The organism is Frigoribacterium sp. AC512 (assembly GCF_979258295.1).
In genome coordinates this window covers 1024409-1485781 of sequence record NZ_OZ409850.1, presented here as the reverse complement: position 1 = coordinate 1485781, position 461373 = coordinate 1024409, and the positions used below count along the sequence as shown (strand labels likewise).

405 protein-coding genes, 9 tRNA genes, 1 other RNA gene, 4 pseudogenes and 1 riboswitch (2 of these 420 only partly in view) are annotated in these 461373 nt (G+C 71.0%); of the genes and pseudogenes, 130 read left to right on the top strand and 289 right to left on the bottom strand.

The genetic code is table 11. The annotated features are described in order from the left end of the window. From uvrC to polA, 15 genes are all read right to left on the bottom strand, one after another. Window positions 1-569, bottom strand: partial view of an excinuclease ABC subunit UvrC gene (gene uvrC, locus ACZZ97_RS06730; RefSeq protein ID WP_463472656.1) — the start only. Its footprint begins 1384 nt before the window's first position; only the first 569 of its 1953 coding nucleotides appear in the window; its start codon is at window positions 567-569; its stop codon lies off the left edge, out of view. Next, window positions 566-3535 carry an excinuclease ABC subunit UvrA gene (gene uvrA / locus ACZZ97_RS06725; RefSeq protein WP_463472655.1) on the bottom strand — a complete coding sequence of 990 codons (2970 nt, stop codon included), beginning with the start codon at window positions 3533-3535 and terminating at the stop codon, window positions 566-568. Before uvrA ends, uvrC begins: the two co-directional genes overlap by 4 nt. Window positions 3536-3613: 78 nt before the next feature. Further along, on the bottom strand, window positions 3614-4516 hold the full coding sequence (locus ACZZ97_RS06720; RefSeq protein WP_314100820.1) for an SDR family NAD(P)-dependent oxidoreductase: 903 nt from the start codon (window positions 4514-4516) through the stop codon (window positions 3614-3616). Further along, on the bottom strand, window positions 4506-6572 hold the full coding sequence (gene uvrB, locus ACZZ97_RS06715; RefSeq protein WP_123545834.1) for an excinuclease ABC subunit UvrB: 2067 nt from the start codon (window positions 6570-6572) through the stop codon (window positions 4506-4508). Before uvrB ends, ACZZ97_RS06720 begins: the two co-directional genes overlap by 11 nt. Before the next feature lie 10 nt (window positions 6573-6582). Then, on the bottom strand, window positions 6583-7233 hold the full coding sequence (gene coaE / locus ACZZ97_RS06710; protein ID WP_314100819.1) for a dephospho-CoA kinase: 651 nt from the start codon (window positions 7231-7233) through the stop codon (window positions 6583-6585). Between the two features lie 110 nt (window positions 7234-7343). Continuing rightward, window positions 7344-8789: a 30S ribosomal protein S1 gene (gene rpsA, locus ACZZ97_RS06705; RefSeq protein ID WP_123545838.1), complete on the bottom strand. Its 1446-nt coding sequence runs from the start codon at window positions 8787-8789 to the stop codon at window positions 7344-7346. Between the two features lie 147 nt (window positions 8790-8936). After that, window positions 8937-10625: a DUF885 domain-containing protein gene (locus tag ACZZ97_RS06700; protein ID WP_463472654.1), complete on the bottom strand. Its 1689-nt coding sequence runs from the start codon at window positions 10623-10625 to the stop codon at window positions 8937-8939. Between the two features lie 77 nt (window positions 10626-10702). Further along, on the bottom strand, window positions 10703-10972 hold the full coding sequence (locus ACZZ97_RS06695; RefSeq protein ID WP_146900808.1) for an HPr family phosphocarrier protein: 270 nt from the start codon (window positions 10970-10972) through the stop codon (window positions 10703-10705). 57 nt (window positions 10973-11029) lie between these two features. Beyond that, window positions 11030-12115 (bottom strand): zinc-dependent dehydrogenase, encoded by a 1086-nt coding sequence (locus ACZZ97_RS06690; protein ID WP_463472653.1) that lies wholly within the window; start codon window positions 12113-12115, stop codon window positions 11030-11032. Between the two features lie 19 nt (window positions 12116-12134). Beyond that, window positions 12135-12599: a PTS sugar transporter subunit IIA gene (locus ACZZ97_RS06685; RefSeq protein ID WP_463472652.1), complete on the bottom strand. Its 465-nt coding sequence runs from the start codon at window positions 12597-12599 to the stop codon at window positions 12135-12137. Between the two features lie 2 nt (window positions 12600-12601). Continuing rightward, window positions 12602-12910, bottom strand: coding sequence for a PTS lactose transporter subunit IIB (locus ACZZ97_RS06680; RefSeq protein ID WP_146900799.1), 309 nt, complete (start codon window positions 12908-12910; stop codon window positions 12602-12604). A gap of 58 nt (window positions 12911-12968) precedes the next feature. Next, window positions 12969-14135, bottom strand: coding sequence for a PTS mannitol transporter subunit IICB (locus ACZZ97_RS06675; RefSeq protein ID WP_314100813.1), 1167 nt, complete (start codon window positions 14133-14135; stop codon window positions 12969-12971). A gap of 22 nt (window positions 14136-14157) precedes the next feature. Beyond that, on the bottom strand, window positions 14158-15168 hold the full coding sequence (locus tag ACZZ97_RS06670) for a 1-phosphofructokinase family hexose kinase (protein WP_463472651.1): 1011 nt from the start codon (window positions 15166-15168) through the stop codon (window positions 14158-14160). 8 nt (window positions 15169-15176) lie between these two features. After that, a complete protein-coding gene (locus ACZZ97_RS06665) occupies window positions 15177-15938 on the bottom strand; it encodes a DeoR/GlpR family DNA-binding transcription regulator (protein WP_123545849.1) in 762 nt (253 codons plus the stop codon). Between the two features lie 261 nt (window positions 15939-16199). Continuing rightward, window positions 16200-18872: a DNA polymerase I gene (gene polA, locus ACZZ97_RS06660; RefSeq protein WP_463472650.1), complete on the bottom strand. Its 2673-nt coding sequence runs from the start codon at window positions 18870-18872 to the stop codon at window positions 16200-16202. A gap of 44 nt (window positions 18873-18916) precedes the next feature. Between polA and ACZZ97_RS06655 the strand changes: the two genes are divergently transcribed. Continuing rightward, a complete protein-coding gene (locus ACZZ97_RS06655) occupies window positions 18917-19393 on the top strand; it encodes a PaaI family thioesterase (RefSeq protein WP_399539893.1) in 477 nt (158 codons plus the stop codon). 100 nt (window positions 19394-19493) lie between these two features. On the opposite strand, the gene ACZZ97_RS06650 is transcribed toward ACZZ97_RS06655, so the two are convergent. Beyond that, complete coding sequence (locus ACZZ97_RS06650) at window positions 19494-20099, bottom strand: ANTAR domain-containing response regulator (protein ID WP_146900783.1); 606 nt, start codon at window positions 20097-20099, stop codon at window positions 19494-19496. A 39-nt stretch (window positions 20100-20138) separates the two neighbouring features. Between ACZZ97_RS06650 and ACZZ97_RS06645 the strand changes: the two genes are divergently transcribed. Next, window positions 20139-20221 (top strand) — tRNA-Leu (locus ACZZ97_RS06645). A 298-nt stretch (window positions 20222-20519) separates the two neighbouring features. After that, complete coding sequence (locus ACZZ97_RS06640) at window positions 20520-20723, top strand: cold-shock protein (RefSeq protein WP_055797427.1); 204 nt, start codon at window positions 20520-20522, stop codon at window positions 20721-20723. Window positions 20724-21177: 454 nt separating this feature from the next. Here the strand turns inward: ACZZ97_RS06640 and ACZZ97_RS06635 are convergent, their stop codons facing one another. From ACZZ97_RS06635 to ACZZ97_RS06445, 39 genes are all read right to left on the bottom strand, one after another. Beyond that, complete coding sequence (locus ACZZ97_RS06635) at window positions 21178-21795, bottom strand: hypothetical protein (RefSeq protein ID WP_463472649.1); 618 nt, start codon at window positions 21793-21795, stop codon at window positions 21178-21180. A gap of 170 nt (window positions 21796-21965) precedes the next feature. After that, window positions 21966-23414: a pyruvate kinase gene (pyk, locus tag ACZZ97_RS06630; protein WP_314100803.1), complete on the bottom strand. Its 1449-nt coding sequence runs from the start codon at window positions 23412-23414 to the stop codon at window positions 21966-21968. A 75-nt stretch (window positions 23415-23489) separates the two neighbouring features. Then, complete coding sequence (locus tag ACZZ97_RS06625) at window positions 23490-24947, bottom strand: glutamate synthase subunit beta (protein WP_314100801.1); 1458 nt, start codon at window positions 24945-24947, stop codon at window positions 23490-23492. Continuing rightward, a complete protein-coding gene (gltB, locus tag ACZZ97_RS06620) occupies window positions 24940-29520 on the bottom strand; it encodes a glutamate synthase large subunit (protein WP_463473771.1) in 4581 nt (1526 codons plus the stop codon). The genes ACZZ97_RS06625 and gltB overlap by 8 nt, the downstream gene beginning before the upstream one ends. A gap of 238 nt (window positions 29521-29758) precedes the next feature. Next, window positions 29759-30757, bottom strand: coding sequence for a prolipoprotein diacylglyceryl transferase (gene lgt, locus ACZZ97_RS06615; protein ID WP_314100799.1), 999 nt, complete (start codon window positions 30755-30757; stop codon window positions 29759-29761). Window positions 30758-30844: 87 nt separating this feature from the next. Beyond that, a complete protein-coding gene (gene trpA, locus ACZZ97_RS06610) occupies window positions 30845-31663 on the bottom strand; it encodes a tryptophan synthase subunit alpha (RefSeq protein WP_463472648.1) in 819 nt (272 codons plus the stop codon). Next, window positions 31660-32868: a tryptophan synthase subunit beta gene (trpB, locus tag ACZZ97_RS06605; RefSeq protein WP_133737528.1), complete on the bottom strand. Its 1209-nt coding sequence runs from the start codon at window positions 32866-32868 to the stop codon at window positions 31660-31662. The genes trpA and trpB overlap by 4 nt, the downstream gene beginning before the upstream one ends. Before the next feature lie 2 nt (window positions 32869-32870). After that, window positions 32871-33644 carry an indole-3-glycerol phosphate synthase TrpC gene (gene trpC, locus ACZZ97_RS06600; protein WP_463472647.1) on the bottom strand — a complete coding sequence of 258 codons (774 nt, stop codon included), beginning with the start codon at window positions 33642-33644 and terminating at the stop codon, window positions 32871-32873. Then, a complete protein-coding gene (locus tag ACZZ97_RS06595; protein ID WP_123547220.1) occupies window positions 33645-33893 on the bottom strand; it encodes a DUF6704 family protein in 249 nt (82 codons plus the stop codon). It lies immediately after the preceding gene. A 46-nt stretch (window positions 33894-33939) separates the two neighbouring features. After that, complete coding sequence (locus tag ACZZ97_RS06590) at window positions 33940-34596, bottom strand: Trp biosynthesis-associated membrane protein (protein ID WP_463472646.1); 657 nt, start codon at window positions 34594-34596, stop codon at window positions 33940-33942. Then, on the bottom strand, window positions 34596-36122 hold the full coding sequence (locus tag ACZZ97_RS06585) for an anthranilate synthase component I (protein WP_463473770.1): 1527 nt from the start codon (window positions 36120-36122) through the stop codon (window positions 34596-34598). Before ACZZ97_RS06585 ends, ACZZ97_RS06590 begins: the two co-directional genes overlap by 1 nt. Further along, a complete protein-coding gene (gene hisI, locus ACZZ97_RS06580; protein WP_463472645.1) occupies window positions 36112-36558 on the bottom strand; it encodes a phosphoribosyl-AMP cyclohydrolase in 447 nt (148 codons plus the stop codon). Before hisI ends, ACZZ97_RS06585 begins: the two co-directional genes overlap by 11 nt. 14 nt (window positions 36559-36572) lie before the next feature. Further along, window positions 36573-37349 (bottom strand): imidazole glycerol phosphate synthase subunit HisF, encoded by a 777-nt coding sequence (gene hisF, locus ACZZ97_RS06575; RefSeq protein WP_146900754.1) that lies wholly within the window; start codon window positions 37347-37349, stop codon window positions 36573-36575. A 2-nt stretch (window positions 37350-37351) separates the two neighbouring features. Beyond that, the gene (hisG, locus tag ACZZ97_RS06570) at window positions 37352-38191 is read right to left on the bottom strand and encodes an ATP phosphoribosyltransferase (protein WP_146900751.1); all 840 of its coding nucleotides are present in this window, start codon (window positions 38189-38191) and stop codon (window positions 37352-37354) included. A 67-nt stretch (window positions 38192-38258) separates the two neighbouring features. After that, window positions 38259-38522 (bottom strand): phosphoribosyl-ATP diphosphatase, encoded by a 264-nt coding sequence (locus ACZZ97_RS06565; protein ID WP_123354635.1) that lies wholly within the window; start codon window positions 38520-38522, stop codon window positions 38259-38261. Beyond that, entirely contained in the window at window positions 38519-39184 is a 666-nt protein-coding gene (gene rpe / locus ACZZ97_RS06560) for a ribulose-phosphate 3-epimerase (RefSeq protein WP_463472644.1), read from the bottom strand. Before rpe ends, ACZZ97_RS06565 begins: the two co-directional genes overlap by 4 nt. An 83-nt stretch (window positions 39185-39267) precedes the next feature. After that, the gene (locus ACZZ97_RS06555; RefSeq protein ID WP_463472643.1) at window positions 39268-40629 is read right to left on the bottom strand and encodes an RsmB/NOP family class I SAM-dependent RNA methyltransferase; all 1362 of its coding nucleotides are present in this window, start codon (window positions 40627-40629) and stop codon (window positions 39268-39270) included. After that, on the bottom strand, window positions 40626-41648 hold the full coding sequence (locus tag ACZZ97_RS06550) for a methionyl-tRNA formyltransferase (RefSeq protein ID WP_463472642.1): 1023 nt from the start codon (window positions 41646-41648) through the stop codon (window positions 40626-40628). Before ACZZ97_RS06550 ends, ACZZ97_RS06555 begins: the two co-directional genes overlap by 4 nt. A gap of 14 nt (window positions 41649-41662) precedes the next feature. Next, window positions 41663-43678, bottom strand: a complete 2016-nt coding sequence (locus ACZZ97_RS06545) for a primosomal protein N' family DNA-binding protein (protein ID WP_463472641.1) — start codon at window positions 43676-43678, stop codon at window positions 41663-41665. Between the two features lie 10 nt (window positions 43679-43688). Then, on the bottom strand, window positions 43689-44909 hold the full coding sequence (gene metK, locus ACZZ97_RS06540) for a methionine adenosyltransferase (RefSeq protein ID WP_463473769.1): 1221 nt from the start codon (window positions 44907-44909) through the stop codon (window positions 43689-43691). A 210-nt stretch (window positions 44910-45119) separates the two neighbouring features. Next, window positions 45120-45386: a DNA-directed RNA polymerase subunit omega gene (gene rpoZ, locus ACZZ97_RS06535; RefSeq protein WP_123545886.1), complete on the bottom strand. Its 267-nt coding sequence runs from the start codon at window positions 45384-45386 to the stop codon at window positions 45120-45122. A gap of 60 nt (window positions 45387-45446) precedes the next feature. After that, a complete protein-coding gene (gene gmk / locus ACZZ97_RS06530) occupies window positions 45447-46352 on the bottom strand; it encodes a guanylate kinase (protein ID WP_123545888.1) in 906 nt (301 codons plus the stop codon). Next, on the bottom strand, window positions 46349-47233 hold the full coding sequence (gene pyrF, locus ACZZ97_RS06525; RefSeq protein WP_463472640.1) for an orotidine-5'-phosphate decarboxylase: 885 nt from the start codon (window positions 47231-47233) through the stop codon (window positions 46349-46351). Before pyrF ends, gmk begins: the two co-directional genes overlap by 4 nt. Continuing rightward, entirely contained in the window at window positions 47230-50505 is a 3276-nt protein-coding gene (carB, locus tag ACZZ97_RS06520) for a carbamoyl-phosphate synthase large subunit (RefSeq protein ID WP_463472639.1), read from the bottom strand. The genes pyrF and carB overlap by 4 nt, the downstream gene beginning before the upstream one ends. Next, on the bottom strand, window positions 50505-51689 hold the full coding sequence (gene carA / locus ACZZ97_RS06515; protein WP_463472638.1) for a glutamine-hydrolyzing carbamoyl-phosphate synthase small subunit: 1185 nt from the start codon (window positions 51687-51689) through the stop codon (window positions 50505-50507). The genes carB and carA overlap by 1 nt, the downstream gene beginning before the upstream one ends. Continuing rightward, entirely contained in the window at window positions 51682-52206 is a 525-nt protein-coding gene (locus ACZZ97_RS06510; protein WP_314100906.1) for a PH-like domain-containing protein, read from the bottom strand. The genes carA and ACZZ97_RS06510 overlap by 8 nt, the downstream gene beginning before the upstream one ends. After that, window positions 52203-53573: a dihydroorotase gene (locus ACZZ97_RS06505; RefSeq protein WP_463472637.1), complete on the bottom strand. Its 1371-nt coding sequence runs from the start codon at window positions 53571-53573 to the stop codon at window positions 52203-52205. The genes ACZZ97_RS06510 and ACZZ97_RS06505 overlap by 4 nt, the downstream gene beginning before the upstream one ends. Further along, window positions 53570-54526, bottom strand: a complete 957-nt coding sequence (locus tag ACZZ97_RS06500; RefSeq protein WP_314100902.1) for an aspartate carbamoyltransferase catalytic subunit — start codon at window positions 54524-54526, stop codon at window positions 53570-53572. The genes ACZZ97_RS06505 and ACZZ97_RS06500 overlap by 4 nt, the downstream gene beginning before the upstream one ends. Continuing rightward, entirely contained in the window at window positions 54523-55065 is a 543-nt protein-coding gene (pyrR, locus tag ACZZ97_RS06495) for a bifunctional pyr operon transcriptional regulator/uracil phosphoribosyltransferase PyrR (RefSeq protein WP_314100899.1), read from the bottom strand. Before pyrR ends, ACZZ97_RS06500 begins: the two co-directional genes overlap by 4 nt. Window positions 55066-55170: 105 nt before the next feature. Next, window positions 55171-55581, bottom strand: a complete 411-nt coding sequence (nusB, locus tag ACZZ97_RS06490; RefSeq protein ID WP_146900715.1) for a transcription antitermination factor NusB — start codon at window positions 55579-55581, stop codon at window positions 55171-55173. Between the two features lie 18 nt (window positions 55582-55599). Further along, the gene (gene efp / locus ACZZ97_RS06485) at window positions 55600-56163 is read right to left on the bottom strand and encodes an elongation factor P (RefSeq protein ID WP_123545904.1); all 564 of its coding nucleotides are present in this window, start codon (window positions 56161-56163) and stop codon (window positions 55600-55602) included. A 79-nt stretch (window positions 56164-56242) separates the two neighbouring features. Next, entirely contained in the window at window positions 56243-57334 is a 1092-nt protein-coding gene (gene aroB / locus ACZZ97_RS06480; protein WP_314100896.1) for a 3-dehydroquinate synthase, read from the bottom strand. Continuing rightward, on the bottom strand, window positions 57331-57936 hold the full coding sequence (locus ACZZ97_RS06475) for a shikimate kinase (RefSeq protein WP_314100894.1): 606 nt from the start codon (window positions 57934-57936) through the stop codon (window positions 57331-57333). The genes aroB and ACZZ97_RS06475 overlap by 4 nt, the downstream gene beginning before the upstream one ends. Further along, on the bottom strand, window positions 57933-58916 hold the full coding sequence (gene mltG, locus ACZZ97_RS06470; RefSeq protein ID WP_463472636.1) for an endolytic transglycosylase MltG: 984 nt from the start codon (window positions 58914-58916) through the stop codon (window positions 57933-57935). The genes ACZZ97_RS06475 and mltG overlap by 4 nt, the downstream gene beginning before the upstream one ends. A gap of 266 nt (window positions 58917-59182) precedes the next feature. Then, window positions 59183-59692 carry a Holliday junction resolvase RuvX gene (gene ruvX / locus ACZZ97_RS06465; protein WP_463472635.1) on the bottom strand — a complete coding sequence of 170 codons (510 nt, stop codon included), beginning with the start codon at window positions 59690-59692 and terminating at the stop codon, window positions 59183-59185. Between the two features lie 7 nt (window positions 59693-59699). Further along, window positions 59700-62372: an alanine--tRNA ligase gene (alaS, locus tag ACZZ97_RS06460; protein ID WP_314100891.1), complete on the bottom strand. Its 2673-nt coding sequence runs from the start codon at window positions 62370-62372 to the stop codon at window positions 59700-59702. 67 nt (window positions 62373-62439) lie between these two features. Then, window positions 62440-62676, bottom strand: coding sequence for a hypothetical protein (locus ACZZ97_RS06455; RefSeq protein ID WP_463472634.1), 237 nt, complete (start codon window positions 62674-62676; stop codon window positions 62440-62442). A 166-nt stretch (window positions 62677-62842) separates the two neighbouring features. Beyond that, entirely contained in the window at window positions 62843-63472 is a 630-nt protein-coding gene (rpsD, locus tag ACZZ97_RS06450; protein ID WP_146900693.1) for a 30S ribosomal protein S4, read from the bottom strand. A 255-nt stretch (window positions 63473-63727) separates the two neighbouring features. Continuing rightward, the gene (locus ACZZ97_RS06445; protein WP_123545918.1) at window positions 63728-65137 is read right to left on the bottom strand and encodes a replication-associated recombination protein A; all 1410 of its coding nucleotides are present in this window, start codon (window positions 65135-65137) and stop codon (window positions 63728-63730) included. Between the two features lie 83 nt (window positions 65138-65220). Between ACZZ97_RS06445 and ACZZ97_RS06440 the strand changes: the two genes are divergently transcribed. The 3 genes from ACZZ97_RS06440 (at window position 65221) to ACZZ97_RS06430 (ending at window position 67977) form a co-directional block, all read left to right on the top strand. Beyond that, complete coding sequence (locus ACZZ97_RS06440; protein ID WP_314100889.1) at window positions 65221-66006, top strand: peptidylprolyl isomerase; 786 nt, start codon at window positions 65221-65223, stop codon at window positions 66004-66006. Window positions 66007-66090: 84 nt separating this feature from the next. Beyond that, complete coding sequence (locus tag ACZZ97_RS06435; protein WP_463472633.1) at window positions 66091-67329, top strand: DUF349 domain-containing protein; 1239 nt, start codon at window positions 66091-66093, stop codon at window positions 67327-67329. Window positions 67330-67422: 93 nt separating this feature from the next. After that, window positions 67423-67977: a type IV toxin-antitoxin system AbiEi family antitoxin gene (locus ACZZ97_RS06430; protein WP_463472632.1), complete on the top strand. Its 555-nt coding sequence runs from the start codon at window positions 67423-67425 to the stop codon at window positions 67975-67977. 67 nt (window positions 67978-68044) lie between these two features. Here ACZZ97_RS06430 and ACZZ97_RS06425 read toward each other — a convergent pair whose 3' ends face one another. The 17 genes from ACZZ97_RS06425 to ACZZ97_RS06345 all read right to left on the bottom strand — a co-directional run bounded on the left by ACZZ97_RS06425 (window position 68045) and on the right by ACZZ97_RS06345 (window position 86060). Then, window positions 68045-70327 (bottom strand): RelA/SpoT family protein, encoded by a 2283-nt coding sequence (locus ACZZ97_RS06425; protein WP_463472631.1) that lies wholly within the window; start codon window positions 70325-70327, stop codon window positions 68045-68047. Window positions 70328-70423: 96 nt separating this feature from the next. Beyond that, window positions 70424-70789 carry a rhodanese-like domain-containing protein gene (locus ACZZ97_RS06420; protein WP_314100885.1) on the bottom strand — a complete coding sequence of 122 codons (366 nt, stop codon included), beginning with the start codon at window positions 70787-70789 and terminating at the stop codon, window positions 70424-70426. Further along, window positions 70786-71799, bottom strand: coding sequence for a protein translocase subunit SecF (secF, locus tag ACZZ97_RS06415; protein ID WP_314100884.1), 1014 nt, complete (start codon window positions 71797-71799; stop codon window positions 70786-70788). The genes ACZZ97_RS06420 and secF overlap by 4 nt, the downstream gene beginning before the upstream one ends. After that, entirely contained in the window at window positions 71799-73559 is a 1761-nt protein-coding gene (gene secD, locus ACZZ97_RS06410) for a protein translocase subunit SecD (protein ID WP_314100883.1), read from the bottom strand. Before secD ends, secF begins: the two co-directional genes overlap by 1 nt. Window positions 73560-73652: 93 nt before the next feature. After that, on the bottom strand, window positions 73653-74087 hold the full coding sequence (locus tag ACZZ97_RS06405) for a preprotein translocase subunit YajC (protein ID WP_463472630.1): 435 nt from the start codon (window positions 74085-74087) through the stop codon (window positions 73653-73655). A gap of 82 nt (window positions 74088-74169) precedes the next feature. Continuing rightward, on the bottom strand, window positions 74170-75195 hold the full coding sequence (gene ruvB, locus ACZZ97_RS06400) for a Holliday junction branch migration DNA helicase RuvB (protein WP_463472629.1): 1026 nt from the start codon (window positions 75193-75195) through the stop codon (window positions 74170-74172). Further along, a complete protein-coding gene (gene ruvA / locus ACZZ97_RS06395; RefSeq protein ID WP_314100880.1) occupies window positions 75192-75806 on the bottom strand; it encodes a Holliday junction branch migration protein RuvA in 615 nt (204 codons plus the stop codon). Before ruvA ends, ruvB begins: the two co-directional genes overlap by 4 nt. Next, window positions 75803-76378, bottom strand: coding sequence for a crossover junction endodeoxyribonuclease RuvC (gene ruvC / locus ACZZ97_RS06390; RefSeq protein ID WP_463472628.1), 576 nt, complete (start codon window positions 76376-76378; stop codon window positions 75803-75805). Before ruvC ends, ruvA begins: the two co-directional genes overlap by 4 nt. 9 nt (window positions 76379-76387) lie before the next feature. Next, window positions 76388-77152: a YebC/PmpR family DNA-binding transcriptional regulator gene (locus tag ACZZ97_RS06385; protein ID WP_123545939.1), complete on the bottom strand. Its 765-nt coding sequence runs from the start codon at window positions 77150-77152 to the stop codon at window positions 76388-76390. A 108-nt stretch (window positions 77153-77260) separates the two neighbouring features. Continuing rightward, window positions 77261-77899 (bottom strand): pyridoxal 5'-phosphate synthase glutaminase subunit PdxT, encoded by a 639-nt coding sequence (gene pdxT, locus ACZZ97_RS06380; protein WP_314100878.1) that lies wholly within the window; start codon window positions 77897-77899, stop codon window positions 77261-77263. Further along, complete coding sequence (gene pdxS, locus ACZZ97_RS06375; RefSeq protein ID WP_463472627.1) at window positions 77889-78809, bottom strand: pyridoxal 5'-phosphate synthase lyase subunit PdxS; 921 nt, start codon at window positions 78807-78809, stop codon at window positions 77889-77891. The genes pdxT and pdxS overlap by 11 nt, the downstream gene beginning before the upstream one ends. Before the next feature lie 54 nt (window positions 78810-78863). Continuing rightward, window positions 78864-79472 carry an HIT family protein gene (locus ACZZ97_RS06370; protein ID WP_463472626.1) on the bottom strand — a complete coding sequence of 203 codons (609 nt, stop codon included), beginning with the start codon at window positions 79470-79472 and terminating at the stop codon, window positions 78864-78866. A gap of 2 nt (window positions 79473-79474) precedes the next feature. Then, window positions 79475-81385, bottom strand: a complete 1911-nt coding sequence (gene thrS / locus ACZZ97_RS06365) for a threonine--tRNA ligase (protein WP_463473768.1) — start codon at window positions 81383-81385, stop codon at window positions 79475-79477. 179 nt (window positions 81386-81564) lie between these two features. After that, on the bottom strand, window positions 81565-83139 hold the full coding sequence (locus ACZZ97_RS06360) for a phenylacetate--CoA ligase family protein (RefSeq protein WP_463472625.1): 1575 nt from the start codon (window positions 83137-83139) through the stop codon (window positions 81565-81567). Further along, the gene (locus ACZZ97_RS06355; RefSeq protein WP_463472624.1) at window positions 83136-84188 is read right to left on the bottom strand and encodes a hypothetical protein; all 1053 of its coding nucleotides are present in this window, start codon (window positions 84186-84188) and stop codon (window positions 83136-83138) included. The genes ACZZ97_RS06360 and ACZZ97_RS06355 overlap by 4 nt, the downstream gene beginning before the upstream one ends. A gap of 85 nt (window positions 84189-84273) precedes the next feature. Continuing rightward, window positions 84274-84723 carry a Fe-S cluster assembly sulfur transfer protein SufU gene (gene sufU / locus ACZZ97_RS06350; RefSeq protein ID WP_463472623.1) on the bottom strand — a complete coding sequence of 150 codons (450 nt, stop codon included), beginning with the start codon at window positions 84721-84723 and terminating at the stop codon, window positions 84274-84276. Then, window positions 84720-86060: a SufS family cysteine desulfurase gene (locus ACZZ97_RS06345; RefSeq protein ID WP_463472622.1), complete on the bottom strand. Its 1341-nt coding sequence runs from the start codon at window positions 86058-86060 to the stop codon at window positions 84720-84722. The genes sufU and ACZZ97_RS06345 overlap by 4 nt, the downstream gene beginning before the upstream one ends. A 173-nt stretch (window positions 86061-86233) precedes the next feature. Here ACZZ97_RS06345 and ACZZ97_RS06340 point away from each other — a divergent pair, with 173 nt between their 5' ends. Next, complete coding sequence (locus ACZZ97_RS06340) at window positions 86234-87460, top strand: cobalamin-independent methionine synthase II family protein (RefSeq protein ID WP_314100871.1); 1227 nt, start codon at window positions 86234-86236, stop codon at window positions 87458-87460. A 7-nt stretch (window positions 87461-87467) separates the two neighbouring features. Here the strand turns inward: ACZZ97_RS06340 and ACZZ97_RS06335 are convergent, their stop codons facing one another. The 4 genes from ACZZ97_RS06335 to ACZZ97_RS06320 form a co-directional block, all read right to left on the bottom strand. Next, window positions 87468-88292, bottom strand: a complete 825-nt coding sequence (locus ACZZ97_RS06335; protein WP_314100870.1) for an amino acid ABC transporter ATP-binding protein — start codon at window positions 88290-88292, stop codon at window positions 87468-87470. Then, window positions 88279-88944: an amino acid ABC transporter permease gene (locus ACZZ97_RS06330; RefSeq protein WP_233568945.1), complete on the bottom strand. Its 666-nt coding sequence runs from the start codon at window positions 88942-88944 to the stop codon at window positions 88279-88281. The genes ACZZ97_RS06335 and ACZZ97_RS06330 overlap by 14 nt, the downstream gene beginning before the upstream one ends. A gap of 1 nt (window position 88945) precedes the next feature. Then, window positions 88946-89812 carry a transporter substrate-binding domain-containing protein gene (locus ACZZ97_RS06325; RefSeq protein WP_463472621.1) on the bottom strand — a complete coding sequence of 289 codons (867 nt, stop codon included), beginning with the start codon at window positions 89810-89812 and terminating at the stop codon, window positions 88946-88948. Between the two features lie 120 nt (window positions 89813-89932). After that, the gene (locus tag ACZZ97_RS06320) at window positions 89933-90679 is read right to left on the bottom strand and encodes an NRDE family protein (protein WP_463472620.1); all 747 of its coding nucleotides are present in this window, start codon (window positions 90677-90679) and stop codon (window positions 89933-89935) included. A 178-nt stretch (window positions 90680-90857) separates the two neighbouring features. On the opposite strand from ACZZ97_RS06320, the gene coaBC reads away from it, so the two are divergent. Then, entirely contained in the window at window positions 90858-92126 is a 1269-nt protein-coding gene (coaBC, locus tag ACZZ97_RS06315; protein WP_463473767.1) for a bifunctional phosphopantothenoylcysteine decarboxylase/phosphopantothenate--cysteine ligase CoaBC, read from the top strand. On the opposite strand, the gene ACZZ97_RS06310 is transcribed toward coaBC, so the two are convergent. After that, the gene (locus ACZZ97_RS06310) at window positions 92086-92892 is read right to left on the bottom strand and encodes a DUF817 domain-containing protein (protein ID WP_314102456.1); all 807 of its coding nucleotides are present in this window, start codon (window positions 92890-92892) and stop codon (window positions 92086-92088) included. The two genes, coaBC and ACZZ97_RS06310, sit on opposite strands and share 41 nt — an antisense overlap. Before the next feature lie 195 nt (window positions 92893-93087). Between ACZZ97_RS06310 and ACZZ97_RS06305 the strand changes: the two genes are divergently transcribed. Beyond that, window positions 93088-93360, top strand: a complete 273-nt coding sequence (locus ACZZ97_RS06305) for a hypothetical protein (protein WP_314102454.1) — start codon at window positions 93088-93090, stop codon at window positions 93358-93360. 66 nt (window positions 93361-93426) lie between these two features. Here the strand turns inward: ACZZ97_RS06305 and ACZZ97_RS06300 are convergent, their stop codons facing one another. From ACZZ97_RS06300 to ACZZ97_RS06270, 7 genes are all read right to left on the bottom strand, one after another. Next, entirely contained in the window at window positions 93427-94509 is a 1083-nt protein-coding gene (locus ACZZ97_RS06300; RefSeq protein ID WP_463472619.1) for an ABC transporter ATP-binding protein, read from the bottom strand. Continuing rightward, window positions 94506-95369, bottom strand: coding sequence for an ABC transporter permease (locus ACZZ97_RS06295; RefSeq protein ID WP_463472618.1), 864 nt, complete (start codon window positions 95367-95369; stop codon window positions 94506-94508). The genes ACZZ97_RS06300 and ACZZ97_RS06295 overlap by 4 nt, the downstream gene beginning before the upstream one ends. Then, window positions 95366-96274 (bottom strand): ABC transporter permease, encoded by a 909-nt coding sequence (locus ACZZ97_RS06290; RefSeq protein ID WP_463473766.1) that lies wholly within the window; start codon window positions 96272-96274, stop codon window positions 95366-95368. Before ACZZ97_RS06290 ends, ACZZ97_RS06295 begins: the two co-directional genes overlap by 4 nt. An 11-nt stretch (window positions 96275-96285) precedes the next feature. Next, window positions 96286-97419, bottom strand: a complete 1134-nt coding sequence (locus tag ACZZ97_RS06285; protein ID WP_463472617.1) for an ABC transporter substrate-binding protein — start codon at window positions 97417-97419, stop codon at window positions 96286-96288. A gap of 210 nt (window positions 97420-97629) precedes the next feature. After that, window positions 97630-99018: a glycosyltransferase family 2 protein gene (locus ACZZ97_RS06280; protein WP_463472616.1), complete on the bottom strand. Its 1389-nt coding sequence runs from the start codon at window positions 99016-99018 to the stop codon at window positions 97630-97632. Further along, window positions 99015-100064, bottom strand: coding sequence for a glycosyltransferase family protein (locus tag ACZZ97_RS06275; RefSeq protein ID WP_463472615.1), 1050 nt, complete (start codon window positions 100062-100064; stop codon window positions 99015-99017). Before ACZZ97_RS06275 ends, ACZZ97_RS06280 begins: the two co-directional genes overlap by 4 nt. 35 nt (window positions 100065-100099) lie before the next feature. Further along, window positions 100100-101032 (bottom strand): WcbI family polysaccharide biosynthesis putative acetyltransferase, encoded by a 933-nt coding sequence (locus ACZZ97_RS06270; protein WP_314102443.1) that lies wholly within the window; start codon window positions 101030-101032, stop codon window positions 100100-100102. A 253-nt stretch (window positions 101033-101285) separates the two neighbouring features. Here ACZZ97_RS06270 and ACZZ97_RS06265 point away from each other — a divergent pair, with 253 nt between their 5' ends. Genes ACZZ97_RS06265 through ACZZ97_RS06250 form a run of 4 tightly spaced genes read left to right on the top strand, consistent with a single transcriptional unit; the run spans window position 101286 to window position 105608 of the window. Further along, entirely contained in the window at window positions 101286-102488 is a 1203-nt protein-coding gene (locus ACZZ97_RS06265; RefSeq protein WP_463472614.1) for a hypothetical protein, read from the top strand. Next, a complete protein-coding gene (locus ACZZ97_RS06260) occupies window positions 102485-103702 on the top strand; it encodes a glycosyltransferase (protein ID WP_463472613.1) in 1218 nt (405 codons plus the stop codon). The genes ACZZ97_RS06265 and ACZZ97_RS06260 overlap by 4 nt, the downstream gene beginning before the upstream one ends. Then, window positions 103699-104763, top strand: a complete 1065-nt coding sequence (locus ACZZ97_RS06255) for a glycosyltransferase (protein WP_463472612.1) — start codon at window positions 103699-103701, stop codon at window positions 104761-104763. Before ACZZ97_RS06260 ends, ACZZ97_RS06255 begins: the two co-directional genes overlap by 4 nt. Next, entirely contained in the window at window positions 104760-105608 is an 849-nt protein-coding gene (locus ACZZ97_RS06250) for a glycosyltransferase family 2 protein (protein ID WP_463472611.1), read from the top strand. Before ACZZ97_RS06255 ends, ACZZ97_RS06250 begins: the two co-directional genes overlap by 4 nt. Window positions 105609-105657: 49 nt before the next feature. On the opposite strand, the gene ACZZ97_RS06245 is transcribed toward ACZZ97_RS06250, so the two are convergent. The 3 genes from ACZZ97_RS06245 to ACZZ97_RS06235 all read right to left on the bottom strand — a co-directional run bounded on the left by ACZZ97_RS06245 (window position 105658) and on the right by ACZZ97_RS06235 (window position 108446). Then, window positions 105658-106005, bottom strand: coding sequence for a hypothetical protein (locus ACZZ97_RS06245; RefSeq protein ID WP_148050027.1), 348 nt, complete (start codon window positions 106003-106005; stop codon window positions 105658-105660). A gap of 135 nt (window positions 106006-106140) precedes the next feature. After that, window positions 106141-106980 (bottom strand): alcohol dehydrogenase catalytic domain-containing protein, encoded by an 840-nt coding sequence (locus ACZZ97_RS06240; RefSeq protein ID WP_463472610.1) that lies wholly within the window; start codon window positions 106978-106980, stop codon window positions 106141-106143. 470 nt (window positions 106981-107450) lie between these two features. Then, a complete protein-coding gene (locus ACZZ97_RS06235) occupies window positions 107451-108446 on the bottom strand; it encodes a LacI family DNA-binding transcriptional regulator (RefSeq protein ID WP_463472609.1) in 996 nt (331 codons plus the stop codon). On the opposite strand from ACZZ97_RS06235, the gene ACZZ97_RS06230 reads away from it, so the two are divergent. Both ACZZ97_RS06230 and ACZZ97_RS06225 read left to right on the top strand, forming a co-directional pair. Beyond that, entirely contained in the window at window positions 108433-109470 is a 1038-nt protein-coding gene (locus tag ACZZ97_RS06230) for a rhamnulokinase (protein ID WP_463472608.1), read from the top strand. The two genes, ACZZ97_RS06235 and ACZZ97_RS06230, sit on opposite strands and share 14 nt — an antisense overlap. A 40-nt stretch (window positions 109471-109510) precedes the next feature. Next, on the top strand, window positions 109511-110749 hold the full coding sequence (locus ACZZ97_RS06225; RefSeq protein ID WP_463472607.1) for an alpha-hydroxy acid oxidase: 1239 nt from the start codon (window positions 109511-109513) through the stop codon (window positions 110747-110749). A gap of 96 nt (window positions 110750-110845) precedes the next feature. Here the strand turns inward: ACZZ97_RS06225 and ACZZ97_RS06220 are convergent, their stop codons facing one another. Beyond that, window positions 110846-112507, bottom strand: coding sequence for a CocE/NonD family hydrolase (locus tag ACZZ97_RS06220; protein ID WP_463472606.1), 1662 nt, complete (start codon window positions 112505-112507; stop codon window positions 110846-110848). Window positions 112508-112813: 306 nt separating this feature from the next. Continuing rightward, window positions 112814-113716 carry a ketopantoate reductase family protein gene (locus tag ACZZ97_RS06215; RefSeq protein WP_463472605.1) on the bottom strand — a complete coding sequence of 301 codons (903 nt, stop codon included), beginning with the start codon at window positions 113714-113716 and terminating at the stop codon, window positions 112814-112816. Window positions 113717-114012: 296 nt separating this feature from the next. Between ACZZ97_RS06215 and ACZZ97_RS06210 the strand changes: the two genes are divergently transcribed. Both ACZZ97_RS06210 and ACZZ97_RS06205 read left to right on the top strand, forming a co-directional pair. Further along, window positions 114013-115641 carry a DUF5597 domain-containing protein gene (locus ACZZ97_RS06210; protein ID WP_463472604.1) on the top strand — a complete coding sequence of 543 codons (1629 nt, stop codon included), beginning with the start codon at window positions 114013-114015 and terminating at the stop codon, window positions 115639-115641. A gap of 169 nt (window positions 115642-115810) precedes the next feature. After that, on the top strand, window positions 115811-116581 hold the full coding sequence (locus ACZZ97_RS06205) for an IclR family transcriptional regulator (RefSeq protein WP_463472603.1): 771 nt from the start codon (window positions 115811-115813) through the stop codon (window positions 116579-116581). Window positions 116582-116593: 12 nt separating this feature from the next. Here ACZZ97_RS06205 and ACZZ97_RS06200 read toward each other — a convergent pair whose 3' ends face one another. The 4 genes from ACZZ97_RS06200 to ACZZ97_RS06185 form a co-directional block, all read right to left on the bottom strand. After that, window positions 116594-117268: an SDR family NAD(P)-dependent oxidoreductase gene (locus ACZZ97_RS06200; protein ID WP_463472602.1), complete on the bottom strand. Its 675-nt coding sequence runs from the start codon at window positions 117266-117268 to the stop codon at window positions 116594-116596. Between the two features lie 179 nt (window positions 117269-117447). Next, complete coding sequence (locus ACZZ97_RS06195) at window positions 117448-118254, bottom strand: zinc-dependent alcohol dehydrogenase (RefSeq protein WP_463472601.1); 807 nt, start codon at window positions 118252-118254, stop codon at window positions 117448-117450. A 47-nt stretch (window positions 118255-118301) separates the two neighbouring features. Beyond that, a complete protein-coding gene (locus tag ACZZ97_RS06190) occupies window positions 118302-119162 on the bottom strand; it encodes a fumarylacetoacetate hydrolase family protein (protein WP_463472600.1) in 861 nt (286 codons plus the stop codon). Window positions 119163-119172: 10 nt separating this feature from the next. Continuing rightward, window positions 119173-120090: an SMP-30/gluconolactonase/LRE family protein gene (locus tag ACZZ97_RS06185; RefSeq protein ID WP_463472599.1), complete on the bottom strand. Its 918-nt coding sequence runs from the start codon at window positions 120088-120090 to the stop codon at window positions 119173-119175. A gap of 138 nt (window positions 120091-120228) precedes the next feature. On the opposite strand from ACZZ97_RS06185, the gene ACZZ97_RS06180 reads away from it, so the two are divergent. Together ACZZ97_RS06180 and ACZZ97_RS06175 are read left to right on the top strand one after the other, a co-directional pair. After that, window positions 120229-121947, top strand: a complete 1719-nt coding sequence (locus ACZZ97_RS06180; RefSeq protein ID WP_463472598.1) for an IlvD/Edd family dehydratase — start codon at window positions 120229-120231, stop codon at window positions 121945-121947. Beyond that, window positions 121934-124756 carry an FAD-binding and (Fe-S)-binding domain-containing protein gene (locus ACZZ97_RS06175; protein ID WP_463472597.1) on the top strand — a complete coding sequence of 941 codons (2823 nt, stop codon included), beginning with the start codon at window positions 121934-121936 and terminating at the stop codon, window positions 124754-124756. The genes ACZZ97_RS06180 and ACZZ97_RS06175 overlap by 14 nt, the downstream gene beginning before the upstream one ends. 708 nt (window positions 124757-125464) lie before the next feature. Here ACZZ97_RS06175 and ACZZ97_RS06170 read toward each other — a convergent pair. The 4 genes from ACZZ97_RS06170 to ACZZ97_RS06155 all read right to left on the bottom strand — a co-directional run bounded on the left by ACZZ97_RS06170 (window position 125465) and on the right by ACZZ97_RS06155 (window position 133101). After that, entirely contained in the window at window positions 125465-127951 is a 2487-nt protein-coding gene (locus ACZZ97_RS06170) for a glycoside hydrolase family 2 TIM barrel-domain containing protein (RefSeq protein ID WP_463472596.1), read from the bottom strand. A gap of 178 nt (window positions 127952-128129) precedes the next feature. Then, window positions 128130-129410, bottom strand: a complete 1281-nt coding sequence (locus ACZZ97_RS06165) for an MFS transporter (RefSeq protein ID WP_463472595.1) — start codon at window positions 129408-129410, stop codon at window positions 128130-128132. A gap of 97 nt (window positions 129411-129507) precedes the next feature. Further along, a complete protein-coding gene (locus ACZZ97_RS06160; RefSeq protein WP_463472594.1) occupies window positions 129508-132030 on the bottom strand; it encodes a family 78 glycoside hydrolase catalytic domain in 2523 nt (840 codons plus the stop codon). 264 nt (window positions 132031-132294) lie between these two features. Beyond that, window positions 132295-133101 (bottom strand): GDSL-type esterase/lipase family protein, encoded by an 807-nt coding sequence (locus ACZZ97_RS06155; protein WP_463472593.1) that lies wholly within the window; start codon window positions 133099-133101, stop codon window positions 132295-132297. A 74-nt stretch (window positions 133102-133175) separates the two neighbouring features. On the opposite strand from ACZZ97_RS06155, the gene ACZZ97_RS06150 reads away from it, so the two are divergent. Further along, window positions 133176-134714 carry a sialate O-acetylesterase gene (locus tag ACZZ97_RS06150; protein ID WP_463472592.1) on the top strand — a complete coding sequence of 513 codons (1539 nt, stop codon included), beginning with the start codon at window positions 133176-133178 and terminating at the stop codon, window positions 134712-134714. A gap of 283 nt (window positions 134715-134997) precedes the next feature. On the opposite strand, the gene ACZZ97_RS06145 is transcribed toward ACZZ97_RS06150, so the two are convergent. Then, window positions 134998-135819: an SDR family NAD(P)-dependent oxidoreductase gene (locus ACZZ97_RS06145; protein ID WP_463472591.1), complete on the bottom strand. Its 822-nt coding sequence runs from the start codon at window positions 135817-135819 to the stop codon at window positions 134998-135000. Next, window positions 135816-138227 (bottom strand): alpha/beta fold hydrolase, encoded by a 2412-nt coding sequence (locus ACZZ97_RS06140; protein WP_463472590.1) that lies wholly within the window; start codon window positions 138225-138227, stop codon window positions 135816-135818. Before ACZZ97_RS06140 ends, ACZZ97_RS06145 begins: the two co-directional genes overlap by 4 nt. A gap of 39 nt (window positions 138228-138266) precedes the next feature. Between ACZZ97_RS06140 and ACZZ97_RS06135 the strand changes: the two genes are divergently transcribed. Continuing rightward, window positions 138267-138935 carry a TetR/AcrR family transcriptional regulator gene (locus ACZZ97_RS06135; RefSeq protein ID WP_463472589.1) on the top strand — a complete coding sequence of 223 codons (669 nt, stop codon included), beginning with the start codon at window positions 138267-138269 and terminating at the stop codon, window positions 138933-138935. Between the two features lie 367 nt (window positions 138936-139302). On the opposite strand, the gene ACZZ97_RS06130 is transcribed toward ACZZ97_RS06135, so the two are convergent. After that, entirely contained in the window at window positions 139303-141981 is a 2679-nt protein-coding gene (locus ACZZ97_RS06130; RefSeq protein ID WP_463472588.1) for a family 78 glycoside hydrolase catalytic domain, read from the bottom strand. Window positions 141982-142041: 60 nt separating this feature from the next. Between ACZZ97_RS06130 and ACZZ97_RS06125 the strand changes: the two genes are divergently transcribed. Continuing rightward, window positions 142042-142629, top strand: coding sequence for a TetR/AcrR family transcriptional regulator (locus ACZZ97_RS06125; RefSeq protein WP_463472587.1), 588 nt, complete (start codon window positions 142042-142044; stop codon window positions 142627-142629). Between the two features lie 230 nt (window positions 142630-142859). Here ACZZ97_RS06125 and ACZZ97_RS06120 read toward each other — a convergent pair whose 3' ends face one another. Next, complete coding sequence (locus ACZZ97_RS06120; protein WP_463472586.1) at window positions 142860-143516, bottom strand: TetR/AcrR family transcriptional regulator; 657 nt, start codon at window positions 143514-143516, stop codon at window positions 142860-142862. A gap of 89 nt (window positions 143517-143605) precedes the next feature. Between ACZZ97_RS06120 and ACZZ97_RS06115 the strand changes: the two genes are divergently transcribed. Together ACZZ97_RS06115 and ACZZ97_RS06110 are read left to right on the top strand one after the other, a co-directional pair. Next, entirely contained in the window at window positions 143606-144865 is a 1260-nt protein-coding gene (locus ACZZ97_RS06115; protein WP_463472585.1) for an alpha/beta hydrolase fold domain-containing protein, read from the top strand. Between the two features lie 90 nt (window positions 144866-144955). Further along, window positions 144956-146209, top strand: a complete 1254-nt coding sequence (locus tag ACZZ97_RS06110; RefSeq protein WP_463472584.1) for an alpha/beta hydrolase — start codon at window positions 144956-144958, stop codon at window positions 146207-146209. A gap of 60 nt (window positions 146210-146269) precedes the next feature. Here the strand turns inward: ACZZ97_RS06110 and ACZZ97_RS06105 are convergent, their stop codons facing one another. The 3 genes from ACZZ97_RS06105 to ACZZ97_RS06095 form a co-directional block, all read right to left on the bottom strand. Then, entirely contained in the window at window positions 146270-146548 is a 279-nt protein-coding gene (locus tag ACZZ97_RS06105; protein ID WP_463472583.1) for a hypothetical protein, read from the bottom strand. 249 nt (window positions 146549-146797) lie between these two features. Beyond that, a complete protein-coding gene (locus ACZZ97_RS06100) occupies window positions 146798-148030 on the bottom strand; it encodes an alpha/beta hydrolase (protein ID WP_463472582.1) in 1233 nt (410 codons plus the stop codon). Between the two features lie 309 nt (window positions 148031-148339). After that, window positions 148340-148837 (bottom strand): MarR family winged helix-turn-helix transcriptional regulator, encoded by a 498-nt coding sequence (locus tag ACZZ97_RS06095; RefSeq protein WP_463472581.1) that lies wholly within the window; start codon window positions 148835-148837, stop codon window positions 148340-148342. A gap of 86 nt (window positions 148838-148923) precedes the next feature. Between ACZZ97_RS06095 and ACZZ97_RS06090 the strand changes: the two genes are divergently transcribed. From ACZZ97_RS06090 to ACZZ97_RS06080, 3 genes are all read left to right on the top strand, one after another. Further along, on the top strand, window positions 148924-149982 hold the full coding sequence (locus tag ACZZ97_RS06090; RefSeq protein ID WP_463472580.1) for an LLM class flavin-dependent oxidoreductase: 1059 nt from the start codon (window positions 148924-148926) through the stop codon (window positions 149980-149982). After that, window positions 149979-150656 carry an NADPH-dependent F420 reductase gene (locus ACZZ97_RS06085; RefSeq protein WP_463472579.1) on the top strand — a complete coding sequence of 226 codons (678 nt, stop codon included), beginning with the start codon at window positions 149979-149981 and terminating at the stop codon, window positions 150654-150656. The genes ACZZ97_RS06090 and ACZZ97_RS06085 overlap by 4 nt, the downstream gene beginning before the upstream one ends. Before the next feature lie 600 nt (window positions 150657-151256). Then, the gene (locus ACZZ97_RS06080; RefSeq protein ID WP_463472578.1) at window positions 151257-152438 is read left to right on the top strand and encodes a tyrosine-type recombinase/integrase; all 1182 of its coding nucleotides are present in this window, start codon (window positions 151257-151259) and stop codon (window positions 152436-152438) included. A gap of 195 nt (window positions 152439-152633) precedes the next feature. Here the strand turns inward: ACZZ97_RS06080 and ACZZ97_RS06075 are convergent, their stop codons facing one another. Together ACZZ97_RS06075 and ACZZ97_RS06070 are read right to left on the bottom strand one after the other, a co-directional pair. After that, entirely contained in the window at window positions 152634-153086 is a 453-nt protein-coding gene (locus ACZZ97_RS06075) for an HIRAN domain-containing protein (protein WP_463472577.1), read from the bottom strand. Between the two features lie 478 nt (window positions 153087-153564). Next, window positions 153565-153637 (bottom strand) — tRNA-Val (locus ACZZ97_RS06070). 202 nt (window positions 153638-153839) lie between these two features. Between ACZZ97_RS06070 and ACZZ97_RS06065 the strand changes: the two genes are divergently transcribed. The 3 genes from ACZZ97_RS06065 to ACZZ97_RS06055 all read left to right on the top strand — a co-directional run bounded on the left by ACZZ97_RS06065 (window position 153840) and on the right by ACZZ97_RS06055 (window position 154181). Next, window positions 153840-153911, top strand: a tRNA-Gly gene (locus ACZZ97_RS06065). 62 nt (window positions 153912-153973) lie between these two features. Further along, window positions 153974-154047: transfer RNA gene (locus ACZZ97_RS06060), tRNA-Cys, on the top strand. A gap of 62 nt (window positions 154048-154109) precedes the next feature. Then, window positions 154110-154181, top strand: a tRNA-Val gene (locus ACZZ97_RS06055). 280 nt (window positions 154182-154461) lie between these two features. Here the strand turns inward: ACZZ97_RS06055 and ACZZ97_RS06050 are convergent. Further along, window positions 154462-155742, bottom strand: a complete 1281-nt coding sequence (locus ACZZ97_RS06050; RefSeq protein WP_314101403.1) for an ammonium transporter — start codon at window positions 155740-155742, stop codon at window positions 154462-154464. 236 nt (window positions 155743-155978) lie between these two features. Then, window positions 155979-156995: a cell division protein ZapE gene (gene zapE / locus ACZZ97_RS06045; RefSeq protein ID WP_192169096.1), complete on the bottom strand. Its 1017-nt coding sequence runs from the start codon at window positions 156993-156995 to the stop codon at window positions 155979-155981. Between the two features lie 188 nt (window positions 156996-157183). On the opposite strand from zapE, the gene ACZZ97_RS06040 reads away from it, so the two are divergent. The 3 genes from ACZZ97_RS06040 to ACZZ97_RS06030 are packed head-to-tail and all read left to right on the top strand — an operon-like array spanning window position 157184 to window position 159332. After that, window positions 157184-158083: a sulfurtransferase gene (locus ACZZ97_RS06040; protein WP_123545987.1), complete on the top strand. Its 900-nt coding sequence runs from the start codon at window positions 157184-157186 to the stop codon at window positions 158081-158083. 5 nt (window positions 158084-158088) lie between these two features. Next, window positions 158089-158538 carry a SufE family protein gene (locus ACZZ97_RS06035; protein ID WP_123545989.1) on the top strand — a complete coding sequence of 150 codons (450 nt, stop codon included), beginning with the start codon at window positions 158089-158091 and terminating at the stop codon, window positions 158536-158538. Continuing rightward, window positions 158535-159332 (top strand): dihydrofolate reductase family protein, encoded by a 798-nt coding sequence (locus tag ACZZ97_RS06030; protein WP_463472576.1) that lies wholly within the window; start codon window positions 158535-158537, stop codon window positions 159330-159332. Before ACZZ97_RS06035 ends, ACZZ97_RS06030 begins: the two co-directional genes overlap by 4 nt. Here the strand turns inward: ACZZ97_RS06030 and ACZZ97_RS06025 are convergent. Then, a complete protein-coding gene (locus tag ACZZ97_RS06025) occupies window positions 159253-160494 on the bottom strand; it encodes an alpha/beta hydrolase family protein (protein ID WP_463472575.1) in 1242 nt (413 codons plus the stop codon). The genes ACZZ97_RS06030 and ACZZ97_RS06025 overlap by 80 nt on opposite strands. 103 nt (window positions 160495-160597) lie before the next feature. Here ACZZ97_RS06025 and ACZZ97_RS06020 point away from each other — a divergent pair, with 103 nt between their 5' ends. From ACZZ97_RS06020 to ACZZ97_RS06005, 4 genes are all read left to right on the top strand, one after another. Beyond that, on the top strand, window positions 160598-161191 hold the full coding sequence (locus tag ACZZ97_RS06020; protein WP_123545995.1) for a DUF3000 domain-containing protein: 594 nt from the start codon (window positions 160598-160600) through the stop codon (window positions 161189-161191). 20 nt (window positions 161192-161211) lie between these two features. Then, a complete protein-coding gene (locus ACZZ97_RS06015; protein WP_463472574.1) occupies window positions 161212-162525 on the top strand; it encodes an HRDC domain-containing protein in 1314 nt (437 codons plus the stop codon). 72 nt (window positions 162526-162597) lie between these two features. Next, entirely contained in the window at window positions 162598-163803 is a 1206-nt protein-coding gene (locus ACZZ97_RS06010; RefSeq protein ID WP_463472573.1) for a thiolase family protein, read from the top strand. Then, the gene (locus tag ACZZ97_RS06005) at window positions 163800-165944 is read left to right on the top strand and encodes a 3-hydroxyacyl-CoA dehydrogenase NAD-binding domain-containing protein (RefSeq protein WP_463472572.1); all 2145 of its coding nucleotides are present in this window, start codon (window positions 163800-163802) and stop codon (window positions 165942-165944) included. The genes ACZZ97_RS06010 and ACZZ97_RS06005 overlap by 4 nt, the downstream gene beginning before the upstream one ends. Window positions 165945-166057: 113 nt before the next feature. On the opposite strand, the gene dxs is transcribed toward ACZZ97_RS06005, so the two are convergent. The 5 genes from dxs to dut form a co-directional block, all read right to left on the bottom strand. After that, window positions 166058-167998, bottom strand: coding sequence for a 1-deoxy-D-xylulose-5-phosphate synthase (dxs, locus tag ACZZ97_RS06000; protein WP_463472571.1), 1941 nt, complete (start codon window positions 167996-167998; stop codon window positions 166058-166060). A gap of 118 nt (window positions 167999-168116) precedes the next feature. Then, a complete protein-coding gene (gene acnA, locus ACZZ97_RS05995) occupies window positions 168117-170927 on the bottom strand; it encodes an aconitate hydratase AcnA (protein ID WP_463472570.1) in 2811 nt (936 codons plus the stop codon). 150 nt (window positions 170928-171077) lie between these two features. Beyond that, window positions 171078-171866 carry a DUF3159 domain-containing protein gene (locus ACZZ97_RS05990; protein ID WP_463472569.1) on the bottom strand — a complete coding sequence of 263 codons (789 nt, stop codon included), beginning with the start codon at window positions 171864-171866 and terminating at the stop codon, window positions 171078-171080. Between the two features lie 5 nt (window positions 171867-171871). Continuing rightward, entirely contained in the window at window positions 171872-172585 is a 714-nt protein-coding gene (locus tag ACZZ97_RS05985) for a DUF3710 domain-containing protein (RefSeq protein ID WP_463472568.1), read from the bottom strand. After that, entirely contained in the window at window positions 172582-173070 is a 489-nt protein-coding gene (gene dut, locus ACZZ97_RS05980) for a dUTP diphosphatase (protein ID WP_463472567.1), read from the bottom strand. The genes ACZZ97_RS05985 and dut overlap by 4 nt, the downstream gene beginning before the upstream one ends. Window positions 173071-173108: 38 nt before the next feature. On the opposite strand from dut, the gene ACZZ97_RS05975 reads away from it, so the two are divergent. Further along, window positions 173109-173564, top strand: coding sequence for a DUF3093 domain-containing protein (locus ACZZ97_RS05975; protein ID WP_314101371.1), 456 nt, complete (start codon window positions 173109-173111; stop codon window positions 173562-173564). Here ACZZ97_RS05975 and ACZZ97_RS05970 read toward each other — a convergent pair. Continuing rightward, complete coding sequence (locus tag ACZZ97_RS05970) at window positions 173539-173832, bottom strand: DUF4193 domain-containing protein (protein WP_123547235.1); 294 nt, start codon at window positions 173830-173832, stop codon at window positions 173539-173541. The two genes, ACZZ97_RS05975 and ACZZ97_RS05970, sit on opposite strands and share 26 nt — an antisense overlap. A 212-nt stretch (window positions 173833-174044) precedes the next feature. Between ACZZ97_RS05970 and sepH the strand changes: the two genes are divergently transcribed. Further along, the gene (gene sepH, locus ACZZ97_RS05965; protein WP_463472566.1) at window positions 174045-175226 is read left to right on the top strand and encodes a septation protein SepH; all 1182 of its coding nucleotides are present in this window, start codon (window positions 174045-174047) and stop codon (window positions 175224-175226) included. A gap of 28 nt (window positions 175227-175254) precedes the next feature. Here the strand turns inward: sepH and ACZZ97_RS05960 are convergent, their stop codons facing one another. After that, window positions 175255-176391, bottom strand: coding sequence for an alkaline phosphatase family protein (locus tag ACZZ97_RS05960; protein ID WP_463472565.1), 1137 nt, complete (start codon window positions 176389-176391; stop codon window positions 175255-175257). 117 nt (window positions 176392-176508) lie between these two features. Between ACZZ97_RS05960 and ACZZ97_RS05955 the strand changes: the two genes are divergently transcribed. Continuing rightward, on the top strand, window positions 176509-179019 hold the full coding sequence (locus ACZZ97_RS05955) for a DNA gyrase/topoisomerase IV subunit A (RefSeq protein WP_314101363.1): 2511 nt from the start codon (window positions 176509-176511) through the stop codon (window positions 179017-179019). 107 nt (window positions 179020-179126) lie between these two features. Here ACZZ97_RS05955 and ACZZ97_RS05950 read toward each other — a convergent pair whose 3' ends face one another. Further along, on the bottom strand, window positions 179127-181223 hold the full coding sequence (locus ACZZ97_RS05950; protein WP_192042319.1) for a DNA gyrase/topoisomerase IV subunit B: 2097 nt from the start codon (window positions 181221-181223) through the stop codon (window positions 179127-179129). A 218-nt stretch (window positions 181224-181441) separates the two neighbouring features. On the opposite strand from ACZZ97_RS05950, the gene ACZZ97_RS05945 reads away from it, so the two are divergent. Continuing rightward, on the top strand, window positions 181442-181669 hold the full coding sequence (locus ACZZ97_RS05945) for a DUF7455 domain-containing protein (protein WP_123546019.1): 228 nt from the start codon (window positions 181442-181444) through the stop codon (window positions 181667-181669). A gap of 109 nt (window positions 181670-181778) precedes the next feature. On the opposite strand, the gene ACZZ97_RS05940 is transcribed toward ACZZ97_RS05945, so the two are convergent. The 5 genes from ACZZ97_RS05940 to ACZZ97_RS05920 form a co-directional block, all read right to left on the bottom strand. Then, window positions 181779-182534: a type 1 glutamine amidotransferase gene (locus tag ACZZ97_RS05940; protein WP_463472564.1), complete on the bottom strand. Its 756-nt coding sequence runs from the start codon at window positions 182532-182534 to the stop codon at window positions 181779-181781. Next, window positions 182531-183790, bottom strand: coding sequence for a MurT ligase domain-containing protein (locus ACZZ97_RS05935; RefSeq protein ID WP_463472563.1), 1260 nt, complete (start codon window positions 183788-183790; stop codon window positions 182531-182533). Before ACZZ97_RS05935 ends, ACZZ97_RS05940 begins: the two co-directional genes overlap by 4 nt. A gap of 4 nt (window positions 183791-183794) precedes the next feature. Next, window positions 183795-185078, bottom strand: a complete 1284-nt coding sequence (locus ACZZ97_RS05930) for an RNA polymerase sigma factor (RefSeq protein ID WP_463472562.1) — start codon at window positions 185076-185078, stop codon at window positions 183795-183797. A 175-nt stretch (window positions 185079-185253) separates the two neighbouring features. Then, a complete protein-coding gene (locus ACZZ97_RS05925; protein WP_463472561.1) occupies window positions 185254-186594 on the bottom strand; it encodes an MFS transporter in 1341 nt (446 codons plus the stop codon). Between the two features lie 71 nt (window positions 186595-186665). After that, window positions 186666-187580 (bottom strand): proteasome assembly chaperone family protein, encoded by a 915-nt coding sequence (locus ACZZ97_RS05920; RefSeq protein ID WP_314102431.1) that lies wholly within the window; start codon window positions 187578-187580, stop codon window positions 186666-186668. 86 nt (window positions 187581-187666) lie between these two features. Here ACZZ97_RS05920 and ACZZ97_RS05915 point away from each other — a divergent pair, with 86 nt between their 5' ends. The 3 genes from ACZZ97_RS05915 to sucB all read left to right on the top strand — a co-directional run bounded on the left by ACZZ97_RS05915 (window position 187667) and on the right by sucB (window position 192300). After that, the gene (locus ACZZ97_RS05915) at window positions 187667-189142 is read left to right on the top strand and encodes a leucyl aminopeptidase (protein WP_463472560.1); all 1476 of its coding nucleotides are present in this window, start codon (window positions 187667-187669) and stop codon (window positions 189140-189142) included. Between the two features lie 153 nt (window positions 189143-189295). Next, on the top strand, window positions 189296-190669 hold the full coding sequence (gene lpdA / locus ACZZ97_RS05910; RefSeq protein WP_314102425.1) for a dihydrolipoyl dehydrogenase: 1374 nt from the start codon (window positions 189296-189298) through the stop codon (window positions 190667-190669). Between the two features lie 86 nt (window positions 190670-190755). Then, on the top strand, window positions 190756-192300 hold the full coding sequence (gene sucB / locus ACZZ97_RS05905; RefSeq protein ID WP_463472559.1) for a 2-oxoglutarate dehydrogenase, E2 component, dihydrolipoamide succinyltransferase: 1545 nt from the start codon (window positions 190756-190758) through the stop codon (window positions 192298-192300). Window positions 192301-192323: 23 nt separating this feature from the next. Here sucB and ACZZ97_RS05900 read toward each other — a convergent pair whose 3' ends face one another. Next, window positions 192324-193655, bottom strand: a complete 1332-nt coding sequence (locus ACZZ97_RS05900) for a serine/threonine-protein kinase (RefSeq protein ID WP_463472558.1) — start codon at window positions 193653-193655, stop codon at window positions 192324-192326. A gap of 123 nt (window positions 193656-193778) precedes the next feature. Here ACZZ97_RS05900 and ACZZ97_RS05895 point away from each other — a divergent pair, with 123 nt between their 5' ends. After that, window positions 193779-194501: a DUF4191 family protein gene (locus ACZZ97_RS05895; RefSeq protein ID WP_314101737.1), complete on the top strand. Its 723-nt coding sequence runs from the start codon at window positions 193779-193781 to the stop codon at window positions 194499-194501. Between the two features lie 89 nt (window positions 194502-194590). Here ACZZ97_RS05895 and ACZZ97_RS05890 read toward each other — a convergent pair whose 3' ends face one another. After that, a complete protein-coding gene (locus tag ACZZ97_RS05890; RefSeq protein WP_194612238.1) occupies window positions 194591-195031 on the bottom strand; it encodes an RDD family protein in 441 nt (146 codons plus the stop codon). Window positions 195032-195169: 138 nt separating this feature from the next. Between ACZZ97_RS05890 and glnA the strand changes: the two are divergent. Beyond that, window positions 195170-196593: pseudogene (glnA, locus tag ACZZ97_RS05885) on the top strand (type I glutamate--ammonia ligase). Between the two features lie 116 nt (window positions 196594-196709). On the opposite strand, the gene ACZZ97_RS05880 reads toward glnA, so the two are convergent. The 8 genes from ACZZ97_RS05880 to ACZZ97_RS05845 form a co-directional block, all read right to left on the bottom strand. Then, on the bottom strand, window positions 196710-198155 hold the full coding sequence (locus ACZZ97_RS05880) for a UDP-glucose dehydrogenase family protein (protein ID WP_314101738.1): 1446 nt from the start codon (window positions 198153-198155) through the stop codon (window positions 196710-196712). A gap of 85 nt (window positions 198156-198240) precedes the next feature. Further along, the gene (locus ACZZ97_RS05875) at window positions 198241-199773 is read right to left on the bottom strand and encodes a glycosyl hydrolase (RefSeq protein WP_314101739.1); all 1533 of its coding nucleotides are present in this window, start codon (window positions 199771-199773) and stop codon (window positions 198241-198243) included. Next, on the bottom strand, window positions 199766-201418 hold the full coding sequence (locus tag ACZZ97_RS05870; RefSeq protein ID WP_463472557.1) for a glycosyltransferase family 2 protein: 1653 nt from the start codon (window positions 201416-201418) through the stop codon (window positions 199766-199768). The genes ACZZ97_RS05875 and ACZZ97_RS05870 overlap by 8 nt, the downstream gene beginning before the upstream one ends. A gap of 533 nt (window positions 201419-201951) precedes the next feature. Further along, window positions 201952-204897: a bifunctional [glutamine synthetase] adenylyltransferase/[glutamine synthetase]-adenylyl-L-tyrosine phosphorylase gene (locus tag ACZZ97_RS05865; RefSeq protein ID WP_463472556.1), complete on the bottom strand. Its 2946-nt coding sequence runs from the start codon at window positions 204895-204897 to the stop codon at window positions 201952-201954. A gap of 15 nt (window positions 204898-204912) precedes the next feature. Next, window positions 204913-206250, bottom strand: a complete 1338-nt coding sequence (locus tag ACZZ97_RS05860; RefSeq protein ID WP_123546050.1) for a glutamine synthetase family protein — start codon at window positions 206248-206250, stop codon at window positions 204913-204915. A gap of 73 nt (window positions 206251-206323) precedes the next feature. Then, the gene (locus ACZZ97_RS05855; protein WP_314101746.1) at window positions 206324-206497 is read right to left on the bottom strand and encodes an SPOR domain-containing protein; all 174 of its coding nucleotides are present in this window, start codon (window positions 206495-206497) and stop codon (window positions 206324-206326) included. A 32-nt stretch (window positions 206498-206529) separates the two neighbouring features. Further along, complete coding sequence (locus tag ACZZ97_RS05850; protein WP_463472555.1) at window positions 206530-207387, bottom strand: hypothetical protein; 858 nt, start codon at window positions 207385-207387, stop codon at window positions 206530-206532. Between the two features lie 91 nt (window positions 207388-207478). Further along, window positions 207479-208963 carry a peptidoglycan DD-metalloendopeptidase family protein gene (locus ACZZ97_RS05845; protein WP_463472554.1) on the bottom strand — a complete coding sequence of 495 codons (1485 nt, stop codon included), beginning with the start codon at window positions 208961-208963 and terminating at the stop codon, window positions 207479-207481. A gap of 128 nt (window positions 208964-209091) precedes the next feature. Between ACZZ97_RS05845 and map the strand changes: the two genes are divergently transcribed. Together map and ppgK are read left to right on the top strand one after the other, a co-directional pair. Further along, window positions 209092-209955, top strand: coding sequence for a type I methionyl aminopeptidase (gene map, locus ACZZ97_RS05840; protein ID WP_463472553.1), 864 nt, complete (start codon window positions 209092-209094; stop codon window positions 209953-209955). A 28-nt stretch (window positions 209956-209983) separates the two neighbouring features. Next, entirely contained in the window at window positions 209984-210745 is a 762-nt protein-coding gene (ppgK, locus tag ACZZ97_RS05835; protein ID WP_314101754.1) for a polyphosphate--glucose phosphotransferase, read from the top strand. A 111-nt stretch (window positions 210746-210856) separates the two neighbouring features. Here the strand turns inward: ppgK and rnpB are convergent. The 5 genes and pseudogenes from rnpB to ACZZ97_RS05810 form a co-directional block, all read right to left on the bottom strand. Beyond that, window positions 210857-211240, bottom strand: an RNA gene (gene rnpB / locus ACZZ97_RS05830) — RNase P RNA component class A. A 50-nt stretch (window positions 211241-211290) separates the two neighbouring features. Then, window positions 211291-212031: a zinc ribbon domain-containing protein gene (locus tag ACZZ97_RS05825; protein WP_314101756.1), complete on the bottom strand. Its 741-nt coding sequence runs from the start codon at window positions 212029-212031 to the stop codon at window positions 211291-211293. Window positions 212032-212126: 95 nt separating this feature from the next. Next, the gene (locus ACZZ97_RS05820; protein WP_463472552.1) at window positions 212127-212942 is read right to left on the bottom strand and encodes a Nif3-like dinuclear metal center hexameric protein; all 816 of its coding nucleotides are present in this window, start codon (window positions 212940-212942) and stop codon (window positions 212127-212129) included. 1545 nt (window positions 212943-214487) lie between these two features. Then, window positions 214488-216161, bottom strand: a pseudogene (locus ACZZ97_RS05815) (MDR family MFS transporter); the annotation flags it as partial. A 7-nt stretch (window positions 216162-216168) separates the two neighbouring features. Then, complete coding sequence (locus ACZZ97_RS05810) at window positions 216169-216828, bottom strand: TetR/AcrR family transcriptional regulator (RefSeq protein WP_463472551.1); 660 nt, start codon at window positions 216826-216828, stop codon at window positions 216169-216171. A gap of 159 nt (window positions 216829-216987) precedes the next feature. Between ACZZ97_RS05810 and cls the strand changes: the two genes are divergently transcribed. After that, window positions 216988-218460: a cardiolipin synthase gene (gene cls / locus ACZZ97_RS05805; protein ID WP_463472550.1), complete on the top strand. Its 1473-nt coding sequence runs from the start codon at window positions 216988-216990 to the stop codon at window positions 218458-218460. A gap of 21 nt (window positions 218461-218481) precedes the next feature. Here cls and ACZZ97_RS05800 read toward each other — a convergent pair whose 3' ends face one another. The 3 genes from ACZZ97_RS05800 to ACZZ97_RS05790 all read right to left on the bottom strand — a co-directional run bounded on the left by ACZZ97_RS05800 (window position 218482) and on the right by ACZZ97_RS05790 (window position 221863). Continuing rightward, on the bottom strand, window positions 218482-220170 hold the full coding sequence (locus ACZZ97_RS05800; RefSeq protein WP_463472549.1) for an alpha-amylase family protein: 1689 nt from the start codon (window positions 220168-220170) through the stop codon (window positions 218482-218484). Further along, entirely contained in the window at window positions 220082-221119 is a 1038-nt protein-coding gene (locus tag ACZZ97_RS05795) for a nuclease-related domain-containing protein (protein WP_463472548.1), read from the bottom strand. Before ACZZ97_RS05795 ends, ACZZ97_RS05800 begins: the two co-directional genes overlap by 89 nt. A 75-nt stretch (window positions 221120-221194) precedes the next feature. Next, a complete protein-coding gene (locus ACZZ97_RS05790; RefSeq protein WP_463472547.1) occupies window positions 221195-221863 on the bottom strand; it encodes a response regulator transcription factor in 669 nt (222 codons plus the stop codon). Between the two features lie 119 nt (window positions 221864-221982). Between ACZZ97_RS05790 and ACZZ97_RS05785 the strand changes: the two genes are divergently transcribed. Further along, window positions 221983-222264, top strand: a complete 282-nt coding sequence (locus ACZZ97_RS05785; protein WP_314101639.1) for a GlsB/YeaQ/YmgE family stress response membrane protein — start codon at window positions 221983-221985, stop codon at window positions 222262-222264. 89 nt (window positions 222265-222353) lie between these two features. Here ACZZ97_RS05785 and ACZZ97_RS05780 read toward each other — a convergent pair whose 3' ends face one another. Further along, window positions 222354-222854 carry a hypothetical protein gene (locus tag ACZZ97_RS05780; RefSeq protein WP_463472546.1) on the bottom strand — a complete coding sequence of 167 codons (501 nt, stop codon included), beginning with the start codon at window positions 222852-222854 and terminating at the stop codon, window positions 222354-222356. Between the two features lie 89 nt (window positions 222855-222943). After that, window positions 222944-223378: a LamG-like jellyroll fold domain-containing protein gene (locus ACZZ97_RS05775; RefSeq protein ID WP_463472545.1), complete on the bottom strand. Its 435-nt coding sequence runs from the start codon at window positions 223376-223378 to the stop codon at window positions 222944-222946. Between the two features lie 129 nt (window positions 223379-223507). Here ACZZ97_RS05775 and ACZZ97_RS05770 point away from each other — a divergent pair, with 129 nt between their 5' ends. Further along, a complete protein-coding gene (locus tag ACZZ97_RS05770) occupies window positions 223508-223789 on the top strand; it encodes a hypothetical protein (protein WP_463472544.1) in 282 nt (93 codons plus the stop codon). A gap of 601 nt (window positions 223790-224390) precedes the next feature. Here the strand turns inward: ACZZ97_RS05770 and ACZZ97_RS05765 are convergent. From ACZZ97_RS05765 to ACZZ97_RS05755, 3 genes are all read right to left on the bottom strand, one after another. Then, on the bottom strand, window positions 224391-224996 hold the full coding sequence (locus tag ACZZ97_RS05765) for a hypothetical protein (protein ID WP_463472543.1): 606 nt from the start codon (window positions 224994-224996) through the stop codon (window positions 224391-224393). Window positions 224997-225355: 359 nt separating this feature from the next. After that, a tRNA-Val gene (locus ACZZ97_RS05760) sits at window positions 225356-225431 on the bottom strand. An 88-nt stretch (window positions 225432-225519) separates the two neighbouring features. Further along, complete coding sequence (locus ACZZ97_RS05755) at window positions 225520-225993, bottom strand: peroxiredoxin (RefSeq protein ID WP_314101632.1); 474 nt, start codon at window positions 225991-225993, stop codon at window positions 225520-225522. Window positions 225994-226238: 245 nt separating this feature from the next. On the opposite strand from ACZZ97_RS05755, the gene aceE reads away from it, so the two are divergent. The 6 genes from aceE (at window position 226239) to ACZZ97_RS05725 (ending at window position 233916) form a co-directional block, all read left to right on the top strand. After that, entirely contained in the window at window positions 226239-228983 is a 2745-nt protein-coding gene (gene aceE / locus ACZZ97_RS05750) for a pyruvate dehydrogenase (acetyl-transferring), homodimeric type (protein ID WP_314101631.1), read from the top strand. Window positions 228984-229020: 37 nt separating this feature from the next. After that, complete coding sequence (locus ACZZ97_RS05745; protein ID WP_314101652.1) at window positions 229021-230220, top strand: PucR family transcriptional regulator; 1200 nt, start codon at window positions 229021-229023, stop codon at window positions 230218-230220. A 97-nt stretch (window positions 230221-230317) separates the two neighbouring features. Continuing rightward, a complete protein-coding gene (locus ACZZ97_RS05740) occupies window positions 230318-231238 on the top strand; it encodes an ACP S-malonyltransferase (protein ID WP_463472542.1) in 921 nt (306 codons plus the stop codon). Continuing rightward, entirely contained in the window at window positions 231235-232245 is a 1011-nt protein-coding gene (locus tag ACZZ97_RS05735) for a beta-ketoacyl-ACP synthase III (RefSeq protein ID WP_314101628.1), read from the top strand. Before ACZZ97_RS05740 ends, ACZZ97_RS05735 begins: the two co-directional genes overlap by 4 nt. Before the next feature lie 80 nt (window positions 232246-232325). Next, window positions 232326-232574 carry an acyl carrier protein gene (locus ACZZ97_RS05730; RefSeq protein ID WP_056054313.1) on the top strand — a complete coding sequence of 83 codons (249 nt, stop codon included), beginning with the start codon at window positions 232326-232328 and terminating at the stop codon, window positions 232572-232574. 103 nt (window positions 232575-232677) lie between these two features. Further along, complete coding sequence (locus tag ACZZ97_RS05725) at window positions 232678-233916, top strand: beta-ketoacyl-[acyl-carrier-protein] synthase family protein (RefSeq protein WP_463472541.1); 1239 nt, start codon at window positions 232678-232680, stop codon at window positions 233914-233916. A gap of 93 nt (window positions 233917-234009) precedes the next feature. Here ACZZ97_RS05725 and ACZZ97_RS05720 read toward each other — a convergent pair whose 3' ends face one another. From ACZZ97_RS05720 to ACZZ97_RS05680, 9 genes are all read right to left on the bottom strand, one after another. Further along, entirely contained in the window at window positions 234010-234546 is a 537-nt protein-coding gene (locus tag ACZZ97_RS05720) for a DUF3145 domain-containing protein (RefSeq protein WP_123546092.1), read from the bottom strand. A 205-nt stretch (window positions 234547-234751) separates the two neighbouring features. After that, window positions 234752-236410 (bottom strand): bifunctional 3'-5' exonuclease/DNA polymerase, encoded by a 1659-nt coding sequence (locus ACZZ97_RS05715; RefSeq protein ID WP_463472540.1) that lies wholly within the window; start codon window positions 236408-236410, stop codon window positions 234752-234754. An 81-nt stretch (window positions 236411-236491) separates the two neighbouring features. Further along, window positions 236492-237322: a DUF1684 domain-containing protein gene (locus tag ACZZ97_RS05710; RefSeq protein ID WP_463472539.1), complete on the bottom strand. Its 831-nt coding sequence runs from the start codon at window positions 237320-237322 to the stop codon at window positions 236492-236494. 117 nt (window positions 237323-237439) lie between these two features. After that, window positions 237440-238072 (bottom strand): FMN reductase, encoded by a 633-nt coding sequence (locus ACZZ97_RS05705; protein WP_314101619.1) that lies wholly within the window; start codon window positions 238070-238072, stop codon window positions 237440-237442. A 10-nt stretch (window positions 238073-238082) separates the two neighbouring features. Continuing rightward, window positions 238083-239222 (bottom strand): LLM class flavin-dependent oxidoreductase, encoded by a 1140-nt coding sequence (locus ACZZ97_RS05700; protein WP_463472538.1) that lies wholly within the window; start codon window positions 239220-239222, stop codon window positions 238083-238085. Window positions 239223-239881: 659 nt separating this feature from the next. Continuing rightward, window positions 239882-240211 (bottom strand): hypothetical protein, encoded by a 330-nt coding sequence (locus ACZZ97_RS05695; RefSeq protein WP_463472537.1) that lies wholly within the window; start codon window positions 240209-240211, stop codon window positions 239882-239884. Between the two features lie 79 nt (window positions 240212-240290). Beyond that, a tRNA-Ile gene (locus tag ACZZ97_RS05690) sits at window positions 240291-240364 on the bottom strand. A gap of 34 nt (window positions 240365-240398) precedes the next feature. Beyond that, entirely contained in the window at window positions 240399-241640 is a 1242-nt protein-coding gene (locus ACZZ97_RS05685) for a glycosyltransferase (protein ID WP_463472536.1), read from the bottom strand. 105 nt (window positions 241641-241745) lie between these two features. Next, window positions 241746-242666: a DMT family transporter gene (locus ACZZ97_RS05680; protein ID WP_123546104.1), complete on the bottom strand. Its 921-nt coding sequence runs from the start codon at window positions 242664-242666 to the stop codon at window positions 241746-241748. A gap of 40 nt (window positions 242667-242706) precedes the next feature. Here ACZZ97_RS05680 and def point away from each other — a divergent pair, with 40 nt between their 5' ends. Then, window positions 242707-243273 (top strand): peptide deformylase, encoded by a 567-nt coding sequence (gene def, locus ACZZ97_RS05675; RefSeq protein WP_463472535.1) that lies wholly within the window; start codon window positions 242707-242709, stop codon window positions 243271-243273. A gap of 86 nt (window positions 243274-243359) precedes the next feature. Here the strand turns inward: def and ACZZ97_RS05670 are convergent. From ACZZ97_RS05670 to dusB, 10 genes are all read right to left on the bottom strand, one after another. Then, window positions 243360-243432, bottom strand: a tRNA-Asn gene (locus ACZZ97_RS05670). Between the two features lie 143 nt (window positions 243433-243575). Next, on the bottom strand, window positions 243576-244580 hold the full coding sequence (locus tag ACZZ97_RS05665; protein ID WP_463472534.1) for an NAD(P)-dependent oxidoreductase: 1005 nt from the start codon (window positions 244578-244580) through the stop codon (window positions 243576-243578). Continuing rightward, complete coding sequence (locus ACZZ97_RS05660) at window positions 244577-245470, bottom strand: ATP-binding cassette domain-containing protein (protein ID WP_314102023.1); 894 nt, start codon at window positions 245468-245470, stop codon at window positions 244577-244579. The genes ACZZ97_RS05665 and ACZZ97_RS05660 overlap by 4 nt, the downstream gene beginning before the upstream one ends. A gap of 5 nt (window positions 245471-245475) precedes the next feature. Continuing rightward, the gene (locus ACZZ97_RS05655; protein WP_463472533.1) at window positions 245476-247224 is read right to left on the bottom strand and encodes a dipeptide ABC transporter ATP-binding protein; all 1749 of its coding nucleotides are present in this window, start codon (window positions 247222-247224) and stop codon (window positions 245476-245478) included. Next, window positions 247221-248261, bottom strand: coding sequence for an ABC transporter permease (locus ACZZ97_RS05650; RefSeq protein ID WP_314102026.1), 1041 nt, complete (start codon window positions 248259-248261; stop codon window positions 247221-247223). Before ACZZ97_RS05650 ends, ACZZ97_RS05655 begins: the two co-directional genes overlap by 4 nt. Before the next feature lie 2 nt (window positions 248262-248263). Further along, window positions 248264-249343 carry an ABC transporter permease gene (locus tag ACZZ97_RS05645; protein WP_369878212.1) on the bottom strand — a complete coding sequence of 360 codons (1080 nt, stop codon included), beginning with the start codon at window positions 249341-249343 and terminating at the stop codon, window positions 248264-248266. A 127-nt stretch (window positions 249344-249470) separates the two neighbouring features. Next, a complete protein-coding gene (locus ACZZ97_RS05640; protein ID WP_314102028.1) occupies window positions 249471-251096 on the bottom strand; it encodes an ABC transporter substrate-binding protein in 1626 nt (541 codons plus the stop codon). Window positions 251097-251348: 252 nt separating this feature from the next. Continuing rightward, window positions 251349-253259: a DNA primase gene (gene dnaG / locus ACZZ97_RS05635; RefSeq protein ID WP_463472532.1), complete on the bottom strand. Its 1911-nt coding sequence runs from the start codon at window positions 253257-253259 to the stop codon at window positions 251349-251351. Between the two features lie 55 nt (window positions 253260-253314). Then, window positions 253315-254586: a deoxyguanosinetriphosphate triphosphohydrolase gene (locus ACZZ97_RS05630; protein ID WP_314102030.1), complete on the bottom strand. Its 1272-nt coding sequence runs from the start codon at window positions 254584-254586 to the stop codon at window positions 253315-253317. Window positions 254587-254702: 116 nt separating this feature from the next. Further along, the gene (gene dusB / locus ACZZ97_RS05625) at window positions 254703-255824 is read right to left on the bottom strand and encodes a tRNA dihydrouridine synthase DusB (protein WP_463473765.1); all 1122 of its coding nucleotides are present in this window, start codon (window positions 255822-255824) and stop codon (window positions 254703-254705) included. Between the two features lie 50 nt (window positions 255825-255874). On the opposite strand from dusB, the gene ACZZ97_RS05620 reads away from it, so the two are divergent. Then, window positions 255875-256408: an aminoacyl-tRNA deacylase gene (locus ACZZ97_RS05620; RefSeq protein WP_463472531.1), complete on the top strand. Its 534-nt coding sequence runs from the start codon at window positions 255875-255877 to the stop codon at window positions 256406-256408. Here ACZZ97_RS05620 and ACZZ97_RS05615 read toward each other — a convergent pair. From ACZZ97_RS05615 to ACZZ97_RS05595, 5 genes are all read right to left on the bottom strand, one after another. Then, window positions 256398-256565: a hypothetical protein gene (locus tag ACZZ97_RS05615; RefSeq protein WP_463472530.1), complete on the bottom strand. Its 168-nt coding sequence runs from the start codon at window positions 256563-256565 to the stop codon at window positions 256398-256400. The genes ACZZ97_RS05620 and ACZZ97_RS05615 overlap by 11 nt on opposite strands. Further along, window positions 256562-257299, bottom strand: coding sequence for a DsbA family oxidoreductase (locus ACZZ97_RS05610; protein ID WP_463472529.1), 738 nt, complete (start codon window positions 257297-257299; stop codon window positions 256562-256564). The genes ACZZ97_RS05615 and ACZZ97_RS05610 overlap by 4 nt, the downstream gene beginning before the upstream one ends. Then, window positions 257296-258261 (bottom strand): hypothetical protein, encoded by a 966-nt coding sequence (locus ACZZ97_RS05605; protein WP_463472528.1) that lies wholly within the window; start codon window positions 258259-258261, stop codon window positions 257296-257298. The genes ACZZ97_RS05610 and ACZZ97_RS05605 overlap by 4 nt, the downstream gene beginning before the upstream one ends. A gap of 576 nt (window positions 258262-258837) precedes the next feature. Next, window positions 258838-260223: a glycine--tRNA ligase gene (locus ACZZ97_RS05600; RefSeq protein WP_192041819.1), complete on the bottom strand. Its 1386-nt coding sequence runs from the start codon at window positions 260221-260223 to the stop codon at window positions 258838-258840. A 163-nt stretch (window positions 260224-260386) separates the two neighbouring features. Next, complete coding sequence (locus tag ACZZ97_RS05595; protein ID WP_314101424.1) at window positions 260387-261451, bottom strand: aminotransferase class V-fold PLP-dependent enzyme; 1065 nt, start codon at window positions 261449-261451, stop codon at window positions 260387-260389. An 81-nt stretch (window positions 261452-261532) separates the two neighbouring features. Between ACZZ97_RS05595 and ACZZ97_RS05590 the strand changes: the two genes are divergently transcribed. Both ACZZ97_RS05590 and ACZZ97_RS05585 read left to right on the top strand, forming a co-directional pair. Next, on the top strand, window positions 261533-262495 hold the full coding sequence (locus ACZZ97_RS05590) for a LysR family transcriptional regulator (protein ID WP_463472527.1): 963 nt from the start codon (window positions 261533-261535) through the stop codon (window positions 262493-262495). A 32-nt stretch (window positions 262496-262527) separates the two neighbouring features. Beyond that, on the top strand, window positions 262528-263205 hold the full coding sequence (locus tag ACZZ97_RS05585) for a hypothetical protein (protein ID WP_314101430.1): 678 nt from the start codon (window positions 262528-262530) through the stop codon (window positions 263203-263205). On the opposite strand, the gene ACZZ97_RS05580 is transcribed toward ACZZ97_RS05585, so the two are convergent. Further along, a complete protein-coding gene (locus ACZZ97_RS05580; protein ID WP_314101432.1) occupies window positions 263202-264047 on the bottom strand; it encodes an isoprenyl transferase in 846 nt (281 codons plus the stop codon). The two genes, ACZZ97_RS05585 and ACZZ97_RS05580, sit on opposite strands and share 4 nt — an antisense overlap. Then, window positions 264044-264811, bottom strand: a complete 768-nt coding sequence (gene recO, locus ACZZ97_RS05575; RefSeq protein WP_192041824.1) for a DNA repair protein RecO — start codon at window positions 264809-264811, stop codon at window positions 264044-264046. The genes ACZZ97_RS05580 and recO overlap by 4 nt, the downstream gene beginning before the upstream one ends. 34 nt (window positions 264812-264845) lie before the next feature. On the opposite strand from recO, the gene ACZZ97_RS05570 reads away from it, so the two are divergent. Then, window positions 264846-265508 carry a trimeric intracellular cation channel family protein gene (locus ACZZ97_RS05570; RefSeq protein ID WP_314101434.1) on the top strand — a complete coding sequence of 221 codons (663 nt, stop codon included), beginning with the start codon at window positions 264846-264848 and terminating at the stop codon, window positions 265506-265508. Window positions 265509-265935: 427 nt separating this feature from the next. On the opposite strand, the pseudogene leuA reads toward ACZZ97_RS05570, so the two are convergent. The 11 genes and pseudogenes from leuA to hrcA form a co-directional block, all read right to left on the bottom strand. Next, a pseudogene (leuA, locus tag ACZZ97_RS05565) lies at window positions 265936-267695 on the bottom strand (2-isopropylmalate synthase). A 189-nt stretch (window positions 267696-267884) separates the two neighbouring features. After that, window positions 267885-268556: a response regulator gene (locus ACZZ97_RS05560; protein WP_123546146.1), complete on the bottom strand. Its 672-nt coding sequence runs from the start codon at window positions 268554-268556 to the stop codon at window positions 267885-267887. Continuing rightward, window positions 268553-269824, bottom strand: coding sequence for a sensor histidine kinase (locus tag ACZZ97_RS05555; RefSeq protein WP_133737617.1), 1272 nt, complete (start codon window positions 269822-269824; stop codon window positions 268553-268555). The genes ACZZ97_RS05560 and ACZZ97_RS05555 overlap by 4 nt, the downstream gene beginning before the upstream one ends. A gap of 106 nt (window positions 269825-269930) precedes the next feature. Next, entirely contained in the window at window positions 269931-270869 is a 939-nt protein-coding gene (gene era / locus ACZZ97_RS05550) for a GTPase Era (RefSeq protein ID WP_314101442.1), read from the bottom strand. Continuing rightward, entirely contained in the window at window positions 270866-272182 is a 1317-nt protein-coding gene (locus ACZZ97_RS05545) for a hemolysin family protein (RefSeq protein ID WP_463473764.1), read from the bottom strand. Before ACZZ97_RS05545 ends, era begins: the two co-directional genes overlap by 4 nt. 7 nt (window positions 272183-272189) lie before the next feature. Then, on the bottom strand, window positions 272190-272651 hold the full coding sequence (gene ybeY / locus ACZZ97_RS05540; RefSeq protein ID WP_314101445.1) for an rRNA maturation RNase YbeY: 462 nt from the start codon (window positions 272649-272651) through the stop codon (window positions 272190-272192). Beyond that, the gene (locus ACZZ97_RS05535; protein ID WP_463472526.1) at window positions 272648-273778 is read right to left on the bottom strand and encodes a PhoH family protein; all 1131 of its coding nucleotides are present in this window, start codon (window positions 273776-273778) and stop codon (window positions 272648-272650) included. The genes ybeY and ACZZ97_RS05535 overlap by 4 nt, the downstream gene beginning before the upstream one ends. Further along, the gene (locus ACZZ97_RS05530) at window positions 273768-274172 is read right to left on the bottom strand and encodes an HIT domain-containing protein (RefSeq protein ID WP_314101448.1); all 405 of its coding nucleotides are present in this window, start codon (window positions 274170-274172) and stop codon (window positions 273768-273770) included. The genes ACZZ97_RS05535 and ACZZ97_RS05530 overlap by 11 nt, the downstream gene beginning before the upstream one ends. Window positions 274173-274269: 97 nt before the next feature. Next, window positions 274270-275019, bottom strand: coding sequence for a 16S rRNA (uracil(1498)-N(3))-methyltransferase (locus tag ACZZ97_RS05525; protein WP_463472525.1), 750 nt, complete (start codon window positions 275017-275019; stop codon window positions 274270-274272). 2 nt (window positions 275020-275021) lie between these two features. After that, window positions 275022-276137 carry a molecular chaperone DnaJ gene (gene dnaJ / locus ACZZ97_RS05520; protein WP_192041832.1) on the bottom strand — a complete coding sequence of 372 codons (1116 nt, stop codon included), beginning with the start codon at window positions 276135-276137 and terminating at the stop codon, window positions 275022-275024. Window positions 276138-276231: 94 nt separating this feature from the next. Beyond that, a complete protein-coding gene (gene hrcA, locus ACZZ97_RS05515; protein ID WP_194612314.1) occupies window positions 276232-277254 on the bottom strand; it encodes a heat-inducible transcriptional repressor HrcA in 1023 nt (340 codons plus the stop codon). A gap of 254 nt (window positions 277255-277508) precedes the next feature. Here hrcA and ACZZ97_RS05510 point away from each other — a divergent pair, with 254 nt between their 5' ends. Then, a complete protein-coding gene (locus tag ACZZ97_RS05510) occupies window positions 277509-277988 on the top strand; it encodes a DUF4870 domain-containing protein (RefSeq protein ID WP_314101454.1) in 480 nt (159 codons plus the stop codon). A 96-nt stretch (window positions 277989-278084) separates the two neighbouring features. Here the strand turns inward: ACZZ97_RS05510 and hemW are convergent, their stop codons facing one another. From hemW to ACZZ97_RS05485, 5 genes are all read right to left on the bottom strand, one after another. Continuing rightward, the gene (gene hemW, locus ACZZ97_RS05505; RefSeq protein WP_463472524.1) at window positions 278085-279311 is read right to left on the bottom strand and encodes a radical SAM family heme chaperone HemW; all 1227 of its coding nucleotides are present in this window, start codon (window positions 279309-279311) and stop codon (window positions 278085-278087) included. Window positions 279312-279313: 2 nt separating this feature from the next. Continuing rightward, window positions 279314-280066, bottom strand: a complete 753-nt coding sequence (locus ACZZ97_RS05500; RefSeq protein WP_463472523.1) for a DUF1990 family protein — start codon at window positions 280064-280066, stop codon at window positions 279314-279316. 3 nt (window positions 280067-280069) lie between these two features. Next, window positions 280070-281923 carry a translation elongation factor 4 gene (lepA, locus tag ACZZ97_RS05495; RefSeq protein ID WP_314101461.1) on the bottom strand — a complete coding sequence of 618 codons (1854 nt, stop codon included), beginning with the start codon at window positions 281921-281923 and terminating at the stop codon, window positions 280070-280072. 194 nt (window positions 281924-282117) lie between these two features. Then, the gene (locus ACZZ97_RS05490; protein ID WP_314101463.1) at window positions 282118-282462 is read right to left on the bottom strand and encodes a DUF4190 domain-containing protein; all 345 of its coding nucleotides are present in this window, start codon (window positions 282460-282462) and stop codon (window positions 282118-282120) included. Between the two features lie 72 nt (window positions 282463-282534). Next, a complete protein-coding gene (locus tag ACZZ97_RS05485) occupies window positions 282535-283680 on the bottom strand; it encodes a pyridoxal phosphate-dependent aminotransferase (RefSeq protein ID WP_463472522.1) in 1146 nt (381 codons plus the stop codon). Between the two features lie 309 nt (window positions 283681-283989). Here ACZZ97_RS05485 and rpsT point away from each other — a divergent pair, with 309 nt between their 5' ends. Beyond that, the gene (gene rpsT, locus ACZZ97_RS05480; RefSeq protein WP_123546174.1) at window positions 283990-284250 is read left to right on the top strand and encodes a 30S ribosomal protein S20; all 261 of its coding nucleotides are present in this window, start codon (window positions 283990-283992) and stop codon (window positions 284248-284250) included. A 114-nt stretch (window positions 284251-284364) separates the two neighbouring features. Here rpsT and holA read toward each other — a convergent pair whose 3' ends face one another. Both holA and ACZZ97_RS05470 read right to left on the bottom strand, forming a co-directional pair. Further along, window positions 284365-285399 carry a DNA polymerase III subunit delta gene (holA, locus tag ACZZ97_RS05475; RefSeq protein WP_314101473.1) on the bottom strand — a complete coding sequence of 345 codons (1035 nt, stop codon included), beginning with the start codon at window positions 285397-285399 and terminating at the stop codon, window positions 284365-284367. A gap of 690 nt (window positions 285400-286089) precedes the next feature. Further along, window positions 286090-287142: pseudogene (locus ACZZ97_RS05470) on the bottom strand (ComEC/Rec2 family competence protein); the annotation flags it as partial. Here ACZZ97_RS05470 and ACZZ97_RS05465 point away from each other — a divergent pair. The 4 genes from ACZZ97_RS05465 (at window position 287133) to ACZZ97_RS05450 (ending at window position 292597) form a co-directional block, all read left to right on the top strand. Next, window positions 287133-288665, top strand: coding sequence for a recombinase family protein (locus tag ACZZ97_RS05465; protein ID WP_463472521.1), 1533 nt, complete (start codon window positions 287133-287135; stop codon window positions 288663-288665). The pseudogene ACZZ97_RS05470 and the gene ACZZ97_RS05465 overlap by 10 nt on opposite strands. Before the next feature lie 742 nt (window positions 288666-289407). After that, window positions 289408-289743 carry a helix-turn-helix domain-containing protein gene (locus ACZZ97_RS05460; protein WP_463472520.1) on the top strand — a complete coding sequence of 112 codons (336 nt, stop codon included), beginning with the start codon at window positions 289408-289410 and terminating at the stop codon, window positions 289741-289743. A 3-nt stretch (window positions 289744-289746) separates the two neighbouring features. After that, window positions 289747-291546 carry a DNA primase family protein gene (locus ACZZ97_RS05455; RefSeq protein ID WP_463472519.1) on the top strand — a complete coding sequence of 600 codons (1800 nt, stop codon included), beginning with the start codon at window positions 289747-289749 and terminating at the stop codon, window positions 291544-291546. Between the two features lie 364 nt (window positions 291547-291910). Next, window positions 291911-292597 (top strand): hypothetical protein, encoded by a 687-nt coding sequence (locus ACZZ97_RS05450; protein WP_463472518.1) that lies wholly within the window; start codon window positions 291911-291913, stop codon window positions 292595-292597. Between the two features lie 224 nt (window positions 292598-292821). On the opposite strand, the gene ACZZ97_RS05445 is transcribed toward ACZZ97_RS05450, so the two are convergent. Further along, complete coding sequence (locus tag ACZZ97_RS05445; RefSeq protein ID WP_463472517.1) at window positions 292822-293949, bottom strand: MBL fold metallo-hydrolase; 1128 nt, start codon at window positions 293947-293949, stop codon at window positions 292822-292824. 317 nt (window positions 293950-294266) lie between these two features. On the opposite strand from ACZZ97_RS05445, the gene ACZZ97_RS05440 reads away from it, so the two are divergent. Continuing rightward, a complete protein-coding gene (locus ACZZ97_RS05440) occupies window positions 294267-295736 on the top strand; it encodes a competence protein CoiA family protein (RefSeq protein WP_463472516.1) in 1470 nt (489 codons plus the stop codon). A 478-nt stretch (window positions 295737-296214) separates the two neighbouring features. Here the strand turns inward: ACZZ97_RS05440 and ACZZ97_RS05435 are convergent, their stop codons facing one another. Continuing rightward, window positions 296215-296907, bottom strand: a complete 693-nt coding sequence (locus tag ACZZ97_RS05435; RefSeq protein WP_463472515.1) for a nuclease-related domain-containing protein — start codon at window positions 296905-296907, stop codon at window positions 296215-296217. A 25-nt stretch (window positions 296908-296932) separates the two neighbouring features. Further along, on the bottom strand, window positions 296933-297271 hold the full coding sequence (locus ACZZ97_RS05430) for a hypothetical protein (protein ID WP_463472514.1): 339 nt from the start codon (window positions 297269-297271) through the stop codon (window positions 296933-296935). A gap of 239 nt (window positions 297272-297510) precedes the next feature. Here ACZZ97_RS05430 and ACZZ97_RS05425 point away from each other — a divergent pair, with 239 nt between their 5' ends. Further along, the gene (locus ACZZ97_RS05425) at window positions 297511-298026 is read left to right on the top strand and encodes a DUF6998 domain-containing protein (RefSeq protein ID WP_463472513.1); all 516 of its coding nucleotides are present in this window, start codon (window positions 297511-297513) and stop codon (window positions 298024-298026) included. Window positions 298027-298036: 10 nt separating this feature from the next. On the opposite strand, the gene ACZZ97_RS05420 is transcribed toward ACZZ97_RS05425, so the two are convergent. Beyond that, on the bottom strand, window positions 298037-298603 hold the full coding sequence (locus tag ACZZ97_RS05420; protein ID WP_463472512.1) for a hypothetical protein: 567 nt from the start codon (window positions 298601-298603) through the stop codon (window positions 298037-298039). A 48-nt stretch (window positions 298604-298651) separates the two neighbouring features. On the opposite strand from ACZZ97_RS05420, the gene ACZZ97_RS05415 reads away from it, so the two are divergent. Together ACZZ97_RS05415 and ACZZ97_RS05410 are read left to right on the top strand one after the other, a co-directional pair. Then, window positions 298652-298966 (top strand): hypothetical protein, encoded by a 315-nt coding sequence (locus tag ACZZ97_RS05415; protein WP_463472511.1) that lies wholly within the window; start codon window positions 298652-298654, stop codon window positions 298964-298966. A gap of 91 nt (window positions 298967-299057) precedes the next feature. Beyond that, entirely contained in the window at window positions 299058-299363 is a 306-nt protein-coding gene (locus ACZZ97_RS05410; RefSeq protein WP_463472510.1) for a hypothetical protein, read from the top strand. Between the two features lie 15 nt (window positions 299364-299378). Here ACZZ97_RS05410 and ACZZ97_RS05405 read toward each other — a convergent pair whose 3' ends face one another. From ACZZ97_RS05405 to ACZZ97_RS05395, 3 genes are all read right to left on the bottom strand, one after another. After that, window positions 299379-299834, bottom strand: a complete 456-nt coding sequence (locus tag ACZZ97_RS05405; RefSeq protein WP_463472509.1) for a hypothetical protein — start codon at window positions 299832-299834, stop codon at window positions 299379-299381. 41 nt (window positions 299835-299875) lie between these two features. After that, entirely contained in the window at window positions 299876-300088 is a 213-nt protein-coding gene (locus tag ACZZ97_RS05400) for a hypothetical protein (protein ID WP_463472508.1), read from the bottom strand. A gap of 153 nt (window positions 300089-300241) precedes the next feature. After that, the gene (locus tag ACZZ97_RS05395) at window positions 300242-300448 is read right to left on the bottom strand and encodes a hypothetical protein (protein WP_463472507.1); all 207 of its coding nucleotides are present in this window, start codon (window positions 300446-300448) and stop codon (window positions 300242-300244) included. Window positions 300449-300535: 87 nt separating this feature from the next. On the opposite strand from ACZZ97_RS05395, the gene ACZZ97_RS05390 reads away from it, so the two are divergent. Further along, window positions 300536-301024: a hypothetical protein gene (locus tag ACZZ97_RS05390; RefSeq protein WP_463472506.1), complete on the top strand. Its 489-nt coding sequence runs from the start codon at window positions 300536-300538 to the stop codon at window positions 301022-301024. 127 nt (window positions 301025-301151) lie between these two features. On the opposite strand, the gene ACZZ97_RS05385 is transcribed toward ACZZ97_RS05390, so the two are convergent. The 4 genes from ACZZ97_RS05385 to ACZZ97_RS05370 form a co-directional block, all read right to left on the bottom strand. Continuing rightward, a complete protein-coding gene (locus ACZZ97_RS05385; RefSeq protein ID WP_463472505.1) occupies window positions 301152-301640 on the bottom strand; it encodes a PIN domain-containing protein in 489 nt (162 codons plus the stop codon). Continuing rightward, window positions 301637-301843 (bottom strand): type II toxin-antitoxin system VapB family antitoxin, encoded by a 207-nt coding sequence (locus tag ACZZ97_RS05380; protein ID WP_463472504.1) that lies wholly within the window; start codon window positions 301841-301843, stop codon window positions 301637-301639. Before ACZZ97_RS05380 ends, ACZZ97_RS05385 begins: the two co-directional genes overlap by 4 nt. 101 nt (window positions 301844-301944) lie before the next feature. Further along, the gene (locus ACZZ97_RS05375) at window positions 301945-302088 is read right to left on the bottom strand and encodes a hypothetical protein (RefSeq protein ID WP_463472503.1); all 144 of its coding nucleotides are present in this window, start codon (window positions 302086-302088) and stop codon (window positions 301945-301947) included. A gap of 101 nt (window positions 302089-302189) precedes the next feature. Further along, window positions 302190-302501 carry a hypothetical protein gene (locus ACZZ97_RS05370; RefSeq protein ID WP_463472502.1) on the bottom strand — a complete coding sequence of 104 codons (312 nt, stop codon included), beginning with the start codon at window positions 302499-302501 and terminating at the stop codon, window positions 302190-302192. Window positions 302502-302755: 254 nt separating this feature from the next. On the opposite strand from ACZZ97_RS05370, the gene ACZZ97_RS05365 reads away from it, so the two are divergent. From ACZZ97_RS05365 to ACZZ97_RS05305, 13 genes are all read left to right on the top strand, one after another. Beyond that, window positions 302756-303007, top strand: coding sequence for a hypothetical protein (locus ACZZ97_RS05365; protein ID WP_463472501.1), 252 nt, complete (start codon window positions 302756-302758; stop codon window positions 303005-303007). Between the two features lie 84 nt (window positions 303008-303091). After that, entirely contained in the window at window positions 303092-303385 is a 294-nt protein-coding gene (locus ACZZ97_RS05360) for a hypothetical protein (RefSeq protein WP_463472500.1), read from the top strand. Next, the gene (locus ACZZ97_RS05355; protein WP_463472499.1) at window positions 303378-303653 is read left to right on the top strand and encodes a hypothetical protein; all 276 of its coding nucleotides are present in this window, start codon (window positions 303378-303380) and stop codon (window positions 303651-303653) included. Before ACZZ97_RS05360 ends, ACZZ97_RS05355 begins: the two co-directional genes overlap by 8 nt. Then, window positions 303646-304128: a hypothetical protein gene (locus tag ACZZ97_RS05350; RefSeq protein ID WP_463472498.1), complete on the top strand. Its 483-nt coding sequence runs from the start codon at window positions 303646-303648 to the stop codon at window positions 304126-304128. The genes ACZZ97_RS05355 and ACZZ97_RS05350 overlap by 8 nt, the downstream gene beginning before the upstream one ends. A 136-nt stretch (window positions 304129-304264) precedes the next feature. Beyond that, the gene (locus ACZZ97_RS05345) at window positions 304265-304666 is read left to right on the top strand and encodes a hypothetical protein (protein ID WP_463472497.1); all 402 of its coding nucleotides are present in this window, start codon (window positions 304265-304267) and stop codon (window positions 304664-304666) included. Between the two features lie 2563 nt (window positions 304667-307229). Beyond that, complete coding sequence (locus ACZZ97_RS05340; protein ID WP_463472496.1) at window positions 307230-307526, top strand: hypothetical protein; 297 nt, start codon at window positions 307230-307232, stop codon at window positions 307524-307526. 496 nt (window positions 307527-308022) lie between these two features. Further along, window positions 308023-309045, top strand: a complete 1023-nt coding sequence (locus ACZZ97_RS05335) for a hypothetical protein (protein WP_463472495.1) — start codon at window positions 308023-308025, stop codon at window positions 309043-309045. Between the two features lie 190 nt (window positions 309046-309235). Beyond that, on the top strand, window positions 309236-310384 hold the full coding sequence (locus ACZZ97_RS05330; protein WP_463472494.1) for a TRAFAC clade GTPase domain-containing protein: 1149 nt from the start codon (window positions 309236-309238) through the stop codon (window positions 310382-310384). Then, window positions 310381-310749 (top strand): hypothetical protein, encoded by a 369-nt coding sequence (locus ACZZ97_RS05325; protein ID WP_463472493.1) that lies wholly within the window; start codon window positions 310381-310383, stop codon window positions 310747-310749. Before ACZZ97_RS05330 ends, ACZZ97_RS05325 begins: the two co-directional genes overlap by 4 nt. Before the next feature lie 105 nt (window positions 310750-310854). Then, a complete protein-coding gene (locus ACZZ97_RS05320) occupies window positions 310855-311547 on the top strand; it encodes a TY-Chap2 family putative peptide chaperone (protein ID WP_463472492.1) in 693 nt (230 codons plus the stop codon). 241 nt (window positions 311548-311788) lie between these two features. Beyond that, complete coding sequence (locus tag ACZZ97_RS05315) at window positions 311789-314500, top strand: DNA methyltransferase (protein WP_463472491.1); 2712 nt, start codon at window positions 311789-311791, stop codon at window positions 314498-314500. 1 nt (window position 314501) lies between these two features. Beyond that, entirely contained in the window at window positions 314502-316484 is a 1983-nt protein-coding gene (locus tag ACZZ97_RS05310; protein ID WP_463472490.1) for a DEAD/DEAH box helicase, read from the top strand. Beyond that, window positions 316481-317665 (top strand): GIY-YIG nuclease family protein, encoded by a 1185-nt coding sequence (locus ACZZ97_RS05305; protein WP_463472489.1) that lies wholly within the window; start codon window positions 316481-316483, stop codon window positions 317663-317665. Before ACZZ97_RS05310 ends, ACZZ97_RS05305 begins: the two co-directional genes overlap by 4 nt. Window positions 317666-317914: 249 nt before the next feature. Here the strand turns inward: ACZZ97_RS05305 and ACZZ97_RS05300 are convergent, their stop codons facing one another. The 5 genes from ACZZ97_RS05300 to ACZZ97_RS05280 form a co-directional block, all read right to left on the bottom strand. Beyond that, on the bottom strand, window positions 317915-318331 hold the full coding sequence (locus ACZZ97_RS05300) for a hypothetical protein (RefSeq protein ID WP_463472488.1): 417 nt from the start codon (window positions 318329-318331) through the stop codon (window positions 317915-317917). Between the two features lie 546 nt (window positions 318332-318877). Beyond that, window positions 318878-319939 carry a hypothetical protein gene (locus ACZZ97_RS05295; protein ID WP_463472487.1) on the bottom strand — a complete coding sequence of 354 codons (1062 nt, stop codon included), beginning with the start codon at window positions 319937-319939 and terminating at the stop codon, window positions 318878-318880. Beyond that, window positions 319936-320652 carry a ComEA family DNA-binding protein gene (locus ACZZ97_RS05290; protein WP_463472486.1) on the bottom strand — a complete coding sequence of 239 codons (717 nt, stop codon included), beginning with the start codon at window positions 320650-320652 and terminating at the stop codon, window positions 319936-319938. The genes ACZZ97_RS05295 and ACZZ97_RS05290 overlap by 4 nt, the downstream gene beginning before the upstream one ends. A gap of 97 nt (window positions 320653-320749) precedes the next feature. Further along, the gene (gene leuS, locus ACZZ97_RS05285; protein WP_399540484.1) at window positions 320750-323380 is read right to left on the bottom strand and encodes a leucine--tRNA ligase; all 2631 of its coding nucleotides are present in this window, start codon (window positions 323378-323380) and stop codon (window positions 320750-320752) included. 104 nt (window positions 323381-323484) lie between these two features. Further along, entirely contained in the window at window positions 323485-324909 is a 1425-nt protein-coding gene (locus tag ACZZ97_RS05280; RefSeq protein ID WP_463472485.1) for an anthranilate synthase component I family protein, read from the bottom strand. A gap of 11 nt (window positions 324910-324920) precedes the next feature. Here ACZZ97_RS05280 and ACZZ97_RS05275 point away from each other — a divergent pair, with 11 nt between their 5' ends. Continuing rightward, window positions 324921-325745 (top strand): aminotransferase class IV, encoded by an 825-nt coding sequence (locus ACZZ97_RS05275; RefSeq protein WP_463472484.1) that lies wholly within the window; start codon window positions 324921-324923, stop codon window positions 325743-325745. Window positions 325746-325820: 75 nt separating this feature from the next. Beyond that, on the top strand, window positions 325821-326477 hold the full coding sequence (locus ACZZ97_RS05270) for a DedA family protein (RefSeq protein WP_463472483.1): 657 nt from the start codon (window positions 325821-325823) through the stop codon (window positions 326475-326477). A gap of 51 nt (window positions 326478-326528) precedes the next feature. Here ACZZ97_RS05270 and ACZZ97_RS05265 read toward each other — a convergent pair whose 3' ends face one another. The 5 genes from ACZZ97_RS05265 to ACZZ97_RS05245 form a co-directional block, all read right to left on the bottom strand. Further along, window positions 326529-327461 (bottom strand): ABC transporter substrate-binding protein, encoded by a 933-nt coding sequence (locus tag ACZZ97_RS05265; RefSeq protein WP_463472482.1) that lies wholly within the window; start codon window positions 327459-327461, stop codon window positions 326529-326531. Continuing rightward, complete coding sequence (locus ACZZ97_RS05260; RefSeq protein WP_463472481.1) at window positions 327458-328201, bottom strand: ABC transporter permease; 744 nt, start codon at window positions 328199-328201, stop codon at window positions 327458-327460. The genes ACZZ97_RS05265 and ACZZ97_RS05260 overlap by 4 nt, the downstream gene beginning before the upstream one ends. Continuing rightward, window positions 328198-328926, bottom strand: a complete 729-nt coding sequence (locus ACZZ97_RS05255) for an ABC transporter permease (protein ID WP_463472480.1) — start codon at window positions 328924-328926, stop codon at window positions 328198-328200. The genes ACZZ97_RS05260 and ACZZ97_RS05255 overlap by 4 nt, the downstream gene beginning before the upstream one ends. Beyond that, complete coding sequence (locus ACZZ97_RS05250) at window positions 328923-329828, bottom strand: ABC transporter ATP-binding protein (protein WP_314102208.1); 906 nt, start codon at window positions 329826-329828, stop codon at window positions 328923-328925. Before ACZZ97_RS05250 ends, ACZZ97_RS05255 begins: the two co-directional genes overlap by 4 nt. A 131-nt stretch (window positions 329829-329959) precedes the next feature. Next, the gene (locus ACZZ97_RS05245; protein WP_314102207.1) at window positions 329960-330607 is read right to left on the bottom strand and encodes a TetR/AcrR family transcriptional regulator; all 648 of its coding nucleotides are present in this window, start codon (window positions 330605-330607) and stop codon (window positions 329960-329962) included. A 150-nt stretch (window positions 330608-330757) separates the two neighbouring features. On the opposite strand from ACZZ97_RS05245, the gene ACZZ97_RS05240 reads away from it, so the two are divergent. From ACZZ97_RS05240 to ACZZ97_RS05210, 7 genes are all read left to right on the top strand, one after another. Continuing rightward, a complete protein-coding gene (locus tag ACZZ97_RS05240; protein WP_463472479.1) occupies window positions 330758-331480 on the top strand; it encodes an SOS response-associated peptidase in 723 nt (240 codons plus the stop codon). Between the two features lie 44 nt (window positions 331481-331524). Beyond that, window positions 331525-332577, top strand: a complete 1053-nt coding sequence (locus ACZZ97_RS05235; protein WP_314102205.1) for an App1 family protein — start codon at window positions 331525-331527, stop codon at window positions 332575-332577. Between the two features lie 96 nt (window positions 332578-332673). After that, window positions 332674-333021 (top strand): helix-turn-helix domain-containing protein, encoded by a 348-nt coding sequence (locus tag ACZZ97_RS05230; protein ID WP_463472478.1) that lies wholly within the window; start codon window positions 332674-332676, stop codon window positions 333019-333021. After that, window positions 333018-334298, top strand: coding sequence for a type II toxin-antitoxin system HipA family toxin (locus ACZZ97_RS05225; RefSeq protein WP_314102203.1), 1281 nt, complete (start codon window positions 333018-333020; stop codon window positions 334296-334298). The genes ACZZ97_RS05230 and ACZZ97_RS05225 overlap by 4 nt, the downstream gene beginning before the upstream one ends. Window positions 334299-334371: 73 nt before the next feature. Next, window positions 334372-334698 carry a DUF6504 family protein gene (locus ACZZ97_RS05220; protein ID WP_314102202.1) on the top strand — a complete coding sequence of 109 codons (327 nt, stop codon included), beginning with the start codon at window positions 334372-334374 and terminating at the stop codon, window positions 334696-334698. Between the two features lie 55 nt (window positions 334699-334753). Next, window positions 334754-334892: riboswitch (FMN riboswitch) on the top strand. Between the two features lie 70 nt (window positions 334893-334962). Next, a complete protein-coding gene (pnuC, locus tag ACZZ97_RS05215) occupies window positions 334963-335649 on the top strand; it encodes a nicotinamide riboside transporter PnuC (RefSeq protein WP_192041851.1) in 687 nt (228 codons plus the stop codon). Window positions 335650-335747: 98 nt separating this feature from the next. After that, window positions 335748-337559, top strand: coding sequence for a glycoside hydrolase family 15 protein (locus tag ACZZ97_RS05210; RefSeq protein ID WP_463472477.1), 1812 nt, complete (start codon window positions 335748-335750; stop codon window positions 337557-337559). A 67-nt stretch (window positions 337560-337626) separates the two neighbouring features. Here ACZZ97_RS05210 and ACZZ97_RS05205 read toward each other — a convergent pair whose 3' ends face one another. Both ACZZ97_RS05205 and ACZZ97_RS05200 read right to left on the bottom strand, forming a co-directional pair. Continuing rightward, entirely contained in the window at window positions 337627-338991 is a 1365-nt protein-coding gene (locus ACZZ97_RS05205; protein ID WP_314102199.1) for a glucose-6-phosphate dehydrogenase, read from the bottom strand. A 180-nt stretch (window positions 338992-339171) separates the two neighbouring features. Continuing rightward, window positions 339172-340533 (bottom strand): aromatic acid exporter family protein, encoded by a 1362-nt coding sequence (locus ACZZ97_RS05200; RefSeq protein WP_463472476.1) that lies wholly within the window; start codon window positions 340531-340533, stop codon window positions 339172-339174. A gap of 134 nt (window positions 340534-340667) precedes the next feature. On the opposite strand from ACZZ97_RS05200, the gene ACZZ97_RS05195 reads away from it, so the two are divergent. The 6 genes from ACZZ97_RS05195 (at window position 340668) to ACZZ97_RS05170 (ending at window position 349664) form a co-directional block, all read left to right on the top strand. Beyond that, window positions 340668-344198: a DNA polymerase III subunit alpha gene (locus tag ACZZ97_RS05195; protein ID WP_463472475.1), complete on the top strand. Its 3531-nt coding sequence runs from the start codon at window positions 340668-340670 to the stop codon at window positions 344196-344198. 45 nt (window positions 344199-344243) lie between these two features. Beyond that, window positions 344244-345266 (top strand): glutathione S-transferase family protein, encoded by a 1023-nt coding sequence (locus tag ACZZ97_RS05190; RefSeq protein WP_314104276.1) that lies wholly within the window; start codon window positions 344244-344246, stop codon window positions 345264-345266. Then, complete coding sequence (locus ACZZ97_RS05185; protein WP_463472474.1) at window positions 345263-345598, top strand: TraR/DksA family transcriptional regulator; 336 nt, start codon at window positions 345263-345265, stop codon at window positions 345596-345598. The genes ACZZ97_RS05190 and ACZZ97_RS05185 overlap by 4 nt, the downstream gene beginning before the upstream one ends. A gap of 647 nt (window positions 345599-346245) precedes the next feature. Beyond that, window positions 346246-347616, top strand: coding sequence for a GAF domain-containing protein (locus tag ACZZ97_RS05180; protein ID WP_463472473.1), 1371 nt, complete (start codon window positions 346246-346248; stop codon window positions 347614-347616). Window positions 347617-347670: 54 nt separating this feature from the next. Then, window positions 347671-349212, top strand: a complete 1542-nt coding sequence (gene exaC / locus ACZZ97_RS05175; protein WP_463472472.1) for an acetaldehyde dehydrogenase ExaC — start codon at window positions 347671-347673, stop codon at window positions 349210-349212. Further along, window positions 349212-349664, top strand: coding sequence for a DUF779 domain-containing protein (locus ACZZ97_RS05170; RefSeq protein WP_463472471.1), 453 nt, complete (start codon window positions 349212-349214; stop codon window positions 349662-349664). The genes exaC and ACZZ97_RS05170 overlap by 1 nt, the downstream gene beginning before the upstream one ends. Window positions 349665-349683: 19 nt before the next feature. Here the strand turns inward: ACZZ97_RS05170 and ACZZ97_RS05165 are convergent, their stop codons facing one another. Further along, complete coding sequence (locus ACZZ97_RS05165) at window positions 349684-350358, bottom strand: hypothetical protein (RefSeq protein ID WP_463472470.1); 675 nt, start codon at window positions 350356-350358, stop codon at window positions 349684-349686. An 88-nt stretch (window positions 350359-350446) separates the two neighbouring features. Between ACZZ97_RS05165 and rplU the strand changes: the two genes are divergently transcribed. The 4 genes from rplU to ACZZ97_RS05145 all read left to right on the top strand — a co-directional run bounded on the left by rplU (window position 350447) and on the right by ACZZ97_RS05145 (window position 353559). Further along, window positions 350447-350758 carry a 50S ribosomal protein L21 gene (gene rplU, locus ACZZ97_RS05160; protein WP_123546218.1) on the top strand — a complete coding sequence of 104 codons (312 nt, stop codon included), beginning with the start codon at window positions 350447-350449 and terminating at the stop codon, window positions 350756-350758. A 38-nt stretch (window positions 350759-350796) separates the two neighbouring features. Beyond that, window positions 350797-351066 carry a 50S ribosomal protein L27 gene (gene rpmA / locus ACZZ97_RS05155; protein WP_123546220.1) on the top strand — a complete coding sequence of 90 codons (270 nt, stop codon included), beginning with the start codon at window positions 350797-350799 and terminating at the stop codon, window positions 351064-351066. A 134-nt stretch (window positions 351067-351200) separates the two neighbouring features. Continuing rightward, on the top strand, window positions 351201-352376 hold the full coding sequence (locus ACZZ97_RS05150) for an alcohol dehydrogenase catalytic domain-containing protein (RefSeq protein ID WP_314104287.1): 1176 nt from the start codon (window positions 351201-351203) through the stop codon (window positions 352374-352376). 217 nt (window positions 352377-352593) lie between these two features. Then, window positions 352594-353559: a phosphodiesterase gene (locus tag ACZZ97_RS05145; protein WP_463472469.1), complete on the top strand. Its 966-nt coding sequence runs from the start codon at window positions 352594-352596 to the stop codon at window positions 353557-353559. Window positions 353560-353649: 90 nt separating this feature from the next. Here ACZZ97_RS05145 and ACZZ97_RS05140 read toward each other — a convergent pair whose 3' ends face one another. Beyond that, the gene (locus ACZZ97_RS05140) at window positions 353650-356799 is read right to left on the bottom strand and encodes a GH92 family glycosyl hydrolase (protein ID WP_463472468.1); all 3150 of its coding nucleotides are present in this window, start codon (window positions 356797-356799) and stop codon (window positions 353650-353652) included. 238 nt (window positions 356800-357037) lie between these two features. Continuing rightward, window positions 357038-357844 carry an oxygenase MpaB family protein gene (locus ACZZ97_RS05135; RefSeq protein WP_463472467.1) on the bottom strand — a complete coding sequence of 269 codons (807 nt, stop codon included), beginning with the start codon at window positions 357842-357844 and terminating at the stop codon, window positions 357038-357040. 59 nt (window positions 357845-357903) lie between these two features. Between ACZZ97_RS05135 and ACZZ97_RS05130 the strand changes: the two genes are divergently transcribed. Further along, window positions 357904-358443, top strand: coding sequence for an NUDIX hydrolase (locus tag ACZZ97_RS05130; protein WP_463472466.1), 540 nt, complete (start codon window positions 357904-357906; stop codon window positions 358441-358443). On the opposite strand, the gene ACZZ97_RS05125 is transcribed toward ACZZ97_RS05130, so the two are convergent. The 10 genes from ACZZ97_RS05125 to ACZZ97_RS05080 all read right to left on the bottom strand — a co-directional run bounded on the left by ACZZ97_RS05125 (window position 358440) and on the right by ACZZ97_RS05080 (window position 366927). Beyond that, window positions 358440-360071, bottom strand: coding sequence for a stealth conserved region 3 domain-containing protein (locus tag ACZZ97_RS05125; RefSeq protein WP_463472465.1), 1632 nt, complete (start codon window positions 360069-360071; stop codon window positions 358440-358442). The two genes, ACZZ97_RS05130 and ACZZ97_RS05125, sit on opposite strands and share 4 nt — an antisense overlap. A gap of 161 nt (window positions 360072-360232) precedes the next feature. Next, a complete protein-coding gene (locus ACZZ97_RS05120) occupies window positions 360233-360613 on the bottom strand; it encodes a DUF6804 family protein (protein ID WP_463472464.1) in 381 nt (126 codons plus the stop codon). A gap of 136 nt (window positions 360614-360749) precedes the next feature. Then, on the bottom strand, window positions 360750-361334 hold the full coding sequence (locus tag ACZZ97_RS05115) for a GDSL-type esterase/lipase family protein (protein ID WP_463472463.1): 585 nt from the start codon (window positions 361332-361334) through the stop codon (window positions 360750-360752). 409 nt (window positions 361335-361743) lie between these two features. Continuing rightward, complete coding sequence (locus ACZZ97_RS05110) at window positions 361744-361944, bottom strand: hypothetical protein (RefSeq protein ID WP_463472462.1); 201 nt, start codon at window positions 361942-361944, stop codon at window positions 361744-361746. After that, window positions 361941-363602: an SDR family oxidoreductase gene (locus ACZZ97_RS05105; protein WP_463472461.1), complete on the bottom strand. Its 1662-nt coding sequence runs from the start codon at window positions 363600-363602 to the stop codon at window positions 361941-361943. Before ACZZ97_RS05105 ends, ACZZ97_RS05110 begins: the two co-directional genes overlap by 4 nt. Before the next feature lie 24 nt (window positions 363603-363626). Beyond that, a complete protein-coding gene (locus ACZZ97_RS05100) occupies window positions 363627-364562 on the bottom strand; it encodes a bifunctional riboflavin kinase/FAD synthetase (protein WP_463472460.1) in 936 nt (311 codons plus the stop codon). 5 nt (window positions 364563-364567) lie between these two features. Then, window positions 364568-365005 carry a hypothetical protein gene (locus ACZZ97_RS05095; protein ID WP_123546244.1) on the bottom strand — a complete coding sequence of 146 codons (438 nt, stop codon included), beginning with the start codon at window positions 365003-365005 and terminating at the stop codon, window positions 364568-364570. 58 nt (window positions 365006-365063) lie between these two features. Further along, window positions 365064-365432 (bottom strand): hypothetical protein, encoded by a 369-nt coding sequence (locus tag ACZZ97_RS05090; RefSeq protein ID WP_133737651.1) that lies wholly within the window; start codon window positions 365430-365432, stop codon window positions 365064-365066. After that, window positions 365429-366328, bottom strand: a complete 900-nt coding sequence (gene truB, locus ACZZ97_RS05085; protein ID WP_463472459.1) for a tRNA pseudouridine(55) synthase TruB — start codon at window positions 366326-366328, stop codon at window positions 365429-365431. The genes ACZZ97_RS05090 and truB overlap by 4 nt, the downstream gene beginning before the upstream one ends. Window positions 366329-366363: 35 nt before the next feature. Continuing rightward, window positions 366364-366927 (bottom strand): nucleoside/nucleotide kinase family protein, encoded by a 564-nt coding sequence (locus ACZZ97_RS05080; RefSeq protein WP_314102256.1) that lies wholly within the window; start codon window positions 366925-366927, stop codon window positions 366364-366366. A 56-nt stretch (window positions 366928-366983) separates the two neighbouring features. Between ACZZ97_RS05080 and ACZZ97_RS05075 the strand changes: the two genes are divergently transcribed. Next, the gene (locus ACZZ97_RS05075; RefSeq protein WP_463472458.1) at window positions 366984-367853 is read left to right on the top strand and encodes an HhH-GPD family protein; all 870 of its coding nucleotides are present in this window, start codon (window positions 366984-366986) and stop codon (window positions 367851-367853) included. A gap of 21 nt (window positions 367854-367874) precedes the next feature. Here ACZZ97_RS05075 and rbfA read toward each other — a convergent pair whose 3' ends face one another. The 20 genes from rbfA to ACZZ97_RS04975 form a co-directional block, all read right to left on the bottom strand. Beyond that, a complete protein-coding gene (rbfA, locus tag ACZZ97_RS05070; protein WP_463472457.1) occupies window positions 367875-368432 on the bottom strand; it encodes a 30S ribosome-binding factor RbfA in 558 nt (185 codons plus the stop codon). Window positions 368433-368528: 96 nt separating this feature from the next. Further along, window positions 368529-371336 carry a translation initiation factor IF-2 gene (infB, locus tag ACZZ97_RS05065; protein ID WP_463472456.1) on the bottom strand — a complete coding sequence of 936 codons (2808 nt, stop codon included), beginning with the start codon at window positions 371334-371336 and terminating at the stop codon, window positions 368529-368531. 95 nt (window positions 371337-371431) lie between these two features. Continuing rightward, window positions 371432-371737 carry a YlxR family protein gene (locus tag ACZZ97_RS05060; RefSeq protein WP_123546256.1) on the bottom strand — a complete coding sequence of 102 codons (306 nt, stop codon included), beginning with the start codon at window positions 371735-371737 and terminating at the stop codon, window positions 371432-371434. Between the two features lie 80 nt (window positions 371738-371817). Then, window positions 371818-372807 (bottom strand): transcription termination factor NusA, encoded by a 990-nt coding sequence (nusA, locus tag ACZZ97_RS05055; protein WP_314102173.1) that lies wholly within the window; start codon window positions 372805-372807, stop codon window positions 371818-371820. Between the two features lie 152 nt (window positions 372808-372959). After that, window positions 372960-374717 (bottom strand): proline--tRNA ligase, encoded by a 1758-nt coding sequence (locus ACZZ97_RS05050; RefSeq protein WP_463472455.1) that lies wholly within the window; start codon window positions 374715-374717, stop codon window positions 372960-372962. A 52-nt stretch (window positions 374718-374769) separates the two neighbouring features. After that, window positions 374770-375594 (bottom strand): hypothetical protein, encoded by an 825-nt coding sequence (locus ACZZ97_RS05045; RefSeq protein ID WP_463472454.1) that lies wholly within the window; start codon window positions 375592-375594, stop codon window positions 374770-374772. Further along, the gene (locus tag ACZZ97_RS05040) at window positions 375591-376655 is read right to left on the bottom strand and encodes a VWA domain-containing protein (RefSeq protein WP_463472453.1); all 1065 of its coding nucleotides are present in this window, start codon (window positions 376653-376655) and stop codon (window positions 375591-375593) included. Before ACZZ97_RS05040 ends, ACZZ97_RS05045 begins: the two co-directional genes overlap by 4 nt. Beyond that, window positions 376652-377653, bottom strand: coding sequence for a VWA domain-containing protein (locus ACZZ97_RS05035; RefSeq protein WP_463472452.1), 1002 nt, complete (start codon window positions 377651-377653; stop codon window positions 376652-376654). The genes ACZZ97_RS05040 and ACZZ97_RS05035 overlap by 4 nt, the downstream gene beginning before the upstream one ends. Continuing rightward, complete coding sequence (locus ACZZ97_RS05030; protein ID WP_192169170.1) at window positions 377644-378123, bottom strand: hypothetical protein; 480 nt, start codon at window positions 378121-378123, stop codon at window positions 377644-377646. The genes ACZZ97_RS05035 and ACZZ97_RS05030 overlap by 10 nt, the downstream gene beginning before the upstream one ends. Then, window positions 378116-378997, bottom strand: coding sequence for a DUF58 domain-containing protein (locus ACZZ97_RS05025; protein ID WP_463472451.1), 882 nt, complete (start codon window positions 378995-378997; stop codon window positions 378116-378118). Before ACZZ97_RS05025 ends, ACZZ97_RS05030 begins: the two co-directional genes overlap by 8 nt. 5 nt (window positions 378998-379002) lie before the next feature. Then, a complete protein-coding gene (locus tag ACZZ97_RS05020) occupies window positions 379003-380037 on the bottom strand; it encodes an AAA family ATPase (RefSeq protein ID WP_463472450.1) in 1035 nt (344 codons plus the stop codon). A 29-nt stretch (window positions 380038-380066) separates the two neighbouring features. Next, the gene (locus tag ACZZ97_RS05015) at window positions 380067-380726 is read right to left on the bottom strand and encodes a methionine ABC transporter permease (protein WP_314102166.1); all 660 of its coding nucleotides are present in this window, start codon (window positions 380724-380726) and stop codon (window positions 380067-380069) included. Window positions 380727-380728: 2 nt separating this feature from the next. Beyond that, window positions 380729-381808: a methionine ABC transporter ATP-binding protein gene (locus tag ACZZ97_RS05010; RefSeq protein WP_314102165.1), complete on the bottom strand. Its 1080-nt coding sequence runs from the start codon at window positions 381806-381808 to the stop codon at window positions 380729-380731. Between the two features lie 81 nt (window positions 381809-381889). Next, window positions 381890-382807, bottom strand: coding sequence for a MetQ/NlpA family ABC transporter substrate-binding protein (locus ACZZ97_RS05005; RefSeq protein ID WP_314102164.1), 918 nt, complete (start codon window positions 382805-382807; stop codon window positions 381890-381892). 306 nt (window positions 382808-383113) lie between these two features. Beyond that, the gene (gene ispG, locus ACZZ97_RS05000) at window positions 383114-384262 is read right to left on the bottom strand and encodes a flavodoxin-dependent (E)-4-hydroxy-3-methylbut-2-enyl-diphosphate synthase (RefSeq protein WP_194612364.1); all 1149 of its coding nucleotides are present in this window, start codon (window positions 384260-384262) and stop codon (window positions 383114-383116) included. A 101-nt stretch (window positions 384263-384363) separates the two neighbouring features. Next, window positions 384364-385695: a M50 family metallopeptidase gene (locus ACZZ97_RS04995; RefSeq protein ID WP_463472449.1), complete on the bottom strand. Its 1332-nt coding sequence runs from the start codon at window positions 385693-385695 to the stop codon at window positions 384364-384366. A gap of 139 nt (window positions 385696-385834) precedes the next feature. Continuing rightward, window positions 385835-386914, bottom strand: a complete 1080-nt coding sequence (locus tag ACZZ97_RS04990; protein ID WP_314103575.1) for a 1-deoxy-D-xylulose-5-phosphate reductoisomerase — start codon at window positions 386912-386914, stop codon at window positions 385835-385837. A gap of 44 nt (window positions 386915-386958) precedes the next feature. Next, window positions 386959-387945, bottom strand: a complete 987-nt coding sequence (locus ACZZ97_RS04985) for an FKBP-type peptidyl-prolyl cis-trans isomerase (RefSeq protein WP_314103576.1) — start codon at window positions 387943-387945, stop codon at window positions 386959-386961. 2 nt (window positions 387946-387947) lie between these two features. After that, window positions 387948-388511 (bottom strand): FKBP-type peptidyl-prolyl cis-trans isomerase, encoded by a 564-nt coding sequence (locus ACZZ97_RS04980; protein ID WP_463472448.1) that lies wholly within the window; start codon window positions 388509-388511, stop codon window positions 387948-387950. A 140-nt stretch (window positions 388512-388651) separates the two neighbouring features. After that, window positions 388652-389131: an OsmC family protein gene (locus tag ACZZ97_RS04975; RefSeq protein ID WP_194612369.1), complete on the bottom strand. Its 480-nt coding sequence runs from the start codon at window positions 389129-389131 to the stop codon at window positions 388652-388654. A gap of 38 nt (window positions 389132-389169) precedes the next feature. Between ACZZ97_RS04975 and ACZZ97_RS04970 the strand changes: the two genes are divergently transcribed. After that, on the top strand, window positions 389170-390198 hold the full coding sequence (locus tag ACZZ97_RS04970) for an asparaginase (protein WP_463472447.1): 1029 nt from the start codon (window positions 389170-389172) through the stop codon (window positions 390196-390198). Here ACZZ97_RS04970 and ACZZ97_RS04965 read toward each other — a convergent pair. The 9 genes from ACZZ97_RS04965 to ACZZ97_RS04925 all read right to left on the bottom strand — a co-directional run bounded on the left by ACZZ97_RS04965 (window position 390179) and on the right by ACZZ97_RS04925 (window position 406870). Further along, window positions 390179-391096: a hypothetical protein gene (locus ACZZ97_RS04965; RefSeq protein ID WP_463472446.1), complete on the bottom strand. Its 918-nt coding sequence runs from the start codon at window positions 391094-391096 to the stop codon at window positions 390179-390181. The genes ACZZ97_RS04970 and ACZZ97_RS04965 overlap by 20 nt on opposite strands. A gap of 103 nt (window positions 391097-391199) precedes the next feature. Next, window positions 391200-393239 carry a zinc-ribbon domain-containing protein gene (locus ACZZ97_RS04960; protein ID WP_463472445.1) on the bottom strand — a complete coding sequence of 680 codons (2040 nt, stop codon included), beginning with the start codon at window positions 393237-393239 and terminating at the stop codon, window positions 391200-391202. Window positions 393240-393247: 8 nt separating this feature from the next. Then, window positions 393248-395611 (bottom strand): transglutaminase domain-containing protein, encoded by a 2364-nt coding sequence (locus ACZZ97_RS04955; RefSeq protein ID WP_463472444.1) that lies wholly within the window; start codon window positions 395609-395611, stop codon window positions 393248-393250. After that, a complete protein-coding gene (locus ACZZ97_RS04950; RefSeq protein ID WP_463472443.1) occupies window positions 395608-397059 on the bottom strand; it encodes a DUF58 domain-containing protein in 1452 nt (483 codons plus the stop codon). The genes ACZZ97_RS04955 and ACZZ97_RS04950 overlap by 4 nt, the downstream gene beginning before the upstream one ends. Continuing rightward, window positions 397056-398027 carry an AAA family ATPase gene (locus ACZZ97_RS04945; RefSeq protein WP_463472442.1) on the bottom strand — a complete coding sequence of 324 codons (972 nt, stop codon included), beginning with the start codon at window positions 398025-398027 and terminating at the stop codon, window positions 397056-397058. Before ACZZ97_RS04945 ends, ACZZ97_RS04950 begins: the two co-directional genes overlap by 4 nt. A 49-nt stretch (window positions 398028-398076) precedes the next feature. Continuing rightward, complete coding sequence (locus tag ACZZ97_RS04940) at window positions 398077-403851, bottom strand: Ig-like domain-containing protein (protein WP_463472441.1); 5775 nt, start codon at window positions 403849-403851, stop codon at window positions 398077-398079. A 38-nt stretch (window positions 403852-403889) separates the two neighbouring features. Next, window positions 403890-405320 carry a serine/threonine-protein kinase gene (locus tag ACZZ97_RS04935; protein WP_314101293.1) on the bottom strand — a complete coding sequence of 477 codons (1431 nt, stop codon included), beginning with the start codon at window positions 405318-405320 and terminating at the stop codon, window positions 403890-403892. Window positions 405321-405503: 183 nt separating this feature from the next. Beyond that, on the bottom strand, window positions 405504-406298 hold the full coding sequence (locus tag ACZZ97_RS04930; protein ID WP_314101290.1) for a PP2C family protein-serine/threonine phosphatase: 795 nt from the start codon (window positions 406296-406298) through the stop codon (window positions 405504-405506). Next, the gene (locus ACZZ97_RS04925; RefSeq protein WP_463472440.1) at window positions 406295-406870 is read right to left on the bottom strand and encodes an FHA domain-containing protein; all 576 of its coding nucleotides are present in this window, start codon (window positions 406868-406870) and stop codon (window positions 406295-406297) included. The genes ACZZ97_RS04930 and ACZZ97_RS04925 overlap by 4 nt, the downstream gene beginning before the upstream one ends. 190 nt (window positions 406871-407060) lie before the next feature. Here ACZZ97_RS04925 and ACZZ97_RS04920 point away from each other — a divergent pair, with 190 nt between their 5' ends. Next, window positions 407061-407621 (top strand): methylated-DNA--[protein]-cysteine S-methyltransferase, encoded by a 561-nt coding sequence (locus tag ACZZ97_RS04920; protein ID WP_463472439.1) that lies wholly within the window; start codon window positions 407061-407063, stop codon window positions 407619-407621. Here ACZZ97_RS04920 and ACZZ97_RS04915 read toward each other — a convergent pair. From ACZZ97_RS04915 to ACZZ97_RS04805, 23 genes are all read right to left on the bottom strand, one after another. Further along, complete coding sequence (locus tag ACZZ97_RS04915; RefSeq protein ID WP_463472438.1) at window positions 407591-408391, bottom strand: YaaA family protein; 801 nt, start codon at window positions 408389-408391, stop codon at window positions 407591-407593. The two genes, ACZZ97_RS04920 and ACZZ97_RS04915, sit on opposite strands and share 31 nt — an antisense overlap. 29 nt (window positions 408392-408420) lie before the next feature. Continuing rightward, window positions 408421-408681, bottom strand: a complete 261-nt coding sequence (locus ACZZ97_RS04910) for a F0F1 ATP synthase subunit epsilon (RefSeq protein ID WP_123546308.1) — start codon at window positions 408679-408681, stop codon at window positions 408421-408423. A gap of 2 nt (window positions 408682-408683) precedes the next feature. After that, entirely contained in the window at window positions 408684-410144 is a 1461-nt protein-coding gene (gene atpD, locus ACZZ97_RS04905; RefSeq protein WP_192041898.1) for a F0F1 ATP synthase subunit beta, read from the bottom strand. A gap of 39 nt (window positions 410145-410183) precedes the next feature. Then, entirely contained in the window at window positions 410184-411083 is a 900-nt protein-coding gene (locus ACZZ97_RS04900) for a F0F1 ATP synthase subunit gamma (RefSeq protein WP_314101281.1), read from the bottom strand. A 44-nt stretch (window positions 411084-411127) separates the two neighbouring features. Continuing rightward, entirely contained in the window at window positions 411128-412765 is a 1638-nt protein-coding gene (atpA, locus tag ACZZ97_RS04895; protein ID WP_314101280.1) for a F0F1 ATP synthase subunit alpha, read from the bottom strand. A 58-nt stretch (window positions 412766-412823) separates the two neighbouring features. After that, window positions 412824-413618, bottom strand: a complete 795-nt coding sequence (locus ACZZ97_RS04890) for a F0F1 ATP synthase subunit delta (RefSeq protein WP_314101278.1) — start codon at window positions 413616-413618, stop codon at window positions 412824-412826. A 2-nt stretch (window positions 413619-413620) separates the two neighbouring features. Beyond that, complete coding sequence (locus tag ACZZ97_RS04885; protein WP_314101276.1) at window positions 413621-414181, bottom strand: F0F1 ATP synthase subunit B; 561 nt, start codon at window positions 414179-414181, stop codon at window positions 413621-413623. Between the two features lie 20 nt (window positions 414182-414201). Next, window positions 414202-414435: an ATP synthase F0 subunit C gene (gene atpE / locus ACZZ97_RS04880; RefSeq protein WP_043594505.1), complete on the bottom strand. Its 234-nt coding sequence runs from the start codon at window positions 414433-414435 to the stop codon at window positions 414202-414204. Window positions 414436-414506: 71 nt separating this feature from the next. Continuing rightward, window positions 414507-415313, bottom strand: a complete 807-nt coding sequence (gene atpB, locus ACZZ97_RS04875) for a F0F1 ATP synthase subunit A (protein WP_463472437.1) — start codon at window positions 415311-415313, stop codon at window positions 414507-414509. A 240-nt stretch (window positions 415314-415553) separates the two neighbouring features. After that, entirely contained in the window at window positions 415554-415979 is a 426-nt protein-coding gene (locus tag ACZZ97_RS04870; protein ID WP_123546321.1) for a hypothetical protein, read from the bottom strand. Continuing rightward, window positions 415976-417256, bottom strand: a complete 1281-nt coding sequence (locus ACZZ97_RS04865; protein ID WP_399539994.1) for an MraY family glycosyltransferase — start codon at window positions 417254-417256, stop codon at window positions 415976-415978. Before ACZZ97_RS04865 ends, ACZZ97_RS04870 begins: the two co-directional genes overlap by 4 nt. Next, window positions 417253-417930 (bottom strand): L-threonylcarbamoyladenylate synthase, encoded by a 678-nt coding sequence (locus ACZZ97_RS04860; RefSeq protein WP_192041902.1) that lies wholly within the window; start codon window positions 417928-417930, stop codon window positions 417253-417255. Before ACZZ97_RS04860 ends, ACZZ97_RS04865 begins: the two co-directional genes overlap by 4 nt. A 38-nt stretch (window positions 417931-417968) precedes the next feature. Further along, complete coding sequence (gene prmC, locus ACZZ97_RS04855; protein ID WP_463472436.1) at window positions 417969-418856, bottom strand: peptide chain release factor N(5)-glutamine methyltransferase; 888 nt, start codon at window positions 418854-418856, stop codon at window positions 417969-417971. Next, on the bottom strand, window positions 418853-419935 hold the full coding sequence (gene prfA, locus ACZZ97_RS04850; RefSeq protein ID WP_463472435.1) for a peptide chain release factor 1: 1083 nt from the start codon (window positions 419933-419935) through the stop codon (window positions 418853-418855). Before prfA ends, prmC begins: the two co-directional genes overlap by 4 nt. Beyond that, on the bottom strand, window positions 419935-422199 hold the full coding sequence (gene rho / locus ACZZ97_RS04845; protein WP_463472434.1) for a transcription termination factor Rho: 2265 nt from the start codon (window positions 422197-422199) through the stop codon (window positions 419935-419937). The genes prfA and rho overlap by 1 nt, the downstream gene beginning before the upstream one ends. Window positions 422200-422459: 260 nt before the next feature. Then, entirely contained in the window at window positions 422460-423413 is a 954-nt protein-coding gene (thrB, locus tag ACZZ97_RS04840; RefSeq protein WP_314102275.1) for a homoserine kinase, read from the bottom strand. Between the two features lie 13 nt (window positions 423414-423426). Next, window positions 423427-424509 carry a threonine synthase gene (gene thrC / locus ACZZ97_RS04835; protein ID WP_123546331.1) on the bottom strand — a complete coding sequence of 361 codons (1083 nt, stop codon included), beginning with the start codon at window positions 424507-424509 and terminating at the stop codon, window positions 423427-423429. Further along, on the bottom strand, window positions 424509-425843 hold the full coding sequence (locus ACZZ97_RS04830; RefSeq protein ID WP_314102274.1) for a homoserine dehydrogenase: 1335 nt from the start codon (window positions 425841-425843) through the stop codon (window positions 424509-424511). The genes thrC and ACZZ97_RS04830 overlap by 1 nt, the downstream gene beginning before the upstream one ends. A gap of 83 nt (window positions 425844-425926) precedes the next feature. Then, window positions 425927-427330 (bottom strand): diaminopimelate decarboxylase, encoded by a 1404-nt coding sequence (gene lysA, locus ACZZ97_RS04825; protein ID WP_463472433.1) that lies wholly within the window; start codon window positions 427328-427330, stop codon window positions 425927-425929. A 96-nt stretch (window positions 427331-427426) separates the two neighbouring features. Beyond that, window positions 427427-428194, bottom strand: a complete 768-nt coding sequence (locus tag ACZZ97_RS04820) for an LmeA family phospholipid-binding protein (RefSeq protein ID WP_463472432.1) — start codon at window positions 428192-428194, stop codon at window positions 427427-427429. Window positions 428195-428201: 7 nt separating this feature from the next. After that, window positions 428202-429866 (bottom strand): arginine--tRNA ligase, encoded by a 1665-nt coding sequence (gene argS / locus ACZZ97_RS04815; protein ID WP_314102271.1) that lies wholly within the window; start codon window positions 429864-429866, stop codon window positions 428202-428204. Window positions 429867-429962: 96 nt separating this feature from the next. Next, complete coding sequence (locus tag ACZZ97_RS04810) at window positions 429963-430586, bottom strand: gamma-glutamyl-gamma-aminobutyrate hydrolase family protein (protein WP_463473763.1); 624 nt, start codon at window positions 430584-430586, stop codon at window positions 429963-429965. A gap of 212 nt (window positions 430587-430798) precedes the next feature. Next, window positions 430799-431488, bottom strand: coding sequence for a pyridoxine/pyridoxamine 5'-phosphate oxidase (locus ACZZ97_RS04805; protein WP_463472431.1), 690 nt, complete (start codon window positions 431486-431488; stop codon window positions 430799-430801). 75 nt (window positions 431489-431563) lie between these two features. On the opposite strand from ACZZ97_RS04805, the gene ACZZ97_RS04800 reads away from it, so the two are divergent. Continuing rightward, window positions 431564-431638, top strand: a tRNA-Arg gene (locus ACZZ97_RS04800). Window positions 431639-431750: 112 nt separating this feature from the next. Here ACZZ97_RS04800 and ACZZ97_RS04795 read toward each other — a convergent pair. Then, window positions 431751-431966 (bottom strand): hypothetical protein, encoded by a 216-nt coding sequence (locus tag ACZZ97_RS04795; RefSeq protein WP_192041912.1) that lies wholly within the window; start codon window positions 431964-431966, stop codon window positions 431751-431753. A 172-nt stretch (window positions 431967-432138) separates the two neighbouring features. Further along, entirely contained in the window at window positions 432139-433032 is an 894-nt protein-coding gene (locus ACZZ97_RS04790) for an EamA family transporter (RefSeq protein WP_463472430.1), read from the bottom strand. Window positions 433033-433115: 83 nt separating this feature from the next. On the opposite strand from ACZZ97_RS04790, the gene ACZZ97_RS04785 reads away from it, so the two are divergent. The 6 genes from ACZZ97_RS04785 (at window position 433116) to ACZZ97_RS04760 (ending at window position 439312) form a co-directional block, all read left to right on the top strand. Next, on the top strand, window positions 433116-433523 hold the full coding sequence (locus ACZZ97_RS04785; protein ID WP_314102267.1) for a hypothetical protein: 408 nt from the start codon (window positions 433116-433118) through the stop codon (window positions 433521-433523). A gap of 125 nt (window positions 433524-433648) precedes the next feature. Next, entirely contained in the window at window positions 433649-435700 is a 2052-nt protein-coding gene (locus tag ACZZ97_RS04780; protein WP_463472429.1) for a TPM domain-containing protein, read from the top strand. 124 nt (window positions 435701-435824) lie between these two features. Continuing rightward, the gene (locus ACZZ97_RS04775) at window positions 435825-436547 is read left to right on the top strand and encodes a PspA/IM30 family protein (RefSeq protein WP_192041916.1); all 723 of its coding nucleotides are present in this window, start codon (window positions 435825-435827) and stop codon (window positions 436545-436547) included. Continuing rightward, window positions 436544-437620 (top strand): DUF418 domain-containing protein, encoded by a 1077-nt coding sequence (locus tag ACZZ97_RS04770; RefSeq protein WP_463472428.1) that lies wholly within the window; start codon window positions 436544-436546, stop codon window positions 437618-437620. The genes ACZZ97_RS04775 and ACZZ97_RS04770 overlap by 4 nt, the downstream gene beginning before the upstream one ends. A gap of 46 nt (window positions 437621-437666) precedes the next feature. Then, window positions 437667-438494 carry an arginase family protein gene (locus ACZZ97_RS04765; protein WP_314100969.1) on the top strand — a complete coding sequence of 276 codons (828 nt, stop codon included), beginning with the start codon at window positions 437667-437669 and terminating at the stop codon, window positions 438492-438494. Continuing rightward, window positions 438491-439312, top strand: coding sequence for a crotonase/enoyl-CoA hydratase family protein (locus ACZZ97_RS04760; RefSeq protein WP_463472427.1), 822 nt, complete (start codon window positions 438491-438493; stop codon window positions 439310-439312). Before ACZZ97_RS04765 ends, ACZZ97_RS04760 begins: the two co-directional genes overlap by 4 nt. A gap of 122 nt (window positions 439313-439434) precedes the next feature. Here the strand turns inward: ACZZ97_RS04760 and ACZZ97_RS04755 are convergent, their stop codons facing one another. Continuing rightward, complete coding sequence (locus tag ACZZ97_RS04755) at window positions 439435-439605, bottom strand: CsbD family protein (protein ID WP_123546355.1); 171 nt, start codon at window positions 439603-439605, stop codon at window positions 439435-439437. Between the two features lie 172 nt (window positions 439606-439777). Here ACZZ97_RS04755 and ACZZ97_RS04750 point away from each other — a divergent pair, with 172 nt between their 5' ends. The 3 genes from ACZZ97_RS04750 to ACZZ97_RS04740 are packed head-to-tail and all read left to right on the top strand — an operon-like array spanning window position 439778 to window position 442349. Further along, complete coding sequence (locus tag ACZZ97_RS04750) at window positions 439778-441178, top strand: dihydrolipoyl dehydrogenase family protein (protein WP_463472426.1); 1401 nt, start codon at window positions 439778-439780, stop codon at window positions 441176-441178. Beyond that, complete coding sequence (locus ACZZ97_RS04745) at window positions 441175-441531, top strand: Fe-S oxidoreductase (RefSeq protein WP_463472425.1); 357 nt, start codon at window positions 441175-441177, stop codon at window positions 441529-441531. The genes ACZZ97_RS04750 and ACZZ97_RS04745 overlap by 4 nt, the downstream gene beginning before the upstream one ends. Further along, entirely contained in the window at window positions 441528-442349 is an 822-nt protein-coding gene (locus tag ACZZ97_RS04740; protein WP_463472424.1) for an SDR family NAD(P)-dependent oxidoreductase, read from the top strand. Before ACZZ97_RS04745 ends, ACZZ97_RS04740 begins: the two co-directional genes overlap by 4 nt. A 51-nt stretch (window positions 442350-442400) precedes the next feature. Here ACZZ97_RS04740 and ACZZ97_RS04735 read toward each other — a convergent pair whose 3' ends face one another. Together ACZZ97_RS04735 and ACZZ97_RS04730 are read right to left on the bottom strand one after the other, a co-directional pair. Beyond that, window positions 442401-443378, bottom strand: a complete 978-nt coding sequence (locus tag ACZZ97_RS04735; protein WP_463472423.1) for a siderophore-interacting protein — start codon at window positions 443376-443378, stop codon at window positions 442401-442403. A gap of 92 nt (window positions 443379-443470) precedes the next feature. Next, on the bottom strand, window positions 443471-443920 hold the full coding sequence (locus ACZZ97_RS04730) for an SIP domain-containing protein (RefSeq protein ID WP_314100960.1): 450 nt from the start codon (window positions 443918-443920) through the stop codon (window positions 443471-443473). A gap of 319 nt (window positions 443921-444239) precedes the next feature. Here ACZZ97_RS04730 and ACZZ97_RS04725 point away from each other — a divergent pair, with 319 nt between their 5' ends. The 5 genes from ACZZ97_RS04725 (at window position 444240) to ACZZ97_RS04705 (ending at window position 449263) form a co-directional block, all read left to right on the top strand. After that, window positions 444240-445760, top strand: a complete 1521-nt coding sequence (locus ACZZ97_RS04725; RefSeq protein ID WP_463472422.1) for an ABC transporter substrate-binding protein — start codon at window positions 444240-444242, stop codon at window positions 445758-445760. Next, on the top strand, window positions 445757-446710 hold the full coding sequence (locus ACZZ97_RS04720) for an ABC transporter permease (RefSeq protein ID WP_463472421.1): 954 nt from the start codon (window positions 445757-445759) through the stop codon (window positions 446708-446710). The genes ACZZ97_RS04725 and ACZZ97_RS04720 overlap by 4 nt, the downstream gene beginning before the upstream one ends. Then, window positions 446707-447648, top strand: a complete 942-nt coding sequence (locus ACZZ97_RS04715) for an ABC transporter permease (protein ID WP_463472420.1) — start codon at window positions 446707-446709, stop codon at window positions 447646-447648. The genes ACZZ97_RS04720 and ACZZ97_RS04715 overlap by 4 nt, the downstream gene beginning before the upstream one ends. Further along, complete coding sequence (locus tag ACZZ97_RS04710) at window positions 447645-448418, top strand: ABC transporter ATP-binding protein (protein ID WP_463472419.1); 774 nt, start codon at window positions 447645-447647, stop codon at window positions 448416-448418. Before ACZZ97_RS04715 ends, ACZZ97_RS04710 begins: the two co-directional genes overlap by 4 nt. A gap of 101 nt (window positions 448419-448519) precedes the next feature. Next, window positions 448520-449263 (top strand): ABC transporter ATP-binding protein, encoded by a 744-nt coding sequence (locus ACZZ97_RS04705; RefSeq protein WP_463473762.1) that lies wholly within the window; start codon window positions 448520-448522, stop codon window positions 449261-449263. A 9-nt stretch (window positions 449264-449272) separates the two neighbouring features. Here ACZZ97_RS04705 and ACZZ97_RS04700 read toward each other — a convergent pair whose 3' ends face one another. From ACZZ97_RS04700 to ACZZ97_RS04680, 5 genes are all read right to left on the bottom strand, one after another. Beyond that, window positions 449273-450745 carry an amidase gene (locus ACZZ97_RS04700; RefSeq protein WP_314100952.1) on the bottom strand — a complete coding sequence of 491 codons (1473 nt, stop codon included), beginning with the start codon at window positions 450743-450745 and terminating at the stop codon, window positions 449273-449275. 32 nt (window positions 450746-450777) lie between these two features. Beyond that, complete coding sequence (locus tag ACZZ97_RS04695) at window positions 450778-451389, bottom strand: GNAT family N-acetyltransferase (RefSeq protein ID WP_463472418.1); 612 nt, start codon at window positions 451387-451389, stop codon at window positions 450778-450780. Window positions 451390-451524: 135 nt separating this feature from the next. Next, a complete protein-coding gene (locus ACZZ97_RS04690; RefSeq protein ID WP_463472417.1) occupies window positions 451525-452211 on the bottom strand; it encodes a uracil-DNA glycosylase in 687 nt (228 codons plus the stop codon). Then, window positions 452208-452951 carry a Type 1 glutamine amidotransferase-like domain-containing protein gene (locus ACZZ97_RS04685; RefSeq protein WP_463472416.1) on the bottom strand — a complete coding sequence of 248 codons (744 nt, stop codon included), beginning with the start codon at window positions 452949-452951 and terminating at the stop codon, window positions 452208-452210. Before ACZZ97_RS04685 ends, ACZZ97_RS04690 begins: the two co-directional genes overlap by 4 nt. After that, window positions 452948-453505, bottom strand: a complete 558-nt coding sequence (locus ACZZ97_RS04680; protein ID WP_463473761.1) for a phosphoribosyltransferase — start codon at window positions 453503-453505, stop codon at window positions 452948-452950. Before ACZZ97_RS04680 ends, ACZZ97_RS04685 begins: the two co-directional genes overlap by 4 nt. A gap of 214 nt (window positions 453506-453719) precedes the next feature. Here ACZZ97_RS04680 and ACZZ97_RS04675 point away from each other — a divergent pair, with 214 nt between their 5' ends. Then, window positions 453720-454019 (top strand): hypothetical protein, encoded by a 300-nt coding sequence (locus ACZZ97_RS04675; RefSeq protein ID WP_314100945.1) that lies wholly within the window; start codon window positions 453720-453722, stop codon window positions 454017-454019. Between the two features lie 69 nt (window positions 454020-454088). Here ACZZ97_RS04675 and ACZZ97_RS04670 read toward each other — a convergent pair whose 3' ends face one another. Continuing rightward, the gene (locus ACZZ97_RS04670; RefSeq protein ID WP_463472415.1) at window positions 454089-454853 is read right to left on the bottom strand and encodes a YqjF family protein; all 765 of its coding nucleotides are present in this window, start codon (window positions 454851-454853) and stop codon (window positions 454089-454091) included. Window positions 454854-454970: 117 nt separating this feature from the next. Between ACZZ97_RS04670 and ACZZ97_RS04665 the strand changes: the two genes are divergently transcribed. After that, the gene (locus ACZZ97_RS04665) at window positions 454971-455615 is read left to right on the top strand and encodes a hypothetical protein (RefSeq protein WP_463472414.1); all 645 of its coding nucleotides are present in this window, start codon (window positions 454971-454973) and stop codon (window positions 455613-455615) included. Here ACZZ97_RS04665 and ACZZ97_RS04660 read toward each other — a convergent pair. Continuing rightward, entirely contained in the window at window positions 455602-456378 is a 777-nt protein-coding gene (locus ACZZ97_RS04660; RefSeq protein ID WP_463472413.1) for an SDR family oxidoreductase, read from the bottom strand. The genes ACZZ97_RS04665 and ACZZ97_RS04660 overlap by 14 nt on opposite strands. A 191-nt stretch (window positions 456379-456569) precedes the next feature. Between ACZZ97_RS04660 and ACZZ97_RS04655 the strand changes: the two genes are divergently transcribed. The 4 genes from ACZZ97_RS04655 to ACZZ97_RS04640 all read left to right on the top strand — a co-directional run. After that, window positions 456570-457901 (top strand): bifunctional o-acetylhomoserine/o-acetylserine sulfhydrylase, encoded by a 1332-nt coding sequence (locus tag ACZZ97_RS04655; protein WP_463472412.1) that lies wholly within the window; start codon window positions 456570-456572, stop codon window positions 457899-457901. 72 nt (window positions 457902-457973) lie between these two features. Next, window positions 457974-459182 carry a homoserine O-acetyltransferase MetX gene (gene metX / locus ACZZ97_RS04650; protein ID WP_314100936.1) on the top strand — a complete coding sequence of 403 codons (1209 nt, stop codon included), beginning with the start codon at window positions 457974-457976 and terminating at the stop codon, window positions 459180-459182. Window positions 459183-459396: 214 nt separating this feature from the next. Next, window positions 459397-460554 (top strand): sensor histidine kinase, encoded by a 1158-nt coding sequence (locus ACZZ97_RS04645; RefSeq protein ID WP_123546382.1) that lies wholly within the window; start codon window positions 459397-459399, stop codon window positions 460552-460554. Then, window positions 460551-461373 carry the 5' portion of a hypothetical protein gene (locus ACZZ97_RS04640; RefSeq protein WP_463472411.1) on the top strand. 437 nt of this gene lie beyond the right edge of the window, so 823 of the gene's 1260 nt are visible here — the first part of the coding sequence; it begins with the start codon at window positions 460551-460553; the stop codon falls past the right edge of the window. The genes ACZZ97_RS04645 and ACZZ97_RS04640 overlap by 4 nt, the downstream gene beginning before the upstream one ends.

The following is a 461373-nucleotide window of genomic DNA, read 5'->3' as shown; positions in this document are numbered from 1 at the left end:
TCGATCGACACCTTGTGCGAGCAGGGCCCGCCGCAGCGACCGATCTGGCCCGGGAAGCACGGCTTGCCGGTCTCCATCGCCTTCTTGTAGCTGCTGTCGGAGCAGGTGCGGATCGGGAAGACCTTGATCATCTGGTCGATCGTGTCGTGCACGGCCCAGATCTTCGGGTACGGCCCGAAGTACTTCGCGCCCTTGATGCGCGGGTTGCGCGTGACCATGACCCGGGGAGCCTCGTCGCCGAGGGTGACCGCCATGAACGGGTACGTCTTGTCGTCGCGGAACTTGACGTTGAAGGGCGGGTCGAACTCCTTGATCCACGTGTACTCGAGCTGGAGAGCCTCGATGTCGCTGCCGACGACCGTCCACTCCACGCTGCGCGCCGTGAGGACCATGCGTCGGGTGCGCTCGTGCAGGGTCGGCAGCGGGGCGAAGTAGTTGCTCAGTCGGGCACGCAGGTTCTTCGCCTTGCCGACGTAGAGGACGCGGCCGCGCTCGTCGCGCCAGCGGTAGACCCCGGGGTCGGTCGGGATCTCACGCGCCGGCGGCCGCCAGGAGACCGTGTTGCTCATCGAGCCTCGACAGGCTCCCGACGTCGGCTGCCCGTCGTCGTCGCGACCTTCTTCTTCTTGGCCGCGGCCGGGCCGGGCGCAGCGTGACCCGATTCGAGGATCTCGGCGAGGAAGACGCCGGTGTGGCTCTCCGGCACGGTGGCGAGGTGCTCGGGAGTTCCCGTGGCGAGGACCGTGCCTCCCCCGGCGCCGCCCTCGGGGCCCATGTCGATCAGCCAGTCGGCCGACTTGATCACGTCGAGGTTGTGCTCGATGGTGATGACGGTGTTGCCCTTGTCGACGAGGCCGTCGAGCACGAGCAGCAGCTTGCGGACGTCCTCGAAGTGCAGGCCCGTCGTGGGCTCGTCGAGCACGTAGATGCTGCGCCCGTTCGAGCGCTTCTGCAGCTCGGTCGCCAGCTTGACGCGCTGCGCCTCTCCGCCGCTCAAGGTGGTCGCGCTCTGGCCGAGGCGCACGTAGCCGAGGCCGACGTCCACCAGCGTCTTCATGAAGCGCGAGATCGCCGAGATGGGCTCGAAGAAGTCGGCCGCCTCGCTGATCGGCATGTCGAGCACCTCGGAGATGTTCTTGCCCTTGTACTGGACCGCCAGGGTGTCGCGGTTGTACCGCGCGCCCCCGCAGACCTCGCACGCGACGTAGACGTCGGGCAGGAAGTTCATCTCGATCTTGATCGTGCCGTCGCCCGCGCAGTTCTCGCAGCGACCGCCCTTGACGTTGAAGCTGAACCGCCCCGGCAGGTAGCCACGGGCCTTCGCGTCGACGGTCTCGGCGAACAGGTTGCGGATCCGGTCGAAGACGCCGGTGTACGTCGCGGGGTTCGAGCGAGGCGTCCGACCGATCGGCGCCTGGTCGACGTGCACGACCTTGTCGAGGTGCTCGAGACCGGTGACGCGCAGGTGCCGGCCGGGGATCTGGCGAGCACCGTTCAACTTGTTGGCCATCACCTTGTAGAGGATGTCGTTGACGAGGGACGACTTGCCCGAGCCGCTGACTCCGGTCACCGCGACGAAGACGCCGAGCGGGAAGTCGACGGTGACGTCGCGCAGGTTGTTCGCCTTCGCGCCCACGACGGAGACCACACGGTCGCGGTCGACCGGGCGACGCGTGGTCGGCGTGGCGATCGAGCGGCGACCGGCGAGGTAGTCGCCGGTGTAGGACTCGGTGTTGGTCAGCAGGTCTTCGTAGCTGCCCGAGTGGACCACCTTGCCGCCGTTGACGCCGGCGCCCGGTCCGATGTCGACCACCCAGTCGGCGGTCTTGATCGTGTCCTCGTCGTGCTCGACGACGATGAGCGTGTTGCCGAGGTCGCGGAGCTTGACGAGGGTGTCGATCAGACGTCGGTTGTCGCGCTGGTGCAGACCGATGCTCGGCTCGTCGAGCACGTACAGCACGCCCGTCAGGCCCGAGCCGATCTGGGTCGCCAGCCGGATCCGCTGTGCCTCGCCTCCGGAGAGCGAGCCCGCGGCGCGGCTGAGGGACAGGTAGGTGAGCCCCACCTCGAGCAGGAACTCGAGGCGGACGCGGATCTCGCGGAGCACCTGCGCGGCGATCCGCGCCTCACGGGTCGTCAGCGTGAGCCCGTTCATGAACGCGAACGCGTCGGTGAGGCTGAGCTCGGCGACGTCGGCGATGCTCTGCTCGGCCACCGTGACCGCGAGCACCTCGGGCTTCAACCGCTTGCCGCCACAGACGGAGCACGGGATCTCGCGGAGGTACTCGGAATAGCGCTGGCGCTGCGTGTCGGTCTCGGCCTCGGCGTACTTGCGCTCGATGTAGGGCATCACGCCCTCGAACCCGGTCGAGTACTTCATCTCACGGCCGAAGCGGTTCTTCCACTTCACCGTCACCTCGAAGTCGTTGCCCTGCAGGACGGCCTGCTGGATGCGGGCCGGCAGCTCGCTCCACGGGGTCTTGAGACTGAAGTCGAGATCAGCCGCGAGCCCCTCGAGCAGCTTCTGGAAGTAGTTGTAGAGGCCCTTGCCCGAGTTCGTCCAGGGCAGGATGACGCCCTCAGCCAGGCTCAGGTCGGGGTCGCCGAGCACGAGGTCGGTGTCGACCGACATGCGCGTCCCGAGGCCGGAGCACTCGGGGCAGGCGCCGAACGGGGCGTTGAACGAGAAGGTACGGGGCTCGACCTCCGTGAGCTGCACCGGGTGGCCGTTCGGGCACGAGAGCTTCTCGGAGAAGGTGCGGTACTTGCCGGCGGCACCGGCGTCCGTGTCGACGAAGTCGACCGTGACCAAGCCGTCGGTGAGGCGCAGGGCGGTCTCGAGCGAGTCGGTCAGGCGCGTGAGGCCCTCGTCGGAGGCGACGAGACGGTCGACGACGACCGAGATGTCGTGCTTGACCTGCTTCTTCAGCTTCGGAGGCGAGCTGAGCTGGACCTGCTCGCCGTCGACGATCGCACGGGAGTAGCCGCTCGACGCGAGCTCGGCGAAGAGGTCGACGAACTCGCCCTTCTTCTGGGACACGACGGGGCTGAGCACCTGGAAGCGCGTCCCGGTCTCGAGCGTCATCAGCTGGTCGGCGATCTGCTGCACGGTCTGGCGGCTGATCACCTCGCCGCACACGGCGCAGTGCGCGATCCCGATGCGGGCCCAGAGCAGGCGCATGTAGTCGTAGATCTCGGTGATCGTGCCGACCGTCGAGCGCGGGTTGCGGTTCGTCGACTTCTGGTCGATCGAGACGGCCGGGCTGAGGCCCTCGATGAAGTCGACGTCGGGTCGGTCGACCTGCCCGAGGAACTGCCGCGCATAGGCGGAGAGCGACTCGACGTAGCGGCGTTGGCCCTCGGCGAAGATCGTGTCGAACGCGAGGGACGACTTGCCCGATCCGGAGAGGCCGGTGAAGACGACCATCGAGTCGCGCGGGATCTCGAGGTCGACGTTGTCGAGGTTGTGGACTCGGGCACCCCGCACGCTGAGCACGGAGGAACCTTCTACGGGTGAGATTGACACTCTTACCATTCTACGGAAGCCCCTGACATCGAGGTCGGCCGACAGGAACATCGGCCGGCTGACGGCACCAGGAGGAGCGTCCGCGCGCTAGAGGACGGGGTCTGTGTGGGTGAGCTCGGCAGAGACGGCCCAGAGCCGTTCCGCGGAGGCGCGGTCGCGCGCGTGCTTCTTCGTCGGGACGACGGCAGGCGGGCCGGTCAGCTGGAACCACCCGGAGGGGCCCCAGTATTCCCCGCCCTGCACCCCGGGGTCGACGGTCGCGTGGACGAGCGGCTCGGCCCCTGCCTCCTTGCCCTGCGAGAACGCGTGCATGGCCGAGGTCACGACGGCGGGCGGCCGACGAGGCTCGACGACGGGCGGCCGCGGGTCGCTCAGCGACTCGAACGAGAGGCCCGGGTGGGCGATCACGCTCGACACCGACGAACCGGCGGCCCGGAGGCGCCGGTCGAGCTCGAGGCCGAACGTCATGACCGCGAGCTTCGACCGTGCGTAGGCGACCGCGCCCGAGTAGCTCGAGACCATCATGGGGTCGTCGAGGTCGAGGCGGACGAAGCGGTGGCTGATGCTGCCGAGGTGGACGACGCGACCTCGAGGAGACTCGGAGAGCGCCGGCAGCAGGTGCGAGACGAGCGCGAAGTGCCCGAGGTGGTTCGTGCCGAACTGCAGCTCGAACCCGTCGGCTGTCGTCTGACGCCGGCGCGAGCCGACGACCCCCGCGTTCGCGAGCAGGGCGTCCACTCCCCCGGCAGCCGTGAGCGCGTCCGCGCCGGACCGAACCGAGGACAGGTCGGCGAGGTCGAGGTCGACGGTGGACACGTCGGCGCCGGGGACGCGGTCGCGCACGGCGTCGGCAGCACGGACGGCCCGCTCGGGGCTCCGGGCCGCCAGCACGACCTGGTGGCCGAGAGCGGCGAGGCGCTCGGCCGCGAAGTAGCCCAGCCCCGCGGTGGCCCCGGTCACGACGACGCGGAGGCGGTGATCAGCGGGCATGGCCGGCCGCCTCCATCTGGCGCAGGTCTCGCTTGAGGTCGGCGACCTCGTCGCGGAGGCGCCCGGCGAGCTCGAACTTCAGCTCGGCGGCGGCCTGGAGCATCTGGTCGTTGAGGTCGGCGATGATCGACTCGAGTCCGTTGGCGGCGTTCGCCGCCTTGCCCTCTCGGCGCAGGTTGGGGGTCGGGGCGCGCTTGCCGCCCTGGCGGCCGGCCAGCAGCTCGGCCGTGTCCGCGCCCTCGCGAGCCAGGACCTCGGTGATGTCGGCGATCTTCTTGCGGAGCGGTTGCGGGTCGATGCCGCGCTCGAGGTTGTAGGCGACCTGCTTCTCGCGCCGGCGGTCCGTCTCTTCGAGCGCGTTGCGCATCGAGTCGGTCATGACGTCGGCGTACATGTGCACCTCGCCGGAGACGTTGCGCGCCGCGCGTCCGATGGTCTGGATGAGCGACGTCGACGACCGCAGGAACCCCTCCTTGTCGGCGTCGAGGATGGCGACCAGCGACACCTCGGGCAGGTCGAGGCCCTCGCGGAGGAGGTTGATGCCGACGAGGACGTCGTAGACGCCCTGACGCAGCTCGGTCAGCAGCTCGACCCGTCGCAGCGTGTCGACGTCGGAGTGCAGGTACCGGACCCGGACGCCGGCCTCGGTGAGGAAGTCGGTCAGCTCTTCGGCCATCTTCTTCGTCAGCGTCGTGACGAGCACACGCTCGTCCTTCTCGACGCGGACCCGGATCTCGTCGAGCAGGTCGTCGATCTGGCCCTCGGACGGCTTGACGACGATCTGCGGGTCGACGAGGCCCGTCGGGCGGATGATCTGCTCGACCACGCTGTCGGTGATGCCGAGCTCGTACTTGCCCGGGGTCGCCGACAGATAGACCTTCTGCCCCACCCTGCCGAGGAACTCCTCGAACTTGAGCGGGCGGTTGTCGAGGGCACTCGGCAGCCGGAAGCCGTGGTCGACGAGCGTGCGCTTCCGGGAGGCGTCGCCCTCGTACATCGCCCCGATCTGCGGGACCGTCACGTGGGACTCGTCGATGACGACGAGGAAGTCGTCGGCGAAGTAGTCGAGGAGGCAGTGCGGGGCCTCGCCCGGACCACGGCCGTCGATGTGAGCCGAGTAGTTCTCGATGCCGTTGCAGAAGCCGATCTGCTCCATCATCTCGAGGTCGAAGGTCGTGCGCATGCGGAGGCGCTGCGACTCGAGCAGCTTGCCCTGCTTGTCGAGCTCGTCGAGGCGGGTGGCGAGCTCTTCTTTGATCGTGCCGATGGCACGGTGCATGACGTCGGTGCCCGCGACGTAGTGGGAGCCGGGGAAGACCGACACCGCGTCCATGGTGCGGACCACGTCGCCCGTGAGGGGGTGCAGCGCATAGAGCGCCTCGATCTCGTCGCCGAACATCTCGATTCGGATGGCGAGCTCTTCGTACATCGGGATGATCTCGATGGTGTCGCCGCGCACCCGGAAGTTGCCGCGGGAGAAGTCGATGTCGTTGCGCTGGTACTGCATCGAGACGAAGCGCCGGATCAGCGTCTCGCGGTCGATCTTCATGCCGACCTGCAGGGCGATCATCGCCTGCATGTAACCCTCGGGCGTGCCGAGGCCGTAGATGCAGGACACCGTCGAGACGACGATGACGTCGCGACGGCTGAGCAACGAGTTGGTCGTCGAGTGCCGCAGTCGCTCGACCTCGGCGTTGATCGAGCTGTCCTTCTCGATGAAGGTGTCGGTCTGTGGGACGTACGCCTCGGGCTGGTAGTAGTCGTAGTAAGACACGAAGTACTCGACGGCGTTGTGCGGGAACATCTCGCGGAACTCGTTGGCCAGCTGCGCCGCGAGGGTCTTGTTGTGGGCCAGGACGAGGGTCGGGCGCTGGACCTGCTCGACGAGCCACGCAGTCGTCGCGGACTTCCCGGTGCCGGTCGCACCGAGGAGCACGACGTCGGTCTCGCCCGCGTTGATGCGCCCCGCGAGCTCGGCGATGGCGGCCGGCTGGTCGCCGCTCGGCTCGTACTCGCTGACTACTTCGAAGGGGCGGACACTGCGGGTCGGTTCCATGCCTCCGAGTCTAGGAGCGACCACTGACACTCGGCCCCGAGGGGCCCGCCGCCTTCGCCGCTGACAGCGAACGCAGCACCTCCGCGACCTCGTCCGCCCTCGCTAGGGTCGCCTCCAGCGAGATCGAGGAGTCGACCACGAGGTCGGCGACGGCGAGGCGCGCCTCGTCGTCGGCCTGGGCGTCGACGCGGCGGACCGCCTCCTCAGGGGTCATCCCCCGGAGCTCGACCAGGCGCGCGAGCCGGACCTCGCGGGGGGCGTGGACGACCACGACGACGTCGAACTCGGCTGCCCCGCGCGTCTCGACCAGGAGGGGGACGTCGTACACGACCACCCTCGCGGGGTCGTCGGCCACCGCCTCCTCCATGCGCCGGCGGGAGAGCTCGCGGACAGCCGGGTGGGTGATCGCCTCGAGGTCGCGTCGGGCCGCCGGGTCGGAGAAGACCAGGGCGCCGAGGGCTGGTCTGTCGAGCTCGCCCGAGGGCGTGAGCACGTCGTCGCCGAAGCGCCGCCTGATCGCTTCGAGACCGGGCGTGCCCGGCGCCACCACCTCTCGGGCGAGCTGGTCGGCGTCGACGTGAGCCGCGCCCCGCTCGGCGAGACGGCGGGACACGACGCTCTTGCCGGCGGCGATGCCCCCGGTCAGGCCACAGACGAACATGCCTCGAGGCTACCTGCGACCGGGCGGCCCCGGAACGCCGAACGGCGGCCCCCTCGAGGAGGGGACCGCCGTTCGACGTGGTCAGTGCCGAGGCGCCGTCCGAGGTGTGACTAGTTGCTGCTGGACAGCTTCTCGCGCAGTGCGGCGAGCGACTCGTCGTCGGCGAGGGTGCCGGCACCGGCGGTCTCGCTCGAGAAGGTCGAGCCCGAGGGAGCCTCGAAGGAGGCCTCTTCGGTGAGCGACGCAGCGACCTGCTTCTTGTGCGCCTCCCAGCGAGCCTGGGCGGCAGCGTAGTCCTGCTCCCACTTCTCGCGCTGCGAGTCGAAGCCCTCGCGCCACTCGTTCGTCTCCGGGTCGAAGCCCTCGGGGTACTTGTAGTTGCCCTGGTCGTCGTACTCGGTGAGCATGCCGTAGAGCGCCGGGTCGAACTCGGTGCCCTCGGGGTCCACGCCCTCGTTGGCCTGCTTGAGGCTCAGCGAGATGCGGCGACGGTCGAGGTCGATGTCGATGACCTTGACGAACACCTCGTCGCCGACGGCGACGACCTGCTCGGCCAGCTCGACGTGCTTCGCCGACAGCTCGGAGATGTGCACGAGGCCCTCGATGCCGTCCGCGACGCGGACGAACGCGCCGAAGGGGACGAGCTTCGTGACCTTGCCCGGCGCGACCTGTCCGATCGCGTGGGTGCGGGCGAAGACCTGCCACGGGTCCTCCTGCGTCGCCTTGAGCGAGAGCGACACGCGCTCACGGTCGAGGTCGACCTCGAGGATCTCGACGGTGACTTCCTGACCGACCTCGACGACCTCGCTGGCGTGCTCGATGTGCTTCCAGCTGAGCTCGGAGACGTGCACGAGGCCGTCCACGCCGCCGAGGTCGACGAACGCGCCGAAGTTGACGATCGAGGAGACGATGCCCTTGCGGACCTGGCCCTTGTGGAGGTTGTTGAGGAACGTGGTGCGGCTCTCGGACTGCGTCTGCTCGAGGAGCGCACGGCGCGACAGGACCACGTTGTTGCGGTTCTTGTCGAGCTCGAGGATCTTCGCCTCGATCTCCTGGCCCAGGTAGGGCGTGAGGTCGCGGACGCGGCGCAGCTCGATGAGCGACGCGGGCAGGAAGCCACGGAGGCCGATGTCGACGATGAGGCCGCCCTTGACGACCTCGATGACCGTTCCGGTGACGACGCCGTCGGCGTCCTTGATCTTCTCCACGTCGCCCCAGGCACGCTCGTACTGAGCGCGCTTCTTGGACAGGATCAGACGGCCTTCCTTGTCCTCCTTCTGGAGGACGAGGGCCTCGACGGTGTCGCCGACCTCGACGACCTCGGTGGGGTCGACGTCGTGCTTGATCGACAGCTCGCGCGAGGGGATGACGCCCTCGGTCTTGTAGCCGACGTCGAGGAGGACCTCGTCGCGGTCGATCTTGACGACGGTGCCCTCGATGAGGTCGCCGTCGTTGAAGAACTTCAGGGTCTTCTCGACCGCGGCCAGGAAGTCATCAGCGGATCCGATGTCGTTGATGGCGACCTGCTTGGGTGCCTTGGTCGTTACGGTTGTCATGTAGTTAGTGCTCCAGTGAAAGCATGTATCGGGCCGTGGTCGTCCAGAGGGCTGGGCCTTCTCGGGGGTGTCGACCGCGGCGTGCGGACAGATCGGCGCAGATAGCGCTGGTACATACTACCTGCGCGTCGCCCCGACGGGCAACGATCAGGAGAGCACTGCGCGCCGCAGCGTGTCGAGCCCGACGCCGCCGAGCTGCAGTGCCTCGCGGTGGAACGCGCGGAGGTCGAAGTCGTCTCCCTCGCGCCGAGCCCGCTGGGCCCGCAGGTCCTCCCAGATGCGCTGTCCGACCTTGTACGAGGGGGCCTGGCCCGGCCAGCCGAGGTAGCGGTCGACCTCGAAGCGGACGAACTCGTCGTCCATGTTGACGTTGGCGCGCATGAACGTCAGGGCGGTCTCGTGGCTCCACGGCTCGGTCGAGCCGGGGAACGTCTTGCCGAGGTGCACGCCGATGTCCAGCACCACCCTGGCGGCGCGCATCCGCTGCCCGTCGAGCATGCCGAGGCGGTCGCCCGGGTCGGAGAGCCAGCCGAGCTCGTCCATCAGCCTCTCCGCGTAGAGGGCCCAGCCCTCGGCGTGCCCCGACGTGCCCGCGAGCTGGCGGCGCCAGGTGTTCAGCAGGGCGCTGTTGTAGACCGCCTGGCCGAGCTGGAGGTGGTGCCCCGGCACGCCCTCGTGGAACACGGTCGTCGTCTCGCGCCAGGTGCCGAAGCGGGTGACGCCCTCGGGCACCGACCACCACATGCGTCCCGGTCGGGAGAAGTCGTCGCTGGGGCTCGTGTAGTAGATGCCGCCGTCCTTCGTGGGCGCGATGCGGCACTCGAGGCGACGGACCGGCTCCGGCACGTCGAAGTGCGTGCCGGAGAGCTCGGCCACGGCGCGGTCGCTGAGCTGCTGCATCCACTGCTGCAGCGCCTCCGTGCCCTCGAGCTGTCGCGCGGGGTCGGCGTCGAGGGCGGCGATCGCCCGCGCCACGTCCGCGCCCGGTTCGATCTCGCGCGCCACCGCCTCCTGCTCGCTCGTCATGCGGGCGAGCTCGTCGAGGCCCCACTCGTACGTCTCGTCGAGGTCGACGGTTGCCCCGAGGAACCGCCTCGAGTGCAGGGCGTAGGCGTCGCGGCCGACGCCGTCCTGGACGGCGGCCGCGGGCAACAGCTCGTCGAGCAGGAACCGCCGGGCTTCGAGATAGCCCTCCCCCGCCGAGGAGGCGCCCCTCGCGAGATCGGAGGCGAGCGCCGACGAGGGGGCGGTGCCGTCGGCCAGTCGGGCGGACGCGGCGAGCTCAGCGAAGAAGCCGTCCGGGGAGCCGATCCGGGCGCACTGCTCGGCCACCGCCTCCACCTGGCGCCGCGCCGGGACCACGCCCTCGGCGATGCCCTGACGGAACGTCTCGACCAGCTGTTCGAGTGCCTGGTCGACGCGGCTGAGTCGCGACGCCACGTCGGCCCAGTCGCCTTCCGTCTCGGTGGGCATCAGGTCGTAGACCTCGCGGATCGCCTGGATCGGCGAGGCGATGACGTTGAGGTCGCGCAGCTGCAGACGCTGCTCGGCGTACTCGAGGTCGAGGCGGAGCTCGGCCCCGAGGTCGTCCTGGGTGACGCGGTCGACGTCGTCGACGGGCTCCACGGCGTCGAGCTCGGCGAGCACGCGGCGGACCGCCTCGACGTGGCGCTCGTGGCCCGCCGGCGAGTAGTCGCCGTACTCGCCCGTGCGCCCCTCGCGCCCGATCCACGTCGCGGTGGTGGGGTCGAGGTCGACGAGCTGGTCGACCCAGCGCTCGGCGATGCCGTCGATCGGCGTCTGCGGGCGGACGGGAGGCGTCGTGGGCTCGGTCATGGTCCGAGGCTACCCACACGACGACGGGGCGTCGCTTCGACCTCGGCCGACGCGACGCCCCGTGGGACGGACGGGTGCTACTCGGCGTCGAGGTCCGTCTCGAGCAGCGTGGCCAGCTCGTCGAGGGCCGCGTCGGCGTTGTCGCCGTCGGTGGCGAGGACGACCTCGTCGCCGTGGCCGATGCCCAGCGAGAGGACGCCGAGGATGCTGGCGGCGTTGACGGTCTTGCCGGCGGGCGAGGTCAGCGTGACCTTGGCGCCGCTCTTGCCGGCGGCCTGGCTGAAGAGCGAGGCGGGGCGGGCGTGCAGGCCGACGCTCGAGGCGATGGTGACGGTGCGTTCTGGCATTTCTTCTCCTTGGTCGAGACCGGTCTGGTCGGGGTGCGGGCCGGGGCCCGGGACATGTCAGTCGTGGGTGGTCGGTCGATCGTCGCGGTGGGGCTCGATCGTGACCTTGATGGCCTCGCCGCTGGCGATGGCCTCGAGGGCGTCGTGCAGGCGGTCGAGGGGGAAACGGTGGGTGATCAGGTCGCCCACCACGACCTCGCCCGAGGCGATGAGCCGTAGCGCCTCGCGGTTGTGCGCCGGGCTCGACCCGTTCACGCCCACGATCGTCAGCTCACGGTAGTGCACGAGGTTCGAGTCGATGCTGATCTGCGAGTCGTCCCGGGCGAGGCCGCCGAAGAGGCTGAGGCGGCCGCCGGGCGCGAGGAGTGCGAGAGCCTGTTCCTGGGCCGGCCGTGACGCGGCGGCAGTGATGACGACGTCGACCCCCAGACCGCCGGAGGCGGCGCGGACCTGGTCGAGGACGACCTGGCGTCCGTCTGCTCCCGCCTCCACCGCGAGGGCGAGGTCCGGGCGGACGAGGGCGGCAGCCCGCGCGAGGCGGTCCGGGTTCGCGTCCACCAGGATCACCTGTCGCGCTCCCCTGGCGCGGGCGAGGCGCACGTGCATGCAGCCGATCGGACCCGAGCCGATGACGAGGACGCTGTCTCCCTCGCCGACCCGCGCGAGCTCCTGGCCGTTGAGGACACACGCGAGGGGCTCGACGAGCGACGCCTCCTCGGACGAGACGTGGTCGGGGACGCGGTTGACTCCGCCGACGGCGAGGACGGCCGCGGGGACGACCATGAACTCGGCGAACCCGCCGGCGTACTGGTAGCCGATGCTCGTCTGGCGGGGGCAGACGCTGGGCCGGCCGGCCCGGCAGACGTCGCAGGTGCCGCACGGCACGGCCGCGATGACCTGGACGCGGTCGCCGACGGACCAGCCGTCGACGTCGTCGCCGACCTCGACGACCGTGCCGGCGACCTCGTGGCCCATCACCTGCGGGCCGGTCATGTGGGGGTGTCCCGACCGGAGGATCTTGAGGTCGGTCCCGCAGGCGGAGCAGTTGTCGACGCGGAGGAGGAGCTCACCGCGAGAGGCCCCGGGCGTCGCCACGTCATCGAGACGCACGTCGCCCGGGGCCCACCACTTCGCTGCTCTCACGAGGAGACCGAGGCGCCCGTCACTCGTCGTCGTCGGTCGACGCGAGCAGCTCGTAGACCTCCGACGTCGTCGTGGCCCCGCGCAGCGCGGCGGCGGAGTCGGGGTCCATCAGGATGCTGGCGAGCTGGCTCAGGATGGCGATGTGGCCGTTGCCCGCCGCGGCGATGCCGACGGCGACCGAGACCTCGTTGCCGTCCCAGTCGACCGGGGTCGGGAAGCGGAGCACGACGAGCGCGTCCTTCTTCACCGAGCCCTTGCCGGCGAGAGTGCCGTGCGGGATCGCGACGCCCTCGCCGACGTAGGTCGACACGGAGTTCTCGCGCTCGAACATGGCGTCGACGTAGGTCTCGTCGATCGCCCCGGCCTCGATGAGCGCCTGGCCCGCGGCGCGGATGGCCTCGTCGCGGCTCGCGGCCTTCTCGTCGAGCCGGATAGACGACTCCGCGAGGAGCGACGTCAGCTCGGGTGCCTGCTGGTCGGCCATCGTCAGACCTCGACCGTCGTGCCGTCCTGGATGGCCTTGACCACCTTGGCGACCGAGGGGTCGCCCATGAACAGCTGGAACGGGACGACGGGGATGTTCGGCACGACGCCGCGCGCCCGCTCGGCGAGGTTGTTCTGCGTCACGACGACGTCGGCGTCGGCCGGGATGTCGGCGACGGGCGAGTGCTCGACGGTCACGCCGCTCTTCTTGAGCTGCTTCTTGAGGGTCGAGGCCAGCATGACGCTGCTGCCCATGCCCGCGTCGCACGCGACGATGAGCTTCTTGATGGAGGAACCGTCGAGGGTTGCCATGTCAGTCTCCTTGTTTCTCAGGGTGGGGGGCCGGCCGGAGCCGACCCCCCCGAGTCAATCAGTTGGACGCTGAGGGCGCGGCCGTGCCCTTGCTGGTCGCCTTGTTGGCGGCCGTGGCGGCCTGGGCGTCGGCGAGTGCCTGCGCCTGGGCGGCGTCGTCCTCGGCGGCGGCCTCGCGCTTCTCCTTGCGGCCGAAGCCCATGAGGAACGAGCAGACCACGAACGAGACGGCGGCGGACAACAGGATGCCCACCAGGATGACCGGGAAGTCGCCGGGGGCGGCGACGAGGGCGTAGGCGATGATGCTGCCGGGCGAGGGGCTGGCGACCAGGCCGACCCCCGTCAACAGGAAGAAGCCGACGCCGGTCGCGCCGCCGAGCACGGCGCCGATCAGCAGGATCGGCTTCATCAGCACGTACGGGAAGTAGATCTCGTGGATGCCGCCGAAGAACTGGACGATGATCGCGGCGGGAGCCGACGGACGGATGGCACGAGGTCCGAAGAAGAGGAACGCGAGCAGGATGCCGAGGCCCGGGCCGGGGTTCGACTCGAGCATGAACAGGATGGACTTGCCGGACTCGGCAGCCTGGTCGATGCCGAGGGGCGTGAGCACGCCCTGGTTGATGGCGTTGTTGAGGAACAGGATCTTCGCCGGCTCGATCAGCAGGGACGCCAGAGGCAGCAGGCCGCGCTCGACGAGGAAGTCGACCCCGTTGCCGAGGATCGTGGTCAGGCCCGAGGTGAGCGGTGCGATGCCGAAGTAGGCGCCGATCGCCATGGCCCCGCCGAAGATGCCGAGCGAGAAGTTGTTGACGAGCATCTCGAAGCCGGACTTGATGCGGCCGTCGAGCGCACGGTCGAACTGCTTGAGCAGCAGAGCGGCCAGCGGGCCGACGATCATCGCGCCGAGGAACTGCGGCTTGTCGGTCGCCACGATGACGCCCATCACGGCGATCGAGGCGATGACGGCGCCGCGCTGGCCGTGGACCATGCGGCCACCGGTGTAGGCGATCAGGATCGGGAGCAGGTACAGGATGATCGGGTCGACGAGCGACGCGACGGTCTCGTTGGGCGTCCAGCCCGTGGGGATGAAGAGGGCCGTGATGAGGCCCCAGGCGATGAACGCGCCGATGTTCGGCATGACCATGCCGGCCAGGAAGCCGCCGAAGCGCTGGACGCGCGCGCGGACTCCCGTTCCGGTGACCGTGGGGGTGAATTCGGACATGAGGGGCGGTACTCCTTCGTACTCAGTGGTGAGTCTCGGTGAGGGTGGTGGGCAAGGACGTGGTGCGTCGGGTGGGGATCGAGGAGGCGGCGGCCGCGTCCCCGACGAGCGGGCTCGTCAGGTCGGGCTGCGCCAGGAGCGACGCCTCGGAGGCGTCGAGGTCGGAGGGCGCCGGGACCGTGGTGCCGGGCAGCCTCGTGGCGGCGGCACCCCAGGTCAGGGCGGCGAGGAGGGCGTCGCGGGGGGCGCCTCCTGCGGTCTCGCTCGCGAGGTAGCCCGCGAGGAAGCTGTCGCCCGCGCCGACGGTGCTGCGCGGGACGGCGACGTGGGACGTGCCGACGACGACGCCGTCGGGGCCGACGAGGACGGCGCCCTCTGCCCCGAGGCTGACGAGCACGGTGCCGACGCCGGAGACGCGGACGGCCTCGGCGGCCGCCACGACGTCGCCCAGCGTGTCGAGCGAGCGGCCCGCCAACTCGGCGAGTTCCGCGAGGTTCGGCTTCAGCAGGTCGGGCCGGGCCTCGACCGCCGCGGACAGGGCGTCGCCGCTCGTGTCGACGGCGAGCTTGGCGCCGGTCCGGCGCACGTCGTCGACGAAGCGGGCGAACGTCGCCGTGCTGATCTCGGGCGGCAGGCTGCCGGACACGACGATCCAGGTGGCGTCCTCCGCCGTCGCCCGGACGACGGCCGTGATCGCGGTCAGGTCGTCGTGGCTCAGCGCGAGACCGGGCTCGTTCAGCTTGGTCACCGTGCCGCCGGGCTCGGCGACCGTCAGGTTCGACCGGGTGCGGCCCGAGACGGGCACGTACCGCGCGCTCACGCCGGCCGCGTCGAGCAGGGCGCTCAGCTCGGCGCCCTCGCGTCCGCCGACCGGGAGCACGGCCACACTGCGGACCCCGTGGGCGGTCAGGGCGCGGGCGACGTTGACGCCCTTGCCCGCCGGCTCGAGGAGCGGCGCGCCGGTGCGGACGACGTCGCCGCGGTCCAGGCGGCTGACCTCGACGGTGCGGTCGAGGCTCGGGTTGAGGGTCACGGTGACGATCACACGATCACCACCCGGGGCCCGGAGCGCTCGACGTCGTCGGCGAGGTCGGCGTCGACGCCCGTGTCGGTGATGACCGTGTCGACCTCGGAGAGCGGGGCCACACGGGCGAAGTCCTCGCGGCCGAACTTCGAGTGGTCGGTGAGGATGACGGTGCGCCGAGACGCCGCCATCAGGGCCTTCTTGACCCGCGCCTCGGCGAGGTCGGGCGTGGTGAGGCCCCGCTCGGCCGAGAGCCCGTTCGTGCCCATGAACGCGACGTCGGCGAAGACCTCGGCGATCTGCGTACGGGTCCACTCCCCCACGGCGGCCAGGGTGCGACCGCGGACGACCCCGCCGAGGAGGTGGAGGGTCACGTTGGGCCGGGCGACGAGCACGTTCGCGACGGGCAGCGAATGCGTCACGACGGTGAGCTCGCGGTCCGTCGGCAGCAGCTCGGCGAACCGGACGGTCGTCGTGCCGGCGTCGACGATGATCGACCCGCCGTCGGGCAGCTCGTCGAGGGCTGCCCGGGCGATCCGCTCCTTCTCGCCGGCGGCCGAGCCCTCGCGGTCGGCGACGTGCGGCTCGATGCCGAGGCGCTCGACGGCGATGGCCCCGCCGTGCACGCGCCGCAGGACCCCGCGCCGCTCGAGCGCCGTCAGGTCGCGGCGCACCGTCTCCGGCGTCACGGACAGCTCACGGGCCAGACCGGCCACCTCGACGCGGCCACGCGTGCGCGCCGAGTCCAGGATCTGCTGGTGGCGCTCGGGAGCGTACATGCGCGGAGACTCCGTCGTCAGTCGTGCGGCTCGCGGGGCGGTGAGGCCGAGCGGGGAGAGCGGGGGTGGACAGCTGGGGCAGGCAGAGCAGGAACAGATGTTGTTCCGGGTTTATATAAGTCCGTTCGCGTCCCTTGGTCAAGTCAGACGCGCGTGTCGCCCCCGCTTGTGCCCGTTTCGGGGGACGAGAGCGACATCACGACCCCCGACGTCGTCGACGTGACGTCGCGGTGCCGGCCCTGGTGCGCCGAAGACCTGCCGCTAGTGAGCCGCAGCGTCCCAGCTGTTGCCGAGGCCCACGCTGACGTCGAGCGGCACGCGGAGCTCGGCGGCCCCGCTCATGCGGCGGCTGACGATGTCGCGGACGTCGTCGACCTCGCCCGGCGCGACCTCGACGATCATCTCGTCGTGGACCTGCAGCAGCACGCGGCTGGCCATCTCGCGCTCGTCGAGCTCGCTGCGGACGCCGAGCATGGCCCGCTTCATGATGTCGGCGGCCGAGCCCTGGATGGGCGCGTTGAGCGCAGCGCGCTCGGCGTTCTCGCGCAGGACCCGGTTGGGCGACTTGAGGTCGGCGAAGGGGCGCCGGCGACCGAAGATCGTCTCGGTGTAGCCGTCTTCACGCGCCTTCTCGACGACGTTGCGCAGGTACTCCCTCACCGCGCCGAAGCGCTCGAAGTAGTCGGTCATCAGCTGCTTCGCCTCGGAGCTCTCGATCCGCAGCTGCTTCGACAGGCCGAACGCGCTGAGGCCGTAGGCGAGGCCGTACGACATCGCCTTGACCTTGGTGCGCATGGCCGGGCTGACGTCCTCCGGCTCGACCCCGAAGATGCGGGCGCCGACGAAGCGGTGCAGGTCTTCTCCCGCGTTGAACGCCTCGATCAGGCCGGCGTCGCCGGACAGGTGGGCCATGATGCGCATCTCGATCTGCGAGTAGTCGGCCGTGAGGAGCGTCTCGTACTCGGGGCCGTGCACGAAGGCCGCCCTGATCTCGCGGCCGACCGCGGCTTTGACCGGGATGTTCTGGAGGTTCGGGTCGACGGACGAGATGCGGCCGGTGGTGGTGCCGGTCTGGTCGTACGTCGTGTGGATGCGGCCGTCGTCGGCGATCGACTTGTCGAGCGTGTCGATGATCTGCCGCAGCTTGGTCGCGTCGCGGTGCTGCAGCAAGAGACCGAGGAACGGGTGCGGGTGCTTCTCCTGCAGGTCGGCGAGGGACGCGGCGTCGGTCGAGTAGCCGGTCTTGGTCGCCCTGGTCTTGGGCATCTCGAGCTGCTCGAAGAGGACCTCCTGCAGCTGCTTCGGCGAGCCGAGGTTGACCTCGCGGCCGATCTCGGCGAACGCGTCCGTCGCGAGACCCGCCGCCGTCTCGCCGAGGCGCGTGGAGAGCTCGGCCAGCACCGGGTGGTCGGCCGCGACGCCCGTGAGCTCCATGTCGCCGAGCACGGGGACGAGGGGCAGCTCGAGGTCGGTGAGGACCGCACGAGAGCCCTCGTCGAGGGACTCGTGGAACGACTCGGCGAGCCGCAGCGTGTACCAGGCCTCCGTCGCGACGCTCACCTGCTCGTCGGCCGGGACGAGCTGGTTCGGGTCGGCGACGGGGAGGGTCTCGCCGAGCTGCTCGTAGACGAGGTCGGTCAGGGCGAAGGAGGTGCGGCCCGGCCTGAGCAGCCACGCCGCGACCCGCGTGTCGCCGGCGATGCCGGTGAGCGCGAGACCGGCCTTGGACAAGGCCTTGTACGCCCGCTTGGCGTCGTGCAGGACCTTGGGCGAGTCGGCGTCGAGCCAGGCCTCGAGGGCCACGTAGTCGCCGCGGCCCGTGGCCCACGGCACGTAGGCCGATTCGTCGTGCGACGAGATGCCCAGGCCCACGACGCCTTCGGCGCCGTACTCGACGCTGAGCCCGACCGGCGACGCCGGGTCGGATGCGTGCTTCTTCAACCAGAACGCCAGTTCCTCGTCGATCAGGGTCCGGACGACGGGCAGGCCCGCCGGGGCCGCGACGACGGCCCCCTCTCCCGAGGCGTCGGGCGCGGCGCCGCTCGCGTCGGCGAGGGTGAGCACGCGGTCGAGGAGCGTGCGGAACTGGAGCTTGTCGAAGAGCTCGCGCACGGCGTCGGAGTCGACGGGGCGGCGCTCGAGGTCGCCGGGCGCCACGGGCAGCTCGACGTCGGTCACGAGGCGGTTGAGGCGCCGGTTGCGGATCGCGCGCTCTTTCTGCTCGCGCAGGTTGCCGCCCACGACGCCCTTGATGTCGTCGGCGTGGGCGATGACCTCGTCGAGGCTGCCGAACTGGGTGATCCACTTGACCGCGGTCTTCTCGCCGACCTTGTCGATGCCGATCAGGTTGTCGCTGGTCTCGCCGACGAGAGCCGCGATCTCGGGGTACTGGTGCGGTTCGATGCCGTACCGCTCGAACACCTTGTCGCGGTCGTAGCGGGTGAGCTCGCTCACCCCACGGGCCGAGGGGTAGAGCAGCGTCACGTCGTCGTTGACCATCTGGATGGCGTCGCGGTCACCGGAGACGACGAGGACGCGGTAGCCGTCGTCGCGACCCCGGACGGCGAGGGTCGCGAGGATGTCGTCGGCCTCGAAGTCCTCTTTCGTGATGGTGGTGATGCCCATGGCGTGGAGGGCCTCCTGCAGGAGCGGGATCTGCCCCACGAACTCGACGGGCGTCTCCGAGCGCGTGCCCTTGTACTCGGGGTACTCACGCGTGCGGAACGAGAACCGGGAGATGTCGAAGGCGACCGCGAGATGGGTCGGCTTCTCGTTCTTGAGGAGGCTGAGCAGCATCGAGATGAACCCGTGGATCGCGTTGGTGTGCTGCCCCTCCCGGTTCACGAAACTGTCGACGGGCAGGGCGTAGAACGCCCGGAACGCCAGGGAATGGCCGTCGATGACCAGGAGGGTAGGCTTCGTTTCGTCCGACACCCCGTCAGCCTAGCGGGCGCCCCCGACAGCGGATCCGGAGCACCATGACCGACGCGACCACCTCCTCCTCGTCCAACGACGCCGAGCGGACCGTGCGTCCCGACGCCGCGCTCAGCGACGACGCGGTCGAGCTCTTCCGGCGCCGCGGCGTCGGCGCCCTCGCCGAGAGGATGGGCATCGAGATCCTCGAGATGAGCGCGGAGCGCGCCGTCGGCCGGATGCCCGTCGAGGGCAACACCCAGCCGGTCGGCATCCTGCACGGCGGGGCGCACGTCGTCCTGGCCGAGACCCTCGGCTCCGTGGCGGCGAACGTCCACGCCGGGGCAGGTCGCCTCGCGATGGGGATCGAGCTGAACGCCAGCCACAGCCGGTCGGCCACGACCGGCTGGGTGACGGGCACCTGCACTGCGGTCCACCTCGGCCGCACCCTCGCGACGCACCAGGTCGTCATGACGGACGACGACGGACGCCTGTTGTCGACGGTGCGCATCACGAACTACTTGACGGACGCCCGCGGCTGACTCCCTCGACCGGCGCCTCCCGGCAGGTTCCCGGGACGTGGCCGCACGACGAGAGGCCCGCCCCACCAGGGGGACGGGCCTCTCGTCGCGAACGGGCTCGCTACTTCTTGACGCTCAGCTGCTCGATGATCGCCTGGGCGACGTCGTGCATCGTGAGGCGGCGATCCATGGACGCCTTCTGGATCCAGCGGAACGCCTCCGGCTCGGTGAGGCCCATCTTCTCGTTGAGCAGGCCCTTGGCCCGGTCGACGAGCTTGCGGGTCTCGAAGCGCTCGACCAGGTCGGCGACCTCGGCCTCGAGGGTGATGATCTGCGTGTAGCGCGAGAGGGCGATCTCGATCGCAGGCAGGAGGTCGTTGGGCGTGAAGGGCTTCACGACGTAGGCCAGGGCGCCGGCCTCGCTGGCCCGCTCGACGAGCTCTTTCTGGCTGAACGCCGTCAGGAGCACGACGGGGGCGATGTGGTTCTTGCTCAGCGTCTCTGCCGCGGAGATGCCGTCGAGCTTCGGCATCTTGACGTCCATGATGACGAGGTCGGGTCGCAGCTCGGTCGCGAGGGCGACGGCGGTCTCGCCGTCTCCGGCCTCGCCCACCACCTCGAATCCGTTGTCGCGGAGGATCTCGACGATGTCGAGGCGGATGAGGGACTCATCCTCTGCGACGACGACGCGACGGGGTGCTGCTGGTGTTGCTTCCTGGTCACTCACGAAGCAGAGCCTACGGTATTCTCGCCTCGGTCGTCGTGAGCCGGATTGGCGGAATGGCAGACGCGGGGCACTCAAAATGCTCTGTCCGAGAGGGCGTGTGGGTTCGAGTCCCACATCCGGCACGGTCGACGACTCCCCCACCTGACCCGCGCCGCGCGCGCTGAGCGAGCGTCCGTCCACAGGTCGCGGGATCGAGACGATCTCGACTTCCTGCGTCGAAACGGTTGACCCGGGCCGCTCGTGCACTACGCTGGTGGGACTGGTTGTTGTGTTACGCATTTGTATCTCGCGACGTGCCAGGTCGAGATTCCTCGGAATCCCGGCCAGGGGGCGTCGTTCTCAGAGGGAGCGGACAAAAAGGCACCGCGACGAGCGATCTCGAAATCGAGATCGACAACTCTGATTGAAGGAACAAGAAAAATGGCAACAGGTACCGTTAAGTGGTTCAACTCCGAAAAGGGCTTCGGCTTCATCACCCCCGACGACGGATCCACTGACGTCTTCGCGCACTTCTCCGCGATCGCCGGCGACGGCTACCGCAACCTGGAGGAGAACCAGAAGGTCGAGTTCGACACGGCTCAGGGCAACAAGGGCCTCCAGGCCGAGAACATCCGCGTCATCTGACTCGGCGGCGTCCTCGAGACGCCGATGGTGACGATCTGATCGTCTCCGAAATCGAAGCCCCGATCTGCTCCGGCAGATCGGGGCTTCTTCGTGCCCGCGGCCCCTCGTGACGGAGCTGCGACGTCCGGACCAGCGCCGGACTCGGTCCGGACGCTACGGAGCTCGTGGCGGTGACTCCTGCCGACTGTGCTGTCCCTGTTGCGCGTCGGAGCCTCCGGCACGCGCCCCCGCGCACGAGTCAGGAGTTGCCGACGCCGGGTCGGTGAAGCTGAGCCCCGGCGGCGGGCCCGGGCGCGGAGGGTCGTCCGGAGGGCCGAGTGAGCCAGGTCGTCAACTCCTGACGGGTGCAGCGGCGCGGTCGCGCACGGGGGCCGCAGGCGGACGCCCCCGCGCACGCATCCGGAGTTGTCGACGCCGGAAGGGTGTCGCCGTGGACGCGGCGGCGACGCCACGGTCAGAGCGGCAGGGGCAAGGGCAGCCCCAGAAGGCGCGCGACCGGCTCCCAGTCCGCCGCGGCTTCTCGGTACTCCGCCTCTGCCTCGGCTCCCCCGTCGTCCGCGTCGGCGTCGGCCCTGGAGGTTCGGTCCTCCGCGGCCGCCCGGGCCAGGCGCCAACGCTCTGCGCGCAGGGACCACAGCGCGAGCTCGTCACCGTCGGCGTCGTCCGGAGCCGCGTTCGCGACGTCCCACGGCACGCGGACTGCCGGCAGGTCACGCTCCGACTCGTCCCTCGGTGCGCGGCCCGTGGCAGGTTCGCTGAAGTCAGCGAAGAGCCGCTTGGTGCCCACGGCGAGCACGGCGCCGACGGCGGCACCCGAGAGGACGAACGCCGCGAGGTCGCCGAGACCCTGAACGTGCCAGACGGCACCGGCCACGGTCCCCATGAAGAAGCCTCCGGTCACTCCCCCGGTCACCGTCCAGGCGTCCGTGAGGGCGGACCGGGCTCCGTCGGCTGGCACGGTGCCTGCGCGGCTGCGCCGAGTCGTGGCGACGTCGTGACCCGTGCCGCTCGGCACGACCCACAGGGAGCCTCCGACGACGAAGCAACGAGGGTGCGAGGGGCCGACGGACATGCCGGGAGGCTACGCCCGCAGTCTGAGGGCGGGCGGCGCATCCCGCTGCGCGCGCGAGGGCGTGCGCGGGCCCTGCGGGTCTCGGCAGGAACGGGTCCCAGAACGACGACGGCCGGGCCACCTCCGCGGAGGCGACCCGGCCGTGCCGGTGTCGTGCTGCTGTCGCGCTGTCAGCTCGTGCTGGCGTAGGCCGGTGCGGCCTCGCCGTGCGCGTCGCCCACGCGGTGCACGCGGAGGTCGTTCGTCGACCCCGCGATGCCGGGAGGAGAGCCGGCGATGACGATGACCTTCTCGCCCGAGAGGGCGAGCGCGTTGCCCAGCAGGATGTCGTCGACCTGCTCGAACATGGCGTCCGTGTGGGTCACGTTCTCGACGAGGAACGACTGGACGCCCCAGCTGAGCGCCATGCGGCGACGCGTCGCCTCGTTGGGCGTGAAGGCCAGGATCGGGATCGAGTGGCGGAGGCGCGACATGCGACGCACGGAGTCGCCCGACTCCGTGAAGACGCAGAGGTAGCGCGCCTGGACGAACTCGGCGACGTCGGCCGCCGCGAGGGTGATGGCGCCGCCCTGGGTGCGGGGCTTCGTGCCGAGCGGCGGGATGCGCTCGAGGCCGTGTTCTTCGGTGGAGGCGACGATGCGGGCCATGGTCTGCACCGTGACGACGGGGTACTCGCCCACGCTCGTCTCGCCGCTGAGCATGACCGCGTCGGCACCGTCGAGGACGGCGTTCGCCACGTCGCTGGTCTCGGCGCGCGTCGGGATCGGGCTGGAGATCATCGACTCGAGCATCTGCGTCGCGACGATGACCGGCTTGGCCATGCGGCGGGACAGCTCGACAGCGTGCTTCTGCACGATGGGGACGGCCTCGAGGGGCAGCTCGACGCCGAGGTCGCCACGGGCCACCATGATGCCGTCGAACGCGTCGATGATGGCCTCGAGGTTGTCGACGGCCTGCGGCTTCTCGATCTTGGCGATGACGGGCAGACGACGCCCCTCCTCGGCCATGATCTCGTGCACGCGGGTGACGTCGTCGGCGTCGCGGACGAACGAGAGCGCGATGAAGTCGGCGCCGAGGGCCAGGCCCCAACGGAGGTCCGCCTCGTCTTTCTCGGACAGGGCGGGGACGCTGACGGCGACGCCGGGCAGGTTGATGCCCTTGTTGTTCGAGACCGTGCCCGCCACGACGACCTCGGTCGTCACGGTCGTGCCGTCGGTCTCGAGCACGCGCAGCTTGACGCGGCCGTCGTCGATCAGCAGCGGGTCGCCCACGGCGACGTCGCCGGGCAGGCCCTTGAAGGTCGTGCCGCAGATCTCCTTCGTACCGAGGATGTCGTCGGTCGTGATCTTGAAGACGTCGCCGACCGCGAGGTCGTGCGGACCGTCGGAGAACTTGCCGAGGCGGATCTTCGGGCCCTGCAGGTCGACGAGCACGGCGACGGGACGCTCGGCGTCCGCCGCGGCCTGGCGCACGTTGGCGTAGACGGACTCGTGCACGTCGTAGCTGCCGTGGCTGAGGTTCATCCTGGCCACGTCGACGCCGGCGTCGATGATGGCCCGGATGTCGTCATAGCTCGACGTCGCCGGCCCGAGGGTGGCGACGATCTTTGCGCGTCTCATGTGTTCCTTACTGTAGGTAGGGGGGTGGGACGGCTGAGGACCCGTCCCACCACCTTATTCCCGACTCGAGTCGGGTCAGACCGAAATGGCGCGATCCGTGGGCTTCACCGGGAACGGCAGGATCGTCTCGCCCTCGAGCCACGCGTCCACGGCCGAGGCCGCCGCGCGGCCCTCGGCGATGGCCCAGACGATGAGGGACTGGCCGCGCCCCGCGTCGCCCGTGACGAACACGCCGGGCTCGGAGGTCTGGTAGTCGCCCCCGCGGTCGAGGTTGCCCCGGGAGTCGAACGGCACGCGCAGCTGCTGCTCGATCGCGTCGCGCTCCGGCCCCGTGAAGCCGAGGGCGAGGAGGACGAGGTCCGCGGGGATCTCGCGCTCGGTGCCCGCCTTCGGCACCCGACGGCCGTCGAGGTACTCCGTCTCTGCCACACGGACGGCGCGGACCTCGCCGACCTCGTTGCGGAGGAACTCGACGGTGGAGGCGAGGTACATCCGCTCGCCGCCCTCCTCGTGCGCGCTGGCGACCTCGAACAGGGTCGGGAAGGTGGGCCAGGGCTGGGACTCGGTCCGCTCCTCCGGGGGCTGCTGGCCGATCGCGAGGTTCGTCACGGACAGGGCGCCCTGACGGTGCGCCGTGCCGATGCAGTCGGCTCCCGTGTCGCCGCCGCCGAGGACGACGACGTGCTTGCCCTCGGCCGTGATCTGGTCGTCGACCCGGTCGCCGGCGCCGGTGCGGTTCTGCTGCACCAGGTACTCCATGGCGAAGTGGACCCCCGAGAGGTCGCGGCCCGGGATGTCGAGGTCGCGCGGAACGGTGGAGCCCGTGGCCACCACGACGGCGTCGTAGCGTGCCCGGAGGTCGTCCCAGGCGATGTCGCGGCCGATCTCGACTCCGGCGCGGAAGCGCGTGCCCTCGGCCCGCATCTGGGCGAGCCGCTGCTCGATCTGCTTCTTCTCCATCTTGAAGTCCGGGATGCCGTAGCGGAGGAGGCCGCCGATGCGGTCGTCGCGCTCGTAGACGGCGACGGTGTGGCCCGCGCGCGTCAGCTGCTGCGCGGCCGCGAGGCCGGCCGGGCCGGACCCGACGACGGCCACGGTCTTGCCCGTGAGGCGCTCCGGGGGGTGCGGCGTGACCCAGCCCTGCTGGAACGCCTGGTCGATGATGCTGACCTCGACCTGCTTGATGGTCACCGGCGGCTGGTTGATGCCCAGCACGCAGGAGGCCTCGCAGGGCGCGGGGCACAGGCGGCCCGTGAACTCGGGGAAGTTGTTGGTCGCGTGCAGCCGCTCGCTGGCCTGGCGGCCCTCGCCGCGCCACATGAGGTCGTTCCACTCGGGGATGAGGTTGCCGAGCGGGCAGCCCTGGTGGCAGAAGGGCACGCCGCAGTCCATGCAGCGGCCCGCCTGTCGGCGCAGCTCGCCGCTCTCCTGCTGCTCGTACACCTCCTTGTAGTCCATCAGTCGCACGGACACGGGACGACGCTTCGGGAGCTCGCGCTTCTGGGTCTTGAGGAACCCCTTCGGATCAGCCACCGGTCACCTCCAGGATTCGCTTCCAGGCTTCGTCGCCATCGGGGTCGAGACCCTCGTCGACGGCCGTCTGCCGGGTGGCGAGGACGGCGGCGTAGTCACGCGGCAGGACCTTGACGAACTCGGACGCCGAGGCGTCGACGTCGGCGAGCAGGCGCTCGGCGACGGGCGAGCCCGTCTCGGCGAGGTGCCGCGACAGGAGGTCGGAGAGGATCTCGACGTCAGCGCTGCCGAGCGGGTGCAGCTCGAGCTCGCCCGACGCGAGGGACTCGGCGTTGACCCGCTCGCTGCGGAGCCGGTGCACGTAGGCCGTGCCGCCGGACATGCCCGCGCCCAGGTTGCGGCCCGTGTCGCCGAGGATGACGGCGAGCCCGCCGGTCATGTACTCGAGCGCGTGGTCGCCCACGCCCTCGACGACGGCGCTGGCACCCGAGTTGCGGACCAGGAACCGCTCGCCCACGATGCCGCGGATGAACAGGCTTCCCTGGGTCGCGCCGTAGCCGATCACGTTGCCGGCGATGACGTTCTCCTCGGCCACGAAGGTGCTCTCGCGCGACGGGCGCACGACGACGATGCCGCCGGAGAGGCCCTTGCCGACGTAGTCGTTGCTGTCGCCCTCGAGCCGCAGGGTGATGCCGGCCGGCAGGAAGGCGCCGAGCGACTGGCCGGCGGAGCCGGTCAGCGTGACGTCGATGCTGCCCTCGGGGAGGCCGTGCTCGCCGTGGCGGACGGTCACCTCGTGGCCGAGCATCGTGCCGACGGCGCGCTCGGTGTTGCGGATGGGCAGCGAGATCGCCACCTTGCCGCCGTTCTCGAGCGCGTCGGCGCTGCGGGCGATCAGCTCGACGTCGAAGTGCGACTCGAGGTCGTGGTCCTGCTGCCGACGGTTGCGGCGAGGCTCGTCCTCGTCGAACTGCGGTCCGACCAGCACGGGCGACAGGTCGAGACCGGACGCCTTCCAGTGGTCGAGCGCACGGTCGACGTCGAGCGCGTCCGTGCGGCCGACGGCCTCGTCGAGGCTGCGGAAGCCGAGGGAGGCGAGGATCTCGCGCACCTCCTGCGCCAGGAACTCGAAGAAGTTGACGACGAACTCGGGCTTGCCCGAGAACCGCGCCCGGAGCTCGGGGTTCTGCGTCGCGACACCCACGGGGCAGGTGTCGAGGTGGCAGACGCGCATCATGATGCAGCCCTCGACGATCAGCGGGGCCGTCGCGAAGCCGAACTCCTCGCCGCCGAGCAGCGCGGCGATCACGACGTCGCGGCCCGTCTTCATCTGGCCGTCGACCTGCACGACGACACGGTCGCGCATGCCGTTGAGCATCAGCGTCTGCTGGGTCTCGGCGAGGCCGATCTCCCACGGGGTGCCGGCGTGCTTGAGCGAGTTCAGGGGGCTGGCGCCCGTGCCGCCGTCGTGGCCCGAGACGAGGACCACGTCGGCGAGGGCCTTCGTCACGCCCGCGGCGACCGCGCCGATGCCCGACTGGCTCACGAGCTTGACGTGCACCCGGGCCGTCGGGTTGGCGCGCTTGACGTCGAAGATGAGCTGCTTCAGATCTTCGATCGAGTAGATGTCGTGGTGCGGCGGCGGGCTGATCAGCCCGACGCCCGGCGTCGCGTGCCGGGTGCGTGCCACCCACGGGTAGACCTTCGTCGGGGGCAGCTGCCCGCCCTCGCCGGGCTTGGCGCCCTGGGCCATCTTGAGCTGGATGTCGGTGGCGTGGGTGAGGTACATGCTCGTGACGCCGAAGCGCCCCGACGCGACCTGCTTGACGGCGCTGCGGCGCTCGGGGTCCAGCAGCCGGTCGACGTCCTCGCCGCCCTCGCCCGTGTTGGACTTGCCGCCCAGGCGGTTCATGGCGATCGCGAGGGTCTCGTGCGCCTCCTTCGAGATGGAGCCGTAGCTCATCGCGCCGGTCGAGAACCGCTTGACGATCGACTCGATCGGCTCGACCTCGTCGAGCGGCACCGGCTGACGCAGGCCCTCTCGGAAGGAGAAGAGCCCGCGGAGGGTCATCAGGTCCTCCGACTGGTCGTCGACGAGCTTCGTGTACTCGCGGAAGATGTCGTACCGGCGCGTGCGCGTGGCGTGCTGCAGGCGGAAGACGGTGTCGGGGTTGAACAGGTGCCGCGGGCCCTCGCGGCGCCACTGGTACTCGCCCCCGGTCGCGAGGCGCTCGTGCGCGACGACGGACCCGTCGGTCGGGTACGCGCTGGTGTGGCGCTGCTTGTTCTCGGCCGCGACGACGTCGATGCCCACCCCGCCGAGCACGCTCGACGTGCCGGTGAAGTAGGTGTCGACGAACTCCTGGCTGAGGCCGACGGCCTCGAAGGCCTGGGCGGCGGCGTAGCTCGACACGGTCGAGATGCCCATCTTGGACATGATCTTGAGCACGCCCTTGCCGAGCGCCTTGATCAGGTTGTGGACGGCGTCCTCCGGCGAGATTCCGGTGATCATTCCCGACCGGACGAGGTTCTCGCAGGTCTCCATGGCGAGGTACGGGTTGATCGCGGACGCGCCGTAGCCGATCAGGGTGGCGACGTGGTGCACCTCGCGGACGTCGCCGGCCTCGACGATCAGGCCGACCGACATCCGCTTCTCGGTGCGGATCAGGTGGTGGTGGACCGCGGCGAGCATGAGGAGGGACGGGACGGGCGCGAAGTCCTGGTTCGAGTCGCGGTCGGAGAGCACGATGAACTCGGCCCCGGCCTCGATGGCGTCGTCGACCTCGTTGCACATGGCCGCGATGCGCTTCTCGAGCGCGCGCGGCCCCTTGTCGGCCCGGTACAGGCCGCGGATCGTCGAGGTGACGCGCGACCCGGGGCTGGGGTCGATGTGCTGGATCTTCGCGAGCTCGTCGTTGTCGATCACGGGGAAGTCGAGCACGACCTGACGCGCGTGCTCCGGGGTGGCCGAGAGCAGGTTGCGCTCCGGGCCGAGACCGAGCGAGAGCGACGTGACGACCTGCTCGCGGATCGAGTCGAGCGGCGGGTTGGTCACCTGCGCGAACTGCTGCGTGAAGTAGTCGAAGAGGAGGCGCGGACGCTCGGACAGCACCGCGATCGGCGTGTCGCTGCCCATGGCGCCGAGGGGCTCCGCCCCGGTCTTCGCCATCGGCGTGAGGAGGATGCGCACTTCTTCTTCCGTGTAGCCGAAAGTGCGCTGGCGACGGATGACGGAGGCCGGCGTGTGCACGATGTGCTCGCGCTCGGGGAGCTCGGAGAGCCGGATGCGGCCCTCGGCCAGCCACTCGCCGAAGGGCTCGGAGGTCGCGAGGTCCCGCTTGATCTCGTCGTCCTCGATCAGGCGGCCGGCCTCGGTGTCGACGAGGAACATCTTGCCCGGGCGCAGTCGGCCCTTGCGGACGATCTTGGCGGGGTCGATGTCGGGCAGCACGCCGATCTCGCTGGCGAGGACGACGAGGCCGTCGTCCGTGACCAGGTAGCGGCCGGGGCGCAGGCCGTTGCGGTCGAGGGTGGCGCCCACGAGGCTGCCGTCGGTGAAGGTGATGGCCGCGGGGCCGTCCCACGCCTCCATGATCATCGAGTGGTACTCGTAGAAGTCGCGCAGGGTCGGGTCGATGTCGACCTGGTTCTCCCACGCCTCGGGGACCATCATCATGATGGCGTGCGGCAGCGAGCGACCGGTGAGGCTCAGCAGCTCGACCACCTCGTCGAACGACGCGGAGTCGCTGGCGCCGGGGCTGACCACCGGGAGCAGCGGCTTGAGGTCGCCGAGGAGCTCGGACTCGAGCTGTGACTGACGCGCCCGCATCCAGTTGCGGTTGCCCCGGACCGTGTTGATCTCGCCGTTGTGCGCGATCATGCGGAACGGCTGCGCGAGCGGCCAGGACGGGAACGTGTTCGTGGAGTACCGGGAGTGCACGACGGCCAGCTTCGAGGCGAAGCGCTCGTCGCTGAGGTCGGGGTAGAAGGGCTCGAGCTGCAGCGTCGTGACCATGCCCTTGTAGACCATGGTGCGGCTGCCGAGCGAGGTGAAGTACGCACCGAGCTTCGACTCGGAGCGCTTGCGCAGACGGTAGGCCTGGCGGTCGAGCGCTACGCCCGAGAGCAGCTCGCCGTCGGCTCCGTGACGACGGCTGCGGACGAAGAGCTGCTCGAAGGCCGGCATCGCGCCGCGGGCGAGGGACCCGAGCTCGTCGGGGCGCACGGGCACCTCGCGCCAGCCGAGCACGTCGAGCTGCTCGAGGTTCGCGATCCGCTCGACGCCGGTCTTCAGCTCGGCGCGCTCCTGCTCGTCGGTGGGCAGGAAGGCGATGCCGACCGCGTACTGCCCCGCCTCGGGCAGCTCGAAGTCGACGACGGCGCGGAGGAACGCGTCGGGGACCTGGCAGAGGATGCCGGCCCCGTCGCCCGTGCCCGCGTCGGAGCCGATGGCACCGCGGTGCTCGAGGTTGCGGAGGGCGCCGAGCGCGGCGTCGACGATGTCGTGGCCCGGGGTCCCGCGGAGGGTGGCGACCATGGCCAGGCCGCAGGCGTCCTTCTCGTTGCGCGGGTCGTACAGGCCCGCAGCAGCGGGAACGGTGCTGAACTGCTGGTGAACTGGCGTGAGCGCCATGTGATCCGTCCTCACGGGGAGATCCGATGGGGGTCGGGACGTCGTCGGCCCGTCGTCGAGACGACGCCGCGGAGGCGGTCGTCGTCGGCAGGTGCTGTCCGGGCGGTGGTGGCGGGCCCGGGTGCGGCGCAGCGTGACTTCCCGTGGCTGCTTGTGGCAGTCGTGAGGCGGTGCTCGTCGCGGAGGGTGCCCCTGAGGGAGCAGGTCGTGTCGTCGGTGCTGACGGTGCCTGTCGGGCTCAGGAGCGTGGCGTGGTCTCGGTGTTGTCGTCCGATGATGCCACGGTGACCAACTCGGGTTCGTCGTCCTCCGTGTACGTGTCGCGCGAGTCTACCTCAGCGGCACGGTCGGACGGCGCGCGGCCCGGCACGTAGGGGCCGGGCAGCAGCCCGGTGTGGCGACGGTTCGCGATGACCCAGATGGCCACGCCGAGGACGATGGCGGCGAAGGAAGCCCAGACGTTGGTGCGGATGCCGAAGAACAGGAGGCTCGGGTCGGTGCGGATGGACTCGAAGACCGAGCGGCCGATCCCGTACCAGACCAGGTAGAACGCCAGGGCGCGGCCCCACTGCATCGGCGTCCTGCGCTCGATCAGCAGGAGGACGGCGACGCCCGCCAGCATCCAGATGATCTCGTACAGGAAGGTGGGGTGGAACAGCGTGCCCTCGGGCAGGCCGACCGGGTAGGCGGGGTTGGTCGACTCGATCTCGAGGCCCCAGGGCAGGTCGGTCGGCAGGCCGAACAGCTCGTGGTTGAACCAGTTGCCGAGACGGCCGAAGGCCTGGGCGACGAGCAGCCCGGGCGCGAGCGCGTCGGCGAACACGGAGAAGCGCAGGCCGGAGGCGCGGCAGCCGAGCCAGACGCCGAGGGCACCGAAGAGCAGGGCACCGTAGATGGCGAGCCCGCCCTCCCAGACGGCGAAGGCCCGCCACCACTCCTGCCCGGCGAAGTAGTCGGCGGGGTGGGTGACGACGTGGAAGAACCGGCCTCCGATGATCCCCAGCGGGACGGCGAAGATCGCGACGTCGATGACGACCCAGCGCTCGGCACCACGATCGATGAGGCGCTTGTTCGTGAGGAGGACCGCGGCGACGATCCCCACGAGGATGCAGATCGCGTAGGCGTGGATGCGGAGGGACCCGGGCAGCGCGGCGCCGAACGTCGAGTTGATCCAGTTCGTCAGGTCGAAGTACTGCCAGTCGACGGACGGGCTCGGGATGCTCAGGGGAACGAACACGTTCGGGGCGCCTTTCAGGGGGGACTACGGGACGCCGGCGGGCCGACGAGGAACGACTCTAGCGTGGGCCGTCGTCAGCGTCGGACGTCAGGGACGGACGGCGGTGCCGCTCGACAGGTCGGCCGCGACCTCGGCGAGGCGGGACAGCCCGCCGTCGGCGAGAGCCCGGACGAACGCGGAGCCGACGATGGCCCCGTCGGCGTACTCCAGCACCTCGCGGACCTGCTGCGCGGTCGAGATGCCGAGGCCGACGCAGGCGTGCTCGACGCCCGCGGCCCGCAGCCGGTCGACGAGCGTGTGCGCTGCGGCGTCGACGTCGGTCCGTGCGCCGGTGATGCCCATCGTCGAGACCGTGTAGACGAAGCCGCGGCTGCGCTCGACGGACTGACGGAGGCGGTCGTCGCTCGAGGAGGGCGCCGCGAGGAAGACGCGGTCCAGACCGGTGGCCTCGGAGGCGTCGAGCCAGTCGGCGGCCTCGTCGGGGATGAGGTCGGGCGTGATGAGCCCTGCTCCCCCGGCCGCGGCCAGGTCGTCGGCGAAGCGCCGGACGCCGTACTGCTCGACCGGGTTCCAGTAGGTCATGACGACGACCGGGGCGGCGGTGCGCGACGTGATCTCGCGGACGGCGGTGAAGACGTCGCGGACCCGGAAGCCCTCGGCGAGGGCGCGCTGGGTCGCGGCCTGGATGACCGGCCCGTCCATCACGGGATCCGAGTAGGGCAGGCCCAGCTCGATGACGTCGACGCCGTTCTCGGCCAGGGTGACCGCGGCGTCGATGCTCGTCGCGAGGTCGGGGAAGCCGACAGGCAGGTAGCCGATCAGGGCGCCGGTGCCCGCGTCGCGGCGGGCACGGATGGCCGTCGCGACCTTGCTGCCGGTCTTCGGGGCGGAGGTGGTGTCGGTCACAGCTGCTGCGCCTCCTCGTCGAGGACCCCGAAGTAACGACTCGCGGTCGCCACGTCCTTGTCGCCGCGGCCGCTCATCGACACGAGGATCGTCCAGTCAGGGTGGCGCTGACCGAGCTTGATGGTCCCGGCCAGGGCGTGCGCCGTCTCGATCGCGGGCAGGATGCCCTCCGTCTGCGTGAGCAGCTTGAAGGCGGCCATGGCCTCGGCGTCGGTGACGGGCTCGTAGTGAGCGCGACCGCTCTCGGCGAGCCAGGCGTGCTCGGGGCCGACGCTCGGGTAGTCGAGGCCGGCCGAGATGGAGTGGCTCTCGAGCGTCTGGCCGTCCTCATCTTGCATGAGGTAAGACTTCGTGCCCTGGAGGTTGCCGATGCGGCCCAGCGTGATCGACGCCGCGTGGCGACCCGTCTCGACGCCGTCGCCGCCCGCCTCGTAGCCCCAGAGCTCGACCGAGGGGTCGTCGAGGAACGCGTGGAATATGCCCATCGCGTTCGAGCCGCCGCCCACGCAGGCCGTGACGGCATCCGGCAGCCGACCCGTGAGGGCGAGCACCTGCTCGCGCGCCTCCTCGCCGATGATCTTGTGGAAGTCGCGCACCATGGCGGGGAACGGGTGCGGGCCAGCGACCGTGCCGAGCACGTAGTGGGTCGTGTCGACGCTCGCCACCCAGTCGCGCATGGCGTCGTTGATCGCGTCCTTCAGGGTGCGCGAGCCGGTCGTGACCGAGACGACCTCGGCCCCGAGCAGGCGCATGCGGGCGACGTTGAGCGCCTGGCGCTCGGTGTCGACCTGGCCCATGTAGACGACGCAGGACATGCCGAAGAGGGCGGCGGCGGTCGCGGTGGCGACGCCGTGCTGACCCGCGCCGGTCTCGGCGATCAGTCGGGTCTTGCCGAGCTTGCGGGCGAGGAGCGCCTGGCCGAGCACGTTGTTGATCTTGTGCGAGCCGGTGTGGTTCAGGTCTTCGCGCTTGAGCAGGATGCGCGCGCCGCCGGCGTGCTCGGCGAAGCGCGGCACCTCGGTCACGATCGACGGGCGGCCCGTGTAGGTCGCGTGCAGGGCGGCCAACTCGGCCTGGAACTCGGGGTCGACGGCGGCCGCCTTGTAGGCGGCGTCGAGCTCGTCCAGCGCCGCGACCAGCGACTCGGGGACGAAGCGCCCGCCGAAGGAGCCGAAGTACGGCCCGGTCTCGTCTCGAAGTGCCACGGTCAGACCTCCAGGAAGCGGGTGAGCGCGTCGACGGGGTCGCCGTGCGTGACGAGGGCCTCGCCCACGAGCACGACGTCGGCGCCGGCGCGACGGTAGTGCGCCACGTCGGCGGGCGACATGACGGCGGACTCGGCGACACGGGTGACGCCGGCGGGGATCGAGTCGGCCAGGCGGCCGAACAGGTCGGGGTCGAGCTCGAACGTCGAGAGGTCGCGGGCGTTCACGCCGAGCACCTCGGCACCGGCGTCGAGGCCGCGGGCGACCTCGTCGGCCGAGTGCGTCTCGACGAGCGCCGTCATGCCGAGCTCGCGCACGAGGTCGTGCAGCTCGACCAGGCGGGCCTGCTCGAGACCGGCGACGATGAGCAGCACCAGGTCGGCACCCGCGGCGCGGGCCTCGAGGACCTGGTACGGGTCGGCGATGAAGTCCTTGCGGAGCACGGGCACGTCGACGGCGGCGCGCACGGCCTCGAGATCGGCGAGGCTGCCCTTGAACTTGCGCCCCTCGGTGAGGACGCTGATGGCGCTCGCTCCCCCGGTCGCGTACGACAGCGCCAAGGAGGCGGGATCAGGGATGGCGTGCAGGTCGCCTCGCGAGGGGCTCGCGCGCTTGACCTCGGCGATGATCTTGACTCCGGCCGCAGGAGCGAGTGCTGCCCGGGCGTCGAGCGCCGGGGCGCGGTCGAGCGCGGCCGCCTCGACGGCGGCGAAGGGCAGGGACTCGCGGCGGGCGTCGGCATCGGCCAGCGCGCCCGCGTACAGGTCGTCGAGCACCTAGTTGTGCGCCTTCGGCACGTAGCGGTGGCCGCCGACGCCGTAGCCAGCGCGCTTGAGCACGAGGCCCACGACGAGGCCGACGAGCAGGAGCGCCGCGGAGGCCCAGACGACCCAGACGACGGCGAAGAAGAAGGCGACCGTGCCGATCGAGAAGGCGACCAGCATGATCACGACGGCCGTCCAGGCCGCCGGGGAGTTGCCGTGGCCGAGGTCGTCGGCGGTCTCGGTCTCGGCGGCTTTCGTCATCTGCTGGCTCACGGTGCTCCTCGGATCAGTGCGGTACGGGGTGAGTCTACCGGCTGGGTCGGTCGCCGGCGCCCGGACGGGGCCCGGCGTCGTCGACCGGCGCGGCGGGCTCGTCGGGATCGGTGGGGTCGTCGCCGACCGAGAGGCTGTCCCACGTCGCGCTCGGGTCGCTCGACGGGTCGGCAGGCACGAGCCGGGTGGCGGTGTACTTGCGCCCGGCCTTCGGCCACGCCCCCGAGGTGACGACGATCGCCACGCCGAGCAGCGCGGCGAGCACGCCGACGACGAGCGCGAGCCAGGGCCACGGGGTGGCCGACGTCGACGAGACGAGCGCGCGCAGGCTCTCCTGGCCGTCGACCCCGGTCGCGTCGGTGACGACGCTGCCGGAGGCGCGGACCGGGTCGGCGAGGGCGGTGCCCGCCGTCACGGCGATGCTGGCGCCGAGCGCGACCTGCAGCAGGCCGAGGACGACGCGGAAGACACGCCCCGCGATCGTGAGGGCGCCCACGAGGGCCAGGGCGGCCAGGGAGAGGGCGGAGACGGGCGATCCGGCGACGTCGCCGGCCGCGGTCAGGTCGAGCTGCCCGCCCTGCGGGGACGCGACCACGACGCGGAACCAGGGCTGCGTCCAGGTGAGGAGGCCAACACCGGCGAGGAGGACCCCGACGAGGATCGTGACGAGCTTGAGCCGCCGCGGCCCCATCAGCGGAGCCTCGTCATGGCGTTGGCCACGGCGACGGCGCGGAGGGGGGCCGCGGCCTTGTTGCGCGCCTCCTGCGCCTCGGCGTCGGGGTCGCTGTCGGCGACCAGGCCCGCACCGGCCTGGACCCTGGCGACGCCGCCCTGCAGGAGGACCGTGCGGATCGCGATCGCGACGTCGGCGGAGCCGGCGAAGTCGAAGTAGCCGACGACTCCCCCGTACACGCCGCGCTGAGCCGGCTCGAGCTCGTCGATGATCTCGAGGGCCCGCGGCTTCGGCGCGCCCGAGAGCGTGCCCGCGGGGAACGTCGCGCGGAACGCGTCGATGGCGTTCCGCCCGGGGGCGAGGTCGCCCTCGACGCTCGAGACGAGGTGCATGATGTGGCTGAAGCGCTCGACCTGCATGAACTCGGTCACCTCGACGGTGCCGGGCGTGCAGACCTTGAGCAGGTCGTTGCGCGCCAGGTCGACGAGCATGAGGTGCTCGGCCCGCTCCTTCTCGTCGCCGAGCAGCCGCTCGGCGTGCACGCCGTCCTCCTCGGGCGTCGCGCCCCGGGGGGCCGACCCGGCGATGGGGTGGGTGAAGGCGCGCCGTCCGTCGACCTTGACCAGCGCCTCCGGAGACGAGCCGACGATCTGGTACGGCTCGCCCGTCGCGTCCTCGAGGCTGACCAGGTACATGTACGGGCTCGGGTTCAAGGTCCGCAGCACCCGGTAGACGTCGAGGGCGTCGGCGGTCAGCTCGTGGTCGAAGCGCTGCGAGACGACGACCTGGAACACGTCGCCGTCGACGATGAACTGCTTCGAGCGCTCGATCGCCTCGGCGTAGTCAGTCCGCGGCGTGCGGTCGACGGGCGACGGCTGGACGCCCAGGTCGACGTCGGAGAGGAAGGCGTCGCTCGGCGCCGCCAGGCCCGACTGCAGCCCGTCGAGATGCGCCTGGGCGTCGGCCCAGAGCGAGTCGGCGTCGTCGGCACCGTCGTTGAGCACCGTCGCGATCAGCATGACGGCTCCGGTGCGGTGGTCGAGCGCGACGAGCTCGGAGACGAAGCTGAGCGCCTGCGACGGGACGGTGAAGTCGGCGGGAGGCACGTCGGGGAGGTGCTCCAGCTCGCGGACCGCCTCCCAGCCGACGAAGCCGACCAGGCCGCCCGTGAGCGGCGGGAGGTCGGGGATGCGCGGTGTCGCCCAGCGCTCGTGCAGGGCGGAGAGGACCTCGAGCGGACGACCGGTCGCACCCCCGAGGGCCCGCTCGGCGTCGAGCCCGTGCGCGAGCCACCGCACCTCGCCCTCGTGCGTCGTGAGGACGCCGAAGGACGAGACGCCGACGAACGACCAGCGCGACCAGATGCCGCCCTGTCCGGCCGACTCGAGGAGGAAGGTGCCCGGACGGCCGGCGGCGAGCTTGCGGTAGATGCCCACCGGCGTCTCGCCGTCGGCGAAGAGGTCACGGACCACCGGGATCACCCGATGGCCGTCGAGCAGGGCGTCGAAGGCCGCACGCGTGGTCGACGAGCGGTCAGCCACGATCGGCGTCCCCCGCGCCGTCGGACCGAGCGCGGTCGGTGCCCGCGTCCGTCGAGGAGGCGGTGGCCGGCCTGAGCGGGTCGACGTCGAAGCACGAGTGGGCGCCCGTGTGGCAGGCGGCCCCGATCTGCTCGACGGTCACGAGCAGCGCGTCGTCGTCGCAGTCGAGCGCAGCGGCCCGGACGAACTGGGCGTGGCCGGAGGTGTCGCCCTTGCGCCAGTACTCCTGCCTCGAGCGTGACCAGAAGGTCACCCGGCCCTCGGTCAGGGTGCGACGCAGCGCCTCCTCGTCCATCCAGCCCATCATCAGCACGTCGCGCGAGACGGCGTCCTGGATGATCGCGGGCAGCAGCCCGCTCGCGTCGAAGCGGGCGCGCGCCACGACCGGCTCGACGGTGTCACGGGTCAGGGGCTGCTCGGGCGCTGTCTGGTCGGTCATGGGGACTCCCGGTGTCATCGGACGACGGCGCCGGAGGCCGCCAGCTCGCGCTTCACGTCTCCGACCGTCAGCTCGCGGTTGTGGAACACGGAGGCGGCGAGGACGGCGTCGGCGCCGGCGGCCACGGCGGGCGCGAAGTGCTCGAGGGCGCCGGCCCCGCCGGAGGCGATGACCGGGACGCGGCTGTTCGACCGCATCAGCGCCACGAGCTCGAGGTCGAACCCCTGCTTCGTGCCGTCGGCGTCGATGCTGTTGACGAGCAGCTCGCCCGCGCCGCGCTCGATGGCCTCGCGTGCCCAGGCCACGGCGTCGATGTCCGTCTCGGTGCGGCCGCCGTGGGTCGTCACGACGAAGCCGGAGGGCATCCGGGCCGATCGCTTGACGTCGAGGGAGAGCACGACGCACTGGGCGCCGAAGCGGTCGGCGATCTCACCGACGAGCGCGGGGCGGGCGATCGCCGCGCTGTTGACGCCGATCTTGTCCGCGCCCGCCGCCTGGAGTCGCGCGACGTCGTCGGTCGAGCGGACTCCCCCGCCGACGGTCAGCGGGATGAAGACCTGCTCGGCGGTCGCCCGCACGACGTCGTAGGTGGTCGCGCGGTCGTCGACCGTCGCGGTGACGTCGAGGAACGTGATCTCGTCGGCGCCCTGCTCGTAGTAGGTGCGGGCGAGCTCGACGGGGTCGCCCGCGTCGCGCAGGTCGAGGAAGTTGACGCCCTTGACGACGCGCCCGGCGGCGACGTCGAGGCAGGGGACGACACGGACCGCGAGTGACGGGTCGGCGGCCGTCACGGTCAGAGCCTCGCGGCGTGGATCGGGCTCACGAGGATGGCCCGGGCGCCCAGGTCGTACAGGGCGTCCATCACCTGGTTGGTGTCGCCGCGCGGCACCATCACGCGGACGGCGGCCCAGTCGGCGTCGTGCAGGGGCGCCACGGTCGGCGACTCCATGCCCGGCGTGACGGCGGTCGCCGCGTCGAGGGCCGACACCGGCACGTCGTAGTCCATCATCACGTAGCGTCGCGCGACGAGGACTCCCTGGAGGCGGCGGTGCAGCACGTCGATGCCCGCGGCCTGCGCGTCGGAGGCGATCAGCACGGCGGTCGACTGCAGGATGACCGGCCCGAAGACCTCGAGCCCGGCGGCGCGGAGGGTCGTGCCCGTCTCGACGACGTCGGCGATCGCGTCGGCCACGCCGAGCTTGACAGCGCTCTCGACCGCCCCGTCGAGGCCCACGAGCTGGGCCGTGACTCCGGCGTCGCGGAGGAACGCGCCGACCAGGCCGACGTAGCTCGTCGCGACCCGGAGGCCCTCGAGGTCGGCCAGCTCGCGGAAGCGACCGGCCGGGCCGGCGAAGCGGAAGGTGGAGGAGGCGAAGTCGAGGGGCGCGATCTCGCCGGCGGTCGACCCGGAGTCGAGCAGCAGGTCGCGGCCGGTGATGCCGACGTCGAGCGCGCCCTGGCCGACGTAGGTCGCGATGTCGCGGGGCCGGAGGTAGAAGAACTCGACGCCGTTGCGCTCGTCGGCCTGGTAGAGCGACTTCGGGTCGCGGCGACCCTGGTAGCCCGCCTCGTGGAGCATCTGGCTGGCGGTCTCGCTGAGGGAGCCCTTGTTGGGCACTGCTACGCGGAGCATGGTGGGGAGCTGTCCGTTCTGGGGCCGCCGGTCGGCGGCGTCACGTCGTGAGGTGGTGGGGACGGGCTCAGAGATGTCGCCACACGTCGTCGGGGGTCAGGCCCTTGGCGATCATGAGCACCTGCACGTGGTAGATCAGCTGCGAGATCTCCTCTGCCGTGGCGACGTCGCCCTCGTACTCGGCGGCCATCCACACCTCGGCCGCCTCCTCGACGATCTTCTTGCCGATCTGGTGGACCCCGGCGTCGAGCTCGGCGACGGTGCCGCTGCCCTCGGGACGGTCACGGGCCTTGTCGCTGAGCTCGGAGAACAGCTGGTCGAAGGACTTCACGACGACAAGGCTACCGTCGCCGCGGCCGCCCTCAGCGCGGCGATGCGCTCGGCAGGCTCGCCGCCGTAGACGGCCGAGCCCGCGACGACCGTGTCGGCACCGTTCTCGACGGCCGTCACGATCGTGTCGAGCCCGATGCCGCCGTCGACCTCGAGCCAGACGTCCAGGCCGGAGGCGCGCACCGCCTCGCGCGCGCGAGCCAGCTTCGGCATCGTCTCGGGCATGAACGACTGGCCGCCGAAGCCGGGCTCGACCGTCATCACCAGGATCATGTCCCACTGGTCGAGGGTCTGCAGGTAGGGCTCGAGGTCGGTGCCGGGCTTGACCGCGATCGACGCACGCGCCCCGGTGCTGCGGATCGCCCGCGCGGTCGCCACCGGGTCGGCCGCGGCCTCGGCCGAGAACGTCACGGAGAAGGCGCCTAGCTCGGCGTAGCGCGGGGCCCAGCGGTCGGCGTCCTCGACCATGAGGTGCACGTCGAGCGGCACCGGGCTGACCTGCTGGAGACGCTCGACCACCGGCAGGCCGAGGGTGAGGTTCGGCACGAAGTGCCCGTCCATCACGTCGACGTGGACGAGGTCGGCGTCGGAGATGCGGGCGAGGTCGCGCTCGAGGTTGGCGAAGTCGGCCGAGAGGATGCTGGGGCTGATGCGGACGGACACCGGACGATCGTACCGGCGATGCGCCTCCTCGGCCTCAGGGCCTCGCCTGCGTCAGTGCTTTCCTGCGTCAGACCAGTTCTGCGTCAGGCCTTCTTCTGCACGAGGGCGACGAACATGGCGTCCGTGCCCTGGCGGTGGGGCCACAGCTGGACGTAGGGCCCGGAGGCGAGGTCGACCTCGCCCACGGCGACCCGCGCGACGGCCTCGGGGCCGTCGAGCAGCTCGACGTCGTCGCGGCGACGCAGCCCGGACTCGACGATCGCCCGGGTCTCGGCGAGGTGCGGCGAGCACGTGACGTAGGCGAGCAGGCCGCCCGGCGCGAGCGCGTCGAGGGCGCTGGCGAGGAGGTCGGCCTGGAGGCGGGTGAGCTCGCCCACGTCGCCGGGCTGCTTGCGCCAGCGCGCCTCGGGACGACGGCGGAGGGCGCCGAGGCCGGTGCACGGCGCGTCGAGCAGGATGCGCTGGTAGCCGCCAGGCTCGTCGACGCCGAAGCGGACGGCGTCGCCCTCGCGGACGTCGACGTCCCCGGGGACGGCCGCGAGGGCCTGGCGGACGAGCCCGACGCGGGCCGGGACGAGCTCGTTGGCGACGAGGTGCGCACCGACCCTGGCCGCCTCGGCGGCGAGCAGGGCCGCCTTGCCGCCGGGACCCGCGCACATGTCGAGCCACCGCTCGCCGGGGGCGGCGTCGTGGTGGCGGCTCAGCAGCAGTGCGGCGAGCTGCGAGCCCTCGTCCTGGACGCGGGCTCGGCCCGAGCGGACCACGGGCTGCTGGGCAGGGTCTCCCCCGGCGCTGACCCGCGCCAGCGGCGAGAGCAGCGCGTCGTCGCCGCCGAGCTCGGACGGCTCTGCCAGCCCGGGCAGGGCGACGAGGCTGACCCGCGGGGGCACGTTGTCGGCGGCCAGCAGGTCGACGAGCTCGTCCTGGCGGCCCTCCGCGGCGAGCGAGCGGCGCAGGGCACGGATGACCCACACCGGGTGCGACCACTCGGCGGCGAGCCGGTCGTCGTCGCTCGTCGCGGCGGCGAGCACGTGCTCGCGCCACTCGTCGGGTGTGGAGCGACCGACCGTCCGGAGGACGCCGTTGACGAAGCCGGTGCCGGCGCGGCTGCCGACCTGGCGCGCGAGCTCGACCGACTCGTCGACCGCGGCGTGCGCGGCCACCCGCGTCGAGAGCAGCTGGTGGACCCCGAGCCGGAGCACGTCGAGCAGGGCCGGGTCGATCGCGTCGGCCGGGCGCCGGGCGGCGAGAGCGACGACGCGGTCGTAGTAGCCCGACATGCGGAGCGTGCCGTAGGTGAGCTCGGTCGCGAGGGCGGCGTCCTGAGCGTCGAGGCCGGCGCGGGCGATGCGGGCGGGCAGGAGCAGGTTGGCGTAGGCGTCGTCGTCGGCGACGGCGCGGAGCACGTCGAGGGCGACCTGGCGGGCGGGCTGGACGCGGCTCACGCGGGGGCCTCCTCGTCGGTCGTGGTGCTCATGGTCGTCGTGTCGCCGCCCGTCGTCGCGGCCGGCTGCGTCAGCAGCACGTCGTCGACAGACGGCAGCCCGCGGCTCCAGTCGGCCCCGACCATCGGCTTCTTGCCGGGCGGCTGGACGCGGACCAGCTCGAGCGGTGCCGTGCCCGTGCCGACGAGGAGGCGGCGGCCCCGGAGCGACATCCGCCCCGGCGCTAGCGACCCGCCGCCCGTGGCCGCGCCGTCCGAGTCGTCTGCGCCCGCGACCACGGCACGGAGCTCGAGCACCTTGAGCCGGGCGTCGCCGAACGGCAGGTGGGCGCCGGGCTCGGGCGTGGTGCCCCGCCAGCGGTCGACCACCTGGGTCGCCGGGAGCGTGAGGTCGAGCGCGCCGTCGCCCAGGACGAGCTTGGGCGCGAGGGTCACCTCGCCGACCTGGGCGACCGCCTCGGCCGTGCCCGAGGCGAGCCGGTCGACGACGTCGCCGAGGAGGTCCGCACCGGTGGCCGCGAGCTCGTCGAGCAGGTCGCCGGCGGTCTCCGTGCCGTCGAGGGCACGTTCGAGGGTGCCCAGCAGGTCGCCGGCGTCGAGCTCGGGCACGAGCTGGAACACCACGGCGCCCGTGCGCTCGTCACCGGCCATGAGCGACCGCTGCACCGGGGCCGCCCCGCGCCAGCGAGGCAGCAGGGAGAAGTGCAGGTTGACCCAGCCGAGCCGGGGCGCGGACAGGACCGGCTCCTTGAGGAGGGCGCCGAAGGCGACCACGACCCCGAGGTCGGCGTCGAGGGCGGCGATCCACTCGGCGACCTCGTCGGTGATGCGCCGGGTCTTGACGACCGGAAGCCCGAGGCGCTCGGCTTCGAGGGCGACCGGGGTCGCGGTGAGGACACGGCGACGGCCCTGGGGCGTGTCGTCGCGGGTGACGACGGCGACCACCTCGTGCTCGCTCGCGGCGAGGGCGGTGAGGGACGGGACGGCGGCCGACGGGCTGCCGGCGAAGACGAGGCGCAAGGGGTTCCTGGAGGTCAGTCGGTGAACGGCTCGACGTCGTCGAACCGCACCCTGAGTGTAGGCAGCCCCCGGCCACGACGGGAGCCGATCGCCTTGCGGCGCTCCGTCGCGGCGCGGATGACCTGGGACCGCAGCACCTGCGCGACGTCGTGCCCGCTGGCGTAGTCGAAGCGCACGATCGCGCGGACGCCGGCGTCGGGCACGTCGACCGGGCCCAGCGTCTCCTTCCGGACGCCCTCGGGCAGCTCGTCGAGGGCACGGGCGACGGTCTCGACGCCGCCCGTCACGGTCGCGACGCGGACGGCCGGCGGGAACCGCAGCTCACGCCGGTCGGCCAGCTCGCCGGACGCGTAGCGAGCCAGCTCCCAGGTCGCGAGGGAGGAGGCGATCGCCCCGCCGACGCCGACCAGCACGATCGGCGCGCGCCGCGCCGCGAGGGCCGCCGCGTTCGCCCACCAACGGAGGCAGTCCTCGGCCACCCGCAGGCTCTCCCTCGCGAGCATCCGCTCGCCGTCGAGCAGCAGGACGGCACGGTAGCCACCGGGCGGGATCGGCTCGGCGCCCCGCGTCGCGACGACGATCGCGGGCTCGGAGTCGACGTGCGTCACCTGGCGGGAGCCGTCGGACACGATCACGCGCACCCCCGGGAAGGCCTTGCCGAGCTCGTCGGCCGTGCGGGACGCCCCCGTGCCGACCGACTTCATCTGCGTGCCCTCGCAGGTCGAGCAGCGCCAGCCCACGGCGAGGGCGCCGCACCACGAGCAGGCCGGCTGGGCGCCCTGCGCCCGCTGGACGAGCGGCCCGCCGCAGCGCGTGCACCGTGCCGTGTCGCCGCACTCCGTGCAGGCCAGGCGCGGAGAGTAACCGGGGTGGGCCACCTGGACCAGCACCGGACCGTCCTCGACCGCGGCCCGCGCCGCCGTCCAGGCCGTCGAGGGGATCCGTGCCTGGGCGGCGAAGCCGTCCTGGGCCGCCTGCTGGGACGTGGGCACGACGTGGGGCTGGTAGCGGGGGTCGGGACGGACCTCGGCGAGGAAGCCGATCTCGACGAGTCGCTGCACGTCGGTGCTCCGCGCGTGGCCGAGGAACACGAGCGCGGTCTGCTGCTGGGACTGCCGCACCAGCGCGGTGTCCCGCGCGTGCACGTACGGGCTCAACGGCTCGCCCATCAGGGGGTCGCCGTCGTCGAAGACGACGATCAGGCCGAGACGCGCCGACGGCGCGAGGAGCACGGACCGGTTGCCGACGAGGACGAGCGGCTGACCGCCCCTGGCCCGCAGCACCGACCGGTAGCGGTCGGCGTTCGACTGCTTCGAGTCGAGCCGGACCACGCTCTCGGTGGGCAGCAGGGCCGCCAGGGCGCGCAGGACCTGGTCCTCGTCACGGTGGTCGGGCACCGCGACGATCGCGTTCTCGCCCGCGGCCAGGGCCACCGTCGCCAGCTGGGCGACCGTGACGGCCCACCGGCCGACCCAGGAGCCGTCGGGCAACTCGTCGAGCAGGGGGACGGCGTCGACGGCGGCCCGGCCGCGGGCGGCGACGATGCCCGCCAGCTGGCCGGACCCGTAGCCCGTCACCTCAGTGGCGACGACGACGGGGTGCGCGACCGTCTCGCCCGACTCGGCGGCGGCCGTCGCGGCCGCGAGCACCTGCTTCTCGACCCTCGCCTGGCGGGGCGGCACGGCCAGGCGCAGCACGTCGCTCGCGGAGCCGCCCGCTCGGTCGGCCACTGTCCTGGCCAGCGCGTACACCTCGGGTGCGAGGACGGAGGCGGTCGAGACGATCGCCTCGACCTCGCTCAGCTCGCCCCCGTGCGCCGACGACTCGACGACCTCGACCACGAACCCGTCCGCGATGCGCCCGGCCGACCGGAGCGGGACTTTGACCCGGATGCCGGGCACGACGTCATCGCGCAGGTGCGCCGGGACGGCGTAGTCGAAGAGCCGGTCGAGCTGCGGCAGCGGCGACTCGACCAGCACCCGCGCCACGGCGCGCGGCGACGGCCGCTCGCTCGCGACGGGCACGCTCACGGCAGCTGGGTCAGAGACCGGCGGCGGCCCGGAGCGCATCGACGCGGTCGAGGGCCTCCCAGGTGAACTCGGGCAGCTCGCGGCCGAAGTGGCCGTAGGTCGACGTCGCCGCGTAGATCGGCCGCAGCAGGTCGAGGTCACGGATGATGGCCGCGGGGCGCAGGTCGAAGACCTGTCGGACGGCGTCGATGATGACCTCGTCGGCCACGTGGCCGGTGCCGAAGGTCTCGACGTAGAGCCCGACGGGAGCCGCCCGGCCGATGGCGTAGGCGACCTGCAGCTCGATGCGGTCGGCCAGGCCTGCCGCGACGGCGTTCTTGGCGACCCAGCGCATGGCGTAGGCGGCCGAGCGGTCGACCTTCGACGGGTCCTTGCCCGAGAACGCGCCGCCCCCGTGGCGGCTCGCGCCGCCGTAGGTGTCCACGATGATCTTGCGGCCGGTGAGGCCGGCGTCGCCCTGCGGGCCGCCGATCTCGAAGCGCCCCGTGGGGTTGATGATGAAGCGCGTACCCGTCGAGTCGAGCCCTGCCTCGTCGAGCACCGGTCGCACGACGTGGGCGATCACGTCGGCCTCGAGCTGCTCGGTCGAGACGCTCGGCGAGTGCTGGGTGGAGACGACGACCGTGTCGACCGTGCGCGGGACCACGCCGTCGTAGCCGACGGTGACCTGGGTCTTGCCGTCGGGCCGGAGGTAGTCGAGCTCGCCGCTCTTGCGGACGTGCGCCAGCCGCTCCGCCAGCCGGTGGGCCAGCCACACCGGCAGGGGCATGTACTGCGGCGTCTCGTTGGTGGCGTACCCGAACATGATGCCCTGGTCGCCGGCGCCCTGGCGGTCGAGGGCGTCGTCCGAGGTGCCGCCCCGCGCCTCCAGCGCCGTGTCGACGCCCTGGGCGATGTCGGGCGACTGGGCGCCGATGGACACCTCGACGCCGCAGGTGCGGCCGTCGAAGCTGACGGCCGACGAGTCGTAGCCGATGCCGACGATGAGGTCGCGGACGATCGTCGGGATGTCGACGTAGCCCTTGGTCGTGACCTCGCCCGCGACGTGGACGAGCCCGGTCGTCACCATCGTCTCGACGGCGACCCGGCTCTGCGGGTCGACCGCGAGCAGCGCGTCGAGGATGCCGTCGGAGATCTGGTCGCAGATCTTGTCGGGGTGGCCCTCGGTGACCGACTCCGAGGTGAAGAGCCGGAGGCTCGTCGGCGCGGTCGCGGTGCTGTCGGGTGTCACGTCGGAAGAGGTCACAGGGGCTCCGGGGTCGGGGTCGGGGTCGAGATCGGGGGGTGAGGGCGTCGGGCGTCGTCGGACGCGGCGAGGCCCCGCGGGACGGTCTCCCCGGGGGCCTCGTTCGATGCTACGGCCGGCCGCCGACAGTGACGTCGGACGACGAGTACGTCGGATGACGCTGACGTCAGACGACCACGGGCGGCCGTGCGGCGACTACTCCGCGGCGGCGGGCAGGGGCTTCGCCTCGAGCTTGTCCTCGTTGATCTCGTGCATCGCGACGGAGAGGGGCTTGTCGTCGATGGTGCTGTCGACGAGCGGACCGACGTTGTCGAAGAGGCTGCCCTCGTGCAGGTCGGCGTAGTAGTCGTTGATCTGACGTGCGCGCTTGGACGCGAAGATGACGAGCGCGTACTTCGACTCGACCTTCGAGAGCAGCTCGTCGATGGGCGGATCGATGATGCCCTTGTTCTTGTCGGCCATGGTCACTCCTCGTTGTGGGGTTCTGTCAGGCACCGGCAGGTGCAGAGATCGGGGCGCGAGTCACGCCCGCGGGCGTGCGTCCTCGGGCGCAGTCATCAATTCTACGACCTCGCGGGCTGCTTCGGGCACGTCGTGGTTCACGACCTTCACGTCGAACTCGTCCTGGGCGGCCAGCTCGACCTTCGCGGTCTCGAGCCGACGCTGCTGCTCGGCCGCGTCCTCCGTGCCCCGGCCGATCAGCCGGCGGACCAGCTCGTCCCAGGTGGGCGGCAGGAGGAAGACGAGGACGGCCTCGGGCATCGCCGTGCGGACGAGTCGCGCACCTTGGAGATCGATCTCGAGCAGGACGCTCCGCCCGGCCTGCAGCGCGGCGTCGATCGGGGGCCTCGGCGTGCCGTAGCGGTACGAGTTGTGCACGGTGGCCCACTCGAGCAGCTCGCGCTCGCGGATCATCCGGTCGAACTCGGCGTCGTCGACGAAGTAGTAGTGCACGCCGTCGACCTCGCCGGGACGCGGGGCCCTGGTGGTCGCCGAGATGGAGAGGTGCACGTCGGGGTAGTTCTCGCGGATGTGGGTCGAGACGGTGCCCTTGCCGACGGCCGTGGGGCCGGCGAGGACGACGAGTCGCGACCGCACGCGTCCCCGGGCCTCACGGACGGCGAGCCAGTCGCCGAGGATGCGACGCTGCCGGACCCCGAGGCCGCCGACGCGCTTCGACTCGGCGATGCCGAGGTCGGTCATGATGCGGGCGACCCGGGTGGGCCCGATGCCGGGGATGCTCGTGAGGAGCTCGCGGACGCGCAGCGTCGCCTCGGGGGCCGTCGGCTCGCCGGCCCAGGCGGCCTCGGCGACGTCGAGCGCGGTGCGCCGCCGTTCGGCGACGGACGCCTTGACGGCTGCGCGGGCACGACGTGCAGCGACCGCAGCACGGGCGGCGGCAGCACGGTCGACCGGCGGCGGGGTCATGCGAGGCACGAGCGCACCTCCTCCGCGGCGTCGCGGACGGCCGCGGCCATGCCGTCGGGGCCGGCGGCGAGGACGCCCCGGGAGGTCGAGACGAGGACGGTGCGCGCCGCCGCGCCGTAGAGGGCCGCCAGGTCGGAGACGCGAGCCCCCTGGTGGCCGAAGCCGGGCGCGAGGACGGGGACGCCGGTCAGCGCCGCCGTGTCGATGCCGTACGACGCGAGGTCGACGGTCGCCCCGAGCACGAGGCCCACGGAGCCGAGTCGGGTCTCCCCCGCTGCCTGGTCGTCGTCTCGCACCTGGTCGACGATACCTGCCGCCAGGGTCCGTGACGTGCCGTCGGGGCCGGCGACGCTCGCGGTCTGCCCGGCCCGCGCCTCCGGGTTGGAGGTCGCGGCGAGGACGAAGACGCCCGCGCCGACCTGACGGGCCCGGTCGATCGTGCTGCGGAGCGAGTCGAAGCCGAGGTACGGGGACACCGTGAGGGCGTCGACCCGGAGGGGCGAGTCGGGGGCGAACCAGGCCTCGGCGTAGCCGTCCATCGTGCTGCCGACGTCGCCGCGCTTGGCGTCGCCGATCACGATCAGCCCGGCGTGCCTGGCGGCCGCGAGGACGTCCTCGAGCGCGGCGAAGCCGGCCGAGCCCCAGCGCTCGAAGAAGGCCACCTGGGGCTTCACCACCCCGGCCGACCCGGCGGTCGCCTCGACCGCGCGCAGGCCGAGCTCGCGCGCGCCGGCCGCGCTGGTCGGCAGCCCCCACTCGTCGAGGAGCCACGCGTGCGGGTCGATGCCGACGCAGAGGCCCCCGGTCGTCTCGAGGACGTCGGCGAGGCGGGCGCCGAAGGAGGCGGCCGGGACGGCAGCGGCGACGGAGGCGCCCGTCACCGCCGTGCCGCCCGCGCCAGACCGTAGTCCTGCAGGCTCGTGACCTCGAACGGAGTGTGGATGGCCTCGATCGAGGCCACCGCCGCGCCGAGCTGCGCGATCGTGGTGAAGAGGGCCTTGTCGGCCGCGACGGTGGCGGCGCGGATCTCGTAGCCGTCCGCGCGGGCGCTCGAGCCGCTCGGCGTGTTGATCACGATGTCGACCTCGTCGCGGTTGATCAGGTCGACGACGCTCTCGCCGCCGGCGCTGTACTTGCCGACGATCTCGGCCGCGATCCCGTTGCGGATGAGCACGGTCGCCGTGCCCTCGGTCGCGAGCACGCGGAAGCCGAGCTGCTGGAGGCGCAGGACGGGCAGCACGATGGCGCGCTTGTCACGGTCGGCGACGCTGACGAAGACGGTGCCCGTCGTGGGCAGCCCGCCGTACGCCGCCGTCTGGCTCTTCGCGAAGGCGCGGGGGAAGTCCCGGTCGATGCCCATGACCTCGCCGGTGGAGCGCATCTCGGGGCTGAGGACGCTGTCGACGACCTGGCCCTCCTTCGTGCGGAACCGCTTGAAGGGGAGCACCGCCTCCTTGACGGAGATCGGGGAGTCGAGCGGCACGTCCGAGCCGTCCTGGGAGGGCAGCAGCCCGCTCTCGACGAGCTCGCGGATGCCCTGGCCGACCATGACGAGCGACGCCGCCTTGGCGAGCGGGATGCCGAGCGCCTTCGAGACGAACGGCACCGTGCGGCTCGCCCGGGGGTTCGCCTCGATCACGTAGAGGACGCCGGCCGCGATCGCGAACTGCACGTTGAGCAGGCCGCGGACGCCGATGCCCTCCGCGATGGCGAGCGTGGCCTCGCGGACGCGGTCGATCTCGCCCTTGCCGAGGGTCACCGGAGGCAGGGTGCAGCTCGAGTCGCCCGAGTGGATGCCCGCCTCCTCGATGTGCTCCATGACGCCGCCGACGTAGAGCTCGGTGCCGTCGTAGAGGGCGTCGACGTCGATCTCCACCGCGTCGTCCAGGAACCGGTCGACGAGCAGGGGCGCGTCCGGTCCGATGATCGCCTGGTCGCTCACGCGGACGAAGTAGTCGGCGAGGGAGGGGCTGTCGTAGACGATCTCCATGCCGCGGCCGCCGAGCACGTACGAGGGGCGGACGAGCACGGGGTAGCCGATCTCCTCGGCGACGGCGACGGCGGTCTCGTAGTCGGTCGCGGTGCCGTTGCGCGGGGCCAGCAGGCCGGCCTCGTCGAGGATCGCGGAGAACAGCCCTCTCTCCTCGGCGGAGTCGATGGCGTCGGGCGAGGTGCCGAGGATCGGGACGCCGGCCGCCTCGAGGCCCTTGGCGAGGCCGAGGGCGGTCTGGCCGCCGAGCTGCACGACGACGCCGACGAGCTCGCCGCTGACGGACTCGGCGTGCACGACCTCGAGGACGTCCTCGAGGGTGAGCGGCTCGAAGTAGAGCCGGTCGCTCGTGTCGTAGTCGGTCGAGACCGTCTCGGGGTTGCAGTTGACCATGATCGTCTCGTAGCCCGCGTCGCTCAGGGCGAAGCTGGCGTGCACGCACGAGTAGTCGAACTCGACGCCCTGGCCGATGCGGTTCGGGCCCGAGCCGAGGATGACCACCTTGCGGCGGTCGCTCGGGGCGACCTCCGTCTCGAGGTCGTAGCTCGAGTAGTGGTACGGGGTCAGCGCGGGGAACTCCCCCGCGCAGGTGTCGACCGTCTTGAACACGGGTCGCACGCCGAGCGACCAGCGCAGCTCGCGCACCTCCTGCTCGCCGAGCCCGCGCAGCTGGCCGATCTGGACGTCGCTGAAGCCGTGGTCCTTGGCGTGCGCGAACAGCTCGGCATCGAGCTTGGCCGCGGCGGCGATCTCGTCGGCGACCTCGTTGATGAGGACGACCTGGTCGATGAACCAGGGGTCGATGGCGGTCGAGTCGAAGACCTGCTCGGCCGTGGCGCCGGCACGGAGGGCCTGCTGGACGGTGACGATGCGGCCGTCGGTGGGCGTGTGCGCCAGCGCGAGCAGCGCCTCCCGGTCGCCGGGCTCGCCCTCCCAGTGGAAGCTCGACCCGCGCTTCTCGAGCGAGCGCAGCGACTTCTGCAGCGCCTGGGCGAAGTTGCGGCCGATGGCCATCGCCTCGCCGACGCTCTTCATCGTCGTGCTGAGGGTCGTGTCGGCCGCGGGGAACTTCTCGAAGGCGAACCGGGGCACCTTGACGACGACGTAGTCGAGGGTGGGCTCGAAGGAGGCGGGCGTCACCTTCGTGATGTCGTTCGGGATCTCGTCCAGGCGGTACCCGAGGGCCAGCTTCGCGGCGATCTTGGCGATCGGGAAGCCCGTCGCCTTCGACGCCAGCGCGCTGGAGCGCGAGACGCGCGGGTTCATCTCGATGACGATGACACGGCCGTCGGCAGGGTCGATGGCGAACTGGATGTTGCAGCCTCCGGTGTCGACGCCCACGCGGCGGATGATGTCGATCGAGATGTCGCGGAGGTTCTGGTACTCGCGGTCGGTGAGCGTGAGCGCGGGGGCCACCGTGATCGAGTCGCCCGTGTGCACGCCGACCGGGTCGACGTTCTCGATCGAGCAGACGACGACCGTGTTGTCGGCCGTGTCGCGCATCATCTCGAGCTCGTACTCCTTCCAGCCCAGGATGCTCTCCTCGAGCAGGACCTCGGTGGTGGGGCTCTGGTGGAGGCCGTCGGTGACCATGCGGACGAGCTCGTCGCGCGTGTACGCGAAGCCCGAGCCGAGGCCGCCCATCGTGAACGACGGACGGATGACGAGCGGGTAGCCGAGGTCCTCGGCGAAGTCGACCGCCTCCTCGACGGTGTGCGCGATGTACGACTTCGCGACGTCGGCGCCCGACTCGAGCACCAGCTCCTTGAAGAGCTGGCGATCTTCGCCCTTCTGGATCGCCTCGACCTTGGCGCCGATCAGCTCGACGCCGTGCTTGGCGAGGATGCCCTCCTCGTCGAGCGCGATGGCGGCGTTGAGCGCCGTCTGGCCGCCGAGGGTCGGCAGGATCGCGTCGGGTCGCTCCTTGACGATGATCGCCTCGAGGACCTCGGACGTGATGGGCTCGACGTAGGTGGCGTCGGCGAAGTCGGGGTCGGTCATGATCGTGGCCGGGTTCGGGTTCACGAGGATGACGCGCACCCCCTCCTCGCGGAGGACGCGGCACGCCTGGGTGCCCGAGTAGTCGAACTCGGCCGCCTGGCCGATGACGATCGGCCCGGAGCCGATGACGAGGACCGAGTTGATGTCTGCGCGCTTGGGCATCAGTTGCTTCTTTCGAGGTCGGAGCCGAAGTCGACGGGCTGGCCGGACTTGCGGGCCACGACCGCCTCGCGGAAGCGGTCGAAGAGGTGGTTGCTGTCGTGGGGCCCGGCCGCCGCCTCGGGGTGGTACTGCACCGAGAAGGCCGGGATGTCGAGGGCGCGGAGGCCCTCGACGACGTTGTCGTTGAGGCTGAAGTGGCTGACCTCGACGCGGCCGAAGCCGGCGGGCGAGTCGAGCACGCCCTCGACGGGGGCGTCGACCGCGAAGCCGTGGTTCTGGCTCGTGATCTCGACCTTGCCGGTCGTCTTGTCGAGCACCGGCTGGTTGATGCCGCGGTGCCCGAAGGGCAGCTTGTACGTGTCGAAGCCGAGGGCCCGGCCGAACAGCTGGTTGCCGAAGCAGATGCCGAAGTAGGGCAGGCCGTCGCGGAGGGCGCCGCGCAGCAGCTCGACCTGGGCGTCGCTGGCCGCGGGGTCGCCGGGGCCGTTCGAGAAGAAGAGCGCGTCGGGCGCGAGGGCGCGGAGCTGCTCCGGCGTCGTGTCCTGCGGGAGGACGTGCACGCGGAAGCCGCGCTGGGCGAGGTAGCGCAGCGTCGACGTCTTGACTCCCAGGTCGAGCACCGCGACGGAGCCGACGAGCTCGCCCTCGGCCTCGAGCACGTAGGGCTCGACGGTCGAGACCTGGCTCGAGAGGCTGAGGCCGCGCATGTCGGCCGAGCCGCGCACGAGGGCGAGCTGCTCGTCGTCGCCGAGCTCGGCGTCGGGTCCGCTGAAGACGCCGCCGCGCATCGAGCCGACGTCGCGGAGGCGGCGGGTCAGCGCGCGGGTGTCGATGCCGCGGATGCCCACGACGCCGTCGGCGACGAGCTGGTCGTCGAGGCTGCCCTGGGCACGGTGGTTCGAGACGACGCGGCTGGCGTCGCGGACGACGAAGCCCGAGACCCAGATGCGACGTGACTCGGGGTCTTCGTCGTTCACGCCCGTGTTGCCGATGTGCGGGGCCGTCATGACGACGATCTGCCCCGCGTAGGACGGGTCGGTGAGGGTCTCCTGGTAGCCGGTCATGCCGGTGGCGAAGACGGTCTCCCCGAGCGTCCGCCCGACGGCGCCGTAGGCGCGGCCGGCGTAGCGGGTCCCGTCTTCGAGCACCAGGACGGCCCGGGTGGTGGTGGACGCGTCAGTCAATGGTCTGCTCTCCTGTGGTGGTGCCGGCCGTGGGGGCCGAGGTCGTGATGGTGCGGACGGCGTCGACGAGCGGGCGGGGGTCGTCCGTGACGCGCAGGTAGGTGTCGACGTCGGTGTCGCCGAGGCTCCAGGCGACGAGCACGAGCCCGTCGGTCTCGACCACGCGGTCGATGGTCCAGGTCGCGCGGCCGACGTCGCGGATCGAGGAGGCGCGGACCAGCTTCGCGGGCTCGCCCGCGATCTCGAGGCGCACGCCCTCCCGGTGCACCGAGATGACGGCCCTGCCCCGGAAGCCGAGCCCGCCGACCACGATCCGGTCGAGCGGGTCGCCCGCCCGGGTCGTCGCGACGTAGAACCCGTCGTGCTCGACGAGCGCCGGCGACAGCGCGTCGGGTGCCGTCTCGGGCAGGGCGATGTCCGCCTGTCGTCGACCTCGGGCGCGCCAGGAGCGGACCATGAGGAGGACGACGAACACGAGCAGGACGAGGATGCCCGCGCCGATCACCCAGCGGTTCACGGGGCACCCGCGGGCTCGGGGGCGGCCAGCACGGCCGCCGCGGCCACCCGTGCGGCGCGGTCGGCGATCTCGCGCTCGTCGACGACGACGCCGTCACGGACGGTGGCGTAGCCCTGGTGCAGCGTCGCGACGACCTGCCCGGGCAGCGTGTGCCCGAGGAAGGGCGAGTTGCGGCTGCGGCCCGCCAGGTGCTCGGTGCCGAAGGTCCTGCTCACCCCTCGATCGTAGAGGGTGAGCTCGGCGGGCTCCCCGACGGCCAGCGGTCGTCCGTGCCCCTCCACCTGCCCGATGCGCGCCGGTTCGACCGACAGCACGCGGGCCACGTCCGCCCAGCCGATCAGGCCCGTCTCGACCATCGTCCGGTGCACGACGGAGAGGGCGCTCTCGAGGCCGACCATGCCGTTCGCGGCGGCGTCCCACTCGCAGTGCTTCGCCTCCGAGGTGTGCGGGGCGTGGTCGGTGGCGACGATGTCGATCGTGCCGTCGGCGAGGGCCGCCCGCAGCGCCTCCACGTCCTCCGCCCGGCGGAGCGGCGGGTTGACCTTGTAGCGCGAGTCGTAGCTCGAGACCAGGTCCTCGGTGAGGAGGAGGTGGTGCGGAGTGACCTCGGCGGTCACGTCGATGCCCCGCGCCTTGGCCCAGCGCACGACCTCGACGCTGCCCGCGGTCGAGACGTGGCAGACGTGCAGGCGGGCGCCGACGTGGTCGGCGAGCAGGACGTCGCGGGCGATGATCGACTCCTCGGCGACGGCGGGCCAGCCGCCGAGGCCGAGCTCGGCCGACAGGGCGCCCTCGTTCATCTGGGCCCCCTCGGTGAGGCGAGGTTCTTGCGCGTGCTGGGCGACGACTCCCCCGAAGCCCTTGACGTACTCGAGCGCGCGGCGCATCAGCAGGGGGTCGGAGACGCAGTGGCCGTCGTCGGAGAAGACGCGGACGGCCGCGCGGGACCGGGCCATGGCGCCGATCTCGGAGAGCCGGCGGCCCTCGAGGCCCTGGGTGACGGCTCCGATCGGCCGGACCGTGACGTAGCCCGCTCGCTCGCCGAGGGCCTGCACCTGCTCGACGACGCCCGCGGTGTCGGCGACCGGCGACGAGTTGGCCATGGCGTTGACGGCGGTGAACCCGCCGGCGGCGGCCGCGCGGGACCCGGTGAGGACCGTCTCGGCCCCCTCGCCGCCCGGCTCGCGGAGGTGCGTGTGCAGGTCGACGAGGCCGGGCAGCGCGAGCAGGCCGTCGGCGTCGATCACCTCGGCCCCCGGGGCGCTGAGGCCTGAGCCGAGCTCGACGACGACCCCGTCGCGCACGAGGACGTCGGTGCGGGTGCCGTCGACGGTCTCGACGGCGCGGAGCAGGTGGGTGGTGGTCACAGGGAGTCCTCCCGGTCGCCGGCGAGTGTGAGGTAGAGCACGGCCATCCGCACGGCCACGCCGTTGCCGACCTGCTCGCGCACGGTCGAGCGGGGCGAGTCGGCGGCGTCGTCGCCGATCTCGAGGCCGCGGTTCATCGGGCCCGGGTGCATGACGAGCGCCGCGGGCGGCAGGGACCGGAAGCGTGCCGCCCCGAGGCCCCAGGAACGGGCGTACTCGCGGGCGTTGGGGAAGAACGCCTCGGCCATGCGCTCCTGCTGGATGCGCAGCATCATGACGACGTCGGGCTGCACCCGGGCGATCGCCTCGTCGAGGTCGTAGTGCACGTCGACGCCCAGGCGGCTGACGTCGACCGGCAGGAGCGTGGGAGGCGCCACCACCGTCACGTGGGCCCCGAGGGTCCGCAGCAGCCACGCGTTGGACCGCGCGACCCGCGAGTGCAGGATGTCGCCGACGATCAGCACCTCGAGGCCGTCGAGGTCGCGGCCGCGGCTCGCGTCGCCGTGCACCCGACGACGCATCGTGAAGGCGTCGAGCAGGGCCTGCGTCGGGTGCTCGTGCGTGCCGTCGCCCGCGTTGACGATCCCGGCGTCGACCCAGCCGCTGTCCGCGAGGACACGGGGAGCCCCGGACGCCGGGTGCCGGATGACGATGCCGTCGGCGCCCATCGCGGCCAGCGTCTGGGCGGTGTCCTTGAGGGACTCGCCCTTCGAGACGCTCGATCCCTTGGCGGCGAAGTTGATGACGTCGGCGCTGAGGCGCTTGGCCGCCGCCTCGAACGAGATGCGGGTGCGGGTGCTGTCCTCGTAGAAGAGGTTCACCACGGTCGTGCCGCGCAGGGTCGGCAGCTTCTTGACCTGACGGGTCGAGACGTCGGCCATGTCCTCCGCGACGTCGAGGATGCGCACGGCGTCGTCGCGACCGAGGTCGGCGGTGCTGAGGAGGTGCTTCACGCGTCGGCACCGCCCTCGATGGCGACGAGCTCGTCGTCGTCGACGCCGTGCAGCCGCACGAAGATGCGCTCGGCCGCCGACGTGGGCAGGTTCTTGCCGACGAAGTCGGCGCGGATCGGCAGCTCGCGGTGGCCCCGGTCGACGAGCACGGCGAGGCGGACGGCCCGGGGGCGTCCCAGCGCGCTGAGGGCGTCGAGGGCGGCACGGATGGTCCGGCCGGAGTAGAGCACGTCGTCGACGAGCACCACGGTCGCGCCGTCGATGCCGCCGTCGGGCAGGCGCGTGGGCTGGCTGGCCCGCGTCGGGTTGCGGCGCAGGTCGTCGCGGTACATGGTCACGTCGACGGAGCCGGTCGGGACCGCGACGCCGGAGATCGACGAGAGCTGGGCGCCGATGCGCTCGGCGAGGACGACGCCTCGCGTGGGGATGCCCAGCACGACGAGGCCGTCCGGACCCCGGTTCGACTCCAGGACCTCGTGGGAGATGCGCGTCAGGGCGCGCGTGATGTCAGCCTGACTCAGCACGGTGCGTGTGCTCAATCGGACCTCCTTCCCCGCCTCTCGGGACGGAACTTAAAGGACGTCGGTGGTGGTGGTGCCGGCTCGGCCGCCCCCCGTGGAGGGTGCCCGTCGCCGGCACCGAGCCTAGCCGCTCGTGGCGATGCGCCCGAGCAACCCGTTCACGAAGGGAGCCGAGTCGTCCGTGCTGAGCGACTGGGCCAGCTCGACCGCCTCGCTGATCGCCACGTGGTCGGGGACCTCGTCGTTGTGCAGCAGCTCGAAGACGCCGATCCGGAGGATGCCCCGGTCGAGCGTCGGCATGCGGGCCATCGTCCAGCCCTGGGCGTACGTCTCGATCAGCTCGTCGATCTCGCCCTGGTGGTCGATGACGCCCTGGACGAGGTCGCGGGCGTAGCCCCAGCTGGAGTTCCGCTCTGGCTCCTGACGGGCCCGTGCCGTCTCGGCGGCCAGGGCGTCGGTCATGCTGATCTGGCGGATGTCGGCGACGTACAGGACGTCGAGGGCGCGCTTGCGCGCCTTGGTGCGTGCGCTCACTGTGCGGGTGGCCGCCGACTACTCGTTGACGCGGCCGAGGTAGCCGCCGTCGCGCGTGTCGACCTTGACCTTGGTGCCGGTCTCGAGGAACAGCGGGACCTGGATCTCGTAGCCGGTCTCGACGGTGGCCGCCTTCGTGCCGCCGGTGGAGCGGTCGCCCTGCAGGCCGGGCTCGGTGTAGGTGACCTCGAGGACGACGGAGGCGGGGAGCTCGATGTAGAGCGGGTTGCCGTCGTGCAGCGCCATCTGGACGTTCTGGTTCTCGAGCATGAAGTTCTTCGCGTCGCCGACGATGGTGGCGGGCACGTTGATCTGGTCGTAGTCCGTGGTGTCCATGAACACGTACCCGTCGGCCTCGGCGTAGAGGTACGTGTACTCGCGGCGGTCGACGTTGGCGAACTCGATCTTGGTGCCGGCGTTGAAGGTCTTGTCGACGACCTTGCCCGAGCGCACGTTCTTCATCTTGGTGCGGACGAAGGCGCCGCCCTTGCCCGGCTTCACGTGCTGGAACTCGATCACGTTCCAGAGCTGGCCGTCCAGGTCGAGGACGGCGCCGTTCTTGATGTCGTTGGTGGTCGCCATGCGTGCGAGGTCCGATCGGAGTGAGGTGGGTGGGGCCGGATCTGGCCGGGTTCGAGTGTAGCGGACGGGCCGCGAGCCCTCAGGAGCCGATCTCCTGGTACGCCGCGAAGAGCAGGCTCGAGTCGGGGCCGGTGACGACCGTCGGCTTGCCGATGTCGTCGAGCACGATGAACCGGAGCATGCCGGCTCGGGCCTTCTTGTCGCGCTGCATCGTGGCGAGGAGCGTGTTCCAGCGGCCGAGGGGGTAGCTCGTCGGCAGGGTCAGCGACTCGAGGATGCGCCGGTGGCGGTCGACGGCGTCGTCGGACAGACGCCCGGTCAGCCGGCCGAGCTCGGCGGCGAAGACCATCCCGACCGACACCGCGGCCCCGTGCCGCCACTGGTAGCGCTCGGCGTGCTCGACGGCGTGGCCGAGCGTGTGCCCGTAGTTGAGGATCTCCCGGAGGCCCTGCTCGGTGAAGTCCTGGCCGACGACCCGTGCCTTGAGGGCGATCGACAGCTCGACGACCCGTCGGAACTCGGGGGTCGTCGGGTCGACGGCACGGTCGACGTCGGCCTCGACGATGTCGAGGATCTCGGGCTCGGCGATGAAGCCGGCCTTCACGACCTCGGCGAAGCCCGCGAGGATCTCGTTGCGGCTCAGCGTGTCGAGCATGTCGAGGTCGGCCACCACGGCCGTCGGGGCCCAGAAGGCGCCCACGAGGTTCTTGCCCTCGGCGGTGTTGATGCCGGTCTTGCCGCCGACGCTCGCGTCGACCATGCCGAGCACGGTCGTCGGCACCTGGACGAGCTGTACGCCTCGGAGCCAGGTCGCGGCGACGAAGCCGGCGAGATCGGTCACGGCTCCCCCGCCGAGGCCGATCACCGCGTCGGTCCGGGTGAAGTCGGCCTGGCCCAGCACCTGCCAACAGAACGCCGCCACCTCGACGCGCTTGGCGTCCTCCGAGTCGGGGACCTCGGCGATGAGGGCCTCGAGGCCGGCCTCGACCAGCGCGTCGCGCAGCTCGTTCGCCTTGCGCCCGAGCGTCGGCGCGTGCACGATCAGGACCTTCTTCGTCTGCGGTCCGAGCAGGGCGGGGATGCGCGAGCGGACCCCGTGGCCGACGAGGACGTCGTAGGGGGCCTCGCCCTCGACGCGGATGGTGGTGACGTCGGTCGTCTCGTCGGTCATGCGTCGTCTTCCTGTCGGTGGTGCGGGAGGTCGGGTGAGCCGGCAGCGGCAGCGGCAGCGGCAGCGGCGGCGGCGAGCCAGGCGACCACGTCGTCGACGACGTGGGAGACGGGGCGTCTCGACGTGTCGACGACCACGTCGGCCAGGCTGCGGTAGACCGGCTCGCGCTCGAGCGCGATGGCCCGCCAGGCGTCCATCCCGCCCTCGGCGAGCAAGGGACGGCTCGAGCCCGCGAGCCGATCCGCCACCGCCTCGGGCGTCACCGTGAGGAGGACCACGGAGGCGCTCCGGAGGCGCTCCCGGGTGAGCGGGTCGAGCACCGCGCCTCCTCCGAGCGAGACCACGCCGGTCGAGGCGAGCGCCTCGGCGACGACATCGCGCTCCAGCTCGCGGAAGCGCGGCTCGCCGTCACGGGAGAAGATGTCGGCCACGGGGCCGTGCCGTTGCACGAGCAGGCGATCGGTGTCGAGGAACCCCACGCCGAGGCGCCGGGAGAGCTTCTTGCCGATGCTGGACTTGCCCGCGCCCATCGGGCCGATCATCGCCACGGGGCGGTCGAGCGGTGCCGCGCCCGCGGCGTTCGTGTCGGTCGAGGGGGTCACTGGTACTCGGGGTGCTCCCGCATCCACGCCTGCCACACCTTCACGGCGGCCTCGTGCTCGGCCAGCGTCGTCGAGAACGTCGTCTCGCCCGTGTCGAGGTTCGTCGTCACGAAGTACAGCCACGTGCCGTCCGCCGGCGCGATGGCCGCGTTGATCGCGAGGTCTCCCGGGTTGGAGATGGGCCCGACCGGCAGGCCGAGGTGCTGGTACGTGTTGTACGGGTTCGACTCGTCACCGCGCTCCTCGTCGGTCGTCGTGACCCGGTGGGTGTTGCCGGTGCCGTAGGCGACGGTCGCGTCGGACTGCAGGAGCATGCCGTCGTCGAGGCGGTTCTGGAAGACGCGCGCGACCTTCGGGTAGTCGTCCGCGAGACCGGCCTCGCGCTGGATCAGCGAGGCGAAGACGATGACGTGCTGCTGGTCGGCCGGTGCGACGCCGGCGTCGACCAGTCGCTGCTTCATCGTGTCGACGAGGAGCTGCAGGTAGCCGTGCGCGTCGAGCCCGGGATCGAGCTCGTACGTCGCGGGGAACAACCAGCCCTCGAGGGAGGTGGCCTCGGCAGGGAGGCCGAAGGAGGCCACGTCGGCCGCCGCGGCCTGGACGTCGGCCTCGGGGATCTCGGTCGCCGACGAGATGAGGCTGTAGACGTCGGCGACGGCGGTGCCCTCGGGGATCACGAGCTTGTCGGTAACCCGGTTCGCGCTGTCCTGCAGGGCGCTGACCGCCGACGTCGCGCTCATCTCCTGCTGGAGCGTGTACGTGCCGGGCTGGAAGGTGAGGGTGGTGTCGGCGACGAGCATCGCGTAGACCGACTCGAAGCTGGCAGTGACGCCGCTGTCGAAGAGGTTCGTGGCGATGTCCGAGCCGTTCTCGCCGCTCGTGATCGCGAACGAGACCTCGGTCCCGTTGCCGGCGCCCGGGTAGTCCTCGGGCGCGTCGTTCCCCCGAGCTTCGCGACGAGGGGCGCGACCGCGCCCCACGCGGCGACGACGCCGGCGGTGCCGCCTCCCACGACGACGAGGGCGATGACGAGGAGGACGATGCCGCCCTTGCGGCTGCGACGGGGACGGTGGCCGCCGTCGTCGCGGGCGGCACGGCGCTCAGCTCGACGAGGGGCCTTCTCCTGCTCGCGCGTCGCCTTGCGGGTGCTCGGTGCTGCGGCGGGAGGTCGACCGGCGTCGTCCTTCGCCTCGGTGGGGGGCTGGGAGGAGAAGATGTCGTCCCAGTTCGGATCGTCGGCCACGCGTCATCGTCTTTCGTCGGTGTCGGGTCGGTCTCCGGCGCCGTCGTCGACGACCGGGGCGCTCACGAGATGGCCGGGCGGGAGACCGCTCGACCGCTCGAGCTCGAGCGCGTGCTGGACGATGATAACAGCGGCGACTTGATCGATGACGGATCGTTGTCTCTTGCCCTTGCGCCCTGAAGCGCGAAGTGCAGTCTGCGCACTCACCGTCGACAGCCGCTCGTCCACCAGCCGCACGGGAACAGGACACCGGGCCGCGATGGCCGCCGCGAAGTCGCGGGCGTCGCCGGTGGACGCCGTGTCGCCGCCCGACAGCGACAGCGGGAGGCCGACCACCACCTCCAGGGCGTCGAGCTCCGACACGTGGCCGAGGATGGCGTCGACGTCAGCCGACCCCGACGCCGCCCGCGGCACCGTCTCGACGGGCGTCGCGATCATGCCCGACGGATCGGTGCGGGCGACGCCGATGCGGGCCTTCCCCACGTCGACGCCTAGGCGCACTCCCGTCCTCACGCGGCGCTCAGGACCGCAGCGCGGCGACGATGCCCGTGAGCGCCGTCGTGATCGCGGTGACGTCGGATCCGCCGCCCTGCGCCAGGTCGTCCTTCCCGCCGCCGCCTCCGCCGAGGATCCCCGCCGCCGTGCGGGCGAGCTGACCCGCCTTGACGCCGGCCGAGCGGGCGGGGGCCGTCGTGGCGACGATGACGGCGGGCTTGCCGGCGACGTCGGCCGCCAGCGCGACCACCGAGGCGGAGTCGCTGCCGAGGCGCTCGCGCACCGACAGGACGAGCGACCGCAGCTCGTCGGTCGTCTTGACCGTGCCCACCGACTCGGCGACGACGGTGAGGGACCCGACGGCAGCTGCCTGCTCGACGAGCGCGGGGACGCGCAGCGACAGCTGCGCCGATTCGAACTCCGCGATCTTCTTCTCGGCCGCGCGCAGGCTGGACACCAGGTCGCCGATGCGCTCCGGGAGCTGCTCGCGCGGCGTCCGGAGCGAGGACGTCAGCTGCGAGACGATGGCCCGCTCCGCGGCGAAGTCGCGGAACGCGTCGAGGCCGACGAGCGACTCCACCCGACGGTTCGTGGAGCCGACGGAGGTCTCGCTGACGAGGTTGATGAGGCCGATCTGGGCGCTCGTGGCGACGTGGGTACCTGCGCACAGCTCCCGCGACCACGGGCCGCCGATGTCGACCATCCGGACCGTCTCGCCGTACTTCTCGCCGAAGAGCGCCATCGCGCCCATCGACCGGGCCTCGTCGAGGGGCAGCACGCGGGTGGTGACGGCGAGGTCCTCGCGCACGGCCGCGTTCGCGACCTCCTCGACCTCGCTGCGGGTGGCCGGGCTGAGCGCCTGGCTCCAGTTGAAGTCGAGGCGGAGGTAGCCGGCCTTGTTGTACGAACCGGCCTGGTGCGCCTCCGGTCCGAGCACCTCCCTGAGCGCGGCGTGCACGAGGTGCGTCGCCGAGTGGGCCTGCGTGGCGCCGCGGCGGTAGGCAGGGTCGACGACGCTGGTGGCGGCGTCGCCGACGCCGACCTCTCCCGAGCGCACCTGGACACGGTGGCTGACCAGGCCCTTGACCGGCTTCTGGACGTCGAGGACCTCGAGGTCGAAGCCCGTGCCGACGATGCTGCCGGCGTCGGCGTCCTGGCCGCCCGACTCGGCGTACAGCGACGTCTCGGCGAGGATCACCTCGGCGATGTCGCCCGCGACGGCGCGGTCGACGCTGGCGCCGTCGACGATGAGGCCGAGCACGCGCGTCTCGGTGTCGAGCACGTCGTACCCGGTGAACACGGTCTCGCCCTGCGCACGGAAGGCGCTGTAGACGCTCAGGTCGGCGAGGGCCACCTTGCGCGACTTGGCGTCGGCCTTGGCGCGGGCGCGCTGCTCGCTCATGAGCCGGTCGAACGCCTCACGGTCGACCGTGAGGCCGCTCTCCTCGGCGATCTCGAGGGTGAGGTCGATCGGGAACCCGAAGGTGTCGTGCAGCAGGAAGGCCGTGTCGCCGGCCAGGCGGGGCTGGGTGCCTGCCCCTGCCGCGTCCTTGGTGTCCTCGACGGCGATGTCGAGGATGCTCGTGCCGGCGGCCAGGGTGCGGAGGAACGTCTCCTCCTCGGCGAAGGCGAGGCCCGAGATCCTGTCCCAGTCGCGCTCGACCTCGGGGTAGGCCGACTTCATCGCGTCGCGGGACGCTGCGAACAGGACCGGGAAGGTGGTGCCCTCGACGCCCAGGAGGCGCATCGATCGGACCGAGCGCCGCAGCAGGCGGCGCAGGATGTAGCCGCGGCCCTCGTTGGACGGCCGGACGCCGTCGCTCATGAGCATCAGGGCGCTGCGGACGTGGTCGGCGATGACGCGCATCCGCACGTCGTCGTCGTGGACGGCGCCGTAGCGGCGCCCGGACAGCTCGGAGGCGGCGTCGAGCACGGGACGGACCTGGTCGATCTCGTACATGTTGTCGACGCCCTGCTTGAGGAACGCGACACGTTCCAGGCCCATGCCGGTGTCGATGTTCTTGTTCGGCAGCTCGCGGACGATGTCGAAATCGACCTTCGACCGGACGTTCTCGATCTGGTACTGCATGAACACCAGGTTCCAGATCTCGACGTAGCGGTCGTCGTCCGTGGCGGGGCCTCCGTCGGCGCCGTAGGCCGGGCCGCGATCGAAGAAGATCTCGGAGCACGGGCCCGCGGGGCCGGGCTGGCCGGTGTGCCAGTAGTTGGTGTCCTTGCCGAGGCGCTGGATGCGCTCGTCGGGGAGGCCCGCCACCTTCTTCCAGAGGGCGATCGCCTCGTCGTCCTCCTCGTAGACGGTGACCCAGAGGTCGTCGGGCGAGAACGCGAGGCCGCCGTCGGCCTCGCTCGAGGTCAGCAGCTCCCAGGCGTAGCCGATGGCCTCCTCCTTGAAGTAGTCGCCGAACGAGAAGTTGCCGTTCATCTGGAAGAACGTGCCGTGCCGGGGGGTCTTGCCGACCTCCTCGATGTCGTTGGTGCGGATGCACTTCTGCACGCTCGTCGCGCGCGCGTACGGGGTCGGCACGAGACCGGTCAGGTACGGGATGAACGGCACCATGCCGGCCACGGTGAAGAGCAGCGACGGGTCGTCGCTGACCAGCGAGGCGGACGGGACGACGGTGTGCCCGCGCTCCCCGAAGTAGTCGAGCCAACGGCGGCGGATCTCGGCGGTCTGCATGGTTCTCCTGAGGGAGGGGGTCGGTCGGTGGGGCTGCTGACGAGGAGGCGGCGGGCGCCTCGCGCGGTCAGCTCGCGTTGATGGTGCCGGCCGGCCCTGCCGTGGGCTCGACGTCGTCGCTCGGGTCCGCGGCACGGAGCTCGGCGTCGCGGGAGCGGTACCCGTCGACCACCGCGGCGCGGAAGTGGTCGAGTCCGCCGTCGAGCTCGCCGAAGAACCGGCGGCCACGCGGGGTCGAGTTGAGGAGGTGCGCACCGACGAGGCCGAGCGCGACTCCGACGGACAGCAGGACCAGGTTCTTCACGGGTGCTCCTCACGACGTGTCCCGTGACGAGCACACGGGACGACACGTCAGCCTACTTCGTCGTCGTCGTCCGCCGGGAACGGCGGAGGGAGGAGCTCAGTCGGGAACGACCGAGGGAGCGCCCCACGTGACGTGGAGCGCTCCCTCAGAAGCGGTGCGGGTGGTACTAGCGGGCTGCGTAGTACTCGACGACCAGCTGGACCTCGCAGGTCACGGGGACCTCGGCACGCTTCGGACGACGCACGAGGCGAGCCTGCAGCTTGTCGATCTCGACCTCGAGGTAGCCCGGGGTCTTGGGCAGCAGGTCGACGTGGCCGCCGGCCGCGGCGACCTGGAAGGGCTCGGTCGTCTCGCTCTTGGCCTTGACGTGGATCATCTGGCCGGGCTTGACGCGGAACGAGGGGCGGTCGACGAGCTTGCCGTCGACGAGGATGTGACGGTGCACGACCATCTGGCGAGCCTGCGCCGTGGTGCGGGCGAAGCCGGCACGCAGGACGAGGGCGTCGAGACGCGTCTCGAGCAGCTCGACCAGGTTCTCACCGGTCAGGCCTGAGGCCTTGCGCGCCTCGTTGAAGACGATCTTGAGCTGGGCCTCGCGGATGCCGTACTGGGCACGCAGGCGCTGCTTCTCGCGGAGACGGACGGCGTAGTCGCTGTCGGTCTTGCGCTTGGTGCGGCCGTGCTCGCCGGGAGCGTAGGGACGCTTCTCGAGGTAGCGGGCGGCCTTCGGGGTGAGGGCGATGCCGAGAGCACGCGAGAGACGCGTCTTGCTCCGGGTGCGGGACTTGGTGGACATGCGTGTTCCTATCGAGATCTTGTCGGTGGTGATGTTCCGCCAGCCAGGCGCGTGAGCGCCGACGGGCCTAACAAGAGGGATGATCGCCGCGGTGGAGACCGGCTACAGGTCGGACCACCTTGGTCGGGTCGTCATCAGCAGCCGCGCGTCGACGCCCGAGTGCAGGCAACCCCCCGAGCATACAGGAGCACGGTCTGGCGGGCGACCCCGACCTGGGCGCGTGTCGCCGACCAGCTGACGGCCTCTCGTCCGGCATCAGCCGCCGCGGGTGATCCGACGCAGCTTCTCGAGCCGGGCGGCGACGTCGCGCTCGTTGCCGTTGGCCGTCGGGTCGTAGTACGTGCGACCGACGAGCTCGTCAGGCAGGTACTGCTGCTCGACGACCCCGAACTCGGAGTCGTGCGAGTACTTGTAGCCCTTGCCGTGGCCGAGGCGCTTCGCACCCGGGTAGTGCGCGTCGCGGAGGTGCTTGGGCACCGGGCCGGCCGCACCGGCACGGACGTCGGCGATCGCGGCGTCGAGGGCGCTGTAGGAACGGTTCGACTTCGGTGCGGTCGCCAGGTAGACGACGGCCTCGGCCATCGGGATGCGCCCCTCCGGCATGCCGATCATCTGCACGGCGGTGGCCGCCGAGACGGCGACCGTGAGGGCGTTCGGGTCGGCCATGCCGATGTCCTCGCCGGCGGACACGATGATGCGACGGCAGATGAAGCGAGGATCCTCGCCGGCCTCGATCATCCGGGCGAGGTAGTGCAGCGCGGCGTCGACGTCGGAGCCGCGGACCGACTTGATGAAGGCGCTGATGACGTCGTAGTGCTCGTCGCCGTTGCGGTCGTAGCGGAGCAGCGCCCGGTCGACCGACTGGGCCACCGTCTCGGCCGTGATCACCGGCCGGTCGTCGGCGTCGTCCGGGTCGTCGTACTCGGCGTCGGGGTCGTAGTCGGCGTCGGCGTCGGCGGACGGGTCGTCAGGACGGGCTCCGCGCGCCTCCTCGGCGGTCGCGGCGGCGGAGTGGGCCGAGGCCTCGAGGGCGGTCAGCGCCCGACGGGCGTCTCCGGACGCGAGGCGGACGATCGTCGCCAGCGCCTCGTCGTCCAGCACGACCCTGTCGGCCAGGCCGCGGGGGTCGACGACCGCCCGCCGGACGAGGTCTCCGAGGTCGTCGTCGCTCAGCTGCTCGAGCGTGAGCAACAGCGACCGGGAGAGCAGCGGCGTGATGACGGAGAACGACGGGTTCTCGGTCGTCGCCGCGATGAGGATCACCCAGCCGTTCTCGACTCCCGGCAGCAGCGCGTCCTGCTGCGCCTTCGTGAAGCGGTGGATCTCGTCGAGGAACAGGACGGTCGTCGTGCCGTAGAGGTCGCGGTTCGTCAGCGCCTTCTCCATCACCTGCCGGACGTCCTTCACACCGGCCGTCACCGCCGAGAGCTCGATGAACTGCCGCCCCGACGTGTGGGCGATCGCCTGCGCGAGCGTGGTCTTGCCGGTGCCGGGCGGGCCCCAGAGGATGACGGAGACGGCGCCCTGCTCGCCGGTGGTGTCGCTCGCCAGGGTGACGAGCGGGGAGCCGGGCCGGAGGAGGTGTCGCTGACCGGCGACCTCGTCGAGGCTGGTGGGGCGCATGCGGACCGCGAGGGGGGTCGAGCTCTGCGGGAGCGGGCTCATGAGGACCAATGGTAGACCGGGCCTCCGACACCGACCGGCGGCTCGGATACAGTCGTCCGGGACATCACCGGCATGGAGGACACGTGGCACCGAGCAGGAACCAGGACCGTGAGGCACGCGACCGGCTGAGGGCGTACACGGCCCGCCAGCGGGTGCACGAGACGCAGGTGCGCCGTCGTCGCCGGGACAACCTCCTCGCCGCCGTCGGCGTCGTGGTCGTGGTCGGCCTCGCGGTCGTCACCCAGGTGGTGTGGAACACGGACGGCAGCGCCGACGAGGCCACCGCCTCCGCCAGCCCCTCCCCCTCGGAGTCGGCGTCGGCGACCGGGGACGTCCCCAGCGCCGACATCGCCGAGGGACGCACCTGGACGGGGCAGCTCGACCTCAACGACGACGTCCAGCTCGGCGTCGAGCTCGACGGGGCCACGGCGCCCCAGGCCGCCTCGGTGATCATCGACCTCGCGCAGCAGGGCTTCTACACCGACACGACCTGCCACCGGATGAGCGACGCCGAGACGGCGAAGTTCATCCAGTGCGGCTCGGCGAACGGCGACGGCACGGGCGACGCGGGCTTCACCTTCGGGCCCCTCGAGAACGTGCCGGCCGACGGCCTCTACCCGACCGGCACCATCGCGATGGCGAGGGGCGCCGAGCCGGACTCGCAGTCGACCCAGTTCTTCGTCACCTACGGGGACACCTACCTCGACGCGTCGACGGGCGGCTACACCGTCGTCGGCCGGGTCACGAGCGGCCTCGACCAGCTCACGGCGAACATCACGGACGCGGGCCTGACCCCGTCCACCGCCGAGGTCCCGAACGACGGCGCCCCGGTCGTGCCGACCACGATCACGTCCCTGACGCTGGAGTAGGCGGGCGTCCCTGCTCGTGCAATAGGCTGGGCACCCATCGCCGGGGCCCGTCCTGGGCTCCGCGACGAGCACCTCCAGCAAGGGATGACAGTGGCTACTGACGATCAGGCACCCTGGGGCCGCGTCGACGACGACGGAACCGTCTACGTGCGCGAGGGCGACGGCGAGCGGGCTGTGGGGCAGTACCCCGACGCCACGCCCGCCGAGGCCCTCGCCTACTACGAGCGCAAGTACACCGAGCTGAACGGGCAGGTCACCCTGCTCGAGCAGCGGGTCAAGCGGGGCGCCTCGGCGTCGGACGTGACCAAGACGGTCGCGCACCTGAAGCAGCTGCTCGTCGAGCCGAGCGCCGTCGGTGACCTCGCCGCGCTCCGCACCCGCGTCGACGCCCTCGACAGCACGGTGGGCGAGCTGACCGAGAAGCAGAGCGCCGAGGCGCAGGAGGCGCTGGTCGAGGCCGTCGCCTACCGATCCTCCCTGGTCGCGGAGGCCGAGGCCCTCGCCGCGCAGGACCCCGCGCGCGTGCAGTGGAAGCAGGTCACCGCCTCCGTCGACGACATCTTCGCCCGCTGGCAGAAGCACCAGACCGAAGGCCCCCGGATCCCCAAGGGCGAGGGCAACGACCTCTGGAAGCGGTTCCGTACGGCTCGCTCGACCATCGACCAGCACCGCAAGGCGTTCTACGCCGACCTCGACGCCACGCACCGCGAGGCGCGCCAGCGCAAGCAGGCGCTCGTCGAGTCCGCCGACGCCCTCGCGAGCAAGGGCGCCGACGGCATCCCCGAGTACCGGCGTCTGCTCGACGACTGGAAGCGCGCCGGTCGTGCGGGCAAGAAGTACGACGACGCGCTCTGGGCCCGCTTCAAGCGCGCCGGCGACGTGCTCTACGCCGCCAAGGGCGAGATCGTCGCGCAGGACGACGCCGAGTACGCGGACAACCTCACGGCCAAGCTCGCCCTGCTCGACGACGCCGAGAAGATCCTCACGAACGACGACCGCGTGTCGGCACGAGAGGCGCTCACCACGATCCAGCTCCGCTGGGACGAGATCGGCCGTGTGCCGCGCGACCAGGTCCGACCCGTCGAGGACAGGCTGCGCAAGGTCGAGTCGCACGTCCGTCAGCTCGACGAGACGCACTGGGAGAAGAACAACCCCGAGCGCAAGGCCCGGTCCGAAGGGCTCGCGAGCCAGCTGCAGGACGCGATCACCAAGCTCGAGGACGAGCTCGCCGAGGCCGAGGCCGGCGGCGACGCCCGCAAGGTGAAAGAGGCGCGCGAGGCCCTCGACGCTCGTCGCGTCTGGCTGGACGCCCTCGGGTCCTGACCCACGCCTCCCCCGGGTCCTGACCGCCCGCCGTTCTCCACAGGAGGCGGCGGGCGGTTCGTCGTCCTGGGCCTCGGCGGCCATGCTGGGGCGGTGTCTCCCGCCCTGCCCAGACTCCTGACCGCTCGTGACCTTCCCGAGGTCGAGCTGCAGGCCGCGGCGCTCGACGGCGAGGTCTGCCGGGTGGCCGACAGCTGGGCGTCGATCGCCGATCCCGACGACGCGTGGCGGCGGGCGGAGGCCCTGGCCGACCGCCTCGGCACGGTGGTCGTGGCGGCACGGGGCACGGCCGCCTGGATCTGGGGAGCACGGGCCGGGGCTCCCCGCAGGCTGGAGGCGGTGGTGCCGTCGTGGGCACGTCACCACGACGACAGGCCCGACGTCGCGGTGGGCGAGGTCCTCATCGACGCCGACGAGATCTCGCAGGTCGGGCGCGTCCGGGTGACGACCCCGACCCGCACCGTCCTCGACCTGCTCCGGGCCGACGACTGGTCGGTCGAGGCGGAGCGCCTCGCGCGCACCCTGCTCGTCGAGCACCGCGTCGATCCGCGTCGGGTCACCGGCCTCGTGCGACGACACGGCCGCCTGCCGGGCCGACGGCGGGCGGCGGACCGACTGCGGACGCTCGTGGACCCCCTAGTGGTCTGATCCCCGTGGTGCGGCATCCGCGCTCCTCGCGGGCCCGCCGTGCGGGGCCCGTGCCGGACGCCCCGGCTCAGCCGGCGCTGACCCGGTAGACGTCGTAGACGGCGTCGATCCGACGCACGGCGTTGAGCACACGGTCGAGGTGCGTCGTGTCGCCCATCTCGAAGACGAAGCGGCTGATCGCCAGGCGCTCGTCCGAGGTGGACACGTTGGCCGAGAGGATGTTCACGTGGTGCTCGGACAGCACTCGCGTGACGTCGGACAGCAGGCCCGCGCGGTCGAGGGCCTCGATCTGGATCTGGACCAGGAAGACGCTCTTCGACGACGGGGCCCACTCGACCTCGATCATCCGCTCGGGCTCCTGCATGAGGCCCTGCACGTTGTGGCAGGTGGCCTGGTGCACGCTGACGCCCTGCCCACGCGTCACGAACCCGACGACCTGGTCGCCGGGGACGGGCGTGCAGCACTTCGCGAGCTTCACGAGGATGTCGGGCGCGCCGCGGACGAGGACGCCCGAGTCGCTGTTGCGGAGGGGACGGGACACGCCCTTGCTCGGGAACTCGTACTCCCCCTCGACCTCGGTCTGCTGCTGGACGGAGGCGAGCACCTTCTCGATGACCGACTGGGTCGACAGGTGGCCCTCGCCGACGGCGGCGTAGAGGCTCGAGACGTCGTCGTAGCGGAGCTGGGACGCCACCTCGGAGATGCTGTCCTGGTTCATCAGCTTCTGCAGCGGCAGGTTCTGCTTGCGCATCGCACGGGCGATCGCGTCCTTGCCCTGCTCGATCGCCTCGTCGCGGCGCTCCTTCGTGAACCACTGCCGGATCTTGTTCCGGGCACGCGGGCTCTTGACGAAGCCGAGCCAGTCCTGGCTGGGACCGGAGTCGGGGTTCTTCGAGGTGAAGACCTCGACGACGTCGCCGCTGTTGAGCACGCTCTCGAGCGGGATGAGACGGCCGTTGACCTTGGCACCCATCGTGCGGTGCCCGACCTCGGTGTGCACGGCGTAGGCGAAGTCGACGGGCGTCGCTCCCGAGGGGAGGCCGATGACCTTGCCCTGGGGCGTGAAGACGTAGACCTCCTTCGCGCCGATCTCGAAGCGGAGGCTGTCGAGGAACTCCCCTGGGTCGGCGGTCTCGGCCTGCCAGTCGGAGATGTGCGCCAGCCACGCCATGTCGGTCTCGGTACGGGCGCCGGTGGCCGTGTCGTCACGACCGCCGTTCATCCTCTGCTTGTACTTCCAGTGGGCTGCGACGCCGAACTCGGCCCGCTGGTGCATCTCGTGCGTGCGGATCTGGATCTCGACCGGTCGCCCCTTGGGGCCGATGACCGTCGTGTGGAGCGACTGGTACAGGTTGAACTTGGGCGTCGCGATGTAGTCCTTGAAGCGACCGGGGATCGGGTTCCAGCGGGCGTGGATCGAGCCGAGCACGGCGTAGCAGTCGCGCAGCGACGTGACGAGCACGCGGATGCCGACGAGGTCGTAGATCTCGTCGAACTCGCGACCCCGCACGATCATCTTCTGGTAGATCGAGTAGTACTGCTTCGGCCGACCGACCACCTCGCCGCGGATCTTCGTCGACTTGAGATCGGACTTGACCGCGTTGATGACGTTCTGGACGAACTGCTCGCGCTGCGGCGTGCGCTGCTTGACGAGGTTGTCGATCTCGACGTAGAGCTTCGGGTGGAGGACGGCGAAGCTCAGGTCCTCCAGCTCCCACTTGATGGCCTGGATGCCCAGCCGGTGAGCGAGGGGGGCGTAGATCTCGAGCGTCTCGGTCGCCTTGCGCGTCGCCGACGACGACTCGACGAAGCCCCACGTGCGGGCGTTGTGCAGCCGGTCGGCGAGCTTGATCACGAGCACCCTGATGTCCTTCGACATCGCGACGACCATCTTGCGCACGGTCTCGGCCTGGGCGCTGTCGCCGTACTTCAGCTTGTCGAGCTTCGTCACCCCGTCGACGAGCATGGCGATCTCGTCGCCGAAGTCGCGCTGCAGCATGTCGAGCGTGTAGTCGGTGTCCTCCACGGTGTCGTGGAGCAGCGCAGCGGCGATCGTCTTCGAGCCGATGCCGAGGTCGGCGAGGATCTGCGCGACGGCAACCGGGTGCGTGATGTAGGGCTCGCCGCTCTTGCGGAGCTGGCCACGGTGCGCCTTCTCGGCGACCGTGTAGGCACGCTCGATGACGACGAGGTCGGCCTTCGGATGGTGCATCCGGACCGTCTTGACGAGGCGGTCGACGGCGCCGGCGGGCTGGCTGCGGGAGAAGAGCCTCGGCAGCAGGGTGCGGAGCGACGCCGTGCCGCCCTGCTCGGGACCGGGGGGTGTCTCCCTCGTGGTGATCTCGGTCACGACCGCGCCTCCTCGTCGTCGCTCGCGCACGGTGACGCGCCTCCGGGAACGGGCATCGGGTCGTGCACGAGTCGGGACAACGCTACTCGCTCCCGGTCAGTCGACCGTCGGGCGAGCGTCGCCGTCGCTGACGACGTCGCCGTCCGCGTCGCGCCAGGCGAGCATGCCGCCCTCCACGTTCACGGCCCGCAGGCCGGCGCGACGGAGCGCGGCGGTGGCCCGCATCGAGCGCATGCCCGAGTGGCAGACGACGAGCACGTCCCGGTCCGTGGGGACCTCGTCCACCCGCTCGCCCAGCTCGGAGAGCGGCAGGAGCACGGCCCGCGACGCGTGGCCCTCGTCCCACTCCGACTGCTCGCGCACGTCGAGGAGGTAGGCGCCGCCGCCCACGAGGGCCACCGCCTCCTGCGCGGTCACCTCAGGCATCGAGGAGGCGGGACCTCCGCCCAGGGGCGCGCTCACGACGCGATCACCGAGGCCGCCGCGGCGTCGGCGTCACGCGCACGATCGGCGCGCTTGCGGTCGTCGCGCTTCTTGATGTCGGACTCGCCGATCCGGAGCGTCGCGTAGAGCGGCGACGCGATGAAGATCGTCGAGTAGGTGCCCACCAGGATGCCGATGAAGAGGGCGAGCGAGATGTCTCGGAGCGTGCCGGCGCCGAGGACGAACGCACCGATGAAGAGGATCGCGGCGACGGGGAGCAGGGCGACGACCGACGTGTTGATCGACCGGACCAGCGTCTGGTTGATCGCGAGGTTGATCGACTGGCCGAAGGTGCGCCGGGAGCCCTCGCCGTCCTCCGCGGTGTTCTCGCGGATCTTGTCGAAGACCACGACGGTGTCGTAGAGGGAGTAGCCGAGGATGGTGAGGAAGCCGATGACCGCGGCGGGCGTGACCTCGAAGCCGACGATGCCGTAGATGCCGGCGGTGAGCACGAGGTCGTGCAGCAGCGCCGTCATGGCGGCGAGCGACATCTTCCAGGTGCGGAAGTAGAGCGTCATGCCGATGGCCGCGAGGATGAGGAAGATCACGAGGCCCTTGATGGCCTGGCCCGTGATGTCGGCACCCCAGGAGGCGCCGATGAACGAGGAGGTGACCCGCTCAGCGGGAACGTCGTAGGCCGTCGCGAGGGCGTCGGCCACGTCGTTCGTCTGCGTCGCCTCGAGCTGCGACGTCTGCACGCGGATGGTGTCGCTGCCGACCTGGGTGACCCGGGGGTTCGAGCCCGGGGCGACGTCCTCGACCGTCTGCGTCGCGACGTCCTGGTCGAGCTCGGCGGGCTGGGCCACCTGGAACTCGGAGCCGCCGGTGAACTCGATGCCGAAGTGGTAGCCGCCCCGGAGGAACGGCACCGTCGCGCAGATCACGATGACGACCGCGGCGATGATGTACCACGTGCGCCGGCGGCCCACGATGTCGTAGGAACGAGCCCCTGTGTAGAGGTCGTTGCCGAACTTGGAGAAGCTGGCCATCAGCTGTCCTTCCCTTCACCGCGGGCAGAGTCGTCGACTCGGGTGCTCGTGCTCTCTGCCGCCTTGCGTTCGGCGATGGTCTGGCGCTTGGCCGCCTCTCGGCCGCCCGCGCCCTTGCGGGCCCCCGTGGGGACGGGGGTGCGGAACTGGGCCCGACCGCGGTACACGGCGCCGAGGGCCTTCGGGTTCAGCCCGCTGAACGCGTGGCCCTCGCCGAAGAACCGCGTGCGAGCGATCAGCTGCAGCATCGGGTGCGTGAAGAGGGCGACGACGATCAGGTCGATCACCGTCGTGATCCCGAGCGTGAGGGCGAAGCCCTTGACGTTGCCCACCGCGAGGATGAACAAGGTGATGGCGGCGAGGAAGTTCACGGTGTCGGAGGCGACGATCGTGCGGATCGCGCGCTTCCAGCCGGACTCGACGGCGCTCTCGAGGATGCGCCCGTCACGCAGCTCGTCGCGGATGCGCTCGAAGTAGACGATGAACGAGTCAGCCGTGATGCCGATCGCCACGATCAACCCCGTCACGCCGGCGAGGGAGAGCCGGTAGCCCTCTCGCCAGGACAGGATCGCGATGACGAGGTACGTGAGCAGCGCGGCGATCATCAACGACAGGACGGTGACGAAGGCGAGCGCACGGTACTGGATCAGGGAGTAGATCACGACGAGGATCAGGCCGATGAGGCCGGCGATCAGGCCGCTCACCAGCTGGGTCTGGCCGAGGGTCGCGGTGATGTTCTCGTTGCTCTGCACGGAGAAGCTGATCGGCAGGGCGCCGAACTTGAGCTGGTCGGCCAGGGTCTTCGAGGTGTCCTGCGTGAACGAGCCCGTGATCTGGGCCTTGCCGTCGGTGATGGCGGCGTTCGCGGACGGGGCCGTGATCACCTGGTTGTCGAGCGTCACCGCGAACTGGTTCTGCGGGGCCTGGAGGGCCACCAGCCGTGACGTGACGTCGCTGAACCGGTCGGTGCCCTGACGGTCGAACTCGAGGTTGACGGCCCACGTGTTCGTCGAGTTGCCCTGCGAGTCGGTGGCGAGGCCGTTGGTGGCGTCGCTGATGTCGCTGCCCTGCACCTCGACCGGGCCGAGGATGAACTTGGCGGTGCCGTCGGTCGAGCAGGTGACGAGCGGCTCGTCGTCGCGAGCGGTCGACAGGTCGTTGTCGGCGGCGCACTGGTAGTTCGTGTACTCGTCGGCGAGCTGCTCCGTGATCCAGTTCAGGTCGGAGGCGTTCGTCGGCGAGGCCGTCGGGGTCGAGTTGAGATCGGGGTTCGGCGTGTAGGGCGTCGCCGAGGGGCTCGCCGTGGCGTCGGCGTCGCCGCCCACCGCGGCGTTGCTCACGGCCTCGGTGTAGAGCACGGGCCGGAAGGTCAGCTTGGCCGAGGCCTCGATGCGCTCGAGCGTCTCGTTGTCGGGCCGACCGGGGATCGACACGACGATGTTCTGCGCGCCCTGGCGGGTGATCTCCGACTCGGAGACGCCGGCGCTGTCGATGCGCTGGCGGATGATCGTCACGGCCTGGTCGAGCTGCTGGCTGGACACGGACTGGCCGTCGTCGAGCTGCGCGGCGAGGGTGATCTGCGTGCCGCCCTGCAGGTCGAGCGCCAGCTCGGGGACCCAGCTCGCGCCGTCCCACCAGCCGTCACGACCCGAGTCGTTGAGGGCGGTGGCGGTGCCGTTCAGCGCGGCGAGGCCGGCGATGATGACGAGCAACCACGTCAGGGAACGAATTGCCTTCTTGACCGGCGTCGAACGTGCCACGGAGGTTCTGCTTTCTCATGGGAGCGCGCGCCCCGAGGGGCGCGCGCCGTCGTCTGGGCCGGGGCTCACGAGTGGGCCCCGGCTGTCGGCGGGTCAGGCCTTGTTCGGCTTGTCCGTGTCGGTGGTGGAGTCGAGGCGCGTCTCGTCGACCCGCTCGCCGTAGGCGGGCGACGTGCGGTCGGCGGTCGTGGCGTCGTCGACGATCAGGTCGTCGGCCGGGCGGGCGTCGAGCTCGTCGGAGTCGGTGACCACGGCGTCGTCGGCGACGACGGGCTCGACGACGCGGCCCAGGGTCTGGCGGTGCACGCGCAGGACGGTGCCGGGCGAGACCTCGACCTCGGCGATGTTGGCCTCGTCGTCGATCGACACGAGCGTGCCGTAGACGCCGAAGCTCAGCATCACCTCGACGCCGGGGACCATCTTCGACTGCAGCGTCGCCTGCTGCGCGTCGCGCTTGCGCTTGTTGCGGAACATGAAGAAGACGAGGACCACCAGGAGGAGGACCATGATGATTGTTGTGGCGTCCATGAGGAACTGCCTTTCGAAGCTCGTGGGGATGGGCGGCGCGGGCGGTGGTGAGGGTGCCTCGCGCCGACAGGCCTAGCGGCGATCATAGTTCATCGCCGAACAGCGCCCCTGACGGGCGCTGGAGCCCGAAGTGCCGCCAGGCCTCCGGCGTCGCCACACGGCCCCGGGGGGTGCGGATCAGCAGGCCGATGCGGACGAGGAACGGCTCGACGACGGACTCGATCGTGTCCGCCTCTTCTCCGACCGACACGGCGAGCGTGCCGAGCCCGACGGGGCCGCCGCCGAATCTCGTGAGCACGGTCGACAGGACCTCGCGGTCGAGCCGGTCGAGGCCGAGGTCGTCGACGTCGTAGAGCGCCAGGGCGTCCCGCACCGTCGCCAGGTCGGCGTCCCGTCCGTGGACCAGCGAGTAGTCGCGGACGCGACGGAGCAAGCGGTTCGCGATGCGCGGCGTGCCGCGGCACCGACCGGCGATCTCGGCCAGGGCGTCGCCGTCGACGGGGATGCCGAGCAGGGAGGCGGCGCGGCGGAGCACCTCGGTGAGCTCGTCGGCGTCGTAGAACTCGAGGTTGGCCGTGAAGCCGAACCGGTCGCGGAGGGGGTTCGGCAGCATGCCGCTCCGCGTGGTGGCGCCGACGAGCGTGAAGGGCGACAGCTCGAGCGGGATGCTCGTCGCGCCGGCGCCCTTGCCGACCATGATGTCGATCCGGTAGTCCTCCATGGCGAGGTACAGCATCTCTTCCGCGGAGCGCGCCATGCGGTGGATCTCGTCGATGAAGAGCACCTCGCCGGGGACGAGGGCCGACAGCACGGCGGCGAGGTCGCCCGCGTGTTGGATGGCCGGTCCGGACGACATCCGGAGCGGCCGCCCGCTCTCGTGCGCCACGATCATCGCGAGGGTGGTCTTGCCGAGCCCGGGAGGACCCGCCATGAGGATGTGGTCGGGGGTCCGCCCCTGCATCGACGCCGCCTTGAGCAGCAGCTCGAGCTGTCCGCGCACCTTCTTCTGGCCGACGAACTCGTCGAGCGAGGTGGGGCGGAGCGCTCCCTCGAAGGCGAGCTCCGCCTCGGACTCGACGACGGGTCGGGTGAGGTCGGCGTCGGTCACGCGCGTGCGCCCAGTGACTTCTGAGGGCCGAGGTGGCCGAGGGCGGCGCGCAGCAGCGACGGCACGGAGACGGCGACGTCGGGCCCGCGGTCGGCGACCACCGAGTCGACGGCGGCCTGCGCCTCCTTCTCGGACCAGCCCAGCCCGACGAGGGCCGTGAGGACGTCGGCCGAGGTCGAGGAGGCGGCGGTCACGGTGGGCGCGACAGCCCGGACGTCGAGCTTGCCCGCCAACGAGAGGACGATCAGCTTCGCGGTCTTGGGCCCGATGCCGGACACGCGTCGGAAAGGCGCGTCGTCGTCGTCGGCGACCGCGTGCGCGACCTGCGACGGGCTGAGCGTGGCGAGCACGCCCTGTGCCGATTTCGGGCCGACGCCGGTGACGCTCCGCAGCAGATCGAACACCTCGAGTTCTTCGAGCTCGGCGAAGCCGAAGAGCGAGAGGTCGTCTTCTCGTACGATCAGCGTCGTGAACAGCTGGAGCGTCGTGCCGACCGCCGCCGTGAGGGCGAGCTGGGGCGTCACTCCGACCCGGAGGCCCACTCCCCCGACCTCGACGACGACGCTGGTTCCGGAGGCGGACAGCACGGTGCCGCGGACGCTCGAGATCATCTGCCCAGCCTAGGAGTCCGGGCCGACTTCTCCGCCTCGCGCCACGCCTTCTGCGCGGTCGTGAGACCGCCGCCGGCCGGTGCCGAGGGGAGGCCGCCGCGACGCCACGCGTGGCAGATCGCCAGCGCGAGGGCGTCGGCGGCGTCGGCCGGCTTCGGCGCTTCGGCGAGGCCGAGCAGGCGGGCGACCATGGCACCGACCTGGGCCTTGTCCGCCGAGCCGTAGCCGGTCACGGCCGCCTTGACCTCGGACGGGGTGTGCATGGCCACGGGGACGGAGCGCTCGGCGGCGGCGCGCAGCGCCAGTCCGCTCACCTGGGCGGTGCCCATCACGGTGGACAGGTTGTTCTGCGCGAAGACGCGCTCGATGGCCATCGCGTCGGGACGGTGCTCGTCGACCAGCTGCTCGATGCCGCGCCCGATCGTGAGGAGGCGCTGCTCGAGCGGCATGTCGGCCGGCGACCGGATCACGGTCACCGCCACGAGGGTGGCCCGGCGGGTCGCGTCGACCTCGACGACCCCGACCCCGCAGCGGGTCAGGCCGGGGTCGATGCCGAGCACCCGCAGGGTCACCTCGGCGGCTCAGTCGTCGTCGTCGTCGAGCGCGGCCTGCACGTCGGCGGGGACGTCGTAGTTGGCGTAGACGTTCTGCACGTCGTCGTCGTCGTCGAGCGCGTCGACGAGGCGGAACACCTTGCGGGCGGTCTCGAGGTCGACCTCGATCTTGAGGCCGGGGACGAACTCGACGTCGGCGGAGTCGTAGTCGATGCCCGCCTCCTGGAGCGCCGTGCGCGCGGGCACCAGGTCGGACGGCTCGGTCACGATCTCGAAGCCCTCGCCACGGTCGGTGACCTCTTCGGCGCCGGCGTCGAGCACGGCCGCCAGCACGTCGTCCTCGCTGAGCTCGCCGGTCTTCATGACGGCGATGACGCCCTTGCGGCTGAAGTTGTAGGCGACGCTGCCCGGGTCGGCCATGGTGCCCCCGTTGCGCGACATGACCGTGCGGACGTTCGCCGCCGCGCGGTTCTTGTTGTCGGTGAGGCACTCGATCAGCAGGGCGACGCCGTTGGGGCCGTAGCCCTCGTAGACGATGGTCTGGTAGTCGACGGACTCGCCGCTGAGGCCCGCGCCGCGCTTGACGGCACGGTCGATGTTGTCGTTGGGGACCGAGGTCTTCTTGGCCTTCTGGACGGCGTCGACGAGCGTCGGGTTGCCGGACATGTCGGCCCCGCCCTGCTTGGCCGCGACCTCGATGTTCTTGATGAGCTTGGCGAACGACTTGGCGCGACGGCTGTCGATGACGGCCTTCTTGTGCTTGGTCGTGGCCCACTTGGAATGCCCGGACACGGTGCTCCTCACTTCCGGTTGACGATCCGGACCATCCTACCGGCAGGCCCGCCGCCGGGGCGGCAGCGACGGGTCAGGACGGGGCAGGGCGCAGGACGAGCAGGCGCGTCAGCGCGAGGACCAGGCGCGCGCCTTGTCGAGGAACCGCGCGTGGAAGCGGAGCTCACCGGTCACCTCGGGGTGGAAGGACGTGCCGAGCAGGTTGCCCTGCTCGACGGCGACGACGCGGCCGTCGTCGAGCACGCCGATCGCGGTGGCGAGCGGGCCGACCTCGGCGACCACGGGCGCCCGGATGAAGACGGCGTGCACGGGCGGGACGCCGACGACGGGGACGAGGAGATCGGTCTCGAAGGACTCGTTCTGGCCGCCGAAGGCGTTGCGGCGCACGGCGACGTCGAGCCCGCCGATCGTGCGCTGCCCCGTCAGGTGCTGGCTGGCCGGCCCGTCGACGACGCGGTCGGCCAGCATGATCAGCCCGGCACAGGTGCCGTAGACAGGCAGGCCTGCGTCGACGGCCGCGCGCAGCGGCTCGGCCATGCCGAAGGTGCGGCTGAGCTTGTCCATCACCGTGGACTCGCCGCCGGGGATCACGAGACCCGACACCGCCGCGAGCTCGTCGGGCCTGCGCACCGGGACGGCGACCGCTCCGAGGGCGGTCAGGACCGCGAGGTGCTCACGGAAGTCGCCCTGGAGGGCGAGGACCCCGACCCGCGGGGCCGCCGCCTCCTCGTGTCGGCTACCAGCCACGCTCGGCGAGGCGGTGCGGCGCGGGCAGGTCGGGCACGTTGATGCCGACCATGGCCTCGCCGAGGCCGCGCGACGCGTCGGCGACGACCTGCGGGTCGTCGAAGAACGTCGTGGCCTTGACGATCGCGGCGGCCCGCTCGGCGGGGTTGCCCGACTTGAAGATGCCGGAGCCCACGAAGACGCCGTCGGCGCCCAGCTGCATCATCAGCGCCGCGTCGGCGGGCGTCGCGACGCCGCCGGCGGTGAAGAGGACGACGGGCAGCTTGCCGGTCTCCGCGATCTCCTTGACGAGCTCGTACGGCGCCTGCAGTTCTTTCGCGGCCACGTACAGCTCGTCCGTCTTGAGCCCCTGCAGCTGCGCGATCTCCTTCGAGATGGTGCGGATGTGCTTGGTCGCCTCGGACACGTCGCCGGTGCCGGCCTCGCCCTTGGAGCGGATCATCGCGGCACCCTCGGTGATGCGACGGAGCGCCTCGCCGAGGTTCGTCGCACCGCAGACGAAGGGGACCGTGAAGTTCCACTTGTCGATGTGGTTGACGTAGTCGGCGGGGCTGAGCACCTCGGACTCGTCGATGTAGTCGACGCCGAGCGTCTGGAGGATCTGTGCCTCGACGAAGTGGCCGATGCGCGCCTTCGCCATGACGGGGATGGAGACGGCCGCGATGATCTCGTCGATCATGTCGGGGTCGCTCATGCGGGCGACGCCGCCCTGCGATCGGATGTCGGCGGGCACGCGCTCGAGGGCCATGACCGCGACGGCGCCCGCCTCTTCGGCGATCTTCGCCTGCTCGACGTTGACGACGTCCATGATGACGCCGCCCTTGAGCATCTCGGCGAGACCGCGCTTGACGCGGTCCGATCCGGTGGTGCTGCCGGCGGACGGGACGGAGGTGGGGGTGCTGTCGCTCATGATGCCCTCAGTTTAGGCGCTGCCCGGGGGTGTGCGTCGCCGATGTGCCGCTCGTCACCGAGTGGCCTGGTCTCCCCCGGCGGGCCAGGCGGCCGCCAGCGCATCGCGGACGTCGCCGAGCAGCTGCGTGACGGCCTTGGTCTGGGCGATGATCGGGAAGAAGTTCGAGTCGCCGCCGTAGCGCGGCACCACGTGCTGGTGCAGGTGCTCGGCGATGCCGGCGCCGCCGACCGACCCCTGGTTCATGCCCATGTTGAAGCCCTGGGCGTGCGACACCTCGCGGACGACGCGCATGGCGGTCTGGGTCAGGGCACCGATCTCGGCGACCTCGTCGGGCGTGGCCAGGTCGTAGGTCGAGATGTGCCGGTAGGGGCAGACCAGCAGGTGGCCGGGGTTGTACGGGTACAGGTTCAGCAGCACGAAGGCGTGCTGTCCCCGGGCGACGATCAGCGCTTCCTCGTCGCTGCGCGAGGGCGCGGCGCAGAACGGGCACGCGTCGTCGTGGGCGCCCTGGCCGCGGCTGACGTACACGGCACGGTGCGGCGTCCAGAGGCGCTGGAACGCGTCGGGCGCCGACGCGAAGTCGTCGGCCGACTCGGCGCGCGCCGGCCCGTCGCCGTCCGGGTCGACGTCGGCCGGCAGCTCGTCGGCGCCCGCCCCCACGGTCAGACCTGGGCCTTCGTCTCGATCGCCTCGAGGATCTTGGCCACGGCGTCGGCGACGGGCACGCCGTTCTCCTGGGAGCCGTCGCGGTAGCGGAAGCTCACGGCGCCGGCCGCGCGGTCCTCCTCGCCCGCGATGAGCTGGAAGGGCACCTTGGACTTCGTGTGCGTGCGGATCTTCTTGGGGAACCGGTCGTCGCCGTGGTCGACCTGGGCGCGGACGCCCTTCTCGCGCAGCTGGCGCACCACGTCGTCGAGGTAGTCGCCGTACTCGTCGGCCACGGGGATCGCCACGACCTGGACCGGGGACAGCCACACGGGGAACGCCCCGGCGTAGTGCTCGGTGAGGACGCCGAAGAAGCGCTCGATGGTGCCGAACAGCGCACGGTGGATCATGACCGGACGCTGTCGCGTGCCGTCCGCGGCCGCGTACTCGAGCTCGAAGCGCTCGGGCAGGTTGAAGTCGAGCTGGACGGTCGACATCTGCCAGGTGCGGCCGATGGCGTCGCGGGCCTGCACCGAGATCTTGGGGCCGTAGAACGCGGCTCCGCCCGGGTCGGGGACGAGCTCGAGGCCGGACTCCTCGGCGACCTCGCGGAGGGTCTGCGTCGCGGTGTCCCAGATGTCGTCGTCGCCGACGTACTTCACCGGGTCCTTCGTCGAGAGCTCGAGGTAGAAGTCGGTCAGGCCGTAGTCACGGAGCAGGGACAGGACGAAGTTCAGGGTGCCGGTCAGCTCCTCCTTCATCTTCTCGCGCGTGGTGAAGATGTGCGCGTCGTCCTGGGTCATGCCCCGCACGCGGGTGAGGCCGTGGATGACGCCCGACTTCTCGTTGCGGTAGACGGTGCCGAACTCGAAGAGGCGCATCGGCAGGTCGCGGTACGACCGCGGCTGCGAGCGGTACGCGAGGATGTGCATGGGGCAGTTCATCGGCTTGAGGTAGTAGTCGGCGCCCTGGCGGGTGACCTCGCCCTCGTCGTTCCTGGCCTCGTCGAGCTTCATGGCCGGGAACATGCCGTCCTTGTACCAGCCGAGGTGGCCTGAGGTCTCGAACAGGCTCGCCTTCGTGATGTGCGGCGTGTACACGAAGTCGTAGCCGGCGGCCTCGTGGCGTCGGCGCGAGTAGTCCTCCATCTCGCGACGGATGATGCCGCCCTTCGGGTGGAAGATCGCGAGGCCGGAGCCGATCTCGTCCGGGAACGAGAAGAGGTCGAGCTCGACGCCGAGCTTGCGGTGGTCGCGCTTCGCCGCCTCCTCGAGCCGGGCCTGGTACTCGCGCAGTTCGTCCTTCGTCGGCCAGGCTGTGCCGTAGATGCGCTGCAGCTGCGGGTTCTTCTCGGAGCCGCGCCAGTAGGCGGCGGCGACGCGCATCAGCTTCGTGGCGTTGCCGAGGACGCGGGTGGTGGGCACGTGCGGACCGCGGCAGAGGTCGGACCAGAGCACGTCGCCGCTCTTCGGGTCGACGTTGTCGTAGATGGTCAGCTCGGCGCCGCCGACCTCGACGGACTCGCCGTCGTCGCCGATCTCGTCGGCCGAGCCGCCCTTGAGGCCGATCAGCTCGAGCTTGTAGGGCTCGCCGGCGAGCTCGGCGCGGGCCTCGGCCTCGGTGACGACGCGGCGGCGGAAGCGCTGGCCCTGGCGGATGATCCGCTCCATGCCCTTCTCGATCGACTTGAGGTCGTCGGGGGTGAAGGGCTCGGCGACGTCGAAGTCGTAGTAGAAGCCGTCGGTGACGGGCGGGCCGATGCCGAGCTTCGCCTCAGGGTTGATGCCCTGCACGGCCTGCGCCATGACGTGCGCCGCCGAGTGGCGGAGCACGGCCAGGCCGTCGGGCGAACCGATCGTGACGGCCTCGGCGACGTCGCCCGCGTGCAGCTCGGACGCGAGGTCGCGGAGCTCGCCGCCGACGCGCATCGCGACGACGCCCTTGTCCGTGAACAGCTCGAGCCCCGTCGTGGTCTCGGTCGCCTCGACGGTCACGGGCGCGGCGGCGAGGGCGGCGGGGGCAGGCTGGTCTGACACGGTGGAGGGCTCCTGACGATCGAGGGGACGCGCGCCAGTTTAGTGCCGCCGGCAGTGGCACCCGCCGCCGGTCACGCCTCCCTCGGCGCCGTCCAGCCCAGGTCGAGGTCGTGCTGGTCGACCTCGCCGGGGCCGAGCTGCCAGACGTACTCGTTCTTCAGCTTCGCGCCGTCGTGGGCGAAGGGGCCCGTCCTGTGCGCGTAGAAGGCGACGGTCGGGAGGGTCGCGGGCGCCGCGGTGCGGACCGCGTTCGAGAAGTCGAGGTTGAGGCGTCTCAGGCCGCCCACGACGACGTCCCGCCACGGGCCGGTGTCGACGTCGCCGGCGTGGGGCGAGAGCTGCAGCGCGATGTGCAGCTGACGGTCGCCCATCGCGTCCTCGAAGGCGATGAGCCGGTGGTTCTCGACGGCCTGCAGCAGGGCCGGGTCGCCCTGGAGCACGTCCCGGAGAGCGTCGGGCGCGACGACGGCGCCGTTGTAGTCGACCGAGAGGTCGCTCCGGCCGTAGTGGAACAGCAGCGGCAGGTCGAGGAACTTCTCGGTGACGACCGCCGACAGTCCCTTCTCGCGCAGCACCGGCAGGACGTCGCGCATCCGGGTGACGTGTCCCCGGTCGTGGATGTTGTAGCGGATGCGGGGGCTGATGTTCTCGGCGCGGGCGATCGTGACGACGAGCTCGCCGGCCTCGTTCGTCTCGATCAGGTAGCCGAAGGGGTTGAACTGGAAGATCATCGGCAGCACGCCGTACTCCTGCTGCCGCGTGAGCCGGGCCGCGAGGTCGGGGTCGTCGGCGATCGCGCGGCGGAGGGCCGCGGTGAACTCGGTCTCGATGCCGAGGTTGATCTCGAGGTCGCTCGCCCCGTACGAGCCGAGGACCGCCCGTGCGTACTTCAGGATGTGCCCCCGCATGTTCTCGCTGATGCCCTCGCCCCCGAACGCGGCGACGATCGTGTACTGCGACCAGTCGAGCCGGTCGTCCTCGAAGAGGCCCTTGAGGAACGGCGGGTAGCTGAGGATGACGTAGGTGAACCCGGTGCCGAACTCGCGCATCGTCTGGATGATCTTGTCCGGGTCCGGTCCGATCGACTTGATCATCGTCGACTCGGTGAGGGAGGCGGTGACGTTCATGCCGGTGGCCCAGGCGCCCAGCGAGAACGCGTTGAGCACGAACGGCGGGTGCGGCAGCTCGGCCGACGTGCGCGCGAACCCGAGCTGCAGCAGCTGTCGCGTGGCCTGGCGCTCGTCGGGGCCGCGCACCCAGCTCGTCGGCACGCCAGAGCTGCCCGACGACTCGTCGACGACCACCCCTCGACGAGGCAGGCGGCCGCCGAGGCAGCGCTCGGCGATGCTCCAGCGCTTGACGTACGACTCCTTGTCCATCTCGGGCAGTCGGGCGAAAGCGGCCTCGACCCCGTCACGGGTGTCGAGGCGACGGCCCTGCCCGTGCTCCCGCAGGAACGCCCGGTAGGCAGGCACCGACCGTGCCGCTCGCTCCATCGTGCGCCAGGCGCGCCAGCGCCCGAGCCGCCAGCGGAGCGGCTCGATGCCGGGGACGAGCAGGAGACGGTGCGTCTCGACCCGGGGCATCGCGAGCTTGACGAGGCCGTCGACGACCCGGAGGAGCGTGAAGACCACGAGCCGCTTCATCGTCCCTCCCCCGCCCCGATCGTCATCGCGGCGGCCGGGCGGCGGTGGGCCACGGGCGGCGCAGCGCTCCGCCCCAGCCGGAACAGCATCCAGGCCATGCGCCCGTCCTGCTCGTCGACGTCGACGGCGCGGACGAACGCGGTGTGCGACCGCGGGTTGGTGATGACGGTGCCGAACGGGTGCAGGGCCACGCCGTGCCGCGACAGCTCGAGCCACACCTCGAGGAACGCCCGGCCTGCCTCGACGTGGTCGGCGGGGCTCGCGAACGGGCCTTCGAGCCAGGCGAGCTGGCGGACGCCCTTCATGGTGCCGAGGTAGACCCGCCTGACGGCGTCGCCGACGACCGGCGCCGTCCAGAGCCCGCGGTGGCCCATGGCGAACCGGAGCACCGGCCCCGGCATCAACATGGTCTCGGCGCTCAGGCCGTCGCCGGTCTCCGCGGCCTCCCTCGCCGAGAAGCGCAGCCAGGTCATGATCTCGGCGTGCACGTCGTCGTCCTGCAGGTCGTCGAAGAGCGTCTCCTGGTTGATGCGGACGACGTCGTCGACCGTCGCGGCGTCGGTCGTGCTGCGGAGGAGGTGGCCGTGGGAGGCGGCGATCGCTCGGGCGCCGGCCAGCACCTCCTCGTCCACGGTCGTCGCGTCGTAGGGGCGGCGCGACGTCTGCCGGGCGAGGAAGGCGTCGCGGGCGGCGCGGTCGGCGTCGGTCGCCTCGTGCAGCTCGAGGACGACCTCGGCCAGGCGGTGCAGCCGGACCTCCCCGCCGAAGTCCATCGGCGCGAGGTCGAGCGCCTCACGGACGACGAAGCCCTGGGCGCGGGCGACGATCGCGAGGCCGGCGAGGAACACCCCGCCGCAGACGTGGGCGAACGGGATGCCGAACGACTCGGCGGGCAGGCCCCGGTCGAGGTCGTACCAGACGGTCGCCGTCGTCGCGGACGTCGGCTGCACGACGATCGGCTGCGAGTTGTGCGGCGACGGGTAATGCCGCGCCTGGTCGATCAGTGCCGGCCAGGGCGTCGTCGGCCGCTCGCTCCCCCGAGGTTCCATGGGCCGACACTAGTGCGGCGACTCGCCCGGGCACCTGCACCTCAGGGATGAACCCCGGACTGGCGCACCGGGGTGCCCTCGCGGGTCACCGAGCCGAGAGCTCCTCGCCGCAGGCCTCGGCGGCGACCCAGGCGAGCATGCCGCACTTGACGCGCATGACGACCTTCGAGACGCCGTGCAGCGCGACGGCGTCGCCGAGGACCTCGTCGTCGGGCTCTCCCGCGCCGCGGGACCGCATCATCGCGCGGAACTCGCCGACCAGCGCCGCGAGCTCGGGCAGCGTCCGGCCGGGCGCGAGACCGGAGAGGACCGACGCCGACGCCATCGAGATGCTGCAGCCCGCGCCCTGCCATCGCAGGTCTGCCACGCGGTCGGTGCCCGGCTCGAGCCGGACCCGCACCGTGATCTCGTCGCCGCAGGTGGGGTTCCGCTCGAAGTGCTCGGCGTCGGCGCCCGTGAGCTCGCCGTCGCCGTGCCGCGCCTTCGCGTGGTCGAGGATCACCTGCTGGTAGAGCGAGTCGAGGGAGGCGCTCATCGGGCGTCCTCCGCCCCGAAGTAGCCGCGGACCCCGGCGACGCCGGCGACCAGACGGTCGACCTCGGCGGCGGTCGTGTACAGGTAGGTGCTCGCCCGCGTCGTCGCCGTCACGCCCAGCCGCCGGTGCAGCGGCTGCGCGCAGTGGTGGCCGACGCGCACCGCGATCCCCTCGGCGTCGAGGTACTGGCCGACGTCGTGCGCGTGCACGCCGTCGACGACGAAGCTGGCGAGGCCCGAGCGCGGCACGCCGGCGGGCGGGCCGACGACGCGGACCCCTGGGAGCGCGGACAGGCCGACCACCAGCTGCTCTGCCAGCGCCTCCTCGTGGTCGCGGATGCGCTCGAGGCCGACGGCCTCGAGGTAGCGGACGGCCTCGGCGAGGGCGACGGCCTGCGAGACCGGCTGCGTGCCGGCCTCGAAGCGCTGGGGCGCGGGCAGGTACTCGGCGGACTCGAGCGTCACGGTGGTGATCACGGAGCCGCCGGTGCGGAACGGGGGCAGGGCGTCGAGCAGCTCCCCGCGGCCGACGAGGACGCCGATGCCGGTGGGCCCGAGCATCTTGTGGCTGCTGAACGCCGCGAAGTCGACGCCGAGGGCACGGAAGTCGACGGGGCGGTGGGGCACCGACTGGCAGGCGTCGAGCACGACCAGCGCGCCGACCCCGTGGGCGAGCTCGACCAGCTGCTCGACGGGCGCCACCAGCCCGGTCACGTTCGACACGTGGGCGAAGGCGAGCACCCGCGTGCGCTCGCCGACGACGGCACGGGCGTCGTCGAGCGTCCAGACGCCGTCGTCGTCGACCGGCACGACACGCAGGACCGCGCCCGTGGTGGCCGCCACCTCTTGCCAGGGCACGAGGTTCGCGTGGTGCTCGGCCTCGGTCACGACGATCTCGTCGCCCGGGCGGAGCGCGAAGCGGCGGGCGGACTCGCCGCCGCGGCCGAGGGTCGCGGCCGTGAAGCCGTGCGCCACCAGGTTGATCGCGTCGGTCGCGTTCGCCGTCCAGACGACCTCGTGGGAGGCGGCGCCCACGAAGCGCGCGACGGTCTCGCGCGCCTCCTCGAACGACTCGGTCGCGAGGGCGGCGAGGGTGTGCGCGCCGCGGTGCACGGCCGAGTTGTCGGTCTCGAGGAACCGGCGCTCGGCGTCGAGCACGGAGCGCGGGCGCTGCGCCGTCGCGCCGGAGTCGAGGTAGGCCAGGGGCTCGCCCGAGACCTGCTGCGCGAGGATCGGGAAGTCGGCGCGGAGTCGCTCGACCTCGACGTCGTCGAGGGGGCGGGCGGGGCCGGCGGTGGTCTGTTGCGGTGTCTGAGTCTGCTGCTGTGTCTGAGTCACGGTGTCCCTTCCCGACGATCGTAGCCAGGGCCGGTCGGCGGTCGGCGGCCGACGGCCGACGGGGGCAACGATCAGCGTGCCCGTCCTGTTCCGCCGCCGCGGCCTCCTGCGCCATCGTGACGGCGCATGACGCAGCACGTGACAGCGAGGAGGGCCGGGTCCACCATCGGGACATGACGAACCAGAGGATCGAGACCAGCCACGCGGGCAGCCTGCCCCGCACGCCCGAGCTCATCGCGGCCAACGACGCCCGCCGCCTGGCCGACGACGGCCTCACGCTCGAGCGCACGCCCGAGTTCGACGAGCTGCTGACCGCCGCGGTGATCGACCTCGTGCGCCGCCAGCAGGACCTCGGCATCACCGTCGTCGGCGACGGCGAGTACGGCAAGGCGATGACGAGCGCGGTCGACTACGGCGCGTGGTGGTCGTACTCGTTCCAGCGGGTCTCGGGCCTGTCGGTCACGGGCGCGGACATCTTCTCGCAGGAGCCGGTGCGCTCGTCGCCCGGGAACGTGCGGCTGACGTCGTTCCCCGACCGTCGCGACTGGACGATCTTCGCCGACGCCTACCAGGACCCGACCTCGGGCATCAGCACCGGCACGACCGCGACGGCGTTCCCCAGCACGACGGGTCCGCTTGCGTACGTGGGTCAGTCGGCCATCGCCTCCGACATCGCCAACCTGAAGGCGGGGCTCGCCGCGACCGGCGCCGACCCGTCGTCGGGCTTCATCACGTCGCTGTCGCCCGGCAGCGGCGCGCGCATCGCGAACGACTTCTACGCGACCGAGGAGGAGCACATCTGGGCCTGGGCCGAGGTACTTCGGGAGGAGTACACGGCGATCGTCGAGGCCGGACTCACCGTGCAGATCGACGACCCCTCGATCGCCGAGAACTGGGACCAGATCGTCCCCGAGCCGAGCGTCACGGACTACCGCGCCTTCACGCGCATCCGGGTCGAGGCGCTGAACCACGCCCTGCGCGGCCTGCCCGAGGACCAGATCCGGTTCCACCTCTGTTGGGGCAGCTGGCACGGACCGCACACCACGGACATCGAGTTCCGGCACATCGCGGACCTCATGCTCGAGATCACCGCCGGTGCCTACTCGTTCGAGGCGGCCAACGTGCGGCACGAGCACGAGTGGAAGGTCTGGCGGGACCTCGACCTGCCGGCGCACAAGAAGATCATCCCGGGCATCGTGAGCCACGCGACGAACGTGGTCGAGCACCCCGAGCTCGTCGCCGACCGCATCGAGGCGTTCGCGTCGGTCGTCGGGCCCGAGCGGGTCGTCGCCTCGACGGACTGCGGCCTCGGCGGGCGGATCCACCCGCAGATCGCCGTGGCGAAGCTCGCCGCGCTCGGCGAGGGCGCGCGCATCGCGAGCTCACGCCTGTTCGGCTGAGGCGAGGTCAGTCGTCGAGGGGCTTGAGCACGCGGCGGAGGAACTGCTGCGTGCGCGGCTCGCGGGGGCGGTTCAGCACCTCGGCGGGCGCGCCGCGCTCGACCACGACGCCGTCGTCCATGAAGACGACCTCGTCGGCGACCCGGCGAGCGAACTCGAGCTCGTGCGTGACGACGACCATCGTCCAGCCCTCGTCGGCGAGCTCCTTGACGACGGTGAGGACGTCGCCGACGAGCTCGGGGTCGAGGGCGCTGGTGGGCTCGTCGAAGAGCAGCAGCTCCGGCCGGAGGGCCAGGGCGCGGACGATGCCGACCCGCTGCTGCTGGCCGCCCGACAGCTCGACCGGCCAGGCGTCGACGCGGGAGGCGAGGCCCACCCGCGTGAGCAGCTCGCGTGCCTCGGCCCGCGCCTCCTCGGGGTCGCGGCCCTGGACGCGGATCGGCCCCTCGACCACGTTCTGCAGCACGGTCAGGTGCGGGAACAGGTTGAAGTGCTGGAACACCATCGACGACCGGTCGCGGAGGGCGAGCAGGTCGCGCTTGGCGACCTTGCCGCCGAAGTCGACGACCCGCCCGTCGGACAGGGTCGCCCGTCCGCCGTCGGGGACCTCGAGGCTGTTCAGGGACCGCAGCACGGTGGTCTTGCCCGAGCCGGACGGGCCGATGATCGCGACCACGCGGCCGCGTCGCACCTCGAGGTCGATGCCCTTGAGCACCTCGGTCGCGCCGAACGACTTGCGGAGGCCCTCGACGCGGAGGACGAGCTCGGCCGCCTGGCCGGGGCGACCGGGCCGGGAGGAGGCGCCGGACAGGGGCGGGTCAGCGGGCGACATGTCGGTCCAGTCTCTTCTCGAGGGCGTCCTGCCCGAACGACAGCACGAGGCAGATGACCCAGTAGATCAGGGCCGCCTCGAGGTAGATCAGCAGGAACTGGTTCGACACGGTCGCGATCTGCTGCGCCTGCCGGAACAGCTCGACGACGAGGATGACGCTGGCGAGCGAGGTGTCCTTGACGAGGCTGATGAACGTGTTCGACAGCGGGGGCACCGAGACGCGCGCCGCCTGCGGCAGGATGATGCGCCGCAGCGCCAGGGCGCGCGACATGCCGATGGTGTGGGCCGCCTCCCACTGGCCCTTGGGCACCGAGAGGATGGCCGCCCGGATCACCTCGGCCGCGTAGCCGCCGACGTTGAGCGAGAACGCGATGATCGCGCTCGGCCACGGATCGAGCCGGACGCCGATCGACGGCAGCCCGTAGAACACGACGAACAGCTGCACGAGCAGGGGCGTGCCCCGGATGACCGACGTGTAGAACCGCGCCAGCCCGGACAGCCAGGCGCGCCCCGACAACCGCATCATCGCCACGACGAGGGCGATGACCAGGCCGATCGCCATGGAGGCGAGGGCCAGCGGGATCGAGGCGACCAGGGCACCCGACGCGATCGGCCAGAACGCCCGGCCGAAGAGGTCGAGTGAGGACTGCACGTTACTCGCTGACGTCCTGGCCGAAGTACGTGGAGGAGATCTGAGCCAGCGTGCCGTCGGCCGCCAGCTCGGCCAGGGCGTCGTCCATCGCCTGCACGAGGTCGTCGCTGCCCTTGGTCGTCACGAGCGCCGAGCGCGACACGTCGTCGGTCGTCGCCGCGATCTTGATCGCCGCCGCCTGCTCGGGGTTGGTCTTCACATAGTCGAGGAAGGTGAGCTCGTCGTTGACGGTGGCGTCGATGCGCCCCTGCTCTACGAGCGCGACCGACTGGGCCCAGCCCTCGACGACCTGGACGTCGGCGCCGGCGTCCTTGGCGGTGTCGTAGAAGTTGCTCGACTGCGACTGCGCGGTCGTCTTGCCCGCGAGGTCGGCGAGCGACGTGATGGAGGTGTCGTCGGCGGCCGTCACGACGACGCCGCGGCTGACCGTGTACGGCGTCGAGAAGTCGAAGGTCGCCTCGCGCTCGTCGGTGATCGAGATCTGGTTCGCGACGACGTCGAAGCGCCCGGCGTCGAGCCCGGCGAGCAGCGCGTCGAACTGGGTCTCCTCGAACTCCACGTCGACGCCGAGCTTCTCGGCGACGGCGGTGGCCACGTCGACGTCGTAGCCGGTCAGGGCTCCCGAGCCGCCCTCGTGGTACGTGAAGGGCTGGTAGGTGCCCTCGGTGCCGACGACGAGCACGCCGGCGTCCTGGATGTCGGAGAGGCTCTTCGCCGCACTGGTGTCCGCGGTGGCGCTCCCGGTCTGCGAGACGACGTCGTCGGTCGAGGCGGGCGCGCACGCCGTCAGCAGCAGGGCTGCGGCGGAGGCGACGCCGACGGCGAGGATCCGGGTCGTGCGGGAGAGGCGAGGAGTCGAGAACGTCACGGGTGGTCTTCCTGGTCGATGAGCTGCCCGGGTCTGCCGGGCCTCCGACCCTAACCGCGCAGGCGCGGCGCTGATTCCCCGTGTCGTCTCGTGACGTCGGAGAGGGTGCTCGCGGCAGCGTCAGCGGGCGGCGAGGGCGCCCGGCAGGTCGACGCCCCAGCCGGCGTCGAGCCGCAGGTGCTCGTGGGCGACGCGGTCGGCGGACAGCGCCACGAGGCTGAGCGAGAGCGAGCCGAACCAGGTGCCCCCCAGCAGGTCGGCCCGGACCAGCGCCTCCTCGTCGGACAACGGGAGCGCGCTGCTCTCGCGCAGGAGGTCGAGCCACGGCCGCCAGCTGCCCTCGTCCCGCTCGGGGAGCGGGCCCACCGGTGCGGCGACGCCGCGGAACCGGGGCAGCCAGCGCGCCACCCGGGCCACCTGGTCGTCGTCGGGCGCACCGTGCGTGAGGACGTGCACGCCCGGCGAGAGCGGCACGCTCGCGAGCCGGTCGCCGTCCCAGCTCGTGTGGACGGCTCCGGAGGCGTCGGCCGAGAGGAGGTTGAAGGTGCGGGTCGCGGGACGCCCGCGGGGCAGCCGGCCGGCCGAGGCCGCCTCGAGCGGCAGCGCCCCGCGGGTGCGCCAGCCCCCCTCGGGGACGGGCGGCTGCTCCCGCCGGTTGAGGACGACGGAGGCGCGGGCCGGCCCGGTCGCCGTGGCCAGCCAGGCTCCCCCGGCCTCGCGGTCGTGCAGGCCCTCGACGCGGTCGCCGAGCTCGGGCCACCAGGCGGCAGGAGGATCCCAGGGGCGGTCGGCCGATTCGTCGCGGAGCCCGAGGAACACCACCGGCCACTTGGCCCCGGGGGCGACGGACACGACGACGGTGCACACGGTGCTGCCTCCTCCGCCACGATCCGTCGGGATGCGGCATCGTGGTGGCTGCAACGCTACCCGCCGACGGGCACCAGCTCGGCGGCCGACCGACAGGGGCACCACCGTGACCGACAGCACTGCCGACACCGTCGCGACAGCAGCAGCAGACGACGACGCCGGCGCGGGTGTCCGACGCCTGACCGTCGTCGTCGGCATCTGCGGGGGCATCGCCGCCTACAAGGCCGTGTCCGTGGTGCGCGAGCTCGTCCTCCGGGGCCACGACGTGCACGTCGTCCCCACGGAGGCGGCCCTCCGGTTCGTGGGCGCCCCCACCCTCGAGGCGATCAGCCGCAACCCCGTGCACACCTCGGTCTTCGACGACGTCGCGCAGGTCCGCCACGTCGCCCTGGGCCAGCAGGCCGACCTGATCGTCGTGGCGCCGGCGACCGCGCACACCCTCGCGAAGCTCGCGCACGGGCTGAGCGACGACCTGCTGGGCACGACCGTCCTCGCGAGCACGGCGCCGCTCGTCGTCGCGCCGGCCATGCACACGCAGATGTGGCGGGCGGCCTCGACCGCCGACAACGTGGCGCTGCTCCGTGCTCGGGGCGTCGTCGTGGTCGGTCCCGACGACGGCCCGCTGACCGGCGGCGACAGCGGCCCCGGGCGCCTGAGCGAGCCCGACGTGATCGTCGACGAGGCGCTCGCGGTCGTCGCGGGCCGGGCCGAGGAGGCGCGACGCCGTGACCGGGCCGGTCGCGACCTCGCCGGCCGCGTCGTCGTCGTCACCGCCGGCGGGACTCGCGAGCCCCTCGACCCGGTGCGCTGGCTCGGCAACCGCTCGAGCGGCAAGCAGGGCCTCGCCGTCGCCCGCGAGGCCACGGCCCGTGGCGCCCGTGTGGTCTTCGTCGCGGCCCACGTCGACGACGAGGTCGCGGCTGCGGTCGCGCAGCTGGCGGGCGTCGAGGTGCGGACCGCCGGCACCGCGGCCGAGCTCGACGTCGCCACGACGGCGGCGGCCGAGGAGGCCGACGTCGTCGTGATGGCGGCCGCGGTCGCGGACTGGACGCCCGCCTCCGTCGCCGACGCCAAGCTGAAGAAGGACGACGCGGGCGACCGACTCACCCTCGACCTGGTGCGGACCGTCGACGTGCTGGCCGGCCTCGTGGCACGGCGCCGGACGGGCCAGGTCGTCGTGGGCTTCGCCGCCGAGACCTCGACCGGACGCGACGACCTGATCGCCCTGGGCCGCCGCAAGCTCGCGCGGAAGCCCGCCGACCTGCTCGTGCTCAACCAGGTCGGCTGGGCCGAGGGCTTCGGCCGGGACGAGTCCGTCGCGGTCCTGCTCGGCCGGGAGGGCGCGGTCGTCGGCGAGTCGAGCGGCACCAAGGCGGACACGGCGCGCGCCCTGCTCGACGCCGTGGTCAGCCTGCTCGGCGCTGCTTCAGCCACAGCACGAGCGTGAAGCTGAAGACGACGAGCACCATCCACGACCCGATCTTGCTGGGGTGCACGATCGACCAGCCGTCGGCCTGCGAGGCGTAGGTCCAGGCGCCCATCAGGGTCGCGGCGTTCTCGGCGATCCAGATGAAGAAGCCGATCAGGGCGAAGGCGACGAGCAGGGGCATCCTCCGGTCTCGGCTCCGCACCCGGAACGTGACCCCCTTGCGTCCCAGCAGCACGACGGCCACGCCGAGCAGCGCCCAGCGCAGGTCGACGAACCGGTGGTTCGTGAAGAAGTTGACGTAGAAGGCGACCGCGAGGGCGAGGGTCGGCAGCATCCGCAGCCGGTCGACCCGCAGGTCGAGACGCCGCCAGGCCTGGCAGACGTAGCTGCCCACCGCCGCGTACATGAAGCCGCTGTAGAGCGGGACGTCGCCGATCCGCAGCACGCCGGGCTCGGGGTACGACCACGACCCGACCGCCACCTTGAACACCTCGAGACCGAGGCCGAGCAGGTGGAACAGGCAGATCACGACGAGCTCGTCACGGGTCTCGAGCCGGGTCGCGACGAAGACGACCTGCACGAGCACGCACCAGACCAGCATCGCGTCGTAGCGCGGCAGCCCGACGTCGACGACGCTCGTCAGGGCGAGGCCCGCGAGCACGGCCACGGCGAACGCGCACGAGAGCGCCTGCTGCACGCCGAACGCGACGAGGTCGCGACCGGCCTCGAGGAGGCGGTCGGCGCCTCCTGCGCGGCTGCCCGCGACGTATCGTGCACCGGTCACGACGACCTCCCCCCGACGCCGTGGGGTCAGCGTCGGCTCGACGCTACGAGCAGCGGACCCGACGGCGCGTCGTCCTCGGGGAGCATCTCGTTCGTCCGTCGTGAGGAGATCGACATGTGTCGTGGGCGGGGGACGTCGACCGCCGACCGGGGGACGTCGACTTGCGCGTTAACCTCCGTGCGACACAATGCCCCCGTGAGCAAGAAGATCGACGCAGCCCTCAAGTCCCTCGTCAAGGCCCTCGAGCACCACGGCGAGGTGATGAGCGACCGTCCCGTCAGCGCCAAGCGCGCCGGGCGGGCCACGGAGAAGGTGCGCCAGGCCGCCTCGGCCTACACGCAGGTCGTCGCCGACAAGACGGGCCAGCCGAACCCCTTCATCGACTTCCTCGACCCGGAGACCGTACAGTCGCTGCGCGGCGAGCGGGACGCCATCGCCACGAAGAAGACGAAGAAGCACGACGACTAGCGGGCTCGCCGCGGCGGCCCGACCGCCGCGGCCCTGCCCTCGGACGTGCCCGCCTCGGCCGCAGCGTCAGTCGATCGCCGCGACGGCGACCGCCTGTGCCGTGATCGCGAGGCAGACGCCGTCGCCCACGGCGCGACGCCGGTCGGCCCGGTGGTCGAGGGCGATCAGCACGTCGCCCGCCGTCCGCACGACGGTGCGCACGGTGGCCCCGCGGAACGACACCTGCTCGACCGTGCCGGCGAGGCCCCGGTCGGCGAAGACCACGTCCTCCGGCCGGACGTAGGCCCAGACCGGGCCGTCCGCGCAGACGCCGACGGCCGGCACCTCTCCCCCGGGCAGACGGACCCGCCCCGAGACGACCTCCGAGCGAAGCCGGTTGCTCGTCCCGACGAACTCGGCGACGAACTGCGTCGCCGGCGTCGCGTAGAGCTCCTCGGGCGCGCCGATCTGCTCGATCCCGCCGGCGCGCATGACGGCCACCCGGTCGGCGACCGCCAGAGCCTCCTCCTGGTCGTGGGTGACGAACAGCGTGGTGATCGAGAGCTCACGCTGGATGCGCCGGATCTCGTCGCGGAGCTGGACGCGCACCTTGGCGTCGAGGGCGCTCAGCGGCTCGTCGAGCAGCAGCACGCGCGGCCGGGTGACGAGCGCGCGGGCGAGCGCGACGCGCTGCTGCTGGCCGCCCGACAGCTGGTGCGCGTACCGGGCGCCGAGGGCGCCGAGCCCGACGAGGTCGAGCATCTCGCCGGCGCGCGTCGCCCGCTCAGCCCGGCCCACGCGCCGCATCCGCAGGCCGAACTCGACGTTCTGCTGCACCGTCAGGTGCGGGAACAGCGAGTACGCCTGGAACACCATGCCGACGTCCCGGCGGTGCGTGGGGACGCCGACCACGTCGCGGCCGTCGATCGAGACGGACCCGCTCGTCACGGGCTCCAGGCCGGCCAGGCTGCGGAGCGCCGTGGTCTTGCCGCAGCCCGACGGGCCCAGCAGCGCGACCAGCTCGCCCGCGCCGAGGTCGAGGTCGAACCCGGTGAGCGCGCGGTGTCCCGCGTACTCCTTCACCACGGAGCGGAAGGCGACGGCGGCGCCCACAGGAGCGGTCGACGTCGCGGAGGCGGCGGCGGGCCGCTCGGGCAGGGTGGCGGTCACGAGAGGGCCTTCCGGGAGGTGGAGGAGGGAGCGGCGGGACGCGCCGTGCCGATCGAGCCGACCCGGCCCATCACGACGAGGAGCACGAACGCGAAGGCGAGCGCGAGCAGGGCCACGATCACGGCGGCGAACGGGTCGCTGCGGCTGATCTGCACGAGCGAGGTCTGGAGGGTGACGCGGTTCAGCAGGGAGGAGATCGTGTACTCGCCGAGGACGACGGCGACGGTGATGAAGGCCGCGGCGAGCAGCCCGCGACGGAGGCTCGGCACGACGACCAGCGCGAGGGTCGAGAGCCAACTCGAGCCGAGCGTCCGCGACGCCTCGGTCAGGGTCCGCAGATCGGTCGCCGCGAGGTCCGACTGCACGGCCCGGTAGGCGTAGGGCAGCACGGTGACCCCGTAGGCGAGGGCGAGGGTCCAGGCCCCCGAGCCGAGGAGGCGGGCCACGACCGAGTACACCGGCGCGAGCCCGACGACGAGCACGATCGCCGGGACCGTGATCGGCACCAGGCAGACGAACTCGAGCACGCGCGACAGCCGCGGGTACCGCAGGTGGACCAGCACCATCGCGGGCACGAGCATCACGAGGACGAGCACGGCGGTCACGACCGCGAGCACGAGGCTGTTCGTCACGCCCTCGACGAGGTTCCGGTAGGCGCGGCCGTTCTCCGGGTCGGCCAGGGCGAGCCAGTGGCCGAGGTCGTGGCCGGTGCCGTCGGCGCTCCGCAGCGAGAACGCGACCATGGCGGCGATCGGCACGGCGAAGACCAGGCCGATGACGACGAGGGCCGCGCGACGGGCGGCGGGCGAGGCGGCGCCGGGGCCGCTGCCGCGGGTCGTGCGGCGGCCGACCGCGCTCATCGCGTCCACCGGTCGGTGCGGCGCTGCAACAGGGAGTAGCCGACCATGAGCACGACCATCACGAGCACCATCCCGAGGGCGAGCACGCCGGCCACGTTCTCGCGGCCGAGCACGGTCTCGCTGACGAGGGCGGCGCGGATCTGCAGCGGCACGATCTGCGAGCCCTGGCTGATCAGGGCCGCGGCGGTCGCGTACGACGAGAACGCGTTGGCGAAGAGGAGGAGCAGGCTGCCGGCGAAGGCGGGCGCCAGCACCGGGACGACGACGCGCAGCAGGTGCTGGCGGGACGTCCCGCCCAGGGTGGCGACCGCCTCCTGCCACTGGGGCTTGAGGCCGGTGACCGCGGGCATGAAGGTGATGACCATCAGCGGCACCTGGAAGTACAGGTAGGGAAGCAGGAGACCGGGTACCTCGTAGATCCACGCCCCGCCCGCGAAGATGTCGACGCCCGCTCGCGTCAGGAGCAGCTGCGTGACGACGCCCTGGATGCCGATCGTCGCGGTGAACGCGAAGGCGAGCATCACGCCGCCGAACTGGGCGAGCACGCTGGCGGCGCCGTCCACGAGGCTGCGGACCAGCCCGTCGGGGCGCAGGGCGGTGAGGCCCCAGCAGACGACGGCGCCGACGACCGCTCCCCCGACGGCCGTCACGCCCGAGACGAGGAACGAGCTGGCGAAGGTGCGGAGCACGACGGGGTCGCCGAGCGCCGTCAGGTTCGACAGCGTGGGCCGGCCGTCGCCGTCGACGAGGCCTGTGCCGAGCGCGAGCAGGCACGGCAGCAGGAGGAACGCCAGGACGTACAGCACGAACGGCGTGAGCCCCCACCACGCCGCGGGACGGCGCCGGGCCCTCGTGGGCACGACGCCGTCCGGGGTGACGGAGGCCTGGGGGACGGTCTCCGCCAGGGTGGTCACGATCAGCCGATCGCCGCGGCCCACGACTGCGCGAGCAGGGCCGAGGCGGCCTCGGTCTGCTCGCTCGTCAGCTGCACGGTGTCCTCGGGCTGCTCGCCGACGGCGTCCAGGGCGTCCTGGTCGACGGTGCCGGCCTCGACCATCGCGGCCAGGCGGACGGGGTAGGCGCCGGCGGCGAGGTACAGGTTCTGCGCCGTGTCGCCCATGATGAACTCCTGCCACAGGCGCGCGGCGGCCGGGTGCGGCGCGGCGACGTTGATCGCCTGGTTGTAGTAGCTGGCGAGGGCCGTGCCGGGCAGCACGGCGGTCTTCCAGTCACGGCCGCCCGCGTCGGCCGCGGCGGCGAGGTTGTTGTAGCTCCAGTCGAAGACGACCGGCGTCTCGCCCGAGGCGATCGTCGCCGGGGTCGGGTCGGTCGGCAGGAAGTTGCCGGCGTCGGCCAGCTGACCGAAGAAGTCGATGCCCGGCTGGACGTCGTCGGCGCTGCCGCCGTCCTGCAGGGCGGCCCACTGGACGGCGGCCGCGGCGGCGCCCGCCTGGGTCGGGTCGCCGTTGATCGCGATCTTTCCCTTGTAGTCGTCGCCGAGCAGGTCGTCGAGGCTGGTGGGCTCGGGGACGGCGTCCGCGTCGTAGCCGACCGACATCAGGCCCGTGTAGTCGTAGACCCAGGTGCCGTCGGCGTCCTTGTGGTCGTCGGCGATGTCGTCCCACGTCGTCACCTTGTAGGGCGCGAACTGGTCGGTGTTCGCCAGCGCGACGGCCGAGCCGAGGTCGAAGACGTCGGGGGCGCCGTCCTGCCCCTTCAGGTTCTGCGCGGCGGTGATCTCCTCGGCGCTCGACACGTCGGGGCTGTCCGAGTTGACCGTGATGTCGTACTCGGCCTCGAAGGCGTCGATGATCTTCCCGTAGTTGGCCCAGGTGTCGGGCAGGGCGATGACGTTGAGCTCGCCCTCCGCCTCGGCGGCGGCGACGAGGGCGTCCATGCCGCCCAGGTCGGCGGCGCTGGTCGCGGTGGCGGCGTCGGTGCCGGAGGCGCCTGCCGTGTCGGACGCGTCGGCGGAGGCCGAGCAGCCGGTCAGGCCGAGGGCGAGGGCGCCGAGGGCGGCGGCGGCGGCGAGGTGTCGCTTGTCGATCACGGGTGGGTCCTCCTGGTGCTCGGCCGCCGGTCGCGTTCTGGGGATCAGCTCGCGGAGGGGCGTCGGTCGGCCTGCGTGCACGGTAGGCAAGCCCGGCGTCGGTCCGGGGGGCGCCGGGTGGAGCGCGGGTGAACGGTCGATGGCGCGCGGGCCTGCGGCCGCGGGGCGTCGACGCCCCGGGTCAGCCCGCCCCGGTCTTGCCTGCCTGGGTCAGCCCCAGCCGCCCAGGTAGGCCGCGAGCGAGGGCTCGCCCTCGACGCGCTCGCACCAGGTCGCCGCGACGCGGCGGGTCTCGAAGAACTCCTCGGTGCCGTGGAGCCGGGCGCGGGCGTCGGCGCGGCTCGAGCGGATGCGCAGGACCGGGGCGCCGCCTCCTTCGTCGGGTGTGCCGTCCGGCCCGTCGCCCGTCGCCTCCTCCGTGACCTCGACGGTGCCGAGGGCCCCGACGCCGACCGAGCAGACCGCCTCGAGCAGGGGGGCAGCGTCCCGGACGCGCACTGGGGCCGGCAGGTCGACGGTCACCCGCGCCGTGCGCGTCGCCCTGGCGGCCACCTCGTCCGAGGCGCCGACGACGCGCGCGTCGGCGGCGAAGACGGACAGGTGCTCGTCGGGCACCACGACGACGGAGCCGGGCAGCGCGGCCAGGACGGTGTCGACGCAGAGCCAGGCGGTGCCCGCCGAGGGCGCCGCGGCGAGCCGCACCAGCACGTCGGGGGTCGCCCCCCGGAGCCCTCGCGGCCGCGAGCCCTCGACGGGGACGAGCCCGCTGAGCACGAGCGTCTCGCCGTTCTTCTGCCGCTGGCGGTCGACCGAGTCGCGGCCGGCCCAGTCCGGGCCGTCGTGCCAGGCGACGGCAGCCGGTTCGTGGGCGAGCAGCGCGCCCCCGCGCCAGGCACGCCAGGCCCACTCCCAGTCCTCTCCGCCGTAGGTCGTGAAGTCCTCGTCGAAGCCGCCGACGGTCTCGAGGAACGAGCGGGAGCACGCGAGCACGGCGCCGATGACGTGCCGGTACGAGCGGTCGTCGGCGTCGAGCAGGTCGCGGCTGGCGCGGTAGGCGTCGTCGAGCCAGCGCGGGGCGGGCAGTTCGTGCCGTGGCCCCTCCTGCTCGACAGGGGCGTCGACGGCGACGCCGCCGAAGTCGGCGTGGCGCCTCGTGCCGACGACGACGGCCTCCGGCGCGAGGGCGGGCAGCCTCGACATGGCCGTCACCCAGCCGGGCTCGGGCGCCGTGTCGGCGTCGAGGAAGCAGAGCACCTCGCCCGTCGACGAGCGCACCCCGAGGTTGCGCGCCGCGGAGAGCCGGAAGCCTTCGTCGGCCTGGACGACCAGCCGCACGCCGGCCGGCACCCGGGGCGCCTCGGGCGAGCCGTCGTCGACCACGACGACCTCGAGCAGCTCGGCCGGGTGGTCCTGCCGCGCGAGGGCGGCGAGGGTCCGGTCCAGCTCGGCCTGCTGGCGGTAGTGGGCCACGACCACGGAGACGGTCGGCAGCGGGTCGGGCACGAAGCCGTCGAGCAGGTCCCAGCGGTTGCCCGGGACTCCCCTGCGCTGCCTCGGGGACCGGGCGGGCGCCTCCTCGTCTCGTCGCTCGTCGGTCACGACGTGGCTCCCGTGCGCTCGCGGCCGGCCTGGTCGCGGCCGGGCCGCTCGCGTCCGGCCCACCACGCGAGGTACGCCGCCGCGACGTCGTCGATGTCGGGCGCCGTCCGGGCGTCGGGAGCCAGCCAGGTGGACCCCGGGTCGGCGACGGCCCGCGCGACGGCCTCCGCGAGGGCGTCGGGATCGTCGTCGATCAGGGTGAGGGTGCCGGGCCGGAGCGCCGCCATCTCGCGGGAGTACCGCGTGTCCGGCACGATCGGGCGTCGCCCGGCGCCGATCCAGGTCGCGATCGACCCCGACGCCGAGACGTGCCGGTGCACGGCGACCGGCACGGAGGCGCGGCGGCAGCGGTCGAGGAGCACCGCGTCGTCGAGGTACCCGGTCACGTCGAGGACGACCCCGAGGGAGGCGGCGTCCGACACGAGCTGGTCGGTCTCGGCCTCGTGCCCCGCGCTGGCACGGCCGAGCGCGGTGACGCGCAGCGACCCGGCCGCGTCGTCCCCGCGGGCCCGCAGCCTGGCGACGGCGTCGACGAGTTCCGCATGGCCCTTGCCGGGGTAGACGAAGCCGATGACGGCGGCGGTGCCGTCGGCCGCGGGCCGTCCGGTCAGCGGCGGGGCGAGGTCCACGGGGAGCGGGACGACGCCGGGTCGCACCCCGTCGGTCGTGAACTCGGCGAGCAACAGCGCCTCGTGCTCGCTGTTGACGACCGTGCCCGCCGCGGCCTCGACCACGCGCCGGTAGCAGTCGCCACGCCGGACGAGGTTCCGCTCGCCGTCGGACGGCTGCGGCAGGTCGTGCAGGGTGACCGTCAGGGCGACACGGCCGGCGAGGTCGACGAGGCGGTCCGCGGCGTCCTCGGGCGACGTCGCCCACAGCCGGTCGGTGAAGTGCACGTGGGCCGAGGCGGGCGGCCTGGGCCCGGTCAGGTCGGACGGGGAGACCGCGAGGTCCCGACCCGTGCGGCGGGCGACCGCGTCGGCGACGCGCCGGGCGAGGACCGTCACGCCGTGCTGCGGGTCGTCGGTCACGACGAGGGCTGGCACGGCATGCACGTCCGGTACGCCCGGCAGCCCGGCGTTCACGCGAGCCCCAGCAGCGCCAGGGAGTCGGCGTGGCGGGCGAGGCCGGCGTCGACGACCTGCGGCTCGCGCTCGTACCACCGGAGATGCGCCTCCCGGACCTCCTCGCGGGGTACCCGGGTGCCCTCGACGATCCAGTGGTCGGTGGCCTCGTCGTCGAGCCCGAAGGCGTCGACGACCGCCTGCAGCCGCGGCGCGTGGACGCTGTCGAGCAGCTGCCGTCCCGGGTCGACGACGTGCTCGGGCAGCCCCAGGCGATCGCGGACGCGGGACGCGAGCGCCGTCCACACGGGGTTGCCCGGGTGGTTGAGGGTGCGCATCTGCGCGAACGACGGGTCGTCGAACAGGTCGGACGCGACCACCGCGTCGTGCGCCTCCTCGCGCTTCCGCAGCTCGTGCAGCGAGAGCGCGGCGACCGACCGGACCGACTCGGCGTCCAGCCGTGGGACCGGGGGCGTCGTGCCGTCACGCCGGGCGGCCGCCTCGGCCAGCACGACGAGGTCGTGGTAGTCGACCAGCGGCGGCACCAGCGACGGGTCGTTCGGCGGCCGGACGATCGCCGACGTCGGGTAGAGGCCCGCGAAGCGGACGACGGGCACGGCGACGACGCGTGCCCCGGCGCCGAGCCGGCCGGTCAGCTGCCGCGTGCCGAGCGGGAGGTCGTGGTAGTCGTCGCGCACCGGCTGGGAGACCAGCACGGAGGCACGGGCCAGCCAGCGGTCCAGGTGCGGCAGGTCTGCGGTGACGAGCTCGTGAACAGCAGGTGTCCGGACGGTGCGGAGGCCGCCCCCGTCGAGCGCGACCCGGAGCGACTCGGCCTGGCAGTTGCCGATCACGACGGCCACGGGACCGTCGCCCTCGGGCTCGCCGAGACCGTAGAAATGCCCGTAGTGCCGGGTGCGGCCGTCGACGGCCGGGGTGTGCTGGGTCATGGTGCCTCTCCGTGGCGTCCCGCAGGTGGCAGACGCGACGACCCCATCGTGCTGGATGGCGCCCCGTGAGGGCCACTCTGCGTCACCGGGCACAGAGGCCCTTCTCCGGCTATGGTGCAGGAAGGCCGCTCCCATCGGCCCCCTCCCTCGACGCGAACCGGGCCCCCGGTCTCCCCAGGGTCCCCGAGTCGCCCCGGCTCACCTCCCGACGGTCTGCCCGACCGTCGCGCCCCGACTGAGCCGAGGAGGCCCGATGATCGACACCCCGCCGCCCGCCCGCGACGCCCTGCGCGTCGCGTCCGTGCCCGCCGGCCACCCCTACGTCCGCCACCTCGAGCCGGCCGACGACTCCGCCGTCGCCCGGGTCGTGGTCCGTCTCGCCGACCCGCTGCCCGACCCCGCCGAGCCCGCCCGCTGGTGGCCGCCCGTCGTGCTCGACGCCGGCTGGATCGCCGAGCACGCCGCCCAGGTCGACGTGCTGCACGTGCACTTCGGCACCGAGTCGTACGACCTCGAGCACCTCCGCCGCGTCGTCGACGCCGCCCGTGCCGCACGGCTGCCGATCGTCCACACCGTGCACGACCTCGTGAACCCGCAGCTGGCGGACCAGGCGCCGCACCTCGCCCACCTGGGCCTGCTGGTCGCCGAGTCCGACGAGCTGCTCACGCTGACGGCGGGGGCCGCGGACGAGGTCGAGCGCACCTTCGGGCGCCGGCCCGTCGTCGTGCCGCACCCGCACCTCCTCCCCCTCGACTCGGTCGCGCCGACCGGCACCTCGCACGACGAGGTCGTCGTCGGCGTCAGCCTGCGCGACCTGCGTCCCAACGTCGACGGACCGGGCTCCGTCGCGACCCTGATCGCGGCCGCCGGGCTCCTGGCCGAGGCCGGTCGGCCCGTCGTCGTGCGGGTCGACGTCAACGAGCGCGTCCGCGACGCCGCGGCGCTCGCCGAGGTGCAGGCCCTCGTCGCGGACGCCCCCGGTCACCTCGACGTGTCGCTGGTCGTCCACCCGCGGCTGGACGACGACGAGCTCGCGGAGGCGCTGGCCGACCTCGACGTCGTCGTGCTGCCGTACTCGCACGGGACCCACTCCGGCTGGGTCGAGCTCAGCTGGGACCTCGGCGTCCCCGTCGCGGCGCCGCGGGTCGGCCACGTCGCCGACCAGCACCCCGCCGCCGTGGACACCGCGTCCTTCGACGCCGGCGACGCCGGTCAGCTGGCGGCCGCCGTCTCCTCGCTCGTGCGGGCGCGCGGAGACGCACCCGCACGGCCCGGCTCGGCAGCGCGACGGGCTCTCGTGGCGGAGCGCCGCGAGCAGCGACGGGCCCAGCGCGACGAGATCGCGCAGGCGCACCTCGACGCGTACGAGCGCTCCGTCGTCGCGGCCTCGGCCCGTCGCGCGCCCGGCGCCGCCGAGCCCACCTCGACCGCCCGACCCTCGGAGCTGGTCTCGTGACGGCCGTGTGCGAGACGGGCGCCGCCTCCCGGTCGGCCGCGCTCGCCGAGCCCGCGCGCACGGCTCCGCGCCCGCGCCGCATCGTCGTCGTCGCCCCCCTTCGCTACCCGATCGCCGAGCCCCACGCGGGCGGCCTGGAGTCGAGCGTGTGGCACCAGGTGCGCGTCCTCCGCTCGCGTGGCCACCAGGTGCTGCTCTGCGCCGTCGAGGGCAGCGACCACCTGCTCGGCGGCCCCCCCGAGTTCGCCCTGCCCGCCGTGCACTGGGACGACCCGGCCGACGCCACCGACTCGACCTACCCCGACGGCTACCTCGAGGTGGCCGTGCCGGCGCTGCACCGCGCCCTCGACTGGATCCGCGACCACGCCGACGAGATCGACGTCGTCGAGAACCACTCCCTCAGCGGCCACGTGCTCTCGCGGGCTGGCGAGCTCGGCGTGCCCGTCGTCTCGACCCTGCACACCCCGACGCTGCCCGACCTGCTCGAGCACCACCGGGCCGGCGTCGAGCCGCGCAGCGCGTTCCTCGCCGTGAGCGAGCACACCGCGGCCGTCTGGCGGGCCGAGGGCGTCGAGGCGCGCGTGCTCCCGAACGCGGTGGACACCGACCTCTGGCCCCTCGGCCCCGGCGGCGACGACCTGGTCTGGACCGGGCGGATCGTCCCCGAGAAGGGACCGCACCTCGCGATCGAGGCCGCGCGCCTCGCCGGCAGGCGCATCGTGCTCGCCGGGCGGGTCGGCGACGTGGACTACCACGAGTCGATGGTCGTGCCCCTGCTGGGGGCGGACGCCGAGCACGTGGGGCCGCTGCGGCAGCCCGAGCTCGCCGACCTCGTCGGCCGGTCGGCCTGCGCCCTCGTCACTCCCTGCTGGGAGGAGCCGTTCGGGCTCGTCATCGCGGAGGCGCTGTCGACCGGCACGCCCGTCGCCTCCTTCGCGACCGGCGGCGTCCCCGAGGTCGTCGGTTCGAGCATCGGGGCAGGTCTCGTCCCGCGGGACGACGTGGCCGGGCTCGCGCACCTCGCGGCTGGCCTCGCGGCCGAGGCCTCCACGACGCCGGGCTTCCGCCGCAGGGTGCGGGCCGACGCGGTGGCCCGCTTCTCGCTGCACCGCCGTGCCGAGGTGGTCGAGGAGGTGCACGAGGCCCTCGTCGCCGGTCACCTCACCGGTGCCGGGAGGGCCAGGGCCCTGCTCGCCCCGGAGGCCGTCGCGTGACGGCGCGTCCTCTCGTCGGCTGGTACGTGCACCACCACGGCGCCGGCCACCTGACGCGACTGCTGGCGGTGCGGCCGCACCTCGACGCCGACGTGGTCGTCTTCAGCTCCCTCGCCGCCCCGGCCGTCCTGCCCGAGGCGACGACCTGGCTGCAGCTCCCCCGGGACGACCACGACGTCGTCGCGCCCGACGGCACGACGCGGGCCCCCGGCGACCCCGAGGCGGGCACCGACCCGACGGTGCGCGGGCTGCTGCACTGGGCGCCGCTGCACCATGACGGCCACGCCGGCCGCCTCGCCGCCGTCGCGGCCTGGATCGCGCACGCCCGGCCCCGGGCGTTCGTCGTCGACGTCTCCGTCGAGGTCACGCTGCTCGTCCGCCTGCTCGGGGTGCCGCCCGTCGTCGTCGCCCAGCCCGGCGACCGCACGGACGCCCCGCACGCCCTCGGCTGGGACGCGGCGGACCGGGTCCTCGCGCCCTGGGCGGAGGGACTGCACGTCTCGGCCGCTCTCGACCACGTCCGGGACAGGGTCCGGCTCGTCGGCGGGATCTCCCGGCACGACGGCCGGGTCGACGGCCCCGGCTCACCGGCCCCCGGCACGGTCCTGGTCCTGGCCGGCGGCGGCGCCGAGGGTCGCGAGGGCCTCGCGCAGCGCGTCGCCGAGGCCTCCGGGGCCACGCCTGCCTGGCGCTGGTCCGTGCTCGGCGCCTCGGCCGACAGCTGGGTCGACGACCCCTGGCCGCTCCTCGTCGGGGCCGAGGTAGTCGTCTCGGCCGCCGGCCAGAACAGCGTCGCCGACCTCGCGGCCGCCGGTGCCCGTGCGGTGGTCGTTCCCCAGGACAGGCCCTTCGACGAGCAGTGGACGACAGGGCGCCTCCTCGACGAGCGCGGGCTCGCCGTCGTTCCCGATCGCGGCCGTGCCGACCACGGCTGGCCCGCGCCTGAGGCGTGGACCGACCTGCTCGACCGGGCGCGTGCGCTCGACCCTGACTGGTCGCTGTGGCAGGTCGACGGTGCCGCTGCCCGCGCGGCCGCGGTGATCGCCGAGGTCGCACGGTGACGGGGCGGCACCCCGCGCCGACCGGCTCGACGGTCGCGGTCACCCTCTGCTCGGCCGCGCGTCTCGACCACCTCCTGCCGCAGCGCGGGGCCCTGGCGCGCCTCCGGCCGTCGGTGCCCCACGTCGTCGTCTGGCTCGACGAGACGCCGGCGCCCGCGCTCCCGGAGCTGGCGGACGCCCACGTGCTGCACGTGCCGCCAGGGCCCGACGGCCTGCGCCTCGCGGCCGGCAGGAACGCGGGTGCCGAGCGGGCGATCGCCCTCGGCGCGTCGCTCGTGGTGTTCCTCGACGCGGACTGCGTGCCCGGCCCCGACCTGGTCGCCCGCTACGAGGCCGCCGCGTCGGCGCACCCTCATGCGTTGCTCTGCGGCCCGGTGACGTACCTGCCCGAGGGTCACGTGGGCATGGACGACGACTCGCTCGACGCCGCGACGCGGCCGCACGCGGCGCGCCCCTCGCCCGAGGCCGGCGAGACGGTCGTCGCCGGGCACGACCAGTACCCGCTGTTCTGGTCGCTGTCGTTCGCCCTCGCGGCCGACACCTGGGCGCGGACGGGCGGCTTCGAGCCCGGCTACGAGGGCTACGGCGGCGAGGACACCGACTTCGCCTTCACCGCGCGGTCGCTGGGCCTGCCGCTCGTGTGGGTCGGCGGTGCGCACGCCTACCACCAGTGGCACCCCACGACGTCGCCGCCCTGGCAGCACCTCGACGACATCCTCCGCAACGGCCGACGGTTCGCCGAGCGGTGGGGCGAGTGGCCGATGGGCGGCTGGCTCGAGGCGTTCCGCGAAGGAGGCGCGGTGCGCGTCGCCGAGGACGGCGGCTGGGAGCGCGTCACGGCCTGAGCGGTCTGCGCTCCTCGCCTGTCCGCCGGGTGCGGGAGACGGCCCTCGGTCATCCCGACCGGAGCCGGGCGTGCTCGGCGGTGCGCTCGCTGAGGAACGAACAGAGCCGTGCGACGGCGCTCACCTCGGCCGCCAGCGCCGTGACCTGCGCGGACGTCGCCTCGGCGGCGTGCTCGCGGGCCTCGAACGTGACCGTCCACTCGGGCGACCCACCGATCTTGCGACGCAGGTACACCTCGGTCCCGGACGTCTCGAGACGCAGGACGACGAGCCCGGTGTCGACCGTGGTCTCGTCCCACGACGTGTCCACGGCCTGCGGTGCGGCGGCGTCGACCTGCTCGGACGAGTGGAACTCGTCGATCCAGCCCGTGAGCTCGTCCATCGTCAGTCGCGGCACCGCGGTCTCCTCCTGGGTCGACGTCGGCTCGTCCCCGCGGACGAGCTCTGTGGGTCCATCTTGCCCTGGTCGTGGGGCGAGGTCCTGTGGAGGCCGTCCCGGCGTGCGCCCGAGAGGCCGCTCAGTTCCGGATCGTCAGAACACGGCCACCGTCATGCCGGCGGTGCTCGCCGGACGGTCCATGGCGGCGAGGGCGCCGGGCAGGTCGCCGAAGCCGATCGTCAGGCCGATCGACTCCTCGGGCCGCAGCCGGCCCGCGACGACGTCGGCGATCATCGCGGCGTACTCGCCGACCGAGATGCCGTGGCTGCCCAGCAGCTCGAGCTCGTCGGCGATCACTCGGCCCATCCCGATCACGGGGGCGGCTTCGTCGTCGAGGAGGAGCCCCACCTGGACGGCGGCGACGGCCACCGCGATCGCTGACAGGCCGACCCCGCCGCAGCCGAAGACGGCCACCTGCTCGCCCTGCCGGACCCTGGCCCGGTCGTGGAGCGCGTGGTACGCCGTCCCGAAACGGCAGCCGAGCGCGGCCGCGGCCTCGAATCCGACGGCGTCCGGCAGGGCGATCACGTTGACGTCCGCGTGCGGCACGACCACGGACTCGGCCCACGAGCCGGGCAGGGTGAAGCCCGGCTGCTCCTGTCGCGCGCACACCTGGGTCGCGCCTGCTCGGCACTCGTCGCACGTGCCGCAGGCGAAGACGAAGGGGGCGGTGACCCGGTCGCCGACCGAGACCCGGGTGACGCCCGGGCCCACAGCCGTGACGACGCCGGCGAACTCGTGACCGGGTACGTGCGGCAGGTGCACGGAGTCGTCGTGCCCCTTCCAGACGTGCCGGTCACTGCGGCAGACCCCGGTCGCGGCGACACGGACGACCACGCCGTCGGCCGTCGGCACGGGCTCGGGGAGGTCGACGATGACACCCAGGTCGCCCTCACCGACGGAGAACTCGCGGCAACAAAGTTTGCGAGGCACAAGAGTCCGCAAACGATGCGCAATCACTACCTAGACCTGTCTCTGCAGCAGGAGGTCGACGTCACTGCAGCCATGTGCGCATACGCCCCAGAAGGGACAAGCGCAAGAAGCTAATCCTCGCAACGCCCGATTCGTTGAGACCCAGGGTGGAGGTGTCATGTCAGGAGATCAAACACTTACGGGTCTTTGGCTAACCACCCAGGAGGTGAGTCCGCCGGGGCGAGCCGGGCAGCGAAGTTGGACCGTGGCGCCGTGACGCGTAAGAGAGGTTTGTCCATCCTCTGGTCCATGAGATCCTTCCTGGACAAGCCGTCTGCGACGACGCACTCGGTGTCCCACACGCGGGCGACGTCGTCGTTAGGTTTGTCGAGGAGCACGGTGATGTGCCCGCGGAACTCCTATGGCCTCTAGATGCCTGTGGCTCAACCGACGCATCCAGCCCGACGCGGACCCGGCACATGCTCGGAGCGCTAGGGAGCGCCACGCACCGTGGATGCCCGAACGACCAATTCGGGCTGGAACAGAACGTGCTTAGGTCCCTCTGCCAGGAGCAGATCCACAGCTGTGGCGCCGATCAGAGCGCTGGGTTGGCGGATGCTCGAAAGGGGAACAACAGTGGAGGCCGCGAACGCGATGTCGTCATAGCCGATCAAGGCAATGTCTTCCGGGACACGGACGTCACCGAGCAACGAGAACGCCTGCAGCATGCCAACGGCAAGCAGGTCGTTGACGCAGAACACGGCGTGAGGACGATCTGCCCTAAGACGGGCAGCGACATCGCGACCGGCTTCGCGTCCTGCCAGAACGGACAACTCAGCCGTAGCAATCTCCTCGAGGCTCGCTCCCGGCACCTGAGCGATGGACTGGCGCGCTCCAAGGAGACGATCCGCCACTTGACTGATCGATTCGGCTCCGCCTACGACTGCGATGCGTCGATGGCCCAGTCTCAGGAGGTGCTGGACTGCGAGCCGGCCGCCCGCGACGTCGTCGACCGTCACAGATGAAACGGCAGGCTCGTTGGCTCCCTTGTCGACGAGGACGTACGGCACACCGTGGCTTCGCAACTGTTCTAGGCGACCAGGATCGACGTCGTGCGGTGAGATGAGGACGCCGAAGGCGCGCTGTTCCTCAAAAAGGTCGAGATAAGCGTGCTCCCTGTCAGCGTCACCATCGGTACTGGCGACCATGATCACCAGCCCAGCTTCGGTAGCTCGAGCCTGTGCCCCGCGTGCGAGATCGGCGAAGAACGGGTTACCCGAGTCGAGAACGATGAGTCCGATGGTGCGGCTTCTACCCGCGCGGAGTTGTCGTGCTGCGTCGTTCCGGACGAATCCAAGTTCGTTGATGGCAGTCAGCACCCGGAGAGTGGCCGTCTCGCTAACCTTGTCCGGTCGATTCAGCACGTTGGAGACAGTGCCCACGGACACACCAGCCCGCAGTGCGACGTCTCTGATGCTTACCGGCACGGATACTCCCCGCTGTCGTGATGGTTTTCGACCCGCGGACCAGGCGCTCCTCGTGCCTGATCTCGTGGGCTACTGGCTCACCGGGATCGCAGCCACCGAGGTCACGAACGCATCGACCACAGGGTTGCTGGATCCCCGCACGAGGACCTGGGACACCGACCTCCTGAGCCGCCTCGACTTCCCCGGGAGCATCCTCGCTCCGCTGATCGAACCGGGCACGCGTCTCGGTTCGCTCCTGCCGACGGTCGCAGCCGAGCTGCGGGCACCGACCTCGATCGAGGTAGTCGCCGTGGGCTCCCACGACACAGCATCCGCTGTCGTTGCCATCCCCTCGACATCTGACGAGGTCGCCTACATCCGCAGCGGCACCTGGTCCCTCGTCGGGGTCGAACTCAGCAGCCCCGTCCTCACGCCTGAGGCACGGACAGCCAACTTCACCAACGCAGGCGGAGTCGACGGCAGGACCCGGTTCCTGAAGAACGTGTCCGGGCTGTGGCTGCTGTCCGAGTCCATCCGCACGTGGGAAGCCCAGAGCGGAGACCGCATCTCGCTGCCGACATTGATCGCGGAAGCAGCCGCGGTACGGGAGCCCGTGACGACATTCGACGCCTCGGACGAACGTTTCATCGACCCCGGGGACATTCCCTCTCGCATCGCGGAGTGGTGCGCGGAGCACACGGCCACGCCCCCTGCCACCCGTGCCGAGTTCGTCAGGTCGATCCTCGAGTCCCTGGCCGAGGCCTACGCCACGACTCTCCGCCAGGCGACCACGCTCTCCGGCCAGCACGTCGAGGCAGTGCACATCGTCGGCGGCGGATCAGAGAACGCACTCCTCTGTCAGCTGACGGCCAACCGAACCGGTCTGACAGTCCTCGCCGGACCCACCGAGGCCACAGCCATCGGCAACATCCTCATCCAAGCCCGCGCGCAGAGGATCGTCACTGGTTCTCTGGAATCGCTCCGCGCTCTCGTCGCGCAGGCGTTCCCGCCTACGCGCTACCTGCCTGAGTCGTCCTCTTCCTGATCTACTGCCCTTCCCTCTGACCACGAAAGGCTGGCAGCACATGGTGCAGCGTCAGTTCCCCAAGCCCGTCGAGCTCCTCGAGTACATGAGCTTCAAGAAGCCCGAACTCGATGGTCGCAAGCGACGCCTCGACGCGGCCCTCACGATCGAGGACCTTCGCGCCATCGCCAAGAAACGCACACCCAAGGCGGCGTTCGACTACACCGACGGCTCGGCGGAGGGTGAGATCTCGATCGCCCGTGCACGTCAGGCTTTCGAGGACGTCGAGTTCCACCCGCAGGTACTTCGGGACGTGGCAGCTGTAGACACGACCGCGACCATCTTCGGTGAGAAGTCGGCCATGCCCTTCGCGATCGCCCCCACTGGCTTCACGCGGCTCATGCAGACCGAAGGGGAGATCGCCGGCGCTGGGGCAGCTGGTGCTGCCGGCATCCCGTTCACCCTCTCCACACTGGGGACGACCTCGATCGAGACGGTGAAGGAGGTCAACCCGAACGGGCGGAACTGGTTCCAGCTGTACGTCATGCGCCAGCGTGAGATCTCTTACGGTCTCGTCGAACGAGCGGCAGCCGCCGGGTACGAGACACTGTTCTTCACCGTCGACACCCCCGTCGCAGGGGCGCGCCTCAGGGACAAGCGCAACGGCTTCTCCATTCCGCCGCAGCTCACCATCGGCACGGTCCTGGACGCACTCCCTCGCCCGTGGTGGTGGTACGACTTCCTCACCACCTCCAAGCTCGAGTTCGCTTCCTTGAGCTCCACAGGGGGCACCGTCGGTGACCTCCTCGACCTGGCCATGGACCCGACCATCAGCTTCGAGGACCTCGAAGTGATCCGAGGCCTCTGGCCGGGCAAGCTCGCAGTCAAGGGCGTGCAGAGCGTCGAGGACGCCAAGAAGTTCACCGCCCTCGGCGTCGACGGGATCGTGCTGTCCAACCACGGTGGGCGACAGCTCGATCGCGCACCCATCCCCTTCCACCTTCTCCCCGAGGTCGTGCGCGAGGTGGGAAACGACACCGAAATCCTGGTCGACACCGGCATCATGAACGGCGCCGACATCGTGTCCTCGATCGCGCTCGGAGCAAAGTCCACGCTGATCGGACGGGCCTACCTCTACGGGCTCATGGCTGGCGGTCGAGAAGGTGTAGACCGCACCATCAAAATTCTTTCGGACCAGATCGTCCGGACCATGAAACTTCTCGGCGCTCACTCGCTGGAAGAGCTGACCCCTGCCCACGTAACGCAACTGGAGCGTCTCCTGCCTCGCCCCCGCGGCTGAAGGCAGAGACCTCGACGGTGTCTGTCTACTAGGAATCCTGCATCGGCGGCATAGAGGGCTCGTCGACGAGGTAACTTACGGCTTCCCCTTCAGGGGTCACCGGGTGGGCGTCGTGGGAAGGATGAGGCGGGATCGCCGCAGGTCGATGATCCGCCTGGACGGGGCGAGATCAGCCGACGTAGCCGGGTTCTCCTCCGTGCCGATGTTGCGTTCCCAGCGCGGAAAGCTGCCACCGGCGAGAACGAGGCGGATACGCTCACCCTTCTGGAACTCATGCGCCGTCGGATCGAGCTTCAAGCCGACGGCTCCAGAAATCCTGTCCGGGTCGAGTCGGACGAAGCCTTCCGTCAGGTTGCGGGAGCGTCCTGCCCGATCCACCACGGAAAGACGAGCGAAGACGTCTGCGTACGGGTTTGAGAGTCCCTGAGTGAGCTCGACTCGCGGCGATCCGATGATGCTGAGGGGCGCTTCCAGCGGCGCGCCGGTGAAGGTCAGGACGTCATCACGGTCGGCCAGCGCTGAATCGTCGATACGGCCGGCATTCGGCCCGTTCAGAGGTCCGCCCAGAGACGGAGTCGGGTCATCGGGTCGATACGTGAACTCAACTGTCGCTCCCTCGACGGGTAGGTCAGGGAGAAGAGCGCCCGTCGCATGCGGATAGAGGACGACTTCCTTCGACGCTGGCGGCCAGGAAGGGAGACTGATCCATTTCTCAGCCCCGCCCACGAACGCTCGGACGGGTGACGAGCGTCGGCGACTTGTCGACGTGAAGTGCTGGTCTAGCCACTGCAGAGTCTCCTTCACCGTGTAGCCACCTTCGAGGGGGGCGCTCTTGTGGGTCCACGGGCCTGCAGTCATCGCGACGTCGGCGCCCCGCTCCTGGAGGCGTTCGACCGTCTGGACACCCTGATCGAGGAACACGTCCTGCCATCCGACCTGAACGAGGACGGGGATCTCGATGCGGTGCAGCGCCGCACTGAAGTCATACGCCCTCCAGTAAGGATCGTCCATCTCTCGCCGCCGTATCCATTCCTGATACCACGGCGCCCGCTGGCCAAAGGCAGTCCCAGCCCCTTCCAACAGCGGAAGGGCACGTTCATGGCGTTTGTCTTGCTCTCTCGCCCGTCGAGCCTTGATGGACGCGCGTGCGAAACCCGATTCCTGACGCAGCACGGCCAGCGTCCACCCGAACCAGGTATCTAAGGCGAGGGCACCCCCGCGATGAATCTGGCGCCCGAGGTCGAAAGCGGTGCATTGGATGATGCTGGTAACGAGCTCCGGCGGCGGGTCCGTCAGGATGGCGAACTGCGCGCATCCCAGATATGAGCCTCCGGCGGTGGCGAACGTCCCAGTGAACCAAGGTTGCCGCCGCAGCCAAGCAACGGTGTCCGCACCATCCGCCGCCTCGTTCACCAGCGGCTCAAAGCTGCCTCCTGAGCCGAATGTGCCCCGGCAACGCGCGAGGACGACCGTGTAGCCATGCCGCGCATACATGCTCGCGGTGAGACCAGCGATGAGGGGCGACCACCCGTATGGCGAACGGAACAAGACCGTCCCCTTCGAATCACCGAGAGGCACAAGGACATCTGCGAGCAGCACAACGCCGTCGCGCATGGGGATACGCGTGTTCTGCATGAGCCTGTAGCGATTGGTGGGCTTCGGCAAAGCGAGCATCCGCGCCCCGATGGCGTCCCAGACGACGCGGATGACGGAACGACGCTTACCCCATGGTGGCGCGTCCACGGTCGCGTCCTCCATTACTCGGCGCCTTGCGGCTCGGAGGAGGCAATTGAGTTGACTACCAGGGAAGCGGACAGCCCCGAGTCGAGGTGAATCGTCATCAAGGCACCGATCGTCGTCGTGAAGAGCCGCTGGCGGCAGCATTATTCCGTTCACCGAAAGCATGTTGCAACAGTAAGAATTACGCTACCTCAGACAGGACTCGCGATCCATTCCGTCGACCGCCTTCTCGAGAGGACCAGATCCGCATCAACGCTCTTTCGGACGACGGCCGATGCTTCGAAAGGTAGGCCGTGAAAGACCGCAGCTCCGGCGGTTGCGCATTCAAGAATTCGCCGCCCCCGCTCGAATCTGCACAAGGGTGAGCTCAAGGAGAGGCACGGGGACGCCGAGGTCGCGCGCACGCCGCGCGAAGTCGCCGAGAAGGTGCTCCGCCTCGGTCGGGAGACCACCGACGAGATCGCGATATAGGGAAGTGGTGAACGAGGAACCGTGTTCGGTCAAGATCGCCAGGCATTGGTCGTGAGCTGGAGCAGAGATCGGGTATCCGGCTGCTTCCGACACCTTTTCGGCCTCTCCGATGGCTTCAAGAATCCACGGGAGACCGCCCACCTCGAGCACCCGTCCGACCGCGTTTCGGAACAGGCAGGCGATAACGTTTCCTGCGACGATGAACGCCCACTTCTCCCAGAGCACCCCGATGATGTCGACCGAGATGGTCAACTGCGAACCCGGCACGTCCAGGACTTCCACGATCGACCGTGGCATCGACGCACCATTCAGGGGACCGATCGTCAGAGCCGCCAGTCCCGTCAGCTGCCGCACAACTTCCCCGTCGAGCGTGGCTACGATCTTGACGGAGCCCCCTAGCACGCGTCCTGGGAAGTAGCTCTCGAGAACATCGATCTGGGCCATGCCGTTCAGGACAGGGATCACACGCCCGTCTGCCCCGACATGGGGCTGAACCTCGACTATGGCACGTTGCAATGCCGCGGCTTTCACCGTCACGAGGACCAGATCGAACTGCTCGTCCGTTGCCCCCGCTACGAGCGCGCGCACCCGGTGAGTGCGATCACCCGTCGGGGAGATGAATCGAAGTCCGCCCTGCCGCAACACCTCTGCTCGGCGGGAGCGCACCAGGTACGTCACATCCCGACCAGCCTCTTGCAGCAGAGTGCCGAAGGCGCCGCCCGTCGCACCAGCCCCGACGATGAGTATTCGTGTCATGCGCTGTCTCCGATCCGGGACTGAGGCGAGCCTTCGAGCGGGCCCCGATCTGGCGCAACGGCCGGCATCCAGTGAGCCGCCATTACGCAGCCGTACTGCTCTGGGCCGTCCGTCCCGCTGGCCGCAAGCCCACCCCCTTGCCGTAGGAGCTCACCTACAGCATGTTGTGAGGCGCGCTGTTCAGTTATACGTCATAGTGTTTCAATAAGCGAAATAAGCGGTCGTGGTCGACGCCAACGACGACGCCGCCACGACTCCCGTCAATGACATCGACGCGGACCATCAGGAAGGCAGCCATGCCCGGAACCGCACGCCCAAATCATTGGAATCTGACCAGAGAACACGTCTGGGAGCTGAGCCGTGCAGGGGATCATCGATTGTTGCTTGGCGGTCAGGTGCACAACTCATCATCTTCGTCGCCCGAGGCAATTGCGGCTTCGTTTGCGCACGCACGGGCGGTCAACGCGAACATGGTGATCGCTCCGGTGAGCTGGGCGCAGTTCGAGTCCACCGAGGGGACCTTCGACGCGTCTCTCCTGGACACCATGCTCGCGAAAGCGGACGAGCTGGGCCTTGCACTCGTGCTGCTCTGGTTCGGCTCGTGGAAGAACGCGACATCTACCTACGCTCCACGATGGGTGCGGGCGGACGTCGAGCGGTTCCCGCGTGCCCGGATCGATCCCGCGGGCCGTCCGCCCATGAGCTACGAAGGCGCGACACCCGTACCGGTACTGACTGCGTTCAGCCCAGGGCTGCTGTCAGCGGAGAAGAGGGCGTTTGCAAAGCTGGTGCAGCATGTCGCGCAGGTAGACCATTCCGGCGTGGTCGCCATGATCCAGGTGGAGAACGAAGCCGGCATACTCGGAGACGGCCGAGATCGCTCCCCACAGGCCGAAGCCGCATGGAAGGCTGAGGTGCCAGGGGCCCTCCTCGCACATCTGCAATCCGCCCAATCTGACACGCTCGCGCGTCGCCTGTGGAAGGCGCAGGGGTCCCCGCGGAAAGGGACGTGGTCCGATGTGATCGGAGTTGGCTCGGCCGCCGACGAGGTCTTCATGGCCTGGAGCATCGGGAGCTACGTCGACCGCCTTGCATCTCACGGACGCGAGTTCCTTGACATCCCGATGTTCGCCAATGCTTGGCTTGGCCCGCAGCCCGGGATGGAGGAACCAGGGCAGTACCCGTCCGGCGGACCGGCAGCGCGCGTGCTCGACGTCTGGCGAGCGGCTGCGCCGGAGCTCGCCCTATTGGCTCCCGACATCTACATCCCCGACGCAGATGCGGTCATGCAGACGTACGCGGGAGACGGGCACCCCTTCTTCGTTCCCGAATGCCGGCCGAGCGCGGGGGAGCTCGTCAGGGCTGTGGGGACATACGGCGCCGTCGGTTGGTCTGTGTTCGGGATCGACGACTCGAACCCGCACGGTCAGCTCGCCTCGACGTTGGGCTACCTGACAGGCCTCGAGGCCGAGATCCTGGAGGCGCGAGTCGGCGGTCGCCTGGCCGCTGTCGTCCTCGATCCAGGAATGGACGCGATGGAGGTGACGGTAGGGGACGTGCGTGTCATCGCCCGGGCGGCCCTGCCGCTCTTCCGGCACCTCGCCTTGGACGCGGGGGTGGTGATGCCCGAGGGAGATCTGCCGGTACCGGATGAGACCACCCCGGGGACGCTCCTTCCCACGCCCGGCGAGAAGCGACCATTCGCTCTCATCATGGGCCGGACCGACAACACCGTGGTCGCGGTCGGTCAAGGTCTGATACTGGACTTCTGGACACCCGGTGGCTGCGAGGTGGACGAGGTCGAGGAACTTGTCGTGCGGGCAGGGACTGTCACCTCTGGCCGTATCCTCAATGGAGACGAGCGTCTACAGAATTTGCCGGTCACGCGCGTCGGTGGCGCGAGGATCAGTCTCCTTCGAGGCTGAAGCCGGCGGCGGGCGGCGGCTCACGAGCAGGGGCCGTGCTCTCTCGCGGCCTGTTCCGGTTCTCCGTCAGCAGCTTCTCCCCCTGATGGCATCGGGCACGGTTGCCCGGCGTTGGCGGTTAAGGTATCGATGGGAACGGAAGTACGTTCCGTGGAGTGGGACGGCGGACATGGGCGAGTCAAGCGATCGGATCGTAGGAGCAGAACGGGTCCTGGCGGTCCTGTCCGAGCTTGCCGATCACCCCTCCGGCATCACGTTGGACGAGATGGCGCAGCGCCTGAAGAGCTCGAAGTCGACCGTGCACCGCGCTCTCGCCGTCCTGCGACGGGCTGGCTTCGCCGAGCTGATGTCCCGTGGCGTCTACGTCTTGGGAGACGAGTACCTGCGCCTCGCGTTCCGCAATCACGCCGGCCGCCCAGAGGGGCTTCGGATCGAACCGGTGCTGCAGGAGCTCGCGAACCGGTACGGCGAAACCGTCCACTACGCGGTGCTCGACCGCAACGAGGTCGTATACCGGGCGAAGGTGGACGCGCCAGCGGGGTCCGTCCGCCTCACATCCGAGATCGGGGGACGCAACCCGGCGTACCGCACAGGGGTCGGGAAGATGCTTCTCAGCCTCGAGGTCGGCTCCGAGGCAGAGCTCGCTGAGCGATTCGGCACTGATGAGTTGCCGCGCCGAACCGACCGCACGATCACTTCAGTCCCCGCATTGTGGGAGGAGTTGCGGATGACGCGCGAGCGCGGTTACGCAGTGGACGACCAGGAGAACGAGCTCGGCATCAACTGCATCGCGCTGCCTGTGCGGCCTACCGACGGGCTGCGCGCGATCGGCGCCGTCAGCATCAGCGCTCTGGCCTTCCGCATGCCGCTCGAGGAACTCGTCGCGCAGCGGGCCGGCATCCGAGCCATCATGGATGAACGGCTCGGATCCCGCAGCTGAGGCGATGCCCGGTCAATAGGTTGCGCGTCCACCGCTGATGTCGTAGATGGCGCCGGTCGAGAACGACACCTTGTCCGAGGCGAGCCAGGCGACGAGTTCGGCAACCTCCTCCGGCCGGCCGGTCCGCTTCATGGGGATCAAGCTCGTGATGTGCGCTAGCGCGTCTGGAGCGGTCTCGGCGTTCATCGGAGTCGCGATGACGGCTGGTGCGACGGCGTTCACGAGCACCCCGGTAGTGGCGAGCTCCTTGCCGGCTGATTTGGTCAGGGCGATGACCGCACCCTTGGACGCGGAGTAGATGGACAGATTCGGATTGCCGTCCTTGCCGGCCATGCTCGCGAAGTTGACCACGCGGCCCCAGCCGCGCTCGACCATGCCGGGGACGAAAGCGCGCATCGTTGCGACGGTGCCTAGGACATTGACCTCGAGGACCTGACGCCAGTCGTCCGCCGCGGTCGCCACGAGCGGCACGCCAGGCCCCACGATTCCGGCGGAGTTGATGAGGATGTCGATGCCTCCAATGCGCTGGGCAACGTCGGTGAGCGCCTCCTCGTCGGTGATGTCGACATGGTGGTCGACGTCGCCGGCGAGGTCGAGGGTCACGACGGTGACCCCGTCCCGCCGGAGGCGATCAGCGGTGGCAGCTCCGAGCCCTCGGGCTCCTCCTGTGATAACGGCGGTTCTCATCGGTCAGCTCTCCTTGTTCAGCGTCGCGGCATCGAGGCCGACCTGGATCTTGGGGCCTGGGCCTGCCCCGGGCGGGCGTTCCCCGCGAAGGACCGGGGCGAGCTCGGCGAGGTCCACGGTCGCCGCCACGAGCGGACTCGGATCGACGGCTCCGTTCGCAAAAGCCTCGATAGTCCCCGTCAGCCCGGGGAAGCACTGAGTATCCCGACAGCGGTGACGTCCTTGAGGGCGAGCGTGCGGGTGTCGAGCAGGCTAGGGCTTCCCGCGAGTCCGACGTAGACCACACGCTTGCCCGGCTCGACGAGGTCCAGGGCTCGTGCCGGGAGCTGAGCCGCGTTCGAAGAATCGATGACGGCGTCCCACGCCATCTCCGGAAGCTCGTCCTCCGCCCACACCCCGTCGAAGCCAAGGCTGCGCGCGAAACTTAAGGAGCGTTCACTACGGCCCATGAGATGGACCTCAGCTCCGGCCGCGCGGGCGAACATCGCCACGAGGAGACCGATCGTGCCGGGGCCGAGGACGAGTGCGCGGTCTCCACGCTGCAGCGCCGCCGCCTGAACTGCCCGCAACGCGTTGCCTCCCGGCTCGACCAGGGCGCCGAGGACGTCGTCGACGGTGTCCGGCAGCTCACGCAGGGAGCTCACCGGTACGCTGACTTGCTCGGCGAGTGCGCCGGGTTGTCCATCGCGTACACCGAGCTCGCCGCGGAATTCGCACACCCACTGCTGGCCGCGGCGGCACCTGTGGCAGACCCCGCAACCGAGCATGGTGTCACCCGTTACACGGCGGCCGATCCAGCGTCGTTCGACGCCGTCGCCCACTGCCACGACGGTGCCCATCCATTCGTGCCCGATGCGGATCGGGAAGGTGGTCACACCATCGACGAGGTACTGCATCTCCCCGGAGAAGAGCTCGATGTCGGTTCCACAGACGCCAGCTCGTTGGACATCGACGACGACGTCGCCAGGGGCCGCGATCGGAGGCATGACGTCCTGGATACCGGCCTCGCCGGGAGCCGTTATGACGAAGGCCCTCATCGCGGTGCGAGCACGTTCTGCCGCTGACGGCCAAGTCCCTGGATGCCGAGCTCCATCACGTCTCCGGGCTGCAACCAGGTGGCGGGCGTAAAGCCCATGCCGACGCCCGGAGGTGTGCCTGTGTTGATCAGGTCGCCTGGCTCGAGGACCAGGAACTGGCTGAGGTGATGGACGATGAAGTACGGATCGAAGATCATCGTCGAGGTCGAACCGGTCTGCCTGCGAACACCGTTGACGTCCAGCCACATGTCGAGCGACAGTACGTCGTCGATCTCATCGGGGGTGACGAGCCAGGGCCCCGTGGGGTTGAAGGTCTCGGCCGACTTGCCCTTGCTCCACTGGCCGCCGCGCTCGAGCTGGAAGGCGCGCTCGCTGACGTCGTTGACTGTGACGAACCCGGCGATCGCGTCCCGCGCGTCCTCCACGGAATCGAGGTAGCTGGTGCGCGTGCCGATTACGATGCCCAACTCCACCTCCCAGTCGGGCTTGGTCGAACCACGGGGTATGCGGACGTCGTCGACCGGCCCGACGATGGTGTTGGGCGACTTGGTGAAGAGGATGGGCTCCGTAGGAACCGCCTGACCGGTCTCTGCGGCGTGGTCGCTGTAGTTCAAGCCGATACAGAGGATCTGGTGCGGCCGAGCGATGGGGGCGCCGACACGGACCCCCTCCAGGGGCAGTACGGCACCCGCTGCACGACGCTCATCGACGACCGGCTGCAAGCGCTCGAGACCTCCTGAGCCGAAGAAGCTCTCATCGAAGTCATGGACAACGTCGGAGACGTCGATATATGAGTCCTCGTCGGCCAGAGCGGCGGGCTTCTCGGAACCGGCAGGGCCGATGCGGAGCAATTTCATGGGAGTGTCCTTAAGAGTCGATGGTGGGATCGGGGCGGTCGAAACCGCCCCAGAGAGGTTGCGGCACTCCGAGCGGCCCCGGCACGACGGTGAAGATCCGTCCGGAATCGGGGAACCGGGCGAGGGTTGACTCGTCGAGGTCCTGTGTGGCCGTGGTGATGCAGAGGGTGTCCAGGAGCGGACCGGCGAACGCGACGCTGGACGTGTGAGGCGCGGGCACGTCGACCACTGCGACGAGCTCGCCCGCCGGCGAGTAGCGGTGCACCTCTCCCTTGCCCCATACGGCCACCCAGACGTGGTCCTCGGCGTCGAGGGTCAATCCGTCCGGATATCCGTCCTGGAGCTCGACGAAATTCGAACGCAATCCGGCGTAACCCGTCATCGGTTCATAGTCGCGCACACTGATCCGGCGGCGAAGGGTGTCGACGCTGTACATGCGGGAACCGTCCGCGGTCCAGCCGAGCCCGTTCGAGAGAGTGAGATCCGCATCGAGGACACGGACTGAGCCGTCGTGATCGACGACGGATAGCGTCTCGGTTGTCGAGCCAGCCGGCAGGAGGCTCAAGGAGCCGACGAGCAGGCGGCCGACGGGATCAGCCGCAGCATCGTTGAGGCGCCGATCGCTGTCGGGGGGCAAGATGCGAGGCCCGTTCTCGGTAGTGCCGTCGCGGTGGCGCGTCAGCAGCTCTTCAGCGCCGGCGATGATCAGGTCACCATTCGCAGCCACAGCGACCGCGCCGACAGTGCCTGCGAAGGCGAGCCGATCCGTCGTCTTGATGGAACCATCGATACCAAGTGTTCCCAGGAGGACTTCGCCCGCGTCGATGTCGACCCAGAGGAGCCGGTTGCGCGCCGCGTCCCACACGGGCCCCTCTCCCAGCCGGTGACGGTTCAACGACGCTGCCCGGGCGCGAATGCGGGGTGTCACGACGCCTCCTCCCCGTGCAGACTGCTCGAGCGTCCACCAAGCGTCGACGTCGTCCTCACCCGATGCTCCCTCCTGTCGAGAGCTATGCTAGCCACTGTTTCGAACAGATAAACAGTCATTCCGAAAGTTGGTAAAACAATGGTGTCTCGACTCCGAAGCTCAGACTGGTACAGCGGGGATGACCGGAACGCTTACATCCACCGTGCGTGGATGCGGCGCGGAACGCCCGCCAGCGCCTTCGAGGGTCGACCGCAGATCGCCATCGCGAACACCGCGTCCGACCTCACCCCGTGCAACTCGCATCTAGATGAGGTCGCTCAAGCTGTGAAGAACGGCGTCTACGAAGCCGGTGGCATCCCACTGAACCTGCCCGTCGTCTCACTCGGAGAGACGCAGGTCCGGCCAACGGCGATGCTCTGGAGGAACATGGCCGCGATGGCCACCGAGGAGATGTTCCGGGCGAATCCCATCGACGGCGTCGTCCTCCTCGGCGGTTGCGACAAGACGATCCCCTCTCTCCTGATGGCAGCGGCTTCGGTCGACCTCCCGGCTGTCGTCGTTCCTGGCGGTCCGATGATCACCGGGACGTTCCGCGGTCAGGATCTGGGCTGCGGCACTGACGTCTGGCGACTCAGCGAGGAGGTGCGCGCCGGAGAGATCGGCGCGAAGGACTTCCTGAGATCGGAGTCTTCGATGATCCGGAGCCGCGGACACTGCAACACGATGGGCACGGCGTCCACGATGGCGCTCGTGGCCGAGGCCCTGGGAACGATCATGCCGGGCCTCGCCGGGACGCCCGCGCCGGACAGCCGCCTGCTCGAGGCGGCCCACGAGACCGGGCGCCTCGCCGTGGAGCTCGTCCGAGAGGACCGCCGCCCCAGCACGTTCTTGACCAAGGGCAGCTTCCACAATGCGATCGTGGCCCTCGCTGCCATCGGAGGATCGACCAACGCTGTAGTACACCTGCTCGCCATCGCCGGGCGCCTGGGCCTCGACCTCACCATCGACGACTTTGACCGCATCGGCGCCGAGGTGCCGTTGTTGGTCAACCTGCAACCGGCGGGACGCTACCTCATGGACGACCTCCACCGCGCGGGAGGGTTCCTCGCGGTACTGCGGGAGGTGCGCGATCTGCTGGATCCCGACGCTCTGACGGTCACGGGGCGACCGCTCGTCGAGTATCTCGACGAGGCGCGCGTTTGGGACGCGGACGTGATCGTGCCACGGGACGCGCCGCTCATCCCCCGTGCCGGCATCTCGGTACTGCGGGGCAGCCTGGCGCCGGGCGGCGCGATCATCAAGCCAGCCGCGGCGTCTCCCCGCCTGCTCAAACACCGCGGACCCGCCGTGGTCTTCCACAGCATCGAGGATTTCCATGCCCGGATCGACGACCCCGACCTCGACATCGACGAGAACTCGATAATGGTGCTGCGCGGCTGCGGCCCGAAGGGCTACCCGGGGATGCCCGAAGTGTCGAACATGCCGCTACCCAAGAAGCTCCTCGAGCAGGGCGTCCGCGACATGGTGCGTATCTGCGATGGGCGGATGAGCGGGACCGCATACGGCACCGTCGTCCTCCACGTCACCCCAGAGGCCGCCGCCGGTGGCCCCCTGTCCCTCGTGCGCACGGGAGACAGCATCCTCCTCGACGTCCGCGCAGGCCGTCTCGAACTCGAAGTCCCGACTGAAGAACTTGCCTCACGCACTCCCGACGAAAGGACCGTGCAGGCGTACGCGAACCCGCGCAGCGGATGGGAGCGGCTCTACGTCGACCATGTTCTGCAGGCCGATACCGGTGCCGACCTCGACTTCCTCCGAGGCTCGCGCGGGTCGGAGGTATCCCGTGAGTCACACTGACCGGTCGACCACGCTCGCTCCCGTCTCAGGCGCCCTTCTGGCTGATCTCGAGACGGCCGCTCCCGGCGCCGTGGGCGTCCGGGCGACCGACCGCCTGGCAGCCGCGCACGACGCTTCGCACTACCAGCTCGTCCCGAAAGCGGTCGTCACCCCCCGCTCCGCTCAGGAGGTAGCCGCAGTGCTCGCAGCCACCGGTCGTCACGGAGTGCCCGTGACCTTCCGTTCCGGCGGAACGAGTCTCAGCGGCCAGGCGGGCTCCTCAGGGGTACTGCTGGACACTCGCCAACACTTCCGCACCATCGAGATCCTCGACGGTGGCGCACAGGTGAGGACGGGCCCCGGTGCGACCGTCCGGGCTGTCAACTCGAGACTCGCCCGATTCAAGCGCAAGCTCGGGCCTGATCCCGCGAGCGAGATCGCCTGCACCATCGGCGGTGTCATCGCCAACAACTCCAGCGGGATGTCCTGCGGAATCACGGACAACGCGTATCAGACACTGCAGTCCGCCGTCCTCGTCCTCCCGAGCGGAACCATCGTGGACAGTTCTGTCTCGGACTCCGATGAACAGCTGCACCGATACGAGCCGGACATCGCGGCCGGACTCCTGCGGCTCCGCGACCGGGTGCGCTCGAATCCGCGCTCGATCGAGTCGATCCGCGCTCTCTACGCGATCAAGAACACGATGGGCTATGGCCTGAACTCCTTTCTGGATCACGACCGGGCGGTCGATCTGCTGACGCACTTGGTCATCGGCAGCGAAGGCACGCTGGCCTTCGTCGCGGAGGCGGTGTTCCGGACCGTCCCGGTGCACTCTTCGGTCGCAACCGGTCTGCTCGTGTTCCCGGACCTCGCTGCCGCGACCGCGTCGTTGCCCGTGCTCGTGGCGAGCGGGTTCGCGACCATCGAGCTCCTCGACGCGACGAGCCTGCGCGTCGCCCAGCGCGATCCGGAGGCGACCGCCGACCTGCTCGCCCTGGACGTCGTCGAGCACGCTGCCCTCCTGGTCGAGTTCCAAGAGGACTCAGCTAGCGCGCTCACGGTCCGGCTCGCGCAGGCAGCCGAAGTCTTGGCGACGCTGCCGATCACCTCGGACGGTGTCCTGAGCACCGATCCTGTCCGCCGAGCTCAGCTCTGGCACATCAGGAAGGGCCTCTATACGCTGGTGGCCGGCGCCCGGCCGTCGGGAACCACGGCCCTCCTGGAGGACATCGCTGTGCCGCTCCACAACCTGTTCAGCACCTGTGTAGCTCTGACTCGGTTGTTCGACGACTTCGGCTATGAGGACAGCGTGATCTTCGGGCACGCGAAGGACGGCAACCTCCACTTCATGCTCAACGAGCGCTTCGACGACCCGGTGTCCCTCCAGCGCTATGAGGCGTTCACGGAGGAGATGGTGTCCCTCGTGCTCGCCCAGGGCGGGACGTTGAAGGCGGAGCACGGGACGGGGAGGATCATGGCGCCTTTCGTCCGGCGCCAGTACGGGGATGAGCTCTATGAGGTCATGGTCGAGCTGAAGGCGCTCGTCGACCCTCGGGGCGCTCTGAACCCCGGCGTCCTGCTCAACGATGATCCGGATTCGCATGTCCGCGACCTCAAGGTCACCCCGACAGTCGAGGGAGAGGTCGACAGATGCGTCGAGTGCGGCTACTGCGAACCGGTCTGTCCGAGCAAGGACATCACGACCACACCGCGTGAGCGCATCGTGCTTCGCCGCGAGATGGCCCGGGCGAAAGTCGCGGGTGATGCGGTGCTTCTGGGCATCTTGGAAGAGGAGTACGAGTACGACGCTGTTCAGACCTGTGCTGTGGATGGGATGTGCCAGACGGCCTGTCCCGTGCTCATCAACACGGGAGATCTCGTTCGCCGCCTCCGCGCCGAGAGCGCCGATGCGATCAGTCAGGGCGGCTGGAAGGCGCTGGCCAAGAACTGGGACACCGTCAGCCGTGCGGGAGGCCTTGCGCTGACCGTCGCGAAGAAGGTGCCTTCCGGCCTTCCGACCCTCGCCACCACCGCGGCCAGAGCCATCGTCAGTCACGACGTCGTTCCGCAGTACTCAGCTGAGCTACCGGGCGGCGGTCGGCGTCGACCGGTCATCACCGGCGATGACCCCGTCGCCGTGTACTTCTCGAGCTGCACAACGACGATGTTCGGCTCCGACGGTGGTGGTGTGGGCGAGTCCTTCAGGAACCTGACTGAGCGCGCAGGAGTCGTCATCTCGACTCCGGACGATCTCCCGTCCTTGTGCTGCGGGACTCCCTGGAAGTCGAAGGGCCTCACCGCGGGCTATGCCGAGATGAAGGACAGGGTCCTTACCTCCCTGGTACGGGCGACCCGCGGCGGTGCCGTGCCCGTCGTCTGCGACGCGTCGTCCTGCACGGAGGGACTTCAGGTACTCCTCGAAGGGGCTGGAGAGCTCGGCATCCGCGTCATCGACGCGGTCGCCTTCGTCGATGAGACCGTCCTGCCTCGTCTTCCGGTGGCGACCAAGGTTCCCTCGCTCGCTCTGCATCCCACCTGCTCCTCCAAGAGACTCGGCATCGACGACGCTCTCGCGCGGGTCGCGGCCGCAGCTGCGGAGGATGTGCTGGTACCTGAGGAGTGGGGGTGCTGCGCGTTCGCCGGTGACCGAGGCATGCTGCATCCGGAGCTCACTGCATCGGCGACGCGGCCTGAAGCCGAGGAGGTCCGACGCGCGGATGCCGGTGTACACGCATCCGTCAACCGGACCTGCGAACTCGGGATGACACGGGCAGTCGGCGCGCCCTACCGTCACGTCCTCCAAGTGCTGGACTACGTGACGCGCGCGTGATGTCCGATGTGCCCCTCGGAGCTGGCCCACGTCGAGTGTGCACGTAGGACCAGATGCGCACCTGATTCTCAGGGCTTCCGCCTCGTCGATCAGCTCCAGGTGCCCGCCCCTCCCCAAGGGCGACCTCGAGGCTGAGGCTGAAGGAGCGCATGCCGATGCTGTTGAAACCGACGACGGCGATGTCATCGTCAACCGTCAAGCCCTTGGAATGGACCGCTGTCTGCCTCTCCTTCGGGGCGCTGCGCCCGGCTGCCAAGAGGGAGGTCTCGAAACGCGAGGGAGGCGTGTGGTAGACGACTCACTGGTCGGTAACAGCGCAAGCGAAGAGCTGCGCCTCCACCCCCAGCTGGGCCGTTGTGGTGGATCGGGCACAGCATGGAGCCGTCGGGGACGAAGTACGGGAATGGATCGATCGGCTACCTCGGCGGCTACTCGGAGCGGACAGTCGCCTCCACTAGCTCGAACTCCTCCAGGCCCGGGGCGGTCACAGCACGACCGTGTCGGCAGGGTCCGAATGTGCGGTCCTAGGCCCATGATCGTTGATCCGGGGCTCGCACGGGTCAGGTTGATCCCTCCGGTGGCGGATCTCGCTTCCGCGGCCGATACCGGCGATGACTCACGTGTAGTTGCGGCTTCACGGGCGCGCAGCTACTCCTGGGACGGGTCCGTACCGTGATAGGTACTGCACGACACCATCGAGATCGCCCGTCAGAAGAAGCGGATCTCGGTCGATGCGCTGCCGTGGCGTCGAGAGGTCGCCGTCAGGGTGACGAACCCGGGGTCCCGCGTCGCGCGGAGGACGGCCAGAGCGCGGCCGTAGTACGTCCGATGGCGATCGTCAGCGAAGGACTCCTCTGTCGCCGGCGCGCCGCTCCCGAATCCGGCGAGCGTCGCGGGACCGTCGATCGAGACGGTGACGAGATCGTCGGCGAGCGATTCCACGATGCCGTCCGCGTCCGCGATCTCGATGTTCACGTATGCGAGGTCACCGCCGTCTGCGGTGAATGCGGTGCGATCAACGCTAAGCACGAGCCGGAGCGGGCCTTGCGCGGATCGCAGTTGGCCTTCGAGGGGACGAACGCCGGGGGTTCGCCCTATCGCAACTAGCTCTCCGGGGCGGTAGGGGATCTGGAAGCGTGCCATGAACCCGTGTTCAGCACCCGCTTTGCGCGTGCCGATCTTCTCACCGTTCAGCAACAAGTCGACCTCCTCTGAGCAGGAGTAGACCTCGACGTGGGCCCGTTCACCGTCGCGGCCCTGCCAGGACCAGCTGGTGATCGCGTCGCTTGCGCGCCAGGCTGCCTTCGCGACGCTCTTCCCGGAGATATCGAGAGGGCGAACCGCAATCTGGGGCCTCTGTTCGGTGCCCCACGCTGCTTGAGAGAGCAGCGCTACTGCTCCGGGCACACCGGTGATGTCGAGCGAGCCGGACCCGCTGGTGAGATGCGGGTACGCCTTCATGAGCCAGGAGAACCGGGTCCCGTACGTCCAGTGGCCGATGCCCGTCTCACCCATGTAGTCCCATCCAGCCCAGACGAAGTCGCCTATGACGTTGGGCAGGGTCTCGACGAGGGCCCACACCGCCGCGATGTCTCCCGGCTTCTCCTCCGTTCCGAGGACGATGCGGGCGGGGTGCGCCTTCGCGTCCCTCCGCCACCGATTGGCGCCGTAGTTGTATCCCGCGACGTCCAGGACGTCGAAGATCCCGCGCGTGGCGTGGTCGGCGGCGGGAGTCACGGCGACTGCTTTCATCACAGGTCCGGCGAAGTGCATGAAGACGTTGAACGCGGTGCTACTCATCGGGCTCGGTACATCCCCGCCCTTGACGGGTGGTTCGGCGCCCCTCTTGCCGAGCGCGTTGATGGTCAAGTTGACACCAGCTGTGACGGGCCGCGTTCCGTCCAACGCGTGGACGAGGTTCCGCATGGTGCGGGCAAGTTCTATCCCGGCGCGCGAGGTCGTCTCGCTGTTCTCGTTGCTGATGGAGATCATGATGACGCTCGCCCGGTTACGGTCGCGGAGGACCAGCGCCTCGAGATCCGCGTGCCAGTCGTCCATGAACCGGCTCGAGTCATCGAAGGCCGTCTTCGGGTTCCACCAGACGTCGGTCGTCTCGTCGATGACGTAGAGGCCAACCTCGTCGCAGGCGTCGATCATCGCGCGCGACAGCGGATTGTGGGCGCTGCGGATAGCGTTGAAGCCGTTCTGCTTGAGGAGCGTTGCGCGGCGGATCTCGGCGGCGGGAAGGGCGACAGAGCCGATGATCCCGTTGTCGTGGTGGATGTTCGCCCCACGCAGGAGGACCGGGATGTCGTTGACGCGAAGCCCGTGGTGAGCGTCCACGCTGATGATCCGGAGCCCGATCCGGTGTTCTTGCGCGTCGACGATGCGGTCGCCCGTGCGCAGCGTGACTCGGCAGTGGTAGAGATGGGGTTTTTCGGCCGACCACAGCCTCGGTCGGGGCACTGCGAGCGTGAGTCTGGACGAGGTGCCGTCGGTCGTGGTGTGCGCGTGTGCAACCTCGCCCTCGCCCTCGGTGTCGGTGATCACCACGTCGATGCGGACTCCCTCGCGCTCGACATTGGCGAAAGCGATATCAACCTCGACCGTCGCCGGGCTGCCAATGCTAGTGGTCTGTATCCGCACTCCGTGCGTCCCGAGCGAGATGGGGTTGCGCGCTTGAAGCGAGATCGGCCGGTGCAGACCGGAGCCGAGGTACCAGCGGCCGCTGGGCTGCTCCCTCGTGTCGGCTACGACCTCGATCTCGTTCTCGTCACCGAGTCGCAGAACGTCGGTGATGTCGATCTCGAGCTCGCGGTAGGCGTTCGAGGAGCCACCGAGTCGGATGCCGTTGACGGTGACGGTGGACACCCGCGAAATGCCCTCAAAGCGCAGGACTATGCGCTCATCGGGCTCGACGCCGCTCATGGTCCACCGCTTGCGGTAGACATATAGCCCGCCCGGGAAGTACGCCCCGTTGTAGCCGCTGGGAGCGTCCGGCTGGCGGGCCTCCGAGATCATCGCATCGTGGGGAACCTCGACGGCGATCGGCGCGACTCCGGCCTTCGCGACGGTCCATCCATCGACGAACGGATGCCAGGCGTATCGGTTGAGGTCCTCACCATTCGGCGTGAGGTCGTACTCGACGGCAGCACGTGCGTGGAAGGGGTTTGGGGTCACGACGTCCTCTCCCACCCGGTGACCCCGCTCGGTAGATCCGCGACCTGTCGAGTCGCGTCCTGTTCCGTGCTCCTCATGCTCCACTCCTTCGTCGTAGACCTGTCTATGGACTGCCACCGATATGGGTCGTGACGCGATGCCGGCGCTGACAGTCAACGAGTGCCGCGGCGTAGCCAGCAAGCGTTCGTGCGCATCATGTCCGTTGCAGAGCCTTCGGGGCGGCCTCGGTGTTGAACTCGCTGTGCCTGTCGCGGGTCTTGAAAACCGCATAAGCCGTGATCACACCGATCGCGGCGAAGAGAGCCAGCAGACCGTAGAGGAGCGACGGTCCCCCCGCGTTGGCGATCGAGGGGGTGACCGCAGCGAGGATCGCGGCGAGTAGTCGTGCGACCGAGATGATCGCACCCTGCGCAGTCGTGCGCAGCAGTGTCGGGAACTGCTCTTGCGTCCAGATCTTCATAATGGCCTCGAACGCGAAAACGGATCCGCCGACGATAACGATTCCAGCGATGAGTGAGGTGAGGAGAGAATAGCCGAAGACGACCGGGATCATCAGGCCGACGATCCAGAGGACCGCCCCGACCGTGAAGTACGTGAACCTCTTGGGTGAGTCTGCGATCTTCATGAACCAGATGATGCCGATGACGGCTAGTGGCAGGACGGGAAGACCGACCAGAGTCGCGGTCGGGATGTCGGCACCTGCGAAGTTGACGAGGAGGTAGGTGCCGAACTGACCGCCGGTGTTCGCGGCAAGGTTCGTGAAGCCGTAGAAGACGACGAGGCCGAGGAACGGCGCCAGGTATGGCTGCCGGAGAAGCTCGCGCACTCCAGAACGCGTCGCCCGGACGGTGGACTTGCCGGTTCGACGTTCTTCTCGAGCGGCCTTCCAGGTCTCCGACTCTGGCACGCCGATCCGCGCGATCATCACGACAGTGGCCACCACGGCGATGTGGGTGAAGAGCACCTGACCGCCGAGGCGACCCAATCCTCCGACCCCCACGCCGATCGCAGCGGAGGCGACGGACCCGACGAGCCATAGCAGGTTGGAGAAGCTGAGAATCTTCCCACGGTTGGAATCGTCGGCGGCTTCCGAGATCGTCGACAGGGACACGGGGAGGTCAGCCCCAGTTGCGACACCGAGGAGAATTGCCCCGACGACCACCAATGAGAATGAGTCGGCGAGGACGAGGGCGACCGCTCCGATGACGATCGCGATCATGGTGGCGGTGAACACAGGACGGCGTCCGAACCGATCACCGAGTCGCCCGCCGATGACGGCGCCGACAGCGATGCCGAGAGTTAGGGCGCCGGACGCGAGCCCGACTTGCTCAGGAGTGAGGCCGAGAGCGTCCTGGTAGATCACCATTGCGGTGCTGAAGCCCACGATGGCCGCGGCATCGATATAAGACGCCATCCCCGCGATCACACCGACTCGCCACGGGCCCGGCACACTCCGAGGCGTCTTTTGGTTCATGTCTTCTCCTTTGAAGCGACCGGGGATCCGGCAAGCGTGCGATGTGAGGTGGTGCCTCCGTTGTCAGGCAGAGGGCAAAGTCGAGTGGCGCGGGGAGTCAACCTGCGTGGGCTGCGCTATTGCCTGCGTCGAGCACGGCCTTGAGCGCCTCTTCTACGCCGGGAAGGCCACCAGGCAGGACTTTCATGGTCTGCGCGATCGAGAGGCCGTCGATCTGCGGGCCCGCCGCCTCGACCGGGATCCCTGGGTAGTGATTCGTGATGACCTCGAGGATCGCCTGCCAGACGTCCGGGTTGTCCTTCTTGATACGTCCTAGAGGAGTGTCCATGGAGAGCACGAAGCGTTCGCCGTAGCCGCTCGTGTCCAAGTACCTCCACGTGTGTGTCCCGGGGCCGACCTCCTCGGTCAGACCTTCGGGGTGTAGTGGGAGCTGGACCGTTGCCTGGGTCCCGGCCGGAACCGTCAAGTCGACCGAGACTTCGCCGCCCTCGACCCTCCACTCGATCTGCGCGCGCCCGTGCGGGGTCTCGTGCGCCGTCCTCGCCCAGGTCAACTCGCCACCAGGCTGGGGGGCGACTCTGAAGTGCCGCCAACCGGGTTCGGTCCGTTGGAGGCCGCCGACGACGCGGTGCAACCAGTCCGCGACGGCGCCTAGGGCGTAGTGATTGAGCGACGTCATTCCTGTCGAGTTCAGCGACCCATCCGGTAGGACGGCATCCCATCGTTCCCAGATCGTGGTGGCCCCCATCGTGATGGGGTAAAGGAACGAGGGGGACTCGGTCTGTCGGAGCAGCAGGTAGGCCTCGTCGAGATGGTCAGTGAGAGTCAGAGCATCGGTCAGGAGAGGGGTGCCGGCGAATCCGGTCGCGATACGGAATCCAGACTTCGCGACGATCTCCGCGAGACGATCTCCCGCTCGGCGCGTTTGCTCGCGATCCAATATGCCGAAGGTTATAGCCAGAGCATAAGCAGTTGCGGTCTCATTGACGAGACGGCCCGACTCGGCGACGAACTCTCGGCAGAACGCCCTCGTGACCCGCTCCTGCAGGGCCTGGAACCGCTGCTCGTCCTCCAGCTCACCGAGCAAGCCCGCAGTGGACGCCATCTCCCGGGTCGTCTTGACGAGGTACGCCGATGCGACCAGGTAGCGGTCGGTCTTACCGTCAGAGGGGTTGTTGGACGGCGCGTCGGGGTCGAGCCAGTCGCCGAACTGGAAGCCGGAACCCCAGAGCCCCTTGTCATCGAGTGCGCCTTCTACCTCGTCGATGAACGCCGTCATGGACAGGTAGCTCGTTCGCAGGATGTCCAGGTCGCCGTACTCCTGGAAGAGGGCCCAAGGGAGGCTCACGGCGACGTCGCTCCACAGAGCCGTCGCCGAGGACGGTGCGGCTAAGACGGTCGGAACGATCCAGGGGACGGTTCCGGCATGCTCCTGTTCGATTGCGAGGTCCTTCAACCACGAACCGAGGACGCCGCGGACGTCGTAGAGGTATGTGGCGGTGGGAGCGAACGCGTTGATGTCGCCTGTCCATCCCAGCCGTTCGTCGCGCTGCGGGCAGTCGGTCGGGACGCCGATGAAGTTGCCACGCATCGACCAGACGGTGTTCTCGTGGAGCTTGGTCACGAGGGGATCCGAAGTCTCGAACCAACCGGTGCGCTCCATGTCGCTGTGGATGACGACTGCCCGCAGCGCATCCTCCGATAACGTCCCCGGCCAGCCGTCGACCTGGACGTATCGGAAGCCGTGGAATGTGAACTCGGGCTGCCAGGATTCCTCTGCACCACCTCGCAGGGTGTATCTGTCGGTCGCCGCCGCGAGTCGGAGCGTCTCGAATTCCAGCTCACCCTCAGGCGTGAGCAGCTCAGCGTGGCGGAGCGTCACCGTCGTTCCCGATTCGCCGGACACCGTCAGACGGACCCATCCCGAGAGGACCTGTCCGAAGTCGACGATGGTCGCACCGGTCGGACTGGTGGTGATCGCTGCCGGCGCAAGCTCCTCGATGCGGCGGATGGGTGGCGGCACGTCCTCTTCGAGCGTTGCGAGGTCCCAATCGAACGACTGCGCAAACTTCCATTCAGTGTCGTCGAAACCGGGCGAGTTCCAGCCGTCTGGCTCGAGACGGGCGTCGTGGTCCTCACCCGCGTAGATACCGTTCGCGCGAACCGCTCCGCTTCCGATGCGGAACGAGTTGTCGGAGCCGACCACCACGGTGCGGTCTGCGTAGGCCAGTTCGAGACTCACCCAGAGCGCCGGGCGGTCAGACCAGATCCCGCGCTTCAACTCCCACGTGAGTGGGCCAGCTGCCCAGCCCTCTCCGACGACCGCACCCAACGCGTTGGGGCCCTCGTGCACGGATCCGGTGATGTCATGGCGGCTGACCAGGAGCCGGTTCGCGTATGACGTCCAACCGGGAGCCAGGACCTCATCGCCTATCCGAACCCCGTTGATCGAAGGTACGACGATGCCAAGGGCCGTGATCTTGAGCGTGGCACCGAGAAGTCCCGGCTCGACCACGAACTCCTTCCGGAAGTACACCGCCGGCGCATCGGATGTCGACGGTTCGCCGGCGCTGATGAAGGACGGGCGGTCGATCCTCGACGCCTTCGTCATTTCCGTCATGGTTCCGGTTCTCCTTGTCTGGGGGTGTGCCGTGCGATACATCCCGAGCCGAGGGGCAAAGCCCCCCGATCCCAATAGTCGGGATGCTATACGCATGAGTGGAATTGTGCCAGCGAAAGCTCCGGCGACGAGGAGTGGCAGCAGCGAGCGACTGCCGCCCGCCTGAAGGCGGCCGTCCGCACTCGCCCTACAACGGGACTTCGCCTAAGTCACGAGGCGTCACCTCGCTGGGCGGATGGGATCCAGCCCGAGGTCAGTCCGCATTCACTCCATGGCCGCTGTCAGTAGGGGCCTGAGGACGCCACCCCACGCGGCGTACCCGGCGGGCGTCAGGTGGAGGTTGTCAGTCGTGAACTCCTTGCGCAGCGCTCCGTCCGAGTTCGCCAGGGCGGGCCATGCGTCGACGTACGTGCTCCCAGTTCTCTCGGCAATGTCGCAGTACTGCGCGTTGAGCGCCAGTAGGCGAGTGGCGTAAAGAGCGGTGCGGGGAAGAAGACCGTTGACCAGGACACGGGTGCTGGGTGCCACGTCACGGAGGCGGTCGACGATGGCCTCGACGCGGATGACGATGCCGCGCGGGTCTTTCAGGCTCCGACTCGTGTGAAGGTCGTTGGTGCCGATCAACACCGAGACGACCGCGGGATCGTCCACTGCCTCGTCCACGCGCTCGAGGACATCTGCGCTTGTATCCCAGCCGATCCCGCGGTTCACGATCGGAAGACCAGGGAAGAGCTCATCGAGAGGCGCGAGCTCTGTGAGGCTGTCACCCAGGAACACGTTCGCGCAGGGAGGAATCGTCTCTGTCGAGAAGGATTCTCGGCGCGCCTGCCGCCGACGCCGTGCCGTCCCACGCACGAGGGGGACGATTAGCTCGAAGACGCGATCGGAGTTCAGCACATCTCCCCCGTTGGCCGCGGCGTCCCGCGTCGGCTCCGCCGGGAAAGCAGCGAGAACGGGCAGTCGATCATTCGGGCCATGTGCAACTCCTTCGGTGTCGAGCGAGCCGCGACGCGCGCCCGCCGAACGAGTCTCGGCAAACCCGTCAAGTGATTTCATTCTCTCGTATAGCATCCCGATTGTTGAAACAGAATGTCGGAGAGCCGAACGCGGCGTTTTGCTCGAAGCGCAGAGCCGAAGGAGAGCCAATGGACGGAGACAACCTGCAGAAGGCCTTATTGGAGGCAGGCATGCCGTTCGGAGACCACATGGTGCTCCAACGGCAGAAGGAGATCGCGATCTGGGGGACCGGGCGACCGGGCAGCACGGTGGAGATCCGATTGGCGGGTGACGAGTCCGTGCTGACGACTGTCGCCTCGGACGGGACGTGGTCAACCTCGCTGCCACCACACGAGGCAGACCGTGACCTCCGCCTCATCCTCGCCGACGAGCTCACGCGCATCGAGTTCATCGATGTGGCGATCGGTGAGGTCTGGATCGCAGGGGGGCAATCGAACATGGAGTACTTCCTCGCCTTCGATGCCGATCGGCGTGATGTGCTGAACCGGCCCGCCCACTCCGACATCCGCTACTTCGACTCCCCCAGGACCTCGTATGAGGGCCAGCTGGAGGAGTACGACTACTCGCGCTTCGGGTTCTGGCGCACCAGCACTCCCGAGGACCTCCCGTACTTCTCAGCAGTGGGCTACTACTTCGCCGCACAGGTGCAGGCGTCCCTCGGCGTCCCGGTCGGGGTCGTGGGATGCAACTGGGGCGGCACTCCCGCGTGCGCGTGGATGAGTGAGCAATGCCTCGACGCGGGCGAAGGACATATCTGGCTCGAGGAGCACCGCACGGTCCTCGAGGGCCTAGATGTCGACCAGGATTCAGCTGAGTACCGAGCCGATCCGGCCAACGCCGTGACCGACCCGCTGCGCTTGTCGGTGTTGACCCTGCTCCTTGCCCCAGGGCTGCCCCGCCTGGCTCAGAAAGCACTAGTCGCACTCGCGGGCCGGCGACTCACAGAGTTCACCGTCGGCCCCCTCCACCCGTGGCGCCCTGCAGGCCTGTACGAGGTCATGCTGAGGCGCATCGCTCCGTATACAACGCGCGGAGTGATCTGGTACCAGGGCGAATCCGATGCGCCCCACCCCGAGATCTACGCGGATGTCTTCGGCTCGATGATCAGGTGCTGGCGAGACCTCTGGCGAGAAGAGATCCCTTTCCTCTTCGCACAACTTGCACCGTTCGGCGAATGGTTGGGCGCGACGGGCGAGGCCTTCCCGGAGCTCCGACGCCAGCAGCAGATCGTGGCAGACACGGTGCCAGCTACATGGATGGCGAGCTCATCCGATGCCGGCCTGCGGTGGGACATCCACCCGAAGCGGAAGGAGTCGATCGGTGAACGTCTCGCGCTCCTCGCCCGCGACCATGTCTACGGTCAGAGCGTTCACGGCAGCCCTCCGCGGTTCCTGTCTAGCCGGCGTACACGTGACGGCATGGAGATGCGGTTCGCCGAGGCGGACGGGCTACGGCTAGGGCGAGGAGCTGTTCCCCTCGATGTACGCTCACCGTCGGGCCGGAGCATCTCCTTCACCGGCGTTCGCGTCGAGGGTGACCGGCTCGCCGTGTCCGGATCGTTCCCGCCAGGGTCCGTCGTGAGTTTTGCCTGGACCGGCTACTACGACGTGCCCCTGGTGAACGGCGTGGGCAATCCCGTGACACCGTTCCGTTTCGAACTCCGGTGAAGAGTCGGCCCGCGCCTCCACGCGCTTGCTGGGTGCAGGATGAAGAACTACTGCTTCTTGTCGTCCAGTCAGGCTGACAGCTGGGCCCGGTCAGGGTGGCGTCCGCGCTGGGACAGCGAGGATGCGACTCTGGTGGGAGCAGGCGATCGACCGAACAAGTCGGACGGAGCGAGGTGAGCAACCCCTCCGATCACGAGTGAGCTCGAGAAGAACCGGGATTCGCTTGCACCCCGCGGAAAGATCCTCCACGTAGTGGACATGTCGGCGCGCGATGCCTGAACGGTCAATTCACGAAGTGGCGGAGCAACTTCATGTAGTTCGCCGGCGCAATACGGGCCATCACGTCGGGGAGGCGGGCGCTGACGCCGATGAGCACCCGTGGCTTTCGCCGTTCGATACCGCGAAGAATGACCTCCGCTGCGTCCGACGGTGAGATCGTGAGCGAGCGGTTGATGTTGTCGACGCTCTTCTTGGCTTCAGCCGCCGACAGTTGGCCACCGACCCGAGCGTTCGACGCGATCGCGGTCTTGATCCCCCCAGGGTGGATGCAGGACACTCCCATGTCCCATGCTTCTGCTTCGGCCCGAAGTGATTCGGTGAAGCCGCGCAGCGCGAACTTACTGGAAGCGTAGGCAGCTTGGCCCGGGGGCGCGACCAGCCCGTAGACGCTTGACACATTGACCAAATGCGAGCCCCGATTCCGTTGAAGCGCCGGCAAGATGTGATGAGTGAGGGTCACAGCGGAGTGAAAGTTGATGTCGAACAGCCAACGGAAGTCCGGAAGGCTCACCTGATCGAATGTGCCGCCGAGGGCCACTCCTGCGCAATTGATCAACAGAGTCGTGTCCGGGTGATGGGACGCCAATTCTGCGCCGGTCCGGTCCGTGCCTTCCCGATCCGACAGATCAGCGATGACCGTGGTCACGGAGATTCCTGGATGCTTGGACCTCAGATCGCGAGCAACGCGCGTCAGTCCATCTGCATCCCGGTCGACCAGGACGAGGTTGCTCCCCCGAGAACCAAGATGTCGCGCAAGTGCTTCGCCGATCCCACTGGCTGCGCCCGTGAGGATTGCCTTGCCTCCAGCAAATACATAGCGTCTCATGCGGTCGCTCCTTCATGACGGGTGGTAGCTGCGTTCTCTCTCAAGAAGGTCCTGACGAGTGACGCGAACTCGTCCGGGCGCTCGATCTGCGGCATGTGTCCCGTCTCGGCGAAGACGTGTGTCTTCGCACGGGGGAGAGAAGCGATAGCTGCTCGTAGCTGCCGCGAGGGAAGCACTCGATCCTCGTTGCCCCACACGACGAGTAGGGGGAAGTCGAGCTGAGCGATCGTGCGCAGAAGCGGTTCACGCCACGCGCGTCGCACGCCGAAGATGGTACCCAGGTCTTGAGCTACGTCCAGAACGGTAGCCGCGTGCGTGGGGCGTTGCGCCAGGGAGAGGGCGCGCGAGATGCGCTCGGGCGTCACAAGTGTCTGATCGTGGAAAATGGATCGAAGCATACGGTCGGAACTGCCGGCTGAAGGCCTGACGAGAAGCGAGCCGAGGGGCCTGACCGCCAGGAGGCGCAGGGCCATCGCCACCTCTTTGCCGAATCCGGCGCTGTCGACGAGGACCAGCGACGATACCCTGCTCGGGTTCGTCGCGGCGAAGAACATCGCCACGGCACCTCCGAGCGAATTGCCGACTACGTCCACGGCGCCCCTGATGCCGAGGGCGTCGAGGAAGGCCGGCAGAACGCCCGCCAGCTCCTCCAACGTGACAGGGGACCCGGGTCGCTCAGAGTACGCAAAGCCGGGAAGGTCGAGGCTGACGACACGATGACTGGACGAGAGCCGGTCGTGCTGCTCGTTCCAATCCTCCAGACTTTGTCCGATCCCGTGCAGAAGTACAAGTGGGCGACCCTCTCCACTTACCCGATGTCGTAGACGAAGTCCGCCCGCGTACAGGTAGGAGACGCCCGAAAGAGCGTCGGCGTCCCGAATGGCATGCACGCGAGACGTCGCATCGGTGCCGTCCCGGCGGCCGAAGCGAACGTCGTCGCCCAGCTTGCCCACCCGAAGCAGAAGAAAGTCCCGAAGATAGTTTTGTCGGAGCCGCCACGGAGGGCGCCTTCCCTGCTTGGGCGCTAGGTCGATGCTCCTCTGGATGTAGCCGGCCTGTAGGTCGAGAAGCGGACCGACCAGCCCCTCGCGGACAGCGGACGGCGCCCGAGGAATGACCGTGACCTCGTTGCGGCGATCCATGCGCCGCAGGATCCGGCCGACATAGCGAGCGACCAAATCCGCTTTGAGAGTCCACGACGCGTTCGTGTAGCCGATCGTGAAGGCGAAGTTCGGCACTCCCTCCAGCATCATGCCCTTGTAGGCAAGTGTCTTACTGACATCGATGGGACGCTCGTCCACTGTGAGCTCGACGCCTCCGAAGATAAGTAGATTCAGCCCGGTCGCGGTGACGATGACATCGGCATCCAGATGGGCGCCGGACGCAAGCTGGAGGCCGTTCTCAGTGACTCGGTCGATGCTATCCGTCACGATGTCGGCGGCGCCGCTGGTGATCGCTGCGTACAGGTCACCGTCGGGGATTGCGCAAAGACGCTGATCCCACGGCTGGTAATTCGGCCCTAGATGAGTGTCGACGGCGAAGCCTGCGGGCAGGTTGGCGACGGCGGCCTTGCGCAGAATGGACTTCATGAGTTCCGGCCACCGACGGCTGAGGTGGTACGTCGCCATCGAGTATGCGATGTTCTTGACCCGGACGATGCTGTACGCCGCGCGGACGGGAAGCCGCCCTCGGAGTCCGTCCGCAAGGCGATCGCCTCTCGGAACCGGCGCCATGTAGGTCGGAGAGCGCTGGAGCATGGTGACGTGCTTCGCGGCCGCAGCCATGGACGGCACGAGAGTCACAGCGGTCGCTCCGCTGCCGATGACGACGACTCGTTTGTCGACGTAATCAAGATCAGTTGGCCAATGCTGAGGGTGAACCACGGTGCCCGCAAAATCTTCGAGGCCATCAATGACAGGCGAATAGCCCTGGTCGTACCGGTAGTAGCCGGAGCATACGAAAAGGAATGAGCAGGTAAAGGTCACGGTTCGGTTGCTCTCGGCGGCGCCCGCCGACTCCGCTACGTAGTCACCTTCTCCGGTCAGCAGCACCTTCACGGTCCAGACAGCCTCGCTCGATGACCATTCGGCCGCGATGACTCGGTGGTTGGTACGAATCCGAGGTCCGAGATCCTCGTCCCGGACCGTGTCGCGGATGTACGCGCGTATGGACTCACCGTCTGCGATGGCCGCACCGTCCGTCCAGGGGCGAAATGAGTAACCGAGCGTGAACATGTCCGAATCGGATCGGACGCCTGGATAGCGGAACAGGTCCCAAGTCCCGCCGATCGATCCTCGCGACTCGAGGATCAACAGGCTCGTTCCCGGTCTGTCCCGCTGCAGGTGACTGGCAGCCCCGACGCCACTTAGGCCGCCACCGACAATCAACACGTCGTAGTGCTCGATCATGACGGCCAGTTTAGACGTCGCGTCGAAAAAGTCGACACCGTGTCCAAAGGCACCGGTTGGTATTGTCCAGGCATGGCACAACGCGGGCGCAGGAAAACGCGACCCTCGGGCGACGAGCGAGAAGAGGCGATCCTCCTCGGAGCAGAACGCTTGATGCAGGAGCGACCATTTGCCTTGTTGTCAGTCGAGGATCTCGCTTCGAGCGCTGGCCTGTCTCGGTCGGCGTTCTACTTCTACTTCTCGCTGAAAGACGATGTGCTGCTCGCGCTCCTCCACAGGGTCCTCAATGAGGCCGAAGAGCGAGTTGCCATGCTTCCACGTGCATTCGAACCAGACCCTGAAGCGGCCTGGAGACGTGTGATCGATGCTTATGTCGAGGTCTTCGCCTCCCATCGGGCAGTAGCCGTTGCAACCCTGACTGCACGTCTGCACAATGCCCAGATAGACGAGCTGTGGTCCTCTTCCATGACCGCTTGGGTCCGCTACACCACCGAGGCGATCGCCTGTGAGCGGCTGCGTGGAGTTGCCGCACCGGGGCTCGATGCTCGGAATCTCGCAATCGCACTGAATCTGATGAACGAGCGGGTTATCTCTTCGGTATTCGTGGGCGAGGACCCGTTCATTCCCGAGTCGGACGTCGCAGGGGTGCTGACCAGCCTTTGGCTTCAGACCATCTATGGCCGTATGCCCCTCGACCTCAAGCCGTAGCTAGCCCGTGGGCCCAGCGCGGTGCTCGCGGTTCGCGGGCAGCGAGAGCGGGCTCCCTGGCACAGCGCTTCGCCGGTGTAGCCGCTAACAGCCGTGAGGCGGAGGACGTTAACAGCCGTGAGGCGGAGGACGTCTAGTTCCGAGCCTCGCGAGAAAGGTGGCATGTTCTCTGAACGAGCGATGCGAACGAGAGCACCTCCACGGGCAAGTCGCGATCTCCTGCGGCGCTGTTAGTCGTCCGTTCGTAACCGCGTCCCACGACTCAAGGAGTACTTCCTACCGTCGAACAGGGCCGGCCTCGGCCGAGTGCCCGATGACGAAGTGCACCGGCTGACCGGCGGGGTCATTTCCGGGAACCCAGTACTGATCATCCCGTGCTGGACGCTGGCCACGTGACGGCGAGACGGCCTGATCCCGCAAGGATCACGGAGCCGTCGGGCGTCACGATCTCCGCAGTTGTTCCGGCCGGGATCACCACGTCGATACGACCGGAATCCTGACTCCCTTCCCAGCGGGATCGGACCTCTCCATAGGGGGTGCGGACCGAAGCTTCCACCCAGTCAAGATGCTCCGTAATGAGGGGCTCGATGTGTATGTGTCGGTATCCAGGAGATGCGGGGGCGATGCCGGCCAGTTCTTCTCGAAGCCAACCTGCGACAGTACCGAACGCATAGTGATTGTGGCTGGCCCTGGCGCGACCAGCCTCCTCGTATCCCCCGTCCCACGTCTCCCAGATGGTCGTAGCGCCACGCTCCACCTGCCCCAACCAGGACGGCGTCGTCGTCTGGAGTAGAAGTTGCATCGCTAGGTCTGCACGACCATTTTCTCGAAGAGCGGAAAGCAGGAGAGGGGTGGAAAGGAACCCCGTGGCGAGGTGGGTGTCTGCGTCACGGATCAGCACCTCCAATCTGTCTGCGGCTCGCGTCCTTTCGTCCTCGGTCAGGAGTCCGAACGCCAATGCCCGCACGTAGTCGTCCTGCTTGTCCTCGCCGATGCGACCGCCGCCGTCGTGCACGAAGGCCGCCCGCCAAGCAGCGCGCACGCGATCGGCTAGTTCGAGGTATCGAATGCGGTCGTGGTCACGCCCAAGAACTCGCGCGACGGCCGAGAGGGTCCGAGAAGATCGTTCGAAGTACGCGGTCGCCAGGGCCGCACCGTGCAGCGTGCCGTCGAGCAGAGCGAACCCTTCACCGGGTCGCAGCCATTCGCCCCAATGGAAACCACTGTCGAGGATGTACTGCTCGTGCTTACCGAAACGGCGAGCTAGCCAGCGCGACGCTCCACGGCGGCGCGCTGCACGCGCCAGTCTGCGGACCCACAATTGCATCGATCGGTACTGCCGCTCCAGCGTTGCGGTGTCTCCGTAGTACCGGTAGAGATCCCAGGGAGTGAGGACGGCGACGTCCCCCCAGCCTACGGAGTTGCCCAGGACTTCCGAGACGAGGTGAGTGATGAAACTTGCGTCGCCAGTCCGCTCGCTCGGTATCCAAGGCGGGATGTTTCCGTTGGGCCGCTGCTCTATAGAGACGCTACGAAGGTAGCGTCGAAGGAATGCCTGGCTATCCACGACGCCGGTTGCGGTCGGCGCGAACACCTGGATGTCGCCCGTCCATCCCGATCTCTCACGAGTGGGGCAGTCCGTGGCCGTGTCGACGAAGTTCGACCGTGTCGACCAGAGAACGTTCTGCCAGAGCTGCCCCAGGCGCTCATCGGACGCTGCGAACGAGCCAGCCGTCTCGACGTCGGTCGACAGAGCTATCCCTTCTACGTCGTCCGCCGACAGATCACCATCGAGGCCGTCGATCTGGACGTAGCGGAACCCGTGAATGGTGAACCACGGTTGCCACCACTGCTCAGAACCGTCGAGTACAACTTCATCGCGCTGCTGCCACGGTTTCTTGGGATTGGTCAGGATCCATTCAACATCGAGCTCGCCGTCAGGGTCGAGCACCTCGCTGAACGTCATGCGAACGGTCCTGCCGGCTGGACCCGCGACCCTGAGACGGACGATGCCGGCGATGTTCTGGCCGAGATCGACAAGCTGGGCACCTTGAGGAGATCGCCACACCCGAGGTCGGAACCTCGCCACGTCGGTCACGCGCTCAACTTGTTCCGCGATCAACTGCGCGGGAGGTGCAGGGAGGACTCGAACAGGAGAAAGGCGGTGCGGCGTATTGGATGCCGATGACCAGTCCTCTTCCGCGACGCGAAGGTCCGCACGCTCGCCGTGTTTCGGGTCGGTCTCAGTGATGCGGCCGGAACCACCCGCCCAGGATGCGTCGGAGACGAAGGTGAACGACCGGTCTTCCGACTGAACGACGAGCTGTGCCATCGCTGCGAGAGTGTGCCCGAAGGTGTTCCGCCGGTCGAAGAACCCCAGCCGACCCCGATACCGCCCGTCTCCCACGGCGATCGCCACGATATTTTCACCAGGACGCAGGGATTCGGTGACGTCGTACATCTGGTACTCGATCTCCTTCCCGAAGGGCGTGAAGCGAGGAACGAGCGCAGGACCCGTATGGTCGACGCCATTGACGAAAAGGCGGTGCCAGCCAAGTGAGCTGACATAGAGGCGCGCACGATCGATCTTCTCCGGAAGCGACGCCGATCCCCGCAGATAGAGGGCACCGGCGGTGTCATCTTGCGCAGTGACCCACTCTCCGGCCCACTCGGAGGCGTCCAGGATTCCAGTTTCGAAGATCCCCTCGCTCGACCACTCGGACCAGGAAGCCCCCTCATCGCGGATGCGGACGCGCCAGCAATAGGTCGTGGATGAGCGCAGGAGCGACCCGCTGTAGGAATGGCCGAACGGGTGTTCGCCGTCGTTCTCACCCGAGTCCCACAGAACGTCGGTCGAGCCCTCCCGACGGACCTGCACCTGCCAACCGGTCTGGAGAACGCCCGTTCGGGACGAGTTCAGTTGCCAAGAGAACTCGGGGGCCTTCGAATCGATTCCTCGAGGCGTGTCACGAGCATCGACGCGCAACTCGCTGATGGTCACGTCACCGAGCGAGTGGCCCGGGCTCTTCGCCGATTTCATCGTCATGAACTCATCCCGTCGGTCAATTTTTCTTACCAGTAAGTCAGGTGCAAGTATGAGCCTAGGATGGAAGGTGTGCAAGAACGACCTCGGGCCCGGATCGTGCGCGCGGCCGTCAGCGTGTTCGCCCGCGACGGCTACAACTCCGGCTCTCTGAACGACGTCGCCTTAGCGGCGGGGCTGTCCCGGCAGAATTTGCTTTACTACTACTCCTCGAAGCAGAAGCTCCTTCTCGCGGTCCTCGAAGAGCGCGACGCGGAGCTCAATCAGGCTCTGCACTTCGCGGACTTGGACAGATACAGAACGTTGGCGGACTACGTCTCGGATCTGTCCGCCCTGCTGCCGAAGGTCTATGCGGATAGGGAGGTGATCGCCCTCTATCACCGACTCGTTGCCGAAGCAGCGGACCCCCTGCATCCGGCCCGCGACTGGGTTCGAGAAAGACACGGACGCATTCGGAACGAATACGAGTCGATGATCCGACGCGCTGTCAGTGCGGGTGAGATCCGCGCTGACATCGATGCTCTCGCCGTGGCGACCGTGCTCCTCGGGGGCATCGAGGGAATCGAGTCGCAGTGGCTCGTCGACGATGAGGTCGACTGGGCGGCGGCGGCGCACGTTCTTCGCACGTTCCTCGCAGCCCTTTCGACCTAGGTGGCCGTCAGGCACAGGCCTCGAGGTCTGGCCACTCAGCTGCAGCCGGTCCGCAAGCCGTAGACGTCCCTGTTCGCGACCGTGCGGACAAGCTCTTGGACCTCCAAGGGGCCTTGCATGGGATGCCTCCGCGCGACCTGATCGGCTGGAGTCAGCGTAGTGAGGTTGAAGATCGAAGCAACCAGGGCTGAATGACACGGCGTTGCTTGGTCGATGTGTTCAGAAGGTTCTCATGTGGGCCTGCCGTTGTTGCCATATCCGGACCGTGCGCCCTCGATGGCGCTATCAAGCGTCCGAAGCCAATCGACACGGGCCTCCTGGCTCAGGTCTCCGCCTTGATTCAGGAGCCAGTGGCTGGAGGCGACTGTGACGCCGCTCATTAGTGAGCCGATAAGCAGATCCACTTCGAGTCGACTCCAGCTGGGGTAGCGGGCAGAGACGTGCTCGGCCATGTGCAGTGAGGTCCGGTCCATGATCTGCCGGAGGAGGGCTTCGTGGCGGGGTGATGCTTGGTCGCCTCGCCCGACGACTGCTCCAACGGACAGGATCACGTCGGGCATGTTCGTCGCCCGGAGAGACTGCGACACCTCGTTGAACACGGCCGCACGCGATCCGTCAGTTGCCGGTGCCGCTGACGTGGCCTCGTCGAAGGTCGCCCAGGCGTTCTCGAACTGCTCGACGCTCGCGGTCACGAGCACGTCTGAGACCGAGGGGAAGTAGTTGAACACCGTCGCCCGTGAGACGTCGGCTCGCTCAGCGAGCTCTTCGACGGTGAACGTGGGGCCTCCGCGCTCGATGACCAGTGCCGTCGCGGCGTCGAGGATCGAGCGCCGCGAGCGTGCCTTCAACATCTCGCGACGACCTTGAGGGGGAACTGAAGAGTTCATGATCTGATCCTAGTCGTCCATAGGTAGACGCCGTCTACGATTGGACGTAGTCTCGTTGTCGAGCGAATCGCTCAACGACGAAGGGCATCATGAACGCGCACGAGCAGTCGACCAAGTCCCAGGAATCCCGGGCGCCGGGGGTCGGCGCTGACCGGTCCCGACGGTTCCGGTGGGTGTGGACTCTCGCGGCCGTCGTCGCGGCGGTCCTCGCTGGGTTGGTGGTGCTGCTCGCGGCGGGGAACCTCGTTCCCGCGGCGACGAACATTGTGACGCTCGGCGGCACGATGGCCTGGGCGAGCTTCGCGCCTCACCTCGTGATCGTCAGCGTCGTGGCAGCTCTTCTCTGCATTCCTCTCTGGCGGGCCAGGCGGCGCCCTGTGCTCCGGGGCATCGCCTCCGGGCTGGTGGCCGTGGCGCTCGTCGCCTCGACTGCCATCACCGCGTCGCTGGTGAACGCTGCGACGGAGAACGGTGGGTCCGTCAACCTGGCCCAGTCGTTGGCGACGACGAACCCGCCCGTGACCCCGACCGAGATCACGACCTACGCTACCGCCGACGGGCAGCCCCAACAGGCCCGGATCTACGAGCCAGCGGGTGGCCCGGAAGGGGCGCCGGTGATGATGTACATCCACGGTGGTGGCTGGTACATCGGCACCGCCGAGGAGTCGGACAGCATGGCCCAGCGGTGGGCTGACGAGGGCTGGTACGTCGTCAACGTCGACTACCGCCTCGCAGACGCCGAGAACGCGACGTGGGACAAGGCCCCGGCCGACGTCGCGTGCGCACTTACCTGGACGGACCAGCTGGCGGAGAAGGTCGGCGCGGACACCAGCAAGCTGACCGTCATGGGCGACTCCGCCGGTGGGCACCTGGCCATGCTCCTCGGTTGGTCCGCCGCCGCCGGGAGCGCCGCCTCCACCTGCCCCGAGCTCGGCGACGTGCCCGTTCCCGACGCTGTCGTGGCCGGCTACCCCGTGAGCAACATCGAGTACACCTACGAGGACGGCGCAGCGCCCCTGGCCGCCTACAACCCGCAGGAGTTCACGCGGTTCTTCCTCGGCGGGGCACCGGCGGAGTTCCCCGACCGTGCCCGCGCGGTCTCGCCCTCCACCTACCTCGGCGCAGACACCCCGTCGACTCTCGTCCTCCAGCCCGAGAGGGACGACTTCATCCCCGCCGAGGGCAACGACGAGGTCATCGAGGAGGCCCAGGACGCAGGCGTCGACGCCACGATCGCCCAGGTCCCGTTCGCATGGCACGGCTTCGACGCCACCCGCGACAGCATCGGCGGCCAGATCAAGACGACCGTGACGACGAACTGGCTCGCGGAACGCAACCTCGCACCCTGACCGCAGCGCACCAGCACCCACACCACCTGCTGGCACCACCATCGGGCCGGCACCACCCACCCCGCAGACTGATCGAGAGGCACCAGGAACATGCACGAGCACGACGCAGCACCACGATCGGCACGAGAGCACCAAGGCGGCACCGGCGCCCATCCGGCGCGGTTCGCCAAGGCGCGCACCGCTGCCGCTGTCGTCGCGGCGATCATTGGAGGGATCATCGCCCTCCTCGCACTCGGGACCGCGTTCGGGCCGGGTGAGTTCCTCGGGACCCTGGCATCGGCCTTCGCGTGGTCGTTCTTCGGCCCCCAGTTCGTCGTGCTGAGCGTGATCGCGGCTCTGCTGTGCATCCCGCTCTGGCGGGCGAGGCGCCGCCCTGTGCTGCGGGGCGTTGCCTCGGGCCTGGTGGTCATCGCACTCGTCTCCTCGACCGTCATCACCGGGATCATGGTCATGGCCGCGTCCGACAACGGCGGCTCGGTCAACCTCGCGCAGGCGTTGACCCTCTCATCGTCGCCCGAGGGGCCGGATGAGGTCACGGCTTACGTCACCGTCGACGGTGAGCAGCAGCAGGCGCGCGTCTTCGAGCCCGAGGGTGGTGCCGAGGGTGCTCCGGTGCTGATGTACATCCACGGCGGCGCCTGGTACATGGGCTCCGCGGAAGGCTCCGACCAGATCGCCCGCTCCTTCGCCAGCAAGGGCTTCTACGTCGTCAACATCGACTACCGCCTCTCCGACGCCACCGACCCGACCTGGGACAAGGCCCCCGCGGACGTCGCCTGCGGCCTGGCCTGGACCGGGCAGCAGGCTGCCGCCGCGGGTGCCGACACCGACAAGCTCACCGTCATCGGCGACTCTGCCGGCGGGCACCTGGCCATGCTCCTCGGCTGGTCCGCCGCCGACGGCGCCGCCGCGTCCTCGTGCCCTGAGCTCGGAGACGTGCCCGTCCCCGACGCCGTCATCGCCTCCTACCCGGTCGCCGACCTGACGTACACGTGCGAGAACGGGACCGCGCCTCTCGGAGTCGACCCGGAGGAGTTCATCCGGGACTTCCTCGGCGGCTCCCCGGCGGAGCAGCCCGAGCGACTCGAGGCGGTCTCCCCGCTTACGTACGTCTCGGACAAGACCCCGCCGACCCTCATCGTCGAGCCCGAGCGCGATGACTTCATCCCCGCAGCAGGCAACTACGCCGTGGCTGACAAGGCACGTCAGGCCGGGGTCGACGTCACGGTCGCGCGCGTCCCCTTCGGCTACCACGGCTTCGACAGCCTGCCGGGCAGTGTCGGCGGCCAAACCCGCAGCAGCATCGTCGTGAACTGGCTGAAGGGTCTCAACCTCGCTTCCTAGCTCCACACACGCAGAAGGCCCTCCGGTGATAGCCCCCGGGGGGCCTTTTGCTGCGCGGAATCAGGATGGAACGTTGACGCGTTTCCAGGCCAGTTCCAAAGCTTCGAAAACGGGATCTGGAAGGAACACGGTCACCCGCTTTCCCCGGACCCGGGCCGTGACCACGATCTCCTTGTCGTCCTTGACCTTGGAGAGGACGAGAAAGTCAGCAGGCTCGACACGTTTCATCGTCAGCGGTGCTCTCAAACCCGCGGGAGCAGAACCCCACATCAGGTAGCCCTCGTGAGTCTCAGCCGCATAGGAAATCCCGTGAGTGGTCCACGCTGCGCTGAAAGCCAAGCTCGAGTCTATGGCCTAGATATCCCATCCCAGTGGGTCGCCTGGAGACAACCAGGCGCCCCACCGATGGCAGCGGGATCTAGTCTGCGTCCGCACCGTACCTCGAAGATGCGCGTGCACCTATGCCCTGACAGGTCTCAGCAAGCTAGGCGCGGACCCTGCCCTCGCAACAAGGGGTGACGCGCGACGCATCGTTGAACAACGGGACACCCTGCCCGGGGGGTTCTGCTCGAGACTGCAAGTCCGCCCCTACTGCTGGGGTGCGAGGTCGCGCTGCTCCAACCAGGTCTTGGTGACACTGTTCTTCACCTGCCCGCCGAGACCACCCTGAAGGGCGTCGAAGGCGTGCCACGCGAAGGGGACGGAGACGATCCTCGCGTCGACACCCGCCTGCTGGGCGGTCTTGATCGAGCGGTAGTTGCCCTCGGCCGGGATGAAGTCATCCCGGTCAGGCTGCAACACCAGGGTCGACGGAGTGTTCGCACTGAGGTAGGTCAGCGGGGAGATGGCCCGCAGGCGGTCCGGGAACTCGGCTGGCGTGCCACCGAGGAAGAGGTGCGTGAACTCCTGAGGATCGATCCCCGGAACCGGGGCGACGCCGTGGTCGTAGTTGTACTGGACGTCGATCGCGGGGTAGCTCGCCACGATCGCGTCGGGCACAGGAACGTCACCCTGATCGGCGCACGTGGACGCCGCGGCGCCGTCAGCGGCGGACCAGCCGAGAAGAACAGCCAGGTGGCCACCGGCGGAGTCGCCCATCACAGTGAGCCGGTCGTTGTCAGCGCCGGCCTCGGCGGCATGACGGTCGGTCCAGGTGAGAGCGCACGCAAGATCGGCCGGTGCCTTGTCCCACGTCGGCTGTTGCGTGCTCGAGAGGCGGTAGTTGACGCTGACGACGTACCAGCCCTCCGCCGCCCAGTGCTGGACCGTGGACTCGGACTCCTCTGCCGAACCCGTCTCCCAACCGCCACCGTGGACGTACATCATCACCGGCGCGCCCGCAGCGCCGCCCTCGGGCTCGTACACACGCGCCTCCAACGGCTCGCCGCCGGCGGTGACGTAGGTGGTGACCTCGGTCGGAGGCCCCGTCGGCGTCGAGAGCGAGACGGCCTGAACAAGATCCAGGGATCCGCCGTTGGAGGTGGCGGCCATGGCCAACGAACCGGTGATGAAGGTCGAGGCGGCCAGGGCGAGCACCGCAGCCCCGGACGCGATGCCGCGGAGCACGGGCCGTCGCCGCGCCCGCCACAGCGGGATCGTCAGCAGCGCGGCGACCAAGCTGACGAGGACCAGGTGTGGGGCTGCGCTTGCCCAGACGTAGGTGCCGGCGAGCGTAAAGATGTTGGAGGACGCGGGGAAGAAGTTCGCGGCAGCGAGAAGCGTCACGACGATTCCGAGTGTCGCGGCGCTCACGGCGGTGGCCGTCTGCAGCCAAGGGAAGCGCATCTTCAAGCGCGGGGTGGCGGAGGGCTGCTGCAGCATGCGCGTGTCTTCTTTCATGAGGTAACGACCTTCCGTGAGCGGTAGACCACGTCGAAGCTTAGACTCAATATAAAGTAGCGACCAAAGAAAGGGGAAGTGGACTGGCGTCGATTCGAACACCAGGCCCGGTCGGCGTTTGCGCGACTAGCGAGCTCAATTCTCGACACTTCGAAGATGTCGAGTCGGCAGCGATAGCGGCTGGCAGCACTGCCGCCCAGGTCGCCCCGTCCTGGCGCATCGACTGCAGGCGACTCTCTGAACACGCTCTCCGTGTCCTAGGTGGCTTTCCTTCAGCCGGCCCGGCTCGGGTCATCGAAGGGTGTCGCCACGGACGGTATCGAGGTGCTGGTGCAGGGTCTCGGTCAGGGTGCGCATCTCGACCAGCTGAGCCGAAGTGAACGCGTCGATGAAGATCTCGCGGACCAGCCGCAGGTGAGACGCCGATGAGCTGCGGAAGATCCGGGAGCCGATGTCGGTCAGGGTCACGGCGGCGCCGCGGGCGTCGCCGCCTACGAGCCCTCGGGTGATGAGGCCGCGTTCTTCCATGCGGCGCAGGTGGTGCGACAGGCGGCTCCGCTCCCACCCCACGACATCGGCGACATCGGATGACCGGAGCGTCTTCTCGGCCGCCTCACTGAGGGCAAGCATGACCGCGTAGTCGCCGGGTGAGATCCCTGACGTGTCGTGGAACGCGGTCGTCAGGGTGCGTTTGACCTGTTCGGAGGTCTCGACGTAGTCGCGCCAGATCGCCAGTTCGGCCGCGTTAGGCGATCTCCGTCGTGCTGGTGCGTCGTCTTCGTTTTTCATCGCGCCTCCTTGTTGACTTCTCGACCGTAGCGGCAGATCATTGACACGTCAACCACATGGTTGACGTGTCAATGAATTGAGGAATCATGATCGACATCGACTTCGGCCTCGACACCTTCGGGGACGTCCCCTCCGACGAGACCGGTGCGCCGGTCAGTCACGCCCGCTCCATCCGGCAGCTCGTCGATGAGGCCGTCATGGCCGACGAGCTCGGCGTGGACGTGTTCACGGTGGGTGAGCATCACCGACCCGAGTACTCGGTCTCGTCACCCGAGACCGTGCTCGCCGGGCTCGCGACGGCGACCCGTCGCATCCGCCTCGGTTCCGGGGTGACAGTGCTCAGCTCCGACGACCCCGTGCGCGTCTTCCAGCGATTCGCGACCGTGGATGCCCTCTCCGGTGGGCGAGCCGAGGTGATCCTCGGGCGTGGTTCGTTCACCGAGTCGTTCCCCCTCTTCGGGTACGACATGGCCGACTACGAGGTCCTCTTCGAGGAGAAGATCGAACTGTTCTCGCGCCTGCTGACCGAAGAGCCGGTCACCTGGTCCGGGACGACCCGGGCGCCGCTGACCGACGCGGACGTCTTCCCGAAGACCGAGCACGGCCTCTCGACCTGGGTCGGCGTCGGCGGGTCGCCGCAGTCGGTCGTGCGGACGGCGAAGTACGGCTTCCCGCTCATGTTGGCCATCATCGGAGGGCAGCCGCAGCGATTCGCCCCGTACCTCGATCTCTACCGCCGTGCCGCCGAGGAGTTCGGCACGACGGCTCACCCCGTCGGCATGCACTCGCCCGGGTTCGTCGCCGACACCGACGAGGAGGCGCTGGAGGCCTGGTACCCGCACTTCAAGGTCGTCCGCGATCGCATCGGCGCTCTGCGCGGCTGGCCGCCGGTGACACGGAGCGAGTTCGACCGCGAGGTGGCGTCCGGGTCGATGTACGTCGGCTCGGCCGAGACGGTCGCCCAGAAGATGTCCCGAACCATCCATGACATGGGTGTCGGCCGTTTCGACATGATCTACACCTCCGGCACGCAGTCGATCAAGGACCGCCTCCGATCGGTCGAGCTCTACGGCACGACGGTCATCCCCCGGGTCCGAGAGCTCCTGGCCGAGATGCCGGCCCGCCCCTCGGTCGTGACCGCGTGACGACCTCGACCATCGCGATCCTCGGTGCCGGCAAGCTCGGCACCGTCCTGGCCCGGCTGGCCGTGGCGGCGGGGCACCGGGTTCTCGTCGCGGGATCCGGTGACCCCGAGAGGATCCGCCTGATCCTCGCCGTCGTCTCTCCCGGCGCGGAGCCTGCTCGCGCAGCCGACGCCGTGGACGCGGCAGACGTCGTCATCCTCGCGCTGCCGCTCGGACGGCTGGGCACCGTCCCTGCCGACGCACTGCACGGAAAAGTCGTGATCGACGCCATGAACTACTGGTGGGAGGTCGACGGTATCCGTGACGATCTCGGCGACCCCCGCACCTCGACCAGCGAGCTCGTACAACGTCATCTGCATGACTCGACGGTCGTCAAGGCCTTCAACCACATGGGATACCACGACCTCGACGAAGGCCCCAGGCCCGTGGGTGCTGCGGACCGCAAAGCGATCGCGGTCGCCGGAGACGATCCGCACGCCGTCGCCGTGGCCTCGGCTCTCGTCGACGCGTGGGGCTTCGACCCCGTCCTGGCCGGTTCGCTGCACGACAGCATCGAACTCGAACCCCACGCCGAGACCTTCGGTGCCAACGTCTCCGCCGGCGAACTGGTGGAGATGCTCGAGCGGTTCCCGACCACTCCTCGAGGGCTCGATGTAGCCGTCGCCCGGTCGTGACGCCTCATGCTGGGAGTGGCCGGATGACCAGCCCCGCTCGGCCGTTGACTGAGAATCGCGCCGGTGTTGAGAGGAACGGAGGCGAAGCGGGTGGCCGAGACAGAACCATAGGTGTTCCGGCAAGTTTTCGCGGGATAAGCGTGGGATGAAGATGCTACCCAACTCGCGACTGGGCAGAAGTCGCGGGCTGTGGTGCCCCTGGAGGGACTCGAACCCCCAACCCATTCATTCGGGCTCCCGCGGTGAGAAAGGTCTGGGGGTGTAAGGGATCGTTTGCTAGAGGTTGCGGGTGAGCACTGCTGAGCCTCGAGGATGCGCATCTCGAGCATTCGAAGCATGCCGCGCATGGACCCAGCATGAAGTCATCACAGTCCCCCGTCGTCCGCCTCTACGGAGCGCCCGACGTCGCTACTCTCCTCGGCACGACGACCGCGGCCCTCGCTCAGCAGCGTTACGAGAGACGCGGCCCGGCTTTCCTGAAGTTCGGGTCCTCGGTCCGGTACAGGGAGGTCGACTTGCTTGACTACCTGCCGGCCAACCTGGTGCCTACCGACGACTCCCCCGCGCCGCGCCCAGTCCGCCTGCTCGACGAGCTCATGGGTGCCCGCTGAGATGGCTCCACCCAAGAAGTACGTGACCAGTAAGGGCGAGGTCCGCTACGAGGTCCGCTACCGAAACCTTGACAACAGGTCCACTCGCCAGCGAGGGTTCACGACTCTCAAGGCCGCCGAGAAATGGGCGCTCGACAACGCGAACCGCCTCGCGATGGGAAGTCATATTCCTGCGTCGGCCCAGAGGAAGCTCGCCGGCCACTTCGTCGAGACCTACATCAACCGAACCGCCACCATCAGACCCACCACAGCAGCGTCGCGGACGAGTACCGCACGGACCTGGGTCTTGCCGACGTGGGCGAACCGTCCCGTTGGTCGCATCGACCAGGACGGGGTCAAGGCCTGGGTAGAAGAACTCCACCAGCAAGGGGTCAGTGCCGCAACCATCGAGAAAGCAGTCGGCGTGCTCCGGGGCAGCCTGGCCCTCGCGGTCTCGAGCAAGGCCCTGGCATCGAATCCCGTCGTAGGGATAAAACTGCCAGAGCAGGTACGTCGCGACAATGCCTATCTCACTGCCGAACAGGTCGCGCATCTGGTATCCCACGCAGGTCGACAAGCACTCCTGGTGAGCTTCCTGGCCTACTCCGGGCTCCGTTTCGGGGAGGCCGCGGCGCTTCGCGTCCGAGACCTCGACCTCGACGCTGGCCGTGTGCGTGTCAGAGCATCCGTGACCGAGGTCAAAGGGAAGCTCGTGGAAGGACCCCCGAAGAACGGAAAGGCTCGAAGCGTGCCCCTGGCTCATTTCCTGCGGGCGCCCCTGGCAAGCAGCGTTCAGGGTAGAAGCTCTGACGGTCTTGTTTTTCGCGCAGCCCGTGGGGGGCCCCTTCGGGCCAACACGTGGCGTTCCCGCGACTTCGCAGCAGCGGTGCGGGCAGCACAGGGAGCGGCCCCTTACGACAAGCCCTTTCCCACCCTCGTGCCGCACGACTTACGCCACACCGCCGCGTCTCTCGCTGTCCAGGCTGGTGCGAACGTCAAGGTCCTGCAGCGGATGCTCGGCCACGCCGCGGCCTCGATGACTCTCGACGTCTACGCTGACCTGTTCGACACTGACCTCGACGAAGTCGTCGCTGCTCTCGCCCCGGGCGCCCAGGCGTCAGGAATCGCAGCGCTTCTCAGGCCTGCAGGGAATGGCGAACTGCCCACGCCGAGAGCACCCGGTGATTCGTAGGGCGCGGCCCGACTCGACACCTCTTCCGCCGGATGTGTCGGCGAGGACATCGAATCCCTGGTCCGCCACGTCACGCACGCGCACCATCCCAGTCGAGCGCTCACGAGAGTGAACGCTGAACGATGGAACGCCCTCCCCCTGGTGATGCGAGCCGTGGTTTGGCCAGTTTCAGGCCACGCTCCGACCCGGAGAGACTCACCGGTGGAACTTGCGCAGCTCAGGCACCCGTGGCAAGTCGACCCAGAGACGCGCGCTCGCTTCGGTGACACCACACCCGCTCACGGCGAAGGCAGCCTCGCCCAGCCTGTCGAGAAGCGGTGCCAGGCTCGCAGCCTTTGCCGCGCTGAGGTAACCGACCTTTCGCTCTTGCCCGAACACGGCGACTGCGTTCGCGTCGTAGACATTCTCGGGTTCACGCACCAGGCGGTACTCGACCCCGCCGAAGAGCGAGCGCTCACGATCGCGCAGATAGTTGGCCACACCCACGATCCGGAGCCGCCGCGAGGCGAGCGAGCGTAAGTCGATCTCGGGGAGGGCATGGTCGATCCAGGCTTCGGTGACCGGCTTCCGGGCTTCAACGCCGCGCTTGGCATACGCCTGCTTAGCTTCGATCTCTTCAACTGAACCGGCGCCCGAGGCTCTGTCCACGGCTGACACCCGCCTTGGGCCTTGTCCCTTCAACGCCGCAGGGCGGGGCCTCTCGAGCGCAGCCGGTGGCGCTTCGGACGGTAGGTCCTTACTCCGTACCAAGCCGAGAAAACAGCGGTGACAATGCCGAGCACCACGAGCAGCTCCATGGGGTCACCGTACTGGCGAGGGCGACCTCGGGAGCAACCGTTCCTCCCGCAGCAGAGTGCGCGGTCGCGAGCTAGATCCCGAGCGAGTTGCCGGCCAGGCCTGGTGGCAACCGCACCCCGCTCGGGGCGGAGTCCAACTCGCTCGTGATGCACCCCACTCGCTCCGTCCCCGCCGAAGGACGCCGCCGAACTCCTAGAGACGCTGCCTTGATGGGCGCGCGGAGGTGCATCAGCCGGTCTTGTGTCCAAAACGTGTCCATGGGCGCGGTCTAGGATCGCAAGAACGTACCGGACAAAACAAAATCCCCGGCGGACCGGGGCTTTTCCTGTGGGCGATACCGGGCTCGAACCGATGACCTCTTCCGTGTGAAGGAAGCGCGCTACCAACTGCGCCAATCGCCCCTGAGCGGGACTCGTCGATACTAGTGGATCTTGTGACCCCGGCGCCATTCGAGGAGGCCGGCTGCGCCCCTGGCGAGGAGTCGAGGAGGCGACCAAGACACGAACATCTCTCGATTTGTTTTCTGTCCGGGGTCTGGGTAGTGTTCTTCTTGTTCGCAGCGATGCGAAACGAAAGAAACATCGCAGTAATGCGAAACGAAATGCGGATGTGGCGCAGTGGTAGCGCATCACCTTGCCAAGGTGAGGGTCGCGAGTTCGAATCTCGTCATCCGCTCGAGTGTAAAGCTCACCAGAGGGAGTCCACCGATGGTGGCTCCCTCTGGGAGTATCTCATCTGGTGGAGTGGCCGAGAGGCGAGGCACCGGCCTGCAAAGCCGTTCACGCGGGTTCAAATCCCGTCTCCACCTCCATGGACCACCCTCTGGGTCTATGATCGATTCGTCTCCCGAGACGATGACAACTGAACAAGCATGAGCGATTGGCGCAGCGGTAGCGCGCTTCCCTGACACGGAAGAGGTCGCTGGTTCGATCCCAGTATCGCTCACACAGAGAAGGCCCCCGAGAGATCGGGGGCCTTCGTCGTTCCCGGCCGCGCTTCCGTGACCCGGCTGAGCGTCGCGGCCAGGCACTCGCCTCCCCCCGTGCCTGCGCGAGCTACACCGCCAGTTCCGCGCTACACCCCGCGTTCTGAGGGTGTAGCGCCGAATTAGGGGTGTAGCGACGCGTCGAGGTTCCACGTGACCCGTCCAGCAGACGCCCGGGCACGCAGAGCGGCCCCGGTCGCGAGGACCGGGGCCGCCTGGGAGGTGCGGTGAGGCGGGGCGCTAGGCGCGCGCGTTCTCGAGCACGTAGCCCTCCTCGCCGTGCAGGGCGAGGTCGATGCCGGCCACCTCGTCCTCGTTCTTCACGCGGAAGCCGATGGTCTTCTCGATCACGAAGCCGATGACGAAGGCGAGCACGAACGAGTAGAGCATGACGGCGACGGCCGAGAGCGCCTGGATGCCGAGCTGCGTGAAGGTGCCGGAGAAGATGAGGCCGGTGTCGTTGGCGAAGATGCCCAGGTAGAGCGTTCCGAGCAGGCCGCCGACGAGGTGGATGCCGACGACGTCGAGGGAGTCGTCGAAGCCGAGCTTGAACTTGAGGTCGATGGCGAGGGCGCAGACGGCGCCGGCGACGACGCCGAGCACGACCGCCCAGCCGGGCGTCAGCGCGGCGCAGGCCGGGGTGATGGCCACGAGTCCGGCGACGGCGCCCGAGGCGGCGCCGACCGACGTGGCCTTGCCGTCCTTGAGCTTCTCGACGACGAGCCAGCCGAGCACGGCGGCGGCAGGGGCGGCGATCGTGTTGAGGAACGCGAGGGCCGCGACGCCGTCGGCGGCGAGCTCCGAGCCGGCGTTGAAGCCGAACCAGCCGAACCAGAGCAGCCCGGCTCCCAGCAGCACGAAGGGCGGGTTGTGCGGCTTGTCGGCGCCCTTGGCGAAGCCGACGCGCTTGCCGAGCACGAGCGCGAGGGCGAGCGCGGCAGCACCGGCGTTGATGTGGACGGCCGTGCCGCCCGCGAAGTCGATGACGCCCATGGCGGCGATCCAGCCGCCGACCACGTTGCCGTCGTCGTCGGTGGTGAAGTTGAAGACCCAGCTCGCGACGGGGAAGTACACGACGGTGGCCCAGACGCCGGCGAAGATCATCCACGCGCCGAACTTGGCACGGTCCGCGATGGCGCCCGAGATGAGCGCGACGGTGATGATCGCGAAGGTCGCCTGGAAGGCGGCGAAGGCGATGGTCGGGTAGTCGCCGGACGGGGCGAGGCTGTCCTGGAAGGCGCTGTCGAGGCCGAGCGACGCGGTGTCGATGCCGAACCAGCCCTGGATGCCGACGAAGGCATCGGAGCCGCCGGGGATCGAGGTCGGGTTGCCGAACGCGATCGCGTAGCCGTAGAGCACCCACAGCACGCCGATCAGGCCCATCGCGCCGAAGCTGAGCATCATCATGCTGATGACGCTCTTGGCCTTGACGAGGCCGCCGTAGAAGAACGCCAGTCCGGGCGTCATGAGCAGCACGAGTGCTGCGCAGATCAGCATGAACGCGGTGTTGCCTTGATCCATGGGTGGTACCTCTCGAGTTCGGGAGCCAGGGGCGCACCGGTCCCGACCCGTCCGCGAGGGTGAGCGGGCTGTGAGCACGGGGCTCGGGCGGTGCGGTCCCCAGTGTCGCGGCGCCTCGTTTCGGACCGTGTGCACCCGTGTTTCGGCGATGTAACAGGATCCGGCCCCGTGTGAACAACGCGTTTCCCGAGCCTCCCCGGCAGCAGGGACGACGCCCCGGAACTGCTCGGAGAGGGCTAGGAGGAGGTCAGCGCGACGAGCCGCGACGTCGCGCGCAGGTACTTCTTGCGGTAGCCGCCGGCGAGCATCTCGTCGCTGAACACCTCGTCGAGGGGCGTCCCGGTCGCGAGCACGCGCACCTGCGCGTCGTAGAGGCGGTCGACGAAGGCGACGAAGCGCAGGGCGTCGGTCTGGCTCGTGAGGGGCGTGACGTCGCGCAGCCCGACGGCGTCGAGGCCGCCGATGAGCTTGACGTAGCGGCTGGGGTGCACGGTCGACAGGTGCTGCACGGCAGCCCCGAAGTCGTCGAGGGAGGCGGTGCCCCCGACCGCGGCGACGGCCGCGTCCAGGTCGTCCACGACGTGCGCCCGCGCCTCGACCTCGCGGCGCCGGTAGTCGTTCCCGTCGATGCGGAGGGTGCGGAACCGGTCCGAGAGCCCCTGGATCTCGCGGAGGAAGTCGGCGGCGGCGAAGCGCCCCTCGCCGAGGGCGCCGGGCGGCGTGTTCGAGGTCGCCGCGATGCGCGTGCCCGCGTCCGCGAGGTCGCCGAGCAGGCGGGTCATCATCATCGTGTCGCCCGGGTCGTCCAGCTCGAACTCGTCGATGCAGACGAGCGCCGCGCCCTCGAGCTGCTTCGCCGCCCCCGCGTAGCCGACCGCGCCGACGAGGGCCGTGTACTCGATGAACGTGCCGAAGTAGCGACGGCCTGCCGCGCGGTTGTACGCCGCGGCCAGCAGGTGCGTCTTGCCGACGCCGAAGCCGCCGTCGAGGTACAGGCCGGGAGGCGCCTCCTGCGTCTCCGGGCGACGTCGGAACAGCCCTCGCCGGGCCGGGCGCTCGGCCGCGGCCCAGAAGGAGGCGACGGCCTCGACGGCCTCCGCCTGGGAGGGGAACGCGTCGTCGGGCCGGTAGTTCTCGAGCGAGGCCTCGGCGAACTGCCGCGGCGGGACGAGCTCGGCCACGATCTCGGCGCCCGTGATGGTCGGGGCCCGGTCGACGAGCGACACGACGGTGCGGAGGGGATCGGTGGACATCGGTGCGACCTCGCAGGCGTCGGGACGGGCGCCCGCGGGAATGTCCGGGACGCGATCTGTGTCAGAGTCAGAGGGACCCGGCCGGGGCACACCGTGGGTGCGTAGCCTCGACGGGGCCGCGCGGCGATCCTATCCGCCGCCCCCACGACACCGCCCAGCCCCTCGGGGCAGACCCAGGAGGTACAGCAATGGTCGTCGAGCACGACACGTCCGCACGGTTCAGCGAGTACGCCCACCCCGAGCGCCTCGTCAGCACCGACTGGCTGCAACAGAACCTGGGCACGCCCGGCCTCGTCGTCGTCGAGTCCGACGAGGACGTGCTGCTCTGGGACACCGGCCACATCGCGGGCGCCGTCAAGATCGACTGGCACCTCGACCTCAACGACCCCGTGCAGCGCGACTACGTCGACGGTGAGGCGTTCGCCGCCCTGATGTCCCGCAGCGGGATCTCCCGCGACAGCACCGTCGTGATCTACGGCGACAAGAACAACTGGTGGGCCGCCTACGCCCTGTGGGTCTTCTCCCTCTTCGGCCACGACGACGTGCGCCTGCTCGACGGCGGACGAGCCGCCTGGGAGGCGGAGGGCCGTGGGTACACGACCGACGCCCCCGAGCCGGTCGCCACCGACTACCCCGTCGTCGAGCGCGACGACAGCCGCATCCGCGCCTACAAGGACGACGTGCTCGCGCACCTCGGCTCGCCCCTGATCGACGTCCGCTCCCCCGAGGAGTACTCGGGCGAGCGGACCACCGCGCCGGCCTACCCCGAGGAGGGCGCGCTGCGCGCCGGCCACATCCCCTCGGCCCAGAACGTGCCGTGGGGCAAGGCGGCGGCCGAGGACGGCCGTTTCCGCAGCCTCGGCGAGCTCGACGCGATCTACCGCGACGGAGCCGGCCTCTCCGACGGGGACGACGTCGTCGCCTACTGCCGCATCGGCGAGCGGTCGAGCCACACGTGGTTCGTGCTGCACCACCTGATGGGGTTCGAGAACGTCCGCAACTACGACGGCTCGTGGACCGAGTGGGGCAGCGCGGTGCGCGTGCCGATCGTGCAGGGCGTGGAGCCCGGCACGGTCCCGGGGCGCTGAGCGCCGTGTCGGCCTCCGAGCCCGGGGCGCTCCCCCGCGTCCTGGCGGAGACCCGTGAGGACTTCCTCGCCCTCGACGTGAAGGACCGGCTGCAGCTGCTGCTCGAGTTCTCGGACGAGCTGCCGTCGCTGCCCGCGGAGTACGAGGGCCACCCTGACCTGCTCGAGCGCGTGGAGGAGTGCCAGTCGCCCGTGTTCATCTTCGTCGAGGTGTCCGACGACGTCGTGACGATGCACGCGACGGCTCCTCGCGAGGCGCCGACGACCCGCGGCTTCGCCTCGATCCTCGCCCAGGGGCTGAGCGGCCTGTCGGTGCGCGAGGTGCTCGAGGACGTCCCCGACGACTACCCGCAGACGATCGGCCTCGGCGTGGCGGTCAGCCCGCTCCGCGTGCGGGGCATGACGGCGCTGCTCGCCCGGGCCAAGCGCCAGGTCAGAGAGAAGTCGGCGGCGTGACCCTGCGGGTGCTGCACCCGGCTGCTGCGCGGGGTGCGGGCACCGGCGCGCTCGTCGAGGCGGCCCCTGTCGTCGAGGCAGGCACGGTCGTGGAGGCAGGCACCGACGAGGGGCGGGCGCGTCTGCGGGAGCTCTACGCGCCTCCTGCGGCCGACTGGCTGCGCCTCAACCTGATCGCGGCCGTCAGCGGCGACGCGGCGGGCGAGGACGGCACCTCCGACACGCTGAGCAACGCCGACGACCGTGCCGTGCTGGCCGCCATCCGCGACCTCGCCGACGGGGTGCTCGTCGGCGCCGCGAGCGTCCGCGCCGAGGGCTACCGGGTGCCCCGGTCAGCCCAGCTCGTGGTGCTGACGGCCAGCGGCGACCTCAGCGGACACCGGATGGACCCGGAGCGCGCCGACCGCGTCGTCGTCGTCTGCCCGGCCGCGGCGGTCGACCGCGTCACGGAGACCCTCGGCGCCGACGTCGCGGACCGCGCGACCGTCCTCGTCGTCGACGACGACCACGGCGTGGTGGCTCCTGCGACCCTGGTCGACCGCCTCCGCGGCCACGGCCTGCGCTCGCTCGTCTGCGAGGGCGGCCCCTCGCTGGCCGGGCAGCTGCTGCACGACGGCCTCGTCGACGAGCTCTGCCTCTCCACCTCGCCCGTCGTCATCGGGAGCGGGTTGCCCGTCTTCGGCCGGGAGCGGTTCGACCCGTCGCGGCTCTCCCTCAGCCAGCTGATGATGGACGACCAGAGCGCCCTTTACGCACGCTGGCTCGTGGAAGACGGCCCAGCCACTCGGCGATGACCGCCTCGAAGCGCTCGGGGTCGTAGTTCCAGATCTTCGTGTGCCGGGCGACCTCGAACACCTCGAGCTGCACGATGTCCGGACGGGCGGCGGCGAGGGCGTGCGAGGCCGTCGACGGCACGAAGCCGTCGTCGTCGCTGTGCAGCACCAGCACGGGGACGCGCAGCTCGCCGGCCCGCTCGACCAGGTCGAGACGATCGAGGTCGAGCGGCTCGGACCGGCCGCTCAGCCGTGACGCCCGAGGGGACTGCAGGAGGCGCATCGCCAGCTCCTGCACGACCCGCGGCACGCGCATGGCCGTCCCCTGGTAGCGGAGGGTGGTGCGCCAGTCGACCACGGGCGACTCGAGCACGACCCCGGCCACGCGGTCGCGGTGCTCGGCACGGGTCACGGCCTGCAGCACGGTGGCGCCGCCCATCGACCAGCCCATCAGCACGATCGACGTCGCGCCGTGGTCGACGGCCCAGCTCATGGCGGCCTCGACGTCGGTCCACTCCGCGTCGCCGAGCGCGTACCGGCCGTCGGCCGACCGGGGTGCCTCGGTGTCGTTGCGATACGACACGAGCAGCGAGGTGAGCCCCGCACGATGGAAGACCGGCGCCGCGCGCACGGTCTCGGCCCGGGTCACGCCGCGCCCGTGCACGCCGATCATCCACGGCCCGTCCGTGCCGTCCGGACCCGGCACGAGCCACGCCGGCGCCGGTCCGACCGGGGTCCCGACCTCGACGTCCTCGACCGTCAGCCCGGCGTCGCGCGGCGACCGCCACAGCCAGCCGCCGATCCGTCCGGCGCGCGCCGTGGCCAGGTCGCCCACGTCGACGGCCTCGACACGGCGCACGACGCGGCCCCGCTCCTCCCGCACGACCTCGCCGAGGCGGGCGTGCCCCCTCCCGTGGTCGAACCAGAAGCTGTAGCGGCCCGGGAGGCGCGTGTCGGCGTTCGCCGCGAGGGTCACCGTCGCTGCCACGGGGTCGTGCCCGAGCACCCGGACGTCGTCAGGGCGGCGCCGCGCCGGCGTGACGACCTTCCGCGCCATGGTGACCGCACCCGCCGCCAGGGCGAGCGACGCCGCGACCACGGTGCCGCCGACGGAGACGGACACGACGAGGCCGGCCAGGGCTGCCGGCGTGCGGCGAGGGCGTGTGCGTGGGTGACGGGACATCGAGACCTCCGGGCGGACGGGGCGGAGCGACGGGGGCACGTGCGGAGGGGCACCTGCGGCGTGCCGCTCGGCTGTGAGCCGGGTGGGAGCCTAGTCTGCTGAGGTGTCCGACACCTCCTCGCCGCCGGTCCCGGCCGCGTTCGCCGCCGCGTCGGCCGCCGTCCGCGAGGCTCTCTCGCGCGACGACCTCGCCGTGTCCGAGATCCCCGCCCCCGGCGGCCTCGCCCCGCACGCCCTCGCCCTCGCCGGCGACGTGGTGGGCGCGTCCGGGCGGGCCGACGCCGAGCTCGGCACCGGACGCTTCGTCCTGCTGTACGACGAGAGCGCGCCCGAGGCGTGGGGCGGCGTCTTCCGCGTCGTCTGCTTCGCGCAGGCCCCGCTCGAGACCGACCTCGCCCTCGATCCCTTCGTCGCGGACGTCGCGTGGTCCTGGCTGGTCGACTCGCTCGACGCAGGAGGCGCCTCCCGGCACTCCGCCTCGGGCACCGCCACGAAGGTGCTCTCGTCCGGCTACGGCGAGCTCGCCGCCCAGGGCGACGGGGCCCAGCTCGAGCTGCGCGCCTCGTGGACCCCCACCAGCACCGACCTCGCCCCCCACGTCGCCGCGTGGAGCGAGCTGATCTGCACCCTCGCGGGCCTGCCGCCGACCGTCGAGGGCGTCACGCTCCTCGCGTCGCGTCGCGTGGGCCGCGACTGACCCCCCGGAACGACGGAGACATGAGCGCCCCCACACCCGAGCCATCCCCGGTCGACGAGTCGTCGACCTCCTCCCCCGCAGTCACGGTCGCCCCGGCGACGATCGTCCCGCGCGCCGCGACCGCCGACTCGGTGCACGGCGAGGTGCACGTCATCGCCGACCGCGAGGCCTACCTCGAGGCCGTGGAGGCGATCGCCGCGGGGCACGGACCGGTCTCGATCGACGCCGAGCGCGCCTCCGGCTACCGGTACTCGCAGCGCGCCTACCTCATCCAGGTGTTCCGGCAAGGCAGCGGCGTGTTCCTCTTCGACCCCCCGGCCATCGGCTCGTTCGACGAGCTGCAGGCCGTCATCGGCCACGAGGAGTGGGTGCTGCACGCCGCGAGCCAAGATCTCGCGTGCCTGCGCGAGGTCGGGCTCGACCCCGACCTCGTCTTCGACACCGAGCTCGGCGCCCGTCTGGCGGGCCTGCCCAAGGTCGGCCTCGGCGCCGTGGTCGAGCAGCTGCTCGGGGTCCACCTCGCCAAGGAGCACTCGGCCGCCGACTGGTCGACGCGGCCCCTGCCGCAGAGCTGGCTCGTCTACGCCGCCCTCGACGTCGAGCTCCTCGTCGACCTCCGCGACGCGATGGCCGAGCTGCTCGAGCGCGACGGCAAGCTCGACATCGCCCGCCAGGAGTTCGCGGCCACGGTGGCACGGGAGGCCAAGCCCGCCAAGGCCGAGCCCTGGCGCCGCCTGACCGGCCTGCACACCGTCCGCGGGGCTCGCTCGCTCGCCGTCGCCCGCGAGCTCTGGCACGCCCGGGACGACTACGCCCGCCAGGTCGACACGGCCGCCGGCCGGCTCGTGCCCGACCAGTCGCTCGTGGCCGCCACGAAGGCCCAGCCCGCGGACAAGCGCGCCCTCGCCGGCGTGAAGGAGTTCGTCGGACGCGCCAGCCGCAGCGAGCTCGATCGCTGGTGGGCCGCGATCGAGCGCGGCATGGCGACCCGTGACCTGCCTTCCTCCCGCGGGCCGGCGGGCGACACCCTGCCGCCTCCTCGCAGCTGGGCCGACAAGAACCCGATGGCCGACGCGCGCCTCCGGCACGCACGCCCCGCGGTGGCCGAGATCGCCGAGGGACTCGACCTGCCCGTCGAGAACCTGCTCACGCCCGAGCTGCTGCGGCGCCTCTGCTGGGAGCCGCCGATCCCGTTCGACACCGAGACGCTGGCGGCGGCCCTCGTCGAGCTCGGCGCGCGCCCGTGGCAGGTCGACGCCGTCGCCGAGCGACTGGCCGAGGCCTTTGTCGACGCCCACCAAGAACCCGAGAGCGACCCCGCCGACGCTTCGTAGCAATCCGCGAAGGATTCTCCCGGCATCAGGCCCCTCCCTAGGATCGGAGCAGTTCCGAGCACTGGAGGCACTGTGGCCGACACGACAGACGTGGTCTTCGTCGACGGGGTACGCACCCCGTTCGGCAGGGCCGGAGAAAAAGGCATGTACTGGGGAACGAGGGCCGACGACCTCGTCGTGAAGGCCATGAAGGGCCTTCTCGAGCGCAACCCCTCGCTCCCCCTCGACCGCGTCGACGACGTCGCGATCGCCGCCACGACTCAGCAGGGCGACCAGGGCCTGACCCTCGGTCGCACCACGGCCCTCCTGGCGGGGCTGCCCCGCTCGGTGCCCGGCTTCGCGATCGACCGCATGTGCGCCGGTGCCATGACGAGCGTCACGACCCTCGCCGGCGGCGTCGCGTTCGGCGCCTACGACGTCGTCCTCGCGGGCGGCGTCGAGCACATGGGCCGGCACCCGATGGGCTTCGCGGCCGATCCCAACCCCCGGTTCCTCACGGAGAAGCTGGTCAGCGGCGACGCCCTGAACATGGGCTCGACCGCCGAGCGGATCCACGACCGGTTCCCGCAGCTCACCAAGGAGCGCTCCGACCGCTTCGCCCTGCGGTCGCAGCAGAAGCTCGCCGCCGCCTACGACGCGGGCCACATCCAGCCCGACCTCGTGCCGGTCGCGGTGCAGACGCCCGAGGGCTGGGGCCTGGCCACGCGCGACGAGGCGCCACGGCCCGAGACCACGATGGAGGGGCTGGCCGGGCTGCGGACGCCGTTCCGCCCCCACGGGCGGGTCACCGCCGGCAACTCGTCGGGGCTGAACGACGGTGCGACCGTCAGCCTGCTCGCCTCCCGAGGAGCCGCCGACGAGCTCGGCCTCGGCGTCAAGATGCGCCTCGTCAGCTTCGCCTACGCCGGGGTCGAGCCCGAGATCATGGGCATCGGCCCGGTGCCCTCGACGGAGAAGGCCCTGCGCAAGGCGGGGCTGACGATCGACGACATCGGCCTGTTCGAGCTGAACGAGGCCTTCGCCGTGCAGGTCCTCTCGCTGCTCGACCACTTCGGCATCGACGACGACGACCCTCGCGTCAACCCCTGGGGCGGCGCCATCGCCGTGGGCCACCCGCTCGCGTCGTCGGGCGTCCGCCTGATGATCCAGCTGGCCCGCCAGTTCGAGCAGCACCCCGAGGTCCGCTACGGGCTCACGGCCATGTGCGTCGGCCTCGGCCAGGGCGGCAGCGTCATCTGGGAGAACCCCCACTACTCACGGAAGGCGGCTCGATCGTGAGCAGCGCAGTCGACCAGCTCACCGCCCTCAGCGCCGACGAGGTGGTGACGCACTCGTTCGTCCGGGACGTGCCGCTGCCCTCGGGCGGCGTCCTCGCCCTCGTCACGCTCGACAACGGCCGCGACCACAAGCGGCCGAGCACGCTGGGGCCCGCGACCCTCGTCGAGCTGTCCGCGACCCTGGACGGCCTCCGGGCCCGCGCCTCCCGCGGCGAGGTCCAGGCCATCGCGGTCACCGGCAAGCCCTACTTCCTGGCCGCCGGCGCCGACCTCAGCAAGGTCAGCCAGATCCCGAGCCGCGACGTGGCCCGCGAGCTGGCTCGCCTCGGCCACTCGACCCTCGGCAAGCTGCACGACGCCGGGGTCCCGACGTTCGTCTTCGTGAACGGCCTGGCCCTGGGAGGCGGGCTCGAGATAGCCCTGCACGCCGACTACCGCACGGTCGACTCGTCCGCGGCGGCCATCGCCCTGCCCGAGGTGTTCCTCGGCATCGTCCCCGCGTGGGGCGGCGCCTGGCTGCTGCCGAACCTCATCGGGATCGAGAACGCGCTCAAGGTCGTCCTCGAGAACCCGCTCAAGAACAACCGCACGCTCAAGGCCGCGCAGGCCCTCGAGCTCGGCATCGTCGACGTCGAGTTCGGCCCGGCCGCGTTCCTCGAGGACTCGATCCGCTGGGCCGACGGCGTCGTGGCGGGTCGCACGAAGGTCGCCCGGCCGAACGTGCCCGGCAAGATCGAGCGCGCCGTCAAGTGGGGCGCGGCGATCTCGATCGCCCGCAAGTCGCTCGAGTCGCGGATCGGCACGGTGGCACGGTCGCCCTGGGTCGCCCTCGACCTGCTGGAGGCAGCGCGGAACACCGACCGGGCGACGGGGTTCGCCGCCGAGGACGAGGCCCTGGCCGAGCTCGTGTCCGGTGACCAGTTCCACGCCAGCATGTACGCGTTCGACCTGGTGCAGAAGCGGGCGAAGAAGCCTGCCGGTGCCCCCTCCCCCGACGTGGCGCGCAAGGTCGGCAAGGTCGGGGTGGTGGGCGCAGGCCTCATGGCCAGCCAGTTCGCGCTGCTCTTCGTCCGGCGCCTGCAGGTCCCGGTGGTCATCACCGACATCGACCAGGCCCGCGTCGACGCCGGCGTCGAGCGCATCCGCGGCGAGATCCTGCAGCTGGCCGAGAAGGGCCGCATCTCGGGCGACGAGTCGAACCGCCTCACCGCCCTGGTGACCGGCACGACCGACCTCGCCGACTTCGCCGACGCGGACTGGGTCATCGAGGCCGTCTTCGAGGAACTGGGCGTCAAGCAGGAGGTCTTCGCGAACGTCGAGGCCGTCGTCTCGGAGACGACGGTGCTGGCGACGAACACCTCCTCGCTCAGCGTCGAGCAGATCGGGGCCCGCCTCGCGCACCCCGAGCGGCTCGTCGGCTTCCACTTCTTCAACCCGGTCGCGGTCATGCCGTTGATCGAGGTCGTGAAGGCCCCGGCGACCGACGAGGCGACCCTCAGCACGGCGATGGTGACGGCAGCCGCCCTGCGGAAGAACGCCGTCATCACCGCTGACACCCCCGGCTTCGTCGTGAACCGCATCCTGGCCAAGCTGCTCGGCGAGGCCATGCACGCCGTCGAGACGGGCACCCCCTTCGAGACGGTCGAGCGGGCCACCGCGCCGTTCGGCCTCCCGATGACTCCGTTCGAGCTGCTCGAGCTCGTCGGCCTCACCGTCGGGGCGCACGTGCTCGACACGCACCACGCGGCGTTCCCCGAGCGCTTCTTCGCCAGCGACGGCCTGCACCGGCTCGCCGATCACGGCCGCGTCTTCGAGCGCGACGCCAAGGGGCGCCGCAAGGGCTTCGACAAGAAGGCCGTCGCCCTCGTCGCCGGCGAGGGCACTCCCCTCACGGACGACGAGCTGCGGCGCCGCATCGAGGACGGCCTCGCCGACGAGGTGGGCCGGATGCTCGACGACGGGGTGGTAGCGGCGGCCGAGGACATCGACCTCTGTCTCGTCCTGGGCGCGGGCTGGCCGTTCCAGATGGGCGGCGTGACGCCCTACCTCGACCGGGTCGGAGCCTCCGAGCGGGTGCGGGGACGCGCGTTCCACGACCCCCTCGTGGTCGGCCCGGAGCACACGGTGCGCGTCCCGGCCTGAGCCGAGCGTCCCGGCGTCCGCCGAGGAGCCGCTCGTCCCGTCACGAGGGAGGGCCCCGACGACCTGGTCGTCGGGGCCCTCCCTCGTCGTGCACCGTGCGGTGCACGCACGCCCTAGTCCTGTTGCGCGTCCACCCCGCGCACCGAGGCGTCGTCGAGCGGGCGGGCCACGGGGATCTTGCTGCCGAGGACCTGGGCCACCACGTCCCGCGCGATGTGCTGAGGGGTGAGGCCCGCCTCCTCGAGGATCTCGGCGCGAGAACCGTGCTGCAGGAACTCGTCGGGGAGCCCGAGCTCGGTGAGCGCGGTGTCGACGCCGGCCTCGCGCAGGTCCTGACGGACTCGGGTGCCGATCCCGCCGACGCGGACGCCGTCCTCGATGGTGACGACCAGCCGGTGCTCCGCGGCGAGCTCGATGATCGACCGCGGCACGGGGACGACCCAGCGCGGGTCGACGACGGTCGCCCCGATCCCCTGCGCCGCGAGGCGCTCGGCGACGTCCAGGCCGACGGTGGCCATCGGACCCACGCAGACCAGCAGCACGTCGCGCCGCTCGTCGCTCGCGAGGACGTCGACGCCGTCCGGGAGGCGCGACTCGGCCTCGTGCTCCGTGCCGACGCTGCCCTTCGAGAAGCGCACCACCGTCGGCGCGTCGGTCACGGCGACGGCCTCCCGGAGCTCCTCGCGCAGGCGCGAGGCGTCTCGCGGGGCGGCGAGGCGGATGTGCGGGACGATCTGGAGCAGAGCCAGGTCCCACATGCCGTGGTGGCTGGGCCCGTCGGGGCCGGTGACGCCGGCCCGGTCGAGGACGAACGTCACGCCCGCCCGGTGCAGGCCGACGTCCATGAGCACCTGGTCGAAGGCGCGGTTGACGAAGGTGGCGTAGAGGGCCACGACCGGGTGCAGGCCTCCGAAGGCCAGGCCGGCCGCGCTCGTCACGGCGTGCTGCTCCGCGATCCCGACGTCGAGGACACGGCTCGGGAAGCGCTCGGCGAGCTTGTGCAGGCCGACGGGCCGGAGCATGGCGGCCGTGATGCCGACGACGGTCTCGTCGCGCTCGGCGATCGAGACGATCTCGTCCGCGAAGACGCTCGTCCACGAGGGGGCGTTGGTCGTCTCGAGAGGCTCCCCCGTCTCGGGGTCGATCTGGCCGACCGCGTGGAACTGGTCGGCGACGTCGGCGCGAGCCGGGTCGTAGCCGCGGCCCTTCTCCGTGATCGCGTGGACGATGACGGGGGCGCCGTAGTCCTTCGCCTGGGTGAGCGCCTCCTCCATCGCCTTCTGGTCGTGGCCGTCGACCGGGCCGAGGTACTTGACGTCGAGGTTCGAGTAGAGGGCCTCGTTGTTCGTGAACCGGCTGAGGAAACCGTGCAGGCCGCCCCGCACGCCGCGGTAGAGCGCCCGCCCGGGGTGCCCCAGGTGGTCGAACACGGCCTCGGAGCCGCGGTGCATGTCGCGGTACGTGCTGCGGGTGCGGACGGTGTTGAGGAACCGCGCCATGCCGCCGATCGTCGGGGCGTACGAGCGGCCGTTGTCGTTGACCACGATGATCAGCCGGCGACCGTTGTCGTCGCTGATGTTGTTCAGGGCCTCCCACGTCATGCCGCCGGTGAGGGCACCGTCGCCCACCACCGCGACGACGTGGCGGTCCGACTGCCCCGTGAGCTGGAACGCCCGGGAGATCCCGTCGGCCCACGAGAGGCTGCTGGAGGCGTGGGAGCTCTCGACGATGTCGTGCTCCGACTCGGAGCGCTGCGGGTAGCCCGCCAGGCCGCCGCGCAGCCGCAGCCCGCTGAAGTCCTGCCGACCGGTGACGAGCTTGTGCACGTACGACTGGTGGCCGGTGTCGAAGACGAAGGCGTCGTGCGGCGACTCGAAGACCCGGTGCATGGCCAGCGTCAGCTCGACGACGCCGAGGTTGGGCCCCAGGTGCCCGCCGGTCTTGGACACCTCGGTCACGAGGAAGCGGCGGATCTCGGCGGCCAGCGCGATCATCTGCTGGTCGGTGAGGTGATCGAGGTCGCGGGGACCACTGATCGTCTCGAGGATGCTCATCGGGATTTCCTTTCCGGCAGCCCGGAGGCGGCGATCCTCAGTTTAGGCGCGGACCGCGGGGAACGCCGGGAGGCCCCCGGCGCCGTGCGGACACGACATCGAGGGCCTCGGGGTGCGGCTAGACCAGGCTGCGGAGGACGTACTGCAGGATGCCGCCGTTGCGGTAGTAGTCCGCCTCGCCCGGCGTGTCGATCCGGACGACGGCGTCGAACTCGATCGTGCGGGCGCCGTCCGCCGAGTGCTCGGTCGGCTCGGCGGTCACGTGCACGGTCTTGGGCGTCGTGCCCTCGTTCAGCTGCTCGAGCCCGTGGATGCTGATGGACTCGGTGCCGTCGAGCCCCAGGGACTCCCAGGTCTCGCCCTCCGGGAACTGCAGCGGGACGACGCCCATGCCGATCAGGTTCGAACGGTGGATGCGCTCGAAGCTCTCGGTGATGACCGCCTTGACCCCCAGGAGGCTCGTGCCCTTCGCCGCCCAGTCACGCGAGGAGCCGGAGCCGTACTCCTTGCCGCCGAGGATGACGAGGGGCGTGCCCTGCTCCTGGTAGCGCGCACTGGCGTCGTAGATGAACGACTGCGGGGCGTCGGCCTGGGTGAAGTCGCGCGTGTAGCCGCCCTCGACCCCGTCCAGCAGCTGGTTCCGAAGTCGGATGTTCGCGAAGGTGCCGCGGATCATGATCTCGTGGTTGCCGCGACGCGACCCGTAGGAGTTGAAGTCCTTGCGGTCGACGCCGTGCTCGGCCAGGTAGTGACCGGCAGGGCTGTCCGACTTGATCGAGCCGGCGGGGCTGATGTGGTCGGTCGTGACCGAGTCGCCGAGCTTGGCGAGGACGCGCGCCCCGACGATGTCCGTCACCGGGGTCGTCTCGAGCGTCATGCCCTCGAAGTACGGGGGCTTCCGGACGTACGTCGACTCCGGGTCCCACTCGAAGGTCGCGCCCGTGGGCGTCGGCAGCGACCGCCAGCGCTCGTCGCCGTCGAAGACGCCGGCGTACTCGTGCGTGAACATGTCGGTGTCGATCGACGAGTCGATGGTCGACTGCACCTCGGCCGCGTCGGGCCAGATGTCGCGCAGGTAGACGTCGCTGCCGTCGGGCGACGTGCCGAGCGCGTCGGCCTCGAAGTCGAAGTTCATCGACCCGGCCAGTGCGTAGGCGATGACCAGCGGCGGGCTCGCCAGGTAGTTCATCTTGACGTCGGGGTTGATGCGGCCCTCGAAGTTGCGGTTGCCCGAGAGGACCGCCGTGACGGCGAGGTCGTTGTCCTGGACTGCGGTCGAGATCTCGTCCAGCAGCGGGCCCGAGTTGCCGATGCAGGTCGTGCAGCCGTAGCCGACGGTGTAGAAGCCCAGGTCCTCGAGGTAGCTGGTGAGACCGGCCTTCTCGTAGTAGTCGGTGACGACCTTGGAGCCGGGCGCCAGGGTCGTCTTGACCCACGGCTTGGCCTTCAGGCCCTTCTTGCTGGCGTTGCGGGCGAGCAAGCCGGCCGCGAGCATCACCGAGGGGTTCGACGTGTTGGTGCAGGACGTGATGGCGGCGATGGCGACTGCGCCGTGGTCGAGCGTGAACGACGAGCCGTCGTCGAGCGCGACCTGCGTCGGCTTCGACACCGTCGAGGGGGCGTGCGACGTGTGCGAGTGCGCGTGGGACGACTCTTCGTCCTGGGCCGTGAAGCCGACGGGGTCCGAGGCCGGGAACGTGCCCTCGATCGCCTCGTCGACCATGGAGTGGTCCGTCGTCGCGTAGGCGTCGAGGTCGACCCCGAACTGGCTCTTCGCGTTCGTCAGCTCGATGCGGTCCTGGGGACGCTTGGGGCCGGCGATGGAGGGGACGACTGTCGCGAGGTCCAGCTCGAGGTACTCGCTGAAGACGGGCTCGACCGAAGGGTCGTGCCAGAGGCCCTGCAGCTTCGCGTACTCCTCGACGAGCTCGATCTGCTCGTCGGACCGACCGGTGAGGCGGAGGTAGTCGAGGGTGACGTCGTCGATGGGGAAGATCGCGGCCGTCGACCCGAACTCCGGGCTCATGTTGCCGATCGTGGCGCGGTTGGCCAGCGGGACCTCCGCGACGCCGTCGCCGTAGAACTCGACGAACTTGCCGACCACGCCGTGCGCACGCAGCTGCTGCGTGATGGTCAGCACCACGTCCGTGGCGGTGACGCCGGTGGGGATCGAGCCGCTGAGCTTGAAGCCCACGACCTTGGGGATGAGCATGGAGACGGGCTGGCCGAGCATGGCCGCCTCGGCCTCGATGCCGCCCACGCCCCAGCCGAGCACGCCGAGGCCGTTGACCATCGTCGTGTGCGAGTCGGTGCCGACCAGGGTGTCGGGGTAGGCCTGCAGGACCCCGCCGACCTCGCGGCTGTACGTGACGCGAGCCAGGTACTCGATGTTGACCTGGTGCACGATGCCCGTCCCCGGCGGCACGACCTTGAAGTCGTCGAAGGCCGTCTGTCCCCAGCGGAGGAACTGGTACCGCTCGCCGTTGCGCTCGTACTCGATGTCGACGTTGCGCTCGAGCGCGTCGGCCGAGCCGAACAGGTCGGCGATGACCGAGTGGTCGATCACGAGCTCGGCCGGGGCGAGGGGGTTGATCTTGGTGGGGTCGCCGCCGAGGGCCGAGACCGCCTCGCGCATGGTGGCGAGGTCGACGATGCAGGGCACCCCCGTGAAGTCCTGCATGACGACGCGCGCCGGCGAGAACTGGATCTCGGTGTCGGGCTCGGCGGTCGGCTGCCACGAGCCGAGTGCGCGGATCTGGTCGCCCGTGACGTTCGCGCCGTCCTCGGTGCGGAGCAGGTTCTCGAGCAGGACCTTGAGGCTGAACGGCAACTTCTGCGAGCCGTCCACCGCGTCGATGCGGTAGACCTCGTAGTCGGTGCCGCCGACCGTCAGGACGTCTTTCGAGCTGAAGCTGTTGATTGCAGACACGTGCCGTCTCCCTTGCTGGACTTCGCCCTCATCATGACCCGACGACGAGGGACCGCACCAGCGAGGTCAGCCTAAGTCGTCGACGGAGTGCGGGCGCATGTCGTCGAACTGTCTTGATGTCGAGACAAACCTAGCACCGGAGGCGGTGGGCTAGCTGACGGTGCCCTGCGCGTCGACGGCGTCGTCGCCGGAGGCACGACCGCGGTAGACGGTCCGGACGAGCAGCCACGTGACCCAGAGGAGGCCGGCGTAGAGGGGCACGCCCATGAGGAGCTTGAGGGTGGCGAGCGCGGTGATCTGCCCGCTCAGCAGGAGCGGGAGCTGGACCGCGAGGCGAGCCGCGAACAGCCCTGCCCACAGCCAGGTGACCAGCACGAGGACGCGGCGCTTGGCGCGGTCCTGCCGCCAGGCGCCTCCCTCGTTGGTCAGGAGGCCGACGATGATGCCGACCAGGGGCCAGCGCACGGCGATGCTGACGACCATCGCCAGGAGCGAGATCGCGTTGATGACGATGCCGGGGACGAAGTTGCCCTCGGCCCGACCGCTCAGCAGGGCGATCCCGGCCGACAGCGCGACGCCGAGAACGCCGGCGAGTGCCTGCGCTACCGGACCGCGCTGCACGGCCCGGGAGACGACGAACACAACGGCGAGGGCGACGGGGATCAGCACCGACGGCAGAAGCTCGCCGGTGATCGTGTACACGACCACGAAGCCCAGCCCGGGCACGATCGACTCGGCCAGGCCGCGGACCCCGCCGATGGCCGTGAGGAGAGCGGAGGCGGTGGGCACCTCACCGGGTGCGACCTGCCCGATGCCGGCCTTCTGGGCGGCCGTGCGCAGCTGGGCGGCCAGCGAGACGCGCGGGTCGTCGAGGGGCGACTCGTCGCCGGGCCCGGGTCGCTCGTCGTCGGGCCGGGCCGCCGCCCCGTCGCTCTGCACGAGGGTCAGGCCTCGTCGGCGGCGCCCGCGGACGCGTCGACAGCGCTCGGCTTCGGCATGCTGAGCGGGATGAGCTCGCGAGGAGGCATCGGGGTGGTGCCCCGGACGACGACGATGCTGCGGAACAGCTCCTCGATCTTCGCGGCGGCCTCGTCGTCGACGGTGGCGTCTCCCGCGATCACGCCGCGGAGGAACCAGCGCGGGCCGTCGACGCCGATGAACCTCGCCAGGCGCGTGCTGCCGGGGTCGCCGCCCATCAGCGGGATCTCGGCGCGGACCTCGGGACCGAACGGGCCGTCGACCTCGGTCGTCGTCCCGCCCTGCTTCTGGATCTGCTCGCTGATCTGCTCGCGGATCTCGTTCCAGAGGCCCGTCGTGCGGGGAGCCGCGAAGGGCTGCACCTGCAGCGTCGACTTCGCGAAGTCGAGGCCGACCGCGACGACGCGCTTGCTGCCCTCCTCGACCTCGAGCCGCAGGTGCAGTCCGTCGCGCGGGACGATCTTCACGCCGCCCAGGTCGACGTACGGACGGACGGGATTGGCCTCGGTCTCGTCGAGCGGGCCCTCGTCGGCCCGGTCCGCGGGCGCGGACTTCGAGTCGTCGAAGACCTCGACCTCGGCGTCGTCCAGGGCCTCGATGTCGACCTCGACGTCGGCCAGGTCGGCGGTCTCGACCTCGATCTCGGCCAGCTGCTGCGCCTCGCGCTTCGACTTCCTCATGATGCGGTGCCTCCGGTGGTGTGTGCGTAGCCCGTCGAGCCGAAGCCGCCCGTGCCCCGGCTGCTCTCGGGCAGCTCGTCGACGGGGACGAAGACGGCCCGGGCGACGGGCACGACGACGAGCTGGGCGATCTTGTCGCCCACCTCGATCTGGTGGTCCGACTCGAGGTCGGTGTTCAGGAGCGTGACCTTGATCTCGCCGCGGTAGCCGGCGTCGACCGTGCCCGGGCTGTTCACGACGGTGATTCCGTGCTTGGCCGCCAGGCCGCTGCGCGGGACGACGAAGGCCGCGTGGCCCTCGGGCAGGGCGATCGACACGCCGGTGCCGACCAGGGCCCGGTGGCCCGCCCGGAGGACGAGCGCCTCGGACGAGAGCAGGTCCGCTCCCGCGTCGCCGGGGTGCGCGTACCGCGGTGCCAGGTCGTCCGGGGACGAGGAGGCGCCGGCTCGGTCGGCCGTGAAGAGGACGTCGAGGGTCGGGGTCACGTGTCGAGGCTAGTGCAGAAGTCTGGTCGAATGGACCCATGAACCCGTACCGCGAACGGCTCACGCCGCCGGCCACCGTCTTCGTCGCGACCGCCCTGGTCGTCCCCGCGACGCTGCTCGTCTTCCTGCCCATCGACCAGCTCGTCGGGGTCGTCGTGGCGGTCCTCTTCTACGCGGCGACGGTGCTCGCCCTCGTCTTCACCTCGCCGGTGCTCCGCATCGACGACGAGGGGTTCTCCGCCGGGCGCGCCCGTCTCTTCCCGCACGAGATCGGAGAGGTGCGGGGATTCTCGGGAGCCGAGGCCACACAGCAGAGAGGGCCCAGGCTCGACGCGCGAGCCTGGACCCTCTTCCGTGGCTGGGTGAAGCCGGTGGTGAGGATCACCCTCACCGACGAGACGGATCCCGCACCCTACTGGTTGGTGTCGACGAGACGACCCGACGACGTCGTCCGTCTCCTGGAGTCGCTCAGGCAGCGCACTCCCGGCAGATAGCGCCCAGCTTGGTCTCGTGGTCGAGCTGCGAGCGGTGCTTCACGAGGAAGCACTCGACGCACGTGAACTCGTCGACCTGCGGGGGCAGGACGACGACGTCGAGGTCGAGGTCGGAGAGATCCTGGCCGGCGAGCTCGAACGAGCCCGGGTTGTCCGCGTCGTCGTCGATCACCCCGGTGGTCTTGTCGGGGGTGCGCTCCTTGAGCCCCTCGATCGACTCCGAGCCGTCGTCGTCGTTCTTGCGAGGTGCGTCGTAGTCGGTGGCCATGCCCATCCAGTTCTTCAATAGTTCGTGTACCGAAGTTCGTGTACCGAATTCGGCGGGCACAGTTTGCATCACTAGTTGTCGAATAGCAAACCCGCCGAAGGGGCCTCTCAGCCGCTCTGGATGAACTCGCGGCACGCCCGTTCCATTCCCGGGAACACGCCTCTGACGTGGGACGCTTCTGGCCAGGACACGACGGTGGAAAGGCGTGCGAGATGCAGGATCTGAGGGTCATCGGGGTCGAGAGCGGAGCGCTCGTCGTCGCCGCCGACGGCGGTGCCGAGTACCGGCTCCCCGTCACCCCGTCGCTGAGGTCGCAGCTGCGCGCAGCGGCCCCCGACAGCACCCCGGTCGAGCGGAAGGCGCCGCCGCGCGAGATCCAGTCGCTCATCCGCTCCGGGCTCTCGCCCGAGCAGGCGGCGGAGCGCACGGGAGCGGACCTCGCCTACGTGCGGCGCTTCGAGGGCCCGGTCCTCGCCGAGAGGTCGCACGCCCTGGGCACCGCCCTCGGCGTCGCCGTCACGGTCGCCTCCGACGTGCAGCCCGACGGCGACTCGTCCTCGTTCGGGGGCGTCATCGAGTCGCGTCTCGACACCGCCGCCGCGACCGATCGTCACTGGACCAGCTACAAGGACGCCGAGCACGGCTGGCTCGTCTCCGTCTCGTACGTGACGCAGGAGGTGTCGCGAGACGCCACCTGGCGCTTCGACCCCAAGGCCCTCTCCCTCGTCCCGCACGCGGGCGACGCCCGCACCCTCTCGCAGCACTCGGCCGACGTCGGCCCCCTCGTCCCGCGTCTCCGGGCCGTCGGTCTCCGCCCCGCAGACGACGAGCCCGTGACGGGCCGCTTCGACAGCGGCGCGTTCCTCGTCGAGCCCGAGGACGGGCACCTGGACGACGCGGCCCCGGACGAGCACCGTCCGGACCGCCCCGCAGCGGTCGCGCGGCAGGACGTCCGCTCCCCCGCCTCCCTCGCGGCGACGAACCGCGACCCCGACGCCGCAGCCGGCGACCCGCACGCCCAGACCGCCGACCTGCTCGAGGCCCTCCGTCGACGGCGAGGCGAGCGCGAGGCGGCGCGCTTCTCGGACGACTCCTCGCGAGACGAACTCTCCACCAGCTCCATCCGGGTCATCGACGTGCCCCTCGACGACTTCGACCTGCCCGAGGGCGAGACGACGCCGCAGCCCCTCCTCCCTGGTCCCCCCTCGGCACAGGGCGACGGCGGGCAGCGACCGCGCACCGTGGGCCAGGTCCGCGGCGGTCGACGCCCGATGCCCGGACCGGACGGCGTCGTGCCCGGGCAGGGCGGTCCGAAGAAAGCGCGCGGCCGCGCGTCCATGCCGAGCTGGGACGAGATCGTCTTCGGGGCCCGCTCGGACGACGACCCCGCCTGACGCCCCGCGCGGACGACGTGCCTGCGGCTCAGCGAGCGAAGGCGCCGAATCGTCGCAGCGGCACCTGCGTCTCGTCGCCCGACCACGAACCGTGTTGGCCGATCATCGACCCTGCCTGTCCTCCCGAGGCCCTGCCGTCGTACCAGACGACGCCCTTCCGGGCGGCGACCAGGACGTCCCCGATGCGGGGCGCCACGACGGGATCGACGGAGCCGAACCACCCGGCCTGCACCGCCTCGTCGCGGGTGACGACCCAGGCGCGGTCCGACTCCGCCGCGCGCCAGGCGTCCAGGGTGGCGGCGCGGACCGCCTCCGACGCGTCCGGCTCGAAGTGCAGCTGCAGGCACCGGGGCTCGCCAGCCACGTGACGCACCCCGTCCACGAGAGCGGCGCGGTGCCCGAAGACGATGCGCCCCTTCTCTCCGACGTCGAGCAGGCCGTGGTCGGCCGTCACGAGGAGTCCCTCGTCGGGCCCCAGGGAGGCGGCGAGCCTGCCCACCTCGCCGTCCACCTCCTCGAGGGCGGCCGTCCACTCGTCGCTCTGCCAGCCGAGGCGGTGCGCGATCATGTCGAGCTCGGGCACGTAGAGGTAGACGATCGTGCCCCCGGGGGCGGCGACGAGGTCGCGCGCGCGACGGAACCTGTCCGCGATCGACTCGGCCGCCTCGTAGGCCGCGCCGCGCAGGATCGCCTCCGTCAACCCTGACCGGGCGTAGCGCGCAGGGCCGACGGCCGCGCTGCGGACTCCCTGGACGGCGGCGTCCTCGAACACCGTGCCGCTGAGCTGCCACGTGTCGGGCCGCATGCCGGCGTCCCAGCCGGACAGCTGCTTGACGACGCGGTCACGGTCGGCGTCCAGCACCGAGTAGCCGACCAGGCCGTGCTCGCCCGGCAGGCGGCCGGTCGTGAAGGTCGTGAGGGCGGAGGCGGTGGTCGTCGGGAAGCCGGAGAAGAGGCTGCCGGAGGCGCCCGCCAGGTGACGAGCGTGGCCACGACGGGCCCCGAGGGCGGCCGAGCCGAGCCCGTCGACGAGCAGGACGACGGCCGAGCGGGCGGGAGGGAGCGGAAGGGCCCCGACGCCGCCGGTCAGTGCGGCGAGGACGGACGGCAGGACGTCGGCCAGGCTCACCGCGCCGGGGGGACGCGCCGGTACGATGGTCGTCATCGGCACCAGTCTGGCACAGCGGGTCCGCGAGCGGACCGCCCTCCCGCCGCTGCCGCCTCCTCGCGTCGACGACCACCCGCCCAGGTGCCTCCCGCACCTCCTGCCCCAGAGAAGTGCATGACGACGACCGAGAACACGACCGGCCCGACCGACTCCGGAGAGCGCATCGAGGACATCGACGTCTCGCTCGAGATGCAGGGGTCGTTCCTCGAGTACGCCTACTCGGTCATCTACTCGCGGGCCCTGCCCGACGCCCGGGACGGCCTCAAGCCGGTGCAGCGACGCATCCTCTACCAGATGTCCGAGATGGGGCTACGCCCCGACCGGGGCCACGTCAAGAGCGCGCGCGTCGTCGGCGAGGTGATGGGCAAGCTGCACCCGCACGGCGACACGGCCATCTACGACGCAATGGTCCGCCAGGCCCAGTCGTTCACGATGCGCGTCCCGCTGATCGACGGGCACGGCAACTTCGGCTCGCTCGACGACGGGCCGGCCGCGCCGCGGTACACGGAGGCCCGGCTCGCCGAGGCGTCGCTCGCGATGACCCGCAGCCTCGACGAGGACGTCGTCGACTTCGTGCCCAACTACGACAACCAGCTCATGCAGCCCGAGGTGCTCCCCGCGGCGTTCCCGAACCTGCTCGTGAACGGCGCGAGCGGCATCGCCGTCGGCATGGCGACCAACATGGCCCCGCACAACCTCGTCGAGGTGGTCGGCGCCGCCCGCCACCTGATCGACCACCCCGACGCGAGCCTCGACGACCTGATGGCCTTCGTGCCCGGGCCCGACCTGCCGACCGGCGGCACCATCTCCGGCCTCGCCGGGGTCCGCGACGCCTACGCGACCGGACGCGGGTCGTTCAAGACCCGCGCGCGCGTGCAGGTCGAGAGCATCACGGCGCGCAAGTCCGGCCTCGTCGTGACCGAGCTGCCGTACCTCGTCGGCCCCGAGAAGGTGATCGAGAAGATCAAGGACGGCGTCCAGGCGAAGAAGCTCACAGGGATCACCGACGTCACCGACCTGACGGACCGCACCCACGGCCTGCGCCTCGTCATCGGCATCAAGACGGGCTTCAGCCCGGAGGCCGTGCTCGAGCAGCTCTATCGCTACACCCCCCTCGAGGACGGCTTCAGCATCAACGCGGTGGCGCTCGTCGAGGGCCAGCCGCGGACCCTCGGCCTCAAGGAGATGCTCGAGGTCTACGTCGGCCACCGTGTCGAGGTCGTGACCCGTCGCACCCGGCACCGCCTCGGCAAGAAGGAGGCGCGCCTCCACCTGGTCGAGGGGCTCCTGATCGCCATCCTCGACATCGACGAGGTCATCCAGGTGATCCGCTCGAGCGACGACACGGCCGCCGCCCGGGCCCGCCTCCGCGAGGTCTTCGACCTGAGCGAGATCCAGGCCGAGTACATCCTCGACCTGCAGCTGCGGCGCCTCACCAAGTTCAGCCGCGTCGAGCTCGAGACCGAGCGCGACGAACTCCGCGCCGCGATCGCCGAGCTGCAGGCGCTGCTCGGCGACCCTGCCCGGCTCCGGGCGCTCGTCTCGAGCGAGCTCGCCGACATCGCCGAGCAGTTCGGGACGCCACGCCGCACCCTCCTCACGGAGGCTGCCCCGAGCATCGCGAAGCAGGGCCGCGGCAAGAACGCCCCGGTGCTCGAGATCGCCGACACGCCCACGCGGGTGTTCCTGTCGACGACGGGGCGCCTCCTGCGCGTCGACCACCAGGACCCGTCGGCGGCCACGCCCGCTCCCCCGTCGCGTCGGACCGCGCACGACGCCGTGCTGTCGTCGATCGACACGACGACTCGTGCCGAGATCGGGGCGGTGACGACGACGGGGCGGCTGCTCCGGTTCACGCCGGTCGACCTGCCGGCGGTGCCGCCCACCTCGGTGCAGCTCGGAGCGGGCGTCCCCGTGCGCGACTACCTCGGCCTCGCCGACAGGTCCGAGCGGGTGCTCGCGCTCGTCTCGCTGACGGCCGACCGCCCGATCGCCCTCGGCACCGCCCGGGGCGTCGTGAAGCGCGTGGCGACGGGGCAGTACCCGCCCAAGCCCGAGTTCCCGGTGATCACGCTCAAGAAGGGCGACTCCGTCGTCGGGGCGGCCCAGGGCGCCGACGACGACGAGCTCGTCTTCGTGACGTCGAGCACGCAGCTGCTGCGGTTCCCGGCGTCGTCGGTGCGTCCCCAGGGGCCCGCCGGCGGCGGCGTCGCGGGAGTCTCGGTCGCACCGGACGCCCGCGTCGTCTTCTTCGGCGCCGTCCCCGAGGGGCAGGAGGCGGTGGTCGCCACCATCTCGTCCGCCGCCGGCGCGCTCGAGGGCACCGACCCCGGCCGTGCCAAGATCAGCGCCTTCTCCGAGTTCCCGGCCAAGGGCCGCGCCACCGGGGGCGTCCGGTCACACGCGCTGCTCAAGGGCGAGTCGGAGCTCTCGCTCGCCTGGGTGGGGCCCGCCCCGGCCCGAGCGGTGGCGGTCGACGGAGGCGTCCGGTCGCTCCCCGAGACGCTCGTGCGTCGCGACGCGTCCGGCACGCCCCTGGAGGCGGTCGTCGCCGCGGTGGGCGCATCGCTGGCGCACGTCACCGACGCCGCGACGGGAGCGCCCGCGGGCACCGAGCCCGAGTGAGGCGATTCCTTCCGTCCGGCCCGCCGGCGGGTGGCCGGCCCCGCGGGGTGGCCAGACCGCGGGTCCGGCCCGGCGGGCGGTCTGGCCGCACGGGCGGTCAGCGTGGGTCAGACGTCGATGCGCTCCCGGCTCAGGCCGGCGCCGTCGATGATGAACTCCTTGCGCGGTGCGACCTCGTTGCCCATGAGGAGCTCGAAGACCCGGGCCGCTGCCTCGGCGTCGTCGACCCGCACCCGGCGCAGCATGCGCCCGGAACGGTCCATCGTCGTCGTCGCGAGCTGCTCGGCGTCCATCTCGCCCAGGCCCTTGTAGCGCTGGATCGGGTCCTGGAACTTCTTGTTCGAGCGACGCAGCTTCGCGAGGAGCGTCTGCAGCTCTTTCTCGGAGTAGGTGTAGATCGTCTCGTTCGGCTTGCTGCCGGGGTTGATGACGACGACCCGGTGCAGGGGCGGCACGGCTGCGAAGACGCGACCCTGCTCGATCATCGGGCGCATGTAGCGGAAGAACAACGTGAGGAGCAACGTGCGGATGTGAGCCCCGTCGACGTCGGCGTCGCTCATGATGATGACCTTGCCGTACCGAGCGGCGTCGATGTCGAACGAGCGGCCCGACCCTGCTCCCAGCACCTGGATGATCGAGGCGCACTCGACGTTCGAGAGCATGTCGCTGACCGACGCCTTCTGCACGTTGAGGATCTTGCCCCGGATCGGCAGCAGCGCCTGGTACTCGCTGTTTCGGGCGAGCTTCGCCGTGCCCAGTGCCGAGTCGCCCTCGACGATGAAGAGCTCGCTGTTGCCGACGTCGTTCGACCGGCAGTCGACGAGCTTCGCCGGCAGGGACGAGTTCTCGAGGGCGTTCTTGCGCCGCTGCGTCTCCTTGTGGGCACGCGCCGCGATGCGCGACTTCATCTCGGAGACGACCTTGTCGAGCACGAGAGCCGTCTGGGCCTTGTCCTCGCGGCGGGCGGACGCGAAGAGCTCGGCGAAGCGCGTCTGGACGACGTTGGCGACGATCGCCCGGACGGCGGGCGTCCCGAGGATCTCCTTCGTCTGGCCCTCGAACTGCGGCTCCGGGAGGCGGACCGTGAGCACGACGGTCAGGCCCGCCATCACGTCGTCCTTCTCGATCTTGTCGGTGCCGACCTTCAACCGCCGTGCCGCGAGCTCGACCTGCTGGCGCATGAACTTGAGCAGCCCCGCCTCGAAGCCCGTCTGGTGCGAGCCGCCCTTCGGGGTCGCGATGATGTTCACGTAGCTGCGGAGGACCGTCTCGTAGCCGCCGCCCCACCGGAGGGCGATGTCGACCTCGCACTCGCGCTCGAGCTCGGTGGCGACCATCGCGCCGCCCTCGGTCAGGACGGGCACCGTCTCCGTGTACGTGCCCGTGCCCGTCATGCGCCAGGTGTCGGTGACCGGGGCGTCGGGGGCGAGGAACTCGACGAACTCGCTGATGCCGCCGTCGAAGCGGTACGTGCTCTCGTGGGGGAAGCCCCCGTCGGTGAGCGACCCGGGCCGCTCGTCGCGGATGCGGAGCGTGAGCCCGGGGATGAGGAACGCCGTCTGACGCGCGCGCCCGGACAGCTCGTCGGGCTGGAAGGACGCGCCACGGGTGAAGATCTGGCGGTCGGCCCAGTACCGGATGCGCGTGCCGGTCACGCCGCGCTTCACCTTGCCCACCTCGCGCAGCACGCTGCCCGAGACGAAAGGCGTGAACGGCGCGTCCGGGGTGGGCGCGCCGTCGTCGGCGAACGTGCCGGGCTCGCCCCGGCGGAACGACATGGCCCACGTCTTGCCGCCACGGTCGACCTCGACGTCGAGCCGCTCGGACAGCGCGTTGACCACGGACGCCCCGACGCCGTGCAGGCCGCCCGACGAGGCGTAGGAGCCGCCGCCGAACTTGCCGCCCGCGTGCAGCTTGGTGAAGACGACCTCGACGCCCGTCAGCCCCGTCTTGGGCTCGATGTCGACGGGGATCCCGCGGGCCGTGTCGCGCACCTCGACGCTGTCGTCCGCGTGCAGGACGACGTCGATGGCGTCGCCGTGCCCGCCGAGTGCCTCGTCGACCGAGTTGTCGATGATCTCCCACAGGCAGTGCATGAGGCCCCGCGAGTCGGTCGACCCGATGTACATGCCGGGACGCTTGCGGACGGCCTCCAGCCCCTCGAGGACCGAGAGGTGGCGAGCCGAGTAGTCCGACGTGGCGATGGTGTTCTCCTGACGCGAGGCAGAGCCGACCGGCGGGAATTCCGGAGGCAGGGGTCTGGTTCCATCCTACGAGCGCCCGCGGACAGTCCCGGGAGGCGCTCGCCCCCCTCCGTCACTACGCGATGAGCGAAATCGGCTCGGATCGCACCCGATACCCGGGAGCGCGTGTTTTGATGAGGTCTTCACATCCGCAGCACCACCGTCAGGAGGAGCATCACATGACTCAGATGGCCACCGACCACACCGCCGTCGACGAGCTCGGCTCCCGCTACCAGCTCTCCGCCGCCGACCGATGCGACAGCTGCGGGGCCCAGGCCTACGTCCGCGTGACCATGGCCAGCGGCGAGCTGCTGTTCTGCGCGCACCACGGTGCCAAGGTCAAGGACAAGCTCCAGCCCACCGCCGTCGAGTGGCTGGACGAGAGCTCCAAGCTCCACGAGCACTGAGCTCGACGACCACGAGGCCGTCCGGGGACCAGCACCCCGGCGGCACGGCGAAGGGCCCGCATCCTCACGGATGCGGGCCCTTCGTCGGTGTCAGGCCACGGACACCCGGTCACATGGCCTTGAACGACCGTTCGAGGTTCTCGCGGATGACGCGCTGCGACTGCTCGGCGTACTCGTCGAGCTTCGCGTGTGCCTCCCCCGCGTGGTACGAGATGCTGCGACGCGTCAGCGCCGCGCGGAGCACCCGGTCGCTCAGAGCCGGGTTGAGGGGCAGCAGCGGCCCCTTGAGCTGCGTCCCGAAGGAGGCGCCGCGCACGACGCCCTCGGCGCCGTCGGTCCCGTTGCCCCCGCCGTGCACCACACGACCGAAGGCCTCGACGCCGGCACCGAGCTCGAGGTGGGCGGCGTGGTCCTCGAAGCCGAAGAGGGTCAGCTCGTCGCCACCGTAGGTCGTGGTCACCTGGAAGTAGTTCGTCCGGCGCGGGGCACCGCGACGGACCGTGGCGTCGAAGAACCCGATGCCGGGCACGGTCTCGCCCTGCTCGGTGACGACGCCCCGGGTCAGCAGCTCCATGCCGCCGCCGACCCCGATGACGGGGACGCCCGACGCGGCGAAGCCCTCGAGGGCCGGGAGGAGGCGCTGGGCGTCGGCGCTCACCGAGCGCACCCCCGAGAGCGGCCCGTGCCCGAGGAGGACGACGTCGGCCACGGTGGGCACGTCGTCGCCGATCCGGTACTCGACGACCTCGGTCTCGAGGCCGGCGCGCCGCGCACGGGCCACCAGCGTCGTGACGTTGCCCCGATCGCCGCTGACCCCGAGCTGCTCGGGGTAGAGGTGGACGAGGCGGAGGGTGTCGGCGCTCACGCGGTCTTCTCCAGGTCGGGGTGTCCGAGGATGCGACGGGCCAGCATCATCTGCTCGTAGTTGGTCACGAAGTGCTTCGTGTGGTCGGTGGGCGAGGGCAGCGCACGCATGAGCTTGATCGCCTTCGCGATGTCCTCCTCGATCACGTGCACGGGGATCCCCTCGTGCTCGAGGCGCAGGGCGAGCTGCCAGGCCTTGGCGCCCGCCAGGACGTCGACGTGGTCGAGGCGCGAGAAGTCGATGTCGTAGATCCACGAGATGTCGGGCGTGCCCTCGTCGATCGCGAGCATGACCTGCTCGGCGCCCTGCGGCAGCGCGTCGAGGTTCAGCTGCAGGCTGGCAGCGTTCTTGAACATGATGAACTCGGCCTCGTCGGCGCCGAGCGACATGCGCTCGCCCCGCCCGTAGGCCGGCTTCATCGTGTCGAAGGCACGAGCCACCGCCTCCTGGTCGACGGGCTTTCCGAGGACGACCGACGCGGTCTGCAGCGCCGCCGCCGCGTCGACGGCGTAGTGCAGCCCGCGAGCGGGGAGCCGCACGTCGACGGTGGTCTCGCCGACGCGGATGCGCGCACGGTCACCGTCCATCGCGACGACCTCGGCCTCGACGGGACGGGTGGAGTCCGCCTCGCGGGAGAAGTCGTTCGCGTTCTGCAGCCCGTTGGGCGCGGCGGCCACGACGTCGGGGGCGGCGCCGAAGCGCGTGACCGTCTGGCCGGGCCTCGCCTCGTAGGGCGCCAGGTGCTGGTCGTCACGGTTCGTCACGACGGCACGCGTCGCCAGGGCCGCGGTGTCGGTCATCATCGTGCCGACGCGCTCGGTCTCGAAGAAGCGGTAGAGCTGGTCGACCTGCACGTTGAGCATGAGCACGGTCGACGGGTGCAGCGACCGGGTCAGCTCGACCGCGAAGGCCTCGTCGACCTCGATCACGCCGATGTCGTGCTTCACGCGGCCGAACGGCGTCACCTCGCGGAGGAACGCCGAGGCGATGCCCTGCGGGAGGTTGGCACCGGTGGGGTTCGTGAAGACGCGGAGGCCGTGGGCCCGCAGCGTCTCGGTCAGCATCATCGTGGTCGTCGACTTGCCGTTCGAGCCGAGGACGAAGACGACGCCCTGCTCGAACTGCGACGAGACGTGGGTGAGGAAGTCGGGCGCCAGCGCGAGGACGGTGCGGCCCGGGTAGGCCGAGCCGCCGCCGCGGAGGCGGGCGACCGCACGGACGAGCCGGCCCGCGAGGACGGGCACGAGGTATCGCACGGGCCTACTCGAGGTAGTCGCGGAGCGACTGCGACCGGGACGGGTGGCGGAGCTTGGCCATCGTCTTGGACTCGATCTGGCGGATCCGCTCTCGGGTCACGCCGAACGTGTCGCCGATCTGGTCGAGCGTCTTCGGCATGCCGTCGCCGAGGCCGAAGCGCATGCGGATGACGCCGGCTTCGCGCTCGGACAGGCTGTCGAGGAGCGACTCGAGCTGCTTCTGGAGCATGGTGAAGCCCACGGCGTCGGCCGGGACGACCGCCTCCGTGTCCTCGATGAGGTCGCCGAACTCGCTGTCGCCGTCCTCGCCGAGGGGGGTGTGCAGCGAGATGGGCTCACGCCCGTACTTCTGGACCTCGACGACCTTCTCGGGCGTCATGTCGAGCTCGCGGCTCAGTTCTTCGGGCGTGGGCTCGCGGCCGAGGTCCTGCAGCATCTGGCGCTGGACGCGGGCGAGCTTGTTGATGACCTCGACCATGTGCACGGGGATGCGGATGGTGCGGGCCTGGTCGGCCATGGCGCGCGTGATGGCCTGGCGGATCCACCAGGTGGCGTAGGTCGAGAACTTGAAGCCCTTGGTGTAGTCGAACTTCTCGACCGCACGGATGAGGCCCAGGTTCCCCTCCTGGATGAGGTCGAGGAACTGCATGCCCCGGCCGGTGTAGCGCTTCGCGAGGCTGACGACGAGTCGCAGGTTGGCCCCGAGGAGGTGGCTCTTGGCCCGCTGGCCGTCGCGCGACACCCAGCGGAGCTCGCGCTCGAGCTCCTTGCTGAGGCCCGTGCTGTGGGAGAGCTTGTCCTCGGCGAAGAGACCGGCCTCGATGCGCATCGCGAGCTCGACCTCCTCTGCGGCGTTCAGCAGGGCGACCTTGCCGATCTGCTTCAGGTAGTCCTTGACCGGGTCGGCCGTGGCGCCGGTGATCGTCGTCGAGTAGACGGGCATCTCGTCGTCGTCGTCCTGCGAGATGACGAGGGCCCCCGCGGGCAGCACCTCGGGGGTCGTGGGCTTGCCGCCCTCGCCGTCCGCGTCGGCATCGGGCGCGTCGGCGTCGACGGGCTCGGTCTCGTCGTCGCCCTCGGGCTCGGCGGCCTTGGTCGCCTTCGCGGGTGCGGCCTTCTTGGCGGCGGGCGCCTTCGCAGCCGTCGCCTTCTTGGCAGGCGCCCGCTTGGCGGGGGCCTTCTTGGGCGCCGCGGGCGCCTCCTCGGTCGTCGCGGGCTCGGTCTCGAGCACCACGCCGTCGGTCACGGTCTCGTCGACGACCGTGGTCGCCTTGCTGCGAGTAGCCATGCGAACACCTTCCACTTCATCTGCACTGGGTCTTTCGGGCAGTACTAGGACCCATGTCAAGTCCCCATGGCTGAGCGCGCCGACGAGAGTCGAGCACCTGCACGGGACATGAACGGGTCCGACTCCGATTATTGCACGTCTGGTCGGCACCGCCGACCACGGGCTGCCACCGGCGTCAGGAACTCCGCCGACGACGGCTCTGCCATCTCCTGTTCAGTGCAACCCACAGGGGGGCCACCTGGATTCCCTCCTCGAGGTGAAGGAGGCGCCGCGTGCGTCGGCGCTCCAGGACGAGGCAGACGACGCCTCCGCCGACGACCACGTACTGGACCAGGAACGCCACGCGGAACGACTCGAACGAGAAGAGGTCGCTCGGCGCCCCGCCGGCCACCCGTGCGGCGTCGAGCTGGTCGAGCACGACGCCGATGAGGAACATCATCACGAAGCTCGCCAGGAAGCCCCCGACGTTGACGATGCCGTTGGCCACGCCGAGGCTGCGCATCGGGTTGAACGACCGGGCGAAGTCGAAGCCGATGAGGCTGCCGGGGCCCCCGACGCCGAGCACCACGACGAGGACGAACGCGAGCCACTGCGGGGGCTGCCCCGGCCAGGCCAGCAGGACGGTCCACGTGATCCCCAGGGCCGAGACGATGCCGAGGACGAGATTCGAGCGCCGGAGCGGGAAACGGGCCGTCAGCAGGCCGAGGACCGGGCCGGCCACGACGCCGGAGGCCACGAGCAGCGTGAGCATGCCGGATGCCTGCGTCGCCGTGAAGCCGAGCGCCCCGACGAGGAACGGCACTCCCCAGAGCAGGCTGAAGACCGTCCCGGACGACTGCGTCACGAAGTGCGACCAGAAGCCGAGGCGCGTGCCGGGTCGTCGGATGCTCTCCCCGAGCTGACGACCGGCGTCACGCCAGGTCGTCCCGGCCGACTCGGCGGGGCGTCCGAGCGGGGAGTCCCGCACGACCACGACGACGAGGGCGACGGCCACGACGGAGAGGCCCGCCGCGCCGAGGAAGGCCGGCTGCCAGCCGCTGCCGTGCAGCACGATCGACAGGGGCACGGCCGAGAGCACCTGGCCGAGCTGGCCGACGTTGCCGGTCCACTGCGAGATCTGGGGCAGGATCGGCCCTCGGAACCAGGCGGGGAGCAGGCGGATGACGCTGATGAACGTCATCGCGTCGCCCGCGCCCACGAGGACGCGCCCGACGATGGCGACGCCGATGTGCGGGGGCGCGAGCGCGACCACCGACTGCCCGACGACGAGCAGGACCCCGCCCGCGACGATGAGGGCACGCGGGCCGACCCGGTCGAGCAGCACGCCCACGGGGATCTGCAGGCCCGCGTAGACGATCAGCTGCACGACGGCCAGGGTCGACAGCGTCGACGCGGAGATGCCGAAGATGTGCTGGGCCTCGACCCCGGAGACGCCGAGCGAGGACCGCTGCAGGACGGCGACGACGTAGGCCACGACGGCGGCGCCCCAGACGAGCCAGGCGCGCGACGAGTTCACCCGACGACCCTAGCTGGCGTCGTGCGCCCTCGACGCCTGGCCGTGCTCGACGAGGGTGGACCGATGGCGGGTCAGGCCTCGTCGTCGCTGCGCCGGCCGGCGAGGAAGCGCTCGAGCTCGGCGGCGAGGACGTCCGCGGAGGGGACCTGGCCGTCCTGGTCCGTGAGCGGCGAGGGGAGCGGGTTCCCCTCCATGTAGGTGTCGTGACGTTCCTCGAGCGTGGAGACGAGTCGCGACAGCTCGTGGTTGCCCTGCACCTGCTCGTCGACCTTGGCGAGGAAGTCTCGTCCCTCCGAGCGGAGCCGGTCAGTGGGGAAGATCAGCCCCGTCGCCGCGCTGATGCTCGAGAGCGCCGCGACGGCGGCGTCCGGGAACTCGGTGTCGGCCAGGTAGTGCGGCACGAGGAGGACGAAGCCCGCGGTGGGGTGACCGGAGTCTCCGAGCCGCTGCTCGACGAGGTGCAGCGCGTTCGCGGGCGCCTGGGTCACGGGCCGCCACACCGACAGGGACTCGACGAGGTCGGACCGGTTGCCGCTGACCGTGACCCCGATCGGACGCGTGTGGGGCACCGGCATGGGGATCGAGTGGACCCACGTGGTCGTCGACACCCGGTAGCGACGCACGAGGTCGACGACGGCAGAAGTGAAGCGCTGCCACTGGAAGTCGGGTTCGAAGCCGGACAACAGGAGGAAGGGCTGTCCGATGTCGTCCTTCATCAACCGGAGCGAGAGGGTCGCCGTGGCGACCTCCGAGATGTGGTCCTGGTCGAACGTGAAGACGGGGCGACGGGCGCGGTAGTCGAGGAGCTCGTCGGCGTCGAAGGAGGCGACCATCGAGTGGTCGAGCTCGCCCACGAGGAACTCGGCGAGCTGCCCCACCGCGCCCCCCGCGTCGGAGGAGCCCGTCAGGCCCGCCACGAGCGGGAGCCCCTCGGGCACGTCGGAGGCGTCGGGAGCGAGGTCGTAGAGTCCGGCGGGGTCGTGCATGTCGTCAATGCTAGGCAACCCGCCCGGCACCGGTCGCCTCCGGCGACGTGCCGAGAGCGAACACCCGCGGTGGCTACGATCGAGGGATGACCGAGCTCTTCCTGTCCACCACCCGTTCACCTGCAGCCGAGGTCGAGGCCGACGTCCTCGTCGTCGGCGTCGTCACGGGGGCCGACGGCCCCTCGGTCACCGGCGACGTGCCCGGCCTGCCGTCCGACCTGCGTGCGCTCGGGATCAGCGGCGCGCGCGACGAGCTCGTGAAGCTGCCGGGCACGGGTGCCGCGACCGTGACGGCCCTCGTGGGGCTCGGCGACGTCGTCGACGCCGAGGCCCTGCGCTACGCGGCCGGCGCCGCCGTCCGCCAGCTGACCGGCGTCGACCGAGTCGTGCTCCACCTCCCCGTCTCGACCGAGGCGGAGGCGCTGGCGGTCCTCGAGGGCGCGGCCCTCGCCTCCTACGAGTTCGACGCGTTCCGCGGGTCGTCGGCCTCCGAGTCGCGCCGCCACGCCCGCACCCTGGTGCTCGCGACCGACCTCGACGTCGAGGAGGCGACGGTGCAGCAGGCCACCGTGGTCGCCCAGGCCGTCCACACCGTCCGGGACCTCGCCAACACCCCCCCGCAGCAGATGTTCCCGCAGGCCCTCGCCGACCACGCCGTCGAGCTGGCCGCCGACCTGCCCCTCGACGTGACCGTCCTCGCCGAGGACGAGCTGCGGGAGGGCGGGTTCGGCGGCATCCTCGGCGTCGGCCAGGGGTCCAGCCGCGGGCCTCGTCTCGTCAAGGTCGTCTACTCGCCGGAGGGCGCGCCGAAGCACCTGGCGCTCGTCGGCAAGGGCATCACGTACGACACGGGCGGGCTCTCGCTCAAGCCCGCGGGCAGCATGCTGGGCATGAAGGACGACATGACGGGCGCCGCCACCGTCCTCGCCGTCGTCGTCGCCGCGGCGCGGCTCGAGCTGCCCGTCCGCCTCACGGCCTGGCTCTGCGTCGCCGAGAACATGCCGAGCGGCACGGCCATCCGGCCCGACGACGTCCTCACGATCCGTGGCGGAACCACCGTCGAGGTGACGAACACCGACGCCGAGGGCCGCCTCGTCATGGCCGACGGCCTGGTCGCGGCCAGCGAGGAGCAGCCCGACGCGATCGTGGACGTCGCGACCCTGACCGGCGCCCAGGTCGTCGCGCTCGGCACCCGCACCGTCGGGGTCATGGGCAACGACGACCTCGCGAGCCGAGTGGTCGAGCTCGCAGACCGCGCCGGCGAGGCCGCGTGGCGCATGCCGCTGCCGGGCGAGCTCCGCAGCAGGCTCAAGTCCGACGTGGCCGACCTCGTCAACGCCACGCCGGGCAACACCGCGGCCGGCATGCTGCTCGCGGGCGTGTTCCTGAACGAGTTCGTGGGCGAGAAGGAGGGCACGGGAACGCCGCTGCCCTGGGCTCACCTCGACATCGCGGGCCCCTCCAACAACAAGGGCGGCGGCTGGGGATACACGGGCAAGGGCTCGACCGGCGTTTCCGTGAGAACGCTGCTAGAGCTGGCCCGCGACTTTTCGGCCGCGTAGTAGGGTCGAGGAGGCGGGAGCGACCCGCCGAGATCGGTCCCCCGGGCGACGCCGCCTCCTCCTCACCGAGGTGGACGCGGACGCGACGCCGACGTCACCACGACGGCGCCTCCCCCGCCTCGGGAACCTCCGAACGCACGAGGGAGTTGCTGGGTGTCGGAACAGAATTTTGACCTGGTGGTGCTCGGCGGCGGCAGCGGCGGCTACGCCGCAGCCCTGCGGGCCACCGAGCTGGGGCTGAGCGTCGCGCTGGTCGAGAAGGACAAGCTCGGCGGAACCTGCCTCCACCGGGGCTGCATCCCGACCAAGGCGCTGCTGCACTCCGCCGAGGTCGCCGACGTCTCGCGGGAGTCCGCGAAGTACGGGGTGTCGACCGACTTCCACGGCATCGACGTCCCCGCCGTGACGGCCTACCGTGAGGGAGTCGTCGCCAGCAAGTACAAGGGCCTCCAGGGCCTCGTGAAGGCACGCGGCATCACCGTCGTCGAGGGCGAGGGTCGCCTGACCTCCCCCACGACCGTCCAGGTGGGCGAGACCACGCTGACGGCCAAGAACGTCGTCCTGGCGACGGGGTCCTACTCGCGCAGCCTCCCGGGCCTCGAGATCGGCGGCAAGGTCATCACGAGCGAGGCCGCCCTGGCCCTCGACCACGTGCCGGCTAGGGTCGCCATCCTCGGCGGCGGCGTGATCGGCGTCGAGTTCGCGAGCGTCTGGAAGTCCTTCGGCTCCGACGTGACGATCGTCGAGGCCCTCCCCCACCTCGTCCCCAACGAGGAGGAGTCGATCTCGAAGCAGTTCGAGCGCGCGTTCCGCAAGCGCGGCATCGGCTTCTCGCTCGGCGTGCGGTTCAAGGGCGTGACGCAGAGCGACGACGGCGTCGTCGTGACCCTCGAGGACGGCAAGACGATCGAGGCCGACCTGCTGCTGGTGGCCGTGGGGCGCGGCCCGTCGACCCAGGGACTCGGCTTCGAGGAGGTGGGCGTCACCATCGACCGCGGCTTCGTCATCACCGACGAGCGACTGCACACCAGCGTCCCCGGCGTGTTCGCGATCGGCGACATCGTGCCCGGCCTGCAGCTCGCGCACCGCAGCTTCCAGCAGGGCATCTTCGTCGCCGAGGAGATCGCAGGCCTGGCGCCGCAGGTCATCGAGGACACCAACATCCCGAAGGTCACCTACTCCGACCCCGAGGTCGCGTCCGTGGGCCTGACGGAGGCCAAGGCGGCGGAGAAGCACGGAGCCGACAAGGTGACGAGCTACGACTACAACCTCGCCGGCAACGGCAAGAGCCACATCATCGGCACCAGCGGCTCCGTCAAGGTCGTCCGCGTCGTCGACGGTCCGGTCGTCGGGGTCCACATGATCGGCGCCCGCGTGGGCGAGCTCATCGGCGAGGCCCAGCTGGCCGTCAACTGGGAGGCCTACCCGGAGGACGTCGCGCCTCTCGTGCACGCTCACCCGACCCAGAACGAAGCCCTCGGAGAGGCGATGCTGGCCCTGGCCGGCAAGCCGCTCCACGCGATGTAGTCGCAGCTCCGTTCCCCCGCACCACCCGCACACTTCCGCACCACCCGATCACACAGACACACGATGTCTTCGAAGGAGTCCCCCGCATGAGCGAATCCGTCAACCTCCCGGCACTCGGAGAGAGTGTCACCGAGGGCACGGTCACCCGCTGGCTGAAGAACGTCGGCGACCGGGTCGAGGTCGACGAGCCCCTGCTCGAGGTCTCGACCGACAAGGTCGACACGGAGATCCCCTCCCCCGTCGCCGGCGTCATCGAGGAGATCCTCGTACCCGAGGACGAGACCGTCGAGGTCGGGACCGCGCTGGTCCGCATCGGCGACGGCAGCGCCCAGGGCGGCGACTCCTCCGACGACGCTCCCGCCGAGGAGGCCTCGCAGGCCGAGAGCCCGGCGGACAACGGCCAGGACGAGGCGGACGACGCCGTCGTCGCGTCCTCGGCTGCTCCGGCCCCCGGAGAGGAGTCGGACGCCGACGCCCCCGCACCGGCCGACGACGTCGACCCGGCGCCGGCGGCCGAGCAGCCTGCCGACCAGGCACCGGCCGTCCCCGCCACCGCCCCCGCTGCCGCAGCGGCCCCCGCGGCGGCAGCGCCGCCCGCAGCAGCAGCTCCCGCCCCGGCGGCTGCTCCTGCAGCTGCTGCCCCGGCAGCCGCCGCACCCGCAGCTGCTGCCCCGGCAGCCGCCGCACCCGCAGCTGCTGCCCCGGCGGCCTCGGCCGATTCGTCGTCGGCTCCGACCGGCTACGTCACGCCGCTGGTCCGGAAGCTCGCGAACGAGAAGGGCATCGACATCTCGACCCTGACCGGGAGCGGCGTCGGCGGCCGCATCCGCAAGGAGGACGTCCTCGCCGCCGTCGAGGCCGCCAGCTCGGCGGCCACGACGTCGACCCCGGCGTCGGCGCCCGTGGAGGTCTCGCCGCTGCGCGGCACGACCGTGCCCATGACGCGTCTGCGCAAGGTCGTCGCCGAGCGCGCCGTCCAGTCGATGCAGGCGATGGCCCAGCTGACGAGCGTGGTCGAGGTCGACGTCACGGCCGTCGCGACGTTCCGTGACGCGAACAAGGCGGCGTTCCTCGAGAAGACCGGCAACAAGCTGTCGTTCCTGCCGTTCTTCACGCTCGCGGCCGCCGAGGCGCTCAAGGCGCACCCGAAGCTGAACGCCACCGTCGACGGCGACTCGATCGTCTACCCGGACCACGAGAACGTCAGCATGGCCGTCGACACGGAGCGCGGTCTGCTCACGCCCGTCATCAAGGACGCGTCCGACCTCGACCTGGCCGGCATCGCCGCTCAGATCGCGGACCTGGCGCAGCGCACGCGCGACAACAAGCTGAAGCCCGACGAGCTGGCCGGCGGCACCTTCACGGTGACGAACACTGGCTCGCGGGGCGCCCTGTTCGACACTCCCGTGGTGTTCCTCCCCCAGGTCGCGATCCTGGGCACCGGCGTGGTCGTGAAGCGTCCCGTGGTCGTCTCCGTGGACGGCGCCGACGCGATCGCCGTCCGCTCGATGGTCTACCTGGCCCTTTCGTACGACCACCGCATCGTCGACGGTGCTGACGCCGCCCGGTTCCTCGTGGCGGTCAAGACCCGCCTCGAGGCCGGCGACTTCGCCGGGGTCCTGGGCATCTGACCACGCCCCCGTGATCGCGCGCGTCAGCGGCGCGTCACTTCCCTGAGACGCCAGCCGGCCTCGGTCCTCACCACGAGGACCGAGGCCGGTTCGTCGTTCGCCGTGCGGCAGGCGAGGAGGACGGTCTCACCCAGCCGTTGCACCTCCGCCTCGACGACCGTGGGCAGGACCAGGTCGCCTGCCGAGGCGAGGTCGGCCATCGTCCGGGAGTCTCCCGCCGCCACAGGCGACCCTGCCTGGTCGACGGCCGCGAGGCACGACGTCGACGGTTCGCGGACGCACGCGACCCGGGCTCGGAGCAGGACCGCGGCCGCCGCGACCGGGTCGTCGCCCCGGACCGCCGCCTCCTCCGTGCTCACGGGCTCGTCGGAGGCACGGTCCGGGACGGGGACGCCGGTGACCGGGCCGGGCGCCGACGCGGCCGCGCCGGACCCCCGATCGGCAGGGGACGTCGCCGCGGGCTGAGCCGGGTCGGACCGCCCGACGTCAGAACCGTCGCCCCGCGGCACCACGGCTGCCCCCACCACGAGAGAGACTGCCACGAGGCCGGCCAGGACCCAGGAGCGTGGCCTGACCGCCCGCAGCCGGTCGACGATCGGCACGACCGTGACCGTCTCCCACCAGTCCGCGACGCCGTCGAGGAGCGCGGACTCGGGCAGGACGCTGGTCCACCCGGACCGCGGCGGGTCCCCCGGCGGTGGTCGCCAGGCGACCACCGCCGCCTCGAGGTCCGTGCTCGGCACGACGGTCGGCAACGCGACGGGAGGAGCAAGGTCGTGGACCCGCTCGACGAGCTCGTCCAGGCAGGTCTCGGCACCCTCCGGGCCCAGCAACCGGGCCCGGTCGCGAGGAGACAGCTCACGAGCCACGGCCTCGACGAGGGCCCGGGCCCCCTCGGTCGCCGTCGCGGGCGGCGTCGCACCGGGCTGGGCGGTCCTGCCGCCGACGAGGACCGGGGCGCCCCGGTCGTCGAGCACGACGTCCGCGAGGCCGATGCCGCCCAGCACCGTCCCCCGCCGGGCCAGGTGGGCGACCGTGGAGAGCACGGGCAGCAGGACCGTGACGGCTTCCCCTGCGGACAGGGTGCCGCGGCGCCGAGCCCACCGGTCGAGTCGTTCCCCGCCCGGCTCGTCCGTCACGACCACGAGGGCGCCCTCGTCGTCGACCAGCACGTCGACCGGGCGGAGGAGGTGCGGGTGCGGCGACGAGCTCGCCGCCGCGACGAGGGCCGGCGAGGAGCGGCGCAGCACCACCCGGCCGCCGTCGGGCGCGGTGCCCTCGACGGCGCCGCCCGGACCGGGGGGCCAGGAAGACCCCGGCGCGAGCTCGTAGGGACCGAGTGAGGAGGTGACCATGGGGTCATCGTGCTGGTCTCTGAGGGGCGGACGAGTCCCTCCTCGACCCGGTCGGGGACGACCGACGACGGCGAGCCCCCGGGGAGGACCCACGGCGGCTCGCGACCCCGTATCCTGGTCTGCATGGCACGACGCACGTCACCGGAGAACACGTCCCCGAAGCCGCCCAAGGAACCGGGCCGCTTCAAGCAGATGTGGCAGGTGTTCAAGATGACCCGCCGCGTCGACAAGTCGGCGCTGCCGCTGATGCTGCTGGCGCTGCTGCTGCCGGTCGCCGCCGGCGTCCTCGCAGGTCTCTTCCTCTCGGCGGGCAACGTGCTGGCGCTCGTGCTCTACATCGTGGTCGGCCTGATGCTCGGCGTCCTGCTGCTGCTGATCGTCCTCGGCCGCAAGGCCGAGAGGGCCGCCTACTCGCAGATCGAGGGGCAGCCCGGCGCCGTGGGCGCCGTCATGAAGAGCGGCCTCCGTCGTTCGTGGCGCGCCGCCGAGATGCCCGTCGCGGTCCAGGGCCGTTCCCAGGCAGCCGTCTACCGCGCCGTCGGCAAGGGCGGCGTCGTGCTGATCGGCGAGGGCTCGGTCGCGCAGACCAAGAAGCTCGTCGACGAGGAGCGCCGCAAGGTGGCGCGCATCCTGCCCAACGTCCCCATCACGGTGCTGCACGTCGGCCCCGACGCCGAGTCCGTGCCGCTGCACAAGATCGCCGGCCGCATGAACAAGATCAAGTCGTCGCTGAACCGGAACGAGGTGCTCGCCGTGAGCAACCGCCTCCAGTCGCTGGGCAAGAACGGCCTGCCGATCCCCAAGGGAGTCGACCCGTTCAAGGTGCGTGCCGGACGACCGCGCTGACGATCGACGCGACCCGCTGATCGGGCCAGCGACGGACGGAGGCGCCCGTCCCCCTCGAGGGGACGGGCGCCTCCGTCCGTGCGTCGCGGTCAGACGCGGACGAGCACCGTCCCCGCCACGCGGTCGTGCAGGCCCCTCTGGTCTTGGTCCCAGACCACCGCGGGGATGACGACCGCGAGCAGCAGCGTCCGGACGACCGGGCGCCAGAGGCCGGTCCGGCCACCTGCCATCGGGACGAGGCGCATGCCGAGGACCAGGTGGCCGACGGTGCCGCCGAGGGTGACCAGGAAGAGGATCTGGACGACGCTGAAGACGACCGTGATGGCGAGCCCCTGGCCGTCGAAGAAGGCGAACGCGACGACGTACGCGAGCGCCCAGTCGATCGTCACCCCGGCGATCCGGCGACCGAGGCGGGCGATCGAGCGCGGGCCCGTGCGCGGCAGGCCGAGGCGCTGGCCCGGCCAGTCCTGCCGTGGCGCCGCACCGCCGTCGACAGGGTCGGACGGAGGACGGGATCGGTCGTCGTGCATGCCGCCGAGCCTACCGACGCGGCACCCGTAACATCTCTGAAACAATGGGGACACCGCGACGAAACGGCCCCGCCATAACGTCGTCGAAGGCTGCGTCCGGCAGTCTGACCGATCTGAGCCCATTGGAGAGACACCTAGATGTTCACCGATTCTTCCGAGGTGCTGAAGTTCATCACGGACACCGACGTCAAGTTCCTCGACATCCGGTTCACGGACCTGCCCGGCGTCCAGCAGCACTTCAACATCCCCGCGTCCACCGTCGACGAAGAGTTCTTCTCCGTCGGCCAGCTCTTCGACGGGTCCTCCATCCGCGGCTTCGCGTCGATCCACGAGTCGGACATGCAGCTCATCCCCGACGTCACCACGGGCTACGTCGACCCCTTCCGCGCCGAGCGCACCCTGGTGCTCGTGTTCGACATCTTCAACCCGCGCAACGGCGAGCTCTACAGCCGCGACCCGCGCCAGGTGGCCAAGAAGGCCGAGAAGTACCTCGCCTCCACCGGCATCGCCGACACGGCGTTCTTCGCCCCCGAGGCCGAGTTCTACATCTTCGACGACGTCCGCTACGAGGTGAAGCAGAACGCCAGCTTCTACAGCGTCGACAGCGAGGAGGGCGCCTGGAACACGGGCCGTGTCGAGGAGGGCGGCAACCTCGCCAACAAGACCGCCTACAAGGGCGGCTACTTCCCGGTCAGCCCGGTCGACAAGACGGCTGACCTCCGCGACGACATCAGCCTCAAGCTGATCGACTCGGGCCTCGAGCTCGAGCGCGCCCACCACGAGGTGGGCACCGGCGGCCAGCAGGAGATCAACTACAAGTTCGACACGATGGTCCACGCGGCCGACGACATCCTGAAGTTCAAGTACATCGTCAAGAACACCGCCGAGCAGTGGGGCAAGGTCGCGACCTTCATGCCCAAGCCGCTCTTCGGCGACAACGGCTCGGGCATGCACACCCACCAGTCGCTCTGGAGCGACGGCAAGCCCCTGTTCTACGACGAGAACGGCTACGGCGGGCTCTCCGACCTCGCTCGCTGGTACATCGGCGGCCTGCTGAAGCACGCACCCGCCGTGCTCGCCTTCACGAACCCCTCGATCAACTCGTACCACCGCCTGATCCCCGGCTTCGAGGCCCCCGTCAACCTGGTCTACTCGGCGGGCAACCGCTCGGCGGCCATTCGCATCCCCATCACGGGCACGAACCCCAAGGCCAAGCGGATCGAGTTCCGCGTCCCCGACGCCGCGTCGAACCCCTACCTCGCGTTCGCCGCGCAGCTGATGGCGGGCCTCGACGGCATCCAGAACCGCATCGAGCCGCACGAGCCCGTCGACAAGGACCTCTACGAGCTGCCCCCGAGGAAGCGAAGGGCATCCCCCAGGTGCCCGCGTCGCTCGACGGCGCCCTCGACGCGCTCGAGGCCGACCACGCGTTCCTCACCAAGGGCAACGTGTTCACCGAGGACCTGATCGAGACCTGGATCGCGTACAAGCGCGAGAAGGAGATCCTGCCGATGGCTCAGCGCCCGCACCCCTTCGAGTTCGAGCTCTACTTCGGCGTCTAGGCGAGACCGGACGGGGCGTGACCGAGACGGTCGCGCCCCGTCCGCCGTCGTGGCTGCCGGACGCGAGGAGGCCCGCACCCCTCGGGGTGCGGGCCTCCTCGCGTCGTCGGCCGGCGTCAGGCGGGGAGGCTGCTCCCGGTGAGGACGCGTCGCTGAGCCGGGGTGCGACGACCGCCGAGGGGTCGCACCTCCCAGCCGCCGCTCGACCAGACCTCGGCGTCGAGCACGTTCCGCGCGTCGATCACGACGGGGTTGGCCGCGAGCTCGGCGAGGGCCGAGGGCTCCGCGCTGACGAACTCGGGCCACTCCGTCAGCAGCAGCACGGCGTCGGCGTCCGAGACCGCCTCCTCGATGCTGTCGGCGAACGACAGGGTCGGGAAGCTGCGCTGGGCGGTCTGGGTCGCCTCCGGGTCCACCACCAGCACCTGGGCTCCGCGCAGGTGCAGCGCCGCCGCCACGTTCAGGGCCGGCGAGTCGCGGACGTCGTCCGTGTGCGGCTTGAACGCGGCGCCGAGCACGGCGATGCGCCGGTTCAGGACCGACCCGCCGCACGCGTCGATGGCCTGGTCGATGACCCGCTGGCGCTGGGCCATGTTGATCTCGTCGACCTGCTGCATGAGACCGACGGCACGGTGGGCGCCCAGCTCGTTGGCGCGGAACATCAGCGCACGGATGTCCTTCGGCAGGCAGCCGCCCCCGAAGCCCAGGCCGGCGTTGAGGAACTTGCGGCCGATCCTGTCGTCGAAGCCGAGGGCGTCCGCGAGCGTCGAGACGTTCGCCCCGGCGGCCTCGCAGAGCTCGCTGATCGCGTTGATGAACGAGATCTTCGTCGCCAGGAACGCGTTCGCGCTGACCTTGACGAGCTCGGCCGTCGGCAGGTCGCACGAGATGACGGGCGTGCCCGTCGATATCGGGTCGGCGTAGACCTCGCGGAGGATCGCCTCGCTGCGGACGTCGGTGCCGCCGAAGACGATGCGGTCGGGACGCAGGGTGTCCTCGACGGCGTGGCCCTCGCGGAGGAACTCCGGGTTCCACACGACGTCGGCCGACACCCCCGCAGGCAGCACGCCGGCCACGATCTCCCGGAGGCGGGCCGCGGTGCCGACCGGCACGGTCGACTTGCCCACGATCAGGCCGTCGTGGCTGAGCGACTCGGCTACCTTGCGGGTGGCCTCCTCGACGTAGCTCAGGTTCGCGGCGTGGCTCCCCCGGCGCTGCGGCGTGCCGACGCAGATGAAGTGCACGTCGGAGAGGGCGACGGCCTCGGCGATGTCCGTCGTGAAGAGCAGACGACCGGACTCGACGTGGCGGAGGATCAGCTCGGGCAGTCCCGGCTCGAAGAAGGGGACTCGGCCCTGGCTGAGCGCCTCGACCTTCGAGGGGTCCGTGTCGACGCCGATGACGTCGAAGCCCATCTCGGCCATGGCGGCGGCGTGGGTCGCCCCGAGGTAGCCGGTGCCGATGACGCTGATGCGGGGCTTCGTCGAGGCGGACGTCACCGCGGCGTCGACGGACTGGGGGTCGGTGCCGGCGCCGTCGGCCGGGCTGGTGTTCTTGCTCATGATGCGCTCCTCGCGATCTGGGGTGCTGCAGTCAGTGGGGCGGAGGGGGTGGGGAGGGACGGGAGCCGCGAGTCGTCGGCCGTGGTCACGGCAGCGTCCTCAGGGCGAAGTCGGTGTCGGTGCGGGCGATGCCGCGGCGGAAGGCGTCGAGGGAGTCCTGCCGGGAGACGATCCGCCAGTCGTTCGTGAGGTACGAGCCGCTGGACACGGTCGTGGCCGTGAGGTTGAACCAGGAGAACCCGAGGATGTCGTCGTTCTCCGGCTTGGCGAGCTCGCTGAAGAGCGAGTCGATCCACTTCGGCTTCTGGGCGTCCTTCGTCGTGCCGAGCTCGGCCGCGCCCATCTCGGCGAGGATGATGGGCTTCGTCGTGATCTGCCGCAGCTGCGCCAGCGTCTTGCCGAAGGTGCCCTGGAAGTCGCCGGTCTGGGGCGTCTCCGGGCTGTTCCGGAGGTAGCCGGTCATGCCCACCCAGTCGACGTAGTCGTCACCGGGGTAGAGGCTCGCCGTGTACTCGACGCCCCTGTTCTTGGTGGGCACGCCCTCGACCCTGGTGGGGGCCCAGACCCAGGCGACGAGCTCGTTCGCGCCGCGTGCCTCGAAGAGGTCGTGCACGTGCCTCCACATCTGCACGTACTCGGTCTTCTCGTTCCCGTTCACGCCCTCGGCCCACGGGTACCAGTTGCCGTTCATCTCGTGGTCGAGGCGGATGGCCATCGGCAGGCCGTTGGCCACGAGCGCGTCGGCCCAGCGTGTGAGGTACGCGTCGAAGTCGCCCTCGATGATCTTGCTCAGCTCGTAGTCCGGGTCGACGACCGCCTCGTTGCCGGCGGCGATCGGTCGGGACTCCCAGGTGAGGAACGGGAGGTCGCCCTTGGCCCACGAACGGTTCACCGCCGTGGCGTTGAACTCCTGGTCGAAGCCCTGGAAGTAGCCCGACATGTTCGGCTGCGCGCCGATCTTCGTGCTCACGTCGTCGAACTCGGACCAGCTGAAGGGCGACTGGGTCGTGTAGAGGCCGAAGTAGCGCGACTCGGGCGAGACGATGTCCGCGAGGGAGGGAGCGGTGATCGGCACGGGGCCGGTCGTCCCGGCCCCGCCCGGGCCGTTGCCGTTGCCGGAGCCGGAGCCGTTGCCGGAGCCACTGCCGCCCTTGGGCCCGGTGGCCACGGCCCCGGAGCCTCCGTTGCCGCCGCCGGCCGACGAGCCGCCGCCGGTCGCGGCCTGGGCGTCACGGAGGGCGTCCTGCGCCGACGCGAGGCGAGCCTGTGCGTCGGTGAGCTGCCCCTCGGACGTCCAGGCCTGCTGCTGTACGTCCGCCAGCTCCGTCTTGCTCGCGGCGAGCTGCCGCTTGGCCGCGACGAGCTGGTCGAGCAGGGCCGAGCGGTCCTCCTTCAGGGTGGTGACCTGGGCAGGGGACGTGCCGACCGCCTCCTGCACGGCGGTCCGGACGGGGTTGTCCGTCGGCGATATCCAGATGAGCCACGAGATCATGGCCAACAGGACGACGGTCGCGGTGGCGCCGAGGGCCGTCCGGCGGGCGTTCCCGTGGGACGAGGCCCACCAGGCTCCCGACTGCACGTGCAGCGGGGCGACGAAGGTCTGCGGGGACTCAGACAATGAACCACACCTCCAGGGCGATGATGACGGCACCGATCAGGTACGGGAAGCCGGCTTTGGGGTTGAGGCGACGACGAGGAGGCGCGACGGCGGCCACGGGGGCCGTGGCCGCGGCGAAGGCGGTCGCCGACGAGGTCGTCAAGGCGTCGTCCTGGGGCGACGGCGCGGTCTCGACGGCCGTCTCGGCGCGGTGGCTGCGCACCAGGACCACGCCGGTGTCGTCGCGTCGGACGGTGGTCGCGTCCGACGTGGGGCCGGCGGGGGTCGAGGAACCGCCGAGGTCGAAGAGGGCGTCGACGCCGGGATCGGCCTCGTCGTCGAACTCGCGCTCCAGCACCCGCAGCGAGTCGTCGCCGGTGGCCTGGTGGGCCATCTGCTGGGCCGCGTCGTCCGCGGCTCCGCCGGCGTAGGCGCCTGCACGGGTCCCCCAGCCGCTGGCGTGCCCCATGCGGAAGAACCCGATGACGCGGATAGGCATGAGGAAGAAGGTCGACACGATGATGAAGACGGGCAGGCGGATGAAGTCCGAGGGCTTCTCGGCCAGGTGTCGCATCTGTCGGATCGCCATGCTGAGCACGGACGACAGCACCATCAGCACCACGATGCTGACCAGCCCGGTGGAGACCCCGTACTCGGCCAGGATGCCGCGGTACAGGTTGACGCCCTGGCCGGTGATGCCCCGGTAGATCCAGCCGCCGATGACGCCCATCAGGAGGAAGGGCAGGATGATGTCCATCGCGAAGAAGAACGCGAGCATCGGAGCGTGCCCGAGCATCCACGGCATCATCCGGAACGTGTTGTACTGGCTCCCGCGGGCCCAACGGAGCTGCTGCTTGAACAGCTTCTTCACTTCGAGCGGGGCGTCCGTGTAGACGAGGCTCGTGTGCTGGTACACGGTGCGGTACCCCTCCTTGAGGGTGAGGTTCGTGAGGGTGCGGTCGTCGCTGACCTCGAGGAAGACGCCCATGAACTTCTCCGTCATGAAGCGGTCCATCACCCGCACGAGGATCTCGCGGCGGAAGGCGATCGTCCGGCCGGGGAGGCAGCCGATCTGTCCCAGGACGCTCTGCGCGGGCATCGAGTAGAGCGCACGCGAGTTCTCGAGCCAGTCGGCCCAGCGGGTGATCCAGCTGCGCTCGGGCTCCAGGATGCGCTGACGCGTGGTGACGCCGCCGACGTTCTCGTGGGCGAAGGGGCGGACGAGCTCGGAGAGCGTCCCCGGCGTCCACACCGTGTCGGAGTCGACCAGCACGGTGATGTCGCCGCGGCTGAGCTCGGTGCCGATCATGACGGCGTTGCGCTTGCCGGGGATGGGGGTGTGCACCCAGCGGACGAGAGGGGCGTACTCGTCGCAGACGGCCGCCAGCTCCGGGTTCGGCTTGCCGTTGATGACCACGATGATCTCGCCCGGCTGCTGCTCGACCATGCGGCCGATGACGTCGCGGAACAGGTCCAGGGGCTCGTCGACCACCGGGACGACGACGCTCGTGGAGCCGGAGAACTCCCCCGTGAAGGGGCGGTACCGCCGCGAGAGCAGCACCTTGATGATCCACAGGATCCAGATGAAGGCCGAGTAGACCGCGAACAGGTACAGCTCGGCGTGGCCGCCTGCCATGGATCGGATCTGGAGGATGAAAGTCAACACGAGGGCCGCCTCACGGGGATGGGAAAAGGACGATTCCGCGTCTTCGAGGAAAGGGGTCTGTCGGGTCGGTGCAATCTTGCGGCGGTTCGGAGGGGACTCACAACCGACCACCCGTTCGGCGCCTCGGCCCTGCGAGGCGGGGTACGACCGTGTCCTCCCATCGGTGTCGCACGAAATGCCGACAGAGCCGGCTGCCTGCCGGAGGCGCGGCATGCCCCATCCGACTCGGCCCCCACGTGCCCTCTCGAGCCCACGAAAAAACCGGGAGAAAAGCCTGATCGCGGTCGGATTCCGAGAGTCCCGCGCAGACTCGGCCCGTGCGGCGGGAGGTGAGGAATGCCCATGGCACTGCGGGGCCGTGCGTGCGGGACGGTCACGCGTCCGAAACACGACAGACATCTCGACCGGGGTACGCACCCCCTTTTCGGGGTACGGCAAAATCACCCGTGACCAATTCGGGCGTCACCCCCCGGGTGAGTGCATCCCGGGCGTGTCGCACCTCGCGACCGCGACGCCGGTCGCGCCCGTCGCGGTCAGGCGGTAGGCTCCGGCGCCTCGTCCAGGCCGTAGAAGCCCCGCTCGAACACCGCGCGTGCGCGACGGGTCACCGCGAGGTAGTCCTCCTCGAGGCGCGTGGCCGACCCCGGCGGGTACTCCATCAGGCGGGCGACGCCCTCGAGCTGTCGGCGGTCGGTGGGCAGGACGTCCGAGGTGCGCGAGGTCCAGAGGACGACGGCGGAACGGGCGCGGGACGCCATCAGCCAGGCGTCGTGCAGCTTGGCCGCGTCGTCGACGGCGACCAGCCCCGCGGCGGCCGCCGCCTGGAGGGCGGTCAACGTCGAGGTCGTGCGGAGACCGGGCACGTCGTGCGCGTGCCGGAGCTGCAACAGCTGCACGAACCACTCCACGTCGCTCAGGGAGCCACGGCCGAGCTTGAGGTGACGGGACGGCTCGGCGCCCTTGGGGAGGCGCTCCGCCTCGACCCGCGCCTTGATGCGCTTGACCTCGCGCACCTCCTGGTCCGAGAGGGACACCGGGTAGCGGACCTCGTCGGCCAGCGCGGTGAACTCGGCCCCCAGGCCCGCGTCGCCCGCCACGACACGGGCTCGGAGCAACGACTGGGCCTCCCACGTGAGCGACCACCGTGCGTAGTAGGCCCGGTAGGAGGCGAGGGACCTCGTCACGGGTCCGTTCCCGCCCTCGGGACGCAGGCCCGTGTCGAGGTCGAGCGGCACGAGGGCGTCCGAGGTGAGGCGGCCCATCTCGGCGACCACGCCGGCAGCCCGGCGCTGCGAGGTGTCGTCGCCCTCGGCCCCCCGGTGGACGAAGAGGACGTCGGCGTCGGACCCGAACCCGAGTTCGCGGCCGCCGTAGCGGCCCATGGCGACCACCGCCATCTCGACGTCGGGCACGTCTCGACGGGCCAGGGCGAGGGCGCCCGTGATGGTCGCGGTCGTGACGTCCGTGAGCCCCTGCGCCAGCTGGTCGATCGTGACGAGGCCGAGGATCCCCGAGATGGCCAGCCGGAGGACCTCGCGGCGCCGAGCCTGCCGCAGCACGCCGGCAGCCCCCTCCTTCGACTCGTGCCGTGCCACGGTGGCGCTCGTCTCGTCGAGCAGGCTGGCGAGCGTCCGTGGTCGGAGCTCGGCGTCGGACTCGAACCAGGCCGCCGCCTCCGGGGACCGGTCGAGCAGGTCGGCGACGAACGTCGACGACGACAGCACGGTCGTGAGCCGGTGGGCGGCCCCCGACGAGTCGCGCAGCATCCGGAGGAACCAGTACGACTCGCCGAGCCCGTCGCTGAGCCTGCGGAAGGCGAGGAGGCCGAGGTCGGGGTCGGTCCCGTCGGCGAACCACTGCAGCATGGCGGGCAGCAGGTGCCGCTGGATGCTCGCTCGTCGTGAGACTCCCCCGGTCAGGGCGGCGATGTGCCCGAGGGCGCCGCGCGGGTCCGAGAAGCCGATCGCGGCCAGCCGGGCGGCGGCCTGGTCGCTGCTGAGCGCGAGGTCCTCCTCGGGACGGGCCGCGACCGCCGAGAGCAGGGGCCGGTAGAAGAGGCGCTCGTGCAGGGTGCGCACGCGCCGCTTCACCTCGCGCCACGCCTCGACGAGGCCCGTGCCCGAGGAGCTCAGCCCGGAGGCGCGCGCGAGCACCCGGAGCGCGTTCTCGTCCGTCGGCATCAGGTGGGTCCGGCGCAGGTGCGCCAGCTGCACGCGGTGCTCGAGCACGCGCAGCACCCGGTAGTCGCGGTCGAACTCGGCGGCCTCGGCGCGCCCCACGTAGCCCCGCCGCGCGAGGGCGGCCAGCGCCTCCAGCGTCGACCGCTGCCGCACGCCGTCGTCCGCCTGGCCGTGGACGAGCTGGAGCAGCTGGATCGTGAACTCGACGTCGCGGAGCCCGCCGGGCCCCAGCTTCAGCTGCCGGTCGACCTCGTCGGCCGGCAGGAGGTCGGTGACGCGCTCGCGCATGGCCTGCACGGACTCGACGAAGGCCTCGCGCTGGGCGGCCGACCACACGAACGGCGCGATGCGCTCGGAGTACCGGTCGCCGAGGTCGACGTCCCCCGCGAGCGGACGCGCCTTGAGCAGCGCCTGGAACTCCCAGCCCTTCGCCCAGCGCTCGTAGTAGGCGACGTGCGACTCGAGGGTGCGGACGAGGGCGCCGTCCTTGCCCTCCGGCCGCAGGTTCGAATCGACCTCCCAGAGCTCCGGCTCGAGCGCGAGGTCCGTTATCGCCCGGACCGTGTGCACCGCCAGCCGGGTGCCGATCTCGACCGCCCGCCCGTTCTCGAGGCCGTCGGCGCCCTCGGCGACCCAGACGACGTCGACGTCGCTGAGGTAGTTCAGCTCGCGTGCCCCTGCCTTGCCCATCCCGATCACCGCGAGACGGGTGCGCGCCACGTCGTCCCCGGGGAACGGCACCTCGCGCCGGGCCACGTCGAGGGCGGCGTGCAGCGCTGCACCGGCCAGGTCGGCGAGGGCAGCGGCGACGACGGGGAGCGCCTCGACCGGGTCGGGCCGGTCGAGGTCCCAGCCGGCGATCTGCACGAGGTGACGGCGGTAGCCGACGCGGAGGGCGACCCGCGCCTCCTCGTCGACCAGCCCGGCGACGCGCGACACGAGGTCGTCCACGTAGTCGTCGCGACTGCGGGGAACGGGTGCGGGCTGCAGCAGCAGCTCGAGCTCGGCCGGCCGGCGCACCAGGAACTCGGCGAGGCCGGACGACGACCCGAGCAGGCGCAGCAGGCGCTCTCCCGCGCGTGCCTCGAGCAACGCGGCGACGCCGTCGGGCGATCGCTCGAGCAGACGCTCGAGGTGGAACAGGGCCTGGTCGGGATCAGGGCTGCGGGCGAAGGAGGCGACGGCCGACGCGAGCGACGGGGTCGCCTCGACGAGGCGGTCCAGCCGCTCGCGTGCGGTGCCGAGCTCGGCGAACCCGAGCCGCGCCAGGTCGGACAGCGCCGTCGCTGCTCGAGGCATGGTGGAGCCGGTCCGCTAGAGGATCTCGAGGTTGGAGCGCAGCTCGAACGGCGTCACCTGGGCTCGGTACGACTTCCACTCCTGCCGCTTGTTCAGCAGCACGTAGTTGAAGACCTGCTCGCCGAGCGTCTCAGCGACCAGCTCGCTGTCCTCCATGATCGAGAGGGCGTGGTCGAGGCTGGCGGGCAGCTGCTTGTAGCCGAGCGCGCGACGCTCGGCGTCGCTCATGCCCCAGACGTTGTCCTCGGCCTCGGCGGGGAGCTCGTAGCCCTCCTCGATGCCCTTGAGGCCCGCGGCGAGCATGAGCGAGAAGGCGAGGTACGGGTTCGCGGCGGAGTCGATGGCGCGGTACTCGACGCGGCTCGAGTTGCCTTTGTTGGGCTTGTACAGCGGCACGCGCACGAGAGCCGAGCGGTTGTTGTGGCCCCAGGTCACGAAGCTGGGCGCCTCGTCGCCGCCCCACAGGCGCTTGTAGCTGTTGACGAACTGGTTCGTCACCGCCGTGATCTCGGGCGCGTGTCGCAGGAGGCCCGCGATGAACTGCCGGCCGATGCGGGAGAGCTGGTACTCGGCGCCGGCCTCGTAGAAGGCGTTGCCGTCGCCCTCGAAGAGCGACATGTGCGTGTGCATCCCCGAGCCGGGGTGCTGACTGAAGGGCTTGGGCATGAACGTGGCGTACACGCCCTGCTCGATCGCCACCTCCTTGATGACGGTGCGGAACGTCATGATGTTGTCCGCGGTCGTCAGGGCGTCGGCGTAGCGCAGGTCGATCTCGTTCTGGCCGGGTCCCGCCTCGTGGTGGCTGAACTCGACTGAGATCCCGAGATCTTCGAGCATGCGGACCGAGCGGCGGCGGAAGTCGTGGGCCGTGCCGCCGGGCACGTTGTCGAAGTAGCCGGCCGAGTCGACGGGCTGCGGCCCGTCGGGACCGCCCTGCGCGTCCTTCAGGAGGTAGAACTCGACCTCGGGGTGCGTGTAGAACGTGAAGCCGCGTTCGCCGGCCCGCGCGAGCGTGCGCTTGAGGACGTTCCGCGGGTCGGCGACGGCCGGCTGCCCGTCGGGCGTCGTGATGTCGCAGAACATGCGGGCCGTCGGGTCGATCTCGCCGCGCCACGGCAGGATCTGGAAGGTGGTGGGGTCGGGCTGCGCGAGCACGTCGGCCTCGTACGACCGGGTGAGTCCCTCGATCGCGGAGCCGTCGAAGCCGATCCCCTCGGCGAACGCGCCCTCGACCTCGGCCGGGGCGATGGCCACCGACTTCAGGGTGCCGATCACGTCCGTGAACCAGAGCCTGATGAACTTGATGCCGCGTTCTTCGATCGTCCGGAGGACGAAGTCCCTCTGCTTGTCCATCGACAGCCTTTCTGCTCTGCGTCGAGGCTAGTGGACGCGTCCGTCGGCCACGGTCACGCCGGCCCCGGATCCGTCAGTCGTCGGCCGCGTCCTCGGCGTCGAGGCGGGCGTTCCGCTCCTGGATCGTCCGGATGGCCGCTGCCGCCTCGTCACGGGTGGCGTAGGGGCCGGCCCGGTCGACGGCGGGCGACACCTTGCCCTCCTCGACCTCGTGCGTGCGGGTGTTGAACCAGAACTCAGTCGTCATGGGGCGAGGCTACCGCCGGGCGGGCGGGGGCGTCACGGGGTCCAGTCGGCGCGGGTCGGGATGGTGATGGTGAAGGCCCGGCCGGCCGACGTCGTGCCGCCGAGGTAGGGCATGCCCGGTGCCCAGGTGCCCCAGGTGGGCCTGCCCTGGTCGGGTCCGAAGACGGGCAGGTTCGCACCGTACTCGTAGAGCGTCTCCTGGATCGGGCGGTAGCAGCCGTGTCCGGAGGAGTCCCGTCCGCGGATCGTGCCGAGCGCGCGGAGGCCGTTCTCGTCGAGGCGCCAGACCGGGCCGCCCAGATCGCCCGGGGCGACCTCCATCGTCGTGCAGAGGAGGTCCCCGACGACGCCCGTGATGGCGCCTTCGGTCCACCCTGTGCCGACCCCCATCTTCCCGACGAGCATGCCGGGACGTTGCTGGACGGTCGGCATGAAGCCGACGATCCGTCCGTCGCCGGGCTGTTCTCCGGTGAGGGGGTCCGCCACCATCTGGTGGGCGTCGTCGCCGGGCACCATCTCGTACAGGGCGGAGGACCCGTCTCGCAGCGACGCAGGCGATGCGAGGTAGTTCGCGAAGACGCCCTGGTTGTTGCGCACCTGGAAGGCGGTCACGGTCGCACAGTTCGCCCCCAGGAGGAAGAACCCGGAGTCGCCGCTGATGGCGTAGCCCCCGGAGCAGACCTGGTCGTAGCCCCCGTCGATCGTGCCGCCGTTGTTCATGATCATCGGCTCGCCGGGGCTGTAGTCGTAGCCGCCCGCCGCGGCCGCGGAGCCGGCCGGCCCGGCCAGGGCCGACGCGAGGACGGCGGCGACGGCGATCACGCCGACCGCGATGGTCTTGGTGGCACGGGACTTCCCCGTGCTGCTGCTCGTGCTGGTCGCGTCGGTCATGTCCGTCCCCCGTGTCCGCCCCTCCTTGGGGCCTCGTTCGTACTCTAGGGGCGGGCCGGGCGCCGCGGGAAGACCGCAGCCGCCGCGGTCGTCAGCCGACCACGAGGAGGCGCGGGTCGGCATCCGAGGTCGCCAGCCGCTGCCAGGACGAGACCGCCCCGGGGGACGACAGCCACCCTCCTGCCCGCGTGTCGGCGTAGTGCACGTCCGCGCGACGATCGCCGTCGAGGTCGCCGAGCTGCAGCCGCTCCGGCGGGACGCCCGCGTACACCCGGCTGCTCCACGACGAGACGCCGGCGCTGGAGACGTACCAGCGGCCGTCGGCGCGGTTGGCCCAGAAGACGTCGGCACGACCGTCGCCGTCGAGGTCGGCGAGGTCCATCTCGGCCATCGGGACGCCGGCCGACGCGAGGACCCGCCACGGGACGGCAGCTCCGGACGCTGCCCACCAGGCGCCGGTGGGGTGGGCCCAGAACACGTCGTCCCGCCCGTCGCCGTCCATGTCGGCCACCCGGATGTCCGTGTTCGGGACCTCGACGGCGGTCGTCGTCCACGGGGAGGTCCCGCCGTAGGAGACCTGCCAGGTCTGCAGCGACGAGTTCGCCCAGAGGACGTCGGCACGGCCGTCGCCGTCGAAGTCGCCGAGCTGGAGCTCTTCGCCCTTGGCCTCCGCTGCGCCGTTGATCCTCGTCCAGGACGTCACGCCGCCCCAGGAGACCCGCCAGGAGCCGTCCGGCGCAGGCCAGAAGACGTCGCTCTTCCCGTCGCCGTCGAAGTCCGCGAACTGGAACAGGCTGGTGTCGACGTGCCCGTGGGCGAGGCTGCGCCAGTTGGACACGCCTCCGTCGGAGGCCCACCACTGGCCGTTCGGGTTGCCGTAGAAGACGTCGGCGCGGCCGTTGCCGTCGAAGTCGGTCGTGTTCGCCGTCCGTGGCAGCCCGCAGCCCGCGTAGAGCGCGAAGCCCGCCGTGTCCGGGCACGCGTCCGTCGAGTTCGGCACGCCGTCGCGATCGCGGTCCGGCGAGTCCTCGGCGAGGCCGGGGAACGACCAGCCGATGGCCGTGCCCTGCGTGACGTTCCGCCCGCAGGTGAAGTACCCGTTGACGCCGTCCTGCACGGCGTTGCCGATGCGGATCTCGAAGTGCAGGTGCACCCCGGTCGAGGCGCCGGTCGACCCCATCGAGCCGAGCGTCTGGCCGCGTGCGACCGACTGCCCGACCGCGACCGTCGTCGAGTTGACGACGAGGTGCGCGTAGCGGGTCGTGTACCCGTCGGAGTGCTGGAGGACGACCTGGGTGCCGTAGCCGCTCGTCGCGGTCGACTGCACCACCGAGAGCACCTTCCCGGCGGCGGCGGCGACGACCGGGCCGCCCTGCAGGCGGGCGATGTCCGTGCCCGAGTGCGTGTCGTTCAGCCCACAGTGGCTGCCGACCGTGCCGGTGATCCTCCCGGTGGCCGGGACGATCATCGCCCCGTCGGCGGCCTGTGCCGGTGCTGACGGCGCCATCACGGCCCCGACCGCCGCGACGGCCGTCGCCAGCGCCACGACGGCTGTCGTCCTCCAAGTGCGTCCCACGTGCGTTCCCTCGTCTCGTCGTCCCCCGGGGAGACTGCCAGATGTACCCCGGTCCGACCAATCCCCCGATCGGGGCGCGACAGGGGCGCGGGCCCCCGGGCAGCCGCCCTCCCCCTAAGCTGGACGGCATGCCCCGGGACCTCGACGGATCACTGACCCCGGGCCGGGTCTCGCCACTCCGCCCGGTCCCCTCGTCCATCGCCCGACCCGAGTACGTCGGCAAGGCGGGCCCCGCTCCGTACACCGGCGGCGACGTGTACGACGCCCCGACGATCGAGCTGATCCGCGCGAGCGGCCGGATCGCCTCGCAGGCGATCGACGCCGTCGAGGCCGCGATCCGCCCCGGCGTGACGACGGACGAGCTCGACCGGGTCGCCCACGCGTTCCTCGTGGCCCACGACGCCTACCCGTCGACGCTCGGCTACCGGGGGTTCCCGAAGTCGGTCTGCACGTCGGTCAACGAGGTCATCTGCCACGGCATCCCCGACGACACCGTGCTCGACGAGGGCGACCTGGTCAACATCGACATCACCGCGTTCAAGGACGGGGTGCACGGCGACCTCAACCGCACGGTGCTGGTCGGGGACGCGGCCCAGGAGACCGTGGACCTGGTCGAGCGCACGCGCGAGGCCCTGCGACGCGGCATCGCGGCCGTCGCCCCGGGCCGCGAGGTCAACGTGATCGGCCGGGCCATCCAGTCGTACGCCGCCCGCTTCGGCTACGGGGTGGTGCGCGACTACACCGGCCACGGCGTCGGCCGCGCCTTCCACTCCGGCCTCGTGATCCCCCACTACGACGCCCCGCAGTTCGACGACGTCATGGTGCCCGGGATGGTCTTCACCATCGAGCCCATGCTCACCCTCGGCAGTGTCGAGGCGGACATCTGGGCGGACGGCTGGACCGTCACCACCCGTGACAAGTCGCTCACGGCCCAGTTCGAGCACACCCTCGTCGTCACCGAACGCGGTGCCGACGTCCTCACCCTCAGTTGACGACGAGCACCAGGAAGAAGGACGACCCGTGGCACAGAGAGCAGTCGGCATCGACATCGGCGGCACCGGCATCAAGGGGGCGATCGTCGACGTCGAGTCGGGCGAGCTCCTCACCGACCGCATCAAGAAGCCGACGCCGGAGGGCGGCGAGCCCGACGCCATCGTGGCGGTGGTGAAGCAGATCGTCGACGAACTCGGCCTCGACGACGACACGATCCCCGTGGGCGTCTGCTTCCCCGCCGCCATCATGGACGGCAGGACCCTCTCGGCCGCGAACGTGTCGAAGAAGTGGATCGGCTTCGAGGCCGAGGCGCTCTTCGAGAAGACGCTGGGCCGGTCGATCCACTTCGTCAACGACGCCGACGCCGCCGGCTACGCCGAGACCCGCTACGGCGCCGCGAAGGACGTCCCCGGCCTGGTGATCATGACGACGCTCGGCACGGGCATCGGCACCGCCCTGATCAACGACGGCGTGCTGATCGTCAACGCCGAGCTCGGCCACCTCGAGATCGGCGGCAAGGACTACGAGACGAAGGCCTCGTACGCCGCCAAGGAGCGCGACGACATCAGCTGGAAGCACTGGGCCAAGCGCCTGCAGAAGTACTACTCGCACCTCGAGGCGCTGCTCTACCCGCGGCGCATCATCGTCGGCGGAGGGGTGTCGAAGCACCACGAGGAGTTCCTGCCGCTGCTCGACCTCCGCGCCGAGATCGTGCCGGCTGTGCTGCGCAACAACGCGGGCATCATGGGCGCGGCTGCCCTCGCCGCGGGCTCCCGCCCGGCTGCCTAGGCGGTCCGGCGGACGCAGCAGGCGGCACGACGAGAGGGACCCTGGGTCGGGAGGCGCGCCTCCTGGACCAGGGTCCCTCTCGTCGTGTGTCAGCCGCGTGCACGGCTGAGGCGGATGGGCCGGCTGATACGCCGGGTTCTGTCCCGGTGCGTGAGCACCATGGACGGCCATCTCTCTCGGGACTGCGTCGCCGCAGCCCTCTAGCGGTCTACCCGAGGACTCGGCGAGCAGCCTCGGCGTCCTCTGTCTGACCTTGCTCCGGGCGAGGTTTACATAGCCGGTCGGTCACCCGAACCGCTGGTGGTCTCTTACACCGCCGTTTCACCCTTACCCCGGCGCCGCCTCTCGGCGACGACCGTGGCGGTCTTCTCTCTGTTGCACTGTCTCGCGGGTCGCCCCGGGTGGGTGTTGCCCACCGCCCTGCTCTGTGGAGCCCGGACGTTCCTCGGCACCGCGGGGCGGACCCCGCGGTGACGCGACCGTCTTGCCGACCCATCCGCGTCGACCATGCTAGCGGGCGTCACCCGCCCGTCACGACGGGACGGTCAGATGCCCGACTCGCCCGTGCGCACGAGGATCGCGTCGCTGTCGGGGCAGAGCACGACGTCGTAGGCGGAGGCGGACCGCACCGCTGCGAGGTCGCTGCCGGTGAGCGTCACGCCGCTCGCGCTGGAGACCCCGCCGCGGAGGAGCGACGCGCCCACGCCGTAGCGGGCCCGCTGACGCTCGTACAGGGCGAGCAGCTCGGCCGGCACCTTCTCGGCGATGGCGGCTCGGTCGGCCTCGACCTCGCGCCGCTCGACCTCGAGCCTGCCGAGCCCGGCGTCGCGGCCCTCGGCCGCCTCGGCACGACGGGTCTCGATCTGGTCGAGCTCGGACTTCGTCAGCGCGGCGACGGCGCCGAGCGACTCGACCCGGTCCATGACCTCGAGCTGCGCGTCCTCCAGGTCGCTCTGCCGACGGGCGAGGGCGACGAGCTCACCCTCGAGCGCCGCGACGTCCTTGACGGACGAGGACGACGCCAGCCGCGTGCGATCGCGCTCGGCACGGGCGACCACCACGGCCACGTCGGACTCGATGCGCGTCAGCTCGGTCTGCGCGTCCTCCCAGGCGCCCTGCTCCGACGAGAGGCGGCTGCGGAGGCGCGAGGCATCGCCGTCGATCGTGGCGAGCACGGCGATCTCGGGCAGGTTCGCCGCCCGGTGGGCGAGCTGCTGGATCGCCGTGTCGAGCGCCTGGAGGTCGAGGAGGAGAGCCTGGTCGGCGGGGCTTGCTTGGAGGGCCATGGTGCCTGCTTCGTGGTCGTGGTGCGGCGGTGGTGGTGCGGCGTTCGTGGTGCGGCGTCCGTGTCGAGGACGAGAGCGCAGGAGGTGGGGGTGGGCTACTGCACGACCGTGAAGTCCCAGGGGTCGGTGCGCAGGTCGCTCAGGGTGACCTCGACGTCGTGGAGGGCCTCGCGCAGCTGCGCGGCAGCCGTGTCGAGCCAGAGCCACTCGCTAGCCCAGTGCGAGACGTCGACGAGCGCGGGGCCCCGGCCGAGGAGCATCAGGTCGCGGGCGTCGCTCGCGGGGTGGTGGCGCAGGTCGCTCGTGAGGTAGACGTCGGCTGTACGGACGTCGGGGTGGTCGAGCAGGGAGTCGCCGGCACCCGCGCAGAGCGCCACGGTCTCGACGACGCGCTCGGCGTCACCGGCCACGCGGATGCCCGCGGCGGTGGGCGGCAGGAGCTCGCCGAGCTGGCGCGCGAACGACACGAGGCTCATGGGCCGAGGCAGGCGGCCCGTCACTCCGAGGCCGGTCGAGCTCGTCGCCCCCTCGGTGATCGGCCGCTGGTCGACGAGGCCGAGCTGGTGCGCGAGGACGCGCGACGTGCCGGTCTCGACGACGTCCGCGTTGGTGTGGGCGGCGATCAGCGCGCAGCCCGCCCGCACGAGGCGCGAGACGACGGCCCCCTTGGTCGTGTCCTCGGCCATCGTTGTCGCGCCGCGGAAGAGGAGGGGGTGGTGCACGAGCAGGAGGTCGGCACCGATGTCGACGGCCTCGTCCACGACCTCGAGGACCGCGTCGACCGCGAGCCGGACGTGGGTCACGGGCTGGTCGGGGTCACCCACCACGATGCCGGGATGATCCCACGACTCGGCGCCCGAGAGGGGCCAGAGACGTTCGACGACGGCGTTGACGGAGGCGAGGGTGGACACCCCCTCAGCCTAGCGGCGGGAGGTCGGCCGCAGGCCCGTCGCGAGCACGGCGACCACGAAGGCGGCCGCGGCGGCGACGAGGAGCGCGGCGACGGCGGCGACCCCCGGCGTCATGCCCGTGAACCCGACGAGCCGGACGAGCCAGCCCTGCCAGGCGAGCGACGCCGGCAAGGTCACCAGGACGCCGTAGCCGAGGACGGCGGACACGACGATGCCCGCGACGACGGCGACGGGCCCGCGGACGGCGACGCGCTCGGCGTCGGCCGGACCGTGCACCACGGCGACCAGCGCGGCGGCCGCACCGAGGCCGCCCGCGACGGGGACCGCCACCGTGGCGAGCACGGCGGAGGCGAGCAGCTCGGGGGCGACCAGGGCGAGCACGACCGCGGCGAGGACGACGAGGGCCGCGAAGCCGAGGCCGGCCACGACCAGGAGGCGCGGCGCCTGACGAGCGGACCGCTCGACCTCGTGGGCCCGGTCGATCGTGAGGGCCGGCTCGGGGAGGGCAGCAGGCGCGAGGGTCGGCGCAGGTGCGGGGGTCGGAGCAGGTGCGGGCACGGACACGCCGCTCGGTGCGCCCGAGGCCTGCGGGGGGGTCGCAGCCGGGCCGGACGACTGCACGTCGGTGGTCGCTCGGGGCGTCGCCTCGGGCTCCTCGTCGACGGCGTCGTCGCCGTGGACCTCGTCGAGGTCGATCGGCAGCACGACGTCGATGACGCCGGTGAAGCGGAGCCGGGTGCGCTCGAGGGCGTCGGCGGCCTCGTCGGTGCCGACGCGGTCCATCTCGCGGGCCCAGGAGGCGAAGCGGGCCGCCTCGACGCGACGCGCCTGGAGCTGGGCCTGCACGACCGCCATCAGGTCGACGGTCGCCGTGTCGTCGAGACGACGCTCGACCATCCGCACGAGGACGTCGTCGTCGAGGGTGAGTCGATCGGGCGGCTGCGGCAGCGAGGGGTCGACGTCCGGGGCGAACACGGGCAGGGTGATGGCCGACGTCTCGACCGAGTGGCGGGCGACGCTCGCCGGTCGCGGCTCCGTCGGGTCGGTGGGCACGACGTCGTCCGTGGTCTCGGCCCGGTGCGAGGGCACCGAGACCGGTCGCGGATCGCGGCGGGTGACGAGGACGTCGGACGGTGCTGCGGGGGCCTCGGGTGCGAGGACGGGTGTCACGGGGCGGTGCTCCTGCTCGTGCGTCGCGGGTGCGGGCGACGTGGTGGGGTCGGCTGCTGGAGGAGCCGGGACGGCTGTGCGGGCTCCCCGAGGCGAGGGCGGCGACTCGACGGGGAACACGTCGATGTCCCACTCCGTCGTGCCGGTGCTCTCGCTCATGATCGGATCGTACGTCCGCCCGGGGCCCACACCCGGCGGACTCGCCGGTGCGACCGGGACATCTCGTGATGCCGGCCCCGGCAGAGGGCGCCGCTGCCGGCGGTCGCCCTCCGCCGAGGGGCGCTCAGGGGCGGCGGTCCGCCTCGCCGTGCGCTCCCCCGGCCTCCGCGTGCTCGTCCGCGGTCCCGCCGCCGACGCTCCCCGGGGGGCGTCGCCGACCGCCGTCGACGGCGCTCCCGCCGCGACGGCCGACGCGGTGGCCGCCTCGGCGACCGCGCCCGTGGACCGGCCGCGCGCCTCCTTCTCGAGCTGTTCCGCCTCGTCGCCGGAGACCGCCTCGCCGCGGGCGACCATGCCGGCGACGTCGCTGAGCGCGATCTGGGGCAGGAACAGCGCCAGCACGAAGGCGATCGCGATGAAGGGGATGAGGTAGGCGAACACCGGCGCCAGGGCGTCGGCGTACCCCTCGACGACCTGTCGGCGGATCGCCTCGGGCAGCTCGTTCAGCGCAGCGGGGTCGAGCGTCGCGGTCGCCTGGGCGGCGTCGCCGGTCGACGCGCCGGCACCGGTGAAGACGCTCGTGAGGTTCTCGGTGAGGCGGCTCGTGAACAGCGCGCCGAAGATCGCGACGCCCAGGGCGGCGCCCACTTCGCGGAAGTAGTTGTTCGTGCTCGTCGCCGTCCCGACGTTCGCGGCGTCGACGGAGTTCTGCACCACCAGCACCACGACCTGCATGATGAGGCCGAGACCGGCGCCGAAGATCAGCAGGAAGACACAGATCAGCCACAGGGGCGTGTCTGCCGTCAGGGTGGTGAACAGGGCCATCGCGACGCCCGTCAGCAGCGTGCCGACGATGGGGAAGACCCGGTAGCGCCCCGTCTTGGTGATCAGGTTGCCCGAGAGGATCGAGGTGCCGATCAGGCCGGCCATCATCGGCAGCAGCAGCAGCCCGGACACGGCCGCGGAGGCGCCCGACGACATCTGCAGGAACGTCGGGACGAACGCGATCGCCGAGAACATGCCGATGCCGAGCACGAAGCCGACGGCCGTCGCCAGGACGAACACGCGGTTGCGGAAGAAGGACAACGGGATGATCGGGTCCTCGGCGCGCGACTCGACGAGCACGAACGCGCTGACGGCGACGAGCACGCCCGCCCCCCACAGCCACGTCTCGGGCGCGCCCCAGCCGTGGTCTGCCTGGCCGCCGAACTCGGTGAAGAAGATGAGGCAGGTCGTGGCGGCCGACAACAGCACGACGCCGAGCCAGTCGACGCGTCTCGTGGCCCTCTTGCTCGGCAGGGTCAGCGCCATCCAGGCGATGACGAACGCGGCGATGCCGACGGGCACGTTGATGTAGAACGCCCACTGCCAGGTGAGGTGGTCGACGAAGAAGCCGCCGAGCAGCGGGCCGCCGATCGCCGACAGGCCGAACACGGCTCCGAGCGGGCCGAGGTACTTGCCTCGCTCCGAGGCAGGGACGATGTCCGCGATGATCGCCTGCGACAGGATCATCAGCCCGCCGCCGCCGAGGCCCTGGATCGCCCGGAAGACGACGAACGCCCAGAAGTCCGTCGCGAACGCGCAGCCGATGCTCGCGAGAGTGAAGATCGCGATCGCCGCCAGGAAGAGGTTCCGCCGCCCGAGGACGTCGCCGAACTTGCCGTAGATCGGCATCACGATCGTGGTCGCGAGCAGGTAGGCCGTGGTGATCCAGGCCTGGTGCTCGACGCCGCCCAGCTCGCCGACGATCGTCGGCATGGCGGTCGAGACGATGGTCTGGTCGAGGCTCGAGAGGAGCATGCCCGAGATGAGGGCGCCGAAGATGATCCAGATCCGCCTCTGGGTGAGGAGGAACGGCGCGTCGGCCGTCTTCGCGGTGGTGGTGGTCATGGTCGTGTCAGCGTGCTTCCTGGTCGAGGGGCGGTGCGGCGGAGAACAGCGCGCGGGCGAGGGCGAGCTGGTCACGGAGGACGTGGTCGAAGCGGAGGCCCGGCGGGCCCTCGTCGAAGAAGAAGCGGGTCATGGCGCGCTGCACCAGCGCACCGGCGATCGCCACGACGACGCCGATGCGCGGGTCGTCGTCGGGGACGCCCTCGTGCGATGCGACGGCGGCCGCGACACGACGCTGCTGCTCGTCGCCCTGCGTCAGCATCGCCTGCAGCAGCCGCGGCTCGCGGTCGAGCGCCGCCTTGAACTCGGCGGCCCGCTCGCGGGTGAGGCCGACGTGCTCGACACGCTGCACGACGAGCGCCGCGAGGTCGTCGAGCGTCGTCGAGAAGACGGGGAGGCGCGGGTCGTGTCGTGAGGACGCGTAGTCCTCGAGCGCCTCGTCCTCGTCGTCGTCCAGCCCCACGCCGACGACCACGTCGTCCTTGGACGCGAAGTGGTTGAAGAACGTGCGCCGGGAGATGCCGACCTCGTCGCAGAGCTGCTCGATCGTGAATCCGGCGAGCCCGTGCTCGGCGGTGAGCCGGCGGGCCGCACCCACGAGCTCGGAGCGGGTCCGGAGGCGGCGGAGCGCGGCCTTGCTGACAGCCGCGACGGTCTCGGTGCTCACGGGGCGCCTCCTCTCGGTCGTCGGTGCGCGGTGCGGCGACGTCGCCGGAGGGCAGGTGCCCACGGGAGATGATTGCACTCTGCGGTCGATAGTGCAATGTGCATGTCCTCCGGGCGAACGGCAGCGACGAGCCGACTCCCGGGCTGACAAGATCGACGCATGACGTGGCGCAGGATCTTCAAGCACTTCCCGACGGTGATCTTGGTCGTCGACATCCTCATCCGGATCGTGGCCGTGGTGGCCGTGCCCCGCAACCGACGCCCCAGCTCCGCGATGGCCTGGCTGCTGGCGATCTTCGTGTCGCCGATCCCCGGCAGCGTGCTCTTCGGCCTGCTCGGCAGCTCGAAGCTGCCCCAGGACCGCCGCGACAAGCAGCGCGAGATCAACGACCGCATCCTCGACGCGACCAAGGGCATCGACGACGTGCACGCCGTGACGAACCCCCGCCCGCCGTGGTTCGGCACGGTCGTGACCCTCAACCGCACGCTCGGCGCCATGCCGCTGCTGCCCGGCAACACGGCGACCCTGCTGCCCGACTACGCCGAGTCGATCGCCGCCATGGCCGCGGCCGTCGACAAGGCCGAGCGGTACGTCCACGTCGAGTTCTACATCCTCACCCGTGACGAGTCGACCTTCCTGTTCTTCGAGGCCCTCGAGCGGGCGCACGCGCGCGGCGTCGCCGTCCGGGTGCTCTACGACCACTGGGCCACGATGCGGAACCCACAGGGCCGCGTCACCCGCCAGTGGCTCCGCGACTCGGGCATCCGGTTCGAGGAGATGCTGCCCTTCCGGCCGTTCAAGGGGGCGTGGCGCCGACCCGACCTGCGGAACCACCGCAAGATCGTCGTGATCGACGGCGACGTCGCCTTCACGGGTTCGCAGAACATGACGGACCCCAGCTACAACAAGCGCGGCAACATCAAGCGTGGGCTGCAGTGGAAGGACCTCATGGTGCGGCTCGAGGGCCCGGCCGCCGTCGGCCTCAACGCCCTCTTCATCACCGACTGGTACAGCGAGACAGACGAGCTGCCCACCGACGCCGAGGCCGAGCCCCTGATCGAGCAGCGCCAGGGGCCCGACAGCCTCGAGTGCCAGGTCGTGCCGAGCGGGCCGGGCTTCGACGGCGAGAACAACCTGCGCCTGTTCAACGCGCTCGTGTACGGCGCGCAGGAGAGGCTGATCATCGCGAGCCCCTACTTCGTGCCCGACGACTCGATGCTCTACGCGATCACGACGGCCGCCGAGCGCGGCGTCGAGGTGCAGCTCTTCGCCTGCGAGGTGGCCGACCAGTTCATGGTCTACCACGCGCAGCGCTCGTACTACGAGACGCTGCTGCGGGCCGGCGTCCGCATCTTCCTCTACGAGCGCCCGATCGTGCTGCACTCGAAGCACTTCACGGTCGACGACACCGTCGCGGTGATCGGCTCGAGCAACATGGACATGCGCTCGTTCAGCCTCAACTTCGAGGTGTCGCTGATGGTGCACGGCAAGTCGTTCGTCGACGAGGTCCGCCTCATCGAGGACGACTACCGCCGCAAGTCGCGCGAGATCACCCTCGAGGGCTGGCTGTCCCGCCCCGCGGGCCTGCAGGTGCTCGACAACGTGGCACGACTGACCGCGTCGGTCCAGTAGGCCCGACGCGGCAGCCCGGCGTCAGAGGAGGCGCTTCTCCCCCGGGCGCACGACGCGCAGCCAGCGGTGGCCGTAGCCCTCGAGCTCGATCTCGATGCCGCCGTCGTCGAGGGGCCGGGCCGCACCGTCCCCGGCCAGGACGTCGACCACCTGCCACTCGTCGGTCGTGCCCTCGAGCTCGACGCGGAACGTCCGGCCGTCCGGGGCGAAGTTGTGCGCCGCGACGAGCAGCCCGAGCTCGCTGTCCACGCTGTGCGCGAGCACGCAGGCGTGCGGCTGCCGGAGGACGGACAACTCTCCCCAGCCGATCTCGGGCGCCGCCCGGTAGGCGCGGGTCAGCTGCGAGACGAAGGCGAGCAGCGAGTCGGGATCGTGCCGCTGCTGGGAGACGTTGACGTGCTCCGGAGCGTTGCCGCCCGTGACCACCGCCGACACGAGGTCGTCGGCCGCGGCTGCCGAGAAGCCGCCGTTCGCCTCCGCGGTCCACTGCATGGGCGTGCGGACGGCGCCGCGGCTGCCCTCGACCCGGGAGTCCTCGCCCATGCCTATCTCCTCGCCGTAGTAGAGCACCGGCGAGCCGGGCAGCGAGAACAGGAGGCTGTAGACCATGCGGACGCGGCGGGGGTCGCCCTCCAGCATCGTCGGCAGGCGGCGCGTGATGCCGCGGCCGTGGATGCGCTGGCCCTCCTCCGGCGCGAACGCCGCGAAGACCTCGCCCCGCTCGGACTCGCTCAGCTGGTCGAGGGTGAGCTCGTCGTGGTTGCGGACGAAGTTGCCCCACTGGTTGCCGCGGGCCAGGGCAGGTCGAGCCTCGAGCGCCTCCCGCAGCGGGGTCGCGTCCTGTCGCGCGAGCGACAGGTACAGCGCTTGGTTGCCGACGAAGTCGAACTGCATGGTGAGCTCGTCGCCGTCCTCGCCGCCGAAGAACGCGAGCTGCTCGTCGTAGGGCAGGTTGACCTCGCCGAGCAGCACGCCGTGCCCGCTGCGTCGGGAGACGAAGCGCCGCAGCGTGCGCAGGAAGTCGTGCTCGGGGCCGTCGTCGCCCTCGATCAGGTGCGGAACGGCGTCGACCCGGAACCCGTCGATGCCGAGCTGCAGCCAGAAGCCGATCACCTTCGCGATCTCCTCCCGGACGACCGGGTCGTCGGTGGCGAGGTCCGGCTGGTGCCGGTAGAAGGAGTGCTTGTAGTACTGGCCCGCCTCGTCGTCGAAGCGCCAGACGCCGTCCTCGACGTCGGGGAACATGCTCTCCGGGGCGTCCTCGGGGACGTCGTCGCGCCACTGGTAGAACCGGCGGTACCGGTTCTCGGGGCTGCTGCGCGCCTCCCGGAACCAGGGGTGCCGGTCGGACGTGTGGTTGACCACCAGGTCGACGATGACGCGCATGCCCCGGTCGTGTGCGGTGCGCACGACCTCGACGAGGTCGCCGAGGTGGCCGTAGCGGGGGTCGACCCCGTAGTAGTCCTCGATGTCGTAGCCGTTGTCGCGCTGGGGCGACGGGTAGAAGGGCGCCAGCCACAGGCAGGTGACGCCGAGCTCGGCCAGGTGGTCGAGCCGGTGCGCCAGGCCGTCGAGGTCGCCGACGTGCAGCGGCTGCAGGAGGAGCGGCGACCGACGGGAGCTACGCCTGCGCCGGCGAGGACTCGACGTCGTAGGGCTGGCGTACCGGGCCCGCCGGGCCCGCCGCCGTCGCCGCCGTCGCCGCCGCACGGTCGAGCGGCTTGCCGAACGAGGTCACCTCGGCCCCGAGACCGGCGAAGAGGGCGGAGAGCTCGTCGATGCGGGGGCTGTCGGGGCCGGGCCGACGGCGCCGGACGAGCTCCTCGAGGTGGGCGCGGAGCTGCGCCTGGCTGGCGATGACCACGGTGCTCACGCCCTCGTCGTCGGCTCGAGGGTCCGCATGGACGTCGGCGTCGGGGTGGGAGTAGAGCACGGCGGTGTCGAACCACGGCTTGCGGTGGGTCTCGGCCCGGACGAGGTCGGAGATGCGCTGCGCCTGGCGCCGGACCTGCTTGCGGGGGGCGTGGCCCTGGTCGTGCGTGCGCAGCTCGAGCGAGGTGAGCGAGTCGCGCTTGACCTGGACCGCGAAGGGCGGCTCCAGCTCGAGGTCGCCGAGGAGCGTCGCGAACGAGGAGCCGGCGTCCCGGGGGTGCACGCCGTCGAGCACGACGCCCTTCCACCCCTTGTTCTCGATCACGAGGGCGACCGTCGGCAGCAGCAGGACGTGGTCGACCTGCGCGACGAAGCGCCGGCTGCGCGTCGCGTCGACGGGGACGAAGACGAGGTTCGTCACGAGGGCGCCGTCGAGGCCGAGGTCGGTGACCGCGTCGAGCACCATGCGGCGGGAGGTCTCCTCCCACTTCGCCCCGGCCGCGACGAGGGCGCGGCTCTGCTGGGCGGACGTCTCGGCGTCGACCCGCCGTGCCTCGACCTGCTCGAGCTCACGGGCGTGGGCCTCGGCGGCGTCGCGGGCGGCCCGCTCGCGTTCGGCCGTGGCCTCGTCGAGCGCCTTCCGGTGCGCGTCCTCGCGGGTCCGCAGCGCCTCCTGCGCCGCCGTCGCCCGCCGACGCAGCAGCACCACGAGGACGATCAGCACGATGAGGAGGACGGCGGCGACCGCCCAGGGCAGGTACGTGGTCAGCTCGCTCGTGTCAGGCATGCGCCCAGCAGACCACGCCCGGAGGCAGGGGCGGAGGAGGCGCACCGTGCCCGACGGAGGCGGTGGCCGAGCCCCCTACGGACCGCCGAGCCAGTGGTCGATCCGGTGGTGGTCCGGCCGGAAGCCGTTCTGCACGCCCCAGAGCACCGCCTGGGTGCGACTCGTCGCGCCGATCCGCCGGTAGACCGACCGGATGTACGACTTGACGGTGTTCGGGCTGAGGTAGGTCAGGGCCGCGACCTCGGCGTTGCTCTTGCCCTGCGTGATGAGGGCCAGGATCTCTGACTCGCGGTCGGTGATGCCCTCGCGGCGGCCGGGCCAGTCGAGGCCGGGGGCGCTCGGCGCGCGGCCCCGGACGTCGCTGACGACCTGCTCGCCTCCGTGCACCGCCTCGAGTGCCTCCACGAGCTCGCGTGCCGTGAGGGTCTTCGACAGGTACCCGTGCACGCCCTGCGCGAGGGCCGCCTCCACCAGCTCGGGGTGGAAGTTCCAGGTGTAGACGACCACCTTGCCGGCCGCGGGGTTCGAGACGAGCTCGGCGAGCTCGTGGTGGTCGGACTCGGGCTGGGCGAAGGAGTCGTAGAGGACGACGTCGACCTGGTCCGACAGCGCCGTCGTGGCGTCGATCTCGGCGACGACGACCCGGTCGCGGTACTGGTCGAACATGTGGGCGAGGCCGGCGAGGACGACGTCGTAGTCGTCGACCAGGGCGACGGTGATCGAGCGGGGCGGGGCGAGGGGCATGACGTCACCATCCCACCCCGAGGGGTGTGCCGCCACACCTCCAGGGGTGGTCTGCTGAGCTGCGCGGCTCCACGGCACCGACGGTGCCCGTCGCGCACCTCTCCCGGAAGGAGAACACCATGATCGGTCTCATCATCAGCCTGCTCGTCATCGGCCTCATCGCGGGGTTCATCGCGCGAGCGGTGGTCCCGGGTCGTCAGAGCCTCTCGATCGCCATGACGATCCTCCTCGGCGTCATCGGCTCGTTCGTCGGCGGGTTCCTCGGCTTCCTGCTGTTCCAGAACGACCCGACCGACGGCTTCTTCCAGCCCGCCGGCATCATCGGCTCGATCATCGGCGCGATCGTGGTCCTCGCGATCTGGGTCGCCGTCTCGGGACGCCGCAGCGCCGCGCGCCGCTAGGGGCGTCGTCGTCGCGCGGGTGCGCCGGGTCGTGATCGACGACCCGGCCCCGCGCCCCCGGCGCACCGGAAGACCGACTTCGGACGTGGTCAGCTCTGACGGCGAGTCCACACTCGTTCGGTCCGCCCGGCCGACAGGGCCCCCAGCAGCGTCGCGACCACGACGAACCCCGTCGCCGGCCCGACCACCGCGCTGAGGACGAGGGCGAGGATGCCCGCGCATGCGCCGGCCACCACGCCCCCGACAGCTGCCACGGCGGCCGTCCGGACACCGAGCTGGCGGCCCTCGACCGATTCGCGCACGACCAGGCAGGCCAGGCTGGCGAGGACTCCCACCGCGGGGCCGACGACCGTGCCGGCCAGGGCGGCGACGACGACGAACACGGGCGTCAACGAGTTCTGGGCCAGCTGCGAGAGATCGGCGTCCGCGCCTGACCCGAGCGCGATGAGCATGCCGAGCGGGGCCGCGACTGCGCCGAGCAGCACGCCTTGGCCAGCACCACGCCCGATGAACGTCGACCGCAGCGTGCGTCCCTGCGAAGCGGCGTGCGTCTCCTCGCCCCGATCGCGTGGCTCGCTCGATGCGTCCATGGCTTCCCTCCCCCGAGGCACGCCACGTTACCGCCACGTGCACGAGATCCTCAGACACCCGACCGTGACGGTGCGCCGTCGGGGCCCGCTCAGCGGCCCGCGGCGTGGTGGGCGGCCACGTCGGCGGCCGACAGGGCGACGTCGTAGACCGAGGTGTTCTCGAGGTCGCCTCGGTAGTGCGGGCTCGACGGCGTCTCGGGCCAGACTCCCCCCACCGTGTCGTAGCCGATGCGCCACCAGCCGAGGAAGTCCTCCGCCGCGTTCTGCGGCGACGACGCCACCTGCGCCCCGTCCACGTAGAGGACCATGCCCGACCCGTCGAGCGTGACGGTGGCGAGGTGCCACGCCCCGTCGGCGTAGGAGGCGGTGCTCGACATGGTGTACTGCTGGCCGCTGTACACGCCGAAGACGAGCGTGCCGCGGTCCGTGAGGTAGAGGTGCCGGTCGTACTGGGTCGAGGCCCCGGCCTGGCTGTTGCCGAAGCCCACGAGCTTCCCCCGGCTGTCGTCGTCGTCCGGAACCACGTCTCGATCGAGAAGACCTGAGGCGCCCTCAGCCTCTCGGACGTCGTGACCTGACTGGTCACTCCGTCCAGCGTCAGCCACGGGCTCGCGCCCGACGCACAGCTCCCGCTCTGGATCACCGCCCCCTGGGTGAGCGTGCCCGTCCGCCCGTTGCCGCTGCTGTCCCGCAGCGACGTCCCGACGCCGTCGTTGTACTGGTACGCGAAGTGCGCCTGTGCGGCCACCGGGCGATCGAGGCAGGCGAAGCGTGACGTCGCGAGGCTGCTCGCCGTCGAGGTCGTGCCCGCGAAGGCGGAGTGGCTCGAGCCGACCACGAGCATCAACACGGCCACGCCGCCGACGACGGCGAGCACCGTCCCCGACACCCTGGCCGCCCAGGTCCGGGTCGTCACGGGGGCCCGCGCACGGTGACGGGAGGGACCGAGCGGGTCGACCACCTCCTCGTCGCCCCTCGGCTCGAGCCGGGTCAGGGCGATCAGCGCCAGCACGACCAGCGACGCCAGCAGGCCGCCGGCCACGCGGTCGCCGCCGTGCCAGAGCATCGGGGAGCCGACCGCGGGCACCCGCAGGACGCCCACGCCGTGGACGTCCTCGACAGGGACCGGGCTCGAGTCGGCCGACGCGTTGGCGTCGCCCTGCAGCCGGAGCCCGTCGTCGGTGGTCTCGACCAGCCGGTGCAGCCGGAGCTCGCCGGGTCGGTCGGGGTCGTCCACGAGCAGGACCTGGCCGGGGACGAGCAGGTCGGCGTCCAGCGGCATCGCCACCACCACGTCGCCCGCGACGATCCTCGGCGCCATCGACCCCGACACGACGGTGGTGGGCGACCAGCCCCAGAGGGCCGGCACCGCTGCCCAGAGCAGGAGGCACACGGCCGTCGTGAGGACCACCCGCGCACATGTCGCGACGCAGAGGGCACCCCAGAAGGAGAAGGCCGTGCGGCCGTCCTGCGGCGTGGTGGTCGTGGTCATGAGGGGACTCACGCTCCGAGTGGTCGACCGGGGTCGCCCACCGGTCAGCGGGTCTGGGCCTCCCAGGTGAAGGCGATCGCGGCACGGGAGTCCTGCCCGGTGTTCGGGGTGGCCGAGCTCAACGTGTAGGTGAACTGGAACGAGCGCGACTCGGGGGCGGTGCCCGACGGCGACCAGGTCGGCGAGCCGGTCGCGTAGCCGGTGCGCTGGCTCGCGAAGTCCGCGAGCGTGCCCGACCAGACCTGGGAGTCCTGGGTCGCGGGCGTGAACCCGTCGCACGACGCGCTCGATCCGCCGGTGCCCTGCACGATGCGCAGGTCGAGGTAGGACGAGAGCGAGTTCGTCGTCGTGGCCGAGGTGCCGTAGAGCCTGACCGCCGACGGCAGGGTGCCCTTCGACGTGACCGTGATGCACTTGCTCCCCGTGTCGCCGGGCTTCAGGCCGGAAGCCGAGAACAGGGCGACGTCGGAGTCGTCGTCCGAGAGCTGGACGGTGCCGGTCGACCAGTTGCTGGTGGGGTTCGACGTGGTGGCGGAGAACGCCGAGTACGAGGCGGTCGAGATGATCGCGCCGGAGGCGATCACGGCGACGGGCAGGGCTGCCCAGCGGGCACGGCGCGTCCAGCGGGCGCGGCTGATCGTTCGGGACATGTCGGGAGGTCTCTCGGGTAACCCCTCGGGAGCCCCGATGGTGCCGGTCGGGGAAGGACTCGCGAAGGTCGGCACGGTGCCGATGAGGTGACGGTACCCACGGGTCGCCAGAGCGGTAAGGGGTCGCGTGTCCCCAAAGATGGGGATGCGGCTGTACCCCGCGGCTCTCTCGGCCTTCTCCGCAGGACGACCGGGCGTCGGCACTCGTTCTCCGTACACGGGCAAGGGCTCGAGACGACGTCGAGGACTCCGCGACGGAGCCGTTCGCCGACTCGCAAGCGACCATGACGGACTGCGCTGGGTCGCCGGGTCGTGACGTCCGGGGTGGGTCGTGGCGCAGAGGTCGGGCCGCGCTGCGATGGTGGGCCCTACCGGGCTCGAACCGATGACATCCACGGTGTAAACGTGGCGCTCTACCAACTGAGCTAAAGGCCCTCGCGCCGGTCGGGCCGGGCGAGCAGGAGACAGGTTATCGCGAAGCAGACCCGGCCGACGCCTCCGGCGGGCCAGCCCTGACGGCGAGTCAGGCCGGGACGGACGTGAGCTGGTCGAGCGCGGCGCGGTAGTCGGCCAGCGAGCGCGCCTGGCCGGGCTCGGTGAGGAAGTGCTCGCGGATGATTCCGTCGACGTCGATGAGGAACGTCGCGCGGGTGGCGAAGCCCTTGTGGTCGAGGAACACGCCGTACTCCTTCGACACCTCGCCGTGCGGCCAGAAGTCGGCCAGGAGGGTGAAGTCGTAGCCCTCCTCCTCGGCGAAGGCCCGCAGGGTCGCCTTCGAGTCGACCGAGATGCCGATCAGCTCGACGCGGGCGTCCTGGAACATCGCCAGGTTGTCGCGGAGGGTGCAGAGCTCGGCGGTGCAGGTGCTGGAGAAGGCCAGCGGGAAGAAGACGAGGGCGACGGGGCGCACGCCGCGGTAGTCCGCCAGGCGCACGTGCTCGCCGAACTGGTTCGGCAGATCGAAGTCGGGAGCCTGGATGTCGTTCTCCAGCGCCATGAGCACGTTCCTTCCGCGCCGGTCCGGGCGACCGACGTCAACACGAGGAGCGATGTTACGCCCCAGACGGCCGCGCGCGAGGACGTTCTCCCAGGGCGTGCCGAGCCTCCGTCGGCCGAGCCAACTAGACTCGCCAGGTCAGTGCGCGACGACGACCCGGGACCCGAGCCGCGTCGAGCTGACCGCCGTGCGCCCCCGTGGGGCGGCGGCTGTTGTCCACCACACACGAGTGATAGAGGTCAAGGGTGACGGTAAACGATCAGGATCCGTACACGGTCGACACGACCGACCAGGATCCCGAGGAGACCGCCGAGTGGAGGGAGTCCCTCGACTCCCTCGTCGCGGCGCAGGGCCACGAACGCGCACGTCAGATCATGAAGAGCCTGCTGTCTCGCTCGAGCGAGCTGCACCTCGGCGTGCCGATGGTCCCGAAGACCGACTACGTGAACACCATCGCCCCCGAGGACGAGCCGGAGTTCCCCGGCGACGAAGAACTCGAGCGTCGCTACCGCCGCTGGGTCCGCTGGAACGCGGCCGTCACGGTGCACCGGGCCCAGCGTCCGGGCGTCTCGGTCGGCGGCCACATCTCGACCTACGCCTCGTCGGCCGCCCTCTACGAGGTCGGCTACAACCACTTCTTCCGCGGCCAGGACCACGCGGGCGGCGGCGACCAGGTCTTCTTCCAGGGCCACGCCTCCCCGGGCATGTACGCCCGCGCGTTCCTCGAGGGCCGTCTCGGCACCGACCAGCTCGACGGCTTCCGCCAGGAGAAGTCGCACCACACCGGCGGCCTCAGCTCGTACCCGCACCCCCGGCTCATGCCGCAGTTCTGGCAGTTCCCGACCGTGTCGATGGGCCTCGGGCCGATCAACGCGATCTACCAGGCACAGGTGGCCAAGTACCTCACCAACCGCGGCATCAAGGACGCGTCGGACCAGCAGGTCTGGGCGTTCCTCGGAGACGGCGAGATGGACGAGGTCGAGAGCCGCGGCCAGCTCCAGGTGGCGGCCAACGAGGGGCTCGACAACCTCAACTTCGTCATCAACTGCAACCTGCAGCGCCTCGACGGCCCGGTCCGTGGCAACGGCAAGATCATCCAGGAGCTCGAGAGCTTCTTCCGCGGCGCCGGCTGGAACGTCATCAAGGTCGTCTGGGGCCGCGAGTGGGACGACCTGCTCGCCCGTGACACCGAGGGCGCCCTGCTCAACCTGATGAACACGACGCCCGACGGCGACTTCCAGACCTACAAGGCCGAGAGCGGCGCGTACGTCCGCGAGAACTTCTTCGGCCGCGACCCGCGCGCCCTCGAGCTCGTGAAGGACTTCACCGACGACCAGGTCTGGAACCTCAAGCGCGGCGGCCACGACTACAAGAAGGTCTACGCGGCCTTCAAGGCCGCCAGCGAGCACAAGGGCCAGCCCACGGTCATCCTCGCGAAGACCGTCAAGGGCTACGGCCTCGGCCCGGCCTTCGAGGGCCGCAACGCGACCCACCAGATGAAGAAGCTCACCCTCGACAACCTCAAGCAGTTCCGCGACGAGATGCGCATCCCGATCAGCGACGCGCAGCTCGACGAGGACCCGTACCTGCCGCCCTACTACCACCCGGGCGACGGCGACGAGGCGATCCAGTACCTGCACGAGCGCCGACGCGCCCTCGGCGGCTACGTGCCCGAGCGCCGCAGCAAGTACACCGAGATCGCGGTGCCCGAGGCGAAGTCCTACGACGTCGTCCGCAAGGGGTCGGGCAAGCAGGAGGTGGCCACCACGATGGCCTTCGCCCGTCTGCTCAAGGACCTGCTCCGCTCCCCCGACTTCGGCCACCGCATCGTCCCGATCATCCCGGACGAGGCCCGCACCTTCGGCATGGACGCGTACTTCCCGACGTCGAAGATCTACAACCCCAACGGACAGCACTACACGTCCGTCGACCGCGAGCTGCTGCTGGCCTACAAGGAGAGCCCCCAGGGCCAGCTCCTGCACGTCGGCATCAACGAGGCCGGCGCCTTCGCGGCCTTCACCGCCGTGGGCACGTCGTACTCGACGCAGGGCGAGCCGCTCATCCCGGTCTACGTCTTCTACTCGATGTTCGGCTTCCAGCGCACCGGCGACGCCATGTGGGCCGCGGGCGACCAGATGGCCCGCGGGTTCATCATCGGCGCCACGGCGGGCCGCACGACGCTGACCGGCGAGGGCCTGCAGCACGCGGACGGCCACTCGCTGCTGCTCGCCTCGACGAACCCCGCCGTCGTCTCGTACGACCCGGCGTACGGCTACGAGCTCGGGCACATCGTCAAGGCGGGCATGGACCGCATGTACGGGAAGAACGACGACGGCACCCCGTCGCACGACGACCCGAACGTCATGTTCTACATCACCGTCTACAACGAGCCGATGCAGCAGCCCGTCGAGCCGGACGACCTCGACGTCGACGGCGTCGTGCGCGGCATCTACAAGCTGAGGTCCGCCGAGAACCTGGGCCCTCGTGCCCAGCTGCTCGCCTCGGGCGTCGGCGTGCGCTGGGCCCTCGAGGCCCAGCAGCTGCTCGCCGACGACTGGAACGTGGCCGCCGACGTCTGGAGCGTCACCTCGTGGAACGAGCTGCGCCGCGACGGTCTCGAGGCCGAGGAGCACAACTTCCTCAACCCGAGCGCCGAGCCCCGCACGCCCTACGTCACCGAGAAGCTCCAGGGCTCCGAGGGTCCTGTCATCGCGACGTCCGACTTCATGGCGGCCGTGCCCGACCAGATCCGCGAGTACGTGCCCGGCGACTACCTGACGCTCGGCGCCGACGGCTTCGGCTTCTCGGACACCCGTGCGGCTGCTCGTCGGTTCTTCAAGATCGACGGCCCCTCCATGGTGGTCCGCACGCTGCAGGCGCTCGCGCGTCGCGGCGACGTCGACCGCAGCGTCGTCCAGCAGGCGATCGACCGCTACCAGCTGCACGACGTGACGGCCGGCACCAGCGGCACCGCCGGCGGGGAGAGCTGACGACCGCGTGAGCGCCGAGCGGGTCCCGGCCTCGCCGATGGAGCCGTCCGCGGCCACGAAGGAGCGAACGCTCGCGTGGCTGCGGACGGTGTCCGGGGAGTTGTCGACGGCGACCATCAAGCGGCTTGAGGAGACGCTTCCCTGGTACGGCGACATGCCGCCCGGCCGCCGTTCGGCGGTGGGCCTCGTCGCCCAGGCGGGCATCACCTCCTTCATCAGCTGGTTCGACGACCCTCGGTCGACGCCGTGGATCGCCGCCGACGTGTTCGGCGCGGCACCGCGGGAGCTGCTGCGCTCGATCAGCCTCCAGCAGACCCTCCAGCTCATCCGGGTCACGGTCGAGGTCGTCGAGGAGAGGGTCAAGGACGGCGACGACAGCCTGCGGGAGGCGATCCTCCTGTACTCGAGGGAGATCGCGTTCGCCTCGGCGGACGTCTACGCCCGGGCCGCCGAGGCGCGTGGCCTCTGGGACGCCCGGCTCGAGGCCCTCGTGGTCGACTCGATCCTGCGGGGCGAGTACGACGACGAGCTGCCGAGCCGCATCGCCGCGCTCGGTTGGCACGGCCACGGCGAGGTGTCCGTGCTCGTCGGCACGGCCCCGCGCATGCTCGACGTCGACCAGCTCCGCCGCACGGCTCGGCACCTCGACGCCGACGTCCTGATCGGCGTGCAGGGCAGCCGGCTGGTGCTGGTAATCGGCCGGGCCGAGCAGGAGACCGACGAGAACGGCGAGTCCACCTCGCAGCCACCGTTCACCGACATCGCCTCGGCCCTCGAGCCCGGCTTCGGCGACGGGCACCTCGTGCTCGGCCACGAGGTGCCGAGCCTCGTCGAGGCGGCGCAGAGCGCCAAGGCGGCCCTCGCCGGGTTCGCCGTCGCACGGTCGTGGCGGAACGCGCCTCGTCCGGTGCTCGCCGACGACCTGCTCCCCGAGCGCGCCCTCGCCGGCGATCCCCTCGCCCGCTCGACCCTCGTCAACCGCATCTACAAGCCGCTGAAGACGCACTCGACCGAGCTGCTCACGACCCTGTGGTGCTACCTCGACAACGGCCGGTCGCTCGAGGCAACGGCCCGCGAGCTGTTCGTGCACCCCAACACGGTCCGCTACCGCCTCAAGCGCGTCTCGGACGTGATCGGCTGGGACGCCACCGGCTCGCGGGAGGCCATCGTGCTGCAGTCGGCGCTGATCCTCGGGTCGATCGCCGACACCGACGGCCAGACGCCCCGACGACGCTGACCGCTGTGGCCGCGGCTGTGGTGATCCACAGTGTCCACGGCGATCTTTGGTCGGGTTGCTCCACACGGCAGGGGCAGGTCGTTGGCATGATGGACCGGTGATCGTCGTCGTAGCGCCCGGACAGGGCTCCCAGTCCCCCGGATTCCTCGAGCCCTGGCTGGAGGACGGCGCCCAGCGCGACTTCCTCGAGTCGCTGTCGGATTCGGCCGGGATGGACCTCGTCGCCCACGGGACGACGTCCGACGCCGACACCATCCGCGACACCGCGGTGGCCCAGCCTCTCATCGTCGCCGCCGGGCTGCTCACGGCCCGTGCCGTCTTCTCCCGCGTCGACCGCAGCCGGGTGGGCGGCGTGGCCGGCCACTCCGTCGGCGAGTTCACCGCGGCGGCGGTCGCCGGCGTGCTGACCGACCACGACGCCGTCCGCCTGGTCGCCGAGCGCGGTCGCGCCATGGCCGAGGCCGCGTCGCAGGTCGAGACGGGCATGAGCGCCGTCCTGGGCGGGGACGAGGCCGAGCTCGCCGCCCGCCTCGAGGCCCTCGGGCTCACCGCTGCCAACCACAACGGCGGCGGGCAGGTCGTGGTAGCAGGCGAGCTGACGGCCCTCGCCGCACTCGCCGCAGAGCCGCCCGCCAAGAGCCGGGTCGTGCCGCTGCAGGTCGCCGGGGCGTTCCACACGCGCTTCATGGAGCCGGCCGTCGAGCGCCTCCGCGCCGCCGCCTCCTCGGTCACCGCCGCGGACCCGACCCTGCGGCTCTGGACGAACCACGACGGCAGCGCCGTCGACTCCGGCAGCCGCTTCGTCGAGCTGCTCGTCGGCCAGGTGTCGTCGCCCGTCCGGTGGGACGCCGTCATGACCTCGTTCGCCGACGCCGGCGTCACCGGCATCGTCGAGCTCGCCCCTGCGGGCGCCCTGACGGGCCTCGCCAAGCGCGCGCTGCGCGGAGTCCCCTCCGTCGCCGTGAAGACCCCCGACGACCTGCAGGCCGCCGTCGACCTCCTCGAGGGAGCAGAATGACCACCCCCCAGCTCAAGCAGCAGCACGGCGCCGAGTACACGCGCATCCTCGCGATCGGCGCCGCCCGGGGCGACCAGGTCGTGCCGAACGCCGACATCGTCGAGCCGATCGACTCCAGCGACGAGTGGATCCAGCAGCGCACCGGCGTCGTGACGCGCGTGCGGGCGTCGTCCGAGGTGCACGTCGTCGACCTCGCCGAGGCCGCGGCGAACGAGGCGATCGCCAAGGCCGGCATCCGTCCCGACCAGATCGGCGTCGTGCTCGTCTCCACCATCAGCGGCGGCGTCGCCACCCCCTCGGTCGCCTCGCTGCTCGCCGAGAAGATCGGCGCGAACCCCGCCGCCGCCTACGACATCTCGGCCGCCTGCGCCGGCTACGCCTACGGCATCGCGCAGGCCGACTCCTTCGTGAAGTCCGGTCTCGCCGAGTACGTGCTCGTCGTCGGGGCCGAGAAGCTCAGCGACTTCATCGACCCGACCGACCGCACCATCTCGTTCCTCCTCGGCGACGGGGCGGGCGCGGCGGTCGTCGGCGCGAGCGACACCCCCGGCATCGCCCCCACCGTCTGGGGCAGCGACGGCTCGAAGTGGGACGCCATCCGCATGACGAACACGATGCAGGAGTACCGCGCCGGTGCCGGCGAGGTCGCCTGGCCGACCCTGCGCCAGGAGGGCCAGACCGTCTTCCGCTGGGCCGTGTGGGAGATGGTGAAGGTCGCGAAGCAGGCCCTCGAGCAGGCCGGCGTCACGAGCGACCAACTCGCCGCGTTCGTGCCGCACCAGGCCAACATGCGCATCGTCGACGAGTTCGCCAAGCAGCTCGGCCTGCCGGACACGGTCGTCATCGCGCGCGACATCGCGACCACCGGCAACACGTCCGCCGCCAGCATCCCGCTCGCGACCCACCGCCTCCTCGAGGAGAACCCCGAGCTCAGCGGCGGCCTGTCGCTGCAGATCGGCTTCGGTGCGGGGCTCGTGTTCGGCGCCCAGGTGGTCGTCCTCCCGTAGCGCGCCGCGACGGCTCGCCGCCGCCGCCCTGTATAGGCTTTACCCCGGTCACCACGACACCCCCTCAAGGAGAACACACCATGGCACTGTCCACCGAAGAAGTCCTCGCCGGCCTGGCCGAGCTCGTCAACGACGAGACGGGCATCGCGACCGACACCGTCGAGATGGACAAGTCGTTCACCGACGACCTGGACATCGACTCGATCTCGATGATGACCATCGTGGTCAACGCCGAGGAGAAGTTCGACGTGAAGATCCCCGACGAAGAGGTCAAGAACCTCAAGACCGTCGGCGACGCCGTCACCTTCATCACCAAGGCACAGGACTAGACGTCGACGGCCCGGTCTCCCCTCGGGGTGACCGGGCCTCTCCGTCCCCCCTCGTGGGCTCCGCGCCTGCCGAGGGACGCACCGTCTCTCCAGGAGAATCGTCATGACCAAGAAGATCGTCGTCACCGGCCTCGGTGGCACCTCCCCCCTCGGCGGCACCGCCGTCGACAGCTGGAACGCGCTCCTCGCGGGCGATTCCGGCATCACGACCCTCGAGCAGGAGTGGGTCGCCAAGTACGAGCTGCCCGTCACCATCGCCGGCCAGGCCAAGGTGCCGTCGGCCGACGTGCTCGACCGCCGCGAGACCAAGCGCCTCGACCCGTCCAGCCAGTTCGCCCTCACCGCCGCGCGCGAGGCCTGGGCCGACGCCGGCTCGCCCGAGGTCGTCCCCGAGCGCTTCATCGTCGACTGGGCCACCGGCATCGGCGGCGTGTGGACGCTGCTCGACGCGTGGGACACCCTCCGCGAGAAGGGCCCGCGTCGTGTCCTGCCGATGACCGTGCCGATGCTGATGCCCAACGGCCCCGCCGCCGCGATCTCGATGAGCCTCGGCGCGCGCGCCGGCGCCCGCACGGTCGTCTCGGCCTGCGCCTCCAGCACCGAGTCGATCGCCATGGCCTACGACCACCTCCAGTCCGGCCTCGCCGACATCGCCGTCGCCGGCGGCTCCGAGGCGGCCATCCACCCGATGCCCCTCGCCTCGTTCGCGGCCATGCAGGCGCTCTCGAAGCGGAACGACGACCCGGCCACCGCCTCCCGTCCGTACGACGTCACCCGGGACGGCTTCGTCCTCGGCGAAGGAGGCGCGGCGCTCGTCCTCGAGACCGAGGAGCACGCGCTCGCCCGCGGCGCCCGCATCTACGCCGAGCTGATCGGCGGAGCGGTCACGAGCGACTCGTACCACATCACCGCCCCCGACCCCGAGGGCACCGGTGCCGCCCGCGCGGTCATCGCGACGCTCGAGAACGCCGGCGTCGAGCGCGACCAGGTCGTGCACGTCAACGCGCACGCGACCAGCACGCCGGTCGGCGACATCGCCGAGTACCACGCGATCAAGCGGGTCTTCGGCGACCACACCTCGAAGCTGATCGTCTCGGCGACCAAGGCGTCGACCGGGCACCTGCTCGGCGGTGCCGGCGCCATCGAGGCCCTCTTCACGGTGAAGGCGCTGCACGAGCGCCTCGCTCCCCCGACGATCAACGTCACCCAGATGGACGACGAGATCGACCTCGACGTCGTCGTCGGCGAGCCCCGCCGGCTGCCCGACGGCGAGATCGTCGCGGTCAGCAACTCGTTCGGCTTCGGCGGGCACAACGCTGTCGTCGCGTTCCGCTCCGTCTGATCCACCCTGCCCGCGCCTCCGCGCCGGGCACGACGAAGGCCGGTGTCCCCTCGGGGCCACCGGCCTTCGTCGCGTCGTGCGGGTGCGTCGAGGTCAGCCGACCTTGTGCAGCCAGACGACGGGGTTGCCCTCGCCGCTGTAGCGGAAAGGCTCGAGCTCGTCGTCCCAGGCCTGGCCGAGGGCGAGCCGCAGCTCGCGGTGCAGCTCGAGCGCGTTCGAGCCGGCGATGTCCATGGCGTAGCGGATCCGGTCCTCGGGCACGACGGTGTTGCCCGCCGTGTCGGTCTGCGCGAAGAACACCCCGAGGTCGGGCGTGTGCATCCAGCGCCCGCCGTCGTTCTCGACGCCCGGATCTTCGGTCACCTCGTAGCGCAGGTGTTCCCAGCCGCGCAGGGCAGAGGCGATGCGCGCGCCGGCACCCTCGTCGCCCTGCCAGGAGAACTCGGTGCGCTGGGCGCCCGAGAGCACCGGCTGCGCCACCCAGGCGAAGTTCACGGCGTGCCCGAGGGCTCGACCGACCGCCCACTCGACATGCGGGCACAGTGCACGAGGGGACGAGTGCACGAAGAGCACTCCCCTAGCCGTTGCAGCAGCCACGATTCCTCCATCCGTTAGGTGCGACTTCCCCATCGACCTGTGGACACGTGGACCGTGTGCGTGCTCTCGTGCGTGTTCGGTTGTGAGCGGACCTCTGCCCGCTGGGTCGATCATGACACGTGCTGCCTGAAGGTCACAACCGTGCAACGGCTGGCAATCGGCCGGCCTGCCCCGCCGGGGACTGCGGGACGGGCGACGAGGAGGCGGCAGCAGCGCCCCCGGGAGCCGCCCCCGCCTCCTACTTGGCCTGCGAGTAGTCGTCGACGACGGCCACGGTCAGCGGGAACCGCACCGGAGCGTCGCCGAACAGCATCCGGCCCGCGGCCGCCGCCGCCTCGACGACGAGGACCGCGACCTCGTCGGCCGTGTCCGCCGGCGCGTGCACGACGACCTCGTCGTGCAGGAAGAACGTGAGGTGCGGGGCGTCGTCCCCCCGGTCGCCGAACCGGTCGTGCAGCGCCTGCCGGAAGGCGCCCAGCCAGCAGAGCGCCCACTCCGCTGCCGTGCCCTGGACGACGAAGTTGCGGGTGAAGCGTCCCCACGACCGCGCGTCGCGCCCGACCTCGGCGCGGGGCATCTCGGGCGGGAGCTCGTCCGCGGCGCCGTCGCCGGGCGACGGGGAGGTCCGCCCGAGGAGGGTGCGGACGACGCCGCCCTGCTCGCCGGTGCGCGCAGCTGTCTCGACGAGGGCCATCGCCTGCGGGAACCGGCGTGCCAGCCGCGGCACGAGACGCCCGCTCTCGCCCTGGGTCGCGCCGTACATCGCCCCGAGCATCGCGACCTTGGCCTCGGCCCGGCTCGCCACCGCGCCGCTCGCGACGATGCCCTCGTAGAGGTCGCCCTGACCCGCCGCCGCCATCGCGCGGTCGCCGGAGAGGCCGGTGAGGATGCGCGGCTCGAGCTGCGAGGCGTCGGCGACGACGAGCTTCCAGCCCGGGTCGGCCACCACGGCGGCCCGGACCGCCCTCGGCAGCTGCAGGGCGCCTCCCCCGCTCGTGGCCCAGCGGCCGGTGACGCTGCCGGCCGGCACGTAGTCCGGCCGGAAGCGCCCGTCACGCACCCAGGCGTCCAGCCAGGCCCAGCCGTTGGCGACGAGCAGTCGCTGCCGCCTCTTGTACCGCAGCAGGGGCTCGACGGCGGGATGGTCGTGACGTTCGAGCTCCCACTTGGTCGTCGAGGCGACGTGGACGCCGGCCGAGTTCAGCGCGCGCACCAGCTCGGCGGGCGAGTCGGGGTTGAGGTCGGGGGCGTCGAGCCGGCTGCGCACCTCGTCGAGGTCGGTGCGCATCAGCGCCGGGCGTTCCCCCGCGGCCGGCCGTGGTCCGAGGGCCTCGCTGAGGACGCGGTCGTGCACGCGGGCCGACCACGGGACGCCGTGGTGCCGCATCTCGACGGCGATCAGCGCGCCCGTCGACTCGGCGGTCGTCAGCAGCTCGAGTCGTGCCCGCTCCGGGCTCGTCTCGATCGCCGCCCGCTGGCGGAGGAACTCCCCTGCCGGGTCGGGCAGCGACTCGGGCAGCACGTCGAAGAGGCCGTCGCGGGGGCCGTCCACGCCTTGGGGGACGTCCCACGGGCCGCGGGGCGCCCCGTGCAGCTCCGACCCCGCCGTCGCGACGGCCGACCGCAGCAGCGCGTGGCAGAGCCGCAGGTCGACGCAGCGCGCCACGCGGACGTCCGCCTCGAGGAGGCGCGGGTACCACCGGGGGGTGTCGTCCCAGACCCAGCGGGGCCCTGCCGTGCCCTCGGGGCCCGACTCGCGCCTCCGGACGGCCTCGACCAGGTCGACGTCGGCGACGACCTCGACGTCGGCCGGGACCAGCGCCTGGTCGGGGGCGGGACGGCGCCAGGTGGTCAGCTCGACGTCGCCGTCGGAGAGGCGACGGGCGAGCACGAACATCCGTCGATCATCCCACCCCCGGCCGACAGGACGCGCCTGCGGCCCCGGAGCCTCGCCGCTCCGTCGGGCCCGGCCACGCCGTCAGTGCAGCAGTGCGCCGTCGCGGTCGAGCACGTTCTTCTCGCCGGCCTCGATCGGCACGGCCAGCCGGTTCTGCGGCGGCGGGATCGGGCAGTTGAAGGCGTACGAGAACGCGCAGGGCGGCAGCACGGCCTGGTTGAAGTCGAGCACGATCGTGCCGTCGTCGCCGGGGGTCGGGAACAGGAAGCGACCGACCGAGTAGGTGCTCTCGCCGTTGGTCGCGTCGCCGAACACGAGCTGCAGGCGGTCGCCGGACCCGCTGGGGAACGCGGCCAGCTCGTGGTCGACGCCGTCGAGCGAGAACCGGATCAGTCCGGGCAGGGGCTTCGGGCGGCTCAGGTCGAGGTCCGCCTGGTGCCGGATGTCCACCTCCGCGCCTGCCTCGGTCGGGACGAAGTCGGCCGTCACCACCCAGGCGGGGTCGTGCTCGAAGGAGTCGATCGACCCGAACCGACGGATGCCCTCGGACTCTGCGTCCCACACGCGCAGTCCCCAGCTCGAGCTGTCGTCGTTCGCGATCACGGTCCCGGTCAGGGCGTCGGAGAACCGCACGGCGCTCGGCGTCACCGCGTCGTCGCCCGCGACGAGCACGGTGCCGTCCACGACCTCTCCGTCCACCTGCACGCCGTCGGCGGCGGTCGCGGTGACGAGGAGCCCCGCGAGGCCGTCGGGCGCCGGCGCCCAGGTGCCGGCGACGCCCCAGACGGGCTGGGGAGAGTCGACCCACTGGGTGTTGACGAGCGCCAGGGGGCCGCGGGGGCTCACGGCGCGGGCGCTCCTGGCCTCGTGGAACCGGGCGAGCTCGTCGGCGGGGCTGCGGGTGTCGGTCATGCGTCCTCCTCGGGGTGCGCGCGGGTCGCCGCGCCGGGCGTGACCATCATCGACCCGTCCGGGGCCGCGCGCCCCGCGGCACGGCGAGGTCCGCGGCTGCTCGGCCCGGTGCGCGGGTCAGATGTCGTCCGGGACGCCCAGGCGGCCCAGCTGCTCCTCGAACGAGACGACGTCGGCGAACGGGTCGCGACGCTCGGTGTGCCGCAGGGAGACCAGCGCGGCGAACTCGTCCGCCGCGCGCGTCACGCGCTCGGGCAGGCCCGTGGTCGTCGAGTCGCCGGCGCCCCAGTCCTCCGCCGCGGCGAAGACGCCGGTGGGCACGACGACGGCACGCAGGTAGGAGAAGAGCGGCCGCAGCTCGTGGTCGAGGACGAGCGAGTGCCGCGCCGTGCCCGCCGTCGCGCCGATCAGCACGGGCGTGCCGGTCAGGGCCGTGTTGTCGAGCACGTCGAAGAACGACTTGAACAGGCCGCTGTAGGAGCCGGTGAAGACCGGCGTGACGGCCACGACCCCGTCCGCGGCGCCGACGGCCGCCAGCACGTCGGCCAGCGCCTCGGACGGGAACCCCGTCAGCATCGCGTCGGTCACGTCGTGGGCGTGGTCCCGGAGCTCGACGACCCGGAAGTCGGCGGGTGAGCCCTGGTCGAGCAGGGCCCGGGCGCTCGCCTCGGCGAGACGGTCGGCGAGGAGCCGGGTGGAGGAGGGCTGGCCGAGCCCTGCCGAGAGGACGACGATCTTCCTGGTGCTCACGGGGCGCCTCCTACAGGCTCGGGACGGACGCGGCGTCGGCCGTGACCGAGGACGTGACGGACGAGGTCGCGGCAGAGGCGGCGGCCGCGGACACGAGGGAGGCGTGCGTCGGCGCGTCGGGGACGCCCGCGGCACGACGGGACGCGAACTCGCGACGGAGCACGGGCACGACCTCCTCGCCGAGGATGTCGAGCTGCTGGAGGACGGTCTGCAGGGGCAGTCCGGCGTGGTCGATGAGGAACAGCTGACGCTGGTAGTCGCCGACGTACTCGCGGAAGCCGAGCGTGCGGTCGATGACCTCCTGCGGGCTGCCCACGGTGAGCGGCGTCTGGCTGGTGAAGTCCTCCATGCTCGGACCGTGGCCGTAGACGGGGGCCTCGTCGAAGTACGGACGGAATGCGCGCTTCGCGTCCTGCGAGTTCTTGGCCATGAAGACCTGCCCGCCGAGCCCGACGATCGCCTGGTCAGCGCGGCCGTGGCCGTGGTGCTCGAAGCGGCTGCGGTAAAGCTCGACCATCTGCTTCGTGTGCGAGGCCGGCCAGAAGATGTGGTTGGCGAAGAATCCGTCGCCGTAGTACGCGGCCTGCTCGGCGATCTCCGGGCTGCGGATCGAGCCGTGCCAGACGAACGGGGCGACGCCGTCGAGCGGACGGGGCGTCGCGGTGAAGCCCTGGAGCGGCGTGCGGAAGTGGCCCTTCCAGTCGACGACGTCCTCGGTCCAGAGGCGTCGCAACAGGGCGTAGTTCTCGATCGCCAGGTTGATCCCCTGACGGATGTCCTTGCCGAACCAGGGGTAGACCGGGCCCGTGTTGCCGCGGCCGAGGGTGAGGTCGACCCGGCCGTCGGCGAGGTGCTGCAGCATCGCGAAGTCCTCGGCGATCTTCACCGGGTCGTTCGTCGTGATGAGCGTCGTCGCCGTGCTCAGCTGGATGCGCTCGGTCGTCGCCGCGATCGTGGCGAGCAGGGTCGTCGGGCTCGAGTTCACGAACGGCGGGTTGTGGTGCTCGCCGGCTGCGAAGACGTCGAGGCCCACCTCCTCCACTTTCTGGGCGATCGTCACCATCGCCTTGATTCGCTCGTGCTCGGTCGGCACCCGGCCGGTGGTCGGGTCGGCCGTGATGTCGCCGACGGAGAAGACTCCGAACTGCATGGTCTCACCTCAGATCTAGTTCATGCGTCTGCATGTAGTTGGGTGAACGACGGGGCTGCCGCGTTCATTCCCGACCTCGCCGACTCGTCGTCCCGCCTCGCCGGCCGGTCGGTCGACCGGCCGGCGATCGGTCGGTCGGTCGGTCGGTCGGCAACTCCTGCATCCGGGTCCGCACCGCTGCTCCACAGAGGGCGGACACCGCGGCGCAGCGGCACCGATCAGGAGTTGCCGACACGACACGACACGTCAGCGACTGCGACTGCGACTGCGACTGCGACTGCGACTGCGACGCACGTTCCCGCCTTCATCGTCGCGTCCCGTCATGACGCGCCCTGCCCACTCCTGTCCCGCCCTGTCCCCTCGTCTCGTCTCCTGACCGGTCGACAACTCCTGCATCCGGGACCGCTCAGCCGCGAAGCAGGCGACACGCGCCGCGGCGCGGCGGCACCGATCAGGAGTTGCCGACGCGAGACGGGACCGACCGCGAGCGGCACGCGGCAATGCGGGCGCCGGGCGGACCGTCGGGCGCGAGTCAGCGGGGCGCGAGTCAGCGGGGCGCGAGTCAGCGGGGCACGGGTCAACGGCGTCGGGCGGACCGGCGGGCGCGGGTCAGCGGGGGCCGGGCGGACCGGCGGGCGCGGACCGGCGGGCGGGCGGGGTCAGCGGGGCGCTATGGGAGGCGCGAGGCGGAGGAAGCGCTCGGCCACCTGGGCACTCTGCACCGGCCCGTCGCCGTTGCGGTCGAGCTGGGGCGAGTCGAACTCGACCCACCACGTCCGGGCCGAGCCACCGATGGCCGACACGCCCTGCCACGCCGAGCCGCCGGCCCGCATGACGACTCCTGTCGGCCCCCAGGGCCACGGCGACGTCGGCTCCTCGTCGGAGTCGAGCACGTAGACCTGCGCCCCGACGCCCATGCGCGGCTCGGTGCCGACGGACGCGAGGGAGTCGTCACCGTCGTCGGGGCCGACGCTCCTGCTGAAGAACATCCCGCCATGCTGCCAGAAGGTCGAGCGGGACGGCTGGGAGGCGTGACCGGCAGGCGTGGCTCCGGCATCAGCTCGGAAGTAGGGCGGACGGGACTTGAACCCGTGACCGATCGATTATGAGTCGACTGCTCTAACCGGCTGAGCTACCGCCCCGTGTCGCCGGCCCGACCGGCACCCGCGGGCGATGTCAGGACGAGACGACGTCGGTGGTGGGAGCCACCGGCTGCCCACGATACAGGCCCTCGAAGACGTTCAGCGTGCGCTCGATGTCGTGCCCCTCGATCATCCGGAGGCTGGCTCGCCGCATCGACCGGTACTCGTCGTCGGACGCCGTGAGCACCCGTGTCAGCTTGTCGGCCAGGTCGGCGCTGTCGCCGGGGCGGAACAACCAGCCGTTGCTGCCGTCGTCGACGAGGTGCGGAAGGGCCATCGCGTCCGCGACCACGATCGGGAGGCCGGAGGCCATCGCCTCGAGGCTCGCGATGCTCTGCAGCTCGGCGATCGACGGCATCGCGAAGACGGTCGCGTCGGTGAGGGTGCGGCGCAGCTCGGCGTCGGAGAGGTAGCCGGCGAAGGTGACGCGCCCGGCGAGGCCGAGGTCGACGCTCAGCTGCTGCAGGTGCCGCATCAGGTCGCCTCCGCCCACGATCGTGAGCGTGCTCTCGAGCGCCGGGTCGATCAGCGTCATGGCACGCAGCAGCACGTCGATCTGCTTCTCGGCCGTGACGCGTCCGACGAACACGATGCGGTTGCCCTCCGGCCGGTCGTCGCGGGCGGCGTAGTTCGACGCCTCGATGCCGCACGAGACCGCGAGCACGCCCTCGACGTCGATGGCCTTCTCGAGGAACCGGGCCGCCTTGTCGGTCGGCGTCGTCATCGACTCGACGCGGTGGTAGGTGCGGCTCGCGTCGGCCCAGGCCATCTTGACGGCGGTGGCCCGCAGCGCGTGCGGCAGCCCCGTGTGCTCGAGCAGGTTCTCGGGCATGAAGTGGTTGGTCGCCACGGCCCGGATGCCGAGACGGTTCGCGACCCGGACCACGGCACGGCCGATCACGATGTGGGACTGGATGTGGACGACGTCGGGCTGGATCTGGCGGATCACCCGCTCGGCGTTCGCCTCGGCCCGCCACGGCGTCGCGAAGCGCAGCCAGTCGTGGAGGGGCCACCTCGTCGAGTAGAGCCGGTGCACCGTCAGGGTCACGCCGGCGTGCTGCTCGAGGAACGTGCCGTGCTTCCGGCTGGCTGCGGGCGCCAGGACGTGCACGTCGTGGCCGCGGGCCGCCATGCCGACGGCCAGCCGCTCGGCGAAGTTCGCGGCGCCGTTGACGTCGGGCGGGAACGTGTCGGCGGCGATCAGCACGGTCAGCCTCGGCGCGTCGGCCCAGGCTGCGGTGTCGCTCGGATCGGTCGGTCCGTGGGCGTCGGTCACGTGGTCAGTCCTTGTCGTGAGGGGTGGTCGGGCCCGGGTGCAGGAGGGGGCGGGTCAGCGGACCGGAGAACCGGACGCCCGGCGACCCGCGTCGACCACGGTAGCTCAGCTGACCCTCTTCTTCTGCGGCTGGTGCTTGGCGAGCTGGAAGACGCCGGCGACGGCGACGGCACCCGCGACGAGGAAGAGCACGGCGGCGATCGGCGGCGCCGTCGCGGCCTCGCCGAGCACGACGATGCCGATGGTCACGGCGATGATCGGGTCGACGACGGTGAGGCCCGCGATGACGAGGTCGGGCGACCCCGACGAGTAGGCGTTCTGCACGAAGTAGCCGCCGAGCACCGCGGCCGCGACGAGCATGACGATGCAGACGACCTCGAGCCAGTCGAAGGTGCCCGACGTGATCCGGTTCAGCACGACCTTGGCGAGGGTCGCGACGAAGCCGTAGAGGACGCCCGCGCCGATGACGTAGAAGAGCACGTTGCGGCGGTGGCGCAGCACGACGAAGGCCGCAGCCAGCACGGCCCCCACGACGAGCAGCAGCACGAGCACCGTCACGAGCTGACGGGTCGTGATCGGCGACTCGGTCGCGGCGAACGCGGCGACGGTCGCGAAGAGCCCGATGCCGCCCACGCAGAGCGCGATCGAACGTTTGACCTTCGCGCTCAGTCGCTGCTTGGTCACGCGGGCGTTGACGACGGCGGTGACGACGAGCGCCACGGCACCGAGGGGCTGCACGACGAGGAGGGGCGCGATGTTGAGGCTGGTGAGCTGGAAGACGACGGCCAGGCCCAGGAGGAGCGTGCCGGCCACCCAGGACGGCCTGCCGACGAGCGCGACCACCTGGCGCACGCTCATGCCGCTCTGAGCCGCCCCGAGACGACGCTCGACCTTCTCGACACCGCGGCTCTGCAGCTGCGCACCGATCGAGAGGAACACCGCGCCGACGAGGGCGATGGGGATCCCGAGCGCCTGGTAGGGGGTCAACGACACCTGGGCGGTCAGGTCCCCGAGGTCAGCGCTCACGGTGACACGGTAGCGGCAGCGCGCTGGATAGTCTGGGCGAATGGCCGTACGACCCATCACCATCACGGGAGAACCCGTCCTCCACGCCCGAGCCGCCGAGGTGGAGGTCGTCGACGACGACCTGCGCACGCTCGTCGCCGACATGTTCGAGACGATGGACGCCGCACCCGGAGTGGGCCTCGCCGGCCCGCAGGTCGGGGTAGGACTCCGTCTCTTCGTGTACTCGTGGGTGGACGACGACGGCGAGCCCTGGCGCGGCGTCGCGATCAACCCAACGGTCTGGCAGAGCCCGCTCGGCATCGAGCCCCTCGACGACGACGAGGAATCGGAGGGGTGCCTCTCGATCCCGGGCGAGCGGTTCCCGCTGCGCCGGGCCGAGAGCGTGCTGCTCCGCGCGACGGACCTCGAGGGCGACGAGTACGAGATCGAGGCGCACGGCTGGCTGGCCCGCATCTTCCAGCACGAGTACGACCATCTCGACGGCGTCCTCTACGCCGACCGCCTGGAGCATCCTCTGCACAAGGCCGCGGCCAAGAGCGTGAAGAAGTCGGGCTGGGGCGTGCCGGGCCAGACCTGGCTGCCGGGCGTCGACCACCTCGACGACTGACTGAGCACCCACGCCGACCGAGCACCCACGCTGACCGATCACCACACAAGAGAAAAGGCCCAGCGGGTGGAGCCGCTGGGCCTTCGCTCCCCGAGTTGGACTCGAACCAACAACCTGCCGGTTAACAGCCGGCTGCTCTGCCAATTGAGCTATCGAGGAATGGCAGCTGACTTGGACCGGAGTCCCTGACAGCGGACACAACACTACCGCATGTCGCAGCCGTCTCTGAACACCAGGCGACCGCCGGGCGCGTCGCGCGCCTCCTCGACGGTGAGGCCGAGGGGCCAGGGCGGCCTGCCCGCTCAGTAGCCGGCGACCGGGTCGACGACGCCGACGAAGTGCCCGTCTCCTGCGAGGGCCCGCACGTTGTGGCGGATGCGGCCGGCGAGCAGGGGCGCGGTCATCTCCGGCGTGTCCGCCTGGTGCGGCGTCACGATCACGCGGGGGTCGCCCCAGAGCGGGTGGCCGTCCGGCAGCGGCTCCGGGTCGGTGACGTCCAGCCCGACGCCCCAGAGCCGGTCGGCGCCCACTGCGGCGACGAGGGCATCGGTGTCGACGAGGCTCCCCCGGGCGACGTTGACGAACACGGCACGGGACGGGAGGAGGGCCAGCCGGCGAGCGTCGAAGAGCCGGGCCGTGCCGGGGGTCGCGGCTGCCGCGACCACGACGACGTCGGCGGTGGGCAGCACCTCGTCGAGCAGGTCGACCCCCACGGTCCGCTCGACGCCCTCGACCGGGTCCGCCGTGCGGCGCACGATCGTCACCCGCACGTCGAAGGGCGCCAGCAGGCGCACCAGCTCGCGCGCGATGCCCCCGGCCCCGACGATCACGACGTGCCGGCCGTAGAGCGAGATGCCCCGCTGCTCGGTCTGCCACGACGACGCCAGCACCCGCGAGGGCACGACGCGCAACAGCGAGAGGAGCAGCACGAGAGCGTGCTCGGCCACCGGCTCGGCGTACGCGCCCTTCGCGCTCGTCCAGAGCGGGAGGGGCCGGTCGCGATGCGCCTCGAGCACCCCGGAGAACGCGTCCACCCCGGCCCAGGGCAGCTGCACCCACTCGATGCCGGGGTGCGCCGCGAGGGCGGACTCGAGGCCTGCCACGTCGCGGTACGAGAGCCAGATGAGGCCCCGAGTGTCGGGGCCGAGCGGGACGAGCTGAACGCCCGCCTCGTGCACGGCGTCCTCGAAGACCGCCGAGCCGCGCGGGCCGATGCTCACGGCTCCAGGGCGAGGACGGCGCTCCGGAGGCAGGTCGGCGGCCTCGGTGGCCGCTGCGCGGTGGCCGCGCGCGCCTCCTGCGGTCACGGCCGTCGCTCGTCGCGACGGCCGTCGCCGCGCTCTCGTTCGCCGCGCTCTCGTTCTTCGGGCCTGATGACGTCGATCGGCGTCGTGGTCGAGAGGACCTTGACGTAGGGGTCGACCCCGTCGCGGAGGACGGTGTCGATCTGCCCGAGGCCGACGAGGCGACCGCCGCGCATGACGGCCACGCGGTCGGTGATCGCCCGTGCCTCGGACACGCTCGACGTGACGACCATCGCCGAGAACTGCCGCTCGGCGTGCAGGTTCTTGATGACGTCGAGCACGGCCTGCCGCACGAGCACGTCGACGCCGCGCGCCGGCTCGTCGGCCACGAGGAGGCGCGGCTCGAGCACGAGGGACCGCGCCAGGGCCACGCGCTGCCGCTGTCCCGAGCTGAGCTCCCAGGTCTGCTTGAGCATCGTCCCTAGCGGAAGGTGCACCGCGTCGACCAGCGCCGTCACGAGGCGCCCCGCCTCGCGACGGTCGAAGTGCCGGTCGCGGAGGTAGATCGGCTCGGCGATGGCCTCGCCGACCGTCAGGTCGGGGCTCAGGGCCTCGCCGTCGTCCTGGGCGAGGTAGCCGACGACCGACGACAGCCGGCCGCGACGTCGAGCGCTCGCCCGAGTCAGCTCGAGGCCGAAGACGCTCGCCGCTCCCCCGCTGATCTGCGGCCGGCCCTCCGGCGGACGGCCCTTGCCGACGAGGCCGGCGACGGCCAGCGCCAAGGTCGACTTGCCGGAGCCACTCTCCCCCAGCACGGCGACGATCTCGCCGACCCGGATGTCGAGGGTGACCCCGTCCACCGCCCGCAGCGCCGGGTGGCCCGCACGCGCCGGGTAGGTCAGCGAGAGGTCGTCCGTCGTGACGGGGCGGTCCAGGTCGAGTTCGGGGCTCACCCGCGTCACGCTACCTCGCCCGCCGCCGCGCGGGCGTCGAGCTCGGCGAGACGGCGACGACGTGCCGCCTGCTCGGCCGGGTCAGGCACCGGCAGGGAGGCGAGCAGCCGCTGGGTGTACGGGTGCTCGGGAGCGCCGAGCACCTGGTCGTTCGGCCCGCTCTCGACGAGGTCGCCGTGGTACAGGACGCCGATGCGGTCGGCGAGCATGTTCACGACGGCGAGGTCGTGGCTGATGAACAGCGCCGCGAAGCCCAGGTCGGCCTGCAGCTCGCGGAAGAGCTCGAGCACGCGTGCCTGCACCGAGACGTCGAGGGCGCTCGTGGGCTCGTCGGCGATGAGGAGGCTCGGCTCGAGGGCCAGGGACCGGGCGAGGCTGGCCCGCTGCCGCTGGCCGCCGCTGAGCTCGTGCGGGTAGCGGTCCCCGAACGCCTTGGGCAGCTGCACCGCCTCCATCAGCTCGTCGACGCGCGGACGCGCGGCGCCCGCGTCGCCGGCGCGGCCGTGCACGATGAGGGGCTCGGCAACGCACTCGGCGATGGTCAGCAGCGGGTTGAAGCTCGACGCCGGGTCCTGGAAGACGAACCCGATGTCGGCCCTCAGCGGCTTGAACTCGCGCTCGTGCACGCCGTTCATCTCGATGCCGAGCACCTCGAGGGAGCCGCCGGTCACCTTGGTCAGACCGGCGATGGCACGGCCGATGGTGGTCTTGCCCGAGCCGCTCTCGCCGACGAGGCCGAGCACCTCGCCCTTCGCGATCGAGAAGTCGACGCCCTTGACGGCCCGGAACCCGCCGCGGCCGAGGCGGCCCGGGTACTCGATCTCGAGGCCCGAGGCGCGCACGACGACGTCGCGGTCGGCCTCACCGGCCTGCACCTGGGCGCCGCGCGGCTCGAGGACGGGGACGCTGCCGAGGAGACGCTTGGTGTAGTCGTCCTGCGGGGACGCGAACAGCGCCTCCGACGTCGCCTGCTCGACGACCTCGCCCTGGTACATCACGGCCACCCGGTCGGCCAGGTCGGCCACGACGCCCATGTTGTGGGTGATCAGCACGATGGCGGTGCCGAACTCGTCGCGGCAGCGGCGCAGCAGGTCGAGGATCTCGGCCTGCACGGTCACGTCGAGCGCGGTCGTCGGCTCGTCGGCGACGATGACCGACGGGTTCAGCACGAGCGCCATGGCGATGACGACGCGCTGCTTCTGGCCGCCCGAGAACTGGTGCGGGTAGTAGTCGACGCGGGTCTCGGGGTCGGGGATGCCCACCTTCCGCAGGATGTCGACGGCCCTCGCCCGCGCCTCCTTGCGGCCGACCTTGCCGTGGGCACGGATGCCCTCGGCGATCTGCCAGCCCACCGTGTAGACGGGGTTGAGCGCGGTCGACGGCTCCTGGAAGACCATCGCGACCTCGGTCCCGCGCATCTCGCGCACGGCGCCGCGGCCGATCTCGAGCACGTTCTTCCCCGAGAGCACGACGGCTCCGGAGGCGACCGCCGTCTCGGGCAGGAGGCGCAGGATCGTCTTGGCCGTCACGGACTTGCCGCTGCCGGACTCGCCGACGATGGCGAGCACCTCGCCCGCTCGCACGTCGAGGGTGACGCCGCGGACCGCCGCGACGTCGCCGCCGTCGGTCGCGAACGTCACGCGGAGGTCGGTGATGCCGACGGCCACGTCGCGCTCGTCGCGGGCGACGTCGTGGGCGGCGTGGCGGACGGGCTGGGCGGCCTGTGCGCCCGGGTCGAGCGGTCCGGTGGTCATGCTGTCGCCTCCTGCGGCTCGACCGGCGCTGCGGCCGTCGTGGTCGTGGTGCTGCCGGCGCCGCTGCGCCCTGCCTTCTTGCTGCGGCCGGCCCGGCGACGCGTCCGGAGGCGCGGGTCGGCCAGGTCGTTGAGGCTCTCGCCCACGAGGGTGATGCCGAGCACCATCAGGACGATGGCCGCTCCGGGGAACACGCCCGTCCACCAGATGCCGCTCGCCGTGTCGCTGAGCGCGCGGTTCAGGTCGTAGCCCCACTCGGCGGCGGACGTCGGGCCGATGCCGAAGCCCAGGAAGCCGAGCGCGGCCAGGGTGAGGATCGCCTCCGACGCGTTCAGCGTGAGGATGAGCGGCAGGCTGCGGGTCGCGTTGCGGAGCACGTGCTTGAACATGATGCGCGGCGTGCTGCTGCCGACGACCTTGGCGGACTCGACGAACGCCTCCGACTTGAGCCGGACGGCCTCGGCTCGGACGACCCGGAAGTACTGGGGCACGAACACGACGGTGATCGAGATGCCCGCCGAGAGGATGCCGCCCCAGAGGCTCGACTGGCCGCCGCTGATGACGATCGAGACGACGATCGCGAGCAGCAGCGAGGGGAACGCGTAGACGGCGTCGGCCACGACGACGAGCACGCGGTCGACCCAGCCGCCGAGGTAGCCGGAGACGAGGCCGAGGACGACGCCGAGGACGATCGAGAGCACGACCGCCACGACCACGACGGAGATCGCCGTGCGGGTGCCCCAGACGACGCGGCTGAAGACGTCGTAGCCGCCGACCGTGGTGCCCCAGAGGTGCTGGGCCGAGGGGGCGGCCTGGCGCGCGAACGTGCCGTCGTCGTCGCTGAGCTGGCCGTAGCCGTAGGGCGCGATGAGCGGGGCGAAGACGGCGAGCACGACGAACGCGACGCAGATGACGATCCCGGCGACGAGCATGCCGCGCTGCAGGCCGACCGAGCGGCGCACGTGGGCGACGATCGGCAGGCGCTTCCAGAGGGGCTCGTGCCGGTCGGACAGGACGCCGGAGGTGGTGGTCGACACGGTCAGTACCTCACTCTCGGGTCGATGAGGGCCGCGATGACGTCGACCAGGAAGTTCGTGACGGCGACGATGACGGCGAGCACGGCCACGATGCCCTGCACGGCGACGAAGTCGCGCGCCGAGAGGTACTGCTGCAGCTGGAAGCCGAGGCCGCGCCAGCCGAAGGTCGTCTCGGTGAGCACCGAGCCGCCGAGCAGCATGGCGATCTGCAGGCCCATCACGGTGATGATGGGGATCAGCGCCGGCTTGAGCGCGTGCTTGCGCACGAGACGCAGCTCGGAGACGCCACGCGAACGGGCGGCGTCGACGTACTCGGAGCCGAGCGTGCCGATGACGTTCGTCCGCACCAGGCGGAGGAAGATGCCCGCCGTGAGCAGGCCCAGCGTGAGGGCGGGCAGCACCGCGTGGCTGAGGACGTTCAGCGTGATCGTCGAGTTGCCGAGCCGCAGCGCGTCCAGGATGTAGATCCCCGTCGGGTTCTCGATGCGCCCGAGCGCGATCGCGATCCGGGTGTCGGCGCGCCCGCTCAGCGGCAGCCAGCCGAGCCAGACGGAGAAGGTGAGCTTCAGCAGCAGGCCCGCGAAGAAGACGGGCGTCGCGTAGGCGAAGATCGCGAGGATGCGCAGCACGGCGTCGGGCCAGCGGTCGCGGAGGTAGGCGGCGAGCATGCCGAGCGGGATGCCGATCACGAGCGCGACGATGAGCGCGTAGATCACGAGCTCGAGGGTCGCGGCGCCGTACGTGACGATGATGTCGCTGATCTGGCGGTTGTCCGTGGCGGTCGTGCCGAAGTCGAGGCGCACGATCTGCCCGAGGTACTCGACGTACTGGACGATGATCGGCCGGTCATAGCCCGCCGCGGCGAGGCGCTCGGCGAGCTGCGCCTCCGTCAGGCGGTCGCCCACCGAGGCGGTGATCGGGTTGCCGACCACGCGCATCAGGAAGAACACCAGCGTGACGAGGATGAAGACGGTGGGGATGATCAGGACGGCCCTGACCACCAGGTAGCGTCCGAGACCACCGCCTCCGCCGCCTGCGCGGCGTCGTCGGGGGGCCGCGGGGGCGGGCCGCTCGGGGGCGATCTGGTCGCCGGTGAGCACTGTCACGTCGATGTGCCTTTCTGGGTGGAACGGGGGCGGACGCGAGGGGTGCCCCGCCCGTGGGCGGAGCACCCCTCGTCGTCGTGCCGTGAGGCGGTCGTCCTGCCGACTAGCGGCTGAGAGCTCCGTAGCGGAACTTGAACGACGGGTCGAGCGTGTCGTCGACGCCCTGGACGTCGCTGGCTGAGACGACGACCTGCGTGCCCTGGAGGAGCGGCAGCGTCGGCAGGTCGGCCGCGACGGCGTCCTGGATGTCGCCGATGAGTGCCGTACGGGCCGTCTCGTCCTCCTCGGCGATCTCCTGCGACAGGAGGGCCTGGACGGCCGCCGAGTCGTAGTGGTTGCCGACGAAGTTGTCCTTCACGAAGAACGGCGACAGGTAGTTGTCGGCGTCCGAGAAGTCGGGGAACCAGCCGAGCTGGTAGACGGGGTAGGCATCCTGGCGACGCTCGGTGGAGTAGGTGTCCCACAGGGTCGACTGCAGGTTCACGGTGAACAGGCCGGACGCCTCGAGCTGCGTCTTGATGAGGGCGTACTCCTCGTCGCTCGACGCGCCGTAGTGGTCGGGGCTGTACTGCAGGTCGAGCTGGACGGGCACGTCCACGCCGGCCGCCGACAGCGCCGCGGTCGCGGCGTCGGCGTCGGGGCCGCCCTGGCCGTCGCCGTAGAGCGACTCGAGCGGCTTGGTGGCACCGGTCAGGCCGTCGGGCACGACCGAGTAGAGCGGCGTGTACGTGTCGTTGTAGACCTCCTTGGCGAGGGCCTCGCGGTCGACGACGCTCGCGACGGCCTGGCGCACGGCCAGGGACTTCGCCGCGTCGGCGTCGGGCTGGGTCGCGCCGTAGGGCATCGTGTCGAAGTTGAAGACCATGTAGCGGATCTCGCCGCCGGGGCCGTTGTGCACGGTCAGCGAGTCGTCCTTCGCCAGGTCGGCGAGGTCCGTCGGGCTCAGGCTGCGGTTGGCGACGTCGACGTCGCCCTCCTGCACGGCGAGCTTGAGGTCGGTCTCCTCCGTGTAGTAGGTGGCCGTGATCGAGTCGGTCTTCGCCGCGCCGAGCACGCCGTCGTAGGACTCGTTGGCCGCGTACTGGATCGACTCGTTCTCGGAGTAGTCGGTGATCGCGTACTGCCCGGAGAAGGCGTTGCCCTCGACGATGTCGTCCGGCGCGGTCAGGCTGGTCGCCGAGAAGACGTCCTCGTCGACGATGGGGCCGGCGGGGCTCGACAGGATCTGGGGCCAGGTCTGGTCGGCGCCCTTCAGCGTGAAGACGACGGTCTTGTCGTCGGGAGCCTCGGTGCTGGCGAGGTTGCCGAGCAGCGACGAGGGGCCGTTGTCGTCCGCGATCGCCAGCTGACGGTCGAAGGTGAACTTGACGTCGCTCGAGGTCAGCGCGTTGCCGTTGGCGAACGTCAGGCCGTCCTTGAGGGTGACCGTGTACGTGGTCGGGTCGGTGAACTCGGCCGACTCGGCGAGGTCGGGCTCGACGTCCGGGCTGCCGTAGGGCGAGTTCATGAGGAACCCGAAGACCTGGTTCTGCACCGCGAACGAGCCGTTGTCGTACGACCCGGCCGGGTCCAGCGAGGTGATGACGTCGGTGGTGCCGACGCTGATGCCGTTGAGCGCGTCGTCGGCCGCGTCGCCGCCGGAGGCGCAGCCGGCCAGGACGAGAGCCGTGGCGGCTGCTCCTCCCATGACGGCGAGGACGCGGCGGTTGAGCCTGGAGTCGGATGTCATTCCGGTTGCCTCTTTCTCTGTGTGCAGGGACCCCGAGGCCGCAGCTGTGGGTGCGACAGTGCACGGGGGGTAGCTATTGGTAGCACACAGTCAGCTCTCGGCTGCAACCGATAGGCGATCGTTTACAAACTCGCAACGAAGTTTGCCACGTGGTCCGATGGCGTCTCGGTGACGTCTCGGGGGCATCTCGACGACGCGTCGATGACGTGTCGACGCCGCTCACACGGCCGGCCGTCACACGGCCCTCGGCCCTCACAGCTCGGCGGTCAGCGCTCTCCGCTCGACCTCGAGGGCGGCGAGCTGCACCTGGATCTCACGCCACTTGTCGGGGTCGGTCTTGACGTCCGTGCGGAACGACCGGCCCATCAGCTCCGACTTCTCCCTGATCAGGTCCCGCTCGACGATCGACACGACGATGCCACGGCAGTAGGTCGTGATCTCCCTGTCCTGGCGCTCCGGGATCGGCGCGACCGCCAGCTCCTTCGCCAGGGCGTCGAACGGCGCGGGCGTCTGGTCCAGCACGACGTCGAGCCAGGAGGCCTCGCCGAACTTGTCGAGGCTCGCGCCGATGGCGTCGCGCACCACCGCCAGCGAAGTGGTCTCGAGACGCGCCTGGACCGCGCGCCTCATCAGCTCGAAGCCCACGGCGTCGGGGTGCTGCAGCATCGCCATGACCGCGTCGCGCTCGGTGCGGGTCGTCAGGTCGCCGGGCAGCGTCATGAGGCTGGGGCCAGCCGGCTCGTCGGGCAGGGGCGGCAGGCTCGTGATGGACTGGCGCCCCTCGGAGGCGTTGGCCGGCAGGGCACGAGGTGCCGCCGCGACGGCCTGCGCCTGGCGCATCACGGACGTCACGACCTCGACGACGCTCTCCGTGTCCTCTCCGACCGCCTTTGCGAGGAACCGCGCGTAGCCGAGACGGATCGAGTTGTCGCGGATGGACGCGACGGCCGGGGCAGCTGCCCGCACCGCGCTCGCACGGCCCTCGACCGTCTCGAGGTCGAACCCCACGACGCTGCGCTGGATCATGAACTCGAACATCGGTCGACGGGTGTCGATCATGCGCCGGACGGCGTCGTCCCCCCTCGCGAGCCGCAGGTCGCAGGGGTCCAGGCCCTCGGGCGGGAGGGCGACGAACGTCTGCGTCTGGAACCGCTGCTCCTCGGCGAAGGCCCGGGACGCGGCCTTCTGGCCGGCCTCGTCGGGATCGAACGTGAAGACGACCTGGCCGAGCGCCGAGAGGTCGTGCCCCGCGCTCTCGCCCAGCATCGGCCGCAGGAGCTTGATGTGGTCCACGCCGAAGGAGGTGCCGCAGGTCGCGACGGCGGTCGTCACGCCCGCGAGGTGGCACGCCATCACGTCGGTGTAGCCCTCGACGATGACGACCTGCTTGCCCTTCGCGATGTCACGGCGGGCGAGGTCGAGCCCGTAGAGCACCTGCGACTTGTGGTAGAGCGGCGTCTCGGGCGTGTTCAGGTACTTCGGGCCCTTGTCGTCGTCGAGGAGCCGCCTGGCCCCGAAGCCGATGGTCGACCCGGTGACGTCGCGGATCGGCCACACGAGACGGCCCCGGAAACGGTCGTAGGGGCTGCGGTCGCCCTGGCTCAGCAACCCGGCCGTCACGAGCTCCTCGTCGGCGAAGCCCACGCCCTTGAGGTGCGAGCGCAGGGCGTCGAACGACTTGGGGGCGAACCCCACGCCGAAGCGCTCGGCCGCCGCAGGGTCGAAACCGCGCTCGCCGAGGAACCGACGGGCCGGGTCCGCGTCCGCGGCGGTGAGGTGCTGGGCGAAGAACTCCCGCGCGGCCTCGTTCGCGGCGATGAGGCGCGCGCGGCCGCCGTGGTCGCTCGCCTTGCCGCCGTCCTCGTAGCGCAGGGTGAAGCCGATGCGGCTCGCCAGCCGCTCGACCGCCTCCTGGAACGTCGTGTGGTCGGTCTTCATGACGAAGCTGTAGACGTCGCCGTCCTCACCGCAGCCGAAGCAGTGGTACCGACCGACCTGGGGGCGCACGTGGAAGCTCGGGCTGCGCTCGTCGTGGAACGGGCAGAGGCCCTTCAGCGAGCCGACTCCGGCGCCCTTGAGCGTGACGTGGTCGCCGACGACGTCGGCGATGTTCGTCCGCGAGCGCACCTCGTCGATGTCGTCGCGTCTGATCAGGCCGGGCACGGGGCGGTCCCTCCTCGGAGCTCGGGCCGGGTCACGGGGCGGCTGACAGGACCGGTCATCGTGCGCCGACGAGACGGTCGTGCCAGCTGACGGCGCTCTGGTCGGTCAGGGAGGCGACCTGGTCGACGACCACGCGCCTCCTGCCGGCATCGTCGTCGGCGACGGCCCAGTCGGCACGGAAGCCGGGGTCGAGCTCGGAGTCGCCCGTCGCCCAGAGGGCGTCGGACAGGGTCGTCAGGACCTCGCGCTGACGCTCGTAGATCGGCTGGCGGTGGCCCTGCGTCATCACGAAGGCCGCCGTGATGCCCTTGAGCACCGCGATCTCGCCGATGACGTCGGGCGAGATGACCATGCTCGCGCTGAACCGGATGAGCGACTGCTCGGCGTACGACTCGCGCGTGGACTGCGTCGCTGAGCCGGCGAAACGGCCGATCAGCTGACTGGTCAGGTTCTTCAGGCGGGCCTGGTCGAGACGGCCGCCGTCGTAGGAACGGAGCCAGAAGGGCTGGCGGCGGAGGCGGTCGAAGGCCTCCTCGAGCTCGTCCCGGCTGAGCTCGCCGCCGACCCACGCGTGCATGGCCGTGACGAGGGCCTCGTGGCCGTCGGGCGACCCCAGGCTCGACACGTCGACGTAGCCGTTGACCACGGCGTCCTCGAAGTCGTGCACGGAGTAGGCGATGTCGTCGGAGAGGTCCATCACCTGCGCCTCGATGCAGCGGCGACGGCGCGGAGCGCCCGCCCGCAGCCACGCGAAGGCGGCCGTGTCGTCGTCGTAGAAGCCGAACTTCATGCGCCCGCCGGGGTCGGGGACGCCCTGCGCCGCCGGCCACGGGTACTTGCAGCTCGCGTCGAGGCTGGCACGGGTCAGGTTGAGGCCGAAGCTGCGACCCGTCGCGTCGATGACCTTCGGCTCGATGCGGGTGAGCAGCCGCAGGGTCTGGGCGTTGCCCTCGAAGCCGCCGATGGACGAGGACCACTCGTTCAGCGCCCGCTCGCCGTTGTGCCCGAAGGGCGGGTGGCCCAGGTCGTGGGCCAGGCACGCGGTGTCGACGACGTCGGGGTCGAGGCCCAGGCTCGTCGCGAGCTCGCGGCCGACCTGCGCCACCTCGAGCGAGTGCGTCAGGCGGTTGCGGGCGAAGTCGAGCCCCGCGGTCGGGCTCAGCACCTGCGTCTTTGCGGCGAGGCGCCGGAGCGCGCTCGAGTGCAGCAGGCGTGCCCGGTCGCGGGCGAAGTCGCTCCGGCGGTTCGAGTGCTGCTCGGGCAGCCAGCGCTCGGAGTCGGCGGGGGCGTAGTCGACGCCGACGCCGTGCAGGGAGGCAGTGGTCACCGGGGGCCTCTCAGGCTGACGGGTGCGGGTGCTGTGGCGAGTTCGGCCGCGATCGCTGATGCTGTGGTGGATGAGATCGAGGAGGTGGGACTGGCGGACGTCGAGGAGGCCACGCCTCAGCCCCCGCTGTGGTGCAGCTCGGCGGCCACGAGCTCGCCGCGGAACGCCTCGTCGAGCTCACGGCTCTCGAGCCAGCGGTCGGGCAGCGATGGCCGCTTCGGGCTGCCGGCGCGGCCTCGCGGGCCCTCGGCCGCGTCGCCGGGGTACGGCTGAGCGGCGTCGAGCGTCGCCAGCAGGTCGTCCATCTGCTGCAGGGACTCGACAGCCGCCAGGGCGGCACGCGTGTCGCCGCCCACGGGGTAGCCCTTGAAGTACCACGCGACGTGCTTGCGGATGTCGCGGCAGGCGTGCGGCTCGTCGCCGTCGTAGAACTCGACCAGGAGCTCGGCGTGCCGGCGGAACGCCGCGGCCACCTCGCCGAGGGCCGGCTCGGCCTTCTGCTCCTCGCCGCGGAACGCGGCCGCGAGGTCGCCGAAGAGCCACGGGCGCCCGAGGCAGCCCCGGCCGACGACGACGCCGTCGCAGCCCGTCTCGTCGACCATGCGGAGAGCGTCGGCCGCGGACCAGATGTCGCCGTTGCCGAGGACGGGCACGCTCGTGACCGTCTGCTTCAGCTTCGCGATCGCCGACCAGTCGGCCTGGCCCGAGTAGTACTCGGAGGCTGTACGGGCGTGCAGCGCGACGCTCGCGACCCCCGCGCCCTCGGCCGCCCGGCCCGCCTCGAGGTAGGTGAGGTGCTCATCGTCGATCCCCTTGCGCATCTTCACGGTCAGGGGGACGTCGCCGGCGGCCTTCACGGCTCGTTCGACGATCTCGCGGAAGAGCCCGATCTTCCAGGGGAGGGCCGCTCCCCCGCCGCGCCGCGTCACCTTCGCCACGGGGCAGCCGAAGTTGAGGTCGATGTGGTCCGCGCGGTCCTCGGCGACCAGCATGGTGACCGCCTCCGCGACGGTGTTCGGCTCGACGCCGTAGAGCTGGATGCTGCGGGGCGTCTCGCTCTCGTGGTGCGTGATCAGCCGCATCGACTCGGGGGTGCGCTCGACGAGGGCGCGGCTCGTGATCATCTCGCTGACGTACAGCCCGGCCCCGTGCTCGCGGCACAGGCGACGGTAGGCCGTGTTGGTGATGCCGGCCATCGGCGCGAGCACGACGGGCGAGGCCACGTCGATCGGTCCGATCGAGAGGCCGGGGAAGGCAAGGTGGTGGTGGTCATCGGTACGATTCTCCCATGAGCGATCCTGCCCCGACAGCCTCCGACGGTTCGCCAGTGGAAGACGTCGTAGGGCCAGACGACGTGCAGGGGCGAGGCACGCAGCGCCTCCTCGCCGACGCCGCAGAACGCGGCCTCGCCGTCGAGATCGTCGCGCGCCCGGCCGCGGAGAGCCTCGAGGCGGCGGCGGCCCTGCTGGGGGTCGACCCGGCCTCGGTCGTCAAGAGCCTCGTGGTGAAGCGGCACGACGGGTCGTTCCTGTTCGCGCTCGTCCCCGGCGATCGACAGATCTCGTGGCGCAAGCTGCGGACCGTCGTCGGGGTCAACAAGCTCTCGATGCCTGCCGCCGAGGTCGCCCTCGACGCGACTGGCTTCGAGCGCGGCACCATCACTCCCGTCGGCAGCTCGACCGCCTGGCCCGTCGTGGCCGACGAACGGATCGTCGGGCGTCGAGTGGCCATGGGCGCCGGCGGGCACGGCCTGAGCGCGTTCGTCGAGGCGGACGAGCTCATCGAGGCGTACTCCGCGACCGTGGCGGACATCAGCGACTGACCGCCGCCTCCGGGGCCGGGTCCGACTCGGGCCCGACCTCGGCCGGTGATGCGCCCGGGGTCAGGGCACGGACGGTGGCGACCGCCGCCGGCAGCAGGCACGCGTCGCCTTCACACGCGAGAGCGTCCGCGTCGCCGAGCATGGCGAACGGGCTCATCGGACGGTGTCCGTCCCGGTCGCGGCCGCGCCCGGCGAGGACGCGGTGCCGCTCGCCGCGGCGACCTCGGACTGCACCTGCTGCAGGGCGCCGAGGAAGGCCTCGGGCGCCTGGGCGCCCGAGATCCCGTACTTGCCCTCGAGCACGAAGAAGGGCACGCCCGTGATGCCGAACGCCTGCGCCTGCTGCTGGTCGGCGCGTACGTCGGCGAGGTGCTGGTCGGACTCGAGGGCCGCGACGACCTCGGCGCGGTCCAGGCCGACCTCGGCGGCCAGGTCGCCGAGGTCGGCGACGCGGCCCACGTGACGGCCCTCGACGAAGTAGGCGGCCAGCAGCCGCTCGGTCATCTCGAGCTGCAGCCCGCGCGCCTTGGCGAAGTGCAGCAGCTGGTGCGCCTTCACCGTGTTCGTGTGGTGCAGCGACGCGAAGTCGTAGGCGAGCCCGACCTCGGCGGCGACGCCGGTGACCTGGTCGAGCATGCCGCGCACCTGCTCGGCCGGCATGCCCTTGTGCTTCGCGAGGAAATCGACCTCGTCACCCTCGAAGTCGACCGGGGTGTCGGGCGACAGCTCGAAGGAGTGGTACTCGACCTCGACCTCACCGTCGAACCGCGCCGCCGCGTCCTCGAACTTCCGCTTGCCGATGTAGCACCACGGGCAGGCGATGTCGCTCCAGACGTCGACCTTGATCGGGGAGCTGGCGGGGGAAGAGGAGGCGGTGGTCGTGTCGGTCACGACAGGGCAAAGTCGGTGCGGGTCCGAGGCATTCCCAGGTCATGCCCCAGCCTCCAGCGGCGCTGGCCCCTCGCGCCCAGCACGCGCGGCAGCCGCGCCTCGGGGTGCCCGGAGGGCTGCGGGCCGCCGGCGAGCCCCACCAGCCTGTCCACCGCCTCCTGCACCGCCGCCCACTCCTCGCGCACCTGCCGGTAGCTGACCCGGCACGGCACGAATCCGGCCGCGATCGTCAGGAGGTCCTTCCGTCGATCTCGCTCGAAGTGGTCGGCGTGGTGCTCGCGACCGTCCGTCTCGAGCGATGCGGTCCCGTCGACGACGTGGTCGACCGCCTCGCCCCGCGGCCCCACGACGACCTGACGCTCGACCACGCGGCCCGCCCGGCGCAGGCGCGTGCCCGCCGCGCTCTCGAGGATGCTCTGTGCGCCGACGTCGCTCCAGTCGGCCAGCCCCGACGCGTCCGCCCGGTGCCGCCCCAGGACTTCTCGGTCGTCCGCCTCGGTGATCAGCTCGACGGAGCGGGCCCAGTCTGCGAGGACGACCGCGTCCTCGAAAGAGGACGCCTCGACCACGGCGCGGGCAAGGGCGTCGCGCGGGTCGACGGTCGCGGTGCCGCCCCGATCGATCACGTCTGCTCCGTCCCACACGACGCGCACGCCGCGACGGCGCCTCAGGCGCGACGCGGTGCGGGGCACGGAGACCACGACCTCGGGGGGACGGCGATCCCACGCCCACGCACCGAGGAGAGCGAGCGCGGCCGCCCCGGTCAGCCTGCCCCCGACCGCGGCGGCGACGAACCTCGGGTCGGTGGACGGCCAGGTCGAGTACCACCCGCGCCTCGGACGCCGGACTTCGCGAGCCCGCACCGCCGCCGTGAGGTGTCGGTCCGTGGCCCCGTGGCCCACGAGGTCGCGCTTGTGCAGCAACCCGCCGGCCGCGGACACCAGCTCTCGGATCGTCGTCATCCCCCGAGGATGGTCGCCCGGATGCTCGCGGCGCGGGGCTCGAGGGCCAGCGTGTGGACGAGACGACCACCGCTCGGCGGCGGGGAGGACGCACCCGCGACGCTGCCGGCAGGCGCCCCGAGCCCGGGCCGCGCCCGGGCACGTCGGCAACTCCTGAGGAACGCATCGCCCGGCGCACAGACCTGCGGCGTCGCAGCCCCTCGGGCGCCCACGATCAGGAGTTGCCGACTGCGGGCGGCGAACCGGCAGCCCGAGCCCCTCCCCGTGGACCTCGGTCGTACAGACTGCGAGCCGTGCGAGCCGCGGAGCAGCCAGCGTCGGCAACTCCTGCGACGAGCACGGGCAGTCGCGTGCGACCCCGTCGCGTGCGACGGTGACGGAGCACAGGTCAGGAGTTGCCGACCGGCGATCGGCGGCGGGGCCCAGGCCCGGATGGGCGGCCCGGACGGCCGGACAGACCCGGCGGGCCGAAAGGGCCCGGCGCGCCGAACGGGCCCGGCGGGCCGAACGGGCCCGGCGGGCCGAACGGGCCCGGCGGGCCGAACGGGCCCGGCGGGCCGGCAGGCCGGACGGGCGCTACGCGCCGAGCAGCTGCTCCGCGAGGTACCCGCGCAGCGCCGACAGGGGCATGCGCTGCTGCTCCATCGTGTCGCGCTCGCGGACCGTCACCGCGTCGTCCTCGAGCGAGTCGAAGTCGACCGTGACGCAGAACGGCGTGCCGATCTCGTCCTGGCGACGGTAGCGACGGCCGATCGCCCCGGCGTCGTCGAAGTCGATGTTCCAGTACTTGCGGAGGTCCGCGGCGAGGCCGCGCGCCATCGGCGACAGCTGCTCGTTGCGGCTCAGGGGCAGGACGGCGACCTTGATCGGCGCCAGGCGACGGTCGAGCTTCAGGACGGTGCGCTTGTCGACGCCGCCCTTCGCGTTGGGCGCCTCGTCCTCGGTGTACGCGTCGACGAGGAAGGCCATGAGCGACCGGGTGAGGCCGGCTGCGGGCTCGATGACGTACGGCGTCCAGCGCTCGTTCTTGGCCTGGTCGAAGTACGACAGGTCCTTGCCGGAGGCGGCGGCGTGCGTCCTGAGGTCGTAGTCGGTGCGGTTCGCGACGCCCTCGAGCTCACCGAACTCACCGCCGGCGAACCGGAAGCGGTACTCGATGTCGACGGTGCGCTTCGAGTAGTGCGAGAGCTTCTCGGGGGCGTGCTCGTAGAGGCGGAGGTTCTCGGGGTCGATGCCGAGGTCGACGTACCACTGGAAGCGGGCGTCGATCCAGTACTGGTGCCACTCTTCGTCGCTGCCGGGCTCGACGAAGAACTCCATCTCCATCTGCTCGAACTCGCGCGTGCGGAAGATGAAGTTGCCGGGGGTGATCTCGTTGCGGAAGCTCTTGCCGATCTGGCCGATGCCGAAGGGCGGCTTGATCCGCGACGACTGCAGGATGTTGTCGAAGTTGGTGAAGATGCCCTGGGCCGTCTCGGGCCGGAGGTACGCCATGCCCTGCTCGTTGTCGACCGGCCCGAGGAACGTCTTGAGCAGGCCGGAGAAGTTCTGCGGCTCGGTCCACGACCCGGGCTGCCCGGTCTCGGGGTCGCGCACGTCGGCGAGGCCGTTCTCGGGCGGGTGGCCGTGCTTGGCCTCGTACGCCTCGAGGAGGTGGTCGGCCCGATAGCGCTTGTGGGTGTGCAGCGACTCGACCAGGGGGTCGCTGAAGACCTCGACGTGCCCGGAGGCCTCCCACACCTGGCGCGGCAGGATGACGGCGGAGTCGAGCCCGACGACGTCGTCGCGGCCCTGCACCATGGTCTGCCACCACTGGCGCTTGATGTTCTCCTTGAGCGCGACGCCGAGGGGCCCGTAGTCCCAGGCCGACCGGGACCCGCCGTAGATCTCGCCCGACTGGAAGACGAACCCGCGGCGCTTGGCCAGGGCGATGACGGAATCGAGACGGTTGGGTGCTGCCACGGGGTGTGCTCCAGAGGATCGGTCCGGGCTCGGGGCCCGGCGGTCGAGGTACCCGGCAACTCTAGCCGCGCGGGCGGCTCGGCCTGCTCCGGCCGGGCGCCCGGACGAGTCCCGACGCCCGGACGACTCGACGCCCCGACGCTCGACGCCTCGACCAGCCGGGTCAGCGTCCCAGGGAGGCGACGACCGCCTCCACGTCCTCGGCCGTGTTCCAGAGGTGGAAGGCGACCCGCACGCGACCGGCCCGGGCGGAGACCGTGAGGCCCGCCTCCCCCATCGCGTCCGCGGCCCGCCCGTCGACGTCCGTCCACGTGACGATCGCCTGGTGCTGCTCGGGCAGGTCGAGTCGTCGGCAGAGCTCGTCGCCGAGTCCGCTGGCGTGCGCCCAGGTCTCGGCGGGGTCGAGGCGGGCGAGCGTCTCGAGGGCCGCCGCGGCGCCCGGCCAGGCCGGCCAGGCCGGCGAGACGTCGAAGGCCCGGGCGTCGTGGGCGAGGTGCATCGCGGGCCCGTAGCAGGACGACCAGACCGAGTCGCCCGCGTACCAGCCGGCCTGCACGGGCCGCAGGTCCGCCAGGGCACGCTCGGACAGGGTCATGAAGGCCGCGCCCCGGGGGCAGCAGAGCCACTTGTAGGCGTGCCCGACCGAGACGTCCCACGTGGAGGCGTCGACAGGGAGCACGCCGGCCGCCTGCGTCACGTCGCAGAGGGTGAGGACGCCGTGGGCGGCGGCCGCGGCGCGGATGCGTGCGTCGTCGGCCACGACGCCGGTGGCCGACTGGACGGCCGACCAGGCCACGCACCACGTCCGGGGCCCGACCTCCTCCGCGAGCTCGCCGACCGGGACGCTGCGCACCGTCACGCCTCGGTGCGCCTGCTGCAGGAACGGGTAGACGACCGAGCTGAAGTCGCCGTCGACGCAGACGACCTCGGCGCCGTCGGGCGCGGCCGCGGCGACCACGGAGACCATGGCCGAGGTCTGCGAGCCCACGGCGACGCTCGTGACGGGCACGCCCACCAGCCGCGCGTACGAGGCCCTGGCCTGCTCGACGACGTCCCCGTAGGCGACGGGCGAGCGCGAGCCGGCGGACCAGCGGTCGAGGTCGTCGCGCTGGGCCGCGAGCGTCTCGTCCAGGGGCAGCCCCATGGTGCACGCGGCGAGGTACCCGGTGCCGCTCGCGAAGCGCGAGGCCGCCTCCGGGACGGTGAGGATGCTGGTCGTGTCGGGCATCGACCCAGACTGGGCCGTGCGCCGCACGACGACAAGACCAGGACGACAACGCCACACATAACGTGGCGTTATGGTTCGAGCATGACCGACGACCTCGATCTGCTGACCCTCCGCATCGTGCGCGCCGTCGCCGACACCGGCACGGTGACCGCAGCCGCCGCCGAGCTGGGCTACAGCCAGCCGGCGATCAGCCAGCACCTGCGGCGGGCCGAGGCCCGGGTGGGGCACCCGCTCCTGCTGCGGGCGGGCCGCGGGGTCGAGCTGACCGAGGCCGGGCGGCGCCTGGCCGAGCACGCCGTCCACGTGCAGGCCGCCCTCGACGCGGCGCGCCAGGAGCTCGACCACCTCGGCGGCGCGACCTCGGGACGGGTGCGGCTCGCGGGCTTCCCGAGCGCCTCCTCGACGCTCGTGCCCGACGTCCTGTCAGGGCTGCGCATCAGCCACCCGGGACTGCAGGTCGACTACGTCGAAGCGGAGCCGCCCGAGGCGCTGACGCTGCTGCGCGACGGGGCCGTGGACGCCGCGGTCGTGTTCCGCCACGCGGGTCGGGCCGCGACCGATCGCGAGATCCTGCCCGATTCGCTCCTCGAGGCCGCGTTGTTCGTCGACCGGACCGTGCTCGTCCTGCCCCGCGCGCACCCGTTCGGGGAGGGCGACGACTTCGGGGCGCTGCACGCCGAGCGCTGGATCGGCGGCTGCCCTCGCTGCCGCGGCCACCTCCTCACCACCTGCGCCGCCGCCGACTTCGTGCCCGACATCGTCCTCGAGACCGACAACGCGCTCGCCGTGCTCGGCCTCGTCGCGGCGGGCCTCGGGATCGCGCTGCTGCCGGGCCTGTCGCTGCAGTCGGCGGCGGTCCCCGAGGAGGTGCGGGTCGTCACCCTGCCTCCGTCCGTTTCACGGGTGATCGCGGTCGCGCACCGCCGCGGGGCCCGGCGGGTGCCCAGCATCCGCGTCCTCACGGAGGCAGTGGCCGCGGTGCTGCCGGACCGGCACGGCCTCGAGGCGGTCGGGCCGCAGGGCGCCGTCGCAGGCCCGAGCTAGGCTCACCGGACGAGACGAAGGGTGCCCGCTCCGTGAAGAGACGACTGACCGCCGTCGGCCTCGCCGCCGTCGTGCTGGTGGGCCTCACCGCCTGCTTCCCCGACCTCACGACCCTGCAGCCGGTCGGCCAGGGCGGTGTCGACGACGGCTCGGGCCTGGGCGGCACGGCCACCCAGGCGCCCCAGCCCCAGGTCACGGGCGCGCCGGGCTCCGGCGGAGGGACGAGCGGCGCCTCGCCCGACGAGCTGGCACCGGGCGGCACGCTCCTCAACCAGGTCAACTACAAGGACCTGACGATCTACGTCTACAGCGTCGGCACTCTGACGACCACGGCGCCCTCCATCTACGCGCGACCCGACGGCAGCGATCCCTACCCCGCCGGAACCACCGTCGAGGCCACCGCCTACGTGCTGGCCAACAACTCCCAGCGCCGTCTCGACCTCACCGACCTGAGCGCCGACTACTCCGCCTACGGCAACGACCTCGCCCAGCAGGACGTGTTCGCCGGCCAGGACCTGCTGACGGACGCCGGCTACTCGACGTCGCTCGAGTCGGCCTTCCCGGCGGACGCGGCGACCTGGTACCTGCTGCCGGGCGAGTCGGCCGTGTTCGCCAACGCCTGGTTCCACCGGCCCGCCGACGGGCCCCTCACCCTGCAGTTCCTCTGGCCCGCCGAGCGGATCTTCCTGGGCGCGAACATCCAGTTCTAGGCGCTGGTGCCGCCGGTGCTCGGACCCGTTCCCGTACCACCGGCCTCGGCCGGAGTCGGCGCGTCGACGGCCCCGCCGAAGCGACGAGAGCGCCTGGCGTACGTGACCACCGCCTCCCAGAGGTCGGTCCTCGTGAAGTCGGGCCAGAGCCGGTCGAGGAACACCATCTCCGCGTAGGCCGACTGCCACAGCAGGAAGTTGCTCGTCCGCTGCTCGCCCGAGCTGCGGACGAAGAGGTCGACGTCGGGCAGCTCGGGCGCGTACAGGTGCCGCTGGATGAGCTTCTCGCTGACACCCGACGGCTTGACGCGACCCGCCGCCACGTCCTCGGCGATGGCGCGCACGGCGTCGGCGATCTCGGTGCGTCCGCCGTAGTTGACGCACATCGTGAGGGTCAGCACGTCGTTGTCGCGCGTGAGCTCCTCGGCGTACTGCAGCTCCTTGATCACGGAGCCCCACAGGCGCGGCTTGCGGCCCGCCCAGCGGACGCGCACGCCCCACGCGTTCAGCTGGTCGCGCCTCCGGTGCAGGACGTCGCGGTTGAAGCCCATGAGGAACTTCACCTCGTCGGGCGAGCGCTTCCAGTTCTCGGTCGAGAAGGCGTAGACGCTGAGGTGCTTCACGCCGAGCTGGATGGCGCCCGCGACGACGTCGAGCAGCGAGGCCTCGCCCTGCTTGTGGCCCTCGACACGGGACAGGCCCCGCGCGTTCGCCCATCGCCCGTTGCCGTCCATGACGATCGCGACGTGCTCGGGGACGGCGCCCCGGGGCAGCTCGGGCGGGTAAAGGCCCGTCCAGTCGACGGGGCGCCAGTCGACGGCGTCGCGGTGGGTCTTCTTCACGGGGTGCCTTCCCTGGCGGCGGCGGGCAGTGCCCGGCCGGGCTCTCGGTCGATGTGCTGGAGCGAGCGGAGGCCGCGCTCGAGGTGCCACTGCGTGTACGCGGCGACGACGCCGCTCGCCTGGTTGCGGGTCGCGTCCGGGGTCGCGTCGGCCGCCTCCCAGTCGCCGGTCAGCAGCGCCGAGAGCAGCCCGAGCGCAGGAGGCGCGAGTCGCGGAGCCCCCGGAGGCGCGTGCTCGTCGGCCACGACTCCCCCGAGCTGCACCACGAACGCCGAGTGCGGACCCGGCGCGCCCGACACGGCGCAGTCGCCGAAGCTCGGCGACCAGCCGGCGATGCTGAGCGCGCGGAGCAGGTAGGAGTCGAGGGTCAGCTGGGGGGCGTGCTCCCGCCGGCTCAGCGACCGCAGGGCGCCGACGAGGAGGAGGTACTGCTGCAGGCCGGCCTCGGCGTCTGTCAGCTTGTCGGCCGTCTCGACCATGACGCTCCCGGCCGTGTAGCTCGCGTAGTCGGCGGCGATCAGGGCACCGTAGGAGCCCAGCGACTCGGCCTGGGTCACCACGTCGAGCGATCGGCCTTCGTAGAGCTGCACGTCCGCCACCATCATCGGCTCGAGACGCGAGCCGAACTTCGACCCGGTGCGTCGGACCCCCTTGGCCACGGCCCGGATCTTGCCGTGCTGGCGGCTGAGCATGGTGAGGATGCGGTCCGCCTCACCCAGCTTGTGGGTGCGCAGCACCACGCATTCATCTCGGTACACAGGCACTCGGCCATGATCCCACGCGTGGTACAAGTGCAGGATGCACGCCACGGCCTTCGCCATCCCCCTGTGGGCCGACCTCCTCGCCGTCGGGGTCGGCAGCCTGCAGGGCGCCATGTTCGCCTCCGAGTTCAAGGACAGACGCCTCGACCTGCTCGGGATCGCGATCATCGGCATCGCCACCGGGCTCGGCGGCGGCATCCTGCGCGACGTGCTGCTCGGGCAGGTGCCGCGCGCCATGTCGAGCAACTGGTACCTGCTCGTGGCCGTGGCCGCCGCCCTCGTCGGGATGGCGCTGCAGCGCCTGTTCCACCGGCTCGCGGGGCTGATCACCGCCCTGGACGCCCTCACCATCGGCCTGTTCGGCGCGATCGGCTCGACGAAGGCGCTGGCGCTCGGGCTGCCCGAGATCCCTGCCGTGTTCGTGGGGGTGATCTCCGCGGTCGGGGGCTCGGTGCTGCGAGACCTGTTGATGAACCTGACCATCGCGATGATGCACGTCGGGTCGCTCTACGCCGTGGCCGCGGCCGCCGGGACCGTCGTGCTCGTCGTGCTCGTCTCGGTCGGGGCGCCGGTGGCGCTCTCCGCGATCATCGGGACGTCCGTCACCCTGGTGATCCGGCTGTTGGCCGTGCGGTTCGGCTGGACCCTGCCCGAGCAGCGCGCCCTGAGCCGGCTGCCGCGCTGGCGTCGACCGCGCTGACGCCGACCGGCATGCGCTGCGGCGCCGGCGCCGGCGCCGACGCTGGCCGCCGCACCGGCGCGCTCCGTGTCGGCAACTCCTGACGGGTGCGCCGGCGCTGTCGTGCGCCGAGGACGACCGCCGGCCCGGCCGGTCGTGCATCAGGAGTTGCCGACAGGAGGTCGAGCACGCCTGCCCGGACCGGGTCGTGGCGGCGCTACGTGGACCCGCGGGACTGGTCGGACGGGCAGTGGGGACCCGTGTCGGCAACTCCTGACCGGTGCGGCGGCACTGCCGCGCGCCAGCGTCATCCGCACGCGCGTCCGCGCACGCTGCAGGAGTTGCCGACACGATCGGCGGCCTGCCGAGGGAGCCTGCGGCCTGCTGCAGCCGGGCCGAGCGGCGGCCCGCTGCCGCTGCCGCGGCCGCTGCCGCAGTCGCGCGGCGGCTAGGCGGTGGCGAGCTCGCGCACCGTCGTCGTCCTGCGGACGGCACGGTTCACCGCGGAGACGATGGCCTTGAGCGACGCCGTCGAGATGTCGGCGTCGATGCCCACGCCCCAGAGGCGCGTCCCGTCGACGTCGAGCTCGACGTAGGCCGCGGCCTGGGCGTCGCCGCCCGCGCTGAGGGTGTGCTCGACGTAGTCGTAGAGCTCGACGCGCACCCCGTGGTCGGCGAGGACCTGGATGAAGGCGTCGATCGGGCCCTTGCCCCGACCGGAGGTCGACTCGACCGTGTCGCCCACGCGCAGGTCGACGTCGAGCGACGTCACGCCGCCCATGTCGCTGGACGTCCCCGTGCGCGTCAGCTCGAACCGGCCCCACTTGTCGTCGTCGATCGGAGCGGGCAGGTACTCGTCCTGGAAGATCGTCCAGATGTGAGCGCTCGACATCTCGCCGCCCTCGGCGTCGGTGCGCGCCTGGACGACCCCGCTGAACTCGATCTGCAGCTTGCGCGGCAGGTCGATCGCGTGGTCGGCCTTGAGCAGGTAGGCGACGCCGCCCTTGCCCGACTGCGAGTTGACCCGGATGACAGCCTCGTAGCTCCGGCCCAGGTCCTTCGGGTCGACCGGCAGGTACGGCACCGCCCAGACGAGGTCGTCGACGCTCGTCCCCGTCGCCTCGGCCTCGGCGGCCATCGCCTCGAAGCCCTTCTTGATGGCGTCCTGGTGGGAGCCGCTGAAGGCCGTGTAGACCAGGTCGCCCGCCCACGGGCTGCGCTCCGGAACCGGCAGCTGGTTGCAGTGCTCGGCGGTGCGCTTCACCTTGTCGAGGTCGCTGAAGTCGATCTGGGGGTCGATGCCCTGCGTGAAGAGGTTGATCCCGAGCGCGACGAGGTCGACGTTCCCGGTGCGCTCGCCGTTGCCGAAGAGGCAGCCCTCGATGCGGTCGGCACCGGCCAGGTAGCCCAGCTCAGCGGCGGCGATGCCCGTGCCGCGGTCGTTGTGCGGGTGGAGCGACAGGACGACGCTGTCTCGGCGGGCGAGGTTGCGGTGCATCCACTCGATCGAGTCGGCGTACACGTTCGGGGTCGCCATCTCGACGGTGGCCGGCAGGTTGACGATGACGGGGCGCTCGGGCGTCGCGTCGAAGGCCTCGATGACCTGGTTGCAGATGTCGAGGGCGAAGTCGAGCTCTGTGCCGGTGTAGCTCTCGGGCGAGTACTCGTAGAACACGGCCGTCTCGGGGATGGTCGCCTCGGCCGCACGGCAGAGCCGGACGCCCTCGAGGGCGATGTCGACGATCCCTTGCCGGTCGGTGCGGAAGACGACGTCCCGCTGCAGGACGCTCGTCGAGTTGTAGAGGTGCACGATCGCCTGCTTGGCACCGGCGATGGCCTCGTACGTGCGGGCGATCAGGTGCTCGCGCGCCTGGGTCAGCACCTGGATCGTCACGTCGTCCGGGATCGCACCCGTCTCGATCAGGCTGCGGACGAAGTCGAAGTCGGTCTGCGAGGCGCTGGGGAAGCCGACCTCGATCTCCTGTAGCCCATGCCGACGAGCAGGTCGAACATGATGCGCTTGCGCTCGGGGCTCATCGGGTCGATGAGCGCCTGGTTGCCGTCGCGGAGGTCGACGGCGCACCAGCGCGGGGCCTCGGTGATGCGACGCGAGGGCCACGTCCGGTCGGGCAGGTCGACGGCGATCTGCTCGTGGAACGGGCGGTACTTGTGGATCGGCATCCCCGACGGGATCTGTGCGTTCTTCATGACTCAGGTCTTCTCTGCCCCGACGACGGGGCCTCAGCGCGTGGATGGTGTCGGCCGACGACGAACTCCGCGACGAGGGAGGCCTGGGTCAGGACTCGTCGCGGCAGCTAAGGAGGAGCAGACCGAACAGCACGAGGCGAATCTAGCACCCGAGCCCGGTCCGTGACGGACGAGCCCCGTCGGCCGCCGCTACTCGGTGATCCCGTGCTCGTACGCGTAGACGACGAGCTGGACGCGGTCGCGCAGCGACAGCTTCGACAGCACCCGGCTGATGTGCGTCTTGACCGTGGCCTCGCTGAGGAACTCGCGCCCGGCGATCTCCGAGTTGCTGAGCCCCCTGGCTGCGAGGTCGAAGATGTCCCGCTCGCGACTGGTCAGGGTGCCGAAGGCGGGCGGGATCGACGCCGCCCGGGAGGAGCGGCCGTCGAAGTGCTCGAAGAGCTCCCGCGTGGCCGAGGCCGCGATCACGGCGGTGCCCGCGTGGACGGTGCGGATCGCCGCGAGCAGGAACTCGGGGTCCGCGTCCTTCAGGACGAAGCCGCTCGCGCCTCCCCGGATCGCGCGGGTCGCCGCCTCGTCCAGGTCGAAGGTCGTGAGCACGATGATGCGCGGCGGGCGGCGGGCGGCCGCCTCGGCCTGGGCCAGGACGGCGCTCGTCGCGGCGATCCCGTCCATCACGGGCATCCGGATGTCCATCAGGACGACGTCAGGACGCGCCTCGGCGACCATCGCCACCCCCTCCTCGCCGTCGCTGGCCTCGCCGACGAACTCGAGGTCGGGCTGAGAGCCGACGAGCATCTTGATGCCGGCCCGGAAGAGCGCCTGGTCGTCGACCAGGGCGACACGGATCGTGGTGGTCATCGGATCATCCCTACTTCTTGGGTGAGCGCCAGCGTCGGCACGATGGCGTGGACGACGAACCGGCCGTCGGCGTCCTGGGTCGTGAGCGACCCGCCGGCCAGCGTGGCGCGCTCGCGCATGCCGTCGAGACCGTGGCCGCCGCGGCGCACCTCGCCCGTCGCCCGCGTGTCGACGGGCTCGGTGACCGGCCGCACGACGTTGGACACCACCAGGTGGAGGGCGTCGTAGCGCCAGTCGAACAGCAGCTCGACCGGAGCGTCCCGCGCCCCGTGCCGGAGCGCGTTGGTCAGCGACTCCTGGGCGATGCGGAACACGGCGAGCTGTCGGTTGGTGCCGAGCTGCTGGGGCTCCCCGTGCACGCGGTGGTCGATCTGCAGACCAGAGCCTCGCATCTGGTCGAGGAGGCGGTCGAGGTCGCCCAGCGCGGGCTGCGGTGCCTCGCCCTGGCTGTGCCGCAGCTGCCCCAGCAGCACACGGACGTCCCCGAGAGCCTCGCGGGCAGTCCCCGCGATGGTCTGGAGCGCCTCGTCGACGCTCGTGGGATCGACCCTCGCGGCGTAGCGGGCGCCGTCGGCCTGGGCGATCACGACGGCGAGCGAGTGGGCGACGACGTCGTGCATGTCCCGGGCGATCCGGTTGCGCTCCTGCTCGACGGCGATGTCGCGCTCGGCCCGCGCCGCCTCGCGCTCGGCCCGGGCGGCGTCGCCCTCGGCCCGTGCCGTCTCGCGCTCGGCCGTGAGCTGCGCCTCGCGGCTCACCCGCGCGGTCGACCTCGCCCGGGTCAGCAGACCCGCTGCCCACGGCAGCCCGAGGAGACCGAGGAAGCCGAGGAACGTGATGCCGAGCTGCAGGAAGATGCGGACCACGTCGGTGACGCCGTAGACGTTGTAGTCGATGCCGAACAGCGACGTCTGCACGAACGAGACGTAGAAGGTGCCCGAGATCGCGCCGAGGGCCACCGACCCGAGACCAGCCCACTTGGCTCGTTCGCTGCCGTAGGCGGCGACCGAGTACAGCACGGCGCAGATGGCGAGGTTGCTGACGCCCGGCGTCGACAGCGAGACCATCTCGCCGAGGGCGACGGCCCAGGCGATCGTCAACGCCAGCGACGGGGACAGGCGCCGGATCGCCGCGGCGACGACCATTCCGAGCACGACCAGGCCGCCCGCGAGGTCGCCCTCGAGGAACAGCAGCGAGACGAACCCGAGCAGGAGGGCCGCCGAGACGTCGACGACGACCTGGTAGGGCGCGAGGCGGCGGAAGCTCATCCGACGAGCGTAGGGCGCGGAGGGGCCCTGCGGGTCAGCCGCGGACGTCCCGACGACCACCGGCCGACCCGGATCATCCTGTGGAGGGACAGACGCGCCCCTGGGGTCAGAAGCCCAGGCGGCCGAGCAGCTTCGGGTCGCGCTGCCAGTCCTTCGCGACCTTGACCCGGATCGACAGGAACACCTGGTGGCCGACGAGCGGCTCGATCTGCGCCCGTGCCCGCGCGCCGACCTCGCGCAGCCTCGCGCCGCCCTTGCCGATCACGATGGCCTTCTGGCTGTCGCGCTCGACGAAGAGGTTCGCGTAGATCTCGAGGATGTCCTTGTCGTCGCGCTGGACCATGTCGTCGATGGTGACCGCGAGGGAGTGCGGCAGTTCGTCCTGCACGCCCTCGAGCGCCGCCTCCCGGATGTACTCGGAGACCCTGTCCTCGAGGACCTCCTCGGTGACGGCGTCCGCCGGGTAGAGCGCGGGCGACAGCGGCATGAGCTTGATGAGCTCGTCGGCGAGGACGTCGAGCTGCACGTCGCCGAGGGCGGAGAGCGGGATGATCGCCTCCCAGTCGCGCAGCCGGCTCACCGCGAGCAGCTGCTCCGCCACGGCCGGCCGCGAGGTCGTGTCCGTCTTCGTGACGATGGCGACCTTCTTGGCGCGCGGGAACGCGTCGAGCTGCTCGTTGATGAACTTGTCGCCCGGACCGATCTTCTCGTCGGCCGGGATGCAGAGCCCGATCACGTCGACGTCGCCCAGAGTCGTCTGCACCACGTCGTTGAGGCGCTCGCCGAGCAGGGTACGGGGCCGGTGCATGCCGGGCGTGTCCACGAGCACGAGCTGACCCGCGGGGTGGTGCACGATCCCGCGGATGGCCCGCCGGGTCGTCTGGGGCTTCGAGGAGGTGATGGCCACCTTCTCGCCGACGAGCGCGTTCGTCAGGGTCGACTTGCCGACGTTCGGCCGCCCCACGAACGAGACGAAGCCCGCACGGTGGTCGGGGCCTGCGGTCGGCACGGGAGGCAGGACGGAGTCGTCGCCGGTGGTCGTCATGGTGCTTCTCTCGGGGAGGGGATCGAGTCGGGGTCGGTGAAGGCCGCCTGGGCGGAGACCAGGGCGGGGTCGCGCTGGACGAGGACCGTCTGCAGGTCGCGACGTCGCCCCTCCGTGCGGTCGGCCGTGAGGACGAGACCGGAGACGGTGACGGTCGAGCCCTTCTCGGGCAAGCGCCCGAGCTGCTTCGTGAGGAGGCCGCCGACGGAGTCGACGTCGTCGTCGTCCAGCTCGATACCGAAGAGGTCGCCGAGCTCGTCGACGGCCAGCCGTGCACTGACGCGGTAGACCCCCGGAGAGATCTCACGGTGCTCGGCGACGGTGCGGTCGTACTCGTCGCTGATGTCGCCGACGAGCTCTTCGATGAGGTCCTCGAGGGTGACGAGGCCGGCGATGCCGCCGTACTCGTCGACGACCATCGCGAGGTGGTTCTTGTCGAGCTGCATCTGTCGCAGCGCGTCGTCGGCCTTCTTCGACTCGGGCACGAAGACCGCGGGGCGTGCGAGGTCGGCCACCGCGGCGTCGTCGGCGCCGGCGTGCTCGTGCAGGCGCCGTGCGAGGTCGCGGAGGTAGACGACGCCGACCACGTCGTCGCTGTCGCGGCCGACCACGGGCACCCTCGAGACACCGCGTCCCAGGAAGAGGCTCATCGCCGAGCGGACGGAAGCCGTCGACTCGATGGTGACCATGTCGGTGCGGGGCACCATGACCTCGCGGACCACCGTGTCGCTGAACTCGAAGATCGAGTGGATCAGCTCACGGTCGTCTTCTTCGAGGACGTCGAGCTCGGTGGCCTCGTCGACCATGCTGAGGAGTTGCTCCTCCGACGAGAACGACGCACTGCGGGGCCGGCCCGGCGTGACCCTGTTGCCGATCGCGACGAGGGCGTCGGCGAGCGGTCCGAGCACGACACGGAGGCCCCGGACGAGGCCCGCGCTCGCGACGACGAGGCCTCGGGCGTGCGCCCGGCCCACGCTGCGCGGGCTCGAGCCGACGAGCACGAACGACACGAGGGTCATGATCAACGCCGACAACAGCAGTGCGAGCCACCAGTGCTCGACAGTGAACGCGAACGAGAGAGAGACCAGGACCGCAGCGGACGTCTCGGCGACCACCCGCGTGAAGTTGACCGCGTTGACGTGGGCTCCGACGTCGGCGGCGACCGCGGTGAGCGAGGAGCTGCTGCGGGGCGACGACTCTGCTTCCTCGAGCAGGTCGCCCCGGCTCAGCACGCCGAGCGCGGCGTCGACCGCCGCGAGCAGCCCCCCGAGGACGACGAGCACGACGGCCACGATGACGAACACGGTGACCATCACGGCGTCACCGCGTCTCGTCGGCGCCGGCGAACGCCGAGAGGATCTCGCGCTGGAGACCGAACATCTCGCGTTCGTCGTCGGGCTCGGCGTGGTCGAAGCCGAGCAGGTGCAGCACGCCGTGGCAGGTCAGCAGCAGCATCTCGTCGAGGGGGCTGTGGCCAGCCGTGGCCGCCTGGGCGACCGCGACCTGCGGGCAGACCACGATGTCGCCGAGCAGGCCGGCCGGCGTGGGCTCGTCCTCGGTGCCGGGACGGAGCTCGTCCATCGGGAAGCTGAGCACGTCGGTGGGACCCGGCTCGTCCATCCACTGGACGTGCAGCTGCTCCATCGCCGCCTCGTCGACGAACACGATCGCGAGCTCGGCCTCGGGGTGCACGTGCATCTGGTCGAGCGCGAAGGTCGCCAGGCGCTGGATCGCCGCCTCGTCGACCTCGAGGCCGGACTCGTTGTTGACCTCGATGCTCATCGGGTGCCTCTCTTCGGGAGCCGGTCTCGGCTGGCGGACGACCGGCGCTCGGCCCGGTTCGCGCCGTCGCCGACCGGGCCGGCCGGCGCGGAGGTGCTCGCCGCCTCCTGCCGCTCGGCCCGCTGGGCCTGCCGCTCGGCGTCGTAGGTCGTGTAGGCGTCGACGATCCGCCCGACGAGGGTGTGGCGGACCACGTCGTCGCTGGTCAGCCGGGCGAAGTGGATGTCGTCGATGTCGTCGAGGACCCGGGTGACGAGCTGGAGGCCGCTGGCCCCGGTGGGCAGGTCGACCTGCGTGACGTCGCCGGTGACGACCATCCGCGAGCCGAACCCGAGGCGCGTGAGGAACATCTTCATCTGCTCGGGCGTCGTGTTCTGCGCCTCGTCGAGCACCACGAACGCGTCGTTCAGCGTCCGGCCGCGCATGTACGCCAGGGGCGCGACCTCGACGGTGCCGGCCGCCAGGAGCTTCGGCACGATCTCCGGGTCCGTCATCTCGTTCAGGGCGTCGTAGAGCGGGCGCAGGTACGGGTCGATCTTGTCGGTCAGCGTGCCGGGCAGGAAGCCGAGCCGCTCCCCCGCCTCGACCGCGGGGCGCGTGAGGATGATGCGCTGCACCTCGCGGCGCTGCAGGGCCTGGACGGCCTTCGCCATCGCCAGGTAGGTCTTGCCCGTGCCTGCGGGGCCGATGCCGAACGTGATGGTGTGCTGGTCGATGGCGTCGACGTACTGCTTCTGCCCGAGGGTCTTCGCGCGCACGGCCTTGCCGCGGCTCGAGACGATGGGCTGGCCGAAGACGTCGGAGGGGGCCGCCGCTCCCGAGTCGAGCAGCTTCGCGGACGTCTCGACCTCGGCCGGCGCCAGGTCGTGGCCCCCGCGGACGAGCCCGACGAGCTCGTCGACGAGCACCCGGGCGCGGCTGACGGACGCGGTCGGGCCCTCGAGGGCGACCTCGTTGCCCCGCACGAGCACGCGCACGTCGGGGTACTGCTTCTCGACGGTGCGCAGCAGGCGGTCCTGGGGACCGAGCAGCTGGACCATGGCGACGCCGTCGACGGTGAGATCGACGCGCGTGGTGCCCTCGCCTGCGGGCTGAGGGTCGGTGGAGCGGGTCTCGCTAGTGGGCAAGGGAGCCTTCCTCGAGGGGGCCTGCGAGCACATGGGCGTGCACGTGGAACACGGTCTGGCCGGCGGAGGCGCCGGTGTTGAAGATCAGTCGGAACTCGCCCGTGCCGCCCGAGGCCGCCACGACCTCGTCGCCGAGGAGGTCCGGGTCGGAGGCGAGCGCCGAGGCCGTCGACACGACGTGGGCGAGCAGGGCCGGGTCGGCGGCCGCGAGCTCGACGACGTCGCGGTGACGAGAGGTCTTGGGCACGACGAGCACGTGGAACGGCGCCTGCGGCGCGATGTCGCGGAAGGCGATCACCGCGTCGTCCTCGAAGACCACGTCGGCGGGGATCTCGCGCGAGATGATGCGGCTGAAGACCGACGCCTCGGTCGGTGCTGGCTCTGGCTCGGACATGTGTCCCATGGTAGTCGCGGCCGCCGTCACGGCCCCCACCGGCGGCCCGGCCCTCACCGCCGGCACGGCGACAGGGCCCCCGACGACGGCCCGGCGCCTACCAGCGTCCCAGCCGCACGCTCAGGACCGCGAGGGCGGCGGGCCCCGCCGTCGAGGTGCGCAGCACGGCGTCGCCCAGCCGCACCGGGACGGCACCCGCGCTCTCGAGCAGCTCGAGCTCCGAGGGCGAGATGCCGCCCTCGGGGCCGACCACCACCAGGACCGACGACGGCGCGCCTCCCCCGCCCTGGACGACGACGTCGGACAGGGCCCGCACGGCGCTCGGCTCGAGCACGAGGACGAGTGCCGTGTCGTCCGCGGCCCGTGCCGCGACCTGCTTCGTCGTCGACAGCTCGGAGACCACCGGAGCCCAGGGCCTGATCGCCTGCTTCGTCGCCTCCCGCGTGATGGAGCGCCACCGAGCGGTGCCCTTGGCCACCTTGGCGCCCTCCCAGCGCGAGACGCTGCGGGCGGCGGACCACGGCACGACCTCGTCGACGCCCAGCTCGGTCGCGGCCTGGACGGCGAGCTCGTCGCGGTCGCCCTTGGCCAGCGCCTGGACGAGCACGAGCCGGGTCCCCGGTCGCTCGACCCGCGTCACCTCGGCGGCGACCACCGTCAGCCGCGAATCCGTCGCCTCGACGACCTCGCCGCGCACCGACGTGCCCCGCCCGTCGCCGAGCGCGAGCGACTCGCCGACACGGACCCGGCTGACCGTGACCGCGTGCCGCGCCTCCTGCCCCTCGACCACGACGGCGCTCCCGACGGACGCGTCCGTCAGGTCGTCGACCAGGTAGAAGTGGGCCACGATCAGAAGTGCAGGAACCGGTCGCGGAGCTTGCCGAACAGGCCCTGCTGGAACTGGGAGAGCTCTGGCGCCGCCGAGCGGCGTCCGGCGGCGAACTTCTCGATGAGCTCTCGCTCCTTGTGGCTGAGCTTGGTCGGCGTCACGACCTGGATGCCGATCTTCAGGTCGCCCCGCCCGGTGCCCCGGAGCTTCGTGATGCCCCGGTCACGGATCGTGATGACGTCGGCGCTCTGGGTGCCGGCCTTGAGCTCGATCTCGACCTCGCCGTCGAGGGCGTGCAGGGTCGTCTCGGTGCCCAGGATGGCGTCGGCCATCTGCACCTCGAGCGTCGCGAGCAGGTCGTCGCCGTCGCGGCTGTAGATGTCGTGGTGGCGCACCTTGACCTCGAGGTAGAGGTCGCCGTTGGGCCCGCCGGCCTGACCGACCTCGCCCTGGCTGGGCAGCTGCAGCCGGATGCCCGTGTCGACGCCCGCCGGGATGTCGATGGGGATGGTGCGCCGTGCGCGGACCCGGCCCTGGCCCTGGCAGGTGGGGCACGGGTTCGGGATGACCGTGCCGTAGCCGCGGCAGGTGCCGCAGGGGCTCGACGTCATGACGTTGCCGAGCAGCGACCGGACGGTCCGCTGGATCTGGCCGGAGCCGTGGCAGATGTCGCAGGTCTGGGGCGAGGTGCCGGGCGCGCAGCACGACCCGTTGCAGGTCTCGCAGAGCACGGCCGTGTCGACCTCGATGTCGCGTGTCGTGCCGAAGACGATCTCCTCGAGGTCGACCTCGAGGCGCAGCAGGGCGTCCTGGCCGCGCTCGCGACGCGACCGCGGGCCCTGTCGCTGGCCGCCGCCTCCGCCGCCTCCGAAGAACGCGTCGAAGATGTCGCCGAAGCCCGCCGCGCCGCCGCCCCCGCCGCCGAACCCGGCCTGCGGGCCGAGGTCGTAGCGCTCGCGCTGCTGCGGGTCGCTCAGCACGTCGTAGGCGTGCGTGACGTCCTTGAAGCGCTCGGAGGCCTCGGGGCTGGGGTTGACGTCCGGGTGCAGCTCGCGCGCGAGCCTGCGGTACGCCTTCTTGATCTCGTCGGGCGTCGCCGACCGGTCGACTCCGAGCACGTCGTAATGATCTGCCACTTGTTCTCGTCTGCCTCTGGTGTCTGGGGGTGGTCTCGTGGGGGCTGGTCAGGGGGCACGGCGCGGTCGCGCAGGGCCGGGGAGGTGCGGGTCGTCAGCGCTCGGAGAGCAGCGACGACAGGTAGCGGGCCACCGCACGCACGGCGGCCATGTTGGTCGAGTAGTCCATGCGCATCGGGCCGAGCACGCCGAGGCGCGCGACCTCGCTGCCCGTCGAGGTGTACCCGCTCGCGAGCACGGACGCCTGGGAGAGGCCGAAGGAGGCGTTCTCCCGCCCGATGCTCGCGGCGACGTCGACCGCGTCGAGCTGCATCTCGCCGAAGAGACGCAGCAGGGCCACCTGCTGCTCGATCGCCTCGAGGACGGGGTAGAGGTCGCCGCTGAAGTCGTCGCCGGTGCGCACGAGGTTGGCCGCGCCGGCCATCACGAGGCGTTCCTGACGCCCGGCGGCGAGCTGCTCGACCAGGCTGGCGACGACGACGCCGACCACGACGGCCTGCTCCGGGCGGAAGCCCTCGTGCAGGTCGCCGAGCAGCGCGGCGGCCGCGCTCAGCTCGGTGCCGCCCACCGCCGCGTTGAGCGCACGCCGGAGCTCGGCGAGGAACTCGTCGTCGACGACGACGGGCAGCTCGACGAGCCGCTGCTCGACCTGGCCCGTGTCGGTGATGAGCACGGTCATGACGCGCCGCTCGGCCAGGCTGACCAGCTCGACGTGTCGCACGCGAGCCCGCGAGAACGAGGGGTACTGGACCAGCGCCACCTGGTTCGTCAGCTGGGACAGGAGGCGGACCGTGCGGCCGAGGACCTCGTCGAGGTCGGCCGAGTCCCCGAGGAACGTCTCGATCGCCTGCCGCTGCGCGCTGCTCAGCGGACGCAGGTCGGCGAGGTGGTTGACGAAGAGGCGGTAGCCCTTGTCGGTCGGCACCCGACCCGACGAGGTGTGCGGCGCCGCGATCAGCTCTTCTTCTTCGAGGAGCGCCATGTCGTTGCGGATCGTGGCGGCCGAGACGCCGAAGTGGTGACGCTCGACGATCGACTTCGAGCCCACGGGCTCGCGGGACGCGACGTAGTCGTGCACGATGACGCGCAGCACCTCGAGACCACGTTCCGAGACCACGACGCACCTCCCTCTCGCACGGCCGGCGGCGGGGCGCGTCACGACGACGACCCGAGCTCGCTGGCACTCGTCCTGCCAGACTGCCAATCCTACGTCACGCGGCCCGCGAGGCCTACTCGACCCGCACCTCCTGCCCTATGCTCGCCGTGACGCCCGCCGGACCACCTCGTCCGGCCGGGCGGCCAGCACCGACCACCGCGATGCGCCCGTTCGCCTCGACCCGGTCGGGCCCACGACGACGAACAGGTGAGCAGATGACCGACACCCCTCCCTCCCAGCCGAACGACCCGCAGGGCTCCGGCTGGGGCCAGCAGCCCGGTCAGGGCCAGCCCGGCTACGGCCAGCAGCCCGGTCAGCCCGGCTACGGCCAGCAGCCCGGCTACGGCGCGCCTCAGGCGCCGCAGCCCCTCCGCCCCGAGGACGAGAAGCTCTGGGCCACGCTGATCCACGTGGGCGGCATCCTGCTCAGCTTCGTCGCGCCCCTGGTCGGCTACCTCGTGCTCAAGGACCGCGGCCCGTTCGTCCGCGAGCACAGCCGCGTCGCACTGAACTTCCAGATCACGATGGTCATCGCGTACGTCATCGGAGGCGCCACGTCGTTCCTCGGCATCGGCGTGCTGATCACGCTCGCCGCGGCGATCGTCGTGATCGTCTTCGGGATCATCGCGGCCCTCGCCGCCAACCGCGGCGAGTACTACAAGTACCCGTTGAGCATCGAGTTCATCAAGGCGTAGCCCGCCGGCACGCTCGTCGAGGCGCGTCTCCCGCCCGGGAGGCGCGCCTCGCGTCGTCCAGACCGCGTCCGGCGTGGACTCGGGTCGCGTCGGCCCTCAGACCGGGAGCAGCCGACGGACCACCGCGTCGGCCATGAGCCGCCCCGTGCGCGTGAGGACGACGCGACCGGCCAGCGCCTCGCGGCCCTCGACCCAGCCGTCCGCGATCAGTCCCGCCACGGCCGCGCGGCCCTCGGGATCGAGGTCGGACGTGGGCAGCCCCTCGCGCATCCGGACCGCGAGCAGCACCCGCTCGACCCGGCGCGTCTCGGCGTCGAGGGTCTCGCGGCCGGCCCCCGGGGACTCCCCCGCGGCCATGCGCTGGCCGTAGGCGGCCGGGTGCTTCACGTTCCACCAGCGGACGCCGCCGACGTGGCTGTGCGCGCCCGGGCCGACTCCCCACCAGTCGTGGCCCTGCCAGTACGACAGGTTGTGCCGCGAGCGGTGCTGCTCGTCGCGAGCCCAGTTGCTGACCTCGTACCAGCCGTAGCCCGCCGCGGCGAGCCGGTCGTCGGCGAGCTCGTACATGTCGGCCGCGGTGTCGTCGTCGGGCTGGGCCACCTCGCCGCGGCGGATCTGCCGGGCGAGCTTCGTGCCGTCCTCGACGATCAGCGAGTAGGCCGACAGGTGGTCGGGCTGCTGCTCGAGCGCGACGTCGAGCGACCGGGACCAGTCGTCGAGCGTCTCGCCGGGGGTGCCGTAGATGAGGTCGAGGCTGACGTCGAGCCCGGCGTCGCGTGCCCACTGCACCACCAGCGGGACGCGCTCGGGGTCGTGCGTCCGCTCGAGGGTCGCGAGCACGCTCGGCACCGCGGACTGCATCCCGAAGCTGACGCGCGTGAAGCCGGCGGCCGCCAGCGCTTCGAGGTAGTCGGCGTCGACCGAGTCGGGGTTCGCCTCCGTCGTCACCTCGGCGCCGTCGACCAGCCCCCAGGTGTCGACGACCGACGAGAGCATCGCGGCGAGGTCGGAGTGCGGCAGCATCGTGGGCGTGCCGCCGCCGAAGAAGACGGTCGAGACCGGACGGGGAGGCAGCCCGGCGCCCTCGAGGACGCGACCGGCGAGGCGCACCTCGTCCACCGCCTCCTGCGCGTAGTCGTCACGCCGGGCGCCGCGCAGCTCGTCGCCCGTGTAGGTGTTGAAGTCGCAGTAGCCGCAGCGGACCCGGCAGAAGGGCACGTGCAGGTACACGCCGAAGTTGCGGTCGGCGACCCCCTCGACGACCGAGGCCGGCAGCGAGCCGTCGACGGGGGCGGGATCGCCGAGGGGAAGGGCTCCGGGCACCGTCAGTCGCCCGACCGGCGCGAGCCGGGCTCGCGGATCTCGTCGTCGTGAGCGGCCTCGGCGGCGGCCTCGAGGTCGACGTCCGCCTCGGCGGGGACGTCGGGCTCGCTGAGGATCAGGGCACGCAGGTAACGACGCGTGTACATCGCCTGCTGACGTCTCATGAAGGGCTCGACGAGCTTCCAGCGCCAGGTGCTCGGGCGGGAGAACGAACGGATCGAGAGCCAGACGGAGCCGTCGTCGGTCTGGTCGACGACCCAGCTCTCCTCGCCGCTCTCCGGGTGGCCGTCGAGGGTGCCGTAGGCGAAGCCCTTGCGCCTCGGCTCGTCGACGACGTAGACGACCCGGACGGGCGCCTGCACGCTGCGGCCGTAGGCCGAGATCGACAGGGTCGCCGTCGTGCCGGCGGTGAGGAACGGCGTGCCGTCCGGAGCGAAGCGGGACTCGTCGCAGCCCTGCTCCCAGTGCGCCGGGTCGACGGGGACCCCGTCGTCATCGAAGGTGACGGGGTGGTAGCCGCCTTCCTCGACCGGCGGCGTCGAGTCGACGCGGACCTCGATGCCGCTGCGCTCCTGGATCTTCCAGGTCATCGTGGCGATCCACGCCGCCTCGAAGCGCGCGTCGCCGTGGCCGACCCTCGTGCGGTACTCGGCGGGGCGGAAGCCCTTCGGCGGGTACTGCATCAGGTCGGGCGCCTGTGTCGCGCCGACCTCGCCGTAGGTCGTGTGGGTCTCGGCGTGGGTGGACCGGCGCATCGGCTACTTCTTCTCTTTCTTCGCCTCGGTGTCGCCGCTCAGGGCGGCGATGAACGCCTCCTGGGGCACCTCGACGCGACCGATGGTCTTCATGCGCTTCTTGCCCTCCTTCTGCTTCTCGAGCAGCTTGCGCTTGCGGCTGATGTCGCCGCCGTAGCACTTCGCGAGGACGTCCTTTCGCATGGCCCGGATGCTCTCGCGCGCGATGATCCGGGCGCCGATCGCCGCTTGGATCGGGACCTCGAACTGCTGTCGCGGGATGAGCTCGCGGAGGCGGCCGGTCATGAGGACCCCGTACGCGTAAGCCTTGTCGCGGTGGACGATCGCGCTGAACGCGTCGACCTGCTCGCCCTGGAGCAGGATGTCGACCTTGACGAGGTCGGCCTCCTGGTCGCCGATGGGCTCGTAGTCGAGGCTCGCGTAGCCGGCCGTCTTCGACTTGAGGCTGTCGAAGAAGTCGAAGACGATCTCGCCGAGGGGCATCGCGTAGCGGATCTCGACGCGGTCCTCGCCGAGGTACTCCATGCCGAGCAAGTTGCCCCGGCGCTGCTGGCAGAGCTCCATGATGACGCCGACGTAGTCCTTCGGGGCGAGGATCGCCGCCTTGACCATCGGCTCGCTCACGCTGGCGATCTTGCCGCCGGGGAACTCGCTCGGGTTGGTGACGGTCACCGTCTGCTTGTCGTCGGTGGTCACCTCGTACACGACGCTCGGCGCGGTCGTGATGAGGTCGAGGCCGAACTCGCGCTCGAGACGTTCGGTGATGATCTCGAGGTGCAGCAGCCCGAGGAACCCGCAGCGGAAGCCGAAGCCGAGCGCGACGCTGGTCTCGGGCTCGTAGACGAGGGCGGCGTCGGACAGCTTGAGCTTGTCGAGGGCCTCGCGCAGGTCGGGGTAGTCGCTGCCGTCGATCGGGTACAGGCCCGAGTAGACCATCGGGAGAGGCTCGACGTAGCCGGCCAGCGCCTCCGTGGCGGGCTTGGCAGAGGTCGTGACGGTGTCGCCGACCTTCGAGAGCCGCACGTCCTTCACACCCGTGATCAGGTAGCCGACCTCGCCGACCGAGAGGCCCTGGCTCGGCGTCGGCTCCGGGGAGGAGACACCGATCTCGAGGATCTCGTGCGTCGACTTCGTCGACATCATCTGCACCTTCTCGCGCGGGTGCAGGGTGCCGTCGATCATGCGGATGTACGTCACGACGCCTCGGTAGCTGTCGTAGACGGAGTCGAAGATCATCGCGCGCGGCGAGGCGTCGAAGTCGCCGGTGGGCGACGGGATGCGATCGACGACGCGGTCGAGCAGCTCTGTGACGCCGACGCCGGTCTTGCCGCTGACGCGCAGGACGTCGGCGGGGTCGCCCCCGATGAGGCTCGCGAGCTCGGCCGCGTACTTCTCCGGGTCGGCCGCCGGCAGGTCGATCTTGTTGAGGACCGGGATGATCTCGAGGTCGTTCTCGAGCGCCAGGTAGAGGTTCGCCAGCGTCTGGGCCTCGATGCCCTGCGCTGCATCGACGAGGAGGATGGCGCCCTCGCACGCGGCGAGCGACCGGCTGACCTCGTAGCTGAAGTCGACGTGGCCGGGCGTGTCGATCATGTTGAGGGCGAAGGTCTGGCCGTCGCGCTCCCAGGGCATGCGCACGGCCTGGCTCTTGATCGTGATGCCGCGCTCGCGCTCGATGTCCATGCGGTCGAGGTACTGGGCGCGCATCGCCCGGTCTTCGACGACGCCGGTGATGCCCAGCATGCGATCGGCGAGGGTCGACTTGCCGTGGTCGATGTGCGCGATGATGCAGAAGTTGCGGATGTGCTCGGGCGCGGTCTTCGCCGGCTCGAGTGCACGGGTTGCTAGGGGGCTCACACGGTCCTCAGGGGGTGGCGGGCGGTTGTCGCCTCGATTCTCCCACGTCGCGCTCGGGAACCGTGTCGGCAACTCCTGCTGCATGCGCCGCGCCGTCGCCGTGACGGCGCTGCCGGCGGCTCTCGGCGCACCCGTCAGGAGTTGCCGACGCGAGGCGCGGCCACACGGGGCAGGCGCCAGCGGACGAGCAGGCGTCAGCTGAGGTACTGGAACAGGCCGAGCAGGCCGATCGGCACCGCGGCGAGCAGGCCCACCACGAGGAGGACGACGCTGCCGAGCAGCATCACCCCCGACGAGATGATGCCGATGAGCGCCATCGTGCGGCCCTCGGGCTCGCGTCGGCGACCGAGGACGCCGAGGACGACGCCCACGATCGGCACGACGAAGGTGAAGCTCAGCGCCACCGACGCGATCCCGAGCACGAGGCTCGTGAGGCTCAGCGGCGAGTGCAGGCCGCCGGTCGCCGCGGGGGCGCCGGGAGCGGCGGGGGCCACGGTGTGCGCGGCGACGGGCGGGGTGGTCGGTGCGGTGTTCGTCATGCCTCGAGCCTACGAAGGAGGCGCAGCCCGCCTGAAGGGGCAGACCCCCGGATCGATGCGGGGGCGTCCCCGTCAGGCGCCGGGTGCGGGGAGGGCTCGGAGCCCGCGCTCGATCACGTCGGGAGCCGCGGCCAGGCAGATGCGGATCCAGCCCTCGCCGGACCGGCCGAAGGCGCTGCCGGGGGCGACGGCGACCCGCTGCTCGAGCAGGAAGCGCTCGGCCCAGCCGGCGACGTCGCCCCGCGACGCGTGGCTCACGTCGATCCAGAGGTAGAAGGCGCCCTGCGGGTCGAGGTGGGCGATGCCGCGCTCGGCGAGCAGGGCCGTGGCGAGCTCGAGGTTCCGGCGGTAGTGCTCGCGGGCCTCGGACACGGGCCCGTGGTCGCCGGTGACGGCGGCGAGGGCCGCGTGCTGGTCGGGCTCGGCGACGCAGCTGATCATCGCCTCCTGGACCGTGCGCATCGTCGGCGCGAGACCGCGTGGCGTCACCAGGTAGCCGACGCGAACGCCGGTCATGGCGTACGTCTTGCTCAGCGAGAACGCGGTGAAGACGCGGTCGTCGGTGTCGAGGGAGGCGATGCTCACGTGCGGCGTCCCGTAGGTGAAGTACTCGTAGACCTCGTCGCTGATCACCCAGAGGTCGTGGCGAGCAGCCAGGTCGAGCAGCCCCTGCAGCACCTCACGCGGCCAGACGACCCCGAGGGGGTTGGACGGCGAGTTGACGACGACGGCTCGCGTGCGGTCCGTGACGGCCGCCTCCAGCTGATCGAGGTCGGGCAGGAAGCCGTCGCCGGGCGAGAGCGCGTACGGCACGGGGACGGCGTCGAGCATGTGGGCGTTCATCGAGAACGTCGTGTAGCCGGGGTCGGGCACGAGCACCTCGTCGCCCGACGCGAGGACGAGACCCATGGCCTGGTAGAGCGCCTGGGTGGCCCCGACCGTGACCCAGACCTGTTCCGCGTCGACGCGCAGGTCGTTCTCGCGCGCCAGCTTGGCCACGAGGGCCTCGCGGAGGGGCGCGATGCCGCCGTTCGGCGTGTAGCCCGTGCGGTCCTCCGACCAGGCGCGGCGGGCCGCGTCGCCGACGTGGTGCGGCACGGGCACGTCGGGCTCGCCGATGGCCAGCATCGCGACGTCGTCCAGGCCGGCAGCGAGCTCGAAGACCCGGCGGATCCCGGAGGCGGGGACGGACGCGATGTGCGGGGCGAGCGACGGCATGACGGCACCGTACTACGGACGACACGCCCTCCCGCCGGGTCACCACCGCCCGTCGGGGACGCTCTATCATTGAGAGTCGGGCGACGTGCTGGTAACGTTGCCTGTTGGCTTGCGCGGAACGTCTGACGTGACGGATCGCGAACGCAGCCGAGAGCCGCTCCGGTGGCACCACCGGCGGCAGCCCGGGGAGAGCGCGTCTCCTCCCGGTCGGCTCGCAGCACCACCTCACAGAACCGTCCCCCGGGCACGGCGCCGCATCCTGGTGCCGACAGCCCAGTCATACGACACACGAAACAGGAAGTAGCGAACGTGGCGAACATCAAGTCGCAGATCAAGCGCATCGGCACCAACAAGAAGGCCCAGGACCGCAACAAGGCCGTCAAGAGCGAGCTGAAGACCGCCGTCCGCGCCGCGCGCGAGGCCATCGTCGCCGGCGACAAGGACAAGGCGACCGCGTCGCTGGCCCTCGCCTCGAAGAAGCTCGACAAGGCCGCCAGCAAGGGCGTCATCCACAAGAACCAGGCCGCGAACCGCAAGTCGTCGATCGCCAAGCAGGTCGGCGCTCTCTGAGCCTGACTCCCTGAGCGCATCGCGCTCGCTGCGAAGGGCCCCGTCTCGACCGAGACGGGGCCCTTCACGTTCCCCGGGGCGTCAGGATGACGGACCCGCGAGCCAGGCAGCCGGTCAGCGCCCGACGGCACCCCGCGTCGCCACGGTCGTGACCATCCGCTCGAGCGCGTAGATCGCGTCGCGCTGGGCGCCCTTGACCGCGGCATCGGTCTCGGCGAGCAGCTCGATGCACCGGCCCAGGCCGTCCTCGCTCCAGCCACGGACGTCGCGCTGGGCACGCTCGACCTGCCACGGCGCCATGCCGAGACGCGACGCGAGCTGGCCGGACGGGCCGTAGACGCCCTGCACCTTCGCCATGGTGCGGATCTTCATCGCGAAGGCCGCCACGACGGGGACCGGGTCGGCACCCGACGACAGGGCGTGCCGCAGCAGCACGAGCGCCTCGCCCTGGCGCCCCGCGATGGCCGCGTCCGCGACCTTGAAGGCGTTCGTCTCGACCCTGCCGGCGTAGTACTTCTCGACCGTCGCCTCCGTGATCTCGTCCGCCGCGTCGGAGATCAGCTGCTGGCATGCGCTGGCGAGCTCGGCCAGGTCGTCGGAGAAGGCCGTCACGAGCGCGCGGAGTGCGCCGCTCGACACGCGTCGACGCGCCGACCGGAACTCGCCCGCGGCGAAGTCGTGCTTCTCCGTGTCCTTCTTGAGCTCGGCGCAGACGACCTCGACGCCGCCGCCGACGCCCGCTCGGATCGTGTCGAGCAGCTTCTTGCCGCGCACGCCCCCGCCGTGCCGCAGCACGAGGTAGGTGTCGTCGGCCGGCGACTCGAGGTAGCGGAGCGTCTCGGCGAGGAACGCGTCGGTGCACTTCTCGACCGACACCACGCGCAGGAGGCGCGGCTCGGCGAACAGGGACGGGCTCGCGAGCGTGATGAGCTCACCGGGCTGGTAATGGTCGGCCTCGAGGTCGTGGACCTCGAGGCTCGGGTCCTCCGCGACGAGCTGGTCGCGGAGCTGCCGGACGGCACGCTCGGCGAGGAACTGCTCAGGCCCGCTGACGAGGACGACGGGCGCCGGGCGGATCGCGTGCCAGGGGACCTGGTCGACGGCGACGCTCGCCTTCTTCGTCGTCTTGCCGGTGGTTCTCGCGGCCACGGTCCTCCTCGGTCGAGGACGCCTCGGGCGCCCGGATCCCAGCGTAACGGCCTCCCCCGACGCCGTCGGCGCCCGGACCCCCGCGGCCGCCGTGGCCGACGGGTCGGCGGACGGCTCGTGGCCCGCAGCGGCGTGCCGGCGCCAGAGCCGCACGCCGCCCGCGTCGTCGACCACGACCGCGGCGTCGCCGTCGAGATCGGTCCTCGTGACCTCGGCGCCCGCCTCCTCGACCATCTCGAGGGCCTCGCGCCGCGGGTGCCCGTAGCTGTTGTCGGCACCGACGCCGACGAGCCCGACGGAGGCCCGGGCGGCCGCGTAGAGCCCCGCGTGCTGGTCGGCGGATCCGTGGTGGGACACCTTCACGACGTCGACGCCCGAGAGTGCGCCGCCCGACGACGAGAGGAGGCGACGCTGCGGCGCCTCGGCGAGGTCGCCGAGGTCGAGGAGCGACAGGCAGCCCGTCCGACAGCCGGGCAGGGGCCGCCACAGGGTGACGACGCTCGCGTCGTTGCCCGCCGCGTCCGCCCGGACCGGCCAGAGCACCGACCAGCCGAGCCCGCCGAGGACTCCGCCCACGCCGGCCGCGACCTCGACGACCTCCGCGCCGCCGCCGGCCAGGTCGTCGACGACGCGCTCGTCGTCGGGGCTCGCCGTCGGCCCCACCAGGACTCGACCCACTCGTCCCGTGACCACGTCGACGGCGCCGACGTGGTCTGTGTCGAAGTGCGTGAGCACGAGGAGGTCGATCCGGTCGACCCCGAACCGGCGGAGGCAGCCGCCGAGCGCGCCCTCGTCGTCGCCCACGTCGACGAGGGCCACCTGGCCCGCGCTCCGGACGAGGACCGCGTCGCCCTGCCCGACGTCGCACTGGGCGATCGCCCAGTCGGCAGGGACGGCGCTGCGCTCACCCGTGCGGACGCCCGCCACGACGCCGGCGCCCACCACGAGCGCGCCCGTGAGCAGGACGACGACGACCCGCCGCAGCCGCCCGCCCGGCCGGGCCAGCACCGCCCCGGCGACGAGGACGGTCAGGGCCGCCAGGAGCACGACGCCCACGGGCCCGTCGGGCCACTCCGCCCGGGCGAACGGCCAGGACGCGACGGAGCGCGCCACGGCCCCGATCCACGTGGCCGGCACCCACGCGGCGCGTGCGACGAGCTCGGCGAAGTCCGGAGCCCAGGAGGCGGTGACGCACACGACGAGGCCGCCCACGGTAGCCAGGGGCGCCGCGGGCTCGGCCAGCACGTTCGCCACGACGCCGTGCACGGCCACCCGGGGGTCGAGGAGCAGCAGCACCGGCTGGCACGCGAGCTGCGCGGCGACGGGCACGGCCAGCACGGCCGCCACCGGGCGCGGCAGGAACCGGGCGAAGGCGTCGGACAGGGGCGCCGCGAGCACCACGAGTCCCGCCGTGGCGAGCACCGACAGGGCGAAGCCGAGGTCGCGGGCCAGCCAGGGGTCGGCGAGGAGCAGCCCGGAGACCGCGAGCGAGACGACGGGCAGCCCCGACACGGGCCGACCCGCCGCGAGGTGGCCGAGCACGACCAGGGCCATGACCGAGGCCCGCACGATGCTCGGCTCGGGGGTGACGAGCGCGAGGAACGCGAGGAGCAGGACCGCCGCGAGCAGGAGGCGCGCCAGCCGCGGCACTCCGAGGGCGCCGCCGACGAGCACGACGAGGGCGACGAGGACGGCGCAGTTCGACCCAGATATAGTTAGAGAAAGGGGTGAGTATGGAGCCATTGACCGTTCGTGAGTACCTTCGAGTTTCACGAGACAGACTGCACGAAGGCAAAAGCCCTGACCAGCAGCACGATGAGAACATCAAGTCCATCGAGCGCCAGGGCTGGGAGATGCACCCGGAACCGTCGTACCGAGACACCGATCGGAGCGCCAGTCGCTTCGCGAAGAAGGACCGCGAAGACTTCTCACGGTTGATTGCCGATCTCGAGAAGGACACTTTCAGGGCGGACGTGCTCGCCATCTGGGAATCCAGCCGCGGATCGCGTCGCGTTGGGGAGTGGGTTGACTTGGTGGACCTCTGCAAGCAGCGGAAAGTCCGGATCTGGGTCACGACTCACGGTCGGCTTTACGACCCCAGCAACGCACGCGATCGGAGGAGCCTCCTTGAAGATGCGGTTGACGCCGAGTACGAATCCGATAAGACCTCCGAGCGGCTGCTACGTAGTGTTCGAGCTTCGGCAGAGCAGGGAAAACCCCACGGAAAGAACCTCTACGGGTACCTGAGGGTCTACGACCCACAGACGCGACAGCTGCTCGCCGTCGAAGAGCACCCCGATCAAGCCCACATTGTCCGCGAGGCCGCGGCGCGCATTCTCGAGGGGCACTCTCTCTACGCAATTGCTCGAGACCTTAACGAGCGGGGAGTTCCGCCCCGACGACCTAGCCGTGTGGATCACCGAAGAAATCATGGGTGGACACCGCCAGCCGTGAAGCAGATGCTGTCGACTGCGGCGTACGCGGGCAAGCGCGAGCATCAGGGGGCGGTTGTCGCTGACGCGGTTTGGCCGGCGCTCATTAATTTGGAGACGTGGCAGAAGTTGCAGGTTCTAATGTCTCCGCCCGAACGCAAGCGGACCAATGACTGGCCAGCCCAGCACCTTTTAGCAGGCATCGCCCGTTGCTCGGTCTGCGGAGGCATGATGCGCGTCGGAAGGCAAAACGCTGGCCAGCGGCTTATCGGGGCGGACGGTGAACCTCGTCCGCGAGCTACGTACAAGACCTATGTCTGTGCTGGCGTCCCTGGTCGTCCTGGGCCCGACGGAACAAAAGGCTTCCACGTGACCATGCGCAAGGAACTGCTCGACGAAGCCGTGTGCGAGCTGCTCTTCGCGAGACTCGAGCGTCCAGACTTTCTTGCCGGCGCCGAAGCCGGCAGTGACAGCAACGAGATCGAACGCGAAGCGCTGCTTCAGGAGATCGCGGGCTATGAGGAATACCTCGACTCGGTCCGAGCGGAGGCAGCACAGCGGCTCCGTTTTGACCTTGTCCTCGACCAGGAGAACCGAGTCCGGCCGAAGATTGAAGCCGCCCAAGCGCGACTTGGACGATTAACACAGATGGATCCTTTCGTCCTCTCGCTCGTGGCGGACGGAGGTATTCGGGATCGCTGGGCTTCATTGCCCCTCGCCGAACAGAGACGCACAGTCCGAGCCGTTATGACGCCCATCGTCAAGCCGATCGGCAAGGGGTGGCGAGGGCGCAAAGGGATCAACTGGGATCGAGTTGAGGTTGTCTGGTCCTAATCATTCTTCGCATAGCAGCACATGGCGACACGCCATCCTGCTGAATGAGCATTCTGCTCGCTTGGACTCTGCCTTGCCGACGAAATCAGTCTGTAGATGTAGCTGCGTAACTTTGTAACTCTGTAACTGACTCACATCGGAAGCTACGCGAGCAGTTCTTCCTCGCCTGACGCTCCTCGCAAGCCGTGCACCCCGCGCACCGCGGCCGCGGTTACAGAGTTACGCAGCTACAGGGGCTCCCCCGAACTGGGGACGTCGATCTTTTCAAGCCTGCCCATTTTTTGTCGTCTGTTGTTTGTAGCTTTGAAGAACTCGGTAACCGCCGAGCACACAACTGAACATCTAGGCCCTCGTACCGGCAGGTGCGAGAGCGAAGAAAAGTGCGGCCCCGGCAACGGGGATATACCTCGAAGCAGGCAGGCTTCGAGACGAAAGAAAAGTGCGGCCCCGGCAACGGGGATATACCTCGAAGCAGGCAGGCTTCGAGGCGAAAGAAAAGTGCGGCCCCGGCAACGGGGATATACCTCGAAGTAGGCAGGCTTCGAGACGAAAGACAAGTGCAGCCCCGGCAACGGGGATATCTCCTCCGGCCGGTAGGTCGAGGACGAATAGACGTGCGACCTGGTCTCGAGACGATGCATCACGCGAGGTCGAGACCAAGGTGCGAATCGGAGCAGTGGCTGGCTCTCGATTCAGAGCGATAGGCCGATGCCGTTGTGGCCCACTTCTAAAGGAGCCACCAATGACTCTCACAACGACACCCCTTAAGGCCGCTCAGCACACCCCAGGGGTCGCCCCCGGCCTTTCACTGCCGGAAGCCTCCGCGCGGAGCGGCTATGGGGTCTCGACCCTTCGCCGCCACATCAAGGACGGCCGCTTGAAAGCGGTCAAAGCGAAGGGCCGAATCTTCGTCAGGACGTCCGACCTTGACGCCTTCGTTGAACCGGAACCCATCCAGCCGTCGGAAGCGAGCCTGCAGGAGTGGGCCCGGCGCACGGCCGCCAAAGCGCCCGCGATGCGTCCGGAGCAGCGACAGATCATTCTGGCCGCGTTCTCATCCGCACTCGGGGAGAACTAGGACATGACCGACGCAGAAAGCCGCCCTGTCGAAGACAAGGCGGCATCTGAGGAGGTTGGCGGCTCTGCAGATCAGATTAACCCCTCGGAACGAGAGGTGGACCCCCTCCGCGCCGCGAGCTCGGCCGTACCTGGTCAGAAGTTCCGTGCGACATCCGCGGACACCCTCATGGAGGCCGCTACCGTCCGGTACCTGGCCGCAATCGCGCATGATCCCAGCGTCACGCTGCAGGAGATCCGCGATGCACTTCTCGACCGCGTGAACGGCGAGTACGCGATCGAGAACATCGCTCGCAAGAACGCAAACTCGTCGTCCCCGCCGCTGGTCAAGGTCAGCAAACTCACCGAACACACCGTGGCGCAGGTCCTTCTTGCTCGCCGCCGCATCATTGCTGTCGACCTCGCCGAGGGCGCAACCGAGGACATGACTCACCTGGCCACGTACGTGGAAGAAGGCGAGAACCGGGGCATTTACGACCGCTCGGAGAAGCTTCTGAGGAAGCTTGTGAGTGAGCTGCAGCCGTCCCTGACGTCGAAGGGCATCAGTTCGGTCATCGAACGCCTCAAGACCGCAGCTCCCGTGAGGCGCCGGACTATCGAGCCCCACCTCATCCCCGTCGGAAACGGCGTCTTCGATCATGCCCGACAGGAGCTCCGCGAATTCTCATCCCGCTGGGTGTTCCTTTCGAAGATTCCCAACCCCTACGACCCGTCCGCTACGAGCCCGCGCATCACTATGCCGGACGGTCAGATCTGGAGCTTCGACACCTGGCTCGCTTCCCTCAGCGATGACGAGGAGGTCGTGCAGCTCCTCTGGGAGATCATCAGCGCCTGCGTTCGATCGAACGCACCCTGGAACAAGTCCGCCTGGTTCATGTCGGAGAGGGGAAACAACGGCAAGGGAACACTCATCCAGTTCTTGCGGAACCTGTTGGGCGCCAAGGCGTGCGCATCGGTCAAGTTCGCTGACTTCGGGCGGGACTTCGTTATGGAGCCCCTGATGGACGCTCGGGTCAACCTCGTGGATGAGAACGGGGTCGGTGCCTTCGCAGACAAGATCGAAGACTGGAAAGCCTTCACGACCGGCGATGCCTTCCTCCTGAACCGTAAGTTCAAGACGCCGGTGAGCATTCGCTGGCACGGCTTTGAGATCCAGTGCCTCAACTCAACAACCCCCCGCACGAAGGACCGCACGGAATCCTTCTACCGACGACTGCTGCTTGTGCCTTTCACAAATTGGTTCGGCGACGATGAGCGCAAGTACATCAAGGACGACTATCTGGCCCGACCGGAGGTCCTTGCCTACGTCCTGCGACGAGCGCTCGAGATGACGCACGACTCTCTGTCAAACCCGCAGGTCTGTCGAGATGCTCTCGACGCCTACCGCGGGAACAACAACGCCTTGCAGGGCTTCTGGGAAGAGTTTGAGCCGCAGTTCGCGTGGGATCTCGTTCCGTTCAGGTTCCTTCATGACCTCTACAAGGAGTGGTTCCGCGCGGTCAATCCGAGTGGTCAGGCCGAGAGCCTCACGTCGCTCAGCTCGTTTCTCAGGGAACACCTCGTGGACTCCGACGACTGGGAGCACAAAGGCGCCGTCGCTGTTCGCCCCGGAACGCTGATGGCAGTGCCGGAACCGCTCATCGCCGAGTACGGGTTGCAGGACTGGAGGAACGGATCGTATTCCGGGTCTGACCCTGCAAAGCTCTGCGTTCCTTATCCGATGAAGACCAACTACAAGGGACTCGTTCGTCGAACTACCTCGACTAGTAGAGATCGTCCAGTCGACCTTTCTAAGGCCGCATAGCCCCGGAGGCGTGTCAGAGATTCTCCCTCTGGCACGCCATCTCAGTTGAGGGCCAGCCGCGCTACAGGCAAAGACCCGCCTCCCCCAACCCTGCAGAGGTTCGGGGACGGGGAGGAGCCCGTCATGAACCGCAGCGAGCATCACGACACGCGCGGGCACCCACCCGTTTTCAGGAGCCGGCTAGAGACGGCGAAGTTAGATGCGTTCATCCCTCCAAGGAAACAAGCGTTCTCGTTTACGAGCGAAAGTGAACAACTCGACGAGCGACGATCCGATGATGGTTCGGTCGTTTCTCGCTTCTCGTGGTGTCGCGGCAGAAATTGCCTACGTCTCGGTGCTTCCGCTCCCTCGTAAAGTCCAATTCATGACCGAACACGACTCCACCGCTGACTTTGTTCCACGCCCCCAAGGCGGCGGCGGCCACAAGAACAGAGAGTTCCGCGTCGATTCGAGCGATGACGCTATTGCCGACTTCGTCGACACCGTGAACGACCTCGGCATTGACGGGCGCTGGCTCGTTCAGGGCCTCACAGACTTCCTCCGTCGCGAGAAGCGCGGCGGAGGAGCAGGCATGACCGCCGAGGAACGCAAAGTCGTCATCGAGTCCGGCGCCATGACAGAGGCCGAACTCGAGGAGTCTGAAAGGGACGTCGCGAGAGGGGTGCTCGAAGAGAACGCTGGGGAGCTATGGCTCAGGACATACCAGGAGACTTGGTCCGGGGATACCGTCACCGAATTCCTCGGCTGGACCGAAGAGGAGGTCATGAACGCGGCCCACGACCAGCGCATCCATGGCGTCCCTATCCGAGGCAGACTCCGGTTCCCACGCTGGCAGTTCAGTCTGGGCTCGCGCGGACGGCTGATCCCCCACCTCGAGACCGTCCTGCCCATCCTGACCGAGCACTGGGACTGGATCTCAATCAGCGCATTCATGTCTGTCAGACAGCGCAGCCTTGTGGCGGAGGGACGGAAAACGCCTCGGTCATGGTTGCGTGACGGCGGGGACCCAACAGCTGTTGCGGACATCATTGAGAGCGATAAGTGGCGGTAAAGGTTTAGCACTCAAGTGGGTGATTCCAGATGGCACCTTGACCTTCGGGCGCTTCCTTATTTTCCTCGCGAGTCTCGCTTCAGCGTCAACCCCATATCCGATGGGTCATGTGGCCCCTAAGTGTCAGAACTCACCTAGAAGTTTTATACGCTTGTAAGTAGGGGCAAGAGGCATCCGGCTACGACGACTTGGCCCTCCGAGTACTCGCGTTAGGCCAGCAGGCCTCACGAGGCCGCAGATAGCGGCGACACTCTGACACGGAGCACTATGTCGTCATCTGAACCCTCGACGATGAACTCGCTCTTTCCGAAGGCCGTTTTCACGGCGAGTGAGAAATCAGGTGCAGGGTGCACTGATCCTTGTTTAGCGTGAGCAGTAACCATCGTTGGATTGGCAAATTTTGTCCAAAGGTAAGCATTGGAATTGTTGCTGGAGCCATGGTGTGGTCCCGCGACAACCATAATGCGGTTCTTGTCACTCTTACCGAAAGCATTCATCATGGCGTCAACTGCCAAGGAGGTATCCAATTTGGCATCGCCAGTGGAGAGCCAGCCACCGAACCTCCTACTATCGAGTTGAGCCCACTGATGCGCTCCGTGAGGCAGGCGTGCGTAGCCGATTGGGTTCCTGCGATAGCCCTCTCTGACGTAGCAATCCACTTCTACGAGGTCTCTTGGAGCGCTCCATAGGACGATCGACGACAGGTTCGTCCCATCGCCTTTTAGGTGCGTCCGAGTGATGTCCGCGACCTCTGCGCGGTGGGTAGTCACTAAATGCCTAATCAACGCTTCGTTCAGCTTAGCTTGAGGGTTCTTAAGGACTAACGATCGAACGTCGTTCCAGAAATCCACCGCTACCCGAACGACGCCTGGATTGGCGTATGCCTGGCATTCCCAGATCCCGCAGCTGACGGCGTCCTGCCCGCCCCCGTCGATCCTTTGCATCGATTTCGTGTCACCAGTCTCCCCCGAGACTGGCTCTTCATCCTCCGGGCTTGCGGGCGGCAGTTCTACGACGTCGCTCCCAGGAAAGGCGTTAGCCAGTGTTCGCACAGGCGCGATAATCAGGTCGATGATCAAGCTTTCAGCCGGCTGCCCCGAGCTCGCATGAGCCGCGGAGATAAGTTGCTGCTCGGGGGAAAGCATAGGTACCAGAATTTTGCGCACCTGGATGTGCTCATCTTCTAGCTTCTGAGACAAATGCAGGACGCCGCTGACATGATCCGCATCCAAGTGCGAGAGAATAAGCCAGTCGACAATCTGGACCTTGGACGCGACAAGTTCGTCTACGTATTCATCGATTCGGCCGGCGATCGCACCCGACCTGCTCCCACAGTCGTAGATGTACGTCAAGTCCGGTTCCGCGAGGCACCCATTTACATGGCGGAGGCTCGCGGTATGGAATCCACCGTGCCCAACTCCTCGTTGTTGCATGAGTACCTCCAGCACTTGTCCGCCCCTCGCGCCTCGCGCTATCTCGTCATGTGTCATGCCGAACCTACTTCACCAGCTGCGGGTAGCCAACTTTGAGAGATAGTCCCGATAATTGAGGCTTATCGGGGGCCAGATGGCAGGCCCTCGAAGCGACAAGCTCGAAGGTGCGACGGGGAGTAGCGCCTAGCCAAGGGCACCAGACGTCGTTGCCATCGAACGCATGAAGGGGGCCTGCCGTGCCGTTGACTGCGTTCTTGGGCGAACGATCGTTGCTGGCGCCGATGCTCTCGTCGGGCGACTGGCTCGACCTGAAGGAGCACCGGCCGCGACCCGTGCTCAGCTGCGGGGCGACGGCGGTCGTCAAGACGTCCCGGCTGGGCACGCAGTTCTTCGCGCACAAGGGCCGCGCCCATCCCGTGCACAAGGGCGAGACGAAAGAACATCTCTACGTCAAGGCCGCCGTCGTCGAGGCGGCAGCAGCGCTCGGATGGACGGCCAGGGCTGAGGTGCGGGCTCCTCACGGGTCCTGGATCGCCGACGTGCTCGTCGAGAAGGGCGGTCGACAGATTGCCTTCGAGGTGCAGATCTCGTCCCAGGACGCGGAGCGCTACCTCGAACGTCAGGCGCGGTACGAGCGAGACGGCATCGAGTGCTTCTGGCTGACCGCCCGGGCGAGCACCGAGCACCTGCCGGGCGTCCCGGTCCTCCGCGTTGACCCACATGCCAAGGACCTCACGGTGTCCGTTCGCTCGCGGGTCTCGGCCGAGATGCCCCTCGGCACCTTCGTTGCAGCCGTCCTCAAGGGACCGCTTCGCTGGGCCCCGACACCGCCGGCGACTGTGACCGGGACCATCCGCTGGGGAATGCACGTCTGCGACGCGTGCGATACGCGGTCCATCGTCTGGGATGTCGATCCCCGCAGGACGATCTCCTGCAATCGGTGCTCCTGGTGGGCCTCCGGCGTCGAGCTTGCGCCCAGCGCCGCACCGTCAGCCGCCGCAGTTCGCCTCGGGGCCACAGAGCCCTTTGCCGTCTGGCGGGAGTTGATGCCCAAAGTCCCGTCGACGTTCGGTTGTCCCTGCTGCACGGCCGAGATCCCTCCGACGGACCTGCGGTGGCTGTTTCGCCGCCGCGCCAGCGACTACTGCGCCGTTCGCACAGTCGTGCTCGACGTGACGCAGGCGGAGTCCCACTGGTGCGCGCCTGACAAGGGTCTCCAGGGGGTGCACGACGTCGTTGAGTATCTCGCGCGCCGCGGGGGCACCTTGCGCCGCATCGTCCCGCAGGACAAGGGCGACCTGAGCAGGCTCCGCCGTGAAGCAGCCGAGCTCCATGCGCTGCGCGCGCAGGAGGCGCAGGCGGCCTTCGAGAAGCAAGAGCGCCTTGAGGCCTACCGTCGAGAGCGTGCCGAGCGCCTCCGTCGGGGCGAGGCAGCGCAAAGGGGTGCCACACCTGAGCAGCTCGGCTTGCCGCCGCTGACGGGCACGAAGCCGACGAACTCGCACGAGAGGACCGCGGCGATCAACGCCTACGTGGGGGCGCACCCAGGGCTGGCGCTGGTCGACGTTCGGCGGCTGTTCCCGCCGTTCAGCGTCATCTGTGACTGCCGCGACTGCACAGCGATCTTCGCGACCTTTCCCGACGACGAGCGACGCATCCTTTTCCGCCCCAGGATTGTCGGCTCGATCGTCCCGCGCAGGCGGTAGCTGGGCGAGGGTTCCCGCCTGCGGGAGTGCTGGAACGCCCCGGTGGGGCGGCCGCGGAGCGGGTGTTCTCGAAGTGGTTGCACGGTGTGAGCACTGTTCGCAACGGAGCAGCAGAGCTGCCCCCGAGAACGCATCTGGGGGGGTAGTGGATCCGCCGCATGCCTTAGGTGTGTGGGGGAACGACCCCCTGTCTCAACACCGACAAGAAGGGGTTCATCATGAACATTTAGGAAATCCGCAACGCCATCCGCCGAGGTCTCATCATCCTCGGCATCTACATCCTCATAAGCCTCGTCACGGGTGCCGTGTTCGTCGCCCGTGACTGGGCGCCGTTCGGGGCCGGCTTCGCCTTGACGGCGGTGTGGATGGTCGTCGTCTGGTGGCTCATCAGGCAGATCACTAGCCGCGACCGCGTGAGCGACCGCGCGCACGCAGCAGAACAGAAGCCCGAGAGGAGCTCCCTCTCGGGCTTCTGCCGTCACGCCGGTGGAAGACGCGCCTCGAGCAGCGCAGTGACAGCTGCGACGTCGACACCAGGACCATGGTCGTCGCCCACTCGCGATCCGCCGAGATCACTACGGGGATCGCGCAGGTGCTTCGCCAGGAGCCGTGGCCACAGGACGCGAACGCCGGCCACTTGGAACGAGCCGCCGAACATCGGCCAGTCGGCCTCGACGAAGCAGAGAGCTCCTGCGACCGGCACGCCGCCGGCGCCGCCCTCGTCGAGGATGCTCCGGACGATCTCGACCTGTCGCTGGACGCCGGCGACGAGCTTCGACTGGTCACGCCCGCCCACCGTGAGTATGCGCGTGACGGGCCTGAAGAGGCCACCCTCGCTGCGGAGCCCCGGCCTCCCCCGGTACCGCTTCGCGTCCACGACCAAGACCCCGCGCTGGGTGATGACGAGGTGGTCGATGTTCGCCCGGCTCCGCGGGATGCGACGATCGTGGAGGACTGCAAGCCCCTCCCCCGCGATGGCGTCGAGTGCGCGGCCCACCTGACGCTCGCCCTCGGCGCCGACCGACCAGGCTTTGGTGCTCTGCCGCTCCTCGCTCAGGCGGACAGCGAGGCCGCCGAGACGGCCCCAGCGAGCCCGGACCTTGTCCTCGTCCGCTGCCCGCCGGCGGTCGTACTCGCGTTGAGCTGACGCTCCCGCGCCACTAGCTCTCATTCCTATTCGTCCGAGCCGTTGTGTCCTAGTTAGAGAGCGGGCTTTGCGTTCCGGCCGCGGGCGTCCTGATGTCGAAGAGCATTACCGCGGACTCCATGTCGCTTTCACGACCCTCAGCACGATGAGAGACGTCCAGAAGCCGAGCCGCGTGTCGTAGACAGATGCGATTCAACTCGGTGAACTCGCGCCTGGCCCGGCTGAGCGCCTCGCCCGTGTAAGGCGGTACAGGCATATCGGTTACGACGTAAAGGTCAGCTGCTTCTTGCCGCAGTTTCAGTTTTGCCTCAGCAACGGAGCGAAACTGCTTGGCGATCTCGAAATCTTTGCCCGCCAACAGCAGCTGTTCTCTATGTGCGGTGCTCATGAGCCCAGACTATTGGGGTTACGTCAGCGCAATGTGACGGGCGTGGTGGAACGCGCCGCGAAACTAGTTGTGCGACGAGTTCGAGGTACCGGCGCCATGCGTAATGACGCCACTCCCCCAGCTTGCGAGCCTTCTCGCCTCGCCCTTGACGCGCCGAAGGCTGCTAACGAGGGCAGAAAGAGGTCAGCTGCCTCTCGTTTCACCAGCTCGGCGCCCTTCAATGCGGTCACACTGGATCCGTGTTCATCGATCGGCCTGGCGCTAAAGCGCCACTCGAAGTCAGTTTGTCGGACCTCATGGCGAGGCGCGCGGCGATGCTCGCTGAGCTGGGCACCATCGCGGTCGAGTTGAAGCGGCGCGGTCTCGGCAGGACCAAGCAGGTCCTGGGCGAGCTGGGTGAGCGTCTCGCCCTCGAGGTCTACGGCGGCACCCTTGAGACCCCGAACGCGCGGGCCATCGACCTCGTCGACGCCGCCGGCCGCCGCATCCAGGTCAAGGCGCGTGAGCTTCCCGCCGGCGACCAACGCCTGTTCCAATTCTCGTCGATGAACTTCGACATCGCGGTCTGCATCCGCTTCGACCGCGAGACGTTCCACCTCGACTGGGCCCGCGAGATCACCGTCGAGGAGTTCGCCGAGATCCACGCGACCCACAAGGCGGGACCGCGGCTCTCTGGCGCCCGGGCGGCTCGAGCGGGCATCGACGTCACGGAACAGTTCCAGGCCGCGTGGGTGGCTCTCGAAGCGCTCGCCTGACGACACTCGGTCACATCATCGTGCCCGACAGCATCCAGGCCCTGACGTGGGTGCCGCCGTCGCGGTGGAGCAGCGTGTTCCCCTTGCGCGACACCGCGTCGAACGCTGCCGCAATCTCTTCGAGGCTCTTCACCGTGAAGAAGTCGCGGACGAAGTACGGGTCGCTGCCCTTGCGACGGTGAAGTCCGTCCCGGACCGGTAGGGCATGCGTCAGGTCGTTGCGCTGCTCGCGCGCCGCGTCGAGCGTGTCGATCCAGGAGGCGAGCTCCGGCCAGTCGGGCCGCGACTTCGCCGATCCCCGGAGCTTCGAGACCCGCCGGCCGAGTGCGTCGTCGTACATGTCGTCCTCATCCGCGTCGAAGTGGACGCGTAACAGGTCGAACGCCATGAGGGAGAGATGTCCCGCCTCGTAGGTTGCGCGCCCGAGTGCGAGGAGCCACTCGTCGAAGCGAGGGCTGTTCTGGTCGCCGTCGGCGAGCTTCGGAGGGGTCGTCTCCTCATCGTCGGAAAGAAGGGCTCTGAGGTCAACGTCAAAGGGTCGACGTAAACTACCGTCGTGTGAGTGAGCGGAACTCACCCGCTCTGCTAGTCCTCTGAGAGCTACAGATCGCCCTACGGTGTTGCTGTGAACAACCGCGTCGTCGTCTTCCTCGTTCTCGCGCTCTTGTTCTTCGGCGCTTTCGCTATCGTCGGGAACACGCCGGTGCCGGGAGTCGAGGCCATCACCGCGTTCCGTGCCTCCGAGGCGCAGGCGCTCCTCGCGTCGGAGCAGGAGCTGATGTTCTACAACGAGAGCAACATCGCCTTCTTCGTCGGAGCGATCAACAACATGGTCGCCATCACATGGTCGCTCTTCGCACTCGGCCTCGCATCCAGCCTCATCGCGTTCTTCGCCCGCACCACGACGCCCGCCGCGCCCGCTCGGGTCTCCGCTCAGTAGCTCCCGGCCCGCGACTCCGAGGCCAACGTCGGAGGATCGACCTAATGTCCCGGTCGTGGGAGTGAGCGGATCGGGAGACGCAGTGCGAGCGGTGCTGAAGCGTCGTCACCTCGAGCACCCGTACGCGATCCCGCCCTTCCCCGACGCTCAGGGGCTCTGGCTAATCCGGGTCGGCGCCGCCGCCCCGCTCGGCTACCTCAAGAGCCGCGGCGTCCGCGGCGGCTACGTCTTCGACGTCTACGCGCATTGCCGCGACGACGCCGGCGGCAGGCCCTGGCTGCACACGGCGTCGTCGTTCAACTCCGCGGTGGCGTGGGCCGTGCAACACGACGCCGAGATCCGCGCGCTGATCGCTCGGTCGGCGCCCGAGCCGGACGTCTGGCCGCCGCCGCAGTAGACGGACCTGTGCGCCTCAGCGCGTGACCGGGCCCTTGAACCCCAGATCGTTCTCCTCCGCGCCGCGCGCCACGAGGTAGTCCCAGTGCCTCGACAGCTCGGAGGTGTAGGCGGGGTCAGCCTTGCCGCTCAGGGGTCCGTAGTAGTCGTTGGCGTCCAGCCTCTCGGCGCTCGCCTCCACCTCCCGAAGGTCGAAGTAGCCAGCCCAGCGCGTGCCTTCAAGTGTGCGCCAGGCCTGGCTTGCTCGCTGCGGCTCGACGACAGGATGCCGCTGGAGGATCGTGGCCGCCTCCCGGCGGATGCGGCCAGCGACGAGGAGGCACGCCCCGCACGCCGGCGCGGCCGCCGACTCCGCTCGGATCGCCTCACGTTCTTCGTCGGTCTGGTCGACGACGGGCGCAGGGTGCGCGCGCCGGTCGCAGAGCGACCTTCCGTCGATCATCCAGACGTGCATGCTCTTGGGCTCGGTCATGAATCGACCGTAGGCGATCGCTCTGCCACCGACGTGCCCGATCACTCCCCCGCGGCGACCTCGACGTGCGCCGGGACGACCGAGATCGACGACGTGACCATCAGCTCGTCGTACGAGATCCCGTCCCGGACATCCGCCGGCGTGATCGCGGCGACAGTGAGACTGGCTGGCTTGACCGGACGCGTCTTCGTCAATCGGTACGGCGCGATCTCTGCAGGTGGGACGCTCGTGTCGCGCTCGTACAGGCTGGTCACTGTCGTTCCTCTCGGCGACCGGTGGCTGGCGCGGCCCGGCCGCGACGGTCTGAGAGTAGGGCCTGCATGCACGCACCGCCATGCCCATGACGAAGCCCCGCAGCCAGGGAGGGCTGCGGGGCTTCTGTCATGTCGGGCCCGAGGTGTAGGTACCTACACTTCACTCGCCTCGAGGGCTGCGCGCAGCTGCTCAGTGCGTCGATTCACCACGATGGTCCGCTCGGCGACGGCGATGGAGGCCACGGAGCTGATCGCCATCAGTGCGCCGACCAGCTGGCTGTCGCCAGCGATCAGGATCACCGCGCACACGAGCACGACGGTGGACAGGGCGATCTGGATGGCCGGCCAGGTGTTCGTCATGCGACGAGCCTACGAGTTGCGCTCCTGTCCGTCGCGCTGGCCTCGAGGGCTGAGCAACTGTCACGGTCTGCCAGGATGAGCCTCATCATGAACAAGCCCCTCATCTCGCTGGCCTCGGTGGCCCTCGTCGCAGCTCTCGGCCTCACTGGTTGCAGCGGCTCCGACTCTCCTGACTCGTCCAACGCTGACTCGAACGCCGGATCGAGCAGCGCACCCTCTGCAGAGGCGACTCCCGAAGCAGCTGCGGCGCCCGACCTCGCCGGGACGTGGAAGCAGACCAACTCCGGTAGCGATGACGCGTACCAGGCCGCCGTCATCACCGGCGACACGATCACCGTCAACTGGGTCAGCGACGGCGGTGACACCGAGTCGATCTTCTGGGTCGGCACCTTCACGCCTCCCGCTGACGACGCTTCGCCCTACACCTGGACGTCGACGCGCGATGCCGCCGCGACCGACTCGGCGATGCTCGCCTCGACCGATGACTCGAAGGACTTCACCTTCGAGGATGGCGAGGTCAGCTACAAGGCCAGCCTGATGGGCACCACGACCACTGTGCGCCTCGAGAAGGAGTAGCCGAGACTCGAACTCGGGCTGCTTCACATCCACCCCTCGAAGCCCCGCCGTGCAACGTGCTCGGCGGGGCTTCGCCTTGCCGCCGGCGGCCGGCATCAGCTCCGCGCGGGCATCCGCTGGGAACGGGTCAGAGGCTGCCCTCGGCAACAACCCACTGCTGCTTGAGGTCGGGATAGGCCCGTGCGATGTGTGTGAAGTCCCGGTCGTAGTGCACGACGGTGGCGTGATTCAGGACGGCGTACGCCGCGATGAGGATGTCGGTGGCTCCCGCTGCCCGGCCCATCCCCGCGGCGAAGAGGGCCGACTGGATGCCCGCGACCTCTCGCACTTCCGGGTGCATCGAGCAGTCTGAGAAGGCGCTGGCCAGGGTGAGCATGATCGCCGAATGGTTCTTTGCGCTCCGAGCGCTGTAGCCGTACTCGGCCGCAACGGGCGGGCAGATGAGAATGTCGTCCGGCGCGGTCATCTGGATGATCGTCTCGATGGCTGCGCGGACCGCCGGCTCGGTTGCCACGCGCTGCCAGGCCGAGTTGTCGATGATGAAGCGGGGCCGACGCGAAGCCGCCGCCCACTCGTCTTCTTCCGTGAGCTGCAGACCCAGGTGGCCGATGCTCACGCGTCGCCGTCTCTGAGGCCGTCAGCCCGCGGATCGACGTCGACTTCGATGTCGCTCAGCGTGGCCAGGGCATCGAGTTGACGCTGCCTCTTGACGATGTCGCCGAGAGCCTGATTGATGGCGTCCTTCGTCGTCCGCACGCCGAGGATGCTCTTGGCAGCCGTCAGCAGCTCGGTGTCGACATCTACGCTGGTCATCGCCATCCCGGCCTCCATATGTTCGTCTAGACGACTCTATATGCAGAGGTCGGCAGGCGCCAGAGTGCGCCGAGTTGCGCGCAAAGCAGGCGGGGTCCTCGCCGGCGTCACATGCGTTCCGCCAGCAGATCGTCGAGCGCGCCCAGCGCGCACCAGTAGGCGGCGACCTCTGCAAGCTCCGAGTCCGGATCGCACTCGCGGCGGAGGACGAAGAACTCGAACCGGTCGCGGAGCTCAGGCGCACTGATCATGCGACGACGCTCTCGCGGCTCGAGGCGGCGGGCCCTAAGTCTCCACAGGCCGCCGCGTCGGGGCGAGTTGGTATCGTGCCTGTGGAGGAGCCACCGGCGAGCTAGATGCAGGCGGCGCTCGTGATCGTGACGGCACTGGTGCTGCTCGACCCCTGAAGGGTGACGATGCGGAAACCGACGTCCTGGAACTCGTTGGCGCCCATCGTCGAGACTCGCTCACGCCCCGTGCCCGTGACGTCACCGTAGGCATCCTCGATCTGCCACGCGAACGCGAAGCCCTTATCGCAGCCGTTCGTGTCACCGACCTCGACGGTCCAGCAGTAGGCATCGACGGCGAGCTGGCAGGCGCCGCTGTCTTGGACCGGGGTCGATGCCCACCCGCCTCCGATGTAGGACTCCGCAGAAGCGCTCATTCCGGGTGGGGGCGTCTGTACCGCCGGAGCCGGGGCTGATCCGCTGGAGCACCCAGCGAGTGCGAGTGCGACGCCAGCGGCGACGGAGAGCAAGGCGGCAGTGCGGCGTCTGTTCACCTGACGACCCTATCCGGCGACGTGACGGTCCCTCGGGCAGAAGCGGCGGCATAGCCGCCGTCGGGCAACTCGTGAAGCAGAGGATCTCGTCTGCTCACCTCCGTGACCTTCGCGTCCCGACCCTCTGAGGAGCGACCATGACCCGCATCGAAGACCTGCTCGACGTCGCCACGCGATCGGCTGTCGCCGCAGCTGCTGCTCAGCCGTCCGAGAACTCGCTGTCGCTCGACGCCGACGAGTACGGCGAAGAGGACATGCCCGGTGGCTGCGTCTACTGCTGGGGTTCCGGCGTCGTCGAGGACATCGAGGGCGATCGCGACTGCTTCGGCTGCGACGGAACCGGGACTCCGGTCGAGCGCCCGGGGCTCCGCATCTACGCCCTCACCTGAGGCGCGCGCCGCGCTGCGCCGTCGCCCCGCCGCCCAAGACCTTCCCGCCGCCACCGCGGCGATCGACAGAACGAGGACACCACCATGCACGCACTCATCGCGAAACTCACCCACCTCCTGAAGCCGCGGCGCGTCCGCGATCTCGAGCGACAGATCGCTGAGGCCGAAGCGCTCGTCGGTATGCCCGTTCACGTCCGCGAGGAGAGCCACCTGTTCGGCTGGCCTCGCATCACGACCGAGACGCAGGGCTTCGTCCAGAGCGTCGACCCGAGCAACGGCGAGCTCGTCGTCCGATTCACCACCGAGATCCCCGGCGAGAAGCTCTACCTCAACGCCTTCGCCGACGAGCTCGTCTTCAAGGAGGTCGCCCATGTCTGAGACTTCTGAGCCCGACCAGATCCAGCCTGACGTCACGCCGTCCTCGCCGATCGACGACGAGACCATCCTCCGGAAGCCCGCGGGCTGGCGCCCGACGCCCTACCTTGACACCGTCGAGGTCGCGGGTCGCGGAACGATGACGGTCACCTCGTTCATCGAGCCCACCCCGAGGCGGTTCGTGCTCGCGCTCCGCCGCGGCCGAGAGGACCCCGTGACCGTCGAGGCCATCGCCGGCGAGCTCGCGGGAGAGGATGGTGCCCATGTCTGACACGACCCTGCCTGAGGGAACTCCGCATGCAGGAGGTCGTACTCCCGGCGGTGACCCAGTGAACGGCCCGCAGCTGACCCGCGAGGAGTGCGAGGAGCTCGACGCGGCGGAGCTCAGCAAGATCATCGCCGACAACCGCGAGGCTGGAGAGGCGGCAACTCTCCGGGCGCCTCTCCACTCGTCGTCGACGGCCTACCCCCGCCAGGACGGCCGCTACCTCGACTTGACCGACGAGGGCGGCGAGATCGCGGGCTTCGAGACGGTCTTCGTCGAGGAGGGCGACGACGACGGGTGGGTCCGCTCCATGTACGTCGTGACCCGTGGCCCGTCCGGCACGCACTACGGATGGAGCTGGGCCCCAGGCTTGGCTGAGTCGCAGGACTCGCACGTCCTCGACGACGACCCGAAGCCGGTCGAACGGCACGAGGAGACTCGCGTCATCGTCACGTGGACACCTATCCCGCCGAGCTCGTGAGCGGGGACGCCGCCGCAGCACCACCCGCTCCCTGATCAGACCCCTGTCGCCCTTCCGGGCGGCGGGGGTCTTCTCTTTCGAGGCCAGCCAGGTACCGTCGCATCGAGGCCGACCTCTCGGCACGAAGGAGCGCGACGTGACAGAACCCGCCATCTACTCATCGCTGAACGAGGCGATGCGCCTGGGAAACATCCCCTGGGAGAACCACGCCACCGTCACGGGCATCGTCGAGGCCATCGGGATCCAGTCCTTCCACGCCCACAACGCCTACGGCATCCGCGCTGTCCGGCGTGAAGAAGGACCGGATCTTTGGATCGCCTACGGCGACACCAGCGGGTTCACCTCCAAGGAAGAAGCGCGGCGGGCGGCGCCGGAGCTGCCGCGCTGGCCTGACAGGAAGAAGGGTCAGTGGGGCGTCACTCACCCCGAGAACAGGCACCGCGACGGCGGCGGCACGCGGCGTGACCGGCCGGTTGGCGAGAAGTGCCCCTCCTGCTTCACGGAGAAGGCGAGCAACGGCAGCTGCCTCTGCGACTGACCAACGAGCCGCCTCGAGCTGTGCTCGTGACATGACCCCCTCACCCTGACCGGGTGCGGGGGTCTCTCTTTTTCCGGCGCCGCTGACGCGACGCTGAGGCGGCCGGCTGGCGCAGCTGACACCGTTGCGCGCGCCGGCACTGAGACTCATTCCGGGGCTGCTCCCGGGCCGTGTCCGGCCCGATCGTGTCCCGATCGCGGCCACGGAGGGCTGTGTTCTTGGGACCGAAGCCGCCTCGGTGGCTGTTTCGACCGGATCGTGGCCAGGGCCGGGCCAGTGTCTGGCCACGATCCGGTCAGAGACCCAGAAGAGCACCCCTGAGGGCCCTCTAACCCTCGGCTAGGGCCTCGGGAGCGTCTGGGCGACCAGTTCCTGGTCACTTCCGGGCCGCAGCCGGTCACAGATGGTCACTTCGTGACCGCCGAGTGACCACGAAACGGCCACAGATTCCCGTCGTCGAGACGACGGATGAGACCGATCTGGAGGGCAAGAGTGGGCGGAGGCGGGGCGCGATGGAAGCGCGATCAGGGGCCGGCCGAGAGACCATCTGGAGCAGCCTCAGCGCATCGTCGTCCAGCTCTCGTTCGTGCCTCTCTTCGCTGGCTCCTCCTCGCTGAGTCGCCCCAGATGCTTTCTCGGAGGGTGCGAGAGGACGACCCCATGCAGCATCGACATCGCGGAACTGACGGGCCGCGACCCCGCCCCCGCTGAAGGGATTTCCACCAGGTCGCTGACACCCTCGAGCCGGCGGCCGAGGGAGTGAGCCGAAACAGAGCAGAGGCGCGACCGGCGGCCAGGGCCGCATCGAGATGAGGCTGCTCGGCGCGCGGAGCGATGAAGCATCAGCCGTCCCCCGCTGCTGCGCCCCGGCGGCATGGACGCGCAAGCAGGCGCGGCGACAAGTCGCCACTTGAGCCGAGGAGCCCGATGGAGCGAGAGCGCCGTGACGTTGCAGCGACCGGGGCGGCCGGTGATCCCTTCGGGAGAGCAACAGCCGCCCTGAGGCGATCGCAACAACAGGGGTGTGAGGGCGTCGAGGCCGATCAGAAGGGCACCCTCGGGATGCGGAGTGACGGCGCCCCCGGGGCGGAGCTGGGACTGGTCTGGTGACCAGTTCTGTGGCGTCGGTGGTCACGAGATCCGGGGCGGATTTCGTTACTCGGCGCAGAGGGCCAGGAGGCTTCGCGCGCGCCTCGAGGCGGAGGCGGAGAGGGGGCGATGAGGAGGCGGAGTGGCAGCGGTGTGAGGGGCTCAGAGGCGCGGTCTGACGACCGAGGTAGTTACCGATTCTGAGGCGGTCCTGGTCGCTCCACAGTCGCGACCAGATGGGGCAAAAGGAAGGCACCCAAGAGCCGCCAGGGCGGCTGCTGCCGGTGACCTGCGACACCTCCTGCGTCGGCGTCTCAGAGGGGGCCGAAGCGGCAACTAGGGAGGCCGCGGCTTCGCCCCGTCCTGCGCAGGTGTGAGACCGAAGGCAGCCGCGTCCCCGCGTCTGCGTCAGGGTTTGAAGAGAGCCTGAGCCACTTCGTGTCGCAGCCTCTGCCTCGCTGCGCTCGAGGTTTTCAAATTGAGCCACCTCCTTCGGAGCCGTTTGAAAACCAAAACCCCGACTTTCCAACGAATATGAGTGCCACTTTTCAAACCCCGCCCTTCGGGTCCTGCGGATTCCGGTGTTTGAAAAGAGGGTGTTAGAGAACTCATATTCGCTGATCACAACTGCATTGTGACCACGATCCCTCGCTGAAGCTCCGGATGCGTGGGAGAGAGACGAAGAGCATAAGGGGGGGGTGGCTCAGAGCGGCGTTTCTTCCATCGCTGCGCTCGTCAGAATCTTGCTCTGAGGTCGGCACAGCCGACACCCCTTCGTCCGCCCCACAGCCTCTCGCTTCGCTCGGTCTGCGTGGCTTCCTCACCCTCGTCGCTGGCGCTCCTCAGGCCCTTACTGCGTCGCTGCGCTCCTGGCTCTCAGTCGCCCCGTCGGGGGCGCCTGCGAGTGCTTTCCGGCCCTGCCTCTCCTCCGCTGCGCTCCCCCGTTGCACGACCGGCTGACGCGCCCTGCCGGCCGCCGAGACCAGACGCGGCGAGACGCCGCCGTGCCTGCCTCTGACGCCGCTTGCGCGGACCGGCGCTCTGCGCCTGCGAGAGCGCCCGAGGAGGGGCGGTGAGGCAGTGATGGAGGGACTGCCACCTCTGAGCCACCACGCCGCTTCGCGGGGGTCGTGGTGAGGCTCTGAGGCGATGGGGCGATGAGGTCGGCGGTGCCGACCCGGGGGTCGGTTCGATGTCCCTCACGGGTCCCGTGAGTGTGAACCGAGGACGACCCTGCAAGACCGATGGAGCGAGGAGGCGAGACGCCATGCCCAAGAGCAAGAACAGAGGCCACCGCGAGACGCGGAAGGCGCAGCAGGAGCTTCCGGAGCTGCCACCCCAGAGTCACTTCGGACGCCTGTCGGCTCCGAAGAAGACCAACCGGAAGGCAGCGAAGTACGTCGCCGAGGTCGGTCTCCTCTGGGACCGGCGACGAGCAGACCGACGAGCACGTCGGAATGCGCTCGAGCGTCAGGTGGACCCGGCGACAGACCCGAGGCGTCAGCACCTCGACAAGGTCACGCGGAGCGAGATCCTGGAGCGAGCTGCGGGGTGGTCGTTCGACGAGCGAGAGCGCGCCTTCGTCGCACGTGACCACCAGCTCGAGCGGCTCGAGGAGCTGACCGCAGCTGCCACCGCGACGAGCGATCAGCCGATGACGCTGCCGGTGGCCGGCGTGACCCAGAACCAGGCCAGGCAGATTACGAGGCGGCTCCCCGAGGGGTCCCTCGTCGTCGCCGTGCGGCCGCCGTGGACGGCCGAGTTCGTCTGAAGCCGCAAGACCTGAGCGCGAGCTAATTCGGCGGAAATCATTCCCGAAATCATTTCCGCCGAATTAGCGAGGACGCGAAGGAGATGCTCAGGGGCAAGTGGTGAGGGGACACCCGAGCCCACCCGCTTTAGCATCCAAAGAAACCTGGCAACTCTCTGTAAATAGTCGCTTTTCTCGACAGAGTGCGATTCTGCTCATTCTTGAGCAGGATCGTTTTGCGATCCATCCAACCGAGCTTAAGAGGCACAGCATCTAAATGCGCCTTGGTCAGGCCTTTCCGTGCTAAGCGAGGCGAGCCGGAGGTCGCGCGTGCGTCGCTACCAAAGAGTTCAAGGCGGCTAGCGTTCCTAGGTAGGTTCGCTGACGCAGGCGGGTCTGGACCGCCAGGCTCCGATTGGCGTGCGCGTTGGACTGACGGGAAGGCTCTTCGGCCGCACAGACGCGGTCGCGGCACACTTCGGCGGCCCTTCATTCAAAATGCAGGAGGTTGCAAACCATGACTGAAAAGGAAGTGATCCTGTTTCAGGCAGTCGCCGGCACCCTCGTTCAGGTGCATGCAACTGTCATTGCGAGCGAGAAAATGCTCGAAGCTTTGCTGGAATCCGACGCGTCCCTGCTTGGCGTGAATCTGATGATCATTGGGCGCCAGGTTGAGACGAGCGGGCACGGCTACGTCGACCTCCTCGCACTCGATGAACATGGCCGCATCTGGGTCATCGAGTTGAAGCGTCAGCGAACCTCAAGAACCGTCATAGCGCAGATCATCGATTACGGCGTCTGGGCAGAGACCCTCACAGTCGAGGAAATTTCGAACATATTCGCGATCTACCGACCAGGCGATGCGCTTGCCTCAGCCTTTGAAGCGCATTTCGGCAAGCCCTTGCCCGCGGAAGTGAATGCGGCTCAGGATCTCGTCATCGTGGCCGGCGCACTCGACAGCCGAACTCGGGAGAACATCCAGTACCTCCAGCGGTTCTCAGTGCCAGTAAGAACCGTTCTCTTTGAGCACTTTGAACTCGGAGGCAGCACGATTCTTGCTTGCGTCCGCGAGAAATCCGATGCCGGGTACTCACGGTGGGCACCTCCCACAGCGACGCTGGAGGACTCCCAGACGGGAGACTCTGCCGTGCACCGAAGCCGGATCGCGCCCCGTGCGGCCTGCACTCGTCTCCACGAGTACCGGGATGGCATACAACCTGCCCATGCGCAGGCCAAAGCCTTTTGGGCTCAGCATCGAGCCCAGTTCCAGTGGAACTTTCTAACTCCAGACTTCCTGTTTGCTTTGCATCACAAGTGGCAGACGGACGAGGCTCGTGCGGGGCGCCCCAGGTTGCCCCTCTCTAGGGAAACGCTCGTCCAGCGACTCCGCGACATCGTTCAAGAAGATGACGGTTGGGAATACCGACAGGCAAGTCCCGCCCACCTGATGCTCGCATTAGAACCCCTCGCCGAGGGAATCGACTGGACCTGGGACGGAAGCAAGGTCCCGATTCGTGGGTTTCGACGCCTAGGCGCGTGAATCTGAGATCTTGACGATGTGGCAGGCCCTGGTTGGCCTCCCGGTCTACAGCATTCTTCCTTTACCCCCGCCTCAACGGCGCCGAAGGCCGCTGGCCTTTGCGAGATGGGCCCGCTCGCCTCCCGTCAGGCCGTAGTCGCAGCGGGCAAACGCCGATCGCCGCAGCTTGAACTTCCTCTACGTTGGGCTCATGAAGCCGTTGAAGGTTGCTCGGGAACAACAGATCGCCGTGTTCGGCGAGTCCGGCAGTGGGAAGACTGTGCTGCTCTCGTCGTTCTACGGTGCCGCGCAAGAACCAGCCTTCATCAAGAAGAGTCTGTACAAGATCACTGCGGACACGGCCGCACAGGGCCTGCGTCTGCATCAGAACTACCTCGGGATGAAGAACACCGGCGCGGTGCCGGCTGCGAACCGGTTCTCGGCCACGGAGTACGTGTTCTCGGTCAAGCAGCGCCCCAATCCTGCGTCGAAAGGCAAGAAGCCAGCAGCCGGGGAGCTGCGTCTGGTGTGGCACGACTACCCGGGTGAGTGGTTCGAGGAGGAACCTTCTACGGAGGAGGAGTTCGGCCGTCGGAATGAAACTTTCAGGGCGCTGGTCGGATCCGACGTAGCTGTGCTGCTCGTCGACGGGCAACGACTTGTCGACAACGCAGGCGAGGAGGAGCGCTACCTCAAAGCGTTGCTCACGAATTACATCGCGCACGTGTCACGGGTGCGCACCGAGCTAGCACCAGACGGTCAGCGGCTCGTTCGGTTCCCCCGCGTCTGGATGTTTGGGCTGTCGAAAGCGGATCTCTTGCCACATACGGATGCGACGGCGTTCCGGGACCTGCTGGTTGAAAAGGTCGGGCAGGAGATGACGCTTTTACGGGAGGAACTCGCAGCATTCGCTGAAGAGCCGGAAGCCTTCTCACTGGGTGAGGACTTCGTTCTACTTTCCTCGGGGAAGTTCGAACCGGGCAGGATCGACTTCGGGCAGCAGATTGGGGTGCCGCTGATGCTGCCGATCGCGGCGATGCTGCCGCTCTCGCGGCAGCTGCGCTGGGCGAAGGCGCTTCGCCACGGTGGGAAGGTCGCAACTGAACTGATGAAGAACGCCGGAACCGCGATCTCGTTCCTCAGCGCCCTCGCCGAAAAGCTTCCGGGCAAACTCAAGCTGATTCCCGCGCTCGTGCCGTTCGTCACGGACCCACTCATCGAACACGGGACCGAGAAGCTGCAGGATGCATACGAGAAGGCAGCAGACCGCCATGACTTCCTCACCGCTGTTCTGATCGGCTTCCGCCTCGACCTGAATCGCGCTGTAGAGAACGACGCGCTCATCGAGAGTCCAAAATGAACTTCATCTGGGCCACGCGAGGGCGAACCTGGGGGTTCCGGTTCCTTCGCAGTGGCGGGCTGGCGAATCCGCTCGAGGCGTACGAAGCGGCGTTCAACGGCTCGGATGGAGCGCGATTCACGTTCACCCAGCGGGCGGACACCCTAGCGGTGCGATTCCCAGATCCGGAAGAGCGAAAGGACCGCGCCGGACGGGTTATCCCCCACGAGTTCGTCGTGCTCGCCCCAGACCACCTTCGCTTCTCTGACTGCAAGAGTGCGCGTGCGGAACTTTGGCATGAGGTCGAGGACGAGTACGTGACGATCTGGGACCAAGCCTCCGCTACGGGTACCCCGTGGGGGCGGGCAGAAGCGGACCATCTGTGACCCGGCTCAGAGGGCGGCTCGCCATCTGCGTCGATCGTCGGAGAACGACGTGATGAGTCGGAGCCGTGCTGATGTTGTGCCAATTAGCTGTCGTAGAGTTAACGGATGGGGAACGAAGAGGGCGGACAGCACCTCGCTCAGCGCTGGACAATTGCTCAGTCATGGTGGATCGCCAGCGAACTCTGCCGGCGGGACTCCACCTTGCGGATCGACCAGGATTACGCTGATGGTTCCCGGCGATTGCGGGTCAGTCGCGACCTTCCCCGTGACTCGGGCGGGATGCCGCACGTCACGCTCCATCCGGTCCGGGGTGTGGAGGGCCTCGGTCCTACACAGTGGACTAGCTGGCCGAAGGTCTTGAGCGAAGACAATCCGCACGCCTGGGTCAACCGAATCGAGTCAAAGTTCGGATGGGCAGCAGGCCCTACTCCCGCGACAACGACTCGCTCGTTGACATATCGATTGGTTGCCCAAATCCTTGCCAGCACGGTGAATCAAAGGCATCAGATTCAAGCCATCTCCTGGAACAGCATGCTGGGCTCAACTCCACATGATTCGTCGTGGCTCTCGCTTTTCGACGGCGTTCAGTCCATACTCGCGCCGTCCGGTCGGCCACAGGATCTGCCTCTGTGGGTCTTGTTTCGCGAAGGCAACGAGGGCGTAGTCGTTCTCTCAGAGTCGGGGCTCGCTTTTCGTCGCGACGGGCATCAGCAGATTGATTTGATGGCGAGGTACGCAAAACGGCGTTTGCTGGATGACGTCCTGCGGGGCCTGTTGCCTGTGCTGAAAGGAGGGTGATGCTGCAGGGACCCAGGCGCATCTCAGCCCCATGAAGGCTCGGCGCCAATCCAGACCAAGTCCCGCAAAGGCTTCCGTCGATCTCTAAACGCGTTGCTCTTGAACTGAGCCGCACTTCAAACCCAACCACCCTAGAGGGTAACGCCCCTCGCTAGGATGTATCTGACCCGCCGCTGACCGGAAGCGTCGATCGATCTAACGGTGATGCGATCTCGCACCCGCGCGAGATTAGGACAAAGACATGGCGAGACTCAGCCTCAAGGTGGTCGAGGAGCGAGTTGCTCCCCTCGCAAGCCGAGACACATACGACCGGGAGTTCATCTTCGATCTGCTGCTCGCGTTCGGGAAACCCCAGGGCAACGTAACGAGGCTGCGCAACGGCTCGCTAAATGTCGCCGTCGATCCCAAGACCGAAGTTGCACAGAAAGGCGTCGTTTACTTCAAGGAAACTAATAACGACCCGCTGCACATCGTCGACGAACTGAAGACGTCACCAGCCATCGTCCGTTTCAGCACGCGCTTCGTCATAGCGACCGATTACGTTGACATCATCGCCCACGACACCAAGACAAACGAGACAATCGGATTCCCGATCGGCGCTATAGACCAGCATTTTACCTTCTTCTTGCCATGGGCCGGAATGGAAAAGGCGCAGTATGTTGCCGAGTCTCACGCGGACGTCAAGGCGGCCGAGCGCATGGGGAAGCTGTTCGACGAGTTGCTCCACGCCAACCCCGGGATCTTCGACGAAGAGCGCGGACGCCACTCGCTAAATGTGTTTTTCACCCGCCTGCTGTTCTGCTTCTTCGCCGAGGACACGGGCATCTTCGCGGACAACCAGTTCACGAACGCGGTCGCATCCCAGACGCAGTCCGACGGTTCGGACCTCGCAGAGTTCTTGACCGACCTGTTCGCAGCTCTGGACACCGAAGATCCGGCAGACAAGCCGAGGCACCTCGTCGACTTCCCTTACGTAAACGGCCGACTGTTCACGGCGAAGGACGGTCAGGTCGTGCCGCGCTTCACGAAGCAGGCGCGGGACGAACTCGTCGCGTCGGGCACGCTCATCTGGCGCGACATCAACCCCGACATCTTCGGCTCAATGTTCCAGGCTGTCGTCACGCCCGACAGGCGCAGTGACCTGGGCCAGCATTACACCTCGGTGCCGAATATCCTGAAGACGATCGAGCCCTTGTTCCTCGATGCGCTCAAGATCGAACTCGACGCTGCTTACGACAGTGAGCGCCGCCTCATGCGTCTGCTCAATAGGATCGCCGCGATCAAAATTTTTGACCCCGCCTGCGGATCTGGCAATTTTCTAGTCATTGCATACAAAGAGTTCCGTAAGCTCGAGCACGCCATTCTCGAGCGACTTACAGAGTTGAGTTCGACGCATCAAGTGCTGTGGGCGGACTCGAAAATCAGTATCGAGAACTTTTACGGCATAGAGTTAGATGACTTTGCCGCGGAGGTCGCCGTGCTATCACTCTGGATTGCCAAACATCAAATGAATAGTGAGTTTCGGGAAAAGTTCGGTGTTTCGATTCCCCTGATTCCCCTGAGGGAGACAGGCCAAATTCACGCTGGCAACGCCGCGCGCGTCGACTGGAATCGTGTGTGTGCGAACGACGGCGAATCCGATATTTTTTTGATCAGTAATCCACCTTACTATGGTTCTAAGCGCCAGACCCCCGAGCAAAAAGCAGATTACGCGTACGTATTTGAAGATCGTCCATACTCAAAAGATCTCAATTACATATCACTGTGGTTCGTTAAAGGCACCGATTACATCAAAGGAACGCGCGCCCAGTTGGCATTTGTGACCACCAAGACTGTTGCCCAGGGCGAGCATGTTGGTCTCCTGTTTCCGATGATTTTCGCATCGGGTATCGAAATTGGCTTTGCATATCCAGGTTTCCAGTGGGATAACAATGCCAAGAGAAATGCGGACGTCACTGTCGCGGTAATCGGCCTAAGAACAGCTAGAAGCGACCCGAAGTACATTTACAACGATGGGTTTCGGATCACTGCTACAAATATCAACGGATATCTCGCCGATAGCCCTAACGTCTTCGTCTTAGCCAGGAGAAATCCATTGTCAGCGATACCTGTTATGTCGTTCGGCAGCATGCCAAACGACGGTGGCGGCCTGGTACTTAGCGATGCCGAGCGCAATCGACTAATCGCAGATGCCCCGGAGGCGAGCGCCTATGTGAGGCGGTTCCTCGGAGCAAGTGAATTCATTGCTGGTGAAGATCGATTCGCGCTCTGGATCGAAAATTCGGACGCGCAGTCCGCTCGTCGCGTGCCTTGGATCGCAGAGCGAATCGATCGAGTGAGACAGCATCGAGAAGGAAGCGGGCGTGCTGCGACTCGAAAGCTCGCCTCCATTCCGCACCGATTCGGTGAGATCCGTTATGAGCCCACTGAGTCCATAGTGGTCCCTAGCATCTCGTCTGGTCTGCGTAAGTATATTCCTATCGGCTACCTAGACGCCGACACAGTAATCTCAAACAAGGGATTTGCAATTTATAACGCAAAACCTTGGCTTTTCGCTCTCTTGACGTCTCAAATGCATATGTCCTGGGTAAACGCCGTATCGGGGCGCATGCGGATCAACTACCAGTACTCGAATACTATCGTTTATAATAACTTCCCGGTTCCACAACTTACGGACTCGATGCAGGAAATGCTCACTGTCAGCGCACTACGTGTGCTCGATGTCCGCGAGTACCACTGCGAACGTTCACTCGCTGAACTTTATGACCCAGACGAGATGCCGCACGATCTCCGGGCCGCCCATGCCGCAATAGACTCGCTGGTCGATTCCGTTTACTCCAAGAAGCCCTACGAGTCTGATGAGCAGCGCCTGTCAGACCTGTTCGCGCTGCACGAGCGTATGACTGCTGAGCAGGCCACGAAGGCCCCGGCAAAGAGGACCCGAGGACTGTGAAGTGAACGCGACCAACAAGCCCGTGAATGTTGTCGACGTGCACTACGGTCAGACCAAGGCGTCAGTGAATATCGACGCACTGGGCATGCGCGAAATGCAGCAGCGCGTCTTCCAGCGCCGACAAGCCCAGCACTTGCTAGTCAAGGCCCCGCCGGCGTCGGGCAAGTCGCGCGCCTTGATGTTCGTGGCGCTCGACAAGCTCTACAACCAGGGCCGCAAGAAGGTCATTGTCGCGGTTCCGGAGCGGTCCATCGGAGCGTCGTTCGCATCGACAGCCCTAACGAAGAACGGCTTCTGGGCGGACTGGGAAATTAAGGACGAGCACAACCTTTGCGACGCAGGCTCGTCTGCGGGGAAGGTCGACGCATTCATCGACTTCCTCGAGGGGCCTGACGCGGTGCTGGTCTGCACGCACGCGACGCTCCGCTTCGCCTTTGAAAAGCTAGCCCCAGAGTCGTTCAACGGGACCGTGCTCGCGATCGACGAATTTCACCACGTGTCGGCGGACACGCAGTCCTCGCGGCTGGGCGCGCTGCTTCGCGACGTGATGCGCGGCTCGGACGTCCACATCGTGGCCATGACGGGTTCGTATTTCCGCGGGGACTCGGTGCCGGTGCTGTCGCCCGAGGATGAAGCGAAGTTCACGCCGGTCACGTTCAACTACTACGACCAGCTCGACGGCTACGAGCACCTGCGGTCCCTGGGCATTGGACATCACTTCTACCAGGGCCGGTACACGGACGCGATCCATGAGGTGCTCGACCTCGACAAGAAGACAATCGTGCACATTCCAAGTGTGAACTCGGGTGAGTCCACAAAGGACAAGATCGAGGAGGTCGGCCGGATCATCGATGCGATAGGCCAGGTCGAGTCGACGGACCCGGAATCGGGGTTCATCAGCGTCCGCCGACAGGACACAGGTGAGATCGTGCGCGTCGCGGACCTCGTCGACGACACCGACCAGAAGAAGCGTGGCGACACTCTGCACTACCTGTCCCACACCGCTTCAAAGGAGCGTGACGGGGTCGATATCATCATCGCACTGGGCATGGCGAAAGAAGGCTTTGATTGGCCCTTCGCGGAGCACGCACTGACGGTCGGCTACCGAGCGTCACTCACCGAAATCATCCAGATCATCGGGCGCGTAACCCGCGACAGCCCGGGCAAGTCACACGCGCAGTTCACAAACCTCATTGCCGAGCCGGACGCCTCGCAGGGCGAAGTTAAAGTGTCTGTCAACAACATGCTTAAGGCGATCACGGCGTCGCTGCTGATGGAACAGGTACTTGCGCCAAACTTCAACTTCAAGACGAAGAAGTTCGACGACGGCGGGCCAGCGAAGCAGGGCGAACTCAGGATCAAGGGTTTTAGGGAGCCGTCCAGCGATCGAGTCAAGCAAATCGTCTCGACAGATCTGAATGACCTCAAGGCGACCATTCTCCAGGATGACACCTTTGCGCGGGCCGCCGCGGGCTCGATCGACGCCGAGACGACTAACAGGGTGCTGATTCCCAAGATCATCCGGGAGAAGTATCCCGACCTAACGGAGGAGCAGGTCGAGGAGGTGCGCCAGCAGGTCGTCGTGGACTCGGTGGTCAAAAACGGCGAGGTACGCGAGGTCGGCGACAAGCGCTTCATCAAGATGGCCGAGAAGTTCGTAAACATCGACGAGCTGAACATCAACCTCATCGACTCCGTGAACCCGTTCCAGCGAGCATTTGAGGTGCTATCAAAGTCGGTCACGCCCTCGGTGCTGCGCCTCATCCAAGACACGATCACATCAACGAGAATCGACTTCTCCGAGGAGGAGGCCCTGGCGCTGTTCCCGAAGATAAAGACCTGGAAGCAGGTGAACGGCAAAAATCCGGACATCAGGTCTGAAGATTTAACGGAGAAGCGGTTGGGGACGGCTTTGCTCTTCTTGCAAAAGCTCGCAACGCAACGCAAGGCGGAGAAGGCAGCAACGGAGACGGTGGTGGAATGAGCGAGAACGGGACCTTTGAGCCCAGGGCACCGCTGAGCCTTGACGACATCCTGGACGACGACCTGCTGACCGCGCCGGAGAAACCGAAGAAGCTCACCGCATCGGACCGCATGGAGCGCGCCTTCCTCGAGATCGTGCAGTTCAGGCGAACCGAGGGGCGGCGGCCCAGCTCGCAGACGCGCAAGATCGCTGAACGAAAGCTTGGCGCACGATTGGATGGGTTCCAGGCCAACGACGCCGCGGCCGAGGTAGTGGCACACCTCGACGAATTCGGTCTGCTTGAGGCCGCCTCAGCGCCGGCGTCCATCGACGACCTGCTGGAGGCGGGCGACCTCGATGACTTGCTGGCGGACGAGTCCGGAATACTCGACATCTCAGATCTGCCTGTGGTCAAGCGCCCCGAGTCGGCCGACTCGATCGCCCAGCGAGTTCGGGCGAAGGATTTTGAACAGTTTGAGCCGCTCTTCAAGGCGAAACACGTCGAGTTGCAGGACGGCACTTTCACGCTGAAGCCGTTCACGGGCATGGACCTGATTCGCGAGGGCGTGTTCTTCGTGATTAATGGGGTCATGTGCTTCGTCGCTGAGGTAGGCGAAACGGTCGAGCTGGTGATCGGGGGCGAATCGCGTAAGAAGCAGCGCCTGCGCCTTGTGTTCGAGAACGGCACTGAGTCGGCTATGTACGACAAGAGCCTTCAGACCCGCATGTATGAGGCGCAGGGGCAGGTGCTGACGCGCACGGGTCACGGCCCAGAGGACATCTTCGACGCGGACATCGAAAGCGGGCACATCTACGTGCTGGAGTCGATGAGCACCGATCCACTGATCGCGAATCTCAAAGACCTGTACAAGATCGGCTTCTCGACCACCAGCGTGGAGAAGCGCTTGAAAGGTGCTTCAACGTCACCGACGTACCTGATGGCCCCGGTCATAGTTGTCGCGGACTACCGCGTTTACAACGTCAAGGCATCGACGTTGGAGGCCCTGCTGCATCGGGTATTCGCCGACGTTCGCCTTGACCTCACACAAGTCGACCGGAAGGGGCGCGACTACGACCCATCGGAGTGGTTCGTCGTGCCCCGCGATGTCATCAACCGAGCTGTCGCCATGATCATGTCCGGAGAGATCATCGATTACGTCTACGATCGCGACTCCCGGCAGCTTGAGCGTCGTCCGGCTTGATCGAGGTGCGATGCCGGCAAGCTCGGCCCTGCGCCGTCCGCGAGCAATCCTGCCGAAGCGAGCAGCGATGAACGATAGGGAAAGAGGCCGTTCATCTTGTCAGGGTTCTTGGCATGGACGTCCTGGCAGGCGTTGCGTCCAGATCGATTTTCGGCTGGTAACCTCGCCGGCGCCACCTCGAATCGATGCCCCGCACAGCAGAACGCCCTCCGTGACTCCAGGGAGGGCGTTCTGCTGTGCTGGGAGGCGTCAGCCGATGATCTGCTTCCAGATCGCGGCGTTGTGCTCGTTGAGGTACCAGTGCGTCTCACCGCTCCAGTTGATCGGCCAGCGAATGTCGCCACCGAAGCGGTTCTTCATCCAGCGGCTCGCTGCACCGAATGTCTTCTGGACGGTGAGCCCCTCCATCTCGACTTTCGCGCCGACCTCGTCGATCGACAGCGGGTCCGGCGCAGCCTCGAGCAGGATCGTGAGCACCTTCGCCATGAGCTGGACGGAGGTCGCATCGCTCTCGGCCAGCAAGGTGAGCTCCTCGAGGGTCCAGTCGCGCGCTTCATCGTTTTTAGGAGATGCATTGAGGGCCGGTGTGCCGTCGCGGTCCGCGATGAATCGATAGACATCGAGCACAAGGTGCTCGGGGACCTGGACGGGGACGAAGACGGTCATTGGGGCAACCTCCGGGGATTGGTTTGCGTTCACGCGATGAACCTAGCACTCTTGCGAGAGTCTTGCACGACTCTTGCTTGAAATGGCGTCTAGCTTCCTTTGCCGAGGCCCGGGAGTCCTCCACCGACGGTTCGGACACTCGCGCTCGACACGTCGTAAAACACCGGTGAATGCCCCTTCTGCGCGGCTGATGACCCCGCGTGGCTCGCTCTTGGACGAGAACCGCGTCGACCACGAGACCGATTGGGCCGAGAAAGCGTCCAGAGTTTCAACAGACCTCGGAGCGACCGGTGAGGTTATGGGAGAACACGATGCCTGAGCGGAGGTTCGTGTAGGTCAGCTGGCCACATTCTGGACACAGGTACGCCCACTTCGTCGACACCGGTGGCATCTCAGCGGCGTGACCGGCTCCCGGACACGCCGCGCCGCTGAGCCCGTCGTGATCCGTGGGATGCCCCGATGCCAGGTGCACGAGACAGCCGCACGCCGGGCGGCACAAAGAGATCCACCCATGCTTGGGCTGGCCTGACATATGGTGATATCCTTCTAAGAACCTGAATTTAACTCATGGGCCCGACGGGCGCGAGCCCAATCGACCAGGCTCACGGAATGGCCTTCACCGCCACTCCCATCAGGGGTAACTGACACGATGCGAAGTGCCCGACCCCGCCCACTCGATGCCAGCGAAATTCGGCTTGCTGCTTGCTGCTTGCTCGCGGCCGCTCGGCTCTGCCCGACATTGCTGAGTCTTAGGTACGCATCCGGTTTTGCGTTAGTGTCTCCGGAGACGGCCGTCAGGTGCGACAGCGAGGACGCCTTCATGGCCTCGTCGAGCTCGTCGTCGACGGCGGACGTGTCGCCGACGGCGAGCCCGGGCAGGAGGCTGCCGCCGTCGCCCGGGAGCTCCGCCGTCACGCCGCGGAAGTCGGAGCGCACCGAGTCCGCGAGGCCCGCCGCCCCGGACGGCGGCGCCCCGGGGACGACGTGGCCGCGCACGGCCGCGACGAAGGCGACGTCGTCGCCCGGCTCGACCGGGAGGACCGAGACGCGGGCGGACACCCCCTGCCCCACCTCGACCGTCGCCCCCTCCGCGACCCGCGGCCCGAGGAGGAGGAACGACGCCCGGCCGCGCCACACGACCTCGTCGGCCACGACGGCCTCGCGGACCGTCACCTGCACGGCTCGTGTGCCCGCCGCCAGACGGCCCGTCGCCGTGCCGTGCAGCTCGGCGGAGCGACCCGACAGGGCGACGAGCTCCTCCGGGTAGCGCACGTGCTGCCGTGCGGCCGCACCTGCCAGCACCAGCCCCGCGACGAGGGCCACGAGCGCGGCCAGTGCCGCGGCAGGGACGACCCGGGACCCGGTCGACCCCGGGTCTTGCGACCTCCCTGACGGCGTCGGCGACGGCGCGCGCGACGCCGAGGGCCACGCTCGTCGACCGCGTCGTCTGGCCACCACGGCGACGACCAGGGCCGCGGCCCCGACGAGGAGGAGCAGGACGCTCACCGCGACGTGCAGGTCGGGCCTCGGCAGGACCGCGACGAGCACGGCCCACGAGGCCCCCGCCGGCGCCGCCCAGCGGACGTCGACCTGTGTCGGGGCCCTCACACGGTGACCAACGGGGAGAGCGTCGCGAGGGTCTTCTCCCCGATGCCGCTGACGCCCAGCAGGTCGTCCACCGACCGGAAGGCGCCGTTCTGCCGACGCCACTCGAGGATCGCCGCCGAGGTCGCCGGCCCTACTCCGGGGAGCGTCTCGAGCGCTGCGGCGTCGGCCGAGTTGAGGTCCACGAGAGCCGCGCCCGGCCCGGACGCGCCGCCGCCCACCGCGGAGCCCGCACCTGCGCCTGTCCCGCCGGCCGCGGCCGCGCCGGCCCCGCCGCCAGGCCCGTCCGCCGCCTCCCCCACCGCCGGGACGTACAGCTGCTCGCCGTCGACGAGGGGCCGAGCCAGGTTGACCGCGCCCTGCTCGGCGTCGTCGGCGAAGCCCCCCGCCGCCGCGACGACGTCGACGACCCGTGCCCCCGGCGGCAGCTCGTAGAGACCAGGCAGCGCGACCCTGCCGTGCACGTGCACGAAGACGGGCGAACCGGTCGCCGCGGGCTCCCCCGACGGGCCGGCCGCCCCGGGCGACCCGTCGGCGGGCGTCGGCCGTGACGTGATCGCGGTCTCGCCCGCGCCTCCTCGGGTCGCCGTCGCCGAGACCGCGACGGTGACCGCGAGCACCGCCAGCACGAGCACGACGACGGCCCCGACGCCGAGGCGCCAGCGCGGCCCGCGGGGGGCTGCCGGATCGGGCGCGGAGCGGAAGTCGACGACCATCCCCCGACGGTAGGAGGAGCGGCTCGGCACCCGCAGACGACGACGGCCGCCCTGGGGAACCAGGACGGCCGGTCGGCGACGGGGAGGAGCGAGTGCGCTACTTCACCGCGATGGCGACGAGGCGCGGCGCACGCACGACGACGTTCACGATCTGCTTGTCGCCGACCGCGCGCTGCACCGCCGCGGAGTCGCGGGCCAAGGCCTCGAGCTCGTCGGACCCGATCTTGGGCGAGACCTCGAGACGGTCGCGGACCTTGCCGTTCACCTGCACGACGGCCGTCACGCTGGTCTCGACGAGCAGGGTCGGGTCGGCCCGGCGCCAGCCGAAGTGGGCGACACCCACGCCGTCGTAGCCGAGCAGCTCCCACATCTCCGACGCCGTGTAGGGCGCGAAGAGCGAGAGCCCGAGGGCCACCGTCTCCGTCGCTTCGCGGACCGCGGGGTCGGCGGCGCCGGCGCCGCTGTCGATCGTCTTGCGGACGGCGTTGACGAGCTCCATGAGGCGGGCGACGACGACGTTGTACTTGAACGCCTCGCTGAGGCCCGGGGCCTCGGCGAGGAACCGGTGGGTGACCCGGCGCAGCGCCTGGTCGCCCTCGGCCCAGACCACGTCGCGCGGGCTGTCGACGTCGGTCGCTAGCCGGAACGCCCGGGCGAGGAACTTCGCGGACCCTGCCGGCGAGACGTCGGCCCAGTCGATGTCGTCCTCGGGCGGGCCGGCGAAGGCCATCGTCAGGCGGATCGCGTCGACGCCGTGCTTCGTGATCTCGTCGGACAGGCTGACGACGTTGCCCTTGCTCTTGCTCATCTTCGCGCCGTCCTGCAGCACCATGCCCTGGTTCAGCAGGGCGCTGAACGGCTCCGTGAAGTCGACGTGGCCGAGGTCGAAGAGCACCTTGGTGATGAAGCGCGCGTAGAGCAGGTGCAGGATCGCGTGCTCGACGCCGCCCACGTACTGGTCGACGGGGGCCCACTTGCTCGCCTGGGCCGGGTCGAACGCCCGCTCGGTGTCGGTCGGGTCGAGGAACCGGAGGAAGTACCACGAGCTGTCGACGAAGGTGTCCATCGTGTCGGCGTCGCGGCGCGCGGGCGAGCCGTCGCGCGGGTCGGGCACGTTCACCCAGTCGGTCGCGGCGCCGAGGGGCGAGCTGCCCTTGGGCTTGAGGTCGAGGCCCTCCGTCGGGGGCAGCAGCACGGGCAGCTGGTCGACGGGCACGGGGACCTCGACGCCGTCGGCGCCGTGCACGATCGGGATCGGCGTTCCCCAGAAGCGCTGGCGCGAGATGAGCCAGTCGCGGAGGCGGTAGGTCTTCGCGGCCTTGCCGGAACCCGACTGCTCGAGCAGCTCGATCACGCGCTTGATCGCGTTCGACTTGCTCAGGCCGGTGAGCGGCCCCGAGTTCATCAACCGGCCCTCGCCGGTCAGGGCGACGCCGGTCGACGCGGGGTCGAGGTCGGGCAGGTCGTCGGGCAGGATCGCCTGGCCCTCGTCGTCCAGCTGCAGCTTGGGGATGACGCCCGTGACGGGCGCGTTGGTGTCGACGACGACGCGGACCGGCAGGTCGTACTTGCGGGCGAAGTCGAGATCGCGCTGGTCGTGCGCGGGCACGGCCATGACGGCGCCGTGGCCGTAGTCGGCGAGCACGTAGTCCGCGGCCCAGACGGGCATCGGGTCGCCCGTGACCGGGTTCACCGCGACGCGCCCGAGGGGCACGCCGGTCTTCGGGCGCTCGCTCGACTGGCGCTCGATCTCGGTCGCCTTCTGCACCTCGACCAGGTAGGAGGCGAAGGTCTCCTTGACGTCGTCGGTCGCGTCGGCGACGAGCTCGGCCGCGAGGTCGGAGTCGGGCGCGACGACCATGAAGGTGGCGCCCCAGAGCGTGTCGGGACGGGTCGTGAAGACCGTGACCCGCTCCTCCCTGCCCTCGATCTCGAAGTGCACGTCGGCACCGATCGACCGGCCGATCCAGTTGCGCTGCATGTTCAGCACCTTGGTCGGCCAGTGGCCCTCGAGCTGGTTGAGGTCGTCGAGCAGGCGGTCGGCGTAGTCGGTGATCTTGAAGTACCACTGCGTCAGCTTCTTCTTGACGACGACGGCGCCCGAGCGGTCGGACGTGCCGTCGGCCAGGACCTGCTCGTTCGCGAGCACGGTCTGGTCGACCGGGTCCCAGTTGACCCAGCTGTCCTTGCGGTAGGCGAGGCCCTTGTCGTACATCTGCAGGAACAGCCACTGGTTCCACTTGTAGTACTCGGGGTCGCTCGTGTGCAGCACGCGGTCCCAGTCGAACGACGGCGCGTAGAGCTTCATGCTCTGCTTCTGCTGCTCGATGTTCGCGTAGGTCCACTCGCGGGGGTCGACCCCGCGCTTGATGGCGGCGTTCTCGGCGGGCAGGCCGAAGCTGTCCCAGCCGATCGGGTGCAGCACGTTGAAGCCCTGCTGGCGCCAGTAGCGCGTGACCATGTCGCCGAGCGCGTACTGCTCGGCGTGCCCCATGTGCAAGTCGCCCGAGGGGTACGGGAACATGTCGAGGATGTACTTGCGCGGCCGCACGTCGTCCGGGTCGACGGCGAAGGGCTTCGCCTCCTCCCAGATCGCCTGCCACTTCTGCTGCAGGCGAGCAGGGTCGTAGGCGCGCTCCGTCTCGCCCTCGGCGTGGGCCGGGGTCTCGGACGCCGGGGTGGTGGACGCCTGGTCGGCGGACGCTGTCGTGTCGTGCTCGTGGGCCACGGGACTCTCAATCGCTGCGGTGGGGAGGTGGGCAGCCCGAGGGCGCCCTGAGGGGCGCACGCGCGGGGCGGTCCGTCGTCCAGGGTAGCGGGCCGACCGTCTCGTCAGGGCACGGGCTGCGTCGGCACGGCGGGAGCCGAGGAGGCGCCCGCCGCGACCGCGTCGAGGGCGCGCAGCAGGGCGGCAGACTTCAGCCGCACCTCCTCGAGCTCGACGGACGGCACCGACGATGCGGTGATGCCTCCCCCGGCGCCGACGCTCGCGCGGCCGGGCCGTCGCGACGTCGCGCGCTCGACGACGATCGACCGGATGGCCATGGCGAGCGAGGCGGAGCCGTCCAGGCCGAGATGCCCCACGACGCCCGAGTAGACGCCGCGCGGCCGCCCCTCCCACGCGGCGAGCAGCTGCACGGCCCGGCGCTTCGGCGCGCCGGTCATCGAGCCGGCGGGGAAGGCCGTCTCCACGACGTCGAGGGCGGTGCGCCCCGGGGCCAGGACGGCCGTCACCGTGCTCACCAGCTGGTGCACGTGGCGGTAGGACCGCACGGCGAACAGCTCGGCCACTGCGACGGTGCCGGGCGCCGCGACGCGGGTGAGGTCGTTGCGCACGAGGTCGACGATCATCAGGTTCTCCGCGAGCTCCTTCTCGTCCGCGCCGAGCTCGGCGGCGGCGCGGGCGTCGAGCGCCGCGTCCGGCGACCGCGGCCGGGTCCCCTTGATCGGGGACGACGAGACCGCCCCCTCCGCGTCGACCCGGAGGAACGACTCGGGCGAGGCCCCGAGCACCGACGTCGGGCCGATCCGCACGAAGGAGGCGTGCGGAGCCGGAGAGGACCGGCGCAGCCTCCGGTAGACGGCCAGGTCGTCCACGTCGCCCTCGACCGTGGTCCTCGTCGTGAGGCAGAGCACGTAGGCGTCGCCCGCCGTGATGGCCTGCTGGCAGCGCTCGACGAGCGCGAGGTAGGCGTCGTCGTCGTGCTGGCGCACGGCGGGGCGCGACGGTGCCGTGGGCTCGGACGGGTGCCCGGGTTCGCCCTCGGGGACGTCGCGCCAGGCCGCCGCGACGGCCGACAGCCAGCGGTCGTCGCCCAGGACCACCGCCTCCACCGACCTGTCGCCGTGGTCGAAGACCAGCGCGCGGTCGGTCAGCAGGAGCGCGAGGTCCGCGGGGGCGTCGGGGGCGGGCACGAGCCCGGCCGTGACCGAGGGAGGCGCGCCCCGGCCCACGCCCACGGTCGCGTCCTGGTCGAGGAGCCAGGTCCCGACGCCGTAGCCGAGCCAGCCGGCGGGCCCGAGCGGATCGGCGTCGCCTCGGGGATCGGCGAGGCCGGCACGGAGCTCGGCCCACGCGACGGCCAGGTCGTCGGGACCCGACGCCGTGAGCGCCGGGCCCCAGGCGACGACCGAGCGCCCCGACGAGGCACCGGGGCCCGCATCGGTCCAGACGACGTCGCCGGTGCGGGCGAGGGCGAGGACGACGGCCTCCGGGTCGCGCCACGAGAGCGGACGACGATGGACCGGGAGACGCATACCCTGAGTGTATGAGCCCCGGCGAGACCCTCCTGTGGCGCGGGGGCGAGCTCGCGTCGCCGCCCGCAGAGCCGACGGCACCGACGGCGGAGCAGCCCGCGGCGTCGGCCCCCGACGTGCTCGTCGCCGACTCGTGGCTCGTGCTCGACGGCGCCGTCCGCGCCCTCGACGTGCACCGCGACCGCTTCACGTCGTCCGTGGCGGCCACGGGCCTGGTCGCCGACGACGACGTCGAGGCCTTCTGGGGCGCGGTCGTCGACCGCCTGCCGCGGGACGGCGCCTGGTTCCCCCGCGTCGAGCTCGTCCGCGACGCCGCTGGGGCACCCGAGCTGCGCGCTCGACTGCGGACCGCTCCCGACCGCACGAGATCGGTGCGGGTGGCGACCGCGGCCCTTGATCCGCGTAGGTCGCCCCTCGTCAAGGGCCCCGATCTCGCCGCCCTCGGCGACCTGCGATCGGAGGCCGCTTCTCGCGGAGCGGAGGAGGCGGTGATCCTCTCCCCCGAGGGCCACGTCGTCGAGGGCGCGTGGAGCTCGCTGGTCTGGTGGCGCGGCGACTCCCTCTGCACGCCGGCGGACGACCTGCCCCGCCTGCCCGGGGTGACCTCGCGCACCGTGCTCACCCTCGCCGCCGTGCTCGGCGTCGACGTGCTGCACGACCGGACGACGCCGGCGGAGCTCGACGGCGCCGAGATCTGGTCGCTCAGTGCGCTGCACGGCGTCCGCATCGTCTCCGGGTGGGTCGACGGCCCGTCCCCGGCGGAGCAGCCGGGCCGGCTCGCCACGTGGCGGGCCCGCCTCGACGCCCTGCGCCGCCCGCTCCCGGCGAGGTCCTGACCGACCTGTTAGACCAGCGGGCTCCCGACCGGCGAGACCAGGGTTTCCCGGCCGGCGGTGAATAGGATCGGCCTGGTGGACGACGCGCTGACAGGACTCCTCGACCTCGTGCAGTCGGTCGACCCGCTCCTCCGGACCCTGCTCGCGGGGCTCGCCATGGTGCTGGAGACGAGCGTGCTGCTCGGGCTGCTCGTGCCCGGGGACACCGTGGCCGTGGTCTCCGCGACCGCGGTGGTCGGCCCGGTCGAGTTCGCGTCGCTCGTCGTCGCCCTCGTGCTCGGCGCCCTCACCGGCGAGAGCATCGGCTTCGCGCTCGGGCGGCACTTCGGCCCGGCCATCCGGCGCAGCCGTCTCGGCCGTCGCCTCGGCGAGCACAACTGGATCAGGGCCGAGAACTACCTCGCCCGACGCGGCGGCATCGCCGTCTTCGTCTCGCGCTTCCTGCCCGTGCTGCACTCGCTCATCCCCCTGACCGTGGGCACGAGCCCGATGCGCTACCGCACCTTCCTGGCCTGGACCACGCCGGCCTGCCTCCTCTGGGCGACGGCGTACGTGTCGGTGGGCGCTGCCGCCGCCGGCAGCTACCGGGAGCTCGCCGACCGCCTGCACGGCGCCGGCTACGTCTTCGTCGGCATCGTGGTCGCGTTCGCCGTGGTCGTGCTGCTCGTCAAGCGGCTCGTGCACCGGCGCGAGGAGAAGCACATGGCCCACCCGGACGACGACGCCGTCTGACGACGGAGGGGCCGGCACGTGCGTGCCGGCCCCTCCTCTGCTCATCGCTGGTCAGCCGACGAGCCCCTTGCTCTCGAGGAAGTCCTTGGCGATGGTGCCCTCGGACTCCTTGTCGGTCTGGCTCTTCGAGTTCATCTCCTGCAGGTCGGCCGAGGTCAGCGCCGCGTCGACCGCGTCGATGATGTCCTGGGCGCCCTGGTCGACCTTGTCCGAGACGATCGGCACCACGTTCTGCGGCAGGATCATGTTCTCGGGGTCGTCGAGGGTGACGAAGTCGTTCTCGACGATCAGCGGGCTGGCCGAGTAGAGGTCGGCGATCTGGACGCTGCCGTCCGACAGCGCCTTGGCCGTCAGCGGGCCGCCTCCGTCGTCGATCGGGGTCGAGGTGACGTCGACGCCGTAGATGCTCTTCAGGCCGGGAGGGCCGTAGGGACGGTCGACGTTCTCGGGCGGGGCGCCGAGGGCGATCGAGCCGGAGTAGTCCTTGAGGTCGGCCAGGCTCGTGATGCCGTTCTCCTCGGAGAACTCCTTCGTCACGTTGTAGCTGTCCTGGTCCGTCGCCTCGGCGGCGGCGAGGCTGGTGAGGCCGTCGGGCAGCGCGTCGGCGAGGGCCGACTCCACCTCCTCGGGCGTCTTGGCCGTCGTCTCCGCGTCGTAGAACTGCAGGAGGTTGCCCGAGTACTCGGGGAACACGTCGATGCTGCCGCTCTCGAGCTCGGGCAGGTACACCTCGCGCTGGCCGATGTCGTACTGACGGTCGACCGTGTAGCCGCCGTCCTCGAGCGCCTGGGCGTAGAGCTCGGCGATGATCTTGTTCGAGTAGTACTGCTGCGAACCGATCACTAGGGCGTCGGAGGACGACGCCGTGTCGTCGGAGCCGCTGCTGAGGGGGTCGCTCGACGAGCACCCTGCCAGGGCCACCACGGCCCCGATCGCGACTGCGCCGAGAACGGTGAGCCGGCCTTTCTTCGCTGTGTCGTTCACTGTGTTCCTTCTTCCTGGAGGGGTGTTGCGGTGCCCGGGGCGCGTCGGGCGACGCGCGCGCGGGAGTCGGTGGGGCGCCCTGCGGTGACGCCGGTCGGGACGACGAGGCGCTGGACGACGGAGAAGACGACCTCGAGGGCCACGGCGAGGGCGATCACGAGGATCGAGCCGGCCAGCATCGTGCCGTAGTCGTTGGCCCGCAGGCCCGTGATGATGTAGCTGCCGAGGCCGCCGGAGCCGACGATGGTCGCGAGCGTCGCCGTCGCGACGACCTGCAGCACGGCCGAGCGGATCCCGCCGATCAGCAGGGGCAGCCCGAGGGGCACCTCGACGCGCGTGACGATCTGCCACTCGGTCATGCCGACGGCGCGGGCGGCGTCGACCGTCGAGCGGTCGACGGCCTCGAACCCCGCGTAGGCACCGGCGAGCACCGAGGGGATCGCGAGGATGACGAACGAGATCATCGGGGCCGTGAGGCCGATGCCGACCCAGCCGGCGATGAGCGTGATGACGCCGAAGGTGGGCAGCGCCCGGGCTCCCCCCGAGACGGCGACCGCGATCGCACGCCCCCGACCCGTGTGGCCGATGGCGAAGCCGACGGGGATCGCGACGATCGACGCAAGAGCGACCGCCACGACCGAGTACCAGAGGTGCTCGCCGAGACGGGTGGGGATTCCGTTCGGGCCGGCCCAGCTGCTGCCGTCGCCGATGAACGCGAAGGCCTCCGTGAAGAAGTTCACGAGCGCACCGCCTCTCGGCGAGGCGACCGGGGCGAGGAGGCGTCGGTCTCGGAGGAGCGGGTCGACGACCGCCTCGAGGAGGCGCGGCGCGGCCTGCCGGGACGGCTCCACGGCATCAGCACGCGGCCGAGGAGCACGAGCAGCCCGTCGAGCACGAGCGCCATGACGATGGTGATCACGATTCCCGCGAGGATCTCCTCGGGGATGTCCCGCTGGAAGCCGTCGATGAAGAGCAGCCCGAGGCCGTTGACGCCCAGCACGCCGCCGACGGTGGCGAGGCTGACCGTGCTGACGACCACGACCCGGAGGCCGGCGAGCATGACGGGGCCCGCGAGGGGGAACTCGACGCGCCAGAAGCGCTGCCAGCTCGAGTAGCCCACGGCCGTCGCCGACTGGCGCACGTCGACCTCGACGGCGCCCAGGGCGTCGGCGACCGAGCGGACCATCAGTGCGACCCCGTAGAGCGTCAGCCCGATCACGATGTTGACGGGGCTGCGGAGTGACGTGCCGACGAGGGCGGGGAGGGCGACGAACAGGGGCAGCGACGGGATCGCGTAGAACAGGCCGGCGACCGTGAGGATGCCGCGGGACACGCGGTAGCGGTTCGCGAGCCAGCCGATCGGCAGCGAGATGACGAAGGCGAGGACGACCGGAGGCACGCTGAGGGCGAGGTGCACCAGCGTCTTGTCCCAGATGTAGTCGGCGTTCGACCAGATCCAGTTCACGACGCGTGCCCACCCTGCGCCGGGGCACCCGGAGCCTGGACGGCACCGGCCTCGCTCGGGGTCGCCGGTCTCGCGTGCGGCACGGTGGCGGGTTCCGTCAGCACACCGGTCGTGCGGCCCTCGTCGTCGACGACGACCTGGCCGGTGGCGGTCTGCTCGATGTGCAGCGCCCGCTTGCCCCGGTTCGAGCCGACGAAGTCGGCCACGAAGTCGCTGGCCGGATCGGAGAGGATCTCGGCGGGCGAGCCCTTCTGGGCGATCTTGCCGCCCTTCTCGAGGATGACGACCTGGTCGCCCAGCAGGAAGGCCTCGTCGATGTCGTGCGTGACGAACACGACCGTCTTGTCGAGCTCGCGCTGCAGCCGGACGAGCTCACGCTGCAGGTCGGCCCGGACGAGCGGGTCGACGGCGCCGAAGGGCTCGTCCATCAGGAGGATGTTCGGGTCGACGGCGAGGCCCCTGGCCACGCCCACTCGCTGCTGCTGGCCGCCGCTGAGCTGGCTCGGCCAGCGCTCGGCGAGCGAGCGGTCGAGGCCGACCGTGTCCATCAGGTCCAGGGCCCGGCTCCGCGCCTCCTTCTTGGAGACGCCCTTGAGCACGGGGACGGTCGCGATGTTGTCGACGACCCGGCGGTGCGGCAACAGCCCCGAGTTCTGCATCACGTAGCCGATGCTGCGGCGGAGGCCCACGGGCTCGAGGCCGCCGATCTCGTCGCCGTCGATCTCGATCGACCCGCTGGTCGGGTCGACCATCCGGTTGATCATGCGGAGGATGGTGGTCTTGCCGCAGCCGCTCGACCCGACGAAGACGGTGGTCTCGCGCGACGGGATGACGAGGCTGAAGTCGTCGACGGCGAGGGTGCCGTCGGGATACTGCTTGGTCACCGAGGTGAACTCGATCATGGGTGGCTCATTCCTCGTGGGCAGCACGAATCGACACTTGCCAGTCCCGACACTGAACCACACGACGACGGATGAGGGCCGTCACCGCCTCCTCTGTTTCGCAGAACGGACGGGGAAGGGCCAGCGACGAGTCAGGCGAGGGTGAGGTGCGCCTCGAGGTAGGACTTCGACACGCGACGGCACTCGTCCACGAAGCGCGCGTCGCCGTCGCCGCCGGCGAGGAACGCCCGCGCCAGGAGCGAGACGCCGATCTCGACCACGACCTGCACGGCGAGCTCGGAGTCGGCGTCGCGGACGACTCCGAAGCGCTGCTCGAACATCCCGAGCACGGCCTCGGCGAAGGAGCTGAGCGAGGAGGTGGCCTGCGGCGAGCCCGCGTCGGGAGCGTCGCTGAAGCGGATGGCCCGGAAGCCGGGCTCGTTCCGGTAGAGCTCGACCTTGGAGTCGATCACGATGTCGACGGCGCCGCGCCAGTCGGCCGCTCCGTCGGCGTCGAGGGTGTCGGCCACCCGGTTCGTCAGGCGCTGCACGCAGCGCAGGGCGAGGGCGTCCACGACCGCGATGCGGTCGGGGAAGTACCGGTAGACCGTGCCGATGGAGGCGCCGGCCCGCTCGGCGACCATCGCCGTCGTCAGGCGCTCGTAGCCGATCTCGTCGATGATCGCCGCGGCGGCGTCGAGGAGGCCGGTGAGCCGTGCGGAGCTGCGAGCCTGCACGGGCTCGTTCCTGAGCAGCGACGAACCCCCGGGCAGTGCGTCGTGGACGTCGGTGACGAGCAAGGGGTTCTCCTTCGTGCGGCGTCGCCGGGGCGACGTGGTGCGTGCGGTGCGGTGCTGGTGGGCGGTCAGTGACCGGCGGGTCAGGGCCCTGAGGGGGCGTCAGGGCGACCTCGTCGACCGATGTCGGTCGCAGCCGGGAGAATGGTGCGCATGTGCGGACGATTCGTGATGGCGCGTGCCTCGAGCGACCTGGTGCCCTTGTTCGACGTCGACGTCTCGGGCGACAGTCTCCCAGACCCTTCCTGGAACATCGCTCCGACCCGCCCGGTGACGGTGCTGATCGACGCGGCGCCCCGCGGGGACGACGCGGGCGGGCCTCCCGTGCGCCGCCTCGCCGCCGCTCGGTGGGGCCTGGTCCCGGCCGGCTCCGACGGTCCTGCCGGGCCCCCGGTGTTCAATGCACGGTCCGAGACGGCCGCAGAGAAGCCGATGTTCCGCGAGGCCCTGGCCTCGCGGCGGGCCCTCGTGCCGGCGACGGGCTGGTACGAGTGGCAGGCGCTTCCCGACGGGGGCAAGCGTCCCGTCGCCGTGCGGCTCCCCGACGACGAGGTGCTCCTGTTCGCCGCGCTGTACGAGTGGTGGCGCGACCCGGGCGCCGAGGTCGGGTCGCCGTCCCGGTGGCTGCTGTCCACGACCGTGCTGACCCGCGCCTCCTCGGGTCCGCTCGCGGCGGTCCACGACCGGATGCCCGTGCTCGTCGGCGCCGACGTCATGGACGACTGGCTCGACCCGGAGGCCGAGGGCGACGACGACCTGCTGCAGGGCGTCGCGGGGCTGTCCGACGAGATCGCCGCTCGGCTCGTCGTGCACGAGGTCTCCCCCGACGTCGGCTCGGTCGCGAACGACTCCCCCTCCTTGCTGCTGCGCGTGTGAGGCAGTGAGGGCGCACGGTCGGTCGACCGTGCGAGGATGACCGGATGCCCGACATCCGAAAGCAGGCCCCGGCCGCTGTCGAGCCCCTCCTGCACCGGGCGGCGCGCATCGAGAACTCCGTGCACCGGTTCCGCGAGAAGCGGGCGCGCAAGCGCGGCCTGCGTCCGACGATCGTGCCGTACACGGGCTACGGCTCGAGCGGGTGGGTCCGCGTCCTGTCGCGCGTGCTGCTCACGCGGACCGGCACCCTCGACGGCGCCGACCGCGCGAACGTCCGCGGCTGGCGCAGCTTCACGAGCGTGCCGGTCGAGCACGCGGTCGTCGAGGTGACCATCGGCGGACGGACGCAGACGGTGACCACCGACCGCGGAGGCGTCCTCGACGTACGGCTCGAGTCCGACCTCGCGCCGGGCTGGCACGTCGTGACGATCACGACCGAGGGCTCCCTCCCGGTGGAGGCGCCGGTCGCGGTGATCGACCCCGACGCACGGTTCGGCATCGTCTCGGACATCGACGACACGGTCATGGTGACGTCGCTCCCGAGGCCCCTGCTCGCGGCGTGGAACACCTTCGTCCTCAACGAGCACGCTCGGCGGCCGGTGCCCGGCATGGCCGTCCTGTACGAACGGCTGCACGCCTCGTCGGGAGGCTGCCCGGTCGTCTACCTGTCGACGGGCGCCTGGAACGTCGCCCCCACGCTCTCGCGGTTCCTGTCGCGGAACCTCTACCCCAGCGGGCCCCTGCTGCTCACGGACTGGGGTCCCACGCACGACCGCTTCTTTCGGAGCGGTCGACTCCACAAGCAGGGCTCGCTCGACCGGCTGGCGGAGGAGTTCCCCCGGGTGCGGTGGCTTCTCGTCGGCGACGACGGGCAGCACGACGAGGAGCTGTACGGCCGGTTCCTGCACGACCACCCCGAGAACGTGGCCGCGGTGGCCATCCGCGAGCTGTCGCCGAGCGAGGCCGTGCTGGCCGGAGGGCGGTCACGGTCGGAGCACGCGCAGGGCACCGATGTCGCCTGGGTGTCCGCGCCGGATGGCGCCGGCCTCTGGGACCAGCTGACGGAGGCCGGGGTCGTCGCCGCCCGGACGCCCTGAGCTGTCACGATGAGTTGCGGTCCTGCTATGACGGGAAATCCGGTTGTCAGGACGCGATATTGCTCTTATGATCGGAAATCCACGTACAGGAGGACCATGATGGATCAGCCCTTCCCTGACCCCTCCGCGCGGTCCACCGTCGAGTGGGAGGCCCGGATCGGCAGCCAGGTGCGGGCGTCGCGACTCGACGCCGGGCTCGACCAGATCTCGTTGGCGCGCCGGGCCGACCTCTCGACCAGCACCCTCCAGTCGCTCGAGAACGGCCGCGGGAGCACGCTCTCGACCCTGGTCCGCGTGCTGCGGGCCCTCGGCGCCGAGGACGCCCTCGACGCCCTGGCCCCGGCGAGCGCCGTGAGCCCCATCGACGTCCTCCGGTCGGCCGACCCGGCCCCGCGTCGTCGCGTGTACCGGCCACGGGCACCGCGCGGGAGCAGCGGGTCGTGAGCTGGGTGCCGGTCCAGGCGGTCGAGGTCACGGCCTGGGGCGAGCGGGTCGGCGCGGTCGCCCTCGACCCCGCGCTCGGTGCGTACGTGTTCGAGTACTACCCCGAGTGGGCGGCGCGAGGCGTCGAGCTCGCCCCGCTGACCATGCCGGTCCGTCGGCGCCGGCACGTGTTCCCGCAGCTGCCGGAGGCGACGTTCCACCGTCTCCCGGCGTTGCTGGCGGACGCGCTGCCCGACGACTTCGGGAACGCCGTGATCGACGCGTGGCTGGCGCGGCAGGGCGTCGGGCGCGGGGCGGCGACGCCGCTCGACCGGCTGGCGTACATGGCGGACCGGGCGATGGGCGCCCTCGAGTTCCGGCCGTCCCGGGGGCCGCGTCACCGGACCGCGAGCGCGGTCGAGCTGAGCGACCTGGTCGCGGGTGCGCGGAGCGTGCTCGACGCCGAGTTCTCGGACGACCGGGAGACCGAGTCGGCGGTCCGCTCCCTGATCCAGGTGGGGACGTCGGCAGGAGGGGCGCGGGCCAAGGCCGTGGTCGCGTGGGACCGCGAGACCGGCGAGGTCCGGTCCGGCCAGCTGCCGGCTCCCGAGGGGTTCGAGCACTGGCTGCTGAAGCTCGACGGCATGGGCGCCGACTCGGAGCTCGGGCAGGGCGACTCGTCGGGCAGGGTGGAGCTGGCGTACTCGGCGATGGCGGGGGCGGCCGGCATCGACATGGCCGAGTGCCGGCTGCTCGAGGAGGGCGACAGGGCCCACTTCATGACCCGGCGCTTCGACCGGCTGCCGTCGGGCAAGGCGCACACGGTGACCCTCTGCGGCACGGCGCACCTCGACTTCCGTCAGCGGCAGGTGCACGACTACGGGCAGCTGTTCGACGTGGCGACCCGCGTCGTCGGGCGGGAGGCGCTGCCGCAGGCGTTCCGGCGCATGGTGTTCAACGTGCTGGCGGCGAACAACGACGACCACACGAAGAACACGTCGTTCCTGCTCCGGTCGGCGACGTCGTCGTGGGAGCTGGCGCCCGCGTACGACGTGACGTTCGCGCACAACCCGACGGGCCGGTTCACGTACCAGCACCTGATGGGGGTCGACGGCGTGTGGCGCGACCCTGCCGAGGCGGACGTGATGCGCCTGGCCGACCGCCACCTCGTCCCCGGCGCCTCGGACATCGTGGCGGAGGTGCACGACGCGGTCGCCGGCTGGCGTGGCTTCGCTGACGAGGCAGGGGTGCCGGGAGGCGTCGCGCGGCACGTGCAGGAGAGCCTGCTGCCCTGGTGACGGGGACCCCTGGCCGATGTCGGGGGCCCGACCTACACTCGTGGTCGAACACACGTTCGAACGAGGAGGCGGCATGAAGGTCGACGAAGCGGTGCCGGTCGAGACGACCGAGGGCGGGGCGCCGTTGCGGTTCGTCTGGCGGGGGGTCGTGTACGGCGTGGTGAGCCCGCCAGAGCGGTGGGTCACCCGACGCGAGTGGTGGAGATCGGCGGCCAGGGCGCCCCGGGGTTCCGGGGAGGCGCTGCTCGAGCTGCCGGTCTGGCGGGTCGACGCGCTCCCGCTGACCGACGGGGCGCACCGGGTCGACGGCACCTTCGACCTCGCCTGCGACGGCACCGACGGCTCGTGGCTGCTGCTCGGCGTGTTCGACGACCGGGTCGAGCAGCAGCTGTTCGCGTGACGCCGCGAGACGTCCGCGACCCCCGGGAATGCCCGGGGTGCGAGACTCGTTCTCACGAGTGCTTCGGGGACGGTGTGATTCCGTACCGGCGGTGACAGCCCGCGACCCTCTCGACACCGAGAGGCTGATCCAGTGACAGCCCTGCGAGGGCCATTCTGGAGCCGACAGTAAAGTCTGGATGAGAGAAGCGAGCGTCGATCGCGCCTGTGGTCGCGCCTCCCCGATCCGACGACGCCCGGCGTCGTCACCGACGAGGAGGACACGATGACCCTGATCCGCTGGCTGTTCGACGCGCAGCTCGTGCTGGGCGACCAGACGATCCTGTGGCGCGAGGTGATCGGCAACGTCTTCGGGCTGCTGAGCGCCCTCGGCGGCATGCGCCGCAAGGTGTGGGCCTGGCCGGTCGGCATCGTGGGCAACGCCCTGCTGTTCACCGTGTTCCTCGGGGCCGTCTTCGACACCCCGAACCCGGTGAACCTCCTCGGCCAGGCAGGGCGCCAGGTGATGTTCATCGCGGTGTCGATCTGGGGCTGGTACCGCTGGAGCCGCTCCCGCGACGGAGGCGCGAGCTCCCCTGTCGAGCCTCGCTGGGCCGGCGCGAAGAACCGGGTCGTGCTCGTCGTGGCCCTGTTCGGCGGGACCGCCGTCCTCACCCCCGTCTTCAGCGCCCTGGGCTCGTACGAGCCCGTGTGGGCCGACGCCTGGATCTTCACGGGCTCGCTGCTCGCCACCTGGGGCATGGCCAAGGGCTGGGTCGAGTTCTGGCTGATCTGGGTCGCCGTCGACCTCGTGGGCACGCCCCTGCTCTTCAGCGCCGGCTACTACGCCTCGGGCCTCATGTACGTCTTCTACGGCGCCTTCACCCTGGTCGGCTTCTTCGTGTGGGCGCGCACCCGCCGCAGCAAGCCGCAGGTCGAGACCCTCTGGCCCGACCCGACGCTGCAGCGCTGAGCTGAACTGAGCCGGCGGGGCAGGGCGGGGCGGGGCTGCGCACCGGCCCGCCCGTCAGGGCCGGGCTGGATCCGAGCAACCGCTGGCAGGATGTGCCCATGCCCCTGGCCATCGAGAACTACGCGCTCATCGGCGATCTGCACACCGGCTGCCTCGTGGGCACCGACGGCAGCATCGACTGGCTCTGCCTGCCCCGCTTCGACTCGGCCTCGACCTTCGGCGCGCTGCTCGGCGACCATGACTCCGGCCGGTGGCTGGTCGCCCCCCGCGACGCCGACGCCACGTCGACCCGGCGCTACGTCGACGGGACCTTCGTGCTCGTCACGACCTGGACCACGCCCACCGGGGTCGTCGAGGTCACCGACCTGATGCCCTACGGCGACCGACGGGCCGACGTGGTCCGGCGCGTGACCGGCGTCTCCGGGACGGTCACGATGCACGTCGACCTCGCCATCCGCTTCGGCTACGGCACGGCCGTCCCCTGGGTGCGCCAGGTGCCCGAAGCCGACGGGACCGCCCTGGTCGCCACGGCGGGGCCGGACGCGGTAGTCGTCCGGGGCCCGCGCCTCACCGCCGCCGACCACACCCACGAGGCCGACTTCGACGTCGCGGCCGGCGAGACCGTCGACCACACCCTCACCTGGTACCCCTCGCACCGGGAGCCGCCCACCGCGATCGACGTGACGGCCCGGATCGACGAGACGGTCACGTGGTGGCAGCAGTGGGCGGCCCGGTGCACCGCTCCCCCCGTGTACGAACGGGAGGTGCACCGGTCGCTGCTCATCCTGCGCGCGCTCACGAACGAGGACACCGGCGGCATCGTGGCGGCCGCGACGACGAGCCTGCCCGAGCAGTTCGGCGGCTCACGGAACTGGGACTACCGCTACGTCTGGCTTCGCGACGCCTCCATGACCCTCCAGGCGCTCATCCTGCACGGCTACGCCGAGGAGGCCGACCGGTGGCGCGGCTGGCTGCTGCGGGCCATCGCCGGCGACCCCGCCGACGTGCAGATCATGTACGGCCTGGCCGGCGAGCGCTACCTGCACGAGAGCGAGCTCGGCCAGCTGCCCGGCTACGACGGCGCCTCCCCCGTCCGCATCGGCAACGCCGCCTACAAGCAGTACCAGGGCGACATCTTCGGCGAGGTGATGGTCGCCCTGCACGAGGCCCGGCTGCTCGGCGTCGAGGAGACCGAGTACTCCTGGCCGCTCCAGCGCGCCCTGGTGCAGTACGTCGAGGACAACTGGACCCGGCCGGACAACGGCATCTGGGAGATCCGGGGCGAGTTGCAGCACTTCACGCACTCGCGGGCGATGATCTGGGCGTCCCTCGACCGGGCGATCCAGGGCGTCGAGCAGTTCGGCCTCGACGGCCCCGTCGACCGGTGGCGGGCGCTCCGCGACGAGGTGCGCACCGAGATCGAGGCGAAGGGCTGGGACGCCGACCGCGGCACCTTCACGCAGTACTACGGCACGTCGGAGGTGGATGCGTCGCTGCTGCAGCTCGCCCAGGTCGGGTTCGTCGCCGCCGACGACCCGAGGATGCTCGGCACCGTCGCGGCGATCGAGGCGGACCTGCTGCACGACGGCCTGCTGCGGCGGTACCGCACCGAGAGCGGCGTGGACGGGCTGAGCGGCGCCGAGAACCCGTTCCTCACCTGCTCGTTCTGGCTGGCCGAGCAGTACGCGGCGTCCGGCCGCGTCGTCGACGCGGTGGCCTTGATGGACCGCCTCGTGGGCTACTGCAACGACGTCGGGATGCTGTCGGAGGAGATCGAGGTCGCGACCGGCAGGCACGTCGGGAACACGCCCCAGGCGCTCTCGCACCTCGCCCTCGTCCGTGCTGCCGATGCCATCGCGAAGGCGCAGCAGCAGGGCCCGTCCCAGGCCCGGGCCTCCTCCTCCGCCTGAGGCGGAGACGACGACGGCCGCCCTGCTCGAGGAGCGGGGCGGCCGTCGGCTGCAGGAGCGTCGAGGCTCAGGCGGGCCAGTCCGACGGGCCGGTCGAGCCGGCCGCGTAGGTGTCGAGCGGCACGTCGCCGGCCTTCCAGGCCTCGATCACCGGAGCGACGATCGCCCAGCAGCGCTCCGCGACGTCACCGCGGATCGACAGCGTCGGGTCGTCGTGGAAGATGCCGCTGAGGACCTCGCCGTAGGGGGTGAGCTCGGGCTTGCCCAGGGTGACCGACATCGTCGACTTCTCGAGGTCGAAGGGGTTGCCCGAGCCGTTGGTCGTGACGCCGAGCTCCATCGTCTCGGGGCTGATCTCGATGCGGAGCGTATCGGGCGTCGACGAGCCGTTGAGGCCCTCGGGGAGCGCGGGCACCGGCTTGAAGGTGATCAGCACCTCCTTGCGGATCTTCGTCATGCCCTTGCCCGAGCGGAGGATGAACGGAACGCCCGCCCAGCGACGGGTCTTGACCTCGAACTCGACCTCGGCGAGCGTCTCGGTCTGGCGCTCGACGTCGACGCCGTCCTCGTCGGCGTAGGCGGGCACGTCCTTGCCGTCGATGGTGCCGGCCGTGTACTGCGCGCGGCGGCTCGAGGCGATCGGGTCGGCGCCCTTGACCCACGTCGCGCGGAGCACTCGGGCGATCTCGCTGCGCAGCTCGACCGAGTCGATGCTCGACGGTGCGTCCATCGCGATGACGGCGAGCACCTGCAGCAGGTGGCTCTGGATCATGTCGATCAGCGCGCCGGCTTTGTCGTAGTACTGCGCGCGGCCCTCGAGGCCGAGGACCTCGTCGTAGAAGATCTCGACCTTCTCGATGTTCTCGCTGTTCCAGACCGGCTCGAAGAGGCGGTTGGCGAAGCGCAGGCCGATCATGTTGAGCACCGTGGCGCGACCGAGGAAGTGGTCGGTGCGGTGGATGCGCTCCTCCGGCACGATCTTGAGCAGCTCGGCGTTGAGCTCGCGGGCACTCGCCTCGTCGGAGCCGAAGGGCTTCTCGAGCGCGAGGCGGAGGCCGTCGGGCAGGTCGATCTCGGCGAGCGCCTGGATCACCTTGGTGCTGATGGCCGGGGGCAGCGCGAAGTACATGACGGGCGTGCCCTCGGACGCCTCGAAGAGCGCCTTCAGGTGCTCGACCGTGGTCGGGTCGCCCTGGATGTACTGGCTGGACGCCAGCGTCTTCTTGGCGAGGTCGCTTCCCGCGTCGCCGTTGAAGGCGGTCGTGACGACGTCGTCCCATTCTTCGGGGCTGCGCTCGCTGCGGCCGGTGCCGATCAGCTGCACGTCGACCCCGCGGTCGCTCTTCAGCAGGCTCGCGAGACCGGGGAGGAGGAGGCGCTCGGTCAGGTCCCCCGAGGCTCCGAGGATGATGAGGGTGGTGGTGTCTGTCACAGGTGCGGCTTCCGTGAGGGCGGCGACGGGTCGCCGCTCGGTGTGCGAGGGGTACGGGCTGCCGGGCCGGGGCGGGGTCGCGGCACGCCGTGGGCGCATCCGCGAGACCGGCGCAGGGCACGGCAGGGCGTTCGGCGACGATGCCTCCCCCACCGTACTGCGCCCGGGCGTCGGACGTCGTCAGCGTTCGCGGGCAGCGTCCCCCGCCTCGCCGTCGGCGGGCGGGTCGTCGGCGGGCTGGTCGTCTGCGGCCAGGCCGTCGGCGGCCGGGCCCTGCGCCTCCTGGCGTCGCTCGCTGTCGCGCGGCGCGGTGTCGCGTGGCGCCGTGGGGTCGTCGACGGGGCCGGTGCTCGTGGTGCCGCCGACCTCGGCGGCGGCGTCGTCGGCGTCGACGTCGCCGTCGCCGTCGAGGTCGCCGACCGCCTCGTCGTCGGGGCGGGGAGCCGTCGAGTCATCGGGGTCGAGCGCGGCGATGATCCGTCCGAGCGAGACGGCGACCGAGACGCCGCCGCTCGTGGCGACCGTCGGCAGCTCGCGGTGCGTGTCGATGGCCCGCCAGAGCTCCTCGACGTCGCGGCGGGCGGTGACGAAGGCGTCCCGGTCGTCGTCGCCGCGCCTCCTGATCACCTCTCCGACGCTGCGGACGGCACGGGCGACGACGGGAGCGAGGTCGTCGACGATGCCGATCTTGCGGCCGATCCGGCGGCCGAGGATGCCGGAGACCTCGGCGAGGTCCTGCAGGTGGAACCCCACCCGCTCGAAGACGACGAGGTCGGCGTACTCGGAGCCGAGATCGCGTCGGCGCAGCAGCCAGCGGGGGTTGAGGCGACGCGACTCGTCGGCGTACGCGACGCTGTCGCGGACGTGCCGCAGGGTGCTCGGCAGCACGGCCACGCGGCGCTCCCAGTCGTCGTCCTCGATCGGCCAGTCGGCCTCGAACACGCTGGCGACGTCGTCGGCACGGTCGGCGAGCGAGGCCTGCACGAGGCGGAGCCGCTGCTCGGCACGACCGGTGTAGAGCGGCGGCACCAGGAGGAGGTTGACGAGGACGCCGACGGCGACGCCCACGCCGATCTGCACGACGTAGCCGGTGGAGTAGTCCCCGGCGTTCGCTCCGCCGAGCAGCAGCACGAAGAGGCCGGCGGTCAGCACCCAGTCGCGGCCCGCGCCGAGCCAGCGGATCCCCGCGATCAGCGTGCCGAGCCCGACGACCAGCGCCACGGCGAGCACGCCTGGCTGCCCCTGCTGCAGGGCGAACACCGTCGTCGCGAGCAGCACGCCGATCACGAGGCCGAGGATCGTCTGCAGCCCCTGCTTGAGCGACGTCTTCACGGTCGGCCAGAGCGCCAGCACGGCCCCGAGCGGGGCGTAGTAGGGGTACTCGGCGGCCACGCCGGGCACGTGGGGCGCGATCCAGTAGGCGAGAGCCGCGGCGAGCGCCCCCTTCGCGGCCATGAGGAGGCGCGGCTGGGCCAGCAGGGTCCGCGTCCACCGGGAGGCGGTCCTGGCGGAGTCCCGGGCGGCGGCTCGTCGGTCTGGCATCTGACGATGATGACAGCAGGGCGCGGTCGCCGCCCGGGGTCGTCGTACCCACCGGGGCGACGTACACTCGTCGAACACACGTTCGAACCGACCTCGGCCGGGAGGTCCGACGAGAGAAGCACCGAGGCAGCACGATGCGTTTCACCCACCTCCACGTGGCGTCGTCGTTCAGCGCGCACTACGGCACGACGCCGCCGGCGCAGCTCGTCGAGCACGCCGCCGCCCACGGCGCGGACGCGCTGGCGATCACCGACCGCGACGGCCTCTACGGGGCGATCCGGCACATCGGCGCCTGCCGGGCGGCGGGCATCGACCCGATCGTGGGCGTCGAGCTCGGCTGCGTCGACGACACGGCCGACGAGGGCGGCCGCGGGGGCGGCGGCGCCGAGGAGGCGGGGGGCACGTCGGCAGGCGCCGGTGCCGGGACCAGGGCGGGCGCCTCCTCGGTCGACCGGATCGTGGTGCTCGCGCACGGGGCTGGCGAGGGGCGTCCGGGGGCGGGCTGGGCGGCTCTCTGCCGGTTGATCAGCGCCGCTCACGGCCGGGCGACGAGGCGGGTGAGCGGCAGCGCGAACAGCGTCGCGACGATCCCGCGGTCACGGCTGCGGGCGTTCCTCCGCGGCGACGAGGGCGCCGACGCGACGGTGCTTCTCGGGCCCGACTCCGACGTGGGCCGGCTGGTCGCCGAGGGGCGGCACACGGCCGCGGCGGCCTCGCTCGCCGCCTGGGCGCGCGAGCTGCCCGGCGGCGTGGCCGTCGAGGTCGTCTGCCACCTCACCGAGCCGGGCGAGAGCCGCAGCGTGCGGCACGCGGCGCGCATGCTCGAGCTGGCCGAGCACGTCGGGGTGCCCGCCGTGCTGACCAACGCGGTGCGCTACCTCGACCCCGACGGCGCGGTCACGGCCGACGTGCTCGACTCGGCGGGGCACCTGGCCCCTCTGGGGGCGTTCACGCCTCAGCCGAACGCGCAGGCGTCGCTGAAGCCGGGCGACGAGATGCGCGCGCTGGCGACCCTCGTCGCCGACGCCTCCTCGTGCCCTCGCCGCGCGGCTGAGGAGATGCTCGCCGAGACCGAGCGACTCGCCGACCGCTGCCGCCTCGACCCCGACGCCGACCTGCGCTGGCGCCGGCCGAAGACGCCCGAGCTCAGCGCCATCGGCGTCGACGGCGACCCCGACCAGGTGCTGTTCCGCCGGGCCGAGGCGGGCGTCACCGAGCGCTTCGGCCACGCCGACCAGGCGCTGCGCCGCACCGTCGACGAACGGATGCGCTACGAGCTGGGGATCATCACGGGCTTCGGCTTCGCCAGCTACTTCCTCACCGTGGCCGACGTCTCGGCGCTGATGCGCGACATGCGGGTGCGGAACGCCGCTCGCGGGTCGGGCGCGGGCAGCTTGGTGACCTACCTGCTGCGCATCTCGAACGTCGACCCGATCGAGCACGACCTGCTGTTCGAGCGGTTCCTGGGCAACAAGCGCGAGACGCTGCCCGACATCGACATCGACGTCGAGTCGGCCAGGCGGCACGAGATCTACCGGGCGATCTTCGACCGCTACGGCAGCAACCGGGTCACCCTCATGTCGATGCAGTCGACCTACCGCGGCCGGGGGGCGGTGCGCGACGCCGGCCAGGCCCTCGGGCTCGACGACGACCAGATCGACCTCGTCGCGAACAACGTCTGGCGGTCGAACGCCCGCGACCTGCGCACCGCCATGGCCGAGAAGCCCGAGCTGCGGGCCATCGCCGACCTCGCCCGGCAGAACGGCCAGATCGACCTGCTCGTCGACCTGACCGAGCGGCTCGACCGGCTGCCCCGGCACATCTCGATGCACCCGTGCGGGGTGATCCTCGGCGACTCCGACCTGCTCAGCACGACTCCTGTGCAGCCGAGCGGCATCGGGCTGCCGATGAGCCAGTTCGACAAGCACGACATGAACGACGCGGGCCTGCTGAAGCTCGACGTGCTCGGGGTCCGGATGCAGAGCTCGATGGCGTACGCGCTCGACGAGATCGAGCGGGTGAACGGTGCCCGCGCCGCCCTGGCCGGCGGACTCGCCGTCGACGTCCCCTACGTCAACCGGCAGGGGCGAGTCGAGCTCGACGAGATCCCGCACGACGACGAGCCCACCTTCGAGGCGATCCGCACCACCCACACCCTCGGCATGTTCCAGATCGAGAGCCCCGGGCAGCGCGAGCTGATCGGCAAGATGCAGCCCGACCGCTACAGCGACCTGATCGCCGACATCTCGCTGTTCCGCCCCGGCCCGATGAAGGGCAACATGGTCGCGCCGTTCCTCGACACGAAGCACGGGTTCCAGCGGCCCGACTACCTGCACCCGAGCTTCGCGCCGTTCCTCGACGACAGCTACGGCGTGGTGATCTACCACGAACACGTGCTGCGCATCCTCGAGGCGACGATGGAGGTCTCGCTCGCCGAGGCCGACGAGATCCGCCGGCACATGGGCAAGGGCCAGGACGACGCCCTCGAGGTCGAGTTCCGCAGGCGCACGACCGGGAACGTCGACGACGACGGCAGGAGGCGGTTCACCGACGCCCAGGTCGACAAGATCTGGGCGGTGCTCAAGGGGTTCGGCTCCTTCGGCTTCTGCAAGGCCCACGGCGCCGCGTTCGCGCTGCCCACCTACCAGACCGCCTGGCTCAAGACCCACTACCCGGCGGAGTTCCTCGCCGGGGTGCTGACCCACGACCCCGGGATGTACCCGAAACGGCTGCTGCTGACCGAGGCGCGACGCATGGGCGTGCCCGTGCTGCCGCTCGACGTCAACGCGTCGACCGACGTCTACAGGGTCGAGCGGGTGCGCGCCCCGGCGACGCCGATCGCGCCCAGCCGCCCGGGCGACCTCGGCATCCGCCTGTCGCTCTCCGACGTGCACGGCATCAGTGACTCCGAGCTGGCCCGCGTCGTCGTGGGCCGGCCCTACGAGTCGATCACCGACTTCTGGCAGCGGGCCACGCCGTCGCGGCGGCTGATCGAGCGGTTGGCGCAGGTCGGCGCGCTCGACTCCCTGGCCGGCCCAGGGCGGACGAGGGGCGACGTGCTCGCCCGTGTGCGGTCGCTGACGCAGCGCACCGCACGGCCACGCGCCTCCGACGTGCAGAACCAGCTCGACTTCTCGGTCGACGACTCGGCGGAGGTGCCCACCGGCACCCCCGACGTGAGCCTGCGCGACAGGGTGGGCGACGAGCTCGACATCCTGTCGATGGAGGTCAGCGAGCACGTGATCGAGAGCTACCGCCCGATGCTCGACGACCTCGGCGTCGTCCGGGCAGCCGACCTGCGAGACCACTGGAACGGCACCACCGTGCTCGTCGCGGGCATCCGGATCGCCACCCAGACACCGCCGATGCGCAGCGGCAAACGGGTCGTGTTCATCAGCGTCGACGACGGCACGGGCTGTGCCGACGCGACGTTCTTCGAGGAGGCGCAGGCGAGGTCGGGGCCGCTGCTGTTCGGCACGAAGCTGCTGCTGATCCAGGGGCGGACCAGGCGCACCGGCGAGCGCGGCATCTCGCTCGAGGCCGAGGCCGCCTGGGACCTCAAGGCGATGTGGCGCGACTGGCAGGCGGGCCGTGCGGCGGCGGGCGCGGCCGGAGCGGCCCCCGAGGGGCACGAGCTGCCCGACCTCTCGGACGCGTCCGCGTGAGGCTCCCGGCGGGGCTCTCGGACGCTTCTGCGTAGGGTGGCGGGCATGAGCGACGAGCAGCAGGCGAAGGGCACGTACGTCGAGCCCGGCCAGGAGTACACCCGCGACACGAACTACATCGAGGACAGGATCACGCGCGACGCCGTCGACGGCTGGCCCGTCGAGGCCGGCCGCTACCGGCTCGTCGCCGCCCGCGCCTGCCCCTGGGCCAACCGCACCGTCATCTCGCGCCGCCTCCTCGGCCTCGAGGGCGCCATCTCGCTCGGCCTGCCCGGCCCGACCCACGACGCCCGCAGCTGGACCTTCGACCTCGACCCCGACGGCCGCGACCCCGTGCTCGGCATCGAGCGGCTGCAGGAGGCGTTCTTCGCCCGGACCCCCGACTACGCCCGCGGCATCACCGTGCCCGCGATCGTCGACGTGCCGACCGGCAAGGTGGTCACCAACGACTTCCCGCAGATCACCCTCGACTTCGCCACCGAGTGGACCGAGCACCACCGCGAGGGGGCGCCCGAGCTCTACCCCGAGCGCCTGCGCGGCGAGATCGACGAGGTGAACGCCGTCGTGTTCCGCGACGTCAACAACGGCGTCTACCGCGCCGGGTTCGCCGGCTCGCAGAAGAGCTACGAGCGGGCGTACCGCACGCTCTTCGAGCGCCTCGACTGGCTGTCCGAGCGCCTCGCCGGGCAGCGGTTCCTCGTCGGGGACACGATCACCGAGGCCGACATCCGCCTCTTCACCACCCTCGCCCGCTTCGACGCCGTCTACCACGGCCACTTCAAGTGCAACCGCTCGAAGCTGGCCGAGATGCCGGTGCTCTGGGCCTACGCCCGCGACCTGTTCCAGACGCCCGGCTTCGGCGACACGATCGACTTCGCCCAGATCAAGGCGCACTACTACGTCGTGCACAGCGACATCAACCCGACGGGGATCGTCCCGGCCGGTCCCGACCCGTCGGGCTGGCTGACCGACCACGGTCGCGAGCAGCTCGGCGGGCGGCCGTTCGGCGACGGCACTCCCCCGGCCGCGCCGCCCGAGGGCGAGCGGGTGCCGCCGCTCGTAGCGTGACCGACCCGACCGAGCAGCTGCGCCGGACCCGCGACGAGGCGCTCGCGCTGGCCGAGCGACTGCTGCGCGACATGGAGGCGGTGGCCGAGGCCCGCGAGGGAGCCAACGTCGACGACGAGCACGACCCCGAGGGCTCGACCATCGCCTACGAACGGTCGCAGCTCGACGCGGTCCGCCGCTCGGCCCTCGAGCGCGCCGTCGACGCCGAGGCAGCGCTCGGCCGGCTCGCCGACGGCACCTTCGGCCGCTGCGCGCGCTGTGCAGCGCGGATCGGCGAGGCGCGGCTCGAGGCCCGGCCCACCGCCCGCCTCTGCATCGACTGCGCCCGCTGACCTCCTGCCCCTGCCCCCGGTCCGCGGCCGCCCACCGCGGCCGTCGGCAACTCCTGCTCTCTGCCCTGCCTCGTGCGTCGGCAACTCCTGCTCCCTGCCCCGCCTCGTGCTCGACTCGCCCGCCGCGGCGCCTGCCGCCAGCACCAGTCAGGAGTCGCCGACACGGCGCATCCCCTGTCGACAACTCCTGCTCCCTGCTCCGCGCCGCACTCGACGAGCCCGTCAGGGCGCCCGCCCCGGATCACCGGTCAGGAGTTGCCGACACGACGCATCCCCTGTCGACAACTCCTGCTCCTTGCGCGGCGCAGCGCTCAGTAGCCCGGCGACACCGCCCGCGGCGAAGCACCTGTCAGGAGTTGCCGACGCGGCGCGTTCCCCCGTCGGCGACTCCTGGTCCGTGCTGCGCGCGGGGCGCGGCGGCGCAGAGGCGCCGCCACCCGCGGCGCACCCGTCAGGAGTTGCCGACACGAGCACGACCCCGCAGCCAGGGGCGCAGCGCGACGCGCGGGGCACGCAGAGTCCGGCGCGCGGGTCGGCACCCGCGGCACTTCCGCCGCGAGCGGCCGCGACGTAGGCTGCCGACACCACGGCGACGATGCCGGGCCCGACGGCCCTGCCGACGCCTCCGCTCGACGACGAGGGGCGACATGGCAGCGGCGCGACCCGACCCGCCGACCGCTCGCGCGTCCCGCGGGGCCGCGCGCCGGCTCCTGCTCGCGGCGTCCTGGCAGCGGGCCGCCGACCAGCGCGTCGATCCCGACGCGCTCCCCCTGCTCGAGCTGCCCGACGACGACCTGGCCTCGTGGCGTCGCGAGCACCCGCTCGCGCTGCTGCTGCCGGTCGTCCAGCGCCTCTTGCTCGACGACGTCGAGGGCAGCGGCCTGCTGGTCGCCGTCGGCGACGAACGCGGCCGCCTGCTCTGGGTCGAGGGCGACCGGGAGGCACGACGCCGGGCCGAGTCGATGCTCTTCGTCGCCGGGGCCGGCTGGGCCGAGTCGAGGGTCGGCACCTCCGCGCCCGGCACCGCCCTCGAACTCGACCGCGGCGTGCAGGTCAGGGGGCCCGAGCACTTCTCCCACCTCGTCCAGGAGTGGAGCTGCACCGCCGTCCCCGTGCACGACCCCGCCGACGGCCGCCTCATCGGCGTGGTCGACATCACCGGCGACGACCGTGCCGCCGGCGAGCAGACGCTGCCGCTGCTGCGCGCGACGGTCGCCGCGATGGAGGCGGAGCTCGCCCTCTCGAGGACGCGGTCTCCCCGCCGCGTCGGCACCGGCGCAGGCGCCGCCTCCAGCTCCGGCTCCGCCTCCGGCACCGGCACAGCCCCCCGCGATCGTTCCCGCCCAGCCCGACGTCCGCGGGCCCGCCAGACCGGTCCGGCGACGCCGGCACCCCCGCGGCTCGACGTGCTCGGCCGTGACGAGGCGGTGCTCCACGCCGGCGGGACCGCCACGACGCTGAGCGCCCGGCACTCCGAGCTCCTCCTCCTGCTCGCCGCTCGGCCGGCGGGGTGGTCGGCCGAGGCGCTGGCCGACGCGATCTGGGGCGAGCGCGGCGCGGTCGGCACGCTGCGGCCCGAGCTCGTCCGGCTCCGCCACGTGCTCGAGGCGGTCGCCCCCTCGCTCGTGCCGACGTCGCGGCCGTACCGGCTGCCAGCGAGACTGGCCACGGACGCCGACGAGGTCGTCCACCTGCTCGACCGCGGAGCGCACCGTGCCGCCCTGCGCGCCGCGACGGGTCCGCTCCTGCCGGGCTCGTCGGCCCCGGGCGTCGAGCGCCTCCGCGGCGACCTGGCACGACACCTCGGGGAGTCCCTTCGCACCTCGGGCTCGGTCGACGTGCTGCTGCAGTGGGTGGCCACCGCCCAGGGCGCCGACGACGAGCCGGCCCGCCGTGAGCTGCTGCGGCTGCTGCCGCCCCGGTCGCCCCGCAGGGCGGGTCTCGTCGCGGGCGTCGTCGAGGGTCCCGCAGCGGGTCGAGACGCGCAACGGGACGCAACGTCCGCCGACCTACCCTGACCCCACGGGCCGCGCGATCCGTGGCCTCCGACACCGTCGTCGAAAGGGACAGCCATGACCGTCACCACTCCCCCGAGCACCTACGCGCAGCCCGGCCAGCCGGGCGCCGCCGTGCAGTTCGCGGCCCGTTACGACCACTTCATCGGGGGCGAGTACGTCGCCCCCGCGAGCGGGCAGTACTTCGAGAACCCGAGCCCCGTGAACGGCAAGCCCTTCACCGAGGTCGCCCGGGGCAACGCGCAGGACGTCGACCGCGCCGTCGAGGCGGCGTGGCGAGCGTTCGACTCCTGGAAGCGCACCACCATCGCCGAGCGCTCGATCGTCCTCAACAAGATCGCCGACCGGATGGAGGCGAACCTCGAGATGCTGGCCGTCGCCGAGACCTGGGACAACGGCAAGCCGATCCGCGAGTCGCTGGCCGCCGACGTGCCGCTGGCGATCGACCACTTCCGGTACTTCGCCGGCGCCATCCGCGCCCAGGAGGGCTCGACCGGCGAGATCGACGGCGACACCGTCGCGTACCACTTCCACGAGCCGCTCGGCGTGGTGGGCCAGATCATCCCCTGGAACTTCCCGCTGCTGATGGCGGTGTGGAAGCTCGCCCCTGCCCTCGCCGCGGGCAACTGCGTCGTGCTGAAGCCGGCCGAGCAGACCCCTGCGTCGATCCACGTGTTCATGGACCTGATCAAGGACCTGCTGCCCGCCGGCGTGCTCAACATCGTCAACGGCTTCGGCGTCGAGGCCGGCGCTCCCCTGGCCAGCCACCCGAACATCCGCAAGATCGCCTTCACCGGCGAGACGACCACCGGTCGGCTCATCATGCAGATGGCCAGCGAGAACCTCATCCCCGTCACCCTCGAGCTCGGCGGCAAGAGCCCCAACGTCTTCTTCGCCGACGTCGCCGACGAGCAGGACGACTTCTACGACAAGGCGCTCGAGGGCTTCTCGTTCTTCAACCTCAACTCGGGCGAGGTCTGCACCTGCCCGTCCCGGGCGCTCGTGCAGCAGTCGATCTACGACCAGTTCACGGCCGACGGCATCGATCGGGTGAAGAAGGTCAAGCAGGGCGACCCCCTGTCGCTCGACACGATGATCGGCGCACAGGCCTCGAACGACCAGCTCGAGAAGATCCTCAGCTACATGGACATCGGCAAGCAGGAGGGCGCGACGCTGCTGCTCGGCGGCGACCGCGCCGACCTCGGCGGCGACCTGACCGACGGCTACTACGTCAACCCGACGATCTTCGAGGGCAGGAACTCGATGCGCATCTTCCAGGAGGAGATCTTCGGCCCGGTCCTCAGCCTCACGAGCTTCTCGGACTACGACGACGCGATCAAGCTCGCCAACGACACCCTCTACGGCCTCGGCGCCGGCGTGTGGAGCCGCAACGGCGCCCAGCTCTACCGGGCCGGCCGCGACATCCAGGCGGGCCGCGTCTGGTCGAACACCTACCACCAGTACCCCGCGGGGGCGGCGTTCGGCGGCTACAAGCAGTCCGGCATCGGCCGCGAGAACCACAAGATGATGCTCGACCACTACCAGCAGACCAAGAACCTGCTGGTCAGCTACGCGGACGGCCCGATGGGCTTCTTCTGATGGACACGGCAGCGAAGGAGGCGCGAGTCGGCCCCGCCGACCCTGCCCCGGCACCTGAGGCGGTCACCCCGCCCTCCCGGGTCGACGTCTCCGCGGAGGCGGCGGCGTTCCTCGTCGACCTCACGGCCAAGCACGGTCCGCTGATGTTCCACCAGTCAGGCGGCTGCTGCGACGGCTCGTCGCCGATGTGCTACCCGGTGGGCTTCTTCAGGGTCGGCGCGGTCGACGTCCACCTGGGCGACCTGCACGTCGACGGTCTCGACCCGATCGAGGTGTACATGTCGCGCAGCCAGTTCGAGTACTGGAAGTGGACGCACCTCACGATCGACGTCGTCGCGGGCCGGGGCGCCGGCTTCTCGGTCGAGTCGCCCGAGGGGCGCCGGTTCCTGACCCGGTCGCGCATGCTCGACGACGCCGAGCAGGCCGCCCTCGGGCTCGTCCCGGGAAGCTGATCGAGAGGGCCCCGCAGGCCTACGGCGTCTGCGCCGCTGCCACCCCGCCCTCGGCGGGCGGCAGGGCGTAGACGCCGTGGCCGGTCCGCACGATGACGCCCTGCCGCGCCAGGACCGAGAGGGTCGAGAGCACGCTCGAACGGCGGTAGCCCGGCAGTGCGTCGACGATCCCGGTGGTGCGCAGGGCCCCGGCCCGGAGCACCTCGGGCAGCCGCTCGGCGAGCGACTCGCCCGACGAGCCGCTTCCGGTGTCCTGCTGCCCGTCGCCGGCCGAGGCCGGGTCGGCCGCCGCCTCGGCGGCGTACTCGGCGCGAGCCTGCGCCAGCCCCTCGGCGGTGACCCGCGTCGTGGCTCCGTCGGGCCCCGCGGCCTGGGCGTACGGGGCGAGCGTCAGCGACCGGCCGACCCGGCCGTGGACCGCCGACGCGCTGGTGCCCTGGTGCTCGGCGATCTCCGGGTAGGAGGCGCCGCCCAGCAGCAGGACCGCCTCCCCCTCGAGGGCCAGCCACTGCCCGAGGCTCGCGATCTCCCAGCCCGCCGCCGTGACGGCGGAGCCCCAGACCTCGATGTCGTCGCCGTGCTCGGACGTGAGGGCGTGCAGATCGGCCAGCAGGTCCACGAGGCGTCCCCGGGCGTCGTCGACGATCTCGGCCGTGAACTGCGGCGGGCGTCGAAGTTTGATCGGTCGTGACATCTGTGAAAGACTATCCAAGTTGCCCGAGCGGCAGCGCGACGTCGTCCGGCGATCCGGACGTCACACCCCAATCTTCCCAGGAGTTCCCATGGCATTCGCAATCGTGCGCGCCGGCGGCCGTCAGGAGAAGGTCGAGGTCGGGACGATCCTGACCGTCGACCGCCTCAAGGCCTCGGCATCCGACACCGTCTCGTTCGTCCCCGTCCTGCACGTCGACGGCGACACGATCCTCACCGGCGACGACCTCGCGAAGGTCACCGTCGAGGGCGAGGTCCTGAACGACCTCCGCGGCCCGAAGATCGTCATCCAGAACTACAAGAACAAGACCGGCTACAAGCGTCGCATGGGCTTCCGTGCCGACCTGACCCGCGTCAAGATCACCTCGATCACCACCAAGTAGCACCGCGACGCCGAAGACATCCCAGGAGCTGACACCACATGGCACACAAAAAGGGCGCATCGTCCACTCGTAACGGCCGCGACTCGAACGCACAGCGCCTCGGCGTGAAGCGCTTCGGCGGCCAGGTCGTCCTCGCCGGCGAGATCATCGTCCGCCAGCGCGGCACCCACTTCCACCCCGGCGCCAACGTCGGTCGCGGCGGTGACGACACCCTGTTCGCCCTCGCCCCCGGCGCGGTCGAGTTCGGCAACAAGGGCGGCCGCAAGGTCGTCAACATCGTCGCGACCCAGGTCGCGGTCGACGCGTAGCACCCGGTCCCGCGCACGCGCGGCATCGTCCGACGGCGGTCGTCCCCTCACGGGGCGGCCGCCGTCGTCGTGTCCCCCCGGCTTGTACCCTCCCGGTCCAGGGCGCTCCCGGTCCCCCGGCGTAGACGGGACGGATGAAGGCTCTCACCTACCAGTCCATCGCCGACGTCGCCGTCACCGAGGTGCCCGACCCCACCATCGTCGACCCGACCGACGCGGTCATCAAGGTCACGTCCGCCGCCATCTGCGGCAGCGACCTGCACCTGTACGACGTCTTCGACCCGTACCTCGACAAGGGCGACGTGCTCGGCCACGAGACCATGGGCGTCGTGACCGCGGTCGGCTCCGCTGTCTCGCGCATCCAGGTCGGCGACCGGGTCGTCGTCCCGTTCGTCATCGCCTGCCGCGAGTGCTTCATGTGCCAGCGCGGCCTGTTCTCGCAGTGCGAGACGACCCAGGTCACCGAGTACGGCTCGGGCGCGACCCTGTACGGCTACACCAAGCTCTACGGCCAGGTGCCCGGCGGCCAGGCCGAGCAGCTGCAGATCAAGCTCGCCGACGCCAACCTCGTCAAGGTGGGCCACGACCTCCCCGACGAGCGCTACCTGTTCCTCAGCGACATCCTCCCCACCGCGTGGCAGGGCGTCGAGTACGCGAACGTCCCCGAGGGGGGCACCCTCGTCGTCCTCGGCCTCGGGCCGGTCGGCCAGTTCGCGGCGCGCATCGGCGTGCACAAGGGGTTCCGCGTCATCGGCGTCGACCCCGTCCCCGAGCGCCGCGCCATGGCCGCGCGCCACGGCGTCGAGGTGCTCGACCTGACCAAGGACGTCTCGGACGTCATCAAGGGCATGACCGACGACCGCGGACCCGACTCGGTCGTCGACGCGGTCGGCATGGAGGCCCATGACCACGGCGGCGTGAGCATGGTGCAGAAGTTCGCGGCGGCGCTGCCCGACAAGGTCGGCCAGGCCCTGATGCAGAAAGCCGGCGTCGACAGCCTCAGCGCCATGCACCTCGCCTTCGAGGTCGTCCGCCGCGGCGGCACCGTCTCGCTCAGCGGCGTCTACGGCGGCACCGCCGACCCGACGCCGTTCCTCACGCTCTTCGACAAGCAGATCACCATCCGCATGGGCCAGTGCAACGTCCACCAGTGGATGGACACCCTGATGCCCCTCGTCGAGGACCCGGCCGACCCGCTCGGCACCGAGGACCTCACGACGCACCCGGTGCCCCTCGACCGCGCACCGGAGATGTACGAGCTCTTCAAGAAGAAGGAGGACGGCTGCATCAAGGTCGTCCTCAAGCCCTGACCGACCGCACCATCCGCTCACCGGGCCGGACACGAGAGCCGAGGAGGCGCCTCCTGCGCCCCCGGCCTCGGGCCCGGCCCTGAGTTCGCCCACCGTTCACCGGAACACGCAGGTCCGTTCACCCCACACGGAGCTACCGGATGATGGACTGGTGTCGAACACACAACGAGGGTCCCGATCCCGAGGCCCCCGTCGGTGACATCGAATGAGAGCACTCATGGATCTCCGGACGGCCGAGCACCCCCGGCCCGATCACTTCGTCCTGCACCTCAGCGACACGCACCTCGTCGGAGGCGACGGGCCCCTCTACGGGGCCGTCGACAGCGAGGCCCGCCTCGGCCAGATCGTCCGCGAGATCGAGGCCTCGGGCGTCCGCCCCGAGGCCATCGTGCTGACGGGCGACCTCACCGACAAGGGCGAGCCGGAGGCGTACCGCAAGCTCCGAGCACTGCTCGAGCCGGCCGCCGAACGACTCGGCGCCCAGGTCATCTGGGCGATGGGCAACCACGACGAGCGCGGGGCGTTCCGCGAGCAGCTCTTCGGGCAGCTCCCCTCCGACCGCCCCGTCGACCTCGTCTACGACGTCAACGGCCTGCGCGTCATCACGCTCGACACGAGCGTGCCCGGGCACCACCACGGCGAGCTGACCGGCGCCCAGCTCGACTGGCTGGCGGAGGAGCTGAGCACGCCCGCCCCCGACGGCACGATCATCGCCATGCACCACCCGCCCGTCCCCTCCGTGCAGGACCTGAGCGTGCTCGTCGAGCTGCGCGATCAGGCCTCGCTCGCCGAGGTCATCGAGGGCAGCGACGTGCGCACCATCATCGCCGGCCACCTGCACTACTCGACGACGGCGATGTTCGCGGGCGTCCCCGTGAGCGTCGCCTCCGCCACCTGCTACACCCAGGACCTCAACTCGCGTCTCGGCGGCACCCGCGGCCGCGACGGCGCCCAGTCGTTCAACCTCGTGCACCTGTACCGCGACACGGTCGTGCACTCGGTCGTCCCGATGGGCACCTACGACACCGTGGGCGAGCCGGTCTCGGCCGAGTCCACGGCGGAGCGCCTCGCCGTCGCCGGCGTCCGCATCGAGCCCGCCGCGCCCCGGCACCGCCGCACCGACACGGCGCCCGTGCCCCTCGTGCGCGACCTCGCGCTGACGGGCCCGATCGACACCCTCTGAGCCCGCGCGGCCCGCACGGCTGCCGAACGACGACGCCGCCCCCGGTCTCCCGGGGGCGGCGTCGTCGTCAGCGCAAGCCGACAGGGCCGATCAGCGCGTGCTGAGCCGCCGCACACGCCACGACCGGCGCACGAGCAGGGCACCGAGGAGGAGCGCCGTCAGCGCCGCCGCCACGAGCGCTCCGAGGGGGCCGGCTCCCGTGAAGGCGAGGGCCCCGCGGTCGGCGACGGTCGACGACGGACCGTCGGAGGCGGTCCCGTCGCCCGGGGACCCGGGCACGGTGCCTGCTCCCTGGCCGGCGCCGTCGCCCCCGCCGCCCGGCGGGTCGCCGGGCAGCACCGGGGCGACCTCGACCGACACGGGCACCGCGAGCGAGGCCGGGGCGAACGGCACGGGCGCGAACGGCGGCAGGTCCGCCGCGCTCGACACCGTCACCGTCGCGGTGCGGACGCCGGCCACGTCGAAGGCCCGGGTCGTCGTCACCAGCCAGGTGTCGCCGTCGGGGACGACCGTGGCCGGGGCCGCGACGCCGTCGTCCCACTGGACCTGCGCCTCCATCGCGGTCGCCTCGGTCGCCAGCACGGCCGGCGTCGGGGTGACGCCCGACGACGCCGGGAAGGCCGGCGTCACCGGGGTCAGCGACGCTCGGGCGAGCCGCAGCTCGACCGTGCGGCCCACCTCGGCCGGCACGGTCTGCCCGTCGATCGGGGCGAGGGAGAGCTCGGCCTGGTCCGGGGCCGACACGCTCGGGACGGCGTCGTCCGGCCCGGTGCCCCAGGTGAGGCCCTCGGGCGACGAGGCGAGGTCGAAGACCAGCTCGGCGCCGTCCTGCAGGTCGGTCGCGTCGAACCAGGTGCGCGTCTGCGGCACGCCGTCGACGCTGAGGCCGCGGACGTAGCGGGGCGAGTCGCCGGAGGCGGCGGGCGCGGACACCGACACCTGCGCGCCGTCGTCGAGCGTGATCGTCGCCGACAGCACCCGCGGCGCGTTGACGGCCATGATGCCCGAGCCGGGCTCGACCGGCATCATGCCGAGCGAAGCCAGCACGTACCAGGACGAGAGGGTGCCGAGGTCGTCGTTGCCGACGCCTCCGCCAGGCGTGTCCGGGAACCGGTTGAGGTTGGCGGCCAGCACGTCGTTGACCTTCGCGGGCTCGCCGACGAAGTCGTAGAGCCACGGGTCGATCAGCATGGGCTCGTTGCCCGGGTTGTAGCCGATGCTCGAGTAGTAGTCGCTGCCGCCCTCGGCCCAGCTCGCCGGCGAGACGCCCGGCGCGGCGCGCAGGGCCGGCAGGTCGACGTACTGGTCGAGGCGCGCGAGGAACGCCTCACGACCGCCCATGGCGTCGACGAGGCCGGGGACGTCCTGCGGCGCCATCCACTGGTAGTGCCACGGCGTGCCCTCGTGGAAGCCGGACTCCTGCACCTCGGCGAGCTCGGGCGCGGAGTTGAAGGCGCCGTCGGGCCCGACGGCGTTGACGATGCCGGTGAAGCCGCCCGTCAGCTCGACGTCGGGATTCCACAGGGTGCGCCAGTTGCGTCCCCGCTCGAGGAACGGCGCCGCCTCGTCGTCCTTGCCGAGGCGCTGCGCGGCCGCGCCGATCGCGGCGTCCGCGAGGGCGAACTCCATCGTCGCCGAGCCGCCGTGGCGGTACTCCTCGAACTGCCCGCCCAGGCCGCCGCCGTTCTCGGCGTACCAGGGCACGTGCCCGTTCTCGAGGTAGAACTCGGCGCTCTGGCGACCCACGGAGGCGACGCCCGCCGGGGGCGCGGTGGTCGCGTTCTCCGTCAGGAATCCCCAGAGCTCGTCGTGGATGTCGTCGGGCACCGTGCCCAGGGCGAAGTTCTCCGCCAACCAGGGCGACACCGGGTCGCCGGCCATGATGTTGGTCTCGAGCGCACCGAGCGACCACCGGGGCAGCCAGCCGCCCTCGATCCTCGCGCGGTGCATCGACCGCACCACGTCCTCCGCCCGGTCGTGCTCGAACAGCGCGTGCAGGGTCGCCTGCGTGCGGTAGGTGTCCCAGAGGGAGAAGCGCTGGTAGTAGGTCCACCCGTCGGCGACGTGCTGCTGCAGGTCCATCCCGAGGTAGCGGCCGTCGACGTCGCTGCCGATGGTCGGCGAGAGGAGGCTCTTGTAGAGCTGGGTGTGGAAGACCCGCAGCTGCTCCTCGGTCTCCGTCGTCACGTCGAAGCGGCCGAGCGCGTCGTCCCACTCCGCCGCGGTCGAGGCGCGCACGGCGTCGAAGCCGAGACGCTCGCCGTCGACGGTGGTCTCGGCGACGCGGTTGCCCCGGGCTCCGTCGAGGTCGACGAACGAGACGCCGACGCTCAGCTCGACCGTCCGGTCGGTCGTCGTGTCGAACGTCGCGGCCGCGCCGTTCAGGCCGACGTCGACGGCGCTCGCCTCGGACTCGGGCACGAAGGTGCCGTCCGTCCCCCACGTGCCGCGCGTCGCGGCGGGACGATCGAACTCGGCGCTGAAGAAGTACCGCACGGAGTCGTCGGTCCCGCCGCAGAAGCCGCCGTTGTCGACCCAGCCCTCGACGGTGCGGTCGTCGACCCACGTGACGCTGCTGGCGCCCGCATCTCGCAGGGTCTGGCCCACGTTGACCGAGACGGAGCCCGTGGCGCCCTCGGGGAACGTGTAGCGGTGCTCGCCGACGCGTGTCGACGCGGTGAGCTCGACCTCGACGTCGTCGGCGAGGAGCGCCGTGTAGTACCCGGCGGACGCCTGCTCGGTGGTCGCCTGGTCCTTCAGCGCGACGGCCGTCCGCTCGGTGAGGGGCGCGTCGCCCGCGCTCGGGGTGACGAGCACCTCCCCCGCGGCCGGGCAGCCGGCGCTGTTGACGTGCTGGTGGCTGAAGCCCCAGACCTCGCCGGCGTCCTTGCTGTACGACGTCGAGGCGTACGAGGCCGTGTTGTCGGGGCTCAGCTGCACCATGCCGAACGGCGCCGTCGCGCCCGGGAACGCGTTGCCCTCGCTCTCGGTGCCGACGAAGGGGTTCACGAGCGCCGACCGGCCCGTGTCGGGGGCCGAGACGCCGACGCCCGGGGCGGGAGCGGCCTGGGCCGGCACCGCGGCGAGGCCCGTGAGGGCGCCTCCGCCGACGGCGACCGCGAGGGCGGTGAGGGCCGCGGCGACGCGACGGCCGTGCGGGCGGGAGCCCGACGGGGACGGGGACGGGGACGGGGAACGACCCTGACGTCGTCCCGGGGCGGGGGTGATCGGGTGGGGCATGGGGGCGTTGTCCTCCTCGACGAACGGTCCGCGCCTCCTGCTCGCCCGGGTGCACGTCGGCGTGCACCCGACCGGACGACGACGTCACGGGGCGGCACGGCACGGGGCCGACAGCGGGAGGGCGTGACTTGTCTACCACGAGACGTACCCCGGACGAGACTCGTCGGGGTACGCCGACCGGCGGGACCGGCGCAGGTCGCCGGCACTCCCGGGCGGCTCGGTGGCCCTCTCGTCCGGCTCAGCCGCGGGCGAGGTATGCGCGCAGCCGGCGCAGGTAGTGGTCGCGGAGCACGTGCCGCAGGCGAGCCGGCAGCCGCGGCACGACGAGGCGGCAGAGCAGCAGCACCGCGCCGAACGCGCGGGCCCGGGCGGGCCCCCACGGGAGCCGGAACGCCTCGCGCAGGCGATCCGGCAGCAGCCCCGTCGTCACGAGCCGGGCGAGCGGCATCGCGAGCCGCAGGGCCAGGGGCACGGCCCGCGGGTGCAGCAGCTGGTGCGCCACGTCGCGCGTGACGTCGTCGACGACGAGCTCGTCGAGACGCTCGTCCCACCAGGCGCGGAAGGTCTCCCGGTCGGCGGGCCAGGCCCCCGGGGGCAGCTGCAGCGCGGTCCCCACCAACTCGTAGTCGCGGTACACGGCCTCGGACGCCGCGACGGGTCCGTAGACGCGCTCGTACAGGTCGATCGCCGAGTCGTAGAGCGTCGCCGCGACCCAGAGCTGCAGCTGCGGGTCGTGTGCGTCGTACGCCACGGACGAGGAGGCGTCGCTCCGGACCGGCTCGTGCGCCCGGTCCACGAGACGGCGCACCGCCGCGGACTCCTCGTCGCTGCCGTAGACGATCGCGTAGAGGTAGGTCATCGTGCCGTGCAGGCGCTGCAGGGGCCGGTCGACGAAGTCGCTGTGCTCGGCCACGCCGTGGCCGACGCCCGGGCACGCGAGCTGGAGCAGGATGGCGCGTCCGCCCGCGCCGAGCAGCAGGGCCTCCCCCGCCATGTCGCGGATGCCGCGCACGTCGCGGCCCCGCCTCACCTGGTCCTCGTGCACCGGGCCAGCCTAGGGCGGCGGCCCGGGGAGGCCGCCGGGTGCGTCGCTAGGCTCTCGGCATGGCCACCCCCGACTTCGTCCTGTCCCTCCGCGAGGCCGTCGGCACCGCCCCGCTCTGGTTGTCGGGCGTCACCGCCGTGGTGACGAGAGGCGACGACGTGCTCATGGTCCGTCGCTCGGACACCGGGGCGTGGACGCCGGTCACCGGCATCGTCGACCCGGGCGAGCACCCTGCCGACGCCGCCGCCCGCGAGGTGCTCGAGGAGGCGGACGTGACGGCCGAGCCCGTCCGTCTCGCGGCCGTCGGGGTGACCGGGGTCGTCACCTACCCGAACGGCGACCAGGCGAGCTACCTCGACCACACCTTCGCCCTGCGCTGGGTCTCGGGCGAGCCTGCCCCGGCCGACGGCGAGAACACGGAGGCGCGGTGGTTCCCCCAGGACGCGCTCCCGCCGATCAGCGACGAGATGCGCAGCAGGATCGACGCCGGGCTCTCGGACGAGCCCGGCGCCCGGTTCACGGCGGCGGGCGAGCTCCGGGGCGGCGGCCGGCGCCGGGACGACGTCGGCGGGCCTGCCGGCGCGCGATCCGCCTCCTAGGACTCGATGCTGCCCTGCGGGCCGTCGGCACGCAGCGTGCGTCGCTCCTGCTCGGCGGCCTCGCGGGCGACCCGGTCCATCTCGGCCTGCTCCCACGGCGCCGCGAACGGGAAGTAGCGCTCGAGGAAGTCCGTCACCGTGTCGGTGCGCTCCTCGTCGGTCACCTCGGGGAAGCTGCCGTCGTTCAGGCAGAAGAAGTCGAACGAGCGCTTCTTCAGGACCTCGGACAGCGACGCGAGACCGGAGACCATCGTGGTGTCGACGTAGCCCGCCTTCGCGTTCTCCTGCAGGATCGCCCGACCGGTCATCAGCGCGTAGTAGTGGTAGAGGGAGTTGGTGACCGAGATGTTCTCCTTCGCGCGGAACGGGCTGGCGCCCGTCGCGGCGAAGTCGTCGGCGAACTCGTGCTCCATCTCGAACAGCACGCTGCGACGCAGCGGCGCGGCGGTGTGCTCGAGGTGACGCGTCGTGACCCGCCCGAAGCGCTGCTGCAGCAGGCGGCGGTTCACCCGGGCGGCGTTCTCGAAGCCGCTGCGCTCGGGGTTGTTCAGCCCGAGGCCGATGCGGGTGTCGGCCTCGATGAACTTCGACACCGAGCCGGGCGAGAAGAACATCGACGGCGCGACCGGGCGACCGAAGAACATGTCGTCGTTCGAGTAGAGGAAGTGCTCGCTGAGGCCCTCGATGTGGTGCAGCTGCGACTCGACGGCCTGCGAGTTGTGGGTCGGCAGCCAGGAGAGGTCGGAGAAGAACTCCTCGCTGCGGACGACGCGGACCCGGGGGTGGTCGCCCAGCCACTCGGGCACGGGCGAGTCGGTCGCGATGTAGATGTTCCGCACCCACGGCGCGAACATGTAGACCGAGCGGAGCGCGTACTTGAGCTCGTCGATCTGACGGAACCGCGCGGGGGCGTCGTCGCCCTCGCCGACCACGTGGCCGTTCGCACGGGCTGCTCGCGCGCGCTGGTACTCGACGGAGTTGCCGTCGACCCACGAGAAGACGATGTCGACGTCGAAGGTGATGTCCGTGGCGTGGTCGTCGAACATGTGGGCGAGGGTGGGCCACTGCATGCCGTAGCGCTCGACGGTCTCCTCCACGGCCTCGGAGCGCGGCAGATCGGTGCGCATGAGCGCGTTCTCGACCGGGACGAGGACCTGGTCGTCCGTGAGGATCCAGAACTCGACCTGGACCGCGGTGCCGGCGCCGTAGCGCAGGCGCCCGATGGGCTCGACGCGCGGGCGGTAGAGGCGGAAGATGCGCTCGTCCTCGTCGAGCAGGCCGCCCTCGGACACGAGCACGGCCTGGCCCTTCGGGGGCTTGGCGTAGAAGGGCTCGGTCGCGGCCGCCCCGGTCATCGCCTCGGCGAAGGCGTCGCGGTGGACCGTGTCGACGGCGATCACGGGACGGACGTCGTTGCCCCGCACCAGCAGGAAGGGGACCTCGGCCTCGTCGAGCACCCGACGGATGAAGAGCAGATCTTCGATCATCGACTGCTGCGGGGTGAGGTGGCCGTTGAGGAGCGTGAACTGCCCCTTGCGGACCACGACGTCGTCGCGGTCCAGACCACCGGCTCGGGGACGGGGCGTCAGGAGCGGACTCTCCGTCGTTCCGGTGATCTCGGTGACCATCTAGGCTCAACTCCCTGTGCTCGCCTCGGGCAGGCTCGTGCACGTCGACACCCAATTTAGCGGTCCGCGGAGCGGGCCGTGTGCAGGGGTGCTGGCGGTCCGCGGAGCGGGCCGTGTGCAGGGGTGCTGGCGGTCCGCGGAGCGGGCCGTGTGCAGGGGTGTCAGCGACGGCGTCCGCGGACGGGACGACCGCCTCCGGTGCCCCGTCCCGCCTCGGAGTTCGGCACCTTGGTGCGGACGCCCGCGACGATGAAGACGACCGCTGCAGCGAACTGCATCGCGGCCCAGGGCTGACCGCTGAGGGGCACGACGACGACCGGGTTCCAGAGGACCGCGATCGCGCCCAGCAGCGCGACCGCCCACCAGGCCCGCCCTCGCCAGGCGAAGACCGCCATGATCAGGGCGAGGATGGCGACCACGTAGCGCACGACGGTGAAGGTGCCGGAGTCGAGCAGGAAAGCCCCCACCGTGAGCACGACGGCGCCGAGCAGGCCGGGCGCGAGGGCCGGGCGGAGGAAATCGGGGGCCTGGGGCGTGGGCACGGAGCCGCCTCTCGTCGATGTCGGGCACGATCGTGCCCGGGAGAGCCTAGCGACGGGCGACGTGACGCACCCTGGACGCGGCGACGCCCCCGGGACGACGGGTCGTCGAGGGGGCGTCGAGGCCGAGCGGCGGCCCTCAGTCGATGTCGTAGGGGACGTGCAGCACCGTGAGCGGCCGGCTCATCGGCGGCTCACCGCGGAGGCGCTCCAGCCCGGGCAGGAGCTCGGCGACCCAGGCACGGTAGCCCTCGTCGCTCAGGTGCACGCCGTCGGTGGTGAAGTCGGGGCGGAGAGCCTCGCCCGACTCGTCGGCCAGTGCCGGCCACAGGTCGAGCCACTGGGCCCGGACCGTCGACGAGAACTGGCGGAGGTGCCGGTTGGCGTCCTGGATGCGCGGCGCCTGGTCGGCGGTGCGCGGCAGGATCGACTGGAGCAGCAGGCGCGTGCCGGGCAGCTCGCGGCGCATCGTCACCATGAGCGACTCGACGCCGCGGACGACCTGCTCGACGGTGCGTCGGGCCGTGAAGTCCTCGTTGCCGATGAGGAGCACGACTGAGTCGGGACGCGCCGCGACGACCTCGTCGAGGCGCTCCGTCAGGCTCGCCGTGGTGTCGCCGTCACGGCCCAGGGCGACGACGTCGTCGTCCGGGAACCAGGCCGACCAGTCGCCGCCTGCCGTCGTGCTGTCTCCGACGAAGACCAGTCTCTCGCCGTGCGCCATGGGTACCTCCGGGTGGTGTCGATGTGCCGAGGGGCCGGACGGCCCCCGGCGTGTCGTCTCGGGGAAGCGTACCGCTCGCGGGCTGCGCACGACCCGGGCGGCCGGCGGATCGCCCCGGCCCGCGGCGAGCATCACCAGCGAGCACGGCGGCTGGGTGCAGGCAGCGGCGGGTTCCCGTCGTCCGCGGCGGGCTACCGTCAGCGGCGGCGGGTAGGTGCAGGCTGCGGCGGGTTCCCGTCGTCCACGGCGGGTCCGCGCCCACCCGCCGTGGGGCACAGGAACCCGCCGACACCGACCGCACTCAGACGACCGGGTGCACGGGAGGCGGTCGTGCCGGAGGTGCTCAGGGCCGACCATGCAGATGGCCGACGGACACAGTCCGCGACAGGCGAGCGGCGCGCGCGGCGGCTCAGCGGCGGAAGCGGCGAGGCCGCCGGGCGGCGACCCGGTCGAGCGCGTGCCGGACGCTCGGCAGCAGCACGACGAACGACACCACCACCACGAGCACGCCGAAGGCCACGCCGAGCCAGAGGGGCACCGGCGACCCGGCCCCCGGGTCGGCGGGGTAGAGCGGCGTCGGCGTGACCGCGACGAGGGCCGCGGCGATCACGGCCGGGCTGCGCCGGCCTGGGCGCTCACGCCAGCACCAGCACCAGCACCAGCACCAGCACCAGCACCAGCACCAGCACCAGCGTCGCCCGTTCCAGAGCCAGAACCCGAGGCGTCCCGTGCGGCGGTCGCCGTGATCCGGCGCAGCATGCCGCTGAAGATCACCCCGTGGAACGGCAGGATGGCGAACCAGTACAGTCGGCCGCCGAGCCCGTGCGGGAAGAACACGGCGCGCTGGCGGTAGTGCGAGCCGCCGCCCTCGCGCGGGGTCACGCGCATCTCGAGCCACGCCCCGCCCGGCGCCTTCATCTCGGCACGCAGCCGCAGCAGCCTGCCGCGCTCGAGCGTCTCGACGCGCCACCAGTCGAGCGCGTCGCCCACCCGGAGCGACGTCGCGCTGCGCCGCCCGCGACGGAGCCCCACTCCCCCGACGAGCCGGTCCATCCAGCCGCGCGCGGCCCAGGCGAGCGGGAACGAATACCAGCCGTTCTCGCCGCCGATGCCCTCGACGACGCGCCAGAGCGCCTCCGGCGACGCGGTCGAGTCGGTCTCGCGGTCGTCGGTGTAGACCGTGTGACCCGACCAGTCGGGGTCGCTCGGCAGCAGGTCGCTGGGGGCGCCGGCGACCGACGAGTCCTGCCAGCTCGTCTCGACCTCGCCGTCCTTCTCGCGCTGCAGGGCCAGCCGCACGGCGGCCCGGTAGCGCAGGAGCCCTTCGGCGGGCGGCGGCACGACGTCGTCGATGTCGCTCTCGCTCACCACGCAGTCGTACTGCAGGGAGGCGATGATCGGGATCGCGAGGGCGCGCGGGATCGGCGTGACCAGGTTCACCCACTGTGAGGCGAGCCAGGGCGTGAAGACGGGCAGGGAGGCGATCGGGCGCTGCGCGAGGCCGGCCTCCAGCGCGTAGCCGTTCATCATCTGGCCGTACCGGAGGACGTCCGGCCCGCCGATGTCGAAGGTCCGGTTGACGTCGGCAGGCACGTCGGCCGAGCCGATCAGGTAGTGCAGCACGTCGCGGACGGCGATCGGCTGGATGTGGTTGCGGACCCACTTCGGCGCAGGCATGTAGGGCAGGACGTCGGTGAGGTGGCGGATCATCTCGAAGGACGCGGAGCCGGACCCGATCACGACACCGGCCTGGAGGGCCACGGTGGGCACCCCGCTCGCCAGGAGCACGTCGCCGACGTCGCGGCGGCTCCGGAGGTGCTTCGACAGCTCCCCGTCGGGGTGCAGGCCCCCGAGGTACACGATGCGGGCGACCCCGGCGTCGCGGGCGGCGTCGGCGAAGACGTGGGCGGCCTCGGCCTCGGCCCGCTCGAAGTCGCCCTTGCTGCCCATGGCGTGGGCGAGGTAGTACGCCACCTCGACGCCGTCGAGCGCGACGCGGACGGACTCGGGGTCGGTCAGGTCGCCCTGGACGACCTCGACGTCGCCGGCCCACGGCACGTCGACGAGCTTTTCGGGCGAGCGGACGAGCACGCGGACGTCGGCTCCGGCCTCGACCAGGCGCGGGGTGAGGCGGCCTCCGATGTAGCCGGTGGCCCCGGTGACGAGCACGCGGCGGCGCGAGACCGCCTCGTCCGTGTCGCGGGTGACGTCGGTGGCCACGGGCGCCTCGGGGGGCGCGGTCGTCGTCGGGTCGTTCTCAGCAGGCATGGACACGACGGTACGCCGCCGGTCTCAGGACAGGCCGAGGACCTCGCGCGTGCGGACGACGTCGGCCCGGATGTGCTCGATCAGCGCGTCGATGCCCTCGAAGGCCACGTTGCCGCGGACCCAGTCGACGAACATCACCGTCAGCTCCTGGCCGTAGAGGTCCATCGAGACGTCGAGCAGGTGGGCCTCGACCTGCTTCTCGGGCACGCCCTCGAAGGTCGGGTTGTGCCCCACCGAGACGGCGGCGGAATACGTCGTGTCGCCGACCAGCACCCGAGCCGCGTAGACGCCGTCGGCCGGGACGTAGCCCTCGCTGTCGGGCGCGAGGTTGGCGGTCGGGAACCCGAGCTCGCGACCGCGCTGCTCGCCGTGCACGACGATCCCGCGGACGGCCGGCTCCCGGCCGAGCAGCTCGCCGGCGCGCTTGACGTCGCCGGCCTCGAGCAGCTCCCGGATCCAGGTCGAGGAGGCGCGGCGCCCGCCCCCGAGACGGACGTCGTCGATCGACACGACCTCGAGCCCCCGCTCGGCGCCGAGCTCGCGCAGGGTGTCGACCGTGCCGCTGCCCCGGACGCCGAAGCGGAAGTCGTCGCCGACGAAGACGACGCGGGCGTGCAGGGCGCCCACGAGGATGCGGTCGACGAACTGCGCAGGCGTGAGGCTGCGGAGCTCGTCGTCGAAGGTGAGCATGAGGGTCGCCGCCACCCCGGCGGCCTCGAGCAGCTCGCGCTTCTGCCGGTTGCTGACGAGCGACCGCGGCACCGAGCCCGGCCGCAGCACGGCGAGGGGGTGGCGGTCGAAGGTCACGACGGCCGAGGTGAGGCCGCGCTCGGCCGCCACCTGCTCGAGCAGGTCGATCACGGCGCGGTGCCCCACGTGCACACCGTCGAACTTGCCGATCGTCACCGCGGTCGGGCCGAGGTCGGCGGGCACGTCGGCGAGGGCGTCCCAGAACTGCACGGGAGCTACTCCGTCCGGTCGGCGGCGTCCGCCTCGGCGGCGACGGCGGGCCGGGAGCGGAGCAGCCAGAGGATGCCCAGCACCGGCAGGACGAGGGGGACGAAGCCGTAGCCGCGCCCGAACCACGACCACACGGTGTCGTCCGGGAACAGCTCCGGGTCGAGCACGGTCACCAGGCCGACGATCAGCACGCCGGCGAGCTCGAACGAGATGGTCGCCCAGGCGACGGCGTACGACGTGCGTCCGCGCCGGATCAACGAGACGGTGGCGACGATGTAGACGACGGCGGCGAGGGCGCTCAGCGTGTACGCGAGCGGCGCCTCGTCGAACTGCTCGAGGATCTGGAACACGGACCGGCCGGTCGCCGCCAGGGCGAGCACCGCGTACACCGCGATGAGGACCCGGCCGACGCCGACCGCACGAGAAGACTTCTGAGTGACCATCACCGACAAGGATATGGCGCGCGCCTGTGCACCGGCGCCAGGACGCAGGAGGCGGCCGTCACGCGACCTGGACGGTCCAGATCTGCAGCATGCGGTAGACCATGACCGCGACAGCGAAGACGGCCGCCGCGAGCACGAGATTGCTCCACCGGGTGCGGTCGACGAGCGCCCAGACGACGGCGAGCGGCGGCAGCAGGATCGCCGAGACGAGGTAGATGTAGAACTCGACGACATTGCCCGTCGGCGGGTTGCCCGCGAACGGCGCGACGATCGCGACCACCAGCTGCACGAGCAGCAGCAGCAGCACGAGCGCCGTGGCGCCGACCGTGATGTCGTTCGGCAGCTTGCCCGAGAAGCCGGCCACGAGGCAGACCAGCCCGGCGACGCAGGCCACGATCACCTGGGCCCAGGTGAACCACTCGATCACGTGTGCACCTCGTCGGTCGGGAAGTTGACGATGGGCACGGCACGGCCGCCGCGCACCGAGACCAGCCCGGCGAGGTCGCCCGAGGCGGTCACCGCGGCCACGGGGCCCTCGGTGTCGGCGCGGCCGGTCGTGGGCCGCTTGCCGTGGCCGAGGTCGAGCGCCTCGTCGGCCGTCATAGACCAGACGGGGAACAACGAGGAGGCGACGGCCGAGGGAGCCAGGAGGGCCGGCGCGACCTCGATGCCCTCGAGCACCGCGGCGTCGGCCACGTCGAACGAGCCGACCCGCGTGCGCCGCAGCGCGGTGAGGTGCCCGCCGACGCCCAGCGCGCCCCCGAGGTCGCGGGCGAGGGCCCGCACGTAGGTGCCCGACGAGCAGCTGACGCGGACGTCGAGGTCGCGGACGGCCACCCCGTCGACGACGGTGTCACGGCGGTCGAGCACGACGAACTCGGAGACGACCACGTCACGCGCCGCCAGCTCGACCTCGACGCCCTCACGGGCCAGGTCGTAGGCACGTCGACCGCCCACCTTGATGGCGCTGACCGTGGTCGGCACCTGGCTGATGGGCCCGGTGAGGTCGGCGACGCCGGCGTCCACCGCGGCGTCGGACACGCCCGACGCGTCGGCGGTGGCCGTGATCTCGCCCTCGGAGTCGTCGGAGGCGGTGGAGACGCCCAGCCGGATGGTCGCCTCGTACGTCTTGTCCAGCCCGACGAGGAACGTGAGGAGCCTGGTCGACGAGTTGAGGCCGAGGACGAGGAGGCCGGTGGCGAGGGGATCGAGCGTGCCCGCGTGGCCGACCTTGCGGGTGCCGGCGGCCCTGCGGACGCGGGCGACCACGTCGTGGCTGGTGATGCCCTGCGGCTTGTCGACGAGGAGGATGCCGCTGTTCACGCGACGACGCTACCGCACCGTGCCCGGGCCGACGCTCAGCACGCGTCGTCGAACACGCGGCGCGGGTGCTCGGGGTCGGCGACGTCGACGACCGCCGTGGCGACGGCCCGCAGGCCGCCGCGGCCGCCGCCCGGGGTGACCCAGACCGTGTAGTTCCAGAGCCCGGCGAGCTCGGGGCGCCCGAGGGCCTCGCCGTCGACGACGAGGAGGGCGTCGTCGGGACCCGTCACCCAGCGCGGCTCGACCTCGCGCTGCGAGGCGCTGTCGAACGCGGCGGGGACCCACGCGGTGCTGCCGCCCAGCCGGAACGGCTCCACGAGGACACGGCGCAGGAGCGCCCCGTCGACCGGGGCGGGCTCGCCGTCCGCGACCGCGCCTCCGTCGCGCCGGGGCCTGCCGAAGTCGGCGACCGACGCCCGGAAGGCCGCGTGGCCCGCCTCGACGAGAGCGGCCGCGAGGTCGTCGGCGAACGCCGACTGACCGGCACCCGCGGGGCCGTCGACGGCGACGAACGCCCGGCCCCTCGAGTAGTTGTGCAGGATCTCGGTCGCGAGAGCGCGCAGCGTGTCCTTCTTGGCGGGGGCCCAACGAGTCGTCATGCGGTCACACTAGGCCGGGCCGCCGACAGCGGTCCGAGCGCCCGTAGGATCGTCCGGTGACCATCGCCCCCGCCGTCTCGTCGTGGTTCCGCGAGCACGGGCGCGATCTGCCCTGGCGTCGGCCCGGCTTCACCGCCTGGGGCACCCTCGTCAGCGAGGTCATGCTGCAGCAGACACCTGTCGTGCGGGTCGTCCCCCGGCTGGAGCAGTGGCTGGAGCGCTGGCCGACGCCGTCGGACCTCGCCGCCTCCCCCGCCTCGGAGGCGGTGCGCGCGTGGGACCGCCTCGGGTACCCGCGCCGGGCGCTCGCCCTGCACGCCGCCTCCGTCGTCATCACCGAGCGGCACGGCGGCGTCGTGCCCGAGACCGTGCCCGAGCTGCTCGCCCTGCCGGGTGTCGGCGACTACACGGCACGCGCGGTCGCGGTCTTCGCCTACGGGCACCGCCACCCGGTCGTCGACACGAACGTCCGCCGGGTGCTCGCCCGCGCGGTCGAGGGCCTGGCCGAGCCCTGGGCGCCGAACGCGCGCCGCGACCTGCCGGCGATGGAGTCGCAGCTCCCGACCGACGTCGCCGAGGCCCGGGTCGCCAGCGCCGCCGTGATGGAGCTCGGCGCGCTCGTCTGCACGGCACGGTCGCCGCGCTGCGACGACTGCCCGCTCGTCGACCGGTGCGCGTGGGTGCTGGCCGGCCGCCCCGAGCACTCCGGCCCTCCCCTGCGCCGCCAGGCCGCCTTCGCCGGGTCGGACCGCCAGGTGCGCGGGCTGGTCATGGCCGAGCTCCGGGCGAGCGACGTGCCCGTCACGGGCGACGAGGTCGCCCGGGTGTGGCCCGACGCCGAGCAGCGCGACAGAGCCCTCGCCGGCCTCCTCCGTGACGGACTGGTCACGGGATCGGCCGACGAGGGCTGGTCGCTGCCGAGCTAGGCGCCCGGCAGCCGAGCTGGGTCAGCGCGTGGAGCCGTCCGGCTCCACCGTGCCGTCGCCGACGGCGCCCGACTCGACGTCGGCCTCGTCCACGACCGGAGTGACCTCGTCGGTGTCGTCGTCGTCGAGGTCGTCGTCCTCGTCGTCGTAGTCGTCCTCGTCGCGGGGCTTGACGTAGGGATCGGCGTCTCCGGCGTACTCGGCCGTGGCGGCGACGGTCTGGCTGTCCTGGTCGCGCTGACGCGCCTCCTGCAGGAGGCGGTCGATGGACGCCGCGTTCTCGGGCAGGGCGTCGAGGATGAACTCGAGGCTCGGGGTGAGCCGTGCCGTGATGTTCTTGCCGACCTCGCTGCGCAGCATGCCCGTGGCGGACTTGAGGGCGGCGCCGGTGTCGGCGCGCTCCTCGTCCGTGCCGTAGACCGTGTAGAACACGGACGCGTGCTGCAGGTCACCGGTCACCTTGACGTCGGTGATGGTGACGAACCCGAGGCGCGGGTCCTTGATGCCGCGCTCCAGCCGCCGCGCCACGATCTCGTGGATGCGGTCGGCCATCTTGCGGGCGCGCTGTGCGTCGACCATTCGTTGCTCCTTCTGCTGTTCGCCCGCAGGCGAGAGGGGTGAGGCCCCGCCCCGACCGTGGTCGTGGCGGGGCCTCTGACGATGCGTCGCCGGGCGTCAGCCCCGCGGCTTCTCGACCATCTCGATGGTCTCGATCTCGTCGCCGATCTGGATGTCGTTGAACTTGCCCAGACCGATTCCGGCCTCGAAGTCCGTCCGCACCTCGGTGACGTCGTCCTTGAAGCGACGCAGCGAGTCGATGGCGAGGTTGTCGCCGACCACCACGCCTTCGCGGATGACACGGGCACGAGCGTTCCGCGTGATCGTTCCCGACCGCACGATGACACCGGCGATGTTGCCGACCTTCGACGAGCGGAAGATCTCGCGGATCTCGGCGACACCGGACTGCTTCTCCTCGAACTCGGGCTTGAGCATGCCCGTGAGCGAGTTCTCGATGTCCTCGAGAGCGGCGTAGATGACCGAGTAGAAGCGCACGTCGACGCCCTCTCGGGCAGCACGCTCGCGGGCCTTCGTGTCCGGTCGGACGTTGAACCCGATGATGACCGCGTTGTCGACGGTCGCCAGGTTGACGTCGCTCTCGGTGACGGCGCCCACGCCGCGGTGGATGATGCGCAGCTGCACGCTGTCGTCCACCTCGATCTTGAGCAACGACTCCTCGAGTGCCTCGACGGCACCCGACACGTCGCCCTTGATGATGATGTTGAGCGCCTCGACCTTGCCCTCTTCGAGAGCACGGGTGAAGTCCTCGAGCGAGATGCGCTTGCGGGCCTTGGCCAGCGACGCGTTGCGCTCGACGGCCTCGCGCTTCTCCGCGATCTGACGGGCCGTGCGGTCCTCCTCGGTGACGAGGAACGTGTCGCCGGCACGAGGCACGCTCGAGAGTCCCTGCACGAGCACGGGACGGCTCGGGAAGGCCTCGTCGACGGTGTCGCCGTTCTCGTCCATCATCGCGCGGACACGGCCGTAGGCCGTTCCCGCCACGATCGCGTCGCCCACCCGCAGGGTGCCCGACTGGATGAGCACGGTCGCGACGGCACCGCGGCCCTTGTCGAGGCGTGCCTCGATGGCCACTCCACGAGCGTCCTTGTCCGGGTTCGCCCGCAGGTCGAGACCGGCGTCGGCTGTGAGGAGGACGGCCTCGAGCAGCGCGTCGATGTTCTTGTTGTCGCGTGCGGACACGTCGACGAACATCACGTCTCCGCCGTACTCCTCGGCGACGAGGCCGTACTCGGTCAGCTGCTGACGCACCTTGGCCGGGTTCGCGCCCTCCTTGTCGATCTTGTTGACCGCGACGACGATCGGCACGTTGGCAGCCTGGGCGTGGTTCAGCGCCTCGACCGTCTGCGGCATGATGCCGTCGTCCGCCGCGACCACGAGGATCGCGATGTCGGTGACCTGCGCACCACGGGCACGCATGGCGGTGAACGCCTCGTGGCCCGGGGTGTCGATGAAGGTGATGGCGCGCTCGACGCCCTCGTGGGGCGCCCAGACCTGGTAAGCACCGATGTGCTGCGTGATGCCGCCCGCCTCGCCGGCGACGACGTTGGCGTTGCGGATCGCGTCGAGCAGTCGGGTCTTTCCGTGGTCGACGTGGCCCATGACCGTGACGACGGGCGGACGGACCTGCAGCACGTCCTCGTCCTCGTCCTCGAGCTCCTGCTCGAGGTCGATGTCGAAGCCCTCGAGGAGTTCCTTGTCCTCGTCCTCGGGAGAGACGACGAGGATGCGGTAGCCGAGCTCTTCGCCGAGCACCTGGAACGTGGCGTCGTCGAGCGACTCGGTGGCGGTCGCCATCTCTCCCAGGTGGAAGAGGACGGTCACCAGGTTGCCGGGGCTGGCGTCGATCTTGTCGGCGAAGTCGCTGATGGACGCGCCGCGACGCAGACGGACGATCGTGCTGCCGTCGCCGCGGGGGACGCTGACGCCGCCCAGCGACGGGGCGGAGCGCATCTCGAACTCGGCCCTCTTGGTCCGCTTCGACTTGCGTGCCTTGCTCTTGCCGCCGCCGCGACCGAACGCGCCGGCCGTGCCGCCGCCGGGGCCGCGACCACGGCCACCGCCGCCGCCGCCCGCAGGGCGGGGAGCGCCGAAGCCGGGACGGAAGCCGCCGGCCGCGCCGGGAGCACCGCCGCCGGGACGCTGGAAGCCGCCGCCGGCACCGCCGGGACGACCGCCGGCACCCGCGGGGCGCTGGCCGAAGCCGTTGGGGCGCGGGCTGGCGCCGACGCCGGGACGCGGAGCGCCCGGACGAGGAGCACCGGGGCGAGGAGCCATCGGGCGCGGCCCTGCTGCTCCGCCGGGGCGGGGCATGCTGGTCGCGGCGCCGGAGCCGCCGGGACGGGGCGCGCTCGGGCGGCCCATGCCCTGGTTGCTGGCGAAGGGGTTGTTGCCGGGACGGGGGGCGCCGGGGCGGGGACCGCCGGGCTTCGGCGCGGACGCGCCGGCCTCGGCGGGAGCATCGGACTCGGCGGGAGCCGTGCCCGACTCCTTGGCGGCCGCGGCCGCGGCGCGCTCGGCCTCGGCCTTCGCCTGGCGCTCGGCGACGGTGAGCGGCGCGACGGGGGCAGGTGCCGCATCCGTGTCGTCAGCGGCGGCCGGGGCCTCGACGGGAGCAGCGGGCTGCTCGGCGACGGGAGGCTTGGGCGCGGCGGGACGGGGCCCGCCGGGCTTCGGTGCGGAGGAGGCGGCGGGAGCCGACGCCTTCGGGCTCGCCGCAGGTGCGGCGCCGGCCTTCGGCGCGGCAGCGGCGCCGGCGAACGCCTGGCGCAGCTTGCGGGCCACGGGGGGCTCGACGCTGGAGGACGGTCCCTTGACGAACTCGCCCATCTCCTTGAGCTTCTCTAGTGCTGTCTTGCTGTCGATCCCCAGCTCGCTGGCGATCTCGTGTACGCGTGGTTTAGCCACAGTTCTCCTGTCTCGGGCCCCTTCCCGGTCAGGAGGGAGCCGTCAGTTCTGGACGGGTCTCATTTCGAGCCGCTCATTAGTTGTCCATGTGCCTGTCAGCCTGTTCTGTCGTGGCCAGTGGTCGTGGTGGAACTCGGGGTGTGCACATCGGTCTGCAGCCGCATCAGGTGGTCGCGGAGCTGCTCGGTGTCGGGCTCGGAGTCGAGGCGGAGCGCACGGCGGAATGCCCTGCGTTTCACTGCCGACTCGAACGCGTCCATCGAAGGCGTCAACCACGCACCCCGCCCGGGCAGCGTGGCGGTCTCGTCGACCACCAGGCGTCCGTCACGGGCGACGACCCTCACGAGTGAGGACCGTGGAGCGCGCGCTCGAGTACCGATGCACGTTCTTACGGGTACCACTCTACCCCCTCGGCTGGGCGGACGGGAGACGCCGGGGGCGAACGGCGTGGTGCGCCGCCCGCCCCCGGCATCAGGGTCGGTCAGTCGTCCTCGAGGATCGAATCGGGCTGGATGTCGATGCGCGCGCCCGTGAGCTTCGCGGCGAGACGGGCGTTCTGCCCCTCCTTGCCGATGGCGAGCGACAGCTGGTAGTCGGGCACCAGGGCCCGGACGGCCTTCGTCGCCTGGTCGATGACGAAGGACGACGACACCTTGGCCGGCGACAGCGCGCTGGCGACGAAGACGGGCAGGTCGCTCGAGTAGTCGACGATGTCGATCTTCTCGTCGCCGAGCTCGGTCTGCACGGCCCGCACCCGCGCGCCCATCTCGCCGATGCACGCGCCCTTCGCGTTGACGCCGGGCTCGGTCGCGCGCACCGCGATCTTGGTGCGGTGCCCGGCCTCGCGGGCCAGGGACACGATCTCGACGACGCCGCTGGCGATCTCGGGGACCTCGAGCGCGAACAGCTTGCGGACCAGCGAGGGGTGCGTCCGCGAGACGGTGATCTGCGGCCCCTTCGTGCCCTTGCTGACGCCGGTCACGTAGACACGGATGCGCGTGCCGTGGTCGTACTTCTCGCCGGGCACCTGCTCCTCGGGGGGCAGGATCGCCTCGATCGTGCCGAGGTCGACGTGCACCATGCGAGGGTTGGGCCCCTGCTGGATGACGCCGGCGACGATGTCGCCCTCGCGCCCCTTGAACTGCCCGAGGACCTTGTCGTCGCCGATGTCGCGCAGGCGCTGGTTGATCACCTGCTTGGCCGCGAAGGCGGCGATGCGGCCGAAGTCGCTCGGGCTGTCGACGGACTCGCCGACGACCTCGCCTTCTTCGTCGCGCTCGATGGCGAACACGGACACGTGCCCGGTCTTGCGGTCGAGCTCGACCCTCGCCGCCGGGACGCGGCTCTCCGGCTGGTCGGTGTGCTTGAGGTAGGCCGTGAGGATGGCCTGCTCGATGATGCCCACGAGTTCCTCGAAGGGGATCTCGCGCTCGCGTTCCATGAGACGCAGCACGCTCAGGTCGATGTCCACTGAGGGCCTCCACTGTTCAGATCTTCAGGCTGCGCGCACGGTGGCGCGCACAGCATCCCCCTACGGTACCCGAGTGCGACGGGGGCGGAGCACCGGACGCGGCCCGCGCCTCCCGCGTCCGTGGGGACACGAGGAGGCGCGGGCCGACGACGTCAGGAGGCGCGCGGAGCCGAGAGGGCCGCGACGGCCTCGGCCACCGGGACGGGCGTGCGCTCGCCCGTGCGGCGGTCCCACAACTCGACGATCCCCTCGCCGGCGGAGCGCCCGACCACCACGATCTGCGGCACGCCGAGGAGCTCGGCGTCGCCGAACTTGACCCCGGGCGAGACCTTCGGGCGGTCGTCGTAGAGCACGTCGAGGCGGTGCGCCTCGAGCTCGGCGGTGAGCGCCTCGGCCACCTCGAAGACGACCGGGTCCTTGCCGGTCGCGACGACGTGCACGTCGAACGGCGCGACGTTCGCGGGCCACACGAGACCCTTCTCGTCGTTGTTGGCCTCCGCGATGACCGCGAGGATGCGCGTCACGCCGATGCCGTACGAGCCCATCGTGACGGTGACCTGCTTGCCGTTCTCGTCCAGGACCTTGAGGCCGAGCGCCTCGGCGTACTTGCGGCCGAGCTGGAACACGTGGCCGATCTCCATGCCGCGGGCTGTCTCGATGGGGCCGGAGCCGTCGGGAGCCGGGTCGCCCTCGCGGACCTGGGCGGCCTCGACGACGCCGTCGTGCTCGAAGTCGCGGCCGGCGACGAGACCGGCGACGTGGACGCCGTCGATGTTCGCGCCGGTGACCCACGAGCTGCCCTCGACGACGCGAGGGTCGACGACGTAGCGGACACCGGCTCCCCAGCCCGCGCCTCCAGGACCGATGTAGCCCTTGACGAGGCCGGGGACCTTCGCGAAGTCGGCGTCGCCGGCCGCTTCGACCTCTGCGGGCGCGAAGGCGACCTCGAGGCGCTTCATGTCGACGTCGCGGTCGCCGGGCAGGCCGACCACGACGAGCTCTCGCGTGCCGTCGAGGTGAGTGAGAGCCACGACGACGTTCTTCAGGGTGTCGGCCGCGGTCCAGTCCCTTCCGTCGTCGCGGGGGTGAGAGGCGTTCAGCTGGTCGACGAGGGAGGCGATGGTCGGCGTCACGGCCTTGTCGAGCATCACCGGGGCGGGCTGCCCCTCGATCTCCCTGGCGTCGGGGACGGTCGTCGTGAAGGCCTCGACGTTGGCCGCGTAGCCGCCCGCTGAGCGGACGAAGGTGTCCTCGCCGACCTCGGTCGGGTGCAGGAACTCCTCGGAGCGCGAGCCGCCCATCGCGCCGGCGTCGGCCTGCACGATGACGTACTCGAGGCCGAGGCGCGTGAAGATGCGTTCGTACGCTTCGCGCTGCAGCTGGTAGCTGGCGTCGAGCCCGGCGTCGGTCGCGTCGAACGAGTAGGCGTCCTTCATCGTGAACTCGCGTCCGCGCAGCAGGCCCGCACGGGGCCGCGCCTCGTCGCGGTACTTGTCCTGGATCTGGAACAACGTCAGCGGGAGGTCCTTGTACGACGAGTAGAGGTCCTTCACCAGGAGCGTGAAAGCCTCCTCGTGCGTGGGGGCGAGCAGGTAGTCGGCGTCCTTGCGGTCCTTCAGGCGGAACATGCCCTCGCCGTACTCGGTCCAGCGGCCGGTGGCCTCGTAGGGCTCACGCGGCAGCAGGGCCGGGAAGTGCACCTCCTGTGCACCCGAGGCGGTCATCTCCTCGCGGATGACGGCCTCGATCTTGGCCTTGACCCGGAGGCCCAGGGGCAGCCAGGCGAAGACGCCGGGAGCTTGACGGCGGATGTAGCCGGCCCGGACGAGGAGGCGGTGGCTGGTCACCTCCGCGTCGGAGGGATCTTCACGGAGGGTGCGGACGAAGAGCTGGGAGAGGCGCGTGGACACCCGCCCAGCATAGGGGCGCGTCCCGAGGGGCCGAGGCTCGACCCGGTCACGGTCACCAGGGCTTGCCGTCGTACTCCCCCGGCGCCTGCTCGTAGTACCGCTCGCGGTCGGTGTCCTGCTGGCGCTCCTGCTGGCTCTCGTCGCCCTGCTGCTGCAGCTGGTCGAGCGGGTCGGTGCCGCCCGCGCCGGCGTCGCCCTCGTCCTTGCCGCCGCCCTGGCCGGGATCCGAGCCGTCGCCTCCCGAGGGGTCGCCCTGGTCGCCGCCCTCGGCCTGCTGCTGCTTGTCGCCCAGCCTGCCCTGGGCGTCGTCGAGTGGCTGCGACGTGTCGGGCTGCTGCGGGTCGTCCGGGGGCTGGAAGCAGCCCTTCGGAGCCTCGGCGATCGTCGCCTGCCCCAGCTCGTAGAGCTGCTCGGCGTCGGCGTAGCGCAGCTCGAGCAGCGCGGCGTCCCCCTGTGCCTCGATGACGAGCACGAGGTCGGTGCGGATGACGCACGAGACCGTCTCGTCCCCCTCGGGCGCGAGGTCGAGGGCGGTGACGAACTCCTGCCGTGCGACGTCGAGCACCCCGACCCTCGCCCACGCCGTGCCGCGGTCGAAGTGGTGCACCCACGGCTCGACCACGTTGGCGACGCCCAGGGGCGCGGTCAGGGAGGCGGCGCGCTCGTAGGCCCGGCCGTCGTAGGCGTGCTGCGTCAGGCCCGCGAAGAGCGGGAGGCTGAGCAGCTTGAGTGCCACGAGCAGCACGACCAGCACGACCGGGGCCGACCAGAGGAACATCCGGCGTCGGAGCCGACGACGGTACTGGTCGAGGCTCGGCTCCGCGGCGGTCGCCGGGTCGCGGTCGTCGACGGGGGGAGGGGCGAGGGTGTCGGTCACGACGACGTCCTTCCGGGCGCGGGGTCGGCCCGGGGCCGGACGCGGATCTCGGCGAGGGCCCGGGCGACGACGGCCACCTCGACCAGGGCGAGCAGGAACAGCGGGACGGCGGCAATCCAGTACAGGTCGACGACGGCCTCGGCACGGCCTTCGTCCGAGGCGACCGCGCCGTCCCGCGCGTCGGCGACGACGGCCTCGACCCCGGTGCCGGCCTCGCGGTGGACGTACTCGACGCCCAGCTGCGAGGCGAGGGTCCGGAGCGCGTCCTCGTCGATCACCGAGAGGGCGTCGGGCTCGCCCGGCTGCGTCCTGTCCTTGATGTACTCGGTGCTGCTATACGCGTCGCCGTACCCGTCGAAGACCTTCATCCGCCCGCCCGCGGCCGTGCCGTAGCCGAGCACCGCTCCCCCGTCGACGTCCGCCGCGGCCGTCGCGAACGAGCCGGGCGCCTCGTCGGCCGTCTGTTCTCCGTCGCCCAGGTAGTAGACGACGTTCGCCCTCTCGGGGTCGGCCTCGCGCGCCTCCTGCAGCCGCTCGGCCAGGAGGTCGGAGGCCTCGGTGATGCTGCTGCCGCTGGAGTAGTAGGTGATCTCCTGGTTCATCACGGAGGCCGCGGTCACGACGGCCGCGGCGTCGTCGGTCAGCGGGGTGCGGAGCACGGCGGTGCTGTCGAACGAGATGAGCGAGAAGCGGGCGCCGGCCAGCTCGCTGGCGATCGCGTCGACGTCGCTCCGGACGCCCTCGAGCCGCGGGCGGTCGCCGTCCCAGTCCTCCGCCGCGATGCTGGAGGTGGTGTCGACGACGAAGAACACGTTGAGCGCCGCCGACGACGCCTGGGCGCTTCCGCCGGGCACGCCGGGACGCACGGCGACGACGAGCAGCAGCGCCACGACCACGAGACGGCGGAGCCAGCTGCGCAGGAGGCGGCGGTCGCCCCGCTCGGCGACGACCCGCCACCCGACGAAGCCGAGCAGCGCGACGCCGATGACGGCGAGCAGCCACCACGGGAGCACGGGCTGCAGCACGATCGCGGCGGGCAGGGCCGCCGTCGCCGCGGTCACAGCCGCACCCGCCAGAGCAGGACGAACGAGGCCGCGGCGAGCAGGAGCGCGACGATGACGGCGGCCTGCGGGGCGTCGGTCGTGACGAGGCGGCGCGTCCCGGTGAAGAGGCCCGCCTCCTGGTCGTCGATCCGCTGCACGATCTCGGCCACGGTCGTCGCGCCGTCGAGCGCGTAGTAGGCGCCGCCGGTCGACTCGACGACGGTGCGCAGCTCGCCGGCGACCTCGTCCGCGACGGCGTCGTCGGAGTAGTCCGCGGGGTTCAGCGCGTAGACCCGGATGCCGCGGTCGGTCGCGAGCTGCCCCGCGTCGTCGAGTGTCAGCAGTGCCGCGCCGTTCACGTAGTTGTCGGTCGCGAGCACGATCGACTTCGGCCGGGTGCTCTCGCTGCCCCCGTCGAAGCTGAGGGCGCAGGAGGCGAGGCCGTCGCCGATCAGGGAGGCGCCCTGCCCGAGGTCGGTGCCCGACCAGTACCGCGTGCCGTCCTCCCCCGCGCTGTCGAAGGAGTCGCGGTACTGGCTCAGCTGCTCGGCCACGAAGTCGTAGTCGTCGGTCAGGGGGAACGCCTGCACGGACGAGCTGTCGAAGAGGGTCAGCCCGATCCGCTCGCCGTCGAGGCCCGACGCGAGCTCGGCGAAGGTCGACACGATCTGGGAGTCGACCTCGGTCATCGACCCCGAGACGTCGAGGCAGAGCACGATGTCGCGCTTGTAGGAGGGAGGCTCGACGACCTGGACCGTGCCCGGCCGGGCGATCAGCAGGGCCCCGAGGCCGGCGAGGGCGATGACGAGGACGAGGGCGCCCACGAGGGCCGCACGGTAGCGCGTGACGAGCCTGCGGTACACCGGCAGCTCGGTCAGGCGCTCGCTGTGGGCGACGGGGGTGCCGGCGCGGCGCAGTCGGGCGCGCTCGCGGCGTCGCAGGACGAGCCAGAGCCAGGCGCCGAGCCCGGCGACGACGAGGGCGGCCAGCAGGGCCCACCACCAGATCAGGACCACGAGCGCACCACCTCGCGCGCGGTCTCGGCGGCCCGGTCGGGGTCGCCGGGGTGCTGCTGGGCGAAGGCCGGCGGGTACCACTGCTCGACCGCGTCGGCCACGCGGGGCAGGTCGGCCTCGCGCAGGTCGGCGAGGGTCATCACGTGCGTGTCGGCGCCTGCCGTCTCGTGGACGAAGAACCGGAGGAGGAGGCTGAGCCGGCTGTGCACCGCCCGCTCGCCGAGACGGCCGTCGCGGGAGGCGGCCTGCACCTCGTCGATCAGGCCGAGGTAGCGGAGCCGGACCGACGGCAGGTCGACGACCGCGGCTGCTGCCGCCCGGCGGGCCGACGGGGGCAGCCGCCGCGCCGAGAAGCGCAGCACGAAGACGATCCACGCCGCCACGAGGCCCAGGAGGACGAGCCCGAGCACCAGCCAGAGGACCCAGAGCGGGTACTGGTACGGCCCGAAGAAGCCCCTGTCGTCAAGCACGGCGGTGCTTCTCCATCAGCGTGAAGAGCCCGGGCACGACGGCCGCCTGGCTCGAGAGCCGCTCGCTGCTGATGCCCAGTGCCTGCAGCTGCCGGCCGGCGTCGTCCGCACGCCGCTCGGACGACTCGTCGAAGGCGCGTCGCAGGGCCGCGTTCTCGCGCAGGTACGCCGGGAGGGCCGTGACCTCCTGCACGTCGTAGACGTCCCCGGCGTGGCCGGACCGCGTCATGAGGTCGGCGTCGCCGACCGTGACCCAGACGATCTCGTGCTGGGCGCGCAGCCGTCGGAGGCGCCGCACCAGCTCGGCGTCGACGACGACGTCGTCGGTCACCACGACGAGGATCGACCGGCGGCGGACGCCGCGGGCGACCCAGTCGAGGACGCCCCGCAGGTCGCTGCGGGGCGCCTCGAGCGACACCCGACGGTCGACCTGGCGGAGGAGGCGCTCGAGGTGCGCCTCCGTCGCCCCGGCGGGGAGGGCGACGGTGCCGCCCTCGTCGCCGGCGACGAGCGAGACGACGTCGCCGTGGCGCGACGCGATGTAGCCCAGCGCGCCGGCCGCCATGATCGCGATGTCCTTCTTTGTCTCGCCGCTGGCGGCGGTCGCGGCCATGTTGCGACCGGTGTCGACGACGAGGACCAGCGACCGCCTCCTGCTGGCGACGTAGCGCTTCACCAGCGGCTCGCCGTGACGGGCGGTGGCCTTCCAGTCGATGTCCTTCACCTCGTCGCCCGGCACGTAGGCCCGGAGGTCGTCGAAGTCGTGGCTGCGGCCGTGGTGGACCGACGCCCAGCCGCCCTCGAGCAGGTCGAGGGTGCGGCGGTGCGCGAACAGGGACATCTTCGTCCGCACCCGGAGGAGGAGGCTCGCCACGGTCGTCAGGGCGTCTGCACGGAGGCGAAGACGGCGTCGATGATCGTCTCGGGGGCCACGTCGTCGGCCGTGGCCTCGTAGCCGAGGATGACACGGTGGCGCAGCACGCCGTGCCGCAGGTGCTTCACGTCTTCCGGGATGACGTAGTCGCGGCCGTGCAGCAGGGCGAGGGCACGCGCGGCCTGCATGAACGCGATGCTGGCACGCGGGCTCGCACCGAACTGGACGTAGTCGGCGAGGCTGCCGGGGATGTACTGCTGCGGGTGCCGCGTCACGTAGATGAGCTGGACGATGTAGTTGACGATCGACGCGTCGACGTACACGCGCTTGGCCAGCTCTTGCAGCCACACGACGTCCTCGAGCGAGACGCCGGTCGGCACATCGACCTGCTGCTCGTCGTAGACGCCGGCCTCGATGCGCCGGATGACCTCGGCCTCCTCGGCGGGCGACGGGTAGTCGAGCACTTCTTTCAGGAGGAACCGGTCGAGCTGCGCCTCGGGCAGCTGGTACGTGCCCTCTTGCTCGATCGGGTTCTGCGTGGCCAGCACGAGGAACGGCCTGGGCAGCGGGTAGACGGTGCCGCCGATGCTCGTCTGCCTTTCTTGCATCGCCTCGAGCATCGCGCTCTGGGTCTTGGCGCTCGAGCGGTTGATCTCGTCGAGCAGCACGAAGTTCGAGTGCACGGGGCCGAGCTGCGTCACGAAGGTCGACTTCTGCGCGTCGTAGATCTGGGTGCCGGTGATGTCGCTGGGCAACAGGTCGGGCGTGCACTGGATGCGGGTGAAGCTCGCCTCCACGGACTGCGCGAGCGTCGCCGCAGCGGTCGTCTTGGCCAGCCCGGGGACGCTCTCGAGCAGCACGTGCCCGCCCGTGATCAGCGCGATCAGCAGGGTGTCGCGGAGGCCGGTCTGGCCCACCACCTTGCGCGAGAACGCGTGCGACACGGCACCGACGACACCGGCGGCACGCTCGAGGTCGGCGGGGCTGATCGGGGTGCCGACCGCGGCGGGAGGCGGGGGCGTCGTCGAGGTGTCGGTCACCCGGCCCACTGTAACCGAGGCGTCCGACGTCACCGCCGGAGCGCCCTCCTCGCGAGGTGGTTGCCCAGGAACTGCACGAGCTGCACCAGCACGATGATGAGCAGCACCGCGCCCCACGTGACCACGGGGTCGAACTGCCGGTAGCCGTAGAGCAGGGCGAACGCGCCGAGTCCCCCGCCGCCGACGTAGCCCGCGACCGCCGACATGTCCACGAGCGCGACGAAGATGAACGTGTAGCCGAGGACAAGCGGGCCGAGCGCCTCGGGCAGCACGATGCTGCCGATGATCCGGAACGGACCGGCGCCGGCTGCCCTTGCCGCCTCGACCACGCCCGGCTGCACCGTGAGCAGGTTCTGCTCGACGATCCGCGAGATCGCGAACGAGGCCGCGAGCGACAAGGTGAAGATGATGGCGGTGTTGCCGACGCCGGTGCCCACGACAGCCCGGGCCAGGGGCTGCGCGGCAGCGAGGAAGATGATGAACGGGATCGGCCGGAACACGTTGACGACGACGTTGAGCACGCCGAAGACGACGCGGTTCGCGAAGAGGGCGCCCTCGCGGGTGAGGTAGAGGGCGAGCCCGAGGAGGAGCCCGCCGAGCCCGCCGAAGAGCAGGGTCAAGGCGACGATGTAGACGGTCTCGTAGGCCGCCTTCCAGAGCTGGGGCTGCAGGTCGATCAGGGAGTCCATGGTCAGCGTGCCTCCGCGTCGTGGGCCGGCCGGTCGGGCGCGGCCTCGGTCGTGGGCGAGGCCGGGAGCTCGGTCGCGGCGGCCCCGAGCTCGGCGACGGCGTCCGAGACGTCGCCGTCGCCGCCCGTCAGGGCCAGGGTCAGGGTGCCGAAGGTGCGCCCGCCGATCTCGTCGATGCCGCCGAAGACGATCTCGAAGCGGACGTCATGGCGGGCGAGCACGCCGAAGACCTGCTGCTGGTCGACGCCGCCCTCGGACACGCGGACGGTCACGAGACGGCCGTCGTGGCGACGACGGAGCGCCGCGAGGTCGTCGCCCTGCGGCGACCCGGCGACGACGGTGGACACGAAGCGCCGCGTGGACGCCTCGCGCGGGGCCGAGAAGACCTCGAAGGTGCGCCCGATCTCGACGACCCGACCACGGTCCATCACGGCCACGCGGTCGGCGATCGACTTGATGACGTCCATCTCGTGCGTGATGACGACGATGGTGATGCCCAGCTCGGCGTTGACCCGCCGGAGCAGGGCCAGCACCTCCTGCGTGGTCTCGGGGTCGAGCGCGCTCGTCGCCTCGTCGGCGAGCAGCACGCCCGGCGACGTCGCGAGGGCGCGGGCGATCCCGACGCGCTGCTTCTGGCCGCCCGACAGCTGGTCCGGGCGTGCGTGGGCCTTGTCGGCCAGGCCGACGAAGTGCAGCAGCTCGCTGATCCGCCGCTGGTGGTCTGCCTTCGGCACGCCGGCCGCCTTGAGCGGGAACTCGACGTTGCCCCAGACCGTCTTCGACGAGAACAGGTTGAACTGCTGGAAGATCATGCCGATGCCGGCGCGCACCCCGCGCAGTTCGCGCTCGCGCAGCCCGGTCACGGGTCGGCCGTCGATCTCGATCCGGCCGCTCGTGGTCGGCTCGAGGGCGTTGATCAGGCGGACCAGCGTGCTCTTGCCGGCGCCGGAGTAGCCGATGATCCCGAAGATCTCGCCGTCGGCGATCTCGAGGCTGACGCCGTCGACGGCCGTCAGCGGTGCTGCGCCCTTCTCGCGGGGCGGATAGGTCTTGACGACGTCGGTCAGGGTGATGGCGGGCATGGTCTCCTCGTCACGGTCGGAAGGGCCCGACCCGCGCGCCGTCGTGGCGGGCGGGTCGGACCCGGGCGGGGGCAGGCGGCGTCAGCCGTTCTGCTCCACGAGCTCCTTCGTCTGCTCGAGCGACTCGCGCAGGTCGGCGACGGGCACCTTCGTGGTGAGGGCCGTGCCGCCCGAGTTCTCGACGACGCCGTCGGTGACGGCCTTCGTGTCCTGGTAGATCCGGACGAGCTCCTGGTACGTCTCGTCGTCCGCGTCGCCCTCGCGAGCGGCGAAGACGTTGACGTAGGGCAGCGACGCCGGGTCCTTCGGGTCGTCCGTCGCGATGATCGTGTCGGGCGAGAGCCCCGCCTTGGTGGCGTACTCGTTGTTGATGATCGCGCCGTCGAAGTCCGGCAACGACGTCGCGGCGAGGTCGGCCGCGACGGGCGAGACCGTGACCGTCGAGGCCTCGGTGTCGATGTCGTCGAGGCCGGAGAAGATGTCCCCGCCGCCCTTCAGCTCGATCAGGCCGTTCGACTGCAGCACGAGCAGCGAGCGGGCGAGGTTGCTCGCGTCGTCGGGCACGGCGACGGTGTCGCCCTTGCTGAACTGGTCGAGCGAGGTGTGCTCCTGCGAGTAGAGGGGCAGCGGGTAGATCGCCGTGGAGCCGATCGGCACGAGGTCCGCGTCGGCCGACACGTCGTACTGGGCCAGGTAGACGATGTGCTGGAACTGGTTGAGGTCGAGCTCGTCCTCGGTCAGAGCCGGGTTCGGCTGCTCGTAGTTGGCGAAGTCGACGATCTCGACGTCGATGCCCTCGTCGGCGGCGGCCTGCGTGAAGGTGGCCCAGTACGGGTCGCTCGCGCCGACGACCCCGATGCGCACGGCGTCTCCGCCGCGGTTCGCGACGGCGATGCCGACGCCCACGGCGGCGAGCACGACGACGGCCGCCACGACGATCGCGATCAGCCGGCCGCGCTTCTTCTTCGGGGCCTCGATCAGGGGTGTTGCCTCGGACATGACGTTCCTCTCAGACGGTGCGACGCACGTCGCCGGCTGCTGCTGCCGGCACCACGACCGTGCGTCCGTCCATCGTGAACGGCGGGGCGGCTCGGGTCACAATCGGCGCGTCACACGGCGACACACCGGCTCTGCGAGCAGGCACGGGAACGGGCGCGGCGACGGTGCGGGAGGCCGCGGGACCCGAGCGCCGACGCGGCACGTCAGGGCGGCGGCAGGCTGCGACGCAGAGGAGGCGCGGTGCGGCCGGAGCCTGCACCGCGCCTCCTCGGGGCGGTCGGGTCGGTGGCCGACCCGCGATCGGCCCTAGACCGTCAGGACCTGGGGCGAGCCGACCTCGCCCGGGGGCATCTCGGCCGCGAGGCGGTTCGCCTCGTCGATCAGCGTCTGGACGATCTCGGACTCGGGCACGGTCTTGATGACCTCGCCCTTGACGAAGATCTGGCCCTTGCCGTTGCCGGACGCGACGCCGAGGTCGGCCTCGCGGGCCTCGCCCGGACCGTTCACGACGCAGCCCATGACCGCGACGCGGAGCGGGACCGTCATGCCCTCGAGGCCGTCGGTGACGTCGTTCGCGAGCTTGTACACGTCGACCTGCGCACGACCGCAGCTGGGGCAGCTGACGATCTCGAGCTTGCGCTCGCGCAGGTTCAGCGACTGGAGGATCTGCAGGCCGACCTTGACCTCCTGCGCAGGAGGCGCGCTGAGGCTCACGCGGATGGTGTCGCCGATGCCCTCGCCGAGCAGGATGCCGAAGGCCGTGGCCGACTTGATGGTGCCCTGGAACTCGGGGCCGGCCTCGGTCACGCCGAGGTGCAGGGGCCAGTCGCCTCGCTCCGCGAGCTGACGGTAGGCCTTGACCATGATGACCGGGTCGTTGTGCTTGACCGAGATCTTGAAGTCGTGGAAGTCGTGCTCCTCGAAGAGGGAGGCCTCCCACACCGCGGACTCGACCAGCGCCTCCGGCGTCGCCTTGCCGTACTTCTGCAGCAGGCTGGGCTCGAGCGACCCGGCGTTCACGCCGATGCGGATCGAGACGCCGGCGGCCTTGGCGGCGGCGGCGATCTTGCCGACCTGGTCGTCGAACTTGCGGATGTTGCCGGGGTTGACGCGCACTGCGGCGCAGCCGGCGTCGATCGCCTGGAACACGTAGTTCGGCTGGAAGTGGATGTCGGCGATCACCGGGATCTGGCTCTTCTTCGCGATGATCGGCAGCGTCTCCGCGTCGTCGCGAGTGGGCACGGCGACGCGCACGATGTCGCAGCCCGAGGCGGTGAGCTCGGCGATCTGCTGGAGCGTCGCGTTGATGTTCGTGGTGGGCGTGGTGGTCATCGATTGGACGCTCACGGGAGCGTCGCCTCCGACGAGGACCTTGCCGACCTTGATCTGCCGCGACTTGCGTCGCGGGGCAAGGGTTTCGGGGACCTTCGGCATTCCGAGATTGACTGCAGGCACGTGGTCGATCGTAGACCCGTGCGCTGGGCGCGCGATGTCGGAGGCGAGGACGCCCGGCGGGCCAGCAGGTCAGGACGTCCGCGGGCCGGCTGCGGAGCGGGTCAGCGGATCAGCGAGATCGGGTTCACGATGTCGGCGTAGGCGAGCAGCAGCCCCATGCCGCCGAGGACGATCACGACCGCGAACGTGAGCGGGATGACCTTCGCCGTGTCGACGGGCCCCGGGTCGGGACGGCGGAACAGCTTGGCGAAGCCCCGACGGATCGCCTCGATCAGCGCGCCCGCGACGTGGCCGCCGTCGAGGGGCATCAGCGGCACGAGGTTGAAGACGAACAGCGCGACGTTGAGGCTCGCGAGCAGGCTCACGAGGAACGCCGCCCGGTCGATGAACGGCACGGTGTCGAGGCTGACCACCTCGCCCGCCATCCGACCGACCCCGACGACGCTGACGGGGCCGTTCGCGTCGCGCTCTCCCCCGCCGAACGCGGCCTGGGCGACGGCGACCATGCGCTGCGGCAGGTGCACGATGACGTTCGCGACGTGCCCGATGTTCGTGCCGACGGTCGGCAGCACGGCCGTGACCGGCTGCTGCACCGTCACCGTCGCGAAGCCGATGCCGACGAAGCCGACCTCCTGGGTGACCGGGGCGCCGTCGTCGCCCACGACGGGCACGCCCGCCGAGTCGACCACCTGGCGTGCGGAGAGCGCCGGGGTGACCTCGAGCGTCTGCTCGCTGCCGTCGCGCTCGACCACGACGCTGAGCGTCTGGTCGGGGGCCGCGCGGAACGCACTCGTCACCTGGTCGCCGTCCGCCATCGCCACGCCGTCGATCGACACGATGCGGTCGCCGTTCTCCATGCCGGCCGCGAAGGCGGGCGCCGCCGTCGCGTCGGCCGGGCACTCGGTCTCGGTCGACCCGGCGGGCAGCACGCACTGGTTGACGAGGCCGACGGTGGTGCTCGACTGCGCCGTGCCGAAGCCGCAGAGCAGGATCGTGAAGAGCACGATCGCGATGAGCAGGTTCATCGTCGGCCCGCCGAGCATGATGATGATCCGCTTGTAGACGGGCAGCCGGTAGAAGGTGCGGTGCTCGTCGCCCTGGTCGATCGTGTCGGCGCTGGCGGTGCGCGCGTCCTGCACGAGGGTCTGGAAGAAGCCCGTGCTCGCCGTCCGGCCCTTCTGGCCCTCGCGCGCCGGCGGGTACATGCCCGACATCGAGATGTAGCCGCCGAGCGGCAGGGCCTTGACGCCGTACTCGGTCTCGCCGCGACGACGGGAGAAGACCGTCGGCCCGAAGCCGATCATGTACTGGCCGACCTTCACGCCGAACTTCTTCGCCGGCACGAGGTGCCCGATCTCGTGCAGCGCGATCGAGACGGCGAGCCCGATGACGATCACGACGATGCCGAGCAGGTAGAGCAGGACGGTTTCCACCGGGCAAGGGTAGCCGTCCGAGACGGGGAGCCGGCCCCGCACCGGCCATGGCGACGCTGTGAGGGTCCGGGGCCCGCGCCTCCTCGGCTCGGCCGTGTGCCCGGCGCCCGCTCGGCGGGACGGGCCGGGGCGGGAGAAGCTAGCTGCGGGCGAGCAGCGCGTCGGCCGCCTCACGGGCCCAGCGCTCGGCCTCGAGCACGCCCTCGAGGGTGCTCGGCCCCGCCGTGTGCCGGTCGACGACCTCGCGCACGGTGTCGAGGATGCCCAGGTAGCCGACCCTGCCGTCGTGGAACGCGTGGACGGCCTGCTCGTTCGCCGCATTGAACACCGCGGGCCAGGTGGCGCCCGCCCGCCCGACCTGCTTGGCGAGCAGCACGGACGGGAACGCCTCGTCGTCGAGCGGCTCGAAGGTCCAGGTGGAGGCGGTGGTCCAGTCGAGGGGCACGCCGACGCCCGGCACGCGGTGGGGCCAGGCCATCCCGAGCGAGATCGGCAGTCGCATGTCGGGCGGCGACGCCTGGGCGATCGTGGACCCGTCGACGAACTCGACCATCGAGTGCACGATCGACTGCGGGTGGACGGTGACGTCGATGTCGTCGTAGTCGACGTCGAAGAGCAGGTGCGCCTCGATCACCTCGAGCCCCTTGTTGACGAGCGTCGACGAGTTCGTCGTGACGACGCGGCCCATGTCCCACGTGGGGTGCGCGAGCGCCTCGGCCGGGGTGACGTCGGCGAGGGAGGCGCGCGTGCGGCCACGGAAGGGCCCGCCGGAGGCGGTGAGCACGAGACGACGGACCTCGCCGCGGTCGCCGGAGCGGAGCGCCTGCGCGATGGCGGAGTGCTCGGAGTCGACCGGCACGATCTGCCCGGGTGCCGCGCGCTCGCGCACGAGGTCGCCGCCGACGATCAGGCTCTCCTTGTTGGCCAGCGCCAGCGTGGCGCCCGAGTCGAGCACGGCGAGCGTCGGCGCGAGGCCGACGCTGCCCGTGATCCCGTTCACGACGACGTCGGCCTCGACGTCGGAGACGAGCGCCACCGACTCGTCGGTGCCGAGGGCAGTGTGCTCGACGCCGAAGCGGGCTGCCTGCTCCGCGAGCTGGGCGGCGTCCGAGCCGGCCGACAGCCCGACGACGGTGAAGAGATCGGGGTGGGCGGCGACCACGTCGAGCGCCTGCACGCCGATGGAGCCGGTGGAGCCGAGGAGGATGACGCGACGCATGCGGTCAGCCTAGGGGCGCGCGCGGCGCCGTGCGGAGGCGCCGCTCAGGCCACGGCGAGGACGTCGATGACGAAGACGAGCGTGTCGCCGCCCTCGATGCCCGCGCTCGGCTGTCCGCCGTCGCCGTAGCCCTCGGCGGGCGGGACGACGACGAGCACCTGCGAGCCGACGGTCTGGCCGATCATCGCCGCGGCGAAGCCCGGGACGACCTGGGCGGTCGAGAACGGGGTCGGGGTGCCCTTGCCCCAGCTCTCGTCGAAGACCTTCCCGTCGCGCCAGTTGACGCCCTGGTACTGGACGGTGACGTTGGCGGGATCGGGGACGACCTCGCCGTCGCCCTTCTTCAGCACCTCGACCTGCAGCTCGGCCGGCGGGTCGGCGTCGGGGATCGTCACCGTCGGACGGCCGTCGTCGGCGAGCGTCACCTCCGGGAAGCCCGGCTGCGCGGGCTGGTCGACGCCGGTCGCGCGCGTCGGCACGATCGAGAACGTGTCGACGACGATCACGGCCGCCGCGTTCGGCGGCGCGGTGCCCGTCTGGGCCGGCTGCATGTCGGCCGCGCTGGCGACCGTGACCGAACGCGAGCCGGCCTGGTTGCAGAGCAGCGCGGCCTCCAGCCCGGGCACGTAGTAGTCGGCGCTGATGGTGAGCTGCTCGCCGCTGCCGCGCTCGTAGCCGGCGGAGCTCAGCTCGGCGCCGGTCGTGGCGTCGAAGACCGTCACGGCCACCTGCACGACGTCGCCCGACTTCGTCTCCGGCCCCGTGCCCTGCGACACCACGGCCCGCTGGCTCGTCGCCGCCCCGAGGGGGCCGGCCAACGCGATGCCGGGCTTCTGCCCCACCTCGCCCGACACCTCGACCGAGTCCGCCTCGGCGCCGCCGCCCAGGCAGGCGGTCGCGGCAGGGCTGGCACCGGGCGTGGTGGCCGACGGCTCGGGCGCCGCGTCGTCCGTGCAGCCGACGAGGGCGACCGCGAGGAGCGGCACCCCGACCAGGCCGAGGAGGCGCGCGCGGCGACCGACGGCGGTCACGGTCAGTTCGCGGCCAGGATGTCGATCACGAAGACGAGCGTGTCGTCGCCCGCGATGCCTGCCCGCGGAGCGCCTGCCTCGCCGTAGCCCTCGGCCGGCGGGATGACGACGACGGTCTGCGAGCCGACGGTCTGGCCGACGATGCCCGCGGCGAAGCCGGGGATGACCTGGCCGGTGCCGAACGTGGTCGGCTCGCCGCGCTTCCAGCTCTCGTCGAAGACCGTGCCGTCCTTCCAGAGCGAGCCCTGGTACTGGACGGTGACCTGGGCGCCGTCCTCGACGACGGGGCCGTCGCCCTTGATCAGCGTCTCGACCTGGAGCTCGGTCGGCGCCTCCGTGCCGGGGAGCGTGACGGTCGGGCGGCCGTCGGAGTCGAGCTCGACCGTCGGGAATCCGGCCTGCGGCTCCTGCGCCTCGCCGCTCGCGCGGGTGGGCACGTCGGAGGGGGCGCTCGACGAGGAGGACGGGGCGGAGGTCGCGGTGTCGCCGGTGCTGGCCTCGGAGGCGCAGGAGGCGAGGCCCAGCACGAGGACGGGGACGGCGAGCAGGGAGAGGGAGCGGCGCATGGGAGTCTCTCGGTCGAGGGGCGGGGACGGCGCGGAGCCGGGACGGCACGGAGCCGCCCGGGTCGCGAGGCGCCGGGTCAGGTCATTCTGCCCCACGCCGCCGCAGGGCCCGCTGAACGGCCGAGGCACGTCGACCCGGTTCAGGAGGCTGCGGCCACCAGGGTCGTGGGCTCGTGGCCGACGGGGAACGCGACCGACGCGGCGATGAAGCACTTGCGGGCGGCCTCGGCGTGCAGCGTGCCCGCGAGCTCGACCATCGACGCGTCCGCCACGGTGACGACGGGCCGCAGCGTGGCCGACGTGAAGCGACCTCCCCCGTCGGCGGTCTGCGTCATGGAGCCCTCGGCCGAGTCCCGGTAGGCGACCACGACCACGCCCGCGGACGCCGCGACGTGCAGGTAGCTGAGGAGGTGGCACTCGGCCAGGGCGGCGAGGAGCAGCTCCTCCGGGTTCCAGCGATCGGCGTCGCCGTGGAAGGTGCGGTCGGCCGACCCCTGGATGTCGTGCAGCTTGCCGGCGGCGGACACGGTGGCGTCGCGGCCGTAGCTGCGGTACGACGTCGTTCCGACGCCCCGGTCGCCCGTCCAGGCGAGGTCGACGGCGTAGTGGTGGTCGAGCACGGGATCCTCCTCGGCGGGGCGTCGATACACTCCCCATCATGACCCACCTGAGCGCCTCCGCCGGCGACCCGCGCCGTCCCCTCACCGCCGACGGGAGCGTCGAGCTCGCCGTCCTCGTCCGTTCGGGCCTCGAGGAGAGCCGCCACCTCGGCGCCGGGGTCGTCGTCGATCCGGACGGAGCCGTGCTGCGCTCGGTCGGCGACGTCGGGGCCTCGATCTACCCCCGCTCCTGCCTCAAGCCGCTGCAGGCGCTCACCGTGCTGCGCGCCGGCGTCGACCTCCAGGGACCGCAGGCGGTGCTCTCGACCGCCAGCCACGCAGGCACCCCCGCCCACCTCGAGGTCGTCGAGGCGATGCTCGCGCGCGGCGACCACGACGAGCACGACCTGCTCTGTCCCGCCGACTGGCCCGGCGACCGCCGCAGCGCCCGCCTGCTCGACGAGCCCCGTCGCGCGGCCATGAACTGCTCGGGCAAGCACGCCGCCTTCCTCCTCGCCTGCGACCAGCAGGGCTGGGACGCGGCGACCTACACCGCGATCGACCACCCCCTCCAGGCAGCCGTGCGCGAGACCGTCGCCGAGTTCACCGGCGAGGTCGTCGACCACGCCGGGACCGACGGCTGCGGCGCTCCCGTGTTCGCCACGACGGTCACCGGCCTCGCGCGGGCCGTCGGCCGGGTGGCCGGGTCGGCCGGCGACGTCCGCGACGACCGAGACCCCGACGCGGCGCACCTCGTCCGCTCGGTGCTCGCCGACGCCTGGGCGATCGACGGCCCGGGACGGGACAACACGGTCACGATCGACGAGCTCGGCGTGTTCGCCAAGCTCGGGGCCGAAGGCGTCATGGTGATGGGGACCACCGGCGGCGTCGGGGTCGCGGTCAAGGTGCTCGACGGGAACGTCCGCGCCGGCACCCTCGTCGCCCTGCACCTCCTCGTCGAGCAGGGCGTCGTGGAACAGGCCGCTGCCGACCGCGTCACCTCCGCGACCCTCGAGAAGGTGCTCGGCGGGGGCGTCCCCGTCGGCTCGCTCCGACTCAGCGGGGCGCTCACGACCCCTCAGGCGTGACCCGCTGACGGCTCCGTCCGTCAGGGGCGTCGGGGGCGTCGAGCACCGACGTCCACGCCGGCGTGACGGGCACCGAGCAGGCCGTGCCGTCGCGACGGACGACGGCCACGGCACCGTGGCTCGAGATCTCGACGACGCAGGCTGCGGACGACCCTGGGCCACCGCCTCCTCCGCCCTGCCCTGACCGAGCCTCGGCAGCTCGGCTCTCGGCGGCGCCGTGTCCGTCGGCCTCCGTCGGCTGCCAGGTCACGAGGCCGTCCGGAGCGCCCCGGTGCCGTAGCTGGGCGCGGTAGCCGCCCGCGAGGGACCGGGCCAGCAGCTCCGGGCCCCGTACGTGCACCCCGCCGGCGGCGTCGACGCAGAGCGGACCGTCGGGCAGCTCGGCGACGCGCCGTCGGAGCGCCTCGGTGCGGGCGTGGCGCACGACGGCGGCGCCGGTGTCGCCCACGAGGACGATCCCGCTGTCGACCCGGCCGCTGCCGAGCACGACGAGCGAGCGCACGCCGACGACCGGTGCAGCCTCACCTCGACGGAGCCGCTCCACGAGGTCGGCCGAGGTCGGCCAGAGGTGCCGCAGGGAGCGACGACGCGAGTCGATCCGGGCGTCGCAGACCGCCTCGGTCTCGTCGAGGGCCGCGGACCACCGGTCTCGGGCGGCGCGGGCCGCCTGTCGCCCGACGAGGCCCACGAGGCCCTGGGCCGAGGCCACCGACGCCCCGGCCACGAGGACGGCGAGGAGGTCGAGATCGCCCCGGGCCGCGCCCGCACCCCCGACCGCCAGGCCCGCGACCGAGACGGCAGCGACGGACAGGGCCCGACGCGACGGCTCGGGCGACGGGGACGGCAGCACGACGACGCCGGGCGAGGAGGAGGTGGTCGCGGTGTCGGGGACGGTCACGAGGCCAGCCCACCACGGCGATCCGGCGGCGTGGCAGCTGTCCCCTGGCCCGAGGTCGGACCTCGGCTCGGAGAGCGGCCTGGGGAGGGATCAGCTCAGGAGATCAGCTCACGATGAAGAACTGCTCGCCGATCTCGACGCGCGTGCCGCGGGCCACGCGCACGCGCGTGCCCGGCTCGACACGTCGCGCGGGCTGCTCGTGGGGACGCACGACGGTGCCGTTGCCCGACCACCGGTCGCTCACCCAGAGGGCCCCGAGCTCCTGCCCGAACTCGAGGTGGGTCTTCGAGACGGACTTGCCCGGGTCGGCGATGCGGACCAGGTGGTCGAACCGCTCCCCCGGCTGCGGCGTCGGTGCCCGTCCGAGCAGGCCGGACCCGTCGACGGTGACGCTCTCGCCCGTGCTGAACTGGAAGAGGTACTCGGTGCCGACGGGGCCCCTCCTCACGAGACGGGTCTCGTCGACGTCGTCGTCCGTGACCAGGCGGGAGCGGGCGTCGCCGGCGAGGAGCCCCGACAAGGCCGACGCCGGTGCCGCCGTCGGCATGGGCGGCAGGTCGGGGAGACCGGGGGCGCCGCCCCCTCCGGGCGCTCCTGCCCAGCGGCCGGGGACCGCCCCGGGCTGGACCGGCGGCTCGGACGTCGGAGCGGTCGGCCGGGCGGCCTGTCGCTCGGGCGGCAGCTCGGCACGGGGCTCGTCGACGACCGGAGTCGCCTCGCCGCCCGCGTCGACGACGTCCTCAGGATCGGGTGCGGGTGCCGGTGCCGGTGCCGCAACGCTGGGACGCCACTCGGGCGGCAGCGGAGCGACCGGTCCGGTGAAGGACAGCGCCACCGACTGCACGACGGCCCCGCACTCGGGGCAGAAGATGTCGTCCTCGTCGAGCAGCGCGCCGCAGTGCGTGCAGTGCTCGACGACCTTCTGCTGACCGGGCTCGACAAGGGGGACCGGGTCGCCGTCCGGCACCGGCGCGACAGCCGGGGAGGCGCCGGGGACGGCCCGAGGCAGCGGGGCCACCGGGGCCGTGTCGCCGGCCACGGCGTCGGGAGCGGGAGCCGGTTCCCGGAGGGGCACCGGCAGCACGGGGCCGACCGCGGACGGCTGCCCGGGCTCGGATGCGCCGGGACCGGAGTGCGGTGCCGTCTCGGGCTCGGGCTCGACGGCGTCCTCGCTGTCGTCGGCCCCGGGGACGGACCCCGCAGGGTCGGTCGGTCCCGGCGTCCCGTCCGGCGCCGTCGGGGTCTCGGTCGTTCCCGGGGCGGAGCTGTCGTGCCCGTCAGCCGGATCGTCCAGGTCGGCCGCAGCCGAGGAGCGGACGACTGCGCCGCCCTCGGGACGGGCGGCGTCGTGCCGACCGCCGGCGGGTCGCCCGGCCTCCTGGCCGGCTGCCTCGTCTGCGACGCCGTCGTCCGCCGGGCGGGCTACGGGGGGCGTCTCGTCGTGCGGGGCCGGGGCCTGGCCGTCGTCCTCGGAGGGCAGCCGGGAGAACGAGGCCGTCCACAGGGGGGCCGACGTCGGTCGCGGACCGTTGTCGGCGTACGGCGTCGGCGTCCGCAGAGGCGCGGGCGCAGGCGCAGGCGACGGAGCGGCTGCCGGGGCCACGGACTCCTCAGGCAGAGGTGCCGGTGCCGCCGGCCGCGTGACCTCGGACGGCGACTCGGTCGCGGGCTCGGCGCGCGACGGATCGTCCTGTCGCGCACGGGCTGCCGCTTCACGGTCGACGAGGGGAGCATCCGCACCGGTGGTCGCGACCGACCGGGCCGGGACGATCCACGCGGGAGGCGCCTCCTCGGCTCCGGCCTCGACCGTGCGCTGCCCGCCCCCTGCGCGCTCGTCCCCACGATCCTGGTCGGGGGCAGCCTCGTCGGCTGCAGCCCCGGCGGGCGCCCGGTCGACCTGCTCCTGCTCGACGCGGCGGTCTCGGACCCACCAGGGCGCGTCGCCCGACGTCGTGGGCCGCGGCGGCTGGCGCAGCTGCCACGCCGGCGGCTCGGCCTGCCCGCCCGTTCCTGAGCCCGCGCCCGCGCCCTCGTCGCGACGTGCGGCCGCCGCAGCGACGTCGGCGCTCGTGACGGCACGACCGCACACTCCGCAGAACATGGCGCCGACGGGCAGCGGGCTGTCGCAGGTGGGGCAGTGCATCGGGACCTCTAACGCTCGGGACGTGTCCCGCCATGGTATCCACGGAGCGAGCGGAGCGAGACCGCCGCCTTGGCGCGCTGCCACCGCGTCAGGTCGGCGTCGAGCGACCGGCGCATCTCGGCCACGGCCGCCCAGACGCGGTCGGCGTCCTCGGCCGGCGGCGGCGTCGGGGCGAAGACGGCCCGGTCCGCGACGCGAGCCAGCACGGCCGGCCTGGCCCCGCCGACCGCCTGGGCGACCTCGCTCCGCGTCCCCGACCGAGGGGTCTCGATGCCGTGGTCGACGACGGCGTCCTCGAACTCGCGCCACCCGCCCGTGATCCGCCTCACGGTGTCGGGAGCACGACGTCGGGCACGGCGACGGCGCAGCTTCACCGCCACGACGGCGAGGAACGGCGCCGCGACCACCCCGATGACGAGCGCCGTCCAGCCGATCACCCGGACGACGACGAGCAGCACCGCCAGCCAGGCCGGCACCGTGTCGGGGTCCTCCTGCTCGGACTGCGGCGGCGTCTGGTCGTCGCGCACCTGAGGCTCCTGAGGCGGCGGCTGGACGACCGACTCGGGGCGCGAGACCTCGCTCGGGTCCTGCACGACGTCCTCGGGGATGGGGCGCTCGGCCGGGACGGGATCGAGCGCGACCCAGCCCGCCTGGGCCGTGTCCACCTCGATCCACGCGGTGACGTCTCCCCCGAGCACCGGCACCGGGCCCGTCGCGTCGGCGAGCTCGTCGGCGTCCGGCACGAAGCCCATGACCACCCGCGAGGGGAAGCCGAGCTCGTCGGCCATCAGGGCCGCGGCCGTCGCGTACTGCTCGGCGTCGCCGACCATGACCGGGTCCGTGAAGAGCTGGGCGATGCGCGCCGACCCGTGCCCCGACAGGCTGATCGGCTCGTCGGCCCCGACGCCGTGGCTGATGTAGCCCTCCTCGGCGAGGAGGTCGAGCACGGCCTGCAGGCGGGCGCCCGGCCCCTGCACGCCCTCCACCGCCTCCTGCACGGCGTCGGTCAGCTCGTCGGGGACGGCACGGGGCGACGGGACCCGGGCCGAGCCGGGCGTGAGGCCCTCCAGCTCGCCCTCGGCGGGCTGGTCGGGCAGCACCGCCTCCAGCCGGTAGCGGTCGCCCTCCTCGAGCCCGCCCACGACGGCGGCGGTCCCGCTCGTGTCGTTGTAGAAGAAGGCGTCCCGCCGGTCGGTCGCCGTCGCGCCGCCGAAGTCGATCGACTCGAACGCGCCGACCGTCGGCAGCCAGACCCCGCTGTACCGGTCGACGGTGACGGCCAGGGTGGTCTGTCGGCCGGACACCCCCGACTGGTCGAACACCGAGGGGACCCGGTCGAAGGAACCGGACTCGCTCGTCACCTCGTCGCTGCCGACCGTGTACGCGACGCCGTCGTACGTGTCGAGCGTCGCGAGGCGCAGCAGCTGGCCCGGCGCGAGCCCCTCGACCTCGAAGAGCGTCTCGTCGACCGTCGGGTCCTGCTCGTAGACGCGGAACCTCGTCAGCGGGCTGACCACGTCGCGGGGGTCGAACGGCTGCACGACGACGGTCCGCGCGACGGTGCGCTCCGCGGTGGGAGGGACGACGGCCACCGCGCCCGCGGCGGCGGCGCCGGCGACGACGAGGGTGACGACCGTCCCGGCGACGGCCCTCCCGGCGACGGAGCCGTGTCCGTGCGACCGTGCGCCCGCGGCGCCTCCCTCGAGGGCCTCGACGGCGAGCCGGCGACGACGGAGGCGCCACCAGACCACCCAGGCCACCGAGACGACGAGCACCGTGAGTCCCGAGACCACCGGGAAGAAGGCCTCTGCGGGGCCGAGGACGATGCCGGCCAGCCAGACGACGACGGGGCCGAGGGCCGCCAGCTCCGCCCGGCGCGACCGCAGGGCCGTCGTCAGCCCCACGACGGACGCCAGCAGCAAGAGGACGAACACGGGCACGAGCAGGGACTCGTAGCTGCCGACCGGCAGGGTGATCGTGACGAGCTGCTTCCAGGCGAGCGCGGTGCCCGTGACGAGCTGGCCGAGGCCGCCGAGCGTCGGCACCACGCCCCACAGGGCCTGCGACGGGACGGCGAGCGGCACGCCGAGCAGCAGGTACGCCGCGACCGTGAGCACCAGCACGCCGAAGCTCGAGAGCCGCAGCACGGCCCCGGCGACGGCGACCACGCCGCCGACCGCCACCGTGACCAGCGCCAGCACGACGAACTCGGCGCTCTGGTAGGCGGGCCAGAAGACCGCCGCGGCCGCCAGCAGGGCCACGAGGTGCAGCCCGATCGCGAGCAGGACGAAGGAGGCGCGCAGCCGAGGACGGCGGACGCGCGTCCGGAGATCGCCCGGCCGGGACGCGGCGGGAGCCTGCGCGCCGGTCATGTGGCGGCCGCCCGGGCGAGCGACTTCTGCAGGTCCTCGAGGTAGCCGATGGTGAGGACCGTCAGGTCGCTGATCCGTGTCATCCCGGGCACGGCCTCGGGATCGCAGACGATGGCGACCGCCTCGACGCCGACCGGGAAGTGCAGGCCGGCCGAGCGCAGCTGGGTGAGGGTGGCGGTGCTGCCGACGACGAGGAACGCGACGGAGACGCCGGCGACGCGGTCGCCGGCCACACGGGCGACGTCGACGATGCCGAGGGCCGACTCCGCGTGCTCCACGACCGCGAGGTCGTCGAGGAGGCGCGTGCGGGTCAGCGTGCTCAGCGACCGGATCTCGAGGGTCTTGCGCTTGGCGAACTCGGGCGTGCGCTCGCTGACGACGACGCTCACCTCGCGGGCGTCGCGCACGGCCCGCGCCCCGAGCGAGCCCGCGACGCTCACGGCCAGCTCGAACTCGTCGTCGGAGGCGAAGTCGGCGGTGGCCAGGCTGAGCGCGATGACGATGTGGCTGCGCCGGCTCTCCTCGAACTGTCGGACCATGTAGGTGCCGGTCTTCGCCGTCGACTTCCAGTGGATGTTGCGCCGCTCGTCGCCCGGCTGGTACTCGCGGAGCGCGTGGAACGAGATGTCGCTCGGCGAGAGGTCGCGGGTCGGGTTGCCCTCGAGGTCGCGGATGAGGCCCGTGCTCGTGCTCGGGATGCCGATGGTGCGGGGATGGACGAACATCTCCGTGACGCCCGTCCACTCGAGCTCGCGCCGGACCAGCCCCACGGCGTCGCCGCGGACGGTGCGGACCGGGCCCACCCGGACGACGCCGCGCCGCTGGGTGGGGACCGAGAACGTCTCGGTGACGCTGTCGCCCCCACGGAGGCCGGGCAGGCTGATCTCGGCGAGACCCGCCCCGACCGGGATCTCGACGGAGACGCCGAGGATGCGGCGACGGGTCGGGTTCTCGACGACGACGCTGCCCGAGGCGGGCTCCCCCACCGTGACGCGCTCGTGCGGGATGTCGAGCGCCACGCGGAACGCGTTGCGGCCGATCAGGCTCAGGCCGGCGACGACGAGCACGACGACCGCGGCCCAGGCGACCACGACGAGCTCGAGCCAGCCGAGCAGGTAGCCGACGACGAAGCCGACGGGCACCACGACGAGCACGGCCCAGCCGACGGGCGTCACGACGCCCGAGACCGCCCGGAACGCCCGGGTCAGCCACGCCCGGGCAGAGCGGAGGAGGCGCACGGCGAGGACGAGCGCGTCGGCCACGGGTCCGGAACGATCGCCCACGATGCGGGTGCGCGCGTTCGTGAGCCCCTGGGTCCCCGTCGCGAAACCGCCGTCGAAGCTCGTCCGCGACTGCGTGCGGCCGCCGCGGGTGTGCGTCCGGCCGCGGGACGCGTCGCGGTCCCGACGGACGCGGCTGTCGGTGCTGCTTGGTCCGGCGTCGCTCACACGGCGATCCGCTCGGAGGGCGGCGGCGTCTCGATCAGCAGTTGGCTGACGATGCTCGACGGCGTGACGCCGTCGAACTCCGCCTCGGGGTCGAGCACCAGCCGGTGGGCGAGCACGGGCTCGGCGAGGGCCTTGACGTCGTCCGGCACGACGTAGTGGCGCCCCTGGGAGGCGGCGTAGGTCTTGGCGGTGCGGACGAGGGCGAGGGCGCCTCGCACGCTGACGCCGAGCCGCACCTCCTCGGCGGTCCGGGTCGCCTCGACGAGGCGGGCGACGTAGTCGCTGATGGTCGACTCGACGTGCACGGTCCGGGCGAGCTGCGCCATCTCGGTGACGACCCCGGCCTGGACGATGGGGCTGAGGCTGCCCTCGTGGACCCGTGTTGCGGAGCCATCGAGGATCCGGACGGTCGCCGCGTGGTCGGGGTACCCGATCGACGTCTTCATGATGAACCGGTCGAGCTGGGCCTCGGGCAGCCGGTACGTGCCGGCCTGCTCGACGGGGTTCTGGGTGGCGATCACCATGAAGGGGCTGCCGACGTCGTGGCTGACGCCGTCGACCGTGACCCGGCTCTCCTCCATGACCTCGAGCAGGGCCGACTGGGTCTTCGGGCTGGCCCGGTTGATCTCGTCGGCGAGGACGATGTTGGAGAAGATCGGGCCCCGGTGGAACTCGAACTCCCCCGCCTTCTGGTCGTAGATGCTCACGCCGGTGATGTCGCCGGGCAGCAGGTCGGGCGTGAACTGGACGCGGTTGCTCGTGCCCTGCACGCTCTGGGCGATGGCGCGGGCGAGCGACGTCTTGCCCGTGCCGGGGAAGTCCTCGAGCAGGAGGTGCCCCTCGCTGAGCAGCGCCGTGAACGACAGCCGCACGACGAACGTCTTGCCCAGGAGGACCTGGTCGACGTTCGCGACGAGGCGCCCGAAGATCTCGGAGAACCAGGTCGCCTGCTCGGGGGTCATGCTCATGCGGTGTTCGTCTCTCTCGTGGTGGTGGTCGACGTCGTGCGGACGTGCGTCAGAGGGCAGCGTCGCACTGGAGTCCCTCGACTTCTAGCAGGCCCCCGGCCGGTCGCCACGAACCATCCGCGTGCTGCCCGGCCTGGCCTCGCACCTGGACGTAGGCGCTGCCCGGAGGCACGACGAGCGAATCCGTGAACGTGACGGAGCTCGGCGGTCCCCACTGACCTAGGAGCGAGGCCTTGAATCTGATGTCCACCGAGTCGATGGCAGCGCCTCCGGCAGCGGCACTGAGAGTCAGCTTCTGCCCGACCTGACAGGACGTCACGTCGACCCGGGTGTTCTCGGGCGTGACGCTGACGGAGGGAGAGGCTTCGCCACACTCGAGGCGAGACGTCCCGGCGCAAGCCCTGACCCGGATGTCCATGCTCACGCCGTCAGGTCGCGCGACCTCGATGAAGTCCCCGTCGGATACTTCGCGCCAGTTGTCGCTGCCGTTGACGTCGTACTGGTAGGTCGAGACGGTTCCGCTGGCACGCAGAGCCTTCGCCTGCACCTTGTACTGGCTGTCGCCCTGGTAGGCCTCGACCGTCACTGACGCCGAGGCCGCACCCGGCGGCGTGACGCTCTCGGCGGTCGTCGTCGCGGAGGAACAGTCGACGCCGTTGGAGGCGACGACCGTGTACGTGTAGCTGCCTGCCGGAACAGAGTCGACGACGCTGGTCCCCGAGACGCCGTCGAGGCGCTCGCCCGCAGCTCGGCACCCGGTGGCCCCTGTCGCGCCTTGCTGGCGATAGACGGTGAAGCTGAGCGACGTGGCTCCCGCCGCGTCGGGCGCCGTCCACGAGACCGAGACCTGGTTCTTCGACGCCTGCGCGGTCGCGGCGAACGGTCCGGGCGTCCCGACAGCCACGGCCGCGACGGCGCCGCTGCGGGCCCAGTCGGCGTCGCTCGAGACCTGTGCCCGGTTCTTGGCATAGACGCTGATCGAGTAGCTGCTGCCTGCGACGAGGTCTGGGACGGACGCCGTGAGGCCAGACACCGTCTGCTGAGCGACGCCGTTCACCTCGACGACATATCCCCCGGCGGGGAGGACGGACGTCCCCCTCGCGGGCTTGGGGACGGCGTTCCACGAGACGTCGAGCACACGCGGGGACGATGCCGTCACCGTGACGCCGGTCGGCGCCGCCGGCACGAAGTCGGCGCTGTACGAGGGGCTGGCCGCGCTGGGAGCCGAGTCGCCGAGGCCGTTCGTGGCGACGACCGTGAAGCGGAACGTCTGCTCGGGGTCGAGGTCGGTCAGCGTGCAGACCGTGGTGAGTCCGCAGTCCTTCGAGTACGAGCCGCCCGCGCTGCCGGTGCCCGTCAGGCGGAAGCGCGTCAGGGGCGAGTTGTTCGCCTGGGGCGCGGCGTAGCTCAGGGTCAGCTGCCCGCCGGTGAAGACGCCCGTTCGGACCGGTGCCGCCGCAGCGTCCGGGACGTCCTGCACGGAGATGGTCACGTTGCCCCACACGTACCGGTCGGGGTCGCCCGTCACGTCGGCCACGCGGTACTGGAGGTTGGTGTCGCCAGGCTGGGCGGACTGCCCGACCGAGACGGCGAGCGTGCGGTTGTCGGCGCTCGGCGTGACGCTGACGCCCGCCGGCAGCCCGCCTCCGCCGAGCCCGCGGATGTCGACGACGCGCAGCGGCTGGCCCGGGAACGGGTTCGTCGCCTGGTCGTTCGCGAGCACGTCGATCGAGGCGGAGGTGCCGCGACGCACCGCCTGCGTGTCGGCCGCGGGCTGTGCCAGGGGCCTGCTCGAGCCGACGACGGCCAGTCGGATGGCCCCGGCCTGGCCGGTCGTGACCGCGTCCGCCACCGACACCGGCAGCGCCCGCGTGGTGCCCTTGGGCGTGCCCGAGTCGGCCGTGATCGTGATGTCGCGGCCCGAGACGCTGACCGCGAAGCCGGGCACCGCCTGGGCGTCGGCGCTCCAGCGGAGCTCCGAGAGGTCGTCCGGGTACGGGTACGAGGTGAGGCGCTGCAGGTCGAGGGTCCGCGACTGCCCCGGCTCGAGGTCGATCGAGGTGCCGGTGAAGGTCGGCGGCTGGTTCTCGCGCGGGGTGACCGTGATGGGCAGGACCAACGTCGCCGTGCGTCCGGACGGGTCGTCGGCGGAGGAGCCGTCGGTCACCTCGAACGAGACGGACGCCGTCCCGAAGTAGAGGTCCTCGGACGTGTAGGCCAGGGTGGTCGGGCCGACGACGAGGTCGGAGCCGTCGGCGTGCGTCGCCCTGACCGACCCCTCGCCGGTCAGGCGGATGCTCTTGCCGCCCGCGGCGATGACGTACCGGGTGAGGTCGATCGTCAGCCGGTCGCCGCTGACGACGGTGAGGGGACGCCCGGTCTTGTCCAGCTGCGGGAGCGCGTCGTCGAAGCCGGGGACGCGGACGAACGCGTAGGTGCGGACGGCAGGGTCGTCCGGGTGCGACACCGAGAACGGGATGATCTGGCTGGAGTCGGTGATCGTGACCCGCACGCGGCGGTCCGGCGTGATCTGCGAGGTCGTGTCGTAGCCGGGCTCGAGGTCGAGGCCGAGCGCGGAGACCGGGCCGTCGGCGAAGAAGACGTTGGCCAGGACGTTGACGTCGACCGACTGCCGCCCCGCGATGTCGCTGAGGTCGAGCACCGTGTCGTCGACGACGGGGTGGTTCAGGGGCGCGTCGGCGTCGACGTTCACCGTCACGAAGCTCGAGCTCGAGCCGCCCTGCTCGTTCTCGACCGTGTAGACGAGCCCGTACTGCCCCTCGGCGGCAGGGGGCCGCACCGCGATCATCGTCCCGTCGACGACCTCCGCCGTCGTGCCCGCGTCGTTGGCCTCGACGCCGGTCACGGACAGCGCTCCGCCGTCGGGGTCCGAGTCGTTGTCGAGCACGCGGACGGTGATCGTGCCGCCCGGCCGCATCGTCACGTCGTCGGCCACGGCGATCGGGTTGCGGGAGCCGTCGGCCCGTGCCGAGATGCCGATCCGCACCTTGCCGCTGGCCCGGGCGCCGAGGCCGTCGACGACCGTGTAGGTGAAGGTGTCCGTCCCCGCGCTCGTCCCGTTGGCCTGGTACTCGATCGAGTCCGTCCCGACGCTGGTCACGCTGCCCTTCTCCGGGTTCGTCCCGACGCCGAGCAGCGCGACGCTGTCCCCGTCGGGGTCGACGCCGTCGAGGGGCACGGTCACGCGGACGGACTCGCCCGCCACGACCCGGGCCGTCACCGTCTGGGGCACGGGCGGGTTGTTCGTCGCCACGTCGGCCTCGCGCACAGCGATGGTGACCTGGGCGGTGTCCCGTTGACCGTCACGCCCCTCCACCGCGTAGACGGCGGTGACGTTGCCGGGCGTCGTCGGGGCGAGGTACCGGAGGATCGAGCCGGACGCGAAGAGCAGCCCGCCGTCCGTCGGGACGTCCTGCACGAGGTCGGGCACGAGGGTGATCTCGTCGCCGTCGGGCTGTTCGTCGTTGGCCAGCACGTCGATGTCGATCGCGTCGCCGACGCGCACGGTGACCTGGTCGTCCGTCGCGACGGGCGGCTGCGTCTGGGAACGCCGCGGCGTCTCGATGACGGTGACCACGCCCTCGGCCGAGGCCAGGCCGTTCGTGACGGTGTAGGTGAAGGTGACCGGTCCCTCGTCGAGGGGCGCGGCCAGGGTCAGGCGCAGGTACCGCTGGTCGAGCGTCTCGACGCGGACTCCCGACGCCAGCGGGACCTCGGACGTGGACGTCACCATCAGCACGTTGCCGGCGGGGTCGTGGTCCGTGGCCACCACGTCGAGGGTCTGCGTGCTGAGGGTCTCGACGAAGACCGTCTTCGGCGTCGTGATCGGCGGGCTCGACGGATCGGGCGGCGACTGGACGTCGACCCTGATGGTGCCGGTCGCGGTCTGGTCGCCGTCGGTGACGGAGTACTCCAGGTTGTGGGTACGCACCTCGTCGCTGACGAACCGGAACGTGCCTGCCTCGTAGCTCGGCGTGACGGTCGACCCGTTCTTGGCCGGGACGCTGTTCAGCCGGATCGAGCCTGAGCCCCCGCTCGCGTACGGGAGGGGCCGCACCGTGAGCTGCTGGCCCGCGTAGGCCTGCACGGAGAAGGACTCGGCGGTGAGCGGCGACGACCCCGCGACGCGGATCGTCATGCTCCCCCGGCCCTCGACCTGGCCGTCCGAGACGACGAGGCCGACGTCCAGGGTCGTGGCGCCGGCACCCGCGTCCTGGTAGACGACGTCGCCCGACGGCTTGTACGAGACGCCCTCGCCGCCGACGGCGCTGGTCAGGTAGAACGCGTCACCGTCGGGATCGACCCAGTCGCCGAGCACGGAGGTCGTCACGCGCCCCGACGACGACACGTCGGCCGAGGTGCGCCGCACCTGTGCCGGCGGGCTGTTCTCGCCGGCAGCGCGCACGGTGACGGTCACCGCCGCCGTCGCGGTCCCCCCGCGCCCGTCGCTGATCGTGTACTCGAAGCTGAACGCCCCGGTCGCCTCGTCCGTGAGGGTGAGCAGCACCTGCTGGCGGTCGTTCACGACGTCGAGGCGCCCGATCGCCGGGTCGAGGTCCGACACCTGGTCGACGACGAGGGGGTCGCCGTTCGGGTCGTAGTCGTTCAACAGGACCGAGAGGGTGCTGGCCCGGCCCGGGCGAGCACCGAGGTCGTCGTCGATCGCCACCGGGGGCTTCTGGTCGGGGTCCAGCTCGGGCGGCTCGTCGGTGGTGTCGTTCTCCTCTTCTTGCTGCTCGTCGTCGCGGTCGAGGAGCTCGTCCCAGTTGTCGATCAGCTGGCCGCGGCTCTGCACGGCCCAGCTGCTGCCTCCGACCGGGTCGCTGAGAACGGCGCGGCGCCCGTTGACGTCGAAGACCAGGGCGGCCGCCCCCGGGACGCCGTCGAGCTGCATCACGCCGCCCCGAGCCCGCGAGCAGTCGCTCCACGCGGTGCCGCCGGACCACGCCGCGTACGTGCACGTCCCGACGACCGCCGGCCGTGCGGGCAGCCCCGCCTGGTCCGTGACGACCTCGCTCGGCTCGCCCCCGCCGAAGGGCACCCGCAGGAGCGACGTGCTCGTCGCCACCAGGACGCCGTCGCCCTCGTCGGAGGCCTGCTGGAGCGCGAGCCCGCCCGCGGCGGAGCCCGAGAGGTCGACCTCGTCGCCGTCCACCACGAGACGCCCGGTCTCGACGTCGAGCACGGCCCAGTGCGAGCCGACGCTGGTGACCTGGTGCTCGCCCGAGCCCGTCAGGGAGGTCGAGCGGGTCGAGTCGACGTCGAAGGCGTCGCCCGCGTCGACGCGCGACACGTCGCCGCTGGCGGCCGAGAAGACGGTGACCGTGCCGTCCGGGGCGACGCTCGTGACGGCGTCCTCGCCGAGGCTGAGGTCGGCGTCCTCCTCCGCGCTGAACGTCGCCAGGTCGGAGACGGGCAGGCTCCACAGCTCGCCCGTGCCGCCCGACACGACCACGGCCCGGTCACCGGACAGGAGGACGTCGGGCGAGTCGGGCGGCAGGGGCACGCTGTCGCCGATCGTGGAGGTCGCCGGGTCGACGATGCCGACGGTGGCGCTGCTCCGGTCGACCATGAGGACGGCGTCGGACGACTGCGCGACGGACAGGTCGCCTCCGGTGCTCCTGACCGCCGCGTTCAGCTCGGCGACGTCGGTGTTCGCCCGGCCCAGTGCCGTGCGCGAGCCGTTGGCGACCCAGACGGTGCCGTCGTCGAGATCGAGGCGCTGGGCCTCGTAGCCCGTGCTGGCCACGGCGACGGTGACGACGAGCGCCGTGATCGCGACCACGCTCACGCCGGTCGCCACGGCGGACCGTCGTGACCGGGCCCAGGCTCCGAGGCGCGTCACTCGCCGCCCCCGGCGACGGCACACTGCTCGCCGCTCGGCTCGCCGCTCTGGCCGGCCCGGTTGACGCTCACCGTGATGCAGAGCTGTTCACCCGTGTCGGAGGCGCTGGCCACGAAGCGGTTGGACGTCTGCTGGCTCGTGTCCGAGCCCGTCGAGATGATGTAGGCGTCGCCCGAGCGGAGGCCCGGGTCGCTCCAGGTGAAGACGACGGACGAGCCCTCGGCCGTGGCAGAGATCTCGGTGACGCGCGGGATCTCGGTAGACGTGGCCCGCACGAGGACGAGCGTGGCCGTCGCGCCCAGGCCGATCGCGACGACGGCCGCGGCGACGAGCGACCACACGAGCACGAGGGCACGACGGCTGCGGGGTGCCGGTCGAGTGCCCGTGCTGCGCGGCACCGCCCTGCTGTGCCCGAGTCCCGAGCCGTGGACGGCCGCCGCCTGCGCCTCCGTCACCCGACGGCGTCGGCGACGACGTCGGGTCGACTGCACCGGGGCGGCACCGCGGAGGCGCGTCCTGTCCTCGAGGTCGGCCACCGTCGCGAGGGCCCAGTCGTCGACCGCGACCTCGATCGGGGTCTGCCCCACGCCGAGCTCGGACTCGACCTGCTGCAGCTCGCGCAGCAGCTCGAGGACGCTGGCCTGCCGCTGCTCCGGTCGCCTCGACATCGCCCGGGCGAGGATGCGCTCGAGGCTCGCGGGGACGTCGGTGCGGCCGGTCGGGGCCAGCTTCGCCTTGTCGATCCGGCCGATCAGGTCGGAGGCGCCGTTCTTGTCGCTGCCCAGGATCTCGAAGGGGCTGCGGCCGGCGAGCAGCGAGTACACGGTCGCGCCCAGCGACCAGACCTCGGACTCGATCGTGCCGTTCGTCTCGTCGAGGAGCACCTCGGGCGCCGACCAGGGGATCGACATGCCCACCGCCTCCTGCGGCTCGCTCTCGCTCAGCGAGGCGGCGATGCCGAAGTCGGACAGGACGGGGTGGCCGTAGGCGGTCATGAGGATGTTCGAGGGCTTGACGTCGCGGTGCAGCACGCCCTGCCGGTGAGCCGTCTCGACGGCGCTGCCGATCTTGACGCCGATCCGCAGCACGTCGGCGACCGGGATGCGGTCTCGGCGGTAGCGCTCGCTGAGCGACGACGAGCAGAGCTCCATGACGAGGTACGGGCGGCCGTCGGCCGACACGCTCGCCTGGTACACGGTGAGGATCGACGGGTGCGCGCTCAGCTGGGCCATGAGGTTGGCCTCGGCCTGGAACATCTGGCGGACCTGGTCGTTGACGACCTCGGTCAGCATCACCTTGACGGCTACCTGGCGCCTCGGCATGTTCTGCTCGTAGAGGAAGACGTCGGCGAAGCCGCCGGAGCCGAGGACGTGGACGTGCGAGAAACCGGGCAGCACCGGCGGCGGGGACGGCAGTCGTCGTGCCACGTCACCCTCCTCGGCTGTCTCCGGCGTGCGCCCGCGCAGGACGCGCCGACTCGCTGTCGGCCCTCGCCATTGTAGGTCGGGCCCTCGGGGGCCGTGCCCCGTCCGGCTCGGACGGGGGACGACCGACGGGCCCCCACTTCGGGGGAGGAAGAACGCCTCGACGCCTGTGGACGACGGCCGCGGCTAGGCCTCGGGCAGCTCGGTCGCTGTACCCCGGACGTCGACCACGACGGCCGTGACGTTGTCGCGGCCGCCGGCCTCGACGGCCGCACGGACGAGCGCCGACGCCGCGGCGTGCGACTCCGGCTGCTCGGCGAGCACACGCTCGATGTCGGAGCCGGACAGCTCCTTGGTCAGCCCGTCCGAGCAGACGAGGAGGCGGAGGCCGGCACGGGCGGGGATGCGCCAGTAGTCGGGACGCTGGTCGACGTCGAAGCCGACGGCCCTCGTGATGACGTTGCTGTCCGGGTGGGACTCGGCGTCCTCCGCGCGGAGGAGGCCCGCGTCGACCATCTCCTGGACGACGGAGTGGTCGACGGTGATCTGCTGCAGGGCGCCGTCGGCCACGAGGTACACCCGCGAGTCCCCCACGTTGAAGACCGTGAACTCGGCCTCGCCGTCCTCGCCGGAGAGGAACACGCCGGTGGCGGTCGTGCCGACCCCGAGCTCGGTCTCGGCCGCGGCCACGGCGATGTCCGCCGTCGCACGCCGCAGCGCCTCCTCGAGCTCGTCCGTGGTCAGGCTGTCCCGGACCGCCGCCTCCGCGATGCGCCGCACCACCGCGTCGCTCGCGACGTCGCCGGCGCTGTGCCCGCCCATGCCGTCCGCGACGACGAAGACCGGCGCCTCGGCGACGTAGCTGTCCTCGTTGTGCGCGCGACGGAGGCCGACGTCGGTCACGCCCGCCCAGTCGATCGAGAGGCCGGTCGCGGAGGCGGCGAGGGGGTGGGCGGTCGTGGGGCGGCCGAGCTCTGTCACGGGCGAGGTCCTTCGTGGGCTGAGGGTCGGGGAGGCGGGAGGATCTCGAGGAGGTTGCCGTCGCCGACGTCCACTATGGTCCCTGCCAGCGCCACGGACGACTCGCCCTGCCGGAGAGTCACGGGAAGGCGTCCGGGCATCGTCACGACCGTGCCGTTCGTCGAGCGCAGGTCGGTGACGACGACGGTCGCGCCCACCTGCTCGACGCGGACGTGGCTGCCCGAGACCTCGCCGGTCGGCGAGGGCACGACGACGAGGACGATCGGGAGACCGGTCGGGACACGCGGGGCGGCCGGTCGTCGGCCGACGACGACGGGGCCCTCGAGTCGATGGGTCTCCCCGCCCACGCGGAGCGCGTGCACCCGACGGGAGGCCTGCACGGACGGGGCAGACGGCGGGGCCGGGGGAACGGGCGACGCCGTGCGGCGCTCGTCGTGGGCCGTGGCGCGGGGACGCACGACCGTGTCGTCATCCGGGACCGTCGACGCCGAGGCCCGACGGACGACGAGCACGGTGTCGTCGAGCAGGGCGTCGTCGAGTTCCCCGCCGTCGTGCTGGTCGGGTCGCGTCACGGTGTCCTCACGAGGGGGTGGTCGAGGAGGCGCGTCACGCCTCACGACAACGCTACCGGTCGATCGCTCCAGCACCTCCGCACGTCGCGCCTCCTCGCGTGGTCCCTCCCCAGGATCGGTCGAGCTCGCCCTTTCCACAGGTGCCGCCTCCGAGCACGACCTCGCGGGAGCACCTCCGTAGCGTGCCCCCATGCCCGACCTCACCCTCGTCCCTCCCCTGGCGTCGGGGCTGCACGACGACCCGGGCGACGTGCGCTTCGTGCGGCTCCACTCCCCCGTCGGTCGGATCGAGATCCAGAGCCGACGGGACGCCGTGGAACGCGTCCTCGTCGACGACGGACGAGGCCTGCCCCACGACGGGCTCGTCGAGCACCCGGACGACCTGCTCGAGGCCGCCCGACGGCAGGTGCACGACTACTTCGACGGCCGACGTCGTCAGTTCGACCTCCCGGTCCGGCCGATCGGCACCGCGTTCCAGCTGTCCGTCTGGTCGGCGCTCGTCGCGGTCCCGTGGGGGCTGACCACGACCTACGGGCGCCTCGGCGGCGCCGTGGGGAGCCCGCAGGCCGGACGAGCCGTCGGGGGCGCCGTCGCGTCGAATCCCCTGCCGCTGCTCGTCCCGTGCCACCGGGTCCTCGGTCGGACGGGCGGCGTCACCGGCTACACGGTCGGCCGGGGCGTGCCCACCAAGCAGTGGCTGCTGCGCCACGAGGGCATCGTCTACCGGATCGGGCCCGTCCCGGTCGTCTGACCGACAGCCCCGAGCAGCGACTCTGACACGAGCACGAGCTCGCCCTCTGCCGACGGCTCGAGGACGATTCCGCCCTCCCGTGCCCATGCGAGGAGGTCGTCCAGCCCGGTGAGCTCGGGGCGGTCCTGGAGGAGGCGACGCACGAGCAGCCCCTTCGACTTCTTGTTGAAGTGGTTGAGGGCTCGACGTCGACCGGACGCGTCGGACACGACACGGACGAAGACCGACCCGGGGCGCGGAGCAGGCCCGAGCGTGACGTAGCCCTCGGAACGGAGGTCGACGACGAACTCCCCCGAGTCGACGACATCGGCCAGGACGGACGCCACCGACGCGGACCAGGTGGATCGGAGCGACTCCGCAGGCAGACGGGAGTCGTGGGACAGCCGGTACGCGGGGATCGCGTCCCCCGCCCGGACGAGCCCGAACAACGCCGAGTGGACCGCGACGTGCCGGTGGGCCCAGCGCCAGCCCGGCTCATCCAGCTCGTCGACCCCCACAGGGTCGAACAGGACCCCGGTGTACCGCGCGAGGGCGGGCATCGTCGGTGAGGACTCGACCGTCCTGTTGCGGTCGACCTCGTCGGCGAGACGAGGTCCGAGCTTGAGGCCGGACATCATCGCTGCTCGATCGGACGAGAGAGCCAGGAGGCGGTCCGTCACGTCACGCCGGACCTCGCTCAGCTGGGGGAACGACAGGGACGCGAGGTCGAGGCCGGACATGCCGTTGCCCCCGTCGAGTTTCGTCTCGGACGGGGGCAACAGGAACAGCACGGTGGATCAGGAGGAGGTGTGAACGAGTGTCAGGCCAGCTGCGCGTTGCGCGCGACGACCGTGACCGTGTCGTTCTCGACGGACAGGAACCCGTCGTCTGCGGTCGCCTCGACGGTCGAGCCGTCGGTCAGGCGGACGCGGACCTTGCCCGTGGCCAGGATCGCCAGGAGAGGCTCGTGACCCGGCAGGATCCCGATCTCGCCCTCGGCGGTGCGGGCGACGATGGACGACGCCTCGCCCGACCACACCTCGTGGTCGGCCGAGACGACGCTCACGGTGAGAGCAGCCACGATCAACCGTTCTCCTTCTGGATCTGAGCCCACTTCTCTTCGACGTCGGAGATGGACCCGACGTTGAAGAAGGCCTGCGTCGCGACGTGGTCGAACTCGCCGTCCGCGATCGCCGTGAAGGACTCGATGGTCTCCTTGAGGGGGACCGTAGAGCCCTCGACACCGGTGAACTTCTTCGCCATGTACGTGTTCTGCGAGAGGAACTGCTGGATCCGGCGCGCACGCGCGACGGTGATCTTGTCCTCCTCCGAGAGCTCGTCGACACCGAGGATGGCGATGATCTCCTGGAGTTCCTTGTTCTTCTGCAGGATCGCCTTGACGCGGATCGCCGTGTTGTAGTGCGCCTCGCCCAGGTAGCGGGGGTCGAGGATGCGGCTGGTCGAGGTCAGGGGGTCGATCGCCGGGTAGAGGCCCTGCGACGCGATCTCACGCGACAGCTCGGTGGTGGCGTCGAGGTGCGCGAACGTCGTGGCGGGCGCCGGGTCGGTGTAGTCGTCGGCCGGCACGTAGATCGCCTGCAGCGAGGTGATCGAGTGACCGCGCGTCGAGGTGATGCGCTCCTGGAGAACGCCCATCTCGTCCGCGAGGTTCGGCTGGTAGCCCACCGCGGACGGCATGCGACCGAGGAGCGTCGAGACCTCGGAACCGGCCTGCGTGAAGCGGAAGATGTTGTCGATGAAGAGCAGGACGTCCTGCTTCTGCACGTCGCGGAAGTACTCCGCCATCGTCAGCGCCGACAGGGCGACCCGGAGACGCGTCCCCGGCGGCTCGTCCATCTGGCCGAACACGAGGGCGGTCTTGTCGAACACCCCGGCCTCGTCCATCTCGGCGATCAGGTCGTTGCCCTCACGGGTGCGCTCGCCCACGCCGGCGAACACGGACACGCCGCCGTGGTCCTGCGCGACACGCTGGATCATCTCCTGGATGAGGACGGTCTTGCCGACGCCTGCACCACCGAAGAGACCGATCTTGCCACCCTGCACGTAGGGCGTGAGGAGGTCGATCGACTTGATGCCGGTCTCGAAGAGCTGGGTCTTCGACTCGAGCTGGTCGAAGGCCGGGGGCTTGCGGTGGATCGGCCAACGCTCGGTGATCTCCACCTGCTCGTTGCCCTCGAGGTTGAGGATCTCGCCGGTGACGCTGAAGACCTTGCCCTTGGTGACGTCGCCGACGGGGACCGAGATCGGCGCGCCGGTGTCCGTGACCTCCTGGCCGCGGACGAGGCCGTCGGTCGGCTTGAGGGCGATGGCGCGGACCAGGTCGTCGCCGAGGTGCTGGGCGACCTCGAGGGTCAGCTCGCTGCTCGTGTCGCCGATCGTGATCGTCGTGTGGAGCGCGTTGTACACGCCGGGGATGGCGTCGTGCGGGAACTCGATGTCGACGACGGGGCCCGTGACCCGGGCGACTCGCCCGACGCCGGGAGCCGACTCGGTCGCGACCGGCGCGGTTGCGGTGTCAGTCATGGCTTCTCTCTCTTCGGATGGTGATGCTGGGGGGCAGATCTACTTGGCCGAGCTGAGGGCGTCTGCGCCGCCCACGATCTCGGAGATCTGCTGCGTGATCTCGGCCTGGCGAGCGTTGTTCGCCAGGCGGGTGAAGTCCCGGATGAGGGTGTCCGCGTTGTCGCTGGCGGCCTTCATGGCCTTCTGGCGAGCAGCGTGCTCGGACGCCGCCGACTGCAGCATCGCGTTGAAGATGCGGCTCTCGATGTAGACCGGCAAGAGCGAGTCGAGCACCTCGATGGCGTCGGGCTCGAAGTCGTACAGCGGCAGGATCTCGTCGTCCGCAGGTGCCTCGACGCCCTCGACGACCTCGAGGGGAAGGAGCCGGACGACCTCGGGGACCTGGCTGACCATGTTCACGAAGCGGTTGTAGACGATGTGGATCTCGTCGACCCCGCCCTCGGAGGCGTCGGTGAGGAACTTCGACACGACAGCGTCGCCGATCTCCTTCGCGGTCGCGAACTCGGGCTGGTCGGTGTTGCCCGTCCAGATCTGCTCCGAGTCGCGCTTGCGGAACGCGAAGTAGTTCTGCGCCTTGCGGCCGACGAGGTAGAACACGACGTCCTTGCCCTGGCCGCGCAGCAGCGTGGCGAGCTGCTCGGCCTCCTTCAGCGTGTTCGAGCTGAAGGCTCCGTTCAGGCCGCGGTCGGACGTGAACACGACGACCGCGGCGCGCTCGACGGTCGCGGGCTCGGTGGTGAGGATGTGGTCGACGTCCGAGAACGTCGCCACGGCCGAGACCGCACGCGTGATGGCTCGCGAGTACGGCCCGGAGGCCTTCATCCTGGCCTGCGCCTTCTGGATGCGCGAGGCCGAGATGAGCTCCATCGCCCGCGTGACCTTCTTCGTGGTCTGCGCGGAGCGGATCCTCTGGCGGTAGACCCGTAGTTGGGCTCCCATGACTCTCCTGTTGTCTCGTCAGTCGTGATCGTCGGTCGAGCGCGTCAGCGCTTGGCCTTGACGATCTTCTCCTGGTTGACGTCGGCGGCGTCGGTGGCCTCGAACTGCTCGGAGCCGACCGAGGCGAGGGGCTTGCCCTCACCCGTCTGGAACTCCTGCTTGAAGGCGTCGACGCCGGCGTCGAGCGCCGAGACGATGTCGTCCGACAGGACGTTCTTCTCACGGAGGTCCGACAGCACCGAGGTGTTGCGGCCGAGGTAGTCGAGCAGCTCGCGCTCGAAGCGGAGCACGTCGGGCACGGGGACCTCGTCGAGCTTGCCGTTCGTTCCGGCCCAGATCGAGACGACCTGGTCCTCGACGGGGTACGGCGAGTACTGCGGCTGCTTGAGCAGCTCGGTGAGGCGAGCACCACGAGCGAGCTGACGACGGCTCGCGGCGTCGAGGTCGGACGCGAACATCGCGAAGGCCTCGAGCGAGCGGTACTGGGCGAGCTCGAGCTTGAGCGTTCCCGAGACCTTCTTGATCGACTTCAGCTGTGCGTCGCCGCCGACTCGGGAGACCGAGATGCCGACGTCGACAGCAGGACGCTGGTTGGCGTTGAACAGGTCGGACTGCAGGAAGATCTGGCCGTCGGTGATCGAGATCACGTTGGTCGGGATGTAGGCCGAGACGTCGTTCGCCTTGGTCTCGATGATCGGGAGACCGGTCATCGAGCCGGCGCCGAGCTCGTCCGACAGCTTCGCGCAGCGCTCGAGCAGACGCGAGTGCAGGTAGAAGACGTCGCCGGGGTAGGCCTCGCGGCCCGGCGGGCGACGGAGGAGCAGGGACACGGCACGGTAGGCCTCAGCCTGCTTCGACAGGTCGTCGAAGATGATGAGGACGTGCTTGCCGCCGTACATCCAGTGCTGGCCGATGGCCGAGCCGGTGTAGGGAGCCAGGTACTTGAAGCCCGCGGGGTCGGACGCCGGAGCGGCGACGATCGTCGTGTACTCCATGGCGCCGGACTCTTCCAGCGCGCCCTTCACGGACGCGATCGTCGAGCCCTTCTGGCCGATGGCGACGTAGATGCAACGGACCTGCTTGTTGACGTCGCCCGAGTCCCAGTTGGCCTTCTGGTTGATGATCGTGTCGATCGCGATCGCCGTCTTGCCGGTCTGGCGGTCGCCGATGATCAGCTGACGCTGGCCACGGCCGACGGGGATCATGGCGTCGATGGCCTTGATGCCGGTCTGCATGGGCTCGTGCACCGACTTGCGCTGCATGACGCCGGGGGCCTGGAGCTCGAGGGCACGACGACCCTCGTTCGCGATCTCGCCGAGACCGTCGATGGGTGCGCCGAGAGGGTCGACCACGCGGCCGAGGAAGCCGTCGCCGACGGGGACGGAGAGGACCTCGCCGGTGCGGGTCACCTCCATGCCCTCCTCGATGCCGGAGAACTCGCCGAGCACGATCGTGCCGATCTCGTCCTCGTCGAGGTTCTGGGCGAGGCCCTGCGTGCCGTCCGCGAAGCGGATGAGCTCGTTGGCCATGACGCCGGGGAGACCCTGGACGTGCGCGATGCCGTCAGCGGCGTCCGTGACGTAGCCGACCTCGGTCGTCGAGGCCTTGGACGGGTCGTACGACGACACGAAGTCCTTCAGCGCATCGCGAATCTCATCGGGGCTGATCTTGATGTCTGCCATTGTGATTCCTATTCGTAGCGAGGCTTCAGGGGGCCTCGAGTCTGTGTGGGGTGCGTGCCTAGCCGGCGAGCTGGAGGCGGAGCGCGCTGAGCTTGGTGGCGACGGTCCCGTCGATGACCTCGTCGCCGACCTGGACGCGGAGCCCGCCGATCACGGCGGGGTCGACGACCTGGTTGACGCGGAGGCTACGCCCGAACTGTCGGGACAGACCCTGTTCGAGCCGGGCGGCGTGCGCGTCGTCGAGGACGCGCGCGGTCGTGACGGTGGCGACGAGCTGGTCCGACTGGTCGGACACGATCTCGGCTGCCGTGCGGAGGAGCTCCCCGATCCGACGGCCGCGAGGCTGACGGACGAGGTGGCTGACGATCGTGATCGTCTGCTCGCTCGCGCGTCCGCCGAGGAGACGCTGCACGAGGCCGGCCTTCGCCTCGGGGTCGCTCAGCTTGGTGCCGATCGCGAGCTCGAGGGAGGAGTCGGAACGGACGGCGGCGTCGAACGCGAAGAGCTCGTTCGCGATCGTGCTGCCGTCGGGGATCGTGGAGGCGACGACACGGATGCCGATCTCCTCCATGCCCGCGAGGAGATCGCGCTTCGAGGACCAACGTCGGCCGACCACGGACAGCACCAGCGCACGCGCCGGCTCGGTGAAGGCACCGAACACGCGGTCGACGAGCTGCTTCTTGGTGGCGGCGTCGACGGCGGGGTCGGCGAAGTAGGCCTGCAGCTGGACGTTGCCGCCGATGACCCGACCGGCGTCGAGCACCTGCTCGCCGGTGGTCAGGTCCGCCGCACCGCCGAGGTCGGCGAGGGTGGACCTCGCCGACCCGAGCGCCTCACGGGACATGGAGCCCATCGTCAGCGGCCCGCCTTCGTGTTCTGGTCCGCCTCGAGGTCAGCCAGGAACCGGTCGACCACGGCAGACGCCTTGGCGTCGTCCGCGAGGGACTCGCCGATGACGCCCGACGCGAGGTCGATGGCCAGCGAGCCCACCTCGGCGCGGAGCGACGCGACGGCAGCCGCACGCTCGGCCTCGATCTGGACGTGGGCGTTCGCGGTGACGCGATCGGCCTCGGCCTGTGCCTGCTGCTTGAGGTCGGCGAGGATCTCGGCGCCCTCGGCACGAGCGGCCTCACGGATCCGAGCTGCCTCGGCACGGGCGTCGGCAAGCTGCTTCTTGTACTCGTCGAGGGCCTTCGCCGCCTCGGCCTGTGCGGCCTCGGCGTGGGCGATGCCGCCTTCGATGCGCTCGGCACGCTCGTCGAGGATCTTGCGGAACTTCGGGATCGCGAAGATCCCGAAGAACGCGGCGATGACCACGAAGACGACGAGAGACCAGAGGATGTCGTAATCGGCGGGGAAGAAGACGGCAGCCCCTTCGGGAGCACCGCCCTCGGCCGCGAGGATCGTCTCGATCATCGGTGTGTCGTCCTAACTGATCAGGAGAAGATGAAGCCGGCGGCGAGGCCGATGAAGCCCAGCAGCTCGGTGAACGCGATGCCGAGGAACATCGTGACCTGGAGGCGGCCGGCCAGCTCGGGCTGACGTGCCATGGCCTCGACGGTCTTGCCCGCGACGATGCCGATGCCGATGCCGGGGCCGATCGCTGCGAGGCCGTAGCCGACGGTCGCGATGTTGCCGTTGATCTCAGCGAGGATCGTGGTGGTGTCCACTTGTGTTTCCTTCCGGTTGGGCGGGGCTCGTCAGGCGACGGGCCCCGTCGTTCTTAGTGTTCGTTCGACGCTCAGTGTTCGTTCGACGCGGCCTGTTGGATGTAGACCGAGGCGAGGAGCGTGAAGACGTAGGCCTGCAGCACGGCGACGGCCATCTCGACGATGGTCATGACGAATCCGCCGATGAGGGTCAGGGCGCCGAACGCCACGAACCCGCCGCTCATGCTGAAGAAGAAGAAGTGCGTCGCGGCGAAGCAGAGCACGAGGAGGAGGTGGCCGACCATCATGTTCAGCAGCAGTCGGAGGGCCAACGAGATGGGCCGGACGATGAAGATGTTGATGAACTCGATGGGCGTCAACAGGATGTACATGTACCACGGCACACCGGCCGGGAACAGCGCGTTCCGGAAGAAGGTCGCTCCGCCCACCTCGCGGAAGCCCGCGTAGATGAACATGACGTACGCGACGACGCCGAGCAGCAGCGGCATGGCGACGACGGAGGTGCCGGCGATGTTCAGCCCGGGCACGATGCCCGTGATGTTCATCGCGAAGATGCCGAAGAACATCGCGGCCAGGAGCGGCAGGTACTTCCGGCCGAGCTTCTCGCCCAGGATCTCCTCGACGATCTGGACGCGGACGAAGTCGAGGCCGAGCTCGGCGATGCTCTGGCCGCGGGACGGCACGAGGCGCCCCTTGCGGAGGGCGAGCCAGAAGAGCAGCAGCATGACGGCGATCGCGAAGAGGCGGACCAGCATGATGCGGTTCAGCTCGAAGGGGGTGCCTTCGAAGAAGATCGCGGACGGGAAGAACTCGTCAAGAGTCGGGGCGTGGAATCCCCCGTCTCCGTGGCCGGTCTCGGCAGCGGAGAGCAGGTTCACAGCGTTCGCTATCAGCGCTATCTCCTGTGTCGGGGCGAGCACCCTGAAGTGTCGCGACGATTGGTGGGGTTGTCATCCGAACCCGCAGAGAATCGCGGCCGGGGAACGGTCATGACTCTATCAAGGTATTCGGCGCTGGCACGAATCGGCGGCGGTCTTTTCATGCCCTGCAAGGAACACGGCCCGGCCGCCGCCGCGCACGGGCCGGGAGGGGCCTCGTCGTGGTGGTCCGTGGACCCGTCAGTCCTGCGGCGCGGGAGGCAGGACCGCGTCGCTGACGTTGCCCAGCCGACCGCGGACGACCACCAGGGCGTCGATGGCGAGGGTGCCGATGATCGACACGACGAGCGCCAGGAAGAGCACGACGTCGTTCACGAACGGCTGGTCCTTCACGAGCACCAGCAGGACGACGAAGATGACGAGCTTGAGCAGCCAGGCGCCCATCACGATCCCGAAGAAGGCCGCCAGGCGGAACCGGATCGCGATGAGCATGCTCGCCGCGGTGATGCCCGCGAAGACGACCGCGAGGGCCACCCCGACGAGCGCGCTCCAGAGTCCGTCCGTCCCGGCGAGGGCGTAGCCCAGACCGCCTCCCACCACGGCGATCGCGAGGGCCAGGAAGCCCGTGTAGGTGAGGATCTTGGTGAAGATCGATCGGGCGTTCATGGGCGTTCCTCCGGGGGTGTCAGTTCGGGCACCACGGCGTCCTGCGCCGTGTCGGTGTCGGACGGGTCGAGGACTCCGGCGGCCTCGTCGAGCGGGTCGAAGCGTCCCGACTCGCTCGCCGCGAGGTCGGCGGTGCGGGTGCTCTGGACGGCGACCTCGACGCGCTTCCTGCGGCTCAGCGGTGCGAGGGTCAGGGCGGCGCAGACCACCAGGCCGACGCCGAGGAAGAGGCCGACGAGCCAGGCGGGCTTGACGAAGAGGAACATCAGGCAGCCGACCGACACGACGAGGGTCCACGAGTAGAAGATCAGCACGGCCTGGAAGTGCGAGTGGCCCATGTCGAGGAGGCGGTGGTGCAGGTGCTTCCGGTCGGCCGTGAACGGCGACTTGCCCGCGCTCACGCGACGCAGCACGGCGAGGCCGAAGTCGAGGAGGGGCACCACCAGGACGGCGAACGGCAGCAGGATCGGGATGAACGCCGGCAGCAGCGCGGAGCGCGAGATCGTGGCCGGGTCGATCTGACCCGTCACCGAGATGGCGCTCGTCGCCATGACGAGGCCGGTGAGCAGGGCGCCCGCGTCGCCCATGAAGAGCCGAGCGGGATGCCAGTTGAGCGGCAGGAAGCCGAGGCAGGCCCCGATGAGGACGGCCGTGAGCAGCGCAGCCAGGTTGAAGTACTCGGTCTGGCCGATGGTGATCGAGATGACGAAGCTGTAGATGAAGAACACGCTGTTCGCGATGATCGTCACCCCGGCGACCAGCCCGTCGAGGCCGTCGATGAAGTTGACCGCGTTCATCACCAGGACGATGGCCAGGATCGTGAGGATCAGCGACATGTAGGGAGAGCCGATGGCGAGGCTGCCGCCGATCGGGAGGGACACCAGCTGGACGCCCTGCCACGCGAGGACGCCCGCCGCGATGATCTGGCCGGCGAGCTTGGTCATCCAGTCGAGGTCGTAGAGGTCGTCGACCACGCCGATGACGACGATGATCGTCGCCGCGCCCAGGATCGCCAGCGGTGGGCCGGGGTCCGCGAACACGAGGCGGAAGTAGTCGACGCCGGAGATGAGGGGGAAGACGAACCAGGCCGCGAGGAGGGCGACCACGACCCCCGCCCACATCGCCACTCCCCCGAGCCGGGGCGTCGGCGTCTTGTGGACGTCTCGCTCGCGGATCGTCGGGTAGAGCTTGAAGCGGAGGCCGAGGCGCCAGACGACGACGGACAGCACGAAGCTGACGACCGCCGCGATGACCATCGCGAGGAGGTAGTACCTCACGCGAGGGCGTCGGCCCCGACGACGCGTCTGATCTCGGAGTCGGGCAGGACGCCGTGCCGGACGATGCGGACGACGCCGTCGGACGCACCCGTCGCGTCGACGATCGTCGAGCCCGTGTTGGCGCCGGGCCGCCGTTCCCAGCCGCTGCCCACGGGGCCGGCGTCGAGGTACACCGACACCGAGTCGCCCAGCATGTCGAGGGCGGCCTGGGCCGTCTCGGCTGCGGCGCGACCGGTGAGGTTGGCGCTCGAGACCGCGAGCGGCCCCGTCTCCTCGAGCAGCTCGAGGGTGAGCGGGTGGCTCGGCACGCGCAGGGCGACGGTGCCGCGGGTGTCGCCGAGGTCCCAGCTGAGGGACGCCTGCGCGCGGAAGATGACCGTGAGCGGCCCCGGCCAGAACTCGTCGAGCAGCGGCCTGACGACCTCGGGGACCGTCGAGGTGAGCGCGGCGAGCGTCTCCTGGCCCTTGATGAGGACGGGAGGCGGCGACTGGCGGCCCCGGCCCTTGGCGTCGAGGAGCTTCTGCACGGCGCCGGCGTCGAACGCGTCGGCGGCCACGCCGTAGACCGTGTCGGTGGGCAGGACCACGAGCTCGCCCCGGCCGATGGCGCCGCGTGCTCGACGCATGCCGGCGAGGAGCTCGGAGTCGACGGAGAGGTCGTAGAGGGAGGCCATGACCTGACGATGATAGTGCGGACGACCTGGAGAGGGCGTCAGCGCACCGCCGTCGTCGCACGGTCGCGACCGGTGAGGTCGGGGTGCGTGACCGTCGACCGCCAGCCGTCGGCGTCCAGCAGGTCGCGGATGGCGCCTCCCTGTGCCTCGCCGTGCTCGATGACGAGCACACCGCCGGAGCGCAGGAGGCGGAGGGCCGTCGCCGACAGGTCGCGCACGACGTCGAGGCCGTCGGCTCCCCCGTAGAGGGCGAGCGCGGGGTCGTGCAGGCGCACCTCGGGATCGCGCGGCACCATCCCGACGGGGATGTACGGAGGGTTCGAGGCGACCACGGACACGGTGCCGTCGAGCTCGGGCAGGGCGTCCGCGAGGTCGCCCTCGACGAGGCGCACGTTCTCGGCGCCGACCGCGGCGATGTTGCGACGGGTCCAGACGGCGGCCTCGGCCGAGAGCTCGACCGCGACGACGGACGATCGGGGCACCTCCGTGGCCATGGCCAGGGCGATGGCACCGCTGCCCGTGCCGAGGTCGACCGCGATCGGGGCGGGCTCGGCCGCGGCGCGCAGGGCGTCGACGGCCAGCTGCGCCACCCCCTCGGTCTCGGGCCGGGGCACGAAGATGCCCGGCCCGACGTGCAGCTGCATCGACCGGAACGGTGCAGTGCCCGTGATGTGCTGGAGCGGTTCCCGCGCGGCGCGCCGTGCGATCGCGGCGGCGAACGCCCCGACGGCGTCGCTCGTCAGGGCGGACCGGGTGACGACCCGGGCGCGGAGCACGCCCCGCCCGAGGTCGAGCACGTGGGCGAGCAGCAGCTCCGCGTCGACGTCCGGCGTCGGCACCCCGGACGACGCGAGCACGGCCGACCCCGCCGCGAGGGCGGAGTCGACCGTGCGGGCGTGCCCGAGGTCGGCGACGGCGTCGGTCACGACGCGGCGTCGCCGATCTCGGCGAGCCGGGCCTCTTCGTCGGCCTGGATGCACGACTCGACGACGGGCTGCAGGGCCCCGTCCATCACGGCGTCCAGGTTGTACGCCTTGTAGCCGGTGCGGTGGTCGGCGATGCGGTTCTCCGGGAAGTTGTAGGTGCGGATGCGCTCCGACCTGTCCATGCCCCGGATCTGGCTCTTGCGGGCGTCCGACGCGATCGCCGCCTGCTCCTCCTGCTGACGCGCGAGGATGCGTGCGCGCAGGACGCGCATGCCGGCCTCTCGGTTCTGCAGCTGGCTCTTCTCGTTCTGCATCGCCACCACGATGCCCGTGGGCAGGTGGGTGATGCGGACGGCCGAGTCGGTCGTGTTGACCGACTGGCCCCCGGGACCGGACGAACGGTAGACGTCGATCTTGAGGTCGTTCTGGTTGATGTCGACCTCCTCCGGCTCGTCGACCTCGGGGAACACGAGGACCCCGGTCGTGGAGGTGTGGATGCGGCCCTGGGACTCCGTGGCGGGCACGCGCTGGACGCGGTGCACGCCTCCTTCGTACTTGAGGTGGGCCCAGACGCCCTGCGACGGGTCGGTGGCGTTCGACTTGATGGCCACCTGGACGTTCTTGTAGCCGCCCAGGTCGCTGTCGTCGCTCTGGATCATCTCGGACTTCCAGCCCATGCCCTCGGCGTAGTGCAGGTACATGCGCAGGAGGTCGGCGGCGAAGAGGGCGCTCTCCGCGCCTCCCTCGCCTCCCTTGATCTCCATGATCACGTCACGGCCGTCGTCGGGGTCACGAGGGATCAGGAGGCGCCGCAGCTTCTCCTGGGACTCGTCGAGGCCCTGCTCGAGCGCGGGCACCTCGTCAGCGAACGCCTCGTCCTCCTTCGCGAGCTCCCGTGCGGCCTCGAGGTCGTCGCCCGCCTGCTGCCACGCCGAGTAGGCAGCCACGATGCGGCTGAGCTCGGCGTAGCGGCGGTTGATCTTCTTGGCGCGCGCGGCGTCCGCGTGCACCGCGGGGTCGCTGAGCTGCGTCTGCAGGTCGTCGTGCTCCGCGAGGAGCACGGACACCGACTCGAACATCAGTGGTCTTTGTGGCCGGCGTCGTGGCCGTTCGCGGGCATCGACTTCTGGATCTGCACGAGGAACTCCACGTTCGACTGCGTCTCCTTGAGGTTGCCGAGGACGATCTCGAGGGCCTTCTGCTGCTCGAGGCCAGCGAGGGCGCGGCGCAGGCGCCACGTGATCTTGACCTCGTCGGGGCTGAGCAGCATCTCTTCCCGACGCGTGCCGGAGGCGTTGACGTCGACGGCCGGGAAGATCCGCTTGTCGGCGAGGTGGCGCGAGAGGCGGAGCTCCATGTTGCCGGTGCCCTTGAACTCCTCGAAGATCACCTCGTCCATCTTCGAGCCGGTCTCGACCAGCGCGGTCGCCAGGATGGTCAGCGAGCCGCCGTTCTCGATGTTGCGCGCGGCGCCGAAGAAGCGCTTCGGCGGGTAGAGGGCCGACGAGTCCACGCCGCCCGACAGCACGCGGCCGGAGGCCGGCGCGGACAGGTTGTAGGCACGGCCGAGACGGGTGATCGAGTCGAGCAGCACGACGACATCGTGGCCCAGCTCGACGAGGCGCTTCGCCCGCTCGATCGCGAGCTCGGCGACCGTCGTGTGGTCCTCTGCGGGACGGTCGAACGTCGAGGCGATGACCTCGCCCTTGACCGTGCGCTGCATGTCGGTGACCTCTTCGGGACGCTCGTCCACCAGGACGACCATGAGGTGCACCTCGGGGTTGTTCACCGCGATGGCGTTGGCGATCGCCTGCAGCACGAGCGTCTTGCCGGCCTTGGGCGGCGAGACGATCAGGCCGCGCTGGCCCTTGCCGATGGGCGACACGAGGTCGATGATGCGGGTCGAGAGCTTCTGCTGCTCGGTCTCGAGGCGCAGTCGCTCCTGGGGGTAGAGGGGCGTGAGCTTGCCGAACTCGACGCGCTTGGCCGCCTCCTCGACGGGCTGGCCGTTGATCGAGTCGATCCGGACGATGGCGTTGTACTTCTGGCGGCCCTGGCCCTGGTCGCCCTCGCGCGGCTGGCGGATCGCGCCGACGACGGCGTCGCCCTTGCGGAGGTGGTACTTCTTGACCTGGCCGAGCGACACGTAGACGTCGCTGGCGCCGGGCAGGTAGCCCGTCGTGCGCACGAAGGCGTAGTTCTCGAGCACGTCGAGGATGCCGGCGACGGGGATGAGGACGTCGTCCTCGGAGATCTCGGGCTCGAACTCGTCGGTCTGGACGCCGCGGCCGCGCTTGCGGTCACGCTGACGGCCACGGCCCTGTCGGCCGTTCTCGTCCTGCTGCTGCGGGCCGGTGCCCTGCTGGCGGTCCTGCTGCTGGCGGTCGCCCTGCTGCTGGTCGGCCTTCTGGCCGCCCTGCTGCTGACGGTCCTGCTGCTGGCGGTCGCCCTGCTGCTGACGGTCCTGCTGCTGGTCAGCCTTCTGGCCGCCCTGCTGCTGACGGTCCTGCTGCTGGTCGCCGGCCGCGGCCTGCTGGCCGGACTGGGCGTTCTTGCGGTCTCCGCGGCCACGGCTGCGGCTGCGACGGCCGCCGCCCTGCTGGCCGGACTGGTCGCCCTGCGCCTGGTCTCCATGGCCCTGGTCGTTCGCGCCCTGGTCGCCCTGGGCGCGCTCGGCGTCGTCGACGGACGTGTCGAGGTCGGTGGTCGTGTCGGCGGGCTGCTCGCCCTGCGCCGCGGCCTGAGCCTCGGCGACGGTCGCGTCGGAAGCGCGGCGCGAGCCACGGCGGCTGCGCGAGGGACGCTCGGCGGCGACGGGCGCCTCCTGAGTGACGATCTCTGCCGCGGGGGCCTGCTCGGCCTGCGCGACGGGAGCCTCGACCGGAGTCGTGGCGGGGGCCTGGAGGACGGGCTCGACGCCCGACTCTCCGCCGTTGACGTGGTCGCCGGCGCCGCGCTGAGCGGGGGCGCCGGCAGCGGAAGTGGCGCGACGCGAGCCGCGACGGGCACGGGTCGGGGCGACGGGCGCCTCGTCGGCGACGGCGACCTGAGCGGTCTCGGCCGGCTCGGCGGCGGCGACCTCGACGGGCGCGTCGGCGACCGCCTCGACGGGCACGTCGAGCACGGGCTGCTCGACGACGGGCGCGGCGGTCTCGGCCGGGGCAGCGCTGCCCCCGGTCGACTGCGCCTGCACGGCGGCGATCGCGGCGACGAGGTCGCCCTTGCGGAGCTTGGAGAGACCGCTGATGCCGAGCGAGGAGGCGAGGGCCTGGAGCTGCGGGAGGCGCATGGCGCTGAGTTCGGCGGTGGTGTCCGCAGAGTTGCGGATGTCGACGTCTGACACTGGTGTTGGGTTCCTTCCGCTCCCCCGCGAGAGCCGCGAGGCTGAGCTGGTCACACCTCGTGGCCTGGGGTCTGCCCTGTCGGCAGGCCCTGCGCGGATGCGCGCTGCGCGGGATGCGCAGAGGAGCTCACGGAGGTGCGGCGCACGTACGCCAGACAGGCGGACGGACGCTGCGAGATGTGCACTACGGGATGTGCGGCCCGGGGGGATCAGGGAGCCTGGGGACTCGACACGCCTACTCGAGAACCGAGGAGGTGCTGCTAGATGCCCAGGGGATCTTGATTCTCTACCGGGTGCGGCTTCACTGTAGCACCCCGCAGGTCGACGGCGAGCATGACGGCACGCCAGTCGGACAGCGAGTGCTCGGCCACGAGATCCGCCGCGAACAGGCGCTGCGCGGGGTCGCTCCCGAGCACCAGCAGCGAGGGGCCCGCACCGGACACGACGGCGGCCAGGCCGGCGTCCCGCAGCATGGTGATGAGCGCATCGGTCTCGGGCATGGCACTCGCCCGGTAGCTCTGGTGGAGCCTGTCCTCCGTGGCGGCGAGCAGCAGCTCGGGGCTCTGGATCAGCGCCGCCACGAGCAGCGCGGAGCGGGACACGTTGAACGTCGCGTCCTCGTGCGGCACCGATGCGGGCTGGAGGCTGCGCGCGAGCTTCGTCGAGAGGGTCGACTCCGGCACGAACACGACGGGAGACACGCCCCGGTGCACGAGGAGGCGCTTGTGGGCGGGCCCGGACGACGTCATCCACGCGATGGTGAGCCCGCCGAAGAGGGCCGGAGCGACGTTGTCGGGGTGGCCCTCCATCTCGGTGGCGACCCTCAGCAGGTCGGCGGAGGAGAACTCGACCACCCCCTCCAGCAGGCCCTTGGCCGCGACGACGCCGGAGACGATGGCGGCGGCCGACGAGCCGAGGCCCCGCCCGTGCGGGATCACGTTGCGGGCCTCGAGCCGGAGACCCGGCAGCGGCTGGCCGACGGAGGCGTAGGCCGCGGCGATCGCCTGCACGACGAGGTTGCCCTCGTCGGTGGGGACCTCGCCCGCCCCGACGCCCTCGACGTGCACCTCGACGCCCGAGCCCGTGGTCGTGGTGACCACGAGCTCGTCGTAGAGCGAGACGGCGAGCCCGAGCGTGTCGAAGCCGGGGCCGAGGTTCGCCGAGGTCGCCGGCACCCGGACCAGCACCGACCGCACGTCGCCCGCTCGGGTCATCAGCACGCCTCGGTCACGCAGAGGCCGGGACGAGCCCGAGCACCTCGGCGACGCGCGAGGTGTCGCTCTCGACGACCGTCGGCGTGACCTCGGAGCCGTCGGCGCGACGGAGGGCCCACTGCGGGTCCTTCAGGCCGTGGCCGGTGACCGTGAGGACGACCGTCGCGCCCGCCGGGACGACGCCCGCGTCGGAGCGCTCGAGCAGGCCCGCCACGCTGATCGCCGACGCCGGCTCGACGAAGACGCCGACCTCGGCCGCCAGGATCTTCTGGGCGGCGAGGATCGCCTCGTCGGTGATCGCTCCGAACCAGCCGTTCGTGAGGTCGCGGGCCTCGAGGGCCAGCTGCCAGGAGGCGGGGTTGCCGATGCGGATCGCGCTCGCGATGGTCTCGGGGTGCTTCACGACCTCGCCCGCCACGATGGGCGCCGAGCCGGAGGCCTGGAAGCCGAACATCCGCGGCAGGCGCGTGGACCGACCGGCCTCGACGTCCTCGCGGTAGCCGCGGGTGTAGGCCGTGTAGTTGCCGGCGTTGCCCACGGGGAGGAAGTGGAAGTCGGGGGCGTCGCCGAGCACGTCGACGACCTCGAACGCGGCCGTCTTCTGGCCCTCGATGCGGTCGTTGTTGACCGAGTTCACGAGGTGCACCGGGTAGTTCTCGGCCAGGTCGCGCGCGATGTCGAGGCAGTCGTCGAAGTTGCCCTGGATCTGGATCAGCTGACCGTCGTGGGCCACGGCCTGGCTGAGCTTGCCCATGGCGATCTTGCCCTCGGGCACGAGCACCGCGGCGGTGATGCCGGCGTGCGCGGCGTAGGCGGCGGCCGACGCCGACGTGTTGCCGGTCGACGCGCAGATGACGGCCTTGGCCCCGTGCTCGACCGCCTTCGAGATGGCCATCGTCATGCCGCGGTCCTTGAAGGAGCCGGTCGGGTTCATGCCCTCGTACTTGACGAACACCTTCGCCCCGGTGCGCGCGGACAGCGCCGGCGCCGGGATGAGGGGCGTGCCGCCCTCGCCGAGGGTGACGACCGGGGTCGCCTCCGTCACGTCGAGACGGTCGGCGTACTCGCGCAGGACACCCTGCCACTGGTGGGCCATCAGGCTCCTTCGACTCTCAGGACGCTCGTGACGGAGTTCACGACCGCGGTGTTGCGGAGGGCGACGACCGTGGCGGCGAGGTCGGACTCGCGGGCACGGTGGGTGCCGATGATCAGGGTAGCGGTCGCGGGGGGCGCCTCCTCGTCACGTGACGCACCGGGTTCGACCCCGCCGGTCTGCTCGACGCTGTGCACGCTGACGCCGTGCTGGCTGAGCACCGTCGCGACCTCGGCGAGGACGCCGGGCTGGTCCGCGACGTCGAGGGTGATCTGGTAGCGGGTGACGACGTGGCCGATGGGCAGCACGGCCAGGTCGGCCTGGGTCGACTCGGCGACGCCGGGGCCGCCGACGACGTGTCGGCGCGCGGCCGACACGAGGTCGCCGAGCACCGCAGAGGCGGTCTCCACTCCCCCGGCCCCCGCGCCGTAGAACATGAGGTCGCCGGCGGCCTCGGCCTCGACGAACACCGCGTTCTTCGCCCCGTGGACGGCGGCCAGCGGGTGGTCGAGCGGGACGAGCGCGGGGTACACGCGAGCGCTCACGCCGTCCACGCCGTCGGAGTCGGTGAGCCGCTCGCAGATCGCCAGGATCTTGACCACGTAGCCGGCCTTGCGTGCAGCCTGCACCTGCTCGTGCGTCACGGACGTGATGCCCTCACGGTGCACGGCCGAGAGCGGCACCGTCGTGTGGAAGGCGAGGCTGGCGAGGATGGCCGCCTTCTGCGCGGCGTCGTAGCCCTCGATGTCGGCCGTCGGGTCGGCCTCGGCGTAGCCGAGGGCCGTCGCGGTCGCCAGGGCGTCCTCGAGCGTGTCGCCGTCGGTGTCCATCCGGTCGAGGATGAAGTTGGTCGTGCCGTTGACGATGCCCATGATCCGGCGGATCCGGTCGCCGGCGAGGCTGTCGCGGAGCGGTCGGATGATGGGGATGGCGCCGGCGACGGCCGCCTCGTAGTAGAGCTGGGCACCGACCTGCTCGGCCGCCGCGAAGAGCTCGGGGCCGTGGTGCGCGAGCAGCGCCTTGTTGCCCGTGACCACGTCGGCCCCGGACAGCAGCGCCTGCAGCACGTGGTGGCGGGCCGGCTCGAGCCCGCCCATGAGCTCGACGACGATGTCGGCCCCGAGGATGAGCGACTCGAGGTCGGTGGTGAACAGCTCGCGCGGCAGGTCGACGTCGCGGGGCGCGTCGACGTCGCGGACGCCGATGCCGACCAGCTGCAGGCCCGCGCCGGCACGGCCCGCCAGCTCGTCGGCGTGCTCGAGGAGCAGGCGGGCCACCTGCGACCCGACCGATCCGGCGCCCAGCAGGGCGACCCTCACGTCGCGGTATTCGTCCATGGTGTTCCGTTCTGTGGAGGCGACCCGGTCGGGGCGCCGTGAGCTGAGGGGCAGGGGTGGTCGGGAGACGTGCGCCGGGAGGCTCAGTCGAGGCCGGCGTCGCGGGCGAGCAGGTCGGCCTCGGTCTCACCACGGACGATGACCCGCGAGGCCCCGTCGCGCACCGCGACGACCGGGGGCCGCCCCACGTGGTTGTAGTTGCTCGCGAGGCTCCAGCAGTACGCGCCCGTCGCGGGCACGCCGAGGAGGTCGCCCGGCGCGACGTCGGCGGGGAGGTACTCGGCCAGCACGACGAGGTCGCCGCTCTCGCAGTGCTTGCCCGCGACCCGGACGAGGGCCGGGGCCGCCGAGGAGGCGCGGCTCACCACGCGTGCCGAGTAGTCGGCCTCGTAGAGGGCCGGCCGGGCGTTGTCGCTCATCCCGCCGTCGACGCTGACGTAGCGACGGACGGCGGTCTCGCCGGTCTGCTCGTCGACCGTGACCGCGACGTCCTTGACCGTGCCCACCGTGTAGAGGGTCGTGCCGGACGGCCCGGCGATCACCCGGCCGGGCTCGACGGCGACCACGGGCAGCGGGATGCCGAGCCGCGCGCACTCGGCCGCGACGATGTCGGCCAGCGCCGCGGCGAGCTCGTCGAGGGGGCGCGCGTCGTCGACCGACGTGTAGGCGATGCCGAAGCCGCCGCCGAGGTTGAGCTCGGGGACGGGACCGTCGACGAGCAGCTCCGCGTGGAGGGCCAGGAGCCGGCGCGCGGCCTCGCCGAAGCCGTCCGAGCCGAAGATCTGCGACCCGATGTGGGAGTGCAGGCCGAGGAGCCGCAGCGACGGCCGGCTGCGGATGTCCGCCACCACGGCCGGTGCGTCCGCGAGGGTGATCCCGAACTTCTGGTCCTCGCGGGCCGTCGCGAGGTAGTCGTGGGTCGACGCGTGCACGCCGCTGTTGACGCGGACGCGGACGGACTGGACGACGCCGTGACGGGCAGCGGCCTCGGCGACCCGCACCACCTCCTCCGCGTTGTCGACGACGATGTTGCCGATGCCCGCGGCGACGGTGCGGTCGATCTCGGCCAGCGACTTGTTGTTGCCGTGGAACGCCATGCGCGAGGGCTCGACGCCGGCCGCCGCGGCGACGGCGAACTCGCCGCCGGTGCAGATGTCGACGCGCAGGCCCGCCTCGGCGACCCAGCGGGCCACCTCGACGGACAGGAAGGCCTTGGCCGCGTAGTAGACGATCGCGCTGGTGCCGACGCGTCCGAGCTCCCGGTCGAACGCCTCCTTCGCGCCGCGGGCGCGCCCCCGGAAGTCGTCCTCGTCGACGACGTAGAGGGGACTGCCGTGACGGGCGACGAGCTCGGTGGCCCGGACGCCGGCGACGGCGACGACGCCGTCGTCGCCGCGGAGGGTGCCGTGCGACCAGACCGAGCGGTCGAGCGCGTCGACGTCGTCGGGCTCGAGGAGCCAGTCGGGAGCGAGGGGGTTGGGCGACACGGGGACCTCGGTGGGGATCGGGAGGGGCAGGACGACGACGAGCCTAGCGACAGCGGCCGTCGGTGACGGAGCCCTGCGGCGACCGGTGCCCCGGCATCAGCTGCAGCTGCCCTTCGCGGCCAGGCCGGAGGACGTCAGGGGCAGCCCGTCCGACCGGAGGCCGAGCTGCACCCGGCCCGGCTCGACGTCCACCGACGTGAGCACGACGCCCGGGGGCAGCTGCTCGGCGACGCAGACGCGCTGGGCGAAGTCGCCGAGGAACGGCGTCAGGTCGAGCGACAGCGAGGTGTCGGGCAGCGACGCCCGCGTCGGGGTGAAGTCGAGGGCACGGCCGTCGTCGGCGATCGCGGGCGTGGCCGTCACGTCGACGGGCACCGCCCCGAGCACGGGCACGTCGAAGCTGCGGGCGTAGGTCACGTCGCCGTCGCCGAGCGTCACGGTCGCGCCGGCGGACGAGACGCCCTCGAGCGAGCTCACCGTCGCGGAGTCGGCCGAGAGCGTGCCCGTGACCGCGCCGGAGGTGCCCTCGAGGTCGGTGGGGACGTCGCTGACGTCGAGGCGGAACGAGACGGGGTCGCCCGCCGCGCCCGAGGACAGCGTCACGTCGTCGAGCGAGCCGTGCGCGATCTGCCAGAGCACGGAGGTGCCGTGGACGTCGACGGCCACGTCGTCCAGGCCGGTCGCGGTCGAGATCTCGGCTGCGGCGCGCTGCTCGACCAGGCCGCGGGTCACGACGTCGGCGACGACCGCGAGGATCGCGAGCACCACCAGGACGCCGACCAGCACGAACAGGCCGGCGGCGGCGCCCCGGGCACGGCGGCGCGGGACGGCCCGCTCGGCGAAGAAGTCGTCGACGTCGCTCATCTCGTCGTCACATCCGGTCGGGGGCGGAGACGCCGAGGAGGCCCAGGCCGTTGCGGATGACCTGCCCGGCCGCGTCGTTGAGCCAGAGGCGTGTGCGGTGCAGGTCGGTCACCTCCTCGTCGCCGAGGGGGGTCACCCGGCAGCTGTCGTACCAGCGGTGGTACGTGCCGGCCAGTTCTTCGACGTAGCGCGCGACGCGGTGCGGCTCGCGGAGCTCGGCGGCCTGGACGACGACGCGCGGCAGCTCGGCCAGCGCGCCGAGCAGGGCGCTCTCGGTCTCGTGGACGAGGAGGGAGGCGTCGAACGCCTCGCGCGTCACGCCGGCGGCCTCGGCGTTGCGCGCCACGGACCGCGTGCGGGCGTGCGCGTACTGGACGTAGAAGACCGGGTTGTCGTTGGTGCGCCGCGTCCAGAGGTCGAGGTCGATGTCGATCGAGCTGTTCACCGGGCTGCGCACGAGCGAGTAGCGCCCGGCGTCGATGCCGACGGCGTCGACGAGGTCCTCCATCGTGACGACCGTCCCGGCGCGCTTCGACATGCGCATCGGCTCGCCGTCGCGGAGCAGGTTGACCATCTGGCCGATGAGGATCTCGAGGTTGACGCCCGGCTCGTCGCCGAACGCGGCGCACATCGCCATCATGCGTCCGACGTAGCCGTGGTGGTCGGCGCCGAGCATGATCAGGTTGCGCTCGAAGCCGCGCTCGCGCTTGTCGAGGTAGTAGGCGAGGTCGCCCGCGATGTACGCCGCCTCGCCGTCCGTCTTGATGACGACCCGGTCGCGGTCGTCGCCGAACTCGGTGGTGCGCAGCCAGGTCGCGCCCTCGGCCTCGTAGATGTGGCCGAGCTCGCGGAGCCGGGCGACGGCACGCTCGACGGCCTTCGACTCGTGCAGCTCGTTCTCGTGGAAGTAGACGTCGAAGTCGACGCCGAAGTCGTGCAGCGACTGCTTGATGTCGGCGAACATGAAGTCGACCCCGGCGGCGCGGAAGGCCTCCTGCGCCTCGTCGCGCGGCAGCGCGAGCACGTCGACGTCGGTCGCCGCGAGGACGCGGTCGGCGATGTCGGAGATGTACTGCCCGCCGTAGCCGTCCTCGGGGGTCGGCTCGCCGAGCGCCCGCGCGACCAGGCTGCGGGCGAAGCGGTCGATCTGCCCGCCGTGGTCGTTGAAGTAGTACTCACGGGTGACACGGGCGCCCTGCGCCTCGAAGACGCGGGCGAGGCTGTCGCCGACGGCCGCCCAGCGGACGCCGCCCATGTGGATCGGACCCGTGGGGTTCGCCGACACGAACTCCAGGTCGATGGTGACGCCGTCGTAGTACGAGCCGCGGCCGAAGTCGGCCCCCTGCTCGACGATGGTCCTCGCGAGCAGGCCCGCGGCGGCCGCGTCGAGCCGCACGTTGACGAAGCCGGGGCCGGCGACGTCGACGTCGGACACGCCGTCGACCTCGGCCAGCTCGGCCGCGATCTCGGTCGCCAGGTCGCGGGGCGAGGCGCCGACCCGCTTGGCGAACTTCATCGCCACGTTGGTGGTCCAGTCGCCGTGGTCGCGGTTGCGGGGCCGCTCGAGCACGACGTCGGCGGGCGTCACGACGACGTCGGCGGGAACGCCTCGACGCTGGAGCACCCCGTCGACGACGGCGAGCAGGGACGTGGAGAGTTCGGCGGGAGTCACGGTCGTCGATCTTACCGGCTGGGCGTGGGGCGACCGGCGGGTCGGCCCACGACAGGCAGAGCCGCGGTCGTCAGGCCCGTGAGCAGGAGGCGGCGGTCAGGCGGCGCGGGACACCTCGGCGGCCTGGGCCGCCAGCAGGGACAAGAGGAACGGCAAGTGCGTCCGGTCGGCGCCGCGGTCTTCGGGGTGCCACTGCACGCCCGTGATCGGCGCGGTCTCGTGCTCCACGGCCTCGATCCCGCCGTCGGCCGTACGGGCGACGACCCGCAGGCCCTCGCCGACACGGTCGACGGCCTGGTGGTGCGCGCTGCGGACACGGGCCGTGGTGCCGCCGAGCGCCGCCGCGACGCGGCTGTCGGGGGCGAGCTCGACGTCGTGGTCGACCATGAGGCTCTCGACCGCTCCCGAGCCCCGGTGGGCGCCGTGGGCGTCGTCGAGGTGGGGCACGAGGGTGCCGCCGAGCGCCACGTCGATCACCTGGTGCCCGCGGCAGATGCCGAGCAGGGGGGTGGACCGGACGAGCGCACGACGCACGAGGGCGATCTGGCCGGCGTCCGCCTCCTCGTCGTGACGACCCTCGCCCTCGTAGCCGCGGCGTCCGCCCCAGGTGACCGGGTCGAGGTCCTCTCCCCCGCGATCACGATCGCGGAGGCGCCGCCGGTGACGCGGAGGAGCTCGGCGGCGCCGAGGTCGCCCGCGGCGACGCGGCGGGCGTCCCAGCCGAGCGCGGTCGCGTCCTCGACGATGCGCTCGTTCAGGGTCTGGACGTACGAGTGGTACCGCGGAGCGTGGGGCCGGTGTGCCGTCACCTCGACCACGGCCAGCATCGGGCGCGCGGCGACGACGGCAGCGGACCCGGGGCGGACGAGGGAGGAGGTCATGGCTCCATGGTCGTCGGCGGTCGCGTCCCCGGCCAGCTGTGTGTCGCGGAGTTACGGCCAGAGGGAGGCGCGGCGCCAGTCGTCGCCGACCCGGTCGTACCGCACGCGCACCTGGTCGCGGCCCGTCGTGGCCTGCCAGAACTCGACCGACACCGGCAGCACCCGGTACGCGGTCCAGTCGTCGGGCACGAGGTCGTCGTCGGCCTCCACCTGGGCGCGGGCACGGTCGAGCGCCTCGTCGGCCGCCCGCACGTCGTCGATCTCCGTGCTCTGCGGCACGGCGGCGGCGACGGCACGCGAGTCGGGGTGCCGGTGGCGGAAGTCCTGCTCCGCGACGTCGCGCGGGCCGGGGACCGCCGAGCCGGTGACGCGGACCTGCTGCCCCTGAGCCGCCCAGAAGAAGGTGAGCGCGACGCGCTCGTCCTCGGCGATCTGGCGGCCCTTGGGGCTCAGCGCCGACGACGTGAACCAGAAGGCGTCGTCGACGTCCTTGAGGAGGAGCGTGCGGGCCGTGGGGCCCGACGCCGTCGAGGCCGTCGACAGCGTGAACGCGTGCGGCTGGACGACGTCGGCGGCGACGGCGGCGTCGAGCCACTCGAGGAACAATACGACCGGGTCGGCAGGCGCGGACGAGACGTCGAGCTCGCGAACGTCGGGGCTCGGCGACGCCGCCCTCCTCACGCGGTCGCGGAAGGAGGACGAGGACGAGGAGGCGCCGGGTGCGGAGTCGGGAGGAGTCACAGGACCAGCCTGCTCCCGTCCGGTCGCCGCGTCCGTGACCACGTGCAATCGCTGCTAGCCTTGTCGACGTCCCTGGCCCCCATAGCTCAGGGGATAGAGCACTGCCCTCCGGAGGCAGGGGCGAAGGTTCGAATCCTTCTGGGGGCACCACCTCGGCCGACCGGCCGGCGACGACGAAGGCCCCGCTCGTGCGGGGCCTTCGTCGTGCTGGTGGGCGGTCGGCCCCCGGCTCCGTTGCCGGCGGTCGACCGCTCGTCGTGGCTCAGCTGTACGTCAGCGCGATGACGGCCACGTCGAGCGTGCGGTACGCACCCTCGGCGCGCGTGGCCGATCGCACGCGGCCACGGAGGACCTCGAAGCGGCCCTCGGTCTCGTGCACGAAGCCGATGACGCCGGCGGTGGGGGTGGACACCCGGTGGAAGCCGTCGCCCAGGGGCACGACCTCCGCTCGCGACGTCCTCTCAAGAACAGCACCCATGATGTCCTCCTCAGGTCAGCCAGCCTCGGATCGGGCCGGTCTCCGGAGAGTACCCCGCGAAGCCGCCGCGAAGCCCCGTGAACGGGGTACAGCCGGCAACGACCCCTCCTCGTCAGTCCAGGACCGCCCGCGCACCACCCGTCGGGGGAACGGGCATCGCAGGGGTACGACGTCAGGTGGGCGGCGGCTCCACGAGCGGCCCGTCGCGACGGGGCCGGCGCGCGGTGGCCGTGACGCCGACGCTCGCGGCCGTCACGAGGGCGAGGGCCACGAGCTCGCGCGCCCCCAGGGCCTGCCCCAGCACGACGAGGCCCGCGAGCGCGGCCGTCGCCGGGCCTAGGCTCGACAGGACTCCGAACACCCGCGTCGGCAGCCGCCGCAGGGCCACCATCTCGAGCGAGTACGGCAGGGCGCTCGTGAGCACCGCGACGACGAGGAACACGAGCAGGAGGCTCGGGTCGGCCGAGACGGCCGAGGCCGCGTCCCCGGCCCCCAGCGGCACCACGAGCACCGCGGCGACCGTCATCGCGACGGCGAGGCCGCCGAGCGAGTCGTCGCCCCGGCCGAGGCTGGCGTTGGCGACGATGTAGCCGGCCCAGAAAGCGCCCGCCCCGAGTGCCAGCGCGACGCCGAGCAGAGGGGTGGCCCCGCTCGAGTCGAGGCCGAGCACGACGACCCCCGTCAGCGCGAGGACGGCCCAGGCCGCGTCGACGAACCGGCGGGTCTGCACGAGGGCGACCGTGAGCGGGCCGAGGAACTCGAGCGTGACCGCGACGCCGAGGGGCACCACGTCGATGGCCAGGTAGATCAGCAGGTTCATCCCGGCGAGGGCGACGCCGAGCAGGACGACGCCGAGCCAGGTGCGTCGCGACCAGCCGCCGACGCGCGGCCGGAACACGAGCAGCAGGACGAGGGCGCCGAAGCCCAGGCGGAGCGCCGCCGCGCCGAGCGGGCCGAGGGCGTCGAAGTGCGTGCGGGCCAGGGCGGCGCCGAACTGGACCGACACGATGGCCGCGACGGCGAGGAGCGGGGCGGGCACGCGCTCGAGGGCGGCGGGGCGGGTCACGGTCGGCAGGTCTCCGGGGTCGTCGGGGCGGGACGAGTCTAGGGCGGCAGGACCACGCGGCCCGGCCACAGTACGATCGGGGGGTGTCCGACGCCCTCACCGTGATCTCCCCCGTCGTGGAGCTCTTCGGCTGGTTCGGGTTCATCGTGGGCACGCCCTTCCTGCTCGCCGGGACCGTCATGCGCTCGCGCTCTCGTCGGTGGGAAGAGACGGTCGCCGTCGTCATCCCCGCACCGGACTGGGCGCACGCGGCCACCGCGAGGTGGATGGACTCCTCGGGCGAGCTGCACGAGACCGAGTTCGACGACCACCCCGTCGACACCCCGGTCGAGACCGAGCTGGTGGTGCACTACGACCCGTGGCGGCCGGCCCGGCCCAGGCTCGACCCGCCGCACGAGGACGGCCGCGCCCTCCGCACGGTGGGCTGGATCCTGATCGGCGTCGGCGCCCTCTGTGCCGTCGCCTCCGTCGTCCTGCTCTTCGTCGGCTGAGCTCCCGTCACGCCGAGCTCCCTCCCCGGTGGGGCACGGCTCGCGTCCGTCCACACGAGCAGCCCGCCCGGCCCCCGTCGGGGGGCCCGTGGCTAAACTCCAGTCACCGGACCGAGGGGAGAACCGTGACCGTCAGCGCGAGGGGTCGACGAGACCGACGAGGGGCGCGGGGGGCCGTCACCGGCGGCGTCGCCGCGCTGCTCGCCGTGGGGGCGATCGGCCTCGGCGCGACACCGGCCGCGGCGTCGTCGCCGGTCGACCTCGACGGCGCCTACGTGCTCGACGACGCGGGCGTCCTCTCGACGGCAGAGGTCTCGCAGGTCACCGACAGCCTCGACCAGCTCTCGGCCGATGCCGGCATCGACCTGTTCGTCGTCTACGTCGACTCCTTCGAGTCCCCCGCCGACAGCGCGGCCTGGGGCATCGCCACGGCCGAGCGCAACCAGCTCGGCACGGACGACGTCCTCCTCAGCGTCGCGGTCGACGACCGGGTCTACGACCTCTCCGTCTCCTCGAGCTCGACGATCACCGCCGGACAGCAGGAGTCCCTCCAGTCGGACGTCCTCGAGCCCGAGCTGCGCGACTCGGACTGGGCCGGGGCCGCCGTGGCCCTCGCGGACGGCATCCGGCAGGACGCCGCCGGGCCCGACCTCTCCTGGCTGCTCTGGGCGTTCGTCGGGCTCGTCGTCCTCGCCGCGATCGGCGCAGTCGTCTTCGCCGTCGTCCGCGGCCGCGCCCGCCGACGCGCCTTCCGCTCCGCGGAGGAGGTGCAGGCCCAGCTGGATCGCCGTGCAGCCGCCCTGCTCGTCGCCCTCGACGACGAACTGACCGCCGGCGCCCAGGAGGTCGGCTTCGCCGCGGCCCAGTTCGGCGACGATGCCGTCGCCCCGTTCGCCGCGGCGCTGACCGCGGCGAGAGAGCAGGCACGGGAGGCCTTCGAGCTGCAGCAGCGGCTGGACGACTCCGTGCCCGACTCGCCCGAGCAGCGTCGCGAGTGGACCGAGCGCATCGTGCAGCTCTGCGACGAGGCCGGACGCTCGCTCGACGAGCAGTCGGCGGCCTTCGACGCCCTCCGCGCCGACGAGGAGCGCGCTCCCCGCGAGGCCGCCGCGCTGCCCGGCGAGGTCGCCGGTCGACGCGAGGCGGTGCACCGTGCCCGATCGCTCCTGACGCAGCTCCGGCAGACGTACTCGGCCAGGGCCGTGGCCACGGTCGCCGACGCCCCGGACCAGGCCGACCGCCTCCTCGACTTCGCGGACGAGTCCGCTGCCGGGGCGACCGCGGCGATCGGTCGAGGTGACACCGGCGAGGCCGTGGGGTCCGTGCGTGCGGCACGACAGTCGCTCGGCCAGGTCGACCAGCTCGTCGGCTCCGTCGACAAGGCGGCGGAGGCCCTGCGCACCGCGGGCACGACGATAGCCGCGCTCTCGGCCGACCTCCGGCGCGACGTCGCCGCGGCCGAGTCGCTCCCCGACGACCGCGTGCCCGAGGGCGTCGACGTCGCCGGCGCCGTCGCCGCAGCCCGCGCCGCCGTCGCCCTGGGCGAGACGCAGACCGACGACCCCCTCGCCGTGCTGGCCGGCCTCGACACCGCGAACGTCCGCATCGACGCCGCCCTCGTCGCCCTCCGGGACGCCGTCGAGAAGGACCGCCGGGCCCAGGCCGCACTCGACCAGGCGCTCCTCACCGCCCGGAGCCAGATCAGCGCCGCCCGCGACTTCATCGAGACCCGACGCGGCGCGGTCGGCCCGCAGCCGCGCACACGCCTCTCCGAGGCCGAGCGGCACCTCGCGACGTCCGTCTCGCTCGCGACCTCCGACCGCGATCGAGCCCTCGGCGAGGCGCACCTCGCGGTGCAGCTCGCGGGCACGGCCTCGTCGGAGGCACAGGCCGAGGTGTCGTCGTACCAGCAGGGCGTGCCGTTCGGCGGTGGAGGACGAGGCGGCGGGGCCGACCTGAGCGGCATCGTCACCGGGATCGTCCTCGGCGGGCTGCTCGGCGGCGGAGGCGGCGGGCGGGGCGGCTTCGGCAGCGGCGGCCTCGGCGGCCTCGGCGGCTTCGGCGGGCGCAGCGGCGGGGGCGGCTTCGGCGGAGGCGGCGGCGGCGGGGGCGGCTTCGGCGGAGGCGGCGGCGGCGGGGGCGGCGGCGGACGTCGCTCCGGCGGCGGGCGCTTCTGACCCGGTCCGACGCCCGTGCCGGACGACGACCCAGACGACCACGACCACGACCACGACCACGACGAGACTTCCCGGCGGGCGCCGCCCGGCGGGACCGACGCACCACCCACGAGAGGACACCACCATGGCGAAGCAGTCCATCTTCGGCCGGATCGCACAGCTGACCCGCGCCAACATCAACGCCCTGCTCGACCAGGCGGAGGACCCTGCCCTGATGCTCGACCAGATGGTGCGCGACTACACCAACAGCATCGCCGAGGCCGAGTCGGCCGTGGCGCAGACCATCGGCAACCTCCGGCTGCTCGAGCAGGACCACGCGGAGGACGTCGCCGCGGCCGCCGACTGGGAGCGGAAGGCCCTGGCCGCGAGCAACAAGGCGGACCAGCTCCGCACCGCCGGCAACGCCGCCGACGCCGACAAGTTCGACGCGCTCGCGAAGGTCGCCCTCGGCAAGCAGATCTCGTCCGAGAAGGAGGCGAAGGACGCGGAGCCGACGATCGCCTCCCAGACCGTCGTCGTCGACAAGCTCAAGGCCGGGCTCACCGGGATGCGCTCGAAGCTGGACCAGCTGGACTCGAAGCGCAACGAGCTGATCGCCCGCTCGAAGACCGCGGCGGCCCAGTCGCAGGTCGCCGACGCCCTCGGCAGCATGGACGTCCTCGACCCGACGAGCGAGATCGGCCGCTTCGAGGACAAGGTCCGACGCGAGGAGGCCAAGGTGCTCGGCCAGCAGGAGCTCGCGGCGTCCAGCCTCGACGCGCAGTTCGAGGGCCTCGAGGACCTCGACCAGCAGACCGAGGTCGACGCTCGCCTCGCCGCCCTGAAGCTGGGCGCCCTCGACGCGTGACCACCGCCTCCGGCTCCCTCGCCCCGCCTCCCGCCGTGCACCGGCCGGGCGGCGGGGCGTCGCGCGTCGTCGCCGTCGACGTCGCGCGGGGGCTGGCGGTGCTCGGCATGTTCGCCGCGCACATGTGGCCGCGGGCCGAGCTCGACGAGCGGGTCTTCGACGGCCGGTCGGCGATCCTGTTCGCCACCCTCGCCGGCATCTCGCTGGGCCTCTCGTCGGGCGGCTCGCGCCCCACGCCACGAGGCGGCCGCGCCCCGGTCGTCGGCTCCGTGCTGATCCGGGCGGCGATCCTCGTGCTGCTCGGCCTCGTGCTGCAGGCCTGGAACGAGTACGTGCTCGTCATCCTCCCCTACTACGGCGTGATGTTCGCGCTGCTCGCCGTCGTCCTCTTCGCCCCGCGCCCCGTGCTGCTCGCGCTGGCCGCGGTCGTCACGGTCGGCGCCCCGTGGCTCGCCGACCAGGTGCCCGTGACGACCCTCGGCAGCCCTCTCGCGGGAGGGGTCGCGGGGCTCGCCCAGGACGCCCTGCTCGTCGGCTCGTACCCGGCGCTCGTGTGGCTGCCGTTCCTGCTGGTGGGCCTGGTCGCCGCGCGGAGCGACCTGCGGCGGCCGCGCACGGCGGTCGTCCTGCTGGTCGGGGGCGTCGTGGCGGCGGTCGTCGGCTACGGGTCCCGGTGGCTGCCGGGCGCCTCCTCGTGGCCTGCCCTCGACCCGGCCGCTCACGAGGGCGCACCGGCGGAGATCGTCGGCTCGGGCGGCACGGCCCTCGCCGTCGTCGGCCTGCTGCTGCTCGCCACCCGGCCGGCCTGGGCGGCCGGACGAGCCGTCGCCACGGGCCTCTCACCGCTCGCCGCCGTCGGGAGCCAGCCGCTCACCATCTACTCGGCGCACCTCGTGCTGACCGCTCCCCTCTTCACGCTCTACCGCCTCGACGGCGGACGCTACGGCCTGCCCCTCGGCTGGTTGGTGGCGGCCGTCGTCCTCACCATCGCCTGGGCCGTCCTCTGGCGCCGGTTCCTCGGCCGCGGGCCGCTCGAGCGCGTCGTGGCCCGGGTGAGCAGGCCCTGGGGATGAACGCGATCCGGCGCTCGGCGGACCGCCCTGTGCCAGACTCACGCGCATGAGGTTCGTCGTGGTCCCCCAGTGGCAGGGTTCTCCGTCGTCGAGGGCCATGCGGCTCGCCGAGGGGGCGTACGCCGTGCTCGGCGACCTGCCCGCGAAGTCGACCGCCCTGGTCGAGGTGCCGGTCGGCGCCGGCGACTCGCTCGGCACCCGCGTCCACAGGTTCTCGTCGGTCGTGGCCGTGGCCGCGTCGCTCCGCCGCGAGCTCGAGGCCGAGGCGTCGCCCGCCCTCGTCGTGGGCGGCGACTGCGGCGTCGAGTACGCCGCCGTGCAGCACGCCCTCGGACCCGACACGGCCGTCGTCTGGTTCGACGCCCACCCCGACCTGCACAGCCCCCGCACCAGCGAGAGCGGCGCCTTCAGCGGGATGGTCCTCCGGGCCCTCACCGGCGACGGCACGGACGAGCTCGGCGCCCTCGAGGCCGGCCCCGGCGCGAGGCGTCTCGAGCCGGGCCGGATCGTCCTGGCCGGGTGCCGCACCTACGACGACGCTGAGGACACCTGGGTCGAGAGCCGCCGCGTGCGCACGGTGTCGTCGCTCGACCTCACCCCGGAGGAGGTGGTCGAGGCGGTCGCCGCGACCGGCGCGACCGAGGTGTACGTGCACGTCGACCTCGACGTGCTCGACCCCGGCGTCGTCGACGGGCTGCTCGAGCCGGTGCCGTTCGGCCTCGACCCGGCCGTGCTGATCGCGACCATCACTGCCCTCAAGGAGCGCTTCCCGCTCGTCGGCGCGGGCCTGTGCTCGTTCGCCCCGGTCGACGCGGCCGCCGCGGCCGACGACATGGGCACGATCCTCCGCGTCGTCGGGGCACTGGCCCGATGAACGACGGCGCGGCGAGCGACGACGCGGTGGGCGACGACCGGCCGCGCGTCTCCGTCGAGCGCGACGGGCACGTGCTCGTCATCGGCCTCGATCGCCCCGAGAAGCGGAACGCGGCCGACCTGCGGATGCTCCGCGAGCTCTCGCTCGCCTACGGCCTGCTCGACCGCGATCCCGACCTGCGGGTCGGCCTCCTCGTCGGCCTCGGCGAGCACTTCACGGCGGGCCTCGACCTCGGCGACGTCGCCCCGGCGGTCGGCGAGGACGGGCTCGACGTGGTCCCCGAAGGCGGGCTGCACCCGTGGCAGGTCGAGGGGCGCCAGCTCACGAAGCCCGTGGTCGCCGCCGTGCAGGGCACCTGCCTCACGCTCGGGGTCGAGCTCGCCCTCGCGAGCGACGTCGTCGTGGCCGAGGTCGGCACCCGCTTCGGTCAGATCGAGGTGAGCCGCGCGATCCTGCCGTTCGGCGGGGCCACGATCCGGCTCCCCCGCCGGGTCGGCTGGGGCGACGCGATGCGCTGGATGCTCACCGGCGACCTGTTCGACGCCGAGGAGGCGCGGCGCATCGGGCTCGTGCAGGAGGTCGTCCCCGAGGGCGAGGCCCGCGCCCGCGGCCTCGAGCTCGCCCGCCGCATCGCCGCCCAGGCACCGCTGGCCGTGCAGGCGACGCTGGCGAACGCCCGGCTCGCGGTGCGCGAGGGCGACGCCGCCGCGGAGGCGAGGCTGCAGCCGGAGCTCGTGCGGCTCATGCAGTCCGGCGACGCGCGTCGAGGCATGGAGGCGTTCCTCTCGAGGACGACGGCAGAGTACGAGGGCGACTGACGCCTCCTCGTCTCGCCCGCTCGGCACGGACGACGACGAGGCCGGACGCCCCGTGCCCCGGGAACACGCAGGAGCCCGCCTCCCCCTGAGGGGAGACGGGCTCGAGAACGAGGCGGATCGACCTACTTGAAGACGTCCTTGACGTCCTCGCCGACCTTCTTGGCGGACGCGCCGGCCTGGTCCTTCTGACCTTCGGCCTTGAGGCTGTCATCGCCCTTGCGGTCTCCGATGGCCTCCTTCGCCTTGCCGGCGATGTCCTGAGCGGCGTTCTTGATCTTGTCGTCGAGTCCCATGGTGACCTCCTCGCTACAGGCGCTGTCTGCGCCGTTTCCAGCACCGTACGCCTCGGGCTCCCCCTCGTCACCACCTGTCACGCAGTACTCAGAAATCGTACAGCGACCGTTCATGTGCGCCCAGAGAACTCCCCCCGGCGCGTGACAGGCCCTCGGGACTACCGTCTGACCCATGACGACTTATGACCTCATCGTGATCGGAGCCGGCGCGGTCGGCGAGAACGTGGCGGACTACGCCACCCGCAGCGGGCTGGAGGTGGCCCTGGTGGAGGCCGAGCTGATCGGCGGCGAGTGCTCGTACTGGGCCTGCATGCCGTCGAAGGCGCTGCTGCGCTCCACCTCGGTGATCCGGGCCGCGAAGTCCGTGGGCGGCGCCGCCCAGGCCGTGACCGGCGACGTCGACGTCGCCGCGGTGCTGCGCCGACGCGACTCGTTCACGAGCGGCTGGGACGACTCGGGGCAGGCCGACTGGGTCGAGGGCGCGGGCATCGCCCTGCTCCGCGGCCACGCGACCATCACCGGCGTCAAGGAGGTGACGGTCGACGGCACGGTCCACACCGCCCGCCACGCCGTGGTCGCGGCCACCGGCTCCACCGCTCTGCTCCCCGACGTGCCCGGCCTGTCCGAGGCGCGTCCCTGGACGAGCCGCGAGGCGACCAGCGCGCAGACCGTGCCCCAGAGCCTCGTCATCGTCGGAGGCGGCGTCGTCGCCCTCGAGATGGCCACCGCCTACCAGGGCCTCGGCTCGACCGTGACGGTCATCGCCCGCAGCGGCCTGCTCGGCGGCCAGGAGCCCTTCGCCGGCGAGCTGGTCGGCAAGACACTGGGCGAGCGAGGCGTCGACGTGCGCGTCGGCTCGTCCCCCGCCTCCGTGCTCCGCACCGAGCACGACACCGTCGAGGTCACCCTCGACGACGGCAGCGTCGTGATCGCCGACGAGATCCTCGTCGCGACGGGTCGCGTGCCGCGCACCTCCGACCTCGGCCTCGAGAACGTCGGGATCGAGCCCGGCGACTGGCTGCAGGTCGACGACACGCTGCTCGTGCACGGCACCGACTGGCTCTACGGCGTCGGCGACGTGAACCACCGTGCGCTGCTGACGCACCAGGGCAAGTACCAGGCCCGCGCCGCCGGCGAGGTCATCGCCGCCCGTGCCTTCGGCCGCGAGCTGAAGACCGAGCCGTGGGGCGCGCACGTCGCCACCGCCGACGACGCCGCCGTGCCCCAGGTCACCTTCACCGACCCCGAGGTCGCGAGCGTCGGCCTCACCGCTGACGCTGCCGAGAAGCGCGGCATCGACGTGAAGGTCGTCGACTACGACCTCGCCGGCGTCGCCGGGTCGGCCCTGCACTCGGACGACTACGAGGGCCACGCCGGGATCGTCGTCGACGAGAGCCGCAAGGTCATCGTGGGCGCGACCTTCGTCGGGCCGGACGTCGCCGAGCTGCTCCAGGCCGCCACGATCGCCGTGGTCGGCGAGGTGCCGATCGACCGCCTGTGGCACGCCGTCCCCGCGTACCCGACGGTGAGCGAGATCTGGCTGCGCCTGCTCGACGCCTACGGGCGTCCGTGAGGAACCCCCTCCTCGACTCGCCGATCTCGCGCCTCGGCTGCGCCTGGGCGACCGCCGTCGGACTCGCCGTCGGCGTGCCGCTCAGCGTCGGTCGGGTGCGCGTCGTCGGCGACCTGATCGTCTGCCGGGGCCTCCCCCGCTGGGCGTTCAAGCGCGGGGGCACCTGCGTCGGACGGGTCTACCTGACCCGCGACAACGACGGGCCCCGCGTGCTGCAGCACGAGGCCGTCCACGTGAGGCAGTGGCAGAAGTACGGCATGCTGATGCCGTTCCTGTACTTCCTGGCCGGCAGCGACCCGCTGACGAACAGGTTCGAGATCGAGGCAGGCCTCGAGGAAGGCGGCTATCGATGACCCGCACCGTGATCATCACCGGAGCAAGCAGCGGCATCGGCCGGGAGGCGGCGATCGAGCTGGCCGCGGGAGGCGCGCAGGTGGCCGTGGTCGGCCGCAACGCCGAGCGCACCCGCGCCGTCGCCGACCAGGTCGGCGGTCGCGCCTTCCTGGCCGACTACGACCGTCTCGACGATGTCCGCCGTCTCGCGGACGAGCTGCTCGAGGCGTACCCGCGCATCGACGTGCTGGCCAACAACGCGGGCGGCCTCGTGAGCGAGCGCGGCCTCAGCCACGACGGGCACGAGCGCATCCTGCAGTCGAACCACCTGGCGCCGTTCCTGCTGACGCGCCTCCTGCTGCCCCGGCTGCTCGAGAGCTCGGGCCGGGTCGTCTCGACGGCCAGCGTGGCCAACCTGTTCGGCAGCGTCCGGCTCGACGACCTGAACTGGGCGAAGCGGCCCTGGCTCGGCGGCTGGCGCCAGTACGGCACGAGCAAGATCGAGACGATCCTGTTCGTCCGCGAGCTCGCCCGGCGCACCGGCCTCGAGGCGTTCTCGTTCCACCCCGGCATCGTCAAGACGTCGTTCGGCTCGTCGTCGCCGATGTGGCGGATGGCGAACGTCCTCTCGAACGGCAACTACGGCATCTCGGCACACGCCGGCGCCGTGCCGCTGATCCAGCTGTCGGGCCCGAGCTCGGTGAGCGTCGAGAACGGCACCTACTTCGACCAGCTGAAGCCGCACGGCCGCCTGCACCGGCACGCGCAGGACGACCAGCTGGCCGAGGCGCTCTGGGACCGCACGAGCGAGATCGTCGGGGTCGACCCCCAGGTCTGAGCGGCGGCGCCGCGGCGTGGCCGAAGGGCGGCGCCGGGCGCCGCCCGAGGGTCACATCTCGGCGCGCCCCAGCCGCCAGTAGCCCATGAACGCCACCTGGCGGCGGTCGACGCCGACCTCGCTCACGAGGAACCGTCGCAGCGCCTTGATCGCGCCCGCCTCGCCCGCGAGCCAGGCGTAGAGCTCTCCCTGCAAGGCGGCGCCGTGCGGCGCCTCGCCCTGCGGGACGTCCCAGAGGATCTCGTGCTCGATGTCGACCTCCTCGAGGTCGACGCCGCGGTGCCACGCGGTCACGTAGCGGGCCGTCCATGCTCGGACGGCGGTCTGCAGCGGAGCACCGTAGGCGGCGTCGGCGCGGGCGTCCGCTGCCGCGTCGGCGGCTGACGCCCCGCTGCCGGCGCGCGGCAACCAGTGCACGGTCACGCCCGACGGCGCGACCAACGGCAGCACGTCGTCCGCGGTCGGCACCTCGAGGAACACGCAGCCCCGGGCGTCGGCCGGCAGCGACTCGACGATGGACGAGATGGCGGGCACGGCGGTCTCGTCGCCGGCGATCATCACGGTCGAGGCGTGGCCGGGCGCCCACTCGACGCCGCTGCCGGTGACCCCGCTCGTCGCGTCGGGCCCGATGAGCATGGCCTCGTCGCCGACACGGGTGCGGGCCAGCCAGGACGCCGCGGCTCCCTGGTCGCCGTGGCTGACGAAGTCGACGTCGACCTCGCGGAGATCGGGTCGGACGGCGCGGGCCGTGTAGGTGCGGAAGGCGTTCTGCTCCTGGGCGGGGAGCGCCCGCCATGACGGCCACCAGTCGTCGGTCGGGAACGTGTCGTAGCCGGTGGCCTCGAGGGGCAGCACCAGCTTGATCCGCTGGTCGAGGCCGTCGACGCCGAAGTCGGCGAGGTCGTCGCCGGTGAAGGTCACGCGGACGAAGTGCGGGCTCAGGGCCCGCAGGGCCGCGACGCGCACCCGGTACGGGCGGTGGGCGGGCTTCGGGCGGGCCTCGGGCGGGGCCTCTGCGGTGATCGTCACCAGTTGAGCCTAAGGCATGCCTTACCTAAGTCGTCAGGAGCCGTCTCGACGTCGAACGACAGGTGTCGACCACGAGCCGAGGAGGCGCACGCTCAGACGGCGGTCGCGCCCCGGTCGGAGGACACGCCCTGGTGGGGCGAGACCGTGTCGTGCAGGTCGCGGCGGAGGTCCCACGCGAAGCCCTCGGGGCCCCCGAGCCAGATGAGGTGCTCGGCCTCGGCCAGCGAGTCCGTGTCGACGTACATCTCGGCGAGCCATGCGCGGACGGCGCGCTCGAGCGCCTCGCCGGGTGCACAGGAGAGTCCGCTGCCGGGCGCACCCGAGCGACGGTCGCGGGCGAGCCAGGTGACCGTGACGCGGCCGGGCGACGGAAGCTCCTCGATCTGGGCCGCGGTGTCGACCTCGACGAAGACCTGGCCCCTCGCGCAGATCGGCAGCGCCGCGAGCATGGCGCGCAGGGTGGGGACCGAGGAGGCGTCGCCCGCGAAGAGGACGCGGATCGCGTCGTACGGGAGGGGCGGGTCGGCGAAGTCGAGGAACATGTCCCGCCCAATGTAGGTGAGGCTTGCCTCATCCGCCACTCGACGGCCTGCGCTCGCGGCAGGTGCACAGGCACCGCCGCACGGGGCGCACGCGCGGCCCGGTCCCGGGCCGACCCCGGTGTAGTAGATTCTCTGACGTCCACGGGTCCGGCAGCGACCTGGGGGCGAGGGGCGGCGCGTCAGTCCGGCAGCGACGACGTGCCAGCCGTGGCCCGACGTCCACAAGCGACGACGGTCCTCCTTCGACCGGAGCGTGCAGGTCGCCACGAGCGACGGTGCACGCCGACCCGAACCGCTCCCGAAAGGCACCTCCACCGCCATGCGCCCCTCCCGCCTCCTCGTCCCCGTGGTCGCCGCCGCCGCCTCCCTCGCCCTGCTCGCCGGGTGCACCGCGGGCGGCTCCGACGCCCCGAACGGCGGCTCCGACGCGACCGTGACCGTGGGCCTCGTGCTCGAGCCCTCCGACCTCGACGTCCGCACCACCTCCGGCATCGCCCTCGACCAGGTCCTGATCGACAACGTCTACCAGGGCCTCGTCGGCCGCACGCAGGACAACGAGATCGTCGACGTGCTGGCGAGCGAGCACACGATCAGCGCGGACGGCCTGACCTACACGTTCACGCTGCAGGACGGCGTGACGTTCCACGACGGCGCCGCGATGACCGCGGCCGACGTCGTGTGGTCGCTGCAGCAGGTCGCCGACGACGAGTCGCTCGCGGGCCACGCCGACCTCGCCTCGGTCGCCGACATCAGCTCCCCCGCCGACGACACCGTCGTGCTCACGCTGTCCCAGCCCGACTCGGCCCTGCTGTTCGCGCTGACCGGCCGTGCGGGGCTCGTGCTCGAGCAGGCGGCGACCAACGACCTCTCGACCACCGCCAACGGCACCGGGCCCTTCACCCTCGCCTCGTGGACCCAGGGAGACAACCTGCGCCTCGACCGGAACGCCGACTACTGGGGCGAGGCGGCCGGCGTCGCCGGGGTCGTGTTCCGGTACGTGACGGACGGCTCGGCCGCGATCAACGCGACCCTCTCGGGCGACCTGGACGTGCAGACGGCGGTCGACGCGACCCTCGCCTCCCAGCTCGACGGCGTCGACGGCATCACGGTCGAGAAGGGCCAGACGACCGACAAGTACACCCTCGCTTTCAACAACGCCGTCGCCCCCTTCACCGACCCGCGGGTGCGCCAGGCGATCCGGATGGCCGTCGACAACGACGCGCTGATCGCGGCCGTCGGCGGCTCGGCCGTCGACCAGGGCGGCCCGATCCCCGAGCTCGACCCCGGCTACGAGGACCTCACGGACGTCGACGCCTACGACCCCGACCAGGCGAAGCAGCTCCTGGCCGAGGCGGGCCACGCCGACGACCTCGACCTCACGCTCGAGTACGCGAACTTCTACCCCGCCGCGATCGGCGACGTGCTCACCACCCAGCTCGCCGACGTGGGCGTCACGCTGACGGTGCAGCAGGTGGACTTCACGACGTGGCTGAACGACGTGCTCGCGCCGCCCGCCGACGGCGGCACGCGCGACTTCCAGCTGAGCATGGTGAACCACGCCGAGACCCACGACTTCTCGAACTGGGCCGACCCGACCTACTACTGGGGCTACGACTCGGCTCCCGTCCAGCAGCTGTACGCCGAGTCGCTGGCCGCGACCGACCCCGAGGTCGCCGCCTCGCAGCTCGCCGAGGCCGCCCGGATCGTCTCGGAGGACGCCCCGGCCGAGTGGCTGTACACCGCCACGACGCTGACGGCCGTGCGCGACGGCGTGACGGGCTTCCCGACGTCGTCCACCAGCACCCGCCTCGACCTGTCCGCGCTGGCCGTCTCGGAGTGACCCGGTTCCTGCTCGGACGCACGGCCCTCTTCGCCCTGGGGCTCGTGGTCGCGAGCGTGCTGATCTTCGTGACGCTCCGCCTCCTGCCGGGCGACGTGGCGCAGGCGATCGCGGGCACGACGGGCTCGCCCGCCCAGGTCGCGGCGCTGCGCGAGCAGCTGGGCCTCGACCGGCCGATCGTCGCGCAGTACCTCGACTGGGCCGCCGGCCTGCTGCGGCTCGACCTCGGCGAGTCGCTCGTGACGGGCAGCCCCGTCGCCGGCGAGATCGCGGAGAAGCTCGGCGTGACCCTGCCGCTGGCGGGGCTCTCGCTGGTCTTCGGGCTCCTGATCGGAGTGCCCGCCGGCGTCTGGGCCGCCGCCCGGCACCGCCGACCCGTCGGCCTCGTCGTCGGCGTCGGCTCGCAGCTGCTCGCCGCGGTGCCGGCCGTGTGGCTCGGCATGCTCCTCATCGCCCTGTTCGCGGTGACGCTCGGCTGGCTGCCCACCCAGGGCTGGCCCCTCGACGGCTGGCAGGACCCCGGGCGGGCGCTCCGCTCGCTCGTGCTGCCTGCCCTCACGATCGGCATCATCGAGGGTGCGGTGCTGCTGCGCTTCACCCGGTCGGCCGCGATCGGCGCGCTCGACCAGGACTACGTCCGCGCCGCCGCGGCCAAGGGCATGACGCTCGACCGCGCGCTGCTCCGGCACGGCCTGCCGAACGTGATGCTCAGCGTCGTCAGCGTGCTCGGCCTGCAGGTCGTCGGTCTCGTGGTGGGCGCCGTCGTCGTCGAGCAGCTCTTCACGCTGCCCGGTCTCGGACGGATGCTCGTCACCGACGTCGGCCGCCGCGACCTCACCAAGGTCCAGGGCGAGCTGATGACGCTCACCGCGATCGTCCTGTTCGTCGGGCTGCTCGTCGACGTCGCGCACCGTCGGCTCGACCCCCGGCTGCGCGAGGTCGAGCGATGAGGCGCGGCTCGTTCGTGCGCGCCCTGCTGCGCCGACCCCAGGGCGCGGCAGCCGTCGCCTGGCTCTCGCTCGTCGCCCTCGCCGCGGCGGTCAGCCGGGTCTGGACCCCGACCGACCCGTTCCGCACGGATCCCTACTCGGCCTGGCTGCCCCCGTCGGGGACGCACCTGTTCGGCACCGACGCCGTCGGCCGCGACATCGCCAGCTACGTGATGGCCGCGAGCGGCACCACCGTGGTCGTCGCCGTCTCGGCCGGCCTCCTCGCGCTCGTCGTCGGGCTCGGCCTGGCCGCCCTCGGCTCGCTGACCGCCCGCATCGTGCGCGAGTCGGTCGCCGTGCTGATCGACGTGCTCGTCGCGTTCCCCACCATCCTCGTCGCGATGGCCCTCGCCGCGGCGTTCGGCGGGTCGCTCGGGGTCGTCGTGGTCGCCGCCGGCCTCGGCTACGGGGTGACGATCGCCCGCGTCTCCCGCAGCGAGATCCGCCGGGTCGCCCGGGAGGACTACGTCACCGCCGCCCGCGCGTCGGGCGCCGGGACCGCGACGGTGCTGCTGCGGCACGTGCTGCCGAACATCGCCCCGGTGTTCGTCGTGCAGCTGTCGCTCGCGATGGCGACGTCGATCCTCGCGGAGGCGGGCCTGTCGTTCCTCGGCTACGGGGCGTCGGCCGAGACGGCCTCGTGGGGGCGCCTCCTCGCCGACCTGCAGAAGTTCCTCGGCGTGCACCCGTGGACGATCGTCTGGCCCGGGCTCGCGATCACGCTGACCGTGCTGGCGCTCAACCTGCTGGGCGACGCGGTGCGCGACGCCGCCGACCCGCGGCTCCGCAGCGGCGGGCGACGTGCCGCCCTGTCCGTGGACCCCGGCGCCCCGGCCGCCCCCACGGCCGCGCCTGCCGCTGCCGACTCCCCCGCCGCCTCCCCCGGAGTGACCTCGTGAGCCTCGACGTCGACGACCTGACCGTGACGATCGACGGGCACCGCGTCGTCGACGGCGTCTCGCTGCACCTCGCGGACGGCGCCCGGCTCGGCCTGATCGGCGAGTCCGGCTCGGGCAAGTCGATGACGACGCTCGCCGTCCTCGGCCTGCTGCCGCCGCAGGCCGTCGTGACGGGCAGCATCCGCCTCGACGGCCGGGAGCTCGTCGGCCTCTCCGACCGGCAGCTCGCCCCGTTGCGGGGAGCGACGATCGCCGCCGTGTTCCAGGACCCGCGCACGGCCCTCGACCCCGTCATGACCATCGGGCGTCAGGTGGCCGAGCCGCTGCGCCTGCACGGCCGCGTGTCGCGGACCGACGCGCGCCGCCGTGCCGTCGAGGCCCTGGCCGAGGTCGGGCTCGACGAGTCGGTCGCCGACTCGTGGCCGCACCAGCTGTCGGGCGGTCAGCGCCAGCGCGCCGTCATCGCGACGGCGCTCATCGCGCGTCCGGCCGTGCTGCTCGCCGACGAGCCGACGACCGCGCTCGACGTGACGACCCAGGCCGAGGTGCTCGCGCTGTTCCGCCGGCTGGTCGACGAGCGCGGCGCCTCGCTCCTGTTCGTGACCCACGACCTCGCGGTGCTGGCACAGGTCGCCGAGGAGGCGGCGGTGCTGTCCCGGGGACGCGTGGTCGAGAGCGGGCCGGTCGCCCGCCTCCTCCGCTCGCCTGCTCACCCCGTGACGCGCGGCCTGGTCGAGGCGACGCGCGCGACGACCTGGAGGGCACCGTGACCGACTCGCTCGCACAGCACGACGACGGCGGAGCCGACACGGGACCCGACGCCGGCGCCGGGCCGCTGCTCCGCGGCCGCGGGCTCTCGCGCACCTTCACGCTGCCCCGCCGGTCGCCGTTCCAGCCCGGGCCCGTGCGGCACGCCCTCGTCGAGGCCGACCTCGACGTCGGGCGGGGCGAGAGCGTCGCGCTGATCGGCGAGTCCGGCTCGGGCAAGTCGACCCTGGTGCGCCTCCTGCTCGCGCTCGACCGGCCGACGGCCGGCACGGTGACCTTCGACGGGCGGGACGTGCGGCCCGACCGCGCGTCGCGCCTCCGCTGGCTGCGCCGCCGCACGGGCGTCGTGCTGCAGGACCCGTACAGCTCGCTCGACCCGCGCATGCGGATCGGCGACGTCGTGGCCGAGCCGCTGCGCCTCCTGCACGTGCCGGGCGACCACGAGCGCATGGTCGCCGACGTGCTCGACCGTGTCGGGCTCGACCCCCGGGGCGTCGACCTGTGGCCGCACGAGCTGAGCGGCGGCCAGCGACAGCGCGTCGCCCTCGCTCGCGCCGTGGTGCACGGGCCCGACCTGCTCGTCGGCGACGAGCCGATGAGCGCGCTCGACGTGACCGTGCGCGCGCAGATCCTCGCCCTGCTGGCCGAGCTGCGCGACGACCTCGGGCTGTCGCTGCTCATCGTCTCGCACGACGTCGGACTCGTGCAGCACCTGAGCGACCGGGTGGCCGTGCTGCAGGGCGGCCGGATCGTCGAGCAGGGCGCCACCGCCGACGTGCTCGGGCGGCCGCAGCACGACTACACGAGGCGGCTCATCGCGTCGGTGCCGACCCTCGACGGGCCCTGACGGCGCGCCTCACCAGCAGTCGGGGTGCCGCCGCTGCCAGCGCAGCCGGCGCTCGAGCTGCGCGCCGATCGCGAGCAGCACGTCCTCGCGACCCGGTCGGCCGATCAGCTGGACCCCCGCGGGCAGCCCGTCGACCTCGGCCACCGGCAGCGTGATCGCCGGCAGGCCCGCGACGTTGACGAACGAGGTGAACGGCGACACGAGGCACTGCTGCTCGAACGCCCGCTCGGGGTCGTCGGCGTCGTGCCAGCCGAGGGCCGGCGGCAGCAGGGCGAGCGACGGCGTCAGCACGGCGTCGAAGCGGTCGAAGGCCGTGATGACGCTCTGCTCGTAGGCGCTGAGGCCGGCGAGGGCGGCGCCCAGCTCGCGGGCGCCGACCTCGCGGCCCCGGCGGACGAGCCACGCCGTCATCGGCTCGAGCAGGGCGAAGTCGGCGTCGGTCTCGGCCGGGATGCCCGCCGCGCCGGCCTGCCAGATCGTCCGGAACAGGGCCGCGTAGTCCGGGGACCCCGGGCCCGAGTCGGGCAGCGACGCGTCGTCCACGCCGTGCCCCAGCACGTCGAGCTGGTCGGCGGTGTCGCGCAGCACCCCGAGGAGGCGCGGGTCGACCCGGACGTCGTACGCGTCGTCCCACGGGCTGGCCGTCAGCACCCCGAGCTGGAACCGTCCCTCGCCGCGGACGGCGGTCCCGAGCCACGCCCCGTCGGGCGAGCCGGGCGCCCGCAGGGCGAAGTGGTCGCGTGGCGCGCGGCCGTCGGGCGAGACCATGGCGTCGAGCAGCATCGCGGCGTCGGCGACGGTGCGGGCGATCGGGCCGCCGACGGCGAGGCCGCCGAGGCTCGTGATGCCCGACTGGGCCGGCACCCGGCCGCGGGAGGGCTTGAGGCCGACGAGCCCGGTCATGGCGGCAGGGATGCGGATCGAGCCGCCACCGTCCGAGCCGGGGGCGAACGGCAGCAGGCCGGCGGCCACCGCAGCCGCCGCTCCCCCGCTCGAGCCGCCCGCGCCGAGGTCGCGCCGCCAGGGGTTGCGCGTGACGGGACCGACGACGGGCTCCGTGTAGCCGGTGAGGCCGAACTCGGGCGTCGCCGTCTTGCCGAGGCTGACCGCGCCGGCCTCGCCCAGCACCGCGGAGATCTCCGAGTCCTGCTCGGCGACGCGCCCGCGGGAGAGCCGCGAGCCGAGACCGGTCGGCAGGCCGGCGCGGTCGGTGAGGTCCTTGTCGGCCAGGGGCAGGCCCCACAGCGGGGCGGTGCTGCGCCCGGCGCGCCCGAGCTCGTCGGCCCGGTCCCGTGCGGCGTCGGCCCCGACCGCGACGAACGCGCCGATTCCGTCGTCTGCGGCGCCGCCGTCGCCGCCGGATCCGGAGTCGAGCCGCTCGATGCGAGCCAGGTAGTGGTCGGTCAACTCACGGGGCGTGACCTCGCCGCGGCGGAGCCAGTCCCACTGCTCCTGGGCGCTGAGGTGGTGGAGTTCGAACACGCACCCGAGCCTAGGCGCAGGGCGCTCGGCCCTCAGGCGCGCGGCGCGGAGTCGCGACGGCGACGCTTCTTCAGCGACTTCTGCATCGTGACCGTGCCGAGCCAGCGGCCGAACTTGAAGCCGACCCGGCCCATCCGGCCCACCTCGACGAAGCCGAGCCGGGCGTGCAGGGCGATCGAGGCCTCAGCCTTGGCGTCGGCGATGACCGCGATCATCTCGCGGATGCCGGCCTCCCTGCAGGCCTCGACCAGCGCCTCCAGCAGGGCCCGGCCGAGGCCACGGCCGGTCGCCGCCGCCCGGAGGAAGATCGACGTCTCGACCGTGTACCGGTACGCGGCCTTGCCGCCCCACGGCGTCGCGTGGGCGTAGCCCAGCACCTCGCCGACCGGGCTGACCGCCACGAGGAACGGCATGCCGAGCTTCTGGCCGACGGCCGCCTTGCGCCGCCACTCGGCCAGGGTCGTCGCCTTCTCGTCGAAGGTCACGCTCGAGTTGGCGACGTAGTGGGAGTGGATCTCGCGGACGTACGGCAGGTCGGCGGACTCGAGCGGCCTGATCTCGAACGAGAACTCGGGCTCAGGAGTCGGCGCAGGACGGAGCTGGCGCGGCAGCTGCCGCCTCTGCTGGTATTCCTCCTCGAGCACGTCCCCACTCTGGCACGCCGCGGCCTCCTCATTCAGGAAGATCGGTCCTGGATCGCGCGACGGGGGAACGCGAGTCCTGGACCATGCACGTCGCAGGACTCGCGGCCCGAGGGTTCCTGAACCGCGCCGGCAAGCTCAGGGCTGGTCGGGCAGGCGCCAGTCGACGGGCGTGCCGCCCTGCTGCACGAGCAGCTCGTCGACCCGGCTGAACGGCCGCGACCCGAAGAAGCCGCGCGACGCCGAGAGCGGGCTCGGGTGGGCGGACTGCACGGTCGGCACCTCGCCGAGCATCGGCACCAGGGAGGCTGCGTCACGCCCCCAGAGCAGGCCCACGAGCGGTCCGCCGCGGGCCGCGAGCACCTCGACGGCGCGCTGGGTCACGGGCTCCCAGCCCTTGCCGCGGTGCGAACCGGCCTCGCCGGGACGTACCGTCAGCACGCGGTTGAGCAGCATGACCCCGTTGCGCTGCCACGAGGTGAGGTCGCCGTGCGCGACGGGCGGGTGGCCGAGGTCGTCGTGCAGCTCACGGTAGATGTTCGCGAGGCTGCGCGGCACGGGCCGGACGTCGGGCGCAGTGGCGAACGAGAGCCCGATCGGGTGGCCGGGCGTCGGGTAGGGATCCTGGCCGACGACGAGCACCTTCACCTCGTCGAGCGGCGTCGTGAAGACGCGGAGCACGGCCTCGCCGGCGGGCAGGTAGCCGCGACCGGCGCGCACCTCGGCGCGGAGGTACTCGCCCATGTCGGCGACGAGCGGCGCGACGGGCGCGAGCGCCTCGGCCCAGCTCGGGTGCACCAGGTCGGCGAGCGGGCGCGCGATCACTCCGCGCCCAGCGAGCCGACGGAGACGCCGACGACGTCGCCCTGCTCGTCGACCTGCGGCTCGACGCGCCAGACGCTTCCGCGGCCGAGCACGGTCAGGGCGCCCTCCCCGACGACGAGGGCGGTGTGCTCGTCGATCGCGACGCCTCCTCGGACCATGCCGGCCTCGGTCGCGGCGACCAGGCGCGTGAGCGTGCCCCACTGGGCGGCGTGCACGTCGACGGCGAGGTCGACGAGGCCGAGGCCCTCGCCGAGCTCGACCTCGTCGAGGTCCTCCGCGGCGTCCTGCGGGCAGACGGGGACGTCGCCGATCAGCCAGCCGCCGAGCAGGGCCCGGTCGGCGGCGATGGCGGCACCGGCCGAGAACCCGACGTAGGGCAGGCCGTCGCTGACGAGGAGGCGCACCTGGTCGACCAGCGGAGCCACGGCCTCGAGGTAGGCCGGCGTCAGCCCGCCGCCGACGACGAGGCCGTCGACGTCGCTGAGCACCCGGGTGTCGAAGACGTCGCCGGCCTCGACGACGGTCGTGACGACCTCGCAGCGGCCGCCCGACGCGATGAGGGCGGGGAAACCGGTGCGCCACTCCTCGGAGGGCGAGTCGTCGGCCACGACGACGAGGACGCCGACACGGGGGACGTCGCGCCCGACCGCGCGGCCGCGGACCGCCGCCTCGGCGACGAAGAGGTCGTACAGCCCGGGCTCGTCGGGCGCCCAGCCGCCGCCCACCAGGTGGATGCTCACGAGGCGTCCCCCTGTCCGGCGTCGCGGGTCACGGGAGGCAGGGCGCTCCAGGGGAAGGTGATCCACTGGGAGGTGCGCTTCCAGGTGAAGTCGGGCTCGAGGATGGTCTGCGGCTTGCTGTAGAGGCACACGGTGCGCACCTCGGAGGCGACCTCGGCGAGCAGGTCGCGGACGAGGGCGAGGGTGCGGCCGGAGTCGGAGACGTCGTCGACGACGAGCACCCGCTTGCCGGCCAGCGCCGGGGCGTCGAGGGTCGGCGGCAGCAGGACGGGCTCGGGCAGGCGCTCGTCGACGCCGGTGTAGAACTCGACGTTGATCGACCCGCACATCTTCGTGTCGAGGGCGTACGAGATCGCGCCTGCGAGCACGAGCCCGCCGCGCGCCACGGCGACGATCACGTCGGGCGTGAAGTCGGCGGCCACGACGTCGCGGGCGAGGTGCCGGGCGGCCTCGCCGAACTCGAGCCAGCCGAGGACCTCGCGCTCGCCCGAGGCGGCGGACGCAGACCCGGATCCGGAGGACGCGGGTGCAGCCGCGTCGGGGTCGCCGGCCACGTCGTCCTCCACCACGACGGAGGCCGCTCCGGCCGACGAGGGGTCGAGGTCGGACGGGGCGTCGGGTGAGGAGACCATCCCGCAACCGTACCGGGCCGGGCCGGACTCGGCGACGCCCGTCGCGCGTCGGGACTCGGGCGCCTGAGGAGCCCCGGCGAGCCGATCCGCGTCGTGCGACGTCGCCTGCGGGCTGGTGAGCTCTAGGATCAGCCTCATGAGCGACTCCTCCCCCTCACTGCCCTCCGTCGACCTCACTGCGGCAGCGCTCACCGACGAGCAAGGATCCCTCGCCGACGCCGCTCGCGAGGAGGTCCAGGCGTTCCTGGCCAGCCCTTCCGAGGACATCCACGACGCGGCCGCGGCCGCCGTCTCCGCCCTGGAGGACGCCGTCGACGCCCATGTCCCCGTCGCGGACCTCTCGGCGGCACTCGACGCCAGCCCGGAAGCCGTCCAGGCGATCATCGACCACGACATCGATCTCGAGGCCCTGCACCCCGACAACAACGTCGACTGACCACGACGCGTCAGCCTGTGGCAGCCCCGCGCAGGGACCGGCCCGCGACGGGTCGGCGTCCGCGCCCCGTCACCGGCCGGCCACCTCCCACCGCCCGCCGGGAGGCGCGAACACCGTGTCGACCCCGTCCGACCAGAGCAGCGAGTCGGGTGCGCGGTCGGTGACCCCGGGCAGCCCCGAGTCGGCGACGAGCTCGTCGTCGAGGTCGACGAGCTCGGCGCGGCGCAGCGGCCACGACGCGTGCTCGTTCGGCCAGTAGCGGGTGCGTCCGCCGCGGGCCACGTGCATTCCCCACCGGCCGGTGAGGAAGTCCGCGAGGGGGTCGCCGACCACCTCGTCGGCGAGCGGGCGGACGGAGAGGCGGCTGGACGGCCGCGCTCCGGGGCCGTGGCGGCGGGACGCGTACTCGACGACGCCTCCTCGGTCTCGTCTCGACATCGACGCCCAGCGGTAGGGCAGGCCGAGACCGGCCTGCGCGCCCAGCACCGGCAGCAGCTTCTGCGCCTCGAGGGTGCGGAACACGACGCCCCGGCGACCGAGGTCGTCGACCGAGTACAGCCGCACGTTCGTCTCGAGGAACGAGCCCGCCCACGGCACGGCGGGCAGCGGCCCGAACGCGCTGCCCGAGAGACGGAACGGGATGAGCCCGACCCACGTCGAGCCGTCGTGCACGTCGGGCCGGGTGCCCGGCGGCAGCAGCGGCGCGACCCGCTCGGGCTCCACCCGCCAGTGCGCGAACGCCAGGCCGCCCCAGTGCTGACGCACGAAGGGGCGACGGAGCAGAGGAGGCGCGGTGGCGGACACCGGTGAGGCGTCGCGCGGGGAGGCGGTCATGACGCCACCGTAGACAGCCCTCCGCCGCCCTGTCACAGCCTCGGCCGTCCGTGGCTAGCCTGGTGCGCGACCACCCCCGCTCGTCGCTCGCGACGCCCGTCCCCCAGGAGGCTGCCCGTGCCCCACGGTCCCGGCCAGCGCCGCCGCGCCGAGCGGTCCGCCCTCGAGCGGTCGGTCGACGAGGGGCTCCTGATCGTCCGCTCGGCCCTCGTGGTCTCGGCGACCAACCACGTCATCCGGCGAGCGCTGCAGGAGGCGCTGCCCTTCGACGAGGACGTGGCCACCGAGGTCGTCCGCGACGACATGGCCCGCCTGGCCGAGCAGCAGCTCGCCGGGGCCGCCCGCGTGCGGCGCCTGCGCCGCCAGACCGGCCGCGCCTACGGCCAGTCGAGGCACCAGTTCGACTACCGCACCGACGACGCCGGCGCGCTCAAGCTCCGCGAGGCGACCGCCAAGGCGCTCGCCGCCGAGCTGACCAGGAGGCGCGACGACGACGCGTTCGTCGGCGGGGTCGTCGAGGCGGCCAGGTCGCGCGCCTGGGACGACGTCGGCAGCACCGTGGTCGACCGGCTCGGCTGGGCCGCGTCGCCCGCGCCGGACTACGACGACGGGCGGGACGAGCGCATCCGCGGGCTCGTCGAGGGCGACCTCGCCGAGCTGCTGCGCACGGTCGGACGCGAGGACGGCGCCGACCCGGTTCTCGACCGCGACGTGGGCACCGGCCCCGAGACGGGTGCGGGCGCCGGCCTCAGTCGCGGCTGACCCGGAGCGGTCCCTTCGCGATCTTGTACGGGGCGGCCTGGGCGACCGGCTTGATCGTCACGAGGTCGAGGTTCACGTGCGCCGGCAGCTCGACCGAGTGCACGATCGCCTCCGCGACGTCCTCGGCGACGAGCGGCGCCTCCACCGCCGAGTAGACGGCGTCGGCCCGCGCCTGGTCGCCGCCGAAGCGGACCAGCGAGAACTCCTCGGTGTGCACCATCCCCGGCGCGATCTCGACCACCCGGATCGGCTCCCCCGCGAGCTCGAGGCGGAGGACCGCGACGAGCGCGTGCTCGGCGAACTTCGACGCGTTGTAGCCGCCGCCGCCCTCGTACGCGACGTGGCCCGCGATGGAGGTGACCGTCACGACGTCGGCGCCGCCCGCCTCCTCGGCCCCTCGCCGCAGCGCGGGCAGCAGCGCCGACACGGCGCGCTTCGTGCCGAGCACGTTGACCTCGAACATGCGTCGCCAGTCGTCGACCGAGCCGTGCTCGACCGAGTCGAGGCCGAAGGCGCCGCCGGCGTTGTTGACGAGCACGTGCAGCGGGCCGGTCTCGTCGACGTGCGCGCTCAGGGCCGCGACGTCGTCGTCGCTCGTGACGTCGGCCCGGAACCAGCTCGCCCCGGTCTCGTCGGCGAGCGCCCGGAGGCGGTCCTCGCGTCGGGCGACCGCGAGCACGTCCCAGCCCCGTGCCCGGAACAGCCGGACCGTCGCCGCGCCGATGCCCGAGCTCGCTCCCGTGACCAGTGCCCGCTTCGCCATGTGCCGCCCTCTTCGTTCGTTCGTTCTCGTCCGTGATGACCGTCGCGTGCTGCCTGCGGCCGCCGCCCACGCTAGCGCGGCGGGCCGACGTCGCCCGTTACGCCCCGAGTCCCCCGTCGTGGACACCCGCCCCGCGCCTCCGTACCGTGGCTCGCACCCGCACCACCCCCGACCCGGACGAGGAGCACACCGTGAGCGCAGAGACGCCCGACTGGAAGTTCGAGACCCAGCAGATCCACGCCGGGGCACGACCCGACCCGACGACCCACGCCAGGGCGACGCCGATCTACAAGACGACCTCGTACGTGTTCCGCGACTCGCAGCACGCGCAGGACCTCTTCGCCCTCGCCGAGAACGGCAACATCTACTCGCGCATCATGAACCCCACCCACGACGTCGTCGAGCAGCGCATCGCGGCGCTCGAGGGCGGCGTCGGCGCGCTGCTCGTGGCGTCCGGCCAGGCAGCGTCGACCTTCGCGGTGCTCAACCTCGCCGAGGCAGGCGACCACATCGTCTCGTCGTCGTCGATCTACGGCGGCACGTACAACCTGTTCCGCTACACGCTCGCCAAGCTCGGCATCGAGACCACCTTCGTCGAGGACCAGGACGACGCCGACGAGTGGCGCCGAGCCGTCCGCCCGAACACGAAGCTCTTCTTCGCCGAGACGATCGGCAACCCGAAGATCAACGTCCTCGACATCGAGAAGGTCGCGGGCGTCGCGCACGCCGAGGGCGTGCCCCTGATCGTCGACAACACCATCGCGACCCCGTACCTGATCCGTCCGATCGAGCACGGGGCCGACGTCGTGGTGCACTCGGCCACGAAGTTCCTCGGCGGGCACGGAACCGTGATCGGCGGCTTCATCGTCGACGGCGGGCGGTTCCCGTGGAGCGCGAACGCCGAGCGCTTCCCCGGGCTCACCCAGCCCGACCCGTCGTACCACGGCGCCGTCTACACGCAGGCGGTGGGCGACGCCCTCGCCTACGTCATCAAGGCCCGCGTCCAGCTGCTCCGCGACCTGGGCGCCTCGAACAGCGCCGACAGCGCCTTCTCGCTGATCCAGGGCATCGAGACGCTGAGCCTCCGCATCGAGCGCCACGTCCAGAACGCCCAGGAGATCGCCGAGTGGCTCGACGCCCGGGACGACGTCGCCGCGGTCTGGTACGCCGGGCTGCCGACAAGCCCCTGGTACGCCGCCGCCAACAAGTACGCGCCGCGAGGGGTCGGCGCCGTGCTGTCGTTCGAGCTCAAGGGCGGCGTGGACGCCGGCCGGGCCCTCGTCGACGGGCTGCGCCTCTTCAGCCACCTCGCGAACATCGGCGACGTGCGGAGCCTCGTCATCCACCCTGCCTCGACGACGCACTCGCAGCTGACCCCCGAGCAGCAGCTCACGACGGGCGTGACCCCCGGGCTCGTCCGGCTCTCGGTCGGCCTCGAGAACGTGGACGACCTGAAGGCCGACCTCGAGGCCGGCTTCGCGGCCGCCCGCGCCGTCACGCAGGAGGCGCTGCGCACCTCCTGAGGTCGCACCGGGGAGGCGCGGCGGACGTAACAATCAGGCCGCGCCTCCTCGGGTCGAGCAGGATGGCAGCACATGGACTGGCAGAGCACCCCCGAGGACACCGTCCCGTCGAGCGTCGTCAGCGAGCGCACCCGCCTCGCAATGCTGGCCCGCCCGCCCGTCACCGGCGCGTGGCGCGACGGGGACGACCCGGGAGACCGCTCGTTCACGGCACTCGACCGGCTCGACCTCGAGAGCGGCACGGCCCTCGACCGCGTGCGCATCGCCTACGAGACCTGGGGCGAGCTCTCCCCCGCGCGCGACAACGCCGTGCTGCTGCTGCACGCACTGACGGGCGACAGCCACGTCGTCGGCCGGGCCGGCCCCGGCCACCGGACCGCGGGGTGGTGGGGCGGCGTCGTCGGCCCGGGCCTCGCCGTCGACACCGACCGCTGGTTCGTCGTCGCCCCCAACATGCTCGGCGGCTGCCAGGGCAGCACCGGCCCCTCGTCGTTCGGCCCCGACGCCGTCGAGTGGGGCTCGCGCTTCCCGCACCTGACGATCCGCGACCAGGTCGCCGCCCAGGCGGCCTTCTCGGACGAGCTCGGCATCGAGCGGTGGGCCGCCGTCGTCGGCGGCTCGATGGGCGGCATGCACGCCCTCGAGTGGGGCGTGACGTACCCCGACCGGGTCGAGCGGCTCGCCGTGCTGGCGGCCCCGCCCCTGGCGAGCGCCGACCAGATCGCCCTCAACACGGTCCAGACCGAGGCGATCCGGATGGACGCGGCCTTCGCGGGCGGCGACTTCTACGACGCCGTCGACGGCGAGGGTCCCTGGCGCGGCCTGGCCCTCGCCCGCCGCATGGCCCTGCTCAACTACCGGTCGCCGGAGGAGCTCGCGGCCCGCTTCGGGCGCGCCTGGCAGAGCGACATCTCGCCCCTGGGCGGCCCCGGCCGGTTCCAGGTCGAGAGCTGGCTCGACTTCCACGGCGCGAAGTTCACGCGCCGCTTCGACGCGGGCAGCTACGTCGCCCTGCTGGGGGCGATGAACTCGCACGACGTCGGCCGAGACCGAGGCGGCGTCGAGGAGGCGCTCGCGCGGGTCACGGCGCGCACGCTCGTGCTCGGGGTCGACAGCGACCGGCTCTTCCCCGCCCGTGACCAGCAGGCGATCGCCCGGCACCTGCCGAACGGCCTCGACGGCGGCGAGGCCGTCGTGATCACCAGCGAGTACGGGCACGACGGCTTCCTCATCGAGGACGACGCGGTCGGCCACCACCTCCGGCGCCTGCTGGCCAGCTGACCCGGCTCCCCGCACGGTCGAGGCGTCCCCTGACGGGTCCCCCGAACGGCCGACACGTCCCCCGTTCCGCGCCTGCCCGCGACACGAGCGATCCGCGCGGCCTCGGCGCGTCGCGCACGCCCGTGGGCCTCACAGGGCCTGCACATGTGGAAACATGAGGGGTCGCTGTCACCCGACAGACACGCATCACGTCGTCCGTACCCGTTGGATCACCATGGACATATTCGCCCAGGAACGCGATCGGCTCCTGAGCTCCACCACGCGCACCCTGGGCATCGCCTGCGCCGGGGTGTCGCTCGTGGCCCTGGCCTTCCCGGGCGTGACCGAGCCGGCTCACCTCGCCCTCGTGGCCGTGCTCGTGGCCGCTCTCGTCGCGGCCCTGGTCGTCGTCGGCCGGTCGGGCTCGCGCTGGGCCGTGCTCGGCGGCATGGCCGCCGGCCTCGCCGCCACGGTCGTGGCCCTGCTCCCGTTCGGGGCACCCGCCGACGCCGCCGTCGCGACGGCGGTCATCCCCCTCGCAGGAGGCGCCAACGCGTCGTTCGCGTTCGTCCTGTCCACGAGTCGCATCCGCGTCGTCACCGCCGTCGTCGCGTTCGCCGTCTCCGTCGCGTGCGTCTCGCTCGCCACGGGCTCCGTCCTCACCTTCCCCGTCGCGGCCGTCGTGCTCGGCTGGGTCCTCGTCTTCGTGGTCGGCGTCTGGCTCGGCCGCGCCGTCCCCCTCGCCGCCCGTCGCATCTACAGCATCGGCAACGCGCACCGTGCGGAGCGCCAGGCGAGCGAGACGGAGGCGCAGCGCCGGCAGGGCGCGCGCCTCCTGCACGACACCGTCCTCGCGACCCTGACGCTGCTCGCCCACTCGGGCGTGGGCGTCACCCCGGAGGCGCTCCAGGCGCAGGCGGCGGAGGACGCGCGCCTGCTGCGTCACCTCCGCCTCGGCGGGACGCCCCAGCCGCAGGCGTCGGGCGAGTACACCCTCGAGACCGTCGAGGAGTCGCCCCTCGGGCAGACGCTCGAGTCGGTCAAGCAGCGCTTCGGCCGAATGGGCCTCGAGGTCAGCTGGCACGGCACCGGCCAGGTGCTGCTGCCGACGCACGTGCTCGACGCGTTCCTGCTCGCCCTCGCCGAGTGCCTCGAGAACGTGCGGCGCCACGCCGGCGTCACCGAGGCGCACGTGACGATCATCCACGACGACTCCATGGTCCGCGCGATGGTGACCGACGCCGGCGTCGGCTTCGAGCTGAACGGCGTGAGCGAGGAGCGCCTCGGCTTCAAGGAGTCCGTCGTCGGCCGCCTGCGCGAGGTGGGCGGCAGCGCGCGGCTCTTCTCGTCGCCGGGCTCCGGCACCACCGTCGTCCTGGAGGCGCCACGATGAGCATCGACGAGAACACCCTCGGGGTGCAGCGCGGTCGCCGGGCCGCCCGCGGCCTGCCGATCGGGTCGACCGGCGCACGGTCGCTGCGCCAGGCCCGAGCGGCCGGCGCGACCCTCGGCACCGGCTACCTGGGGCTCGGCGCCGCCGTGGTCGCCGCCGTGCAGGCCGTCTACGGCCTCGTCTTCTTCCTCAACCACCTGAGCGACTACCCGATGGTCGCGCCGGCGCTCGTGGCCTGGCTGCTCTACATCGCCGCCTTCGTCGGCACGGCCGCCCTCGTCACGATCCGGGGCGAGCGCCTCACCGGCGGGGTCTTCGCCGTCATCGGCGGGATCATGGTCCTCGTCGTCGCCCTCGACTTCATCGCGATCTGGCCGCTGCACGACGTCGGCGCCTACGCGACGGCCAGCGTTGCCGTCGGGTTCGGCCTGCTGCCGGTCGTGACGCTGAGACCGGCCCGCGAGATCGTCGTCGCCGTCGCCGTCCTCCTGGTCGGCTTCGTCGCGATGGTCGTGGCGTCGACCCCCCTCACCCCCGACTCCGTGCCCCAGCAGATCTCGATCGTCGCGCTCGCCGTGCTGCCGGGCGCCGTCGCCGTCTCGGTGGTGCAGCGGTTCCGACGGATGGTGCAGGTCGAGCTCGACCGCGTGCTCGTCCAGAGCAACGTCTCGCAGCCCCGCTTCGCGGTGGGGATGCTCGCGAGCGACGAGCTCGCCCGCCTCGACCTCGCCGCCGAGAAGCTGCTCGACGGCGTCGCCGGCGGCGACGTGCCGCTCCCCCTCGCACCCAAGGTTGCCTCGCAGGCCGCGTCGCTCGCGA

Coding starts and splice junctions, on each gene's coding strand:
- uvrA (WP_463472655.1), bottom strand. CDS start 3,535: ATGGTAAGAGTGTCAATCTCACCCGTAGAAGGTTCCTCCGTGCTCAGC.
- ACZZ97_RS06720 (WP_314100820.1), bottom strand. CDS start 4,516: ATGCCCGCTGATCACCGCCTCCGCGTCGTCGTGACCGGGGCCACCGCG.
- uvrB (WP_123545834.1), bottom strand. CDS start 6,572: ATGGAACCGACCCGCAGTGTCCGCCCCTTCGAAGTAGTCAGCGAGTAC.
- coaE (WP_314100819.1), bottom strand. CDS start 7,233: ATGTTCGTCTGTGGCCTGACCGGGGGCATCGCCGCCGGCAAGAGCGTC.
- rpsA (WP_123545838.1), bottom strand. CDS start 8,789: ATGACAACCGTAACGACCAAGGCACCCAAGCAGGTCGCCATCAACGAC.
- ACZZ97_RS06700 (WP_463472654.1), bottom strand. CDS start 10,625: ATGACCGAGCCCACGACGCCTCCCGTCCGCCCGCAGACGCCGATCGAC.
- ACZZ97_RS06695 (WP_146900808.1), bottom strand. CDS start 10,972: ATGCCAGAACGCACCGTCACCATCGCCTCGAGCGTCGGCCTGCACGCC.
- ACZZ97_RS06685 (WP_463472652.1), bottom strand. CDS start 12,599: ATGGCCGACCAGCAGGCACCCGAGCTGACGTCGCTCCTCGCGGAGTCG.
- ACZZ97_RS06680 (WP_146900799.1), bottom strand. CDS start 12,910: ATGGCAACCCTCGACGGTTCCTCCATCAAGAAGCTCATCGTCGCGTGC.
- ACZZ97_RS06675 (WP_314100813.1), bottom strand. CDS start 14,135: ATGTCCGAATTCACCCCCACGGTCACCGGAACGGGAGTCCGCGCGCGC.
- ACZZ97_RS06665 (WP_123545849.1), bottom strand. CDS start 15,938: ATGTACGCTCCCGAGCGCCACCAGCAGATCCTGGACTCGGCGCGCACG.
- ACZZ97_RS06655 (WP_399539893.1), top strand. CDS start 18,917: ATGACCGACGCGACCACCTCCTCCTCGTCCAACGACGCCGAGCGGACC.
- ACZZ97_RS06640 (WP_055797427.1), top strand. CDS start 20,520: ATGGCAACAGGTACCGTTAAGTGGTTCAACTCCGAAAAGGGCTTCGGC.
- ACZZ97_RS06635 (WP_463472649.1), bottom strand. CDS start 21,795: ATGTCCGTCGGCCCCTCGCACCCTCGTTGCTTCGTCGTCGGAGGCTCC.
- pyk (WP_314100803.1), bottom strand. CDS start 23,414: ATGAGACGCGCAAAGATCGTCGCCACCCTCGGGCCGGCGACGTCGAGC.
- gltB (WP_463473771.1), bottom strand. CDS start 29,520: ATGGCGCTCACGCCAGTTCACCAGCAGTTCAGCACCGTTCCCGCTGCT.
- ACZZ97_RS06595 (WP_123547220.1), bottom strand. CDS start 33,893: ATGACGAAAGCCGCCGAGACCGAGACCGCCGACGACCTCGGCCACGGC.
- ACZZ97_RS06590 (WP_463472646.1), bottom strand. CDS start 34,596: ATGGGGCCGCGGCGGCTCAAGCTCGTCACGATCCTCGTCGGGGTCCTC.
- hisI (WP_463472645.1), bottom strand. CDS start 36,558: ATGACCGACCAGACAGCGCCCGAGCAGCCCCTGACCCGTGACACCGTC.
- hisG (WP_146900751.1), bottom strand. CDS start 38,191: ATGCTCCGCGTAGCAGTGCCCAACAAGGGCTCCCTCAGCGAGACCGCC.
- rpoZ (WP_123545886.1), bottom strand. CDS start 45,386: ATGGCCGACAAGAACAAGGGCATCATCGATCCGCCCATCGACGAGCTG.
- gmk (WP_123545888.1), bottom strand. CDS start 46,352: ATGACCCCGCCGCCGGTCGACCGTGCTGCCGCCGCCCGTGCTGCGGTC.
- carB (WP_463472639.1), bottom strand. CDS start 50,505: ATGCCCAAGCGCGCAGACATCAACTCGGTCCTCGTCATCGGCTCCGGG.
- efp (WP_123545904.1), bottom strand. CDS start 56,163: ATGGCGACCACCAACGACATCAAGAACGGCGCCGTCCTCGACCTGGAC.
- aroB (WP_314100896.1), bottom strand. CDS start 57,334: ATGACCGACGAGACGACCGACGTCACCACCATCCGCGTCGAGGGCGAG.
- alaS (WP_314100891.1), bottom strand. CDS start 62,372: ATGCAGACCGCCGAGATCCGCCGCCGTTGGCTCGACTACTTCGGGGAG.
- rpsD (WP_146900693.1), bottom strand. CDS start 63,472: ATGTCCACCAAGTCCCGCACCCGGAGCAAGACGCGTCTCTCGCGTGCT.
- ACZZ97_RS06445 (WP_123545918.1), bottom strand. CDS start 65,137: ATGAGCCCGCTCCCGCAGAGCTCGACCCCCCTCGCGGTCCGCATGCGC.
- ACZZ97_RS06435 (WP_463472633.1), top strand. CDS start 66,091: ATGACAGTGGCTACTGACGATCAGGCACCCTGGGGCCGCGTCGACGAC.
- secF (WP_314100884.1), bottom strand. CDS start 71,799: ATGGCCAGCTTCTCCAAGTTCGGCAACGACCTCTACACAGGGGCTCGT.
- ACZZ97_RS06405 (WP_463472630.1), bottom strand. CDS start 74,087: ATGGACGCCACAACAATCATCATGGTCCTCCTCCTGGTGGTCCTCGTC.
- ruvA (WP_314100880.1), bottom strand. CDS start 75,806: ATGATCTCGAGCGTCCGCGGCACCGTGCTGTCCGCCTCCGGAACCAGC.
- pdxS (WP_463472627.1), bottom strand. CDS start 78,809: ATGAGCGACAGCACCCCCACCTCCGTCCCGTCCGCCGGCAGCACCACC.
- thrS (WP_463473768.1), bottom strand. CDS start 81,385: ATGCGCGTCGGCGGCGAGCTCCGCGACCTCGCGTCCGAGCTGCACGCG.
- ACZZ97_RS06360 (WP_463472625.1), bottom strand. CDS start 83,139: ATGAAGCGGCTCGTGGTCTTCACGCTCCTCCGGGTCGTCGACGGCCTC.
- ACZZ97_RS06355 (WP_463472624.1), bottom strand. CDS start 84,188: ATGGAACCTCGGGGGAGCGAGCGGCCGACGACGCCCTGGCCGGCACTG.
- sufU (WP_463472623.1), bottom strand. CDS start 84,723: ATGAGCGCCTCCCTCGACTCGCTCTACCAGCAGGTGATCCTCGACCAC.
- ACZZ97_RS06340 (WP_314100871.1), top strand. CDS start 86,234: ATGACGAACCAGAGGATCGAGACCAGCCACGCGGGCAGCCTGCCCCGC.
- ACZZ97_RS06335 (WP_314100870.1), bottom strand. CDS start 88,292: ATGTCGCCCGCTGACCCGCCCCTGTCCGGCGCCTCCTCCCGGCCCGGT.
- ACZZ97_RS06295 (WP_463472618.1), bottom strand. CDS start 95,369: ATGAGCGCGGTCGGCCGCCGCACGACCCGCGGCAGCGGCCCCGGCGCC.
- ACZZ97_RS06270 (WP_314102443.1), bottom strand. CDS start 101,032: ATGACCCAGCACACCCCGGCCGTCGACGGCCGCACCCGGCACTACGGG.
- ACZZ97_RS06265 (WP_463472614.1), top strand. CDS start 101,286: ATGATCGACACCCCGCCGCCCGCCCGCGACGCCCTGCGCGTCGCGTCC.
- ACZZ97_RS06230 (WP_463472608.1), top strand. CDS start 108,433: ATGCTTACCGGCACGGATACTCCCCGCTGTCGTGATGGTTTTCGACCC.
- ACZZ97_RS06225 (WP_463472607.1), top strand. CDS start 109,511: ATGGTGCAGCGTCAGTTCCCCAAGCCCGTCGAGCTCCTCGAGTACATG.
- ACZZ97_RS06220 (WP_463472606.1), bottom strand. CDS start 112,507: ATGGAGGACGCGACCGTGGACGCGCCACCATGGGGTAAGCGTCGTTCC.
- ACZZ97_RS06215 (WP_463472605.1), bottom strand. CDS start 113,716: ATGACACGAATACTCATCGTCGGGGCTGGTGCGACGGGCGGCGCCTTC.
- ACZZ97_RS06210 (WP_463472604.1), top strand. CDS start 114,013: ATGCCCGGAACCGCACGCCCAAATCATTGGAATCTGACCAGAGAACAC.
- ACZZ97_RS06205 (WP_463472603.1), top strand. CDS start 115,811: ATGGGCGAGTCAAGCGATCGGATCGTAGGAGCAGAACGGGTCCTGGCG.
- ACZZ97_RS06200 (WP_463472602.1), bottom strand. CDS start 117,268: ATGAGAACCGCCGTTATCACAGGAGGAGCCCGAGGGCTCGGAGCTGCC.
- ACZZ97_RS06195 (WP_463472601.1), bottom strand. CDS start 118,254: ATGCCTCCGATCGCGGCCCCTGGCGACGTCGTCGTCGATGTCCAACGA.
- ACZZ97_RS06190 (WP_463472600.1), bottom strand. CDS start 119,162: ATGAAATTGCTCCGCATCGGCCCTGCCGGTTCCGAGAAGCCCGCCGCT.
- ACZZ97_RS06180 (WP_463472598.1), top strand. CDS start 120,229: ATGGTGTCTCGACTCCGAAGCTCAGACTGGTACAGCGGGGATGACCGG.
- ACZZ97_RS06165 (WP_463472595.1), bottom strand. CDS start 129,410: ATGAACCAAAAGACGCCTCGGAGTGTGCCGGGCCCGTGGCGAGTCGGT.
- ACZZ97_RS06160 (WP_463472594.1), bottom strand. CDS start 132,030: ATGACGGAAATGACGAAGGCGTCGAGGATCGACCGCCCGTCCTTCATC.
- ACZZ97_RS06155 (WP_463472593.1), bottom strand. CDS start 133,101: ATGCTATACGAGAGAATGAAATCACTTGACGGGTTTGCCGAGACTCGT.
- ACZZ97_RS06150 (WP_463472592.1), top strand. CDS start 133,176: ATGGACGGAGACAACCTGCAGAAGGCCTTATTGGAGGCAGGCATGCCG.
- ACZZ97_RS06145 (WP_463472591.1), bottom strand. CDS start 135,819: ATGAGACGCTATGTATTTGCTGGAGGCAAGGCAATCCTCACGGGCGCA.
- ACZZ97_RS06140 (WP_463472590.1), bottom strand. CDS start 138,227: ATGATCGAGCACTACGACGTGTTGATTGTCGGTGGCGGCCTAAGTGGC.
- ACZZ97_RS06130 (WP_463472588.1), bottom strand. CDS start 141,981: ATGACGATGAAATCGGCGAAGAGCCCGGGCCACTCGCTCGGTGACGTG.
- ACZZ97_RS06125 (WP_463472587.1), top strand. CDS start 142,042: ATGGAAGGTGTGCAAGAACGACCTCGGGCCCGGATCGTGCGCGCGGCC.
- ACZZ97_RS06120 (WP_463472586.1), bottom strand. CDS start 143,516: ATGAACTCTTCAGTTCCCCCTCAAGGTCGTCGCGAGATGTTGAAGGCA.
- ACZZ97_RS06115 (WP_463472585.1), top strand. CDS start 143,606: ATGAACGCGCACGAGCAGTCGACCAAGTCCCAGGAATCCCGGGCGCCG.
- ACZZ97_RS06110 (WP_463472584.1), top strand. CDS start 144,956: ATGCACGAGCACGACGCAGCACCACGATCGGCACGAGAGCACCAAGGC.
- ACZZ97_RS06100 (WP_463472582.1), bottom strand. CDS start 148,030: ATGCTGCAGCAGCCCTCCGCCACCCCGCGCTTGAAGATGCGCTTCCCT.
- ACZZ97_RS06095 (WP_463472581.1), bottom strand. CDS start 148,837: ATGAAAAACGAAGACGACGCACCAGCACGACGGAGATCGCCTAACGCG.
- ACZZ97_RS06090 (WP_463472580.1), top strand. CDS start 148,924: ATGATCGACATCGACTTCGGCCTCGACACCTTCGGGGACGTCCCCTCC.
- ACZZ97_RS06050 (WP_314101403.1), bottom strand. CDS start 155,742: ATGGATCAAGGCAACACCGCGTTCATGCTGATCTGCGCAGCACTCGTG.
- zapE (WP_192169096.1), bottom strand. CDS start 156,995: ATGTCCACCGATCCCCTCCGCACCGTCGTGTCGCTCGTCGACCGGGCC.
- ACZZ97_RS06040 (WP_123545987.1), top strand. CDS start 157,184: ATGGTCGTCGAGCACGACACGTCCGCACGGTTCAGCGAGTACGCCCAC.
- ACZZ97_RS06025 (WP_463472575.1), bottom strand. CDS start 160,494: ATGTCCCGTCACCCACGCACACGCCCTCGCCGCACGCCGGCAGCCCTG.
- ACZZ97_RS06015 (WP_463472574.1), top strand. CDS start 161,212: ATGAGCGCCCCCACACCCGAGCCATCCCCGGTCGACGAGTCGTCGACC.
- dxs (WP_463472571.1), bottom strand. CDS start 167,998: ATGAGCATCCTCGAGACGATCAGTGGTCCCCGCGACCTCGATCACCTC.
- ACZZ97_RS05985 (WP_463472568.1), bottom strand. CDS start 172,585: ATGAGGAAGTCGAAGCGCGAGGCGCAGCAGCTGGCCGAGATCGAGGTC.
- ACZZ97_RS05975 (WP_314101371.1), top strand. CDS start 173,109: ATGAACCCGTACCGCGAACGGCTCACGCCGCCGGCCACCGTCTTCGTC.
- ACZZ97_RS05970 (WP_123547235.1), bottom strand. CDS start 173,832: ATGGCCACCGACTACGACGCACCTCGCAAGAACGACGACGACGGCTCG.
- sepH (WP_463472566.1), top strand. CDS start 174,045: ATGCAGGATCTGAGGGTCATCGGGGTCGAGAGCGGAGCGCTCGTCGTC.
- ACZZ97_RS05960 (WP_463472565.1), bottom strand. CDS start 176,391: ATGACGACCATCGTACCGGCGCGTCCCCCCGGCGCGGTGAGCCTGGCC.
- ACZZ97_RS05955 (WP_314101363.1), top strand. CDS start 176,509: ATGACGACGACCGAGAACACGACCGGCCCGACCGACTCCGGAGAGCGC.
- ACZZ97_RS05945 (WP_123546019.1), top strand. CDS start 181,442: ATGACTCAGATGGCCACCGACCACACCGCCGTCGACGAGCTCGGCTCC.
- ACZZ97_RS05930 (WP_463472562.1), bottom strand. CDS start 185,078: ATGGCTACTCGCAGCAAGGCGACCACGGTCGTCGACGAGACCGTGACC.
- ACZZ97_RS05920 (WP_314102431.1), bottom strand. CDS start 187,580: ATGCACGACCCCGCCGGACTCTACGACCTCGCTCCCGACGCCTCCGAC.
- ACZZ97_RS05915 (WP_463472560.1), top strand. CDS start 187,667: ATGACCGAGCTCTTCCTGTCCACCACCCGTTCACCTGCAGCCGAGGTC.
- sucB (WP_463472559.1), top strand. CDS start 190,756: ATGAGCGAATCCGTCAACCTCCCGGCACTCGGAGAGAGTGTCACCGAG.
- ACZZ97_RS05900 (WP_463472558.1), bottom strand. CDS start 193,655: ATGGTCACCTCCTCACTCGGTCCCTACGAGCTCGCGCCGGGGTCTTCC.
- ACZZ97_RS05895 (WP_314101737.1), top strand. CDS start 193,779: ATGGCACGACGCACGTCACCGGAGAACACGTCCCCGAAGCCGCCCAAG.
- ACZZ97_RS05890 (WP_194612238.1), bottom strand. CDS start 195,031: ATGCACGACGACCGATCCCGTCCTCCGTCCGACCCTGTCGACGGCGGT.
- ACZZ97_RS05880 (WP_314101738.1), bottom strand. CDS start 198,155: ATGAGCAAGAACACCAGCCCGGCCGACGGCGCCGGCACCGACCCCCAG.
- ACZZ97_RS05865 (WP_463472556.1), bottom strand. CDS start 204,897: ATGCCTCGAGCAGCGACGGCGCTGTCCGACCTGGCGCGGCTCGGGTTC.
- ACZZ97_RS05860 (WP_123546050.1), bottom strand. CDS start 206,250: ATGGACAAGCAGAGGGACTTCGTCCTCCGGACGATCGAAGAACGCGGC.
- ACZZ97_RS05855 (WP_314101746.1), bottom strand. CDS start 206,497: ATGACGACTGAGTTCTGGTTCAACACCCGCACGCACGAGGTCGAGGAG.
- ACZZ97_RS05850 (WP_463472555.1), bottom strand. CDS start 207,387: ATGACCGACGCGACCAGCACGAGCAGCAGCACGGGGAAGTCCCGTGCC.
- map (WP_463472553.1), top strand. CDS start 209,092: ATGCCCCGGGACCTCGACGGATCACTGACCCCGGGCCGGGTCTCGCCA.
- ACZZ97_RS05825 (WP_314101756.1), bottom strand. CDS start 212,031: ATGGCCCTCCAAGCAAGCCCCGCCGACCAGGCTCTCCTCCTCGACCTC.
- cls (WP_463472550.1), top strand. CDS start 216,988: ATGACGTGGCGCAGGATCTTCAAGCACTTCCCGACGGTGATCTTGGTC.
- ACZZ97_RS05795 (WP_463472548.1), bottom strand. CDS start 221,119: ATGCCTGACACGAGCGAGCTGACCACGTACCTGCCCTGGGCGGTCGCC.
- ACZZ97_RS05790 (WP_463472547.1), bottom strand. CDS start 221,863: ATGCCCCTCGCCCCGCCCCGCTCGATCACCGTCGCCCTGGTCGACGAC.
- ACZZ97_RS05785 (WP_314101639.1), top strand. CDS start 221,983: ATGATCGGTCTCATCATCAGCCTGCTCGTCATCGGCCTCATCGCGGGG.
- ACZZ97_RS05780 (WP_463472546.1), bottom strand. CDS start 222,854: ATGGACGCATCGAGCGAGCCACGCGATCGGGGCGAGGAGACGCACGCC.
- ACZZ97_RS05765 (WP_463472543.1), bottom strand. CDS start 224,996: ATGTCCCGAACGATCAGCCGCGCCCGCTGGACGCGCCGTGCCCGCTGG.
- ACZZ97_RS05755 (WP_314101632.1), bottom strand. CDS start 225,993: ATGGCGCTGGAGAACGACATCCAGGCTCCCGACTTCGATCTGCCGAAC.
- ACZZ97_RS05745 (WP_314101652.1), top strand. CDS start 229,021: ATGGAGCCGTCCGCGGCCACGAAGGAGCGAACGCTCGCGTGGCTGCGG.
- ACZZ97_RS05735 (WP_314101628.1), top strand. CDS start 231,235: ATGACCACCCCCCAGCTCAAGCAGCAGCACGGCGCCGAGTACACGCGC.
- ACZZ97_RS05730 (WP_056054313.1), top strand. CDS start 232,326: ATGGCACTGTCCACCGAAGAAGTCCTCGCCGGCCTGGCCGAGCTCGTC.
- ACZZ97_RS05725 (WP_463472541.1), top strand. CDS start 232,678: ATGACCAAGAAGATCGTCGTCACCGGCCTCGGTGGCACCTCCCCCCTC.
- ACZZ97_RS05720 (WP_123546092.1), bottom strand. CDS start 234,546: ATGGGGAAGTCGCACCTAACGGATGGAGGAATCGTGGCTGCTGCAACG.
- ACZZ97_RS05715 (WP_463472540.1), bottom strand. CDS start 236,410: ATGTTCGTGCTCGCCCGTCGCCTCTCCGACGGCGACGTCGAGCTGACC.
- ACZZ97_RS05710 (WP_463472539.1), bottom strand. CDS start 237,322: ATGACCGACACCCGCAGCCCCGCCGACGAGCTCGCCCGGTTCCACGAG.
- ACZZ97_RS05700 (WP_463472538.1), bottom strand. CDS start 239,222: ATGCAGTTCGGAGTCTTCTCCGTCGGCGACATCACGGCCGACCCGACC.
- ACZZ97_RS05695 (WP_463472537.1), bottom strand. CDS start 240,211: ATGTTCTTCAGCAGGAGCGTCGGCCCCGACGACGGTGACGACTCCCTC.
- def (WP_463472535.1), top strand. CDS start 242,707: ATGGCCGTACGACCCATCACCATCACGGGAGAACCCGTCCTCCACGCC.
- ACZZ97_RS05655 (WP_463472533.1), bottom strand. CDS start 247,224: ATGACCACCGGACCGCTCGACCCGGGCGCACAGGCCGCCCAGCCCGTC.
- ACZZ97_RS05640 (WP_314102028.1), bottom strand. CDS start 251,096: ATGACATCCGACTCCAGGCTCAACCGCCGCGTCCTCGCCGTCATGGGA.
- ACZZ97_RS05620 (WP_463472531.1), top strand. CDS start 255,875: ATGAGCGATCCTGCCCCGACAGCCTCCGACGGTTCGCCAGTGGAAGAC.
- ACZZ97_RS05615 (WP_463472530.1), bottom strand. CDS start 256,565: ATGAGCCCGTTCGCCATGCTCGGCGACGCGGACGCTCTCGCGTGTGAA.
- ACZZ97_RS05605 (WP_463472528.1), bottom strand. CDS start 258,261: ATGACGACGATCCGAGAGCTGGTGTCCGCGGCCGGCGGGTTGCTGCAC.
- ACZZ97_RS05595 (WP_314101424.1), bottom strand. CDS start 261,451: ATGCCCGACACGACCAGCATCCTCACCGTCCCGGAGGCGGCCTCGCGC.
- ACZZ97_RS05590 (WP_463472527.1), top strand. CDS start 261,533: ATGACCGACGACCTCGATCTGCTGACCCTCCGCATCGTGCGCGCCGTC.
- ACZZ97_RS05570 (WP_314101434.1), top strand. CDS start 264,846: ATGCACGCCACGGCCTTCGCCATCCCCCTGTGGGCCGACCTCCTCGCC.
- ACZZ97_RS05560 (WP_123546146.1), bottom strand. CDS start 268,556: ATGACCACCACGATCCGTGTCGCCCTGGTCGACGACCAGGCGCTCTTC.
- ACZZ97_RS05555 (WP_133737617.1), bottom strand. CDS start 269,824: ATGAGCTTCCGCCGCCTCGCGCCCTACCAGGTCGTCGTCGACGTCTCG.
- era (WP_314101442.1), bottom strand. CDS start 270,869: ATGACGACCACCGGCGACGACTCCGTCCTGCCTCCCGTGCCGACCGCA.
- ACZZ97_RS05545 (WP_463473764.1), bottom strand. CDS start 272,182: ATGGTCACCGTGTTCGTCATCGTGGCCGTCGTGCTCGTCGTCCTCGGG.
- ybeY (WP_314101445.1), bottom strand. CDS start 272,651: ATGAGCATCGAGGTCAACAACGAGTCCGGCCTCGAGGTCGACGAGGCG.
- ACZZ97_RS05530 (WP_314101448.1), bottom strand. CDS start 274,172: ATGTCCGAGCCAGAGCCAGCACCGACCGAGGCGTCGGTCTTCAGCCGC.
- ACZZ97_RS05510 (WP_314101454.1), top strand. CDS start 277,509: ATGACCGACACCCCTCCCTCCCAGCCGAACGACCCGCAGGGCTCCGGC.
- ACZZ97_RS05500 (WP_463472523.1), bottom strand. CDS start 280,066: ATGCGCCGGTCCACCCACGCCGAGACCCACACGACCTACGGCGAGGTC.
- ACZZ97_RS05490 (WP_314101463.1), bottom strand. CDS start 282,462: ATGACGAACACCGCACCGACCACCCCGCCCGTCGCCGCGCACACCGTG.
- ACZZ97_RS05485 (WP_463472522.1), bottom strand. CDS start 283,680: ATGCCGTCGCTCGCCCCGCACATCGCGTCCGTCCCCGCCTCCGGGATC.
- ACZZ97_RS05465 (WP_463472521.1), top strand. CDS start 287,133: ATGGAGCCATTGACCGTTCGTGAGTACCTTCGAGTTTCACGAGACAGA.
- ACZZ97_RS05460 (WP_463472520.1), top strand. CDS start 289,408: ATGACTCTCACAACGACACCCCTTAAGGCCGCTCAGCACACCCCAGGG.
- ACZZ97_RS05455 (WP_463472519.1), top strand. CDS start 289,747: ATGACCGACGCAGAAAGCCGCCCTGTCGAAGACAAGGCGGCATCTGAG.
- ACZZ97_RS05450 (WP_463472518.1), top strand. CDS start 291,911: ATGACCGAACACGACTCCACCGCTGACTTTGTTCCACGCCCCCAAGGC.
- ACZZ97_RS05435 (WP_463472515.1), bottom strand. CDS start 296,907: ATGAGAGCTAGTGGCGCGGGAGCGTCAGCTCAACGCGAGTACGACCGC.
- ACZZ97_RS05430 (WP_463472514.1), bottom strand. CDS start 297,271: ATGAGCACCGCACATAGAGAACAGCTGCTGTTGGCGGGCAAAGATTTC.
- ACZZ97_RS05405 (WP_463472509.1), bottom strand. CDS start 299,834: ATGACCGAGCCCAAGAGCATGCACGTCTGGATGATCGACGGAAGGTCG.
- ACZZ97_RS05395 (WP_463472507.1), bottom strand. CDS start 300,448: ATGACGAACACCTGGCCGGCCATCCAGATCGCCCTGTCCACCGTCGTG.
- ACZZ97_RS05390 (WP_463472506.1), top strand. CDS start 300,536: ATGAACAAGCCCCTCATCTCGCTGGCCTCGGTGGCCCTCGTCGCAGCT.
- ACZZ97_RS05380 (WP_463472504.1), bottom strand. CDS start 301,843: ATGGCGATGACCAGCGTAGATGTCGACACCGAGCTGCTGACGGCTGCC.
- ACZZ97_RS05375 (WP_463472503.1), bottom strand. CDS start 302,088: ATGATCAGTGCGCCTGAGCTCCGCGACCGGTTCGAGTTCTTCGTCCTC.
- ACZZ97_RS05370 (WP_463472502.1), bottom strand. CDS start 302,501: ATGAGCGCTTCTGCGGAGTCCTACATCGGAGGCGGGTGGGCATCGACC.
- ACZZ97_RS05365 (WP_463472501.1), top strand. CDS start 302,756: ATGACCCGCATCGAAGACCTGCTCGACGTCGCCACGCGATCGGCTGTC.
- ACZZ97_RS05360 (WP_463472500.1), top strand. CDS start 303,092: ATGCACGCACTCATCGCGAAACTCACCCACCTCCTGAAGCCGCGGCGC.
- ACZZ97_RS05355 (WP_463472499.1), top strand. CDS start 303,378: ATGTCTGAGACTTCTGAGCCCGACCAGATCCAGCCTGACGTCACGCCG.
- ACZZ97_RS05350 (WP_463472498.1), top strand. CDS start 303,646: ATGTCTGACACGACCCTGCCTGAGGGAACTCCGCATGCAGGAGGTCGT.
- ACZZ97_RS05335 (WP_463472495.1), top strand. CDS start 308,023: ATGACTGAAAAGGAAGTGATCCTGTTTCAGGCAGTCGCCGGCACCCTC.
- ACZZ97_RS05330 (WP_463472494.1), top strand. CDS start 309,236: ATGAAGCCGTTGAAGGTTGCTCGGGAACAACAGATCGCCGTGTTCGGC.
- ACZZ97_RS05325 (WP_463472493.1), top strand. CDS start 310,381: ATGAACTTCATCTGGGCCACGCGAGGGCGAACCTGGGGGTTCCGGTTC.
- ACZZ97_RS05320 (WP_463472492.1), top strand. CDS start 310,855: ATGGGGAACGAAGAGGGCGGACAGCACCTCGCTCAGCGCTGGACAATT.
- ACZZ97_RS05315 (WP_463472491.1), top strand. CDS start 311,789: ATGGCGAGACTCAGCCTCAAGGTGGTCGAGGAGCGAGTTGCTCCCCTC.
- ACZZ97_RS05305 (WP_463472489.1), top strand. CDS start 316,481: ATGAGCGAGAACGGGACCTTTGAGCCCAGGGCACCGCTGAGCCTTGAC.
- ACZZ97_RS05300 (WP_463472488.1), bottom strand. CDS start 318,331: ATGACCGTCTTCGTCCCCGTCCAGGTCCCCGAGCACCTTGTGCTCGAT.
- ACZZ97_RS05290 (WP_463472486.1), bottom strand. CDS start 320,652: ATGGTCGTCGACTTCCGCTCCGCGCCCGATCCGGCAGCCCCCCGCGGG.
- ACZZ97_RS05280 (WP_463472485.1), bottom strand. CDS start 324,909: ATGCGTCTCCCGGTCCATCGTCGTCCGCTCTCGTGGCGCGACCCGGAG.
- ACZZ97_RS05275 (WP_463472484.1), top strand. CDS start 324,921: ATGAGCCCCGGCGAGACCCTCCTGTGGCGCGGGGGCGAGCTCGCGTCG.
- ACZZ97_RS05250 (WP_314102208.1), bottom strand. CDS start 329,828: ATGATCGAGTTCACCTCGGTGACCAAGCAGTATCCCGACGGCACCCTC.
- ACZZ97_RS05240 (WP_463472479.1), top strand. CDS start 330,758: ATGTGCGGACGATTCGTGATGGCGCGTGCCTCGAGCGACCTGGTGCCC.
- ACZZ97_RS05235 (WP_314102205.1), top strand. CDS start 331,525: ATGCCCGACATCCGAAAGCAGGCCCCGGCCGCTGTCGAGCCCCTCCTG.
- ACZZ97_RS05230 (WP_463472478.1), top strand. CDS start 332,674: ATGATGGATCAGCCCTTCCCTGACCCCTCCGCGCGGTCCACCGTCGAG.
- ACZZ97_RS05220 (WP_314102202.1), top strand. CDS start 334,372: ATGAAGGTCGACGAAGCGGTGCCGGTCGAGACGACCGAGGGCGGGGCG.
- pnuC (WP_192041851.1), top strand. CDS start 334,963: ATGACCCTGATCCGCTGGCTGTTCGACGCGCAGCTCGTGCTGGGCGAC.
- ACZZ97_RS05210 (WP_463472477.1), top strand. CDS start 335,748: ATGCCCCTGGCCATCGAGAACTACGCGCTCATCGGCGATCTGCACACC.
- ACZZ97_RS05200 (WP_463472476.1), bottom strand. CDS start 340,533: ATGCCAGACCGACGAGCCGCCGCCCGGGACTCCGCCAGGACCGCCTCC.
- ACZZ97_RS05195 (WP_463472475.1), top strand. CDS start 340,668: ATGCGTTTCACCCACCTCCACGTGGCGTCGTCGTTCAGCGCGCACTAC.
- ACZZ97_RS05190 (WP_314104276.1), top strand. CDS start 344,244: ATGAGCGACGAGCAGCAGGCGAAGGGCACGTACGTCGAGCCCGGCCAG.
- ACZZ97_RS05180 (WP_463472473.1), top strand. CDS start 346,246: ATGGCAGCGGCGCGACCCGACCCGCCGACCGCTCGCGCGTCCCGCGGG.
- exaC (WP_463472472.1), top strand. CDS start 347,671: ATGACCGTCACCACTCCCCCGAGCACCTACGCGCAGCCCGGCCAGCCG.
- ACZZ97_RS05170 (WP_463472471.1), top strand. CDS start 349,212: ATGGACACGGCAGCGAAGGAGGCGCGAGTCGGCCCCGCCGACCCTGCC.
- ACZZ97_RS05165 (WP_463472470.1), bottom strand. CDS start 350,358: ATGTCACGACCGATCAAACTTCGACGCCCGCCGCAGTTCACGGCCGAG.
- rplU (WP_123546218.1), top strand. CDS start 350,447: ATGGCATTCGCAATCGTGCGCGCCGGCGGCCGTCAGGAGAAGGTCGAG.
- rpmA (WP_123546220.1), top strand. CDS start 350,797: ATGGCACACAAAAAGGGCGCATCGTCCACTCGTAACGGCCGCGACTCG.
- ACZZ97_RS05150 (WP_314104287.1), top strand. CDS start 351,201: ATGAAGGCTCTCACCTACCAGTCCATCGCCGACGTCGCCGTCACCGAG.
- ACZZ97_RS05145 (WP_463472469.1), top strand. CDS start 352,594: ATGGATCTCCGGACGGCCGAGCACCCCCGGCCCGATCACTTCGTCCTG.
- ACZZ97_RS05140 (WP_463472468.1), bottom strand. CDS start 356,799: ATGCCCCACCCGATCACCCCCGCCCCGGGACGACGTCAGGGTCGTTCC.
- ACZZ97_RS05130 (WP_463472466.1), top strand. CDS start 357,904: ATGGCCACCCCCGACTTCGTCCTGTCCCTCCGCGAGGCCGTCGGCACC.
- ACZZ97_RS05125 (WP_463472465.1), bottom strand. CDS start 360,071: ATGGTCACCGAGATCACCGGAACGACGGAGAGTCCGCTCCTGACGCCC.
- ACZZ97_RS05115 (WP_463472463.1), bottom strand. CDS start 361,334: ATGGCGCACGGCGAGAGACTGGTCTTCGTCGGAGACAGCACGACGGCA.
- ACZZ97_RS05105 (WP_463472461.1), bottom strand. CDS start 363,602: ATGCCTGCTGAGAACGACCCGACGACGACCGCGCCCCCCGAGGCGCCC.
- ACZZ97_RS05095 (WP_123546244.1), bottom strand. CDS start 365,005: ATGGTCACTCAGAAGTCTTCTCGTGCGGTCGGCGTCGGCCGGGTCCTC.
- ACZZ97_RS05080 (WP_314102256.1), bottom strand. CDS start 366,927: ATGACGACTCGTTGGGCCCCCGCCAAGAAGGACACGCTGCGCGCTCTC.
- rbfA (WP_463472457.1), bottom strand. CDS start 368,432: ATGGTCGACGCACAGCGCGCCCGCAAGATGGCCGACCGCATCCACGAG.
- ACZZ97_RS05015 (WP_314102166.1), bottom strand. CDS start 380,726: ATGGACTCCCTGATCGACCTGCAGCCCCAGCTCTGGAAGGCGGCCTAC.
- ACZZ97_RS05010 (WP_314102165.1), bottom strand. CDS start 381,808: ATGCCCGCCATCACCCTGACCGACGTCGTCAAGACCTATCCGCCCCGC.
- ACZZ97_RS05005 (WP_314102164.1), bottom strand. CDS start 382,807: ATGTCCGAGGCAACACCCCTGATCGAGGCCCCGAAGAAGAAGCGCGGC.
- ACZZ97_RS04990 (WP_314103575.1), bottom strand. CDS start 386,914: ATGCGTCGCGTCATCCTCCTCGGCTCCACCGGCTCCATCGGCGTGCAG.
- ACZZ97_RS04980 (WP_463472448.1), bottom strand. CDS start 388,511: ATGCGCCGCTCCCTCTCCCTGCTCGCCGTCCCCGTCCTCGTGCTGGGC.
- ACZZ97_RS04970 (WP_463472447.1), top strand. CDS start 389,170: ATGACCCACCTGAGCGCCTCCGCCGGCGACCCGCGCCGTCCCCTCACC.
- ACZZ97_RS04960 (WP_463472445.1), bottom strand. CDS start 393,239: ATGCACTGCCCCACCTGCGACAGCCCGCTGCCCGTCGGCGCCATGTTC.
- ACZZ97_RS04955 (WP_463472444.1), bottom strand. CDS start 395,611: ATGACCGGCGCGCAGGCTCCCGCCGCGTCCCGGCCGGGCGATCTCCGG.
- ACZZ97_RS04945 (WP_463472442.1), bottom strand. CDS start 398,027: ATGAGCATGACCCCCGAGCAGGCGACCTGGTTCTCCGAGATCTTCGGG.
- ACZZ97_RS04920 (WP_463472439.1), top strand. CDS start 407,061: ATGCCCGACCTCACCCTCGTCCCTCCCCTGGCGTCGGGGCTGCACGAC.
- atpD (WP_192041898.1), bottom strand. CDS start 410,144: ATGACTGACACCGCAACCGCGCCGGTCGCGACCGAGTCGGCTCCCGGC.
- ACZZ97_RS04900 (WP_314101281.1), bottom strand. CDS start 411,083: ATGGGAGCCCAACTACGGGTCTACCGCCAGAGGATCCGCTCCGCGCAG.
- atpA (WP_314101280.1), bottom strand. CDS start 412,765: ATGGCAGACATCAAGATCAGCCCCGATGAGATTCGCGATGCGCTGAAG.
- ACZZ97_RS04890 (WP_314101278.1), bottom strand. CDS start 413,618: ATGGGCTCCATGTCCCGTGAGGCGCTCGGGTCGGCGAGGTCCACCCTC.
- ACZZ97_RS04885 (WP_314101276.1), bottom strand. CDS start 414,181: ATGATCGAGACGATCCTCGCGGCCGAGGGCGGTGCTCCCGAAGGGGCT.
- ACZZ97_RS04870 (WP_123546321.1), bottom strand. CDS start 415,979: ATGAACGCCCGATCGATCTTCACCAAGATCCTCACCTACACGGGCTTC.
- ACZZ97_RS04860 (WP_192041902.1), bottom strand. CDS start 417,930: ATGGCCTCCCTCTACGACCTCTCCGTCGACTCCGAGCTCCTCGCCGGC.
- prfA (WP_463472435.1), bottom strand. CDS start 419,935: ATGTTCGAGTCGGTGTCCGTGCTCCTCGCGGAGCACGACGACCTGCAG.
- thrB (WP_314102275.1), bottom strand. CDS start 423,413: ATGACCCGAGCGGGCGACGTGCGGTCGGTGCTGGTCCGGGTGCCGGCG.
- thrC (WP_123546331.1), bottom strand. CDS start 424,509: ATGGCCCACCAGTGGCAGGGTGTCCTGCGCGAGTACGCCGACCGTCTC.
- ACZZ97_RS04830 (WP_314102274.1), bottom strand. CDS start 425,843: ATGGACGAATACCGCGACGTGAGGGTCGCCCTGCTGGGCGCCGGATCG.
- ACZZ97_RS04820 (WP_463472432.1), bottom strand. CDS start 428,194: ATGAGCGACGTCGACGACTTCTTCGCCGAGCGGGCCGTCCCGCGCCGC.
- ACZZ97_RS04795 (WP_192041912.1), bottom strand. CDS start 431,966: ATGGGTGCTGTTCTTGAGAGGACGTCGCGAGCGGAGGTCGTGCCCCTG.
- ACZZ97_RS04775 (WP_192041916.1), top strand. CDS start 435,825: ATGGCGAAGCAGTCCATCTTCGGCCGGATCGCACAGCTGACCCGCGCC.
- ACZZ97_RS04765 (WP_314100969.1), top strand. CDS start 437,667: ATGAGGTTCGTCGTGGTCCCCCAGTGGCAGGGTTCTCCGTCGTCGAGG.
- ACZZ97_RS04760 (WP_463472427.1), top strand. CDS start 438,491: ATGAACGACGGCGCGGCGAGCGACGACGCGGTGGGCGACGACCGGCCG.
- ACZZ97_RS04755 (WP_123546355.1), bottom strand. CDS start 439,605: ATGGGACTCGACGACAAGATCAAGAACGCCGCTCAGGACATCGCCGGC.
- ACZZ97_RS04750 (WP_463472426.1), top strand. CDS start 439,778: ATGACGACTTATGACCTCATCGTGATCGGAGCCGGCGCGGTCGGCGAG.
- ACZZ97_RS04740 (WP_463472424.1), top strand. CDS start 441,528: ATGACCCGCACCGTGATCATCACCGGAGCAAGCAGCGGCATCGGCCGG.
- ACZZ97_RS04730 (WP_314100960.1), bottom strand. CDS start 443,920: ATGTTCCTCGACTTCGCCGACCCGCCCCTCCCGTACGACGCGATCCGC.
- ACZZ97_RS04725 (WP_463472422.1), top strand. CDS start 444,240: ATGCGCCCCTCCCGCCTCCTCGTCCCCGTGGTCGCCGCCGCCGCCTCC.
- ACZZ97_RS04715 (WP_463472420.1), top strand. CDS start 446,707: ATGAGGCGCGGCTCGTTCGTGCGCGCCCTGCTGCGCCGACCCCAGGGC.
- ACZZ97_RS04675 (WP_314100945.1), top strand. CDS start 453,720: ATGAGCGACTCCTCCCCCTCACTGCCCTCCGTCGACCTCACTGCGGCA.
- ACZZ97_RS04670 (WP_463472415.1), bottom strand. CDS start 454,853: ATGACCGCCTCCCCGCGCGACGCCTCACCGGTGTCCGCCACCGCGCCT.
- ACZZ97_RS04660 (WP_463472413.1), bottom strand. CDS start 456,378: ATGGCGAAGCGGGCACTGGTCACGGGAGCGAGCTCGGGCATCGGCGCG.
- metX (WP_314100936.1), top strand. CDS start 457,974: ATGGACTGGCAGAGCACCCCCGAGGACACCGTCCCGTCGAGCGTCGTC.
- ACZZ97_RS04645 (WP_123546382.1), top strand. CDS start 459,397: ATGGACATATTCGCCCAGGAACGCGATCGGCTCCTGAGCTCCACCACG.